The following is a 461373-nucleotide window of genomic DNA, read 5'->3' as shown; positions in this document are numbered from 1 at the left end:
CCATTTCACCGGAGAACATGCGCCGAAACTCAAGCTTTTCTAACGCCGCCTGCATGCTGTCCAGCTCTTTGCACACTTCTTCGACGGTGCCTTCATCCTCTTCCATTTCTGCAAGCTCTAGCAGATCCCGGCTATCGCCAAGGCCCTGCTCAAGTTCATCAATGGTGGCCACTATGGCTTCGAGGGAGGCGCGCTCTTTGCCTAACTTCTGCGCGTAGTCTGGATCGTTCCAGACATTGGGGTCTTCCAGTTCGCGGGTGACCTCTTCTAGCCGATCTTTCTTCTCGGCATAGTCAAAGATACCCCCTAAGAACGTCTGTCCGCTCAGACAGGTCCTTGAGCTGGTTGTGAATCGGATTGGTTTCCAACATGGGATCGCCCTAGCTTGGTCTACTCGGATCGTACAGAGGTGTATCGATCAGAAAAGCGCATAGTGTAACGAAAGCCGACACGCCCCGCATCCAATGGCCTGCCACTAGGCAATAAAAAACCCGGCATGCGCCGGGTTTCATTGGGGTTTGGCTCTTTAGGGCTTAAAAGCGATAGGTTAACTGAGCACCAAAACCGTGAGCTTCGTTTTTGTAGTCGGCTGAGTAGGAGGCCCCGCCAACCGGCTGGCCACCCGTGGCCTGGCTGGCCAGCAGGTCGCTACGATCCTGCTCAACAAAGGTGCCGCGCTCTGACAGATAGGAGTAGGCAACATCGACAGTCAGGTCAGGCGTTGGGCTCCATCCTGCCCCCAGCGAGAAAATACGCCGATCATCGGAAGGAATACGTACGCTACGATCCTCATCATTGGTCGGCGTCATGTCTAACGTAACCCCAGCACGAAGCGCCAATGTCTTGGTTAACTGGTACTCGCCGCCAGTGGCAAACGCCCAGGCGTTTGAATAGTTCTGAAACTCTTGGGTAATCGTATCGCCTTGGCTGCCGGTAACCAAAATTTGATCAAAGTGGCTCCAACGCACCCAGGATGCACCGAACATCAGCTTGAGACGGTCAGTCATTTGCTGGGTAAGCGAGAAGTTAACCGTCTCAGGGGTGGTCAAATCCAGGCTAGCAGTATCTGAGCGAACGACATTACCCAGGGGATCAGTAGCGCTAAAATCACCTTCCAAGGTGTAGTCTACTTTCGAGCGGTAAGTCAGCCCCAGGGTGGTTTCAGGTACTGGACGATAGATTACGCCTAAGTTATAGCCCCACGCTTCGTCGTCACCATCAACCCGCGAGTCGATGTCGGCATCTGGGTTAAAGGTGGCCTCACTGGGTACTTGTCGGCGTAGTTCGCCTTCCACACGGTTGTAAGTAATCCCCGCGCCTACTGACCACTGGTCATTAAAGCGGTAAGAAACCGTCGGCTGTGCACTGACCACCTTGACTTCGGTGTAGTCGCCAAAGTAGCGACCCTGGAAATCATCTTCATAATCGGTTTTTGAGCCAAAGGGTGCATACACCCCAAACCCGAATGCAAGTTGGTCGGTCACCGGGTGCGCATAAAACGCAAAGGGGATCGGCGTCCCCGGCACCATATCGCCATCATTCCCACCGGGGATACTACCAACGGGAATCTGATTGCCATTTGGCGCGCCACCAAGCGCGACCCCGGAGTCGATATAGCGAGAAGCTTCGACATTAGAGATGTCAGTATTCACGTTTAGATACGTGCCACCAACGGTCACCTGGGCACGGTCTAAAAACGACATACCCGCTGGGTTACCGTACACAATGGTTGCATCATGGATGTTAGAGCTTCGCCCGGCATGGCCATAGCCCTGCCCACTCACGCTCTGCTCGTTAATTTGATACCCGCCCGCGTGGGCTTGGCTGGCAAAAGCGGCCGTAATGGCAGCAGCCAGGGTGAGCTTATTAAATTTATTATTCATAGTGGGCCTCTCTTCCCGATGATCCAGTGGATACCGACGATCCACCCTCTTTATTTTTACATGACTGTTTTCTCGCAACTGAGCCAAAGGTTCAAGGGCAAACGTTCGTTTTATTTTATTTTTGGCTTATACATTAGTCGCACGGTCGTTTTAAATCAGTGTTTTAGTCATTTCAGCTTACTGAGCCAAGAGGCCTTGACCTATGGGTTACCCATAGGTTCTACACTAAATAACCACTATTTCACCGGTCGGGAGAACAGGCCATGAAAGTTACTGAGCTTGCCAAACGGGGCGGTGTTACCGCTGAGACCGTGCGTCACTACGCTCGTGAGCGGCTACTTGCTCCTCAGCGCCACCCGGATAACGGCTATCAGCTATTTTCGGATACCGACTTAGAGCGGCTGCGTTTTATTCAGCGGGCGCGCAAATTAGGTTTTAGCGTGGCTGAGATTCGCGACATTTTGACCCACGCCGACCAAGGCGACTCTCCCTGCCCACTGGTACGCGACTTACTCGCCAGCCGCCTGCCGCAAATCCGCGCACGTATTGCCGAGCTGGAAGCGCTAGCCGAACGAATGGAACAGGCCATGGAGAGCTGGCAGCAAATGCCCAACGGCTCCCCCGACGGCCACAGCGTGTGCCGCCTGATTGAGAGTTTTCCTGACGCCACGCCTACCAAGGAGACCCCATGAGCGACGCCTCTACCGAAGCCGCCTCAAACGTGAGCCCTGCCAATGGAGTCACCACGCGAACTATTCCTGGCATGAATTGCCAGGGCTGCGTCAAGCGTATGCGCGAGGCAGTACAAAACGGTGACCCAAGTGCCGAAGTGATCGGCACGCCTAGCGAAAAACGCCTAGAGGTTGTTTCATCGCTAACCGACGCCGAGCTTGATCAACGCTTGACCGAGGCGGGCTACCCGCCCGGTGAAGCAGCGCTGGAGGAAGCAGCCCCAGACGGAGCAACTAAGCAACCAGATACCACGCCACCCGCTAAGGCTGAAAAGGCTGCAAGTCCCCCCTCCCAAGGCCAAGGTAAAAAGCAGCGTCTGGCGATTAGCGGGATGACCTGCGCCAGCTGCGTTAAGAGCGTGCAGAAAGCACTAGAGCGAACTGAGGGAGTCGACACCGCCAGCGTCAATTTTGGCACCCACTCCGCCCAGGTGTTTGGCAGTGCAAAGACCCAAGCGTTAATCGCCGCCGTTGAGTCAGCTGGCTATGGCGCCGAACCGATTGTGGATATGCGGGAAGCAGAACGCACTCGTGCAGAGCAGGATGCCAAGACTTACCAAAAACGGCTGCGCGGCAGCGCGATCTCGCTGGCACTGGCGATTCCGCTGATGCTCAGCATGCTTTTTTTCCATCCCCACCCGATGGGCATGGGGCGTCTCTACTGGCTGGTGATCGGCTTGTTAACCTTGGGTATTTTGGCCTTCCCAGGACGCCACTTTTTCGTCAACGCCTGGAAGCAGTTTAAGCATCGCCAAGCCAATATGGATACCCTGGTGGCCATGGGCACCGGCACCGCCTGGCTCTACTCCATGGCCGTGGTGCTGTTTGCGCCGTGGCTGCCAGAAGTCGCTCAGGGGATCTATTTTGAAGCCTCAGCCATGGTGATCGGGCTGATTCTACTCGGCAATGCCATGGAGCTACGTGCCCGGGGCCGCACCAGCGATGCGCTAAAGCGCCTGCTTGATCTACAGAGCCGAACAGCGCGGGTGATTCGCGACGGTCACGAGCAGGAGATTGAGATTGATGCGGTGCGCGCTGGCGACCACGTACGAGTACGCCCCGGCGAGCGTTTACCGGTGGATGGAGACGTCGTTGAAGGCCAAAGCCATATCGATGAGTCGATGCTTACCGGCGAGCCACTCCCCATCGCCAAAAGCGCGGGAGATGAAGTCAGCGCTGGCACGGTGAATGGCAAAGGCGGCTTGATCTATCGCGCCACGCGGGTGGGCACCGACACTCGCCTGGGGCAGATTACCGAACAGGTAGCGAGCGCTCAAAACTCGCGTCCACCGATTGGCGAGCTAGCCGACCAGGTCTCCAGCGTTTTTGTGCCTGCGGTAATGATCATTGCCGTATTGACGGCCCTGGTGTGGTTCAACCTAGGGCCCGCTCCCCAGGTGATCCATATGCTGGTGACGGCGACCACCGTGCTGATTATTGCCTGTCCCTGCGCGCTGGGTCTGGCGACGCCGATCTCGACCATGATCGGCGTCGGTAAAGCGGCAGAGCATGGGGTGCTGGTACGCAGCGGCGAGGCGCTGCAAACCGCTAGCAAGCTGACCACGCTAGTAGTCGATAAAACCGGCACGCTCACCCAGGGCAAGCCCAGCGTCACTGATGCGCAGATGTTTGGCGTAGAGCAATCCACCGCGCTGGCATTGGTGCACGCGCTGGAACGCAGCTCCGAGCACCCATTGGCGGCGGCGTTAATGACCTACGCGGATGAACACGAGGCTAACCCTGCCGAGATTAATGGTTTCGACAGCGTGACCGGTGGCGGAGTAAAAGCCCAAACCGCCGACGGCAAAGCGCTGCTGCTGGGCAATGCACGTCTATTGAGCGAGGTAGGGGTGGATCTCAAGGCGGGTGAAGAGCAAGCACGCGCCCTAGAAGAGCAGGCTCGCACGCTGGTGTACTTGGCGGTGGATGGCAAACTGGCCGCCCTGTTTGGCATCAGCGACCCGCTTCGCCACGACACCGTGGCCGCGATCAAGCGCCTGCAAAAAGACGGCTTAACGATTGTCATGTTAACCGGCGATAACGAGCACACCGCCAAGGCCATTGCTCAGGAAGTGGGTATTGATGAGTACCGCGCAGGCCTGCTACCCGAGGACAAGCACGCTGAGATCGAGCGCCGTCAAAAGGCGGGAGAAATCGTTGGCATGGTGGGCGATGGCATCAATGATGCCCCGGCGCTGGCCCGGGCGAACGTAGGCTTTGCCATTGGCCAAGGCACCGATGTGGCGATTGAGAGCGCGGGCATCACGCTAATGCGCGGCTCGCTGCACGGGGTGGCGTCAGCGATAGAGATCAGCCGCGCCACGCTGCGCAATATCAAACAGAACCTGGTGGGCGCCTTTGGCTACAACCTGCTGTGTATTCCTATCGCGGCGGGGGTGCTCTACCCGCTAACCGGTATGCTGCTCTCACCGATGATAGCGGGCGCTGCCATGTCACTCTCTTCCATCACCGTGGTGAGTAACGCCAACCGCTTGCGGCTATGGAAAACCAGCCAGGAGGACGCCTCATGAGCTTATTGATCAACTTGGCAGGCCTGGGGCTCATTGCACTGATCGTGTGGTGGTTCTGGCTTGGCTAAACGTTTTTAGCTCACTCCAATATATCGCCCTGGCTTATGGTTCAGGGCGATAATCAGGTTGAGCGTCAGCGCCCCTAGTACCGAATAGCCCACGCGGTCCAACGGTAGTTGGGTCAGGGCTACCAGCAGGATAACGCCATCAATGGCCAGTTGAACATAGCCTGCGCGCAGGCCGTGTTTATCCTGCAAGTAGAGCGCGAGGATATTGATACCGCCCAGGCTGGTACGGTGGCGAAACAGCATCAGCATACCAATGCCCATCAGCGCGCCGCCCATCAAGGCGGCGTAGATCGAGGGCACGTTGGCAAATTGCACCCAGCCTTGGGTTAACTCTGAAAACAGCGATACTAAGCCGATGGCGGCAAAGGTGCGTAGGGTAAAACTCCACCCCATCCGCTTCACCGCCAAGTAGTAAAACGGCAGGTTAATGGCAAAAAAGTACACTCCAAAGCCCCAGCCGGTAATGCTGCTGGTGATGTAGCTCAACAGCAGCGCTAAGCCTGCCGTACTGCCGGTCAATAGCACCGCATGGGTGTAAAAGGTCACTCCCAGCGCGACAAAGAACGTGCCCAGCAGCATCGCCATCATATCTTCATAGGGGCGATGCTGATCCTTGGGTAAATCTTCCACGCGCATGGGGCGTCCTTACTTAAGTTGCCAGTAGATGATGCAATGTACAGCTTAAATTGGGCTGGCGTGCTCGACCATCAACTGCAGCGTCTCGCGGCCGCGCCAGCGGTTACGGTTAAGCTTATAAGCACAGTGCAGTGTATCCCCCACGTTAAACCCAGGCAGTTCCCCTGGCGTTAAGGCACGAAACCAGATGGCTTTGCAGGTCACCGGGCCAGTGGAAAGTTCCAGCATCAGGTGCGCGCCGTCAGCACCCACCGGGCGCAGCGCCTCGACAATAAAGCGGCCTTCAAACAGCGGCGGATCAAACTCCCGCCCGTAGGGCCCAAGGGTTTCTATCTCTTGCAAGGTGGTCAGCGAAAGCTGTGCCGTGGAGAGCTCGCCATCCGTCCATAGGCGCGGATAGAGCGTTCGTCCCTCCAGCTGTTCGCCTACGGCCCTCAAGAAAGCCGCTTTAAAGGCGTCAAGCTGATCCCGTGGCACACCTACGCCTGCCGCACCACTATGGCCGCCAAAGCGCGGTAACGCCTGGGGAGCAAGCTCAAAGGTGCGCTGTAGGGCATCACGCAGGTGCAGCCCATCAATCGAGCGGCCGGAGCCGGTTAGCATACCCGGTGCCGAGGCTTGTGTTAGCACCAGCGCCGGGCGCCCGTAGGCCTGCACCAATCGCGAGGCGACGATACCCTGTACGCCGGGGTGCCCGTCTTCAAGCAGCACCACCACGGCGGGCTCATCGGCGTCCAGAGCTGCTGTGGCAAGAGTGCGCGCCTCGGCGGCCATATCAGCCTCAATCGCTTTGCGGGACTGGTTATCCTGATCCAGCACGTCGAGCTGGCGATTGGCGACCCCATCGTTCTCGGCCAGCATAAAGTGCAGCGCCGCGTAGGGGTCGTCCAGCCGCGAGCGGGCATTGATACGCGGCCCCATCTGAAACGCTAACGTCTCGGCGTTAAACGGCACACTGTCAGCGCCTAAGCGCGTGGCCATAGCGCGCCAGCACGCCGCATCCATACGATTGATCAGTTTTAACCCTTGATTGACCACCGCGCGGTTGGCGGGGCTACCGCCTAGGGAGACACAGTCAGCCACGGTGCCCAAAGCTACGTAGGAGAGCCAGGGCGACAGCTTGGGCGTCGACTCTGATAGCGCCCCCCACTCAATCAGCACGCCGCGGGCGAGTGACATCAACAGCCACGCCACCATACAGCCAGCGATGGTTTTGTCGGGATACTCACAGTCATCACGGGTAGGGTTAACACAGGCGAATGCCGAGCTTGGCGGCCCCTCACTGGGCAGGGCGTGGTGGTCGCTGACTACCACGTCGATACCTGCCGCTTTTAATCGCGCGATACGCGGCTCATCAGAGCTACCACAATCGGCGGTAATCACCAGGGTGGGAAACGGCTTTTGAGCCAAGGTGCGCTCTACCAGCGGTAGGCTAATCCCATAGCCGTCGTGAATACGGTGGCCAATCAGGCTATGTAGCTTGCCCTCTGGCACCCCAAACAGCTCCACCAGCGTGCGCCTAATCACCACGTGGGAGGTAATGCCATCCACGTCGTAGTCGGTGAGAATGCCGATGGCCTCACCCTCTGCCACCGCCTGAGCGATACGTTCGGCGGCGCGGCGACCGTCGGCCAGTTTCTCCGGGTGGGCCAAATAACGCAGGCTAGGTGCTATTAACGGTAGCAACTCACCGCTGTAGCCCGGCAAGCGCGAGGCCAGCAAACGCGCCTGCAGTTCGCTTAGGCCTTCCGCCTGAGCGCGGGCATAAAGCGCCTCATCCACTGGACGAGGCTCTAGGCGCGGCCCGGCCTTGCTAGACGACAGCGTGCGATGGGGTAAATCAGTCACTGAGGCCATTAATACGTCAACGCCGGTTTTCCGCAACGTACTGCTGCACGGCGGCAAGTTCCGCAGGGAGCACTGTGTAGCGCTCTTCGCGCTCAATCAGGTCTTCCATATGCGGCGGCAGTGGCACGCCCAGGAAGCCCGCCTTCACAACGGCCTCGGCGAATTTAGCCGGGTGCGCAGTGGCGAGGGTAATCATTGGCGTTGACTGATCTGCCCGGGCACGCTCGGCAGCACGATAGCCGGTGGCGGTGTGCGGGTCGAGCATTTCACCAGTGCGTTTATGGGCGTCGCGGATCACTTCCAGAATCGTCGCATCGTCCACGCTGTAGCTGGAGAACTTCTCGCGCAGCTTGGCCAGCGGCGCATCGGCCAGCGCCGTGGGTTCCTGCTGGAAGCGCTCAAGCAGCGCCGCCACGGCCAAGCCATCGCGGTCGTAGGCGTCAAACAACAGGCGCTCAAAGTTAGATGACACAACGATATCCATGGAGGGCGCTAAAGTAGCCGCTAGCTCTTTTTTGGAGAAGTCATTGGCGGCCAGCGTGCGGTGCAGAATGTCGTTGGCGTTGGTGGCGATGATGAACTGCTTCACCGGCAGGCCCATTTTGTAGGCCATATAACCAGCAAACACGTTGCCGAAGTTAGCCGACGGCACGCAGAAGCTCACTTCACGGTGCGGCGCACCCAGCGCAACGCCGGAGGCGATGTAGTAAACGATCTGCGCCATAATGCGCGCCCAGTTGATCGAGTTCACCGCGACCAAGCGAGTACCGTTGAGGAACGACTGATCGGCAAAGCTGGCCTTGACCATCGCCTGGGCGTCATCGAAATTGCCTTCGATGGCAATATTGAAGACGTTATTGGCCAGCACCGAGGTCATTTGTCGGCGCTGTACTTCCGAGACCCGGTTGTGCGGGTGCAGGATAAAGATATCCAGGTTGTCGCAGTGGCGACAGCCTTCAATCGCCGCCGAGCCGGTATCGCCAGAGGTCGCACCCATGATCACCGCACGCTCGCCACGCTTTTTCAGGAAGTGGTCGAGCAGGCGGCCGAGCAGCTGTAGCGCTACGTCTTTAAATGCCAGGGTCGGGCCGTGGAACTGCTCAAGCAGGAAGTGATTGGCATCCAGCTGTTTGAGCGGCAGCACGGCGTCGTGATTAAAGGTCGCGTAGGCCTCGGTCACGATGTTGCGGAAGGTCTCGTCGTCGATCTCACCGTTCACAAACGGCTTCATCACCCTAAAGGCGATTTCCGCATAGGAGAGCCCGGCCATGTCGGCCAGCTCTTCCCGGGAGAACACAGGCATTGTTTCCGGCACATAGAGGCCGCCGTCGCTGGCCATACCGGTGAGCACCACTTCTTCAAAGGAGAGCGCGGGCGCCTGCCCGCGCGTGCTGATATAGCGCATCTAGGCTTACTCCCCTTCACTCAAGCTTTCCACGCGAATACGCGTGACGGGGCCCGCAATATCGGCCATGGATTCGATTTCGCGAATCGCTGCGTTCATCTGCTTCTCTTTAGTACGGTGTGTGAGCAGAATGATCGGCACCAGCTCGCCTTCGGTCGCCTCTTTCTGAATCAGTGCCTCGATCGAGATGCCCTGCTCAGATAGAATCGTGGCCACCCGCGCCAACACGCCGGGGCGATCCACCGCCAGCAGGCGCAGGTAGTAGGCCGTGATGATATCTTCCATCGGCATGATGGGCAGTTGGCTGACATCTTCGTCGATGCCGCTAAACGCCAGGTACGGCACCCGGTAGCGGTGCTCGGTGGAGATATCCCGCGCCACGTCGAGTAAATCGGCCACCACCGCTGATGCAGTCGGCTCGGCGCCGGCGCCAGCGCCGTAGTAGAGCGTCGGCCCTACCGCGTCGCCCATTACTGCAATAGCATTTTTTACGCCATGAACATTGGCCAGCAGGCGCTCTTTAGGAATCAGCGTGGGGTGAACCCGCAGTTCCAGGCCTTGATCGGTACGCTTGGAGATACCCAGGTGCTTGATCACGTAGCCAAGGTTGTCGGCTTGCTCGACGTCTTCCGCAGTAATCCGTGAAATGCCTTCGGTGAAGGCTTTCTCGAACTGCAGCGGCACGCCGTAGGCAATCGAGGCCAAAATCGTCAGTTTGTGTGCCGCATCGATACCTTCCACGTCAAAGGTGGGGTCAGATTCGGCGTAGCCTAGCGCTTGAGCTTCCGCGAGCACGTCCTCAAAGGCGCGGCCTTCATCGCGCATATGGGTAAGAATATAGTTGCCGGTGCCGTTGATAATCCCCGCTACCCATTCAATGCGGTTGGCACCCAAGCCTTCGCGCAGCGATTTGATCACCGGGATGCCGCCTGCGACTGCAGCTTCGAATGCTACGATGACGCCCTTTTCGTGAGCGGCTTTGAAGATTTCGTTGCCGTGCACCGCAATCAGCGCCTTGTTGGCGGTGACCACGTGCTTGCCGTTTTCAATGGCGGTGAGCACCAGCTCGCGGGCGATATCGTAACCGCCAACGAGCTCCACCAGGACATCCACATTGGGGTTGGTCGCGACTTCAAACACATCGGAGGTGGCATTGATGCCGGTAATATCGCAGTCAGGATGAATACTGCGGTGAGCAACCTGCTCAATCACAATAGGGCGGCCAGCACGACGCGCAATATCATCAGCGTTGCGAGTCAATACGTTAAAGGTGCCGCCACCGACAGTACCTAGACCACAAATACCTACTCTTACCGGTTTCAAAATACTTCCCCTTTCGTGTTGTGCACCTGGTGGTGCTGGCCTTAATTACGGTTTTGAATTCGATCTTAAAGACCGTGCCTCAGCGCTTTGTATTATCTTTCAATGTGACGTCATTCGTCATCTAAGCCTAACATGGCAAAGAGCCGCTCGGGGGGCACAAAGCCCGGCACCAGTTGCCCATTGGGCAAAATAATTGCTGGCGTGCCCTGTACACCCAGCGCCTTACCCAGATCATACTGCCCCGCCACAGGATTGTCGCAGTCTGCTGCGCTGGAAATAGTCTCGCCCTCTTTGGCTTGAGTCATCGCTTCACTGCGATTATCCGAGCACCACACCTGCTGCAGCATGGTGGCAGCCTGGCTGCCCATACCCGCACGGGGAAAGGCCATATAGTGAATGGCGATACCACGCTCATTCAACTCCGGAATGGTGTCGTGTAACCGCGCGCAATAGGGGCAAGTAGGATCGGTAAATACCGTCACTGTTGCTTTCGGTTCTTCGGCACCGCGGAAGATCACTAGCTCACTCTCAGGTACTGCCGCTAGCGCATCTGCACGCTCTTGGTTCTGCTCTTGCTCGGTTAAGTTGACCAACCCGTCGGGTGCATTTTCATATAGGTCACCGACCAGGAAGTGGCTGCCGTCTGCATTGGAGTAGAAAGATTCGCCGTTCTCCAACCGCACGTGATAAACGCCATCCATAGGCGTTTCGGTGACCACTTCCACGGGCATCGACTGGCCATTGACGCTAAGTGATTCAGCCAAACGATCTGCCACGTCGTCAGCCTGTGCAGCGGAAGGTAGCAGGCTGGCAGTTAGCAAACACGCCAGCATTGAGGAAGGTGTCAGTAAAGGTAGTGTTACAAAACGGCGTTGACGCATCATCAATTCAACCTCGTGGGTGATGTTCAGCATGTAGGCTTTCCAAGCGCGCCTGGGCTACATGGGTATAAATTTGGGTCGTCGACAGATCGCTATGACCCAGCAGCAGCTGTACGACCCGCAAATTGGCCCCATGATTCAATAAATGGGTGGCAAATGCATGGCGAAGCGTATGGGGCGACAGTGGCCGGGTAATCCCTGCCGTTATGGCATGCACCTTAATCCGGTGCCAAAACGTTTGCCGGGTCATCGCTTTGTCACCCCGCCCAGGAAACAGCGCGGGGCGTGTTGGGTCGCTCATCAGCGCCAACCGTGCAGTCTGCATATAGTGCGCCAGCCAATCTGCGGCCTCTTCGCCCATGGGAACCAAGCGGTCTTTATCGCCTTTACCACGCACCCTAACCACGTTTTGGCGCAGATTGACCGCATCACCAGTGAGCCCTACCAGCTCTGATACCCGTAAGCCACAGGCGTACAGCAGCTCCAGCATGGCACGGTCACGAACCCCCAAAGGAGTCTCCGTATCCGGCGCCAAGAGTAGGCGCTCAACCTCGTCCTCTTCCAAGGTATTAGGCAAGCCGGGTATGACCCGCGGTAGTTTGATATCAGTCAGTGGGTCACTTTCCACTTGGTTGTTTAAACGCCCCCAACGGTAGAAGCTGCGCAGCGTCGACAGCAGCCGGGCATTACTGCGCAGTTGATACCCCTCCTCCCGGCGACTGGCCAGCCACTCACTGAGGCGCTCCGGCGGCGGCGCCAGAAGGGCTTCACCGTGGCTCTCCAGGTGGCTCTGCCAGGCGGTTAAATCACGCCGATAGGCGGCTAACGTATGATCGCTGGCGCCCTGCTCAAGCCAGAGAGCATCTAAAAATGCATCGATAACGCTCATACGTTAGTCACCTCAAGCCGCTTTTGTTGAGCGGATAAACAAAACCCCGCCCCGCAAAGCGGTGACGGGGTCTTGGTATCCGGGCGCGACGCCTGTTCGAGAACAGCGTGCGCCCGAGGAGCAGTGGCGTTTAAGCCAGCTTTTCCTTGATACGTGCAGAACGACCACTGCGCTCGCGCAGGTAGTAAAGCTTGGCTTGACGCACGTCACCGCGACGTTTGACTTCGATAGAGTCAACCAGCGGGCTGTAGGTCTGGAAGGTACGCTCAACGCCAACGCCGTGAGAAATTTTACGCACGGTGAAAGCGGAGTTCAGGCCACGGTTACGCTTACCGATGACTACACCTTCAAACGCCTGCAGACGCTCGCGAGTACCTTCTTTTACTTTTACCTGAACGACAATGGTGTCACCGGGGGCAAAGGGAGGAATTTCTTTGCCCATTTGCTCAGATTCGATCGCCTGGATCACTTTGCTTTTACTGCTCATCATCATACTCCTGAATAACGTGTTGGCTTGACCGCTCAATCATGGGTGGCGGAAGCCGTGATCCCGGCGCTCGAAACGAGCTACGCGGGAGTCGTTATGGGTGACACAGGTGCGCATACGCCCTGCACCGCCGCTCTGGCCTACTCAGTTTTAGCTGACAGAGCGTGTTCCTCGATAAACTCGTTCAACAGCTTACGCTGTTCGGCATCTAACGGCCGCCCTTCCAACAGGTCTGGACGACGCTGCCATGTACGCCCGAGTGACTGCTTTAACCGCCAGCGCTTGATGGCTGCATGATTACCGCTTAACAGCACATCCGGCACTTGGCGCCCGTCGATGACTTCTGGACGGGTATAGTGCGGGCAGTCTAACAGGCCGTCATTAAACGAGTCTTCGATAGCGGAATCCTGATGACCCAGTACACCGGGAATCAGCCTTGCCGCTGCATCAATCAGCACCATCGCTGGCAGCTCACCGCCGCTCAACACATAGTCGCCAATCGACCACTCTTCATCGATGTCACTCTCCACCACGCGTTCATCAATGCCTTCATAGCGCCCTGCCACGACCACTAAAGGCCCGGCGGAAGCCAGTGCTTGAACGCCCTGCTGATCCAGCTTACGCCCCTGGGGCGAGAGGTAGATCACCGTCGGCACTAAGCCGGTGGCTTTCTGCGCCCGTTCCCGGGCGGCAAAGATCGCTGCGCGCAGGGTGTCGACTTTCATCAACATGCCTGGACCACCACCATAGGGGCGGTCATCGACGCTGCGGTGGCGGTCAGTGGCATAATCCCGCGGGTTCCAAAACTCCAGTGCAATACGCTGTTTTTCTACCGCTCTGCCGACCACACCCTGTTGCGTGAGCGCGTCGAACATCTCAGGAAACAACGACACTACACCAATCCACATTGCAGGCACTGCTGCTTCGCTCGCCGTTTCCGGCGCGTTGCCACTATCCAACTCGGTTGAGTCGGTAGATGCATCATTGCTCAAACTGTTCATAAGTTTGGTCAAAACTCAGGATCCCAATCGACGACCATACGGCCCTCTTGGGAACTGATTTCGATAATGACGTCGTCTGGCAAAAATGGCAGCAGTCGCTCGCGCTTGTCGATTGACTCTGAATCGCCGCGAACCACCATGACATCGTTGGCGCCGGTTTCAAACAGGTAGCTTACCCGTCCTAGCCGTTCGCCGGCCTGAGTGAAGACCGCCATGCCTTCAAGCTCATGCCAATAATACTCATCGTCGGAAAGCTCAGGCAGCGCCTCTTTGGGCATCAAGATATCCGTTTGGGCTAATGCTTCCGCCGCACTACGGTCATCGACCCCTTCAAGCTGCACCACAAGTCCTTTGCCCTGCCGACGCCCTTGAACAATGCTTATGCGCTTCAGGGTTTCACCTTGGCGCACCCACCATTCCGGGTATTCAAGAATGCTGTCCATTGGGCTAGTGTAGGAGTACACCTTGAGCCAACCTTTCACCCCATAAGGGCTAGTCAGCTTGCCTAGCACCACATGCGTGTCGTCAGTTTGGCTTATTTCAAAACGCGTCATCGACGACCTCAGCTACCCAGCACTCACTTTCTCACACAATAAGTCCCAGACAACAAGACTCAAAATCAGGCTTAGGCCTGTTTGCGTGCTTCTTTTACCAGCTCAGCAACACGACCAGACAGCTGGGCGCCTTGGCTCTGCCAGTGAACAACGCGGTCTAGGTCAACGCGCAGACGCTCTTCCTGACCACGGGCAACCGGGTTGAAGAAGCCGATACGCTCGATGAAACGACCGTCGCGAGCGTTACGCGAGTCGGTAACGGTCAGGTGGTAAAAGGGACGCTTCTTGGCGCCACCACGGGCCAAACGAATGGTAACCATACGATAACTATCCTTCGGTTGAGGTTACGAGAGTGTGTTTATAGCGCTAACCGCTATCGGAACACTCGTCGTGCTGTTTTCTTGGCGCTAAACTGGCACACGACCACATAAAGCGGCTTGCATGACCTTTTTTAACACCATTAAGGCCTTCATTGAGCGCTGCTACTGCTACGTTTTGACGTATTTGGGCAGCACCCACGCATGAAGAGGCCGCATTCTACGCAAATGCGCCCGGCTTGGAAAGCCTGACAGCCAGAAAACTGATAGGTCGTCAACCTCACCAAGCGCATCAGTACGTTACTATTGGCGTCTTAGCGCCGCGGCAATCCACCGGGGCCGCCCATTCCACCGGGCCCACCTGGGCCGCCGCCACCCATCATGCCGGACATGCCACGCATCATTTTCTGCATGCCGCCCTTCTGGCCTGCTTTCTTCATCATTTTCTGCATCTGCTTATGCTGCTTAAGCAGGCGATTGAGGTCAGGCACTTGCAGACCGGCCCCCGAGGCAATGCGGCGCTTGCGCGAGCCATTGATAATGTCGGGCTTGCGGCGCTCTTTAGGCGTCATGGAATTAATTAGTGCTTCCAACTTGCCCAGCTCTTTCTCGGGACCAGGGCCTTGAGCCATCTCAGCCATCTGCCCCATACCCGGCAACTTGCCCATTAGGCCACCCATACCGCCCATCTTCTTGAGCTGCTGGAGCTGATCGCGAAAATCTTCCAGGTCAAAGCCATCACCCTTCTTGACCTTTTTGGCCAACTTCTCGGCTTTGGACTTATCGACGGTGCGCTCGGCTTCCTCGATCAGCGACAGCATGTCGCCCATCCCCAGGATGCGCGAGGCGACTCGGTCTGGGTGGAACGGCTCCAGGGCGTCGACTTTTTCACCGACACCCATAAATTTGATCGGTTTACCGGTAATGTGACGCACAGACAGCGCCGCACCGCCGCGAGCATCACCGTCCGCTTTGGTCAGAATCACACCGGTTAGCGGCAGCGTTTCGCTGAACGCCTTGGCGGTATTGGCAGCGTCCTGGCCGGTCATGGCGTCGACGACAAACAGCGTTTCCTGAGGCGAGACCGCTTTATGCAGTGCCTGGATCTCCGCCATCATGGCTTCATCAATCGCCAGTCGACCGGCGGTATCAATCAGCACCACATCGTGAAACTGGATCTTGGCGTGCTTGATGGCCGCTTCGGCAATCGCCACCGGCTGCTGGTCAGAGCGCGAGGGGAAGAAGTCCACTTCGACTTCTTTGGCCAGGGTTTCGAGCTGATCGATCGCTGCCGGGCGATAAACGTCGGCAGACACTACCAAGACCTTCTTCTTCTCGCGTTCGCGCAGGTAGCGGGCCAGTTTGGCCACAGAGGTGGTTTTACCCGCACCCTGTAGGCCGGCCATCAATACAACGGCGGGGGACCCCTTAAGCACAAAGCCGTCGTTGGCTTCGCCCATAATCGCTTCCAGCTCTTGCTGGACGATTTTGACGAACTGCTGGCCTGGCGACAGGCTTTTGGATACTTCCTGCCCGACCGCCCGCTCGCGCACGCGCTCAATAAACTCCTTGATGACCGGCAGTGCTACGTCGGCCTCAAGCAGTGCGCGGCGTACTTCGCGCAGGGTATCTTTAATATTGTCGTCGGTCAGGCGAGCCTGACCCTTGATCGACTTCAACGTCTGGGAAAGACGCTCACTTAGATTCTGGAACATGGGGCCTCTCTGCCTCCGTCACTGCCGTCGGCGCGCACGCCCTGGACTAATTAGTAAAAAGATTATACGCGCTCACGCTTTGAGTCTCCATGGGAGAGGATTAGCAATCCCACTTACTTACTCCGAGTCTTTAACTATTTTCATGCGTTTACCCCGCTGGGCGACGCCGCTTGGATTAGTTATAGTAGTTGGATAGATTCTCGTCGTAATCACACTTAATTCGTTTATTTATTCACCGCAACGCGCTGCAAGGCGCACGGATAGCATCATGCAGGCGCTACCTTTCGCCACGATTGCTTTTGTTCTTTATGTTGCCGCTGCCATTTGGCAAGGCATGACGCTGTTCCGGCGTGTGCCGCCTCGCCAGGGCATGGTGCGCCTGCTCGCTGTGCTGGGCTTACTGCTGCACATTCCTGTGGTGGTCAAATTAGTCGGCCAATCCCCTGGCCTACTGCCCGGCTTTACCACCAGCGCCACATTGCTGATGGCGGTTGCGGTCAACGTCGTGCTAGTTGCCAGCCTTTTTAAACCGGTGCTTAACGCCGGGATTGCACTCTTCCCGCTGGCGGGTATTGCACTACTCGCCGCCACGTGGCTGCCGAATCAGGGCGGCCATACCGGGCTTACACCGGGCATTTTATTGCATGCGATAAGTTCAGCGCTGGCGTTTGCCGTGCTGGCGATTGCCGCCGTCCAAGCGGTGCTGGTCGGCCTACAGAACCAGGCGCTGCGCCACCATCATATTCGCGGCATTGTGCAGTCGCTACCGCCGCTGACCACGATGGAGCGGGTACTTTTTGAACTGGTGTGGGCGGGCATTCTCCTGCTGACGCTCTCCATCGCGAGCGGGCTTATTTTCCTGGACAATTTCTTTGCCCAGCACTTGGCACACAAAACCGTACTCTCGCTACTGGCCTGGATAATCTTCACGACCCTGTTGGTTGGTCGTTATCGCTTTGGTTGGCGCGGCATGCGTGCCGTGCGCTGGACACTGGGCGGTTGCGGCCTGCTGGTGCTGGCCTACTTTGGCAGTAAGTTCGTACTTGAGGTTGTACTCAATCGATAGCGGCTCAACCGCTACCGCGGGCGTTACCACGCCTTTGGTTGTCTTGACACACTACTCGCTACCTTCTACAAATCGAGCCTAATCCGCCACAAAGGACTTTTCGACTTGAGCGACGACTTCCCCCTGGGGTTACTGTTCGGCCTGCTAGCCTTACTGATACTGCTTTCTGCGTTTTTCTCCAGCTCTGAAACCGGCATGATGTCGATTAACCGCTACCGCTTGAGCCATCAAGCCAACAGCGGTGACCGCAGAGCCAAACGGGTCATGCGCCTGCTCACCCGCCCAGACCGCCTGATTGGCGTTATCCTGATCGGCAACAACTTCGTCAACAACCTGGCGGCCTCAATTGCGACCATTATCGCCATTCACTTCTTCGGCGACGTATCTGGGCCTGCAATCTCTACTGCTCTGTTGACCATCACGATTCTTATTTTTGCCGAAGTAACGCCGAAGACCTACGCCGCGATTAAACCCGAGCGGATCGCCTACCCGACCTCCTACGCCCTTGAGCCACTGCTAAAGCTGCTTTACCCGCTCGTATGGCTGGTTAACGTGATGTCTAACGGCCTGCTCCGGTTGGTGGGCGTTAAAAGCGTTGATAACGGGGGCGATAGCCTGACCCGTGATGAGCTGCGCACGGTGGTTCACGAAGCGGGCACGCTGATCCCCTACCGCCACCGGGCAATGCTGCTATCTATTCTCGATCTTGAGAACGTCACCGTGAACGACATCATGGTGCCACGCCACGAAGTGCTGGGTATCGACCTGGATGATTCGCTCGAAGATATTTTGACCCAGATTCGCACCAGCCAGCATACCCGGCTACCGGTTTATAAAGGTGATATCAATAATATTATCGGCATGCTGCATCTGCGCAACGCGGCACGCTTTCTCTCCCGGGACGAAGTTACCAAGGCATCGATTGTTCAAGAGGCACGGGAGCCCTACTTTATTCCTGAGTCCACACCGCTCCATACCCAACTGCTCAACTTTCAAAAGCAGAAACGGCGCATCGGCATTGTGGTGGATGAGTACGGCGACGTAGAGGGCTTGGTCACCCTGGAAGATATTCTGGAAGAGATCGTGGGCGAGTTCACCACCGATGTCTCTGAAGATGAAGAGATTCACCAGCAGGATGACGGTAGCCATGTGATTGAAGGCACCGCCAATATTCGTGAGATTAACAAGATGCTCGGCTGGCAACTGCCTACCGATGGCCCCAAAACGCTCAATGGATTGATTCTTGAGCATCTTGAAGCTTTCCCAGAAGGCCCAGCATGCCTACAGATCGGCAATATGCGCATGGAGATTCTGGAGATCCGCGATAATCTCATTACCTCGGCGCGCTGCTGGCAAAAGCTGCGGACGCCACGCCGCTAATCAGTGATAAGCGAGTTAATGGCGGTTGGCCAGATCCTGATCAGCCGCTGCCTTTAGCGCCCTAACCCGCGCTTCGAGAAACCGCCGCAGCGCTATGTCATCGGCGTCCAGACGGTTGAGCGGGGGCCCAAAGTGCAGGCTCACCGGCGCCCGAAAACGCTTAGGGCACTTCTTTAGCGCCTTGCCATCATGGTGAGATGTCCACGACCCCCACAAGCCTGCTAACCCTGCCGGAACCACCGGCACATCGTCCCTGGCGAGAATAGCCTCTAGGCCACGCCGAAAGGCGTGAATTTCGCCATCAGGGGTCAATCGCCCTTCAGGAAAGACCATCACAACCTGCCCCTGGCGCAGCGCTGAGCTCACGTCATCCAGAGCGCGCCTCAGGGCGCCGGGGCTGCGTCGTTCAGACTCAATAGGGATTGCGCCAACCAGCTGAAACCACCATTTAAGCCAAGGCGAGTCAAAAATCGGTTGATCCATCACAAAGCGCAGCGGTCGGGGGCTGGCACCGCCTAACACCAAGGCATCCATAAAACTGACATGGTTACACACCACCAGCGCGGCCCCCTGCTTGGGGATATGCTCACGCCCATGCACCTGTAGCCGGTAGCAGAGGCGCATTGAGACAAAAATCAACCAGCGCAGTGCCTGGCGAGCCGCATTGACCCACCCACTCACGTCGCCGCCTCACGATGGCGTAGGCCCGCCAGAATGGTGCTCATCAGTTGATCCAGCAGCTCATCTACTTTTAATTGCTGACCCTGCCAATAGCCCAATCGCTCATTAAGCCCTAGCTGGACTAACCCATGCACGCTGCCCCACAGCGTGCGCCCCAAACGGCGGGCTTCGAGATCATCCAGCGCTGGCTGGTAGGATTTAAGCGACGCTTCCACTTGGGTAAACAGCGCTTCGATCAAATCGCTCTGGCGCTGATCAAGCTCGCCTTCTTGGGCCAGCGGGTAATCAAACAGCAGTTGCCAGCGGTAACAATCCTGCTCGGCGAACCGCCAGTAGGCACGCGCCAGCGAACGTAGCCATGGCTCAGGGTCATCGTCGATCAGGCTGGTAATGGTGTGCTGTAAACGCGCCAACGTTTCCACATTGACGTGCTGCAATAAATTATTGAAGCTGCCATATAGCTTCAATAGGGTGCTGGGGGCACAGCCGACCTCTCTGGCCAGGGCACGCAGTGAGAGACCATGGACTGGCTGCTCAGCCAACCACTCATCACAAGCGTGCATGACCTGCGCATGGAGGGCATCGGGCGCATGCTGTCTAGGACGGGCCATGGCAATCTCTTAAGGTCAACGGCAAACAAGAAGGAAGCCTCACTGCGCTTTAGCGGGAGCAAGGGATAAGATAGGATACCTTACATCGAACACTGTTTTCGACACTAAAACGCTACATTTCGTGCTTTATTGCGCGCAGTCCCCCGCCATCCAGGTACACTTCCACGACGATTCTGCTTAAGGAGATAGCTATGACGGGGCGATTGCATGTGCAAAATTTACCGCTGACCCGCTTATTGCCAACGCTAGCCACTCCTGAACCGTTGATCGAGTCGCCTAATCTAGCGCCTCGTAGGCCAATTTCCGCTATTCGCATAGAGCAGGGGCAGTACCGGCTCTCGTCGCTATTCTGGGGCCTGACGCCACCCTGGCTGGAAGTGCTGGATCATGCCCCCCACTGCGCACGGGCAGAAACCCTTGAATCACGGGCGATGTTTCGCGATGCCTTTAGCGCTCGCCGCTGCGTTATTCCGGTCAGCGGTTTCTATGTATGGAAAACCCAGCTCCGCAGCAAGCAACCCTATTTGGTGACCCAGGTATCCCGGGCGCCGCTGCTATTGGGCGCGCTATGGTGCCGTTACCACACCACGTTAACGGCGTTTACCGACTCTGCCGCACTGATCACCGTGCCCGCCAATCTGCTGTTATCGCCGTTAACCGACCGCCTGCCGGTCACTATACCCAACCATGCGTTATCCGCCTGGCTCGACCCAGACACCGATACCGAAACGCTTAATTCACTGTTAGCACCCGCACCATTGGAACTGTTGGGCGCTTTTCCGGTATCTAAACATGTCAATAATCCCGCCTACCAGTCACCGGCCTGTGCCCATCCTACCGGGTCGATGCTGCGTTGGGCTGTGTCACAGGAGCTGTAATGTTGCGATCCACTTGCATAACCCGCTGGCGTGTTTTCCCACAGTGCGCAGTGATTGGCGTTATCGCCAGCATCGCGTTAACACCACTGGCCTTCGCGGCCACCGAAGCCGCCGTTGCCGACGCCATTGCTGACACAGTCACCCCGATCATTAGCCCCTATGACAGCCGCGACTACCGGGTTTTGACGCTCGAGAACGGCCTCAATGTGCTGCTGGTCAGCGACCCGGAGGCGGACAAGGCGGCGGCGTCGATGAATGTGCAAGTAGGCAGCGCCCAAGATCCTGATGACCTTAAGGGGTTAGCACACTTTCTAGAGCATATGCTGTTTTTAGGCACCGAGCCCTACCCGGAATCTGATGCCTACCAGCGCTATATTTCCAATAACGCGGGCTCTCACAACGCCTTTACCGCGCAGCAGGATACCAATTACTTCTTTGATATTGAGCCATCGGCACTGCCGGGCGCGCTTGACCGTTTCAGCGAATTTTTCCTCTCGCCGCTGTTTAACGCCGACCACCTGGAGAGCGAACGCAATATCGTTCACTCGGAGTACATGGCGCGTATTCGAGATGAGCCCCGTCGCGAAAACGATGTGCTCAACCAACTGCTCAATCCTGACAACCCCACCACCGGATTTGCCGTGGGTAGCCGGGAAACCTTAGCCAGCCCGCCTGAAGGAGAGGCAACGCTACGCGAGCGGGTGATCGATTTCTATCACCAGCATTACGACGCCAATGTAATGAACCTGGCGATTGTGGCACCACAGCCGTTGGATCAGTTGGAGGAGTGGGTAGCCGAGCGCTTTGCCGATATTCCCGACAACGACTTAAGCGTGCCGACGATTGACGCGCCGCTGGTTGATTCAGACACGCTACCCCGCTATATCGAGCGCCAGTCGCTGCAGGATCGTCGTCAATTACGCTTCTACTTCCCAGTACCCGACCCCACTGACGACTACCGTACAAAGCCGACCCAGGTAATCGCCCACCTGCTTGGCGATGAAGGTGAAGGTAGCCTGTTAGCGGTACTGCGCGATGCAGGACTGGCCGATGGGCTTTCCGCCGGTGTGGGGCGCGGCGATGGCAACGAAGCACTATTCACTATCTCCATCAGCCTGACGCCCGCAGGCGCCGAACGCTTGGACGATATTGAAGCCACCCTGTTTGCCGCCATTGATCAACTGCGTAATGATGGCCTCGCCGAATGGCGCTACGAAGAGCAGGCAAAACTCAATGAGCAGGCCTTCCGCTTTCAGCAGTATGGCGCCCCACAGCAGGAAGCCACTCGCCTTTCAATGAGCCTATCCCGCTACCCGGTAGAGGACGTACAGTACGCGGCCTACCGTATGGATGGCCCCGATGCAGAACGCCAGCAGGTTTATCTTGACGCGCTAACGCCGGACAACATGCTGCGCTTCTACTCAGCACCGGATATCGAAAGCGACACTGTCTCACCTTGGTTCAATACCCAATGGGACGAGCAAGTGCCCGAACAGCCGGGCCAGCCCCTGAGCGGTTTGGCACTCCCGGGGCCCAACCCCTTTATCGCCAGTGACCTGACGCTGCTGGAAGGCCAGGATGAGCGCCCCAGCCTACTGGTCGAAACACCATCGTTTACCGCTTGGCACATGCAGGATGAGCGCTTTAACACTCCCACAGTTGAGTGGCGGGTCAGTCTGCAAAGCCCCACCGCCAGCTACTCTGCCCATGAAGCAGTGCTCACTCGGCTACTCGCCAGTTGGCTCAACGACAGTTTAAATGAATCCCTCTACCCAGCGTGGTTGGCAGGGCAGTCGTTTAGCGCTTATCCCCACGCCAGGGGCATGACACTATCGTTCTCAGGCTGGCGTGATGGCCAAACCCCGCTGATTGAACAAGCGCTTGAGCAATTAGCGCACGCAGAAATTACCGACAGCGCTTTCGAGCGGGTGCGTTATCAGCTGCAGCGCGAGTGGCGCAATGCGCCCCAAGCATCGCTCTACGGTCAAGCTAGCCGCACGCTGGGCGAAGCCCTACTCACACCACAATGGTCTACCGCTGAACTTCTCGCCGCCAGCGAGCGCTTTGACAGTGGTCACCTGGAAGATTTTCGCCAGCGCTTTCTAGATAACCTGTACGTCGATGCCATGGCGGTGGGCAACCTGGACGCTGACCTGGCGCGTGAACAAACACAGCTGATGCGTGCCAGGCTAAAACCGCGGTTAAACCGCGACGATATTGCTAACCTCACCCCACTTGCAGCGAGTGATGAGCACAGCGTGCTGCGCCCTCACAGCTCTCGGGATGAGTCCTTGGTTCTGCGCTATCTGCAAGGCCGCGATCAGACGCCAGAGGAACAAGCCACCACCGCGGTGATCGCCCAGTGGCTGGAAACACCGTTCTACCAGCAACTGCGCACCGAGCAGCAGCTCGGCTACATCGTGAACGCCGGCTATTCGCCGCTGCTCGAAGCGCCAGGGATTGCCCTTATGGTGCAATCACCCGACGTGGATAGCGGCACCATTGCCGAACGCATGGATGTGTTTCTTGATGAGGCTAACCAACGGCTTGAACAACTCAGCGACGCTGACTTAGCGCCTTATCGCCAGGCAGTTCACGACCAGTTGCGCCAGCGCGATACCAGCCTTGCGGGCATGGCCAACCGCTATTGGCAAGCCACCGCGTTGGAAGACGTGCGCTTTGATCGCCGCGACCAACTGGCCGAACTAGTGCTGAACGTTAGCCTTGAGGATATTAAGGCCCTATGGCCATCGTTGTGCGAGCACACCCTGGATATACACTTTAATCCGGGCGACGAACCCAGCGATGTCAGCGATTATCGTGAAGAGCGCTCACCCCTGCCCAAAGTGCGTGATGACAATGCGTAAAGAGAACTCCCTACAGGAGTGACCTAAACGGGTACCGGCTCAGGCGTCAAATGCTTGAGCCGGCATCATGGCTTCCACGAACATCACCAGCTCTTCCAAAATCTGGCGCTCGCGATCAGTAAGGGTCTGCTGATTGTACTGAGCGATTTCCCGCGCAAACGCCTTGAGGGTAAAGCCCGCCAAAGCCGGATCATTGATCCGCATCCAGCGAAACGCTTCCCACTGCTCACGCTCTTCGCCTTCCAACGTGTCGGGGTAACTGCGCGCACGAAAGCGAAACAGCATCTCTTCCAAGCGCGGATCCTGAAACGCAAAGCGCAGCCCTACCAAATCCCACGGCTCCATCTCTCGCACCCGCTCCATCTGCTGACGGTCGGCAGCCGAGAAGAAACTGCCTGAGTAGAGCATTAGATCAGGGTCTTGCGGCGCATCGTCGTAGCCTGCACTAAATACCTCGGCGACCTTTGCGGCGACACCGCTGGCATCGCGCAGGGCTTTCCAGTGCTGCCGACAGGCCGCCACATCCAAGCCTAAGCGCGCGACGATGGTGCCATACTCACCCTGTTGAGGCCCCTCAACGTCTTTCAAAGCACTGGCGGGAAATACCACCGGGCAACGGTTGATATGAATCACCTTCAGCGGAATACGCGCCTCGCCTTCGGCTAGATCCTGCTGACTGACAAACACGCGCTCACGAACCTGCTCCGCCGACATACTCAGCATATCGCTGGGATCAACGCTCAAATCGTAAACGATCACCCCATTAGGGTTTGTCGGATGTTCAGCCAACGGCATCACCAGGGCACTGCAGCCCCGGCTGGCAGGATAGCGGCGGGAGATATGCAGCAGCGGCTTGGCATTAGGCAAGTCAAGCTGCTTGGCCACCGCGCGCTTACCGCGCAGGCCGAGCAGATAGTCGAACAGCTTCGCATTGCGCGCCTTGAGCAAGCGGGCCAACGCGATCGTGGCCCGTACATCGGCTACCGCATCGTGGGCACCCTCATGGGCGATGCCGTTAGCCGCAGTTAAGTGCTCAAGCTTGAAGCTGGGTGCGCCGTCTTCGCGCAGCGGCCACTCAATGCCATCAGGACGCAGCGCATAAAAGGCGCGCACAACATCGATTAAATCCCAGCGGGAATTGCCGTTTTGCCACTCACGGGAATAAGGGTCGAGCAAATTGCGGTAAAACAGATGGCGGGAGACTTCGTCATCAAAACGCAGGCTGTTGTAACCCACCACGCAGGTGCCCGGCTCACTCATATGGCGCTGAATCTCGCCCGCGAATTCTGCTTCGGGCAAACCATGGCGTTGGGCTTTTTGAGGCGTAATACCGGTGATCAAACATGCGGCAGGATGAGGCAGATAATCATCGGCGGGCTTGCAGTAGAGCTCGATCGGCTCACCGATCTCGTTCAGGTCAGCATCAGTGCGCAGGGCTGCGAACTGTGCGGGCCGATCGCGACGCGGATCCGCCCCGAAGGTTTCATAGTCATGCCATAGAAAACTGGCAGGGGCAGCATTGGGTGGCGCCATGAACAATCACTCCGCTGGGCAGTTAAAAGCCCAAGCCTAGCACACCCGCCCCCCCTTTCGCCGCGTCTTCAGCGCTTAGGGTTAGCTTTTGGGGAGCGTAACGTTTAGTTCAAGCACTGAGCAGTTGTCTTCGCTGTCCAAGGAAATTTGAATGGCGTCGTCATCCACATGGACGTAGCGACGGATCACCTCAAGCAACTCGCGCTCAAGCATCGGCATATAGTCGGGCTGCCCGCGCTGGCTACGCTGATGCGCCACAATAATTTGCAAACGTTCTTTGGCTACCGAGGCGGATTTTCTGCGCTCACGCTTCAAGAACTCAAGCAGTTTCATCGACGACCTCCCCCGAACATACGGCTGAGCAGGCCTTTGCGTTGCATTTCATGAAAACGCAGCGGCATGTCTTCGCCGAGCAGGCGCGATACCGTATCGCTGTACGCTTGGCCCGCATCGCTGGAGATATCGTGGGTGACGGGCACGCCCTGATTAGAGGCACGCAGCACGGCCTCAGACTCAGGAATCAAGCCGAGCAGGTTAATCGCCAAAATTTCGCGGATATCGTCGAGCGTCAGCATATCGCCTGAGGTCACACGCTCGGGATTATAGCGGGTCACCAACAGGTGCTCTTTGATAGGGTCTTCGCCCTGTTCGGCACGTCGGGTTTTAGAGGCCAGCAGCCCCAAAATACGGTCAGAGTCGCGCACTGACGACACTTCCGGGTTGGTGACCACAATCGCCTCGTCGGCAAAGTACATGGCCAACTGTGCACCACGTTCAATACCGGCAGGTGAATCGCAAAGAATGAAATCGAAATCTTCTTTCAATTTCTCCAGAATCTCCGCGACCCCCTCTTGGGTCAAGGCGTCTTTATCACGGGTTTGAGAAGCTGGCAAAATAAACAGATTCTCGACGCGTTTATCACGAATCAGCGCCTGGTTAAGCCCCGCTTCGCCTTGAATCACGTTGACTAAGTCATACACCACGCGTCGTTCGCAGCCCATGATCAGGTCGAGATTCCGCAGGCCCACATCAAAATCAATTACGACTGTTTTTTTACCGCGCAGCGCAAGCCCCGTAGAGATTGCCGCCGCGCTGGTGGTTTTACCGACCCCTCCTTTACCAGAGGTCACTACAATTATCTTGGCCAAGAGTCACTTCCTTCTTGAAGTCGTTCGTCGCGAGCGCGAGACAGCTGGCGCTCTGCGCATAACGGGAACGTCAATGTCATCAACATGCCATACTGTAACGGATAGCGTCTTCGGCGTCGCTAGGCATGAAGCACCAACGCAGCCTCATACAAATACCTTAGCTCAGTGGCTTAATTTCAAGCTGTTCTTTTGTAAAGTGAACTTCCGCGGGTCGCCCCAGAAGCTGTGCATCAATATCTTCAGAGCGTTTGTAATTGCCTGCCACTGAAAGCAGTTCAGCCTCCAATTCGCGGCAGTAAATACCCGCTTGGGTATTGCCATGAATACCCGCCAACGCACGGCCACGCAGCGCGCCATAAACATGAATACTGCCAGCGGCCAGCACTTCTGCACCGGCATTCACCGCCCCAATCACCACTAAATCTCCATCAGAGGCGCTTACTTGCTGCCCCGACCGCACGGTACCGCGATAAAGCCGCGTAGCGAGCGTTGGCGCTTCCGCCTCACTCAGTTCCTCCTCACGGGCAACTTCTTGTACCGGCGAGCTGTTCACACTTTCAAGCACCCGGGCACGGCCCTCTGCCACCGGCGGAAACCACCCTAACCCCAGCGCCCAGGACGATTGGCGAACCGGCTCGGTGCCACCGCGTACGGCCACCGGCAACAGCTTGTGGTCACGGCACACGGCACAAATGCGTTCAAGGGCTAAGTGGGGTTCATCGAGTTTTTCCACGCTGAGCACAACCGGTGTATGCTGAAAGAAAGCGGGAGACTGGGAGAATTTGCCAGCCAACTGCTGTCGGATTTGCTCCGGATCAGCACTACTTAGCTCCATGACGGTCATCGGCAACATGCCCCCTTTGAAGGCAAAGGCCACTACGGCACTATCCACGTTAAGGCTCATGGCCGAACTCCCCGTCATGTTCAGATAAGATATAAGGTAGCGTACTATCACGCATTTCGTCGTCTAGAAACACTGTAGTCTAAAAACAGTGTGGTCTAGAAGCAGTGTGGCCTAGAAAATAGACGTTTATCACACCATAGTAAGGCCAAGCTAAGCGACAGCGCCGGTGACTGCAACCACTGAGCCGCTTTTTTCATGCTACGCATTTCATACTAGCAGGATGATTCATGCACGGACTGTTAAGACGACTGTTCGCACCTCGGTGGCAGCACCCTGACCCCGAGGTGCGCCGTCAGGCCCTCCAGCGATTGAACCCTGAGCAAGCAGAGCAGCGCCAAGCGCTGCAGTCGCTCACTCAAGATAGCGACAGCCAGATTCGCCTAGCCGCGCTGCTAGCCCTGGATGACTGCGCAGGTCTGGTCGACGCTTACTCGCACCACCAGCAGGATGAGGCCTGGTTTAATGCCGTTTGCCAACGTCTCAGCGGGCGTGAAGGCCATACCGACTTGCACCAACGCCAATCCTTGGTGGAACAGATCGAAGAGCCGCGGATACTGAGCGCGGTTGCCCTGCAGGGTGACAATCTTAATCTACGCTTGACCGCACTGAGCAAACTGGGCGATGAGAATGATCTGATTCAGCAAGCTTGCCACAACGGCGTGGCTGCCGTTCGCCACCAGGCTGCCGAACGCATTGAGGGCGAAGAGGGACTAAAACGGTTGTTAAAAGAGGCCCGCCGCGACCGTCAGGTGGTGCGTTTGGCACGGGAACGCCTCAACCGCTTGCGTAGCGACGCCCAGTGGCTGGAAGCAGAAGCGCAGCAACGCGAAACGCTCCTGAATCAATTAGAGCAGCACGCCCGTGCGCCTTGGGAACCCCTCTATGGCGGCCGCTTTCGCCATCTTGAACGGCAGTGGGAACAGTTGAACCAGCCGCCAAGCGTGGAGCAAGAGCAGCGCTTTCATCAAGCGGTGCTCAATTGCCGCAAGACGCTTCACGACCACGAAACCCAGGAGCAGGCGCGCCAGCAGAGCGACGAGCGCCGTGAAGAAGCCGAAAACACCCGCGAACAGCTGCTTGAAGGCATCGAAGAAACCCTTGATGGCCTGCGCCACGCCTCAGCCATGACCGTGCAGGATATCGACAGCCTGCGCGCCCAGCGCCAACTATTAGGCCAACGCTGGCAGGCGCTTTCTGATATCCATCCGCCCAGTGAGACCATGCGCCAGCGCTACACGTTGGCGATTCATCACTACGACCAGTGCTTAGAGGCATGGCAGCGCTGGTGCGCGGCAAGCGCCCCCATCGAAACCGCATTGGCCAACGGCGACCACGCTACCCTCGCCACGCTGATGAGCGAATGTCAATGGCCGGATGCCTTAACGCCGCCCGCGCTGCTCGGCCGTGCCCAAGCGGCTCTCAACGCGGAAAATACCGCCCCCTCGCAGCCGATAGAAGACAACGCCACACTAAAAGCACATGGCGCAGAACTCGACACCTTTGAGCACTTGTTAGAGCGCGGCGCCTTTAAAAGTGCCAGCCGTCTGCATCAGCGGCTAAAGCCGCGCATTGAAGCGCTGGAAAGCCCAGCCGCTCAACCGCTCAAAACGCGCTTAAAGCACTTAGCCGCCCGGCTCGCGGAATTACGCGATTGGCGGGGGTTTGTCGCCGGGCCAAAGCGCGAGCAGCTATGTGACAGCATCGAAACCCTCGCGAATGACCGCCATATGGCGGAAGAAGCACTTGACCGCCACCATCGCCAACTGGTCAAAGAGTGGAAATCACTGGGAGATGCGGCGGCTAACCGCGAGCAGTCTGCTCGTTTTCGCAGCGCCTCGGATCGCATCCACGAACGTCTCGCCCCTTGGCGAGACCAGCTCAGCAAAGAGCGTGAGGTAAACCTTCAAGCCCGCGAAGCGCTGTGCGATCAGCTGGAAAACCTGCTGGCTCAGCCCGCCGAAGACGCCGACCCCGATGTGCTACGGCAAATCCGCGACAAAGCTCGCCACCAGTGGCGGCACTACAGCCCCGTTCCCCGTGAACGCTCCGAGGCCGTTGGGCGGCGCTTTGGTGTCATTCGCCATCAGCTACAGGCGTTGATCGATCAGCGCGCTGAAACTATCGCCGCGCAAAAACGGGATCTGATCAGCCAGGTGAGCGCGCTGCGCAGCGATGAAAGCCAACCTCTTGCACAGCGCATTCATTTGACCAAACAACTGCAGCAGCAGTGGCGGGCCCTGGGCCGGGCACCCAAAGGCGAAGAGCAAACGCTGTGGAAAACCTTTCGCCACGAATGTGATCAACTCTTTGCCCAGCGCGATGCGCATAAAAATGAGCAGGCGGCTCGCCAGCAACAGCAGCTTGATGAGATGCAAGCCCTCATCGACGAAATGGATAGCTGGCAGCCGATTGAGGCGAGTGAGTCGGCCACGCTGGAGCGCTTTATCGAACAAGCCAATCAGCTTGAGCCGTTGCCACGCAATCGGCGCAGCGAAGGCATGCAGCGGCGGATGAGTGGCATCGTGCGTGCGCGCCGAGAACGCTTAAACCGTCTGGCGGTTGCCGATACAGTTCAACAGTGGCATGCGATCATGCCATTAGTGAGCGCTCACTTGGCTGCCGACCAGCGCTACCTCAGCGAGGGAACCCCAAGCGATGTGGACGCTCAAGCGGTTCTCGGCACTTCACTGCCTACCGCCTTTAATGAGGCGCATAACGCACGCAATCAACAGCGCCATAGCGTAGCGGTACCGCTATCAGACGCTGATCACACTCGCATCGCCGACTCCCTCGCCAGACTGAGAGTGCACCTCTCGATGCTGGCCGTGGGTAGCGTGCGGCAGAGCGATGAGCCGCTGCGCTTGGCGATTCAGGTAGAGCGTTTGAATGAAGGCTTCAATCAAGAGCGCAGCCGTGATCAAGAAGTGGTCGACATCCTGGTCGCGCTATTGGCGCTAGGGCCAATGCCAGCCACGCTATGGGACACTGAAGTAGAAGAGCTGGATAACCTGCTTAGCCGACTAGCGCGAGTCCCGCTACCTTAAGCGTTAGCAAGAAAACGGGAGGCTTATAGCCTCCCGTTTGCGCTCTCCTCTTGGGCTAATCACTAGCCCATAAACTGACCACCGTTGATATCGATGTTCGCACCGGTGATAAACCCTGACTCCTTATCGGCTAAGAAGGTAACCAGTCGACCAATCTCCTCTGGCGTGCCATAGCGCTTCACCGGGATTGTTTCCCGGATTGCTTCGCGCACTTTTTCTGGAATATTCATGATCATATCAGTGGCGATATAGCCAGGCGATACGGTATTGACGGTAATCCCTTTGGTCGCTGTTTCCTGTGCCAGCGACATGGTCAAGCCATGCATACCGGCTTTCGCCGCCGCGTAGTTGACTTGGCCAAACTGACCTTTACGGCCGTTGATGGATGAAATATTAATAATTCGACCATAGCCATTCTCAAGCATCATCTCAATGACACTTCGGCAGGTGTTAAAAACGCTGTTGAGGTTGGTATCAATCACTTCGTACCACTGCTCGTAAGACATTTTTTTCATGGTGCCATCACGGGTGATCCCCGCACAGTTCACCAGCACACTAATCGGGCCATACTGGTCGTGGATTTGACGGGCTCCTTCCAGGCAGGCGTTGTGGTCAGAAAGGTCGACACCCGACAATTCGATATTGCGATAACCGTCGGCGTGCTGCGTTTCTAGCCAGGTCTTGGCCTTGTCGGGGTTGCGATAACCCGCCACGACCAGATATCCCGTATCTGCCAACGAACGACAAATTGCCGTACCGATACCACCAGTTCCACCAGTTACCCAGGCGACGGGGGCTTGATTGGCCATTGACTACCTCCCTGAAATGACAAATGGCTTGGATCTCAAAGCACGCACATCGCGCCGCAAGCCATTGTGAATAAGCGCGACTGCGCCTGTATTACCCTAGTGCATAATTTTCTTGAACAATGCACCAACGTAAGCTTTTTGTTATGGCTATATAAAGCATAGCTGCACTTACCCCATGTTGCCGCAGGTCATAATCAACGGCTATAAGCCAAACGTGTTAATCACTCTATTGACTTCACCTAAAACTTCTGTAGAATACGCCACACGTTGATGCGGGGTGGAGCAGTCTGGTAGCTCGTCGGGCTCATAACCCGAAGGTCATCGGTTCAAATCCGGTCCCCGCTACCAATATTTTTAAAGGCAGATCAGTTACTTACTGGTCTTCCTTTTTTTATTGCCTAGAGTTCGGAGAGAGTAGTCAGAAAAGCTCTCGGGTTCAGCGTCTCATCCCCCCCTGAAGGCCATCGGTTCGCTTTTATTCTAAAGCCAAAGCCAGCGAATCTCGCTATCCAATACAACAGAGAAAGCCGTTATCGAAAGGCAGCGGCTTTTTTGTGCCTGAACCCTTACACCGCCAGCTGCTCACGCCAGCGATCCCATTCTGGTGTAGATCCAACCATCTCAAACAGATGATCCAAAAAAGCGCTTACCTTGCGGGTGTGCAGCCGACGCTGGGCGTAGAGCACGTGGATATCGCGCCTGCCTGGCACGACTTCACATCGCCACGCTTCGAGCAGAGGCAGCAGTTTGCCCGAGGCCAGCTCATCAGCGATCAGCCAGGTGGGAAACATCACCAGTCCCTGCCCCATTAGCGCGGCACGCACCAGGCTCTCGGCATCGTTGCTATACAGGCTGCCGTCGACTTTGTAAGCAAAGGCTTGCGGCTGCTCGGCATGATGGAAGTACCAGCGCTGACGACCCATTTCACCTTGGTAGAGCAGGCAGTCGTGGTGTTCAAGGTCATCTGGGGTATTGGGCCTACCGCAGCGCTGTATATAGGTGGGGGCAGCAACCACAACGTAGTTCATTGACGCTAGGCGGCGTGCCACCAGCGTTGAATCGGCCAATTCGCCGACACGAAAGGTAATATCGATGCCCTCGCGCACCGGGTCGGTCAGTTGATCGGTTAACATCAGTTCGGCTTTGATCGCCGGGTAGCGGCGTTGAAAGTGATGCAGAATCGGCACGATTTGGCGCTGGCCGAAAGCCACGGGAGCATTGAGGCGCAGCACGCCGCTAGGCGCTGTATTGGGGGCCGTTAGCGCTTCCGTCGCCAGGTCGAGTCGTTCAAGTATCTCGCGAACTTCCTGATAGTAGCGCAAACCTGCCTCGGTCAGCGTCACGGCGCGGGTGTGGCGATAGAACAGTTGCTGACCAAGCGCCTCCTCTAAAGAGGCAATCTGACGCGAAACCGACGACACGGCGCGATGAAAGTGGCGTGCGGTGGCGGTAAAGCTTCCTGTCGCGGCCACGCGCTCAAAAATACGTAGCGCATTGAGATCCATCGACTTGCTCCTGATGCAATAAAGATTTGCGATTTTTCCAATTGTAGCAATGATCATCAAAGACCAAACTGCTTTTCATCGGGCACGAGCACAACGTTTTTCGCCCGTTCCGAATCTCTTGTTTGCATAAGGAATTAACGATGCGTAAAGGCACAGCACTTGTAGTAGGCGCTACCGGCATCACCGGCGGCAATCTGGCCAGCTATCTCACCGCTAGCGGATGGACCGTTTACGGTTTATCACGTCGCCCCTCTCAACAAGAGGGTGTCATTCCCGTCACCGCCGATCTGCTTGATCGCGAAGCGACGGCTAAGGCGCTCGCGGGCTTACCCATTACGAACGTTTTCTACTGCACTTGGGTACGCCGTGACAACGAGAAGGCCAATGTTGAGGCCAACGGCGCAATGATGCACAACTTGCTCGACGCTCTGCAGGGCGCAAGCGTGGCGCATGTCTCGTTGGTCACCGGCACCAAGCAGTACCTAGGTGCTTTCGAGAACTACGGTAGCGGCAAGACCGAGACGCCGTTTCGTGAATCAGCACCCCGAGTACCGGGTGAGAACTTCTACTACACCCTCGAAGACATCATGTTCGCAGCGGCGGAGCACGACGGCTTTAGCTGGAACGTGCACCGTCCGCACACCGTGATCGGCTATGCCCGCGGTAACGCCATGAACATGGGCGTGACGCTGGCGGTTTACGCCTCTATCTGCAAAGCAACGGGCAAGCCGTTCACATTCCCTGGCTCGCAGGTGCAGTGGAACGCCTTGACCGATCTAACCGATTCGCTGGTGTTGGCGCGGCAGATGGAGTGGGCGGCGACCACGCCCGGTGCCCACAATGAGGCCTTTAACACGGTCAATGGCGATGTGTTCCGCTGGCGTCGACTGTGGCATGAAATTGGCGAATTCTTCGAGCTTGAAGTAGCCGACTGCCCGGAAACGCCACAGCCGCTCGAAACCCAGATGGCCGACATTGCGCCTACCTGGGCCGAGATTGCCGAAAACAACGAGCTAGTCGAAGCCGATGTCAGCAAGTTAGCCTCCTGGTGGCACACCGATGCCGACCTGGGGCGCGAGCTTGAGTGCGTCAACGATGTCACCAAGTCGCGAGATTTCGGCTTTGATCACTTCCGTGAAACACGCGCGGCGTTGTTCGATCTGTTTACCCGCCTACGCGCGGAGCGCATCATTCCTTAAGTAATTTCAGAAGCAATTTCAGAAACAATGCCAAAAATAGTAGCTCATCCAGGGCGCCTAACCGCGCCCTGTTTCTGCTTTATCAGGTTCATGTAGCTTGATACCCACTAGCAGTGAGTTTTATTTCCCTCCTCTTCCTTGAATCCACCGGCAAATGCCTGCATATCATGGGGAACTATTGTTCATTTTTTGATGCCGAGTCTACCCATGCAAATTATCGATCCCCGCTCAGGTAAGCCGCTTACGGCGGATACCGGAAGTGCTGACGCTACCGCGCCTAACGCTGAACAAGCGGCGGTGCGCCCTGAAGATGTCATTATCGAGCTCAATGCTGGCAATATTCAGCAGGTGCTTGAAGCGTCCATGCAGGTGCCGGTGCTAATGGGCTGCTACTCGCCGTCCAACGCAAGCAGCAGCACCCTGCTCGCGGTGCTGGAGAAGCTGGTGGTTGAGTACGCGGGCGCTTTCCTGCTCGGCAAGCTCGATATTGAAGCAAACCCCGAAATCGGCGGCCAACTGGGCGTGCGTTCTGTGCCCGATGTGAAGCTGATTAGCCAGGGCGGCTTGGTGGATGGTTTCCAGGGCGCTCTGCCGGAGAAAGAAGTGCGCGAGTGGCTCAATCGCTACTTCCCAGCCCCCGGCGAAGCGCCGCCTACCCCTGAAGAGCAGGCGGAAGAAGCGCTTAAAGCCGGTGACACCGCCGCTGCCCGCGAGATTTATCAAACCCTAATGGGCCAGTACCCAGAGCACTATGCCTACCAGGTAGCCTTCGCACGGGTATTGGTGGCCGAAGGGCGCGGCAGTGAGGCCCGTGAAGTACTCGATAACCTGCCCCCGGAAGAGCGCGACGCGGCACCTGCGCGTGGCGTACGCGCCAGCGTCGAGTTTAGCGAGCAGGCACTCTCAGCCGAAGAGATTGCTGCCCTGGGCGATCGTACCGATAGCGAAGCGCAGTACCAGCGCGCCCTGCGCCAAGTGGCCGACGGTCATTATGATGAAGGGCTGGAGGCGCTGCTGGCACTGATGAAGCAGGATCGCGCCTATAATGATGACGCCGCGCGTAAAACGCTACTGCAGGTATTCGACGCCCTGGGCGCCGACCACCCGCTGACCGTTGCTTACCGCCGTAAGCTTTTTGCGATGCTGTACTAAGGAGCCTCTGATTAACGTAATGAGCGCAGGCCAGACAAGGCAAAAATCAACGAAAAAGCGGAGTTTACGTGGGTGTAAATGAGCATTTTGAGGCGATTTTTAACGCCGTATGGGCAAGCGCAATAGTTAATCAGAGGTTTCCTAAGGTCTTCTGAAGACTTTCAATCCCCCTTCAGCAGGGAATCCATACGAGACAGCGCCGCTTCCAGCTGGGAAGCGGTGGTACCAAAGTTAAGCCGCACAAAGCCGGGGCAGCCAAAGGCCGCCCCGTCCGAAAGCGCTACTCCCGCCTCTTTCAGCAACGTCTTGTAGGGCGCCTCACCTAACCCTGCCTCGCGCATATCCAGCCAAGCCAGATAGGTCGACTCCGGCGCACTCCAGCGCACGCCCGGCCAAGCCGCTACGCGTGCCTGCAGCGTCCCACGATGCTCACGTAACACGCTTAACAGCTCCTGGCGCCACGGCTCGCCATGTCGATACGCTGCTTCCGCCGCGACCAAGCCGAGCACGTTGCCATCGGGAAGTAACCCCTTGGTAGCCGCCGCAAAGCGCTCACGCAGTGCGGGGTCGGGAATCACCGCGCAGGCGCTGGTTAAGCCCGCTAGGTTAAAGGTTTTCGACGGTGCCCATAGCGTAATGGTGCGCTTCGCTAATTCAGGAAATGCCGCGGCTAACGGGCGGTGCTGGGCGCCTTCGTCCAATAACAGGTCGCAGTGCAGCTCATCGGAGACCACCCAAAGGTCGTGGCGCTCCACTAGCTCAGCCAGCGCTGCAAGCTCCTCATGGCGCCACACTCGCCCCGTAGGGTTGTGGGGCTGGCACCACAGCAGCAAGCGCGTACGTGGCGTAATAGCGGCCTCCAAGGCATCAATATCGAGCTGCCAAGGCTCATTGGGTGCTGAAGGCGCTGCCAGCATCGCCTGCTGGGGTAGTCGCCCGGTGCGCTTTGCAACCTCTAAAAATGGCGGGTAGATCGGCGCTACCGTCAAGACACCGTCGCCTGGCTCGGTCAGCGTTAACGCGGCCAGGTGCAAAGCTGGCACGACGCCCGGCAGCCACTGCTGCCACTCCGGCTGAATGGGCCAGTCATAGTGGTGGGCGCTCCACTGGCACAGGGTTTCTGTTAACGTAGCAGGCACTTCGCCATAGCCATATACACCGTGGGCCACGCGCGCCTGCAGTGCATCAATCACCTCAGGCGGGGAGCGAAAATCCATATCGGCGACCCAAAGGGGCAGTACGTCGTCGCCGTAGCGGTGCCATTTTTGCGATGCCCAGCCACCTTCTGGGTGGCGTCGCTCCACAGGCGTGGCAAAATCGTAGGCCATGAAAAATCTCACTCATTCAATAGGGGTTGTGCCAAGCATGCCGCAAGATGACTTTTATACCAAGATGCGGGCGGGGCTATCGGCGCTGTTGCGGCAATGGCGCTCGCTTGGGCAAGCGAATACGGATCAGCTAGCGCTCATTTTGGCTGAAACAGCACGGGTAGCTAAATTAGGTACACCCGACGCCACGCCCAGCGGCGCCACCCTGGAGCAGTGGAGCCAGGATGAGCTAGGTGAAATGCCGCTATGGGCGCCGCGCACTGCGGTCTTTCTGCTCTATCAAATGCCCGCTCGCCCGACCCCCGATAGCGACGCCGAAGCCTGCGCCTGGGCTTACTGCTGGCTGCGCAACCGTTCGTTTGATTCACTCCAAGCGGCGCAGGAGGCGCTCCCCGCGCACTTGAAAGCGCCCCTAAAAGATGCCCTTGAGGCCGCATGGCGCGACCAGCAAGGCCTGCGCTTGGTTTAATTAAAAGCGCGCGCTGACAGCACCCAAACAAAAACAGCAAGGATGACGCCGCATGATTGAAGTCCCTCTCACTTGGCAGCTAGCGAAATTAGGGCTCTCGATCAGCATGGTGCTGGGGCTAGGCGCGATTGCTGTGCGTGCTAGCCCGCGCATGGCGGGCCTGCTGGCGGGCTATCCGTTAGGCACGGCCTTGGCGCTATTTTTTATCGGCTTGGAAATTTCCCCTCAGTTTGCGACCCAAAGTGCGGTGCATACCCTGGCGGGCTTTACGGCCACAATGGCGCTAGGGGCCGGTTATTGGATGGCAGGACGACAGCCGGGCGTTAAAGGTGTCATTGGCGGCGTGGCGGGCGGCTTGGTTGCCTGGCTCGCCGTTAGCACGCTGCTCGCTCAGTTTAACTTCACGCGTTTGAGCGGCACGCTGGTGACGCTATGCGCCATTGCTCTGTTCAGCGGCTTATTTCGCAGCATTACTGATGTCAGGATACCCGCCAGCAGAACGTTTTCGTTACCGGCGCTTGCCGCCCGCGCGGCACTTGCCACGGTGATCATATTTACCATTACCAGCCTGGCCCACTGGCTGCCGCCCGCCTGGGCGGGAACGTTGGCCGCCTTTCCCGTCACGATGCTGCCTTTTTTGCTGATCCTACACCTGAACCATGGGGCAGCGCCGGTGGCGACGGTGATCAAGCACTACCCGATGGGACTTGGCTCGCTACTGAGTTACACGCTATGTGTTTCCTATACTTACAGCACACTAGGGTTGCTATGGGGCACATTGGTCGGCTTCGCTGCTGCCACGCTATGGCTGTTGGGGTGGATGCAACTCATTGCGTGGTATCAACGCCGCACCGCTTGACCAAGCGCTTGCTTGGGTTAATCCTAAACGTTGCCGTTGCGATTACCCTTACTAATAACCTGTTTTTTTAATAACAAGGACAAGCCATGTTTACCCGTACCATTGAGCCCGCCTTTTACGATACTGACGCCTTAGGGCACATTAACAACACCCGCCTGCCAGCGTGGTTTGAGCTTGCCCGAAATGACTTGTTCAAACTCTTTACCCCTGATTTAAACCCCAAGCAGTGGCGCTTGATTATGGCGCGCATGGAAGTCGACTACCGGGCTGAACTGTTTTACGGTCACGATATCGAAATACGTACTTACTTAACGCGATTAGGCAATAGCTCGTTTACAGTCACCCAAGAGGCGCGGCAGCACGGCAAGCTCACTAACCTGGGCCATACGGTTATGGTGCAGTATGACCACCAGGCCAAGTGCGCCATGCCTATTGAGGGTGACCTGCGCGAGGCGCTAATGTCGCACCTTCAAGACGCGCCTGAGCCCGCCTGATCGACGCTGCCCTGCACTACCGGGGCAACAGGAGCCTTATAATGGCAATCCGCTACAACCTCTGGATAGACCCTGACAACGTCGCCCAGCATCGCGCCGTGGAGGCAGACCTTGAGCGCTATTTTATTGAGCGCTTTGCCGACTATCCGCATATCCGCTTGTTTGGTGCCGATCCCTACGATTATGATGCCCCCTTCAATCGCCTTTATGACGTGCTAATGGCACGAGCCGCTGAATACTGTGAGCGGACGTGGTGCTATGTCGCGTCGCCTGAACAGCTCAATCGCTGCTTTTTCCGTGCCGTTGGCCGCTCGACTAAATTTGTTCAAGACGACCGTTCGTGAGAGACCAACCCAATGGTGATACGCACCAACCAAGCGCCTGACGAACGTCAGCTCGCCATTATTGCCCAGCAGCTTGGCCGCGCACCGCGTGGTATCGAAGCGGTAGCCGCCACCGACGGTGAAGGTACACCGCTAGTACTGCGTATGGCGCCGATTGTCGATGGTAAACCCTTCCCCACCCTGTATTGGCTCTGTTCCGATGTTCTGAAAGTTGAGATTTCCCGCATCGAAGCCGTTGGGGTTATCAAAGCGCTCGAACAACGCCTACAGGAAGAGCCTGAATTTCTTGAGGCTTACCAACAGAGCCATCGCGACTATGTGACCGCTCGCTGGGACTATATGAGTAATGCTCAGCGTGAAGAAGTCGCTAAGCTGGGTTACACCAACGTGATGACCGAACGCGGCATTGGCGGCATTAGCAACTGGCATCAGATACGCTGCCTGCACACCCAGTACGCCCACCACCTGTGCGGTGATAATGTGATTGGGCAGTGGATGGATGAGCATCATCAGGTAGACCGCTGTTTACCCTAAGCCCCTTTTAACCTAAGCCTCGTAGTAATCTCGTTTTCTTTTTGGCTACGGTTTTAGTCACGTTCATTTTTTAACGACAGGAAATAAACGAATGGCTCGAATTTGCGTTTATCTTGGCTCCCGTGAAGGTAACAGCCCTGCCTTCCGCCAGGCCACCAATCAACTGGGGCGCACCCTCGCTGAACGCGGCCACACGTTGGTTTATGGTGGGGCACGCGTTGGCCTGATGGGCGAGCTGGCTAACGCAGCACTTGAGGCCGGTGGTGAAGTCATTGGTGTGATGCCCGACCACCTGGTGGAGCGCGAACAGGCCCACTTTGGCTTGAGCGAGCTGATTCGGGTGCGCAACATGCACGAACGCAAAGCCACCATGGCGGCCAACGCCGATGCTTTTATTGCCTTACCCGGCGGGATTGGCACCTTGGAAGAGCTGTTTGAAATATGGACGTGGGGCTATCTAGGACTGCATGAAAAACCGATGGGGTTGCTGAACATCGACGAGTTCTATTCGCCGCTGCTGACCTTTTTAGACAGCACGGTTAGTCATGGCTTTTTGGCGTCTCCCACCCGCGAAATGCTGCTCGATGCACCGTCCCCCAATGAGTTGCTTGAGGCGCTGGAGGCCCAGCTATAAAACTGGTGAGGGAAGAGTTACTAACGTCCCGGGTGCTCGGTGAGCTTGCGGGTATGCTGATAGGTAAGCTGCAGTAAACGGGCATCTTCACCTGCCCGGTGGCGGTGAATACCCTGTTCGGCGATCAGCGCTTCTTTGGTGTCGCTCCACACTGCCTGCTGCTCTTCGCTAAGCAGAATTCTTAGCGCCTCAAGGCGAAAACGCGGCAGCATACCCGCATGATGGAAGAGCAGCGACAGCCAGGTATTGTCGTACCCCCAACTATCGCTGTACGCCTTACCCAGCTCGCGTAGTTCATCGTTCAGCCAGTGGGCGACCTGGCGTACCGGGTAGCCCTCCTGAATAAGGCGATCACGGGAGATGCCATGCAGCAGTTCAGCCTTGGGATCCCAGTGCGTCCACTCTTCCAGCGGTTGAATGAGAAAAGCACAGCAGCTTCCATCGGCACGGGCGATGCCTACTTCAATGGGGTAGCTGCCGCGCCCAAATCCGGACGCTTCAATATCTAGCACTGTGGGTAGCGTCTCGGACACAACCTTCCTCACTCAATCAAAACGCGGTAACGCTTCATGCGGCGGCCACGCTATTTAGTGCCAGCTGATCCGCCTGTCGCTGCCAGTAAGCCGCACGCTCACCATCTACCGCCAAGCCTAATTCACCCAGGCGATAAGCGCGAGCAAGCCGCTCTGCGGCGAGATAGTGCCCAGACTGGGCGGCGCGTGCGTACCAGGTCACCGCGTAATCTTCACGGCGCGGGTACTGGGCACAGCCATGTTCGTGGATTTGTGCCACCTGGTACTGTGACTTTACATCCCCGGCATGCGCAGCTTCCAGAACGTACCGCGCTCCGCGCGCTTTGTCCTGGGGCGTCTGACTGCGATGAAACAGCATATGGCCGTATACGGAGAGCGCGTCTGGGTGACCCGCTTCCGCACAGCGCTTAAACAAGCGCATCGTTAAACGCTGGGTGCGCGGTGAACGCGGCAACAGCCAGTGATTATGAAACAGCCGTTCAGCTAGGCGAAATTCTAGCCGAGTAAACAACGTTGATGCCTGCAGCATGGCAAACCACCCTGCCTGTCGTCTGTTGGAACCTTGGGCTAGCAGTCACAAAAATAACTGCCAACCACACGAGAAACCGGCCTTTAGCCGGTCGATGGGCTGGCAAGCATACGCCTGCCTTTGCGACGACTCAACCCCATTAATTTGCTGCTTGCAATGAGCCTCGCTAACATGCCATTCGTACGCCGTTTACCAGCCTGGTAATGGTGGCTTATCTTGTGGCAATTCCGCCTTAGTAAGGAGATAAAAATGCAAACGCGCCCACTTGGCAGAACCGGCATGGAGGTAAGTCGACTCTGTTTAGGCACGATGACGTTTGGCGAGCAAAACAGCGAAGCTGAAGCCCACGAGCAGCTTGATAGAGCCGTGGCGTTTGGCATCAATTTTATTGATACCGCAGAAATGTACCCCGTTCCGCCCATGGCCCAGACCCAGGGCTTAACTGAGCGCTATATTGGCAGTTGGCTTAAGCAGCGTGGCGCCAGGGACGATCTGATCATAGCCACCAAGGCCGCAGGCCCAGGGCTTGACCATATACGGGGTGGCCCGCGTTTAACCCGTGAGCATATTCATCAGGCCATCGATACAAGCCTGGAGCGCTTGAACACCGATTACGTTGACCTTTACCAACTGCACTGGCCCGACCGTCAAACCAATTTCTTTGGCAAGCTAGGCTACGTTCATAGCGAAGACGAAGATGCGACGCCGCTAGAAGAGACGCTTGATGCGCTGAAAGAGCTGGTTGATGCAGGCAAAGTACGGGCTATTGGGCTCTCTAATGACACGCCCTGGGGCGTGATGCGCTCACTGCAGCTTGCCGATAAGCTAGATTTACCGCGTGTGGCGTCTATTCAAAACCCCTACAACCTTCTAAATCGCTCTTTTGAAGTTGGTTTGGCTGAAATTGCCCACCGTGAAGATGTCGGTCTACTTGCTTATTCACCGCTAGGGTTTGGGGTACTCTCAGGTAAATACCTGAATGGCGCGCAACCACCCAAAGGTCGTTTGACGCTGTATGAGCGCTTCAAGCGTTACACCTCGCCCGAAGCCGAGGCGGCCACCCAGGCTTACGTTGCGCTTGCTGAAAAGCACGAGCTAGACCCTGCGCAAATGGCGCTGGCGTTTGTTAACTCTCGCAGCTTCTTGACCAGCAATATCATTGGTGCGACCACCATGGAGCAGTTGGAAAGCAATCTTGCCAGCGAGAGCCTCAAGCTGGACAACGAAGTGCTAGAGGCAATCGAAGATATTCACCGCCGTATGCCCAATCCCTGTCCTTAAAACAAACAGCCCTTAAAAACAGCCGACTCTCATAAGGCTATCACCGCTATAGCCTCGGCCTTTGCCGAGGCTTGGTATACTGAGCCCACTTATATCAGGCTTTTATTTATCAGGGCACGACCAGGAGCATGCGATGCTGAGCGTTATCTCTCCCGCCAAAACGCTGGACTTTGAAACCCCACCGACCACAGAGCAAGTGTCACAACCCGACTTTCTGAAACACAGCCAAGCGCTTATCACTATTTTGCGTGATTACTCGCCGCAGCAAATCAGCGAACTCATGGGTATCAGCGATAAATTGGCGGGCCTGAATGCGGCGCGTTTTGAGGAGTGGCACCCTCCTTTCACTCTGAGCAATGCCAAACCTGCTGCACAGGCTTTTCAGGGCGACGTTTATACCGGCCTGCAAGCAGAAAACTTCAGCGAAGCGGAGAACCGTTACGCACAGTCGCATCTGCGCATACTTTCTGGCCTATATGGCCTGCTGCGGCCGCTGGATTTGATTCAGGCCTACCGCCTGGAAATGGGCACCAAGCTGCCTAACAGTGCCGGTAAGGATCTGTATGCCTATTGGAAGCCCATCCTGGCACCTGCACTTAATGAAGCCATTGCAGAAAGCGGCTCCAACGTGCTGGTTAATCTCGCCTCGAATGAGTACTTCAAAGCGGTAGATACCAAGCAGCTTAATGCCCGGATCATTACGCCGGTGTTTAAAGATGAGAAAAACGGCACCTTTAAAATCATCAGCTTCTACGCCAAAAAAGCGCGTGGACTGATGAGCGCTTGGCTTATCCAGGAACAGGTCAACGATCCAGATGAACTCAAGGCGTTCGATGTGGCAGGTTATCGTTTCGATGCATCGGCATCCCAGGGGGATACCTTCGTTTTCACTCGTAAAGAAGCCGATCGCTAAAGCGAATGGCCTAATAGAAACGTACGGGGCGTGACGCGCGCGGCTTTAAAAAGCGCTGGTGCGCCTCTTTGAACAGCGCTGTATCGCAGCGGTGAAGCCACTCATAAGCCACCATATCTGCCGTCACCGCCACAGCACCGCTCGCGCAGGCGCGCTCACGGGCAAACGCAGCCTCTTGCGGGCGTCGACTGGCAGAGGCGTCGCTCAGCCAGTACAACTCGTAACCTGCCTCTAATAGCCCTAAACCCGTTTGCAGCACGCAGATGTGCGCTTCTGTTCCACACAGTACAATCTGTGTTTTACCCGTTGCGTTTAGCGCTTCACGAAATTCAGTTTCCGCCATGGCCCCAAAATGCTGTTTCTGCCAGAGCCGATAGTCATTCAGGCAGGCGAGCAGTGATGCCGAGGATCCTCCCAGTTTTTCTGGAGACTGCTCGGTTAACCATACAGGCACCTCAAGCAAGCACGCCATTTCGCCTAGCCAAGCCGCTTCATTCATGGCTTCTTGACCACCATCGATTACAGGCAGCAGACCCGCCTGGAAATCGACCATTAACAACAGGCTTTTATCGCGTTGTAGTAGCACGTTGCCACCTCATTTTTATCGTTATTCAGGCTAACCATAATAGACGCGATACAAACAATAAAGCAGCCGCTTTTCAGCGACTGCTTCGGTTAACTCATCAAACAAATGCTCGGCCTAGTTCTCGGCCGCTTCTTCCATATCTTCGCCGAGCTCTTCCATGCTCTCCCCGGCATCTTCTGCGGCGTCATCAATGCTTTCACCCGCTTCTTCAGCAGGCCCTTGATCATCACAAGCGATCAGTCCGCCTGCCATCAAAGCCATAAATAGAGCGATTGCTAACTTCTTGGCTACTTGCGTCGTCATACCGTTTCTCCTCCTGAGATTTTACTTCTGGGTACGTGCAACATAATACTAGATGCTGCGTGGCAACAATACCATGTTAAATGCACAAGCTATTGTTATATCTGGAATAAAATGCCTGGAAATCGCGCTGAGGTGTGAGGTGTGAGGTGTGAGGTGTGAGGTGTGAGGTGTGAGGTGTGAGGTGTGAGGTGTGAGGTGTGAGGTGTGAGGTGTGAGGTGTGAGGTGTGAGGTGTGAGGTGTGAGCAGGGTATTCGTTAGATACCCCTACACCAACGTTTTCTACTCACTATTCCCCTCACTCCTCACTATTTACCCCTCACGCCCATGCAAAAAAAATCCCCCAAGGCATCAGCCCTGGGGGATTTTTCATAATAAGTGCCTGACGATGACCTACTCTCGCATGGGGAGACCCCACACTACCATCGGCGCTAAGCGGTTTCACTTCTGAGTTCGGCAAGGGATCAGGTGGTTCACGCGTGCTATGGTCGTCAGGCGTAACTGTTAATGTACATCATGCTGTTTGTGATCGTCTCAATGCCTGCCGCCCTGACATTCTGTTGCCTGGGCCACACGCTGCGTATCCGGTTTTCATTGACGTCATCATTACGACCAGACCCCTTGGGTGTTATAGGGTCAAGCCTCACGGGCCATTAGTACACGTTAGCTCAACGCCTTGCAGCGCTTCCACACCGTGCCTATCAACCAGCTGGTCTCGCTGGGCCCTTCAGGAGGCTCTAGGCCTCAGGGATGTCTCATCTTGAAGGGGGCTTCCCGCTTAGATGCTTTCAGCGGTTATCCCGTCCGACCATAGCTACCCGGCAATGCCACTGGCGTGACAACCGGAACACCAGAGGGTCGTCCACTCCGGTCCTCTCGTACTAGGAGCAGCCCTTCTCAAACATCCAACGCCCACGGCAGATAGGGACCGAACTGTCTCACGACGTTCTAAACCCAGCTCGCGTACCACTTTAAATGGCGAACAGCCATACCCTTGGGACCGACTTCAGCCCCAGGATGTGATGAGCCGACATCGAGGTGCCAAACACCGCCGTCGATGTGAACTCTTGGGCGGTATCAGCCTGTTATCCCCGGAGTACCTTTTATCCGTTGAGCGATGGCCCTTCCATACAGAACCACCGGATCACTAGAACCTGCTTTCGCACCTGCTCGACGTGTCTGTCTCGCAGTCAAGCACCCTTATGCTCTTGCACTCAATGCACGATGTCCGACCGTGCTGAGGGTACCTTCGTGCTCCTCCGTTACTCTTTAGGAGGAGACCGCCCCAGTCAAACTACCCACCACACACTGTCCTCGATCCGGATAACGGACCTGAGTGAGAACGCCAATGATGCCAGGCTGGTATTTCAAGGTTGGCTCCCTCCGAACTGGCGTCCAGAGTTCTAAGCCTCCCAGCTATCCTACACAGGCAACATCAGCGTCCAGTGTGAAGCTATAGTAAAGGTTCACGGGGTCTTTCCGTCTAGCCGCGGGTACACCGCATCTTCACGGCGATTTCAATTTCACTGAGTCTCGGGTGGAGACAGCGTGGCCATCATTACGCCATTCGTGCAGGTCGGAACTTACCCGACAAGGAATTTCGCTACCTTAGGACCGTTATAGTTACGGCCGCCGTTTACCGGGGCTTCAATCAAGAGCTTCGCCTTGCGGCTAACACCATCATTTAACCTTCCGGCACCGGGCAGGCGTCACACCCTATACGTCCGCTTGCGCGTTAGCAGAGTGCTGTGTTTTTAATAAACAGTTGCAGCCACCTGGTATCTTCGACCGGTTCGGGCTAGGAGAGCAAGTCTCTTCACCCTATGCCGGCGTGCCTTCTCCCGAAGTTACGGCACCATTTTGCCTAGTTCCTTCACCCGAGTTCTCTCAAGCGCCTTGGGATTCTCACCCTGACCACCTGTGTCGGTTTGGGGTACGGTCGCACATGATCTGAAGCTTAGAGGCTTTTCCTGGAAGCGTGGCATCAGTGACTTCCTGACCGTGGTCAGTTCGTCTCGTGTCTCGGCTTTAAGACCCCGGATTTACCTAAGGTCTCGGCCTACTCACTTTCACCAGGACTACCAACGCCTGGCTCACCTAGCCTTCTTCGTCCCCCCATCGCAACCATGTCCGGTACGGGAATATTGACCCGTTTCCCATCGACTACGCCTTTCGGCCTCGCCTTAGGGGCCGACTCACTCTGCTCCGATTAGCGTCGAACAGAAACCCTTGGTCTTCCGGCGAGGGCGTTTTTCACGCCCTTTATCGTTACTCATGTCAGCATTCGCACTCGTGATACCTCCAGCGAACTTCTCAATTCACCTTCATTGGCTTACACGACGCTCCTCTACCGCTCATCCTAATGGATGAACCCGTAGCTTCGGTACCTGGTTTAGCCCCGTTACATCTTCCGCGCAGGCCGACTCGACTAGTGAGCTATTACGCTTTCTTTAAAGGATGGCTGCTTCTAAGCCAACCTCCTAGCTGTCTGAGCCTTCCCACATCGTTTCCCACTTAACCAGGATTTCGGGACCTTAGCTGACGGTCTGGGTTGTTTCCCTTTTCACGACGGACGTTAGCACCCGCCGTGTGTCTCCCACGCGCTACTCACCGGTATTCGGAGTTTGCCTCGGGTTGGTAAGTCGGGATGACCCCCTAGCCGAAACAGTGCTCTACCCCCGGCGGTACTACGTGAGGCGCTACCTAAATAGCTTTCGAGGAGAACCAGCTATCTCCGAGCTTGATTAGCCTTTCACTCCGATCCACAAGTCATCCAAATCTTTTTCAACAGATCCTGGTTCGGGCCTCCAATTGATGTTACTCAATCTTCACCCTGCTCATGGATAGATCGCTCGGTTTCGGGTCTATATCCAGCGACTGTGTCGCCCAGTTAAGACTCGGTTTCCCTACGGCTCCCCTATACGGTTAACCTCGCCACTGAATATAAGTCGCTGACCCATTATACAAAAGGTACGCCGTCACCCAACAAGTGGGCTCCGACTGCTTGTACGCACACGGTTTCAGGATCTATTTCACTCCCCTCTCCGGGGTTCTTTTCGCCTTTCCCTCACGGTACTGGTTCACTATCGGTCAGCCAGGAGTATTTAGCCTTGGAGGATGGTCCCCCCGTCTTCAGTCAAGGTTTCTCGTGCCCCGACCTACTCGATTTCACATGATCAGATTTTCGACTACGGGGCTATCACCCGCTACGGCCACGCTTCCCAGCGTGTTCGCCTAATCAGTCTCATGCTTAAGGGCTGGTCCCCGTTCGCTCGCCGCTACTAGGGGAATCTCGGTTGATTTCTTTTCCTCAGGGTACTTAGATGTTTCAGTTCCCCTGGTTCGCCTCGTACACCTATGTATTCAGTGCACGATACTCATCTTGTGATGAGTGGGTTTCCCCATTCAGAAATGCCCGGGTCACAGGTTGTTGCCACCTCACCGAGCCTTATCGCAGGCTACCACGTCTTTCATCGCCTCTGGCTGCCTAGGCATCCACCGTGTGCGCTTCATTGCTTGACCCTATAACCCGAAGGAGTCTGGCATCTCGCAATGATCACGTTTCATTTTGCCGGATACGCTTGAGACGTATCACAATTTAAGACCACTTCTTACGAAGTGTTCTTGTCAGCATGATATACATTGTTAAAGAGCGACTGCTATAAGCAGTGATAAGCGTTCTTTCATATTAAAAAAGAAAAAGACCTTTAAGACCTTAAAAGCTATTTTTTCTTTTTAACGTGAAAAAAACAGAGCCACTTATCACTGCGTATCAACAGTATTCTGATCAGGTAATTCATTGTGGACGCTTACTAACGCGTGACGCATCGTTTAAGGAGGTGATCCAGCCGCAGGTTCCCCTACGGCTACCTTGTTACGACTTCACCCCAGTCATGAACCACACCGTGGTGATCGCCCTCTTGCGTTAGGCTAACCACTTCTGGTGCAGTCCACTCCCATGGTGTGACGGGCGGTGTGTACAAGGCCCGGGAACGTATTCACCGTGACATTCTGATTCACGATTACTAGCGATTCCGACTTCACGGAGTCGAGTTGCAGACTCCGATCCGGACTGAGACCGGCTTTAAGGGATTCGCTGACTCTCGCGAGCTCGCAGCCCTTTGTACCGGCCATTGTAGCACGTGTGTAGCCCTACCCGTAAGGGCCATGATGACTTGACGTCGTCCCCACCTTCCTCCGGTTTGTCACCGGCAGTCTCCTTAGAGTTCCCGACATTACTCGCTGGCAAATAAGGACAAGGGTTGCGCTCGTTACGGGACTTAACCCAACATTTCACAACACGAGCTGACGACAGCCATGCAGCACCTGTCTTACAGTTCCCGAAGGCACACCAGAATCTCTTCCGGCTTCTGTAGATGTCAAGGGTAGGTAAGGTTCTTCGCGTTGCATCGAATTAAACCACATGCTCCACCGCTTGTGCGGGCCCCCGTCAATTCATTTGAGTTTTAACCTTGCGGCCGTACTCCCCAGGCGGTCGACTTATCGCGTTAACTTCGCCACAAAGTGCTCTAGGCACCCAACGGCTGGTCGACATCGTTTACGGCGTGGACTACCAGGGTATCTAATCCTGTTTGCTACCCACGCTTTCGCACCTCAGTGTCAGTGTCAGTCCAGAAGGCCGCCTTCGCCACTGGTATTCCTCCCGATCTCTACGCATTTCACCGCTACACCGGGAATTCTACCTTCCTCTCCTGCACTCTAGCCTGACAGTTCCGGATGCCGTTCCCAGGTTGAGCCCGGGGCTTTCACAACCGGCTTATCAAGCCACCTACGCGCGCTTTACGCCCAGTAATTCCGATTAACGCTTGCACCCTCCGTATTACCGCGGCTGCTGGCACGGAGTTAGCCGGTGCTTCTTCTGCGAGTGATGTCTTTCCTACCGGGTATTAACCGATAGGCGTTCTTCCTCGCTGAAAGTGCTTTACAACCCGAGGGCCTTCTTCACACACGCGGCATGGCTGGATCAGGGTTGCCCCCATTGTCCAATATTCCCCACTGCTGCCTCCCGTAGGAGTTCGGGCCGTGTCTCAGTCCCGATGTGGCTGATCATCCTCTCAGACCAGCTACGGATCGTTGCCTTGGTAAGCCATTACCTTACCAACTAGCTAATCCGACATAGGCTCATCCAATAGCGGGAGCCGAAGCCCCCTTTCTCCCGTAGGACGTATGCGGTATTAGCCTGGGTTTCCCCAGGTTATCCCCCACTATCGGGCAGATTCCTATGCATTACTCACCCGTCCGCCGCTCGTCAGCATCTAGCAAGCTAGACCTGTTACCGCTCGACTTGCATGTGTTAGGCCTGCCGCCAGCGTTCAATCTGAGCCATGATCAAACTCTTCAGTTTAAGATCTATGTGATCCTTACATGTCACCCGAGGGCAACAAAAGCGGATCAAACTTGGCTCAAGGTTCAAACGAATTCATTCAAAACAGATCCCAAAGGACGAATCCTTTAAAACCTTATTGCTTGAGTCGCTTGCCTTGATATTCGGTGATTTGTCACCAACATCAGCAAGCGCCCACATGAATTACCTGATCAAATTGTTAAAGAGCTGTTTCGCTGTGGTGGCTAGCTAATAAACCAACTGGGCCACTCGACTTGCCGTTGAACTGGCTTGCCTCAGCGAGGAAGGCGTATTCTACGCATTTCCTGGTGGTTGTCAAGGGCGTTGTTTTCGATGCAAACCTGACCACATCCAAAACCGCTGGCTTTCGTAAAAGCACTAACTACCTGACAAACCGAAGCTTTTACACTTCATTCACCGCTGGTAACGCTTGGCGTCCCCGGCAGCGGATGCGTACTTTACGGATTCGCTGACGGGTTGGCAAGGGCTTTTTGACAGAAAGTTCAAATAAGCGTCACACGAGCGTAACGTTTCTTACCAGCTTGAATAACATAGCTCTTACCTGTCGCCAGCATAGTGTCTTTGGCAACGACGTCGCCGTCGACTTTAACTCGGCCATTACCCAGCATGTCTTTGGCTTGGGCACTGTTATTCGCAAGCTCAGCTCTATTAAGCACTGCTGCAATAGGTGCTTGCTCACTGCCCTCAAAATCGACCGTGACTTCCGGCAGATCTTCTGGCAGCTCGCCATCAGCCAGTTGATTACCCGCTGACTTGTGCGCACTGGCGGCTGCTTCATCGCCGTGGTAGCGGGCAATTAGCTCACGGGCCAGCTCCATTTTGATATCCCGCGGGTTCGCGCCCTGCTCAACGCTCTGCTTGAGCGCGTCAATCTCTTCGTTCGATTTCAAAGAGAGCAGCTCAAAATAGCGCCACATCAAGCTATCCGGCATGGAGACCAGCTTATTGAACATGGAGCCCGGCGCTTCATCGACACCAATGTAGTTGCCCAGGGACTTCGACATCTTCTGCACGCCGTCTAACCCTTCCAACAGCGGCATGGTAATGACCACCTGGGGCTCCTGGCCGAAGTGTTTTTGAATTTCGCGCCCCATCAGCAGGTTGAACTTCTGGTCAGTGCCGCCCAGCTCCACGTCCGCCTCAAGCGCTACCGAGTCGTAGCCCTGTACCAGCGGGTAGAGAAATTCGTGAATGGCAATGGACTGATTGGCTTTATAGCGCTTTTCAAAGTCATCCCGTTCCAGCATACGGGCGACGGTGCTTTGGGCAGCCAGCTCAATCATTTTGGCAGCGGAGAGCTCGCCAAACCATTCGGCGTTAAAACGTACCTCGGTCTTTTCAGGGTCGAGGATTTTAAACACTTGCTCTTTATAGGTTTCGGCGTTGGCTTTCACATCCTCTTCGGTGAGCGGTTTGCGCGTCACGTTCTTACCGGTAGGGTCACCAATACGCCCGGTAAAGTCACCGATCAAAAAGATAACCGTGTGCCCCAAATCCTGAAACTGGCGCATTTTGGTCAGCAATACGCTGTGCCCCAAGTGTAAGTCAGGGGCCGTGGGATCAAAACCCGCTTTGATACGCAGTTTGCGGCCTGAAGCCAGCTTCTGTTTTAGCTCATCCTCTACCAGGATTTCATGCGTACCCCGCGACAGCAGCGCTAAAGCCTGATCCACCTCACTCATTGCCTCTCTCCACTATAAAGAACCGCCCTTACCGGGCTCAGGTGATAAATAGCCGACGATGTTACCATGCTCGCTCGCCTTGGTTGAGCCTTGGTTTCGCTCTCACCCTGGTTTAGTCTCAGCCCAGCTTTGTACGAGTTCGCTTATGAAAACGCCTACCGCTACGCCGCTTTACTATATTGGCCTGATGTCCGGCACTAGTCTGGACGGTATCGATGCAGCACTTATCGCCATCGAAGGTGATTCGCCGCCGCACCTGTTGGCAACCCATGCCGAACCGATGCCGGACGAGCTTCATCGCCTACTGTTTAAGCTGTGCCATGCAGAGCAGGTCAGTTTTGCGCAGCTCGCAGCAGCGGAACACGCGTTCTGCCAATGCCAGGCCCAAGCCGTGCAGCACTTATTAGCACCCCTTTCAGTGGGTATAGAACAGATCAGTGCTATCGGCAGTCACGGCCAAACCATTGAGCATGCCCCCGCAGGCCACGGCGACGGCCCGGCGTATACACTGCAGTTGGATAATCCAAGCTTGCTGGCAGAACTCACCGGCTGCACGGTGGTCGCCGATTTTCGTCGCAGAGACTTAGCCGCAGGCGGTCAAGCGGCACCGCTGGCACCGGCCTTTCATCAGGCACTATTTGGGCGAGCAGACGCGCATCAGCTGGTACTTAATTTAGGCGGCTTTGCCAACCTCACCTGGCTTTCTAGCCAGCCGACCGATCCAGTGATCGGATTTGATACCGGCCCCGCGAATGTTTTACTGGATGGCTGGTTTGCCTTGCACCAGGGCGGTCGCTTTGATCAAGATGGCGCCTGGGCCGCTAGCGGCAAGGTAGATGAAGCGCTGTTAGCTCGGTTGTTATCAGAACCGTTTTTCCAGCAGCCGCCGCCGAGAAGTACGGGGCGTGAGCTTTTCCACCTGGCTTGGCTCCGCCAACATCTCAGCGGCCAGGAATCCGCCGCCGATGTTCAGGCGACGTTGGCCGAACTCACTGCCGTCAGTGTTGCTCAAGGCATTGAGCAACTGCAGATCAGTGACGGTTCACTAACGCTGATCACCGCTGGTGGCGGCGCTCACAACGGCTACTTAATGCAGCGCCTTGCCTATCATCTCCCGCGCGCAACGCTCACTTCGCCAGCGGCGTACGGCTGGCCTGAAGACTGGATTGAAGCGGGCGCCTTTGCCTGGTTGGCGCACCAGCGTCTGCACCACCTGCCAGGCAACTTGCCCTCAGTCACCGGCGCGCAGGGCCCCCGGGTATTGGGCGGAATCTATGCCCCCTAATACTCATTGTTTGAATACGCCCCTAGACCTCAAAGAAAAGCAGTGGGTACGTCACAAGGCTTAAATTATTCAGCTTTTGCGGCGAGAGTGCCTTTAGCCTGAGCCTGGGCTTCCTCTATGCTTACAACGCCCTCATTGACTAACCGAGACAGCGCGGCATCCAGGGTTTGCATACCCAGGCTGCCACCGGTTTGAATGGCTGAGTACATCTGTGCCACTTTGTCTTCGCGGATCAAGTTGCGCACTGCGGAAGTGGCCATGAGGATTTCGTGGGCCGCTACGCGCCCGCCGCCCTGACGTTTAAGCAGCGATTGCGATACCACTGCCTGGAGCGATTCCGAAAGCATGGAGCGCACCATGGCTTTCTCTTCGCTGGGAAAAACATCGATGATCCGGTCGATTGTCTTGACGGCAGAGGTGGTATGCAGCGTTCCCAGCACCAGATGACCGGTTTCAGCAGCGGTCAGTGCTAAGCGGATAGTCTCCAGATCACGCAGCTCGCCGACCAGAATCACATCCGGGTCTTCACGCAGCGCGCTACGCAACGCATCGGCAAAGCTATGGGTGTCGCGATGCACTTCGCGTTGGTTAATCAAACAGCGCTTGCTAACGTGGACAAACTCGACGGGGTCTTCAATGGTGAGAATGTGCTCGTAACGATGATCGTTAATGTAATCGATCATGGCGGCCAGCGTGGTGCTTTTGCCCGACCCCGTTGGCCCAGTCACCAGCACCAGGCCCCGCGGTAACATCGCCAGGCGCTCGAACACCTCACCGAGCCCAAGGGTTTGTATGGAAAGTACTTGATTGGGAATGGTGCGAAACACCGCCCCCGCCCCGCGAGCTTGCGTAAAGGCGTTAACACGAAAGCGGGCGATCCCCGGCACTTCAAAGGAAAAATCAATTTCCAGGTGCTCTTCGTAGTCGCGCCGCTGACGATCATTCATGATGGCGTAGATCAATTTACGCACATCGTTATTATCGATAGCGGGCACATTGAGCCGACGAATATCGCCATCAACACGTATCATGGGCGGCAAACCGGCCGAAAGGTGCAAGTCAGAGGCATTCTGCTTTGCCGAGAATGCTAGCAGTTCGGTAATATCCATCTCTCTTCCCAGCTGCGGTAAGGTGCTTGAGTATGACAGACATCGCGCTTAACGAGTCACTCGGCCATTCATACGCTCAGGCGCTTGAACGCCTGCATAATGCATTAGAAAACGCGGGGCGCGCCCAGGGTGCAGCCAAGCTACTGGCCGTCAGCAAAACCAAGCCTGCGGCGATGATTCGTCAGGTTTGGCAGTTGGGTCAGCGTGAATTTGGTGAAAACTATTTGCAAGAAGCGCTGGAAAAGCAGGCCGAGCTTACTGATCTTGACGGCATTGTATGGCATTTCATTGGCCCCCTGCAGTCCAACAAAACCCGCTCTGTGGCCGAGCACTTTGACTGGGTACATAGCGTCGATCGGCTAAAAATTGCCAAACGCCTTAACGAGCAGCGCCCAACGCACCTTGCGCCGCTCAATATCTGCCTGCAGATTAATATCAGCCGAGAAGAGAGCAAAGCTGGTGTGCTGCCCGAGGAGTTAGAGGAATTGGCTAGGGAAGTCGCCACACTGCCTAATCTGCGCCTGCGCGGTTTAATGGCGATCCCCGCTCCAACAGAGGATATAAGTGCTCAGCGCCAGCCTTTGGCAGCACTACGCGAAGCTTTTACCGCCTTACAAAGCAGCTTGCCAGACGCGCCCCTTGATACGCTCTCGATGGGCATGAGCGACGATTTAGAAGCGGCGGTGCTGGAAGGCGCCACGCTGGTGCGTTTGGGCACTGCAATTTTCGGCGCTCGCCCATCGGCTTAGACGAAAAGTAGCCCACTTTTTTACGTAGAACACTTTTACTTAAGGGACACCTACCATGGCGAATAAGATTACCTTCATTGGGGCCGGCAATATGGCCAGCGCCATTATCGGCGGCCTAATCGACAGCGGCGTCGCGCCTTATACTATTACCGCCACCGCGCCGAATGACAGCGAACTGACATCGATTAAACAACGCTTAGGCATCAATACAGACACCGACAACAATGCGGCGGTGGCTGAGGCCGATGTGGTGGTACTCGCGGTGAAGCCGCAAATCATGCGCAACGTATGCGAAGCGTTGCGCGACAGCGTTCAGCGCCAGCAGCCGTTGGTCATCTCGATTGCTGCCGGCCTGGATGCCGGCACGATCGACCAGTGGCTAGGCGGCCAGAATGCCATGGTACGCTGCATGCCCAATACGCCCTCGCTGGTCGGTTATGGCGCCAGCGGCCTCTACGCCAATGCCAACGTCAGCGATGCCCAGCGTGACGTGGCCACCCAGTTAATGGAAGCGGTCGGCATTGTGGAGTGGGTGGAAGAAGAAGCCCTGTTAGACGCAGTCACCGCTGTTTCTGGTAGCGCCCCGGCCTACTTCTTTCTGATGTTCGAAGCCATGGAAGAAGCCGCGGTTAAACTCGGCCTACCTGCCGCCACCGCGCGCCGCCTGGCTATTCAAACCGCGCTGGGTGCGGCCACCATGGCGCAGCAGAGTGATAAAGACCCGGCCACGCTGAAACAGAACGTTATGTCGCCGGGCGGCACCACCGAACGTGCCATTCAACATATGGAAGAGGCACAATTGCGCACCACGATTGCCGACGCCATGCAGGCCTGCGCCGACCGCGCCCAGGCAATGGCCAAGGAACTAAGCGGCAGCTAATGCAGCCATTCGGCTAACACAGCCTAAGCTACCGGATCATCAAGGAGACATAATAATGGGCAATGAATTGGGCAGTGCAGGGTTAATGCTAGTAAATACCCTCATCAATATTTACCTCTTTTTACTCATGCTGCGCTTCCTGCTGCAGGCGTCGCGGGCGGATTACTACAACCCGTTAAGCCAATCGGTGGTCAAAATCACCCAGCCGGTAGTGGGGCTATTTCAAGGCTTTTTAGGCCCTGTGGCTGGCCGCTTCGACCTCGCCACCTTAGCAGCAGGCTTTGTATTGAAAGTGGCTAGCATCATCGCCATTTTTATGGTGATTGGCGTTGGCATACCGCCCATTGCTGGACTGCTGATTGCCGGTGCGGCCGCCTTGGCGAATGCAATTTTAAAAATCTACTTCTTCGCCCTGATTGTGATGATTATTTTGAGCTGGGTAGCGCCCAACGCCAGCCATCCAGGTGCGCTGCTGGTTATGCAGTTGGTAGAGCCGATTATGGCCCCGGTACGCAAAGTGATTCCTCCGTTGGGCATGATCGATCTATCGCCTATCGTGGTGTTTATCGCCATTAACCTGATCGATGGTTTGGTGGTCGGCGCCCTGATTCGTGCGGCGGGCATTTCCGGCGCGCTGGTCGGGCTGTGATGGCGACTGCCAACCCCGTACTCCAAGAGCTAATTCAGTCGCCCTCTTTAAGCAGGACTAGCACCTTCAATGCCTGACTCAGATACGCTTGCATTTGCAGACCGACCGGCGGGCTCCGTCGGCGTGGTCACCCCGCACGTGGCACGCTTCGACACGCCGCTCGCTCTCGCCTGCGGCAAAGTGCTGCCTGCCTACGAGCTGATTTACGAAACCTACGGCACATTGAATGCCGATCGTAGTAACGCGGTACTGATTTGCCACGCGCTCTCGGGTCACCACCACGCCGCGGGCTACCACAGCGAAGAAGACCGCAAGCCTGGCTGGTGGGATGCTCATATTGGCCCCGGTAAAGCGATCGACACCAACCGCTTTTTTGTTGTATCGCTCAATAACCTGGGGGGCTGCCATGGCAGCACCGGACCGGTCAGTCATAACCCCGACACTGGCCGCCAGTGGGGGCCTGAGTTTCCCATGGTCACGGTCAGCGATTGGGTGGCCAGCCAGGCGCGGCTTGCCGACCACTTGGGAATTGAACGCTGGGCCGCCGCGGTGGGCGGCAGCCTGGGCGGTATGCAGGTGATGCAATGGACAATGACCTACCCGGAACGGGTGGCGAACGCGGTGGTGATTGCCGCCACGCCCCGGCTCTCGGCGCAAAATATCGCTTTCAACGAAGTGGCTCGCCAGGCGATTCGCTCTGATCCGGAGTTTTTTGACGGCTGGTACGCTGAGCACGACACCGTGCCCAGACGCGGGCTAAAGCTGGCCCGGATGGTAGGCCATATCACCTACCTGTCAGAAGACGCCATGGGCAGCAAGTTTGGTCGTGACCTGCGTAGCGACGATCTTAACTTCGGCTTTGACGTTGAGTTTCAGGTGGAGTCCTACTTGCGTTATCAGGGCGATACCTTCTCTACGGCATTTGACGCCAATACCTACCTGCTGATGACCAAGGCGCTGGACTACTTTGACCCTTCCGCCACCCAAGGGGGCGACTTAGCCAAAGCCCTAGCTCCAGCGCAGTGCCCATTTTTGATTGTTAGCTTTACCACCGATTGGCGCTTTCCACCCTCGCGCTCCCGCGAGCTGGTCGATGCACTCATTCGTGCGGGCAAAGCGGTTAGCTACGCCAACATCGACTCGCCCCATGGGCACGATGCTTTCTTACTCTCAGAGCCGCGCTACGACGCCATCTTCAGCGCTTTTATGAACCGCGCTGTCGGCGAGCTTAACCTCACCGAAGTGGGTAAAGATGAAGCAAGCGAAGATGCAACGAGCTCAGAGGAGACGCCATGATGCGCGCCGATCTTGAACTGATTTATGACTGGGTGCCCGAAGGGGCGCACGTGCTCGACCTCGCCTGTGGCGACGGCGAGCTGCTTGAGACCCTGGCGAACAATAAAGGCGTGACTGGCTATGGCTTAGAGATCGACCATGACGGCATTAATGCCTGCGTCGCCCGGGGCGTCAGCGTGATTGAGCACAACCTGGATGACGGTTTAAGCAGCTTCTGCGATAACAGTTATGACCAGGTAATCATGACCCAGGCGCTTCAGGCGCTGCGCCGTCCGGACAAGATGCTCGATGAAATGCTGCGTGTCGCCGAAGAGGGCATCATCACTTTCCCCAACTTCGCCTACTGGCGTCACCGTGTTCATTTGGGTCTGCGCGGCTATATGCCGGTATCCAAATCGCTGCCCCACGCCTGGTACGACACGCCCAACATCCATCTCTCAACGTTCAACGACTTTGAGCATCTGTGCCGCGAGAAGGGTCTGATGATTGTTGATCGCGCAGTGGGCGTGGGAGATCATCAAGGTCACTGGAAATCGCGGCTTTGGCCCAATCTATTTGGTGAAATTGCCATTTTCCGCGTTCGCCGACGCTAGGCTTAGACATTTAACTTATCGATCACCCAAGGAGCCACGCCATGTTACGCAGATTAATGATCGGTGCCGCCCTTGTCGGCACGCTCTTTGCCGCCGCTGGGGTCCACGCTGAGCAGTTCGTCAGCGTGGACGATTACGAGATTCACTACAGCGCGGTGAACAGCAGCTTTTTGACCCCGGAAGTGGCCCAAGCGAACAATCTCCAGCGCAGCGCCAACCGCGGCCTGGTCAATGTGAGCGTGCGCGAACGCCAGGAGGATGGCAGTACCCGCCCCGTTAACGCCAGCGTACAGGGCCACGTAAGCGGCTTGACGGGCGCTCAGGAGTCGCTCAGCTTTCGCACCGTGCACGACGGCGATGCCACCTACCACCTGGCGCCTTTTACCCTACTCGACGATGAGAACATGCGCTTTGAGCTAAGCGTGCGCTACGACCGCAACGCAGCCCCCGAACCGGTGAACTTTATTCAGCGTTTTTATATTGATCGCTAAGCCCTATTTCTAAGCCCTATCTCTAAGCCCTATCTACAACCGTACAGGCAGGCTGCGGGTTAACCGCACTCCAATGGGACGCTGTTGCTCCCGCACCACCTCAATACCATAGGCCAGCACTTCCACCCCGCTGGCCGAGGCCTCCGCTAGGGCTGCCGCGTAAGTCGCGTCGATATGGGCTGCGGCGGCCACATCGGCAATACCTTCATGGGCGACACAAAACAGCAGCACCGCCCGTTCACCCTGCTCTGCCAGCACTCGCAGCGAATGCAGATGCTTGGTACCACGCACGCTCACCGAGTCCGGAAAGTAGCCGTGGCCGTCCTGCTCTTTGAGGGTGACCTGCTTCACCTCGATATACGCCCGCCCCCGCTCTGGGTCATCCAGCCTAAAATCGAGGCGGGCGTCGGCCACTTTCACCTCCCGGCGCAGAGTGGCGTAGCCTGCCAACGGTGCCAAAGCCCCCGCCTCCAGCGCCGCTTCCACGATGCGGTTAGCGCGGCCGGTATGCACCGAGGCGAGCGCCACCTGCCCATCCGCTTGGGGCAGCTCGATAAACTCCCACGTCCAGGCAAGCTTGCGCTTGGGGTTATCGCTGGGTGACAACCACACTCGGCACCCTGGCACGTTCACCGCCTTCATCGAGCCGGTATTGGGGCAGTGGGCGACGACTTCGCGACCATCATCCAAACGCACATCGGCGAGAAAGCGCTTATAACGCTTGATCAGCGTGCCCGGCACCAGCGCCGGATAAGTCAGCATCACAGCCTGCCCACAAAGCGTGCAATCCGAGCCACCGCCTCTTCCAGCCGAGCCACATCATTGGTGAAAGCAATGCGCACATGGTGTTCGCCGCCACGTACGGCAAAATCAATACCCGGGGTAATCGCCACGTTTTCTTCCTGCAGCAGGCGCTCACAGAAGGCCTGGCTATCCCGGCTGTAGCGGGAGATATCCAGCCACAAATAAAACGCCCCCTGGGGCGGGAGATCCGGTGCCAGCCCCAAGCCTACAAGGCCCTCCAGCAGCACTTGGCGGCGCTCTTTCAGGGTTTCACGGCGCTGTTCAAGAACACCACGACACTCGGGCGTAAACGCCGCCAGGGCGGCATGCTGCGAAGGCGTCGGCGCGGCCAGAAACATGTTCTGCGCCAGCCGCGTTAATGGCTCCACTGCATGCTCTGGCGCCACCAGCCAGCCCAGGCGCCAGCCGGTCATACCAAAATATTTTGAGAAGCTGTTGACCACAAAGGCGTTGGCGGAGAGCGAGGTCGCTGAGAGCGGTGCATCGTCGTAGTTGAGGCCCTGGTAGATCTCATCGACGATGACCTCGCCTTCGCGCTCAGCGACCGCTGCCAGCACTGCAGAGAGCTGTTGCGCACTCAACGTGTGGCCGGTAGGGTTAGAGGGCGACGCCAACATCGCCAGGCTTGTGTCCTCACGCCAATGCTGGGCGACCAGGGCAGCGTCCATCTGCCAGCCGCTATCTCGCCCCACGGATACCGCATCAATCTCAGCGCCAGCTAGCGCCATAAAGTGACGATTGCAGGGGTAGTTAGGGTCAGCCATCAGCACCCGCGAGCCGGTTTCGACTAATAACTGGCTGGCCAGCAGCAGCGCCCCCGACGCCCCGGGCGTTACCAAAATACGCGCAGGATCCACCGTAGCGTTAAAGTGCTCGGCGTAATGTCCGGCGATCGCCTCGCGCAGTGCGGGCAGCCCAGCCGCTGGGGTGTAGCGGGTATGGCCACTGGCCAACGCCTGCTGCCCGGCAGCGATAATTGGCTCGGGGGTAGCAAAATCCGGCTCGCCTACTTCCAGGTGAATCACATCGTGGCCGGCGGCTTCCCGCGCCTGGGCCATTTCCAGCAAATGCATGACCCGAAAAGGGGCAACGTGATCGACACGCGAATTCCAGGCCATAACGGCTCCTTCATCTAATCATTTTTGAAACTGGACAAATATTGAAAAACTAACTAAAACATGGCGCTAGTCATATTCAAGGCCAAACATTCATCGAAAGCTCACCATTATGCTTGCAACCCAGTCATTTTTCAGCTAAACAAGCATCCCTTTGGCGTGAGATCGTGACAATCGCTCATGGTCGATCAGTAGTCACATATGTAAGGGGCAGTCCCATGCCAGTAGCAGAAAAGAAACCGGAAGCGTCCAAGTCCTTCACACCGTATGAGCCAGCGCCGGGTGAAGAGTATATGAACGAGCAGCAGCTAGCGCACTTCCGTCAGCTGCTGCTGGATTGGAAACAGGATCTCATGGAAGAGGTGGATCGTACCGTACGCCACCTGCAGGAAGATGCGAACAACTACGCCGACCCCGCCGACCGTGCTACCCAGGAAGAGGGCTTTAGCCTGGAACTGCGTACCCGGGATCGCGAGCGTAAGCTGCTCAAGAAAATTAACGAGACGCTAGATAACATCGATGATGATGATTATGGCTTCTGCGAAGCCTGCGGCGTTGAAATCGGCATTCGTCGTTTAGAAGCTCGCCCCACCGCCACCCTTTGTGTGGATTGCAAAACCCTGGCGGAACTCAAAGAGAAACAGCTAGGCGGCTGAGCACTAAAAGACCGTGCTACTCGAACGCGGGCACCTTAGGGTGCCCGTTTTTGTGAATGGCTTTTTGTAAATAACCAGCCCCTCTCAACAATGACGCTACCATGATTGATTTTGCTCGCTACCGGGGGCGCTTTGCCCCTACGCCCTCTGGCCCGCTGCACTTTGGCTCTTTGGTCGCCGCCTTAGGCAGCTATTTAGATGCCCGCGCGGCCGATGGGCAGTGGCTGGTGCGCATTGAAGATATCGACCCACCGCGCTGCCCTGAAGGTGCGGCGAGCACTATCCTTCGCCAGCTGGAAACCTTCGGGCTGGAGTGGGACGAAGCGGTAATGTGGCAGCACACTCGCGGCGATGCTTACCAACAGGCGCTTGACCAGCTTGTCCAACTCGGCCTGGCCTATCCCTGCAGCTGTTCGCGCAAGCAGTGGCAGGCGTTTGTTATCTACCCCGGCTGGTGCCGCGATGGCGCTTGCGATGCGAATAAACCGGTGGCCTGGCGGCTGCGCAGCGACCGTGGCGAACGCCCTATCCACTGGCAAGACCGGCTGTTCGGCGAGCAGCAGTTTGACCCGGCTGAACTAGGCGATGTGGTATTAAAGCGCAAAGATGACCTATGGGCGTATCAGCTCGCCGTGGTAGTGGATGACGCCGAGCAGCAGATTACCGATGTGGTACGCGGGCTCGATTTGCTCGATAACACCCCTTGGCAGCGCCAATTGCAGAGCGCACTTCAGCTACCGCAGCCGCGTTACCTGCATCTGCCACTCATTGTGACTGCTGAAGGGCAAAAGCTCTCCAAGCAAAACCTGGCCCCGGCCCTGGCAGAAGACGAGCAGAAAGTGCGCCAGCAGCTCTTTCAGGCGCTGGAAGCGCTTGATCAAGCGCCGCCACAAGAACTGGCCTCAGAGCCCCCCGCGACTCAGCTACACTGGGCGGTAGCGAACTGGTCGTTGGCACGTTTAAACCCAACGGCACACCGTTTAAATCCCTCTTCACCTCCAGTAGGAGATTGATATGTACGTCTATCGCATCATGCTGTTTCTGGTGTTTGGTGGCTATCTGCTCTCTCCGCTACTGATGAATGGCTGGAGCGACCCTGAGGCCGCCTGGTACCGCCCCTTTGCGATTTGGGGCGGTTTAATTGCGTTAACCCTCTGGCTGGAGCAGAAGAGGAAGCTTGATGAACGTTGAGATCGTCGGTGTCCTACTGCTGGGGCTGGGCTATTTAGCGCTGCTGTTTGGCTGCGGTTTTGCAGTAGAACGCGGCTGGGTGCCGGTGCGCATTACCCGCCATCCCATTGTCTATACCCTTGCCCTGGGGGTTTACGCCAGCGCCTGGGCGATTTACGGCAGCGTGGAAATGGCCGCCCATGCCGGGTTTGGCTACCTCGCCTACTACCTGGGCGCAGCGGGCGCCTTCTTGCTTGCCCCAGTGCTACTCGTGCCTATCCAGCGCATCACCCGCACCTATCAACTTACCTCGCTGGCGGATCTGTTTGCTTTTCGCTTTCGCTCCCGCTGGGCGGGCACGCTGGTCACCCTGGTCAGTCTACTGGCGGTGCTGCCACTGCTCGGGATTCAAGTCCAAACCCTGAGCGAAGCCATCAATATCCTCACCGCCAGCCAAGCGGGAGGCAGCGTTGCACTGCTTTTTTGCGCCGTGATTGCCGCCTTTGCGGTTATTTTCGGTGCCCGCCACAGTCAGTCTCACGGCCGCCACGACACCCTGCTTAGTGCCATCGCGTTTGAATCCATTGTTAAACTGCTGGCCATGTTAGGACTGGGTGCGGTGGCGCTATGGATGGTATTTGACGGCCCAAGCGACCTGCAGCTGTGGCTGGAGGGCCCTGGCGCTTTTCTTCAACAACAGACACCCAAACTTGACCCGGCCCAGTGGCGAACCCTGCTGCTACTGTTTTTTGCGGCGGCGTTTATGATGCCGCATCTGTTTCATATCAGTTTTTCAGAGAGTCTATCGCGGCATACCCTGCTACAAGCGAGCTGGACATTGCCGCTTTTCCTGCTGTTAATGGCGCTACCTGTGCCACTGATTTGGTGGGCTGCGCAGTCGGTCAATCCCAACATACCTATCGCCGCCTATGCCGCCTACCTAATGACTGAACACTGGTGGGTAGGCGCACTGGCGTTTATCGGTGGACTAGCCGCCGCCAGCGGCACCATGATTATGATTGCGCTAGCGCTTTCCGGCATGGTGCTTAATCATATTGTACTGGTAGCGAGGCCCCCGGAAGCGCGCAGTGATCTCTACGGCTGGCTGCTGTGGCTGCGCCGAGGGCTAGTGGTCGCTGTGATTATCAGCGGCTGGGTGTTTTACCAGTGGGTAGGTCGCCATCATGGGCTCATCGGTTTGGGATTAGCCGCATTTGTGGGGATGGCCCAGTGCCTGCCTGGCATGCTGGCGCTGCTCTACTGGCCGGGCGCTAACCGTAAAGGCATGATTATTGGCCTCATCGCAGGCGTCGGCGTATGGCTATGGGGGCTATGGCTGCCGCTCATGTTCTCGCTACCCGTACCGACGCTGCCCTTTACCCCGCTTACCGACACTGGTGCGCCGGTTTGGTACAACGTCACGCTGCTCTCGTTAGCGGTCAATATCCTGCTGTTGATTGTGATATCGCTGTTTACGCGTATTTCTGAAGGTGAGCAGTCCGCCGCGGAAGCGTGCTCCGTCGATGCCGTTATCCGCTCCAAGCGCTTTCCACTGGAAGCCGCCACGGCGAGCGATTTTTCTACCCACTTAGCCCATGCCCTCGGCGATGAGGCGGCTAGCCGTGAAGTGAATCGGGCATTGCAAGCACTCAACTTAACGCCCCAGGAGCGCCGTCCCTACGCGCTGCGTCGCTTGCGTGACCGTATTCAGGCCAATCTCTCGGGCCTAATGGGCCCATCGGTGGCACGGGATATTGTTGATCGCTATCTACCCTACCGCCACGACGACACCCCTGAAACCGACGATATTCACTTTGTTGAAAGTCGCCTGGAAGCCTACCGTTCGCGGTTAACGGGGCTAGCCCGGGAACTCGACGGCTTGCGCCGCCACCACCGCCAAACCCTGGCCTATCTGCCTGTGGGGCTGTGCGTGCTAGGCGATGACGATGAACTACTAATGTGGAATCAGGCGCTCTCGCAGCTCTCGGGGATTAGCGGTGAAAGTGTGATCGGTTCACGCCGCGACAGCCTCCCTGCCCCCTGGCCCAACCTACTCGGCGGCGTGCTAGAGACCACCTCAACACCGCTGTATAAACAGGCTGTCACACTGCACGGTAAAGACTATTTTTTGACCCTGCACAAAGCGGTTCTTAGCGGCAATGACAGCCGTGGCGGCAGCGTTATTCTGATTGAAGACCATACCGAAATGAAGTGGCTGGAAGAAGAGTTGGTGCATGCAGCGCGCCTTGCCTCTATCGGCCAGTTAGCCGCTGGGGTCGCCCACGAAATTGGCAACCCAATTACCGGAATCTCGTCACTGGCGCAAAACCTTCGCTACGACACCAACGATCCCGCCCTGCTGGAGACCGCCGACCAAATCCAGCAGCTAACCCAACGTGTCACCAAAATCGTTAACTCACTGGTTGGTTTTGCCCATGGGGGGCACCAATCGGTACCACGCCCTGCCTCCCCCGTGGCACTTGCATCAATTAGCGAAGATGCACTGCACTTGATCCACCTCGCCCGCTCGGGAGAGGATGTTGCCTTAACCAATGAAACGCCCGACGACGTAGTGGTACGCGGCGATGCCCAGCGATTAACGCAAGTGATGGTCAACCTGCTAAGCAATGCCCGGGATGCCTGCGGCAAAGGGGGAAAAGTTCATATGACCGCAGGGCGCCACGAGCAGCTTGCCTGGTGGCGGATAACCGATAACGGCCAGGGCATCGACCCACGTGTGCGCGAGCACCTATTCGAGCCCTTTACCACCACCAAACCCGCCGGCGAGGGTACCGGTCTGGGCCTTTCACTGGCCTACCAGATTATCAATGAGCACCAGGGAAAAATAGACGTGGCCTCGCCACCCCCCGGACAGCCTCGCGGCACGGCCATTACGTTATGGCTGCCGCTTTACCAACAGGATGATCAGCCAACCCATGCCCAGGATTCTGATTGTTGAAGATGAAGCGATTATTCGCAGCGCGCTAAAGCGCCTTCTGGAACGCCACAACTATACGGTCAGCGAAGCAGGTAACGCTGAGGAGGCCAGCCAGCTTGAGCTCGCAGGGTTCGACCTCATCATCAGCGACCTACGTCTGCCAGGCGAGCCGGGTACCTCGCTGATCACCGCCGCGGCCCCCGTACCGGTATTGATCATGACCAGCTACGCCAGCATGCGCTCTGCGGTGGAAGCGCTCAAACAGGGGGCCGTGGACTACGTTGCCAAGCCCTTTGACCACGCGGAGCTATTGGAGACCGTTGAGCGGATCCTGCACAAGCAGTCGATGCAGCAGAGTCCGCCCCCGGATATCACCGATGCAGGCGGCAGCCGGCAAACCATGATCGGCAACTGCGTTGCCATGCAGAAGGTCTACACCCGCATTAGTAAAACCGCCCCGGCCGATGTCACCGTATTGATTCTTGGCGAGTCAGGTACCGGCAAGGAGCTGGTGGCACGCGCCATTCACCAGCAGAGCAAGCGCGCCAAGGCACCATTGATCTGCGTCAACTGCGCGGCGATTCCTGAAACGCTGATCGAATCAGAGCTGTTTGGCCATGAGAAAGGCGCTTTTACCGGCGCCAGCGCTGCGCGCACCGGGTTAGTCGAAGCCGCTGATGGCGGTACGCTATTTTTGGATGAGATTGGTGAACTACCGCTGGATGCCCAGGCGCGTCTGCTGCGCGTTCTTCAAGAGGGTGAAATCCGTAAAATTGGCTCGGTGGAAACCCGCCACGTCAATGTCCGCCTGATTGCAGCCACCCATCGTGACCTGCGAGCACTGTCAAAAACCGGCGAGTTCCGCCTTGACCTTTACTACCGACTGAACGTGATGCAGATCGAGCTGCCGCCGCTGCGCGAGCGCGAGGATGACGTGCTTGAGATCGCCGACATTCTGCTCGACAAGGCGTGTAAGCGCCACGAACGCACGGGCCTGCGTTTGTCCCGCGCAGCCCGCCAGGATCTGCGCGACTACCCTTGGCCGGGTAACGTTCGCGAGCTGGAGAATGCCCTTGAGCGCGGAGTGATTCTTGCCGAGGGGCATCTGATCCATCCGGATGACCTGGGTCTAGCGCCGACCACCCCACGCCCCCATCCGTCCTCTGGCGCGTCCAGCACACCTGCTGCCAGTGGTGGCGGTGATAAAAGTGCTGAAGAGAATGAAGATGATCTCTCTTTAGAAGATTATTTTCAGCACTTTGTCCTCGAACACCAAGACCAAATGAGTGAAACCGAATTGGCACAAAAACTGGGCATTAGCCGTAAAAACCTTTGGGAACGACGCCAGCGGCTTGGCATACCGCGCAAAAAAACCGCCCGGCGCCCAGGTTAAGCACCTGGGCATTGCTATCCACTCGCGCCTCCACACCACCCCTACGACCATCGTCTAATATACTGATTTAAATAAGAAATATTCTGCCTTTCGCTACCCAGGTACTGTTACCTTCCCACACAACGCCGCGCACAAACGGCCGCGAAAGGGGTAACACTTCTCGCGCCGTAAAGTTCCTCAGCGACTTAAAAAACTCCAACCTTCTGAAATTTATAATTTATTAAATAGGTGGCACAGGGCCTGCAGTATTACTGGGTAAGAAAAACAAACTGGGCATAGCGCCAGGTCACCAACAAAAACAACATGACCTCGCCACAACCTGAGCCACAACAAAAACAACAGGGCCAGGTAGAGATAACGGTACTAACAAGAACAACAGACTTGAATCTCATTACTTGCTTGCGCAGGCAACACAGGCGCAGCGAACAACAACAAAAGTTAGCAAGTGGCCCGAAAGGACGCGACGTACAATGTGACTTGGCATCCTAACAACAACAATAGCTGTCAGTGTGTACACCCCGGCGCCAATAATAATACCCCGGGGGGAGAAAAGTTCGCGGTTGGATTATTGTTTTGAATACGAGGCGGTCGGAACCATCGTGATCCTTACGCCTACCGACTGCGGTGCGTATTCAGGGCGATGTGCCATCATGAAGAAAAATAGCAGCACGGACGCTGATTAATTGCTTGATAGGGGAGGCTCTTTTAGCCTCCCCTTTCCGTGTTTGGAGCCTGGGTTTAAAACCTGTGTTAGCCCCCGCCAGCGTCAAGTGCTTTGCAAGCCGCTACTTTGCAAGCCATGAAGGGTCGGCTACACTCAGCCACTCGTGGTTTATGTTCAGTACTCGTTTGAAGTGTTTTCTAACGACTATTTTTACGACCATTTTTTCGTACCTGCGAGTTGAAATCGTCGCATGTTTAAAGGATTTACCCGTTTCCTACACAGCCCGGGGGAGCAATTGAAAACCTTGCTTGATCCCCAAGAGAGCACCACCAGCGCCCTCACTCCGCGCAACATCCCTCGGTCAGAGCACCCTGTTTCTCGCCAGCATATTAGCGATGCCGCGTTAAAAGTGCTTTATCGCCTTAGCGGCGCGGGTTTCGACGCCTATTTGGTGGGCGGTTGCATTCGTGATGCGCTGCTGGGCAAGATGCCCAAAGATTTTGATGTCGCCACCAACGCCACTCCAGAGCAGGTTCGCGATCTATTTCGTAACTCGCGCCTGATCGGCCGCCGTTTTCGGATTGTCCATGTGCGCTTTGGCCGCGAGGTCATTGAGGTCACCACCTTCCGTGGCAAACCCCAAGACGAGCATGGCGACCACATTGCCCACCAGTCCGATGAAGGGTTACTGCTGCGCGACAATGTATGGGGCAATATCGAAGAAGACGCGCTGCGCCGCGACTTTACCGTTAATGCGCTCTACTACAATATCGCCGACTTCAGCATCACTGATTTTGCCAATGGTGCCGAGGATATTAAGACCCGCACCCTGCGCCTGATTGGCGACCCGGCGACACGCTACCGCGAAGACCCGGTACGGATGCTGCGGGCGGTGCGCTTTGCGGCTAAGCTCGACTTCACGCTAGACCCCGCCACCGAAGCGCCGATGTACGATCAGGCACCGCTGCTGCTGCAGATTCCACCAGCACGGCTATTCGATGAAGTCCTCAAGCTGTTTATGTCGGGCCACGGTTTGGTCACCTTCCGGCTACTCAGCCACTACGGCCTGTTCGGCATGCTGTTCCCCGAGGCCGAAGAAGCCATGGCCGATGCCGCCTGGGCCGAAGAGCTGATTGAGCAGGCGCTGACCAACACCGATAAACGTATTGCCGAAGAGCGCCCCGTCACCCCGGCCTTCCTGCTGGCAGCGTTTTTATGGGCCCCGGTCAAGCATCGCCAGGAAGCGCTGGAGCAAGAGGGCATGCCGCCCATTCCGGCGCTTCAAGCAGCCGCTCAGCAGGTGGTCTCCCGTCAGTTAGAGTTCACATCGATTCCCAAGCGCTTTGGCATCCCGATGCGGGAAATTTGGGAATTACAGCAGCGCCTACCCCAGCGGCGCGGTAAAAAGGCCTTTCAAACCCGCGAACATTCGCGTTTCAGAGCGGGCTATGACCTGCTGCTGCTGCGCGAACAGGCGGGCGAGATACCGAGTGGTTTAGGCGAATGGTGGACGGCGTTTCAGCGCGGCGATGAGCACGAACAGCGCCGCTTACTGCAAAAAGTTGGCGGCGACCCCGCCAGCCAGGGCGACCGTCGTCGTAAACGGCGCCGAAAGCCGAGCGCGCCAGAGTAGTGGGTACTCCTCCCCAGCTCGCCTATATTGGCTTGGGTAGTAATCTAGAGTCGCCTATCGAGCAGGTTCGCGAGGCCCTCAACGAGCTGGCAATACTACCGCTAAGCCGATTGGTGGCAGCATCATCGCTTTACGCCAGTCGCCCGGTGGGGCCGCAGGATCAGCCGGACTTTATCAACGCGGTGGCCGCGCTGGAGACACGGCTCTCGCCGCTGGCGCTACTCGACCAGCTTCAGGCGTTAGAGCAGCAGCATCGCCGCCGCCGCCAGCGCCGCTGGGGGCCCCGAACGCTCGATCTTGACCTGCTGCTCTACGCTAATGACACTATTGATACGCCACGCCTACGCGTGCCGCACCCGCAAATAACTGCCCGGGCCTTTGTACTGCTCCCCCTCGCAGAGATCGCCCCCTCTCTAGACCTTCTCCAACAGCCGCTATCCACGTGGCTTGAGCAAGTTGATAACCAAGGCTTGGAACGCTTACCCTGCGCCTAGTTGCGGCTAACGCTACCATTTGACACAAATCTCGACACCGACACCCCATTCAGGTAACAATTGCCGGTTACGCCACTTCGCGCATGCAGGGATGCAGCATCAATAATGGTCGGCTGCCTATGTCGCAGCGGCCTCACGTAAAACATGAGAGCACGCCATGAAAACCGTCACCCTAAGCACGCTGCAGGCCTATAAGCAGGCTGGCGAGACGTTCAGTTGCCTAACCGCTTACGACGCCTCCTTTGCCCATGCGGCAAGCCAGGCAGGCATTGATGTCCTGCTCGTCGGTGATTCGCTGGGCATGGTGCTACAGGGCCATAACAGCACCCTCCCCGTCACCATTGACGACATCGTTTACCACACCCGCTGCGCGGCACGTGGTAAAGGCCATAGCCTGCTGATGGTGGATCTACCCTTTATGAGCAACGCCACCACCGAGCGCCTGTTGGAAGATGCCGGTGCCGTGATGCGCGCGGGAGCGGAACTGGTCAAGCTGGAAGGCGAAGCGTGGATGGCCGATGGCATTCGTGAACTCACCCGCCGCGGCGTACCGGTATGTGCCCACCTGGGCTTAACCCCACAAACCGTGCATCAGCTAGGTGGCTATAAAGTGCAGGGGCGCGACGCTGCTCACGCTGAGCGCATCATTAATGACGCAAAAGTGCTTGTCGAGGCGGGCGCCTCGGTGATTCTGCTTGAGTGCGTTCCTGCCAGTCTGGGCAAAGCGGTCACCGCCGCGCTGGATGTGCCGGTGATTGGCATTGGCGCAGGACCGGATACCGATGGCCAGATTCTGGTGATGCACGATGTGCTCGGCATCACCCATGGCCGCACACCCCGCTTTGTAAAAAACTTTATGGTTGAGGCGGACAGTATTCAAACTGCGTTTCAGCGCTACCATGAAGCGGTCAAAACACGCACTTTCCCAGCCCAAGAGCACTGCTTTTAAAGATGACGGTTAAGACATCTAGTCTATCGACCATTTTTTGTTATTGACGCGAAACGACTATGCGCACTTTGCGAGACATTGATCAGCTACGCAGCACGCTGCGAGATTACCGCCAACGCGGCCAGCGTATTGCCCTGGTACCCACCATGGGCAACCTACATGCCGGGCACCTAGCGCTGGTCGCCTGCGCGCGCCAGCACGCCGATATCGTGGTCGCAAGCCTGTTTGTCAATCCGATGCAGTTTGGCCCAGGCGAAGATTTAGACGGTTACCCGCGTACCTTTGATGCCGATCAAGCGCAGCTTATCGAGGCCGGCTGCAACGTGCTGTTCGCCCCGGCGGTGAGCTCGCTCTACCCCAACGGCTTGGACGCCCAGACCCGCGTGCATGTGCCCGTGGTGGGTGAGGGTCTGTGTGGTGGCTCACGCCCCGGCCATTTTGACGGTGTCTCCACCGTGGTTAGCATGCTGTTTAATTTGGTGCAGCCCGACGTCGCCTGCTTTGGGGAGAAGGATTACCAACAGCTTGCGGTGATTCGTAAGCTGGTGTGCGATCTGCACATGCCCATCGAAATTATCGGCGTGCCCATCGTGCGCGCAGAAGATGGCCTGGCACTGTCATCACGCAATGGCTATTTAAGTAGCGAGGAGCGTGCAATCGCCCCTGCGCTTTACCGCACGCTGTGTACGCTTCGCGATGCGCTAGAGCGCGGAGAACCTATCGAAAAGGTACTACACCAGGGCAACACCGCGCTGTATGATGCGGGCTTTACGCTGGACTATTTGGAACTGCGCGATGTCACGCTAGGCCCCATTAACCTAGCGACCCGCCATGCGGTACTGCTGGCCGCCGCCAAGCTGGGCCCGGCGCGATTAATCGACAACCTCACTGTTCAACTCCCGGCCAGCGCTGCCACTACTGGCAGAGAATAAACAAACAACGGGTAAAAATAGGAACTCACATGCATACCATTATGCTCAAAGCCAAGCTGCACATGGCTCGCGTCACTCACGCGGTGCTTAACTACGAAGGCTCCTGCGCCATCGACGGCGACCTGCTGGATATGGCGGGTATTCGTGAAAATGAGCAGATCCAGATTTACAACGTCGAGAATGGCGAACGCTTTACCACTTACGCCATTCGCGGTGAGGAAGGCTCCAAGCTCATTTCGATCAACGGCGCTGCGGCCCACCTCGCCGCCCCTGGCCACCGGATCATTATCTGCAGCTATGCCCACTACTCCGAAGCCGAACTGGAAAACCACCAGCCTGCTTTGGTGTATCTCCAGGAAGGCAACCACGTCAGCCACACCAGCAATATTATCCCGGTACAGTTGGCCTGATCACAACTGGCCTAATCTTAGCGCCTCTAATGCTTTCTTCTGACGGGCCACATGTTGGCCCGTTTTTATTTGCCCATAAAGGTTTATTGCCGCAACGCACCACCTTCCCCTATGCTGAAGAGACGGCTGACAGAGTACGAATAAAAGAGTACGGCTGACAGAGCACGCCCATCGGGCATCTGGTATCAGACTGTCTGTTAATTACTCCAGGAGTCATCTTATGCAAGAAGTAGTCATTGTTGCGGCACGCCGCACCGCTGTGGGCGCTTTCGGCGGCTCCCTCGCAGGTATTCCAGCGAGCGACCTAGGCGCTTTGGTGATCAAGGATATCCTTGCCTCAACCGGCGTTTCTCCCGATCAGGTTGACGAAGTACTGCTGGGCCAGGTGCTCACCGCGGGCGTTGGTCAAAACCCGGCGCGCCAAGCGGCTATTAAAGGCGGCCTACCGGACTCGGTACCGGCCATGACCATCAACAAAGTGTGTGGCTCAGGCCTTAAGGCACTGCATCTCGCTACGCAGGCCATTCGCTGCGGCGATGCCGAGCTGATTCTGGCCGGCGGTCAGGAGAATATGTCTGCCTCGCCCCACGTACTGCCCAATTCTCGCAACGGTCAGCGCATGGGCGATTGGAAGGCAATTGATTCCATGGTACACGACGGCCTGTGGGATGCGTTCAACAACTACCATATGGGTATTACCGCCGAGAATTTAGCCGAGAAGTACGGTATCACCCGCGAAGCGATGGATGAGTTCGCCGCAGCGTCACAGCAGAAAGCCGCTGCCGCCATCAAAGAAGGTAAGTTCAAAGGCCAGATCGTGCCGGTGGAAATTCCCCAGCGCAAAGGCGACCCGGTGGTGTTTGATACCGACGAGAACCCACGGGAAGTTACCGCGGAGAAGCTTGGCGGCATGCGCCCTGCGTTTAAGAAAGACGGCACCGTTACCGCCGGTAACGCCTCGGCGCTCAACGACGGCGCGGCGGTGGTTATGCTCTGCTCCGCCGAAAAAGCTAAGCAGTTGGGGCTAGAGCCACTGGCACGCATAGCGGCTTACTCCAACGCAGGCGTTGACCCTGCCATTATGGGTATCGGGCCCGCACCGGCCACTCGCCGCTGCCTTGAAAAAGCCGGCTGGAGCCTGGATGATCTAGACTTGGTCGAAGCCAACGAAGCGTTTGCCGCCCAGGCGCTATCCGTCAACAAAGAGCTCGGCTGGGATACGTCTAAAGTGAACGTCAACGGCGGCGCGATCGCTCTAGGCCACCCCATTGGTGCCTCCGGCTGCCGCGTACTGGTCACGCTGCTCCACGAAATGATCGCCCGCGACGCCAAGAAAGGCCTCGCGACGCTGTGCATCGGCGGCGGTCAGGGCGTAGCCTTGGCTATCGAGCGGCCTTAAAAACCTACCCTTCGCTCGCTTAACTAAGAACTAATATAAGCCCTTGTCAATTGACGAGGGCTTTTTCCGTTCGGGATGCACAAACCTCTTTATCTTGTTCTACTAACATCATCATTACCGAGCTAAATGGCACTAGTCGCCATTGGCCTCTGACGCGACAAGAGAAAATCGTTGTTGAGTCACCCATCTCCCCTCAGTATTCACGATCAACGCAAAATTTTTGCAGTAACACTGAATCGCCCTCTGTTTCGCCATCAACAAACGCACCTCATCTTCTATTCGTTCGAGTGCCTCTGGCCCACTCTCTCTGGCGACGGTGAGGTGAGGTATGCTGCCCGTATGGAGACCACCGTAGGGTGGGTAGTCTGGGAAGGCATCGACGAATGCTTTAATCAGCGAGATAAAAGGAGCGCTAGGGCTTGGCTGAAGATACACCGTGTCCGTGAATCGTCCCACACCCGATAGCCAAAACTCAAAAGCCGTGGTTTGTTTAGCAATCGCTTTAAGCTTGCGAAGATCTTTCTCGACAATCTCGTTAGGTGATACAAAGGGATAAAGTAGCGTTATGTGCGCGGGCACGCCTATAGCCGCTGTGGCATCATAGCGCTGACGAAGCTCGCCAACCACGGGTTCGGCTTCGCGAACAGGAACGATCAAGGCCGCTTGCGGTGCCACTCGGGTCATGTGCACATCGTCCAGTTAGGCCAGCCCGCAGGGCTGTTAGCGTGAATACCCCGCTCGCAGGCAGCAAGCGCCGCGGTGGCGCCAACGGCAAACGAGGAGGGGAAAACGGGATCATGCCGGTCAACGTGATCTTGTCCAAAGCCTCCGCCGGCAAACCACCCAGTGACCAGAGCGCAGTCAGTGCATCGCGTGCTGTCATCGTATGAAAACTCATGCTAATGCCTCCAACAACGCCCACCCCTGAGGCCACTCCCCCAACTGACTTGCGGCGTTGATATGCCCGCAGGCGCCCACGTCAACAAAGTCGGCTTGCCATGTCGCAGCCTGCTGCCGGGCATAGTCTGTCGTCGCGTAGGGGTCGTCACTGCTGGCTACAACCAGCGCTGGAAATGGCAGAGGCCGAGCAGGAGCGTTGCGGAAATCGCTCGCTTCGGGTGGGAAAGCCTTTGCGCCAGGGTCAGGTACTGCCACCAGCAACGCGCCGCTTACCTGCGCCACTCGATGAGATCTCTCATCGCTGCTCTTCTTATCGCTAACAGTGACCTCCTGTACCCAGTGCGCCACCAGCAGGCACGCAAGACTGTGAGCAACGAGCAATACCGGTGCCTCAGCTTCATCAATGGCGGTATCCAATGCCTGCAGCCAATCGTTGAGATTCGGCTCATCCCAGGAGCCAGGCTGAAAACGGAGGCTATTAGGCCGCTTTAGCCCCCATAGTGACTGCCAGTGGTCGGCATCAGAATTGCCGAGACCGGGCAGAAATAGCAGCTGGGTCGCTGGCTTGTTAGTTGTCATTGCAGGTCTCCTTACGCGGTCGATAGCGCAGCTCGCCAGGAAAACGTCTGGCGACGTAGCGTAGAACGCCTTCAAAATCATGCTGCCCCCAGTCGATCCAGTCGGCCTTGAGTTTGCGCAGCGAATGGTGGCGCGAATCGCCGATTCCCCGGTAGTCGTAGGTCACTGCGTCCCACCCTTGCTGATACAAATAATCAGCAAAGGGCATGTAATAGCGGCAGCGCACCGAGGTGGCGGTGTTAATGATCACCACGGGGCCAGGGTGAGACGACGAAACACAAGGTCGGCGCCATACCCACCCGCGCAGCGCATAACTATCCGCCGCGCTGATATAGACGGGCTCAGGCATCAATGTTCTGTCGCCTTGCAGCTATACCGTTCTTAGCCCCAGTGACCGTAGCATGAAAGTCCGCAATCAGTTGCTGGGTGACAGGGCCCACGGGCCATTCGGTCTTCGCCTTATCTTCCACCAATGCCACCACCGGCTGAAGCTCGACCGAGGTGCCGGCAGTCAACACTTCGGTTGCAGCACGCAGTTCCTCGAGTGTAACCGCTCGCTCCTCTACCGGCAGGCCTCTCTGACGTGCCAAACCCAACACATGGCGCTTGGTGATGCCATCAAGAAAACAGGTCGGCAGTGGGGTTACCAGTACGCCATCACTGACCAAAAGCAGATTAGTGGCTGTCGTTTCAGCGACTAAGCCGTCGCTATCGAGCAGTAACGCGTCATCACAACCTACTGCTATGGCCGCATGGCGGGCTAGCGTGCCGATCATATACAGTCCAGAACACTTAGAGGCAGTAGGCGCCGTATTAGGGGGCGGGCGTCGCCAGTTGGCCAGTTGCAGCCGAATACCTACCTCTGCCCGCCCCTGGGACGCCGCCGTAGGCCAATCCCAGGCGGCAATCGCCACATGGACACGTGCTTGAGGCGCCGCGATAGACACACTATCCGCGCCACGCCAGGCGATAGGGCGGATATACGCATCGGTTAGCTGATTGGCCCATAGCACCGCGTCAATCGCTTGGCTGAGCTCGCGGTGCGACCAGGGCAGCCGATAGTCCAGTAGTGCTGCGGAACGCTCTAAACGCTCCAAATGCGCGTCACCCAGAAAAACACGCCGCCCGTAGGCACGCATGCCTTCGAATACCGCTCCCCCCATGTGTAACGCATGGCTAAGCACATGCAGGCGCGCCTCACGCCAAGGAAGCAGCTCACCATCGAGCCAGATCAACCCATCTCGGTCATCAGGAGCGTTTAGCATGGCACCCACCCAGTAGCAGATTATCGATATCGTCAGTCTGTCCTCTGTATGTTTTAAAAACGAGTGAGTAAATCTCAAACTGGGCTGAGTTTTGCTCAGCGATTTTTACAGCGTGGTCAGCGCGGCTTCTTGTATGATCTGTTTATCAACCTTCGAGGGTGGGGGTAGCGATTATGCGGATTCCTGTGCCATTAAATGCTCTACGCGCTTTTGAGGCGACGGCGCGGCATCTTTCAATCAAGGAAGCGGCCATGGAGCTTTCGGTCACTCCTTCGGCAGTCAGTCACCAACTGCGCATACTGGAGGAGTTGTTTGGCGTCGTGCTTCTGCGCCGAACAGGAACGCGTCTTGAGCTTACCGACGCGGGACACAAGCTAACACCTTACCTGCAACAAGGCTTTACGCAGATTGCCAAGGGGGTTGACTCACTTCGCCAAAAGCGCCGTGACGGGCCGCTACGTCTCAACATGTTGCCTACTTTTGCAACCAACTGGCTGTCGCCACGGTTAAGCCTGTATCCCTTCGAGCGGCGTGGATTCTCGCTTGAGATATCCACTACGCAGGATGAGGTAGACCTTGCCGCGGGGGTGGCCGATGTGGGCATCTGGTACGGCAACGGGCATTGGCCGGAATTACAGGCCGATCTCCTCTTTGAAGCAACCATCGACCTTTATGCCCGTCCAGGCTTTGCTACCGGCTCCCATCGCGATCGCCTTGACCGTGTCAGCCAGGCCAATCTGTTTGTCTCCCGCCACTGCCTGACATGGCAACGCTGGATGGAGAGCCTTCCCGACGGCCCCTTCAAACCCGCTGTGGTCACGCAGGTGGATTCCGGCGGATTAACCCTGCAGGCCGCCGCCGATGGGGTGGGTGTATCGATAGTGGTCTGCGAGCTGGCCGATAGCGCCGTGCGATTGGGGCGGCTAACGTCGGTATTCGAACATCCAGTCAACGCAGACGTTGGTTTCTGGTTAGTCTACCCAGATGCACTGCGCGAGGATCGCCGTTTGGATAATTTGCGTAGTTGGCTGCGCGAGCAGCCAACATAGCCAGATACTTGCGCATTATTTATCGCTTACTTAACGACGCTTCTCCCCCACGATGCGTGACGGTGTTCGCCAGACCAACAGCGCCCCCAACAGGAATAATCCGGATGCGGCCCACATGGCAATGGGAAGGCTAGTGCCATCGACGATACGCCCACCCAACATGGCACCCAAACCAATCGACATATTGAAGGTAAACGCCATCAACGCTGTGGCGGCTTCGGTGTTGGGTGCTGTGCGTATAATCCAAGTTTGAATGCTGACTGATACGCTGCCAAACACCGCGCCCCACATCATAAGCAACATGACACCGCTGCTCGGCTGAACACCCAGCAGCGGGAACACGGCGACGACGATAAGCAACAGGCTGGGAATCGCCAGCACAGCGCGGTAGGGGTGGCGCCCGGCAAACATGCCTGCCGCAATATTGCCCACAATGCCTGCCGCCCCGTAAAGCAGCAGCAGACTGCTCACATGGCGCTGGGAAATACCGCTGATCTCTTGCAGGATGGGGCTAATAAAGGTGTAGGCGGCAAAGTGGCCAACCACTACAAAGGCGGTGGTTAACACCGCGACTCGCACACCGCGATTGCTAAACTGCTGCGCCAATACCCGCAAACGCACAGGTTCTCGCGGTGGTAGCGGCGGTAGCCAAAACCACAGCGCAGCTGCCGTTAACAGGCTTAGCCCTCCCAGCGCCCCAAAGGCGACCCGCCAGTTGCTTAGATCCCCCAGCAGCGTGCCCAGTGGCACACCCAGCACCGAGGCCGCCGCGACACCACCAAAAATCATCGTCATCGCTTTTGGCACCTGAGCCTCTGGCACTAGGCGTGGGGCAATGCTGCCCGCCACCGCCCAAAAGCCACCAATACTAAGCCCCACAAGCACGCGGGCGGCAAGCAACAGGATAAAGCTGCTGGCCAATGCCGATAGCACACTCCCGGCCACCATTACGGCCATCAATGCCGTGAGCATAATGCGCCTGTCCAAGCGCCCCACCGCTACCGGCAGCAGCGGGGCTGAAAAGGCAGCGACCACGCCGGGCACGGTGACCATTAAGCCCGCCATGCCAGGGGTAACGCCCATGCTCGATGCCACTTGAGAAAGCAACCCAATCGGCAGTTGCTCTGCGGTCACCAGTAAAAAAATGCCGATCATCACGGCCACCACCGCCCACCAACGCGGCGCTTGTTGCTGCTCCATCTGCTGCTCCCTGACTGTCTAAATCCCGGCGAACAAAACGATACCTAACCACAAAACCCTATCTAGCAAAAAAGTACTTAGCAAAAACATTACCTAGCAAAAACAAAGCCCCCGTAGCCAGAGGCTACGAGGGCGGTCTCAGAAACCTAGCTAGCGATTTAAATCGCCGCTTCGGTTTCCGCTGCTTCCGCGGTAAAAGCGGCTTTCTCTTCTTCGCTGATCTCTTTCATCGACAGCTTCACGCGGTTGCGGTTGTCGATATCCAGCACCTTAACGACCACGTCATCGCCTTCGTTCAAGAAGTCGCGCACGTTGTTAACCCGCTCGGCAACGATTTGCGAGATGTGAACCAGGCCATCGGTGCCGGGCATGATGTTAACGAACGCACCGAAGTCAGCAATACGCACGACCTTGCCGTGATATAGCTTGCCGATTTCCGCTTCAGCGGTAATCGCCAGCACGGTGTCGATGGCGCGCTTGGCGGCGGCTTTATCTTCCGCGTAAATACGCACGGTGCCATCGTCGTCGAGATCAATAGAGGCGCCGGTGTCTTCGCAGATTTTGCGAATGGTTGCGCCACCTTTACCGATAACGTCACGGATCTTGTCCGGATCGATTTTGATCGTTGCCATGGACGGCGCGTTGTCGGAGACATCGCTACGGCTCTGGCTGATCACGACATTCATTTGCTCGAGAATACTCAGTCGCGCGGTCAGTGCTTGCTGCAGCGCGAGCTCCATAATCTCTTCGTTGATGCCTTCGATCTTGATGTCCATCTGCAGGGCGGTGACGCCCTCTTCGGAACCGGCAACTTTAAAGTCCATATCGCCAAGGTGATCTTCGTCACCCAGAATATCGGTCAATACCGCAAAACCGTCCGGGTCTTTTACCAAGCCCATGGCAATACCGGCGACCGGTGCTTTTAACGGCACGCCTGCGTCCATCAGGGCCAGCGAAGAGCCACATACAGAGGCCATGGAGCTGGAGCCGTTAGACTCGGTAATTTCAGACACCACACGAATGGTGTAGGGGAAGACGTCTTCTGACGGCAGCATTGCCTGCACACCACGACGCGCTAAGCGGCCATGGCCGATTTCGCGACGCTTCGGGCCACCCATAAAGCCAGCTTCACCCACCGAGTAGGGAGGGAAGTTGTAGTGCAGCATAAAGCGGTCTTTACGCTCACCTTCCAGTGATTCGATTAGCTGTGAATCACGCAGCGTGCCCAGTGTTGCTACGGCAATCGCCTGGGTCTCACCACGCGTAAAGATGGCAGAACCATGAGCTTTCGGCAGCACACCGACTTCAATCGCCAGCGGGCGAACGGTTTGATTGTCACGACCGTCAATACGCGGCTCACCTTTTACCACCCGTGAACGCACAACGCGTTTTTCCAGGCTAGCAAAGGCACCTTTGACGTCATCTTTACTGAACTTGTCGTTAACCGGTTCGCCTTCATCGGCTGCCAGTTGTTCAATCGCCTGATCTTTCAACTCAGCCAATGCATCCTGGCGCTGCATTTTGTCGGTGATGCGGTAAGCATCGCCCACTTTAGCTTCAAACGCATCGGCCATGGCGGCTTTGAGCGCCTGGTTCTCTTCGGCGGCCTGCCACTCCCAACGCGGCTTGCCCGCTTCAGCAACCAGTTCGTTAATGGCACTGATCGCGACCTGCATTTCCTGGTGACCGAACAGAACGGCTCCCAGCATTTCGTCTTCGAGCAGCTCTTTGGCTTCAGACTCAACCATCAGCACGGCTTTTTCAGTACCGGCGACGACCATGTCGAGCTCAGAGGTGGCCAGTTCTTCAACCGTTGGGTTGAGGAAGTAGCCTTTCTCTTCGTTAAAACCAACGCGGGCTGCGCCAATCGGGCCACTAAACGGCACGCCAGAGATGCTCAGCGCTGCGGAAGTACCCAGCAGTGCGGCAATATCCGGATCGTGGTTACGGTCGGTGGAGAGAACGGTACAGACGACCTGCACTTCGTTCATAAAGCCTTTAGGGAACAGCGGACGGATTGGGCGATCAATCAGACGCGAGGTCAGCGTCTCTTTTTCAGTGGGACGACCTTCGCGCTTGAAGAAGCCGCCAGGAATCTTGCCCACTGCGTAGGTTTTCTCTTGGTAGTGTACCGAGAGAGGGAAAAAGGGTTGGCTCGGGTTTGCCTCTTTGCGAGCGACAACGGTACACAGCACGACGGTGTCATCCATGGTAACCATGACAGCGCCGGTAGCTTGGCGAGCAATACGCCCGGTTTCGAGCGTGACGGTGCTACGACCGTACTGGAACGTTTTCTTTACCGGATTCACAGCGACTTCCTTCAGCATTATCAATATCTACTTGTCTATTCGTTTAGGTCGTTTTGACTCGTTACCATTCTAGGCGCTGGAGCGCGATAGGGCTACCAGTTCCCTACTTGCCGTAAACACGAAACATAAAAAAACGGGCAGCTCACAAGGAGCTGCCCGTTTCTAATCGTTGCCGTTAACGCTTAACGACGCAGACCCAGACGCTGAATCAGGGACTGATAGCGTTCGAAATCTTTACGCTTTAGGTAGTCCAGCAGCTTACGACGCTGGTTAACCATGCGGATCAGACCACGACGCGAGTGGTGATCCTGTTTGTTGGTCTTGAAGTGATCCTGCAGGCCATTAATGTTGGCGCTCAGCAGTGCAACCTGCACTTCAGGGGAACCGGTATCGTTGTCGCCGCGGCCGTATTCAGTGACGATCTCGGCCTTCTTCTCAGCGGTTAAAGCCATCTGTCTCTCCAGTAAGCAATATGCCTAAAAATGAATGGGTGAGACCACGCATATTTGCAGTCTCAAGCTACTGTTTTCTACGTACACGTTTCGACGTGTACGTCGGATCTTGCAATTTTCACGTAGACGGTCGCCTCCTTGCAACGCTGTTTACGAGATAGCGACAGTGCTTAACAGTCGCTTAGGCGCCACTTCCTGAGCACCTTTCACTACGCCAAGGCCGATAAACGTCTCGGCGTAATAAAGTCGGGCTACTTCGTCCGCGGCTAATGCGCCGGTTTCGAGAGCAGCGGGCTGGCCATGGGCCAAACGAGAATGCGCGGTGTCGTCTACCGTCAGTAACGGTAAATGGTCCACCAACACATCCACGGGCATGAGCTCAGCTTCCAGTGCCGCTTGGTCGGCCAATGCTTCCAAGGCCTCTAGCGTCCACATCGCGTCGGCTAAAAAGGGCCCCGTTTTGAGCCTCCTTAGTTGACTGATGTGCGCACCACAGCCAAGCGCTTGGCCAATATCTTCGGCTAACGTGCGGATGTAAGTGCCTTTACTGCAGCTTACTTCCAGCTCAAAAGCAGTGCCTTCAAACGATAGCAGGCGCGCATCATACACGCTTACGCGCCGGGCTGCACGCTCTACCTGCTTGCCTTCACGGGCCAACTCGTAAAGTTTTTTGCCCTGATGCTTGAGGGCCGAATACATCGGCGGCACTTGGTCGATCTCACCGCGAAAACGGGTGAGCACAGCTTCCACGTCATCGACGCTTAGGCTGGGAACCTCATGCTGCTCAATAATCGTGCCTTCTGCATCGCCGGTATCCGTGATCACCCCTAGCTCTACCCGGGTGCGATACACCTTGTCGGCTTCCAGCAAGTGCGATGAAAACTTGGTCGCTTCACCTAGGCAAATCGGCAATAAGCCGGTTGCCATCGGGTCTAGCGTGCCGGTGTGCCCGGCTTTTTGAGCCTGGAACAGCCGACGTACACGCTGCAGCGCATGGTTGCTGGAAACGCCCTTGGGCTTATCCAGCAGCAGTACGCCATTAACCGGTAAACCGCGACGTTGACGCGCCACTAGCGAGTTTCCTCACTACCCTGGGCGTCGGCATCTTGGTCACTGCCCTGATCATCATCGCCTTGATAGCGTGCACGATCCGTCGTCACCGCTTCATCAATCAATGAAGAGAGTTGCTGACCGCGCACCACGCTTTCATCGAAATGAAAACGCAGCTCCGGTACGTGACGTAGCTTGATGCGCTTGGCAATCTGGCTTCTTAGAAAACCGGCAGCACGCTTAAGCACCTGCAGATTCTCTTTAATACGCTCGGGCTCTTGCTCACCCAACAGAGTGACGTAGACGTCGGAGTAGCCAAGGTCACGGCTAACGGTAACACCGCTGACCGTGACCATGCCCAAACGCGGGTCTTTCACTTCTCGTTGGATCAACACCGCCAGCTCCTTTTGGAGCTGGTCGGCTACCCGGTCGGTACGCTTAAATTCGCGCATGTTTAGCTCCTCGCAGCCTTACAGGCTACGCTCGACCTTCACTTGGTCGAAGACTTCGATCTTATCGCCGACTTGGACATCGTTGTAGTTCTTCACGCCGATGCCACACTCCATGCCGTTGCGCACTTCCTGCACATCGTCTTTGAAGCGGCGCAGCGATTCGAGTTCGCCTTCGTAGATCACCACGTCATCACGCAACACGCGGATCTTCTTATTACGATGTACGCTGCCTTCAATCACCATACAACCGGCGATGGCACCAATCTTCGGCGCACGGAAGACATCGCGCACTTCGGCAATACCGACGATCTCTTCTTTCCACTCAGGTGCGAGCATACCGCTCATCGCCTGTTTGACCTCGTCGATCAGCTGGTAAATAACGCTGTAGTAACGCAGATCCAGGCCTTCGCGCTCAACGATCTCGCGGGCAGCGGCGTCAGCACGGACGTTAAAGCCGACGACGATGGCTTCCGACGCAAGCGCCAGGTTGGCATCGGTACCGGTGATACCACCGACACCCGAAGAGACCACGGCGACTTCAACTTCACCGGTGGAGAGCTCTTCCAGGGCGCCTTTGATCGCTTCCAGAGAACCTTGAACGTCGGCTTTGAGGACGATGTTGACCTTGGCCACTTCGTCTTGGCCCATCTGGCTGAACATGTTCTCCAGCTTAGCCTTCTGCTGACGTGCCAGGCGCACTTCGCGGTATTTGCCTTGACGGAAGTTAGCCACTTCGCGGGCTTTCTTCTCGTCTGCTACGACCATGAAGTCATCACCGGCATCCGGCGTACCGCCCAAGCCTTGAATCTCTACCGGCATGGCCGGGCCAACCGCATCGACTTGCTGGGCAAGTTCGTTGGTCAGCGCACGCACACGACCGTAGTGCAGGCCAGCCAGGACGATATCGCCCTTTTTCAGCGTACCGTTCTGAACCAGCACGGTAGCGACCGGACCACGACCTTTATCAAGGCGCGATTCAACCACCACGCCTTTACCCGGCGCTTCCGGTACGGCCTTGAGCTCAAGCACTTCAGAGACCAGTTGGATGGCTTCCAACAGTTCTTCGATACCTTCACCGGTCTTGGCGGAAACGTGAACAAACTGGGTATCACCGCCCCACTCTTCGGAGATCACGCCGTGCTGCGAAAGCTCATTCTTGATGCGATCAAGATCGATACCATCTTTATCGATCTTGTTGACCGCGACCACCATGGGCACTTCAGCGGCTTTGGAGTGTTCAATCGCCTCAATCGTCTGAGGCATCACGCCATCGTCGGCAGCCACAACCAGAATAACCACGTCTGTCGCCTTGGCACCACGGGCACGCATTGCGGTAAACGCCGCGTGGCCTGGGGTATCCAGGAAGGTCACGCCACCGTGGTTATCTTCCACGTGGTAGGCACCGATATGCTGGGTAATACCACCGGCTTCACCGGTCGCCACTTTCGCTTTACGGATGTAATCCAGCAGCGAGGTTTTACCGTGGTCAACGTGGCCCATCACCGTAACAACGGGTGAACGCGTGATCTCTTCGCCTTCATAGGAGATGCCTTCGAGCATTTCCGTTTCCAGCGCGTCATCTTTAACCAGCTTCGGTGTATGGCCCATCTCTTCCACCACGATCGCAGCCGTATCCTGATCGATGGTTTGGTTGATGGTAACCGCCGCGCCCATGTTAAACATGGCCTTGATCACTTCATTGGCCTTGATCGACATCTTATCGGCCAATTCCGCCACGCTGATCGATTCAGGGATCGATACTTCACGCACGATCGGCTGAGTCGGCTTCTGGAAAGCGTGCTTGCCATTGCCGGTCTGGTTGCCACCACGGCGACCACCGCGACGCTGTTCGGCACGTTTTACCTTCTTACCGCCGCCGCGCTTGCGCTCTTCGCGATCACCACGATCTTCATCGTCACGGCGACCTTTGTTCTTCGCCGCCGTCTTCTTGGGCGGAGCGGTACGACGGTCAGTGCGGCCCTCTTTCGGCGGCGCTGGCGGCATATCGTCACCGGACGGCGTATCGTCGATTTCAAGATTCGGCACAGGAATGTCTGGCGTAGCCGGTGCTTTGGCTGCCGCAGGCGCTTTCGGCTTGGCTTCAGACTCTTTATTGCTACGCGCCGTGTTACTTTGCGCCGTCGCTTCAGCTTCTTTATTGCTACGCGCGGTGGCTTCCGCTACCTGTGCAGCGCGGGCTTTCTTAGCAGCGGCTTTTTCTTCGGCTTCACGCGCATCAGACACTTTGCGCTCAGCTTCGGCTTCCGCCATATCGCCCACTAGCTGGCGCGGGCCAGTATAGCTAGGCTCCGGCGCTTTCGGCTTCTCATCTTCAGCGCTTTTGACGTAGGTCTTTTTCTTACGTACCTGCACTTCAATGGTTTTGCCGCGCTCGCCGGTATTGATACGGCTACGGGTTTTGCGCGTCAGCGTGATGCGGTTTTTGCCCGCTTCAGGGGTGTCGCTACCGCCGTGGCTCTTCTTCAAGAAACTCAGTAGCTTCTGCTTATCTTCTTCAGACACAGCATCGCTTTCAGAAGCGTGCTTCAAACCCGCTTCTTTCATTTGCTCTAGTAGGCGAGGCACATCACGGCCCACCTTTCCTGCGAAATCTTTAACTGTCATATCTGACATATTGACCCTCCTCAGCCCGTGACCTGTTTACTGTGTGTTCGAATCCGATGCGTCATCGACTTCAAACCAGGGCGCACGGGCAGTCATGATCAGTGCCGCTGCGCGCGCTTCGTCCAACTCCTCGATATCGACCAGATCGTCGACAGACTGCTCGGCGAGATCTTCCATGGTAACGATGCCGCGACTGGCCAGAATGAAGGCCAGGTGGCGCTCCATGCCATCCATCTCCAGCAGATCTGCTGCTGGCTGGGCACCGTCTAGCGCTTCTTCCGTGGCAATTGCCATCGTCAGCAGCTCGTCTTTCGCACGTGCACGAAGCGCTTCGACTAAATCTTCATCGAACTCTTCGATTTCGAGCATCTCTTCCATCGGCACGTAGGCGACTTCTTCCAGGGTAGTGAACCCCTCATCCACCAACAGGCGAGCGACATCTTCATCCACATCGAGGTGCTGGATAAAAGAGTCCACCAGGCTATCAATCTCTTGATCGCGCTTAGACTCCGCTTCCTCTTCGGTCATGACATTAATGCGCCAGCCGGTAAGTTCAGAAGCCAAACGCACGTTCTGACCGCTCCGACCAATCGCCTGAGCAAGGTTATCCTGCGCCACGGCCACGTCCATTGCGTGGGCGTCCTCGTCCACAAGGATAGACCCAACATCGGCAGGTGCCATGGCGTTAATCACCAATTGGGCGGGATTGTCATCCCACAGCACGATATCAACGCGTTCGTTTTGCAGCTCCGAAGAGACCGCCTGAACGCGCGAACCGCGCATACCCACACAGGCACCGACCGGGTCGATGCGGCGATCATTGGTTTTTACCGCAATTTTGGCCCGTGAACCGGGGTCACGCGCAGCACCTTTGATCTCAATCAACTGCTCTGCGATCTCTGGCACTTCAATTTTGAACAGCTCGATGATCAGCTCGGGACACGTCCGCGATAGCTGAAGCTGGGCACCGCGTGCATCGGGATCCACTTTGACCAACAGGGCGCGCACCCGCTCGTTCATGCGGTAACGCTCGCCGTGAATCATTTCATTGCGCGGCAAAAACGCCTCAGCGTTTTCGCCCAAATCAATGATCAGGCCATCACGTGTGGTCTTTTTAACGATGCCCGCAACCAGTTCACCTTCGCGATCGGCATATTGGCGCACGACTTCAGCCCGCTCGGCTTCGCGTACTTTCTGTACGATCACCTGTTTGGCGGTTTGTGCAGCAATACGGCCAAACGACGCATTTTCGATGCTTTTTTCGACCACATCGCCTAATTTCAGCGGCGGATCGCGCTGCTCGGCGATGCTCTCTTTAATTTCATAATCTGGCGTTTCGAATTCGTCATCTTCCACAACGGTCCAGGTGCGGAAGGTTTCGTATTCACCAGTGCGGCGGTCAATATGCACGCGCACATTGGCTTCTTCTCTTTCAAAACGCTTGCGTGACGCACTCGCAAGAGCGGCTTCTACCGCCTCGAAGATGACATCACGTGGGACGCCCTTCTCATTGGAGATCGCGTCAACGACCATTAAAATTTCTTTACTCATGCGTATGCCTCGCCAGAAAACCTATCCTTATGTGCATCACCCCGGCAGCCTGCCGGCAGCGCCGCCACCCGGTCAATCGTCGAACTGCGGTACAATGTGAGCAGAATCAATACTCTCAATTGGAAAGCAGTACTCTTCGCCATCCAGTTGTAGCAGTACTTCATCCCCCTCAACACCGACCAAAAGCCCTTGATACTTGCGCCGCCCGTCAAAGGCAGTGCGCAATTTCAGCGCGACGTGATGACCTTGAAAGCGGGTAAACTGATCCAGGGAATACAAGGGACGTGCCATGCCTGGCGAGGAGACTTCCAACCGGTACTCACCGGGAATGGGGTCTTCTACATCCATAACGGCACTGACTTGGCGGCTAATATCTGCGCAGTCTTCCACGCTGACACCACTCTCGCGCTCGATATAGATCACCAGCCGCGAATTTTTGCCCTGGGAAAGATGGTCGATGCCCCATAGCTCAAAGCCCATGGCAGCAACAACAGGTTCGATCAGCGCGTGAAGCGCAGCGTGTTTAGTGGCCACAGACAAAGCTCCTATAGCCGTTGCATCAGGCACCTGGCCAGGAGTTATTAGAAAAGCTAGGTGGCTGATTGGCGTTACTTGGGAATGTGTCTCCGGTTTTCCGGACGACATCCGCTATTAAGATATTCGTGCTAACGATATTCTGGCTAACAAAGCGGGGGCGCCAATAAAACAGCGACCAGGCGCGCTTGCTAGCCAAAAGCTGCTAACAAAAAGCCCCTTCACTGGAAGGGGCTTTTTGAAAGAAACCTTGTGTACCATTTCTTAAGTACTACTTCCAGTACCGTCTTAGCAACATGTAACAGGCTGTACCTGAAATGACCGTTATTTCCAATACGTCTTAAAAATAACAATCTAGAACATGCTACTAGAAAATGGTAGCGGGGACCGGATTTGAACCGATGACCTTCGGGTTATGAGCCCGACGAGCTACCAGACTGCTCCACCCCGCATCAATCTAGGTCGACGATAATAGACACTAAAGCCACTTACGTCAAGAACTACTTGCTTCAAGAACCACTTACTTAAAGCTGTCTTTTTCGCCTCAGGTGCCAATGGGCATTCTGGTAACAAAAGAAACGTTCTGGGAAGCTGGCGTGCCAGCAAAACAGATGGTGCCGAAGGCGGGACTTGAACCCGCACGACCATACGGTCACTACCCCCTCAAGATAGCGTGTCTACCAATTCCACCACTTCGGCAACAGGGGAGGCTAAAGAAACGTTATCTGTCTAAACAACGAGACTACTTACTCGCTGCTTTCCTCTAGCACTGGCGCGGTATTATCCACGTCCGCAGGCCTGTCGTCAAGCGTCGGGACGCTTTGCTGCTGCTCGATCAAGCGCGAATCGGGAATACCTGCTTCCGGTGCCTGGCCCGCCTGGGTGGCAAAGTAAGCTAGCGCCATTGAGGTGACGAAGAAACCCGCCGCCAAAATAGCCGTTGTGCGCGACAGGAAGTTACCACTGCCCCGCGAACCAAATACCGTTTGTGATGCACCGCCTCCGAAAGCGGCACCGGCTTCGGCACCTTTACCCTGCTGAAGCAGAATGAGTACCACCAGGGCGACCGCAATCACCACATGAATCATAAGAATTGCAACTTGCATGGCGTTATCCTGCTGACTGACAAATGGCATAAAAATCATCGATCTTGAGTGAGGCTCCGCCCACTAGACCGCCGTCGATATCTGGCTGAGCAAGCAGCTCAGCCGCATTGCTTGCGTTCATACTGCCGCCGTAAAGCAAACGCAGTTGCTCGGCGAGGCCCTTATCGAAACCCGCCTGGTAGGCACGGATGCCTGCCATAACGTCCTGGGCTTGCTCAGGCGTTGCCGTGCGCCCAGTGCCAATGGCCCAAACAGGCTCATAGGCAATCACGACCTGCTTACGCTGGTCGGGCTCTAAGCGGGACATTACATAGCCCACTTGACGAAGCACCACATCCATCGTGCGCCCTGCGTCGCGCTCCTCCAGGGACTCACCCACACAGAGGATCGGCGTGATATCCACGCTCAATGCTGCTAGCAGGCGTGCAAAGATCTGTTCATCGCTCTCTTTGTAGAGCTGACGTCGTTCAGAGTGCCCCACCAATACGTAAGAGACCGCAAACTCTTTTAGCATGCGACCACTTACTTCGCCGGTATGCGCCCCAGAGTGAATAGGGTTCAACGTTTGCGCGCCCAATGAAAGCACCGTACCTTCAAACGCGTGGCGCGCCGCATCCAAATAGGGGAACGGCGGAATGATAACGACATCCACGCTCGTTGGCGATACGGCGGCGGAGAAGGCCTGGCCGAATTCATTGATTAACGCCACGGAACCGTTCATTTTCCAGTTACCGGCGATTAAAGGCGTACGCATCGACTCTCCTCACTCAAGGTGGAGCGAAATGGTATAGGAGCGGCCTTGTCAAGACAACCGCTGTTATAACCACAAGCTGGGTTTACCAAACCAGTTTACCGAACCGGTTAGCTGAACACATTTAATTAAGTAGCGCCTGAACCTGATCGGCCAAGCTATGCGCCAATTGATCGACATCTAAATGGGCACGTCCTTCCACCATTACTCGAATAAGCGGCTCAGTACCTGAGGGACGTAGCAACACTCGCCCCTCATCACCTAACTCATGCTCTAACGCAGCCACTGCCTGCTGAAGCGGCGCAGATGCCATCACCTCTTTGGCGCTGGCATGAGCGGGCAAACGTACATTAACCAGCGCCTGGGGCACTTTCTCCAACTCTTTTAACAGTGTCGGGAGGCTTTTTTGCTCGCGCATCATCAGCGCCAATACCTGCAACGCGGAGACAATGCCGTCGCCGGTGGTCTGCACGTGGGCGCACACAATATGCCCCGACGACTCACCGCCCAGCTCCCAACCATTGGCGGCCATACGCTCCATCACAAAGCGGTCACCCACCTTTGCGCGCTCAAAGGGGATTCCCAGCTTATCCAGCGCCATCGACAGGCCAAAGTTTGACATCAGGGTGCCCACCACGCCGCCTTGAAGCAAGCCACGCTCGTGGCGATCTCGGGCAATCAGATAGAGAATATCGTCGCCGTCGACTTCCCGCCCGTCGCCATCTACCAGCAGCACGCGGTCGCCATCGCCATCAAAGGCGATCCCCAAATCCGCATTTTGCTGAATAACGGCAGCGCGTAGAGCCGCGGGGTGCGTTGAGCCCACCTGCTGGTTAATGTTTAACCCGTCAGGCGCAGAGCCAATGGTGGTGACATCAGCCCCCAGCTCGCGGAACACATTGGGTGCGATATGGTAAGTGGCACCGTGAGCACAGTCTAAGACGATTTTAAGGCCGTGCAGGCTAAGCCGGTCAGGCAAGGTCGATTTACAGAACTCGATGTAACGGCCTGCGGCGTCGTCGATACGCGTTGCCTTACCCAGCTGCGCGGCCTCGGCCGTGGTCAGCGGCGCTTCCAGCATCGCTTCGATACGATCTTCCGTGTCATCGGGAAGCTTCTTGCCCTCAGCGGAGAAGAACTTGATGCCGTTATCATCAAAGGGGTTGTGCGATGCCGAAATGACAATGCCTGCATCGGCACGGAAGGTGCGCGTTAAATAGGCAATACCCGGCGTGGGCATTGGCCCCAGCAGTGATACATCGACACCCGCTGCCGAGAGCCCCGCCTCTAGGGCGGATTCAAACATATAGCCAGAGATCCGGGTATCTTTGCCGATCAGTACCCGCGTTCGACCTTTATCACGGCGCAGCACCTGACCCGCCGCCCAGCCCAGCTTGAGCATAAAATCAGCGGTAATCGGTGATTTACCCACCGTGCCGCGAATACCATCCGTCCCAAAATAGCGCCTTGTCATGCGTCAAACTCCTTATTTAGCGGCGGCTCGCAGCCTTCTTGTAGTACCGCCCACGCCATATTGACTGCATCGACCGTTGCAGCCACGTCATGCACGCGCAAAATATTTGCCCCTCGCTCAACCGCCATGGCAGCGAGCGCCAAACCACCGGAGAGACGCTCCTCCACTGGTCGACCCAACACTTTTCCAATCATACTTTTGCGTGACATACCCACTAGCAGCGGGAGCTCCAGCGATTGCAGAGACTCCATGTATTTGAGTAAGCGTAGATTGTGTTCGACGGTTTTGCCGAAGCCAAAACCAGGGTCAACCAATAGACGATTGCGGCGCAGACCGGCCGCCTCGCACTCAGCAATCCGACGGGCCAAATAATCCGCCACCTCTTCTTCAATCGGGCGCTGATAAGTGGGCGACTGCTGCATATCCTGCGGCTCGCCCTGGCGGTGCATCAAACAGACGGGCAGCCCGCTACCCACCGCGGCCAGCAGGGCTCCCTCGCGCTCTAACGCACGCACATCATTAATCATACCAGCGCCCAGTTCGCTCGCCTCGCGTATAACCGTCGGGCAACTGGTATCCACCGACACCAACGCATCCAGCTCGCGTACCAGGACTTCCACCACTGGCGCCACCCGGTCTAGCTCCTCCTGGGGGCTGACGGGGGTAGCCCCAGGGCGGGTCGATTCGCCGCCCACATCTATCATCGCCGCCCCTTCGGCCAGCATCCGCTCAGCGTGGCGCAAAGCGTCATCCAATGCCACGTGCTGGCCACCGTCAGAAAAAGAGTCCGGGGTCACATTAAGAATACCCATTACCCTGGGAAAGGAGAGATCCAACAGATGGCGCCCGCAACGCAGTTGGAGAGCATTTTCTGCGTTTCGTGAAGAGGACGTGTCCAGAATTGATTTCATGCTGCAGCCTGATCAAGAAATGAAACATTGCTGTTATGTATACAGCATATCAAAAAAGGCGCCCCATGACGGGGCGCCTTTGGCTCATACGGCAGTGCTGGCTTATGAGCCTGCAGGGCCACCTAGCGGGTCTGAGGGACGGCGACGCGGCCCGTCGTCATCTTCTTCACTGTCACCACCGGACGCATCGCCTCCAGAAGCGTTTGAAGAAGCATCGTCTTCAGCCTTCGCTTGCGGCTTGTCATCGTTGACAGGCGTACCGCCACCGGATGAGTCACCGTCATCCCAACCTTCCGGCGGGCGCGGCTCACGACCTTCCATGATGTCCTTCAACTGCGTGGCATCAATGGTCTCGTACTTCATCAAGGCCTCGGCCATGGCGTCCAGCTTATCGCGATTATCGGTCAGGATTTGGCGTGCCTGCTCGTAGCAACCGTCGATGATTTTGCGGACTTCCTTATCAAGGCGCGTGGTGGTGTCACCAGACTTCATCTTGCCACCACCCTGACCCGGGCCGCCGAGGAACTGATGCGACTCATCCTCGTCGTACATGATCGGGCCCATTTCGTCCGACAAGCCCCACTTGGCAACCATGTTATGGGCCAGCTCAGTAGCACGCTTGATGTCGTTTGAGGCGCCGGTCGTTACACCATTCGGGCCTAACGTCATTTCTTCGGCAATACGGCCACCAAACAGCGAGCAGATCTGCCCCAGAATTTGCTGACGGGAGAGGCTGTAGCGATCCTCTTCCGGCAGGAACATGGTGACACCCAGCGCACGGCCACGGGGAATAATCGTTACCTTATAGACCGGATCATGGGAAGGCACGACCAGACCGATAATGGCGTGACCCGACTCATGGTAAGCGGTATTGAGCTTCTCTTTGTCGGTCATGACCATCGATTTGCGCTCAGCGCCCATCATGATCTTATCCTTCGCGAGCTCAAGCTCTTCCATGCTGACCAGGCGCTTATTACGGCGCGCGGCAAACAGAGCGGCTTCGTTGACCAGGTTGGCCAAATCCGCACCAGAGAAACCAGGCGTACCACGTGCGATCAGCTGCGGTTTTACGTCATCACCCAGCGGCACTTTACGTAGGTGAACGCCCAGAATATGCTCACGGCCACGGATATCCGGCAAGCCGACCGTTACCTGACGGTCAAAGCGGCCTGGGCGCATTAACGCAGGGTCAAGTACGTCAGGACGGTTGGTCGCAGCAATAACGATGATGCCTTCGTTGGCTTCAAAGCCATCCATCTCGACCAGAAGTTGATTCAACGTCTGCTCGCGCTCGTCGTTACCGCCACCCATACCGGTGCCACGTGAACGTCCCACGGCGTCAATCTCATCGATAAAGATAATGCACGGCGCCTGCTTTTTGGCCTGCTCGAACATGTCGCGCACACGCGATGCACCGACACCGACAAACATTTCAACGAAGTCAGAACCCGAAATAGAGAAGAACGGCACTTTGGCTTCGCCCGCAATGGACTTCGCCAGCAGCGTTTTACCGGTACCCGGGGGCCCTACCATCAGCACGCCGCGAGGAATCATACCGCCCAGGCGCTGGAATTTGGTTGGGTCACGCAGGAAGTCGACCAGCTCTTCTACTTCTTCCTTGGCTTCATCACAGCCTGCCACATCGGCAAAGGTGGTTTTGATCTGATCTTGAGAGAGCAGTTTGGCCTTCGATTTACCAAAGCTCATCGGGCCGCCTTTACCGCCACCGGCTCCGCCCTGCATTTGGCGCATGAAGAACATAAAGATGCCCAAAATCAGCAGAATCGGGAAGCTGGCGATCAGTAGCCGAGTCCAGATACTTTGCTGCTCTGGCTCTTTGCCCACCACCGTCACATTGTTGCTCAACAGGTCGTCCATCAGCTTTGGATCTTCCGCCGCTGGGCGGATGGTCTGGAACTGAGTGCCGTCCGTGCGCTCACCGCTGATGGTGTAACCATCAATCGTTACGCTACGTACCTGCTGATTTTGCACCTGCTGCACAAACTGGGAATAGTTTGTGTTTTGCGGTGCGCTTTCCGTACTGAAATTATTGAACACTGTCAGTAGGACGGCCGCGATGACCAACCACAGAATCAGGTTCTTCGCCATATCATTCAAGGGGCTACCCTCATTACAAGAATCCGTCAGTTAAACCCTGGTGCTTCATAAAGTCTTTTACCAATAAGCTTAGTAATACGACATTACATCAGCATCAAGCGTTCAACCATTGCCAAAGCGTCTTATGCCTCGGGCCATCTGTGTCACGCGCACTTATGGCGACTAATGTGACACACGTTGCGCTTGCCTGTCTGGCAATCGCGCTGATAAATCTTGGCTATGAACCACACGGGCAGCCTCTCATGTTAAGGAGAGTCACCCGCGAAACCCTTCGGCCAGAAAATAGACTTCACGGGAACGCGCCCGGGAGGCGTCTGGCTTACGGGTTACTACCTTGTTAAAGCTGCCGCGCAATTCTTTCAAATAGGCGTCAAACCCTTCCCCCTGGAATACTTTAGCTAAAAACCGGCCACCAGGTGACAACGTTTCGCGGGCAAGTTCTAACGCTAGCTCCACTAAATACATCGCCTGGGGCTGATCAATCGCCGCCATACCACTCATATTGGGGGCCATATCCGACATCACAAGGTCTACACGGCGATTATCCAGGCATTTTAGTATCGCCCCCAGCACCGCCTCTTCAGTGAAATCACCTTGGATAAAATCCACCCCGGCCAGTGCATCCATCTCCAGAATATCAGAGGCAATCACCACACCTTCAGGCCCTACCCTTTCCGCTGCAATTTGACTCCACCCGCCGGGGGCGGCGCCCAGATCAATCACTGTCATACCGGGACGCAGCAGTTTATCTTTTTCATCCAACTCAATCAGCTTATAGCTGGCACGGGAACGGTAGCCATCTTGCCAGCTCTGCTTCACGTACTGGTCGTCAAAATGCTCCTTCTTCCAGTTATTGCTGGTCTTGCTAACGGAATGTTTTCGGTTCGGGGGCTTTTGCTGCATGTGGGAATCTAACACTGGAATAAGAGATGGGCGCATTCACGCGATCGCTTTCACTCGGTGACGTTTCACCGTAAGATGGAGCGTTAAGCGCTAACCGGGATACCGCAAGATACCATGAGCTTGTCACAGGCACAAAAGAAAGCATTTCGTAGCATTGGCCACCATCTTAACCCAGTGGTCACCGTTTCTGAGAACGGCGTCTCCGAAAATTTGCTCGCAGAACTCAACCGCGCACTCACTGATCACGAACTGATCAAAGTGAAACTTGCCCTTCCTGAGAGGGATGATCGTGCTGCCATGATAGCCGAACTGATCGCCAACAGCCGTGCCGACTTGGTGCAAACCATTGGCAAAATGGCGCTGCTCTATCGCAGAAATCCGCAGGTGAACCCGAAGCTTTCTAACGTTACCCGCTTTGAGAACCACCACGGCCGCCATTAAGCGTTAAATTCAACGCGTGCAATAGAGTGTCGCCGTACGAAAGCGCCCCTTCAACCGACTCCAGAGTCAATCGAAGGGGCGTTTTTTGTCATACGTGTTCGACGCTACCTACTTCGTACTCCACGTCACCGCCAGGTGTTTTGACCACCACGACATCACCCTCTTCTTTGCCGATCAGGGCACGGGCAATCGGTGAAGTAACCGAGATACGGCCAGACTTAATGTCCGCCTCATCTTCGCCGACGATACGGTAAGTGACTTCCGCATCAGTATCCAGATTCATTAGCGATACGGTAACGCCGAAAATCACTTTGCCGGTTTTGGGCAGCTTGGTGACATCAATCACTTGAGCGACGGAGAGCTTACTTTCGATCTCCTGAATCCGCCCTTCGATAAACCCCTGCTGCTCGCGAGCGGCGTGATACTCGGCGTTCTCTTTAAGATCACCGTGTTCACGTGCTTCGGCGATGGCCGCGATCACCTGCGGACGAGCTTCGCTTTTAAGGTGGTCGAGCTCTTCACGAAGGCTTCTTTCTCCCGCAACTGTCATCGGGACCTTGTTCATTGACTTGCTCCTGCATGCAGATCCTGAAGGCGCCGCACCGTAATCTCCCTACCGTACTCAAGCGCCATGCAAACAGCATTAGCGCCCGCCAAGGTGGTCGCATAGGGCACCTTGCGCGAGAGAGCAGTACGGCGAATGACCGAAGAGTCGTTAATAGCCTGACGACCTTCAGTAGTGTTCACAATGTAGGCGATTTCGTCGTTCTTAAGCAGATCGACGATATGGGGACGGCCTTCGTAGACTTTATTGACGTGTTCCACGGCAAGCCCGGCAGCTTCCAAAGCAGCCGCTGTTCCCCGTGTAGCACATAGCGTAAAGCCTAATGCTAACAGAGAACGCCCCACTTCGATAATCCCCGCCTTGTCCGGTTCGCGCACGGAAAGGAATGCCTTACGCTCACCGGTAAGCCCAGGAATGGCCTCACCTGCCCCCAGTTGCGCCTTGAAGAAGGCTTCTGCAAAGGTGTCGCCAGAGCCCATCACTTCACCGGTGGACTTCATTTCCGGCGAGAGAATCGGGTCGACACCGGGGAATTTATTGAACGGGAAGACCGCCTCTTTAACACTATAGAAGTGCGGTACGATTTCCTGCTCAAAGCCCTGCTCAGCCAGGGTTTTACCGGCCATGCAGCGCGCTGCGATCTGCGCCAGCGAGGTGCCAATGCACTTGGACACAAAGGGCACCGTACGCGAAGCGCGGGGATTCACCTCGATCACATAGATCTCGCCATCCTGCCAGGCCAACTGCACGTTCATTAAGCCTTTAACGCCCAGCTCAACCGCCATCTGCTTCACCTGATGGCGCATCTCGTCCTGCACATCCGCAGGCAGCGAGTAAGGCGGCAGCGCGCAGGCAGAGTCGCCGGAGTGAACGCCCGCTTGCTCTACGTGCTGCATGATGCCGCCGATCACCACCTGCTGGCCATCCGACACCGCATCGATATCGATCTCGATTGCAGCACTCAGGAAGTGATCCAGCAGTACCGGGGAGTCGTTTGAGACCTTCACCGCGTGGGTCATGTAGTTTTCAAGCTCGGAGGCGTCGTAGACGATCTCCATCGCCCGGCCACCCAATACGTAGCTGGGGCGAACTACCAGCGGGTAACCAATCGCTTCGGCTTTATCGAAGGCTTCGGCAAAGCTGCGTGCGGTCGCGTTGGGCGGCTGCTTCAGGCCCAGCTTGTCGATCATCACCTGGAAGCGTTCACGGTCTTCTGCGCGGTCGATAGCATCCGGCGTGGTACCAATGATCGGCACACCGGCAGCTTCTAGCTCACGGGCCAGTTTCAGCGGCGTTTGACCACCGAACTGAACGATCACACCCACCGGCTTCTCTTTGTCGGCGATTTCCAGCACGTCTTCCAGCGTTACCGGCTCGAAGTAGAGACGATCAGAGGTGTCGTAATCGGTCGAGACGGTTTCCGGGTTGCAGTTGACCATGATGGTTTCATAGCCGTCGTCGCGCATGGCGAAGGCGGCGTGAACGCAGCAGTAATCAAACTCGATGCCCTGACCGATCCGGTTAGGGCCACCGCCCAATACCATGATCTTCTGACGGTCAGAGACATCCGCCTCGCACTCTTCTTCGTAAGTGGAGTACATATAGGCGGTATCAGAGGCGAACTCCGCGGCACAGGTATCGACACGCTTATAAACCGGGCGAATGCCGGCGGCCTGGCGGGTTTGACGGAACTCTTTTTCGCTGACATTCAGCAATTTGGCCAGGCGTGCATCGCCGAAACCTTTGCGCTTGAGCTGATAGAGCTCACGGGCAGAGAAGTCAGCCAGCGTACGTTTGGCGACGGCGTTTTCAGTCAGCACCAAATCTTCCAACTGCACCAGGAACCAAGGGTCGATATTGGTCAGGGCAAAGACGTCATCGACGCTCATGCCGGAACGCATGGCGTCTGCCACGTAGAAAATACGCTCGGCACCGGCGGCCTGCAGCTCGCCCTGGATAATTGCCATGTTGTCCGGCGTGAAATCGGTAATGATCGGATCGAGACCATCGTTACCGGTTTCCAGGCCACGCAGGGCTTTCTGCAGTGACTCCTGGAAAGTACGCCCAATCGCCATCACCTCACCCACTGACTTCATCTGGGTGGTCAGGCGGTCGTTAGCCTGGGGGAATTTCTCGAAGGTGAAGCGCGGAATTTTGGTGACCACGTAATCGATAGACGGCTCGAACGATGCCGGCGTTTGACCACCGGTAATATCGTTCTGCAGCTCGTCCAGGGTATAGCCAATCGCCAATTTCGCGGCGATTTTAGCAATCGGGAAACCGGTCGCTTTAGAGGCCAGCGCCGAAGAGCGCGACACCCGCGGGTTCATCTCGATAACTACCAAACGGCCGGTTTTGGGATCCATACCAAACTGGACGTTAGAGCCACCGGTCTCTACGCCAATCTCGCGCAGTACCGCGAGGCTGGCGTCACGCATGATCTGATACTCTTTATCGGTCAGCGTTTGCGCCGGTGCCACGGTGATGGAGTCACCGGTGTGCACGCCCATGGGGTCGAAGTTTTCAATCGCGCAGACGATGATGCAGTTGTCGTTTTTGTCACGCACAACTTCCATCTCGTACTCTTTCCAACCCAGCAGCGACTCATCGATGAGTAGCTCGTGGTTGTTGGAGAGCTCGAAACCGCGGGTACAGATTTCTTCGAACTCTTCCTTGTTGTACGCCACGCCGCCGCCGGAGCCGCCCATGGTATAGGAAGGACGAATAATGGTCGGGAAACCCAACTCAGCCTGAATTTCCCAGGCTTCATCCATGGTGTGGGCGACTTTCGCTTTCGGGCACTCCAAGCCAATGCGCTTCATGGCCTGATCGAACAGATCACGGTCTTCGGCCATGTTAATCGCATCGGCGTTGGCACCGATCATCTCCACGCCGAACTTCTCCAGCACGCCATGCTTTTCAAGCTCGAGGGCGCAATTCAGCGCCGTCTGACCACCCATGGTCGGCAGAATGGCATCAGGGCGCTCGGCTTCGATGATCTTCTCCACCGCCTGCCAAGTAATTGGCTCGATGTAGGTGGCATCGGCCATGGCCGGGTCAGTCATGATGGTGGCGGGGTTGGAGTTAACCAAAATAACCCGGTAACCCTCCTCGCGCAGCGCTTTACACGCCTGGGCGCCGGAGTAGTCGAATTCGCAGGCCTGGCCGATCACAATCGGGCCAGCGCCAATGATCAAGATACTGTTGATGTCGGTACGCTTAGGCATAACGGTTCCCGCAAAAAATGGTGACGATGAGCGACAAAAGACGGCGATACGGTGATGCTAGGGACGCGTTAACGGCGTGCCTGCATCATAGCCACGAAGCGATCAAACAGCGGCGCCACATCACGCGGACCGGGGCTCGCTTCCGGGTGGCCTTGAAAGCTGAACGCCGGTCGGTCGGTAAGCTCGATTCCCTGCAAGGTGCCGTCGAACAGCGAACGGTGCGTTGCGCGCACGTTAGCGGGCAGGGTCGCTTCATCCACCGCAAAACCGTGATTCTGGCTGGTGATCATCACGGTGCCACTATCCAGATCCTGCACCGGGTGGTTGGCACCGTGGTGGCCGTGGCTCATTTTGACCGTCTTCGCCCCGGCGGCGAGCGCCAGCAGTTGGTGGCCCAGGCAGATACCAAACACCGGAATATTGGTTTCCAGCACGTCCTGAATCGCCTTGATGGCGTAATCGCAGGGCTCCGGGTCGCCAGGGCCGTTGGCTAAAAACACGCCATCCGGATTCATCGCCAGCACCTCAGCAGCAGGCGTTTGCGCGGGCACGACTGTCAGGCGGCAGCCGCGAGCGGCCAGCATGCGCAGGATGTTGAATTTCACACCGTAGTCGTACGCCACCACATGGTAGGGGCGCTCGATTTTGGAAGCATCAGCGTAGCCTTCACCCAGCGTCCACTCACCTTCCGACCACTCGTAGGCTTGTTTACACGACACCTCTTTGGCCAGATCCATCCCCTTCAGGCCTGGGAAAGCCTTGGCGGCTTCCAGCGCCCGTGTGACCGCCCCGTCGCCTTCCGCATCAGCGCCTGCCAAAATCGCCCCGTTCTGCGCACCTTTATCACGCAAAATGCGCGTTAGGCGGCGGGTATCGATATCGGCAATACCCAGCACGTTCTGGCTTTTCAGGTAGTCCGACAGCGACTGCTCAGAGCGGAAGCTGCTGGCCATTAGCGGTAAATCGCGAATCACCAAACCTGCTGCGGCAATAGAAGCTGACTCAATGTCTTCAGCGTTAATGCCAGTATTGCCGATATGGGGATAGGTGAGGGTAACGATTTGGCGGGTGTAGGAAGGGTCGGTGAGGATTTCTTGATAGCCGGTCATGGCCGTATTGAACACCACCTCACCGCTTGTTAATCCGTCCGCGCCAATGGCGATGCCGTGGAACACGCTGCCATCTTCCAGGGCCAATATTGCGGGTTTGCTCAATGCGGGGTTATTCAAAACAAGATCCTCCCATGCTGGTGGGAGCCTGTGGGGCGCAGGCTCAGCAATTTCTTGATTATCCGCGACGTAACACTATCGCTAATAAAAACTATCACTAGTAAAACTGGGGTCGTAAAAAAGCGGGACGAAGCCGATAAAAAGAATCGGTTTCATCCCGCTTGTTGTTCGATGCCTTTCTGATTCGCTTAGCCTCTAGCGTTACGCTTAACAGCAGCACCGCTTTATAGCAGCAAACCCTGAGGAGGCAGGCTTTGGGTTGACCAACGCAACAAGCGCGCCGTTTAAGATTTCCAGGCCACCCGGCCAAAATTTTTGAAATGTTACAGGAATTCTTGATCGAAGACTACCCCTTGATGGCAGGACTGTTCTAGCGCCCTGCTCAAGCAGTGACAGGCAATCCCTTACTCTAGCCCCAATACATCCTGCATGTCGTAACGGCCGCTCTCTTTGCCAGCGACCCAGCGCGCCGCGCGAACCGCACCTTTGGCAAAGGTCATCCGGCTGGAGGCCTTGTGAGTGATTTCAATGCGCTCACCTTCGGTGGCAAACATTACCGTGTGCTCACCCACGATATCCCCCGCACGCACGGTGGCAAAACCGATCTCTTTATCGCTGCGCGGACCGCACTGCCCGACTCGCTCAAACACGCCGTGCTCTTTAAGGTTACGCCCCAGGCTGTCGGCAATTACTTCGCCCATTTTGATCGCGGTGCCGGAAGGCGCATCAACCTTGTGACGGTGGTGAGACTCGATCACTTCAATATCGTAGCCTTCATCGCCCAGCGCTTTGGCAGCGGTTTCGAGCAGTTTCAGGGTCAGATTAACCCCAACGCTCATATTGGGTGCGAACACCATGGCTACCTTGTCGCGGTAGCTATCGAGCTGAGCCAACTCATCATCGCTCATGCCGGTAGTGCCGATCACGATACGTTTGCCGTGCTCTGCGCAGAACGCCAGATTACCAAGCGTAACCTGAGGGGCCGTGAAATCGATCAGCACATCAAAATCATCGGCAATCGACGTGAGCGAATCGACCGCAGCAACACCGCGCTTCCCGACACCCGCAAGCTCGCCAATATCAGCGCCCGCCAAGGAGCTGCCTGGCTCCACGATCCCGCCAGCTAGCGTCGCCTCAGCATCTTGCTCTACAGCATTTACCAACGTACGGCCCATGCGGCCAGCCACGCCTACAATGGCAATTCGGGTCATGCGAACTCCTGAGCTCTAGGTTTCAGTGCGTAAGACTTATGTTTCAAAATCAGCGCGATTATAGCAGACCCATCGATGCCTTCGACGCTCTCCGTTTATAGCTGACCAGTCGTTATCTAGTTCTCCCACACAATCGCCAACTCTTCATCACCGGCCATACGCATTAGGTGGCGCTCAACGACCCCCTCCAACTCATCCAGATGCTCCTCCTCAAGGGTTTCGAGGGCCACCACCAGTTTATCGGCCTCAGCAACCATTAAGCAGGTACCAGTGGCAAACGTAATGGTGGCCTGTTGATCGCTTTGCTCGACCTCCAACTTATGCGCCCAGTGTTTACAAAGCCGATTAATTAAACGCTCGGCGGAAGGCGTGGCAACTTCGACACGAGATAAAGGCATAGCGGCCCCTCCAAAAATGTAAGTACTTACAAACTAAGTAATCCTTCAACAATGAGCCGTTAGAGCCAAATATGTGAAGCCATCACCGTAGGATAAATGCTCAGTGTAAAGCGTAGCATGTTGACCATTAAGCGCGGCACCCTAATAATGCCGCCCAAACGCTAATCAGTTACAATAGCAATTGCATCTCTGTGCTATCACCGTTAATGCGCATCAGCGATGCCGCCCTGTTAACCAATATCGACCAACGAGTTAAAAAATGCTCAATTCTCCGCGCTTAAAAATCCTGCTTGGTACGCTTATCACGTTTGCTTGCGGCGCCACTGCTATGGCTGACGCTATCACCGTCACCGATGTCGCTGGCCGCGAAATCACTCTGGATGGCCCTGCCGAGCGGGTTATTTTAGGCGAAGGGCGGCAAATTTATCTGCTCGGTCTACTCGAACCTGAAGCTCCTTTTGCCCACGTAGTCGGTTGGCGCGAAGACTTTTCTCAGGCGGATCCCGACAACTATGCCCGTTACGCCGAACGCTACCCTGAGATTGAAGCGATCCCCACCTTTGGCGGCTTTAAAGACGGCACTTTTGATGTAGAGCAGGCCGCTTCGCTTAATCCTGACGTAGTGCTGATGAACATCGAGGCCAAAGCCGCCACAGAAGACGCCGCCTACGACGACAAGCTGGCACAACTCGGCATTCCCATCGTCTATGTGGATTTTCGCGAAGACCCGATTGAACACACCATTCCCTCCATGCGCATCATCGGCCAGATCATGGACGATGAAGAAGCGGCGGAAGAGTTCATCGAGTTTGCCGAGACACAGTTGGCACGGGTAACCGATGTCATCGCCGAAGCGAACCCAGAGCGCCCCAGCGTGTTTATTGACCGGGCCGGTGGCTACTCCGACGAGTGCTGCATGAGCTTTGGCCCTGCCAACTTTGGCGACTATGTCACCCTGGCTGGCGGTAGCAATATTGCCGAGGGCATCATTCCTAACAGTTTCGGCAACCTGAACCCTGAACAGATTATTGCTGCCAACCCTGATCATGTGGTTGTCACCGGCGGCAACTGGGACGCTTACGTGCCGGGTGGCAACTGGGTCGGCGTAGGCCCTGGGTCTGATTTGCAAAGTGCTCGCGCTAAGCTTGAAGCACTGACCGAGCGCACTGCGATGACCGGCATCAAGGCGGTGGAATCAGGTAACTTCCACGCCATTTGGCACCAGTTTTACAATAGCCCCTACTACTTTGTGGCCGTGCAACAGCTAGCCAAATGGCTACACCCAGAGCTGTTTGAAGACCTGGATCCCAACGCCACGATGGAAGAGCTACACGAGCGCTTCTTACCCATCGACTATGAAACCGGCTACTGGATATCACTCCATGACGACTGATACGAGGATAACGGAAACGGCGGTAACAGACCGCCTTTCACAGGGGCGCGCCTTCTACCATAGCCAGGTTTTCCGCCGCCAAATGATACTGGCGGCACTGGTTTTAGCGCTGTTTTTTAGCCTCTGCGTCGATCTGGCGCTGGGGCCTGCCCGCTATAGTCTGGGTGAAGTGGTCGCAGCGCTATTCACACCAGACAGCGTCAGCCAGCAGGCCCGGGTTATTGTTTGGGAAATCCGCATGCCGGTAGCGCTGATGGCGCTAGTGGTGGGCGCCAGCTTGTCGGTGGCCGGGGCACAGATGCAAACCATTCTGAGCAACCCGCTAGCCAGCCCATTCACCCTGGGGATCTCCGCCGGGGCCAGTTTTGGCGCCGCGTTGGGGCTTGCTTTTGGTGTCGCCATTGTTCCCGCAGCCATTGAGTTTGTGGTGCCCATCAATGCCTTCGTGATGGCCATGTTCACCGCGTTCTTAATTCATGCTTTAAGCCTTAAGCGCGGCGTGACGGTAGAGACGATTGTGCTGCTCGGCATCGCCATGGTGTTTATCTTCAACTCGCTGATGGCGCTGATTCAGTTCTTTGCCAGCCAGGAAGCGGTCTCCGCGGTGGTGTTTTGGACGATGGGCAGCTTAACCAAAGCCACCTGGCCCAAGTTCTGGATCGCCCTTAGCATTCTTGCCTTATCCATGCCGCTGCTTGCCCGGCATGGTTGGGCGCTGACGGCCATGCGCCTGGGCGACGCCAAAGCCGAGAGCATGGGCGTCAATCCCCGCGCGCTGCGTTTGGAAGTGCTGGTGCTGGTGTCACTACTTGCCGCCATCGCGGTGGCGTTCGTGGGCACCATTGGGTTTATTGGCTTGGTGGGGCCACATATCGCGCGCATTTTACTGGGCGAGGATCAGCGTTTCTTCCTACCAGGCTCGGCCCTGTGCGGCGCACTGATCCTCTCCGTTGGCTCGGTCATCTCCAAGATTATTATTCCTGGCACCATTATTCCCATTGGCATTATCACCTCGCTGGTGGGCATTCCCTTCTTTCTGTTTCTGGTGCTTAACCACAAGAAGGCCTCATGGTAACCCTACAACTGAACCGTGTATCCGCCCGCTATGGGCGTCGCCCCATTCTGGAAGATATCACCACGCCCTGCTTTCAAGGGGGGCAAGTCGTCGCTCTGCTAGGGCCCAACGCAGCAGGTAAATCGACGCTTTTTCGCCGCGTGTTAGGACTATTGAAAGGCGAAGGCGAAGTGATTATCAGCGGCACCAGCGCCGAACGTCCCGTGGGCTATATGCCCCAGGACACCGGTGCCAAGGCCGTACTGACGGTATATGAATCAGTGCTTTTGGCACGTATGCAGGGGCGTGGATTAAAAGTGCAGCCTGAGGATTTAGCGCAGGTTGATCGCGCGCTGGAAGAACTCAGCATTACGGCCCTTGGCGAACGGGATATTGGCGACCTTAGCGGCGGCCAGCGCCAGTTGGTCAGCGCTGCCCAGGCCCTGGTGCAAGAGCCCGAGATTCTGATGCTGGATGAGCCCACCTCGGCACTCGATTTGAACCGCCAGATCAGCCTGCTGACGGTGCTGCGCCGGTTAGCCGATGAGCGCCAGATGCTGATTCTGGTGGCGCTCCATGACCTGGGGCATGCACTACGTTTCGCCGATGCCGCCATGATGCTCGAAAATGGCCGCTTGATCGCCTGCGGCTCCACTGCCGAAGTGATTACCCCTGCGTTGCTACGCCAGGTTTATCGGGTATCTACGCGTATCGAGCCCTGCTCGAAAGGTCAGCCGCAGCTTATCGTCGAAGCCGCTATCTAGCCCTTTGCCTAAGCCGCCGCCCTTCCATCGCCGCTAGCGCTACCCCACTTAACATCAGCGGTAGCGCTAGCAGGAAGCCGCTGGAGACCGGTATTCCAAACAGCACCCAATCGGCGAGGACGGGCCACACCAGGGCAATATATTCAAAAGGTGCCAAACGTGACGCCTCGGCGTAGCGTAGAGCTAATGTCATCGCGATATGCGCAGCACCGCCAAACAGGCCCGAGAGCACCAACAGCGAAAACTCTACCTGATTGAGTGCCGCCCAGCCCAGTGGAAGCGTTGCCAGCCCGGCTAGCGCGGCCACTAAAATAAAGTAGAAGGCGATTGAAGCCGCTGTCTCGGTGCGTGAAATACGCCTGACGGTTAATAAAGCACCTGCCGTTAGCAGCGCACCCAACGCCCCTAGCGCATACCCGGCCACTTGGCCATTACTGGAACTGGCATTGAGCCCAGGCAAAATCAGCACGGCCACCCCGGCAAGCGCTAGCACCACGCCACCCGCGCGATTAAGCGAGCAGCGCTCCCCCAGCAGCAGAACACCACCAATCGCCATAAAGACCGGGGTAAGCTGAGCGAGCAATGTTGCCTCGGCCACTGGCAACAGCGCCACCGCAGCAAAGGAGGCAAACATCGCCGCCGCCCCCAACCCAGAGCGCAGCGCATGACCCAGCGGGCGGCGCGTAGCCAACCCACGTGGAAACTCCCGCCGCAGCAAAAGGAAAACGACGATAGGCAGCAGCGCAAACAGCGAGCGGTAAAATACCGACTGCCCCACAGGCACTTCGTCACTGACTGCCTTAATACACACCAGCATCCCGGTAAACAGGGCACCTGACAGTATCCGCAGCAAAATACCCATGGTGGGCCTTTCTTCAAGGTGATCCATTGCGTGCAGTATTTCCTAAACAGCAAAAACCCCCGGTGAACCGAGGGTTTTTGGACTAAACACCTAACTGCTTACTATTATCTCAGACTTACGGCTTCATATCTTCAAAGAAGCTTTTCACGCTATCAAAGAAGCCGGTTTTCTTCGGCGAGTGGTTGTGGCTATTGCTGTCGTCGAAGCTTTGTTGCAGCTTGCGCAACAGATCGCGCTGCTCGTCGTTAAGCTTCACCGGTGTTTCCACGACCACCTTGCACAGCAGGTCGCCGGGCATACCACCGCGCACGGGCTTCACGCCTTTACCGCGCAGGCGGAACAGCTTGCCTGTTTGGGTTTCCGGCGGAATCTTCAGCTTCACGCGGCCATCTAGCGTCGGCACTTCAAGCTCGCCACCTAGCGCTGCATCAACAAAGTTGATCGGCACATCGCACTGCAGGTGCTTGCCGTCACGCTGGAAGATGTGGTGCGGCTTGATCGCCACCTGCACATACAGATCCCCAGGCGGGCCACCGTTCACGCCGCTTTCGCCTTCGCCATTCAAGCGAATACGGTCGCCGGTATCCACACCGGGCGGAATCTTAACGGACAGCGTGCGTGTCTCACGTACACGGCCTTCGCCATTACACTTATGGCACGGCACTTTAATGTGCTGGCCAGAGCCATGACAGGTCGGGCAAGTCTGCTGCACAGCAAAGAAGCCTTGCTGCATACGTACTTGACCGTGACCGTGGCAGGTAGGGCACGTCTCTTTAGAAGAGCCGGGCTCAGCGCCGCCGCCATCACAACGATCACACTCGATATGCCGCGGCACACGGATATCCACCGTGGTGCCTGAAACGGCGTTTTCCAGATCCAGCTCTAGGTTATAACGCAGGTCGGAACCGCGTGCCGGGGCATTGGGGCCACGGCGGCGACCGCCACCTCCGCCAAAAATATCGCCAAACACATCGCCGAAAATGTCGCTGAAATCACCAGCGCCAGCACCGCCGAAACCGCCGCCACCTTGGCCATCAACGCCCGCATGGCCGAACTGGTCATAGGCAGCGCGTTTTTCGCCGTCGCTAAGCACTTCATACGCTTCGGACACTTCGCGGAATTTTTCCGCGGAGGTGGTATCGTCCGGGTTTCGATCAGGGTGGAATTTTTGCGCCAGACGGCGATAGGCCTTCTTGATCTCTTTCTGATCGGCCCCTTTTTCGACACCCAGGACTTCGTAATAATCGCGTTTGGACATAGGCCCTACGCCTCCTGGTTAGCTACGCACTCAACTGCACATTTAGCTATGTATTCAACTGTATATTTAACTACGTGATACTTAACTACGTGCGTCTTGGCCGCGGAAACAGCAACGCGGGAGTAAGCTCCCGCGTCACCGCTTTCCTTGGCAGAAAGAGGATGTTACTGCTTTTTTTGATCGTCGTTGACTTCTTCGTACTCGGCGTCAACTACGTCTTCTTCCGGCTTGGTGCCCGCATTCTCGGCACCTTCACCGCCCTCTTGCTGCGCCGCTTCGGCCTGCTCGGCGTACATCTTCTGGGCTAGCTGGCCAGAGGCTTCGGTCAGTGCATCCAGTTTCTTCTGAATGTTATCGACGTCGTCACCTTTAACCGCTTCTTCCAGCTCGCTGATGGCCGTTTCAATCGCCTGCTTCTCGTCGTCAGTCGCTTTGTCGCCAGCTTCTTCCAACGTTTTGCGCGTAGCGTGAATCATACCGTCAGCTTGGTTACGCAGCTGCACCAGCTCTTCGAACTTTTTGTCCTCTTCGGCGTGAGCTTCGGCATCACGTACCATTTGCTCGACTTCTTCCTCGGACAGACCGCTAGACGCCTTGATGACAATCGACTGCTCTTTGCCAGTGGCCTTGTCTTTTGCCGATACGTTCAGAATACCGTTGGCATCCAAGTCGAAGGCGACTTCGATCTGCGGCACACCGCGCGGTGCAGGCGGAATGTCAGCAAGATCAAAACGACCCAGCGACTTATTCTGCGACACTTGCTTGCGCTCACCCTGCACGGCGTGAATGGTCACCGCCGTTTGGTTGTCATCCGCCGTTGAGAAGGTTTGTGTCTTCTTGGTCGGGATGGTGGTGTTCTTTTCGATCAGCGGCGTCATTACGCCACCCAGGGTTTCGATACCCAGGGTAAGCGGGGTAACGTCGAGCAGCAGAACGTCTTTAACGTCGCCACCGAGTACGCCGCCCTGAATCGCTGCACCAACGGCAACCGCTTCGTCCGGGTTAACGTCTTTACGTGCTTCTTTGCCGAAGAAGTCAGCGGCTTTCTTCTGCACCATCGGCATACGTGTCTGGCCACCGACCAGGATCACTTCGTCGATTTCAGAGGCAGACAGGCCTGCATCTTTCAGGGCCATTTTGCACGGCTCGAGCGAGCGCTGAACCAGCTCTTCGACCAGTGACTCCAGCTTGGCACGAGTCACCTTAACGTTAAGGTGTTTCGGGCCAGTGTTGTCGGCGGTGATGTAAGGCAGGTTCACATCGGTCTGCTGAGCGCTAGACAGCTCAATTTTGGCTTTTTCGGCAGCTTCTTTCAGACGCTGCATGGCCAAGTTGTCGCCAGACAGATCAATGCCACTGTCAGACTTGAACTGGTCTACCAGGTAGTTGATCAGCGCCAAGTCAAAGTCTTCGCCGCCCAAGAAGGTATCACCGTTGGTGGCCAACACTTCAAACTGGGTTTCGCCGTCGACATCGGCAATTTCGATGATCGAGATATCGAAGGTGCCGCCACCCAGGTCGTAGACCGCGATGGTTTTGTCGCCGCGGGATTTGTCCATACCGTAGGCCAGTGCGGCAGCGGTCGGCTCGTTAATAATGCGCTTAACGTCCAGACCGGCAATGCGGCCGGCGTCTTTGGTCGCCTGACGCTGGCTGTCGTTGAAGTAGGCCGGTACGGTAATGACCGCTTCGGTGACGGCTTCGCCCAGGTAGTCTTCGGCAGTCTTCTTCATTTTCTTCAGCACTTCCGCGCTTACCTGCGGCGGTGCCATTTTTTTGCCTTTTACTTCAACCCAAGCATCACCGTTATCAGCTTCGCTGATTTTGTACGGCACCATCTTGATGTCTTTCTGGACAACGTCGTCTTTAAAGCGACGGCCAATTAGACGCTTGATAGCGTACAGGGTGTTTTCTGGGTTAGTAACGGCCTGACGTTTAGCCGCCTGACCTACCAGCGTTTCACCATCATCGGTGTAGGCGATAATAGAAGGCGTCGTACGACCGCCTTCGGCGTTTTCGATAACTTTAGCGCTGTCACCATCGAGCACGGCCACACAAGAGTTAGTGGTGCCCAGGTCGATACCAATTATACGTCCCATAGCAATACCTCGAATTCGGTTGTTACAAAACTGAAAATTTAGTTTTTAAAGCTTGTCTGCGGGTTTCCCCGCGGGGTTGCCCTTTATTTGGGGGCCGCCGCTGACATTTCAAGGGCTTTTTTTCACACACTTTTTTCAAACTCTGTGCCGCCAGTGGCTTAATCGGCTTTTTTACTCACTACAACCATCGCTGGGCGCACCAAGCGTCCATTGAGTAAATAGCCTTTCTGCATAACGTCCATCACGGTGTTCGGTTCGAGATCCGGGTTAGGCACCATGGTCATGGCTTCGTGCACTTGCGGGTCGAAGGGTTCACCATGGGGTTCAATGCTTTCAACGCCGAACTTGTTGAGTACATCCAGCTGCATTTTCAAGGTCATGGAAACACCTTCACGATGAACTTCCGATGCACCCTCTTCCATGGTCTCAAGCGCTTTTTCCAGGCTATCTACCACTGGCAGCAGCTCTTTAACGAACTTCTCCAGGGCAAACTTGCGGGCTTTTTCCGCTTCCTGCTCCGCACGACGGCGCACGTTTTGCGCTTCAGCGGCGGCGCGAAGGGCTTGATCCTTGGCTTCGGCCAAGCTCTGCTCTAACTCACCTACTTGGGCTGCCAGCATTTCCGCTTCCGGGTTGTCGACGCTGTCTTCTAGCGCCTCTTCGTCATTGATCAATCCTTCCAGTTCGCCCTCCATCAAGCGCTCTTCAGCAACCTTCTCAGCTGCTTGCTCGGCGCCATCGGCGTCTTGCTCGTGGCGGGCCAGCTCATCGTCCATTGGTGTTTGCGGTTCTTTCGCCATGTTGTGCTCCTAAAAAGTAGAGCGCGGCCACGCGGGCGGCGCGCAAAGAAGTAAGCTTTAAGTCACTAGCTTTGACTGATCATGCACGCTATATGGGGGCCATAAATTCCATCTCAAGAGGTGCATTGAAGTGAGTTATTAACTACTGTATAAATCAACAACTATTGGATAAGTATCCAGCTTCTATGCTGTACCGCCTCAGGAGGCGCCATGCTTACTCAGCTAGCTATTCAAGATTTCGCCATTGTCGATCACTTGGAACTCGACTTGACCGGCGGTATGACCGCGATTACCGGGGAAACCGGCGCGGGCAAATCGATCCTGTTAGGCGCCCTTGGGCTCTGCCTGGGCGAGCGTGCCGACGCCGGAAGCGTGCGTCACGGCCGCGAGCGTACGGACCTCTCCGCACGCTTCGACATTCAACACCTGCCCGCCGCCATCGAGTGGCTAACGGCGCGGGAGCTCCCCGCTGAGGAATGCTTGCTGCGCCGTGTGGTCACCGCCAACGGCCGTTCCAAAGCCTGGATTAACGGCCAACCCGCGACTATCTCGGATCTAAAATCCCTCGGCGAGCAGCTGATTCAAATTCATGGACAGCATGCTCACCATGCGCTGATGCGCGAAGAGACCCACCTTGCCCTGCTGGACGATTACGCAGGCCTAAACGATGCCACCACTCAATTAGCTGAAACGTTCCGCGAGTGGCGCAGTGCGCGTCGGCAGCTGAAGAAGCTAAGCGAAGAAGGCAGTGAAGTTGAGGCCAAACGGCAGTTGCTGCGTTACCAAGTAGAAGAGCTGGATCAGCTCGGTTTAGCGGAAGGTGAATTAGCCACGTTAGAGGAAGAGCAGCACACCCTGGCTCACGCGGAAGAGACCCTGCGCGAAACCCAGTTTGCCGCCGACTGCTGCGCCAGTGACGAGGGCGGCGCGCTCTCCTTACTCAACCAAGCGTTTACCCACTTAAGCGCCCTGCCAGGTAGCGACAAAGGCACCCTGGCGAACACGCTTGCCATGCTGAGCGATGCGCGCATTCAAGTGGAAGAGGCCTCCAGCGAGCTTAACCGCCTCGCCAGCACCACCGAATTAGACCCTGAGCGGCTCGCCTGGGTTGAAGAACGAATGACCGACGTACACCGGATTGCCCGCAAGCATCACGTTGCTCCTGATGAGCTATGCGCCCTGCATGCTGACCTACAGCGGGAAGTCGCGCAGTTAGAAGGGGGTGGCAATGACCTGGAGGCACTCAGTGCGCGGGTCGTCGAGCTACGCGAAGACTATCGCCAAGAGGCAAAAAAACTCAGCGAGAGCCGTCAAAAAGCCGCACTTCGCTTGGGTAAAGAGGTGCAGCAGCAACTGGGCTTTTTGGCCATGGGCAAAGCCCGTTTTGAAGTGGAGGTCACCGCTAAAGACGCGCCCTCCCCTGAAGGCCTTGATCGCGTGCAGTTTTTGATTAGCGCCAACCCTGGCCAGCCCGCTCGCCCATTGACCAAAGTCGCCTCCGGCGGTGAATTATCGCGGATTAGCCTGGCGATTCAAGTGGTCGCGGCGACGCACTCAACGGTGCCCAGCCTGGTGTTTGACGAAGTGGATGTGGGTATCTCGGGGGCCACCGCAGAGATCGTTGGCCAACTGCTGCGCAAACTGGGCGAAAACGGCCAGGTCATGACCGTGACCCACCTACCCCAGGTGGCAGCACAGGCGCACCAGCACCTGCATATCGAGAAACAGGCGAAGCGCGATACAACGCTGACCCAGATGGCGCTACTCGACGAACAGGGCCGCATCAGCGAACTGGCGCGCATGCTGGGCGGCGTCACGCTTTCTGACCAAACCCTCGCCCACGCTCGGGAGATGCTGCACGCCAGCCAACGCCCGCCGCACTGATTGAGCGGGCGCCCTGCGCCGTTTCTGTGCATTTCTATAGCGCACAGCTATACAGCACATCTGCACACAGCAAAACAAACGCCCCTGATCCACTTGGCGAATTCAGTTAACCAGGAATTCGGCCAAATGGCTCAGGGGCGCTTATATTTCGAACCGCGATTAACGGTCTGCGACTAACAGCGACCTACGAACACTATTTCTTGTTCGTCGGCCCGCTGTCCTGGCGCGTCACGTCGGAACCGCGCGGACGTACATAGAGCACCAGAGCATGATCCACTAGTTCGTAGCCGTGCTCTTCAGCGATTTCTTGCTGACGGCGTTCAATGATTTCATCAACGAACTCAATGATTTCACCGCTTTCTAGGCACACCATGTGGTCATGGTGATCCTCTTGGGTCATCTCGAATACCGCATGGCCTCCGTCGAAATTATGACGAATTACCAAGCCCGCTGACTCGAACTGAGTCAATACGCGGTATACGGTTGCCAAGCCAACATCTTCGCCCGCATCAATCAGTGTTTTGTACACTTCTTCCGCGCTAAGGTGGTGCTGACCCGAAACATTTTCGAGAATTTGAAGTATCTTGACGCGCGGCAGGGTCACTTTTAGACCGGCTTTGCGCAATTCATGGTTCTGATCGGCCATGGTCGCTCTTCGCAGTAACTGGTTAGGTCGGGTATGATCAACCGAAACCACGATAGTGAAGAATAGGCCCAAATGCAAAAATTGACTCAAATCATCACGCTCTCCGTTGCCCTTACTGTCATTAGCGGCTGCAGCTACGTAGGCGTGTACAAGCGCGATATTCCCCAAGGCAACCTGGTCACTCAGGAAATGGTCAGCCAGCTTCAGCCAGGCATGACCCAAGAGCAGGTGACTTACGTAATGGGCAGGCCATTGCTGGAAGCGCCCTTTGACGCCAGCCAGTGGGATTATGTGTTTCGTTTAGATAAAGCGTATGGCGACGTAGAGCAGCGTCGCGTAACGCTCACCTTCGATCCCCAGGGCCGCCTGGTGAACATTGAGCAAGAAGGGGATCTATCCAAAGAGCTACCGCTTGAAGGCGATAGCAGCATGGGGCCTGCAACGGAAGGCGTTGATCCAATGGATGCCCTCCCTACAGAGAGCACCCAGACGCGGCCACCTGAGGGCACACAGCCTGTTCAACAGCCTTAAAAGCGGTTAACGCTTCGGGTCGCTCGCTTGACGCTTAGCGCGCTCTAGGCGAGCGGCCTTGGGGTCGATCGCCAACGGCCGGTAAACTTCGACCCGATCCCCGTCGCGTAATAGATGGGTATCGGGTTCGCGTAGCGCTTTACCGAAAATGCCCAGCGGCGCCTGAGCAAAGGTTTCGCCGGGCACATCAGGAAAGAGCGTGGGCAAATCGGCCAAGGCAACGGCCTGACGTGCCGTAGTGCCCTCAGGCACGCGCAGAGCCACTATGCGCTGTTTGGAAGGCAACGCGAAGGCTACCTCAACCGTAAGCGCTTCAGCGCCCATACAGCTCGTTTGCGCGCTTGGTGAAGGCATCGACTAGCTGGCCAGCGATTTGCTGAAAGAGTTTGCCGAACGCCATACTGAGCAGCCGGTTGGCGAACTCAAACTCCATCTCAAGGCTCACCTTGCAGGCATCCTCCCCCATGGGGATAAACAGCCAGCGACCTTTAAGCCGCTTGAACGGCCCTTTTACCAGCGACAGCTCAATACGCTCGGGCGCAAAAAGTTCGTTGCGCGTGGTGATGGTTTGCTCAACACCGGCACGACCCAGGGTCATTTCGCCGATCAGATGCACATCATCATGTTCGAGCAAACGCGCCTGGCGGCAGCCTGGCAAAAACTCCGGGTAGCGTTCGAAGTCGTTAACCAGATCGAACATTTTCTGGGGGGTGTGCCGCACTAAGGCGGAACGATTGACGGTTGGCATTGACCTCTCCGCTGACTTCACAGTGCCCAAAGCGTATCATGGGAAACATTTTTCAGACCCTAAATGGTATCACGCCTCCCCAAATAACGAAGGGGAAGCCACTGACAGATTAATTATGAGGTTCCATGGCCACTAAGAAAGGTAACAGTAAGGGCCCCGGTAGCAGCGTTATTGCCCAAAACAAGAAGGCACGGTTTGAGTACCATATCGATGAGACCTTCGAGGCGGGGCTATCGCTCGCTGGCTGGGAAGTGAAGAGCCTGCGCGCCGGTAAGGCTCAGCTCACCGATACCTATATTTTGGTTCGTAACGGCGAAGCGTTTCTGCTGGGTAGTCATATCATGCCGCTGAATACTGCGAGCACACACGAGATTGCTGACCCGACGCGCACCCGCAAACTGCTGCTGCATCGCAAAGAGATCGCCAAAATCTTTTCGATCACCCAGGACAAAGGCCACACCTGTGTGCCCCTCAAGCTTTACTGGAAACGCAATAAAGTGAAGTGCGAGCTGGCGCTAGTGACCGGTAAACAGCTGCATGACAAACGCGCAACAGAAAAAGATCGCGACTGGAGCCGCCAAAAAGGTCGAATTATGCGGGAACATAACAAGGCATAACTGGTCAATCAGGTGTGAGCACGTTAGAATGCTCAACTGAAATAAGGGGGCGACATGGTTTCGACGCCGGTGACAACCCTTGCGGTGCATGCCGAGAGCGTGATGTATCTCGTAAATCCCACATCACGAAAAATAGTCGCAAATGACGAAAACTACGCTCAAGGCGCGCTAGCAGCTTAAACACTGTTAGCTTCTTGTCTGGCCCCAAGGTGATGTGCCTATTCATCGCTGAGGGGATACGAGCTAAAGCTGATAGGATCGCGTTTGGTGGTGTCTTCTCGCCAAGCGCTAAACTTTAGAAGACTCGCGTGGCTGAATCCTGATCGTCGGAGTCAGTTGCGTTAAATCAAATGACGAAATCTAAGCATGTAGAGCCAATAGGCGCGTGCTGGCGGACGCGGGTTCAATTCCCGCCGCCTCCACCACCTTACTATACAAATCAAGCACCTACGGGTGCTTTTTTTGTGCCTGTGGGCTGAAAAGGGCCTGTTTAGGCATAGTGTGGTCAGCTTTTTGGTCAACATTTCTGATTTATATTTTACTTATCCACTATCTGCATGTATTCCATAAAATCGTCCGATGCATAGCCTAACCCGCAATTCGCATCAAACCGTTCATTGATCCTGAAGAGGGTCATTTTATTGGCTTGTGCTGGTGACGTTGGAAAGAAGGCTCCACCTGGCTCACTGTGCATGAAAAAGTCTCCAAGCTTCGCCCCGCAATGTTGGCAGTGATTCATGAAGTATCTGGCTCCAGCTGTTTTGCTGTATGCCAACTTGAAGCTCTCAGTGAATCGACGAATTTTTTTCACTACACGAGGGGAGAGCTTATGAACGTTCGACACAGTGCTTCGAAGGCCGTAGCTTTGCCATTCGCCTAAATTCCTAGTGAGCGCGAACTCCTCTTCTTCGTCCTCAAAGTACTGAAACTCTTCATGTTCCTCGGGAAGTTTGAATGAGAAAACACGAGTCAGGGCCTTGCATTTCCAACAATCGGATACCGACTCCATCACGTAGTAGTAGGGCGATCTGACACAAAACTCAGGCTCGTGTTCTAGTTCGATGTCATCGGGTATCGGCAACCACCGTGCCAGCGGGCCGACTTCAGCCCCGTCAGGGATATACCACACCTTCGCCTGCGGATCCCATCGCGCGCCGAGAGACTTTGCTTCATCCTTTTGAGAAAAAGGGACATCAAGATCAATTCTTGCCATCAACAATATCCATATCGATTTCCGAATCGAATGATCGTCTCATGTTTGTGCTCACGTATTGAAGATGCCCCGGCTTCGCTCAGCTTCCGGCGAAGCCTTGAGATATGCGAGTCCAGCGTATTCGATTGCACCTCGTCATCGAAACCGAAAACTGCCTGCTCCAGCGACTCGCGCAGCACTGTTCTGCCGCGTCGCTTCATCAGTGCCGCGAGCACACGCAGTTCACGGCGTGGGAGTTCCATACGCACTCCTGCCACCGTTACCCCCTCGTTCGAGAGATCGAAGACGAGGGAGCCCGCGTGGATCTCCTCACCGGCCAGATCGGCAGGGCGCCGCCGTATTGCGCGAATGCGCGCTAACATTTCGTCGAGTGAGAACGGCTTGATGAGGTAGTCATCGGCACCTTCATCGAGACCCACGACACGGTCAGAAACCTCCCCGCTCGCGCTGAGCACGATGATAGGAAGACCGGGGTTACTCGCACGCATGGCAGGAACGAGGGACAGCCCATCCCCGTCCGGCAGGGTGCGGTCTAGCAAGACCAAGTCGAAGGAAGCAAGCATCAACGCCTCGCGCGCGGTAGCCAACCGGTCGGCATGGTCGACGACGAAGCGCTCCCGCTCCAACACAGCGCGCAACGTCTCAGCCAATTGAAGCTCGTCCTCGACCAGTAAAATTCTCACCATAGCCCCTCATATCGACGCCGCCGAACGCTTGCCAGGGCGAGGACGGCTGTAAACGCGACACACTAGGTTGCGACAACATTGCATCCCCAGCAAGAAGCCGTTGCGGCCACCATTAGCGGCGTGCCTTCGAACATGCGCGTCAACACAGCATCCTGCCAGGCTTTTAGCAGCGACGGCGTGGAATAATGGGGAACTGCAGCACGATACGGTCGGCTTCAAGCAGCCGCGGGGATGAGCTACTGGAGCGCGGCCGCGGTACGATTCGCCTAACGCTAGCTGTAACCGGCACCGAAGCGGAGCGTAGGGAACCATAGCCCGCAAGGGATATGGTGTCCGGTTGACCGCCTGGTTATGGGCCCGTTCACCCATTGTTTTGGCACCCGATAGCGAATGCCGACTCCCTGATACTTTGCACCAACAGAACCCATGGCGCTACGAACCAGAACACTGAATGTGCGGGTTTACCCGGAGGACTCGCCGGATGGCATGATTGGGTGCCTGTCCACCAACCGGCTTCGCTTCCTACCGGCTAGTTTTCCGGCGTTCCATCGCCGCGGCAATGTCCTCTTCGTGCTCTTCGCCCCAGCCGCAAAGCGGCTCCATGGCCCGCACCAGACTTGCCCCGAAGGGCGTCAGCGAGTAGTCGACGCGCAGTGGGATCTCTCCATAGTCGGTTCGCTGGACGATGCCGTCGGACTCGAGCTCCTTCAACTGCTGGATCAACATTTTGTCGCTCACGCCCCGGACGCTTCGCTTGAGCTCGCCGTAACGCGTCGGGCCCTTGTTTAAAAAGAACAGAATCAAAGGCTTCCACTTCCCGGAGATCACGTGCAGCGTCGCATGCAGGCCGCAAATGAAACGTGGGTTTGCTGAGTTTTCTGTGTTTTCTTTCGCCATAACGGATACTTACCAAAAGGTGCATACTTGAACATTTGTAAGTGGGTATATACCGTAAAAGCGAACCGAGTCAATACACACGGAGACCCAACCATGAGTCGGCTAAACGGTAAAATCGCACTGATCACAGGCGGAGCCAGCGGCATCGGCCTGGCCTCGGCCCAACGCCTCATCGACGAAGGCGCCTTCGTCTTTATCGCCGGACGGCGCCAGGACGTCCTCGACAACGCGGCTGAGGCACTGGGATCTAGCGCCCAGGGCGTCCAGGCGGATGTGACAAAGCCAGAGGATCTCGACCGCGTCTTCGAAACGATCCAGAAAGAAAAAGGACACCTGGACGTACTGGTGGCCAACGCGGGCGTCGGCGAATTCGCCAGCCTGGGACAGATCACCGAGGAGCACTACGACTACATCTTCGACATCAACGTCAAAGGCACCCTCTTCACCGTCCAGAAGGCCCTTCCCCTGATGACGAACGGCGGCTCCATCATCCTCACCGGTTCCACGGTCGGCAGCATGGGAACCCCCGCCATGAGCATCTACAGCGCCTCCAAGGCGGCCGTCCGAAACCTGGCGCGCAGTTGGGCCCATGATCTCAGGGGCACCGGCATTCGCGTGAACGTCATGTCTCCTGGCCCAACCAAAACAGACAAGTTAATCGAATTGCTCCCATCCGACGCCCTGAGCGAGATGAAACGGAGCGTACCCCTTGAGCGTCTGGGCGATCCCCAAGAAACCGCAGGCGCGGTGGCGTTCCTGGCGTCCGACGATAGCAGCTTTATGACAGGAAGCGAGGTGTTCGTTGACGGGGGCTACGCGCAGGTTTAGGGGCTAGGCGGAGAACGGGAGGCAATGAACCAAAAGGGGTCAGATAGATTTTAAATCAGCCAGCTTGGTTAAAACAAATCAACCTGCCCCATTTACATGGATCAAAATAAAATCGATCTGACCCCTTTAATTTTGGTTTCCCTTACACATAACGCAGAGCGCACCGGTGGCCTTGGCGCAGCGAAGCGGAGACAAGGGCATCCGAGTGACGCGCATTGTTAGAGAATCCTCGAGGATTACTCGTGCTGTAAGACATTAATGAGCTTCCCGAATGGATCTCGTACATAAAACCGGCGGACACCCCATGGCTCACTTACTGGTCCGTACTCAATTGCAATATTTCCGCCTGTCACTCTCTCCAAAGCAACCTCCAAGTTATCGACTTCTATAGAGAGATCAGGGACTGGCGTGCCAGAGCCACCTTCCGACGCCACGCTTACCTGAGTGGTCATTTCCTCGCCCGAGCTATAGGTCCTTATCCACCCATGATCCATCACAACCTTGAGCCCAAAGATGTCCGCATAGAACCTCTCTGCTTCTGATGGGTTAGCTGCCGCGATATTGGAGACTATGCGTTTTACTATCATTCTGGCTCCAAAAGGTTGAACTCAACTCGCTCTAACAGGTATTCGCGCGTCTGCTGCATTACCCGGCACCTCCGCCTTGGGCGGTTTACCTGTCTTGCTGCTTTAACTGATTCACCTACCCAATCCAGATTAGCACAGGCTTCTTAAGACGGTTGACTATCTTAGCTTTAGGCTTTCAACGCCGACGCTGTCAGTTAAGCAGGAGCTGCTAGGGATAAAAAAAGCTCTCAGTAAGCGCGATATCCGCGCCCATTCGTTTCCCTCGCGAGGACGCAAACTGGTTGGGATATCCAACCGCAGATGCGGGAAGAAGTAACGTTAACGCTGGGCGGGTTAGCTGCTCAGCTATCTCAGCAATTAACTGATTGCAGGCAATAGCCATCAGCTGGGTGATGGCATAGTTGCACGGGATGGGGATAACGCGGGGTTGGAGAGATTGGTGGTCGGCTGCTTACCGCTTTCCCCTCCACTTACGTGGATCAATGCGGCCTTCATACATGGGTAATTCCAGCACTGGGTCATCGTCTCGGAACTGAGACCACATGCGGTTCAAGCCTGCAGTGCCGAAGGTACGCACCCGCTCAACCTCCTCCAGGTTGAGTACATCAGTAAGAATGCCTGGGGTAGCGCCGGACATCCTCGTGCGGATACGACCTTCAGGATCCACGATCAAACTCTGACCCTCCCCCGCAGGCGCGGCTGAATTAGCGCTCACCATATACACCTGGTTGAAAATAGCATTGGCCTGCACAAGGATTTGCTCCTGGGCGCGGTCGCAGGTGGTGGTGGCCACTTGGTTGATGATCACCTCCGCCCCCAGCCACGCTAGCTGACGCACCATCTCGGGAAACCAGATGTCGTAGCAGATGGCCAGGCCGACCCGGCCTATGCCCGGCACTTCGAACACTTCAAAGCGATCTCCCGGCTGATAGGGCTCGTAAGGCCGCCAGGGGAAACACTTACGGTAGGCGGCCACTCGCTCACCTTCGGGCGAATACACCGGCGCGGTGTTGTACAGGTGCCCGTCCTCTCCCCGCTCGCATACTGTGCCGGGCAGCAGCCATACTCCCAGGTTGCGGGCGATACGTGATAAGTGCTGGTCACGGGGGCCATCGATCGGTTCAGCAGCGGCTTCCAGTTGCTCCCTGCGCTGCTGAGGCGTACCCGTGGCACCGCATAAATGGAGTTCTGGATAAACCACCATCCTTGGCTGTTCAAAATCAGCACCGAAATCGCTCAGATGTACCGCCAGCTCGGCCTCGAAGTCCAGCAGTTCGGAGTCAGTGCCGTGCAGTCGCGAGGCTTCCTGCACCACAAGGACAGGCAAATTTCTGGACATAGTGGATCTCCGTTTAAAGGGACGCTTTTACCGAGGCGATTGTTGACTCGGGCTCTGAGTCATCAAAGGCCACTTCCGGCGGCTCGCGACGGAAGAATCGGGTCAGATAGGCCAGCTGTGCGAGACCGATGGAAAGCCAGATCAGGCCAAGAATAAAAGCGTTGATATCCAGTTTACTCATCAGCCAAAGGTTAACCAGGGCACCGATGAGCGGCACCAGCATCCCTCTAATCACACCATACTGGCGCTTTGCATCGGCGTCTTTGCTGACCAGAAAGATCACTGACAGGTTCACCATCGTGAAGGCGATAAAGGCACCGAAGTTGATAAACGAGGCGGCAGATAACACATCAAGGAACAAGGCAATGATGCCGATAGCACCCGTGAGGACGATGTTGAACACTGGCGTGTGGAAACGCGCGTGCAGCGCACCGAACAGCTTAGGCGGCAGTACTGCGTCCCGCCCCATGGCAAACAGCAGCCGAGAGGCACTCGCTTGGGCGGCCAGGCCAGACGTGAATTGAGCGAGCACCATACCGGCCAGAAAGATAGCCCCGAAGAGATCCGCACCGATGGTTGTAGCAATCTCGAAGGCAGCGGAGTCAGCATTTACGAAACTGCCACCTGGGTGAACCAGTTGAGTTGTGTAACCTACCAGCACGTAGATACCGCCACCGATCAGTGCAGTCAGCATGATGGCTCTGGGAATATTACGCTTTGGCTCGATGGTCTCCTCGGTCAGCGTGGTGACGGCATCAAAGCCAAGAAAAGAGTAAGCGGCCACCGCGGCGCCCGCGGCAATCGCAGTGAAACCAGCCTCTTCACCCAAGAACGGCCCCAGGCTAAAAAGCGAATCAGTGCCACCGGTCGCAAATACGTGACGAATTGAAAGCAGTACGAAGAACGCGATCACCAGTATTTGGAAGACCATCAACAACGAGTTCACTTTGGACGCGAGCTTGATGCCGTAGATATTCAAGAAGGTGGTGATACCGATGAAGCCGAGCAGGAATATCCAGCTCGGCACTTCAGGAAAGCGCGCGTTCAAATAAGCAGCGCCGATCAACCAAATCACCATCGGCAGGAAGAAATAATCCAGCAGCACGCTCCATCCCACCATGAAGCCAACCCGCGAGTCGATGGCTCTGCGTGCGTAAGTATAGGCAGACCCGGCTACCGGATAAGTACGCGCCATAATGCCGTAGCTGTATGCCGTGAATAGCATGGCAACGGTAGTGATGAGGTAAGCAGTGGGTACGGCGCCATTGCTAGTGCTGGCAATCACACCGAAAGTGCCCAGCACGATCAATGGCGTCATGTAGGCAAGGCCAAACAACACCACGGCTTTTAGGGATAGGGTTCTTTCCAGTTTGATATTGTTATCCGTCATGATCCATCTCCAGGAAACGTTGGAACCGACAGCGGGCAATCGCTGAGCCGGCGCAAAACGAAGAGGTGGTTTATCAAGCCAGCCGCCGAGGCTAGACCAGCTTGCTACCGTTAATGATCGGCTAATAACCCTCAGTTGCTGGCGTTGCAGCTGTCCAGCTAGACTGAGGTGCCTAGTAGCCAACCTATCTAGAACGGTATTGGCAGCTCATCGGATCGTATATAACCCCAGCGTGGTATGGGCCTGCGGATGTGGAATTGGTGACTCATAGCGAAATTGACGAAGTACTGGCCAATACCCTCATGGCGTTGGCGACCCCTGCGTTGCCTCAACACTTCTCCACATTGGTGAAACGTCTAGCGGCATTCGATAACTTGATCATCATCGCTTATCACGGCGAACACCGGCCAGCGGTGCTCTATCGGGAATACACCGACCCTGTCGTTTATCTACCGATGGATAGCCAATATCTAGGGGGAGATTACCTGCTGGATCCGTTTTACCGCGAGCACCTCAGAGGCGGTGTTCAGGGTATACGCCGATTGAGGGATATAGCGCCCGATCACTTTCGACGCACGCATTACTATAAGAATTACTACCAGCAGACCACACTACTGGATGAAGTAGCGGTTTTCGCCAATATCACTGAGAGTGATACGATAACCGCTTGTTTCGGTAGGGATCGTTCCAGTGGTAAGCCCTTTAACAGGCGTGAGCTTGAGGTTCTGCAACAGTACGAGTTAACCCTCAGCTCGTTGCTGAAAAAACACTGGCAAGATTACCGCTCTGACGATGTGATGAAAGCGGCACCAGCCCCTTTAGAGGAACGCCTGAGAGAGACGCTGAATCAGCAACACAGCATCCGGCTAAGCCCGCGCCAGGCAGAGGTGGCGCTGTTTATTCTAAGAGGCCACTCATCCCTATCGATCAGCCTACACCTGGGCGTCAGCCTTCAGACAGTTAAGGTCTTCCGCCGCCAACTCTACGCCAAGTGCTGCATCTCCTCCCAGGCGGAGCTGTTCGCGCTGCTTATGCCGCTGTTCGCTCGGCTGACCGAGCACGGATGACACCTTTACCTCGGGGCAACGGTTTGCATTCTAGCGCTTGACCGCCGTTTACCGAGAGCAGCTGAGATCGCCCTCTTCACAACTAGCATGCTCACGCAGTTGCTCGGTACGTTCCGCTGTCAGCGTTTCCAGACAGCCGTTACGCACCATGGGTTGGGCGCTACCGCCTTCCACAGCACTACTTTCAAACGCGCACTCAGCATCACGAAAGCCGATCCACGCCCGCTGCGCCGCTCTGAGCTTTTCGAGTGACGCTGAATTGTCCTCCAGACGGCTAACAACGGTTTGGTAAACCGCGTTGAGCTCATCATCCGCCGCTTGATAGGCCTGCGCCGTGCACTGGTTTAGCTCGGTTTGCGTATTGGCGCTAGCACACGAATCATCCGCGGTAGCAAAGCTATTTGATAGCAAAAACCCGACACTCAGAAAGAGAGACGATAAGCGCATAGTGACACCTCTTGATGCTGGTTAAATCCGAACCGGAAAAAGTTAGAACATGTCCACGAAGCTGTATTTACCCTGTACTAATAAAGCAAAGCGCTGGCATCTCGGCCAGCGCTTTCTAGGTACACATCAAAAGATGTTTTTCGCTTACGCGGTAACCGCTAGTGCGCAATCATCTCTTCGACAATCTCTTCACCGCTCAACTCGTATGGGTAATAAGTCGGCCAGTTGGTAACTTCTTCTAACAGCGCCTCACGGTCATCGCCCCAATAGAGATGGAAGTGATGCGCATCGGTGGGGTAAATACTGTGGTCACTAAATTGGATGTACTGGGGTAGATCATCGGATGCTTCTTCAAGCGCGTAGATGAACCGCACACCCCGGTTACCGGCTTGGTAAGTTAAAATTTCATAGCCATCGTATTGGTATTCACCCGTGCGCTCTTGGCCATTTTCAAAGAAAGTGACGTCGCTTCCATCAATAACGATACGCTCTACATCCGTTTGATAACCGGTATCGTAATACGCTTTATACTCTTCGGCGGTCTTGTCGCCATTTTCTGCTTTATGCGCAAACACTTCGTCAAGGGTGCCATCTTGTAGGTAGGGATAAACGGACTGCCAATCACCCTCCCAGTCAGATAGCGCGCGATCCTCAACCTGGTCGTCATCAAAATAGCCCGAGTAGATATCGCTATCGTGGTCGTGGTCGTGGTCGTGGTCGTGGTCGTGGTCGTGGTCGTGGTCGTGGTCGTGGTCGTGGTCGTGGTCGTGGTCGTGGTCGTGGTCGTGGTCGTTATGAGTATGGTCGTGATCATGCTCGCTGGCGCTAACGCCTTGAACGCCCGTTAGTATCAGTGCACTCAATACAAGCGCGCTGGCGGCCTTAAGTGGCAATGGTGTCATATTCGGTTTTCCTTTGGCTGCTCGTGAAACAAGTCGCCAAAAAAGATACAATATAACATACCAACCAATCAAGCTCGTTTTTTACATTACGCGAATAAACACCTATAAAGCTAAGGGATTGATCGCAGAGCTTTTGCTGATCTAATAACAGGCGCAGCTGTGCTTGATGGAAAATATTTTTTGGCAGGCACAAACGCATCGGGCCCCGCCTAAGCGGGGCCCGATCATCGAATCTAAACGATTCGAGAACTTAAATAATCGCTAGGATTAAGAAAGCAGCTTAATGTTTGAAGCTTGAAGGCCTTTCTGACCTTGGGTAACGTCAAAAGAGACGTTAGCGCCTTCAGGCAGAGTTTTGAAGCCATCAGACTGAATTTCAGAAAAATGAGCAAAAACGTCATCGCTGCCGTCAGAAGGAGCAATGAAACCGAAACCTTTAGAATCGTTGAACCACTTAACTGTGCCAGTTGCCATGATATTAAATCCTTTTCGCAAGTCGCGAATTGTAGAAATCCTGGTATTACCCAGATAAATAGTGAGTAGAACAAGGAATACAATTACAGACTACCGAAAGAATTCGAATGTTTCTGGAACCATGCTTGCTTGCTAACTTACTAACTGCCGACATCCTGCCACGTGGGCAGTCGCAGGTCAAAGCCTTTGTGCTTTTTAATTTGTTGTTCTGCCTCTTATAGCCGTTTAAAAACCGCGCAAATTCGCAAAAATAGCCTTAATCTTGCCAATGAGCCAGGCACTACTAATCCGACCGCCTGGCGCGCTTTGCTTGCTCGCTAAAACTCGCTTCATTCGCGTCCTGGTGAGCATTCTGGAAGAGGTTTCAACATGCTATACGGACTTAGTTTATTGGCGGGTATCGCCCTTTTGACACTTGGAGGGGAGTCGCTTATCCGCGGCGCGGTGGCGGGTGCGCGAAGAGTCGGCGTCTCGCCACTGTTAACAGGGTTGGTAGTGGTTGGTTTTGGCACCTCGGCCCCTGAACTTGTCGTCTCGATTGATGCCGCGATTAACCAGCAGCCTGACATTGCGGTTGGCAACATCGTGGGCAGCAATATCGGCAATATCTTATTGATTCTAGGCCTATGCGCGGTTATTTGCCCAATGGTGGTTCAGCCTTTAGCACTGCGCCGGGATGGGCTGGTCGTGGTGTTGGCCAGCCTGCTGTTTATTGGGCTCTCCTTCGGCGGCGCACTGGGTCGCATCGATGCAGCAATTTTTATAGCGGGCCTGGTCGGCTATCTTGTTTGGGCCTACTTAAGTGAAAGCCGTCAGCACATTCCCGCGGCAGAAATGCACGCTTCAGAAGCGGAGGAGATGACCAAACTACCCACTACAGGCTGGATGATCGTCGTAGCGTTAGTGATTGGCTTGGGCATGCTGATTGGCGGGTCACAGCTACTCTTATATGGCGCCATTGGGTTGGCACAGGCCATGGGCATTTCCGAAGCAGTCATCGGTTTAACCATCGTCGCCGTTGGTACCTCACTGCCGGAGATGGCCGTGTCGGTGGTTGCTGCGTTACGACGTCATGCGGATGTTGCCATCGGGAATATTCTGGGCAGCAATATTTTCAACCTGTTAGGCATCCTGGGTATCTCCGCGTTTTTACAGCCGCTACCCCTTGCGCCACGCGTGGCCCTGTTTGACCAATGGGTAATGCTGGGAGCCGCTGGCATACTGGTGCTGTTTTTGTATACCGGTATGCGCCTGTCGCGCTGGGAGGGAGCCGCACTGCTTGCAGGCTATGCCGCTTATATAGCGTTAAGCTTTACGATCTTTTGAGATGGCCTAATCGTTGATTGCGCTGAGCCAAAACCCCATCGTTTTTGGCTCAATGACTTGATTGTTTATCGTGGAGAAACGTCACCGTGCACATTGCAACCTTGGGGCCTAGTGGCAATAACCATGAACTGATTGCCAAGCGCTATCTCAGAATGCGTTGCTCAGGCGAAGGCAGCGTGACTCTGTTTAGCCAGTTTGAGGCGGCCTTTCAGGCGCTCCTCGCGGGTCATGTGAGCCACGTTCTACAGTGCACCGCCCATGCAACGCATAGCGACTGCGTGGGCCGCTATATGCATCGAGCCTATCCCGTAGACACCTTTATAGCGGGCAGCAAGCCGCTGGCGCTGATTGCCCAGCGCGACTCTGTTCGCCCCACCCAAGTAGCGCTACAACCAGCGACCCGCTACTACACCGACTTAACGGCTTATACAGAGATCATAGACGCTCCCACCACAGTGGCGGTGGCAGAAGGGCTTCTTGCGGGACGTTTTGAGGCGGGCATTTGCGCTGAAGAGGTGCTAGGCCAAGCCCCCGAGCAACTGCGTTTGGTGCAATCACTGGGGCCTGCGCTGGATACCTGGGTAATGTTTGCCACCACTCCACTGGCAGCCTCTTCGCCGCTACGGTTAGACGCTGACGCTTAAACAACCGGGCTAAACCACAAAGATCAGGATAATCCCTCCCACGGCCAACGCGCTCCGCTGCCAAAGTGCTTTTCGTGCAATCACCCCGTAAGAGATCGCCCCTAAACCAATCGCCACTTTTAGCGCATACAACAAGGCGCCGGAAGGATTGAAGGCCAGTTGGATCATCTCTGGGTTGGCCACCATGGCTAGAGGAATAATATACAGCCCTATTCCTAACGCCATGGCTTTGAATGCGACTTTTAGCCAGTTCTCCCCCACCATGCCCGCAGCAATGAACACGCCGCCACACACCGGCGGCGTGATCGTCGAGAGCAGCGCGTACCAAAAGACAAAAAGGTGCGCCAGAAGCGGTTCCAAACCTAGCGAGGTCAGGGCAGGCCCGGCGACAGAGACACAAATCACATAGGCGGCGGTGGTGGGCACCTCCATGCCTAAAATCAAGCAGGCGAGCGCCGTTAGTAGCAAGGCTGGCCAGAGCATGTCGTTGGAGAGCGATAGAATGCCCGAGGTGATCTTGACGCCCAACCCTGTCAACGACAGCACGCCGACCACCAACGAGGCACATAGAATAATGGAACCAATGACGGCAATCTGACGCCCAGCGGTGACCACTGCGTCGGATAAACGGGTGGCAAAGCCGGGGAGCGAAAAGCGCAGCGTCACGTTAAAGAAGAGCAGCGCAATGCCCGCGAAAATCGCAACACTGGCGGCGTACTGAGGGGTAAAACCGCCATTAAAGATGCGCTCTAACAGCAGCACGAAGGGGATGGCAAAAAACAGCGAGGTAATCAGCACCTCTTTCGCGCTGGGTCGCTCGCTTTCGGCCACGGGCTTTAGATCATGCCGGGTCGCATAGGCATTAATACCCACCCAGACCGTCAAAAAGTACAGCACCGCTGGAAGCATCGCCGCGGCCATGATCTGGGTATAGGGCGTGCCCGTCAGTTCCACCATCACGAATGCCCCGGCGCCCATCAGCGGCGGCATAATTTGCCCGCCGGAGGAGGCAACGGCTTCCACCGCACCCGCCAGCGAACGCGGGTAACGCAGGCGCACCATGGAGGGAATGGTAATTGCCCCAGTGGAAGCAACGTTGGCAGACGCCGAGCCGGAGATAGAGCCCATCAGCGCCGACGAAATCACCGCCACTTTAGCGGCCCCACCGGTGAGCCGCCCCGCCACCGCACTGGCCAGATTCATAAAGCCCTGGCCCGCCTCTCCCGCATTGAGCACCGCGCCGAAAATCACAAAAATCGCCACCACACTGACGCTTACCCCCGTCAGCGAACCCCATAATCCGCCTTCGGCAATCGTGAGCGTACCCACCATACTGGCCAGCGGCAGCCCAGGGTGACCAAAAGCGCCTGGAATATATTGACCAAAGGCGCCATACATCAACGCCAGCAAGGCAACCAACGGCAGAGGCCAACCGATGGCTCGGCGCGCCGCTTCAAGCGCTAGAGCAATCAAAAACAGGCCAATCCCCATCTGTAGGTGGGTATCAATAAAGCCGTACTGGTTGGCTAGCGCAGCTTCGTTAAACGCAATATAGCCACAGGCAGCAACACCCAATACCGTCAGCAGCCAGCCGCTGACTCGCTGCGCCGGTGTATTGGCCATATAAATCAGTACCCATGGCAACAGCAGCGCCATATGCAGCGGCCGGCTGACCAGCGCAGGCGTTAAGCCATAAAAAATCAAGCCAAGATGGAATATTACACTGACTGCGCCTAACGCCATCCAGCCAGGCGCTACTGAGCGATCATCCTCAGGGCTCGACGCCTGAGAAGAGGTAAAAACACGCATGCCACACTGCCTATCAATACTGTATCAATACAGGACTGCCACAGCGCAAGCACCGTGGCAGCAAGAAGATGGATAATGGAAGAAAACGACTAGCGCAGCGCGTCAGGTACCTCGATACCCGCTTCCTCGTAGTAACGCAGTGCGCCTGGGTGAAGCGTGCCGGTCATGTTTTCCAACATATCAGGGCTAATACTGCTCCACCACGCCGCCTCTTCGGCCATGGCGTCGCGGCGCTCCCAAAACGTTTTGGTCAGCGTGTAGGCGGTGTCATCGTCCATATACGTTGTGGTGTAGGCGATCACCGGTAGCGATGTGGTTTCAACGTCTTTATCCACGCCGGGATAAGTGCCGCCGGGGATCGTTTGGCGTGGCGCTCCCGTTTGCTCGATTTGTTGATCAGTCAGGCTAACCAAGGTCACCGGCATGCTGGCGGCTGTCTCAATCACATTGGGTGAGGGAAAGGAACTGGCGGTCACAAAGCCATCAATCTGGCCGTTTTTAAGTGCATCGGGGCCGCTGCCCATCGCTGCATCGGCAATTTTCACGCTCTCTTCCAGGCCAAACAGTTCCAGGTAACGAGCCGCTTCACGGGCGCCAAAGGTGCCTCGACCAATCAATAAGTGCTTGCCTTCCAGCGTGGAAATATCGGTCACGCCGTCATCACCCGCTAATACAAAGTGCATGGTGATAGAGGGGATCGGGAACAACCCCCGGATCTCTTGAAAACGCGGATTCTGACGCTCGGCAAAGGCACCCTCCCCACCCATGGCCTGATCGACTAACGCGGGCGGCGTGGTAAATACATAGTTGCCCTGGCGAGCCATGACTTCCATCACGTTCTGTACCGAACCCTGGCTTTCTTCCAGGGTAAGGATGATAGCGTCATCGGTTCCCTGGCGAATCGCTTCTGAGAGTTCTACGCCCATTTGATAATAGGCGGTACCCGCTGAAGCCGATTTATAGGTCACACGCGTTTCTGCGTGGGCGGAGAAGGCGGCACTTGTCAGCACTAACGTAGCAGCCGAGACGAAAAGCGTGCGGTGTAGGGAGCGAAAGGGATTGCGCATCGTTATATTCCTCAACGTATCCAGCGGCCACTTCTAATCGGCCTCGTTTTTATCTTACCCAGTTGTTATATGACCAAGCTGAGAGCGTGGCGCGCATTAAAATAGCACGACTGCCCTCGGACAGGCACTCTCCGCGGTCGCCCTCCCCATGCCCTCCAGGGTGTTTTATTGACATCTAATATTAGCTTAAAAAGATATAAATTCTGAATCTTTTTCAACAATGCTATGCGTCAATAGTATAATTCTTAAACCGCTATTAACTTTTTTATAAAACTATTACTGCACGATTTACCATTACCTAAAAGATTAATTTCCTAAAAAAAGATGCTATTACCTTAAGAAGAACTACTTCCGTTCGTTTTAATAAGGTATTGCGGCGCAATATAGACTGATAAAATGAGGCCGCTTTTATACCACTCCTGACAACTTAACCATGAGGAAGAACGTCACATGCCTACGTTGTGCCAACCCTCTTGCCAGCCTCGATTATATCGTCGCTGGCTTTTTTTGTTAGCGGCCTTACTATTAGGCGTAAGTCCCAGTGCATTTGCAGTGACCGGTGAACTAGATCTAACCACCTCTACCGTTGGCTTTTTTGCTGTTGCGATTTTCGTCCTGGCGTATGCATTAGTCATGGCGGAAGAAAAGATCCATATGCGCAAGTCTAAACCGGTGTTGGTGGCAGCCGGTATCATCTGGAGCCTCATCGGCTGGGTGTATGTCCAAAACGGCATGTCGGACGCGTCTGAGTACGCTTTCCGCGTCACGCTGTTGGAGTTCACCGAGCTGATGCTGTTCTTGCTGGTGGCCATGACCTATATCAATGCCATGGAAGAGCGTCGGGTCTTCGATGCATTGCGTTCCTGGATGCTGCGTAAAGGCTTTAACTACCGAACCCTTTTTTGGCTGACCGGCGGTCTCGCCTTTGTGTTATCCCCCATTGCCGACAACCTTACCACCGCACTCTTGATGTGCGCGGTAGTGACCAAGGTGGCCGAAGGCAACCAGCGCTATATCAACCTGGCCTGTATCAATATCGTGGTGGCCGCCAACGCGGGGGGTGCGTTTAGTCCCTTTGGCGATATCACCACTCTAATGGTATGGCAAGCGGGCATGGTGGAGTTCCAGGAGTTCTTTATTCTGTTCTTCCCCGCCCTGGTCAACTTCATGATTCCAGCATGCATCATGAGCCTGTTTATCAAGGATGAAAAACCCGCAAGTGTTTATGAAGATGTGTGGATGAAGCGTGGCGCCCGGCGCATTGTGCTGCTGTTTTTATTGACGATCGTGACCGCCGTACTGTGTCACGTGGTGCTCCATCTACCCCCGGTGTTGGGCATGATGACCGGCCTTGGCTACTTGCAGTTCTTCGGTTACTACCTGCGCCGCAGCCTGCCCCGCTCCTTGGAGCGCAAGCGCGAGCGGTATAGCCGTGAAGGTGATAACCGTAAGCTGGCGCAACTGGGTAGCGTGGTGCCGTTTGATGTTTTTAACCGCGTTGCCCGGGCTGAGTGGGACACACTGCTGTTCTTCTACGGGGTGGTAATGTGCGTTGGCGGGCTTGGCTTCATGGGCTATCTAGGCTTGCTGTCGGAAGCACTGTATACCGGTTGGAACGCGACTGCTGCCAATATTGTATTAGGCATTGTTTCGGCCGTGGTAGACAACATTCCGGTGATGTTTGCAGTGCTGACCATGGAGCCCGATATGTCCCACGGCCAGTGGCTACTGATTACCTTAACCGCTGGCGTTGGTGGCAGCTTGCTATCGATTGGTTCCGCGGCCGGTGTGGCGGTCATGGGTCAGGCAAGGGGCTCCTATACCTTTATGGGCCACTTGCGCTGGTCGCCGGTTATTCTGCTCGGCTACATCGCCAGTATTCTGGTGCATATGTGGCTCAACGCTGAGAGCTTTGCGCTCTTCAGCTAAGCCCGATCAAAAGAGAAATAGATGGCACTATTTCTTTTCCTTGTATCTCTTTACCCCTTTTCAGCGTGCTGGAAAGGGGTTTTGGTATAGCCGTTTAATAGCTTTCGAAAAGATACTCAATGGGTGTCGGGCGGCCAAATAGATAGCCCTGATAGCGGTAACAGCCGTGGCCTCTTAGCCAATCGAACTGCTCTTTTTTCTCCACTCCTTCCGCGACCACGGTTAAGCCTAAACTTACCGCAAGTAGAATCGTGGTATCGACAATCGCTGCGTCTGTCTTATCGGTCAGCAGCTCGCGAATAAACGATTGGTCAATTTTCAATTCATCCAGCGGTAAGCGCTTCAGGTAACTCAGCGATGAGTAACCGGTACCAAAGTCATCCAACGCAAAGCGAATCCCCCTAGCACGCAGTTTCAACATCGTGCTACGCACCCTCACCGGCTCGTGCATCAACAGGCTCTCGGTGACTTCAAGCACCAAGCGGTTCGGCGGCGCCAGGGTTTCTGCTAATAGCTCTTCAACATCACGTACAAACTCCGGCTGCTGAAACTGCACCGAACTCACGTTGACGGAAATACTTAACGGCGCATAGGCCGGTTGATGAGACCATTTCGCTAGCTGCTCGCAAGCTGACCGCAGCACCCAGTAACCGATCGGCACAATCAACCGATTCTCTTCCGCAAGCGGGATAAACGTTGCGGGGGATACCCAGCCACGCTGAGGATGATACCACCGCAGCAGCGCTTCAACGCCGGTAGTCACGCCCTGATGGTCGACCTGCACTTGGTAATGCAGCGCCAGCTCGTTGCGCTTGAGCGCCTGATGCAAATCAGCTTCTAAACTGGCCCGTTCCAATACGCTGGTCTGCATTTCGCTGTTAAAAAAGCGCAGCGTATTGCCGCCCGCGCTTTTCGCCTGCTGCAACGCCATATCTGCCTGTTGCAGCACGCTATCCATACTGTACTCACCAGCTCCCGTAAACAGCGAAATGCCAATGCTGGCACTGATCGGTAACGAGTGACTGCTTCTTAATTGCGCAATGACTTCCAGCAGTTGCCGCCCCACACGCTCGGCTTTTAGTGCGGCGTCTTTTTGCTCCTCGCCCAGGTTCTTGATCAGCACCACAAACTCATCGCTACTGAAGCGGGCTAGCGTTACCTCTTCATCAAGCCGCTGGCGTAGCTGTTCAGCCACGCTGACCAAAAGCTGGTCACCGCTCTCATGGCCCTGAATATCATTCACTAAGCGAAAATTATCCAGGTCGATCACCAGCACCGCACTGAAAAATGTGGCCCACTCATCATGATCAATGGTTGCCGTTAAGGAGTCCATCAGTAGCCGTCGATTGGGCAGCCCGGTTAGCGAGTCATAGAAGGCCAGGTAGTGGGTGCGTGACTGCATTTCGAGGTAGTCAGTCAGTTCGGTCGAAATACCGCATAGGGAGGGAGGTGCGCCAGGGGACATGGAAAGCGGCATTTTAATCGATAAGAACGTTCTTACCCGGCTTTCACCCCGCAAAACGTTGCTCTCTTCTACCGTTACTTTTTTCCCCGAATCTAATACGTTGCGATCAACCTGGTTGATTTCCGCAGCGCTCCCGGCATCAAAAAACGCCGCATCGCGCTTACCGATAATTTTGTCGGCTGGCAGGCCAAATAGATCGCTCATGCGACGATTAACGTATTGATACTCCAAGCTTGGGGATTTGATATAGATAAAGGCATCGACGCTATCCAGAATAGTCGCCAGCATCTCTTTATTGGATTGCAGTAACGCCCGGTTATGCTGCATGCGCCGCTTGAGCAACAGGTTGCCCAGCAGCGCCAAAAGAAGGAACACAAGCAGCAAGGCGATGCCCCATCGCCCCAAGTAGCTGTCAATGCTGCGCAGAAGCTCCGCCGGAAGAGCTGCAGACGAGGCAAAATAGTACATAGTGGCTGTTCACTGGCCAGGCATGGTCAACGGGCCTGCCCGCTCGACCACTCGCTGCCAGGCAGCGTCTTTTTCAATACGTGACACAAACGCAGCGATGGCAGGATACTTTTCCAACGACTGCACGGCGGCCATGGCCTGTAACGGGAAACTCATTTGAATATCAGCACCACTGGGCCACGGCCCGGCAAAATTACCCTGCGCCAACAAGTGCTGGTTTATGAAGTTCAGGTGCTGTTTAAGCTGCGGTGCTAAGAAGCGCTTGCTTACCGTATCGCTAATTCCCTTAGCCAGTGGCTTAATCAGCCAGGGCGACTGTTTGGGAATTTGACTAAACACAAGCTGCATCACCAGCAGCGGCATTAGTGACCCTTCGGCATAGTGCAACCAGTAGCGGTAGTCCACCCACGCACTCATATCACCGATGGGAGGCTGACAGCGCCCCTGCCCATAGCGTTGAACAAGGTAATCTATGATGGCGCCTGATTCGGCCACGGTAAAATCGCCGTCGGTAATCACCGGAGATTTACCCAGCGGGTGAATTTTTTTCAGCGAATCTGGCGCTTGCTGGGTTTTGCCATCGCGTTGGTAAACCACCAACTCGTAGTCCAGTTCAAGGGCTTCAAGTAGCCACAGGATGCGATGCGAACGAGACTTTTCCAGATGGTGAACGTGGATCATAAACACTCCGTGGGGCTGAGTCGCGCGCCAGCATTGCACTGGCGACACGTATTCCTTTTCTAATGGCACATTTAGCTTAGTACCATAAAGCCCATCATCATAGGAGCATTAGTATCAACGCAACGTCAAAATTAATGCTTATTAATTAGGTGCGTTATAAACGGTGCGCATGGCGCCAACGCGCCAGCAGATCCAGCGGTGACCACTTACCTTGCAGCCAGGGCGCTAGTAAACGCATAGAGAGCGGAATAAACACAAATACCATCACTGGCGTCAGCATTAGGGTACTCACCACCACCCGCGGCAGCAACGCCCAATCGGCCAATACGCCGCCGAACACAAACTGAAAGATCAGCGAGATAGGAAAGAAAGCCAGCCAGACAGCCACGGCCTGCTTCCAGCGCGGCGGTGCACTGCTGCCGGTTTGAAACCACGCATCCAACCCGGTGGCCCGGTGCTCATGGGGCGCCTCATATAAGCCTTTACCACGCGCCAACCACGCATGCCGTGAAGCGGAGTGCTCCCAAGCGGCTAAGGTCTCGCTGCTGCTAAAGCGGAATATAATCTGGTATTCATCGTCATCAGCCGGTGGCGACAGTACGCCAGAACCGAGGTAGCCAGCGAAGTCGGCCGCCAGTTCGCGCCCTTCATTAAGCCAACGATTAAAATCGGCGTAGCGGCCGTGCTCAACGCGACGAGCCACCATCAACGTGACGGGTGAGGCAGACATGGTATATCTCCTAATGTGTCGACAGCCAGCGCCGGGTAGGCAGGCTGTTTGCTTTCAAGGGGATAACCCTGAAAGTCCAATTGGCACATTATACAAGCAATGTTGATGCCATGTGATGAATGATGCGCTATACCCGTTGGCGCGACATGGATTCGCGCCCAGGCACAGGGTGGGGGCGCTCGCCGCGTTGAAAGGCGCATACATGAACATAGATATCCACAGCGCTGCGAATGGCATCGGCCTCTTGGGCGTCGGGCTCTACTACCGGGCCGGTATACTCACCTTCGCTACGCAGCACAGCCTCTAACTCGGTGCGGTAACGGTCGAGCAGGTGCTCCAGGTTGATGCGAATACGATGAACTTCCAGACCAAACGCTTGGCGTTGATCGGTGCGTTTAAGGATGTCCAAAGGATTTGAAGCGGCTTCGATCAAGCTTTCTAACGTAGCGAAAACTAACTTTTCAGCACTGTTTAAATTAGGAATAATGGAATAAATGAGGTCATTTAAAGTGATCGGTGTTCCATGGCGGTGCATAGGCGGTTCAACGTCCGGTTAAGGGGTCAATGCTAATAAATCGGCCCTGCTCAGAAAAACTTAATCGATAAATACCGCGCACACCGTCCCGGCCCACCACCCGCCGAATTGCTTCGGCGGGAAATATCACCCAACGGCCATCTACGCTGCGGGTTCGCACGTTGGCGATACGCCCTTCGTAATGGGCTAGACATTCATCATAATTAAGATTAATGACCACATCAATGGTTTGCATAGGGCAGGGATAGACTTGGCATAGGCTGGCATCGTGTCAGAAAAGTGTTGGCATCGCACAGCGCAAACTTGCACTGTCGGCGTTGCTCGCTAATACTTCATGGTATCCCAACTCGTACTTAGTCGGTAATGACCTATGGCCGTTTCTTCCATTAGCACTGTTTCTCACGCTGCCGGGACGTACCCTTCAGCGAATACAATGTCCCCGCGCGTTGAGCAAGCCGCTAAAGGCCGTGCTCTAGAAGAAGATACGGCGTCTACCGACGACCCAAAAACGACTAGTGCTAGTGAAGAGAGCAGCAGTGCCGAGGCTGGCCCCAAACGGGCTGACGGTACGCCCATGGCGCCGGATGAGATTCGGCTACTAGACCAGCTTAAACAGAACGACCGCGAAGTTCGCCAGCACGAGATGGCGCACCAAACCGTGGGCGGTGCCTATGCAGGCGGCGCCAGCTACGAGTATGAAGTTGGCCCCGATGGCAAGCGCTACGCGGTCGCGGGAGAAGTACCGATCGATTATGGCCCGGTACCCAATGACCCCCAAGCCACTATCGAAAAAATGCAAACCGTGATCGCCGCAGCCATGGCGCCTGCAGATCCCTCTCCCAAAGATCATCAAGTGGCTGCCCAAGCGCGTCAGTACTTGTTGGAAGCCAAGCTCGAAGCGTCCATGCAGCGCAGTGAAATGGAGCAAGCCCGCAGCAACGGCGCCGAGGCAACTTCTTCTGCTGATGAATCAGCCGCTAACGAGCAACCTTCAGAGGAACAAGCTGCTTAATTGTCCGCTAGCGCAAGAGAGCTCCACTCTTCACGGCTAGGCCAATTTGCCAACCAGGTAGGTAATGACTCGGCGGGCATAGGACGCGCAATACCATAGCCTTGGGCTAAATCGCAGCCTAGCGCCATCAAGGCTTTGGCATGGTCTAAGGTTTCTACCCCCTCTGCCAGCATGGGCCGCTTAAAACGATTAGCCATGTAAATGACGCTTTCCACAATCGCCATATCATCCTGATCGGTGAGCATATCGCGGACAAAGCTCTGATCAATTTTGATCAGGCTGACCGGCAACTGCCGCAGATGGGTTAACGACGAAAACCCGGTGCCAAAATCATCAATAGCAAAACTCACCCCCAGCGACTGGCAGCGCGCCATATTTTGCAGCGCAGCCTGGATATCGTGCATTGCGGCGCTCTCCAGCACTTCGAGCTTGAGCATTACGGGCGGTACATCAGGGTAACGTGCCAATAACTCGCCAAGCCGCTGGCTAAAATCACTCACTAACAGATGCGTAGGGCTTATATTCACATTGATCGGCAGCGCGATACCCTGAACTTGCCACTCACTCAACTGACGCAGCGCTCGTTCAATGACCCACTCGCCAAGATCCACCTCCAACGGCGTGGTATCGATGATGGGTAAAAACTGCCCAGGTGCCAGCAGCCCATCTTCAGGGTGCTGCCAACGAATCAGCGCCTCTAGACCGACCACTTTGCCACTGCGCATATCGACCTGGGGCTGATAGTAAAGGCACAGTTCATTGTGAGTGAGGGCATCAATAAAACGCTGGCGCTGCTCATGGCGCACCTGCAGCAAGCGGTCATGGTTAGGGTCAAACAGGTGGAACGTGTCGCGGCCACGCTGTTTGGCACGATACATGGCCTGATTGGCATGCCGCAGCAGCACATCGCCCTGAACGTGGTCATTAGGGTAGAGCGTAACCCCCAGGCTCGCCGTCAGATGAACACTCTGGCCCTCAATCATCATCGGTTGTCGAATGGAGCCCAGCAACTTCTCGAAAAAGTCATCGTCGACACCGTGGTGCAGTAACAGCACGAACTCATCGCCACCCACCCGCGCCAGCACGTCATCGCCAAACAGCAGATGGCTGATGCGCTGTGAAAAAGAAGACAGCAGCGCATCGCCTACGGTGGGACCCAGCCGGTCATTAATATTTTTGAAGAAGTCGATATCCAGCGAACACACCGCCAAGGGGAGCTGCTTGGCTTCTGCATGCTGCATGGACTCTTGAATCAACTGCGTCAGCAGTTGCAGGTTGGGTAGCCCCGTGAGGGCATCAAAGTAGACTTCTCGATTAAGGTGGCGGGCATGGGCCGGAATGGCCGAAAGATCTGCGAGCACAATCACATGGTGATCGATCTCGCCGTGCTCATTGCGCACACGATTGATCGACATCATGCCGGGATAAAACTGGCCATCGTGACTACGGTAGCTCACCTGGCTTTTGCTACGGTCACGCAACTGCAGCTCTTCCCGCATCAACCGCGTGGTGCGGCTATCGTCCAGCGGTAAAATGCTGAACGCTTCTGGTGTTTTGCCCTGTACATCGCCCTGCGTAATCCCCGTTAATTCACAAAAAGCGGGGTTCACCTCCACCACCCGATTTTCCGCATCAGTAATAATGATCGCTTCGTTGGCGTAACTAAATACCGATTCAGCGGGTGACGCCGCATGGCTTACAGATGCCGTTGGCATCGCGTTCGAGCGGGGCAGTGAAGGCGCTGGCTGGGAGTGCTGTTGAGACAAAGACTGTTCCTTCGATAAATTCAAGGATTCATACATATGTCTTTGCTCTCCTCGTCGTTTTTATAGAGCCGTCGCTATATAGGTTCGTTGTTATATAGAGCCGTTATTATGAAGACAGTAGTATTGCTAGGCATAATAACACCCTATGACGGCGAAGGTACTTTGCACTACAAAGTACCTTATCGGCTGACGAGGTAATTAGTTAAAGAGTTTGCTCAATATAATGGCAGGTAAGCTACGCGGGAGAGAGGGCTAAACGCTGGGTGGCCAACGCCGTATCGCGTACTTGGTAATCGCTCACTTTGCGGGTCATATCATCGGCCTGATCATCAAGAGAGCGGCTCGCCGCGGCCATTTCCTCAACCAATGCAGCGTTTTGCTGGGTCACCTCCTCTAACTGGGCCATGGCACGGTTAATTTGCTCAATACCCGCCGACTGTTCATGGGTAGCCGACGCCATTTCATCCATCAGGCTTGCCATTTGCCCTACCCGTTGAGCAATCCGCCCCAGAGCTTCATTGGTGGTAGTCACCAGGCTTTCGCCTTCTGAAATTTTGGTCACATTATTATCGATCAATTGGCGAATCTGGCTGGCCTCCTGGGCGCTGCGGCTAGCCAATTTGCGTACTTCATCGGCAACCACCGCAAAACCACGCCCATGCTCACCGGCTCTCGCCGCTTCAACCGAGGCATTAAGCGCCAGCAAATTGGTTTGGAAAGCGATGTTATCGATGGTCGCCACAATGCTAGTCACCTGCTCGTTGGCTTGCAGGATAAGCTGCATGGCGGCTTGGGTTTGAGAAGCGACTGCGGTGGCTTCTTTTGCCTCTTGAACCACCTCACCGGTCATCTGCTGGGCTTGCTGCGCGTTCTCAGCACTCTGGCGCACCGTGGCGGTGATCTGCTCCATGCTCGACGCGGTTTGCACCAGCGAGGCGGACTGCTCTTCGGTTCGCTGGGCAAGATCCTGATTACCCTGCGCCATTTGATTGCTGGCCACCGCCACCGACTGCGCATTGCGCTTAACGTCAGCGACCAGCGCTTCGGTAACTTCCGACGATTCATTAAACGCCTGATATAGCTTTGATAACTCATCGCTACCCGGCACCACTAAGCGCTGTGTCAAATCGCTACCCCGGGTCGCGATACTGGTTAGCGCTTGGTTAAGCGATTGGGTAATGACGCGTACGATCAATACGGCAGCGACAATCGCCATCAAGCTGGCCACGAGCGCAATTACCGCATACTGCCAAAGTGCCTGTTGGGCCGACTCACGCAGCGCGACAGTCTGGGCCACCACTGTATCTGCCACGCTATCCTCTAACGCTTTAAGGCGGGCAATTTTCACCGTTTGCCACTCAAACCACTGTTCCGGGTCGACACCATAACCGCCGGCTTGCGCTTGACTGATCGCCAATTCGCGCCGAGCCAAGAGACGCTCGATCTCTGCACCGCTCAATGCCTGGTCAAGCTGGTCGCGGCTTTCATCTCCAGCCAACAGGCGAAAGCTCGTCAAGAATGCCTGTTCCTCGCCCAACAGGGACAAGAAACGGCGTAACGTAGCGTCGGGCATGCCGTCACTGGCGAAGGCATTGGAAAGCAGAGCCCGCTCAATCCCCGCTAAATCTTTGGCTTCCAGCAGTTGGTAGTAGGCACTTAGCTGGCGAGCAATACCCCCTTCGCTGGTTAGATGCGACAACGTACCCACAAAGGCCATTAGTTGACCGTTGATGCCAGTGTAGTGGCTTAACGCATCACCCATCGCCATATCAAGGCCATCGACACGCTTGCGTAAGGCTGCCTGGCGCTGCCACTGGGCGTCGATTTCGTTGAGTCGTTGCTGGACAGCAGGTGTTAACAGCGCTGGATCCAAGGCATCACGCTGAGCTTGGAAAGCCTGGACAGCGGCGTCGGTGTTGGGACGCTGCTGATTAAGCTGATCGCCAAAGGCATTACCTTCGCTGCCCAGAAAGCCAGCGGTCATGCCCCGTTCAAGCTGCATTTGGTGCACGGCGTCACCGGCACGCTGGGCCAGTTGGGTCAAGGCGTGAAGACGATCAAACTCCTGCACCGTCGCGCGCCGTTCCATAATGCCTTGCGCAGCAAACCAAGCCAGGGCAAGCAAGGGAAGCAGCAATACACAGACAAATTTAAACCGCATCGACATGCGGTTAACGATAGTTTTCATAGCTTAGCCTCAAACAGATAGCGTCGTTGGGGAGGTAAGCGGCGTGCTTGATTATTATTGTCCGCATCAACTGACGCGTTTAGCTAAGTCTGCCGCACTTTGCCGTTTAGTGAAATACGATTAATTTTAGTGGATAAAATAACGACAAGCGGCGCGAGTATAGGGCGTTTGGGGAACTCTATATTGATTCAAATCATAAAGTCTGACGGATTTTCAGGCCTAACAAGCGGCTGAATTGAGCGCTCCTTAAGGCGCTGGACTGGCGGCACCCAAAAAGCGCGCCTGCCAGTAATCGATCTCTAACGGCACGCTGACTACTGCACGGCCCTTACCAGGTGCATGAATCATTTGGCCGTTGCCACGATAAATTCCTACGTGGGTCGCTTTGCGACGGTCGCCAAAGAAAAGCAGATCACCAGGGCGTGGTTTTTTCACCTGTGGCAAGGCACGAAACTGTTCATCAGCGGAACGCGGAACACGAATACCCGCCGCCCGGTAGGTCATTTCCACTAAGCCAGAGCAGTCCAGACCATCGGGCGTATTTCCCCCAAAACGATACGGTGTGCCAATGGCCTGCTGAGCATGGGAGAGAATCAGCGCACGCTCCATAGAGAGTCCTGCGCGGTTAGGAGGCGCCTCAATGGGGGTAAGATCGCGGCTGGCACAACCCGCTAGTGCCAGTAGTAACAGGCAGGTAAGCAGCCACCTTCCAGAAGGTGCCAACCCGCAAGGTAGAGGCCACAGGCGAACCAGTAGCATGGGCAGCCGCTCCAATAAATCAACATGCTTTCATGATGGCGCAAAGCATGCCTAGCCGCCAATGGTTAGCGGCCGATCCACTCGACAAAACTGGTTTCACCCAGCGCATGGCGCTCATGACGCACCCGGCTCATGGCCGCGTAGGGTAAATCCATTGCCAGTACTCGCGAAAGCGGCTGCTTGATCACCTGACGCAGCAGGCCATTGCAGACAAATAGATGCGCCACTACCAGTACATGCTTGCCCGGTGGATTACTTAACAGCTGCTGCCAGGCCTCGGCTAATCGCGCGTCGAAGGCTTGCAGGGTTTCGCCACCGGGGGGAGACACCGTGGCAGGATCGAACCAAAAGGCACTCATTCGCTCGGTGCCCTCTTCGGCAAACACCTGGGCGTGGGTTTTGCCTTCCCACCGCCCCAAATGCAGCTCGGCGAAATCGTCTTCCACCTGAACGGGCAGATCAAACTCTTCCCCCAGCCATAAGGCGAATTCGCGGCAGCGCGTTAACGGAGAGGTAACGATCGCATCGTAGGGCAAATGCCCGTCGACCGTCTGCCGCATGACTGCATCGGTCACCTGCTGCCAGCCGGTTTCACTCAGCGGATGGTCGGTGGAGCCGCGGAGCATACGCCCGCCCACCGGCTCACCATGGCGCAGTAAATCTATCGTTGTTTGTTCGGCTTCAGGAAAGCGCATAGGGGTAACCTCGCCGATTTAGGCAGCTTGCAGTTTAGATAATTGCGTGACGCACGCGTTCGGAAATCCACTCCGACACCAGCACGGTAGCGAAAATCATAATAAAGATGACGCTAACTTGATCCCAGGCGAGGCTATTGATCGAGGCATTCAACTGCAGACCAATACCACCTGCCCCGACCAAGCCCAACACCGTCGACTCACGGATATTAATGTCCCAGCGGTAAACGCTAATCCCCGCGAACGCGGGCATCACCTGGGGCAGCACGCCGTAGTTCATCACCTGCAGTCGACTCGCGCCGGTAGCACTAATCGCCTCAACGGGCGTGGGATGGATCTCTTCAATCGCTTCGTAAAGCAGCTTGCCCACAAAGCCGATGGAGCGCAGGGCAATGGCAATAATCCCCGCCAGTACGCCGGGGCCAAGAATGGTGACCAGTAGCATCGCCCAAATCAGCGAGTTAATGGAGCGCGATGAAACAATCACCATCAGCGCCAAACTGCGCACCAGCGGATGCGGCGTCGTGTTACGGGCGGCTAAAAATGCCACCGGAAACGCCATCATAATCCCTAACGCGGTGCCCAAAGTGGCGATATTGATGGTGTCCCACATGGGCTTCCAGAGCACATTGGCGTAGCCCCATTCGGGAGGGGTCATGCGGCTGATCAGATCTGCTCCCTGGCGGCCGGCATCTTCCACAAACACCCACATGGTATTGTCGGAAATCATCTTCCAGCAGAGCAGAAATAGGCTGACACCTGCCAGCCAAGCCAGGTACTGCAACCATTGAGCGCGAGTAGTGCGCCGCCGCCAAACCGGCTGACCCTGGGGTGTAGTGGAAACAGGCATTTAAACTCTCGACAAATTAAGGGGCCAGAACTTACGGATCCAGCAGTTACTGAATCAGCGTTTACTGAGTCCAGCGGCGGACATGGCTTGAGCTGTACTCGCACAGCAGCACGATGGCGATGATAATCAGCAGAATCGCCGCGGAGGTGTCGTACTCATAGCGGCTCAGCGAGGTATTCAGCGTGGCGCCAATACCGCCTGCGCCGACAATGCCAATCACCGAGGACTCACGGAAGTTGATATCCAAACGGTACATGGAGAGCCCGATCAAACGCGGCATGACCTGGGGCTGCACGGCGTGGTTCATGGTTTGCCACCAACTGGCGCCCGTGGCGCGTACCGCTTCTACCTGCCGCCAATCCAAATCTTCAATATCTTCCGCCAGTAGCTTGGCCATAAAGCCAATCGTCGCGAAGGCCAGAGTAATCATGCCCGCAAAGGGCCCGAAGCCGAACATCACCACAAACAGAATCGCGATGATGATCTCCTGGAACGTGCGCGAAACGGCGATAATCGCGCGGCACACAAAGTAGATCGGCAGTGGTGAAATGTTACGCGCTGCCCCTAAACCCACGGGTATCGCCAGCAGTACACCCAATACCGTGGAGGTGAGCGTCATGGTCAAACTTTCCAGCAAGCCCGCGACGATATCGTCGTAGCGGCTGACAAAGTCAGGCTGCATAAAGGCGCCTAAAAAATTAACCGCCCGGCCTGCGCCTTCCGCCACCCGCTCCCAGTTCACCTCTACCGAGGCAAGCGCTAAAAACAGATACACCACTGCACCAATGGCAAGCCCCCAGCGCAAGCGAGGACTTTCAATTAGCGGTAGTCGCCGCCACTGACCGCGCTGCGCCGCCTGCTGGCGTGCCTGCTCGCTCATCGTGCTGCCCCCGCTTCGATTGACGACATCACCCGCGCGTAGGGAGGATTAATCGGAGCAGTGTTAGTCGTCTCATCGCCGCTGACTTCTTCGTCCATTGGCTCAGGCGTGGTGTCCCAGTCCTCTTCACCATAAATCGTGGTGAGGATCTCACTGGTGAGTTCGCTGGGAAGGCCATCAAAGACGATTTCACCCGCCCGCAGGCCGACAATGCGGTCAGCAAATTGCTGGGCCAGCGCTACGTCGTGAATATTGATGATCGCCGCCAGTTCGCGCTCTGCGCACAGCTCACGAATCAAACGCATGATTTGGCGCGAAGTTTTTGGGTCAAGGCTGGCGGTGGGTTCATCCACCAGCAACAGCTTAGGACTTTGCAGGAGCGCCCTGGCGATACCCACCCGCTGGCGCTGGCCGCCAGACAGGGCATCGGCACGTTTATCGATGGCATGCGGCAACCCCACTCGCTCCAATAGACGGAAGGCTTCAATCACAGCCTCCTGCGGGTAGCGGCGCAGGAAGCTGCGCCAAAATCCCACATAACCGAGCTGACCTGAAAGCACGTTCTCCATCACGGTTAGGCGGTCTACTAACGCATACTCTTGAAAAATCATTCCCATGGAGCGGCGGGCATGACGCAGCTTATGTCCCGAGAGCTTCGTCAGTTCCGTGCCGTCCAGACGAATGCTGCCCTGAGTAGGCTCAACCAGCCGGTTCACACAGCGAATCAGTGTGCTTTTACCCGCGCCAGATGGGCCAATCAGCGCCATCACTTGGCCTTTTGGCAGCGTGAGTTCAATATCCGTCAGCGCTCGATCCCCGGTAGGGTAACGTTTACCAACGCCGGTGAGTGTCAACATGGAAGTGCCTCATCTACATAGCGGTTCGGCCAGAAGGTTGCCCTCCTGGCCGATCGTATTGGGGTACTGCTTAAAGATTAATCGCAGTCGTAGGTCACGCCGTTGGCGTCAGCGATGGTGCGAATAACTTCCCAGTTTTCCTGATAAGTAATCGGAATAAACTGTGCTTCACCTGAGTTAGCGAATTCTGACTCTAGGGCAGTGCCTTCCCAGTCGTAGCTGAAGAACGCATCCTGAATCTTCTCGGCAAGTTCCGGGTTCAGGTTATTCGCCAGCCCGTAAGCGGTGGTGGGGAAGGTTTGTGAGGTGTAGATAATGTCGTAATCACCTTCGTTCACCACACCGCGGGAAATCATCCGTTTGCCTACGGAGTTAGCAATCGCCGCCGCGTCGTAATCTTCGTTGACCACGCCGAGAATGGAGTTGTCGTGAGAACCAGAGAAAGCGGTCTCAAAATCTTCCCCCGCTTCCATACCGTACTCAGAGCGCAGCAGCGCAGAGGGGGCGCGGAAGCCAGAGTTGGAAGTCTCTGAGGTAAACGCTAGTTGGCGACCCTGCAAGTCTTCAACGGCTTCAATGCCGCTTCCTGGGTAGGTGATAATCTCCATCTCATAGCCAAAGCTGCCATCTTCCGCGGCCATCATGGCGAAAGGGCGGAAACCACCGCAGTTAACCGCGACCGGGACGCCACCGGTATTGAAACCGGCTACGTGGAGACGGCCAGCGCGCAGCGCTTCCTGCTGGGCAGCATTGGACTGCACCGGGAAGAACTGGACTTTTTTGCCCGTAGCTTCGCTCAGGTGATCCAGAAAGTCAGACCAGACATCCGCGTAAACCGCGGGGTCTTCAACCGGCGTGTAGGCAAACACTAAAGTATCCGGGTCTACCCACTGAGACTCATCGCTGGGAACATCAGCGACCATATCGCCATCGTTATCCACATAGCGTGAAGACAGATCCGCAGAGGCGTTCACCGCGGCCAAGGCGAAGGCACTGGCAACGGCGGCACTGATTAACGTGCGGGAGAGGGATAATGTCTGCATGGGTCACCTGTAGCGTTCTGTAGAGTTATTAAAAGATGACAACATCCTGACGACTCCAGATGACAAAAATGGGGCACTTATATGACCACTTCGTGACGTTTTGGCGAAGAACAGTTAATCTACAGCTTGAAAAGCCTCGTGACCGCGGCGCTCTACAAACAGGCTGTTACCGGGAATTTTTTTCGCCTGATGCTTCAGCTCAGAAAGCTCGCCTGCGATATCCAGCGATTGGCAGGTAGTCGTATCATGGATGGGTTTTACCGCAATCGAGACGCTCACAAAGGGAAAAAACGTCATTCTATTTTGACGGTTTTCGATGTGAATCCCGCCCTGAAGGCGGTCAGCCTCTTCATAGAAGCCCGGTGCCATCACCTCGAATGAGTGCAGAATTTGCTGGCAAACACTTTCCCAGTGCTCAAGCGGCAGCAACATCATAAAATCATCGCCGCCAATATGGCCAATAAAGCCCCCGGCATTCTCTACCTGTGCTTGCAGCAGCCGCGATAGCGAAATGATGATGTGGTCACCTCGGGCGTAGCCATAGGCATCGTTGAAGGCTTTAAAGTTATCCAAGTCAACATAGGCCGCAGCAAACCCATGCCCGGAGGCCAAATAAGCCGCCAGTGTTTCATTGATCAGGATATTACCCGGCAGGCCGGTGAGCGGGTTGGCATGCCGCGCTTGGCGCACCTGAATCGCGGTAATCTCACGCAAAAGGTCAACGATATTGCCCATCCCCAGGTAGTCACCGTTAGCGTTAACGATGACAAAGTCCTCTTGCTCAATATCCCGGCTGTCGGTCAACTTCTGACTCAAAATCTCAAGCGGAGTATCCGCTTCGGCCACCAGCATGCGTGCATCAGCAACGTCCAGCACACGGCGCTTGGCATAAAGCGAATGGCTATAGGGGTTGGTAAATAGAGTTAAAAACGAGTTGCGTCGCACCACCGCCACGGGCTTACCATTCTCCAGCACGGCCACGCAGCGCAAGCTGGGTTGTTGGCGAAATCGCTCGGAGATATACGGCACTGCGCAATCCGTCGTTATGGCATCGGTAGCCCGTAAAATCGAGCGCGTGGTGCGACCCGCAGGGCTTTTTAATTGGGTGCTCGCTGGCAGCACCAGATTGAGTTCTAAAGGCGGCTGCTGGTTGGGTCGGGCGAAATAGAAGCCTTGTAGTAGTGCGAGCCCACGGTCGAGTTCCCACAAGCAAAGATGCTCAGCAGCGGTCTCCACCCCTTCGGCGATCACTTGGCAGTCCAGGCTACGCGCCACATCGAGAATCGAACGCAGGAACTCTCGCTTGGCAGGATCCTGGTCAATGCCGGAGATAAAGTGTCGGTCGAGTTTAACGAAATCCGGGCGCAGCTCCGACCAGTGGCGCAGGCTTGAGTGACCTGCACCGAGGTCATCCAGCGCCACCTGGAAGCCCATGGTGCGGTAGTGATCCACCGCTTGGCGCATTAGCTCGTAGTCGTGGATTGGCACGTGTTCAGTGAGCTCGATCACCACCCGCTCTGGGGGCAAGCCGCTGTCACGAATAAAGCCAAGCGTTAAGCCTTCGCGAAAATCACGCTCTACGATCGTCAACGGCATAACGTTAAGAAACAGCAGGCCCGGCAGATCGAGCTCTGCAAAGCGGTAGATGGCTAACCGTCGGCAGAGTATATCTAATTCCACCAGCTTTCCGGCCTGAGTGGCTACTTCAAACAGTCGTAACGGCGAGTGAAGCGGCGATGTTTTAGGCCCACGAATCAGTGCTTCGTAGCCATAAATCGCCTGCTGGCTGGCATCCACAATGGGCTGAAAGAGCACGTGCAACTCTTCTGTTGCAATAATCTTTTGCAACCACTGCGATTCTTGTGCGGTCATTTGCCTGCTGCCCTATTCTGCCACCCTAATAACCAGCGGTGGTTCCTATGATGTGTCACCTTCCCTGGAGTTGGTTGATAAGCTGCAAGCAAGCGTGCGTCATTTTTGTGACGCTATAATGACAATCATCAAGGACATCAGTCAGTTGACGCTACACTGACGTTAAATGAGCGGTTTCTCCCGCGCCGGAAAGACCACCTCGCTACCGTCGGCGTCGAGCTGTCGGATATCGATAGGGTGGCCTTTTTCATCCAGCGTTACTAAGCCAATGCCGCTGGCGTTCCACAGCCGTTCACCCGCGCTGGCGCGGTCAGGATCGCGGGGGTGAACGCTTAGTTTGCGGCGCTTGGTGAACCAATTAAGCGGCGACCACGGCGCGTAGAGCCAGCGATTGAGCCGGTCAAAGGTATTGAGCAGGTTTTTGGGAAAGGTGTTTTTGATCCCGCTTGAGGTGATCTGCCACAGATGGGGAGAACGGCGCTGATGACGCACCACAATGTCGTAGACAAACGAGTAGTGCACGTCGCCAGATAGAATCACGTAGTTGCCTGGGGTTTTGGAGTGCTGCCAAATTTGCAGCAGCGTATTGGCCGCTCCCCGGTGAGCCATCCAGTTTTCGGCATCCACCACCAGCGGCTTACCAGCAAGGGTAAACAGCTTTTGGATTCCCTCTATCAACTTGACGCCGAACATCGGTGCGGGAGAGACAATCACCGCACTTTTGGCCCCCATTAGCGCCTGCTGCATTTCCATTAGCGCCTCCCAGTCCATCAAGCCTGAAGGCCGATGCGGGCTGCGTTCGCTGCGCCAGCGCCGGGTGCGGGTATCCAGCACGATTAGTGTGGGAGTGCCGGGCACCTGAAACTCCCAGCCCTGAAAACGCAGCAGCCGCTCAATCAGCCCATCCTGTTCAGCGCAGACTAGCGGTTGGTCGCCATCACCCAGCAGGGTCAAGGCATGGTGGACTAACGGATTCAATTTATCCGGATCGTTACCCCAGGCTTGGCAAAGCAGATAGGCCACCAGGGCGTTACCGATAATTCGCTTAGAGAACGGGTGACCGTAGGCGGCGCGCTCCCAGTCGGCGGTTAGGTTCCAGTCGTCGGTAACGTCGTGGTCATCGAAGATCATCAGGCTGGGCAGGTGCGCCATCACCCGAGCGCATTGGGGCAAGCCTTCAGCAAAGGCATCGATTATCGCCTGCTCCTGACGATAGAGCTCGGCGTCTTTTTCATCTAAGGCAGGCGCTTCAGGGGCAATTACCTGCCAGGGCACCGGTGACCACACCAGGCAGTACATGGCGAGCATTTCTGCCAGCGTCATCAAGTGATTATGGGCGTTCGCCGAGGTAAACACCGGCTTTTTGACACCGCCAAAAAAGCGCTCGCGCAGCGCCACGTTACTGGTCACATCCGGCAACAGTGCAGCACGCCGGTAGTAGCTATCCGGCGAGCGGTAGAGCGCCTGGCTATCGTCGACAGTCGCGCCTTCCAGCCACTCATCCACCAGCCCTAACCGCTCAATCAACGCATGCACGGCGCGTAGCATCGGCCCGGCCACGTCGTCGGCGTACACCTGGTCGCCGGTCATCAGCAGCCAAGCGGGCCACTCGGTGGGCGCTGACTGCTGCTCAGCAAGCCAACTGTCGGCGCGCACCAGGCCATCGGCACTGTCGTGATGGGGCTTGCGGCAGGAGCCATGCATCAGGCGGTGATGGCGGGATGCAATCACAAAGGCAGGATAGGCGGCGCCATCATAACAGAGCCACGGCGCCCACTCGGGCAGAGAGCGCCACTCGCCCTGCTGTGTTTCCACCTGCAGGTCGTACTCGATGCGCTCGTCACAGGGCAGCGCTGACTCAAGCTCACAATCAATTAGGTAGATAAAGGCCCGCTGACCGATGGGGATGCACTGCTGGTGGTGCGCTAAGCCGATTGACTGGCTATCGGCGTGCCCTGGGCGCAGCACTAATGCCATGTTCAGTGGCCGAGTGGCGACGAGCCAAAGTACCAGCCGTGTAGTGCTGATACGTCTTAATAGGGGGCCGGCGACTATATCGGGCAGCGTATCTGTGCGATTCATTCGGTGCGGTCTCCATTATTTACTCGCGACGATTACGCGCGACGACGGGCAGCTCCACCACAATTTTTAACCCACCAGCGCTGGCGCGGCCAAGGTGCATATGGCCACTGTAGAGAGCGACAAGGTCAGTCACAATAGCCAACCCCAAGCCACTGCCCGAACGCTGTTCATCCAACCGTTTACCGCGCTGAACTGCCTGCTGGCACTCAGCTTCTGACATGCCGGGGCCATCATCGCTAACGGTCAAGGTTAACTGCTGCCCGTCGCTCTCTAGCTGTAGCTGCACATCGCTATGCGCCCAGCGCAGCGCATTATCCATTAAGTTACCCACCAGCTCTTGAATATCCTGCCCATCCATATGGACTTTAATCTCACCCGCCCAGGTTTGGCGCAGCTCAATGCCACGCCGCTGGGCGAGCCTGGCCAGCCCATTGAGCAGCGGCGCTAGGGTGGCATGTAAATCAATGGGCGCAAAGCGAACACCTTCGCCCGCTGCCGATGCGCGTGACAAGTGATGACGTACCGCGCTATCCACGCGTTCTAGCTCAACCTCCCAGGCGGCACGGTTCGCTTCCGGCAGTTGGCGTAGCTGCAAGCGCATCACGCTCAGCGGGGTTTTCAGCGCATGGGCAAGGTTGCCAGCGGTATGGCGGCCACGCTCAATCAAGCGCTGATCGCGGGCCAGCACCGCGTTCATTGAGGCAGCAAGCGTTGCCAGCTCGTCGGGCAAGCGGGTATCTAACTGCTCGGCGCGCCCCTGCTCCACCTCATGCAGGTTGGCGTGCATGCGGCGCAGTGGCGCTAGCCCCCAGCGTACCTGGAGCGCCAATACGCCAAGCAACAACACGCCCAGGCCCACTAAACCGCCCCACAGCAGGCGCTGAAATTCGCCAATGTCCCGGGCCAACACATCGTCCCGGGCGGCGACGCTAATATGTAGCGGCGTTTCTAACGGCGCCAAATAGATATCACGCTCCACCACGCGCAGCGACTGCCCCCGAGGGCCAGGTATCGAGCGAGCGCTAAGAGTGTCGCTATCAATCACCGGCAGGCGCTGATCCCACAGCGAGCGCGAGGCCAACGTATGCTGCTCGCCATCGGTGATTTGCCAATACCAGCCGGAGTAGACATTGTCAAAACGCGGGTCGCCCAGCGCCCGGTCATGGACAAGCTGTTGCTCTATGCGGTCGTAGGTAACGCCCGCCATGATGACGTTGAGGGTGGCCCCCAGGCGCTCATCAAAGGCCTGAGTGGCCGAGGCACGGTAATGATGAGAAAGCAGCGTGCCCGCAACGGGCAGCGCCAGCCCTATCATCACTAGCACCGCCAGCAGTAGCCGCAGGCTTATGGAGCGCTTTGCCCAGCGCTTTACCCAAAGTTCGGGCCAGACCGAATTGAGTCGACTCATTCGGTAGCGGGCTCTTCTGCTAATAAGCGATAGCCCTGGCCACGCAGGGTGGCAATTCGCCAACTGCCCAACTTGCGACGCAGGCGGCTGACCTGAACATCGATCACGTTGGAGTCCGGCTCGTGGTCGCGGTCATAAACGTGCTCCGAGAGCTCGGTGCGGCTCACCACTCGCGGTGCGGCGTGCATTAAATAGCCCAGCAGTCGGGTTTCCTGGGCGGTTAATCCCACCGGACGCCCTGCCAAGGTGACGTGCTGGGTGTGGGTATCCAAACTCAACTCACCCACTTTCAGTACTGGATGGGCATGGCCGTGGCTGCGGCGCACAAGGGCGCGCAGGCGAAACAGTACTTCCGCGGGCTCAAAGGGTTTTGTGACGTAGTCATCCGCCCCGGCAGTAAAACCCGCGGCTTTATCGGCCCAGCGTTCCCGGGCGGTAAGGATCAACACCGGCAGGTCGATACCATCTTCCCGCCATGCCGAAAGCCAGCGAGTGCCATCGCCATCGGGTAGTCCGACATCCAGAATCAGCGTGTCGTAGGCTTCCGTGCGTACCAGAAAATCAGCATCCTGACCGTTAGCCGCATGCTCTACAAGCCAGTCGCCATCGCGCAATGCTTGGCTAAGCTCGCGAGCCAGCGCCTGGTCGTCCTCTACCAACAAACACTTCATCGGCTAACTACCCTTTTTTGGCAAGTGACATCAACAGGCTAGCGGCGCATATCATTGATACGCACCCCTTCAATGGCCATTAATTGGCCGTTATGGCCATCAAACTCGAACTCGACCACTTGGCCCTGGGGGCCAAGCAATTTGATCTCATACTCGACATAACCCCCTTCACGTTCCACCTCAACCTCCAGTACTTCCCCTATATAGTGCGCTTCCAGCCAATCCAAAATAGTGTCGAGAGGCACAACCTCACCGCGGCGCACTTCACCGTGTAGCGACTCCCAATGCTGGTCACCCACCGCGCTACCCGCCAGCAACAGCACCAAGGCTAACCCAGTGACGTTGCGGCGAGGGACGCTGCGCAGTAGCTTTTTAAAGTGGCGTAGGATTTTACTCATTGGGTCAGCATGCCAAAGGCAACATGAACGTTAGATGAACAGCTTTGTCAGCTTAAGGAAAGTATCGGGGTGGTATAAATTCACTGTCGCATTCGCTGAATGCCGTTTATTCACTGTTGTATAAACATTGACGTACAGACATTCTCGTACAGATACGTAAAGAAGGAATTTGCTATGAACACCATGAAAAAAATGCTGCTGATCCCGACCTCTGCGCTGCTGCTTGCTGCGGCTGCAGGGAGTGTGCAGGCCGACGATTCGCTGCCGATGGATCGCATTGATGACATATTGACCCACGCCAATGACTACGGTTTCAGCCACTACGAAGAAGTTAGCATTAAAAGCCGTGGCCGCGTAGAGGTAGAAGGTTGGCTGGACGATGAGTGGTACGCCGATGTGGAATTTTCTCTTGATAACGGTGAAACGCTACAAGAGAAACGCGAGCGCCTGATTACCGGTGCCTGGGGTATGAGCGAAGACGATATCCGTCAAGCACTGGACGTAGCTAGCCAGGAGGGTATGGTTGAATTTGAAGATCTCGATATCGATAAAAGCGGCATCATCGATATTGAAGGCCGCGGCGAAGATGGCCGTGAGCTAGAAATCAGCGTCCGTCAGGGTTCTTCCGAAGTGACTCAAATTGACCGCGATTAATTTATCCAGCTAATCGCTTTGCGGGCTCCCCACGGGGAGCCCGCTGCGTTTATGGTAGGCTGACAAATCATGTAGCTAAAGTGATAGTGCTGACCTTATGAGGTTGCTGAGGAGATATCCGTGCTGAACGAAGGCGTTGATGGCGCGCTGGAGAATGTAGAACTCGGCAACACGGTGTCAGTGCTAAGAGATTTGGCTTGGCTGATCTCCACGCCTGATCTTGTGGTGCTTCCTCCGCCGATTCCCTGTGGAGGGCGGCCCACCATTAAAGAGTTAGGGCTGGAGAAAGCGCTATTGCCCTGGCTACGTAAGCTTGGCCTATCACCGCTAACCGCGTTGAACGGCAGCCGCGCAACGCGCATGGGCCATTACCACGAACGCCTGTGGCATATGCTATTAGATCACGCACCGAATACACGGCTGCTCGCCCGGAACGTGCGCATCACCCGCCAGCGCAACACCCTGGGCGAGCTGGATATGCTGTACAGAACCCGCGACAACCCGGCACCGATACATTTAGAAGTCGCTATTAAGTTCTACCTGGGGCTGCCTGAAGGGCCTGGGGCAGCCAATAGTCAAAGCCGCTGGATTGGCCCCGGCGGGTTAGACAGCCTGGCGCTTAAGTGCTCTCACCTCAGACGTCACCAGCTCCCCCTTTCCACCACGGCGCCTGCGCTGGAAACGCTTACGCATTGGCTAACGCCACGGGATCTGGGTGTTTCTGATCTGCGTTTAGGCGAGCAGTTAACCCAGCGGTTGGCGATGCCCGGCGTACTTTACTACCCCTGGCACGCCGCCATGCCAGCGCCCGAAGGCGCGACGGCTGATCATCGCCGAGGTACCTGGTGCTACTTACGTGACTGGCCTGCGCTGGCAGCCCGGTTTTCCACCATGCCGCGCATGGCGTGGTTGGAAAAACCTCACTGGCTGGCACCGCCACCCCTCAGCGCTTTTCGCCCTGCGGCGGAGCAGTTGCCCACCATTATCGAAAAGGTTCACGCCTGGCGCTCACCCCAGCAAGTAATGCTGTGCTTCTCAGAGCGGGAGCACAATGAACAACGCTACGAGCGGCTATTTTTGGTACCTGATGACTGGCCCCGGCAAGTGCCTCTACCGCCCCGCATTCGGGACTGAAAAACGACCAGAAGAAGCCTCTATATAACGACAAGGTTATCGCGATGGATCAGTTCATGGGCTTCCACGTAACCGAGGATGGCTTCGATCTGGTGGCTGGGCTGGCCCGCCAATTGGCGCGCTTCATCAGCGCCATAGTTGACCAAGCCTTTGGCCACTGACGCACCCTGCTCATCCACACACACCACCATATCGCCGCGTTTGAAACCGCCCTGTACATCGCGCACGCCCACTGCCAGTAGGCTTGAGCCTTTATCGCGCAATACCTTGACCGCCCCCGCATCCAGCACCAGCGTGCCACGCACCTGCAGTTGACCCGCCAACCAGCGCTTGCGTGCCGCCATGGGCACTTGGTCAGGACGCAGCAGCGTGCCTAGCGCTTCGCCCGACATTATCCGGTTGATTACGTCGGGCTGGCGGCCACTGGCAATCACCGTGACCGCCCCGGAGCGCGCCGCCAACTGCGCCGCGCGCACCTTGGTGGTCATACCGCCCCGCCCCAGCGCGCCACCGCTGCCTGCGACGGCGGCTAAGCGTGGGTCGTCGGCGCGCCCTTCGGCAATCATCTGGGCATCGGGGTTATGCCGTGGGTCGGCGTCAAACAGGCCTTCCTGGTCGGTCAATAGCAGCAGCGCATCCGCTTCCAGTAGGTTAGCAACCAGCGCGCCTAGGGTGTCGTTGTCGCCAAAGCGAATCTCATCAGTGACTACGGTGTCGTTTTCATTGATCACCGGCACCACGCGCATCTCTACCAACGTACGCAGCGCAGAGAGCGCATTAAGGTAGCGCTTGCGGTTGGAAAGGTCGTCATGGGTAAGCAGAATCTGCGCGGTGAGCATGTCGTGGCGGGCAAAGTGCTGCTCGTAGCATTGGGTCAGGCCATTTTGGCCTACCGCCGCAGCCGCCTGCAGTTCATGCACGGCGCTGGGGCGCACCTGCCAGCCAAGACGCACCATGCCAGCCGCCACGGCGCCGGAAGAGACCAGCACCACCTCAATCCCCTTCTGGTGCAAAGCGGCAATTTGATCCACCCAACCACCGATGGCGGGTTCGTCCAGGCCGCGGCCATCGTTAGTCAGCAGCGCACTACCAATCTTCACCACGACCCGCCGTGCACGGCTGAGCGCGCTGCGGCCCAGGATTTGCTCGTTACTTTCCATGCGACCCACCTCAATCAGACGCTAACAACTTAATCAGGCACTCATCACTAAATCAGCCACTTGCAACTTAATCAGACGCCCATAAAAGGGGCCGCGCGAACGCAGCCCCCTTTTTGCATACTACCGATTTTAGCTTACTACCGAATGCACCCGTTCAATACCACTAAGGGGCGTATTCGACTTCAACGTCGTAATCATCGTCGTCGAAATCTTCATCATCTTCATCGTCGCGCTTACGCCGACGACCCAAACGGTCTTCGGTACGCGCAACCGACTCTTCTTCCATGCGGCGACGCATCTCCTCTTCACGGGCCAGCGCCTCTTCATCTTCGTTCTCAAGGCGGCGCTGCTCGGTCAACCAGCGGTAAGCCGCCTGAACCAGCTTATCGGTGCCGTCGCTGCTGATCGCTGAAATGCGGAACACCGGGCCTTCCCAGTTCAGCGCCTGAATAATCTTCTGGGCGCGCTCTTCACGCTCATCTTCCGGCAGCAGGTCAAACTTGTTCAGCACCAGCCAGCGCGGCCGCTCAGAAAGCGCCGGAGAGAACTGACCCAACTCGTGCACAATCGCCTTGGCCGCTTCCACCGGATCAGACTCATCAAACGGTGCCACATCGACCACATGGAACAGCAGCCGCGTGCGGGTTAGGTGCTTCAAAAAACGTAGCCCCAATCCTGCGCCTTCAGAGGCCCCTTCGATCAAGCCCGGTACGTCGGCCATGACGAAGTGCTCGTGCATCCCCAGTTTCACTACGCCCAAGTTGGGCACTAAGGTGGTGAACGGGTAGTTGGCGACCTTGGGCTTGGCAGCGGACACCGAGCGAATCAGCGTCGATTTACCCGCGTTGGGCATGCCCAGCAGGCCGACATCGGCCATCACTTTCATTTCCAGGCGCAGGTTGCGGCGATCACCGTCGGTGCCCGTTGTGGTACGGCGCGGTGCGCGGTTGGTAGACGATTTAAAGTGGATGTTACCCAATCCACGCCGACCACCTTCGCCCACCAGCACCACCTGGCCAATTTCGGTCACATCGGCGATGACTTCCAGGGTGTCTTCATCAATCACCGTGGTACCCACCGGCACTTTGACGTGCAGATCTTCACCGGCCTTGCCGCTCATTTGACGACCCATGCCGCCCTGCCCGTTTTGAGCTTTATAGAAGCGCTGGAATTTAAAATCGATCAAGGTGTTAAGGGCATCGTCACCAATTAAGTAAACGCTACCACCATGACCGCCATCGCCCCCATCAGGGCCGCCTCTGGGCACATATTTTTCGCGGCGAAAGCTCAGACAGCCATTGCCGCCTTTGCCCGCCTCAACAATAATCGAGGCTTCATCGACGAACTGCATTGGATTCTCCCGGCCGCTTCCGCCGCCCTAATATGCACTGCTGTTTACCAAATTTTTTCCCAACCCTTTATTACCACCAGCATACTGATTACAGACATAGTGTTAAGACATATTGGGAAAGGGTATTGGAAAAGAGATTTAACCGACAAAAAAGCCCCGCCATAGCGGGGCCTTTTTTCTCGCAACCGCGAGCATAGCACTAGCCGTTTAGGCAGAAACGATGCTAACGAACTTGCGGTTTTTCGGGCCTTTGGTCTCAAACTTCACAAAACCGTCGCTCAGTGCGAACAGTGTGTGGTCACGACCAAGGCCTACGCCCGTGCCCGCGTGGAAACGCGTGCCGCGCTGACGCACGATGATGTTACCCGCAGTCGCCGCTTGGCCACCGAAGAGTTTTACACCTAAGCGTTTGGACTCGGAATCGCGACCGTTACGCGTGGAGCCGGCTGCCTTTTTATGTGCCATTGCAAAATCCTCCTAAGGGAATTGACCGCTTACGCAGAAATTCCGGTAATTTTGACTTCAGTGAACCACTGGCGGTGGCCCTGACGCTTCATGTGGTGCTTACGACGACGGAACTTGATGATGGTGACTTTATCGCCGCGCCCGTGGGAAACCACTTCGGCAGAGACTTTAGCACCACTGATCATCGGCGCACCGATGTTGAAGTCATCGCCGTCAGCGACCATCAGCACTTCGTCAAACTCAATCGTTTCGCCGGTAGCGACTTCGATTTTCTCGAGCTTGAGGGTTTGACCTTCTTGAACGCGGTACTGCTTACCACCGCTTTTGATAACTGCGTACATGTCGCTCTCCGGACTGTCGTTAATGCCGTTCTAACGGTTAAACGGCACTCATCTCCTACGCTCTTTCGAGTCGTGCTCTTATCGACCTGCTGCGAGTGGCGCCCCTTTTGGAGCCATCTGACAGGGAGCAAGATGAGTGGGTCGCGGATTATAACGACTATCTTCTCTTACCACAAGACCATAGGCCGTTGTCAATTGACACGACCATCTCCTTATAACGGCATATCATAGCGTGACCACAGCGCGTGTCTTGACGCCTAACAGGCAGCCCCATAGCATGACCTCCACTATGGGCGGGAGTTACCGCCTCAATCTGCCGCGATGAACGTATCCCATGACCGCTAACGTCTCCTCAGCCCAGCCTGACAGCCCAACGCCTTCACCGCTGCATGCCGTGGTGGCCGATGATTTCGCAGCCGTCAATCGGACAATTGTCGAGCAGCTCAATTCTAAAGTGCCACTGGTTGAAACGATCGGCCAGTACATTACCGAAAGCGGCGGCAAGCGCTTGCGCCCTTTACTTGCACTCCTAGCCGCCCGCTCCCTCGACTACACCGGCGACAAGCATATTCCGCTGGCCACATTAATAGAGTTTATGCACACCTCCACGCTGCTACACGATGACGTGGTGGATGAATCGCATATGCGCCGGGGCAAGAAAACCGCCAACGACGCCTGGGGCAATGCGCCCTCGGTACTGGTCGGCGACTTCCTCTACGCCCGCTCGTTTCAGATGATGGTCGATGTGGGCTCGATGCGCATTATGGCGATCCTTTCCGGCGCTACCTGCATCATCGCGGAAGGGGAAGTGCTGCAGTTGACCAACATCGGCAACCCCAGCATCTCCGAAGAGGACTACTTCGAGACCATTTTGGGCAAAACCGCCATGCTGTTTGAAGCGGCTTCCCACAGCGGTGCTGTGCTGGCAGAAGCAACGCCGGAACAGGAGCGCGCTCTCCAATATTATGGCCGCTACTTAGGTCTCGCCTTTCAGTTGATCGATGACCTGCTGGATTACCAGGGCGACGCCGATGCCATGGGCAAAAACGTTGGCGACGACCTAGCCGAAGGCAAGCCGACACTGCCGCTGATCCACGCCATGGAGCAAGGCACGCCGGAACAGGCCAAGCTGATTCGCCAGGTGATTCGCGATGGCGGACTTGAGCAGCTCGACGCCGTGCTGGAAATTATTCACGCCACCGGCGCACTCGACTATACCCGCCAACGCGCCGAAGAGATGGCCGACAAAGCCCTGCAGCAGTTGGACGCCCTACCGCCCAGCGCCTACCGCGACAGCATGGCCCAGTTGGCCCGCTTAGCAGTTGATCGCCAAGCATAAAAATTGCTAGACCTCACCGCCGAGGACTTGAAAAAACACGCCTGGCTAAGTATGATCCACCTCCGTTGTTGAGCACAGATAAGCACGGCTCGGCAACCTTCGGAATATAGCTCAGCTTGGTAGAGCGCTGCCTTCGGGAGGCAGAGGTCGTAGGTTCGAATCCTGCTATTCCGACCAAAAATTCCGGAAAACGGCCACTTAGCTAATACAGCAAGTGGCCGTTTTTTGTTGGGAGAGGTTCTAGGTAGCAAATAGGTAGCAAAATAAAAACATTGGAAGGGAGGTAGCTAATGGCAATGTCATCGCAAAAGCTCACCCGCTTCACCTACCGCCTACGCCAGAATTCGAACGGTGGCCACTACGCCTGGTTTGAAATCCGAATCCGCTCGCAGAGCCAGCGCGTCAAGGGCGGTTCTTTGACCGCATTAGCCGTTGTATTGTTTGATGAAGTGCGTGTTTTTCATCGCCCGCACCCATCACCGGATACCGATAAGGGCGCTGTGGCCAGCATACGCAAATGGTTAGAAGAGAACGGAGAGACGCCATGAATAACATCATGATCATTGACGGCTATCGCGCCGTCATCCAGTACGACCCCGACATTGAAATGTTCCGTGGCGAATGCATTGAGCTAAGCGGCGGGGCCGACTTCTACGCCGATAGCGTTGCCAGGCTACGCGACGAAGGCAAAATCTCGCTGCGTATTTTTCTGGATGAATGCCAAAAGCGCGGCATTAAACCCACCAAGTCCTACTCTGGCAAGTTTCAGGTGCGTCTACCGGAAGAACTGCACAAACACGCCGCCGACGCCGCCACGACCAAAGGACAAAGGACAAAGGACAAAGGACAAAGGACAAAGCCTTAATCAGTTTGTAACCACCGCTATCGAACACGAACTTTCTGTTTAAGCAATTCAGCCGCTTCATTTTCCCAATGCCCTGTTTTAAAAACATAATCCCCGGCCATCCAATGGCCGATGGTCTTTGGTATCCGTCTCCTTACAGAAAAGCTGGCTCCTTCCAGCTCGCGCATCCAAGCGTCATAGCCAGCTCCTCAAGCCCCCATTGATGTAAGCCATTGCCGACAAGATTTGTAAAAGATCTCTTACACCGACAATCACCGGATAATCGACGGAACCACCCATTGAGTAAACTGGGGTTATCAGGGTTATAGAAGTTGACCCTTTTTAAACTTGGGGTTATAGTAACCCCAATAATTAACAGCACAGGGGCAGGAGGTGGATAGCAGAACACTGATAAAAGAACTGAAGAAAGATGGCTGGGAGTTGGTCAGAGTCAACGGCAGCCACCACCACTTCAGGCACCCTACCAAGCCCGGCACGGTCACCGTGCCACATCCTAAAAAGGATTTGAAAACGGGCTTGGTAAGAGCAATCAGAAAAAGCGCCGGTTTCTTATGAGGTTGGCCACTGCTGCCCCCCATAAAGGAGATCAACGTATGTTGTTTCCCATTGCAATTGAGCGCGGCGACGAACAGCACGCCTATGGCGTCGTAGTACCCGATCTTAACGGCTGCTTTTCAGCGGGTGACACCTTTGAAGAGGCGTTAGCCAATGTGAAAGCAGCGATCGAAGGATGGCTGGAAGTAGCCGTGGACTATGGCGACCCCATTCCCGAAGCAACGTCTATTGAGCACCACATGGACAACCCTGAATACGCCGGCTGGATCTGGGCGGTGGTGGATATCGACCTGACCCCCTATCTGGGCAAAAGCCACAAGATCAACGTCACATTACCTGATTTACTGGTTAAGCAAATTGACGACTTTGTGGCCAGCCACCCCGGCGACAAAACCCGCTCGGGCTTTCTCTCCCGCGTCGCCATGGCCGAACTGGCCAGAGCACGCAAAGGCGCATAACCCAAGCAAAACAAAACCCCCGGCTACTCCAAATAGCCGAGGGTTTTTATTGCCGCATTATTCTGGCGAAGCGTTCTCGCAACGCGTGCTATTAGGCGACACCTTCAATATGGCAAAGTTTGGCTAAGTTGCAAACAAGTAATTTAACGTTACGCAATGTAATGCCTCACCTGCACCGCCCAACACCTAGCCTGCCTCCCCCTTTAAACTGCGCAAGATCTATCGGCCCAAGTACGGCTACAAGAGATCGACCTGACTGACGAGAACCGCCAACAGCTCAGCCTAACGGGCACACCGCAAACGGAAGAAAAACGCCAATTCAGCTACAAGCTCATGGTCACCATGGATGTGTTAAACGAAAAGATGGGGAAGGGAACGGTAAGCCTAGGGCTACCGGAAAAGAATGCCCCCTGGCATCTGCGCTGCGCGAATCGAAGCCCGCGCTATACGACGAATTGGTATGAGTTGACGAAGATGTATACGGATTAGGGTGACGGCTAAGAAAAATAGCTTTCGACCTGGGTTCATAGAATAAGCGCAGCAGATTGCTTGGATTAGATTTGTTGGCACACATCAACAGTACGACCAAGTAAATGCGGAGACTGTATGATGAATATCCAGCCTATCCATAACGATGCCGATCCTGATCGTGCATTTGCTCGCCTAGAAGAGCTATGGGCCGCAGATGCTGGTACTCCAGAGGCTAATGAGCTTGAGGGACTCTCCTTGCTCATCAAGAAATATGAAGATGACCGCTACCCCGTCGGTTCTTCCCATAGCGCTTAACGGTTCGTAGCCGAACCTTACTGCTTGAGAAGTAGAAGGTAAAAAACACAAACATAGCACGCTAACAAACATGCTACGATTAGCGTTTGTGCTCTTCACTCTCTCCCCTCCTCTTGATATGGACAAGACTATTAGCCAATTAACGCATATTAAGGCCGTACTACTGTTTGCCAGCACCATGACCGTGATGTCGGGGGCAATTATCGCGCCCGCACTGCCGGGCATCAGCCGCCATTTTCCCGACCAGCCCCAGGTAGTGATCCAGCTGATTCTGACCCTGCCTGCGCTGATGATTACGCTGTTCAGTCCACTGATGGGTTATCTTGCTGACCGGTTTGGGCGCAAGAAATTGCTGCTGATGATGCTGGGCATCTACGGTTTTGCGGGGGGCGCGGGCTTTTTCATTGATCGCGTGGATCTGCTATTAAGCTCCCGCGCACTGATGGGGATTGCGGTAGCCGGTATTCTCAGTATCAGCACCACGCTGGTGGGGGATTATTTTGACAGCTCCGAACGCGCCCGTTTTTTGGGGCTGCAAAGCAGCTGCATGGCGCTGGGCGGGGTAATCTTTATTAACCTGGGCGGGCTACTTTCCGACTGGAGTTGGCGCGGCCCGTTTTTACTCTATATGACCGGTGTGCTGCTGCTTCCCTATGCCTGGGCGATTCTCCAAGAGCCTCAATCCAGTGATGGTGCCAGCCGCGATACAAGCGATGCGCCGGTAACGGTGGACTACGGGCGTACCGTTCTTGCTTACCTGATCGCCATGATCAGCATGACCATGTTTTATATGTTTCCCGCGCAGCTGCCCTTTCTGCTTTCCAAACAGGGCCAGATTAGCGGCATGGCGATCGGCGTGGCGCTCTCGATGGCAGCCCTGACGGCCAGCATCGTGGCGTTTTGCTATGGTTACTACAAGCCGTTCCTGTCGGTGATGACAATCTATGTGCTCGGCTTTTTCCTGGCGGCAGCCGGTTTTTTGGTGGTGGGCTTCACCCAGAGTTACGCCATGGCAATCGTGGGTGCGGCGATCTCCGGATTTGGCCTTGGCGCCTTCATGCCCAATACCACCACGTGGCTGATGCGGATCACTCCTCAGCGAGTACGGGGCCGGGTATTTGGCGGTTTTACCTCGACCTTCTTTTTTGGCCAGTTTATCTCCCCGGTGGTGGTCGCCCCGGCGGTGATCTGGCTGGAGTCGTTGCGTAACGTGTTTACCGGCATGGCAGTCGTGTGCGGCCTGCTAGCCGTTGTCCTGATCATTCTGGGCAAGACAACGCTCAAAGCCGACAGCCAGCTTTGAGCATCAGCACTTACGCGGGCGGGTGAATCAACCCCACGACACTGACAAGAATCAGCACCGCGCCCAGCACACGAAAGAACAGACCGGTGTTCGCTTTAAGCATATAGCGATGGGCTTTCTCGCCCACCAAATGGCCGATAAAGGCACAGGGCAGCAGCCACAGCTGGTGAATTAACTGAAGATCCACGCCTGCAATCAGGAACGAGACCATCTTGATCATCACCAGGATAAACCACAGCACAAACATGGTATCCCGCAGTTGCTCTTTGGCGACGTGAGTGGCGAATACCGCCACAATCAACGGCGCGCCAATCAGCGACGTACCGCTGACATACCCACCAAGCGCCAGCAGCACGTAGTCCACGTACTTGTTCTTGCTTTTGAACGGCTTATTCAATACATAGCCAATGGCATAGATGATCACAATGCCGAAAATGATACTGGTCATGACTTGTGCGGGCAGCGTTAACAGCCCCACTACCCCAATCAGCTTGGGGATGATCATGATTTTCAAGGCTTTGGTTAAATAACCCCAATCGATATTACTCTCTGGCGATGTGGTGCCCACGCCCGCTTGCTGTAGCTGGCGATGCCCACTCCAGGCGATCCAACTGGAGAAAATCAGCAGGTGAATGGCAATAATCGGCAAGAATACCAGTGGCTCGTTGACGACCAAAAGCAGGAAAGGCAGTGCCAGCACGGCACCGCCAAAGCCCAAGCTGGTTCGCACAAAACCGCTCCAGGCAAAAATTAGCCCAATCAGCGCATACTGGTACCAGAGTAGATCTGTCATGGTTCGCGTTAGGATCCTAAGTTAGGGGTGGATATCTCCCAGCGTCCACCAACGTGGCAATAGCGCACGTACGCTGGCCTGGGCAAAACGATCATCCATTAATACCACAACCCCTTGATCTTCTGGACTGCGAATAACGCGACCTGCGGCCTGCACCACTTTGATCATGCCGGGAATGCGGTAGGTATAGTCGTCACCTTGGCCGAAGCGGGCGGTTAGTCGTGCTTTAAGCGCTTCGTTAAAGTCGTTAAACGGCGGTAGTCCCAAGGTGGCGATAAAGGCTCCGATCAATCGGTCGCCGGGCAGGTCGATGCCTTCTGCAAAGGCACCGCCCAACACCGCAAAGCCGATGCCTTCTCCGACGGGTGCAAAGCGCGCCAGAAATTCCTCGCGCTGCGCTTCCGGCATCCCGCGGGTTTGGCTGAAAACGGGTACTTCCGGGTGCGCCTCGCGAAACCGCGCCAGCGCTGCCTCCAGGTAAGCAAAGCTGCTGAAGAACGCTAAATAGTGGCCTGATTTGCGCTGATACTGCTGCGCCATGGTCGCGACGATAGGATCGATAGAGGCGTCCCGATCCCGAAAACGCGTGGAGATATCCGTGCGTATACGCACCTCTAACTGACACGCGGTAAAGGGCGATGCCACTTCCCGCCATACCGTGTTTTCTGGCAAGCCCAGCAGGTCCCGGTAGTAGTGGGCAGGGTTTAACGTCGCCGAAAACAGCACCACTGAGTGGGCCGCGTTAAACCGTGCGGCCAGAAAATCGGCGGGTATCAGATTGCGTAACCCCAACACCGCCCGACCGCGCCCATAGCGGGTAAGATCACACAGGGAGTGCTCACCAAAGCGCTCCGCCAGGCGGCAGAATGCCAGCGCTTCAAATAACAATTCCTGTAGTTCCAGGCTGGCATCTTCGGGGTGCTCACCCAGGTGGTCAGTGATGGCGGCGCCCACCTGTTGGGCAGCGGTGACTAGCTTGTCGGGCAATGCCGTAAGCAGCCGGTAGGTCGGTTTCCTGGGGTCGCCCTCCTCTTCCAGCCCTGCTTCTTTAATCACCGCTTGCCATTGGCGGGACAAACGACCCAGGGGCCGGGAGAGCGCTTTGGGCGCAGCACGGCGAACCCGGTTGAAACGCTGCTGATCGAGCTCGGCGCTGTACATGCCGCGGGCGCGCTCAATCAGATTATGCGCTTCGTCGACCAGCACGCCCGTTCGCCAATCGTTGGCCTGGGCCAAACCGTGCAGCAGGGCGTGGCTATCGAACCAGTGATTGACGTCACCGACGATCACATCCGCCCAGCGCGCCAGCTCCTGGCCGAGATAATAGGGGCAAACATCGTGGGCCAACGCCACTTCGCGCAGCGCGTCGCGATCCAGCCATCCCTGATCCACCGCCGCTTGGCGTGCTGCAGGCAGGCGATCATAAAAGCCGGCGGCCAATGGGCACGACTCGCCGTGGCAGGCGCGATCTGGGTATTCGCAGGCTTTCTCCCGCGCCACCAGTTCCAGCACCCGCAGAGGAAGTGTTTCATCACTAGTGCGCAGTGTAGCCAGGGCATCCAGCGCCAAACGGCGGCCAGGGGTTTTCATGGTCAGAAAGGCGATCCGATCGAGCTGCTGGCGGGGCATGGCCGAAAGCATCGGAAACAGCGTGCCCATGGTTTTACCAATACCGGTGGGCGCCTGGGCGAGCAGGCAGCGCCCGGTGCTGGCAGCTTTGTAAACATCTTCAGCGAGTTCGCGCTGGCCGGGGCGAAACGCAGCATGGGGAAAGCGCAGGGTCTGCAGACCGCTATCGCGATCCTGACGGTGCCCGGCCTCCTGTTCTGCCCAGGCAAGGAAGCGTTGGCACTGCTCGGCAAAGAACGCCTGGAGTTCGTCGGCAGTGGCTTCCTGGCTGAGCAGGGTCTCTTTGCCGCTGGCAATATCCAGATAAACCAACGTCAAGGTAATCTGTTCCAGCGCACGCTCAGCACACAGTAACGCGCCGTAGACTTTTACCTGCGCCCAGTGGAGGGCGCGCTGATTATCCGCCATGCGCTCCAGGCTGCCACGGTGGGTTTTGATCTCCTCCAGGCGGTTGGCCGTGGGGTCGAAACCATCGGCGCGGCCGGTAACTATCAGCCCTTCAAACTTCCCCGACAGGGGCAGTTCAGCGAGATAGTCTTCTCCCCGGCGGCTGGTCACCAGCGTATGCCCTTCCATCCCTTCGCGCGCACTGGGCGCCGGGGTAAAGCGGTGATCGAGATCCCCCTGCCGAGCTGTGAAGTCGCACAGCGCGCGCACTGCCACGCGATAGGTCGCGCTCATGGTTCAGGCTCGTCGCCAGTCGACCAGCTCACGTAACACACCGCCACGGGCATGGCATGGCGGTGAAAAAACGTAAGCCAGCGGCGCTGGTTATCCTGCAGCCGATCGCCGGGGCCTTTGACCTCAATCATCCGATAGCGTGGCTCGCCAACGGGCGCATCGGGCATAAATTGAATTAAATCCGGTAGCCCGGCCCGGTTGGCTTTCAGATCCCCCAGCAACCGCTCAAAGCACAGGCGTAGGTGCACGGCGGGAATGCACGTCAACGCCAGCTCAACCAGCGGTTCATCGACAATCACCCAGTGCACAAAGGGGGACACCAAGCCGTGTTTCTCCCGCCAGGTCGAACGAATCACTTCGCGGTAACTGCCGTCCTCCAGACGCGCAAGGCAAGCATCGAAGGCGTCTCGCCGTCGCGCCACGAAGTCCTCACGGTACAAGTCCGCCGGGCCATGGTGAAAGGGGTGGAAGAAGGCCCCCGGCAATGGAGCAAAAATCGCTGGCCAGCAGAGCAAACCAAACAGCCCGGTCAGCAGCGCATTTTCCACGTAGTAGATCGGCGCCCCAGGCTCGCTGAGTACCTCGACCACGGCGCGTTCGACCCACTGCGGCCCAGGCAATGATAAGTCCCAGCGCTCATGAGTGGGTTCGGGGTCACTCGGCTCAGCAGGCAATTTAAGCCGCCGCCGTAAGCGGGGCAGAATCCGCGCCAGCGCCTGGTGCTCGGTTTCGTTGGGGCTGCTATTGAGGGCTTGGGTCGCCAGCTCAAAGGCCGCAGTGTGTTCGCCTTGGCGCTCCAACACACGTAACTGCCGAATGCGCGCTTCGCTACTGGCGGACTCGCGATACAGTCTCAGCGCTAGCGCTGCGTCTCCGCTACGCTCTGCCTCACGGCCCAACTGGAGCAGTAACCGCGCGCGCCGTGTGGCTAGCCAGCGGTTATCCGCAGGCGGTGGCATTTCAGGGAATAGATCGGCGGGCAGCTCGCCGTCGTCCAGACGTTGGCGCAGACGATGGAGCGCTAAATACGTATCCACTTCATGGCGCGACTGGAAAGCGCGGGACTCTGGCGTGAAGGGCACACTTTCAAAACGCTGGAGGCCAAGCTCGGTTAACACGAACTCGGCCCAGTCCTGGCGCAGGTTGCCAAAGAACATCAGGCGCAGGCGGTCGCAGGTTTCCATGACTGTTAGCCGCAGAACTGGATCGTTTGCCTCGGGCCACCACTGGCATAACCGCTTGGGTTCATTGAGCTGGCTCGCCAGCGTGTCGTAGAGCACGGTTTTAGCGCTTGAGGCGCTCAGCCCGGCAGCGCGTATCTCCGCTACCAACGCCTGGCGCAGTTCGGCCAAGCGTAGCTGGTTAAACAGCTCATCAACGCTAAGCACCGATTCACTATCGACCCAACCTAGCGACATCAAGGGCGCCATGGCGCTGGCACTGTCGCCCACCTCGGCGTAGCTTAATTTGCTGAGCCGAAACAGCTCGCCCTTGCGCATCACCATGCGCACCAGCAGCGCTTGGGAGGCTTGCGGTAAGCTCTCAAACTGTTCAAGAAAAGCGAGCTCGTCTGCCGCGAGCAAATCAGCGTGGCGCTCCCCCACCCAGGCCAAAACGAAGCGAAAGTTCGTCAGGTAATAGAAGGGGTCATCAAGGGAGGCGGTAGGTGTCGCGAAAGCACTGTTCATTTATCCATTGTATCAGTGCGATGCTATTTTGACAGTCTCGCCGTCATTGAGATTAAGCATTCAATAAGAGCGTTTGAAAGGCCTTATAGGCCGCCACCACCGTTGCCATTTGCGCGGTATGCGCCTGCACAAAGGGCTCGCCGGTTAGGGTTTCATCAGGGTATTCAGTGATCAGCATCAATGGCGTTAATTGATTGGCATCTTCCGAGATTAGGTAGGGGAAGCCGTTCAACATCGGGAAGGTTAACGCTCCTGCATGAGTCTCAAATAACGCAATTTGCGCGGCATTAAATTCGACCAGCCCAGGCACTTGCGCAAGCTGCTGGGTAACGGCTTCCACCAACTGCTCGGCGGCTGTTTCGTAGCCTGGCTGATGGCGCAGGATCAAAAAGAAGCCCTTGGGAATCGTCCACATCTCAAAGCCGCGGGGCACGTAACCGCTTAACGGCCGCGTCCACTCATGGGCCGGGTAGCCGTGCAGATTGATATGCAGTCCGGCATTACTGAAAGCAAATGCCTGTTCACGAATAGCATGTTCAAATGGCTGCCCAAGCGGCTGGCTCTGGAGGTCATTACCAAAGGCGGTATAGCGCGCCGCGTGGTGCATATGGCGTGGCTGAGTGGCGACGAGCCGGCCTTGCAATGCGTAGCCATCAGGGTTTTCCAGCGGCGAAATGACGAAGTGGGCCTCAGGCTCACCGCTAAGCTGCGCCGCAGCACGCAACACCCCCACCACGCCGGAGGTTTCGTTGGCATGCTGCCCCGCACTGATCATAACGGCGCGGTCACTGCCGACGATATAACGCGCCTCTACCGCTCTCCCCGCTCGTGTCTTGGCCTGTAACGCCTGACCACCCAGCGCTGCCAATAACACCTCTATTTGTTCAACGCCGATGGCCTGCTGAGCGCTCTCCAGTTCGACCTCGGCCCGCGGCAGTTGGGAGGCATCCAAAGGCCGTAGGCTGACGTTTAAATAGGCTCGCTCCCCCTGAGAGGAGACTTCCGGCACAATCTGCCCCGGCTGAATGGATCGATCCCCCAGCGCCAAACCTGCGCGGCGCTGAAAATACTCCAGCGCTGAGAAATAGAGCTCTTCATGGAGCGCCTCGGCAAGGCTGATATGCTCATCGTCCAACGCTAAACGGCGGTCACTACAGGGCAACTGCACCGTAAAGTTGAGCTCTTCAAAGTAGGGCGATGCTGTCTGCCACTGGGTTGAGGATAACGTCGCCATCGCCGCTTGAAACAGCGCTTCATAGTCCGTCTCAACAATTGACTCGCTTACCTCGCCATTGGGAGAGGTGAGCCGCAGCCAGCCACAGGGTGAGCACTGTGCTTCATCTACATGATCTAAATGTTGACGGTTAGGTGCATCAACCCAATACGTTTCCCGCTCCCCAGTGCTACGCTCCACACGAACGCGATAATGAAGAGGTGTAGAAATAGTGGTTGAAATAGTGGCAGGCGTAGCATCAACTTCTTCCCAGCGTAGCGCTACACCTTGCGGAAGTAGCGCCGCCAGCGGGTAGGCTTCCAGCAGAAAGCGGCGCGGCGCATGTGCTAACACCGGGTACTCAATTACCAGCGACCGCAGCGACGCCCACGAGAACTCCTCTAAAAAGAAGTGCACCAGGGACTTATAGGCACTGCGCAGGCGCGCACTAATACCAGCAGCCTTGAAGGCCGTTTCTGTGGCTTGGCGTTCGCTTTCATCGTCGAAGACCCACGCCTCCAACTGATAGCCTTGATAGGCAGGCGTGGCGTACTCATCAAGCAAAGATCGCGTGGTGCGTGGAAACGAGCGCTCTAACAAGATCTCGATACGGGGATCGTTGGTCATAAGGAGGTGCGTCCGGTGGGATCCAAGGCATCCCGAAGCCAGTCACCCAGCAGGTTCAGCCCTAGCACGGTTAACAGAATAGCCAAGCCAGGGAACACACTAACCCACCACGCCGTTTGCAGATAGGTACGCCCTTCCGCCAGCATGCCGCCCCAACTGGGAATCACTGGATCCACGCCCAAGCCTAAAAAGGTCAGGCTGCTCTCAAGCAGAATATTATTGGCCACATTGAGGGTCATCAGCACGATGACGGGGCCAATCAGATTCGGCAACAGATGCTGGAACAGAATACGAATATCTTTCACCCCAATCGCTTTGGCCGCCAGAATAAATTCGCGGTCGCGCAGCGATAGCACCGAGCCGCGCACCAAGCGCGCGTACTGCACCCACTGGGAGATAATCAGCAGAATAATCATATTGGTTAGCCCGCCACCAATCACGGCGATAAAAGTAATCGCCAGCAGAATAAAGGGCAGCGCGAGCTGCACGTCGGCAAAGCGCATCACGATCATATCCAGGAACCCGCCGTAGTAGCCGGATACCAACCCCATAATGATGCCGATCACCACCGCCCCAAGGGCGGAGTAGACCCCAACTTTTAGCGAGATTTCACCGCCGATAATCACCCGCGCGAGCACGTCCCGGCCTAATGGATCCGTGCCCAGGGGAAAGCCAGGCTCCACCAGCGGCGGCGTTAAACGGTAGGCTAAGTTAAGCTCTGAACCTCCTCCGGGAAATAGCCAGCCGGAGAAGATCACCGCTAAACCAATACCGCCCACAAGCAGCACGCCAAGGATAAACTCAAGGTTTTTAAAGCGTTTCAATTTGTCGGTTTTAATAGCTGCGGTCATGGTTATTCCTTGCGCACCCTGGGGTCAACCAGGCCATAGGCGATATCAACAAGCAGGTTAATGGAGATGATCATTAACGAGAGCACGGTAATAACGCCTTGTAAGACGGGATAGTCCCGGGCCGATACGGCTTCGAAAGCCAAGGTGCCGAGTCCTGGCCAGTTAAAGACACGCTCGACAACCACGATACCGCCCAACAGACCACCGAACTGCAAACCAAAATAGGTGATCAGCGGAATGGAGCAGTTACGCAGCGCATGTTTGTAGAGTACGACCGTGTTGGAAAGGCCTTTTGCCCGCGCCACCATGATGTACTGAGAGCGGAGGGTATCCAGCATAGTGGTCCGCACAAGGCGCACGTTGGTGGCGGTTAGAATGATCCCCATCGTCGCCGCGGGCATAATGAAGCTGGAGAAGCCCTCCATGCCACTGGGCGGCAGCAGATTAAAAGTGATGGAGAGCAGCAGCACCAGCATGATGGCCAGCCAGAAGTTAGGAAAAGAGAGCCCGATCAGGGAAAAAATCCTGATCATCTGGTCGGGCCACCTTCCCCGCGATACCGCGGCCTTAATACCCAGCGGTATCGATACCACGATAGACACAAACAGCGAGGCAAAAGCCAGCGCCAAGGTGGCGGGCAGCGCGCGACCAATCAAGTCACTCACTGGGGTTCCGCCCATAAAGCTGCGCCCAAAATCACCCACCACCAGACCGCGCAGGAAACCGATGTACTGGGCCAGGAAGGATTGATTCAAACCCAAGGCTTCACGAATCCTTTCCAGATCCGCCTCGGTAATACTACCCGCCCCTTGCGCCAGCATGACCGCCGGATCACCGGTTAACCTGATCGCAAAAGAGACGATCAGCGTCACGGCGATCACCACAAAGACGGCCTGCAGTATTCGATAAAGAAGAAATTTTGCCACTATGACCCCAAGCCCGAAACGCTTACATGAAGCTTTTGTGAAGTGTCAGTGTGAAGAGCCGACCGCCCTTTCAAGCGGTCGGATGGCGTCACGTTTATTCACTAACGTCCACGTTGGTTAAACGCATACGGTTATCCGGGGCAGGTTCAAAATTCTCCACCCGGTCACTGACACCGTAGAGGGCATTGATGCTATAGAGCGGCATTTCCAAGGCGCGATCCTGGGTATACTGCGCAATCGCCTGGAGCAGCGTTTCTCGCTCTTCCTGATCAGTAATGCTGCGCTGGGCTTCGAGCATTTCATCTAACTCAGCGTCGCTATCATAAGGATTCCAGCGTTCGCCCGTGTGGTACATCAGGTAAGCGGTATTGTCGAAGTCGAACGTCCAACCGCCCCATTTCTGCTGGAACATCTCCCCAGTGCGGCCTGCCGGGATAATGTCGTTAAGTAGCACATTGGTTTCATATGGCTGGATCGAAGCGGTAATCCCCACCCCTTGTAGGTAAGACGCCACTACCTGGGCCACCTCACCAAAGGTGGCGTCGTTACCGCGCACATCAATCTGTACCGTGGCGCCTTGCTCGACGCCCGCTTCATCCAGCAGTTTGCGAGCCTGCTGCGGATCATACGGCAGGGGCTCCATATCAGGGTCGTTACCGAAGGACTGAGCGCCCTGGAAACTGGCGATCATTTCACCCTCGCCAGCCAGGATGGAGTCGATAATCGCCTGACGATCCACGGCCATAATCAAGGCTTTACGCACGCGTTCATCGGCGGTAATACCGGATTGGGTGTTGAACCGAATCGCTTCCACCGTCGGCGAAGCCACGCTAACGATGCTGGCGCCGTCGTGGTTATTGATGGTGTCGATCATGCCGATAGGAATCGTCGGCGGAATAACGATATCAACCCGCCCAGCCTGCAGTTCAGCCACGGCGGTGGAAGGCTCGGAGATAAAGCGGTAAGTCACTTCGTCAAGTTTCGGCGCGCCGCCCCAGTGGTCAGCAAAGGCCTCAAGCTGAACGTCTTCACGAGGATTATATTCCACTACTTTGAAAGGCCCAGTGCCTACCGGATGGGTATTGAAGTGTTCATCACCATGCTCGGTCAGATACTCCGGTGGCACAATCATCGCCCCGTAGCCTGCTAGCTTAGTGAGCAGTACTGGGTCGGGCTCATTCAGGTGGAAGTCAACTGTGTACTCATCGATGACTTCCACGCTTTCAATCGCCGTGTAGTTGGAGCGCTGGGGCCCCTGCCCACCTTCCTCACCTAATAAGCGATCAAAGGTAAACTTTACCGCTTCCGCATTGAAGGGCTCACCATTATGGAAGGTGACGCCTTCACGCAGAGTGAAACGGATACGGGTACCATCATCCAGTTCCTCCCACTCGGTTGCCAGACCGGGCACCAGCTCTAAATCAGGGCCTCGATAAGTCAAACCATCGAAAATATTGGTGGCAACCGAGGCCCAATTCACCAAAAAAGTGTCGATGGGATCCCAGCTACCCGGATCTTGCGGCGAAGCAATCGTTAATGAACCAGCCTGCGCAGAGGCAGAGAAGGCAGCGCTCAGAGCCATACCGGCGATGGCACCATTGAGCACGCGTTTGTTTTGCTTCATGGGATTACTCCTGTTGTTGTCTCACAGTTTTTATACCATCAGGAAACTAACTATGATGCCAAACGCTCGGCGCTGCCTACTTCCTGGGCAACGAAATGACCGCTAGCCACCTGCACTAATGACCAATGTTCTGGCTCATCACCGACCTTACGAATGGGGCTAAGAATATCGCCCTGCAGCAATGTACGCTCCCGCCTCTGTGCGGGGTCGGCCACGGGCACAGCGCTCAACAGCTTGCGTGTATAGGAGTGCTGAGGCGAATCAAACACCGCTCGGCGCTCGCCTAACTCAACGACTTGGCCAAGGTGTAATACCGCTACGCGGTGGCTCATTTTTTCCACCACTGCCATATCGTGACTAATGAACAGATAGGCCAAGCCTTCGTCTTGCTGCAACTCCATGAGCAGGTGAATGATCTGCGCCTGGATGGAAACATCGAGGGCGGATAGCGCTTCATCAGCAATGATCAACTTAGGCTTGGAAGCCAGAGCGCGGGCAATACATACCCGTTGGCGCTGGCCGCCGGAAAATTCATGGGGATAGCGCTCAGCCTGATCAGCACTCAAACCAACGCGCTCAAGTAACTGATTAACGCGATGACGGATTGCTTTAGCACCGTGCAGCAAGCCGTGCGTACGAATGGGTTCGGCTATCGAAAAGCCCACGGTTTTGCGGGGATCCAAGGAGGCAAACGGATCTTGAAAAATGTACTGCACTTCTTGGCGCAGGCGCATTTTTTCTGCCCGGGACATGTCGGCCACGGCCTTGCCACCAAAGCGTATCGTGCCACTGGTGCTTTCCTGCAACTGCTGAATGGTGCGCCCGATGGTCGACTTGCCAGATCCCGACTCGCCTACCAGCGCCAGCGTCTCTCCAGGAAAAATGCTGAAACTGACATTTTCCACCGCATGGACGCGATGGCTAACCCCCCCAAAGAACCCTTTTCGGATATCGAAACGGGTGACTAAATTTTCTATCTCCACCACCGGGGCTTCATCGATTCTAGCGGTATCCTGCTGACGACTTTCACCCAGAGTGCGCGCAACATTTCCATCCAGCACCACTAATGGATCCATGCGTGGAAGAGCTTCGCCCTGCATACTGCCAAGTTTAGGCACCGCCGCTAACAGTGCTTGGGTATAGGGGTGTTGGGGGCGGGCGAAAATCTCCTCCACCGCCCCTTCCTCGACCTTTTCGCCATGGCGCATGACTACTACCTGGTCGGCCATCTCCGCCACCACCCCCATATCGTGGGTAATGAAGATAACAGCCATCCCTAGTTCCTGCTGCAGGTCACGCATGATGGTAAGTATCTGCGCTTGAATGGTGACATCCAATGCGGTGGTGGGCTCATCGGCAACCAGCACTTTTGGTCGGCAGGCCAGCGCCATCGCTATCATCACTCGTTGGCGCATGCCGCCGGATAGCTGGTGGGGGTATCGTTTTAACAGCGCTTCAGCATCGGCCAGGCGCACCAGTTTTAACAGTTTTACTGCTTCGACCCGCGCCGCGTCTTGGGTTAGCTTCTCATGCAATACCAGCACTTCGGTAATCTGATCGCCAATAGTGTAAACAGGATTCAGCGACGTCATTGGTTCCTGAAAGATCATGGCGATTTCCTTGCCACGTATCTTGCGCATCGCTTTATCGGAAAGCTGGGTAAGATCCAGTGGCTGAGAGCCGTTGGCATCGCGATTAAACAGTATCGAGCCACTGGTAATCTCGGCGTTCATGTACTCTACCAAGCGCATGATAGCCAGAGAAGTCACCGATTTACCCGAGCCAGATTCGCCAACGATTGCCGTCGTTTTACCGGGATAAACATCAAAACTCAGATTTTTAACAACCTGGTTGGAGCCAAAATTCACGCCCAAGGAGCGAACCGATAGCGCTGGTGTAATGGTCACAAGATGTATTGCCCCCTGCTCTTAGATAGCGTTTTTTTAAAACGTTAGTCGAGTAGACATATCCTTTCAAACTACTCATCTTATTAAACTTTTGTCAATACATCGTTATTAAGCACCTACTAATTCTTCTGCCATTAAAAAATTCGGCTACCTGTTAAGACATACATCTCGCGCACAAAAAAAGCCCCATCGCAGGAGCTTTTGATCGCAGTTAGTGCTGATGGGTGCTGTTACCCCACCCGGTGCTGCTTGAGCACGGTGAGGCTTCGCTCTTCCTCGCTTTGCGGCTGGGAAGGTGCTTGGCGGGTACCGACCAGCACATACCACTCTGCCTCTGAAAGGTAGGTTTGACACCAGCGGCCAAGGTCGGCTGCGCTCTCTTCGCGGCTAGAATCGCCACAGCGGTAGTCGTTCGCCAAATGAAGGAGGTCTTGACGGGCGGTACGCGCACGTGCGTTGCCACCGTGTACTTTTACCAGCGGGCAGCGTCGGTCATAGGCGGCGTTGGTTAACGCATTAAGCCAACGCTCCAATTCATGTGCCTGAATTCCACCATACACTGCCACGCTTGAGCTCCCTGCCCCGTTGAAAGGGCAATAGCCTGCCCGATTTAGGGGCCGCTGTCACGGTTAACCTTTACCCTTGTTTAGATGCAGTTCCAGGCCGTTTTATAGCGCCTGTTCAAAACCTTGTAACACGTTGACTACATTGACACCTATTTCATCTACAGCATAGCCCCCTTCCATCAGAAACACGCTGGGTAAGCCTACTTGGGCCAGGTGCTCACCTAACGCTGTGAAATCTTCGCTGGTAAAGGTGAAGGCACTTATGGGGTCACCTTCGAAGATATCGACCCCTAACGATACGATCAGGCATTCACACTCCGCGGCTTTAATTTGCGCCAAGGCTAGCTCAAGTGTGGCCATCCACCTGGTAACGCTGGTGCCCGGCGGCAACGGGTAATTGACGTTAAAGCCCTTACCTGGCCCTTCGCCGTTTTCATCAGCGTAGCCCAAATAGTAAGGAAATGTGACCTCAGGGTCGCCGTGCAGTGAGATAAACAGCACATCATCACGCTTGTAGAAAATCTGCTGGGTGCCGTTGCCGTGGTGAAAGTCGACATCAAGAATGGCGACCCGACGTTTGCCTGCATCCAGCGCTCGCTGGGCGGCAATGGCGGCATTGTTAAAGAAGCAGTAACCGCCAAACTGATCAAACGCGGCGTGGTGGCCTGGCGGCCGGCATAAACCAAAACTGGGTTCGCCGGTTTGTAACGTATGCTCTACCGCGCCTAACGCCACGTCTTTGCTCGCCATGGCGGCTTCAAAGGTTCCTGCTGAGATCGACGTTTCCGCCGCCAGCGCGTAGTAGCCTAGCTGACCGCTAACCGATCGCGGGATGCGGTCACCACGCATGGTTCGTGCGGGCCAAATATTGGGAATCGCCTCCCCCTCATGCCCAGCCGCCTGCCACTCTTGCCAACAGTTGGCTAGAAACGTTACGTACTCTTTGTCATGCACCGCTAATACGGGGGCTAACCCATAAGCGCTAGGGGTACGAATATCCCCAAGCCCGGACTGGTGAAGATGCTTTAGCACTAGATCAAGGCGTTCGGGGCACTCAAACGGGGTCACCAGCGCGCCGTCATGTAACTCCGTGCGCGCTTGGCGCAAACGGCTGTCCTCTGAGTAAAACGTCAGCATGTAGGTTCCTTAATCTACGCCTAACGGAAAAGAGTCTAGTTAGCTTCTAATTGTACAGGCCACTGCTTGGCCCAGCGGCGCTTTTGGCTCGGTGTCTGTTGCTTTAACTGATATTCAGCCCGGCTTGCGGCGGCGCGGTCTTCAAACGGTTCGGCACCCAGCAGTGCAACAGGCGGATTTGCACGGGTATAACGCGCCCCTTTGCCGGTGCAGTGCGCTTGATAACGCTTTGCCAGGTTATTGGTAATGCCCGTATAGGTGCCACGCTGGCACTCCAGCAAATAGAGATACCATTGCGGTTCGGCTTTGTGAGGCTGAACGATGCCACTATTCACCGCAACATACCTTTAATTTACGCCCACTACCACATAAGCACGGGTCGTTGCGGCGTGGTTTCAGGCGGGTAAGCGTGGGTGTTCCGTCTATATACCACCAGCGTTGCTGCTCTTTAACGAAGCGGGAGACCTCTTCTAATACATGCCAGCCTTTTTGCACTCGCCCCCTTTCATAAAAACAGGCACGAAAATGCACGTAACCGATATTGTCGAGCGGCGGTTCTGCGGAGACGATAGATAGCGACTTCCACTCAGCGTCAGGATCAGGCGCAAGCTCTGCAGGGCGGGTAGAGGGGTGCCATGTCGCCAACAGGTAGTCGCTACGCCCTAGCACAAAAGCCACATAGCGAGAGCGCATCAAAGCTTCAGGCGTGGGGGCAAGCCCGCCTTGGTGATAACGGCCACAGCACTTATCAAGCGTTAATAAGCTACCACAGGGGCAACTTGGATCAGTTGTGGAGGTCATAGAAAAGCTCGTTAGTCACATCTTTTATAGCCTAACCGATACGCCCTATGCGCGTCGCCCAACGCGTATCACTATTGTTCGATATTTATGCTGCGTTAGGTATATAGTAGTGGGGCAATACATTCAGACGATGGGGTACGAAACACGATCGATCATTCTTTCCAAAATTTTTGGAGGTTCTCCTATGAAGGTCTTTAAACCGGAATGGCAGTGCACGTTTAGCGTAAACGAAGGCGCGGAAGAATCAGCAACTTGGAAAGAGAAAATCGCGTGGCGGCTCAGGGGAGTTGCGGATCGGCTGGAAGGTGGTGGGCGCACGGTAAAAATCGATTATCGAGTGACGCCAGCGGTTAGCCAACAGGAAGTCGACACTTGCTTAGGCAAGGGCTTCGAAGTAACTCAACGCCTGCTAACGCAGTTAGCCCAACAGCAGGCGTGCGAAGATGTGATGCGCCATGCCAAAGCTGAGCTGTTTGAACAACATCCTCAGCACTGAAAAAGCGACATGGTATGAAAGCACTACAAAAAATCCCACTCCATTAGCCGGGTGGGATTTTTTTGGGCAGTTATTAGCTAGTTAGACAGTCTTCTCTAACGCTTTACCCATCTTCGTTAGAAAATCCTCACACGCTTCAAGCTGCTCAATATCAATATATTCATCGGGCTGATGCGCCTGGGCGATGCTGCCAGGGCCAAGAATTATTGTCTGCAAGCCCTGGCCCTGGAACTGCCCCGCTTCCGTGGCGTAAGCCACCGCGTGGTCGCAGCACCCTGCGGGCAAATGGTCTTTGGCTAGGCGAAGTACCTGATCGTTTTCGCGGTCGGCCAGGCCCGGCACTGTCACGTTTAGCGGCTCAGTAGTAATTTCAACGTGCTTGCCTTTGGCCTGCAGCTCAGCGCTTAGCTGGGCGCAATAGGCCTCAAAGCGCGCGTATATTTCGTCGAAGGTGTCCGTGGGCAGATGGCGAATTTCCCACTCGAACTGGCACTCCCGCGCCATAATATTGATCGCCGTACCACCTTTTATTTTGCCGACGTGCAGGCTGGTGTGAGGCACGTTAAAGGCCTCATCGATGCGCCCCTCTTCCACCAACGCCGCCATGGTGTCCTCAATAAAGGTCACTAGCCTTGCCGCTACGTGGATGGCTGAGGTGCCTTGATTGACCTGGCTGCTGTGAGCTTCCTGACCAATCACGGTGGTACGCAGATTGGTCGCCCCTTTCTGCGCTACCACTGGCTGCATGCTGGTGGGCTCGCCGACAATCACATGGGCGGTGGTGGAGTAGTGTTCGTAAAAGCGCTTAATGAGGCTTGGCGCACCCACGCAGCCGATCTCTTCGTCATAGGAGAAACCCAGATAAATCGGCTGCTGCAGAGGCGCTTTCGTCCAAGTGGGCACCATCGACAATACGCAGGCGATAAAACCTTTCATATCGCAGGTGCCGCGCCCATAAAGGCGCCCACCGCCACCATCACGCAGGGTGAACGGATCGCTCGACCAGGGCTGCCCCGCCACCGGTACCACATCGGTATGCCCGGAAAGCATCACACCGCCCGGCGCCTCTGGGCCAATTCTTGCGATCAGGTTGGCTTTGGTACCGCAGGGGCTCATCACCCGCTCGGCGCTAACGCCATACTCTGCCAAATAGCCTTCCACATACTCAATCAGCGCCAGATTGGATTCACTGGAAGTGGTATCGAATGACACCAGCTTCGTCAGTAAAGTGGTCACGTCAGTCATACTGCTCTCGTTAGTTGGACTCTTCCTATCACACTATCATCGCCCTCTTCCTTTTCCTACTCAGTAGGCCTGCTGGCAGCGCAATGTTGACTGTCACGGCAGGTTCATCGTGCATTCACTAAAACGTCATCTACACTTCTTAATGTTCAGTGCATCTAAAAATCTCAACAAACGCATTGCACGCCTGACTAAGTTCAGGCCTATAAGGAGCTTGTTATGTCTCGTTTCACACTGCACGCGCTTGCCGTAGGGGTGGCGACGGCCAGCCTAAGCCTGTCTGCTCAGGCGGCAACAGAGATTAGCTGGTGGCACGCCATGGGCGGCCAACTGGGCGAAATTCTCGAAGAGATGACCCAAGACTTCAACGAGTCTCAAGACGACTACCACGTTACCCCCAGCTATCGCGGCACCTATACCGAAACGATGACGGGCGCGATCGCCGCCTTCCGTGCCAACGAGCAGCCGCATATCCTGCAGGTGTTTGAAGTCGGCACTGGCACCATGATGAACGCCAAAGGCGCCATCTACCCAGTGTACGAGCTGATGGAAGAGCATGGCCGCGCTTTCGATAAAGAAGCCTTCCTGCCCGCCGTCGTGGGTTATTACACCGACACCAACGGCAATATGCTTTCTTTCCCGTTTAACTCCTCTACGCCAATCATGTACTACAACCGGGACATGTTTGAAGAAGCAGGCCTGGATCCCGAGCAACCCCCACAAACATGGGACGAAGTGGCCGATTTTTCACGCCAAATCGTCGAGTCTGGTGCGGCCAGCTGTGGCTTTACCACCTCCTGGCCTAGCTGGGTCATGCTGGAAAACTTCTCCGCTTGGCATAACGTGCCGCTAGGTACACTGGAAAACGGCTTTGGCGGTATGGAAACCGAGTTTACCTTCAACAATGAGCTGGTCGCTCGCCACTGGGACAACCTCCACGACTGGCAGGAAGAAGGTGTCTTTAAATGGGGTGGCCCCGGCTCCGGCCCCGACTCTGAGCCGATGTTCTACTCCCAGGACTGCGCGATTTTCTTCGGCTCTTCTGCTTCACGTGCGGATGTCGCCGCCAATTCAGAATTTGAAGTTGGCTTTGGCATGCAGCCCTACTACGACGACGTAGAAGGCGCACCGCAGAACTCGATTATCGGTGGCGCCACTCTGTGGGCACTGCAGGGCCATAGCGATGACGAATACGAAGCCGTTGCGGCGTTCTTTGAGTACCTCTCCCAGCCCGAAGTACAGGCACAGTGGCACCAGCAAACTGGCTACCTGCCCATCACTCAGGCCGCTTGGGATCTGAGCCAAGAACAGGGCTACTACGAAGAGAATCCAGGCGCGGATATTTCGCTGAAACAGATGACTCTCAACGAGCCGACCGAGAACTCCAAAGGCCTACGCTTTGGTAACTTCGTGCAGATTCGCGACATCATCTCCGAAGAGATGGAAGCGGTGATGACCGGTGACAAATCGGGTCAGGAAGCAGCGGATGAAGCAGTAGCACGCGGCAATGATCTGCTCCGTGATTTTGAAGCTGCCAACCAGTAAATAAGTACTCACTTCGCCGCCTACCCTTCTGGGTAGGCGGCGATTTCGTTTGTTGATGCTTGTTTTTGCTAACAATTTGCAGAGCTGCCCATGCAAACCAAACGCATGACCTACCCTGGTCGCTTTTTGCCCTACGCGCTGCTGACGCCCCAGGTGATTGTGACACTGATTTTCTTTATCTGGCCTGCGGGCCAGGCGCTGTATCAGTCGCTACTGCGCGAAGACGCCTTTGGGCTGCGCTCAACGTTTGTGGGTCTTGAGAACTTTGCCCGTCTATTTCGTGACGGCAGTTATGTCAATTCGCTATCGGTGACGGTGGTATTCGCCGTGGGCACTACCCTGCTATCGATGACAGTGGCGCTTTTATTGGCCAGTACCGTCAACCGGATGATTCGCTCACGCAGCACCTACACCACGCTACTGGTGTGGCCCTACGCCATCGCCCCCGCGCTTGCGGGCGTGTTGTGGTGGTTTATCTTCAACCCCTCTATCGGCATTGTGCCCTATATGCTGGAAATGGTGGGTTACCAGTGGAACCACCGTAACTCGGGCAGTGACGCCATGCTGCTGGTGATTTTTGCCGCCGCCTGGAAGCAGATATCCTATAACTTTTTGTTTTTCCTGGCGGGCTTACAGTCAATCCCGCAATCGCTGATTGAAGCCGCCTCCATTGACGGCGCCAGCCCGACTAAGCGCTTCTGGACGATTATTTTCCCGCTGCTCACGCCGACCACTTTCTTCTTGCTGGTGGTTAATGTGGTGTATGCCATGTTCGACACCTTCGCGATCATCCACGCCACCACCGCAGGCGGCCCGGCCCAGGCCACTAACATACTGGTTTACAAAGTGTATGCCGACGGTTTTGTCGGGCTAAACCTTGGCTCGTCCGCGGCTCAGTCGGTGATTCTGATGGTGATTGTGGTGGCATTAACGATGATTCAATTCCGCTTTATTGAGCGCCGAGTCAATTACTAAGCCTTTGGGAGAACGTTAATGGTTGAAAACCGCCCTTGGGCTAACCTGATAGCCCATATTGTTTTGATCTCTGGTGTCGCGCTGGTGGTTTTTCCGGTGTATGTCGCGATCATCGCCTCTACCCATTCCCTATCGGGTTTGCTGCAGGGTACGCTGCCACTGCTGCCCGGTGGCCACGGGATCGAAAACTACACGCGCATGTGGCAGTCGGGCGTCTCCAATGCCGGCGCACCGCCGGCCGCCCTGATGCTGTGGAACAGTTTTATAATGGCCATGGCGATCACAGTGGGTAAGCTGTCTATTTCGCTGCTTTCCGCCTTTGCCATCGTCTACTTCCGTTTCCGCTTCCGGATGTTCTTCTTCTGGGTGATCTTCGTCACGTTGATGCTGCCGGTGGAAGTGCGCATTATTCCGACTTTTCAGGTCGTTGCGGATCTTAAAATGCTCAATAGCTTTGCCGGGCTATCGATCCCGCTGATTGCCTCGGCTACCGCAACCTTCTTGTTCCGCCAGTTCTTTATGACCATTCCCGAAGAGATGCTCGAAGCCGCCCGGGTCGATGGCGCCGGGCCACTGAAGTTTTTTAAAGACATCTTAATGCCGCTGTCGGTGACCAATATCGCCGCGCTGTTTGTGATCATGTTTATCTACGGCTGGAACCAGTACCTCTGGCCGTTAATTATCACTACCGACCCTGATTATTACACCATCGTAATGGGCATTCAGCGCATGACCTCGGAAGAGAACCCACAGTGGCAATTAGTGATGGCCGCGGTGGTCATGGCAGCGCTGCCGCCTGTATTAGTGATTCTGTTTATGCAACGCCTATTTGTGAAAGGCCTGACCGAGACGGAGAAATAAGATGGCCAGCATTACCTTGGAAGGGCTAAAGAAAACCTATAGCGGCGATGTTCAGGCCGTCAAAGGCATCGACTTACAGATTGAAGATGGCGAGTTTGTGGTGCTGGTGGGGCCTTCCGGCTGCGGCAAATCTACCCTACTCCGCATGGTGGCGGGGCTTGAAACCATTACCGAAGGCACGCTCAAAATCGGTGACCGGGTGGTCAATAAGCTAGAGCCCGCCGAGCGCGATATCGCCATGGTGTTCCAGAACTACGCGCTCTACCCGCATATGACGGTGTACAACAACCTAGCTTACGGCCTCAAGAACCGCGGGTTTAACAAAGAAGACATTGAAAAGCGCGTGCGAATTGCCGCCAAAATGCTCGAGATCGAAGAGTTTCTGGAGCGCAAACCGCGCAAGCTCTCTGGTGGTCAGCGCCAGCGCGTCGCCATGGGCCGCGCGTTGGTGCGCGACCCGGCAGCCTTTCTATTCGATGAGCCACTTTCCAACCTGGATGCCAAACTGCGCGTGCAGATGCGCGTGGAGATCAAACAGCTGCAGCGGCGCCTGAAGACTACCAGCCTGTATGTGACCCACGACCAGCTGGAAGCCATGACACTGGGTGACCGTTTAGTGGTTCTTAACGCCGGGCAGATTGAGCAAGTGGGCACACCCATGGATATCTACGCCCGCCCCGCCAGCATGTTTGTCGCCGGGTTTATCGGCTCCCCCGCCATGAACATGCTGCCGGTGGATTACTTGAACGAACAAGGCGCCAATGGCCTGCTGGATAACCTGCCCGACGGCACCGATGTCGTCGGCATTCGACCGGATGATATGCATCTAACGCCGCCGACCGCGCCTCACCTAATTGTCGACTCAACGCTGGCGCTGTTTGAAGCCGCGGGGGCCGAAAGCCACCTATATGTGACCCTCGCCGATAGCGACCAGCCTACAGTCATCCGCGTTTCGGGGCAGCCGCCCGTTGCCGAAGGCGAAACCCTGCGATTTTTTGTGACCCGCGACGCTCTGCATCCTTTCAACAGCGCCACGGGAAAACGCACCGGGGATTGAATACCTATCCCCCGAAAGACAAAACAAGAAAAACAAGTCAACGGAGAAACCATGCGCTACGTTTGAGATAAAGCTTACGGATCTCCCTTGATGAGTACTGAACCTTCATACGTCGATGACCTGTATCGTGAGCACTCCCGGCGCGTGCAGGCGACGCTGATACGCCTGCTGGGGGATTTTGAACTAGCCGAAGAAGCCATGCAGGATGCCTTTGTGGCGGCGGTTCAACAGTGGCCGGTTAACGGCAAACCTGACAACCCCACGGCATGGCTAATTCGCACCGGCTACCACTGCGGAATAGACCAAATTCGCCAACGCAGTACTGCTCGCCGTCGGGCTCACTTGCTATTACCCACAGATGAAGCGCTGGATCTTGAGCCCACCACCATCGAAGATGACGCCTTGCGGCTGCTATTCACCTGCTGCCACCCAAGTTTGAGCATGGAAGCACGGATTGCCCTGACGCTTCGCGAGATGTGCGGTTTGACCACTGAGCAAGTAGCCAGCGCGCTACTGATGAAGCCTACGACGCTGGCACAGCGTATCGTACGAGCCAAACGCAAAATTCGCGATGCGCATATCCCTTATGCCGTGCCTACCCAGGAAGAGCTGCCCGAGCGTTTACCCGATGTGCTCCAAGTCATCTATCTGGTCTTCAACGAAGGCTACTCGCGCAGCACGGGCGCCAGCGTGGTCGATATCAGCCTAACAAAAGAAGCCATGCGACTGGGTAATGAGCTGGCGCGGCTACTGCCCCAGGGGGAAGTATTTGGGCTGATGGCTTTGATGCTGCTTAATGATGCCCGCCGGGATGCGCGCCAGGATAGCGACGGTGAGCTGGTAACCCTGGATGCTCAGGACAGACGCCTATGGCGCCAAGAGGATATCCAGGTCGGAATAACGTGGCTAGAACAGGCACTGGCGCTCACCCCCACCGGGTACTACACCCTTCAGGCGTCGATTGCCGCCGTACACGCCCAGGCTAGCCACGCCGAGCAAACAGACTGGGGGCGTATCGTCAGACTCTACGATGCTCTCTGCCGACGTTTTCCATCGCCGATTCTGGCGCTGAACCGTGCGGTCGCCATTGCCATGAATGGTGCACCCGATACCGGCCTGAAGTTACTCGACGACATCGCTCATCACCCACAAATCAACCGCTATTATCTATTTCATGCCGCAAAAGCGGATTTACTGCGTCGCCAAGGCCAGCATGAGGCCGCGCGCAGCGCCTATCAACAGGCGCTACTATTGGTCACCCTGGATCCAGAAAAACGCTTTTTGAACAGGCGATTGGCAGAACTCGAAAATTCCCCATAAAAAAATGCTTAGGCTATGTCGATTCAAGACGACGCCAAACGACTACAGAGAGTCACTACCCTGACCAACCAGGAGGCTCTCAATGAAATTCATGCTGATACGCCGTGCCGATGCCAACACCGAGAATGGCGCTATGCCATCCCAGGAGATGCTTGCCGCCATGGCTGCTTATAACCAGCGAATGATCGAGGCTGGCGTGTTTTTGAACGGCGATGGCTTACATCCGACCAGCGAAGGGTGCCTGATCCGTTTCAAAAACGGTGAGCCCACCATCATCCCCGGGCCTTTGTCTCCAGCCAGTGAGCGTATTGCCGGTTATAGCGTGCTCGAAGCCCCCTCTCTGCAGGCGGCCATTGAGTGGGCCCAACAGTGGCCCACCCAAGATGCCGATGGCAACGTGACCCTTGAGCTACGGCGCTACTTCTCGCTGGAGGATTTTGAGCCCGGCGCCGGAATTGAGCAGCACCGTAACCTTGCTCGTATACCGGATGCCATGAACGTGCACGTTGCCTTTCCCGGCACCTGCCGGGAAGCCATGCAGTTCTATGCCGATGTCACCGGAGGGCATCTGGAGTGCCTGTTGACCTATGCTGACACACCCGCCGCTGAACACATGCCGCCTGCTCTCCATGACCGCATTATCCATGCTTCGTTGAACCTACGTGGCCGTCGCTTAATGGGCGCCGATATGGCGGCTGACTGCTATACACCACCGCAAGGGATAGAGGTTCAATTGGAGTATCAGGATATCGAGCAGGCCGCACGAACCTTTGCTCAGCTAGCGGAGGGTGGAAAGATTGTCATGCCGTTCGAAGCGACCTTCTGGTCACCAGGGTTCGGCATGACGGTAGATCGTTTTGGCGTCGGCTGGATGGTAAACGTTCCGTCAGACAACTGCCCCTTGGCCACAGAAGGAGACTCCCCATGAAGTACGTTGCGCTGGTCTATTACCAAGAACAGATTATCAACGCCATGAGCGAACAGGCGTGGCACGACCTCAACCAAGAATGCATTGCTGGGGTTGAGCGCCTGAGCGCCAGCGGCCACTACCTGGCCGGGCAGCCATTACAACCGACGGAGACCGCCACCACCGTGCGTGTGCGCGATGGCGAGACGTTAATCTCCGATGGTCCCTTTGCGGAAACCAAGGAGCAGTTGGCCGGTTTCTACCTGCTCGAAGCCCACGACTTGAATGAGGCGCTGCAGCTGGCTAGCCGTATTCCACCCGCCCGGCTGGGCAGCATTGAGGTACGCCCCGTTCGAGAACTCCCCCCTAAAGCAGAATAAAACAGTAATAGGAGAACAGCCATGAGCAAGCTTACACACCCTTATGTAGATGGTTTCGTCGCTGCTGTGCCCAGCGCTAATAAAGATGAGTTTATTGAGCATGCCCGTGCCGCGGCCGTTGTTTTCAAGGAACACGGCGCACTGCGGGTCGTGGAGTGCTGGGGAGACGATGTCCCCGAAGGGGAAGTGACCTCCTTCACCATGGCGGTCAAGCGCAAGGATGACGAAAGCATCATCTTTTCCTGGATAGAGTGGCCATCGCGCAGCGTGCGCGATGAGGCCATGCCGAAAGTCATGCAAGACCCGCGCTTGCAGATGGACGTTAACCCGATGCCCTTTGATGGCAAGCGGCTCATCTTTGGCGGCTTTGAAAGCATCATTGATGAGTAAGCGCTACCCGTGGCCCGGAACTCACTACGACGCTTCCTGGGCCACATCCTCTGGCACCACACCTTCTTGAGCTACATCAGTAATCCGCCCTTCCACCTGGTAGAACACCTCTTTACGTTCCACCATATAGTCGCGCAGCATCTCCCAATCCGTATTGCCGACGATGGTGTTGCGCCCATCTTCATAGGCAGCGCCAAGTACCGTATGACCGTCGCCGCCAGCAGCGGTAAAGTTATTGGTGGCGATGATGTAAGTACGCTCGGGGTCAATCGCCTGCATTGCGCCTTCCTGGGCAACGCTTAGGCTAACCACCCGCTCGCCCGACGGCTCACCGCTGTCGTATATCAACTCTACGCCTGCCGACACCTGCAGAAAACCGCCGTCTTCGCCGGGTGCATTAGCCAGGGCGATCTCGAAGGTTTCCAGCAGCTCGGCGCCGGTGACATCAAGCAGCGTCAGGCGATTGCCAAATGGCTGCACGGCGATCAAATCACCCACAGACACATCCCCACTCTCAATCGCTTCACGGATGCCGCCGCTATTCTGAATCGCCATAACCGTGTCGGGTGCCACCTGCTGCGCAGCATGCAACTGGGCATCGGCGATTAAATTGCCCAGCGCTGTTTCATTGGCACGCACGCTCCGTTCATCGCCACGCCCATGGCGCGGGTTGGGTAGCGTGGAGATTACCTTGGCGCCGACCTGGGTATCCCGCAGTGTCTCAATCTCTGCGGTGTAGGATTCAAGCCGCTTGGCGGCATCAGCGTCCGCTTCCCGATCGTCGGCAGCGAGCAGTTCACCGCTGGCATCCACCACCACGCCGTTTTCGTCGAAGGTGACCTGCATAACGCCCAGATGCTGGCCATACTCGCCTGCCTGGCCAATCACCGTCGGTGATAGGAGCTTCTCACCAGCGCGGCTCTCGCTCAGCAGCCTGGGGGGCGACACTTGGGTATGGCTGTGACCACCAATAATAATGTCGATGCCTTCGACATGCTCTGCCAGCAGCAGGTCATTACCTACGCTGGGGTCACTGTCGTAGCCCAAGTGGGTAAGGGCAATAATCTTGTTAACGCCCTGCTCTTCAAAGCTTGCCACCATGGCTTCAGCCGCTTGGCGATAATCGCTGATGGTGACGTGGCCAGGGCTGGAAATCGTCTCACTGTCCTGAGTGCTTAACCCAAAGATGCCGATTGGCTCGCCGTTATGCTCAACGATCATGCCGTCATAAAGCGTCCCAGCCTGCGGCTCAGCGCTGACTGAATCACCCAACATGTCAGCAAACTCCGGGCCTGCGGAGAAGTCCAGATTCGCCCCTAAAATAGGAAACTCGGCGCCTGCGAAAAACGCCGCTAGCGCTTGGTGCCCCTGTTCCGGGTCACCCAAATCGAACTCATGGTTGCCGGGCACAAAGGCGTCGTAGCCCATTAAATTCATAAATTCGAGGGCATCCTGGCCTTGAAACTCTGTGAAGTAGAGCGTGCCTGTAAAGATATCACCGGCATCCAGCAGCAACCCTTCGCCAAAGCGCTCCTGCGCCTCATTCAGCATGGTAATTAGATAGGGGTACTGATCGGTACGCCCATGTAGATCGTTGGTGTGAAATAGCGTCAGGGTGTAGTTATCAGCAAAGGCAGGAGGAACGGTGGCAAATAGCGCTGTCCCTAGCGCCAAGCCATAGCGGTGAAAACGCATTTAAATGACTCCTTTCATAACAGTGTTCAGACACTTTAGCAGCAAAGATAGTCTACCAGCGACATTTCGTCTCCATGGTAAAAGTATTGCCTTACCCCCCTCTCCCTAAATTTATATTGAGAGGAATAACTCACCGAGAAAAAGAGCGCCTCTTTTAAGGCAGGCAAGTAAAGCATAAAATATAAAAACGCTAAAAACCGGTGTGGAGTTATCCACACCGGTAAAGATCGAAACATGCGAGCTAACTAAAAGCTAAAGAACTAATGCAAAAAACTAATGCAACACTACCGCTAACATCACTCTATTAATTAGAAGTGATAGCGAGCGCCTAATGCGTAGTACATATCTTCTTCGAAGTCATTAACAGCATCCAGGTTACGATCGTTCAGCTCAAGGAACATATCGAAATTGCTAGACAGCTTGTACATTGACCCTAGCGCCCAAGCGTTACGCTCATCGCTAGCGCCGTCTACGTCGATGTTGTAGTAATCGGCGAAGAACTTCCAGGAATCGATGGCGTACGTAGCACCAACGCCGATTTTATCGAAACCACCACCGTTAACATCGTCATCACCGCGGGTTTCATAACCTACACGAGCAGCGAAAGCATCTGTAACAGCAAACTCGCCCGTAGCGCCATAACGCACTTCACCGTTACCGCCACCACGTACCGTATCTTCCACATAGCCAAGCGCTAAACGAGCTGGGCCTGTTTCGTAGACAACACCACCCTGAGTGGCGATAACAGATCCTTCGGAAGTCTGCTCGGCTTCAGTCAAACCACGCTCAGAGAAGTGCTTGGCAGAAATAACCGCCTGAAAACCACTCATTTTAGGCGTTTTATAGCCAATAGAGTCGCCGCGTGCCTGGGTACCACCACCCGCAAACTCGTAGCCGCGCTCAACGTAAACATCGAACGGCGTCATCACGTAGTTATCGTAGAAACTGTTGTAGTTCCCGGCCATAAAGGTACCGAACTGCTGGCTTTCCAGGCCTAGGTAGCTGTTACGCACCTCATCGAAACCAGAGGATGTATTACGCTCATCACCCGTAAAACGCCACTCTACACGGGCGAATGCACGCAGGTCAGAGGAAATCTGGTGGCCAGCGGTAATCCGTAAACGCGAGCCGAAATTACGGAACTCTTCGCCGTTATCAACACCGTTGTCAACACCACCGCCTTCAAGACCCATAGCGATGCGACCATAGATTTCGAGATCGGTACCGTCTTGGTCATAAACGGTTGCTGCTTGTGCTGCAGAGGCTGCCAATAAACCGCTAACGGCTAGGGCCAGTGTCGTTTTTTTAAACATGATCGTTCCCATTGAAGTAGTTAATGCTTGCGCTTGCGAAGGCACAATGAAGGACGAATAACGCCTCAACACAGGGAACCTTAAAGGAGTTATGTTTCATTAATCTTAAAGTTTTATTTTTTGGGAACTTATTTTTTTATGCGCTATTAAATAAAACTGCCATCCAAATTTAACATTGAACTGATATTAGAACAGATGGCTGTAGCACTTTGTCTACTAGCCTATTTATTTAAGCGTGTCATCACTTATTCACCTGTTTGTCTCGGCAGTGTCATTCACCCCACCCACACTGAACGAAAACGTGATAAAGGGATGAATCGCTCATGCGGCTCTGCATCGTTAGTGAGACATGGTCACCGGACATCAATGGCGTTGCCCATACGCTGAGCCGGTTAAGCTATGAACTTAACCGGCAAGGAGTGCCGGTGGATGTGATCCGCCCTCGGCCACGATCTGCGGGTAATGCAACCGGTATTAACCGCGAGCTACAGGTGCAGCGCCTTGCCCTACCTGGCTACACCGATGTGCAGGTAGGGCTGGTTAGGCCCGTTACACTGCGCCGCTTTTGGCGCCAACATCGCCCCGATATCATCTATGTAGCGACCCAAGGCCCTCTCGGCTGGGCGGCACGCCAAGCGGCACGGCAACTCAATATCCCCCTGGTAGCGGGCTGGCACACCAACTTTGACCACTACTGTGAAGATTATGGCGTCAATTGGTTGGCCTCGACCACACGCCGCTACCTGCGCTACTTCCATAACGGCTGTGACCTAACGTTAGTGCCTACTCATCAGCAGGCTAAAGCACTGCAGCGTCAAGGGATTCGGGGGGTTCATGTGCTGTCACGCGGGCTGGATGGCGAGCGCTTTTCACCTGCCCACCGTGACCCTTCATTACGCGAACGCTGGGGAGTTAGCGAGCATCAGCCGGTGGCCCTTTACGTTGGCCGACTAGCCGCAGAAAAAAATCTCACCTTGCTCCATGAAAGCCTTCAAGCCATGCGTGAGGTGCGGCCCGATATCGCCCAAGTGATCGTCGGCGATGGCCCCGCACGGGCACAATTGGAAAAGGCGCTGCCCGATGCCCATTTCACCGGCTTCGTGGGGCAGGGATCGCTTGCTCGCCACTATGCCAGCGCCGACCTGTTTATTTTCCCCTCGCTTTCAGAAACCTGGGGCAATGTGGTGGCGGAAGCCATGGCCAGCGGCTTAGCCGTGGTGGCCTATGATCATGCAGCCAGCGCTGAGCTCATTAGCAGCGGCCACAACGGTGTCACCGTACCCGCTGGCAATAGCACCGCTTTTCAACAGGCAGCAGTTGAGTTGTGCCAACACCCAGCTGACTACGCTCGTTTAGGCCGAGTAGCGCGTTTACGCGCCCTTGAGCAGAGTTGGACAGGTATTGCCGAGCAGTTTTTGCGTTACTTACACCAAGCCCAGGAGGCTCATCATGCGCCCGCGTCCGCTTGTCGTATTCGATCGTCTTGACCTGCTGGAGTGGCAGTTCTGCCAGCGCATTGCGCGGCTATCGATCTACCGCCCCTGGCGAATCACGCTTCAGGCCGCCAGCCGCTTAGGCGATTGGCCTATTTGGGTGCTGCTGATTCTCGCCCAGCCCTGGCTTCAACCCAATGGCGCCTGGCGCGTACTGCAGTACAGCGTTATCGCTCTATTTGCCGTGGCGGTTTATCGACTGGTGAAAACTCGCTTATGCCGTGAGCGACCCTTCATTACCTATAGTGAAGGCATCGAGTGCTGTGAACCTGCCCGCGACCGTTACAGTTTTCCCAGCGGCCACACCATGCACGCGGTGATGTTTAGCGTCTTGGTCGCCGCCCACACGCCCTGGCTACTACCGGTGGTATTGCCATTAACGCTTCTAATAGCGGTCTCACGGGTAGGCTTAGGGCTGCACTATGTCAGCGATGTACTGGCAGGGGCAGCGATGGGCTACGCTTTTGCCTTGGCCAGCCTGTATTGGATGGGGTAAAGCGCGTCCTGCCCCCCCCCCCAATGGACAACCCTTTGATGGACAGCCGCGTGATAGACACCAGCGCAAAAACGCCCGCATAAGCGGGCGTTTTACTTTCAAGGCAGATAGTTAAACGTCGGGCGGCATGTCATCGCGTTCATCAATACTGGCCGTAAACGATGTCTTAAGCATCATATACACGCCCACGCCTGAAAACCCTAAGAACAAAACAAACATGCATAACATCAATGCCATCGCCATAATCTTGTCCCTGATCGTGCGCGGTCGTTACGTTGACGTTTTCTAACCGCTGCATTTTGGTTTCATCGAAGGATAGACCAAAATCACACTTTTTTCTGTACAAAAGCTGTGCAAAAACCAGAGCCTTATAGAAAGTACTTATCTATCAAATGATTATTTAAATCACACATGCGAAAAAACCACCTCACTTGCATGAGATGGTTGATTCGCATCGGTCCGCTCCCTGGTTTGATGAACAGCGCCTCCTTACGCTGCAACCAGTGAGTGGGCTAATTGTCCCTTAAACATCCTGTTCATTTTTCGGCTTCCTGCCTTCCATTTTGCTGTTAGCCCACTCACTCAGTTACTGGTGAAAAATGTTAACTCGACTAGCGTTAAGTGACTGAATTTAAAAATGACTTACTTTATTCATTTGCGAGTATTTACTTGGTTTCTTGCTGGATTCTACTTAGTAACTGCAGGCAATGAGCCAAATCATGCCAATAACGAATATAAACATTAAAAAACAACTACTTAAAACAATAAAAAGCGAATGACAAAGCACTCTCCACCTCTATTTTTCATGTATAGAAGTGGCACATGCGACATAAACATACGGTTTCGAGGCACACTGCTATGCTTCCTTGTGTTTAAACGTATTGAAAACCGTAGCGTATCGTCACGACAGAGGGTATTTTTGCTTTCTACTCCTTTCACTAACGGTATGCCTTCGAAGGAGGCTTTTATGAAACGCACTATCGCCCTCGGCTTCGTGATGGTGGTGACCCTGATGCTGGTCAGTGGCTGTAATACCATTCGCGGTGCGGGTGAAGACCTTCAACAGGGTGGCGAAGCTATCCAGCGTGCAGCGAGCTAACCGTTATGATGACCGTTTATCTATCCCATGGCCTTGAGAGCGGGCCAGGCGCACTGAAAACCCAAGCGATGAAAGGTGTTGCGCAAAAGCTGGATGACTGTGAGCCGGTGGTCATGGATTATCGAGGCATAGCAGAACCACAGCAGCGCCTTGAATACCTTCTGAGAGTATTAGCCGAGCGCGGAGATGATCCTGCCCAGTGTGTACTGGCAGGCTCCAGCTTGGGGGGTTGGCTAAGCGCGGCGGTTAGCGCTCAGCAGCCGGTGTTGGGCTGCTTTCTGCTGGCGCCTGCGTTGGGACTTGCCGACTATCCGGAAACGTCACCGGTTATTCAGGCGCAGCACAGCCATATTATTCACGGCTGGCGGGATGATGTGGTTGCCCCTGAACCGGTGATCGAACGTGCTCGTCTTCAGCGCCTATCGCTGCGGATGGTTGACGACGATCACCGCCTGCACGCGAGCCTGGAGACTATTTTATGTGATTTTGAGCGCTTCTTATGCCAGTGCGCCACGCCTAATCACTACGATTAGCAAGGCTAGTTAAAGCAAACATTCGACACGAGCACTTCAATCCTATACAAATAGTGTACAAGAGACATTGATAGCGAGGAGATTGCTCATGTTAGGTATGTTTAAGCGTGACCCCAAAAAGAAGCTTCAACAAGAGTATGAGCGCAAACTACAAGCCGCCATGGAGGCTTCACGCAATGGCGATATGCGTGCCAATGCCACACTTACTGAAGAAGCCGAAGCGTTACTTGCCGAAATCAGGCGCATTGAAGCGACACAATAACTGCCATAGACAACGCGGTTGCTGCCCAGCGTCACTTCGGCAGCCTACCCAAGCCCAGGGTAGTGGTGGCAGGATGAGCAGCCACTCACCAGTAGCGACTGCACTTTGCCCACCCCCACCACCCTAGCCGATGCGGTATATATACTCGCTGGCGACTAGGAGCCTGTCTGGCTTGGCCGATCGTCGCGAGAAGCACGAATTTTGAGCCAAATTTATCGATCGATTGAGGCGAATAGCGTGCTATTTAACGAAATCGATCGAATAAAGTTGGCCAAAATACCGGGATTCGCAGTAGATCAGTGTTAAGCCAGACAGGCTCCTAACGTTTACTCGTCAGCGAGTGCCGGTAGCAGTGTTTTCAGTTTACGCGTGAGCGTATTGCGCCCCCAGCCCAGCAGCTCGGCGGCTTCACCTTTGCGCCCGCCGGTATGTTTTAGCGCTGTCTCAATCAGAATCCGCTCAAAATCGGGCACCGCTTCTTCCAGTAGATGGGTATGGCCTTCGGCCAGGGCATGATCCGCCCAGTCACGAAACGCCGTGCGCCAATCGCCGTGGGCACTGCTTTCAGAAGCGCTGGGTGAACGCAGCTCCGGCGGTAGATCTTCAACCAGAATCTCACGCCCTGATGCCATCACGGTGAGCCAACGGCAGATATTTTCTAACTGCCGCACGTTGCCGGGCCACGGCAAACGCGTTAGGTGGGCTTCCGCTTCGCTGGTCAGCACCTTGATATCGGTCGTCAGCTCTTTCGCCGCTTCAGCTAAAAAGTGCCGCGTTAAACGAGGGATATCTTCGCGGCGCTCGGCAAGCTTGGGCAGGTGGATACGGATCACGTTCAGGCGGTGGAACAAATCCTCCCGGAAGCGGCCGTCATCCACCAACACTTCTAGGTTTTGGTGGGTGGCAGCAATAATGCGCACATCCACTTTGACCGGCGTATGCCCGCCAACGCGATAGAACTCTCCATCGGCCAGCACGCGCAGTAGCCGCGTTTGGGTTTCAGCGGGCATATCGCCTATTTCGTCTAAAAATAGCGTACCGCCGTTGGCTTGCTCAAACCGCCCCTGGCGCTGCTGGGTCGCCCCGGTAAAAGCCCCCTTCTCGTGACCAAACAGCTCAGACTCAATCAAATCACGGGGAATCGCCGCCATATTGAGGGCAATAAACGGCTTGCCCGCACGAGGGCTATGCTGATGGAGTGCCTGGGCAACGCGCTCTTTGCCGGTTCCCGACTCCCCATTAATCAACACCGTGATGTGGGAGTGTGAGAGGCGACCAATGGCCCGGAACACCTCCTGCATGGCGGGGGCTTCACCGATAATTTCGGCGTTCAAGCCTTCCGGCACGGTCACCGGACGCTGGCGTTCACGGGCGTGGGCCACGGCGCGGCGCACCAGCGCTAGGGCCTCATCAACATCGAACGGCTTGGGCAGGTATTCAAATGCCCCGCCCTGATACGAGGCCACGGCGCTGTCCAGGTCGGAGTGCGCGGTCATCACGATCACCGGCAGGTCAGGATGCGCTTCGCGTACCCGGGACATTAGATCCAGCCCATCGATACCCGGCATACGAATATCGGTGACCAGCACGTCGGGTGGATTTTCCAACAAACGTGTCAGGGCAACGTCGGCGCGCTCGATACACTCAACGTCAAGGTCGGGTTGCGCCAAGGCGCGCTCCAACACCCAGCGGATAGCGCGGTCATCATCGACAATGACCACCCGCGCAACATCATTACGTGCAGCCTCAGTCATGACGCTTCTCCGGTGAAATTAATAACCATGGGAATCAGTAAACGAAATTCGGTGTGTCCAGGACGTGAATCGCATTCAATCAATCCTTGATGCTGGTGCAAAATCGACTGGGCAATAGAGAGCCCAAGGCCGCTGCCTTCCGCGCGTCCCGACACCATGGGGTAAAACAGTGTTTCCTGCAGCGTATCGGGAATACCGGGGCCGTTATCGATCACGGCGACTTCACTGACCAGCCGGTGACGTTCGGCGCCAAGCGTAAACTGGCGACGGGCGCGGGTGCGTAGTATTAAAGTGGGCTCCGGCGTTTGTGCATCGCTCATGGCCTGTACCGCATTGCGCGCCACATTGAGCACCGCCTGAATCATTTGCGATTCATCGCCGGAAAGGTCGGGCAAACTGGGGTCGTAATCACGGCTGATTGTCACACTAGGGTGTTCGGCAATCAGCAGCGCCCGCACTCGCTCCAGCACCTTGTGGATGTTGACTGGCTCGTGTTTAAGCATCCGGTTAGGGCCGAGCATGGAGTCGACCAGGTCGCGCAGCCGATCCACCTCTTCAACAATGATATGGGTATATTCGCGCAGCGCCGGGTCGTCTAGATCACGCTCTAGTAGCTGTGCTGCCCCGCGAATGCCACCCAGCGGGTTTTTGACTTCATGGGCGAGCCCGCGGGCGAGCACCTTGATGGTCTCCTGGCGTGTGGTTAGCGCCTCTTCCCGGGAGATCTGCATCAGCCGATCCCGCGGCTCTACTTCCAGTAGCAGCTCATCGTCGGATAAGGGCGTCACCGTGTAGTCCACCGTGAGCGGTTCGCTATTCAACGGGGTAATGCGTGCTTCACGCTGGGTATAGGGGTGAAACGCATCCCGCGCCTTGGCCAATACTTCGTCAATGCTTACATCCCCGCCAAGTAGCGTATCCAGGCTGATGCCGTGAACACGGCTAAGGCTGACCGCTAACAACGCTTCAGCGGCAGGGTTCATCCATCGCACACGCAGTTCGCCGTCTAGCAGCAATACCGCTGTGGTGAGATGCTCAAGCAAACGCTGATGCATGGTGGTGTCCTGAAAAATCGCGTCTTCCATCGCCGATACAGACCTACAGGTGGATGATCAATGAGGGAGCTGCAAAAAGCGCGCCAACTATACGTTTATGTCCATTTGCACGGCTTGCGGGCATCGCAGCGAAAGAGCGCGAATCGTTTTAGCGCACTTGCCGTGCCAAATGCTCCTGCTCATGCACCACTTTAGTGCACCCAGGTTTTGGTAGGTAATACTTAGGGCTGTTTTTTTGATCGCGTTTATTAAAGCGCTCTTAAGGAACCGTAATCGTCACCGCTGCCGTGCGGTGCTGTAAACGCTGGCTGCTCTCCAGCATTCTGCCTGGATCTCGTGCCCCCTTGCGGCAGGCCCGTTAACCAGAAGACATCGCTGTGCAGCGCTTTCTGGCTAATCTCGCCATTCACCAACAGCCGTACCTGATGGTCGTCGCGCAACGGTGGCGCAATAACCACCTCCACCACGGTCATTCCCTCTTCCACCTGTGCGCCTTGCTGGGGCAGAGCGATCGAAAAGTGATCGTAGAGCATTAAAGGACTGCTCTGGGTTATCGGTAAAGGTAACGTTGCCGTGCTGATCGGTCACCCGGTAAACCGCCTGCCCGAACGCCGTGCCACCCACTACCCCACGCCCAAGAGAGCTACCAGCACACTGCTCATCGCCCCTCTGGCACGCTTCTCAGCCTCCCAGCAATAAAAAAACCCCGCCGTAGCGGGGTTCTATTGGCAATCATTGTTACCACCGCCTGGCTGATAGTAACAGCCAGAGGCGAGGAACGCTGATTAGCAGCTGTGCTTAACAGCTGTACTTAACAACTGTAGTACATATCAAACTCGATGGGGTGAGTGGTCATACGAATACGCTCCACTTCTTCCATCTTGAGGTCGATGTAGGCATCGATCATTTCGTCGGTGAACACGCCACCTTCGGTCAAGAACGCACGGTCAGCGTCGAGGGCTTCCAGTGCTTGATCCAGGCTGTGCGCCACAGTCGGTACTGACTTGCCTTCTTCTGGCGGCAGGTCGTACAGGTTTTTGTCCATGGCATCGCCAGGGTGGATCTTGTTTTTGATACCGTCGATACCCGCCATCAACATGGCAGAGAACGCCAGGTAAGGGTTGGCAGTCGGATCAGGGAAGCGCGCTTCCACACGCTTGCCTTTCGGGCTGGCGGTGTAAGGAATACGGATTGAAGCCGAACGGTTGCGGGCACTGTAGGCCAGCATGACCGGCGCTTCAAAGCCAGGCACCAGACGCTTGTACGAGTTGGTAGAAGCGTTAGTAAAGGCGTTCAGGGCACGGGCGTGCTTGATGATGCCGCCGATGTAAAAAAGCGCCATTTCAGACAAACCAGCGTACTCGTCACCGGCGAACTGGTTGTTGCCATCTTTCCAGAAAGACTGGTGAACGTGCATACCCGAACCGTTATCACCGACCAGCGGCTTCGGCATAAAGGTGGCCGTTTTGCCATACGCGTGGGCCACGTTGTGGATCACGTACTTCATTTCCTGAACTTCGTCAGCTTTCTTCACCAGCGTGTTGAACTTAACGCCGATTTCGTTCTGACCTGCGTTGGAAACCTCGTGGTGGTGTACCTCGACGGTCTGACCAATCGCTTCCAGGGTATTACACATTGCGCCACGAATATCGTGGAAGCTATCGACCGGAGGAACCGGGAAGTAGCCGCCTTTAACGCGCGGGCGGTGGCCAAGGTTGCCGCCTTCCACGACACTGTCGGTTGCCCAAGCGCCTTCGTCGGAGGTGATTTTGTACATGGAGCCCTGGATATCAGACTTCCAATGCACTTCGTCAAAGATAAAGAATTCAGGCTCAGGGCCGAAGAACGCGGTGTCGCCCAGGCCAGTAGACTGCAGGTAAGCTTCTGCGCGCTTAGCGATAGAGCGCGGGTCACGATCATAGCCCTGCATAGTGGCCGGCTCGATGATGTCACAGCGCAGCACCAGCGTCGCATCTTCGGTGAAGGGGTCGAGGTAACCCGTACCATCTTCCGGGCGCAGAATCATGTCGGATTCGTTAATGCCCTTCCAACCTTCAATAGAAGAGCCATCGAACATTTGGCCATTCTCGAAGAATTCTTCGTCTACATCGCGCGCAGGCACGGTCACGTGCTGTTCTTTACCGCGAGTGTCGGTGAAACGCAGGTCTACCCATTTAACATCGTGTTCTTCAATTAGCGCGAGAGTCTTGGCTGACATAGTGTCCTCCGGTATGAGCGTGGCTTAAAGCTAACGACAGTAAGCTACCGATAAAAGTGTTGTTCGACAAAATACGTGCTAAACCGCACGTTTGTCATTCTTGTTCGCTCAACGTTTGCCTGACATTGGTTAACAAATCGCTCAGCGAGCATTTCAGACCGGCTATCGTTTTAGCACGCCGCAGGGCTTATGCCTACGGCCCGCTAGCCGCTTGCAAATACAATGCAGAGAACATGCCAACACTGCACCAATATGGCATAAAAAAACAACAACTATCTGTTTTATAAACATTAAAAAATGGCTTCGAATGCCTCTTGATGACGCATAACGGCGCAACAGGCTGTTCTGAACCGTCAAAAAAACCTCTTATGCACCAAAATAGAACAAAAATAATGCCGAGCGCCCCATCAAAGTGCACAAGTCATACTTAGCGCTGTTTTTTAGCTCGCAAATTTTTTTACTTGCTACGCAAATAAACCAGCTACTACAATAAATTACAATTTGATAGATTTGCTCACAATCGGAGTCGGCAAATGGGATCGGTCTGCTTTATCGTTGATGCCATGGTGACGGGTGAAATGTTGCCACGCCACTTAAAATCCATACGTGAATCCGGTGTCGCCGACCACTTGCTGCCCATTTTGGTGACAGCCACTCAAGCGCAAGCACGCCTGAGTGCTATTGAACAGCGCTACCATGCTCATTCGCTGATTACACCATCAAGGCCGCTGGGGGCTCGCTTGAATAAAGCCGCGTTTACCAGCCAAGCAGAGTGGCTCATCATTGCGCTACAGAAAAAACCACTGCCTGCGGAGCTTTGGTGTGCACTCTATTCACAGCTCAACACTTACACCCTTGACGCCTTGATTATTGGCCTCACCCGGCCATCGCTGTCGGAACGCATCCTGCGGCGCTTATTGGCCAGTGCTTTACTTTTGCCGCCCTACATTGCCGTGAGGCGAGCCTGGCTAGAACGCTTGGGTGGGTTTGACCCTGAGCTGGACGATAACAGCGCGATCGACGATTTTCTGCAACGTTTACACGCTTGCCCTACGCGTTTAAAAACCTACAACGGAAACCTGCTTAGACTAACGAAAGAGCCAGAAAACCCTTTTCTGGCTAACGCCCCGGTTACGGCTTTCACTCCACGCCCATGATGCGTTTTCTACCGATATCATCCACAGATACCATCCACCGCCACTCTCTGACTAACTTACCTTTAGTCGCTTGCCGAACAGCATGGCGCCCAGTGTCGTGGTATTGGCGAGCTTATTAAGCCCCACTGACCCCACCACACCAACCGCCATAAGCGCCAGTGCATACACGCCAATGGGCAACGACAACGGCTCGACAGCCAGATCAGCGAGCACAAAGAACATGGGGTGAGCCAAGTAAATGCCAAACGAATACGCATTAATGTGGCGCACCCACAAAGGCGCAGGACGCCCGGCCAAGTAGCGCATGGCACACAGCGTGAACAGCACGAAGAAAGGAATGACCCACACCTCTTTGGAAGAGAAGGCCAGCCAACCTGCAAAGGTCGCGGCAATAATCAGCGCCACCATTAGCACCAACCAGACCGGGCGGGCCATTTGCTGCATCCAGGCAGGCCGCGCCAGCATCACGCTCTCAGGGGGTAGCGGGTAGTAGCGCACCAGCACCAGGGCAAGAAAAAACACATAGATCCAACCCAGTGGAGCAATCCACAGCAGATAGCCGGGCAGGTCAACCTCAAACCAGTAAGCCAACCCCCAATACGCCATGCTGATCACACAAGCGCCCCACAGCCACGGCACCGGGTTCAAACGCCACAGCTGCCAACGGGTAAACAGCCAATAGGCCACATAAAACTGCATCGCAATAATCAAAAAATAGCCATGCCAGCCCGCGTACACATAATACTCAATGGCGTTGGCCACGAACCCCACCGGTTCATCCGATGGCTGTTGGCTTAGCCATTCAGCCGTCGAATAAATAAAGCCATACACAAAATAGGGCACCATTACATACTTCACGCGCTGGGCAAGGAACCCTTCCGGCACGGATTTATCGTAGCGAACGGCAAACACAAAGACCGCAATAAACAGGAAAATCGGGGTACCCAACACCAGCGGTATGCGCATCAAATCGGTGGCAACGTTATCGAGGCGCTGATTGACATGATCTAGTAAGTGAAACAAAAAAACGGCTATACAGCCGTAAGCACGCAACCAATAGATCTCTTCAATTTTGCGCATTGGGCCTCCCGCCTCGACCTACTCCTACCCTGGCATTTTGCATGGCGATGATGAATGACTATGCTAACTGACTGTCTTATATGGCTATGATGAACAATAAAAGCCTTCGCGCTGTCCGACCCCATTGAACAGTTTTAATTCCCGGAGGAAACGTGTTCATCCCCAAGCCACCAGTATTCTCGTACCGATTTCACGCCCTACTTACGGCATTTATTGGCTGGCTAACGTTCAGTGGCCATAGCTTAGCCAGCGAGGTTGAACACCATCAGTTTTTCTCGCCCACGCTAGGTTACGACTACCCCTACAGTATTTATTTACCCGACAATTATGACGCCCAAGCGACAGACGCGTATCCGGTCGTTTATATGCTGCACGGCTCATTTAACACTGACCGCGACTGGGTTTCTCGCGGCAACTTGCAGCAGGTGGCGGATAGGTTAATCGCTGCCGGGCATATTCCTCCGGCCGTTTTCATTATGCCCGGCAGTCGCAGTTGGTGGGTAGATGGCCACAACGAACCCGCCCGCAGCGCATTTTTTAACGACCTAATGCCACATGTGGAAGCAACCTATCGCGTGGGACAAGAGCGCCACCTGCGTGGCGTGGCAGGCTATTCCGCTGGCGGTTACGGCGCACTCAACTTTGCCCTGGAACGGCCTGAACTGTTTGCCGCGGTAGCCGCGCTAAGCCCCGCCAGCTACGTCCCCCTGCCGCCGCGTAACTCCACCGCCTGGCGCCACCCCTCATTTATCAATGACCAGGGCCGATTTGATCGCGAGCTGTGGCAAAACCTTAACTACACCAACTATTTGGAAGAGTATCGCCTGCGCGTAACCCCTCGCGGTACCGAAGATGAGGGCGACCTTTCCCCCGTACCGCTGTATATCAGCGCCGGGCGTAGCGACGTTTATGATGCTGAATTTCACGCCCGCATACTGCGTCAAGCCATGGAACGCATCCAGCCCAACGATGTGCGCCTCGACCTCTACCCCGGTGGCCATACATGGAAAGTATGGCGCGCCAGCCTACCGGCAGCGCTAAACTTTCTCTTTCAATACGTGGGACAAGAAAACAGCCCAGAGGATACATAACCCCGTTGAAGGCACTACACTGAAACAACACATATCACGCCACTCAACAAGGCAAGGAAGACAGCGATGCATCAGCATATCGAATGGGATGAACCCGGCAACGCCAGTGTTATGCAGTACTTTAAAAAACACCCGGATCAAAGCAGCCAACCCGACCCAGGCGATATTATTTCCGCCCGCTACCAAGGCGCCATGGTGCGCGTCAAAGTAGAAGCCTACCGAGAAGATGACGCCGTCAGCATCGGCGAAGTAGCCGCGATCATCGATACCCACGGCGGCCGCCACCAAAGCCACAACAAGCTGGAAGTCGGCCACATCGTCCGGGTACCCGACGACAAACGCGCGATGGAAAAATGGGGAGACGACGAAACATAAGCATGAAGAGTGGCGCGGTTCTCGATACAGCGTTAACAGCCTTTAATCGCAGATCGCTTGCAAGGCCGCCCATTCAGCTGGCGTTAGAATCGCAGTAGTACCGCCTTGGCTTTCAGCTAATTGCTGGGCCTGGGTACCGCGCCAGCTGGAATCAGGGTGTGTAGATAAATGCTCGGGGGTAGCAATATCACCGTCCTCCAGCCCCTCGATCCGCGTAAAAAAGTTTGCAAACCCAGCCGCATCAACTTCCGCCGTAGCGAGCATTTCGAGAGCAAAACGGTCTGCTTCGACTTCAGCCTCCCGGCTATAAGAAGCAGTAAGCAAATGCTCACCCACCACCGCGGCACCCGCAAGATCGCCAAAAACCATGCTAAGCAGCCCCGCTGCCCCCGCCGCCCGTAATGCTTGCCGCATTGGGTCTCGCCGCTCCACATGGCCAATTTCATGAGCCAGTACCCCCGCCACCTCTTCGGGGGACTCAGCCTCTTCCAGCAATGCATTCAGGATAACCACCTGCCCGCCGGGAGCGGCAAACGCATTGACTTCAGAATGACCGAAAACCTGAATGTCTATGGCGTAGTGCATATCACGCCCTGCAGTCAACCTCTCCAGCATCGTATCTAGCGCCGCCACCCCCTCAGGAGAATCGCAGCGCTGCATGCCTGCGTTTGAACTACTTAGCACCCATTCGATTTGCTGGGTAACGGCTTTACCAAACGCAACTTCGCGCTCGATAGGAATGGCCTGAGCCAGGATATTGGCCATGCCCGGCAAAATAACGAAAAGCATCAGCGCAATGGCCGCCACCGCGCCCGCTCCCCATCCTGCCATGCGCAACCAGGTTCTTTTACGGACATCACGGCGGAAAAGATCAGGCTGTGTGGCACGCAACCAAGCAATAAAGTCGTTATCAGTGACAATAAGCCGTGCAGGATCTCTCTCGTCAACAGACGAGACATAACGGGTCAAGGTCAGCTGTTTTGTACTCGAACTATCACGGAGAGCACGAAGATCGGCGAGTTCCCAGCGAGCAGGTTCAGCTAGCGTTTCTGCGTGGATGACCAGCGCCTGCTGGTCATCTAACACCGAAATGCACACCTCATGACGATAGGCCGTCACGCCGTCAAAGAATTGCGCCTGCAACATTAAAATGCGCCAGCGACATCGAGTGCATCAGCCACGCCCTCAGCACCAACGGCATCATCTGCCTGACGCTGCTGGATTTGATGTAAAGGCTCGGGATTTATGATACTGAATGTCTGAACATAATGACCCAGTATAGGCTGAGTAATCATCACCATCTTCATTGCCTGAAACAGCAAAAATAAAAAGATATAGCTCAGCGCACCACCGACGAGGGCAAAAGTGACTGACGAAATACCAAAATCAAAAACGGCCGTCATAACGCTTATTATAAATAACGACATCACCCCCATCCCGACACCTGCAATTAAGTAGATCCGGATAATAGCCCCCGTTCTAGGCTCAGCCTTAAAGCTAACCTTCTCGCCTAACATCTTGTGAGAAGTCATATAAGCAAAACTCTTAACCTGGTAATACACAACACCGATAGCCACCCAAATGCTACCAACAAAAAGAATGGCTGACGCCAAGCCGTCATAACCCCAAGCAAAAACACCTCCGCTTACCAGCAGAATGACGATGCCTATAAACAAATGCGTTAGCGACGAGTAAAGACGCGGCCAAGACCCACCTTGCTTAATACGAACATCACCATAGTAACTCCGCTCAGCCATATACTGCTCTAACTTGAACGTAGCCAGTGGGGCCAGCGCACCCAATGTTACGACCGTCAGCAACCTGTAACCGATGGCACGGATCACATAGCCCCAAGCGCCTTTTTCCATACTAAAACGAATGCCGCACCACCGCGTTCGACTCATCATGTATCGGCGTTTTTGATAACTGGCGTAAAAAAGAAGAGGCAAAACAGCAAGAATGTGTATATACACAACAACCAGATAACGGGCTTGTTCAGCTGGATTAGTAGCACTCGACGAGACGCTAAACATTGAAAGGCCGAAGTAGAAGAGCAGCATCTGGAGAACGCCGAGATACACCGCCAGAATAACCAAAGCAATGAGAAAGCCAACAAACTTTTCAAGCCCTGTCCCCGTGTACTCCAAGGCAGAATCATTGGCGCTTGTAGAGCCCCAAAGATACTGACGGATGCGAGTCGTTTGCCAGAAACGGTAAATCCCCAAAGTAAGGATAGTGAGTAAGCCGGTCTTAAAAACCAGAAAGAAAAGCGAGAGACTATCGGGCTCTTGACGAGCGGCAACGCTTTTCGGTTCAGACGCTAAGTGATGAGTGTCCATGCGGGAAAGATCCATGTCTTTTAACGTTAGTGATATAGCTTAATTTGACGTCTAGCTAAATAAGTATATCTCAACGCCGCACAAAAACTAAGTAGGCTTTGCCATTAATTGCAATTAGATAACCAGAAATCGGCAGAAGGACTCAATTCTCGCCACTTATGACGGTTCATGCACATTCCGAGTAGCCGTGATAAGCCTCAAGCGCAGCGGTGCCACGAGCACACACTTTAATAAGCTTATGCCGCTGGCCATGCTTTCTGAGCGGCCTATATGGCAACACCTACTCTGCCACCTAGTCCGGGGCATGCACATTTCGAGTACGTTAGCGCACCCGCGAAAGCACCGCGCAGAGGTGCCACGGGCACACACTTAAATAAGCTTACGCCGCTGGCGATGCTTTCTGAACGGTCTATATGGCAACACCTACTCTGCCACCTAGTCCGGGGTCATGCACATTTCGAGTAGCGCGGCGTAAGCGTTAGCGCACCCGCGAAAGCACCGCGCAGCGGTGCCACGGGCACATACTTTAAATCTATAGCCATACTGCCTGGGCGGCAGCTAACCGACTAACCGCTAATCAAAAGGAGGTGGGTATTTTCTGAGCTGCCTGGGCGGCAGCGCACTAGAGCATATCAAAATTAATGTGCTGATTGTTAAAGAGCTTTAGCCAAAAAAAGCGGTATCACCCTTTTTCGAGCGACACCGCTAAGTGATTGATTATTGGTCGCCTATTTTCATGTTAGAAAAAAGGGTCAAAACCACGGCACTGTGGCGTCAGGGCTTAAGCCATAGTGATTAAACGAACCCGCCACCGGTTTTTCCTGAGGCTTGCCGTGTTCAATAAACAGGCTAAAGCGCTGCTGGGTGGAGCGGCTGTTTATTTGCACGAAGGGTAGCTCAATGCGCCGCGCCGCTAGCTTGGCATAAATCTGCTGCGCTTCATCTTCCGAAATGTCATGCCGCTTGGCATAGCGTTTGGCACGGCTTGGGCTGCCCATATTGAACTGCTTGCGCGCCACGTTGAAGTGCTGAGAATTGGCGGGCACGGCAAGCACCTCGCTGACTTGGGTGTGATCACGCATGCCGGTTAGCCAGTCAGCGCCCATCAATTGCCCCAGCCGTGCCTGAGTGCCATGCAAACGCAGGTGATCACCTAATGTACGAGCACGGACTCCATGCTTATGGCCTGGAAAGCTAACGCCTATATCCGTTGCCTGTAGGTCAAATAGCACTCGATGCAGCTTGTTGTAGAGCGCGCCCATCAGCATCGGCGTAGCGAAATCGGGGTCGGGCCTTAGCCGAATATCAATATAGTGATCCATGGTTTACCCCGCTTCGCCGAATACACCGCCGCGAATCAGGGTCGCCATAACAAAGTGCTGATCTTCTTTCGTAGGTACTTGATCCTTGATCATCCAGTTATCTAGCAGAGAGTAGAAATCAGCCTTCTGCTTGGGCTGGCGGTACGCTTTGCCCTGCGTGGTCACTGAGCCATACGGCTCAACAGCAATAGGGCCTAGGTCTTCATCGTTTTCATTGGGGTACCAGGTGTCGATGGTACGAATGGCATTACCCAGTTTCTGCGAGTGAATACCGGCAATCTTGCTAACGTGATAAAGCGTTTTGCTCTTATCCCCCCGGCCCCGGTCAAGAATCAGCTCTTGGGACGGGAACACTTCTTGGCCACTGCCCACACGCACATAAGCCACTACCTCAAGCAGTAAGTGCTGCTCACCCGCCAACGCGGAGGCGATAACACCGGCGAGTTCTTTAAGCTCAGCGGTGTCCTCGAAAGCTCGTAACGAAAGCGACAGTGCATCAAACGTCCACTCTTTGGTGGTTTTACCCTGCGCCAATTGTCGAACGCTTACCTCAACTTGCTCTGCGCCCATGCGGTTACGCCACAGAAAGCGGCCATTAGCGAGGTTATTGGCGTAACGATGTGCCAGCTCGCCGAAGCCTTGTGCTTGTTTATACTCGGCAACTGCCTGTTCCAGCTTGGCTTGGTACTCGGCGTTATTACAGGCCGAAGGTGTTCCAGCACCGGCTAATACACGCAACGTAAAACGCGCGACTAAGGTATCTGCATTGTGGGGTAGCGTGGCGACATCGACGGTTTGTAGGTTGGGGTTTTCAATCGCGGCATCTAATTTAGCGGGATCTTGGTCTTTCGCTTTCAAGCGATTAGAAATAGTGCCGCGCACCGATTTTTCACGCACCTCAACCGGCTGCCACTGCTGTTCATCTTCCCGCTTCTCCCAACTGCTGGCGTAGAGCAGCGCATCTGAGGGGTCGAGCTTGCGCTCAAAAGCGAGGACGGAAGCGGTTTTAAGGGTATCGTTTTTAGCCATGATAAAGCTCCTTGTTTACTGTGCTGTGGCGCGAAGGTGGTAATCGTTATTAAGACGGTAGAGGCCCGCTTCTTCGTCGTTATCAACGTACCAAAGCAGGTCTTCAGGTTGCTTCATGCGGTGTGGGCTAACCCATTCACCAATGGAGTAGAGGCTTTCGACAAAGCGGAACGGGGTCTTGGTATCGCGGGCGTTAGCCACTTCTCCGGGCTGGAAAAGGTCGGAAATAGCGCCATAACCAACTGGAATCGGCACAAGCCAGCCGCGATAGGGCCGCTGCGTCTGCCAAACGGGCTTCTCGTTGGGTTCACCTTCATTCTCTAACGTGCAAACATGGTTAAGACGAGAGAGGTCTAACCACGCATCCAGCAAACTGGCCTCAGGGTTGTGTTTTTGCAGCGTTGTGAGGTGTTCGGTGAGGTAGTCATCGCGCAGGGTCAGCGCAAAGCCCGGCAGCCAGTGGCGCTTCAGTCGAGCGAACTGCTTGTAGCGTTCATCTTCGTTGTCATCAAGCATGACCCATTGCGGGCGCTGCTTATGGCTCGACACGTTGCGATTGGGCACCACACTGCCACCGGCAATACGCATGCCCGATACAATCTCACGGATTTGGTGGGCGATATCCTCATGCTCGCTTTCTGCAGCGCCGGTATCAATCGCGAAGATCAGCGTGATATCCAGATGGATACGCCCTTCTTCTACAATCGCTGCCGTACCACCGGTTTTGTCCACCGGGTTGCGCGTCAGGTGAAAGCCACGAATGTAACCACCTTCAGTGGCCTGGGCTTCAAAGTCGTGGCAAATAACCCCAACGCGACCTAACGAAACGGGAAGACTTGCCTCTGCTAACTTCCGCTCCAGAGCATGCATCAAACCTACAAAAGCACTCATGGCAGGAAAGCCCCAGGTCATTGGGCTGGAAATCGCGTTGGCGTTTTGTACCCGCAGGCGCGGCAGGACTAGGAGGCCTTTCATTTCACTCATCGTCTAGTGCTCCTTGCCATGCATCTAATTCTGTTTCTAGCGATGCCATCCAGCGGCGATCACGATCCAAAACGCGCTGATGGGTAGCGTCTTCTTTCAGCTTTTTCTGCCAATGGAGAAACTCAACATCACCTACACTCAGTTTTTTGCTTAGCTTTTCGTTAAGCCAATTGGAAAACCGTTGGCGAACAGTAGCCGCCCAGTCGATGTTCTTGCGACCTTGTCGAAACTGCTCATCGTCCTCGGCACGCTCTGGATCAAGCCAATAAATTTCCTCAACAGGCAGCTTGCACTTTTCGTTGGTACTCCAACCTGCTGGCAGCTCATGGAATTGGCTTGTGAAAACCATCAGCTCATCTATGAGAGAGCCATGAATATTGTCTACCCGTGAACGGGTATGAACATTCGGGGAGGGGTCACTTGAGAGGAACCAGGCGAGGTTGCTTAAACTTTTCTTAACACTGCTTAGTTTTTCAAAGCGCTGGAAAATAGAATCCACATTATATGGCGGGCTGACCTTTTGCTTTTCCCAACTAGGAGGCATTGAAGCCAATAAGTAATTATTGCCGCCCCGCTCGCTATTCAGTTGCGAGATATTCTGCGGCTTGGTGCCGCCCATTTTCTGTACGGCTAGATTGGGGTAGCTGTGTACCGGTTGACCAGCGTATTTCCCTTCCCGCTTGGCTTTACGTGACTCTTTGGCTTCTTCGCTAAAGCGGTCATGGTTAATAGTTTGAAAGACACGGTGCGCCAGCGAGGTGGCATAGAGAGGGGCCAGCAGATGGAAGTTCTCAGCGTCATTTTCTACGTCTGCTGCATCATCACCCACCAGCCAGTAGAGTTGCTTGCCCCGGGTATGTGAAGCATGTTCACCGCGCGGCTCAGTAATCGCAGCAAAGGCGTCGATCCACGCCTGAGCTTGTTCGGGATTATCACTTAACGCTTTTGCTAGCTCAGTATCATTTTCTAGCACACGTTCAAGCAGCGATTTACCTTCATACTCCAGCTTCAAAAATTTATAAACATCTAATGCCGCAGCATTACCTACTACATCGCCTGCAAAATCAGCGGGTAGCGCGTGACTGCCTACAAGAAAATGTTTGTTTAGCGACTCGGGAGGAGCGTAAAGGTTAGAGCCTTTGGCATCGGGGTGAATAGGTTTGAGGGAGTGGGTAACGACTTGCAGTTGACCAACGCGCCTGGCTGCATCGTTGATCCAGGTATCGAACTGAAACTGATCGACCAACACCTGGTATTTCGGGTCATCGGGAAGTAACTTTTCACTTTTTGAACGAAAGCGTTCGCTCAAAAACTCTTTTATTGTTAATCCTAAACTCGATTGTTGCTCACTTGCGGAATCAGACATAAAGCAGAGCCTCTTTGCATCAATGCAGATATCGTGCAAAATATGCTCTGAGGTCTCGACCTCAGAGCATAAGCAGGTTATCAACTAACCCGCTGCTCTACTCTTCTAACGATGTGGTAATTAACCACACTAGCATCCTCCTTCTCTTCCTCAACTGGGAGAGTCAGATACAGTCGATTATTCCGTACTTTTTTACCCGTGAGCGTTGCAGCGCTCACGGGTTTACTTTAGTGTGCTCAAAGGTCTACGTCAAGAGTATTATTGAAAGTAGATTGCAGACGCACCTAATGGTGTAATGGATAAAAACCGAACAGGTAGCTTAGAAAATTACCCCTTTGGGTTCATTTGCTACGATACTCTGCCGCACAGGCAGCGGGCCGGTGTCTATCACCGGCCTTCATTTACTCCTCCAAAATCCCAACACCGGGTGATACCCCCACCGCTGGTTTCTAGCCGAGGCGGTTACCGTGCCGAAGGTACGCGCGGCGCGATCAAGGGAGATATCCAGGTCTTCCGCTAAGTCAGCCAGCGCCGTTAGGTAATCACTTGCACCCCAGGGTTGAATCCGCTCACCCTGCTCTTTTGCTAGATTTACCCGCACCAGCAGGCTTTCTTCCACCGGAACGTAGAGCTTTTCGCCTCGCCTTGCGCCATCGTCTACGCGATGTAGCGTCCAGGTTTCGCCGCCCTCGTCCGGCAACAGCGCTAGCGTTATCTCGGGTTCGAGCTGCTTGCGAAATGGGTCACGCTGAATCAATACACCGGTTAAATGCAGTTGCGGCATCCCATGCCAGCTATAGGCTCCCAAGGGCGGTGGCTTGGGGGTTTTACCGATTCGTAGCTCTTTTTTGGTTAACGGCTCGGCGGGCTGCTCAATCATCAATTGGTGCAGCCGCTCGTGCTCCAGGTCTACCAGGCTATCTTTGGCGTGGAGCGTTTCTCGCGCCAGCACGCGGGGGCGTGCATCGATCACCTGATACTCATCTGGCGTAAGAAGTGTGTTAAGTGAGTGGCTATTAAGACGCCAGGCCATCTTCGTTTCGAAGCCTGGCTTATGAAAAGCGGGTTCATCCCCGCGCTCCAGGTGCTTTAGGTTGGTCTCCAGGAGCAGAATATTCGCCACCTCGCAGGCCTGCTCACGGTGACGGCGCACCCGGCCCGCTAACTGAATAATCGAACGCATGGAGGACGGTTCAACAATCGCCCAATCATAATCGTGGTCGCGACCCACTTCCGTTACCGGCGAGCCAAGCACAATAAACAGGTGGTCGTTCTCTTCGCTGCTATCCATCAGGCGGCGGATATCCGGCTGCTGGAATACGCGATCTGGCTCAGCCCGTTGCAGTGTTCTATCTAACCGGCGCTCAATTTCTGAGCGCATGACCAACGGGTGTCGGGAGTGGTAGGCGCAGAGGTGAATGCGCACACCTTCAGGGGCACCCTGCTGAAAAAGTGCTCTGGCTACGTCCACCAAGGGGTCGATATTGGCCATTCGAATCAAACCAAAGCTGACGCGTTTGCTGGTGTGAGGATCAACGGAGTGGTGCTGCTGGTGAAGCGCTAGCGCATGCTCGCGTAGCAGCGCTGAAACCGCGGGCCTAATTTCTTCTGGCCGTTTACCCAGCGATGGCAACGACAAAATATCGCCACGGCGGCGCACCGGGCTAGTAGATAGGCGCTCTAACCGACGCTTGGCAAAGGCCTGATGCGCGGTCTTGAAAGTCTCGTTACTGGCGCAGTTTTCATGCTGTCGGTCGTGCTCGTCGAACCAGGCGCAGCAAATATCGGTCGCTAATCCCGGCTCGCCGCGATGACGCTGAAAGGCTTCACGACCGCTGCGATAGGCTTCATACAAACCCTCCACCAGCGCAGGCGGCAAGGTGGCCGATGAAAGCAGTACCCGTGACCCTAGCAGCCCAGTCCAATTGACGAGCCGGGTAAGCGCCGGTAGGTCGTTGATATCGAAATCGTCGATCTCATCCAGCACTAGGTCACTGCTCATTAGGCGCAGCATGGGCACGATTTGACGCCCGCCCCGGGTGCTCTCCGTGGCAGGCACAAGATGATCAACTGTACATACCAAAATGGGGGCGGCAATCAGCGCGCGGGTGCCCGGCTCATCGCTCAAACGACGCAGCACGGGGTGGCTATCAAAATTGCCGTCAAACACCACGTGGGCATCTTCTTCTATCAGCGCCTGATTGGATGCCGAGCCGCTGGCTTCGGCTTCCTGCTCGTAGTGCTCAAACAGGGCTTTATTGGCACTGCCACCTACCCGCACGGCGAGTTCATCTTCGCCCAGATGCAGACGGTCACGTAATGCTTGGCCAGTTTGCAGAGTTAGGGTGCGCAGCCCTAGGGCTATGCTAAAGCGCGCACCCTGCTGGGGATCGGCCAGAGCGTACATAATGCGGCCATTCGCTAAGGTTTTACCACAGCCGGTGGACGCCATATTGATGCCAAAAAAGCCCTGCCGTTGGCTACGTTCCCTAAGCGATTGGGCCAGATCAAAGGCTTTATCCTGCCAGCGAAACCGTGGGTGACTGCTGCGTTTACGGAAGCCTTTATGGCGCGCTAGACGTGGTAAGTGGCTGTCAACGCTGGGTAGCGCACGGGCGACCGCGGCGGCATGTTTTTCAACTCCCAGGATATGCTCATCCAATAGCTGATTGGGCTTGCCGGTTTTGCGCACGGTATTGGCAATCAGCGGGTAGTTGGGCTCGCCGCGCACGCGATGCTGGAGGTCTTCCAGGCTAGAGTAGTGGTGGTCAGCCAGCATTAAGCTAAGCCGGGCTAAGTGCATGACATAGCGGCTTTCCAGCCAGTGACTGCTATTTTGCAGCCGCGCCTGTAACCGTGTGGCAAGCTTGGTAGCACGATCACGCCAGCGTGGGGTACTAACGGGCAATCCACTCTTGAACTGCCAATAGGGCGCGATGCATTTAGGGTCTTGCGTTTCAGGAATCTCGTTCCACTCGGCGTTTATCGACTCAAATAACGCGGGCAGTTGTTCGGCCTGTAGGGGCGCATTTCCTCTCCCCCATCGCCTTTCATTTTCGCCAACTTTTTCCGGCGGTTTTAACGGTAGCCGGTGGTGGCTAAGCACCAGCCAACCCAGCGCAGCCGCCAGCGGCGGTAATCGGCTGAACACTGCCGAGGTAGGAGCGTCTATTCCATCGCGCTCCAATCCACCTAACCAGTCCTGCGTTTGATAGTCGCCTTCCGCGAGGCGCGCCAACCAAGTAGCGTCATCGTCACTGCCTATAAACGCTTGGAACAAGCGCAGCGATATCCACTCATGACGGTATAAGTTGCGCCCTTCTACTTTGCCTTTTAGCCGCTGCTGAAAGGCGTCGCAGGCTTTGCCCAGGTCATGCAGTAGCGCAGCCAGCGCGGTGAGCAAAAGGATATCTTCACCATTGTGCCAATCGTTTTCATCACGACTGCGCAGAATATCGCGGGCAGTGATGTTGGTCGGCACTGCGCCCTGGATATTAAACCGCGAGGCATCCCCCACCACCCACACCAATTCGCTGTGGTCATGGCCACGAATCCAGTGGCAGGCAACGGCGGTGTTCTTACGCGCTTTCTTACGCAGCAATTTGCGCAGCGTATCCAACCCGGCCTGGGTGATCGGTGTTTGCCAAGTGCGATCGCCCCGGCGTTCGGCAAACTGGTCGAGTATGCGGCGCGTCTCTTTCAGGGCGTTCTTGTTGCACTGGGAAATCAACAGCACGTTCATGCTTCTCCACTCCCCAGCGCTTGGGCGACGTCTTTGAGGGTATCAATCATAAAATCGAGGGATTCGGTGCGGGTTAAGCGCTCGATGCAGGCTTGGCGAAACTCCTGCTCTTCATCACCACGCATGGCGGAAATAAACGCCTGAGGCAGAATCACCGCGTCTTTCACTAAGTCCGCCACATCAAAGACTAGGCCGCCCCGGCGGGTTTTACCGTGGAGCACCGCAAGCCCATGGGGTATTCCCAACACCCAAGTGGCGGTCGCCGCCAGACCATAGGCAAGATAGTTGCCGTGATCGAGAAAGCGGTTGGCAGGATCGGTGCCGGTACCGCGTTTGGCACGGGTGAAGTCGCCGTAGTCGACCGCATTAACCGCCAGCTTAAACAGCGTTTTGGTTAAACGCGCTTCCAGGGTCAGTAGGTCAACGGTGCTGGGGGCTTTGTTGATTGCTTCACGGTGGTGGTTCAGCGCGCTATGCAGGTGATCGGTGGAAATACTAAAACCAGCGTCTTTCATCACGCGGCTTGTCCACAGCGATTCAATACGCGCCAAACGCGCCTGCTGAAATGCACGGGCGGCATCCAGGCGTTTTACATCATCAAACCAGAAACGCACCCAATATTGCAGGTACTCTGTGGGCCGGTATTCGCTTTGCGGGGTCAGCCAGGCGACATCCACATCAACCTCATTGGCGGCAAATAACGGCGTACCGCCCCCACCACAAAACCCCACCAGCACCCCAGCTTTCGCCAATTCGCGCATAGCCGCTTGGGTAATCGAGGTGCCAGTACCCAACAGTATCGAGGTGGTGTTGGCAATGGGAATATTCCAGTATCGGGATTTACTGCCCTCATCGGTGACATACTCCACTCGGCCACCGTTCACCAACACCCGGCAATGCTGCAGGTAATAGAGGTTGGCACGCTTGGAATGAAGAATGGTTTTTAGGTCACTGGGCGAAAAGTCATCCATGCGGTGCTCCTGATTATCGTCTTCCCCCATCTAACCATCCTTCACCCCGCAGCACCATTGACCTTAGTCATACTTCGCCACCCCTGAATCCCCCCACGTCTCATTTGTTTTGCGTGCTACGCTTAGCGCGACTGCTCCCCCTATATAGGCACTTCACCATGCATGCTTTTCGTCTTTTTGCCGCGCTGGTTACCACCTTGGTGATCACTCTGCCTGTCTCTTTACACGTCCAGGCTCAAACCGAGGGACAGTGGAGTGAGTACGATGATGTGTTTGAGGACGGCGCACGCCACGCTAATATTTGGCAGTGGGGTTGGACGGGCATTTACGCCACCAGCCTGTCGGTAAACGCTTACCAATCCAGCGAGGCGAGCGATCCGGATGACCGCTTTGATGCACGGGTGGGTGTGGTGAAATCAGCGCTGGCCTTGGGTGGTATGCTGACCGACCGCCAGCCGCACCCCGAGACACTGGCCGAATATGAGCGTTTGAAAGCCAGTGGCGATTTAAGCGGCGTGCAGGCACTGGGTTTACAGCTCGCCCAGGCAGAGCGTGAGCGGCGCGGCTGGGGCGCCCGGGTGAGCTCACTCGTGGTGAATGGCGTGGCGGGTGCAGTGATTGCCGCCGATGGCAGAAAAAGTGATGGTGCTATCAACTTTGCTACCGGCATGCTGGTCAATGAGCTACAAATTTGGACACAGCCGAATCAGGCGTCTTCTACGATTAATCGCTTCCAACCCGCTAATCTATCGCTGGGGCCGATCACTATTCCCGGTGAATACGCGCTGCATGTAGCGCCGCAGCAGCTAGGTGCTACCTGGCGCTATTGATACACCCTACGGTTATTCCCTTAAAGCGCTGGCGACGGTTTTCCGCTAGCGCTTTATCGTTGCTAGCGCGGCGTGAACGAGTAAAATACTCAGCAATTTTTTGGCTTTGCCAAACGTTATGTTATAACCTATTTGAAATTATACGAGGCCGCTTGATGAGTGAGCATACGCACCGCCATAACAAGGAGGGCCCTTGTCACTTCTCCTTGATGTCGCTATCGGCTGTTAAACGGCTGCTGTTTGTTGCCGTGCCGCTATTGGCGCTGTGGGGCTTGGTGGTTTGGGCTAGCGGGTGGTTAGGATGAGTCAACGCTCTTTATCACGCTTACAGCTGCACAACCTGCACTTGGCCCAGGCGCGCCGCACGGTGCTGGAACATATCGAGGGCGACTTTAAGCCGGGTGCGATTACCGCGCTGATCGGCGCTAACGGCGCCGGTAAAAGCACGCTGATTCAGGCCATTATGGGTGAACTTCGGCCTATTAGCGGCGAGGTGGTCTGCACCGTCGCGAAAGAGCGCCGGGCGTGGCTGCCACAGCAGTTGGCGCTGGATCTCACCTTCCCGATGAGTGTGGAAGAGTTAGTCATGACCGGCAGCTGGCCCAGCCACGGCGCGTTAACCGGCTATTGTGCAGGGCACTACCGTAAAGGCCGCGAGATTATGGCGCGGCTGGGTATTTCGCACTTGGCCCACCGCCCGCTGGGCGAACTTTCCGGTGGCCAGCGCCAGCGTGCACTGATCGGCCGTACGCTAATGCAGGAAGCCGAGCTACTGCTGCTTGATGAGCCGTTTGCCAACGTGGATAGCGAAACCGTGGATATTTTGATCCGCATCCTGCGTCAAATGGCGGACGACGGCGCGACGATCATTGTCGTGCTGCACGATATGGATCACCTGCGCCGCCTGGCCGATGAAGTGCTGATGCTAAACGGCGGCCATGGCCGTTGGGTGGCGCCCAGTGCGCTGACCCATCAACACGCACCCGCTCAGGTAGTGCCGTTTACCATGGGAGGACGCCATGCTGGATCTGCTTAATGCGTGGTTTGTCAGCCCGTTCGATTACGGCTTTATGCGCCGCGCGGTAGTGGGTGGTTTGGCGCTTTCGTTGGCTGCACCGCCGCTGGGAGTGTTTTTGGTGCTGCGCGGCATGAGCCTGATTGGCGATGCCATGGCCCACGCGATTCTGCCCGGCGTCGCGCTGGGGTTCCTGCTGGCAGGTTTTTCGCTGCCGATTATGAGTATTGGCGGGGTGTTGTTTGGGTTAATGGTGGCGCTGCTGGCGGGGGCGGTCTCGAAAATGGGCGGCCAGCGCGAAGATGCCGCCATGGCGAGCTTTTTTATTATCTCGCTGGCCGCAGGCGTGATGCTGATTTCGCTGGGCGGTAGCAGCGTTGACCTTACCCATGTGCTGTTCGGCTCGATTCTGGCGATCAACTCCACCGCGCTGTTGCTAATCGCGGGTATCAGTACGCTGATTGTGCTGACCCTGGCAGTGGTGTTTCGCGCCCTGGTAGTGGAGTGCTTGGATCCACTGTTTTTGCGTGGCCAAAGCCGCCGCAGCGGTTGGGTACACAGCGTTTTCCTGGGCCTGCTGGTGCTGAACCTAACCGCCGGCTTTCAAACCCTGGGTACGCTAATGGCGGTGGGACTGATGATGCTGCCCGCCACCTCGGCGCGCTTTTGGAGCAAACGCCTGGAGGGCTTGATCGGCATCGCGATTGTGCTGGCCATGGTGGCGAGCACCGGCGGCCTGCTGCTCTCTTTTCATCTGGATATCCCCTCTGGCCCGAGCATTATTCTGCTGGCGGGGTTCGGTTATCTCTTTTCGGCCCTGTTTGGTCGCTACCACAGCTTGGCAGCCAAGCTGCGGCGTAAAACAACGCCGCTTGAAGTGGAGCAAGGGGCTTAATTATCAGTCTTCATGCTTATCGTAAGGAGTGTTGTATGTCGCTTGCCTATTTATCATCTCGGCCTTCGCGCTGGTTAGTCGGTGTTTCCGCGCTGCTGGCGCTGCCTGCTGCCATGGCTAATGAGCGCGTGCAGGTGGTGACCAGTTTCTCTATCCTGGCGGATATGGTCGAAAACGTAGGCGGCGAGCATGTCGAGGTGACCCCGCTGGTGGCTGCCGATGGCGATGCCCACGTTTACTCCCCCAGCCCCGGCGATGCACGCTCCCTGGCCAATGCCGATTTAGTCGTTTTCAACGGCCTGCTGTTTGAGGGCTGGATGGAGCGCCTGATTAGCGCCAGCGACTACAACGGGCCGATGGTCACCGCGACCGATGGTATTGAACCGCTCTCTTTCGCTGCACATGAAGAGCACGGCCATGATGATCATGACGAGCACGACCATGGGCACGACGACCATGACCACGAAGAGCATGCCGATGAGCACGCGGGGCATGACCATGGCAATCAAGATCCTCACGCCTGGCAGGATATGCACCAAGCCGAGGTGTATATCGCCAATATCCGCGATGGCTTAATCGCCGCCGACGCAGATAACGCCGATACCTACCGCGCCAATGCGGAGCAGTATTTACAGGAAATGGCCGAGGTAGACGACGAGATTCGTGCGCTGATTGACGAGATCCCGGCCTCCACCAGCGTGATTACCGGCCACGACTCCTTTGGCTACTTCTCAAGCGCCTACGGGGTGACCTTCCTCTCTCCGGTAGGGCTTTCCACGGAAGCCGACCCCAGTGGCGCCAGCATGGCGGCGCTAGTGGATGTGATTGAGCAGGAGAACGTGAAGGCGCTGTTCCACGAGAACATGACCAACCAATCGATCATCACCCAGCTCGCCGAAGAGACCGGCCTGCCCATTGCGGGCACGCTCTACGCCGATGCGCTGGCAGCAGAGGGCGAAGCGAGCACTTATCTGGGTATGATGCGCCACAATGCCCATGTGCTGCACGACGCGTTGGCCCAGCCGGGTCATAACGACCACGACCACGACCACGACCACGACCACGACCACGACCACGACCACGACCACGACCACGATGATCATGGTCACAGCCACTAAGCAGTTAACGTCAATAGTGCTGCTCAGGCATTAATGGCCGTGAGCAGCCATTCCCGGAAGGACGCCATGGCGTGGGTTTCGGGGCGTGTCTGCAGGCGAGTCAGCCAGTAACCGCCTAGGCTAACAGCGGTGTCGAAAGGCTGTATCAGTGCGCCGCTGTTTAGTTGGCGGGGAAACATCAGCGGTGGCGCCAGCGCCACGCCTGCCCCTTGTAGGGCTGCTTCCACCATGGCGATGGAAGAATCAAACACAATGCTGTTGGTCATCGGAAAGCTGCGTGGTAGCCCTGCCGCCAATAGCCACTCTGTCCATTCATCGGCGCGATAAGAGCGCAGCCAAGTTTCCCCCAGCACATCGGCTGGGGTGTTAAGCCGCGCGGCGATATCAGGTATGCACATTACCGAGAGTGACGCTGGTAGTAGCGGCTGCGCCGCGGTGCCATGCCAGGCCCCTGTGCCAAAGCGGATCGCAAAATCCAGCCCCTCGCCGGCAATATCCGCGCGGTTGTTATGGGTGGAGAGCCGTAAATCGACGTAAGGGTACTGGCGCTGAAAGTCTCCCAGTCTCGGCAGCAACCAGCCGACGGCAAAAGTCCCCACCACGCCGACGTTTAATACCTCCCGATAGCTGCTCTCGCCCACCCGCTCCAGCGTGTGGGCTATCTGGTCGAATGAACTCTTCAATACCGGCAGCAGCAGCTCGCCCTCCTGGGTAAGCATTAGCCCCCTGGGCAAACGCTTGAACAGCGGCACCTTCAACCGCGTTTCGAGCAGCTTTACCTGGTGGCTTACTGCCGCCTGGGTCACATGAAGCTCTTCTGCCGCGCGAGTAAAGCTTAAATGCCTGGCCGAAGTCTCAAACGCGCGCAGCGCCTTCAACGGCAAGTAGGGACGCACCAACTTGACCCCCAAATTTTTCTAATGGCTTATGCAAAATATCGCTGTTTGTGAATTGCCGCAGCGCGCCGTAAGTTAAACCCTGTCACAGGCTTTGCGTCTGGAAATAACTCTCCGCCCTCTCTTGGTATTAATCACAACAGGATTTTGGTATGCGTAAGATGTTAGCAGCAAACTGCGGCCTTATCATGACAGGTTCGCTTCTACTCAACGGCTCTGCATGGGCTTCCAGCACGCCTGAAAGCGCCGATATTGAGGCCCTGGTGAACGACACTATCGTGCCTTTGATGACCGAGCATCGTATTCCAGGCATGGCTATTGCGCTGAGCATTAACGGCCAGCAGCACTACTTTAATTATGGCCTCGCTAATCAAGAAGCGGGGATCCCGGTCACTGATGAGACGCTGTTCGAACTCGGCTCTATCAGCAAGATTTTCACGGCTTCACTCGCTGGCTATGCCCAGGCTAGCGGCGCCCTCTCGCTTTCCGACCCGGCCAGCCGCTACCTGCCTGAACTGGAAGGCAGCGCCTTCGATGAGGTCACACTGCTGGAACTGGGCACTTACACCGCGGGCGAGCTGCCGCTGCAGTTCCCTGAGTCGGTTCAAAGCGAAGAGGCAATGATCGACTACTACCGCCAGTGGCAGCCTGAATCCGCCCCTGGCAGCCATCGGCTCTACTCCAACCCGAGCCTGGGCCTGTTCGGTTATCTCACCGCACAAAGCCTTGGTCAGCCCTTCGAGATGGCGATGGAGGAGGCGCTGTTTACCCCGTTAGGGCTTGAGCATAGCTACTTTCAGGTGCCTGAAGCGCAGCAGGCGAACTATGCCTACGGTTACTCTAAAGAGGATGAACCCATTCGGGTGAACCCAGGCATGCTGGATGCCCAAGCCTACGGATTGAAATCGACTGCCGCAGACGTACTAACGCTGGTGGAAGCCAATATGAGTGGTGCTGAGCTTAATGAGCCACTAAGCCAAGCCTTGGCCGCTACGCGCACGGGGTACTTTGAGGTCGGCAATATGACCCAAGGATTGGGGTGGGAAAGCTATGCCTCCCCAGTGGCACTCGATCAGTTACTGGCAGGCAACTCGCTTGAGATGATTTTGCAGCCCAACCCTGCCAACCGCTTAACCCCACCGCTAGCCCCCAGGCAGGAAGCGCTCTATAACAAAACCGGCGCTACCAACGGCTTTGGCGGCTACGTGGCTTTTGTACCCAGCGAGCAAATCGGCATTGTGCTGCTGGCTAACCGCAACTACCCCAATCAGGCGCGCATCGAAGCTGCACACCATATTCTTACCAAGCTGACTGAAGCGCCCTAAGCAAGCAGCCAGACAACCTGATGCCGCCTTCATGAACTGCACCCCAATCGTTGGATATTCATCCAATGGTTGGGGTGTTTTTTATGGCGATATAACGAAGATCAAACAACCGAAAGTTGCATTTTTTGCTGTCGATAAGGAGACTAGCACCCTCCCCCGTCACTTACCTTCACTGCGAAGAGCCCTTTCCCATGCGTCTAAACGCCGATTTTAGCCACTTTGCCTGTGTTACCCCGGAAGAGTATCAGTGGGTCGATTCCCCCAGCGCGGGGGTAGAGCGCATGATGTTTGACCGGATTGGTGATGAAGTTGCTCGCGCTACCAGCCTTGTGCGCTACGCCCCCAATACAAAGTTTGAGCGGCATACCCACGGCGGCGGCGAAGAGATTCTGGTATTGGAAGGCGTGTTCGCCGATGAGCATGGGCGCTACGCGGCGGGCAGCTACTTAAGAAACCCGATTGGCACCGGCCATACCCCGCAAATTGGCGAGGAAGGCGCGCTGATATTTGTCAAACTGCACCAGTTTGACCCCAACGACACGCTACAGTTGGCAGTGCCAGCGCATCGGCTGCCCTGGCAGCCTGATCGACGCCCGCGCATTGCCTATAAAATGCTGCACACCTACAAGCAGGAGCGCACCAGCCTAGAGCGCTGGTCGGCGGGCACCTCCATTACCTACCCCACGCTGCTGGGCGGGCTGGAGTTTTTGATTCTGGAAGGCACACTGAGCGATAGCGAGCAGAGTTACACGGCAGGCACCTGGTGCCGCTACCCCAGCGGTTCTGCTCCGGCACTTACCGCCGGTGATGATGGCGTCATGATGTACCTCAAACGCGGCCATCTGCCAGCTGCTTAGCTTCGCGACATACCCAGGAACGGCAGCAGCGTAAGGGCGGCAATAAGCCCCACTGCTAGCAGTACTAACACGACCTGCACCGGGTGAGCGGCCAAACGACGCCACAGTGTATCCGCGTCACCCCGCTCAACCGCCGCCTGGTGCTCGCGTTGGGCGCGCTCAAGGCGCTCCGCCTGGTAGGCCTCTAACGCCGCGATGGCAGCGTCGTGCTGATGTGGATTGCGCAGCCAAATCGCGTCAACGCCCAGGCGGAAAAAGCCCGCCTGGGTTTCATAGGTATCAAAGCCATGGGCAGCGAGCAGGTCACGCACCTCCATGGCCTCTTCGTCGGTCACATGGCGCAGCCGGAACAGTAGTTCAGCCATTGGCGTGCCTCAAGAGTCGCTCTTCCCCACCATCAGGTCTGCCTGAATCACTTCGATCCAGTAGCCGTCCGGGTCTTTAACGAAGATAACATCTTTCATCTTGCCCTGATCGGAGCGTTTGACGAAGGTGACGTCATGCTCGTCGAACCACGCCTGGGCCGCTGCCAAATCCGGTACGTTGAAGCAGATATGCCCAAAGCCCTGGGGTTCGGCATTGCCATCGTGATAGGCGAAATCTTCCTGGTCTTCAGTCCCCCAGTTGTGGGTCAGCTCCAGCAGCCCTTTCTGGCTAAACGTCCAGGTGGTACGCGCTTGCGCATCGTCCGGAACGCTATCGCTGGGTTCCAGGTTGGCCAGGAAGTAGAGCGAGAACTGCATCTCTTCGAAATCCAGCCGCCGCATCACCTGCATACCAAACACTTTTGAGTAGAACGCCAATGCCTGCTCAGGGTCTTTCACCCGCAGCATGGTGTGGTTTAAACGAAACCCTTGAGTTTGGGGCGGCGTAGCCACGACGCCGGGATGCTGCTCGCCTTGAAAACTCATTTTGCTCTCCTATCGCTGATGTTGATCATTGAATCCATTGAGCTTCACGTACCGCTTACCATGGGGGCTTTATGACCATAATAACAGCCCTTACAAGCACGTAGGCAGTGTCGTATCGAGGTGCCGATAAGCGCACTGGCAATACTAAACAAAAACCCTACACTTATTCTTCATAAGCTTTACAAAAAGCAGTTCCCGCAACATGAGTGATGCCCCACCTTTGAGGCGTCCACAGGAGTTTTCCATGAGTGCGATCGATATGACGCTGGGTGACCACCTGACGCTAAAACAGCTTTCCAATGCGCTTCACAACGGTTTTTCGCCGATTGTTGAAGTCGAGTCGATGGATGGAATCTACAAAGTGCGTTTTCACCATGCTAACGGCGTGTCTGAGCTGAGCGATAACAAGGGCCACGTCAGTACTTTTCTGGGCACGGGCGAAATCCGCGATACCCTGGGCCAACTGGGCTTGACCCACGGCGTGCTAACCTTCGCCGACCAGTGTGGTGACGAGATGATTGGGGTCGAGGGTAAAGCGATGACACCTGATGAAATGCTTACCTACGGTACGCGTATTTCGTTTCGTTAGATTGCTATCGTCCGCATCCGGGGCTTTACAGGGCTACTTCAGGCAAGGATAGTAATCCCTCGACAGGGGCGCCCTCCGTTACGGTTGGGCTGAGAAGCACCCTTTGAACCTGAACCGGATAACACCGGCGTAGGGAGTCGTGGTAACGCTTACCACCTCCCTGCCGGGAGGATGCTATGACCCTACGCCCGCTTGGCGATTACCTTGAGACGCTGCGCTCAGTGACACCGCTGGTTCACTGCATGACCAACTATGTGGCCATGAACAGCACTGCCAACCTGCTGTTAGCCACCGGCGCGTCGCCCGCCATGCTGCATGCGCCTGAAGAAGTGGCTGAATTCACGGCTATCTCCGCGGGGCTGTCGATTAATATCGGTACGATCTCTGCCCACTGGGCTGACGCTATGCTCACCGCCACAGCGACTGCCGATCAGCATGCCATTCCCTGGGTATTAGATCCCGTCGCCGTTGGCGCCACGCGCTATCGCCAAACGCTGTGCGCGAAGCTGCTGGCCGCTCAACCCAGCGTGATTCGTGGCAATGCGTCTGAAATTCTTGCCCTTAACGGTTTAGCTAGCCAAGGCCGCGGCGTGGACGCCACAGCCGCCACCGACCAAGCCGTGGACGCTGCAATAGCATTAGCGCAAAAACACGGCTGTATTGTCGCGATGACCGGTGAAAGCGACTGGGTGACGGACGGCACACAGCACTACCGCATTAACGGTGGCCATCCTTTGATGCCCCGCGTAACAACGCTTGGCTGTGGGCTGAGCGCGCTAGTGGCGGGATTTGTGGCTGCCAACCGCGACGCCCCACTGGGTGCAACGGCAGCCGCGCTGGCCTGCTTTGCGGTCACAGGAGAGCGTGCGGGCAGCCACGCCAACGGGCCTGGTAGCTTTCAAGTGGCACTGCTGGATGCGCTGTATCAACTCACCCCTGACGACCTCACTACTTATGCCCAACTGGAGGCAATCCATGCCGCTTGATCTATCGCTCTACTTGGTCACCGATGCCACGCTCTGCCGAGAGCATGGTTTGGAACAAACGGTTGAGGCAGCGGTAAAAGGCGGAGTCACCACCGTGCAGTTGCGTGACAAGCATGCCAGCGATGAACAGATGATTGCCCAAGCCAAACGGTTAAAAGCGCTTCTGGCAGGCACCGGAGTCCCGCTGATCATTAACGATCGTTTGCAGGTGGCACTAGAAAGCCAGGCAGATGGCCTGCATGTCGGTCAGAGCGACGCTGCCGTTCAGCAAGCGCGCCGGGTACTAGGTGAGCAAGCGATTATCGGCCTGTCGATCAATACTATCGCCCAGCTGCAAGTCTCTCCGTTTGAGCTACTCGATTATGTCGGGATTGGCCCCGTGTTTGCCACCGAGAGCAAACAAGATCACGCCCAGCCCATCGGCTTTGGCGGTTTAGCGGCGCTGGTCAAGGCGTGCCCACTGCCCAGCGTGGCCATTGGTGGGCTGAAAGCGAATCATGCGATTAGCGTACAGCGCGCGGGAGCGAACGGTTTAGCGGTGATATCGGCCATTTGTGGCCAGCCCGACCCTTACCAGGCAGCGCGCGCTTTTCAGATTTTCCAAGCCGATTCGGCGTCATGAATCAGTTAGAGCATATCGTCGCTTTTGTGCGGGTAGCCGAGTTGGGTAGCTATACCCGCGCTGCTGAAGCGCTGGATATTTCCCGCACTCGCGTATCCCGCCAAGTCATGGCACTGGAAGAGACATTGGGCGCGCGACTGATACAACGCACCACGCGACGACTACATCTCACTGAGGCCGGAGAACGCTATCTAGTCCGCGCCCAAGGGATACTGCAAGCGCTCGATGAGGCCGCCGCCGAGGTGGGCCAAGGTACCAGCGATGTGCGTGGGCGGCTGCGCGTTAATGGGCCGATGAGTTTTGGCACCCGCTACCTGGCGCCACTCGTCGCCCAGTTTATGCATACCCACCCGGCGCTGGAAGTGCGCCTGGATTTGAACGACCGCCGTGTCGACCTGCTTGAAGAGGGTTACGACGTAGCGATCCGTATCGGCAGCCTGCCCGACTCCAGCCTGGTGGCGCGCCGCCTGACCCGTTGCCGCCTACTGTTTTGCGCATCGCCTGAATATCTTGCCAACCACGGTGAACCCGACAGCGTTCAAGCCCTTGCCAAGCACCACTGCCTACGCTACCGCAGCGGCCAACAGAGCGCTGACTGGAAGATTGCCACGCAGTCATTGACGGTCAATGGCCCACTGGAAAGCAATAACGGCGATGTACTCACCCACGCCGCGGAAGCTGGCCTGGGCATCGCTCAGCAGCCCAGCTTTCTGGTCACAGAGAGTATCGCCAGCGGGCGTTTAGTGCCCATCTTGACCAATGAGCCAGCGGTACGGCTCGATGTTCATGCCCTCTACCCCGCCCGGCGCTACCTGCCCGCCAAGGTGGAGCGCTTCATCGACCTGCTCACCGAGGCGTGGGGCGATCCGCCAGTTTGGGAACAGAGCATTGGATTGTCGCCCATTACGCAACAGTGATGTGCAAAATACGCTGATTATCTCGATCTTATCCGGCTGTAAAGTAGCGTCATCAACCACTCGATGGAAGCTACTACGATGACAACGCATACTCACTCTGCCCCCTCTCTACAGCCCTCTGTACAGCACTCTTTACAACCCCAGGCCATCTCGCTACTGCGCGTCGCACTGGGTGTGATGGCCCTTGCTCACGGTTTGCTCAAGGTGTTTGTATTTACCCTACCGGGCACCGTCGGCTATTTTGAATCACTGGGTTTACCAGGGTTTCTGGCCTACCTGACCATTGCCGCGGAAGTGGGCGGTGGAGCCGCCCTGATTCTGGGTGTTTACACCCGCTGGGTGAGCCTGGCACTGGTGCCGGTACTGCTCGGCGCTGCTTGGGTGCATCTTGGCAACGGCTGGATGTTCTCAAATACCGGCGGCGGTTGGGAATTCCCGGTGTTCTGGACGCTGGCGTTAATCGTGCAAGCGGGCCTGGGCAGCGGCCGCTGGGTGTTAAGCAACCGATTCGCCTAACACCTAAAACTATCGCCTAACCCTATTGCCAGCGCTTGCTTACCGCCAGCGTTGGCCATGCTGCTGAGGAGACTCACTCATGTTACCTAGCCTGTTTATTTCCCATGGTTCGCCCATGCTGGCCCTCAATAAAACCCCGGCTCATGCCTTTCTACGCGAACTGGGTAGGCAGCTTGCGCCCAAGGCGGTGGTAGTGGTCTCAGCGCACTGGGAGAGCCTGGCGCTCAAGGTCAGCATCAGCGCCAAGCCAGAAACCATTCACGACTTTGGCGGCTTCCCACAGGCGCTTTTCGAGTGCCAGTATCCTGCCCCGGGTGAGCCGGAACTGGCTGAACGGCTGGCCGTGTTACTGGGCGCCGAGCGGGTAGAGCGCGGCCTGGATCACGGCGCCTGGGTGCCCCTTTCACTGATGTTTCCTGACGCCAATGTGCCGGTTGTCTCGCTGTCGCTTCCGGTGCGCTGGAGCAATGCGGAGCTGGCCACGCTGGGCGAGCGCCTGTCGGCTCTGCGGGAAGAGGGGATTTTGGTGATCGGCTCGGGCAGCCTGACCCATAACCTGTATGAAATCATGCCCCAGGAGAGCCCTGTGCCCGCCTGGGTAGATGAATTTGCCACTTGGGTAAGCGAGCGCCTTATCGCCAATGATCGTGAAGCGCTGCTTAGCTGGGAGCGCGCACCCTATGCGCAGGAGAACCACCCGACCCCTGAACACTTTCAGCCATTGCTGGTGGCCATGGGGGCAGGAGGCGACGCAAAACAGCTGCACCACAGCGTAGAGCACGGTGTGCTTGCGATGGACGTTTATGCGTTTAGCTGATCGCTACCCCTAACGATTCAGGTTGTGCTGCTCTGGAAGGCTTGAGATCACGCATTAACAGCGCAAACTCAAGCTGTTCAGGGGTAATGCTGACCTTGGGAACGGGGATTCGCACGCGATGCCCAGAACCAGGTGCTGCGCTCTGCGCTTCACCTCGCAAGTTCTCGATATGCTCAAGCACGAAGCGGTGATTACCACCTGGCAGCATCAGCTCCATGCCATCCCCCACTTCAAAGCGATTTTTAACCTCGACTTCCAACCTGCCACGAGCCGGATCGAAACCCAACACTTCACCGACGAACTGTTGGTGAACGCCGATCGAGTTCCCCTGCTCATAGCTTTGGAACTCACCGTGCACATGGCGTTGATAGAAACCTTCGGTGTACCCTCTATTCGCCAGGTTCTCAAGTTCATCCATTAGCCGTTTGTTAAAGGGGCGCCCAGCGACGGCGTCATCAATGGCTTGGCGATAAACTTGCGCTGTACGCGCGACGTAGTAATGGGACTTGGTGCGTCCTTCAATCTTTAGTGACGCCACACCCATTTGCGTCAGTCGAGCCACGTGCTGCACCGCGCGCAGATCCTTGGAGTTCATGATGTAGGTGCCGTGTTCATCTTCATGCACAGGCATCAGCTTGCCAGGGCGGGAAACGTCTTCAATCAGCGCCGAAAGCTCGTCTGGGCTGCCGGCCGCAGCGCTACCACTTCCTTGGGCGGCTATTAAGTCGCCCGTGTCATCGTGGGTTGCCGCTATGGTGTTGTATTTCCAGCGACACGCGTTGGTGCAGGTGCCTTGATTAGGGTCGCGATGATTGAAATAACCCGACAGCAGGCAACGCCCTGAATAGGCGATACACAGTGCGCCGTGAACAAAGGTTTCGATCTCTAAGCCTGGGCACTGTTCGCGTATTTCGCCGATCTCTTCCAGTGATAGCTCCCTAGACAAAATGATGCGGCTGATACCCTGCCGCTGCCAGAATTGGGCGGCAGCCCAGTTGACGACGTTCGATTGCACTGAGAGGTGGATAGGTTGATCCGGCCAGCGGTCACGAACCATCATAATCAAACCGGGATCCGACATAATCAGCGCATCGGGCCCTGCCTCGATCACCGGCGCCATATCCTGAAGGTAGGTTTTCAGTTTGCTGTTGTGAGGGGCAATGTTGGAGGCAACGTAAAACTGCTTGCCTCGGGCATGGGTATACTCGATACCACGATGTAAGTTATCAATTTTAAAATCGTTGTTGCGCACCCTGAGAGAATAGCGTGGCTGCCCTGCGTAGACCGCATCGGCCCCATAGGCAAAGGCGTAACGCATGTTCTTGAAGGTGCCCGCAGGGGAAAGGAGCTCGGGAGCTTGCTTCAGTCGTTCGGGGGCTTGCATAGACAGTCACCGTGATCAGGACGATGGCTCGCAGCGGACTGCGATGAAAGGCCAGGATTATAACCAGCCCAAATCCGCCGTTTTGGCAAGCTCACCGCTTCCGTGACCTAGATCAAAAAGTGGCGGTAGAGTGACGTCAGTTAAGCGGTAGGACGACGTTTAAGGGTTGTCCTACGGTCGTGATACGCCACCGCTAACCCGCTGCCCATTATCAAGGCGCTGCCTACCCAGACCCAGAGATCCGGCATTTCACCCCAGAACCACCAGCCCAGCAGTACCGCCCAGAGCATAGCGGTGTAATCAAACGGCGCGGCGATGGCCGCAGGAGCAAACCGAAAGGCCAAGGTGATGAAAGCGGTGGCCGCAACGCCCAATATTCCGGAGGCGAAAAAGCCTACCCAGTGCCACGGCTGGGGTGTCTGCCACACCCATGGCAGCGTTAGCGCGGTCACCACCAGCGGCACACAGGTCATGTAAAACAGCATTGCCCAGAGGTGTTCGCGGGCGCCGTAGCGCCGGGCGGTAATCATCATCAGCGCATAGAATAGCGCCGCCCCCACCAATACCAGCGCGCCCATCTGAAACGCATCGCCGTTGGGCCGCACCACGATCAGCACCCCCGCAAACCCCACCAAGGATGCGATCAGCACCGGTGGATCAATGCGCTCACCCAACAATGGCACCGAAAGCAGGGTCACAAACAGCGGCGCCACAAAGGCAATCGCCGTGGCCTCCGCCAGGGGGAGCAGCGTTAGCCCCCATACGAAACAGACCATGGTGGCGGTATAAATCAATCCGCGCAGCAAATGGACGCCCGGCCGTTTCGTACGCAGCTTGCGTAACCCACCGGCAAAATGGGCAAGCAGCGCAATCAGCGGTAGCGATATCAAGGCACGGAAGAAAATAATCTGCAGTGGCGAGTGCACTTCACCTAACCACTTGGAAACAGCGTCGCCTAGGGCGAGGAAAAGAACGCCCAAACACATGCAGAGTATGCCTTTCAGCGAGGTTGTCACCGCGATCTCCCTGTTCACTGGTCAATACAAAGTGCCAAAAAAGAAAAACCCCGCCAATTAACCATTGGCGGGGTGATGACGGCCCACCCCCTTACAAGCTGGCGTTAACGACCATACAGTCCATACCTTGGGAGTGCAGCTCACGGCACGCTTGGCGAGCGCGCTGCTCGTCCAATGCCATTAGCCGGGCGCGATAAACCGGGTTTTGGCCCTCTACCGTGTCTACAGCAATGCGTCCGCCTAAAGTCTGTGCAATCCGCTGAGCCGCCTGCTGCGCCAATTGCCGTGCCTGGGCTTCACGACTGAAAGCACCCACTTGCACCCCCCAGCCGCCGCCCGTTTCATTGACAGAGGCCATCTTGCGTTCACGCTCAATGAACGCTTGAAGTGGGTCGGGCTGTGGATCTTCGCTTGCCGGCGTTGGGCGCTGAATGGTGACGATATCGGCTAGCTGTTCTTCAAGATCGACAACCGGCGTTGAGGGGGTAGAGTTACTCGATGGTGACAATGTTGACGTTTCGACCACCGCCAGCAGGGGTTGGCGTGGCGCTGGCTGCTGTGGTGCCACCGGCTGAGCAGGGGGTGCAAAGGCCATAAATTCCCGCGAGAAGCTGGTGTCGCCCATCCAGCTTTGCTGGTCGCGTAGGGACGCACGCAAGAAGCTACGATCCAGCAGATTGGCCATATGGGTATCCCGGGACTGGGATGAAAAACCACCCATGACGACGCCCACCAGCCGCCGATCACCGCGCACTGCGGTAGTGGCCACGTTAAAGCCAGAGGCGCGAATGAACCCCGTTTTTAGGCCATCGGCACCTGGGTAGTCACGCACCAATCGATTGTGGCTGGTGTGCCGGGTGCCGCGATAGGTAAACTCTTGCAGGCCGAAGTAATGGTAGTACTGGGGGAAGTCCTGCATCACGCGTACCGAAAGCGTGAGCATATCCCGCGCGGTGGTGATTTGGCCGTCATCCGGCAAGCCAGAGGCATTGCGAAAGGTGGTGGCATGCATGCCAAGCTCGCGTGCCTTGGTGGTCATCATTTGCGCAAAGTGGGCTTCGCTGCCGCCCAGGGCTTCGGCAACCACTGCGGCAACATCATTGGCAGAGCGAACCGCGAGTGCGCGAATAGCGGTATCCACCGGAATTGAGCTGCCCGCCGCCAGCCACAGTTTGACAGCAGGCTTGGCGGCAGCGTAATGGGAAACCGGCAAGGGTTGGTCCAAGCGCAGCGTACCCTCTTCTAACGCTTCAAAGGTTAGATAGAGCGTCATCATTTTGGTAAGCGACGCAGGATAGCGCTGATCGTCAATATTCTCGGCGTAAAGCACTTCGCCATTGTCCAGATCAACGACAATACCCGCATAGCGCGGGTTGTCGGCATGCGCAGTAGTGACCATCGCAAGTATGAGCAGCATTAGCATACTCAAAAACCCTATCGCCGACGCTCCCCCGGCAGCGCTTTTTATCCTCGCATACATACCTGCCCCTTGCTTGTTATCAATGCGCTAGTTCGAATCGCTGTTTAACCAACCTGCCGCTGCTTAACTACCATGCCACACTCAAGCTACAACACAAGGCTTGCCCAAGCGGCACGCGACGCTTACTCAATTTAATAATAGGCCGAGTATAGGGTATTAGTACGAAGAATAGACGCCGTTAAGTGTAGAAAACAGAAGATAAATGCGCCCATAAAAAAACCGACCACTGAGGGTCGGTTTTCATTCGCTACCAAAGAGGCCTGGCGCAGAGGATTACTCTTCTGCAGCGGCTTCTTCAACAACCGGACGGTCAACTAGTTCAACGAACGCCATAGGCGCGTTGTCGCCGGTGCGGAAACCGCACTTGAGAATACGGACGTAACCGCCCGGACGCTCGGCATAACGCGGACCCAATTCGTTGAACAGTTTGCCGACGGCTTCTTTAGAGCGCGTGCGGGCAAACGCCAAACGACGGTTTGCAACGCTATCCTGCTTAGACAAGGTGATCAGCGGCTCGATTACGCGACGCAGCTCCTTGGCTTTCGGCAGGGTTGTCTTAATGACTTCATGTTCGACCAGCGAGACAGACATGTTCTTGAACATGGCCTGACGATGCGAGCTGGTGCGATTCAGATGACGACCACTCTTACGATGACGCATGGTTGTAATTCCTTACCAAACTGGGACTCAAGTCGACGCTCACGCGGAGGCTTTGTCGTCCTTCAGGCTTGCCGGTGGCCAATTTTCCAACCGCATGCCAAGGGACAAGCCGCGAGCCGCCAATACATCTTTGATTTCATTCAAAGACTTTTTACCGAGGTTCGGTGTCTTCAACAGCTCAACTTCTGTGCGCTGGATAAGATCACCGATGTAGTAAATATTCTCGGCTTTTAGGCAGTTCGCGCTACGAACAGTCAACTCAAGATCGTCTACGGGGCGCAATAGAATTGGATCGACATGATCCTCTTCCTCTTCGACTTCCTGTTCTTTATCAGCTTCCAGGTCGACGAAGGCGGCCAGCTGCTCTTGCAGGATGGTCGCACTGCGACGGATAGCCTCTTCCGGATCCAGGGTACCGTCGGTTTCCAGATCGATAATTAGCTTATCGAGGTCGGTGCGCTGCTCGACACGAGCGGCCTCAACCGAGTAGGAAACACGGCGGACAGGGCTGAAGGTGGCATCCAGCTGCAGGCGGCCAATGGCACGTGACTCTTCATCAGAGCCGCGCGCGTCAGCCGGTTCGTAGCCACGACCCAGCGCTACCTTAAGCTGAATTTTCAGCTCGGCACCTTCATTGACATGAGCAATGACGTGGTCCGGGTTGACGATTTCGACGCTATGATCAAGCGCAATGTCGCCAGCGGTGACGACGGCTGGGCCCTGCTTGTTCAGCGTGAGCACCGCCTCATCGCGGCTGTGCATCTTGATCGCAACATCTTTCAAGTTCAGGAGGATTTCAATGACATCTTCCTGCACCCCTTCAAGCGCACTGTATTCATGCTCGACGCCGGCGATTTCAGCCTCTACCACGGCACAGCCGGGCATGGACGAAAGCAGAATGCGACGTAGTGCATTCCCCAGGGTGTGACCAAAGCCACGCTCGAACGGTTCGAGCACGATTTTGGCGTGATGTGCGCTGATTTCTTCGACCTTGATGTCGCGAGGACGGAGAAACTCTGTCACTGAACGCTGCATATGAACACCTTTCAGGCTGCCAAACGGATACTTGGTACTCGGTAAGATCTGGTGCGGGCTTTAAACCGGCACCAGATTGACAAGAAACAGAAAACTGCTTACTTGGAGTACAGCTCGACGATCAGGTTTTCGTTGATGTCGGCAGACAGGTCACCGCGTTCAGGCAGAGCCTTGAAAGTGCCTTCCATCTTCTTGGCGTCGATTTCGATCCAAGCGATATCGCCACGGTTGGCCGCAATGGACAACGCGCTTTGAATACGTGCTTGGTTTTTCGCCTTTTCGCGAATGGAAACAACGTCACCCGGCTTCACTTGATAGGAAGCAACGTTAACGGTGCGGCCGTTCACGGAAATCGCTTTGTGGCTGACCAGCTGACGCGCTTCAGAGCGAGTCGAGCCGAAGCCCATGCGGTAGACGACATTATCCAGTCGGGATTCGAGCAACTGCAACAATACTTCACCGGTCGCACCTTTCAGGCGAGCGGCTTCTTTGTAGTAGTTACGGAACTGTTTTTCGAGTACGCCATACATGCGACGTACTTTTTGCTTCTCGCGAAGCTGCAAGCCGTAGTCTGAAAGACGCTGACGACGCTGGCCGTGTACACCCGGGATCTGCTCGGATTTACACTTTTTCTCGAAGGGAGTAACACCACTCTTCAAAAAGAGGTCGGTGCCTTCACGACGAGACAGTTTGCACTTCGGTCCAATATAACGAGCCATGAATCTGTCTCCTTAAACGCGGCGTTTCTTAGGCGGACGGCAGCCATTATGGGGAATGGGCGTCGCGTCTACGATGCTTTGCACGCGGAAGCCGGCGGCATTCAGTGCGCGCACGGCGGATTCACGACCGGGACCTGGGCCTTTAACCAGTACATCTACGTTTTTCACACCATACTCGGCTGCAGCAGTTGCTGCACGTTCGCTTGCCACTTGAGCAGCGAACGGGGTGCTCTTGCGAGAACCACGAAAACCCGAACCACCGGCAGTCGCCCAAGAAAGAGCGTTGCCCTGGCGGTCTGTGATCGTCACGATCGTGTTGTTAAAAGAGGCATGGATATGCGCAATCGCATCCACTACCTGCTTTTTAACCTTTTTACGGTTACTACGCGGGTTAGCCATGTTGATGTCTATTCCTGTCTTTACGCCAGAACGTGCGTGTTATTTGCGGATCGGCTTACGCGGGCCCTTACGGGTGCGCGCGTTAGTCTTAGTCCGCTGACCACGCAGCGGAAGACTACGACGATGACGCAGACCACGGTAGCAGCCTAAGTCCATGAGACGCTTAATGTTAAGCGTGACATCACGACGAAGGTCGCCTTCTACGGTGTACTTGCCAACTTCAGAACGCAGGGTGTCGACTTCTTCAGAAGACAGATCCTGGATCTTGGCAGTAGGCGCGATACCGGCTGCAGCACAGATGTGCTCAGCACGGGTACGGCCAATCCCGAAGATATAGGTCAGCGAGATCGCCGCATGCTTGTTGTCCGGGATATTGACGCCTGCAATACGGGCCATCAGCTTACTCCGAAATTTGAGCGGCTTGCTCGTTTATTCATCTACAAAAGGCGCAACAGCATACCCCATCATTTGCCCTAAGGCAAGGGGTATGCTGGCACCCGCTTAATACAACCCAGGCTATTAACCCTGGCGTTGTTTGTGCCGTGGCTCGCTGCAGATGACGCGGACAGCGCCATTGCGACGAATGATCTTGCAGTTACGGCACATTTTCTTTACGGAAGCTCGAACTTTCATCGATCTTTCTCCAAAAACCGGCTCGCGGCGCGCCCTCTCTAACTAAATAGGGGTGGACGGCGCCTCAGCGCATGATACCGCCGCTACCGTAGCCTTTCAGGTTGGACTTCTTCATCACTGAGTCATACTGATGCGACATGAGATGCGACTGCACCTGGGCCATGAAGTCCATGATGACCACGACTACGATTAACAACGAGGTACCGCCGAAGAAAAACGGCACGTTCCACGCCACAATCAAGAACTGGGGCATCAAGGAAACCGCAGTGATATACAAGGCACCGAACAGGGTCAAACGTGTCATGACCTTGTCGATATAGCGAGCGGTCTGCTCGCCGGGGCGAATGCCCGGCAGGAAAGCGCCTGACTTTTTAAGATTGTCAGCCACATCCTTGGGGTTGAAGACCAGCGCTGTGTAAAAGAAGCAGAAGAATACCACTGCCGCCGCGAAAAGCAAGATGTAAAGCGGTTGACCTGGGCCTAATGCCTGAGATGCACGCTGCAACCACTCCATACCTTCACCGGCACCTACCCACTGACCAATAGAGGCCGGGAAAAGCAGGATACTGGAGGCAAAAATCGCCGGAATAACACCGGCCATGTTGACCTTCAAAGGCAGGTAGCTACTTTGCCCTGCATACATCTTATTGCCCACTTGTCGCCGAGGGTAATTAACTTTGAGACGGCGTTGGCCGCGCTCAATGAAAACCACAAAGGCGACAGTCGCAATACCTAACACTGACAGCGCTAACAGCGGCAGAACATTCCAGGCCCCTTCATTACGGGCAAGCTCGAAGGCTTGGCCCACGGCACTGGGCAGTCCAGCGACAATACCGGCGAAGATCAGCAGCGAAATACCGTTGCCGATGCCCTTCTCGGTAATCTGCTCACCTAGCCACATCATAAACACCGCGCCCGATACAAACGTAATCACGGCGGTGAAATAGAAGCTGAAGTCAGCACTGTACGCGATGCCTTGGCTAGCCAGACCGACGGACATGCCGGTAGCCTGGACAAACGCCAGTATCACCGTGCCGTAGCGGGTGTACTGGCTAATCTTGCGGCGGCCAGCCTCACCCTCTTTCTTGAGCTGCTCAAGATGAGGGGAGACCGCAGTCATGAGCTGCATGATAATCGACGCCGATATATAGGGCATTATACCCAGGGCGAGAACACTCATGCGCTCCAGGGCGCCACCCGAGAACATGTTAAACATGCCCAGAATGGTGCCCTGTTGCTCCCTAAACAAGGCAGCAAGCTGGTCAGGATTGATACCGGGAACGGGAATGTGGGCACCAATACGGTACACCACGATGGCGAGGAGCACGAAGCGCAAACGCGCCCACAGTTCACTCAGACCGCTGCCCATCGCCGGCATTTTTCCTGACTTGGCCATTTAGTCCTCTACCTTGCCGCCAGCGGCTTCGATCGCTTCACGGGCACCTTTGGTGACCTTGATTCCGCGAACGGTAACCGCCGTTTTCAGTTCGCCAGAAAGGATGATCTTCGCGTGTAGCGTAGAGTCCTTTAGCACGTTGGCTTCTTTCAAAGATGCCAGGGTGACTTCGCCACCGGCAACTTTAGCAAGCTCAGCCAGGCGTACTTCTTCAGAGACCAGAGATTTTGCAGACGTAAAGCCGAATTTCGGCAAACGACGCTGCAAAGGCATCTGACCGCCTTCGAAACCGGGCTTAACACTGCCGCCACTACGTGACTTCTGACCTTTGTGACCACGGCCACCGGTCTTACCAAGACCGGAACCGATGCCACGACCAACGCGCTTTGCAGCGTGTTTGGAGCCCGGAGCCGGGCTTAGGTTATTGAGTTTCATGGATTACTCTCCCTCAACGCGCACAAGGTAGTTCACCTTGTGGATCATGCCGCGTACGGCAGGGGTGTCTTCCAGTTCAACCGTATGACCGATGCGACGCAGGCCCAAGCCTTTCATAGTAGCCTTGTGCTTGGGCATAATGCCGATGGTGCTGCGGATCTGGGTAACCTTGATCGTTGCTGCCATGGTGCCTTACCCCGTGATCGCTTCGACAGACAGACCGCGCTTGGCGGCCACGTCTTCCGGTGCTTGCATGGAGGAGAGACCTTTAACAGTCGCTCGTACCACGTTAACCGGGTTGGTGGAACCGTAGCACTTGGCCAGTACGTCGTGGACACCGGCGAGCTCTAATACAGAGCGCATGGCGCCACCGGCGATGATACCGGTACCTTCGGAAGCCGGCTGCATGTACACCTTGGAAGCACCGTGACGGGCTTTGACCGGGTACTGCAGCGTATGGCCAGCAAGGTTCACCTTGACCATGTTGCGACGAGCTTGATCCATCGCTTTCTGGATTGCGACAGGCACTTCACGCGCCTTGCCACGACCGAAACCGACACGACCTTTACCATCACCAACGACGGTCAGTGCGGTGAAGCCGAAAATACGACCACCCTTGACCACCTTGGCGACGCGGTTGACCTGCACTAACTTCTCTTGCAGATCACCGCTTTGCTGTTCGTTCTTCGCCATCGTAAAACCCTTTAGAATTCCAGGCCGCCTTCACGTGCGGCGTCGGCCAGCGCCTTGACGCGGCCGTGATACTTAAAGCCAGCACGGTCGAAGGCCACCTGGGTGATGCCTGCTTCTTTAGCGCGTTCAGCAATCAGAGCACCCACTTTAGAGGCCGCATCTGAGTTGCCGGTCGCACCCTCGCGCAGTACTTTGTCCAGCGTAGAAGCACTGGCTAGCACTTTGCCACCATCCGGCGAGATAATCTGCGCATAGATGTGACGCGGGGTACGGTTGACGCACAGGCGATACACGCCCAGCTCGCGGATCTTTGCGCGAGCGCGGCGGGCACGACGGAGACGAGATTCTTTCTTCGCGTTCATAACCCTGCCTTACTTCTTCTTGGCTTCTTTGCGACGCACCTGCTCGTCGGCGTACCGAACACCCTTGCCTTTATACGGCTCGGGGGGACGGAAGGCGCGGATTTCCGCGGCGCACTGGCCGAGCATCTGCTTATCCGCGCTTTTCAGCACGATAACGGTGTTCTTCGGCGTTTCCGCTGAGACACCTTTAGGCAGTTCATAGTCGACCGGGTGCGAGAAGCCCAGTGAAAGATTGAGCGTCTGGCCCTTAGCTTGGGCACGATAACCGACGCCAACAATTTCGAGAGTTCTTGTGAAACCCTCGGATACGCCCGTTACCAGGTTCTGAACTAAGGCGCGGGTAGTACCGGCCATGGCCCAGCTCTTGGCAGACTCACTCGGGGCGAAGGTCAGCTGGCCATCTTCTTGACCGACCACTACATCAGAGTGGATGGTCATAGATAGCGTGCCCTGGCCGCCTTTGGCGGTCAGCTGGTCAGCATTGATTTTAATCTCAACGCCGGCAGGCACTTTAACCGGATATTTCGCTATGCGGGACATTCCAGCCTCCTAGAATACGGTGCAGATGACTTCGCCACCGACACCCGCTTGGCGCGCGGCACGATCGGTCATGACACCATTGGATGTGGTGACAATCGCGATACCCAGGCCATCGGCAACCTTAGGCAAGTTATCCTTGCCCATGTAGCGGCGCAGGGACGGCTTGGAAACCCGCTGAATGTGCTCAATGACCGGCTTACCCTCAAAGTACTTGAGAGTTACGGTTAGCTCGGGCTTAGCGCCCTCCGCTACCGCAAAGTCGGCAATGTAGCCTTCTTCCTTTAGCACTCGGGCCACTTGCACTTTCAACTTGGAGGACGGCATGGTAGCCGTCTCCTTGGTGGCCATCTGCGCATTGCGGATACGGGTAAACATATCCGCCAGAGTGTCTTGCATGCTCATTTAATGTGCGCTCCTGATAATTCTACGTGGCGTTACCAACTGGATTTTTTCAACCCAGGAACGTCGCCACGCATGGCGGCTTCACGCAGCTTGTTACGGCCAAGGCCGAACTTGTTGTAAAAACCGTGCGGACGACCGGTGATACGGCAGCGGTTACGCTGACGCACCGGGCTTGAGTCGCGCGGCAGTTGCTGCAGCTTCAGCGTCGCCTCGAAGCGGTCTTCCTCAGACGTGTTCACGTCTGAGATGATCTTCTTGAGTTCAGCGCGCTTGGTCGCATACTTCGCGACCAGCTGAGTACGCTTAAGCTCACGCTCTACCATACTTTTCTTAGCCATGATCTCGCCCCTATTTCTTGAACGGGAAGTTCAGCGCGGTTAGTAGCGCACGACCTTCCTCGTCGGTTTTGGCGGTCGTAGTGATAGTGACGTCCAACCCCCGGATGCGATCGATTTTATCATACTCGATCTCCGGGAAGATGATCTGCTCACGCACACCCATGGAGTAGTTACCACGACCGTCGAAAGACTTCGGGTTGAGACCACGGAAGTCACGCACGCGGGGAATCGCGATGTAAACCAAACGGTCCAAGAAGTCCCACATACGCTCAGCGCGCAGAGTTACCTTGATGCCGATTGGCCAACCTTCGCGCACCTTGAAGCCCGCGATGGACTTACGTGCCTTGGTCACCAACGGTTTTTGACCAGAGAGTTTCTCTAGATCGCCGATGGCATTGTCAATCAACTTTTTATCGTTGACTGCTTCGCCGATACCCATGTTCAGAGTCACTTTCGTGATCCGGGGTACCTGCATAACGTTGGCATAGCTGAACTCTTCTTTGAGTTGAGCTGCTACCTCGTTTTGATAACGTTCTTTCAAGTTCGCCATTGTGCTACCCGACTCGCGTTAGGCGTCGATCTGCGTCTGCGTCGACTTGTAGATACGTACCTTGGTACCGTCTTCCTTCACTTGGAAGCCGACGCGATCCGCCTTACCGGTCTCCGAATTGAAGATGGCTACGTTGGACGCGTGAATCGGAGCCTCACGCTCGACGATACCGCCCTGATTACCCGCCATGGGATTTGGCTTGGTGTGACGCTTAATCATGTTCACACCGGACACCAAAAAGCGGTTTTCTAATACCCGCTTAACGGTGCCACGCTTGCCTTTATCCTTCCCGGCGATGACGATGACTTCATCGTCACGTTTGATCTTTTGCATATCCGCCTCGCTCCTTACAGCACTTCAGGCGCTAAGGAAATGATCTTCATGAACTTTTCATTACGAAGTTCACGAGTCACCGGCCCAAAAATACGGGTACCGATGGGCTGTTCGTTGGTGTTATTCAACAAAACTGCCGCATTTCCATCGAAACGGATGAGCGAACCGTCGGGACGACGGACGCCACTACGGGTCCGGACCACGACCGCTTTTAGCACCTGGCCTTTTTTGACCTTGCCACGCGGAATCGCTTCCTTAACCGTGACCTTGATGATATCACCAACGCGAGCGTAACGACGATGTGAACCGCCTAACACCTTGATGCACTGCACCCGGCGCGCTCCGCTGTTGTCGGCGACATCCAGCATTGTCTGAGTCTGAATCATCGGTTTTCTCCAAACCTAATCTGACTGCACTGATTGACAGGCCTTGGGATTAACCCTTGGCGTGTTCAACCACCTCGACCAGCGTCCAGGCTTTCTTCTTGGAAAGCGGACGGCACTCCTGAATGGAAACCGTATCGCCTGCCTTAGCCTGGTTCGCCTCATCATGGGCGTGCAGCTTGGTGGAGCGCTTAACGTATTTTCCGTAGATCGGGTGACGCTCGCGCCGCTCGATCATGACGACGATGGACTTGTCCATCTTATCGCTCACCACTTTACCGGTGAGCGTACGCTTTGTGTTTTCTTCGGCCATCTCAATCACCTGCCTTCTCGTTGAGCAAAGTCTTAACGCGGGCGATATCCCGGCGGACCTGCTTGAGCAGATGAGTCTGGCTCAGTTGGCCAGTGGCCTTCTGCATGCGCAGGTTAAACTGCTCGCGGAGGAGTTCGAGGAGTTGCTCCTGGAGCTCTCCTGCGGACTTTTCACGAATTTCCTGGGCTTTCATCACATCACCGTCCGTTTCGCAAAGGTGGTGGATAAGGGCATTTTCTGTGCGGCAAGCTCAAACGCTTCACGAGCGAGCTCTTCCGACACGCCTTCAATTTCATACAGGACCCGACCCGGTTGGATCTGGGCAACCCAGTACTCAACAGAACCTTTACCTTTACCCATACGAACTTCGAGCGGCTTCTTGGAGATCGGCTTATCAGGGAAGACGCGGATCCAGATTTTACCGCCACGCTTTACGTGACGTGTGATCGCACGACGGCCTGCTTCGATCTGACGCGCAGTGATGCGGCCGCGACCAGTAGCTTTAAGGCCGTATTCCCCGAAGCTGATCTTGCTTCCGCGATGCGCTAGGCCACGGTTGCGGCCTTTCATCATCTTGCGGAATTTCATACGCTTGGGCTGTAACATCGACTCGCTCTCCCCTTACCTGGAACCTTTCTTCTTGGGCGCGTTGCCGGCAGGCTGTTGTTTAGCCTTGGCACGTACTTCCTCGATACCGCCGAGGATTTCACCCTTGAAGATCCACACTTTGACGCCGATAACGCCATAGGTGGTGTGAGCTTCGTAAGTGGCGTAGTCGATATCCGCACGCAACGTGTGCAGCGGAACGCGACCTTCGCGGTACCATTCGGTACGTGCGATTTCAGCGCCACCAAGACGACCTGACAGCTGAATCTTGATGCCACCAGCGCCAAGACGCATTGCGTTCTGTACCGCGCGCTTCATAGCACGACGGAACATGACGCGACGCTCAAGCTGACCCGCTACGTTAGCAGCGACTAGCTTGGCATCCAGCTCCGGCTTGCGAACTTCTTCGATGTTCACATGCACGGGAACGCCCATCATCTGGGTGAGATCGCGACGCAGACGGTCGACATCTTCACCTTTCTTACCAATCACGATACCCGGACGGGCAGTGTGAATGGTGATACGGGCATTGTTCGCCGGACGCTCGATGTGGATGCGGCTAACAGAGGCGCTTTTAAGACGCTCTTCCAGGAAGCTACGCACTTCGAGATCGTTATTGAGCTTATCGGCGTAAGCGCCGCGCTCAGCATACCAGACAGAAGCATGGTCTTTGACGATGCCCAGTCGAATGCCTGTTGGATTGACTTTCTGACCCATCGGTCGACTCCTACTTCTCGGCTACCTTGACGGTGATGTGGCACGTGCGCTTCAAGATACGATCCGCACGCCCCTTGGCACGCGGCTTGATACGCTTGAGCGTCATGCCCTCATCGACGCAGATGGTCGAGACACGCAGCTCGTCAATATCCATGCCGTTATTTTCTTCCGCGTTTGCAATCGCGGATTGCAGCACCTTCTTAACCAGCTTGGCAGCCTTCTTCGGTGAGAAGGTCAGCAGGTCGAGTGCCTCGGCGACAGGTTTACCGCGCACCTGGTCAGCCACCAAACGGGCCTTCTGGGCGGATAAACGAGCGCCAAGCAGCTTAGCTGTGACTTCCATCTCTCAATCCTCTCTGGCTTACCGTTTGGCTTTTTTATCCGCCGCATGCCCGCGATAAGTGCGAGTAGCAGCGAATTCGCCCAATTTGTGGCCAACCATTTCCTCGGAGACGTGCACCGGGACGTGTTGGCGACCGTTATGGACCGCGATAGTGAGGCCTACCATATTGGGCAGGATCATAGAACGACGCGACCAAGTCTTGATCGGTTTGCGATCGTTCTTCTCCACTGCAACCTCTACCTTCTTCAAAAGATGAAGGTCAATGAAGGGACCTTTCTTTAGTGAACGTGGCACAGCCGTTACCTCTTAATGTCTTGGCAATGTAGATCAACGCGTCTTATTACGACGACGAATGATCAGCTTGTCGGTGCGCTTGTTCTTACGCGTCTTATGACCCTTAGTCGGCACACCCCATGGGGATACCGGGTGACGACCACCACTGGTGCGGCCTTCGCCACCACCGTGCGGGTGATCGACTGGGTTCATCGCGACACCGCGAACAGTCGGACGCACACCTCTCCAGCGCTTCGCACCGGCCTTGCCAAGTTGACGCAGGCTGTGCTCTGAGTTGCTCACTTCACCCAAGGTCGCGCGGCACTCGGCCAACACTTTACGCATTTCGCCAGAGCGAAGACGCAGGGTGGCATAGTTACCTTCACGAGCAACCAGCTGGGCGCTTGTACCGGCACTGCGAGCAATCTGCGCGCCTTTACCCGGCTTGAGTTCGATGCAGTGCACCGTAGAACCCAACGGGACGTTGCGCAGCGGCAAGGCATTGCCTTTCTTGATTGACGCGTTAACACCAGATTCCAGCACGTCACCCGCGCTGACACCTTTCGGTGCAATGATGTAACGACGCTCACCATCGGCATACTTCAGCAGCGCAATGTGCGCACTGCGGTTGGGATCGTGCTCAAGACGCTCAACGGTGGCAGGAATGCCATCCTTGGTGCGTTTGAAATCGATCAACCGATAGTGGTGACGATGACCACCGCCCACGTGGCGGGTGGTGATACGACCGTAGTTGTTACGGCCGCCGGACTTGGACTGTTTTTCTAAAAGCGGTGCATAGGCACGGCCTTTAAACAGTTCCTCGCCAACGATCTTGACGACGTGGCGACGACCGGCGGAAGTGGGTTTGGTCTTGACGATTGCCATTATCCGTACTCCTGCCCTTATTCGGCGCCAGAGAAGTCTTCGAGCGTTTCACCCGCAGCCAGGGTCACATACGCTTTGCGGTAACCCTTACGCAGGCCAACGCCGTTCGCAGTACGTTTTGTTTTACCCTTCATGTTCAGTACCTGAACACTGCCGACCTTTTTGCCGAAGAGTGCTTCAACGGCCTTTTTGATCTCGGGCTTGGTAGCATCAGATGCCACCTTGAAAACGTACTGGTTGCGCTCGGCTGCCATTGCGGCCTTTTCGGTCACGTGCGGCCCAAGCAGAACCTTAAATACGCGTTCCTGGTTCATGCCAGCTTCTCCTCGAATTTACGCAGGGCGGAGACGGTAATCAGCACCTTATCAAAGGCTACCAGGCTTACCGGGTCAGCTGCCGCGACATCCACCACGTCGACGTGGGGAAGGTTGCGTGCGGCCAAATAGAGCTTTTCGTCAACTTCTTCAGTGACGATCAACACTTTTTCAAGGTTGAGCTCTTTTAGCTTGGCAGCTACCTGCTTGGTCTTAGGCGCATCGACGACGAACTCTTCAATCGCGACTAAACGCTCTTGACGTACCAGCTCTGACAAGATGGAGCGCATCGCTGCACGGTACATCTTGCGGTTAACCTTCTGGGTGTAGTCTTGCGGACGCGCCGCGAAGGTTACGCCACCACTACGCCATAGCGGAGAGCGGATGGTACCGGCACGTGCACGACCGGTGCCTTTCTGACGCCACGGCTTTTTACCACCGCCACGAACGTCGGAACGACTCTTTTGTGCGCGGGTTCCCTGACGACCAGCCGCCAAATAGGCAGTGACAACCTGGTGAACGAGCGCTTCGTTGAATTCTTTGCCAAAAGTGGCGTCGGCTACTTCAACGGTACCCGCGCCTGCAGCAAGATTCAGATTCATTGGTAATTATCCCCTTCAGCCTGCTTTCACGGCGCTGCGAACGATAACGTCACTACCGGGAGCACCCGGTACGGCGCCTTTAATCAGCAGCAGGTTACGCTCGGCGTCAACACGGACGATCTCAAGGCTCTGCACGGTGCAACGGGCGTTACCCATTTGACCGGCCATCTTTTTGCCTTTGAAAACGCGACCCGGAGTCTGACACATGCCGATAGAGCCCGGCGCGCGATGCGACAGAGAGTTACCGTGAGTCATATCTTGGGTACGGAAATTCCAGCGCTTAACAGCACCCTGGAAGCCTTTACCCTTAGAGGTGCCAGTCACGTCAACCATTTGACCAGCTTCGAAGAGGGATACGGTGAGTTCGCCGCCTACTTCAGGAATCTCTTCGCCTTCTGCAAGACGAAACTCCATCAGTGCACGACCAGCTTCAACACCCGCCTTGGCAAACTGACCCGCTTGCGCTTTGGTGAGGTGCTTAGCTTTACGAGAGCCAGATGTGACCTGAATCGCTGCGTAACCGTCAGACTCGACAGATTTAACGCGTGTAACACGATTAGGATCAACTTCAATAACGGTTACGGGCACAGACGCGCCGTCTTCGGTAAAGACACGGGTCATCCCGGCCTTTTTACCGACTAAACCGATAGTCATACTCAGTCTCCTATAGTGTACGGGGCTATCACCCGCTATGGCTGCCCTTTCCAGAGCATTCCACTAGCACATTGTATGGCGCCTCACGGCGCGGCGGCTGCTGCTCATGCTAGCTCTTTACAAAGAACGATGAGCGCTGGGCCGCAAGTGACTAGTGTAATTAGTTGAGTTTGATTTGCACGTCAACGCCTGCGGCGAGATCAAGCTTCATCAAAGCATCAACAGTTTTTTCGGTCGGCTCAACAATGTCGAGCACACGCTTGTGCGTACGAATCTCATACTGGTCACGCGCATCTTTGTTGACGTGCGGTGAGATCAGAATGGTGTAACGCTCGCGGTTGGTCGGCAGCGGAATCGGACCACGAACCTGAGCACCAGTACGTTTAGCGGTTTCAACAATCTCCGCTGTAGACTGGTCGATCAGGCGATGGTCGAAAGCTTTCAACCGAATGCGAATCTTTTGGTTCTGCATTTGCCCTAAACTCCAATGGATGTCGACGGCGCGAGCCGTCTACCCACGCATTCAAAGGATGCGCATTATAGGCACGCCAAAAGCCCATGTCAAACATTTGCTGTTGGTGCGCAGAAAAGGGGGCTCATCAGAGCCCCCTTCATCATTCAAGCATGCTGCTTACTTGACGATTTTGGCCACAACGCCAGCACCGACAGTACGGCCGCCTTCACGAATAGCGAAGCGCAAGCCTTCGTCCATTGCGATCGGGGCGATCAAGGTAACAACCATCTGAACGTTGTCACCCGGCATGACCATTTCAACGCCTTCCGGCAGTTCACAGGTACCCGTTACGTCGGTGGTACGGAAGTAGAACTGCGGACGGTAGCCCTTGAAGAAAGGCGTGTGACGACCACCCTCTTCTTTGGACAGTACGTAAACTTCTGCTTCGAAGGTAGTGTGCGGGTTGATGGTGCCCGGCTTGGCCAGTACTTGGCCACGCTCGACGTCATCACGCTTAGTACCACGCAGCAGGGCGCCAACGTTCTCACCAGCACGACCTTCGTCGAGCAGTTTACGGAACATTTCAACACCGGTAACGATCGTTTTGGTGGTATCGCGGATACCCACGATTTCCACTTCTTCGCCCGCTTTGACGATACCGCGCTCTACACGACCGGTAACAACAGTACCGCGGCCAGAGATAGAGAACACGTCTTCGATCGGCATCAGGAACGGCTGGTCGATGGCACGCTCCGGCTCAGGGATGTAAGCATCCAGAGCTTTGATCAAATTAGCGACGGCAGTCGTACCCATGCCCTTGTCATCTTCACCGTTCAGCGCCATCAGCGCAGAGCCAGTGATGATCGGCGTGTCGTCACCCGGGAAGTCGTACTGGTCTAGAAGTTCGCGAACTTCCATTTCTACCAGCTCGAGCAGCTCTTCATCATCGACCATGTCCGCTTTGTTCAGGAACACAACGATGAACGGTACGCCAACCTGACGAGACAGCAGGATGTGCTCGCGAGTTTGCGGCATCGGGCCGTCTGCGGCAGAACATACCAGGATAGCGCCGTCCATCTGCGCAGCACCGGTGATCATGTTCTTGACGTAGTCAGCGTGTCCCGGGCAGTCAACGTGCGCGTAGTGGCGATCTTCAGACTGGTATTCCACGTGGGAAGTAGCGATTGTGATACCGCGCTCACGCTCTTCAGGAGCGTTATCGATGGTATCAAACTCACGCCAGTCGCCGCCGAAAACCTCAGCAGACACGCGGGTCAGGGCCGCCGTCAGAGTCGTTTTACCGTGGTCGACGTGACCAATGGTGCCGACGTTGACGTGCGGTTTGGAACGTTCAAATTTTTCCTTAGCCACTGCTATAACCTCTTTACGTTAGCTAACGGTTAACCGTTTTGATTGATGACGGCTTCAACGACGCTGGAGGGCGCCTCGTCGTACTTCGAGAACTCCATAGAGTAGCTCGCACGGCCCTGGGTTTGTGAGCGCAGATCGGTTGCATAACCGAACATCTCGCCCAGTGGCACCGTCGCACGAATGACTTTACCAGAAGAGGAGTCATCCATACCCTGCACCAGGCCGCGACGACGGCTCAGGTCACCCATGACGTCACCCATAAATTCTTCGGGGGTCACGATTTCGACCTTCATCACCGGCTCCAGCAGCACGGCCTTGGCCTTCCTGGCACCTTCTTTTACTGCCATAGAAGAAGCAATCTTAAACGCAGTCTCGTTGGAGTCTACGTCGTGGAAGGAGCCATCAAACAGCGTTACTTTAACGTCGATCATCGGGTAACCCGCGATGACGCCGTTTTTGAGCTGCTCAAAAGCACCCTTCTCAACCGCGGGAACGTATTCCTTGGGAACCGCACCACCCACGATCTCAGAGTTGAACTTGAAGAACAGTTCGTCTTCGCCTTCACCCTTCTCTTCTGCTGTCAGCGGCTCGATACGCAGCCATACGTGACCATACTGACCACGACCACCGGACTGACGTACGAACTTGCCTTCTTGCTCAATGCTGCCGCGAATCGTTTCGCGATAGGCAACCTGAGGCTTACCGATATTGGCTTCAACCTTAAACTCGCGACGCATACGGTCAACGAGGATATCCAGGTGAAGCTCACCCATGCCAGAAATAATCGTCTGGCCGGTTTCTTCGTCGGTTTTGACCTGGAAGGAAGGGTCTTCTTGAGCAAGCTTGCCCAACGCAACACCCATCTTCTCTTGGTCTGCCTTAGATTTAGGCTCTACAGCAACCGAGATAACCGGATCCGGGAACTCCATGCGCTCGAGAACGATCTTGTTATCAATGTCGCACAGGGTATCACCCGTGGTGACGTCTTTCAGACCGATACAAGCAGCGATGTCGCCCGCCAGAACTTCTTTGATCTCTTCACGGGAATTGGCGTGCATCTGAACGATACGGCCAACGCGCTCTTTCTTCTGCTTAACGGAGTTATAGACACCGTCACCAGATTTAAGAACACCCGAGTAGACGCGAATAAAGGTCAGCGTACCAACGAAGGGGTCAGTGGCGATCTTAAACGCCAGGGCCGCAAACGGCGCACTGTCATCAGCTTCACGGGTATCAACGGTGCCGTCTTTATCGTCGAGCTCACCTTCGATCGCCTTAACTTCCGTCGGCGAAGGCATGTATTCGATAACGCCATCCAGCACTGCTTGAACGCCTTTGTTCTTAAAGGCAGAACCACAGGTAACCAGAACGATATCGTTAGCCAGGGTGCGCGCACGCAGACCGGCCTTGATCTCTTCAACCGATAGCTCACCGCCTTCAAGGTACTTTTCCATCAGCTCGTCAGAGCCTTCGGCAGCAGCTTCGACCATCTCTTCGCGGTACTTTTCTGCTGTTTCTTGTAGCTCAGCAGGAATGTCCGCGAGGTCATAATTCATACCCAGGCTTTCCTCGTCCCACAGGATAGCCTTCATCTGAATCAGATCAATAACGCCTTTAAAGTCCTCTTCCGTGCCCCAGTTAATCTGGATTGGCACAGCTTTGGCACCCAAACGCTCTTTCAACTGCTCGACAACCATGAAGAAGTCAGCGCCGGTACGGTCCATCTTATTGACGAAAACCATGCGCGGAACTTCGTACTTGTTGGCTTGGCGCCATACTGTTTCGGTCTGCGGCTGAACGCCGGAAGAACCACACAGCACAACAACCGCACCATCGAGTACGCGCAGAGAACGTTCAACTTCAATAGTGAAGTCAACGTGCCCCGGGGTGTCGATAATATTGATACGGTGCTCAGGGAACTGCTTGTTCATGCCCTGCCAGAAACAGGTAGTTGCAGCTGAGGTGATAGTGATACCACGCTCCTGCTCCTGCTCCATCCAGTCCATGGTCGCAGCACCGTCGTGTACTTCGCCCACTTTGTGGGAGAGGCCGGTGTAAAACAGTACACGCTCAGTCGTCGTGGTTTTACCCGCGTCGACGTGAGCGACGATACCGATATTACGGTAGCGATTTAGTGGAGTCTTGCGTGCCACGGTGAAACTCCCGTTTGTTGGCGATGCTCGTTAATTTAGCGGCGTATGCAAGCGAGGTTTATGCGGCCGCCGCTACCACTGCCTCATGGTAGCGGCTGAGTGTTGCAACTTTTGAATTGCAACAACGCGACTCAGCAAACATTCCACCATGCTGAACAACGTGCATATATAAACCAGAAAGCCATACTTAAAAACGCCGACCTTAAAAACGGTAGTGCGAGAAGGCCTTGTTGGCTTCTGCCATGCGATGCACGTCTTCGCGCTTCTTAACGGCAGAACCTTTACCTTCAGCGGCATCCAGCATTTCACCCGCCAGACGCTGAACCATGGTTTTCTCACCGCGACGACGCGCCGCGTCCACCAGCCAGCGCATTGCCAGCGCTTGACGGCGAGACGGACGTACTTCAACCGGCACCTGATAGGTCGCACCACCAACGCGGCGCGACTTCACTTCGACCATCGGCTGGATGGCTTCCAGCGCTTTGTCGAAGATCTCCAGCGGATCTTCTTTACTACGCTCGGCAACCTTGTCCAACGCACCGTAGACGATACGCTCAGCTATGGACTTCTTGCCGCTGACCATCAGGTGGTTCATGAACTTCGCCAGACGCTCACTTCCGAACTTAGGATCCGGCAGAATCTCGCGTTTAGCTACTACTCTTCTTCTAGGCATGATAAGCCCTCAATTAAGGATCTTTCAGGTAAACCCGGAACTCATGCAACCTGCGTACGCTATTCAAGTACCACAAGTGCAGCCCGACCTTACTCTTATCAGACCGTCAAATTCGTGAAAATCGTTACTCAGCATGCCCTTTTGACGGAGCGACGCTGCACAGCTGACCCAGCCTTACGACTTAGGACGCTTAGTACCGTATTTAGAACGACCCTGACGACGATTTTGAACGCCAGAGGTGTCAAGGGCGCCACGAACGGTGTGATAACGCACACCTGGCAAATCCTTTACACGACCGCCGCGAATCAAAACGACAGAGTGTTCTTGAAGGTTGTGACCTTCACCACCGATATAGGAAGACACTTCAAAGCCGTTGGTAAGGCGCACACGGCAAACCTTACGCAGAGCCGAGTTAGGCTTCTTCGGGGTGGTGGTGTAAACGCGCGTACAAACGCCACGTTTTTGCGGACAGGCCTGCAGCGCTGGCACGTCACTTTTTGTGACGGGGCGCTTGCGCGGCTTGCGCACTAGCTGATTAATCGTTGCCATGGTGTTTAGCTGACTCCAATGGTTGCCTTGCCTTTTAACAAATGCGGGCAGCGGATGCGGGCGCACCCACCCCACTGTTAAAGGCTGCGCATTCTAAAGGCTGACCCTAGGTCGCGTCAAGCCTTGCCGGCGGTTTTACCGGCAAGGTGACACTTTTTCAGGTCAGCTATTCGTTTTACTTACTCATGTTACCTACTGCTTTAGGCGCCAAATCTACAGCTCGTCGTCAGAATCGAGAGCGGTCAACTGTGCACCCAGCTCCTGTTCGACTTCGGTAGCCGAAGGATTGAACAGTTGCTCAACGTCTTCGCGCTTGCGACGACGTTCTGCGTGGTGAGTCAAGCCTGTACCAGCCGGTATCAGGCGACCAACCACCACGTTTTCTTTCAGGCCACGCAGGTAATCACGCTTGCCAGTCACCGCTGCTTCGGTCAGTACGCGGGTTGTCTCCTGGAAGGAGGCCGCGGAAATGAACGACTCGGTGGCCAAGCTGGCCTTGGTGATACCCAGCAGCATACGCTGATACTTGGCCGGGAATTTCTTCTCTTTTTCAAGGCGTTCGTTCTGTTCCAGCACGCGAACCAGTTCAGCCTGGTCGCCCGTGATGAAGTCAGAATCGCCCGAATCAGTAATCTCTACCTTACGCAGCATCTGACGCACAATGACTTCGATGTGCTTGTCGTTGATGCCTACGCCCTGCAGACGATAAACGTCCTGTACTTCGGCAGTGATGTACTTGGCGAGCTCCTCAACACCCAGCAAGCGCAGGATATCGTGCGGATTGCTCGGCCCATCGGAAATCACCTCGCCCTTCTCGACGGTTTCGCCTTCGAAGACGGCAATTTGACGCCATTTCGGAATCAGCGCTTCAAACGGATCGCCAGATTCCGGGGTAATGGTCAGACGACGCTTACCTTTGGTCTCTTTACCGAAGCTGATCACACCGCTGATCTCGGCCAGGATCGAGGACTCTTTCGGCTTACGCGCTTCGAACAAGTCAGCAACCCGCGGCAGACCACCGGTGATGTCTTTGTTCGCCGAGGCTTCTACCGGGATACGGGCAACCACTTCACCCACCCCGATCGTCACACCATCGTCGACCGAAATAATCGAGTTGCCCGGAAGCAGGTACTGAACCGGGGTGTTGGAGCCCGATACAGAGACGTACTCGCCCGAGCTGTCTTGCAGCATGACCATCGGGCGCTTGTCACGACCGGCCATGGGACGTGCTGCAGACTCGATCACCTCGATAGAGGAGAGGCCGGTCATCTCATCGACGCTGCGGTGCATGGTGACACCCTCGTCGAGATCGATGAACTGCGCCTTACCTTCTACTTCGGCAACGATCGGGTGAGTGTGCGGATCCCATTTGGCGACCGTCGCACCAGCGTCGACCACGTCGCCGTCGCGTACAGAAAGCTCAGCACCGTAAGGGAGCTTATAGTACTCACGCTCACGGCCATGGTCGTCAGCAACGGCCAGGGCGCTGGAGCGAGATACGACAACCAGCTTGCCGTCGGCACGCTCTACATGCTTGATGTTGTGCAGACGAACCTTACCGCCGTGCTTCACTTGTACGCTATCCACAGCAGACGAACGCGATGCCGCACCACCGATGTGGAAGGTACGCATGGTCAGCTGGGTACCCGGCTCACCGATGGACTGTGCAGCGATAACGCCGACGGCTTCACCGATGTTGACCTGATGGCCACGGGCCAAGTCACGGCCGTAACAGGAGGCACACACGCCGTGTGCGGTCTCACAGGTAATCGTAGAGCGAACGATGATCTCGTCGACACCCATGGTGTCGAGCTCGGCACACCATTTCTCGTCGAGCAAGGTACCTTTCGCGATCAAGACTTCACCGCTGCCAGGGTGAACCACATCCTGAGCGACTACACGACCCAGCACGCGCTGGGAAAGCGGTACGATAATGTCGCCGCCTTCGATGATCGGGTGCAGGGTCAAGCCATTTTCGGTGCCACAGTCGACTTCGGTGATGACCAAGTCTTGCGCTACGTCTACCAAGCGACGGGTTAGGTAACCGGAGTTGGCGGTTTTCAACGCCGTGTCCGCAAGACCTTTACGTGCACCGTGGGTCGAGATGAAGTACTGCAGTACGTTCAGACCTTCACGGAAGTTGGCGACGATCGGTGTTTCGATGATTGAACCATCCGGCTTGGCCATCAGACCACGCATACCCGCCAACTGACGGATCTGGGCAGCACTACCACGAGCACCGGAGTCGGCCATGATGAAGACGCTGTTGAACGAATCCTGCTCAACTTCGTTACCATCACGATCGATGACAGTCTCTTTAGAGATACCCACCATCATCGCCTTGGCGACTTTATCGTTGGCCTTGGACCAGATATCGATAACCTTGTTGTACTTCTCACCCGCTGTTACCAGGCCAGAAGAGAACTGGTCTTCGATCTCTTTAACTTCGGCTTCCGCTGCATCAACGATTTCAGTTTTTGCTTCGGGGATAACGAAGTCGTTAACACCGATTGAGGCGCCGGACCAGGTCGCGAGACGGAAACCGGTATACATCAGCTGGTCAGCGAAAATGACGGTCGGCTTGAGGCCGGCACGACGGTAGACTTCGTTGATCAGGCTGGAGATCGCCTTCTTCTTCATCGGCTGGTCGATCAGCTCGAAGGGCACACCTTCGGGCAGAATGCGGAACAGCAGTGCACGGCCTACCGTCGTATCGTAAATACGGCGGTGGAAGCTACGCTCGCCGCTCTCTTCTTCGATATCGATTTCGTCCAGACGCACTTTGACCCGGGCGTGCAGTGATACTGACTGAGTACCAAAGGCGCGCTCAACTTCATTAAGGTCAGAGAACACCATGCCTTCGCCTTTGGCGTTGATCTTTTCGCGGGTCATGTAGTAAAGACCCAGAACAACGTCTTGCGACGGTACGATGATCGGCTCGCCGTTAGCGGGCGACAGCACGTTGTTGGTGGCCATCATCAGCGCACGCGCTTCAAGCTGTGCTTCCAGCGTCAGCGGTACGTGTACCGCCATCTGGTCACCGTCAAAGTCGGCGTTATAGGCAGCACATACCAGCGGGTGCAGCTGAATCGCTTTACCTTCGATCAGCAGCGGCTCAAACGCCTGGATACCCAAACGGTGAAGCGTGGGTGCGCGGTTAAGCAGTACCGGGTGTTCGCGGATAACATCGGCAAGGATGTCCCACACTTCCGGCAGCTCGCGCTCGACCATCTTCTTGGCGGCTTTGATCGTTGAGGCATAGCCCAGCGACTGCAGCTTGGAGTAGATAAACGGCTTGAACAGCTCAAGCGCCATTTTCTTGGGCAGACCACACTGGTGCAGACGCAGGGTCGGACCAACGGTAATCACCGAGCGGCCCGAGTAGTCGACGCGCTTACCCAGCAGGTTCTGACGGAAACGACCCTGCTTACCTTTGATCATGTCGGCGAGCGATTTCAGCGGGCGCTTGTTAGAGCCCGTGATCGCGCGGCCACGACGACCATTGTCGAGCAGTGCATCGACGGCTTCCTGCAGCATACGCTTCTCGTTGCGCACAATAATGTCCGGCGCATTGAGATCGAGCAGACGCTTCAGGCGGTTGTTACGGTTGATCACACGACGGTAAAGGTCGTTGAGATCGGAGGTCGCGAAACGGCCACCGTCCAGCGGTACCAGCGGACGCAGATCCGGTGGCAGCACGGGCAGCACTTCCATGACCATCCACGCCGGCGCGTTACCGGAGTGGTAGAAGGCTTCAAGCAGCTTGAGGCGCTTGGAGAGCTTCTTGATCTTGGTTTCGGAGTTAGTCTGCGGAATCTCTTCGCGCAGGTGGTTAATCTCTTCTTCCAGATCGATGTCTTTGAGCAGCTCCTGAACGGCTTCGGCACCCATGCGGGCGTCGAAGTCATCACCGAACTCTTCCAGTGCTTCAAAGTACTGCTCGTCGTTCATCAACTGACCACGCTCCAGCGTGGTCATGCCTGGATCGATAACGACAAAGCTTTCGAAATACAGCACGCGCTCGATATCACGCAGGGTCATATCGAGGAACATGCCGATACGCGACGGTAGTGACTTCAAAAACCAAATGTGTGCCACCGGCGAAGCGAGCTCGATGTGCCCCATGCGCTCACGGCGCACGGCGGCTTTGGTCACTTCTACGCCACACTTTTCGCAGATGATACCGCGGTGCTTCATGCGCTTATACTTGCCGCACAGGCACTCGTAATCCTTAACCGGGCCAAAAATCTTGGCGCAGAACAGGCCATCCCGCTCCGGTTTAAAGGTACGGTAGTTGATGGTCTCAGGCTTCTTCACCTCGCCAAACGACCAGGAGCGAATCATGTCCGGCGACGCCAGGGTAATCTTGATCGCGTCAAACTCTTCGGACTGAGACTGCGATTTGAGTACTTTCACCAAATCTTTCATGGGACGGCTCCTAGCTCTCTAACTCGATATCGATGCCCAGCGAGCGGATTTCCTTCACGAGTACGTTGAAGGATTCCGGCATGCCTGCCTGCATGGTGTGGTCGCCATCCACGATGTTTTTGTACATCTTGGTGCGGCCTTCGACGTCGTCCGACTTGACGGTGAGCATCTCTTGTAGCGTGTATGCAGCGCCGTAAGCTTCCAGCGCCCACACTTCCATCTCACCGAAGCGCTGACCACCGAATTGCGCCTTACCACCCAAGGGCTGCTGGGTAACCAGCGAGTAAGAACCAGTAGAACGCGCATGCATCTTGTCGTCTACCAAGTGGTTAAGCTTCAGCATGTACATGTAGCCAACGGTGACCGGACGGTCAAAAGCATCACCGGTACGGCCATCGAACAGGGCCATCTGACCCGACTCGGGGATGTCCGCCAGCTTCAGCAGGTGCTTGATTTCGTGCTCTTTGGCACCGTCAAACACCGGCGTGGCCATAGGCACACCACCTTTGAGGTTCTTCGCCAGGGCGATGATCTCGTCATCCGTCAGGGAGTCGAGATCTTCAACGCGCGTACCTTGCGTATTGTAGATCTGCCCCAGGAAATCACGGATCTCGGCCACTTGCTGTCCACGTGCGTCGCGCAGCATGGCTTCGATCTTGACGCCCAAGCCACGTGCCGCCATACCCAGGTGGGTCTCCAAAATCTGACCGACGTTCATACGCGACGGTACGCCCAGCGGGTTCAGCACCACGTCGACCGGCTCGCCCTTTTCATCAAACGGCATGTCTTCGATGGGCATAATCGCCGAGATAACGCCTTTGTTACCGTGACGACCGGCCATCTTGTCACCCGGCTGGATGCGACGCTTAACCGCCATATAGACTTTGACGATTTTTAGCACGCCCGGTGCGAGATCGTCGCCCTGGGTCAGCTTGCGCTTCTTATCTTCAAAGCGCTCGTCCATCTCTTTACGACGGGTTTCCAGCTGTTCGTCGGCCTGTGCCAGCAGCTCGTTGTAGGACTCATCCTGCATGCGCAGTTTGAACCACTGCTGACGCGGCAATTCATCCAGGTATGCCTCGTCGAGCACGTCACCTTTCTTGAGGTTCGGGCCGCCGTTAACAGCCTGACCGTCAAGGGTACGCTTTAGACGCTCAAAAGTGGCGTCTTCGGCGATACGGTAAGTCTCTTGGAGATCCTTACGAACTTCGTCAAGCTGAGTGCGCTCGATCGACAGGGCGCGTGAATCTTTCTCAACGCCGTCACGAGTAAACACCTGAACGTCGATGACCGTACCTTTCATGCCGGTGGGGGCACGCAGGGAAGTGTCTTTAACGTCAGACGCTTTCTCGCCGAAGATGGCACGTAGCAGCTTCTCTTCAGGCGTCAGCTGGGTTTCACCCTTCGGCGTTACTTTACCGACCAGAATATCGCCCGGGCCGACTTCGGCACCGATGTAGACAACGCCCGCCTCATCCAGCTTGGAGAGCGCAGACTCGCCCACGTTAGGGATATCGGAGGTAATTTCTTCCGAGCCCAACTTGGTGTCGCGGGACACACAGGTCAGCTCCTGAATGTGGATCGTGGTGAAACGGTCTTCTTGAACGACCCGCTCGGAAAGCAGGATGGAGTCCTCGAAGTTGTAACCGTTCCAGGGCATAAACGCGATGCGCATGTTCTGGCCCAGCGCCAGGTCGCCCATATCCACCGACGGGCCGTCAGCGAGAATATCGCCACGTGCCACGCTGTCACCAGGCCGCACGATAGGGCGCTGGTTCATACAGGTGTTCTGGTTCGAGCGGGTGTACTTGGTCAGGTTGTAGATATCAACGCCGGCTTCACCGCCGATGATTTCATCTTCATTAACCCGTACCACGACACGACGCGCATCGACTGAATCAATCACGCCGCCGCGATTGGCCACCGCACAGACGCCGGAGTCACGGGCAACAAAGCGCTCCATGCCCGTACCTACCAGCGGCTTATCGGCACGCAGGGTCGGTACCGCCTGACGCTGCATGTTAGAACCCATCAAGGCGCGGTTGGCGTCATCGTGCTCCAGGAACGGAATCAATGCCGCTGCGACTGATACAACCTGACGTGGCGACACGTCCATTAGCGTCACTTGTTCAGGACGCATAAAGGTCGTTTCACCGCGGTGACGAACCTGAACCAGGTCATCACTTAACTTGTTGGACTCATCTACCGCTGCTGATGCCTGGGCGATAACGAAATCGCCCTCTTCGATCGCCGAGAGGTGAACGATGTCGTCGGTCAACTGACGATCAACCACTTTACGGTACGGCGTTTCGAGGAAACCGTAGCTGTTAGTGTGGCTGTAAGTGGCCAGCGAGTTAATCAGACCGATGTTCGGGCCTTCTGGCGTTTCGATCGGGCATAGACGCCCGTAGTGCGTGGCGTGAACGTCACGTACTTCGAAGCCAGCACGCTCACGGGTCAAACCACCGGGGCCGAGTGCCGACACACGACGCTTGTGGGTAACCTCAGAAAGCGGGTTGTTCTGATCCATAAACTGCGAAAGCTGGCTGGAACCGAAGAACTCCTTCACCGCCGCCGCGACCGGCTTGGCGTTGATCAAGTCTTGGGGCATCAGGCCTTCGCTTTCCGCCATGGAAAGACGCTCTTTCACGGCGCGCTCTACACGCACCAGGCCTACGCGGAACTGGTTCTCTGCCATCTCGCCCACACAGCGAATACGGCGGTTACCCAGGTGATCGATATCGTCAACGTCACCGAAGCCGTTACGGATACTGATCAGCTCGCGCAGCACATCAAGAATGTCTTTGCGATCCAGTACGCCGGAGCCCGTGTCAGTATCACGACGCAGGCGACGGTTGAACTTCATGCGGCCAACGCCAGACAGGTCGTAGCGGTCCTCAGAGAAGAACAGGTTGTTAAACAGCGTCTCGGCAGACTCTTTGGTGGGCGGTTCGCCGGGACGCATCATGCGGTAAATTTCGACTAACGCTTCAAGCGCGGAATTAGTAGCATCCAGCTTCAAGGTGTCGGAAATGAATGAACCGCAGTCGAGATCATTGGTGTAGAGCGTTTCCACCAAGGTAATGCCACCCTGGGCCATGCGCTCAAGCACCTCGGGAGTGATCTCGGTATTACACGGGCAGATCAGCTCGCCTGTTTTGGAGTCGATTTGATCTTTAGCCAGCGTTTTGCCGAACAGGTACTCCATCGGCACGTCCAGACGCTCAAGGCCGGCTTTTTCAAGCTGACGAATATGCTTCTGGGTAATCCGACGCCCCTCTTCAACGATCACATTGCCTTCGCCATCCTTGATGTCGAAAGTAGCTGTCTCGCCGCGCAGGCGCGACGGAACCAGCTCAACATAGAAACCGGATTTCTCAATGTGGAAGACGCTGGTTTCAAAGAACTCGGCCAGAATTTCTTCGGTGTTCATCCCCAGCGCACGCATCAGTACCGAGGCCGGCAGCTTGCGGCGACGGTCAATACGTACGAAAACGTTATCCTTGGGGTCAAACTCGAAGTCTAACCAGGAGCCACGATAAGGAATCACGCGAGCTGAATAGAGCAGCTTGCCGGAAGAGTGGCTCTTACCTTTGTCGTGATCGAAGAACACACCGGGCGAGCGGTGGAGCTGGGAGACGATAACCCGCTCAGTACCGTTGATAACAAAGGTACCGTTCTCAGTCATCAGGGGGATTTCCCCCATGTAGACTTCTTGCTCTTTAATATCTTTAATTGCTTTGTTCGAGGAGTCGCGATCATAGATGATCAAGCGAACCTTGACGCGCAGCGGGGCGGAGTAAGTCACGCCGCGCAGTTGGCACTCCTTAACATCGAACGCCGGCGTGCCAAAGCGGTAGCTGACATACTCAAGCGCTGCATTGCCGGAGAAGCTCTCAATCGGAAACACGGACTTGAATGCCGCGTGCAGACCGACCTCGTGACGCTCGTCGGGCGAACGATCTTGCTGGAGGAAGTCGTAATAGGAATCAAGCTGGATCGCCAGCAAGTAAGGCACATCCATCACTTGGGGCAGTTTGCCGAAATCCTTGCGGATGCGTTTTTTCTCAGTATATGAGTAAGCCATCTGTATTCCCCAGCTTGTTCACCATGGGTGACCGATGCGTGGTCATCTGCCCTTCGAGCTTCGTCAGACACAGACAGCAAGCTCCTCAATCGGTAGCTCGCCGTCGAAAATCTAGTTCGATAACTCAGTCGTCGATAACACTGTAGTCGATAACACTATCTTCAATAACGCCATCTTCAATAACGCTTTTACGTTTCTGTCGTGGCTACTCTCAATGAGCAGTACTGCTGTCGTTCAATATCACCGAGTGTTCGACACCAGCTACAACAGAAAAAGGCCGGCAGCGGGAAATCCCGCCGCCAGCCGTGGAAGCTTACGCAGCGCGTAAAGCCGTCCGCACAAGGCTTACTTGAGCTCGACGGTTGCGCCCGCTTCTTCCAGCTTGGCTTTAGCTGCTTCAGCGTCGTCTTTAGACAGACCTTCTTTGATGGTCGCCGGAGCGCCGTCAACAGCACCTTTAGCTTCTTTCAAGCCAAGGCCAGTGATCTCACGTACTGCTTTGATCACGTTAACTTTCTTGTCGCCAGCAGCGGTCAGAACTACGTCAAACTCAGTCTGTTCTTCAGCTACTTCGCCGCCAGCAGCCGGACCAGCCATTACGGCAGCGGCAGCAGAAACGCCGAATTTCTCTTCCATTGCTTCGATCAGCTCGACAACTTCCATTACGGTCATGTCGGCTACAGCATTGATGATATCGTCTTTAGACAGTGCCATTGTTTCATTCCTAACTTTGCGGGAGTCTCGGTCAGCCGAGGACTCAGGATTCATTGCTCGGTTCAGGCAGCGCCCTGGTTAGACCGTTTACGCCACCTGCAAGAAGAACTGCTTATGCAGCTTCTTGCTTCTGGTCGCGCAGAGCGGCCAGAGTACGAACCAGCTTGCCAGCGGAGGCTTCTTTCATTACCGACATCAACTTGGCAATTGCTTCGTCGTGAGTCGGTAGGGTTGCCAGACGGTCGATGTCAGCAGCCGGAATCAGCTCACCTTCGTAGGCCAACGCTTTTACTTCGAAGTTCTTGTCCGCTTTAGCAAACTCTTTGAACAGACGAGCGGCAGCGCCCGGATGATCAGTAGAGAAGGCCAACAACGTAGGACCAACGAAGCTATCGTTCAAGCACTCCCACTGAGTGCCCTCGAGAGCGCGGCGAGCCAGCGTATTACGTACAACACGCAGCTCTACACCATTCTCACGCGCCTGCTTGCGCAGATCGGTCATTTTACCAACCGTAACGCCGCGAGAATCAGCAACTACGACGGAGAGTGCGCCCTTGGCCGCTTCACTGACCTCGGCAACAATCGCTTTCTTGCCTTCAAGTGCTAGTGGCACAGTGATCACTCCTTCGTGCCGGAACCCAGGAAGGTTCCGGTGGTTACCATCTCTCCCCACTCTGCTGTGCTAAAAGCGCTGCAAAGCGGGAAGCCTTGGGGATGGTGCTCACCAGAAAGCCGTCTTAAGCTTAACCAACTGGCGGCCACACCATCTGCGCAGGCGCTTATAGGGCAATTAAGCCACCCTTGTAAGTACTTGCGTACTTATCAAGCGCGGCACCTGCGGTCTTTGACGATGCCCCGGCCAGTGATAGCCACCAAACGGGGGACCGCAAAGTTCTTGCTCGGTTCCTACAAAAAAACCAACGATGACTCGCTTACGCGAAAGCAGAGTGATCGATTGTCAAACCCGGGCCCATGGTAGTAGACAGGGTCATTTTTTTGAAGTAAATGCCTTTAGACGAGCTCGGCTTGAGGCGCTTCAGGTCAGCAACCAGTGCCTCCAGGTTGCCGTTAATCGCTGAGGCGTCAAAATCCACTTTACCCAGGGTAGTGTGGATGATGCCGTTCTTGTCAGTACGGAAACGCACCTGACCCGCTTTGGCATTTTTAACCGCCGTCGCCACGTCGGGCGTTACGGTGCCAACTTTCGGGTTAGGCATTAGGCCACGCGGGCCTAGAATTTGACCTAGTTGACCTACAACGCGCATAGCATCGGGCGAAGCGATAACGACGTCAAAATCCATCACGCCTTTTTTCACTTGCTCAGCCAAGTCGTCCATACCCACGATGTCGGCGCCGGCTTCTTTAGCGGCATCGGCATTAGCACCTTGGGTGAAGACTGCAACGCGTACGTCTTTACCGGTACCGTTAGGCATGACGGTAGCGCCACGCACAACCTGGTCGGATTTGCGTGGATCAACGCCCAGGTTGATGGCGACATCAACAGACTCTTTGAATTTAACAGTAGACAGCTCAGAGAGCAGCGCAACCGCTTCTTCAATAGAGTAGGCTTTGGTAGTGTCTACTTTTTCGCGAATGATTTTCGCACGCTTAGACAGTTTAGCCATGATCAGAGACCCTCCACGTTTAGGCCCATGCTGCGAGCGCTGCCAGCAATGGTGCGTACAGCGGCATCGAGATTCGCAGCCGTCAAATCAGGCTCTTTAGTCTTGGCGATCTCTTCAAGCTGTTCACGCGTTACGGTGCCGACCTTCTTCTTGTTCGGCTCACCAGAACCGGACTTGATGCCAGCGGCTTTTTTCAGCAGCACGGCAGCAGGCGGCGTCTTGGTGACGAACGTGAAGCTACGGTCAGAGTAGACGGTGATCACGACTGGCGTCGGCAGGCCCGGCTCAATTTCTTGAGTCGCGGCGTTGAACGCCTTACAGAATTCCATGATGTTCACGCCGTGCTGACCCAGCGCAGGGCCTACCGGCGGACTTGGATTGGCTTTACCTGCAGCAACCTGCAGCTTGATATAAGCCTGTACTTTCTTGGCCATCTTTAACACTCCAGTTGGGTAATAGCGCCCGAAGGCTCCCCGGTACCAGTGAAACAGCTGACTAGCCATTTCACACGAATTAACACTTACCGCTTACTTACCATTCACTAGCTACTACTAACTATTCACTAGTTACTCTTTCTCGACCTGAGAGAACTCTAACTCAACAGGTGTAGAGCGCCCGAAGATCAGCACGCTGACATGCAGACGACTCTTTTCATAATTAACTTCTTCGACAACACCGTTGAAATCGGCAAACGGCCCATCGATAACGCGCACTGACTGGCCCGGTTCAAACATCGTTTTAGGCCGCGGCTTGTCAGTACCGTCTTTAACGCGCAGCAAAATTGCGTCTGCTTCACGAGAAGTAATTGGCGCTGGCTTCTCTTTTGTTCCACCGATAAAGCCCATAACACGCGGCGTCTCATTGACGAGGTGCCATGTCTCGTCGGCCATTTCCATCTCGACTAGTACGTAGCCGGGATAAAATTTGCGCTCGCTCTTGCGACGCTTGCCGTCACGCATTTCGACAACTTCTTCGGTCGGCACCAGAATTTCGCCAAAGCGATCTTCCATACCGTACATCTTCACACGCTCGATCAGTGAGCGCATGACATGCTTTTCAAAGCCAGAATAAGCGTGAACGACGTACCAACGTTTGGACATGAAAGCTCCTAACCAATGACGCCGGACATCGCCCAGCCAAGAAGAGTGTCGATCAACCACAGCATTAGCCCCACCACCAAGACGGCCACTAGCACAATGGCCGTGGTCTGAATGGTTTCGGGACGGGTCGGCCATACAACGCGCTGAATCTCTTTCTTGGCGCTTCTGGCAAGCTCTACTAAATCACGACCTTTGGTAGTGGTTAGCGCGATCAAACCCGCAATCACACACAACACCACCACACCAAGCACGCGGTAGAGCAGGCCAATATCGGCGAAATAGGTATTACCAACAACAGCAACGACAAGCAGCGCTACGACCGCCGCCCACTTGAGCCCGTCATGGCGCGTCTGTTGCACCTCGGCGCCATGTTTTACAGAACCAGGCTTCATAAAAACGAGACTCCTCAGGGTGCGGCGAACGATAAAAGAATTTTGGAAAAAGACATACCAACCTGGGGAAGGTTGGCAGGCCAGGAGGGAATCGAACCCCCAACCTGCGGTTTTGGAGACCGCTGCTCTGCCAATTGAGCTACTGGCCTGTATCGTCGTACTGACTTTCTATCTTCGTACTTTCTAGACTTTCTAACGTCTATCTACTTTTTGCTTCTTACTTCTGTTAACAAGCGTCTTTTCGACCGCCTATACAACAGCGGGCGCCATGGTAGCGGAGAATCCCACACCTGACAACCCCTTCTTTACGCTCAAGCGTCACAAAAACCCACCCAAACGCAGAGACAAAAAAAGCGAGCTTCGCTCGCTTGATCTGCAATATGGAGCTCATGGACGGAATTGAACCGTCGACCTCACCCTTACCAAGGGTGTGCTCTACCCCTGAGCTACATGAGCTAAACACATCAACTGGAGCGGGCGGCGGGAATCGAACCCGCACCATCAGCTTGGAAGGCTGAGGTTCTACCATTGAACTACGCCCGCCGAACTTGCCTATAGAATGACAATCCGCTGCACGAGAAACAGTAGCTAACGCCCGCTTACCGGCTTTTCATTCCCAAACACTGAACAGTTCAGCGCCTGATAAACTTGGTGGAGAGGGAAGGATTCGAACCTTCGAAGCTTTCGCGGCAGATTTACAGTCTGCTCCCTTTGGCCACTCGGGAACCTCTCCAACTGTGGCGGCACATTATGCCAGCCTCCAAAACAGTGTCAAGCTAGATATTTACTTAATTTATCGCAGCTTGCGATGCCAGCGCATCTTCTGCCTGCCTTGGAACGCGCTGCATTCTGTCAAAGCAGCATGGAGAATGCAAGTGCCGCGCGAATCTTTTCCAGCGCTACCGGCTCAGGCACCCGCGGCGCACCCGACATTTTGCCCGCACGCTCGGCGAAAGTCATCGGAAAACACGCCTCTAAGCCGCCATAAACCATATCCGGCCACACCGCATGAGGCACCTGCACTCCCCGTGAGACAACACGCGCATCGCCACCCGTCAACAGCATCGGCAGCGCCACACCCTCTTGATCGCACACTTCGCTATAAATGCGGTTAATGGCACTGACGGCGGCCATATAAATACCGTGATTAACCGCATCAACGGTGCGTCGTCCTGGCTCCAGCAACTCATCGGCCTCACTTTCAGGGTCGATGGCCACATTGCGAGTACCAAGCTTCAGGCTCTCTTTCATCAGGCGAAGACCGGGGATAATAAAGCCGCCCAGGTGCTGGCCCCCTGGCAGCACAAAGTCGATAGTAATCGCGCTGCCACAATCCACCGCACAGCAACCACCTGCTAGCTGATAGCCCGCCAGCGCCCCCATCCAACGATCGACGCCTAAACGCCCCGGCTCTTCGTAGCCATTAATCACGCCCAACGCCTCATGGGTTGAGTGCGCCACGTGCACATGACGCACCCGGCGGCGCAACAAGGCGACGGTTTCTTCCAGCACGGCCGCCCTGGCGACGCTTGATATACGTACCGCCTCGACCACGTCGAGATCGGGAATATCGGCCCCCGGGCGCCACTCTTCCCGGGTCCATACAGCCCCGCGGGAACGTATCTCGCTACTCTCGGCATCCTTGAGCCGCCATTTAGACAGCGTGTTGCCGATATCCAGATCCAGAATCATAAACGCCTGCGCACGCTGATCTCACCGCCGGCTAGGCGTCGCGAGTGACCATTTTCGGCAACCCAGAGGTTACCACTCTCATCCACTTCTCCGGCGATCGCATCGCTGGTCTGCTGCCCTTGAATCACTCTAATCGGCAGCCCCGCATAGGCGTGACGCTGATTCCACGCATCCCGCCAGGCGGCAAAGCCATGTTGTTCAAAGTTAGCCAGCATCGCCAGCAGGCCCGACACTACGTCTGAGGCCAACTGATTACGCGAGATATCCGGCAGTCGCTCGAAAAGCGCCGCAACAGGTTGGTCGATCGCTGCCCGCTGGGCAGCGGGCAGCCAAAGATTCATGCCCATACCAATGACGACTTCGCAGGGGCCTGCGGCATCCCCGGTCACTTCGATAAGAATACCGGCCAGCTTGCCTAACTCGTCGCCTGGGCCATCACCCTGCTCGGAGAGCAGGATATCGTTAGGCCACTTAAGCTTCGGCGCCACACCATGCTGCTCAAGCACTTGGGCAACGACAACGCCTACCGCCAAGCTCAAGCCCTCCAGCACCGCAATACCCGACTCAAAGCGCCAGCCCAGCGATAGCATTAAGCTCTGACCCCAGGGCGTCGACCAGACACGACCACGGCGCCCACGTCCCGCCGTTTGCAGCTCAACCAGGCACACTTCGCCATGCCCGGCGCCCTGCTCAAAGCGTTGGCGCAGATACTCATTGCTGGAGGGTAACTGGTCCTCAACAAACAGGCGCGCAAGGTGGTGGCGCGCCTGTGCGGGCAGCCGCTCCACGATTTTAGCGCCCTCCAAGGGCTCCAGGCGCTGCGAGAGCTGGTAGCCACGGCCTTTCACCGCCACTACCTCCACCCCTAGTGCTTCCAGTTTTTTTAACTGTTTCCACACCGCCGCACGAGAAATACCCAGCGCTTCACCCAGCTGCTCGCCAGAGTGAACCTCGCCATCGCTTAACAAACGCATCAGGTTGCCGATGGTCATGCTCCTGCCCCAGTGGGAAAAGCGCTAGTCTAGCGGATGGAGGTTCATGGCGAAAACATTCCTAGACCAAGGTTGATATGAGAGGCAGTAATATCAGCGAAGCCTTCGACATGGTAGAATGGCTATTGGACGCAAGCCCTGAGCCAAGATGGTCGGCAAATTGCCAGCCCTTGCGACCCGCATTTTCCGACCCGTGGACGAACGGGTGTTCACAAGAGTTCTCTCTCAGCATGCAAAACCAGCAAAACTCCAGCGCGGTTAATAACCTGCGCAACGTCGCGATCATAGCCCACGTTGACCATGGTAAAACCACACTGGTCGACAAGCTCCTGAGCCAGTCCGGCACCCTTGACCGTAAAGCAGAAGGTCAAGAGCGCATCATGGACTCAAACGATCAGGAAAAAGAGCGTGGCATTACCATTCTGGCCAAAAATACGGCCATTCAATGGCAAGACAGCCAAGGTAACGGCTACCACATCAACATCGTGGATACGCCTGGGCACGCCGATTTCGGCGGCGAGGTTGAGCGCGTCATGTCAATGGTCGATTCGGTGCTACTGCTAGTAGACGCCGTTGATGGCCCGATGCCGCAAACCCGCTTTGTGACCCAGAAAGCATTCGCCCAAGGCCTGAAGCCGATCGTGGTGGTCAACAAAATTGACCGTCCCGGCGCACGCCCTGACTGGGTTATCGACCAGATTTTTGACCTGTTCGACAACCTCGGTGCGTCTGACGAACAGCTCGATTTCCCAATCATCTACTGCTCTGCCCTAAACGGCATTGCCGGTATGGATCCTGAAGAGCTGGCGGACAACATGGATCCCATGTTCCAGGCCATCGTCGATATCGTCGAGCCGCCGAAGGTTGAGCTTGACGGCCCCTTCCAGATGCAGATCTCTGCGCTGGATTACAACAGCTATGTAGGCGTTATCGGCCTGGGTCGCATCAAGCGTGGCGCGGTGAAACCGAACCAGCAGGTGTCGATCATCGGCGTTGACGGCAATGTGCGTAAGGGCAAAATCGGTCAGGTCATGACCCATATGGGCCTTGAGCGCGTGCAGACCAACGAAGCCACCGCGGGCGACATCGTCTGTGTTACCGGCATCGACGATCTGTCGATTTCGGATACGCTATGCGATCCGGCCAAGGTCGAAGCGCTGCCGCCACTGTCCGTCGACGAACCGACCGTTTCAATGACCTTCCAGGTCAACGATTCACCGTTCGCCGGTAAAGACGGTAAGTTTGTGACCAGCCGCAACATCAAGGATCGCCTTGATCAAGAGCTGATTCACAACGTGGCCCTGCGCGTTGAGCAGGGCGAAACCCCTGAGAAGTTCAAGGTTTCTGGCCGTGGCGAGCTGCACCTCTCGGTGCTGATCGAAACCATGCGCCGTGAAGGCTTTGAGCTGGCCGTAGGCCGCCCCGAAGTCATCATCAAAGAGATCGACGGTGAGAAGCAGGAGCCCTACGAAGAGGTCATCATCGACTGTGAAGAGCAGCACCAAGGCTCGATCATGGAAGAGCTGGGCTACCGTAAAGGTGAGATGACCAACATGCTGCCGGACGGTAAAGGACGGGTTCGCCTGGACTTCATCATTCCTGCCCGCGGCTTGATCGGTTTCCGTGGCCAGTTTCTGACCCTGACTTCGGGCACCGGCATCCTGACCAGCCGCTTTGATCACTACGGCCCGCTGAAGCCTGAAGCCTCTATCGAGCGTCGCAACGGCGTGTTGGTTTCGATGGTCGACGGTAAAGCCCTTGCCTATGCGCTGTATGCGCTGCAAGAGCGCGGCAAGCTGATTATCGATCACGCCACGGAAGTTTACGAAGGCATGCTGATCGGTATCAACAACCGCGCTAACGACATGGTGGTTAACCCCACCAAAGGCAAGAAGCTCGACAACATGCGCTCCACCGGTAACGATGAAAACATCGTCTTAACCCCGCCGGTTAAGTTCTCCCTGGAGCAGGCCATCGAGTTCCTCGACTCTGACGAGCTCGTCGAAGTCACGCCGGCGCACATCCGCCTGCGCAAAAAGCTGCTGAAAGAAACCGAGCGTAAGCGTTACAGCAAGAAGTAATCCGTTCCAAGCAGTCAGTACCCAAAAACCCGCGAAAGCGGGTTTTTTTATGCCTCGTTGCCACACTTCATGACCGCTCAATAGCTGCCAAGATACTTCCCTAAACGCAGCCTAAACGCTAATACGCTGGAAAGGTGCCGCGTTCTATCGCACAGTGACGCTAAGTTCAGCGCGTCCAAGGCACGCTGACATCGCTACATTCATACAGGTGTTTGGATACTTACCCCCATCCTGACGCCCAAACACGGACACTCTTACCCATGAGCGGTCATAACGTCTGGACGCATAAAGGCACTTTTCTTCTCGCCGCCGTTGGTTCCGCCGTCGGTTTGGGCAATCTATGGCGCTTCCCCTACCTCACCGGTGAAAACGGTGGCGGTGCCTTTATATTGGTTTACGCACTGACGATCTTCGCCGTTGGCATACCGATTCTGATTGCCGAGATCATGCTGGGTCGCACCAGCCGCCAGAGCCCGATTATGGGTATGCGGCACCTGACCAAAACCCATGGCACCTCTCGGGCCTGGGAAACGATCGGCTGGCTGGGCGCTGCCTCGGCGTTTTTGATTTTAAGCTTCTATTCGGTGATTGCCGGCTGGGCGATTCACTACACTTGGCTGATGCTGACCGGCTCACTGGTCGGTGCCGACGCTCAGACCATTAGCACTGGCTTTGACGCACTACTGGCCGCCCCTGGCCTAATGACGCTCTATCACACCCTTTTCATTGCCGCGTCCGCGCTGATTGTCGGCATGGGGATTCATAAAGGCATCGAATCAGGCCTGCGCATTATGATGCCCGCGCTGTTTGTAATTCTGTTGGTAGTGCTGGCCTACGGCGTAGTGAATGGCGATATAGGTGCCGCTGCCAGCTTCCTGTTTACCTTTAATATCGCCGACCTCAGCCTTGAAGGCTGGCTGCAGGCCATGGGCCAATCATTCTTCACCCTTAGCCTGGGGATGGGGGCAATTATGGCTTACGGCGCCTACATGCCCAGCGAGGTCTCACTAACCCGCACCGCCTTTGCTGTTGCCATCGTCGATACCGCCGTGGCGATGGTGGCGGGCCTGGCCATTTTTGCTCTGGTGTTTGGCGCCGGTCTGGAAACCGGGCAAGGCCCTGGGCTAATGTTTGTTACCCTTCCGCTGGCGTTTGCCGAAATGCCGTTTGGCGCTTTGGTGGGCGGGGTGTTCTTTATTCTGGTTCTCGGCGCAGCTATCAGTTCCTCTATTTCGTTGATCGAGCCCGTCGCGGCGTTCCTGGTGGAGCGTTTCGACATGACCCGCCCACAGGCCGTTACCATTATGGTGATTGCCGCCTGGGCAATGGGTCTGTTGACGGTGGTTAGCTTCAATATGTGGGCCGAGGGGACGATTTTCCATAGCCTGTTTGGGCGCAGTGCGTTTGAGTTTATCGAGCTACTCACCAATATATTTATGCCGGTGGGCGGCCTGCTGATAGCCCTATTCGCCGGTTGGGCGCTAACCCAGAGCGAAGTGATGAAGGAACTGGGCAGCAGCGTCACTTGGTTTAAATTCTGGCGGTTTCTGGTGCGCTTTGTGGCCCCCGCCGCCGTAGCCTTTGTGTTTTTACGCACCATTCCTCAGGTGGATGGCTATCTTATCCCCACCCTCGGCGCGCTGCTCATTATTGGTGCCTTTGCAGCCAGCCAGCGGTGGCTGAAAAAACCACGACAAATAACTTAATAACAGTGTGCAGGCGGCTTAATTAGCCGCCTGTATCGCGTGGAGACACCATGACCCCTCTTATTGAAGTACAGCGAGTCAACAAAGCGTTCGGCGGCCTACAGGTGATTAATGACTGCTCCATTCAAGTGGAGAAGGGCTCCATTACCGGGATGATTGGCCCCAACGGCGCAGGTAAATCAACCCTGTTTAATCTCATTGCTGGCGCCCTGACGCCTGACAGCGGCCATGTGCTGCTTGATGGAGAAGACATTACCTCGCTCAGCGCCGACCAGCGCTTTCATCGCGGCTTATTGCGCACCTTTCAGATCGCCCACGAGTTCAGCCAGATGAGCGCGCTGGAAAACCTCATGATGGTACCGCCCAAGCAAGCCGGTGAAGACCTTTTCAGTGCCTGGCTAAAGCCCGGCAAAGTGCAGCGAGAAGAGGCGGAGGTGCGCCGCCGCGCCCTGGAAGTCATCGACTTTGTTGGCCTGCACCATGTGCGCAACGAGCTGGCGGGTAATTTGTCCGGAGGGCAAAAGAAGCTGCTGGAGCTTGGCCGCACCATGATGACCAACGCCAAGGTAGTGCTACTTGATGAGATCGCCGCCGGGGTAAACCGCACCCTGCTGGGTGATTTGATCGGCAATATTGAGCGGCTCAACCGCGAAATGGGTTACACCTTTCTGGTCATTGAGCACGATATGGAGATGATTGCCCGCCTTTGCGACCCGGTTATCGTGCTGGCTCAGGGCAGTGTGATGGTGGAGGGGCATATCAACGACATCCAGAATAATCCTGAGGTCATCGAGGCCTACTTCGGTACAGATGCCGCTTAAACGTGACGTTTTCTCCCATTAGCCAATTAATATAATGATGTCGCTGCCAAGCGACCTTGCTGGAATACTTTGCTTATGTCATCAACAACCAGGCCATTAATCGACGCACGGGATGTGCACGGCGGCTATGGCGGTATGAATATCCTTAACGGGGTAAACATGACGCTGGAAGCCGATGAGGTCGGTGTTATCGTCGGCCCTAACGGGGCGGGTAAATCCACCATGCTGAAAGCGGTCTTTGGCCTGCTGCATGTTAATCAGGGCGAGATACTGCTTAACGGCCAGCCCATCCAAAACCTGCCGCCTAACCAGCTGGTGCAGCGCGGCATGGGCTTCGTGCCCCAGGAGAAGAACGTTTTCCCCAGCCTTTCGGTGCAGGAAAACCTGGAGATGGGCGCCTTTTTAAAGCCGCAAAACGTCAAGCGCATGCTCGCTCAGATCTATGAGTTTTTCCCACCGCTGTACGAAAAGCGCCGCCAGCCTGCCGGTGAGCTTTCCGGTGGACAGCGCCAAATGGTCGCCATGGGCCGCGCTCTGATGGCCGAGCCGAGCCTACTGTTGCTGGACGAACCCACCGCAGGGCTGTCGCCGCTGTATATGAATGAGATTTTCGACCGCGTCAAACAGATCAACGCCGCTGGCGTGGGTATTTTGATGGTGGAACAGAACGCCAAACAGGCACTCGCGATAGCCGATAAGGGCTTTGTGCTGGCTGCTGGCCAAAACCGCTTTACCGACACTGGGGCGGCACTGCTCGCCGACCCCGATGTCGCCAAAAGCTTTTTGGGCGGCTAGCCCCAGGGAGATAGACGTGAACGAACTGGTTTTTTTCATCAATAATGTGGTGATTTCGGGCAGCGTCAGCGGCTCTATTTATGCCATTGGGGCCATTGGGGTAACGCTGATTTTCAGCATTATGCGCTTTGCCCACTTCGCCCACGCCGACATGATGACCTTCGGCGCCTTTATGGTGCTTCTGCTTACCACGCTGTTCCCAGCAGCGGGCGCCAGCCTAGGTGTACCCACCGCCGTGCTAATGCTGCCTCTGGCGATGCTGCTCACCGCCGCTTTGGCCGTGGGAATCGATAAAACCTTCTATAAACCGCTACGTGCCCATGGGGTCAAACCGATTGTGCTGGTGATTGGCTCGCTGGGGGTCACGTTGATTCTACAGGGCTTGATCCGCCTCTTTTCCGGCACCGGCGGGCAGAGTTTATATGTCGACGACCGTAAAGAGATCTTCCGCCTTGCGCTGCCCTTCGAGGGTGCCCGTGCACCGATTGTGGTTACCGAACCGCAGATTTATCTGTTCGTGATCACTATCGTTGCGGTCGTCGCACTACACCTTTTCCTTAACCGTTCGCGGTTAGGCAAGGCAATGCGCGCCATGTCGGATAACCCTGAACTCGCCCAAGCATCAGGTATTAATACCAATACCATCGTGGCGGTGACCTGGATGATTGCCGGAGCGCTGGCGGCTATTGCTGGAACGCTGCTCTCCTTAGACGTTACCTTCAAACCCGATTTGAGCTTCTTTCTGCTGCTGCCTATTTTCGCCGCCGCTATTGTGGGGGGCGTTGGTCACCCTTACGGCGCCATTGCCGGTGGCTTTGTGGTCGGCTTTGCCGAAACCCTGGCGGTGTTTAACTGGAACGTGCTACTACGTCCCTTCCGCGACAGCCTGCCCGCCTGGCTTGAGCTACCGTCGAATCTGGCCTTTGTGGGTACCGAGTACAAAATTGTGGTGCCGTTTTTCATTCTGGTAGCCATTTTGGTGTGGCGTCCCACCGGACTCTTTAAGGGCAAGGTGATCTAATGAGCAACTCAGAAAAAACGCGCAACCCTGCCTACACTCCCCAAGACGCCACGTCTGCCCGTCGCTTCCCGCTGCGCGAGCTGATTCTGTTTGGTGTGCTGCTCGTAGCGGTCTTGGCGGTCTACGCCATCATGGGCGCCGCCTACAGCACGCGCATGCTGGTAGAAGCTGCCTGCTACGCCATCCTCGCGCTGGGATTAACCATCCAGTGGGGCTATGCCGGCCAGTTCAACGCCGGGGTAATGGGCTTTGTCGCCCTGGGCGGCTTCTGTGCGATGTTTTTCAGCGTGCCGGTCAACGATGCCTTCTGGGGCACGGCGCTACCCGGCGAATTTGGCCGCGTGCTGCTTTATGGCGCAGCCGCTATTGTATTAATTGTTGGCGCCAGCAAGCTGGATCGACTGGGCGTACCCAAGCCCCTGCGTACGTTTATCGCGGTGGTGCTGGGTGTGGTGCTTTACCTCGTGGTGATTAGCCAACTGCGCGAAGTCACTGATGCGATTGAAAGCCAGGCAGGCTTCGTCGGTGGGCTGGGCTTACCGCCCTGGATCGGCTGGATTGTCGGTGGCGCGCTGGCGGGTGGCGTCGGCTACTTTATTGGCCATATCTGTTTGGGCTTGCGCAGCGATTATCTGGCGATAGCCACCCTCGGCATAGCCGAGATCATCAAGGCGTTTCTAAAGAACTCCGACTGGCTGACCCGCGGTACCGCTACGGTTTCCCCACTTCCATGGCCCACACCGGGACCTGCCGAACTGGGGTTTACGCTCTCCCGGGCTATCTACCTTTCATTTACGGCGGTGATCATTGCGGTGATCTTCTTTCTGCTCAATCGCGCCTACAACGCCCCTTGGGGCCGTATGATCCGGGCGATTCGCGATAATGAAGTCTCCGCTGCGGCAATGGGTAAGGATATCAACAAACGGCGTCTGGAAATCTTCGTGCTGGGCTGCATTCTGATGGGCTTGGGCGGCGGCATACTGGGCACCTTCAATAGCCTCTTCGACCCTCAAGGCTACCTGCCGCTTAACCATACCTTCCTGGTACTGGTGATGGTGATTCTTGGTGGGCCAGGCAATAACCTGGGCACCATTTTTGGCGCTGTGGCGGTCTATATCATCTGGATTATGTCCGAGCCCCTAGCGCTGTTCTTAATGCAGTTAGCGGTGGCCTTTGGCGAAGGCGCGTTCGGTTGGGATGCACCGGGCAATATGGATAGCCGCGCCCTGCAGGCACGGGTGCTGGTGATTGGCTTATTGATCACCATGGTGCTGCGCTTCGCGCCCAAAGGGCTACTACCCGAGAAAATCAAAAGTCACAGTTGATGGGACAATTGATATGACCTATGAGCTAAGCCCGGCGCGCCAGATCTGGCGCGCTTTCGGGCAGCAACAGGTCGCCAAGCGCCTTCAGTACGACAAGTTTTGGTAACAATCAATACTCGTATAACGAAAAGCGTGGGGTGGGGCTCACTCACTGATAATCTCCCAATGGCCCGACTTATCTGACCCTACTCTTTTCAACCTGCCCGCTTGCTGTAACTTGGCCATCGCACGGCCAATAGTACGTATGTCTTTCCCTGTGGTGTCGGCTATTTGCTGGCGAGTAATCGCCGGGTTGTGCTGAATTAACGCCATGATCGCTTCAGGTGTTTTTAGCCCAGAGACATTTACAGGGGCGTTTACAGGGACATTTACAGGGGCGTTTTGTACTAGTGTCTGAGCGATGACCGATAACATAAAATGAATAAAGGGCGTGCTCTCGGCTTGCTGATCCGCTTGTTCAAGCGCTTGGTAATAGCGCTGCTGGTTGTCTTTGATAACGCTTTCCAACGGCAACGATAAAAACAGCGGATGCCATTGCGACAAAATCAGCGTTTGCCACAAGCGTCCCATGCGACCATTGCCATCGTTAAAAGGATGGATAAATTCAAACTCGTAATGAAATACACTGCTGGTAATTAAAGGATGGTCTTTAGCCTGTTTTAGCCAATGGGTTAAATCCGCCATTAGCCCCGATACCTGATGAGCAGGTGGCGCAACATGATGTACTACATTCCCTTTGTGGATGCCCGCCGCTTTATGCCGAAACTCGCCAGCATTTACCAGAATATCCGACATCATCAAGCCATGGGCGGTGAGTAAGTCATTGATGCTATCAGGTTGCAGCTTGGGTAAGGCATCGTAAGCCTGAATCGCCCCTTTGACCTCAGCCAACTCGCGCACACTCCCCATCACGCGCTGGCCGTCTACAATCGCGGTGATCTGCTCTTCAGTCAGGGTATTGCCTTCAATCGCCAACGTTCCGGTAATGGTTTTAATGCGGTTTTGCTTGCGCAACTGAGGCGAAGCATCCAGTGCATTAGCGTTCAGTCTGCCCACTTGCTCGCTGATCTCTGCGACCAGATTGAGAATATCGGCAGTGATGGTAAACGGGGGTTTATAACTCATGGGTTTAATCATCCCCCCACACATTCAGAATTTAATTCTGATCCTATCACACGTGGAATTGCAGGGAAGATTAAGGACAACAAGGTGGGCCATGCCAAATAAAAAATGCCCGACTTAATAAGCCCGGCATTTTTAACACTAATGCTGAGAATTAAAGATCAACCTGACCTTTGCTGGTAAAGGTGCCGTCTTCCACAGCCATCTCGACCACCACGCCAGGCACGTCGCCGTTGTCATCGAACTCATGCGAACCAGAGGCGCCTTCGTAGTTGATGTCGGTGCCTGCGGCAATCAGCTCAACCGCTTTTTCCCACTCGCCGGGCAGAATGACCTCGCCGGGGGCGCTGGAAACACTACGCAGCGCTTCGGAAAGGCCTTCACGCTCCGCGCTGCCGTTCTGCTCAATCGCCAATGCGATCAGGAAAGCGGCATCGTAGGCCTGGGCGGCAAATACTGCGCTTGGATCGAAGTCAGCAGCTTCGGCGGCTTCGATAAAGATTTCGGTGCCGGGCAGGTCAGGGCTGCCGGGGCGCGTGGCGATCATGCCATCCAGCACGTCTGCACCGATGGCTTCAATAAGGCTATCGCCGACCATGCCGTCAGCACCTACGTACTGGGTAAACATACCGCTTTCATAGGCTTGGCGCAGCACGGTCTGACCCGAGGTGTCGGCGTAGGCCAGCACGACGAGAGTATCCACGCCACTGACTGACAGTGAGCCTAGCTCAGAGCGATAATCCGCGCGGTTATCTTCGTGGGCAAGGTTCTCAGTAATCTCACCTCCGCCGGCTTCAAAAGCAGCGCTAAAGGCGTCAGAAAGCCCCTGACCATAATCATTGTTGACATAAGTGACCGCCACTGCGTCGATACCTTTTTCAAGCAACAGCTTGGCAAGAATCTCGCCCTGGAAAGCATCCGACGGCACGGTACGGAAGACGAGATCATTATCGTCCAGCTCAGATACCGCAGGGGCAGTAGAAGCGGGCGACACCATCAACACACCACCGGGAATGGCGGCGTTATTAGCCGCAGCAATGGTCGCACCAGTACACAGCGCACCGACAATCGCGGTGACATTTTCAGAGTTCACCATGCGGTCGGCGGCGTTAGAGGCAGCCGATGCATCGGAACAGGTGGTATCGCCAGACGGCATCACCAACGTTTGGCCATCTAGAATGCCGCCCTGCTCATTGATCTGCTCTACAGCTAGCTGAGCACCTTCAAAAATGGGTGGCGTTAAACTTTCGATTCCCCCGGTAAAACCGCCCAAGAAGCCAACTTTGACCTCTGCCTGTGCGAACCCGGTCATTGCCAGGGTTGAGGCCGCCACAGCGGTGGCTAATGCGCGCTTATTGATCATATTATTTGTCGCTCCCAGTGTCGTAAAAAGTTGTGCAATTTTTTAGTGTGCCTCAGCGGACAATCGTTAAGGCTGCTATTAATCTGGAACTGGAACGGCAAAAACACAAGCAACGCTTTCTAACGCTCGTCGCCTTCTTCAAGATATCGCCTGCGTTCAGCGAGCTGCTTTTGAAGGCGTTTGCGTCGGTAAAGCCGCACCAGCGCAATCGTTAACGCGGTGACCAGCATGGCGGCCAGCACCACACCCTGCCAAGGGCGTGCGGCGTTTCCCATCACCGTTTCCAGGGTAATAATCAGTATTAGGCCAATCGCCTGGGATCCGATCGCTAGCGCGCGCAGCTTATCGAAAGCGGGTGAGGGCATAACGTCTCCGTAATTTTCAGCTCAAATGATATGGTCTCCTAGTGTACCTGCTTCGCAGCATGCTTAACTGGGAACCCGAATTAAAAACCTACGTTGAAAACCTGAACGGGAAATCCATGAACGCCATTGCTCTCGGCCCGCTACTGATTTCGCTACCACGCCTGTACGCCGTTGGCTGCGCGCTGCTGCTACTGCTCTGCGCGCGCTTCTTGCTAGGGCTGCCTCGCCCGGCTCAGCAGCGCTGGTTTACCGGGCTTATTATTGTTTGGTTAGTGGGCGCTCGAGTGGGCCATATCCTGCTCAACCTGGATAGCTATAGCGTCGCCCCACTTGAAGCGCTCAAAGTCTGGCAACCCGGCTACCATGGCCTGTGGGGGATGACGGCTGGCTTGGTATGGACGGCCTGGACGCTGCGGGCTCGGTTACTGGCCATGGGCGGAGCAATGGCCATGCTGATCGCCGCTTCTAGCCTATGGCTGGTGCTGGTCACCCTGGCGCCCCTGGGCAATGACTTTGCGGTTGACGCCCTACCGGAGATCACCCTTGAGGATGTGGAAGGCAATGACGTGCATCTGCCCTCACTGACCGACAACGCTGACCTGATTATCGTCAACCTGTGGGCGACCTGGTGCCCTCCCTGCCTGCGTGAAATGCCGCTGCTCGAGGAGGCCGCAAAACGCGATGGTGTCAGCGTGGTGGTTGCTAACCAAGGCGAAGACCTACTGCCCATGGTGCGCTACCTGGATGAGCAGCAGCTTGAATTTCGCTACGCCCTGCGTGACCCCAGCCAGCAGCTGATGGCGCTTTTTCAAGCACCGGGATTGCCCACCACAGCGCTGTTCGACGGCCAGGGGAACACCCTGGATATCCACGTTGGCGAGCTTACTCGCGCCCAGCTGGATCGCTGGTTACAAGATTGATGCCGATACACCTTAATCCCCCCGCTGCTTTGCGTTAGAATCCCCCGCCCTGTTGCTGCCGGCGCTCACTACCGGCGGCAGTCGACCCGTTTTGCAGACTCTCCCGAGGCATCATGAGCGATTTTTCTCCCGGCCAACGCTGGATTAGCGACGGCGAAGCCGAGCTTGGGCTCGGTACCGTGCTTAACTGCGACGCCCGTAGCGTTACCATTTTGTTCAGTGCCAGTCAGGAAACCCGTACCTATAACACCCGCCAAGCCCCGCTGACCCGCGTTATGTTCGGCAGCGGCGACCGCGTACTCTCTGCTGACGGCTGGCAGATCGTTGTCGATGACAGCAAAGAGTCCAACGGCCTGATCACCTATATCGGTGAAGACAAGGAAGGCAATCTGCGCGAGCTGCCCGAGGCCAAACTCGCCGATACCATGCAGTTCGACCAGGCTCGCGACCGCCTGCTGACCGGCCAGGTCGATCGCAACGACTGGTTTGATTTGCGCTTTCGTACCCTGCACCACTATCAACGTATCGAGCAGCACAGCGCGCTAGGCTTTTCCGGGCCGCGCATCGATCTGATACCCCATCAGCTCTACATTGCCAATGAAGTGGCCAACCGCCATGCACCCCGGGTACTGCTGGCGGATGAAGTGGGCCTGGGTAAAACCATTGAAGCTGGCCTGATTCTGCACCGCCTGCTGCTCAATGGCCGTGTTGAGCGGGCGCTGATTCTTGTGCCCGACAGCCTCACTCACCAGTGGCTGGTCGAGCTGCTGCGGCGCTTTTCGCTCAACGTCTCGCTACTGGATGAAACCCAGAGCCAGGCCCACGGCAGCGCCAACCCCTTTGAGAGCGCCCAGCTGGTGCTAGCGAGCCAGGGCTGGCTATTTGCCAACCCTCAGCGTCAAGAGCAGGCACTGGCCAGCCAGTTCGACCTGCTGATTGTTGACGAAGCGCACCACCTCGACTGGAGTGAAGAAGGCAGCGGCCCCGGCTATCGGTGCGTTGAACAGCTTTCGGCGGTGATTCCCGGCCTGCTGCTGCTCACCGCGACCCCCGAACAGATGGGTATCAAGAGCCACTTTGCCCGCCTGCGGTTGCTGGATAGCGAGCGCTACCACGATCTTGAGCGCTTCAAAGCCGAAGAGAGCCACTACACCGAAGTGGCCCGCGCCATCGACGCCTTGGAGGCACTGCCTGACGACCCTAGCGCCCGTAGCGACGTCTCCGCGGTAGCCGATGACCGCGACAGCCAAGCGCTGCTGGCCATCCTGTGCAACCCGGAGGCAAGCAAAGCGCAGCAGGACACCGCTCGCGACCAGCTGAGCGAAGCGCTGCTGGATCGCCACGGTACCGGTCGAGTGATGTTCCGCAACAGCCGCCGTCACGTAGGAGGCTTCCCGGAGCGGCGCTTAAACCTGGCACCGTTAGCGCTGCCTTCGGCCTACCGTCGCGTGGTGCGCCGCTTAGAGCGCGACGACGACTACCTCGACGAGCTGTTGATCGAGACCGGCATGGATCACCCCGACGTGCTGATCTACCCCGACGCGGCCTACCGCGAGCTCAGCAATGATCCCCTCAATGGCGAAGACTGGTGGCACATCGACCCGCGGGTTAACTGGCTACTGGAAAAGCTTAGCGACGACAGTGAGAGCGGCTTCGCCAACGAAAAAGTCCTGGTCATTGCCCACCACCGGGAAACCGCTGAAGGCCTTGCTGAAGGGCTACGGGTGCTGGGCGGCTACCACGCGCCGGTGTTCCACGAAGACCTCTCCCTGATCGAGCGTGACCGCGCGGCGGCGGCGTTTGCCGATGAGGATGAGGGCGTACAGGTTCTGGTCTGCTCGGAAATTGGCTCAGAGGGGCGCAACTTCCAGTTCTGCCGCCACCTGGTGATGTTCGATATGCCCCAGCACCCAGATCAGCTCGAACAGCGCATTGGCCGCCTGGATCGCATCGGTCAGCGCCACGCTATTGAGCTGCATATTCCTACTTTTGAGGGCAGCCCCGGCGAGCGCCTGCTGCGCTGGTACCACGAAGGTATGGATGCTTTCAGTGCCCCCCATGGGGTCGGCAACGAGCTGTTTGATGCCTTTGGTGACGCCCTGGCTGATGCCTTGCTGGATGATGAGGCACTTGACGAGATCATCGCCGAAACCCGCACGATGTTTAGCGCCAAGCTGGCGGAGCACGATGCGGGCCGCAACCGACTGCTGGAGCTCAACGCCTGCCGCCCCGCCCGCGCTCAGCAGGTGATCGACGCGGTGCGCGAGCTTGACGATGACGCCGCCCTGCCGCGCTATCTTGAGCGAGCGTTGGATATTTTCGGCGTGGATAGCCAGGAGATCGGCAAGGGCTTAATGCACCTGCAGCCCAGCCAACATATGCTGGATGGCCTGCCGGGCCTGGTTAAAGGTGAAGAGGGCTTTACCGCCACCTACAGCCGCTCCCAGGCGCTGGCCCGTGACGATGTGCAGCGGCTCTCCTGGGAACACCCACTGCTGCGTGAAATGATGGGTCGGGTGCTGGATGGCACCATGGGCAACTCGGCGCTGGCGCTACTGCGCCACGACGCCATTCCCAGCGGCCGCTTGATGGCCGAGCTGGTGTTTCGCACTCACTGCCCGGCACCCAAGAAGCTGCATCTTAACCGCTTCCTGCCACCCACCGCGGTGCGTTTGCTGCTGGATGAATCGGGCGCCAACCTGACCAGCAAGATCTCCTTCACCGGCTTGGGCAAAAACCTGCAGAAGGTCAACAAGTCGCTGGCGCGGGATTTGATCAAGAGCCGTCACGACCAGCTGCGTGAACTGCTAACGCAGGGTGAAGGCGAAGCCGAGCGCCAGTTGCCCAGCATCGTCGAGAACGCCGAAGCGCGTATGCGCACTCAGTTGGACGCCGAGATTGCCCGCTTAACCGCCCTGGCTGAGCACAACCCGGCGGTGCGCAGTGCGGAAATCGACGCGCTAAAAGATGAGCGCAAGGCACTTAGCGAAGCCATTGAAAACACCCGCCTGCGGCTGGACTCAGTACGGGTGATTATCACCGTTGATGCCGACCGCTAAAGGATCGCCTCAAGCGCCTTGTCCAGGGTGGGGTATTGGAAGCTAAACCCTGCCTCTTCCAGGCGCACGGGGCGCATATCTGCTCCGGTCAGCAGTAACCGCGACATTTCTCCAAAGCCCGCTTTTAATACAAAAGCGGGTACTGGGAAAATGGCCGGGCGATTGAGGTGACTGGCCAGGGTTTTAGTGAAGGTGGCATTAGTCACTGGATGCGGGGCACAGCCATTGAAGGCACCGCTCAAGTCCTCTTGATTGATGAGAAACAGGATCGCCGCGACTAAATCGTCGCGGTGGATCCACGGCATAAACTGCTCACCGCTGCCAAAGCGGCCACCCAGCCCCCACTTAAACGGCGGCAGCATCCTCTCCAGGCTGCCTCCACCCGCCTCTAGCACTAGGCCAATGCGCACAATCGCCAGCCGCACGCCCATGGCCTCAATAGGCTTAGCGGCTGCCTCCCACTGTTTGCACAGCCGATGGGCAAACTCATCGTTAGGCATGGTCTTCTCAGTCACCACGCGCTTGCCCTGATCGCCGTAGTAGCCCATCGCTGAACCCGATACCATCACCTTGGGCAGCGGCTGGCCGTTAGCTTTGAGCTGCTCGCAAAGCGCCACCAACTGCTCGGTCGCCGCCACCCGGGAGTTAATCAGCTTGGCTTTCTGCTCATCGCTCCAGCGCTTGGCGGCAATCGGCTCACCGGCCAGGTTAACCAAGGCGTCCGGCGGCGATTCAATAAACGCCTGGGCGCTATCGCGAATGTCACAATTGTTCGGCAAACGATCCCGCACTTGGTGAGGCGAGCGGGAGACCACCTGCACCTCGTGACCCTGTTCAACTAACTGCCGGCATAGTCGCTGGCCGACAAAGCCACTGCCTCCGGTGATTAATACACGCATGGGGTTTTGCTCCTGTTGGTGGCATCGTTGAAATCCTGCATAGCCGCCTGGCCGACACTTACCTATCAGGCTAGTTCACGCGGCCGGCAGGCGCACAATGATGATCAAAAGCGCTGCTTATCGCTGGCGCTATGCGCAGCCATCAACTACTTGCGCACATGATTTCTTATACAATGCAAGTGGCCTGGCTCTGTGCGGCGACAGCTTCCGCGACGGCCGCGTTGAGGATGCTTGGCTATCCGGCCACCGTTTAGGAAAGGCGCTAATAGGCCGGTCGGTTCAATAAAGAGCGAGCTTAAATGATTAAGAAGGATTCTTATAAAGGTTGTACCGGGTAGCGACAAGTTGTACAAATGGGCATACAGTATCGTGCTAATGTTTAGTTTTTAAATCAGGCAACCTTTAAATGGAACATGAATCACCTTCGCCGCGGCGAACAATAACAAGCCCCTGCAGCGCCGCACTGCAGTCAACGAAGAGGTACTGGCGCCCATGAGTCTTAAGGCGACCCACCCCCCCGATACGCCACTCTATCCGATACGCGAGGTTTCTCGCTTAACTGGGGTGAATTCGGTCACGCTTCGCGCCTGGGAACGACGTTACGGGCTAATTCGCCCCCAGCGCACTCCGAAAGGTCATCGTCTTTACGCTCAGGACGACATCACCCGCATCGAACGCATCCTGCAGTGGCTCAATCGTGGTGTGCCGGTCAGTCAAGTCGCCGACTTGCTTGACCAGCCAGAAACAATTGAAGCCCCGTCACCTGATGCCGGAGACTGGGCGAGCCAGCGCCAGCAGTTGCAAGCTATTATCGAAGCGTTGGATCTCGCCAAGCTGGAGGCGTTTTATCATCAGAGTTTGGCGCTCTACCCACTGAGCGTGGCCATTAATGAACTCTGGCAGCCAGTTATTTTGACCTTAGAAGCCAAGTGGGCCATTCAGGCAGACCAGCTTGTTCGCCGCACGTTGGAAGCCTTTCTGCGCAGCCAGGTGGGCATCCGCTTGCACTATGCCAATCAGGCTACCCGTGGCCCGCTGATTCTACTCAACGCCATGCCCGACGACCCCGGCCCGCTGTGGGTACTGATGTCGGCGCTAATGGCCAGCGAGCAAGGCTACCGGGTGCAGATGCTTGACCACTCGCTGCCGCTTGAGGATCTTCCACAGGCAGTGGCGCGGCTGCACTCGTCCATGGTGCTGCTCTCTAGCGGTCAGCGGGAGAGCGATAGCTATATCAACCAGGCGCTGCCTAAAGCGGCTGAGACGCTTAACGTACCCATCGGCGTATGCGGCGAAGTGGCTCGTCTGCGCGAAAACGATTTGCGCGATGGGCCAGTACACATGCTGGGCGATGACCTGCCTCAGGCGATTGCCCGGTTGCGCCCACTGTTACGCGAGTCTGGCGTACTCTAACCAGCGCGCCTTCATTCTGGCCGTTCGCCTTCGTGGCGACCGGCCATTTTTTTGTGTCGCAGGAGGCCCCTATGACCGGAAAGCCTATAAAGCATCAGTTGATATGGCTGCGCAGCGACCTGCGTATTGACGACAACAGTGCCCTCGCCGCCGCCGCGGTTAAGGGCCCTGTGATAGCGGTGTTTTTGCGCAGCATTCCTCAGTGGCAAGCGCATGGCCACGGCGCTAATAAGCTGGATTTTTGGGCGCGCGGCGTCGCTAGCGTCAAAACGGCGCTTAACGGTTTGAATATTCCGCTGCTGCATCGCGATATTGAACGTTATGACCAGGCACCCGAGGTGCTGCTTGAGATCGCTCGCGAATATGATGTTGAGCAGTTGCACTTCAATCACGAGTACGCGCTCAATGAGCGCCACCGCGACCAGGCTGTGCAAGACGCCTTCAAACAGGCCGGGATTACCGCACAAGGCTACCACGATGCCATAGCGTTTGCCCCCGGCAGCCTGCTAACCGGGAAGGGCGACTACTACGGGGTATTTACACCGTTCTCCAAGGCGTGGCACAAGCAGGTCAGCGCTGATCAGTTGGCGCTGCGCGCGACGCCACAGGTACAAGCGGCGCTGGATATTCAAAGCGACCTGCTGCCTGAACTTCCCAAGCTTGATAGCTCCCCTATCGATGGGCAGCTGTGGCCAGCCGGTGAAAATGCCGCGGCGGATAACTTAGCGCGCTTCCTACGCTTTCGTGGTCGTCACTATAACGCCCAGCGCGACCTACCGAAGGTGCGCGGCACCAGTGAACTGTCGCCCTATCTAGCGCTAGGCATGATCTCCCATCGCCAATGTTTACAAGCGGTGATGAGCGAAAACGGCGACCACTTAGCCGATGGCGATATCGGCCTTACTACCTGGGTCAACGAGCTGGTCTGGCGAGAATTTTATCAGCACGTAGCGGTGGGTTTTCCACAGGTGTGCCGCTACCAGCCCTTTCAGGAGCATACCAAGCAACTAGCTTGGCGTGACGATGACGAAGGCTTTCAGGCTTGGTGCGAGGGGCGTACGGGATATCCCATTGTTGATGCCGCCATGCGCCAATTAGTGAACACCGGCTGGATGCATAACCGACTGCGCATGATCACGGCGATGTTTTTAAGCAAACATCTACTGATTGATTGGCGACGCGGTGAAGCCTTTTTTATGCGCCACTTGATTGACGGTGAATTCTGCGCCAATAACGGCGGCTGGCAATGGGCGGCCTCTACGGGTACTGATGCTGCGCCCTACTTCCGTATTTTCAATCCCACCACCCAATCCACCCGTTTTGATGCGGACGGTGATTTTATTGCCCACTGGCTGCCTGAGCTTGCCAAACTACCCGCCAAAGCGCGCCACGCGCCACCTAATGATCTGCTTAGCGACGTCGATTATCCAGCGCCTATTGTCGATCACAAGGCAGCACGTCAGCGCGCCTTAGAGGCATTTAAATCGCTCTCTAAATAAATCTGTTGTAGCAACTACTAGGGAGACCGTGATGGCTGAGCCTGCGGTATTAGAGGCGTTCTGCGCCTTTTTTAATAAACTAGACAACACCTGTACAGAAAAGCTATACGAGGTATATACTGAAAATATAATTTTTAGTGACCCGCTGCACCATATTGAAGGTCGCGACGCGTTAGCGCTTTATTTTTCAACCATGTATGAAAATGTCGAGCAGTGCCACTTCACTTACCACACTCGACAGTTACAGGGTCAGCAAGCATTTGTCACCTGGAGCATGACGTTTATTCATCCCCGATTGGCAGGTGGCCAGCCTGTCAATGTGGAAGGCTGTAGCGCACTTACCTTTGCCGCCGATGGGCGCGTGGAGCGTCATCGCGATTATTTTGATGCGGGCGCCATGCTTTACGAACATTTACCGCTGATGGGAAGCGCCATTCGCTGGTTAAAAAAACGCCTTGCCTAAGCGATAACATCACCGCAGGGAACCCGAGGAGGCTTAATGAGCACATGGAAAACGCCCCAACGCATTTGGTTAACCGGTGCCACCTCCGGCATTGGTGAAGCGCTTGCGCGTAAGCTCATCGCCCAAGGCCACCAGGTAGTGCTTAGCGCGCGCAGTGACGAAGCACTCGAAGCTCTGTGCCGGGGCCACCCCAATGCCCACCCTCTCTCGCTGGATATCAGCGACCGTCAAGCAGTGCTCAAGGCGGGTAACGACATCCGCGAGCAGCTCGGGGCGTTAAATTTGGCGCTCTTTAATGCCGGCACCTGCGAATATCTGAATGCTCAGCAGTTCGATATGGACTTAGTCGAGCGGGTTTTGAAGCCCAATCTATTCGGCACTTTGTACGGCGTCGAAGCCGCACTGCCGCTGTTGCGCGCGGCGCGCAAAGAGGGCCTCCTGGCTCGGTTAGCCGCCACCTCCAGCGCTTCAGCCTATTTACCGCTACCTCGTGCGGAAGCCTATGGGGCGTCTAAAGCCGCGGTAAGTTACTTTTTAGAGTCGCTGCGCTTAGACCTTGATCAGGAGGGCATTGAGGTCAGCCTGATCCACCCTGGCTTTGTGAAAACGCCGCTCACCGAACGTAATGACTTCCCTATGCCGATGCAGGTAACGGCAGAGCAAGCAGCTGATGCCATTATCGCGGGGCTGGTGAAGGGGCGGCTGGATATCCACTTTCCACGCCGGTTTACCTATCTGGTCAAATTGCTGGGCATTTTGCCCCCCACTGTGCGCCGTCAGATTGGCCTGCGCATGACCCGCAGCCAAAAGGAGTCGTCATGAGCGCCATGGCATCGCAAAGTTCTGGGGCATCACAACGTATTGCCATTGTTGGCAGCGGTATTAGCGGCATGGCAGCAGGCTGGTACCTCTCCGCCCAACATGACGTCACGCTGTTTGAAGCAGATTCACGCCTGGGAGGGCACACCGCCACCATGGACGTGAACGTTGCGGAAGACTCCTACGCTATTGATACCGGCTTTATTGTCTTTAACGACTGGACCTATCCGCACTTTCAGCGCCTTATGGCCACCCTGGGCGTCGCCTCACAAGCCACCGAAATGAGTTTCTCGGTACATGAAACAGCGCGGGATTTTGAGTACAACGGTCATACCTTGGGCTCGCTGTTTGCCCAACGACGCAATTTGTTTAATCCCTCTTTTTATCGCCTGCTGGGCGACATTCTGCGCTTTAACAAGCAGGCCACCAACGCGCTGGAGAGCCAACAGCTTCCCGAACATATAACCCTGGGTGAATACCTGGATCGCAACCACTACAACCGCGATTTTCAGCAGCGCTACTTACTGCCCATGGGGGCTGCCATCTGGTCGGCCAGCATCAGTGATTTACGCGCTTTCCCGCTGGCGTTTTTTGTGCGTTTTTTTCGCAATCACGGCCTGCTATCGGTCAACCATCGCCCCCAGTGGTACACCCTGGTGGGCGGTTCGAAAAGCTATATCCCCGGTCTTACGGCGCCCTATGCATCGCGTATTCACCTCAATACACCGGTCACCCGAATTACCCGCAACAGTACCGGCGTTAGTATCACCACGCCCTCCGGAACCCAGCGCTTTGACCAAGTAGTGCTCGCCTGCCACGCCGACCAGGCCCTGGCCATGCTGGGCGACGCCAGCGGCGACGAGAAAGCGATCCTCGGCGCCATGCCGTACCAGGATAACGAAGTGGTGCTACATACCGACACCGCCCTGCTGCCGCGGCGCAAGCGCGCCTGGGCGAGCTGGAATTACCGCCTGGATCAGCGCGATAGCGAAGCACGGGTATCGGTCACTTACGCTATGAATATCCTTCAACGGATAGAGAGCGACACCACTTTTTGCGTGACCCTGAACGACAGCGCCAGCATTGATCCAAACAAGGTGCTGGGCCGCTACACTTACGCACACCCCCAGTTCACCCTGGCTGGCCAAGCGGCTCAGGCACGACACGCCGACATTTCGTCTACGGCCCATCGCACCCACTTTTGCGGTGCTTACTGGCGTAACGGCTTCCACGAAGACGGCGTGTGGAGCGCACTGCGGGTGGCGCAAGCGTTAGGCTGTGATGAAGCCGCCCCGCCGCCTGCGCCACCTTCCGCGCTACCTGCCCATGAGCTGCTAACGCCGCAAGGTGTCGAGGGGCTGAGTTGATGGCTAGCATGCTGACTGAAATGACAGCTGGGATAACCACCCAGCCACGCTCGCGTATTTATCGTGGCACCCTACGCCACCGGCGCTTTACGCCCAAATCCCACGCCTTTAGTTACCAGCTATGGATGGCCTGGCTGGATCTGGACGAGCTGCCCGAGCTGTTCGACAAGGTGCCCGGCTTTAGTGCCCGTCGCCCTGCGCTGGCGCGTTTTCGTCGCGAAGACTATCTGGGGCCGGTTGATCGCCCGCTGAAAACCGCCGTTCGCGAAGAGCTAATTCGGCAGTTGGGAAGCGCGCCTAATGGCCGTATCTGCGTGCTTACCCAGCTACGCACGCTGGGCTGCATGTTTAACCCTATTTCCGTCTACTACGCTTACGACCACCTGGGGCGACTGACAGCCGTATTAAGTGAGGTCACCAATATGCCCTGGCGTGAGCGCACCTGCTACGCCAGCGCGGTGGATCCCTCACGCCATAGTCACCAAGCGCATTTCGATAAAGACCTCCACGTCTCGCCGTTTAACCCCATGGAGATGACTTACCGTTGGAAGTTTAATGCACCCGGCGAAAAGCTCTTTCTGCATATGGAAAATTGGCAGGATCAGCAGTGCCATTTTGATGCCACGTTGACCCTTGACGCCTCACCCGCCACCCGCGGCACGTTGCTAAAAGCCTTGGCTCGCCAGCCATGGATGAGCCTGAAAACCATTGCGGGTATTCATTTTGAAGCGCTTCGCCTGTGGCTTAAGCGCGTCCCCGTTTATAACCACCCCAAGCGCAAGGAGACTTCAAAGTGACGACCCTGCGTTCCACGCCCCCTAACCTTCAACCGGTTGCCGAAAGCCGCTTAACCAAGTGGCTAAAGCCACGCCTAATGGCCCAACTGGACACCTTTCGCGGCGGACGTATCACCCTGATTGAGGGCAATCAGTGTCATCACTTGGGTCAGCAAGGCCCGCTGCAGGTGACCGTGGTGATACGCCACTCCCGCGCTTGGAAACGTCTCGCCTTTGGCGGCACGGTAGGAGCTGCCGAGTCGTATATGGACGGCGATTGGGACGCCGACGATCTGGTCGCCCTGGTACGGCTGTTCGCTGCCAACCTTGAGCATGTGAATGGGAAAATGGAGAACGGCAGCGCTCGCATTGCCCGCTGGCTGCTGGGTGCCGCCTACCGCTTTCAGCGCAACAGCCTAACTGGCTCGAAACGCAATATTGCCGCCCACTACGATATTGGCAACGATCTGTTTTCGACGTTTTTAGATCGCCACCACTGGATGTATTCAAGCGCCGTGTTTCCCTATCCCGAAGCCAGCTTGGAAGAGGCCTCTACCTACAAGCTCGACTTGATGCTGGAAAAGCTCGATGTGCAGCCCGAGCATCACCTGCTAGAGATTGGCACTGGCTGGGGAGGGCTGGCGATTCATGCAGCCAAAACCCGTGGCTGCCGTGTCACCACAACCACCATTTCGGACGAGCAGCACGCCCATACAGCAAAACGCATCATGGAAGAGGGGCTGGAGGACAGAATCACCCTGCTTAAGCAGGATTACCGGGAATTGACCGGCCGCTATGACCGGCTCATTTCGGTAGAGATGATTGAAGCGGTGGGGCATCAGTACCTCGATACCTACCTCAACAAGCTGGATAGCCTGCTGACCGACGATGGGCAGGCCATGCTGCAAGCCATCACCATCCGCGATCAGCGCTTTGAAGAAGCTAAACGCGATATGGACTTTATCAAGCGCTACATTTTTCCTGGCGGCTTTCTTCCCTCGCACCACGCCATGTTAACCAGCGTTATGCGTAAAACGTCGCTGAACATCGTCGCGCTGGATGAAATTGGCCCGCATTACGCGCGCACATTACGCGAGTGGCGCCACCGCTTCGAAGCCAGCCTGGAGCAGGTGAGAACACTGGGCTACGACGAGCGCTTTATTCGCATGTGGCGTTACTACCTGTGCTACTGCGAGGGTGGTTTTATCGAGCGCTCCATCGGCACCTGCCACCTACTGCTGGCGAAACCCGCGGCGAAACCCCTTCCGCTCACAGGTGCGCTCTAAATGGTATCGTGCAAGTGGCAGACGCTGGTGTTGAATGCCCTGCGCTTTGAGGCTGGCTGGCTACTATGCGTACTCGGTGGTTCATGGGTAGCAGCCTTTGCAGGGGGCAGCCTGTTGGCCTGGCATCTATGGCGCTGCGCGTGGCCCGGAGAGTGGCGCTTTATCGCCGGATTTGCGCTGCTGGGACTAGTGATTGATGGAGGCTTGCAATTACTAGGTGGTTTCGATTTTAACGATCAAACGCTGGTGCTAGGGCTTCTGCCGCTATGGCTATGGATGCTCTGGCCGCTGTTTGCCACCCTGGTCTATCACTCACTGGCCTGGCTGTGGCGCTACCCGCTGCTAGCCGCGCTATGTGGTGCCATTAGTGGCCCACTCTCTTATTATGGCGGCGCACTACTGGCAGAGGTGACCCTGTCGGCTTGGTTACTGCCCGCTCAGGCGCTCGTTTGGGCGTTGCTTTGTGTGGGTATTAGCTATTTTAAGCCTATGAGGCAGAGGGGACGGTGACTGGTGCAGGCACCAGACGTTTTTCCAACTCAGCGGCGGCAAGCGGCCGAGCAAAGTAGAACCCCTGTACGGACGTGCACCCGGCATTAACCAAGAACTGACACTGCTCTTTGGTTTCAACACCTTCGGCAATCACTCCTAGCCCCATGCCTTCCGCCATCGCTAGCACCGCCTTAACAATCGAGGCGTCCGCCTGATCGTGCGGCAGCTCTTTAATGAAGGCCCGATCGAGTTTAATTTTGTCCACCGGCAAGCGCTTCAAATAGCCAAGCGACGAATAGCCCGTACCAAAGTCGTCGATGGCAATCGCAAAGCCTTGATCCCGTAGCGCCTGCAAGCGTGGCCCCATATCCCCCGCACGCTCGTCGAGTAGCACCGACTCCGTCAGCTCTAAGCCAATTTGCGAAGACTTCAGTTGGTAACGCTTTAGGCAGGTCGTCAGTTGGCTCTCCAGGTCACCTTGAAACAGCTGCAGTGCCGAAATATTGACCCAAATTGTTAGCTTGGGCATAGCACTATTACGCCAATGGGCCTGCTGGGCACAGGCTTTTTCGATCACCCAGGCTCCCAGTTGACTCATTAAACCATGCCTCTCGGCCAACGGAATAAAGTCGCCTGGGGAAATCATGCCATCCTTGGGATGGCGCCAACGCAGTAACGCCTCCATGCCCACCAGCTCGCCGCTGGCAGGGTCATGCTGGGTTTGATAATGCAGTTCCAACTGGTCACCGGAAATAAGCGCGGCGCGCAGGTCACTGACCAGCGCCAGTTGAGGATTATCCTGCTTATCCAGCGCCGGGCGAAAGCGCTGACTTAAGTTACGTCCTAGCCGTTTGGCGCTATAAAGCGCCGACTCTAAGCGCTGGAAGAGTACGCCGGAGTCGTTACCATCTTCAGGCACGCGACAGCTGCCAATCGTGAGCCCTAAGCGCAGCGAGTGGTCGTTAATTTCAAAGGGCCGACTCATATGCTCACGCAGGGTGGCTACCCACTGGTCGTGATCGTCAAAAGTGGTGGTACGGATTACCATAAACTCATCGCCGCCCAGGCGCCCTACCACGCTCCCTGCTACATAGCCTGTTAGCCGCTGGGCAAAACGTGCTAACAGCCGATCACCCTGCTCAACCCCCAGGCTATCGTTGACTGATTTCAAACCATCTATATCCACCAGCGCCATATCCAGGCTCTCACCTGCGCGTAAATGGCGCAGCCGAGAGGCAAGCAGATCGTGGAGACGGCGACGGTTAGGCAGCCCAGTGAGAGGGTCCTCATAGCCGATACGGCGTAAATCGCGCTCACGAGCTTTTTGTGCCGAAATATCGGCAAACAAATTAATAAAATGGGTAATGTTGCCGCGTTTGTCGGTCACGGCACGGACTTTTAGCCACTCGGGGTACTCGTCGCCGTGTTTACGGCGGCTCCACATTTCACCTTCCCAGCGGCCGGTGCTTTTTAGCGTACTCCAAAACGTTTGATAAAAGGCTTTGTCATGGCGCGGGGCTGCCAGTGTCTCCAGCTTCAGCCCTTGAATCTCTTGGCTGGCATAGCCGGTAATTTCGGTAAATGCTGGGTTAACCACCATCACGCGATTTTGCGCATCGCTAATCACCATGGCATCGCTGGCAAGTCTTAACGTATCTTGCGACAGTCGCAGACGTAGCTGCTGTTGACGCACTTGTTTCCAGGCGTCCCACAGCCCAAGCGCGACCAGCGATGCTGCCACCAGACGTAGCATCGCATCAGGTATCCAAACACAGGCGGGAAGCGCCGTCAGTGCGACCCAAACTAACGGACGATTGAGTGAAACAGGAAGCCACATGGCGATTCGCTATACCCTATACAAATTAACTCAGATAAAAATTAGCGTTAGGTGCCATGCTGATCATGCCGCCTAATAAGTCACTTGGATACTCTATATTACGGCAATGGAACACTTATTGTGCATAATCGGCTATTAATGAGCCAAGCCGCTCACTTTTAGTGCTATCGGCCAACCCGCTAAAATCTCTAGTGATGGACGATAAATAGCCTGTTACGTGCATTCAGCGGTTTCGGGAAGTAGACTAGCCACACAACCAATTTGATATTCGGAACGATTCAGTGACCAAGCAACATTCCTTTGATCGCGAAGAACTGCTGGCCTGCTCCCGCGGCGAGCTATTCGGCCCCGGAAATGCACAGCTCCCGGCTCCTAACATGCTGATGCTTGATCGCATCAAGCACATTCACGAAGAGGGCGGTGAGCATGGCAAGGGCGAGCTGATCGCCGAGCTGGATATCACGCCTGACTTGTGGTTCTTTGACTGCCACTTCCCTGGGGATCCCGTTATGCCTGGCTGTTTAGGGTTAGACGCCATGTGGCAGCTAGTTGGGTTTTACCTGGGCTGGCTAGGCCACCCTGGTCGCGGACGTGCGCTTGGCTGCGGCGAAGTTAAATTCAGCGGACAGATCCTGCCGGATGCACAAAAAGTGACCTATAGCATTAATATTAAGCGTATTATTACCCGACGTCTTATCTTGGGTATCGCCGACGGCACCGTAACCGTCGACGGACGCGACATTTATCAGGCTAATGATCTGCGCGTTGGCCTATTTACCTCCACTGCGAATTTCTGAACAGGAGGCTCCCATGCGACGAGTGGTAGTCACCGGCCTTGGCATCGTATCTTGCCTTGGCAACGACCAACGACAGGTCCTGGACGCGCTCAAAACTGGGCGTAGCGGTATTCGTTTTAAGGAAGAGTATGCCGAGCGTGGCTTCCGTAGCCATGTGGCAGGCAGCGTCGATATCGATCTTGAAGCACTCATTGACCGCAAACTGCTCCGCTTTATGGGCGACGCGGCGGCCTATGCTTACGTTTCTATGGCCCAAGCTATCGAAGACGCTGGGCTAAGCGAAGCGCAGGTCTCCAACGAGCGTACGGGGCTTATTGCGGGCTCTGGCGGTGCTTCAAGCGCTAATCAGGTTGAAGCAGCCGACATACTGCGCGAAAAAGGTCTGCGCCGCGTTGGTCCTTATCGCGTCACTCGGACAATGGGTAGCACTGTGTCAGCGTGCTTGGCAACGCCGTTTAAAATCAAAGGCGTCAATTACTCCATCTCTTCTGCCTGCGCGACCTCCGCACACTGTATTGGCAGCGCGATGGAACAAATTCAGCTTAACAAGCAGGATGTGGTATTTGCCGGTGGCGGAGAAGAGGAGCACTGGACCCTCTCCTGTTTGTTTGATGCCATGGGTGCGCTCTCTACCCACTACAACGATACCCCTGAAAAGGCCTCACGCCCTTACGATAAAGCTCGTGACGGCTTTGTTATCGCCGGCGGCGGTGGCATGCTGGTGTTGGAAGAACTCGAGCACGCTAAAGCCCGCGGCGCCAAGATCTATGGCGAACTGGTGGGTTACGGCGCGACTTCTGACGGCCATGATATGGTCGCCCCTTCGGGAGAAGGTGCTACGCGTTGCATGCGTCAGGCGATGGCAACGGTCGATGGTGATATTGACTACATCAATACCCATGGCACTTCGACCCCCGTCGGCGATGTTGCCGAACTGAAGGCAATACGCGAAGTGTTTGGGAATACAACACCTGCCATGAGCTCGACCAAATCGCTCACCGGCCACTCCCTGGGGGCTACCGGTGTACAGGAAGCGATCTACTCACTGCTGATGATGCAACACAACTTTGTTGCCGCCTCAGCGAATATCACCGATTTGGATGAGCAGGCCGACGGCTTTGATATTGTCACCGAACGCCGCGATGACGTGACGATAGAACGTGCCTTGTCTAATAGCTTCGGCTTTGGCGGTACCAATGCGTGTTTAGTCTTCCAGCGTTTCAACGACTAACGCTAGTACGGCTACTCGCATGATAAGCATAAAAACGGCGCCCAATTTGAACTGCACCCCAAAAGTTGGACGCTCATCCAACGATTGGGGTGTTTTTCATGACGAAACATAATGAAGCGTTCAAGTTACTAGTAGTGCAACGCTACGCAGAAGGACAGCAGGGTTACAAGAGTCTGGCCAGACAGTACGGTCTTGGCCCTACAACCGTCAGGCGTTGGGTTAAACACTTTGAACAGCATGGTCTAAGTGGCTTGCAGAAAAAGTTCACCCACTACAGCGCTGAGTTCAAATTAGCGGTGTTGCAACAGATGAGGCAAGAGGAGCTATCAGCCTTACAAGCGACGACTCTGTTCGATATTCGAGGTGGTACGAGCGTCGTACGACAGTGGGAAAGCCAGTATCATGAAGGAGGCTTCCAAGCGTTGGAGCCTAAAGCCCGAGGACGTCCGACGAAGATGCCTACAACAGAGCCCCCAAAGCCCCCACTTCCACTGACGGATAAGAGCTCGCTGGAGCAGCTGCTCCAAGAGAATGAGTACTTGCGTGCTGAGGTGGCCTACCTAAAAAAGTTGAGGGCCTTGCGTCAGGCAAAAGAACAAGCCGCGCAGAAAAAGCGCAGATAGTCCTTGAGCTGAAGCAAGGCCACCCTTTGGCGGTGCTGCTAAAAGTAGCAGAATTGTCGCGTAGTACGTTCTATTATCAGGCAAGGGCTCAGCAGTTGGAAGATCGGCATGCTGGTCTGAAGCGACGCATTCACGTCCTCTACGAGCATCACAAAGGCCGCTACGGTTATCGCCGAATCACAGCAGCGTTGCGTCAGTCGGGCGAGCAGGTCAACCATAAGACAGTCCAGCGCCTAATGCAGCATCTAGGCTTGAAGTCGCTGGTACGCCCGAAGAAATACCGCTCCTATCGTGGACAACAGGCCAGTGTTCCCAATCTTCTTGCCCGCCAGTTTCATGCTGAACGACCCAACCAAAAGTGGGTAACCGACGTCACGGAGTTTAATATCCGAGGCGAAAAGCTGTACTTGTCGCCTGTGATGGATCTCTACAACGGGGAAATCGTGTCCTACTCAATGCAGAAACAGCCGCAGTACTCGCTGGTAGGGGGGATGCTCAAGAAAGCCTTGGCTAAGTTGGCCGACCAAGACGCGCCTTTACTGCATTCTGATCAAGGCTGGCAATATCAGATGTCAGCTTACCGGCGTAAGCTCAGCGAGCATGGCGTGATTCAGAGCATGTCACGTAAAGGCAATTGCCTGGATAATGCCGCAATGGAGAGCTTCTTTGGTACGCTGAAGTCAGAATATTTTTACCTGAACCGCTTTGACACCATTGAGCAATTACAGGCGGGCATTCGGCACTATATCCATTACTACAATCACGAGCGGATTAAGACCAAATTAAAAGGCCTGAGTCCGGTGCAGTACCGAAATCAGGCCTTGGCTGCTTAGTTTTTCACTGTCCAAGTTTATGGGGTCAGTTCACATTGGGCGCCGTTTTTATGCTCAGGCTTTTATGTACAGGCGTAACGTATAAGCAAAAGACGGTTACCGAGAGGTAGGCCGTGGCACGTCTGAAATTTCCTGTAACTGCGCTTCAATCCACGCCTCGACGTCTGCAAGCACTTCATCGGGCATACGCCCGGCTGTTTCAACCGGCTTACCAATGCGCACACGCAGTACGCCTGGCCGCTTAACCCAGTGGCGGCCTGGCCAGCGTTCACCCGCATTATGAGCCACCGGCAATACCGGCACCCCTGCCCGACACGCCACCACGCTGCCACTTTTGTTATAGCGTTTGCGGATGCCTGGATCTACCCGTGTCCCTTCCGGAAAAATCAGTACTGAAAGCCCCGTTCCCAAACGCTCGACGCCTTGAGTAAGCACTTGCTTCATCGCCCGTGCTGGTTTCGAGCGGTCCAGACTAATCGGGCGAAGCAGACGCAACCCCCAGCCAAAGATTGGCAGGCGCAGTAATTCGCGCTTTAACACGGTACATACCGGTGGCTTCATCACCTGTAGAAACACGGTTTCCCACTCACACTGGTGGTTGGCTTGAATCACACACGGGCCACTGGGCAGGTTTTCCCGCCCTTGGATGTCGTAGCGCACCCCGCAGGCAATACGAAACCACACCATCAAAAAGTAGTTATACAAGTTAAGCAATCGGTAGCGGCCAGACAGTGGAAGAAACGGCGCAATGGGCAGAAACAGGATGCCGACCATCAGCATGGCCAAAAAGTAGCCAGCATAAAAGACCAAGCTGCGAACCACATTTATCAAGCCGACGCTCCTGTATTGCTGACACGGTTACTTTCACGGGTTAAACACCACGTATCCAACATACGCCCAGCCTCTAACCGCCACGGTTTTTGATGAACGCCAAACACATCCAGCACACGCCGGCAGTTCAAAACGCGCCGTAGCTTTGCATCATGATGATGTTTAAGCGGCTGAACCTCGCCGAGGGTAATCTGCTCACCGCGCCCCTCAAGGTGCGTTAACAGCTGAGTACGCACCATGGAGGTAAAGGTAAAGGCGCTGACCGGCTCGGTGCCAGCAAGATGGTAAGCCCCCCAAGCCTCAGCACCGCTGACCTGCTGCTGTAGCATGCCAATCAGCGCCATGGCAACGGCATCCGCGGAGGTCGGGCAAAAAATCACATCCTCCGCAGCGCGCACTGCCTTCCCGAGTACCAAATCACCAATGATGTCATTTAGCCACGCATGGCTTCCTTCCAGCGCAAACAGCGGGCCTAAGCGCACAATCAAATGACGCCGAAACTCCGCACGGATGCGATCACCGGTCTGCACCAGACGGCGCAAGCTATCATCCCGTGGCGCGGGCACCACATGCTCATCAATGGGGACATCCAAACCATCTTCATAGAGCTGATCGGAGACACACCATATCAACGCTACGTCTTGCGCCTGGCAGGCATCCAGACAAATATCTACCGCATCGGCATGCGCCGTCACATCCGCTGGCGCCATATTCAGTGGATGGGCCAACGGTGGAATAATCACGGCGTCGGGGGCTATCGCCTCAAGACGAGAGGCGGTAATGATTGTACCCTGTTCAATGACTAACTCCGTATCGGCGCGACGGCTTGCTTCCCGAGCCAGTGCCAAGTTTAAGCAGTGGCCGGCATCCAATATCAAAAGTTTCACAACCATCCTCTGCACAATTTACAAACATTAGTGCCAACCACCCAAGATCTAGGCACTGTCGTACAAGATAAGGCTCATGGCTGCCGCTCGGCGACAGGAGCGGTACACTTTACTGGTTCTCGCCCCCCGTAGGAAGCCTCCTCACCGCCGTGACCGACGAATTTGGCCGCTATTACGGTCAGAATAAACCGCGTGAAAAACCAATCTTAAATAGCTGCATAATGGATATTATCAGAGTAAAGCGCCTTAAACACTGGTGACGAGATGGAATCAACCACAGTCTATTGCTTAAAAAACTAATAACTCTCTAATGACATTCTTGACTATATAGGCAGTAAAAAGAGTTCAAATAGTAATCAATCATCAACTCCAAAAAACTAAATCCTCATTATAAGATAATTATTTTTTTAGCCATATTTCTAAACAACTTACCAAACACTCATATTACATGAGCTATAACCCTCTACTTTCTAAAAATAATATTTAATAAACCAATCAGACAATACAACGACATTAGAAATTTAACCCTTGTGAGATATGAGAGGTTAACTAAGGTAGAAAATTGTAACGAGCATGGAGCCAAGGTGGCCACTACACGGCTCATGGGGATCTGATGCTCAGCACCTTCTCAATATCAACAACCCTAATATGCCAGGTGTTGCCTGCAATTAGCTAATTACATCACAGGGGTGTCTTATGTTCTCTATTTCTTGGGTCGATGCAGCGAGTGGTGAAGTCCAGCGTGGCTTAAACAGCGCACAGACAGTGGCAGTAGATGAAATAGAAAATAGTGCAATCCGTATCATTCCTATCATTAACACCCCCCTTGATTCGTTATCTCTTACGGAATCAATCGAATTAACCATCATTAATAGCGAGGGTGAGTCACTAACGCTCACGAAAACATCTACACCTTTTATCTTCGATAACCTCCCTAACCTTACCAATGGTGACGTTCAACTACTGATTAGCGCACTCGACAGTGGAGGCAACTTAATTGAAGCTGGCAGTGAGGCGGTCACCTTTGAAGTCACCGAAAGCCTTCCCGTGCCCCCTGTTTTCATCCCCATCCGTATTCAGGCAGAAGATACCGACAATACAGATGGCGACAGCAACTATGCTGTTATGACAGGCGGCGTGACCACGTCCGCCGTCGGTGAACCCAATGCCGTTAATGCTGATGGCAATGCCTATGCCGATTTTGTCGGCCCGAGTGGTGAAACTCTTACCTTCAATATCGATGTCCCGGAGGCGGGTGAATATGAACTGGCGGTAAGCTACGCCTTGAGTCGAAACAACGATGCTGTCGCCAGCGAACGTAACCGCCCTCTGCGTCTAGAAGTGAATGATCAGTTGGTTGATCGCATGTTTGACCTACGCAGTACCAGCCCCGAAGGCAATAATAATGCAAGTGACTTCACTACCTTCGCTGAACGCACCATTATTGTGCAGCTTCAAGAGGGGCAAAACAGCGTCAGCTTTACGTCAAATGGCCTCAGCGGCCCCAATGTGGATTATCTCGAGATCCGCAAACCCGCGCTAGGCAGTCAGGTGATCCAAGGCGAAGAGCTTTTTTTGTCACCAGAACCCGACCTAACCCCAGATGGCATCGATACCAATCGCCCGGTGACTACCGCCAATATCGTAAGCCTCAACGACACCTTTCGAGTAGGTGCCGAAGAGGCTAGCTACCTGGATTGGGCATTTGGCAATGTAGATGCTTATGGGGAATTTGTTTATCAAGCCCCCGTCGCAGGCACCTATTCCATGACCGTGACCTATGCCAGTTCCAGCGGCAGGCCGCTTGATTTGTCGCTGGTCGAAGGCAGCGGCTTAACGAGTATTGGCACCTTTGCATTTGCAGAAACAACGCCCGCCCTTTATATGCCCGATGATCTCGGTGATCTGCCCAGCGGCGTAACTACCAGTACGCCCGCTGCCACGCAATGGGAAGGTTGGACGACAGAAACACTCGAATTCACGCTAGCCGCTGGCGAAAACTTACTGCGGCTGGGCGGCCGCGCCAACGGCCCCAATATCGATAAAATTGAGATGGCGTTGGTGGCGGCAGAGCCTTCCGCACCCACAGCCCTGCTGCTAGATAACAACAGCGTGCTGGAAAACCAGGAAGGCGCCGTTATTGGTCAGCTCATTGTGGAAGACCAGGATGACGACACCCATAGTTTTACTGTCAGCGACGAGCGCTTCGAGGTAGATGTCAGCGGCGTATTGCGCTTGAAAAGCGGCACAAGCCTTGATTTTGAAACGACAACCTCGGTCAGCGTCGAGATAACCGCCACTGACCCGGCGGGTGCGAGTGTTAGCGAAACATTCGTCATTGCCGTTGGTGATGTTGAAGATAGCGTTACACCTCCTCCCGAGCCCGCCGATCCCATCCGTTTACAGGCGGAGGCGTTCGATACTGCCACAATCTTCACCATCGAGAACATCGCCGCCGCCGATGGCGGCCAAGCTATTCGCTTACCCGGCAGCAGCGAAGGCACGGCCAGCTATGCACTCGATGGCAAGGTGGCTGCCGGTACCTATACCATCATCGTCGGCTATATCGACGAGAGCGATGGCGAAAGCACTGCTCAACTGAGCATCAGCAACGCCGAAGGCGAAAGCTTCAGCGGCGATTGGACGTTTGACGACGATGCCAACAGCGGCAACGGTGTTCAGCCGCAAAACTTTCGCACTGCCACCTTTACCGACGTGACCGTAGGTGATGACGCTACCCTGTCACTCAGCGCCAGCTCGACGGCGCTGGAGTACGCACGCATCGACTATATCGAGTTTGTACCCACCGGCAGCGTGGAGCCGGAGCCCACTATCCTGCTGGGCATTGCCGATGCCGACCCGGTGGTAGAGAGTAGCGATGAGGGCGTCACCACGCTGAGCTTTGCGTTGAGCGCCTCAAACGCTTTTAGCGGTGACGTGGAGCTTACCCTGGAAATTAATGGCGTTGCCGACACCCGCACGGTCACCTTCACTGACGGAGTCGCCACCCTAGCGGTTGATGTCGCCAACGACGACGAAGATAACGGTAGCGAAACCGTCACGGTCGCCCTTATCGGCGCCACCGATGACAGCTTCGCCATCGACAGTACCGCCGCGACGGCCAGCGGTAGCGTCAGTGAAGATGACGAAGCGGTAGTGCCTGCCGATCCCATCCGCCTCCAGGCGGAAGCGTTCGACACTGCCACGACCTTTACCATCGAGAACATCGCCGCCGCCGATGGCGGCCAGGCCATTCGCCTGCCCGGAAACAGCGAAGGCACCGCCAGCTACGCCCTGGAGGGCAAGGTGGCCGCCGGTACCTATACCGTCATCGTCGGCTATGTCGACGAGAGCGACGGTGAAAGTAGTGCCCAGTTGAGTATCGGTAACGCCACCGGCGAGAGCTTCAGCGGCAATTGGATCTTCGATGACGACGCTGACAGCGGCAACGGTGTTCAGCCGCAAAACTTTCGCACTACCACCTTTGCCGACGTGACCGTGGGCGATGACGCTACCCTATCGCTCAGCGCCAGCTCGACGGCGTTGGAGTACGCGCGCATCGACTATATCGAGTTTGTGCCCACGGGCAGTGTAGACCCGGAGCCGACTATCCTGCTGGGCATCGCCGATGCCGACCAGGTGGTGGAGAGTGGCGATGAAGGCGTCACCACGCTGAGCTTTGCGTTGAGCGCCTCAAACGCTTTTAGCGGCGACGTGGAGCTAGCCCTGGAAGTTGATGGTATTGCCGACACCCGCACGGTCAGCTTTATCGACGGTGCCGCCACCCTAGCCGTTGATGTCGCCAACGACGACGAAGATAACGGTAGCGAAACCGTCACGATTGCCCTTATCGGCGCCACCGGTGACACCTTCGCCATCGACAGCGCCGCCGCGACGGCCAGCGGTAGCGTAAGCGAAGATGACGAAGTAGAGCCCCCCGTAGAATCAATTCGCCTACAGGCCGAAGCGTTCGACACTGCCACCACCTTCACCATCGAAAACATCGCCGCCGCCGATGGCGGCCAAGCTATTCGTCTGCCCGGAAACAGCGAAGGTACCGCCAGCTACGCCCTGGAGGGCAAGGTGGCCGCCGGTACCTATACCGTCATCGTCGGTTACGTCGACGAGAGCGACGGTGAAAGCACTGCCCAACTAAGTATCGGTAACGCCGACGGCGAGAGCTTCAGCGGCAGCTGGACATTCGATGACGACGCTGACAGCGGCAACGGTGTTCAGCCACAAAACTTTCGCACTGCCACCTTTGCCGACGTGACCGTGGGCGATGACGCTACCCTATCGCTCAGCGCCAGCTCGACGGCGCTGGAGTACGCACGCATCGACTATATCGAGTTTGTGCCCACGGACAGCGGCGAGCCGGAGCCGACTATCCTGCTGGGCATCGCCGATGCCGACCAGGTGGTAGAGAGTGGCGATGAGGGCGTCACTACGCTGAGCTTTGCATTGAGCGCCTCAAACGCTTTTAGCGGTGACGTGGAGCTTGCCCTGGAAATTGATGGCGTTGCCGATACCCGCACGGTCACCTTTATCGACGGTGCCGCCACCCTAGCGGTTGATGTCGCCAACGACGACGAAGATAACGGTAGCGAAACCGTCACGGTCGCGCTTATCGGCGCCACCGGTGACAGCTTCGCCATCGACAGCGCCGCCGCGACGGCCAGCGGTAGCGTAAGCGAGGATGATGCCGTTCCAGACACTGTCGCGCCCATCGTTATCCAGGCAGAGGATGCTGCTCTGGTCACCGTCAATGATAGTGGCCTACCCTCCAATGCCGATTTCACGCGGGTGGTAGATCCTAATAATCCCGATGCCTTCACTAATTACCGCGAAGGAGCCGTCGGTGGTGCCTATATGGACTTTGGCACAAACCCCGGCGACGAAGTTATCTTCAACGTTGAAACCGAGGTAGCTGGCACCTACACCGCGGTAATTCGTTACGCCAACGGTAGCGCAGGGCCCCGCCCCCTTGACCTAATGATCAATGGAACGCCTGTTCCCCAAGCGGCTTTTCCGCCGGCAGTCAATGATGGCGTCAACGACCCATGGGATAGCTGGCTAGAGCTTGAAGTGGAGATGGAGCTTCAAGCTGGCCCCAACAGCGTCTCATTTGCCATACCGGCAGTGGCCGATGGCGGTGTCAATAACGGCCCCAATATCGATCAGATTATCTTCAACTACCAGCAGGACGACGGCGGTGAAACACCCACCGAGCCCTTCCTGTTTGAGATTCAGGGTGAAGCGCTCACCATCGACGATGATGAGCCTACCCCTGATACAGTGGTTCGCGACGCTAGCAATCCCGAAACCAATGCAGCCGCTGGCCCGGACGGCCTATGGGATGGTTTTACCGGCAGCGGCTACCTCGATATGGGCAACGAAGCCGGTGATGCGGCCTTCTTTGAGGTAGCCGTCGAAGAAGCGGGCACTTATACCCTGAATGTGCGCTATGCCAACGGTGATGGCGCCGGGGCTAGCCGACCGATGACTCTCCTGGTAGGTGGCGCCCCCCAGGGCCAACTGGCCTTCCCCACCACTGGCGCAGGCAACGACGGCTGGGTGAATTGGCAAGACGCCACCATTGAGCTGGAACTGATGGCGGGCAACAACACCATCCGGCTGGAGAACGTCGGTAATGCCGGCCCCAATATTGATAGCCTGAGCGTCAGCCGAGAGGGTACTCAAGAGCCACCGGTTGTCGAGCCAGGTGAGCGCTTTGCCGTCAAGATTAATTTCGAGCCCGATGGCTTTGCCACTCCGGAAGGCTATATCGCCGATACCGGCTTAGCGTTTGGCGATCAATCCGTCGAGATCGATGGCCAAGTTTACCAGTACGGCTGGGTTACCGAGGCCTCCATCGCCGATGGCACCGAAAATGGCACTATACCGATGGCGATCAATACCCTCTCCAGTGTCGCCGTCAACGACCGTACCGATGAGATTGCCGGGCTTGATCCTCGCCAGGGCACCTACGCTCACTTCGATCAGCCCGCGGAAGGCTATGTACGCGCCGGCTGGGAAATGGAACTGGACGACGGCTATTACGAGGTCACCATTGCTATCGGCGATACCTCAGGCCCATATGACAGCGTCAACCTGATCAACGCAGAGGGAGAGCAGTTCAATACGCCCTTCTCACCGCTACGGCCGGATGATTTCCCCGCGGACAGCAACCCCAGCAACGACACCGAAGGCTTCCGCTCCGAGTTGGTCACCCGGGTGGTGCAAGTTACCGATGGGCGCCTGACCCTGGATTCGATTGGCCTGGGTGAGAATACCGAGATCCAGTATATCGAGATCCAGTCGATTCCCGACCTGACACCGGAGGATGACCGTGAGGCACCGGAAGATTACGCCTTCTTCACCGACCCGCGTGCTATCGCCGGAGTGGGCGAGAACGAGATTCGGGTCGAGTTAGACGCCGAAGACGGCACGCCCCCCACCGGCGTCGATCCCGATTCGGATATTTTCGTGGGCATCTCGGTCGTCGATGGCCGTGGTGGTGCTCTGCTGGAAAGCTTAGGTGACGGCTCCGTACGGCTCTTCGAAACTGTCAGCGGCGAAGAGGTAGCTCTCAACGTCAACACTACCGGCGGCTTCGATTCGTTGACGATTTCTCCCAACAGCATGCTCAAAGAGTTCACCAGCTACACCCTGGTCATCGAAGGCTTTCAGGATCGTGGCGCCAATGACGACCCAGACGCACCGACCCGGGAATTTCAGAAATTCACCAACACTTTTGTCACCGGTGAAGCCTCTGAAATTGTGCCAAGAGAAGTAGCGTTCAACGATGTCATTGAGCTCAACGGCGCTGCTGACAACGCTTACCAATTCACCTCGCTGGAGCTATCACCTGATGGTAGCAAGATGTACATCTCGAATATGCTGGGCGAGATCAAGCGTTACGACGTTAACCCGCAAACCGGCGCGCTCTCCAATGAGCAAGTGTTGGCACTCGACTATTTTGCAGGGGATTCGGCAGGATCGCGGGGCATTATCGGCCTAACCTTCGACCCTACCGATCCCAATGTCCTGTGGGTAAGCGATAACTATCCGATTCCACTTGAAGGGCGTGATAATGGCGTCCCCGATTTCAGTGGACGCATTTCCAAGATTACCCTGGAAGAAGGTGACGCTTTCAACGCCACTGCTGAAGCCTATATCACCGGACTGCCGCGCTCCAACGGCGACCACGTTACCAATAGCCTCGAATTCCGCGCCAACCCCGAATTCGACGCCAACACCAACCCAGACGTACCGAGCCACTTGCTGTATCTACTTCAGGGATCGAACTCGGCGATGGGGGCACCCGATAGTGCTTGGGGTAACCGTCCTGAGCGCCTGCTCAGTGCCGCTGTCATGGAAATAGATCCGACCCGTGAAGCGCCAGCAGGTGGCTTTGATGTGACCACCGAGCCCTTGCCTGAGGATGGCTTCAACCGCCGTTTCACCGACGATGACGGCGTTGATTTCAAGGCAGACCCGATTGCCATGGGTGATGACCGTTTTCTGGTCTTCGCGGCCAACGGTACCGCAACAGTAGAGGATTCCGATGGTAACTTGATCGAGAGTTATTATGATCCTTTCGCCGATGACGCTGTGGTCAAGATTTTTGCCACCGGCGTACGCAATGCCTATGACCTGGTGTGGCACTCCAATGGCAATCTCTACGTCCCGACCAACGGCTCGGCGGCCGGCGGCAACGTACCGGATGACCCCTCGACGCCGCAAAATGAGTACGTAAGTAACGTCGAAAAACAGGACGACTACCTGTTTACGGTTAAGGAAGGAAGCTATTACGGACATCCCAACCCCCTGCGCGATGAGTTTATCCTCAATGGCGGTAACCCAACCGCAGGCAACGATGCCAACCAGGTAGGTAACTACCCTGCCGGCCAAGACCCTGACCCCAACTACGACATCGAGGGAATCTATTCGTTAGGCGAGAACCGTTCTCCCAACGGCGTCACCGAGTACACCAGCGGCGTGTTTGGCGGCAACCTGCAAGGCAGCGTGCTGTTCACCGAATATTCTGGTGGTGACGATATACGCTCCATTACTTTCGACGCCGCAGGCAACATCACTGGGGACGAAGTGCTCCGCGATGTGAATGGTAACGTTATCACCTACATAGACCCGCTGGATATTATCGAAAACCCGGCCACCGGCCAGCTCTACCTGCTGACGCTGAACCGCAACAACGGTCAGAGCCAGATCATTCGCCTCGACCCAGCGCCAGGTGGCGTCATTGTCGATCCTGAAGAGCCTGATGATGAGCTGGTGTCGCTACTCACTATTCAGGCAGAAGACAATACGCCCAACGATGGTACCAGCGTATCAATTGCTCAAGGTGGTGGTGCTGAGATTCAGATCCGCACGGTGAATAACCCCGAAGCCAACCAGCCAACCGGTGTGCGCCCTGGCGCCTTCGGTTTGGACGGTAACAATGATGATACCGATGGCGTATTAGGCGGCTATGCCGATTTTGGCAGTACGAATAGCGACTTTATCACCTTCAGTTTCGAGCTATCAGGGGCCGATGCGGGTGATTCAGTGCTGCGAGTTCGCTACGGTAACGGCGACACCGTAAACCGCCCGCTGGAAGTGTTCGTCAATAATGTCAGCGTGGGCACCTTCAACTTCAGCCCGCCAACGGGTGTGACCGGCGACGACGCCTGGAACGAGTGGCTAACGCTGGATATCCCAGCGTCGCTGGTATCAGGGCTTAATACGGTACGCTTCCAGGCCGTCAATAATACGGGCCCCAATATCGACCAGTTGGAGATCCTACAGGCCCCCGAAGACACATCGCCCGGCTACACCGACTACGAAGCTGAAAACGCTCAGCTCGATGGGCCGGTGATTATCACCAACAGTGAGGATGACCGCAACGCCTCGGGTGAAGGGTTCGTCGATTTCAATGGCACCAGCGACCAGAGTATTACCTGGACAGTAGAGGTCGATGAGGCTGGCACCTACGACGTTGGCTTCCGCTATGCCCTGGCAGCCTCCAAGGCTGACCGTCCAATGGTAGTCACCGTCAACGGTATCGATATTGGCACGCTCAATTTCCCAGGTCAGAGTAACGAAGCTGAGGATAACTGGTTCTTCCAGTCAACCGAGTTAACCCTGGGCACAGGCAGCAATACTATTACCGTCACAGCCCCGGGGGCCAATGGCCCCAATGTCGACCTGCTGCGCATCGCGGATACCCCATTGGATACCTTCGAGCCCGTTTACGCAGACATTGATGGCAGTGGCCGTATCGAGCTTGAAAGCGGCGATAGTGCCCGGGCTGTCAATGACCGTACCGCCGACTTCTACTTCACGGTGAATGAGGACGGCGCCTACAAACTTGACCTGGCCGCCAATGCGGGCGCACCGGATGGTGGTGCGTTGACGCTGCTGCTCAACGGGCAGCCGGTGGATGAGATGAGTTTCCCAGGCGTTGGCGAGGCCGGCGAGCAGTCCGCCTATATCGAGCTTCAGGCGGGACTCACCTACAACCTGCGGGTTGTTTCCACGGCGGATGGCGTCGATGAAATCGACTACCTCGATATCTCGCCCGCCCCCGGCAACCCCGATGCGGATATCGGTATCCAGAGCAACGATGCGGCCTACTACTCCGACCGCTTGCACTTCAGCTACCTGGAGAACGACAGCGCCTCCAACCCTAACCGTGACTATAAAGAGGATGCCACGGTCACCATCAGCAATACCGGCACCAATGAGCTGGTCTTTATTGACACCGATCTTGATGGCCCCTTCACTCTCGTCGATCCCGATATCTTCGCTGGCCTGACACTGGCTGCAGGAGAATCGATTGACGTGCAAGTGCTGTTTGACCGCGCGGCCTATACGCCACCCACTAACGATGCCGGCGACGGCGTCTTCGAGGGAACGCTGCGCCTGGTCACCAACGATGCGGACACCCCCGTCGCCGAAGTGCACCTGGCAGGCTTCTGGCAGGCGCGTGACGAAGGCGGCTGGGAGCCCAACGTCAACGAGGTCTGGGAAGTGTTCGGTTTTGGCAACGTCATCCAGGGGCTAACCACCGTAGGTGGTGGCGAGAACTCGGTTCTCAACGACTTCGACCTTTACCGGCCGGTCAATGATGACGAGGTGATGTCACGTTACTGGAAGATAGCCGATGGCTTCGAGTCGGCCACGATTACCCAGTTGGCGGCCTACCACGGCAACGGTGGAGCAACACTGGGGATTCATAATCCCGGCAATAAAAACCAGGATATTATCCTTTCCGATCATGCAGGCGACAATAACCAGTCGCTACTGCCTATCAAGGCCAATGGACAATTCGCGACGGCAACGTTCACTCGCGACCAAATCCCCGACGGCTGGATCGGTAACGATATCTTTGGTATCGAGGTTGCCAATCTCTCAACCGACCCGTCGCTCAATCCCACTGGAGGCGGCACGGTACCGCCAGGGGCGGAAGACATCGAACGTGGCTATACCGTGCGGGTATTCCAGGCACTGGATGCCAATGGCAACGTAATCCCTAACACCTACCTGGGCGTGATGGATTACACCGGCATCAACTATGACTACAACGACAACATGTTTGTCATTGAAGGGATCTCACCGGTTTCCGGCGGCGAGATCTCCATCACCAACCTGGATGGGGTACCCTCGGATGATCGCCTGGTGATGAGCCGAATAGAAAACCCGGCCAACGCCAGCCAGGTGTTCCACGACGAATCGACCTTTACCATCACCAACGATGGCTTCGCCGACCTGGAGATCAGCAGCCTGGCAATTTCCGATCCGAGCCTATTTGAGATCGTGGGAGCCACCGAAAACCTGATCATTCCCGCCGGCGGCACACTGGATGTCACCGTTCGCTTTATCGCCGAGGATTTCGATGACGGTACGCTGTATGAGTCCACGCTGACCATTAACTCAAACGACGGTGATGAGGGAACCAAAACGATCCAGCTGGCGGGGATTGCCCAGGGCCAGTCGGAGAATGGCCAGGAGCCGCTGGTACAGGAGATCATCGACGCCTTCGGCTTCTCGACCAATGTAGCCGAGGGGCAGATGAATCAGGGCGGGCTGGTGGAAGCGAACGGGGATGAGATTCTCTCGCCCTACTTCCAGCGTGCCGACGGTCAATCGCCGATCAAGATCACCCAGTTGGCGGCATATCATACCCAAGGCGATGTGGCGCGACTGTTTATCCACGATGTGGATAGCCGGGATCGTGACGAGATACTGGCCCACGACGAGCAGGATGGGCAAACGCTGCTGCCGCGGGCACTCAATAGTGGCGACTTGCTGACCACCACCACTCTGGATCGGGACGCGCCCTTTGGCTTCTTTGCGGACATTACCGGTCGCCAAGGCTACATCTCCTGGTCTGACCCCGATGCCAACCTCTACGAAGACACCATCGATGCTATCGGCAGCCCCGGCACCAACCTGAACTGGGACGAAAACGACGGCCACCTGATTCGCGTCTACGTAGCGAAAGACGCAGCAGGCAACGTCATTCCCAATACCTATATCGTGATTCAGGACTATGCGGGGGTGAACTACGACTACAACGACAATATCTTCCTGGTCGAGAATGTTCAGACCTATGACCCCACCGGGGTGGAGGATGCCGATGGCAACGGCCGCATCGATCTCTATGACGACAGTGACGGCGATGGCATTCCGAACTTCCTGGATGACCAGGCACCTGTAGAGCAAACTGCTTACAATACAGGCGAAACGCCGTGGACACTCGGGGCGGATGGATTGACGCTGGAAGCCAAGCTGTTCGATAACGGTGGCCAGGGCGTGGCCTACAACGACACCACCACCGCCCATCAGGGTGCAGCGTTCCGCTCCGACGAAGCGGTGGATATCTCCAACGGCACCGAAGCCTTGGGTTATATCGCCGATGGCGAGTGGGTCGAGTACACGCTCAATGTTGAAACGGCAGGCACCTATGCACTGAGCTTCCTCACCTCGGCAACATCAAATGGAAAATCCATCACCGCCGCTTTTGAGCAGGATGGCAACTTCCAGAGCAGTGCCTCGATCAACCTGCCCAATACCGGCAGCTTCACCAGCTTCCAGACGGTTGGCCCACTGGAGTTCGATCTTGATGCTGGCGAGCAAGTGTTGCGACTGACGTTCAACGGCGGCCAGCTTGACCTGCAGTCGTTCAGCTTCGAGGCGATCGACCTGGGAGAGGAGGAGCAACAGCCCTTCAACACTAACCAAACGCCATGGCTGGTAGAGGATGAAGGCCTCGTGCTGGATGCCGTCAACTACGATAGCGGCGGCCAGAATGTTGCCTACAACGACAGCAGCGAGAATCAGGAAGGTAGCAACTTCCGGGGCGATGGCATGGACATCGTCGGTGACGGTTCGGCCATCGGCTGGATCGAAAACAATGAGTGGGTCGAGTACACGCTCAATGTGGCTCAGGCAGGCACTTACGAGCTCTCCTTCCTCTCGGCGCTGGGGTCGACCGGTGGTGCCGCACGCTCCATTACTGCGTCCTTCGCCCAAGGAGATAGCCCTTACACCACCGCCTCGCCGGTCAGCGTGAACTACAGCGGCAGTTGGACGACCTTTGTCCCCACCGACAGCGTACAGGTAGAACTGGAAGCCGGTGAACAGGTGCTGCGCTTAACCTTTAACGGCGGCTCCCAAGACCTGGCCTCGTTCTCACTCGCCCCGATCACTACTACCGGCAGCCAAATACCCTTCAATGACAGTGGAACCCCCTGGGAGGTGGGCGACAGCTTCACGCTGGATGCCGCACTATTTGATGTCGGCGGTGAAGGCATCTCTTACAGCGATAGCGATCCTCAGCAAGAAGGTAGCAATTTCCGTGAAGGCGGCGTTGATATCGTCGGTAATGGCACAGCGATCGGCTGGGTTGATGTTGGAGAATGGGTTGAGTACACCATCGACGTGGCCCAATCCGGCACTTACAGCCTATCGTTCCTCGCTTCGACTCCCTCAAGCGATGTCACCATCACTGCCGCCGTCGAAAAAAATGGGGCGTTCTATCTGGAAGCCAGCTCACCGCCGCTGCCCAACACTGGCTCCTGGAGCAACCCTGTTGCCAGTGACGGTATGTTGCTCGATTTACAGGCCGGGGAGCAGACCCTGCGGTTAACCTTCAACGGGTCAGCGGGCAGCGACTTGATGGACTTCCAATCATTCACCCTTGAACGTGAGAACGTACAGCAAGCCTTTAACGAGGAGGGCACCCCCTGGTTGATTGACGACGACGGCCTGTTTCTCGACGCTATCAACTACGACCAGGGTGGCGCGGGCATAGCCTACAACGATAGCAGCGAAACCCAACTGGGTAACGCCAGCATTCGCGGCGAAGGTGTGGATATTGTTGGCGACGGTGAGGCCATAGGTTGGATCGCCAATAATGAATGGGTAGAGTACACCGTCGATGTCGTTGAAGCTGGCGAACACACCTTCTCGTTTATTACCGCGACACCTTGGTCTGGCCGCAGCATAACGGTCGCCGCTGAGAAAGATGGCGTGTTCTACGCACAAGCCTCCCCGCTTAGCGTTCCCAATAGCGGCGACTGGGGAAACTATGTCCAAGGGCCGGAGGTGACGCTCAACTTGCAGGAGGGGGAACAAGTAGTACGGTTAACCTTCAATGGTGGCTCAATGGATCTTCAATCACTCATCATTGAGCAAAGCGAGAACCAGCCCTCAGCACTAAGCCTTAATAGCGGTGAAGATGCCCTGGGGGTGACGGGAGTTCAAGAGCCATCAACGAGTGAGCTGTTGTTCTAACCGCGGTTACCAAGCCTGGTACGCAATATAGCCCGCTTTTTAGCGGGCTATATTGTGATCTCGTTAATCGTTTTAGGCGTTTTACGTCTTTAGAACGGGATCTCATCGTCGAAGTCGTCGAAGTTACCCGGATCCGGAGCGCCGTAGCTGCTGTTCTGCTGGTTGGGCGGTGGAGCTTGGTTGCCCTGGTGCGGTGCTGGCTGAGCGGGCCGTGGTGGCTGTTGTGGGCTCTGCCCGCCAGGGTAGTTATTTCCGCCTTGAGGCGCACCACCCTGAGGGGGATAGCCGCCTTGGTGATTAGCAGCAGGATTATTTTGAGCCGGCGCATTCTGGGGGGCGTTCTGAGGAGCGTTCTGGGAATAGTTATTTTGCGGAGCGCCACCGCCCTGGTAATCACCGCTACGGCCATCAAGCATCTGCATATCGTTGGCAACGATTTCCGTCGAGTAGCGATCTTGCCCATTCTGATCCTGCCACTTACGGGTTTGCAGGCGCCCTTCAATATAGACTTTGGAGCCTTTTTTCAGGTACTGCTGGGCGATCTCAGCGGTTTTATTGAACATCACCACGCGGTGCCATTCGGTGCGCTCTTGGCGTTGACCGCTTTGGCGATCCATCCAGGTATCAGTGGTGGCCAGGTTTAGGTTGGCCACAGCGGTGCCGCTGGGAGTGAAACGCACCTCTGGATCCTGCCCGAGGTTGCCAATCAGAATGACTTTGTTAATGCCGCGAGCCATAAGGCGCTCCTTTAATAGCTGTCATGTAGAGTTTATTGCCAACCGCCGCCACACTTCATCGGCACGGCTGGATTAAGATTTGGGGGGTGCCATGAGCTTGTTCAACGCCGCCTGATCGAGCTGCTGGCGGTTCACCTTTAAATAGACCAAACGCTCTTCTGGCACCACCATTACGTCTTCGACGCCGACCACATCGGCTAAGTGTTCCATCAACAGGTCGAGCGCATCTGCCTGGGTCTCGTGTAGCGCCACCACTTCGCTGGAGAGCGGGGGCGGTGCGGGCATCCGCCACATGGCGATCCACCAGCATAGCGCAAGCCCAGCACAGCCAATAAAAACCGCGTTGAGGCCACCGTAATGCGCCAGTAAACCGCCTAGCGTACCGCCTAAAAAAGCGCCTAAAAATTGGCTGGTGGAGTAGACCCCCATCGCGGTACCTTTGGCGCCCGCCGGAGCCAACTTACTGAGCATGGAAGGTAGCGTCGCTTCCAGCAAGTTAAAGCCAGTGAAGAACACAAACAGCCATACAAACAACCAGTAGCTTGGCGAGAGTGGCAACCCCAGCCCGGCCAAACTAATCACAATAGCGCCGATCGCAGCCAAGCACATCAAACGCATGCGCTGCTGCTTCTCGGCCACAATTATCAGCGGCACCATGGCCACAAACGATAGCGCCATAATGCCAAGATATGCCAGCCCGTGATACTCAATCGCTACACCGGCGTCTAGCAGGCGAAAAGGTACCGCGACAAATATCGCCATCAGCACTAAATGCAGGGCAAAAATCGACATATCCAGCCGCCATAAATCGGGGCGGGTGATGACACTTTTAAACTGCTGGCGATCCATGCCCACATCGCGGTGACGTCGCCGCCGCGGCGCGGCAGGCACCCAGCGCCATAGCACCAGCAGCCCCACCAGCGTTAGTAGCGAGGTAAACCAGAAGACCCCAGCCAGCCCAGCCCAGGCGGCAAGCCATGGCCCCAGCACCATCGCAATCGCAAACGAAACGCCAATAGAAAGCCCAATGGTGGCCATAGCAGCGGTGCGCACTTCTTCACGGGTTTGATCCGCCAGCAGCGCCATAATCGCCGCGGCAACGGCACCGCCACCCTGCAGCGCTCGCCCGGCAATCACACCAATAATGGTATCGGATAGAGCGGCGACCACGCTTCCGAGTGCAAATATCAATAGCCCCATGGCAATCACCCGCTTACGACCAATGCGGTCAGAGAGTAAGCCAAACGGGATTTGCAGCGTTGCCTGGGTTAAACCATAAATCCCCAGCGCCACGCCCACGAGTAGCGGGGTCGAACCCTCAAGGGTGTCGGCATACAGCGCCAACACCGGCAGCACCATAAACAGACCCAGCATGCGCGATGCATAAAGCCCGGCCAAACCACTGATCGCACGTCGTTCAGAGGCCAGCAATAGTGCGGAAACCTTGCGCATAATGCCCTTTTATATGGTGGTTAAGCATGTGGTGAGTCAGTGTGGATTGTGACAATCCTCTATTCTAGCGGTTTGGGCTGGCGCTGGAAACGTCGCGAGTTGCCGCAGGTTATCTTGGGTTATGAAAGCGGTTTTGCCGGGAGGGTGCCGACAAACGTATAATCACGCTTTTGCCGCGCGATTCGAGGTGTTGATGGACAGCATTCTGGTCAGGGGTGCCCGCACCCACAACCTCAAGCAGATCGATGTGGAGCTGCCCCGTAACAAGCTGATTGTGATTACCGGCCTCTCCGGCTCGGGTAAATCGTCGTTAGCATTCGACACCCTTTACGCCGAGGGGCAGCGCCGCTACGTGGAATCGCTCTCCACTTATGCGCGCCAGTTCCTGTCGATGATGGAAAAGCCCGATGTGGATCACATCGAAGGGCTGTCACCTGCGATCTCCATTGAGCAGAAGTCCACTTCCCACAACCCGCGCTCGACCGTGGGCACCATCACCGAAATTTACGACTACCTGCGTCTGCTGTTTGCCCGTGCCGGGACGCCCCGCTGCCCAGAACATGGCGAAGACTTGGAAGCCCAGACCATCTCGCAAATGGTCGACCAAGTCATGAACCTCGCCGAAGGCACCAAGCTGATGCTGCTGGCGCCGGTAGTCAAAGGCCGCAAAGGCGAACATTTACAGTTATTAGCCGAGCTGCGCGCCCAGGGCTTCGTACGCGCCCTGGTCGATGGCCAAGTGCTGGAACTGGACGACATCGCACCACTGGATAAGCGCAAAAAACACGATATCAGCGTCGTCGTTGACCGCTTCAAAGTGCGCGACGACCTTGCCCAACGTTTGGCGGAGTCCTTTGAAACCGCGCTGAACCTCGCCGACGGCACCGCCATGATTCACTTTATGGACGGTGAACGCGACGATATTGCCTTTTCATCGCGCTTTGCCTGCCCGGTGTGCGGCTACTCGCTGGCGGAACTTGAGCCACGCATGTTCTCGTTCAACAATCCTGCGGGCGCCTGCCCTACCTGCGACGGGCTAGGCGTACAGCAGTACTTCGACCCGGACAAGCTCATCAGCCACCCGGAGCTATCGCTTGCCGAAGGCGTGATCAAAGGCTGGGATCGGCGCAATATTTACTACTTCACCCAGCTCCAGGCACTGGCCAAGCACTACGGCTTTGAGCTGGAAACGCCCTGGCAAGAGCTCGCCCGCCACGAGCGGGAGGTTATCTTAAACGGCAGCGGCGACGAACAGATACCGTTTGTGTACGTGGGTGATCGCGGCCGTAAAGTGACCCGCGAACACGCTTTCGAAGGCGTACTGCCCAATATGCAGCGCCGCTATCGGGAAACCGAATCCAATATGGTGCGCGATGACCTGGTCAAATACATCGCCGTACAGCCCTGCGCCACCTGTAATGGCTCGCGCCTGCGTAAAGAGTCACGCCATGTTTACGTGGATGATCACAATATCGCCGAGATTGTGCGCTTTCCGATTGGTGAGGCGTGGCGCTACTTTGCCGACCTAAGCCTGCCAGGACGCAAAGGTGAGATCGCCGATAAAATCGTCCATGAGATTCACGCCCGGCTAGAGTTTCTGGTCAACGTGGGGCTGGACTATCTCAACCTGGAGCGCAGTGCCGATACCCTTTCCGGCGGTGAAGCCCAGCGTATCCGTTTAGCCAGCCAAATCGGCGCAGGCCTGGTCGGGGTCATGTATATTCTCGATGAGCCGTCGATTGGCTTGCATCAGCGCGACAACGACCGACTGCTGAAAACCCTTGAGCGACTGCGTGACTTAGGCAATACCGTGATTGTGGTAGAGCACGATGAAGACGCTATTCGCGCCGCCGACCACGTGCTGGATATCGGCCCAGGTGCGGGTGTGCACGGCGGTGAAATCGTTGCCCAGGGCACCCCGCAAGACGTGATGGACAACCCCAACTCGCTGACCGGCCAATACTTATCTGGCTCCCGGGAAATTGCCGTGCCGCCCTACCGCATACCCGGCAATCCAGAAAAGCAGCTGATTGTGCGCGGCGCTACCGGCAATAACCTGCAGAACGTCACCCTTAGCCTGCCGCTGGGGCTGTTTATCGCCATCACCGGCGTTTCTGGCTCAGGTAAATCGACGTTGATCAACGGCACCTTGATGCCGATTGCGGCGCGCGAATTAAATCGTGCGACAACATTGACCGCCGCGCCCTATGAGAAGATCGAGGGGCTCGACCAGCTTGATAAAGTCATCGATATCGACCAGAGCCCGATTGGTCGCACGCCACGCTCCAACCCGGCCACCTATACGGGTATTTTTACGCCGATTCGCGAGCTGTTTGCGGGCACCCAAGAAGCGCGTTCCCGGGGCTATAAGCCCGGTCGTTTTAGTTTTAACGTCAAGGGTGGGCGCTGCGAGGCGTGCCAGGGCGAAGGCATGATCAAGGTAGAGATGCACTTTCTGCCGGATATCTACGTGCCCTGCGATGTCTGTAAGGGCAAACGCTACAACCGCGAAACCCTGGACATTCATTACAAGGGTAAAACCATCCACGAAGTACTGGCCATGACGGTGGAAGACGCCCTGGAGTTCTTTAGCCCAGTGCCCGCCATTGCACGTCGCCTGCAAACCTTGCTAGATGTAGGCCTTTCCTACATTCGCTTAGGGCAGAGCGCCACCACCCTTTCCGGTGGCGAAGCGCAGCGGGTTAAACTCGCCCGTGAATTGGCCAAGCGTGATACCGGCAAAACGCTGTATATCTTGGATGAGCCCACCACCGGCCTGCACTTTGAGGATATTCGCCAACTGCTGACGGTACTTCACCGTCTGCGCGATCACGGCAATACCATCGTGGTGATTGAGCACAACCTGGATGTGATCAAAACCGCCGACTGGATTGTCGATCTTGGCCCCGAAGGGGGTTCAGGTGGCGGACAGATCATCGCCGAGGGCACGCCGGAACAGCTCGCCAAACAGGACGTTTCGCATACCGGCCGCTTCTTAGCGCCGCTGCTCGCGCGAGGCAAGCGTGCAACGAAGCGTTGACGCTGGTTTTCGAGGGGTGAGCGCTGCTCACCCCAGGCTAAATAGGTACGCTAGTTAGCCTATTTGGGCGACGCAGTAGATGGCCACATCGTTTATAGTGGCGGGCAGATAATCGTTAGCAGTATTATCCAATCCTGTGCTGGAGGGATACGTCGTGGGTCAGGAAAACAGCTGTATTATTAAGCACTTCAATCACTACTGCTCATTAAGCGATGATGAGAAGGGATTGCTCATGGCGCTAGAGGAGAGCCCAACCAATATTAAGTCGGGCACGCTACTCTGGGAGATGGGCGATGCGGCCAATGAGTTTTGCACGCTAAAAAGTGGTTGGGCCTACTCCTACCGTCACTTAGAGAATGGTGACCGACAGATTCTCGAAGTGTTTTTGCCGGGCGATATCATCGGGTTGCGCGAGTTTGCCTTCTCGCAGCGGCTTGAAAATGTGCGCATGATTGATGATGGCGTGATTTGCCATTTCCCGCATAAACGTATGCTGGAAATATTTCGCCAGTCGCTGCCTCTCACCTCGGTGATGTTTGCCATTGGCAGCCGTCAGCAGGCGCTGCTCACTGAGCGCCTCGTCACTCTGGCCAGACGCAGTGCACGTAAGAAAATGGCGCATTTTCTGTATGAAATGTATTTAAGGCTGCGCCAAACCAACCCGGATATTAGCAACCAGTTCCGCCTGCCGCTCTCACAGGAGCAGTTAGCCGATGTGCTCGGGCTAAGCCCGGTACACGTTAGCCGCACCTTTACGGCGCTTAGTGAAGACGGCCTAGTATTTCGCGACCGCCACCATGTCACCATTCCAGACTTATCCGCGCTATGCACCGAAGGTGAATTTGACGATTGCTACCTCACCGACAATGTCCGGCCACTGTTAGGCGATTCCGCCTGAGAAAACTAACCACACTTTGACCAGCCGCAGCCAGCATAGCAGGTCGGGCAGCCATCCATCATGATCAGCTCACCGCGGCACTCGGGGCAGTTACCCACTATGGCTGGGCCACTGCCTTCAGGCTTTTTTCCCTTCGTTGCCTTATCACCGCCAATCGACTCCACCGCGCCTGTTTCAATGGGTGCATCATTAGCTTCGTCTTCAGCACCGGGCTGCCAAGCGTGGCCGTGAGCCATACGATGAGCATAACGCTCTACCAGCTTTTCAACCGGCACCTGGTTGCCATCCCGATCTAGAAAACCGCGGCGATAAAGAATCTGCTGAATCGACCAGGCAATCGCCGCCACTTCCGAATCGTGGAACATTGGCTTATTCCAACGGTTCATACCACAGCGTACCAAGCCTTTGTCCCAGGCCACTTTGCGTAGATCCGCCACCGCTTGGGTGACGTAACCACCGCGGGCCGCCAGCGAAAGGCTGCGCATGGTCGCGGTGATCCACTGGTGCTCGCTGGAGAGCTGCCCTGACGGAAAAAAGAACTCCACCGGGCGCTCAATCACCACGCGCTTACTGCCAATCACGCCTTCCACTGGCATAAACGACACCAGCAAATAGACTTTTTTACGCCCTTCCGCGCCTACGTATGAAATCTTTTCAGACACGGCTTCCAAAGTGCCTTCCGGACGGGAAGGTATACGTACCGTTAGCGGATCTTCATCTTGTAGCTCAGGAACGGGAACGGCCTGCTCCTGCTGCTTGATACGGTAACCAACAATTTTTGAGGTAATTTCTACAGCCATGGTGTTCTCCACTTAGCAAAGGTGTGCGTTTTTAAACAGATGGCGCTTAACGCGGCATCACCATTTGCCGTAGGTGCCTTCTTTTAAGCCATCAAAGAGGTTGGCAGCGTTATGCTCTTCACCGTCGTAAATCACCTTCTCATCCCCGGCTAGTTCGAGGGTTTCACCGTTTTCCAGTTCAAATACGTAGGTCGTGTTTTTAAGATCATCTTCCCGCACGAGCACGCCCTGGAAAGCTTCGGGATTAAAGCGGAAAGTAGTGCAGCCTTTTAAGCGGCTTTCATAAGCCTGCAAATAGAGGTTCTGGAACTGTTCAAAGGGGAACTCGGTAGGCACATTGACCGTTTTCGAGATCGCTGAATCCACCCAGTGCTGGGCGGCGGCCTGAACGGCAACGTGCTGTTCGGGAGATATCGCATCGGCGGTGACGAAGTAGTCAGGCAGGTCGCTGTCCACCGCATCAGATGCAATAAAGTGACGGTAGGCGGCCAGTTCAAAGGAGACGACTTCGACCTGCTCTTTGGTCTTCTTGCCCGACTGAATAATATTGCGGAAATAGCGGTGCGAGAAGGAGGGTTCGATACCGTTGGAGGCATTGTTACCCATCGACAGGCTGATCGTGCCGGTCGGCGCGATCGAGCTGTGGTGGGTGAAGCGCGCACCGTGCTCGGCTAGCTGTGACACAAGCTCCGGCTCCAGCTCGGCCACTTGGGCCATGTACTGACTATAACGGGCGTGTAGGATACGCCCCGGCACTTGATCGCCCACTTCGTAGCCATCTTTGGCCAACTGAGGCCGCTCGCGCAACATTTTGGGAGTAATGGTGTGCTCCTGCTCAAGCACCGGCGCCATGCCTTTCTCTTGGGAGAGCTCCAGCGCCTGCTTCCAACCCTCTATCGCTAAGTGCCGGCTCACCTCATCAGTGAACACCAACGACTGCTTAGAACCGTAAGGGATTTTGAGCATGGTGAGCGTTGAGCCTAAGCCCAAAAAGCCCATACCGTGACGGCGCTTGGCTTCTATTTCACGCTGCTGCTGGGGCAGCGGCAAACCGGCAATCTCGACCACGTTATCGAGCATACGCGTGAAGATCGCGACCACTTTGCGGTAGCGTTCCCAATCAAAGCGCGGCTCGGCGCCGAAGGGGTCGATCACGAACTTGGTTAGGTTGACAGAACCTAGCAGGCAGGCGCCTTCTGGCGGCAAGGGTTGTTCGCCACAGGGATTCGTCGCACGGATATCTTCGCAGAACCAGTTATTGTTCATGCGGTTAACCTGGTCGATCAGGATAAAGCCAGGCTCGGCGTAGTCATAGGTGGAGGACATAATGGTGTCCCACAACTCCCGCGCTTTAATCACTTCGACAATGCGGCAGGCGACGCGGCCTTCGGCATCGACCGTGTAGCCCTCTTCAACTACCGGCCAGTCACGGTAGATCAAGTCTTCCGCTTTGACATCCTCTTTCTCACCGGGGTGCAGCGGAAAAGCCAGCGGCCAGTCAGCATTGTTCTTGACCGCTTCCATAAATTCGTCGGTGATCAGCAAGCTGAGGTTAAACTGTCGTAGGCGCCCCGCTTCGCGCTTGGCCTGAATAAACTCGCGCACATCTGGGTGGCCCACATCGAAAGTACCCATCTGAGCACCACGCCGACCACCAGCAGAGGCGACGGTGAAGCACATCTTGTCGTAGATATCCATAAACGCCAGTGGGCCGTTGGTGCCCGCGCCAGCGCCGAATACGAACGCGCCCTTATGACGCAGCGTCGAGAAGTCGTAGCCGATACCCGCCCCGGATTTCAGCGTCATACCCGCATCAACCACTGAGTCGAGGATATCGCGCATGGAGTCACGAATGGTGCGGGAGACAGTGCAGTTAATCAGGCTCACCGCAGGCTTGTAGGCCTCAGCCCCCGCGTTGGAGAGAATACGACCGGCAGGAATCGCGCCGTTTTCCAACGCCCAGCGAAATTTGGGCAACCACTCTTCCGCTTTATCTCCCTCCACCGCTGCCAGGGCACGAGCAACCCGTTCAAACGTAGCACCAACGTCCTGATCAACGGGTTGGCTATGACGATCCTTAAGACGGTATTTGGCGTCCCATATTTCCCGCGAGGGGGCCTGCATAGGGACATCGTTAGAGGTCTTCATAGCCTTGGCAGCGGTGCTCATGTCGCAAAACTCCTTCACAGCGAGGGTGAATTATAGCGCTCAAATAGGGCGATTATACGTAGCATCGAAGTGAAGTATAGACGTGACCTCCCACCATATGAGGCACTTTTTTTAATTTTTTCTACCATATATAGGAAAATCAGCGCGTTACTATTTTGCCAATCCCAAACACGATATAGACTGGGGTTTTGGGTTAAATGGCTTTGATCATGTCCGCAACTCACTTCCTGCGCTCTCCATCCCAGTATCTTTGCACGCTCACGTTTACCGTTGTGGCGATAGCGACCATGTGGATGGTCGCTACGCCCGTCGCTAACGCGACCACCTTCAATACTGACGATGTGGCCACCCACGACCATTGGCAGTCAATGACGCTCTCACTGGGGGGCGAACGCCACTATCGGGCGGTAGAAACCCACAGCTACTCGGATGCGACGCTGAGCTTGAATGCCACCTCGGGCGTTTGCGATTTACCCTGGCTGGAGATGCGCGTCACCCTTGAGCAGCAGCAGGGAGAGAGCCGTACAGTAAACCTGGTGCCCACTCGGCTGCGCATCGATGAGCGGCCCGTTATCGACACCATGGCGGAATTTATCACTGAGCGCGGCGATGACGGGTTTTATGCTCACTTTTATTTAAGTGACTTGGCATCACTGATGGCCGACATGCGCCAGGGGGAGCAGCTATTTCTCGGCTTCGACCAGGACGAGCGCGAGCCGTGGTATATGACCTTTAGCCTAAAAGGCGCCGATGCGGCGATCAACCGGATGCTCACCCAGTGTGAAGGTAGTGGCACCTAAAGGTTTGCTTAAATCAGCACCACAGGCTCAAGCGCCATTTCAACGCGGTTGCGTCCGCCATGCTTAGCGCGGTACATGGCGTCATCAGCCCGGGAGATAAGGGTTTTACAGCTGTCACCCGGCTGCCAAACGGCGACACCGATACTCACTGTAACCGTTTGCTCAACGCCCTCTATACGCAGCTCTTCTACCAGCGAGCGCAGCCGCTCAGCCAGGCCAGTGGCGGCATCAACATCGGAATGAGTCGCCAGCACAATAAACTCTTCGCCTCCCCAACGGCCCAGGTGGTCGCAGCCACGCAGCGAGCTTTCCACTAAGCGCGCCAGGGCCACCAGCACATCGTCACCCACGCTATGGCCGTGAGCATCGTTGATCTGCTTAAAGTTATCCACATCGAACAGTAGCAAGGCAAAAGCGGCCGCATAGCGCCTGGCAGCCACCAGCTCTGCATTGATCGCTTCTTCGATGCGGTAACGGTTCCACACCTTGGTTAGAGGATCGAAATGGGCTAATTGCTCAAGACGTTGGTTGGCTTCGGCAAGGGCTTTGCGTTCGTGCTCCAGGTGCATATTCAGTGAGCTAATTTCATAGGCAGAAATCGCCAGCGTCAGGTCTTCCCCCAAGTCTACCGCCGCTAAGCGCTCTACCCGCAGCCACGCTTCACTTCTGCCGACTACCTCTTCAGACCAAGCAACCGATGGAGCCAATATCACGGCCGGTTTAGGGTTGGTTGTAGGCTGCATCGCCCAATACAGCGTTTCCACCTGCTCGGGGCGAAAAAAAATCAGCCAGGCGCGCTGGGTCGAACTCATTGGCAGCGGCACTGCTAGAGCCCCACACTGCTCGGGCATGGCTAGCGAAGCGGTTAACGTCTCTTTGCCGATTTCGCGCGTGCACCAAGGGCCGCTATGTACATGAGTTCTTTCCAGGCGCAGCACAAACTGGCTTATCGCTTCTGGAGTCGGCGTCACACCCGCTTGATAAGCGCCACCATTCACCCACAGCACCACGCCATGGGCGCGAAACAGCTTCATCCAGATAGCCGCCTGCTCATGAAGTAACTGTTGGGGACTTTGCGGCTCGCTGCGCGCTCGCGCACTGAGCACGAGGCTATCCTGAACCCGTTGTAGGTAGCGGGCTTCTTGACGCGCCCGTAGCAACAGCATGCGCTGGGTGGCCATTTGCACGAGGGTGCGAACGGCATCACGCACGGGGGGTTCAACCGAGTGCGGTGCTGGCGAATGGCAAAACACTAGACCCCATAAGCCAGTATCCCCCTGCATGGCCAAACTGAATGACCCACGCACCCCCAGGCGATTTAAATATCGCTGCCGCTCAGGGGCAGGGGCGCGTAAAAAGCTGCCGCTAAGGCTCACTCCCGAGTAGGCGGGAGTCAGCGTTTCAGGCGGCGCATCGACGTCTTCAATTAACCGAACGGGGTAATGTTGGTAACTTTTGCGTAAGGCGACAGGGAAGTCGCTTGAGGGGAAGCGCTGACCCAACAGCGAGGGCAGCTGGTTGCCCAGCGCTTCGGCAACCATTAAACCATGCCAATCACTGTCGAAATGGCACACGGTGACGCGATCATGGCCGGTGAGCTGTTGAATAGCGTTAACCAAGCAGTCGAGCAGCTCTTCCTGGTGGGTTGCGTCGGCTAAATGCATCAGCCGCTCATTGACTGTGCCAAGCAGGCGGCGCTTACCTTGGGGGTTGAGTGGCTCAATCTCGACGATGACCTTCCCACCTGCTCGGTAAGCATAGAGCTGAAAACGCATGTTGCTATGCTTGGAACGAATAAACACCAGCGGGCCGGAGAGTTTCTGCTGCCCCTGCAACTCGCGGCGCACCCGCTGGCTTAGCCGTTTTCCTAACACATAGGCAAGAGTGTGCGGCCCATTTTCAGGGCGCTCAATACCGGTCAAGCGGGTTAAGTTGGTGCTACTGGCTTGAATGCGGCGACAATCGGCATCTAAAACCAGCAGAGCTCCAAACGACTGCAACCGCGGGTGGTACATGGACACAAACGTGGCCTCGCAATCTATTCACCCTCGACCTGCTGCCTTAGCAACAACTCTACGCGACGGTTGGCAGCTCGGCCCTCCGCCGTTGCGTTCGGTTCCATGGGTTGGGTGTCGGCATAACCGACGGCCCGCATACGAGAGATATTGAATCCTTGGCGCTCTAAATGCCTCACCACAGCGATAGCCCGCGCTGATGAAAGCTCCCAATTAGAGGGGAAGCGGGCCGTTGAAATAGGCACGCTGTCGGTGTGGCCTTCTACCGAAATCTGACCGTCAAAACGGGTCAGCACATCGATAAGGCTTTCTACCACCTCTTGCCCACGGGAAGTCAGTACAGCTTGACCGCTGGGAAATAAAAGGCTGGTATCAATACGTAACGTGACCCCTTCACTCCCTTGCGAAACACTGACACCGGGGATGTCGAGCCCATCAAACTGCGGCTGAACCCCTGAATGGCGGGGCTGAATACCAGTGGCTAGAGACGCCAGCGGCAATGATGATACAGCGCTAGCCGAGCGCATGAAAGCAGTATCAGCCGCCTCACCGCCTCCCGGCGGTGTCAGTGAAAGCAGCAGCACAAAGAGCGTGATTAGCAGCGTCAGCACATCCAAATAGCTGGTTAGCCAACCCTCGTCACCATCGCCTGGCGACGGCGTCATTTCCAGTGCGTGGCGCGTATCACGGTCAAGCATCTGGCCTACCCCTTCGCCGCCGCACTAACCGACGAATCAGGCCTTGGTTTGACGCTGTTATCACGGATCTCATCGTGATAGTTAGCTACAAACGAGTTGAGGGTCTCTTCAATAAACGACGGCAGGCGGCGCTTGGTAATCAGCGAAATACCTTCCAGCACCATGTTCATGGTAATCAGCCGCTCTTCGGTGCGGCGCTCGAGTTTCACCGCAATCGGCTTAAACACCAAGTTGGCGAGTAAAATGCCGTAGAAGGTGGTGAGCAGGGCCACCGCCATGCGCGGGCCGATCACCTGCAGGTCGCCTGCGTCCATGACTTCCAGCATATTGACCAGCCCCACCAGGGTGCCGATCATGCCAAATGCGGGTGCGTAGGTGGCCATGGTACGGAATATTTGTGCCTCGGCATGCTCACGCGCTTTAAGACGGGCAATGCGCCAACGCAGCATGTCAAAAATTTCATCCTCTTTGGTGTTGGCAATGACCAGTTGGATCCCGGTACGCAAAAACGGGTTTCGGGTATGCTCCAACTCGCGCTCGACCGCACGTACATCGCCCTTAAACCAGAGTCGCGACATATCCACCAATTCGCGGATATCGTCACGCATATAGGTATTTTCGCGCCGGAATACCAAGCCCACCAACCGTACGACGCGGAGCACCTCTTTCAGCGGATAGCTGATAAAGGTTGCCGCTAGGGTACCGGTCACCACAATGGCCAAACCCGGCAAATTGATAAAACTTTCAGGGGACTCTGCGGTGAAAAACAGCACGCTCACCAACAGTAGTATGCTGGCAAATATGCCTATCAGCGTCGAAGGGTTCATCCACGGCTCCTTGCCGGTCACAAGTGAGTAAAAAGAGGTGTTATGCCGAGTCGTGTAAACGCGCGCGTAAGCGGCTGACGGCTTGGCTGTGCAGTTGTGAAACGCGTGACTCCGTGACGCCCAACACAGCCCCTACTTCCTTAAGGTTGAGTTCTTCTTGGTAGTACAGCGCCATTAGCAGCTTTTCACGCTCTGGCAGCGCTTCAATTGCCTCAATCAACGTTTGTCGTTGCTGGCCGTCTAGCAACTGCTCGAACGGTGAATTAGCCAATTCATTATTGCTAGGCTCGCCACCGTCGGCCACCAGCTCTTCAAACGGCAACAGTTGACCACTGTTGGTGTCGTTGAGGAGCTGCTGATACTCACTCAACGGCATTTCAAGGTGTTGGGCGATTTCGTTCTCTTCTGGTGCCCGTCCGAGCTGTTGCTCTAATTGACGAACGGCACTGTCAACCGCTCGCGCTGAGCGGCGCACGCTGCGGGGCAACCAGTCGCGGGTACGTAATTCATCCATCATTGCACCGCGAATACGCTGACTGGCAAACGTCGCGAACGTTGCCCCCTGGGTGGCATCGAAGCGCCCCAGCGCTTCCAGCAGCCCTACCATCCCGGCTTGAATAAGGTCGTCGAGCTCAATACTGGCTGGCAAACGGACCTGAAGCGTCAAGGCCTGACGTCGTACCAGTGGCATGTATTGCGTCAACAGCTCACTCTGTTTGATCCTGCCTTGTGCTGTGTACATCCTCTCGCCTCGCGTCTATCCAGCCTTCACTGATAGTTCACAATCATTTGCAGCCCCTGGACACGAACAGGCCGCTGCCCCGGACGTAAAGCGAAGCGAAAATGCAACGGCGCATCCGCGGCAAACCCCGCCAGGGCAGTGGTAGTCCCCCGCATGCCAGCTAACGCAACGCACTGCTCAGGATGGCACAGCCAAGCGTTTAATGACGCACCAGGGGGATATTGAAACTGCCAATGAATACGCCCGAGCTGTGCTGACTCCACATTGTTAGCAGCAGCAGGTGGGGTAGCGTTTTGGCTAGCGCTTGACCGATCACTCATCGCTACCATCAGACCTGGTATCTGGCTGCTCCAGCTACCGGGTGTCGCCTGGGCGTTTCCCGTTACCCCTGCTAGTAGACACCCTGTCAGCAGTACTGGGCTCAGTAGCAGTCTCCCTCTTAATAGCCAGCTTAGCATGCTTGGTCTCCTCGGCAGAGTGCGCTCATCGTGCAAGTACCAACAGCTCCATATTTAAGTAGTAATCAGCTGCCTCACGCAAGTTATTGAGCAACCCTTGACGCGGCAAGTGCGGCTCGTGGAGCGCCAGCAAACGGCGCGGCCCGCCACGCTCATGTAGTTGACGCAAGGTACGGAACATGGAAGCAAAGGTATCGGCATCGCTACTGATCCACAGTGCCCAACGGCTGTATTGATCGCAAAGTTGGGCTAGGTCGGCCGTTTCGGCCATGACGATATGAATATCCCAATCCTCAGGATCACCGGCCCAGCTTCGACCTAACGTCGACCACTGCCCTAATCGTGCTTTAACCTTGTTCACCTGGGCTGCACCACTACCCGGTAGTCCGACCACAATAAGCGGAATTTTGGGCCGGTGCGCTACCACCGTTGCTGGCTCTTCCACCGCTGCAGTTGTCGGCTTTAACAGAGAGCTAGGCTGTTCAGATTCCGGCACGTGTTCTGCCGCCGCAACATCAACTGTACCCTCAGCTTGCTGCTGTTGGCGCTGCAGGTTTGCCCACTTGCGTAGACCCGATGCTTGATCCTGTTCGCTCACGCCACGCCCTCTCGACTAACACTGCCCATTTGACGAATCGCATCTCGTGCCATAAAGGCGTAGACCAGTGCATCAAGCATGCCGGTATCGCGGCGGCGACGGCTGTTGCCTAATAGGTTGAGCAGATCGCCACGCAGCGTCTGCGCCTCCTCATCATCAGCAACATCGAGATGCCCGGCGACCGATGCCACACCGCTGGCCATCAATAGGCGAACTTCAGCATTTAGATCCCCGCTATCGGCCTCTTTTAACTGCTGCCACGCGCGACGCGTCAAGGCGGCCAAGCCTTCGCTTTGCAGCTGGGTTAACAGCAGTGAGAGCACCTCTGCTCCTAGCCGAGCGGGGGTAAGCCAGTAGCGGCGCGCCACTACTTTGGCGCTTTCCGGATCGCGAACTTCACCGAACCAGGCGAGTAGCGCCGTGCCGCTGGCGTCCTCGACTTCGGCGTAGGCAGTCCACAGTTGCACCGATTGGCCACGAAAACGCACGCCCACATGGTGCGTTAGCACACTGTCACTAAATAGCTGGCGGATAGATTGACGTTCGTGGTGAAAGCGTAACCGATGACTGGGGGCCACTTGGCTGACCCAGGTCAAGTGCTCGGCTTCCAGCCACGCTAGTGCATCCGGTTCAGGGAAGCGCGGTAGTAAGTGCACCGCAACGCCGCTCGATGCCGACAGAGCGGCTAAGCGTGGCTGCCACCCTGCGGCGTGGCGATGCTGCAGCCAGGGTAGCGCCAGCCAGGCACCATCCGTGTCCAGGCCAATGTCCGGCATTGCCCAGTCGCAGCCGCGCTCATTGCGCCGCGGAAACCACGCCATCCCTAAGGTGGTCTTTGCCGCTGGATAACCGGCAAGTAATGCATCCAAATGTGTTTCCTGCAAACGACTAGGCAGCGAAGCTAGGTTCCAGATCTCTTCTAATTCCGCAAACCCCGTGACGCGTTGGCGCAACCTCGCCAGTAGCGACGACAAACGACGCCCTTGGCCCAGGACATCCCGCGACCAGCGCGGCATTCCCATCGGCGCATCGGCACTTTGCACCCGTTCACGCTGAGGTGTCGCGGTACTCAGCGCTTGATCCACTAGCGCATCGGGGGCGGCAAGGGCCATATCTTCGGGCACCTGCTGGCCATTAGAGCCAAACAGTACGCGCATCCCGTGACGCATAATAATATCTAACACTGGAGCCAGACGTCCCGCCTCATCCTGTTTGGTGATAATACAGTCATCTAACTCTGCGCCCGCCGCCCGCGCGGCCTGACGGTAGCGCAGCACCACTTCTTCGAGGGTTTCCGGTTGGCTGGCAGCATTGAGTAGCAGCACCAAACGTACCCGCGAGCGTCCGCCTTGCAGGTGGGCAATCTGCTCTATCACCCGCTGGTCACGCTGACTCATGCCTACGGTGTCGATAATTACCCACTGCTTGCCCTGCAGGCGGCCCAGCAAATCGTCGATGGGCTGTTCGGCATCCAAGGCGTACATCGGGGTATCCAGCAGGCGCGCATAAATGCGCAACTGCTCATGGGCACCGATCCGGAAGCTGTCGGTGGTAACCAGCGCTACCGGGCGCGTGCCGTGGCGCATCACAAAACGAGCGGCCAGCTTGGCGGTGGTGGTGGTTTTACCTACCCCCGTTGGCCCCACCAGGGCAACAATGCCGGTTTGGTCGAAAAAGCTTGCTTCATCGTTGAGTACGTAAAGGCGATCCATTAACTGCTGTCGCAGCCACTGCAGTGGGGCTTCGCTATCGCCGTCTAACCTGGTTAGCGATGCAGGCAACCCAGCCAGCAGTTCATCGGCAATTTCGCTGCTAAAACCCACATTCCACAGCAGTTGACGCAGCCGTGCAGCCGTTCCGGTGGGCGCTGCTGGCGATGGTGAAGCAGTATGGGTTGACTGGCTGTTTGCCAGCAGCGCTCGCATATCCTGCATTTCGCGCAGTAAGCGCTCGCTCATCGCCTGCATGGGGTCTTGCGCTGAAGGTGCTGTCGGCGTTTCGGGTGGTGCAGGTTCTGGTGAGGGTTCAAAGTGGTCAATGGCTTCATCCGCCATCGCTAAAATTTCAACGCCCCCTTCGGTACGCCGATTTGCGACAATCAAGGCGTCTTCACCGAGCGTTTCACGCACTTGGCGCATCACATCACGACTATTGGCTCCCACGAAACGTCTAACGCTCATGATTTACCCTTGCCTGTTCTGAAAATGGACGACGCTAGCCTATCACGGCGTGCCATCTTTAACGTCCGCCGACCACTGTGGTCACTCTTAATGTGCGATCGTCGGGAATTTCAGCCTGGGACAGTACCGACATATGGCGTAACCGGCGGCGTAAGAAGCGCGATAGCACCGCCCTTAGCGAATGTTGCACGACCAACACCGGTGGTTCGCCTGAGCTTTCGTGACGCTCCAGCGCCTGCTGGGCCTGGGTCATCAGCGTTTCTGCCAACCCGGGCTCCATGGCGCCGTTGCCATTCATGGCCTGTACCAGCACTTGTTCCAGTTGAGCATCCAGCCCCATGACATTGAGTGTCTCCTGCCCCGCAAACCACTGCTGGACAATGGCGCGCCCCAGCGAGACTCGCACCAGCGCCGTCAGCTCATTAGGATCTTTTTGCTGTGTGGCGTACTCGGCCAGGGTATCGAGAATAGTGCGCATGTCGCGGATAGAGACATCTTCGTCGAGCAGGTTTTGCAAGATACGCTGCAGTACCGTCAAGGAAATAGCTTTGGGGATCACCTCTTCGACCAACGCTTTTTGATCATCGCCCATTTTATCCAGCAACTTCTGTACTTCCTGACGGCCCAGCATCTCGGGTGAATGGCGGTGCAACAGGTGGTTCAAGTGGGTCGCTATGACGGTACTGGCATCCACAACGGTGTAGCCATACACCTGGGCATGCTCACGCTGGTTGCTATCAATCCAGACAGCGGGCAAGCCAAAGGCGGGATCCTGAGTATGGGTGCCCTGCAGCTCGCCCGATACCTGCCCAGGGTTAATCGCTAGCCATTTGCCCGGCTGTGCCTCAGCGCGACCAATCTCGGCGCCTTTCATGGAGAGCACATAGGCGTTCGGCGGCAGCTCCAAATTATCGCGGATATGCACCACTGGCGGCAGGAAACCCACTTCTTGGGCAAACTTCTTACGCACGCTCTTAATGCGCCCAAGCAGCTCGCCTTTTTGACGCGAGTCCACCAGCGGGATTAAGCGATGGCCCACTTCCAGGCCGAGGGTATCGACCAGTTGCACATCTTCCCAGCTCGCTTCGGGTGTCTCTTGTACAGGTACAGGCGCAGTCGCAATTTCCTCCTTGACCAACGCCTGTTCTTTTTGGCGCATAATAAACCACGCCAAACCCGCCAATAGTGCGGTAAAGAGCAGAAATACGACATTGGGCATGCCGGGCACCATGCCCAGTAGCCCCATCACTATGGCGGCTAATATCAGCACCTGGGGATTAACGAATAGTTGGCTGAGCATTTGCTGGCCAATATCTTCGTTCGTATCCATGCTGACCCGGGATACCGTGACACCCGCGGCGGTGGAGATCACCAAAGCAGGGATTTGCGCCACCAGGCCATCACCAATCGCCAGCAGCATATAGGTTTGGCCTGCCGCACCAAAGCTCATATCGTGCTGCAGCATACCAATCATCAACCCGCCGATGATATTGACCACCATAATCACCAAACCGGCAATGGCATCACCACGGACAAATTTACTCGCGCCGTCCATCGAACCAAAGAAATCAGCCTCTTGTGAGACCTCTGCGCGACGCTTTTTGGCATCGTCTTCGCCGATTAAGCCGGCATTCAGATCGGCATCGATGGCCATCTGCTTACCCGGCATCGCATCCAACGTAAAGCGCGCACCCACTTCGGCAATACGGCCAGCACCTTTGGTGATAACCATAAAGTTGATGATGACAAGAATCAGGAAGACCACTAGGCCGACAGCGAAATTGCCGCCGACCAGGAACGCCCCGAACGCTTCAATGACCTTACCCGCAGAGGCGCCGCCTTGGTGGCCCTCCATGAGCACCACACGGGTAGAGGCCACATTGAGCGACAGGCGCAGCAGCGTAGTAAATAGCAACACGGCAGGGAATGCCGCAAAGTCCAGCGGCTTCTGGGTAAACATGCTGACCAATAACACCATAATGGCCAGAGCGATATTGAAGGTGAAGAGTAAATCCAGGGCGAAGGGAGGCAAGGGCACAATCATCATGCCCAAAATCATTAGGATGAGCAGCGGCCCGACCAGCAGCTTCATGCGCACATCACCCATCCAGTCGCGCCGACCTACTAGTTGACTCAAGCCTTTCATGGTTGCGCCTCATTACCACCGGCGCCATGCCCGGGGCTTTCCATCTCCGGCGGAACCGGCAGGTTATCGGGGGTTGGGGGCACCTCGCCTCCTTGTTGTGATACTTGCTTGAGGCGGTAGGCCCAGGCCATTACTTCCGCCACCGCGGTATACAGTTCGGCAGGTACTTCTGCATCTAGATCGACGTGATGATACAGGGCCCGCGCCAATGGTGCTGCCTGCAAGCGTGGCACGCCTGCCTCTTCAGCGATTTCGCGAATGCGTGCAGCCACTGCGTCGGCGCCTTTTGCCACCAGCCGCGGGGCGCCCATACTGCCTTCCTGATAAGTCAGTGCTATCGCATAGTGCGTGGGGTTGGTAATGATGACGTCCGCCTCGGGCACTTTGCTCATCATCCTGCCCCGCGCCATGGCCTGCTGCTGCTGGCGAATGCGCGCCTTCACATGCGGGTCGCCTTCGGACTCTTTGTGCTCACGCTTAATCTCTTCCTGACTCATGCGCAGCTTCTTAGCATTGTCCCAGAGCTGGAAAGGGACATCGATCAAAATGACCACGATCAACACCAGCACCATTAGCCCAGCTGCCTGAGCCGCCATGCTTAGGGCATTGGTCAGCGCTTGCTGGATAGGCTGATCCATTAGCGCCATAAATTTGCCGATGTTGAAATACAAAAACGTCGCAGCCACGCCCCCCACCAGAAACGATTTGGCAATCGCTTTTGCCAATTCGATCAGAGCCTGGGTGGAGAAGATACGCTTTACGCCCTTAATAGGGTTTAGCTTGGAAAACTTGGGCTGCATCGATTTACCCGATATCAGCCAGCCTCCCATCAGCCCAGGGGCTACTAATGCAATGATGGCTAACAGTAAAAACAGTGGCATCATGGCAAATAGCGTGCGCTGACCAAGGTCCAGCGCATTGACCAGCATCGGCGTACTTTCCATTGCCTGGCGGCGCTCAAACAAGAAAGCTTGCTCCATCACCGCACCCAACTGGTCGTAGAGCATGTTGCCCATGCTATAGAGGCCAATCACACCACCCAGCAAAAGTAAAAACGTATTTAACTCGCGGGAACGGGCAACTTGACCCTCTTCACGGGCTTTCTCTTTCCGCCTGGGCGTGGCCTCTTCGGTCTTTTCCTGGTCGCTATCGTTATCTGCCATACGGGTATCCGGCCAGGTGAAGCAAAGCTTATCACGTATTCAGCCGTCCATAGGGACGGCTGAATGGCGTACTTGCGTGCCCAGAGGGCGTTTAATAACGCATCTTAGAAGCCTAATTCGTCCAATAAGTCGTCTACTTGATCTTGCCCAGAGACGGTATCAGGGACATTATCCTTCACTTGCGGCCCATTCAAAAGCTCTTCGTTACGCCGTGCACTGTCGCTTTTCCACTGATCCTCGGCCTTGCGCTGCAGCGTTTCTCGTGCATGGGCGCCCGGCGCGTTATCGATCAACACTTGCACCAACTGATGTTCGATCTCATGGATCACGTCCATCATCTTCTTAATCACTTGGCCGGTCAGGTCCTGAAAGTCCTGAGCCATCATGATTTCCATCAGTTCTTTGTTAGTCGCTGAAACCACTTCGGGCACTTCGCTAAGATAAGTGCGTGTCTCGACAACGAGCGCTTTCGCCTCATCCAGCTCTTTCGGTGCTTCAAACCACTCGGCCCAGCGCTTATCCAGCGCTTCCGCCCGGTCTGACAACTGATCCTGCAGCGGCTGCGCACGGTCAACGGCATTGAGCGCTCGATCTGCTGCCTGCTCCGTCATGGTGGCGACATAGTGCAAGCGGTCGCGTGCATCGGGGATGGCTTCGGCCGCCTTCTCAATCTCTTTATCAAGCCCCAGTTCACGCATGTTTTCGCGCAGCATACGCGTCAACTTACCGATGCGATGAATTAAGTCTTCGGCGGCTTGTTCGGACGATTGGGCAGAATCGGACTGCTCATTCTGGCTCATAACGTTGTCTCCTCGTTAACCAAGCACATAGGCCCAGTTGCTCACATACCCAGTTTGTCGAAGATCTTATTGAGCTTCTCTTCGAGGGTAGCGGCAGTGAACGGCTTGACGACATAGCCGTTAGCGCCCGCCTGAGCAGCCGCTATAATGTTCTCTTTCTTCGCTTCTGCGGTCACCATCAACACAGGAAGGTCTTTCAAGGCGTCATCCTGACGGATCTCCTTGAGCATCTCCAGGCCATCAAGGTTCGGCATGTTCCAATCGGAAACGACGAACTCAAACTTGCCGGCACGCAGCTTATTGAGCGCATCTTGTCCATCTTCGGCTTCATCCACGTTGGTGAAGCCCAACTCCTTAAGCAGACTACGTACGATCCGACGCATGGTGGGAAAGTCGTCTACAACCAGGAAACTCATATTCTTATCTGCCATGGGTCATCCTCTAATCAATCAGTATATGGCACAAGGGCGACTGAAAAGTACAGTCAGGGGTTTAAAACGGCTACTTTGAAACGGCTCTTTCAAAACGGTTCTTCAGAATTCCTCCCACTCTTCGTGGTCGCTGCGCTGCGAGGCTGGAGCTGGGCAACGAGCTTGCTGGTCGGCCCTAGGCGCAGGCATAACGTCCGTTGCTGGCGATGAGGAAGGCAGCGCCTGATGGGACGCCCCCTGCATACCTAACAGCTTAAACACGGCTACGGCTTGCTCCAACCGGTTGGCCTGTTCCTCAAGGGAGGCCGCCGCCGCAGAGGCTTGCTGTACCAGCGCGGCATTTTGTTGGGTGACTTGATCCATCTGGCCCACGGCTTGGCTGACTTGCTCAATACCGTCACTCTGCTCTTGGGAGGCAGCGGAGATTTCATCCATGATGTCGGTAACACGGCGTACTGCAGTAACCACATCCGACATCGTGGTACCGGCCTGCTCGACCAGAGTGGAGCCTTGCTGAATTTGTGTTACCGAGGCATCAATCAGGGTTTTAATCTCTTTGGCCGCATCCGCACTGCGGCTGGCCAAATTACGCACTTCCCCCGCCACCACCGCAAATCCGCGACCTTGCTCGCCGGCGCGGGCGGCCTCTACCGAGGCGTTGAGAGCCAGAATATTGGTTTGAAAAGCAATTGAGTCAATAACGCTGGTGATATCGGCGACTTTTTTCGAGCTGGTGGAGATACCGTGCATAGTTTGCACCACTTGCTCCACCACTTGTCCACCGCGCTCAGCCGTGGTGGAAGCGTCTGCTGCCAGGGTGCTGGCTTGACGAGCATTGTCGGCGTTCTGTTTTACCGTCGCGGTCATCTCTTCCATGCTGGCCGCGGTTTGTTGAATCGATGCCGCCTGCTGCTCTGTACGTGAGGAGAGATCAGCGTTGCCGCTGGCAATCTCACGGGTGCCGTGGTGAATTTCGTTACTGCCTTCACGCACCCGGCCAACGATATTGGTGAGGTTTTGCTGCATGGTGCCCATAGCACCAAACAAACGGCCAATTTCATTTTTACCTGCTTCCGGCAGCGGGTTAGTCAAGTCCGCCTCAGCAATCGCATCCAGCCGTTGGATTGCGCCTCTTAGCGGCGCAATCACTGTACGGCGTAAACCTAGGTAGATTACCAAAGTCATCAGTAAGGCAAAAATCACCGCTCCAGCATTGATCATGGCAAACAGATTGCCTTGGGCATCCGCGTCAGCGCGAATGGTATCTACCCGCTGGAAGCCGTAGGCGACAAACGCCGTCATACTTTCAGATAAGCTATTTATCGGCTCTACCAGCTCATCGCGCAGGTTGTTGTAGCTGGTTAAATCCATATATTCAAAGGTGTCGTGCTGTTGTTTAACTAGCCCCATTACGGTATTAAAATCTTCAATTAGGGTGTTCGCCAATGCCTCGCCTTGCGGTGAAAATGAGTTTGCCGCAAAGCGCTCGAAACGCTTTTCAGAACGCTCAATGCGATCAGCGGCAACGGCAACCTGCTCATTGGATTGCTGGGTCTGTCCTACCATCAGGTAGTTGGAGGCAGTTTCCATAGCCAACATGGCTTGGTTAAGCAACGAATCGGCACGGTTAACCTCATTTAACTGCGCATCGCTGATACCGCTTAGCGTGGCTAAGTTATTTTGTGAATTGCGATCGGCCACCACACTCAAGCCCGAAATCATTAAAATCAGCACGACAAAGCAGCAAAGCGATGTGACCACGGCGGCGTGAATACTCAAGTTGCGCAGTAAACGGTTCATTGTGATTTCCCTTGCGAGCTTATTTAGTTTTTATGATTACTAACTTTTTATGAATTGCACTACACACGCTGGGCGCGGCCGGAGGCGGCGATCAGCGCCATCATTCGCGAGGGAATGTCATCTAACGCCACCACTTCCACAGCCCCCCCGACAGCAATAGCTTCACGGGGCATACCGAAGACCACACAGGTCTGCTCATTCTGGGCAATGGTGGGCGCACCCGCCTGGCGCATCTCTAGCAGCCCTGCCGCACCGTCCTTACCCATGCCGGTCAAAATAACACCGATGGAGTTCTTGCCCGCATGCTGAGCCGCTGAATGGAACAGCACGTCTACCGAGGGGCGGTGGCGATTAACCGGTGGGCCGCTATCTAACCGCGCTACGTAGTTGGCACCGCTACGCGCTAACTTAAGGTGTTGATCCCCTGGGGCGATATAAGCGTGCCCAGGTAGAATCCGCTCGCCGTCGGCGGCCTCTTTCACCGTAATCCGGCACAGCCGGTCTAAGCGTTCCGCAAACGAACGGGTAAAACCGCCAGGCATATGCTGGGTAATCAAAATCGCCGGGGCGTTGGCGGGCAGCGGCTCAAGTACCGCACGAATCGCTTCGGTGCCCCCCGTAGACGCGCCAATAATGATCAGCTTTTCACTCGACACTAAAGGGGCTTTCAGGGCTTCCGGTGGCGGAGTGTTTTTATGCCGCGCCTGACGGGGCCGCGAGCGCGCAGCGGCGCGCAGTTTTTCGGCAATCTCGTCAGCATACTCCATCATCCCATTGCGGATGCCCAGACTCGGCTTGGCGACAAAATCCAGCGCGCCAAGCTCTAGCGCACGCAGGGTAATCTCCGAACCGCTTTGGGTGAGCGACGACACCATCAATACCGGCATAGGACGCAGGCGCATCAAACGCTCAAGAAAATCCAAGCCATCCATACGTGGCATTTCCACATCAAGGGTGAGCACATCAGGATTGTGCTGCTTGATCAAATCCCTGGCGGCAATGGGGTCAGGCGCTACCGCAACGACTTCCATATCGGGCTGGGAATTAATAATTTCCGTTAACAAATCGCGAATTAGCGCCGAATCATCGACACACAACACTTTGATCTTGGCTGCGCTCAAAGCACGCCTCCTCTTGCTGTAGACGCCTGATGTGTTATTGCAACCGCCGGAGCCACAGCGCCTAAAGCGATTATAAAGACACGATAGTTATTCATTTTTTGGCCAGGTTATAAACGGTTTGACCACGCAGCTTGAATGCGTCGCTGATATACGAGAAGTTTTCCGAGTGGCCTGCAAACAGCAAGCCATCGGGCTTCATCAGTGGTGCAAAGCGTTTAAGAATTTTTGATTGAGTATCTTTATCAAAATAAATCATGATGTTTCGGCAGAACACGGCATCAAAAGGGCCTTTAATTGGCCATTGCGGCGCTAGCAGGTTCAGTGGCAAAAACTCCACCAGTGCGGATACTTCTGGGCGAATCCGTGCAAAGCCCGCATGGTTACCCGTTCCTTTCTGAAAAAACCGCTTTACCCGTGCCTCATCGATCTTGCGCACCTGTTCCAGGGGATAAACGCCAGCGCGAGCCCTGGCCAACGCATCCGTATCAATATCGGTGGCGATCACTTTGGCCTGCGACGCTTTAGCGCCCAACGTTTCTAACAATGTCATTGCCAGCGAGTAAGGCTCCTCCCCGGTGGAGGCGGCCGAACACCAAATAGTGACCGGGTCTTGTTTATTCTTTATATGCTCAGCCAACAGCGGAAAATGGTGCGCCTCACGAAAAAAGGCCGTGAGGTTAGTGGTCAGTGCATTGGTAAACGCTTCCCACTCCTTGGCTTCTGGCTGACGCTCCAAGCGCACCAAATAGTCGGTAAAGCGTGTCATGCCATGGTGGCGTAGCCGCTTTGCTAGGCGGCTATAGACCATTTCACGTTTATGCTCAGCCAGCACAATGCCGGCGCGCTGATAAATCAGCTCGCGAATCCGTGTAAAATCCGCATCCGTCAGTACTAGATCGCGCTCAATCTGACTGCTCGATGTCCACTGACCTGCGTCTACCACCCGTTCACGTTGTTCGGTCAAAACGCTTCCCACTCCTCTGCTGAGGCTGCCTGCCGTTTAACGGGCGAATTCGGCGACGATGTGCTAGGCAACTGAGCAGTGTGCTTAGTCGCTGTCACTGCTGGCGGACGTAGCGCCCCCTGACTGTTTAATCGAAACGCTTCCACCGATAGCGCTAATAGCCCCGCCTGCTTCTCAAGCGAGACCGCCGCGCGTGCAGTTTCCTGTACCCGCACCGCATTACGCTGGGTACCTTGATCCATCTCTGCTACTGCTTGATTAACCTGGGCAATACCATGGCTCTGCTCTTCGGAGGCGGCTGAAATCTCGTGCATGATCTGCGTCACACTGCGCGCGGCTTCCGCCACTTCGCTAATCGCAGCTTCGGCTTTGGTGACCATACTGGCACCCGCACTTACCTCACGGTTAGAGCCATCAATCAGACCGCGAATTTCTTGGGCGGCACCAGCGCTACGGCCAGCCAGGTTACGCACTTCTTCGGCCACCACCGCAAAACCACGCCCATGCTCGCCGGCCCGAGCCGCTTCTACCGATGCATTCAGCGCCAGAATATTGGTCTGAAACGCGATCGAATCGATAACATTGATAATATCGGCCATCTGCTGGGAGCTTTGGGTAATCCGCTGCATGTTGTCGACTAACTGTGTCATCAATTCGCCAGTATTCGTTACCTGGATAGCATTGTTATCGGCTAGACGACGGGCTTCTTGAGCGTTCTCACTGTTTTGCCGCACAGTGGCAGTCATTTCTTCCATGCTGGAGGCGGTTTGTTGCAAAGAGGCCGCCTGCTGTTCAGTACGCGACGACAGCTCTTCGTTGCCGCTGGCAATGTCTTGGGCAGCCGGAGTGACCACATCAATACCGCTTTTTACATCGGAGATGATACTGCTGAGGCTTTTGCGCATAGTATTCAGCGAGTCCATCAATTGGCCCACTTCATCGCGTCTCTGGGCGGGGACTTTAGCGGCCAAATTACCGCCAGCAATTTGCAGCGTAAAACCTGCAGCACTTTTTAGCGGCCTGGTAATCGCCCTCAGAGTAACCATGCCGATCAAAATAAGTAGCAGTAAACCAATTCCAAGTACTATGGCTTGAGCGCTCAGCATCGTAGTTTGACCTTGCTGAGCATCAACGGCCATGGCCTCAGCTGCCTGCTGTTTCTGGGAAATCAGTTGATTAACCATGCCTGACAGGATGCGGCCCTCGCTGGTCATGACGCTAATCACAGCATCGAGACCAGTAAAGGCTTGGTAGGTCTCTTCTGCCTGAAGCACGCTGGCCGCCTGGCCCATGCCGTTCTGCAGGAAGGTCTGTAGCTGCTGGTCAAACTCGGTGGCAAGCTCAGTCGCATTGACCTCACGGGAATAATACTCCTGCCACACCTCAGCAACCTCTGCGGCGCTCTCCTCAATGCTTTCACCCATCTCGAAGCGTTGATTGATCAGTTCCATACGCTCTGGCTCAATCATCGCCTGGCGGGTTTGGGCAATGGTTTGATCGATTTTCTGCAGGCGAATAACATCACGCAGACCGTCATTATTCAGTTGCCCCAAGCGCTCGCCGGAGACATTCAAACCATACAGACCAAGCCCACCGCTGATTAATAACAACAGCCCTGCAACGACAATCATGCCTACCAATTTGGCACGAATGGTGTCGAGGCGTACCCGGGCCAAACGCTTAATCACACCTTTCTGGCGTAACCGGCCTTTATCTAAGTAAAGCCGCTTGTTGCGGCCTTCGCGTATTTCAGCGTAGGCCCGCTCGGCCTGCTCAATGGCTGCGCGGCTGGCCTGTACACGTACCGAGGTGTAGCCCACGACTTGCCCATCTTCAATAATCGGCGTAACGCTGGCATTTACCCAGTAGTGGTCACCATTTTTGCAGCGGTTTTTGACCAGCCCTCGCCACGTTTCCCCCGTTTTGACGGTTTTCCAGAGGTTTTCAAAGGCTGCCGGCGGCATATCCGGGTGGCGTATCAGGTTATGCGGCGCACCTATCAGCTCTGCGTGTTCAAAGCCGCTAATATCGATAAACGCAGGGTTGGCATAGGTGATGCGTCCCTTGGTATCGGTACGCGAGACTAGGAAGTCGTCTTCTTTTAGTTCGATTTCACGCTGAGAGACTGGTTGGTTATTACGCATGGTGTGCCTTTTTTTAATGTTTTATTTTTCAAAAAGAGTGCGCCTGCCCTACCAAGCAAATTAAAACGATGACCACTCTTCTGTTTCTGCTACTGGCTGTGGACGCCTTGTTGCGGGTTTTGACGCTGCCGCTGGCAATACAGCCGGAGTGCACGGGGCAGATAATTCAGTGACCCGAAAGCGCTCAACCGCCTCGCGTAAGCGTGCGGCTTCGCTTTCAAGTTCATTGGCGCTGCGCGCGGCTTGCTGCACCAGTTGAGCATTTTGTTGCACAACCTGATCCATTTGCGCCACGGCCTGATTCACTTGGCCAATGCCGCTACTCTGCTGCTCAGAAGCGGCGGCGATTTCATCCATGATATCGCTGACGCGCTGCACAGCACCCACGAGATCCTGCATGGTTTGTCCAGCTTGATTGACCCGCTGAGTGCCGGTATCTACCTTGCTGAGCGATGCATCAATCAGCGTGCGAATCTCTTTGGCGGCAGCGGCGCTGCGACTGGCTAAGCTACGTACTTCCTGTGCCACCACGGCGAACCCTCTGCCATGCTCGCCAGCACGCGCCGCTTCCACCGAAGCATTCAGCGCCAGAATATTGGTCTGAAACGCAATATTATCGATAACGGTAATAATATCAGCGACTTGATGAGAACTTGCGCTTATGTCTTGCATGGTGCTGACGATCTCACCAACCTCTTCTCCACTACGGCGGGCTGTCAGGGTCGCGCTCCCGGCCAATTGGCTGGCTTGGCGGGCATTTTCAGCATTATGACCCACCGTTGAGGCTAACTGCTCCATGCTGGAAGCCGTCTCCTCTAACGAGGTGGCCTGCTGCTCGGTGCGCGAAGAAAGGTCGTTATTGCCGCTGGCTATTTGCTGAGAGCGCTCATAAATCGATGTACCGCTGGTGCGCACGGTACCTACCGTTTGCGAGAGTGAGCTCTGCATATGGGCCATGGCGCTATAAAGCCGCCCTATTTCGTTATTACCCGGAGAGGTAATGGCCTGGCTTAGATCCCCCTGGGCCATACGCTCAAAATAGCCCACCAAGCGATCTAGCGGGCGCAACACATTGGCCGTCACCCCCCAGATAACCACGATTACCGTGGCGATAGTCATTACGACTATCCCGAGTAGTGCCCAGCGAATTGTCGCGGCAAAAGCACTGAAAGCGGCCTGTTGTGCCTGCACATCGTCAGAGGCCTGCACGATTGCTGCACCATAGTGCAGGGCATAAAGACCAATACCACTGGCAATTAAAACAAGCACCGAAAGTGTCGCTAGCACTAAGCCCCAACTCAAGCGCACCGTCATATTATTCATTAATTGCCGCATTCGCTGTGTCACGCCCTTTTCTCCACGCACAACCGGCACTCGCTGGCACTTTCCGTAGCGCGAGAATGCATCATTGAGTAGAACTGATTTGGCACGCTCCCTGTGCCATGTTTTTTAGTCTTACTGGTTGCTGGTGCTTTCCACCAGTGCCATCTCGTCGCTGGTGAGCAACTTATCGATATCCACGAGTACCAGCATGCGGTCATCCAGACTACCCAAACCGCTCAGGAAGTCAGACGAGAGCGTGACACCAAATTCTGGCGCCGGTTTAATCTGATCAGGGGTCAGTGTCATCACGTCGGAAACGCCGTCCACTACGATGCCGACCACCCGGTCTGCAACATTGACCACGATCACCACTGTTTGGCCACCGTATTCGACTTTATCAAAGTGAAACTTAATGCGGAGATCTACGATTGGCACAATGACGCCGCGCAGATTAGTGACCCCTTTGATAAATTCAGGTGCATTGGCAATCCGGGTTACGTTTTCGTAGCCACGAATTTCCTGCACTTTCAAAATATCAATGGCGTACTCTTCATCGCCTAATGAGAACACTAGGAATTCGCGGTTTTCGGCTTCTGCGGCTAGTACCGCACCATTGTTGGCTTGACTCATGACGGCTCAGCCTCCTTAAAAGATGAAAGGTTTTGATTGTTTACTACTTTTTTGCCTGCCTCTTTTTTATATCGGCTCAGGCGGTGTAAACCAGTAATATCCAGAATCAACGCTACACTACCGTCACCTAAGATGGTCGCGGCCGAGATCCCTGGTACTTTGCGGTAATTGTCTTCCAGATTTTTGACCACGACCTGCTGCTGTCCGATCAACTCATCGACCAACATGGCGTAACGACGGCCTTCGCCCTGCACAATGACAGCGATGCTTTTGGTCGGGTCGGTAATCGCATTCTCGACGTTCAGCACTTCGTGAATGGCAATCACGGGCAGATATTCGTCGCGGACTTTGATCACCACGTCGTCACCGGCCATGGCGTACATATCGTCTTTGGCGGGCTGCAGTGATTCAAGTACGGTAGAGAGCGGAAGAATAAACGTCTCGCCGCCGACCTTGATCGACATACCGTCCAGAATGGCCAACGTAAGCGGCAACACGATACGGGTGTTGGTGCCTTCACCTAGCTTCGACTGGATTTCAACCCGACCGCCCATGCTCTGAATGTTGCGCTTCACTACATCCATGCCCACGCCACGCCCAGATACGTCGGTCACTTCATTCGCCGTTGAGAAGCCGGGAGCAAAAATGAGCTGGAAGACCTCTTCGTCCGACATGGTGTCCGACACATTGAGGCCGTTTTCTCGCGCCTTGGCTAGCAGGCGTTCACGATCCATGCCGGCACCATCATCGCGCACTTCAATCAAGATATTGCCACCCTGGTGACGTGCGGAGAGGGTTAATTTGCCAACACGCGGCTTGCCAATGGCTTCGCGCACATCGGGCATTTCCACGCCATGATCGAGGCTATTGCGCACCAGGTGCGTTAACGGATCAGTGATCCGTTCGACCAAACTCTTATCCAGCTCGGTCGACTTGCCTTCGGTAATTAATTCGATCTCTTTACCCAGCTTACCGGCGGTGTCGCGCACCACGCGGGGGAAGCGACTGAATACAAACTCCATGGGAATCATGCGAATAGACATGACCGCTTCTTGGAGATCACGGGCGTTGCGCTGCAGTAGGCTCATGCCATTTTGCAGTGAGGCATTGCCCACCGACTGATCTTCTAAATCGCTAACCGTTTGATCGAGCATCGACTGGGTGATAATCAGCTCACCCACCAAGTTGATAATTTGGTCGACTTTATCTACCGATACGCGGATTGACGAAGACTCGGCGGCAGCTTTTTTGGGCTTCTCTTTGGCAGCAGGCTTTGGCGCGCTTGCCTTAGAGGCCGTGCTTTCTGCCGGCGCTTGCGGCGCTGGGGCTGCAGGTGTCGAGGCTTCTGGCTCGGCTGGGGCTGGCTCAGTAGCGACGCCCTCAACAGCCGTAATCTCAATCTGATCAGGTTCGATAATAAAGCACATGACCGCTTCAATATCGTCAGCACTGTCGCTGCTTTTGAGCACTACCTCGTAACGCTTTGCGTCGCCTGACTGGGACTGCACTTCACCGAGCTGCTCTAACTCTTCAACCAGCAAAATGCGGTCTTTATCTTCAACGTTGAGCAGTGCCACTAGCAGATGGCCGTTCGAGGACGCCTCTGCATTATTACTGTTTGCTTCCGCGTCGTTTTCACTTGGCACAGGCGTCGGCGCAGCCTTGGGCTCAGCAGCAGGAATAGTCGGCCCATCGAGCTGTTGGCCAATTTCGTCCAAGGCAATTTGCTGCAGCGTTTGGCAAATGCGTTCAAATGCCTCTTGATTAGGCTCCTCTTCGCTGCGGTAGGCATCGAGTTGCTCATGCATGATGTCTTTAGCCTCTAAAAAGGTATCCACGAGGTCGGCTCGCAGCGTCAGTTCGCCTTTACGTGCGTAATCGAGGAGGTTTTCCAAAATGTGCGTGGTTTTCTGTAGCACGGTAAAACCAAAGGTTCCCGCCCCCCCCTTGATCGAGTGGGCGGCACGGAAAATAGCATTGAGCTGCTCACTGTCTGGATCATCAACATCCAGCTCCAGTAAATGCTGTTCCATATCCGACAGCAGCTCTTCAGCCTCTTCAAAAAAGGTGTCAAAAAAATCCGCTATATCCATACACCGCTCCACCTTAACGTCGTCTTTTATGACAGGCTCAGATCACTCTTGCGCTTGAACCTGAGGCTCGTCTTGTTGTGTTGATTCAATTTGCGCTTCGGCTGAAGCTTCTAGTGCTTCGATTGAAGCTTCTGGCGATGCACCTCCCGACTCCATTACAGTAGGATTGCGAATCGCATCAGCAATTTCCGGAAACAACACCACCAGCTCTATGCGTCGATTGATAGGATCGGTTGGCTCAGTCTCGGGCAATAACACACGATCTGCAAAGCCCGACACGCGAAGTAACTGACCTGGATCAAAGCCACCCGCAATAAGCTCGCGGCGCGACGCATTAGCGCGATCATTGGAAAGTTCCCAGTTACTGTAACCACGATAGCCTCCCGCATAGGGAACGCTATCGGTATGCCCGCTGATACTTAGCTCATTGGGAAGCTCATTTAGCAGCGGTGCGATGGTACGTAACAAGCTGCGCATATAAGGCGCCACTTGGTCGCTACCCAGCTCAAACATGGGGCGCTGGTCGGTATCGAGTAGCTGTATGCGCAGCCCTTCGCGGGTCAAGTCAAACCGCATTTGATTGCGCAACTGGCGCAGCTCGGGATCTCGCTCAATGGCCCGTTCAATACGCTCTTGTAAATCCCGGAAAAAGTTTCGTTCCTGCATGCTTGGACGAGTGCGCTGAAGGCTATCAATGCGCGCCCGCTCCCCATCGCTATGCGTGGGATCGGGCCCGCCACCGGGAATCGCGCTGGTGCTGCCCGAACGATCGCCACCGGTTATCGCCGTCACCAGGGGGGTGCTAAAGTACTCTGCCACCCCCTTGCGCGTCTCTTCACTGGAAACGCTCAAAAGCCATAGCACCAAAAAAAAGGCCATCAGAGCAGTCATAAAATCCGCTAGGGCAATTTTCCAGGCACCACCGTGATGGGCATGGACGACTTTTTTGCGTCGAATGACAATCGGACGCTTGTCACCACCCTTACTCATGCGTTACCGGCCTTTTTTGCATCCCTTACATACTCTTCAAGCTCCGTAAAACTAGGACGCTCGGCGGCAAACAGTGCCTTGCGACCAAATTCAACAGCCAACTGCGGCGCATAACCGTGCAAGCTAGCGAGCAGCGTAATGCGAATACACTGGAGCATTTTTTCGGCTTCTTTCGCCTGCCGTTCGATGTAACTTGCCAGCGGACTAACAAAACCATAGCCCAGCAAAATACCCAAGAAGGTGCCCACTAGCGCTTGGCCGATCATCACACCCATCTGAGTCGGCGTAGCATCGGCGTAGGTGAGTGTTTTAACGACCCCCATTACTGCCGCCACGATGCCGAAGGCAGGCATGGCATCGCCGACTTTGGCAATGGCATCGACAGGAATATGAGCTTCCTGCTCAAAGACCTCAATCTCGTGCAGCATCAGCTCATCAATTTCCATGGGTTCCATACCACCGCTTACCATTAAGCGCAGATAGTCCGTTAGAAAATCCATGATATGAGGATCAGCCAATACCGTAGGATGCTCTTGAAACAGCGGGCTCTCCTCGGGATTATCAATATCCCGTTCAATGCCTAACATGCCTTCACGGCGAATTTTGGAGAGTAATTTATACTGCAGCGCCATCAGCTCCATATAAAGTTCTTTGTTATATTTTTTGGCGCGCTTGAGCCGGGGCAAAATTTTAAAGGTCGCTTTAATCGCTTTGCCATTGTTCGCTGCGATAAATGCACCAACCCCGGCTCCGCCAATAATCAGCAGCTCAAGAGGTTGATACAAGGGGCCTAAGCTGCCACCTGCCAGCACATAGCCACCAAACACAGATAGCAATACGATTACATAACCTAGAGGTATCAGCACAAGCAGGATCCTTGCGGTATTCAGTATTAAATTAGGGAACCAAAACTTAGCCACCTGATCTGATGTTTAAGCAATGTTCCATTCCAAGCATGTCTTAGCCCTATTATACTAGGGTCAGACGTCTGTTTAATGAAAAAGCACCACTGGCTTTTAGGCCTATCTAAGCCAATACACTTATTTCTTGTTAGTACTCATTACTGTCTTATACCCTACTTCACACCATCAGTGATGTAATCGCAGAGATTGTTACATTTTTTCACTATTCTCCCGCTGTGCTTTGCGCGTTTTACCCGCTCTTGAGGGGGGCTGACAAATACCGCACACATAGTGTTGAGCGGGACTATGAGCGTGCGCCACAAACTGCCCAGTGCAACGCGTACACTGATTAAGCTGGAGCAAATCACTCTCGAAAAAGCGTATCAGCGTCCACGCACGGGTTAACCCGAGAACCGGCTCCACCTTTTCCAGCGACATTTGCTCGTCATAGAGCCGATATGCTTTGACAAAGGCATCGATGCGATCACAGCCTGCCGCCTCCTTCAGGCTTAAATAAATGTTGTAAAACAGCGACGAATGAACATTGGGAAGCCAAGTAATAAACCAGTCGGTGGAAAAAGGCAGCATGCCCTTAGGCGGTGACATGCCACGCACTTCCTTATACAGCTTGATCAAACGCGTGCGGCTTAATTCCGTTTCTGTTTCCAGCACCTGAAGGCGCGCACCCAGCTCAATCAATTCGATTGCCAGCTGCACTTGGTGCATTTCATCGACCAAGCTTTTCTGGCTCACTTCTCGCCTCCCGATGGCATTGGCTCAAATGCATCGCTTGCCAACAGCAGTGATGCATGAAGCCCTGCCAACCCCTGATCGCGGGGATTATCTGTAAGCTGTCGAAGCCGCTCGGCACTCGTTTGGCTAAACCGGCACAATAATTGGCTGGTTCGCGCCAACTTGGTAAGCTGGCGAGCATTAAGCGAGACAATCAGCTCGGCAACATCGCTGTCTATTTTTAAGCGAAACATAGCAGCCTCACGATCTTCATCAAGCAAGCGCTGCGCCAGAAGCAAATAAGCTAAATTAATTTCCTGAATTTCATCGAGAAAGTTGGTTTGACTCATAATGTCCCATTAAACGACTCAGGCGCGGTGTTGTGACCATTATACTGGCGCCATTAATGACTTTTTATTACCTACCCTCATGGTTGCATACAATGTCTGTAAATGGCTACTCAGGCGTTTCACGATGAGTTAGCCCTTCCTCTGATAGTTCGAACACCCACACCAGCAGTTCTGCGACAATTTGATAGAGACTTGCCGGAATTTCCGCATCCAGATCTAGCTGCATTAAAAGCGCTACCAACTCAGGCGCATCGTGCACATAAATACCCTGACGCTGAGCTTCAGCCATAATACGTTCGGCCAGATCACCATAGCCTTTCGCCACTACCCGTGGAGCACGGTCATTATCCTGGTAAGCCAGAGCAACAGCTTGACGGCGTCGCTCACCCGGCGTAGCCATGGGGTGCCTCCGCTTCGATATGGCGCGCGCGAAGCTGCACTTTTTGTAAGTCCAAGGCGCTAAGGCGCTTCTCTAACGCGGGCAGTCCAGCGTCAATACGCTGATAAACGTGCGTACTTTCGGTGGTGAAATCGATGCTTAACACGTTTCGATAGAGCCATAGCGACGCGCTGAATGCCCCTAAACTGGGAACATCGAGCTGCATATCAGAACGCCATCCACCGTCTGGCTCTCCCCCCTGCTGTTTTCCTTCCTGGCCCTCTTCACGAGTAGGCAAATTGATTACTAAAGCCATAAAAATGCCTGCCCAGACATCACCTTCCCAGCGAATAGACGGCATCACCAACATTTCAAGCTGGTGGCGCACCAGGCTCTGCAGGCTTTCGTGAACGACCTCGCGAGCCGGTCGATTGGCCATCAGATCGCTCATCTCCCTAGCCTGGCTATACTCCGCCCTTGCTTGATGGCTGTCGCGCGCCTCGCCAGGCATAGGGGCCGGCTGGGCAGGATTAGTCGACACCTGCGAAGCAGCCCCTTGAGCGGGGGTAGTGGGGGCAGCAGCCGTCGAGCCAGTTGCTAAAAAATGGGACGCGCTCGCCAACCGAACCGCTAAGCCTTGTTCATGAGTAACAGGCACTAGCGGCACGTTGGGTAAAATAGCCATGCCTCCCTGCCCTACCGGGGGAGCTGCCAAAGGCGCCCCCGCCCCCACCTGCATAAGCGCCTGTGCTGTCAGGGGCGCTCCAGCTGACTGCGTAGGCATTTGTGGGGTCAGTGGCACCCCAACTGAGACAGCTGTAGACAAGGCAGACGCCGTCGAAGGCGCTGCAGCTGGGAGCGACACATTCGGGCCTGCCGATAAAAGAGGAGTAAGCGGGCGAGGGCCGGGCTGCATTTGCGGTTGGTTCATTAGCTGCTGGCGGGTTCCCTCACCTTGAAACCAGCGCTTTAGATGCGACTCATAAAACAAACCACTATCGCGAATACTTGCCTCTAAGCGTGTTGCTACTGTACTCGCTGCTGGCGCTTCCTGACTGGTGATAAGAGGTGCTTCGGGCCGCATTACCGAGGGAGGGGCTGGAAAGCGCAGCAGCACGTCGGCGATTGTTCGCGCTGCAGGACTAAAATGGGTCTGTGTTGAACCTGTCGTCGAAGGCTGCGCCTCACCTCGGGGTAACGTTCGCCCCCCATCAAGAGGGTGCGGTAAACGCTTTAGGTCGCCTAGCGGTGATGTCGACGCACGGCCATCCAGATTGGCATCACCCATTACGGCACGCGGCCCCTCGCCGGGTGAAACGGGCTTCACAGGCTGACTCAATGCGCGCTGCAGCGACAACTCGCCTTGGCGCCCAAGCACTTGGTGCAAGAGCGTATCAATCAGAGGGGTAATACCACTCACGATGACCTCGTGGAATCAGCATCATCGGCGTCATAAGCTACCGGAGCCCCTTGCTGTGGTGCGTAGGCCCTATGTAAATTCCGCTGACGCTGGGATACCCCTATGAGCTTACCCAGCTCATCACGGCGCGCCACCAAACGACGCCGTATTTCCACATCGTGCTCAAGGATGCGCTCCAGCAGCTCTGCCTTACGCTGCTGAGCAGCGGCATCAAGCACAACGGTGGTATCCAGCTCACGCAACTGATCCACCAGCATTACATAGTTGGTACGCTGATCAATTAGCTCTGCCCACTGTTCGCCATTAGCCAGTTCGTGCATGTGCTCAACGCGGCTCAATAGCGTTTCATAGCTAGTGAGCAGCGTCTGTTGAGCATTTTTATCACGAGCGGATATAGGAGCTGACATTATTGCCTCACGCGCTCTGCTGTTGACCAATATCACGCCAGGCTGAGGCGATATCTTCGAGCAGGCGTTCGGCCTGATTTAAGCTCTCTTCATCGTTACGCAGATTCGCCGCCAACAGTAGGCGCGAAATATAGTCATAAAGCGACGCTAAGCGCTCAGCAATCTCGCCGCCCTGCTCTTGATCAAGAGCCGCTGCGAGGCCATTATTCACAATATCCAACGCCTTCGTTATCGACTTGCCTTTTTCGGCTGTATTACCCGCCTGGATATGGATGCGTGCAGCACGAATAGCGGCCTGGGCGCCGTCAAACAACATCACAATAAGCTGATGAGGATCTGCCGACATCACTCCGCTTTCTACGCCAACACGCGCATAAGCGTTAGCTCCCCGCCCATAGGCGGCGCCACCGCGAGAGTAAGTCATAAGCGGAACTCCTGTGCGTGATTTTATGCTCACCCTCGATTGGGTGAGACCACGATTATTAAAAGGTAAAAATAAACGGCACTACTAGTAACTATCGGCGTGAGTCTGGGGGACTTTAACGGCTTACAACGCTTTTTTCAGCGCAGCCCATGACATCGACCAACTGCCATCACGCATTCACTTCATTGCCACTCAAGTAGACACTGCGATCTCACCGACGGTTCGCCCAAGTCGCTCAGCGATATTGCTCTGCACGACCACTCCCACATTGTCACGCATTGGCGGCTCGACCTGTGGCGCAAGCAATACCTCCGTGGGGTTACCTTTAGCATCAAGACGTAAGATCCACCCCTTCTGCTGGCTAGAGAAGTGCGCCAGCGAACCTATTGGCAATCCCTTGAAATGATCGATATAGCGTTTAACCCAGCGCATATCAAAATGGTGTGGGTGCTGCAATAAATGCCGGTAAATTTGCTGTGCTGTTTTAGCCGGACGATCTGCACGATCACGCCGCATAGCCTCTACTACGTCGACAACGGCACTCGCCTTAGCCAGCTCACTGAGGTCAGCCCCACTCAACCCACTTGGATACCCACTACCATCCATACGCTCGTTAACCCCCCCAATCACCGCCTGGACAATACCCGCCGACAGCCATTGGCAGTTATGTAAACGGTCTAGCAACAGCTGGACATGCTCACTGATCGCCTCTCGATGCTTAGCTTCAAAGTGCGGCGCCTTGAACAGCACCTGAGGCACAAGCGCCTTGCCAAGATCGTGAATAAGACCGCTGGCCACTATCGCCTTGCGCAACTCGCGAGGCATGCTGGCTCCCACAAAATCGAGCAAATGCACAGCCACAGCAATACCGTGGCGCACTATTAAAGGCTCGGGAGATAAGCAACGTGAAGCGAACAGCAACGCCTCACGATCCTCTTCATGAAGACCCAATATGCGATCAGCATAGCGGGAGAGCTGACGCCCATCGATATCGCTACCTTGTTGTAACGACAGCAACTGTGTATCCAGATAGGCAGCGACCTTGACAAGCCGACGCGCCATAGGGGTCGCGTAGCGCTTGACATCACGCCGCCCAAGCAACTCTCCTGCACCCGGTCGCTTGCTTGGCAGCGCGAACAGCGGTGAGGGCTGACGCTCGTTTTGTTCTTCTTTTTTATAGCGTGCCGCTTCGCGCTCTATTTCGCACACGAAATACCAAATTTGCCGCTCTTGCTCCGCACTACACTCAACGAAGTTAAAACCGACGCGCAGTAGATGACGCTCAGCGTCGGTTTTTTGATGACGAGCCTCTCCAAGCACTTCAAAGTAGGTGCCGTCGGGAAAGGTAAACGCCAACTTTAGGGGGCTAGCGGCTCCCGCCAGCAGCCCGCTAGCGGCCAATGGCAATTCAAGCTGGCAGCCATCCTGGGACAAATCCCTCAACTCACCCTCTATCTCGGCATCACCACCATACAAACCTGTCGACACCACCATCCCCATGCGCAGCTCAGCACGGAAGGACTCACGACGCTGCAGCACTTCCAACGATGCAGGATAATCACTGCAACACAAAAAGCGCCCCCCGGCCTGACGCGTCTCCGTCAGTTGCAGGAGCGGCGTTTGCAGCACTTTCCCCTGCGCCTGCCCGCGCAAGTAAAACGCAGCACCACCCTGTAAATGGTGAAGTAAATAGTCAACAGAGGAAAGATCCATCACCAATGCTTGGCCCTGGTGCTGCTCCATCAAGACAATGGGCTCTGGACGAGCTCCCGTCGCAGCAAGACAGAGCGAAACGCCACCGGTTTCGATCAAGGTATTCAGCAGAGACTCGATCACTGTTGTACTTACTATTGTTTCAAACTCATCCTGCTGCGCCACCATTCTCGCCTCGCTTACTCTTATGCGTTAATTAGTTCACCGCAAACTCGAGAAGCATATCAGATGCCCACAGCATGGCGTATGCACAAAAAGCCATCTTTCTCATGCTTATTAGGCGGGCTATAGAAAAGCAAAGAGACAGAGCGTGTAGTGTCGACGCTACCAATAACAAGCAAACACAATGCCATGCCAGTAAGCGTAAAGTTTTTCAGCATCCTGCCGATACCAATGTAGAAACGCTTACTAACTAGCAAAAAACCGAGCTATGGCTGCCGTTTCACGCTATCGCACCACTAACTGGCTGCCAAAGCTGACATTAAAAAGGAACGTGCCCCATGAGCTCACTACCCACCGAAGTAATAACACCACTGTCATCGCCCCTAACTCACTTAAATCCCCGCCAGCGGCTAGAAAACACACTGGCTCAGCTAGCGACAACCAACACTCAGCTTATAAGCGCAGATACCACCGAACAGGAAACTTCTGTCAAACAGAAAACTTCTGCCAACGAACTCGTCGCACCCATTCAACGCATCAACGAGATAATGCGCCCACATGGCTTAGAATTCGAATTAAGCGAAGAAACATCACGCGTGATCACGCGAGTCGTAGACAGGGAGTCTGGCGACGTCATACGCCAGATCCCAGCAGAAGAAGTACTCAAGATTGCCGAGCGACTTGAAGAAATGCAGGGACGAATAATCTCAATTGAAGCCTAATGCGTGACGTAGACAACCCTACACTTGCATGTTCATAACATCACGATATGCAGATACCAAACGATTGCGAACCTGAAGCCCCATTTGAAACGCAACGCTGGCCTTCTGCATGTCAACCATCACGTCATTGAGCTGCAAATCAGGATCACCCGCCTGAAAAGCCATCGCCTGACTGTTAGCCGTCTGCTGAAGTCGGTTAATGCGCTGAATCGAGGCCTGCAGCTCACCACCAAAACCGCCCTGCCCGACAGCCGCTGACGCCTGCGCACCACTAAGGGGCTGCGTGGATGCCGCTTGAGTCGCCATGCCTTGCATCTGCTGTAGCGCAGCCTGTATTGCGGGAGTACTCATACGCTCACCTCAATTCGCAAAAAATATCTAATGCAAAAAGCCTAACACCAAAGCGCCCCGCCTCATACGGACAAATGCGCATAAAAAGCGAAGCTTATCGTTCCTTTATGCTCGACTAGTCACCGGATAATGACTGTCATCACAATTCCGCCTCATCTTTTTGGCGGATAACCGCGATCGACGGATATAGCCTATGCCTTCTTTGGTGATGCGCCTGGGCCGACACCAGTTTTGCCTGCCCCTCTGGAGGGTCGCATGAGCGAAACCGGTGCAACGGCAGGCCGTCAAAACAGTACGAATCAAGCCGCTCCCCGCAGTGGAAATATCAATAGTGGAAGCACCGGTAGTGGAAATACCGAACGCGACACCAGCGGCTCAGCTTTTGAGCGTACGCTGAAACAGCTGCGTGGCAATCCGCTAGTCGCACTGCTTATCGCAGGCGCCGCCTCAATTGCTATTGTGGCGGCTCTATTTATGTGGGCCAGTAGCCCTGAGTACCGCGTGCTGTATAGCAACCTAAGCGAAGCTGATGGTGGCAGCATCATCAATGAGCTCGATACCCGCGGCATTCCTTACCAGTTCAGCGAAGGTGGCCAGGCATTAATGGTGCCTAGTGATCAAGTCCACACACTGCGCCTGCAGCTTGCTGAGCAGGGGTTACCCCGCGGGGGCAACCTTGGCCTTGAACTAATGGACAGCCAGGCATTTGGGATTAGCCAGTTTGCCGAGCAAATTAACTACCAGCGAGGTCTTGAAGGTGAGCTTGCGCGCTCAATCGAATCGCTGGGGCCGGTGGAAAGCGTGAGAGTGCACCTCTCCATGGCCAAGCCATCAGTCTTTATTCGCGACCGTGAGCCAGCTAAAGCATCCGTTGTGATGACTCTTCTACCAGGCCGGGTTTTAGGTGAAGGTCAGGTCAGCGCGATCGTTCATATGGTTTCGGGCAGCGTGCCTGACCTAGCCGCTGAAGATGTCACGGTGGTTAATCAGGATGGCCGACTGCTGTCTGCCGAGACAAGCAACGGTAATGACCTGGATGGTTCACAGCTTGAATATATTGTCGAGGTTGAGCGCTCTTACCAGCAGCGTATTGAGCATATTCTAACGCCCATCTTGGGTCGTGATAATGTGCGCGCCCAGGTTGCAGCGCAAATCGACTTCTCTCGACGCGAGCAGACCTCTGAACGCTACGGGCCCAATCAACCCCCCAACGAAGCAGCCGTACGTAGCCGCCAGCTAAGCCTTACATTTGACGGTGAAGACCCATTGGCCACCGGCATTCCAGGCGCGCTGAGCAACACGCCGCCAGGCACACTGCCCTCCCCCATCAACCAGCCGGAGGGCGAGGAAGAGGATGCTAATCAGCAAGAGGATGTGCCCCCCGAAGCGTTGCGCAACTTGCGTCAGGATGACGTCATCAACTACGAAGTTGATCGCAGCATTGAGCATGTCCAGCATCGCCTTGGTCAGATAGAGCGGCTATCCGCCGCGGTGGTCGTAAACTACCGTTCGGAAATGAACGATGAAGGCGAGTGGGTCGACGTTGCGCTAACCGATGAAGAAATTGCCCAGATTGAGCGTCTAGTTCGTCAAGCAATGGGCTTCTCGCAACTGCGAGGCGATGAAGTGGAGGTCGTCAACTCTCCCTTCGCGCGCAGTGTCGAGGAAACCGCGGAGGTCGAATGGTGGAAAGATCCCAGCGTTCTGTCACTGGCTGGCAAGGTAGGTCGCTACCTATTGGTTGCCCTGGCGATTCTATTGCTCTACCTGCTGATTTTGCGCCCCTTAATTAAACGCTATACCCAAACACCGGTTATGGCGGCAGCAACGCCCGGCGGCACGCTGGCCGCCAGCGTAGGCGGTGAAGATGATGACGAAGAAGGCGAAGAGCCATCAGGCGAGAGCGATGAGACCTACGCCAAGCCGAAGCGTCGGCGTAAAACCTCACTCTATGAGCATAACCTCAATGACCTGCGTGAAATGGCTCAAGAAGACCCCCGCATGGTCGCGATGATCATTCGTAGCTGGATGAATGCCAATGAGTAGTTCAATTGCTGAAATGAACGGGGCTCGCAAGAGCGCCATCTTATTGCTTGCACTCGATGAAGACAGTGCCGCTGAGGTCTTTAAATACCTCGGCGCTGCGGAAGTGCAAGAAATCAGTATGGAGATGGCCCGGCTGAACCAGGTCTCCCATGACGACATGAAGGCGGTGCTCGAAGCATTCCATAAAGAGACCGAAGAGTTTGTAGCGCTTAATCTTAACTCCAGCGATCACATTCGCTCAGTGCTGACCAAAGCACTGGGCAGCGAACGCGCGACGAGTCTGATTGAAGATATTCTAGAGACCACTGGCAATAATTCGGGCATTGACGCGCTTAACCTCATGGAAGCCTCCATGGTGGCCGAACTCATTCGCGACGAGCACCCGCAAATTATCGCAACCATTCTAGTTCACCTGGATCGTCATCAAGCCTCCGACATCCTTGAGCTATTCGAGGAAAAACTGCGCAATGACGTGGTTCTTCGTATCGCTACTTTCAGCGGCGTTCAGCCCGCCGCACTGCAAGAGCTGACCGAAGTACTCACTAGCATGCTGGACGGTCAGAACCTCAAGCGCAGCAAAATGGGCGGCGTAAGAACCGCGGCCGAGATCCTCAACTTGATGAACTCCTCCCAAGAAGAGACCGCCATCGAGACCGTGCGTGCGCACAGTGAGGATTTGGCTCAGAAAATTATCGACGAAATGTTCTTGTTCGAGAATCTGCTCGACCTCGACAACCGCGCTATTCAAATGGTGCTCCAAGAAGTCGATACCAACTCGCTGGTGGTGGCCCTTAAAGGGGCTCAGGACGCCTTGGTGGACAAATTCCTGCGTAATATGTCACAGCGCGCTGCCGATTTAGTTCGTGAAGATATGGAAGCCCGCGGCCCGATCCGCGTCTCTCAGGTGGAAACCGAGCAGAAGGCTATATTGCAGGTCGTTAGGCGCTTAGCTGATTCTGGTGAAATCGTCTTGGCAGGTGGAGACGACGAGTATGTCTAATACTCACTCGCCGAAATTTGATCGCCATGGCGATTGGCGCCGCTGGCAAATGGAAGAACTGGCGTCCACGAAGAGTAGCCATGCCTCAGAGGGCGAGGTACCCACGGCCCATCAACGCAAAGTACAGGCGGCACAAAAAGCGGCTGAACTGGCACGCCAACGTGAAGAGGATGAGCGCCAGGCACTGCACGAGCGTATTCGTCAGCAAGCCGAAAAAGAGGGCTATGACGCAGGCTTTGAGCAGGGTCGCAAAGAGGGGTTGGAAAAGGGGTTAGCAGACGCTGCCGAACAGGCCAAAAAAGAGCTAGAAGCACAAATCCACAAGACCGTTGCGCCGCTGGAAACACTGGGCAAACAGTTTTCAAATGCGCTTGAACGCCTTGATGACACCATCGCCTACGACCTGGTTGAGTTAGCACTGGCCACCGGCAAACAACTTGCTAGCGATGCCCTACAGGACACACCTGAACAAGTTTTGGCCATTGTCCGCGAGCTTCTGCACACCGAGCCTCCCTTGGTAGGCCAGCAACGTCTTTGGCTTAACCCCGATGATCACGCTTTAGTAGAGGAGCACTTGGGTAATGAGCTCAGGGCCGCCAATTGGAAGCTCCAGCCTGATGACCAACTGGCCCGTGGTGGGTGTCGGGTAACCAGTGCTCAGGGTGAAATTGACGCAACCTTTGAAAGCCGTTGGCACGCTATTCAAGCCCAATCGCGCAAACGCGGTCTCAATTCTCCACCCTCCTCTAACGTCCCTTCATCCTAGGCGGATACGCTATGGCAGATACCACCTGTCCCCATCAACATCGCTGGAATAAGGCATTGCGACGCACGCAGCAGCGTGTTAGCCATCTGCCTCGCTACCGCAATAACGGCCGCGTCATTCGTGCGACGGGAATGGTGATTGAAGTGGTTGGGCTACGTGTCGCCGTAGGTAGCGCCTGTCGGATTGAATTGCCGGGCAGCGACGGTCGCTTGTCCGACAGCGATAGGCATGCCGAAGCGGAAGTCGTCGGCTTTTCTGGTGATAAGCTATTCCTGATGCCCTTGGAAGAGGTCATAGGGCTAATGCCTGGCGCTCGCGTCGCGCCTCTTGATGAAAGCGGCAACAACAGTGCCCGCCGCTTCCCTATGGGCGATAGTCTGCTGGGCCGGGTACTGGATGGCAATGGCAATCCGCTTGATGATCGGGAGGGCATCGATGAGATACCTCGAGCAACACTCAGCTCGCCGCCGCTTAATCCGCTTTCTCGCGCGCCAATTGATGCGCAAATTGACGTAGGCATTCGCGCTATTAATGCGCTGCTTTGCGTAGGTCGCGGTCAGCGTATGGGGCTATTTGCAGGCTCCGGTGTGGGCAAGTCAGTCTTGCTAGGCATGATGGCACGCTATACCAAGGCCGATGTCATTGTGGTGGGCTTGATTGGTGAGCGGGGCCGTGAAGTACAAGACTTTATCGATAACATTTTGGGCCCTGAGGGTCGACGGCGTGCTGTTGTCGTCGCCGCCCCCGCTGATACCTCACCGCTACAGCGCTTACAGGGTGCCGCGTATGCGACTCGCCTGGCAGAAGGTTTTCGTGACGAAGGTCGCGATGTCCTGCTGATCATGGATTCGTTAACCCGGTACGCCATGGCACAGCGGGAAATTGCCCTGGCCATTGGCGAGCCACCCGCTACTAAAGGTTATCCGCCGTCGGTTTTTGCAAAGCTGCCCGGCTTAGTGGAGCGCGCAGGTAATGCTGAGCGTGGTGGTGGTTCCATTACGGCGTTTTATACCGTGCTAACCGAGGGCGATGATCAACAAGATCCTATTGCCGATTCTGCTCGCGCCATTCTAGACGGGCATATCGTGCTGTCGAGAACGCTAGCGGAAGCAGGTCATTATCCGGCCATCGATATTGAAGCTTCAATTAGCCGCGCAATGACCTCCATCGCCTCAGCCGATCAGCTTCAGGAAGCACGAGTGTTCAAACAGCTCTTCTCGCGCTACCAGCGTAACCGGGATCTTATCAGCGTAGGGGCCTACAGCCCTGGCCATGATCCCCAGCTCGACGAAGCAGTGAAACGCTTTCCATCGTTGGAAAACTTCCTTCAACAGAATATTGATGAGTGTGCAACGCTTGCCGATGCTCGCCAAGCGCTGCACGCACTGGCAGGAGGACGCACATGAGCACTTCCCAGCTCGAAATGTTAACCGACTTAGCCAGAGGTGCCCGCGACCAAGCGGGTAAAGTACTGGCACAAGAGCGACAAACGGAGCAACAAACGACCGCTCAGTTACAGTCGCTACTGAGCTATCGGGCGGAGTACGCTGAGCGCTTGCAGAAAGCGATGCGTGACGGCATTGACCCTGCCACTATGTACAACTATCAGCAGTTCTTAGCCTCTTTGGACGCGGCCCTAAGCCGCGCTCGACAAGCGTTAGCGTCTCAACAGGCAAGCGTTGAACAGAGTAAAAAGAACTGGCAACAAGAGCAGCGAAAGCTCTCTTCCTACGATACACTGGCGTCGCGTCGACTACTTGAAGAGCACCGCCGCAGTGAACGTCATGAACAAAAAACTAACGATGACTTGGTGACAAGCCGCGCGGCTCGTCAGCATAACGACACTCCGCATTAGCGGGGCCAGGGAACTGAACATGAACATTCACCAGTTGCTTTCGGTCAGCCAAAATTCGCCTCAGACGCAGTCTCAAGGCACTTTCGGCCAACAAGACACAGCTAAGGGCGTATTTCATCAAACGCTGTTGCAAGCGTCTGGCGCTCAGCGATTATCAGCGTCTGCTTTCAGTGAAGCTGCTGCTTCTCATACGCCGCGATCGCAAGCTCAGTTAAATGAACTCAGCTCTCTTTTGTCGGATGCATCAGCTGACGATGTAGAAAATTTGAGTGAAGCCCTGCAAACCCTGGGTCTGGATGTCAGTGAGCGCGATTTGTCTGAATTATTGGCCCAGTTGCAACAGCCAAGCTCAGAGGTCAGCCTAGAAACGCTAGGTCTAGATGCTGGAGAAGCATCGACTCCCCTTGACGAAATTGCCGGCCGTCTCGCGCTAATGGCATCTTTTACGGAAAACAGGCCTGAGTTGGCTTCACCCGTTGCCCCAGCCACGCTGGAAGCAATCGCTGAACAGTTAAATATTAGTCAATCGGAAGCGGCACAGCTGGTCGATTCCAAGGGACTCAAGACAATTGCCCAGTATCTAAGTATGGATAAAAGTGGGCCTGGGCAGTCTATCGACCCAGCCACGCTGGAAGCCATTGCTGATCAGTTAAATATTAATCAAACGGATGCTGCACAGCCTATCGTCCCAGCAGAGCTGAAGGTCGTCGCTGAGCAGTTAAATATTAGTCAAACGGAAGCAGCACAGCTTGCCTCCGCGCTAAATGCGCTGGCTGGTCAGCTACAAAGTGCCTCCCCCCAATCAGCAGAGTCGGCTCAGTTAACCAATGCCCGCTCGCCTGTCGCCGAGCTACAGGCAGCCCTAAGGCCACAGTCTGATACGTTCTTTACTCAAATGAACACAGGTAACTCCCCCACTGCAGCCACCCAGATCAGCAGCGAAGCCCTAATGTCCGCTCTATTGACAGGAGACGGGGCTTCGAAAGCAAGCCCAAGCAGTGAGCACCTACTTACTGGATTATCGTTAAATACCGGCAGCAGTCCGTTAGCTACATCGCAATCTACCCAAGGCTTTTCGCCCAATGTCACACCGACAGCGGCCACTTTAGCGACACCTGTCAACAGCCCCGCCTGGCCACAACAGTTGAGCCAGCAGTTAGTACAGATTTCACAGCGTGGTGGCGAACAGCACGTTCAGATGCAATTAAACCCTGCAGAATTAGGGCCGCTGTCTATCTCCCTGAAGTTTGGTGAACAGGGGGCGCAAGCGCACTTTTTGTCCGCCCATGCCCAGGTACGCCAAGTGCTCGAACAAGCGATTCCCCAGCTGAGGGAAGCGCTGGCTGAGCAAGGCATTTCGCTAGGCGAGACATCGGTTGGCGAACAGCGTGACCCCAACGAGCAGGCTTTTGCTCAATCAGGCGGCAAACAGGGTGCCGAGGCTGGGAGCGGCAACGGCGATATAGGCTTGGATGAATCACTTACCCAAAGCACCGAGCGCAGCCCGCTAAGACTGGATGGGCGGGTCGATCTATACGCCTAAGCATTGACAGAGTGCATGACCATTCTAGAACTACGTCGATTAATACGCTCATAAATACGTACGTGAAATAGCTAAACCAAAAGATAGGCTTGCCAAATAAGCCTGTTCATTTCATCACCAGCATGCGCTTTAGGCATAATACATTGCTAGTGATACGCATGGAGTTCACAGGAATCGCAAATGGCAGAAAAAAGCGGCGGGTCAAAAAAACTGCTCTGGATAATGATCATCCTGGTCTTGCTGTCGTCAGCAGGCGCAGCGGCAGCTATTTATATGGTAATGGATCAGCGTGATGACGGTTCAGAAGACGCTGAGATGCAGCAAGCGATGGAGCGCGAGCCGCCTATTTTTATGCGTATTGAACCCTTTACCGTCAATCTTGCCGATGACAGTTATGGTTCACGCTTGCTCTATACAGGCGTGACTCTTCGTGTGGGTAATGAAGAGAGTAAAACCATTCTAGAAGAGCATATGCCTCAAGTACGCAGCCGTTTGCTGATGCTGCTATCCGGCAAGCAGGCTGATGAACTTACTTCCTCGGAAGGTAAGCAGCAGCTTGCACAAGCGATTGTTGATCGACTCAACGTCCCGCTGACGGAGAATCAGCCGCCACTTGATTTGCGTGAAGTTTTATTCACCGAATTTATTGTGCAATAACCTCGGGAACTGGAGCCGTTCATGTCACAGGACGATCTACTGTCCCAGGAAGAAATAGATGCCCTGCTAAAGGGCGTTAGTGGAGACGATGAGCCATCGGCTTCATCTTCCCATGCGTCAGATGAAGCCCGGGTTCGCCCTTACGATCCGTCGACCCAGCATCGCGTTATTCGTGAGCGTTTGCATGCGCTTGATTTTATCAACGAGCGCTTTGCTCGCTACTTTCGTACTGGCCTGTTTAACCTACTGCGGCGTAGCGCGGACATTACCGTCGAGTCAGTTCGCTATCAAAGCTTTAGCGAGTTCTCACGTAATGTTCCCGTGCCTACCAACCTGAACATTGTGTCGATGAAGCCACTGCGGGGTTCAGCGCTCGTCGTATTCCCCCCCAATCTCGTTTTTATGGTGGTGGATAACCTTTTCGGTGGTGACGGTCGTTTTGTCACTAAATCGGACGGCCGGGAGTTCACTAATACTGAACAGCGTATTATCCAGCGCCTGCTCAATCTCGCTATTGAGGCATACCAAGAGGCCTGGAAAGTCGTTTATCCGCTGGATGTCAGTTTTTTACGCTCAGAAGTGCAATCAAAGTTTGCCAACATTACCAACTCACCCAATGAAATTGTGGTGAACACCAAGTTCAACATTGAAGTGGGCAACCTATCTAGCAATTTTCAGATATGCATGCCGTACGCCATGATTGAGCCGCTACGCGACTTACTAGCTAACCCAATTAATGACAGCAATCACGACCAAGACGGCAGTTGGTCACGCCGAATGGCAAGTGAGCTGCGTCAGTCGGAAGTGGAGCTAGTCGCTGAATTTGCTCAGATACCCAGCCGTATCGCCCATGTGATGGGATTGAAAAAAGGCGACGTGCTGCCGTTAGACATTCCAAGTTCAATCACCGCAAGCGTTGACGGGGTGCCCGTCATGGAGTGCGAGTACGGAAGTCAACGTCAACAGCATGCACTGCGTGTGTTACATATGATTGACCATGCCGCTATGAATAATGCATCGTCCAAGGACTTCATTAAAGGGTCTACGCGACAGAAAGCCAAGGAATCCAAAGCATGACTGATCCCAATAAGCCTGATCAGAACGTCTCTGACGACGATTGGGCGGATGCCATGTCCGAGCAAGAAGAACCCACCTCCAGCGCCGATGCTGCCAGCGAAGAGGAAGATCCTTGGGCAGCCGCAATGGCGGAACAAGAAGCTGCTGAAGAGAGCGAAGAAGAGACAGCTGCTGCCCCAGAAGAGCCCAAAGCACCTGCAGCGAAAGCGGCAAGTGAGGATATCTTCCGTCCGTTGAGCCCAGACAGCGGCTCTTCCCAGGCGCGTGAGCTTGAGATGATCATGGATATCCCGGTGAAGCTCACCGTGGAACTCGGCCGTACAAAGCTAACTATTAAGCAGTTACTGGAGTTGGCACAAGGGTCTGTTATTGAGCTTGAAGGACTCGCCGGAGAGCCGATGGATATCTTGATTAACGGCTACTTGATTGCTCAAGGCGAAGTTGTTGTGATCGAAGATAAGTACGGCATTCGGATTACTGAAATCATCACGCCTTCTGAACGTATTCATAAATTGAACCGATGAGCGTTGCAACCTCTTCGGCGCAGAATGGTTCGCTCGATGCACTAGGTAACGGTGGCGAGGCATTGGTAGGGATGGCCGTTTTGGGCAAGACTGCCGCGGCTTTAGCTCTCGTTATTGCGATCATTTTAATCTGTACAGCGCTTTTAAAGCGCTGGAGCAACCATACCACTCGCCATGGCGCCCACCTGCGCATTGTGGGCAGTACGGCTGTGGGAAATCGTGAGCGTATCGTGATTGTTGAAGTAGAAGATACCTGGTTGGTTGTTGGAGTGGGAGGTGGCCGAATTACTAAACTCCACGAGCGCCCGGCCCCTGAAGAGCGCCCGCCAACCGCATCAGCTCCGCCTTCCTCACGCTTTGCGCGTCGTTTATCCAAAGCGCTAGCCGCAGGCCGTCGCGACTCGTCTGCGCCCACCGATCCACATCAGACGCCATGAGGTACCGGATGCACCTTTTTTGGCCCTGTGTTTTGAAGAACCTTTTTTTGAAGAGCCATGTTTTGAATAGCAAAACGGCTAAACCGTTCATGATGTGGCTTGTGTTTGCTGTCGCGTGTTTTATAGCCAGCCCTGTGCATGCACAACAGATTCCCGGCATTATTTCTCAGCCGCTTGATGACGGGGGCCAGCAGTGGTCATTGTCGCTGCAAACCCTGCTTTTCCTAAGTTCTCTAGCGTTTTTGCCCTCCATGCTGCTGATGATGACGAGCTTCACTCGTATCATCATTGTGCTTAGCCTGTTGCGGACAGCGATGGGCACCCAGGCAACGCCGCCCAACCAAGTGCTGTTAGGGATAGCGCTGTTTTTAACTTTTTTTATCATGTCACCCGTATTGGCCCAGGTATATGACAACGCCTGGGTGCCGCTGACTAATGAGACGATAAATTTTGAAGAGTTTTTACTGCTGGCTCAGGATCCATTTCGGGAATTTATGCTCGCTCAAACCCGAGAGCCGGATCTGGCACTGTTTGTTCGCCTAGCCGATGTGGGCCCCATGCAAGGCCCGGAAGAACTGCCAATGCGTGTCTTGCTGCCCGCCTTTGTCACCAGTGAACTAAAAACGGCCTTTCAAATCGGCTTTACCATTTTCATTCCGTTTTTGATCATTGACCTCGTGGTGGCCAGCACATTGATGGCATTGGGGATGATGATGGTTCCGCCCATCACTATCTCATTACCTTTTAAACTGATGCTGTTCATTTTAGTGGATGGTTGGCAGCTTATTATTGGCTCAATGGCAGAAAGCTTTTACATGATATAACGCTTTATACCGCACATTGTTTATACAGCCCACAGGAACCCAGCTATGACACCCGAGATGGTGATGAGCATTGCTTATCAAGGAATGCGAGTAACGCTTCTGCTTGCTGGCCCCATGCTTTTGGCGGCGCTATTCACCGGCCTTATCATCAGCTTGTTCCAAGCCGCGACTCAGATAAATGAAATGACACTAACCTTTATTCCTAAAATTCTGGCTGTGTTCGCGGTGCTGGTATTAGCAGGCCCATGGCTGATTGGCTTAATTACCGATTTTACTCACCGCCTATTTACTAATATCCCCAGCATGGTGATGTAGCGCTATGGTGGAAGTCACTTTCGCACAGCTGCAAGGGTGGTTAGTGGCTTTTTTATGGCCGTTTGCGCGCATTACTGCTTTCATGGCAGCGTCGCCTCTATGGGGACACTCCAGCGTTCCCAACCAAGCCAAAGTGGGCCTGGCCGCCCTAATTGCCATTGTTATTGCGCCGATTTTACCGGCCATGCCAGATATTGCCATCATGTCATGGGCGGGGATCGGGGTCATGATCGAACAGATCCTAATTGGCTTAGCGATGGGCCTCGTCATGCATATCATGTTCGCTGTCGTTCAAGCCGCAGGGGATTTTATCGGTCTGCAGATGGGCCTAGCGTTTGCGAGCTTTTTTGATGCATCGAGTGGTACCAATATTATGGTGCTCTCGCGCATTCTCTACATGATCACTCTGCTCATGTTTTTGGCCATGAATGGTCATCTAATGGTGCTTGAAACCTTGATTATGAGCTTCCAAACGTTGCCCATTGGCATTGGGACATTCAACCCAGATGCGTTTATTTTGTTATCTCGTTATGCGGGCACGATTTTTGCGTCGGGAATGTTATTGGCGCTACCGCTGGTGGGCTCCCTGCTGACCATCAACCTGGCACTGGGCATACTGAACCGTTCTGCCCCCCAGCTCACCGTCTTCAATATCGGCTTTCCTACCTCTCTTATCGTGGGGCTAATATTAATGATGGTGCTCATGACCGACATTAACCGCTTTCTACAGCGGTTGTTTACGCAAGGCCTAGGGTTTATGCAGACGTTAATCGAAACGATGGCGCCCTTAAACTAAAATTCCCCTGTTTTCATGACGTTTTAGCCATAAAAACAAGGGAATAAGCAGAACTCCGCGACACGCAAGCGATAAGGTGCCGTAATAATTGAGCTACACTACATATAGTTAAACAACGATAAGCCTTTAATATCTACAAACGCTTTTTGTGCTGCCTGCATACCAACTTGTCGCAAACTATACTCAGATATTGCCTCAGTGTAATCCAGATCGACTAAATCCGATAGCGTTTGATCGTAGTTCAGCATTCGATTACTGCTTACCGAATCGATAACATCAAGCTCATTCAAACGCGCCCCAGCGGAAGCGCGCACGGTTAGAACATTATCCAAACTATTGTCCAGATCGCGCATAGCAGTATTCAAAGTATTACGCTGATCGGCTTTTTTGGTGGCATTATCAGCAGGGTTTTCTAATACGCGAATGGCTTCTTCCATAGTGCGAAACAGGTCGGCACCACGAACATCACCCCCTGATTTAGCAACCAGTATTTCATCATCCGGCGCAGGTGTACCTTCAAGGCTAATCGATAAGCCACCGAACTCTAATGAGAGAGAACCCTCTTCGCTAATATCATCTGTCCAGTTGCCAGAGCTTAATGCTGCCCCATCCGTGTCGTTGTCCACCCAAGTATCCGTTTCATTATCAAATCGTTGAACCTGATATGTTGGATCAGCAGCAGTTCCATCAAAACTGACACGGTAATCACTACCGTAATCAGCGTCATTGACGTCAAGAGTTTGGGGCCCGCGAAATGTCACATTACCTTGATTCAGAGTGCCATCTTCTTTCTTTGCTTCTGCTACATATCCAGCACCGCTGGGTACACTTTGGAAGATAGTCACGCCATTATCAGCTACCGGTATCAAGCGCGTAGAATCTACACGCTGTTCGCGTGTATTCGTATCGCCTCTATATTCCACACTACCGTCAGCAGACTTCACAAAGGGTGGAGTATTATCTTTATAACCACCAAACAAATAACGACCGTTACCATCGGTAGAATTCGCTTGGCCTATCAGTGTCTCATAAACGCCTTTAAGCTCGCTGGCGATGGACTCGCGGTTTTCGCTAGTTAGCGTGTCGCTAGACGCCTGAATCAACAATCCTTTGGCACTTGTTATTGCATCACTAACGCTATTGATAATATTTTCAGTCTGCGACAGCGAATTACGGGCGGATACGCGAGAATCTGAAAATTGTTCAGTAACCGCCTTTGCCTGATCAACGCCAATCGCCCGCGAGGCGGCCTGTGGGTCGTCGGACGGGTTAACCACACGTCGGCCGCTGGCAATCTGCTGACTGACCCTCATCAGGTCACTTTGTTGGCGGTTCATGGACGCCGTGCTTTGCTCAAACATGGTAACGGTACTAATACGCATCACTTAAGCTCCCGAATTAACCGCGCAGGTTCAAGATGGTGTCCATCAGCGTACCTGCGGTGTCAATCACACGCGCATTGGCCTGATAGTACTGTTGGTAACGGATCAAATTAGCAGCTTCTTCGTCTAGATTAACTCCAGACTCTGATTGCTGTACGGCACGCAATTGATCGGTAAGGCCTTGACGAGCATCCAAATTAACTTCTGTAATGTTGGTTCGGTTACCAACATCGCTGACTATGGATGCATATGCACCGGTGACCGTTGCGCTAGCACCGACAATAGATTGGGACTGCAGGTCTTGCAGCGCTAAAGCATTACGGTTATCGCCACTGGCAAAAATAGTCTGGCTAACGGTTAATGATGATGTTTCACCTGCATCAGGAAGGGCGTCAACCGTAAAGCTGATACCATCAACTTCAATCTCATCGCCCGCTTCCAACTCAACGTCAGATAAGTCTGATGCATCAACATTGGTACCGTTAACCATTATATTCACTGCCGGAGTCAGCGTCAGGCTACCGTCCGAATCTACCTCAAATTGATATTTTCTGTTATCCGCAAAAGCGTCTGAAGATATACCCAAATCGCTAACGTTTAAATCACCCTCACGTTCAAACGAGTTACCCGTGTTATTTCCTACATTAATAAAACCTGCGTCACCTGCAGCAATCTTGTCTACGTCAGCGATATTAGTATCCATACCATTGGCGGCGCGCCGTACCGGCTGAATTTCAAAGCGATCACCATCTTGCGGCACACCGCTGAACTCAATGCTGACACCACCAAAATTTAATTCGCCATCGTCATCCCAGGCGTCTTGATCAAAATCTACAACCTGCCCATTGTCTTTACGGGTAACCACGGGCTCACCAGCCTCAAAACTGACGGTATAGTCAGTTGCCCTCAGGGCATCAACTTGATCGGGGTTAAATTCAGCGCTAGTGATATTGACGGCGGGTAAGCTATTATTCTTATCGGCATACGTTTGCGGGGCGCGCACTGCAAAGAAGTCTTCGCCCTGGTCACCGTTAAGATCTACACCTTGCTTATGCTGTTCATTGAAAGCAGTCGCCAACGACACAGCCAGTTGACCAATTTGGTTCTGCGTCTTATCTAAGGTTTCTGAACGGAAGGACATCAAGCCCCCCAATGCCCCGCCTGTTATCGTCGACTCATCTAACTGAACGACGTTACCACCACCATCCCGATACCCCACCACCGTGCGCTGAGGGTCATAATCCGCTTGAACTGCTTCTAGTTGGAACGAATTGGTTCCTGTCACCAGCGGCTGACCATTGGGCAGGCTAATATTGTAGGTTTTGCCATCCTGAATATTAAGGCGCAAATCCATACGCTCATTAAGCTCTGATACCAATTGATCGCGCTGGTTGAGCAGGCTATTGGGTGCCTCCCCACTCCGAGCGCGAGCCAAAGCAATCTCTTTATTTAAACCAGCGATCTGCTCGGTGGTGTTATTAATCTGGGTAATTTCATCTTTGATCTGGCCATTAATATTACCCTGCATATCTTGCAGGTAGCCATCAAAGGAGCGGAACTGTGAACTCAGCGTATTAGCTTGGCCAAGCACGCCCTGGCGAGCCGCTGGGTCAGAGGGTGAGGCCGCCAGGTCTTCTAGCGATGAGAAAAAATTCTGCATCAGAGGGGCTAAGCCTGCCGCGCGATCAGCCAGCAGGTTATCGATTTGCGTTACCTGACTATAGTAAGTGTTTAAGGCACTTGACTGAGTTTTTGCACTATTTAACTGATCAGCTACGTACGTATTGAACTGGCGCTCGATATCATTGACACGAACCCCGCCACCTACACGCCCCTCACCCAACTGGGCCAACTCTCGGTTATAGCCAGGCGTATAGACATTACTAATATTATTACTGCTTGTATTCAGGGCATTCTGCGCGGCATTGAGGCCGCTTAAGCCGATCGAAAACATGCTCATGGTTCAATTCCTTAGGCCGATACCTATCACTAATTCAATTATCGGCGCTGCACAGAAAAACTTGAGGAAAGGGCTAGCGAGCGTCAGCCAGGAAATTTCCCTCAGCGTTAAGCGGCCCCATGGTATTCATCACTGCGACTAACTTTTCAGCGTAGAGCGGATCAGTCGCATACCCACCTGCCTGCAACTCACGCGCGGCCTGCTCAGCGGAGGGTGCTTGAACAACCCCAGCATAGCGAGGGTTATTGCCGATTAGGCTGGCATAATCAGTAAAAGCGTGTTCAAACGAGTCATAAACACGGAAGGTGTCAACCACCTGCGTTCGCCGCCCATTAATATATTCATGAGTCACAATATCGGTGGTTTCACCCTGCCAATGACTACCGGCTTTGATACCAAACAGGTTATGACTATTGTTGCCATTGCGAGTCGCGATTTCGTGCCGTCCCCAGCCTGTTTCTAGCGCCGCCTGGGCTAAAATGAGTTCAGCAGGAACGCCGGTGGACTCACTGGCCGCTTGGGCGGGTGCCGCTAACGTTTGAATAAATTGATCTACGTGAGCAGAAGCCGTCGTTTGCGCTCGCGGGTTTAACGCAGACTCATCTACCGCATTCCCCTTCTCGACGCCTTGGCGAATGGCCTCTAGCTCGGCTAAGAATCGACCGCTGCCCTGCTCACGCTGGGTTTCAATCGTGTCAGGATTAGCCGCGAATGAACCGTCAAGCACACGCGGGGTGCCACGAGGGATGCCTGCTATCAGTGCTTGTAACTCTTGATCCGCATCTGGCCGCGCCTTAGAGATGGCTCCTTGGCGCTCCAGTTGCTCAACAAGCACATCCGCAAGGCCCATTCCACGCGAAGCCATCACCTGTGACCACTGTTGATCCAGCATTGATTGATAGGTATCCGTCGCACTACTGTTCATTAGTCCTGAACTGGGTGTCGCGTCGCGCATACTCTTCATCATCATCTGAATAAATAGCGCTTCAAACTGCTGGGCTGCGCCACCCACGCCAGCCTCAGGGTCGACGCGTGCAGTGTGTTGGAGCCGCTGAAAACCGTTCATGTCCAGGGCAAACTGGCTGGTCATATCACTCGCGCTCATTAAATGACCTCCAGTTCTGCACGTAGCGATCCCGATGCTTTTAACGCCTCCAGAATCGACATCAAGTCTTGAGGGGTAGCGCCTAACGCATTCAATGCATTGACCACTTCGTTGAGCTGGGCACCCTCTACGATTTGCAGATAAGCCTCTTGCTGCTCAATATCAATATCTGCGTCGGGCACCACAACTGTCTCGCCCTCGCCAAACGGATTCGGCTGGCTAACGCCAAACTGAGTATCAATCATGATCGACAGACTGCCGTGAGCTACGGCTGCTTCCTGCAGAGTGACGGCACTGTTCATCACTACCGAACCGGTACGTGAGTTCAGCACAACGCGTGCCGGAGCCTCCGTTGGTGTGACCTGAACGTTTTCAATGCGCGCCATAAAGTTGACCCGCGCATTATCATCAGTAGGACCGTCCAGGGCGATTACTCGGCCATTACGTGCATATGCCACCGACTGGCCAAACTCGTTATTGATCGCCGTTACCATGCGCTGAACGGTGCCAAAATCAGAGTCGTTAAGCTGTAATTCAAGCATGCCACCATTGCCACCTAGGTTAAGCGGCACTTCCTTCTCAACCAGTGCGCCATTGGGAATACGCCCCGATGCCTGCTGATTGATTTGCACACTACTGCCACCCGCTTGGGCGCCAGCGCCGCCCACGAGCATGTTGCCCTGGGCAATGGCATAGGTATCACCATCGGCCCCCTTTAAAGGTGTCATCAACAGCGTGCCGCCGCGCAAGCTGCGTGCGTTGGCTATCGACGAAACAACTATATCTAGACGCTGGCCCGGCCTTGAGAACGGCGGGAGATCAGCGGTCACCATCACCGCAGCTACGTTGCGCAGTTGCAAGTTCGTGCCTGCAGGCACGGTCACCCCAAGCTGGGACAACATGTTGGTCAGGCTTTGGCTGGTAAAGGGCGCCTGGGTCGTTTGGTCGCCGGTACTGTCAAGGCCGACGACCAAGCCGTAGCCTACCAATTGGTTATCTCGAACGCCGGCAAAGCTCGCCAGTTCCCGAACGCTTTCTGCCTGAGCAGGCAAAGCTAGCGCGCACATTAGCACTAAGGTGGTCAGTTGAATAAGCCAAGCGTTGATGGCTTGCCGACAATTAATCCACACATTTCTTAACCGCATCACGATAACCCGCTGTCCCGCGTTCATTGGTTGACCTGCCATTGAAGGGCCTGCCTGGCGTAGCTCTGTCATTGATGGCTCCCCATAGAGCTAGAACGGCGAGACGTTCAAGAAGAAACGTTGTAGCCAACCCATGTGCTGCGCTTCATTAATATAGCCGTCACCGACATACTCAATTCGCGCATCCGCTACTTGAGTGGAAGGAACGGTATTTTGAGCGGTAATCGTACGTGGGTTAACCACGCCGGAAAAACGAATAAACTCAGTTCCCTGATTAATGGCAATTTGCTTCTCGCCACGCACACGTAAATTGCCGTTATTCATTACTTCTAACACCGAAACCGTGATAGTACCGGTAAAGGAGTTATTGGCCTGCGACCCACCACTACCGGTAAAGTCGTTTTCACCTGAAATATCAAAGCCATATTCTGCAAGCGTATCAAGGACATCAGGCAACTGTGTTAACTCCAGGCTAGCGCTACCGCTACGCCCTGCATTGGATTGCGAATTTTTGCTCGCACTGACCTCCTCATCCAACACAATGGTCAAGATGTCGCCCATGGCGCGCGGCCGACGATCTTCAAAAAGTGGCTGATAACCTTGCCTAGCCTGGTAAATAGAGCCATTGGGGATGGGTGGCGGGCGATCAACAATGCTGATCTGCTCTTGCTCACCCACCACGGAAGCTCTTGGAACTTGAGCGCAGCCGGCTACAACCAATAAAAAAAGCACCAGTCCTGCTAGCGCAATACGACGTGACATGTGGTGCAACTCCAGCATAACGCAACCTATAAGTAAGCCCAGTGAGTAACAACCGTTATAACTGGCTTAAGCGTGCCAACATTTCATCGCTAGTGGACACCGCTTTGCTATTAATTTCATAGGCTCGCTGGGTCTGAATCATATTGACCATCTCTTCAACGACATTGACGTTAGACGTTTCCACATAGCCTTGGAACAGCCGCCCCGCACCATTCATACCCGGTATATTCTCATTGGGTGCGCCTGAGGCTCCCGTCTCTAGATAGAGGTTGCCACCAATACTTTGTAGACCGGCTGGATTAATAAAGGTACTGACGCTGATTTGCCCCACCTCATTATCAACTGTAACGCCTGGCTGGCGTACGCTCACCGTGCCATCTTCACCAACATTTACCGACAACGCATTGGCCGGTAAGAAAATGGCAGGCTCAACAGGGTAGCCATTGGCAGTGACCATTTGGCCATTCTCGTTCAGTTGAAAGCTGCCGTCGCGTGTATAGGCAGTCGTTCCATCTGGCATCAACACCTGAAAGAAACCTTCGCCATTGATCGCGAGGTCGCGCGAGTTTTCAGTCTGCTCTAGCCCACCTTGGGTATGCAAACGCTCAGTGGCCACGGCACGTACGCCGGTACCCACCTGCATACCGGACGGCAGCCGATCCTGGATATTATTTTGAGCGCCGGGTTGACGCATATTTTGGTATAGCAGATCTTCAAACACCGGACGTGAGCGTTTGAAACCATTGGTGCTTACGTTAGCTAGGTTGTTCGAAATCACGTCTAACTTGGTTTGCTGAGACTCCAAACCCGTTTTAGCTGTCCATAAGGACTTAATCATAATTATGCTCCCTTGACCGACTGACTCACATCAGCACTGAGTGGCCAACATCAACCTTGAATGGATAGAATCCCGTTGGCGCGCTGAGCGTTTTCGTCAGCGGTGCTCAGCACTTTCATCTGCATATCATAGCGGCGTGCCACATCGATCATTGAGACCATAGCATCGACAGCGCTGACATTACTGCCTTCCAGTGCACCACTCACCAACTTGGCATTTTCGTCGGCAGGCAAGGCCCCTGGCTCACCTTCTTCATTAGGAGGCGCACGGAAGAACCCGTCCTCACCACGCGTTAACGCTCCCTCTTCAGGCGTCACCAGCTTAATTCGGCCTACCTCGACCAACGCTTCCGGCCCTACACCTTCGGGAATGGCGCTAATCGTCCCGTCGGCACCAACCGATACTTGCGCCCCTTGCGGGATGGCAATGGGGCCACCTTCGCCCATTACCGGTCGCCCAACGCTGAGCAACACCCCGTCACTGTCTATCTGCAGGTCGCCACGCCGTGTATAGGTTTCAGTACCGTCATTCGCTTGCACTGCCATCCATGCGTCGTCCTGCATAGCGACATCAAGCGTGCGCCCGGTATACTCGACCGGGCCCTGGGAAAAATCACTACCAGGCGTGGTGGTCACCGCAGAGGTACGCGTTGCCAGTAACGCTTCGCCCTGAACGGGCACCGCTCGGGCAGCCTGTAACTGCCCACGAAAACCGGTGGTGCTCACATTCGACAGGTTGTTACTCACCACCGACTGCTGATCCATGGTGTGCTTAGCACCACTCATGGCGGTATAGAGCATTCGATCCACGGTACTTACTCCTTAACTTAGTGACCGATCATTAAAGGTTAATGATGGTCTGCAGGAGCTCGTCCTGGGTACTGATCGTTTGTGAGTTAGCCTGATAAGCGCGCTGCGCAACGATCATATCGACTAGCTCACGAGCCATATCGACATTGGATGTTTCAACTGCACTTGGCTCAATTAAGCCTCGCTGACCGGTACCGGGTGCGCCCACCAGCTCTTGGCCCGAAGCGCCGGTAGCCGTCCACAGGTTATCACCATCAGGCTTTAAGCCTTCAGGATTACGGAAGCTAACCAATGCTATTTGACCCGCAGCACGCGACTCTTCGTTAGAATAATTACGCATGACGGTACCATCATCTTCGATAGTAACGCCTACAAGAGAACCCGCCGTGTAGCCATCTTGTTCAATATTATTAACTGTAGAGTTATTGGCAGATTGTGATGAGCCAGTGAAATCCACGGCAACTTCAAGATTCTCAAGCTGAGTTCCATCGAACTCATCTGCTGTAAACGTAAATGTAGCTTGCTCACCACCTTCAAGCCTACCGCTGGCATCAAAATCAAGCGTCGTAAGCCCTGCAACAGCGTAGGTTCCAGCGCCCTCAGGCCCACCTGACATTCTAAGACTGACATCCCACTGGTTAGTTGCTGCATCAGTTTTAGTAAAATAGTAGGTCAGATTACGCGCATTACCTTGAGAGTCATAAATTGTGGCATTGGTTGAATAGGAGTAATCATCCGAATCTAAGCCTGCCAAAATTTCCGCTTCGGTAGGAGCAACCAATTCACCCTCACCCGAGTCTAAATTCAGCGATACATTTAGCTCAGTGGTAGCGCTTGCAGGTAGGTCGCCAGCCTCAACCGTTAATGGGTTTACATCACCACCCGCCTGAACAACACCGTCGGCGTTGGCTGCATAACCCATGATCTGAGCACCTTGGGCATTCACTAGACGTCCATCAGCAGTCATGGTCAGTTGGCCATTGCGGGAATAACCCACTTCACCGTTGGACTGCTGAAAGCGGAAGAAGCCTTCGCCCGCAATGGCTAGATCCATATTGCGATTAGTGGATTCCACATTACCTTGGCTAAAATTCTGCAGCACCGTAGAGGTACGAACACCAAGTCCAATACGCGACTCAGCATATACATCAGCGAACTGGACGCCAGAACTTTTAAAACCAACCGTCTGCGAGTTGGCAATATTATTACCCACCGCACCTAATTTTTGTTGCTGTGCGCTTAGACCACTGAGTGCTTGTGAAAAACTCATGATGCTCCCCTAATAAAGCTGTATTTAATCAAATGCTGTGGTTTATGACTGTGTTTAGCCAGCAGTTAAAGAATTTGTTTAACGTCATTCAGGCTGATTTGGCCATAAATAGCGCCTAAATCCAGTCGAACGCTGCCACTGCCATCATTCGGCGTAACCCGATTAACTACCGCGTATTGCAAGGCAGTGGATTCAATTTTTTCACCTTCAGCATCAGTCGCCTCTAACTGCACCGTATACCGGCCGCTGGCAACTGCTTCTTTCTGGTCATTTAAACCGCCCCAGTCGAATGAGTGGACGCCCGCATCTAGCGACTCCAGATCAAGACGCCTAATGACTTGGCCACCGTCACCGACGATTATCGCTTTAACATTCGCTGCAGGTTCGGTCAACTCTATGCCAAAAGGTGTTGTATACGTGTTCCCGTCGCCATCTTGCTCCAGCAATACATCCTTCCCAGGCACCATGACACCTTTGCCAATTAGACCGCTCGCCTGCAGAGCCTGATTGGCATCCATCTGGCTGGTAATGCCTTGCAGCGTGCTATTTAACTCTTCAATGCCGCTAACGGTGTTAATTTGCGCTAACTGGGAGGTCATCTCCGCATTTTCCATCGGATTGAGCGGATCCTGATTCTCCAGCTGTGTAATTAGCAACGTCATAAAGCTTTCACGCAGCTCATCAGACTGGCGGGCAGAGAGGCCATTGGCACCACCGCCATTTATTTTGTCTACTAAGCTAGAATCAATAGTACTACTCATCGGTTACCCCTCACCTAGCGACAGCGTCTGCATCAACATCTGCTTGCTGGTATTAAATACTTCAATGTTGGCTTGATAGGAACGCGAGGCAGAAATCATATTGACCATCTCATGCACTGGCTCAACGTTGGGCTTTGCCACATAACCCTCTTCATCTGCCGCCGGGTGGTTGGGCATGTACTCCATCCGCAGAGGTGAGTCATCTTCCACTACCTCGGTGACGCGCACACCGCCAACGCCATAGCGGTTACCTTGTGACTGGGTCTCAAACATCACCTGCTTGGCTCGATAGGTTTCACCATCAGGCCCGGCAACGCTGTCGGCATTGGCCATATTGCTAGCGGTAACATTCATGCGCTGGGATTGGGCACTCATTGCCGACCCGGCAATATCAAACGCAGAGAACATCGACATCGTGGATTAACTCCTCACTAATTTAGACAGAATCATTCGGGCTGCATGGCATTCTTCAGCCCCTGAATACGGCTGTTGAGCATCGTGAGGCCGACTTGATAACGAACAGCGTTATCTGCAAACTGCGTGCGCTCACGATCCATATCGACCGTATTTCCATCCAAACTGGGCTGGTCGGGAATGCGGTAAAGCAAATCGGGGTTGCCCGCTCCACGCCATGCAGGGCCTTCTCCAGCAATATGGCTACCAGAAGTACGCGCTAAAGTCAGACCGCCTCCGGTATGGCTAGATGCACTCTGAGTACCTTCGACTGCTTTTTTCAGCTCACTAGCAAAGTCAATGTCACGCGCCTTATAGTTAGGCGTATCGGCATTGGCGATATTAGCCGCTAACACCTCGTGACGCGCTTGACGTAACCCTACTGCTTGCTGATGAAAATTAAAGGCAGATTCCAGTTGATCAATCATGCCGACCCTCGCGTGAGGCAAAAAATAAAATGGATTTTGTTGATGATGAAGAATACGTCTGGAGCTGTCAGCCTAAAGCATGGAACAGCTGGCGTTTCCACCAGCATTTCGCGTGATACGGCTACTACCTTTTCGCTACACTGAACGATGGATTCTCCTCGTTACGTTCCTTCTTCTTCAGCTCCCAAGTAAGCGGCCTCCCCATGCTCCGACTGCGCTTTACTAAGCCAAGCACGCTTCGCTTTTGGCAATTAGCCTTCTTCTGGGCAATCCTAAGCGTTACTGCCTTCACCAGGATTCAAGCTGATGACGACAATCTTCTCCAACAAGTGCATCAATTTTTGTACGAAGAGACACAGGCATTAGGCGAGGAAGTGGTCATTGACCTACGACCACCCTCTCCGCATTTGCCAGAGTGCATTCAGCCAGAACCTTTTTTGGCCAACGCCAATCAAGCACCCTTGGGCCGCGTTTCCGTTGGGGTGCGTTGCGGTGAAGATGGCCGGCAGGTTCGCTATTTGCAGGCGCAGATTGATGTCATTGGTGATTATGTGGTGGCAGCCAGGGATATTGAGCGAGGCACCCAGATTACATCAAGCATGCTTAGCGAACGCGGGGGCAATCTCGGCGATCTCTCAGCTCAGGCTTTGACAGCTGAAGAGGATATCGTGGGTAAAATAGCTCAGCGTCCTATTCGTAGTGGTAGTGTCTTTTTAGCGCATTACTTACAAGCGCCTCATTTAGTTGAACGCGGACAGCGCGTTACTGTCATAGCTCAAGGTTCTGCCTTCCGAGTTTCACGCGAAGGCGAAGCATTGGAAGATGGTGCTCTTGGTGAGCAAATTAGAGTTCGTTTTGGCCCACGAGAAATCATGACTGCTCGTGTCGCCGAGCGTGGTATTTTGGTCGTGGATTTTTAATTCGCAGCCTAAAGTTAGGCCCAATGCTGCCGATATACTGTTATACAAGCTACACTAAGCGCCAAGCGCATCGACGTTGACGATGAGGCAGACAACGTGAAAATTGATAACATTAATTCGCTATTACGCTCAAGCCAAGCCCAGCAGCGTGATGAAACGCAAAAGGCTGATAGCGTATCACCCGTCGCACCGGGCGGCGCAGCTCGCGAATCGACTCAACTGAGCCAATCAAGTATCGATGAATCTCAGGACGTCGATACTGCTAAAGTTGAAGAAATTCGCGATGCTATACGTGAAGGTCGCCTTGAAATGCGCGCCGACCGTATCGCCGAGGGCTTAATTGCCAATCTTAAAGATCTATAAAGGGACGCTGTAAATGAGCCTTGCATCCTTGCTTACCGACCAGCAACAGCGCCTTGAGGCGTTAATTTCGTTGTTGTCCAGCGAGCAAAATTTATTGACGCAAGGTGATATTGACGGTGATGCATTATCGCAAGTTGCACTAGACAAACAGTCTTTATTGGCCGAACTTGAGCGCATTGAAACTGTGCGGCGCAATGTGCAAAAACGTCTTGGTTATGCCGAAGGCGCAAACGGCGCCAGAGCGGCAGCTCATGATGCCGGCTGCCTGGCAGCTTGGGAAAGCTTGCTTGAAAAAAGCGAGCGAGCCGCGCGTATGAATGAGCTAACGGGCCAGATGTTGTCCGTACGAATGAAGCATAATCAGGCAATGCTTGATTATATTCGTCAAATCGCTGAAAAAACACTCTATAAGCCTGATGGACGCAACAGCGCCCAACCCGGCAGAATCAACGCTTCCGCCTGATACCTCCCTCGACAAGCCATCAGCATGACGTTTCAATGAAAACCCACTCTCAGCGGCAAATCAAAAGACGATCATGTTCAATTTATTGCCTCATCATTATACAGCGGTGGTTGTAGGCGCCTCGGGGGGAATAGGTGATGCTATTATTAATCAGCTACTCTCTTCCTCTCAGGTCGGCCATGTTATTGCGGTAAGCCGGCAGCCACCACGAATTGACAACCCCCATCTTACACACCTAATGCTCGATGTTTCTCAAGAGCAGGGCCGGCAGGCGCTTAAAACAGAACTAGCCTCGCAGCCAATCCACTTCTTTTTCAATGCCATCGGAACCCTTCATGATGACGCGCAACGACTCTTGCCCGAGAAGTGCCTTGACCAGCTTAGTGTCGAAAGCCTTGCACAAACAATGAACATCAATGCCTATGTGCCAATTTTATTGCTAGCGGCACTGAAAGACTCTTTCAAAGGGTCACACCCTGCAGTGATTGCCAGCCTTTCGGCTCGCATTGGCTCAATCGAAGATAATCAGTTAGGAGGCTGGTACAGCTATCGTGCCAGCAAAGCAGCGCATAACATGCTGCTTAAGACAGCATCCATTGAGCTCAAGCGACTGAATAAGCAATCGCTAGTGCTTTGTCTTCATCCTGGCACCACCGACACAGCCCTCTCTAAACCTTTTCAAAACCGAGTACCTAGCGAAAAGCTATTTGCACCCGCATTTGTAGCAGAGAAGCTGCTGGCAGTCATCGCTCAGCGAACGCCCGAAGATAGTGGAACCTTCTGGGCCTGGGATGGCAAATCTATCGACTGGTGAGGTGTTACGCAAAAAAAAATCCCCCAAGGCATCAGCCCTGGGGGATTTTTCATAATAAGTGCCTGACGATGACCTACTCTCGCATGGGGAGACCCCACACTACCATCGGCGCTAAGCGGTTTCACTTCTGAGTTCGGCAAGGGATCAGGTGGTTCACGCGTGCTATGGTCGTCAGGCGTAACTGTTAATGTACATCATGCTGACGAGCAGGCTTTCTAGCGTTGCTTGCTCAATTGTGTGCGTCTCATCGCCTGTCGCCCTGGCGTTATGTCGCTGGAGCCACACGCTGCGTATCCGGTTTTCATTGACGTCATCATTACGACCAGACCCCTTGGGTGTTATAGGGTCAAGCCTCACGGGCCATTAGTACACGTTAGCTCAACGCCTTGCAGCGCTTCCACACCGTGCCTATCAACCAGCTGGTCTCGCTGGGCCCTTCAGGAGGCTCTAGGCCTCAGGGATGTCTCATCTTGAAGGGGGCTTCCCGCTTAGATGCTTTCAGCGGTTATCCCGTCCGACCATAGCTACCCGGCAATGCCACTGGCGTGACAACCGGAACACCAGAGGGTCGTCCACTCCGGTCCTCTCGTACTAGGAGCAGCCCTTCTCAAACATCCAACGCCCACGGCAGATAGGGACCGAACTGTCTCACGACGTTCTAAACCCAGCTCGCGTACCACTTTAAATGGCGAACAGCCATACCCTTGGGACCGACTTCAGCCCCAGGATGTGATGAGCCGACATCGAGGTGCCAAACACCGCCGTCGATGTGAACTCTTGGGCGGTATCAGCCTGTTATCCCCGGAGTACCTTTTATCCGTTGAGCGATGGCCCTTCCATACAGAACCACCGGATCACTAGAACCTGCTTTCGCACCTGCTCGACGTGTCTGTCTCGCAGTCAAGCACCCTTATGCTCTTGCACTCAATGCACGATGTCCGACCGTGCTGAGGGTACCTTCGTGCTCCTCCGTTACTCTTTAGGAGGAGACCGCCCCAGTCAAACTACCCACCACACACTGTCCTCGATCCGGATAACGGACCTGAGTGAGAACGCCAATGATGCCAGGCTGGTATTTCAAGGTTGGCTCCCTTCGAACTGGCGTCCAAAGTTCAAAGCCTCCCAGCTATCCTACACAGGCAACATCAGCGTCCAGTGTGAAGCTATAGTAAAGGTTCACGGGGTCTTTCCGTCTAGCCGCGGGTACACCGCATCTTCACGGCGATTTCAATTTCACTGAGTCTCGGGTGGAGACAGCGTGGCCATCATTACGCCATTCGTGCAGGTCGGAACTTACCCGACAAGGAATTTCGCTACCTTAGGACCGTTATAGTTACGGCCGCCGTTTACCGGGGCTTCAATCAAGAGCTTCGCCTTGCGGCTAACACCATCATTTAACCTTCCGGCACCGGGCAGGCGTCACACCCTATACGTCCGCTTGCGCGTTAGCAGAGTGCTGTGTTTTTAATAAACAGTTGCAGCCACCTGGTATCTTCGACCGGTTCGGGCTAGGAGAGCAAGTCTCTTCACCCTATGCCGGCGTGCCTTCTCCCGAAGTTACGGCACCATTTTGCCTAGTTCCTTCACCCGAGTTCTCTCAAGCGCCTTGGGATTCTCACCCTGACCACCTGTGTCGGTTTGGGGTACGGTCGCACATGATCTGAAGCTTAGAGGCTTTTCCTGGAAGCGTGGCATCAGTGACTTCCTGACCGTGGTCAGTTCGTCTCGTGTCTCGGCTTTAAGACCCCGGATTTACCTAAGGTCTCGGCCTACTCACTTTCACCAGGACTACCAACGCCTGGCTCACCTAGCCTTCTTCGTCCCCCCATCGCAACCATGTCCGGTACGGGAATATTGACCCGTTTCCCATCGACTACGCCTTTCGGCCTCGCCTTAGGGGCCGACTCACTCTGCTCCGATTAGCGTCGAACAGAAACCCTTGGTCTTCCGGCGAGGGCGTTTTTCACGCCCTTTATCGTTACTCATGTCAGCATTCGCACTCGTGATACCTCCAGCGAACTTCTCAATTCACCTTCATTGGCTTACACGACGCTCCTCTACCGCTCATCCTAATGGATGAACCCGTAGCTTCGGTACCTGGTTTAGCCCCGTTACATCTTCCGCGCAGGCCGACTCGACTAGTGAGCTATTACGCTTTCTTTAAAGGATGGCTGCTTCTAAGCCAACCTCCTAGCTGTCTGAGCCTTCCCACATCGTTTCCCACTTAACCAGGATTTCGGGACCTTAGCTGACGGTCTGGGTTGTTTCCCTTTTCACGACGGACGTTAGCACCCGCCGTGTGTCTCCCACGCGCTACTCACCGGTATTCGGAGTTTGCCTCGGGTTGGTAAGTCGGGATGACCCCCTAGCCGAAACAGTGCTCTACCCCCGGCGGTACTACGTGAGGCGCTACCTAAATAGCTTTCGAGGAGAACCAGCTATCTCCGAGCTTGATTAGCCTTTCACTCCGATCCACAAGTCATCCAAATCTTTTTCAACAGATCCTGGTTCGGGCCTCCAATTGATGTTACTCAATCTTCACCCTGCTCATGGATAGATCGCTCGGTTTCGGGTCTATATCCAGCGACTGTGTCGCCCAGTTAAGACTCGGTTTCCCTACGGCTCCCCTATACGGTTAACCTCGCCACTGAATATAAGTCGCTGACCCATTATACAAAAGGTACGCCGTCACCCAACAAGTGGGCTCCGACTGCTTGTACGCACACGGTTTCAGGATCTATTTCACTCCCCTCTCCGGGGTTCTTTTCGCCTTTCCCTCACGGTACTGGTTCACTATCGGTCAGCCAGGAGTATTTAGCCTTGGAGGATGGTCCCCCCGTCTTCAGTCAAGGTTTCTCGTGCCCCGACCTACTCGATTTCACATGATCAGATTTTCGACTACGGGGCTATCACCCGCTACGGCCACGCTTCCCAGCGTGTTCGCCTAATCAGTCTCATGCTTAAGGGCTGGTCCCCGTTCGCTCGCCGCTACTAGGGGAATCTCGGTTGATTTCTTTTCCTCAGGGTACTTAGATGTTTCAGTTCCCCTGGTTCGCCTCGTACACCTATGTATTCAGTGCACGATACTCATCTTGTGATGAGTGGGTTTCCCCATTCAGAAATGCCCGGGTCACAGGTTGTTGCCACCTCACCGAGCCTTATCGCAGGCTACCACGTCTTTCATCGCCTCTGGCTGCCTAGGCATCCACCGTGTGCGCTTCATTGCTTGACCCTATAACCCGAAGGAGTCTGGTATCTCGCAATGATCACGTTTCATTTTGCCGGATACGCTTGAGACGTATCACAATTTAAGAAGCACTTCTTGCGAAGTGTTCTTGTCAGCATGATATACATTGTTAAAGAGCAGCTGTTCAATGAACAGTGATAAGGCGGCGTGCGATAACTAAAACAACGGCTACAACACAGCGACTTATCAATGGTCACGAAACATTCACAAACGGTATTGAAGGTTAAACAGGGTAGTAACGTAATGGTGGAGCCAAGCGGGATCGAACCGCTGACCTCCTGCGTGCAAGGCAGGCGCTCTCCCAGCTGAGCTATGGCCCCATCTAGTCACTCTTAGTCACACTCACCTCTGGCCAATTTTATTTAGCGCAAGGCATTTTATGACGACGCATAGCCTACTATGCGAGTTATAAAATAACGCAGCGATAAATAAAATTTGGTGGGTCTGGGCAGACTTGAACTGCCGACCTCACCCTTATCAGGGGTGCGCTCTAACCAACTGAGCTACAGACCCAAGAGGGGATCGTGCTTTTACCGTTTGCTCTATATCTGATCAGGTAATTCATTGTGGACGCTTACTAACTGTGACGCATCGTTTAAGGAGGTGATCCAGCCGCAGGTTCCCCTACGGCTACCTTGTTACGACTTCACCCCAGTCATGAACCACACCGTGGTGATCGCCCTCTTGCGTTAGGCTAACCACTTCTGGTGCAGTCCACTCCCATGGTGTGACGGGCGGTGTGTACAAGGCCCGGGAACGTATTCACCGTGACATTCTGATTCACGATTACTAGCGATTCCGACTTCACGGAGTCGAGTTGCAGACTCCGATCCGGACTGAGACCGGCTTTAAGGGATTCGCTGACTCTCGCGAGCTCGCAGCCCTTTGTACCGGCCATTGTAGCACGTGTGTAGCCCTACCCGTAAGGGCCATGATGACTTGACGTCGTCCCCACCTTCCTCCGGTTTGTCACCGGCAGTCTCCTTAGAGTTCCCGACATTACTCGCTGGCAAATAAGGACAAGGGTTGCGCTCGTTACGGGACTTAACCCAACATTTCACAACACGAGCTGACGACAGCCATGCAGCACCTGTCTTACAGTTCCCGAAGGCACACCAGAATCTCTTCCGGCTTCTGTAGATGTCAAGGGTAGGTAAGGTTCTTCGCGTTGCATCGAATTAAACCACATGCTCCACCGCTTGTGCGGGCCCCCGTCAATTCATTTGAGTTTTAACCTTGCGGCCGTACTCCCCAGGCGGTCGACTTATCGCGTTAACTTCGCCACAAAGTGCTCTAGGCACCCAACGGCTGGTCGACATCGTTTACGGCGTGGACTACCAGGGTATCTAATCCTGTTTGCTACCCACGCTTTCGCACCTCAGTGTCAGTGTCAGTCCAGAAGGCCGCCTTCGCCACTGGTATTCCTCCCGATCTCTACGCATTTCACCGCTACACCGGGAATTCTACCTTCCTCTCCTGCACTCTAGCCTGACAGTTCCGGATGCCGTTCCCAGGTTGAGCCCGGGGCTTTCACAACCGGCTTATCAAGCCACCTACGCGCGCTTTACGCCCAGTAATTCCGATTAACGCTTGCACCCTCCGTATTACCGCGGCTGCTGGCACGGAGTTAGCCGGTGCTTCTTCTGCGAGTGATGTCTTTCCTACCGGGTATTAACCGATAGGCGTTCTTCCTCGCTGAAAGTGCTTTACAACCCGAGGGCCTTCTTCACACACGCGGCATGGCTGGATCAGGGTTGCCCCCATTGTCCAATATTCCCCACTGCTGCCTCCCGTAGGAGTTCGGGCCGTGTCTCAGTCCCGATGTGGCTGATCATCCTCTCAGACCAGCTACGGATCGTTGCCTTGGTAAGCCATTACCTTACCAACTAGCTAATCCGACATAGGCTCATCCAATAGCGGGAGCCGGAGCCCCCTTTCTCCCGTAGGACGTATGCGGTATTAGCCTGGGTTTCCCCAGGTTATCCCCCACTATCGGGCAGATTCCTATGCATTACTCACCCGTCCGCCGCTCGTCAGCGGGTAGCAAGCTACCCCTGTTACCGCTCGACTTGCATGTGTTAGGCCTGCCGCCAGCGTTCAATCTGAGCCATGATCAAACTCTTCAGTTTAAGATCTATGTGATCCTTACATGTCACCCGAGGGCAACAAAAGCGGATCAAACTTGGCTCAAGGTTCAAACGAATTCATTCAAAACAGATCCCAAAGGACGAATCCTTTAAAACCTTATTGCTTGAGTCGCTTGCCTTGATATTGGGTGATTTGTCACCAACATCAGCAAGCGCCCACATGAATTACCTGATCAAATTGTTAAAGAGCTGTTTCGCTGTTAGGTTGCTGTGAAAGCAACCTGGCTGCCGTTGACTTGGCTTGCCTCAGCGAGGAAGGCGTATTCTACGCATTTCCTGGTGTTTGTCAATCGCTGTTTTTTAGCGAGTGAGGCGAGCGACACAACCTGCTCTAACCTCCTGACAAACCAAGGCTTTTACACCTTATTCACCGCTGGTAACGCTTGGCGTCCCCGGCAGCGGATGCGTACTTTACGGATTCGCTGACGGGTTGGCAAGCGGTTTTTAACCCTAATACTGATAGAGGCACTGACAATGGCCCTCAGATACCGCGGAGCGAGTCTGGCACCAGCGAATCAGCCCCTAGGTCGGCGATGCTACGCGCCCCGGTGAGCGTCATTGCAACCCGCATCTCCTTTTCAAACAGCTCAAGCAGATGGGAAACGCCCGCCTCTCCGGCTGTAGCAAGTGCATAGATAAAAGCACGCCCAATCAATACGGTATCCGCCCCCATGGCGATCATGCGCACAACATCAAGTCCACTGCGTACGCCGGAGTCGGCTAGAATGGCTAAATCGCCCTTAACCGCATCAGCGATAGCAGGCAGCGCACGCGCGGTAGAGGGGACACCGTCTAGCTGACGACCACCATGATTGGAAACAACGATACCATCCGCGCCGAAGCGAACCGCATCACGAGCATCGTCGGGGTCGAGAATCCCTTTGATGATCATTGGACCCTCCCAGAGCTCACGAATCCACTCCAAGTCCTTCCATGAGATGGCCGGATCAAAGTTGTCACCCAACCAGGCAATATAGTCTTCTAGCTCCGTTGGCTTGCCGCGATAATCAGACACGTTACCCAAGTCATGGGGACGGCCATTAACACCCACGTCCCAGGCCCAAAAAGGGTGTGTTGCTGCTTGAAGCATACGCCGCATTGGGCCGCGCTTACCGCTCATGCCTGAATGTGCATCTCGATAGCGTGCCCCCGGCACGGGCATATCGACGGTAAAGATCAGTGTCTTGACGCCAGCGGCTTTGGCTCGCTCCAAGACATGCTTCATAAATCCTCTATCTTTCAACACATAAAGCTGAAACCAGATAGGCCGATCAATCGCAGAGGCCACTTCGTCGATTGGACACACCGATACTGTCGACAGTGTAAACGGCACCCCCTTATTAGCAGCTGCCCGCGCAGCTTGCACTTCACCACGCCTAGCATACATTCCTGCCAACCCCACCGGCGCCAAGGCGACCGGCATAGCAAGCGCTTCGCCGAACAGTGTGGTCTCCAATGATAGTGAAGACATATCCTTCAACACACGCTGACGCAAAGCGACACCAGCAAGATCCTCAACATTGCGTCGCAGCGTATGCTCCGCGTAGGAACCACCGTCAGCGTAGTGAAATAGAAAAGGGGGGATACGACGCTTGGCCGCTTGGCGATAATCAGTGGAAGCAGAAATGATCATGGATAGCCCTGTGTAATAGCCCTATACAATGGATGCGCTATACACCGGCGCCCCAAAGTGGAAAATTGGTTTTACCAATTGACAAAAAAACTAGCACCAACAGTAGTGAGCCGCCCTAAGCGTGTCAAACGGTGATATCACTCCTTAGCACCTTATCCCGCTATACTTTAGTTTAAAGTCGCTATTAATGCGTTTTATTAAAGTTAAATCCTACTTCGCAGACGCTTGAGATCAAACCTCAAAGATCTTAATATTGGTCTTACCAATTGCGGACGCAAATCGACATGAGCTATTCAATATGAGCTACCCACCGCTCCGCCAGCAGCGCTTGGCCGATGTAATTACTGAACGCCTTGAAGCTATGATGCTAGAAGGCAGCCTAAAACCAGGCGAGCGCTTACCTCCCGAACGTGAATTAGCCGAACGGTTTGGTGTTTCGCGCCCCTCTTTACGGGAAGCTATTCAGAAACTAGCCGCTCGTGGCCTACTAACCAGCCGCCAAGGCGGCGGCACTTTTGTTAACGATGACCTCAGCAATGGTTATACCGACCCCTTGCTGGAGATGCTCTCTCGTCACGGCGAATTTAACCTAGACTTACTTGAATTCCGCGACGCTATGGAAGGTATATCCGCCTACTACGCTGCGCTGCGCTCAACACCCGCCGATAAGTCCGTGCTTATTCAGCGCTTTGAAGAGCTCGACGGCGGTTTTGCCGGTGCCGACCCTATCCAAGAAGCCAAACTAGATGCAGCGTTCCACTTAGCGATTGCCGAAGCTGCTCACAATGTTCTACTGCTGCATACCATTCGCGGCATTTTTCACCTGCTAGAGAAGAGCATTGTAAATAACCTGGCCCATTTATTCGCCAAGGAGGGTTCGCGCAGTCAGTTAATGCAACAGCACCGCGCCCTACTCAATGCCATTTTGGAAGGCCGCGCGGAGGATGCCCGCACTCGCGCTCATGAGCACTTAGTGTTTGTCGAAGAAGGTCTACTTGAGATGGCGAGGGCTGAGACGCGCGCCCAGCGTGCCCTTCGCCGCGCTCAAGGCAGTAGTAAGACGTCAGCATGAACAGCGCTGGTATGAATAACCAAGCGCCCACCCCCTTGCCGCCACGCTGGCGGCGCCTGTGGCTGCTGGTTATTTCACTCGGCTTGCTGTTTTGCATGTGGCAGGCCGCCCAGTTGGCGCGTGAACAAGCGCTTTCCAACTTACAGGATGATGCCGAAAACGAGCTGCGGCTGTCTGCCGCCAACTTAAACGGCTATTTACTGCGCTACGACTACTTGCCGCAAATGCTTGCCACTCGGGAAGGCGTGCAGCGTTTTTTGGCCTCTCCCGATAGCCAAGACCCGATGCCGCTAAATATGCTACTGGATCGTTTCCGCTTTACAGCGGGGGTTTCAGACGTCTATTTACTCAATCACGATGGCGACACGATCGCCGCCAGCAATTGGCACCGCCCTAACACCTTTATTGGCCAGAACTATGCTTTCCGCTCCTACTACACCGATGCCATTGCCGGAGGCCAGGGGCGCTTTTTTGGTTTGGGCATCAAGTCTCTTGAACGGGGCTACTACTTTTCATCGCCCATATGGCTAGACGACACCTCGCCCGATGCACAGCCAGACGGCGTGCTAGTAGTTAAAGTGCTTTTAGATGATGTTGAAGAGAGCTGGGCTGAGCAGGATGCCGAGCTATTTGTCACTGATAGCGATGACATCATTTTCATGGCCAGCCACCCCGAACTACGCATGAACGCGCTCTACCCACTCACCGATGAGCAGCGTCAAGCCCTAAGAGAAACGCGCCGCTATGCCATGGAGCCATTGTCACCCTCGGGTATTGAAATCAATGCACCTTACCGACAGGGAAGCCAGTTGGTCAGTTTCTCCCAAGGCCCATTGAGCAGTAGCGACTATCTTAGTTTGACCCGACATGTCCCTGAATTTGGCTGGCAAATGCATATTTTAAAGCCGCTAACACCGGTGATTAGCGCTCAGTGGATTGCCGCCCTCATGGCAGGCGGCCTCTACGGCGTGGTCACTCTCGGCGCAGGTATTGGCTGGCAGCGCCTACGGCTGCGCCGTGAACGCGAAGCGTTTGCCGAGCGCGAGCGCAATACCTTGGCACGCGTGCGTGACGAACTTGAGGTAAGCGTAGAGCGCCGCACCCGTGATCTGGTGGCCAGCAACCAACGCCTATCGGATGAAATTGAAGAGCGCCGCCGTGCAGAGGCCAATTTACGCCAGACCCAAGACGAGCTTATTCAAGCCGCCAAACTCGCTGTGTTGGGGCAGCTCGCCGCGGGCATCAACCATGAACTTAATCAACCACTGGCGGCTATTCGCGCTTACGCGGAAAACGCCCGCCGTTTTATGGCATTAGCACGCCACGAAAAAGCGGATGCCAACCTTGAACAAATTGTTGAACTGACCGAGCGTATGGCGGACATCAGCGCTCAGCTGCGCCAGTTTTCACGTAAGAGCAGCGAGCACCAGGAGGCGATTTCGGTACAAGCCTGTATCGACTATGCTCTTCGCCTGTTTCAAAGCCGCCTGCGCGAAGGCAACATCTCCATTACTCAGGAGTGGCCCAATGAAACACTATGGGTGCAAGGCGATCTAGTGCGTCTGGAACAAGTGTTGGTCAATTTAATCGGTAATGCGCTGCAGGCCATGAAAGGCGTACCTGCGCCACAACTTACTCTGGGCGCCCAAATACACCAGCAGCAGGTCATTATTAGCGTTACCGATAATGGCCCTGGCATTCCCGAGGAGCACTTAGGGCATATTTTTGAACCCTTTTTTACCACCAAAGCGCCGGGGAGTGGTTTAGGCCTAGGACTCTCGATTTCGTCGCGTATCATGGACGATTTAGGCGGCAAGTTACAGGCAACTAATCGACCCGAAGGCGGCGCTTGCTTCACTATCGCCCTGCCCCACTCACCGCTAACTCACCCCCAGGAGAACTCCTCGTATGCATGAGCCGTCGACGCTGCCGGTCATGGTGATCGACGACGAACCGCATCTGCGGATCACCGCCAGCCAAACCCTCGAGCTTGCAGGCTACACGCCCTACTGCTTCGAATCAGCGGAACAAGCCCTGGCAGCATTAACACCGGACTTCCCAGGTGTCATTGTCAGTGATATCCGCATGCCGGGAATGGATGGTATGGCACTGCTCCATGAGTTACACAGCCGCGACGCCACTCTGCCGATTATTTTAATCACCGGTCACGGCGACATTTCCACGGCCGTAGAAGCCATGCGCGCAGGAGCATGGGATTTTCTTGAGAAGCCGTTTGCCGGTGATCAGTTGCTGGACGTAGTACGCCGAGGCATAGAGAAGCGCCAACTCAGCTTGGAAAACCACCGTCTTAAAGCTGAACTTGAAGTGCAACAAGCCGCGTTGGGACCGCGACTCGTTGGGCGCACACCCATCATATCCAGGCTCGCGGCGATGATTCAGCGTATCAGCCAAGTAGAAGCCGACGTTCTGCTATTCGGTGAAACAGGTACCGGTAAAGACCTCGTGGCCCGTGCAATTCACGAACGCAGCGGCCGGCGCAACAGCCCCTTTATGGCGATCAACTGCGGCGCGGTGCCCGAAAACACCATTGAGTCCGAGCTGTTTGGCCATGAAAAAGGCGCTTTCACGGGTGCAGTAGAGCGGCGAATCGGCAAGTTTGAACACGCTAACGGCGGCACCGTGTTTCTGGATGAGATCGAATCGATGCCCATGGCGCTGCAGGTCAAGCTGCTGAGGGTGCTGCAGGAACGCAGCGTTGAGCGGTTAGGCGCCAATGAAACAGTTCCGCTCAATATTCGGGTGATTGCGGCCACCAAGGTGGATCTCAAAGCCGCCTCCGAAGAGGGGAGTTTTCGCGAAGACCTTTACTATAGGCTAAACGTTGTCACCCTGCCGCTGCCTGCTCTGCGCGAGCGGCGTGAGGATATCCCCTTGCTGTTCCAGCACTTTGCCGTGGTCGCTGCCAATCGTAGCGGGCTAGAAGCACCGACCCTCGACAGCCCCGCCATTGCCGCCCTGCTGGCCCATGATTGGCCCGGCAACGTGCGCGAGCTGCGGAACCTTGCCGAGCGTTACGTGCTACTGGGCGCCGCCTTTGACTATCGTCTGGATGCGCTGCTGGAAGGGGTCAACGCCGACACCGAAGAGCCTACTTTGCCGCGCCAGGTAGAGCTGTTTGAAAAGAGCCTGATCAGCCAATCTCTGTCGCGCTACCATGGACGGGTAACCGATGTTTGTCACCACTTGGGCATTCCGCGCAAAACCTTTTACGACAAACTTAAAAAGCACGGCCTCAATGCCGACGACTATCGCCACAGCAGCGAGCCTTGATGCAACAACTCCCCCAAGACAGACCAGGGCGGCACCCAGGGCACCAGCGTTAATGTGGCAATCAACATTAGCAGGTTAGACATTGGCCGCCGGCTGTCGCCTAGCTTGAGCGCCGTACCAAACGAGCGTTTTAGCCGCGCGCCTTCAAGATCAACGCTGTATATCTCATCCAAACTCAAGTGGATCAAAAACCCTACTAAGGTGGCCGCACCGTGAGACCACGCTAGCCACGCTGGTTGGCTGAGCAAATTAAAACTTAACGCGGCGGTGAGCAGGCTGCATAGCCCGCCCGCTAGCAGTGAATGCCAAATACCGCGGTGCACGGTAAAACGCGAGAACAGCACCCCCGCCAAATAGCGCACACAGAAGTAGATTCCGCCACAGGCAATCAACAACGCGCCCGGCGTGAGCCATGGCTGTAACAACAAGGCGCCTAATACCAAGGCGGGCACCGAAAGCAGATTGAATATCAAACGGATAGAGTGGGAACGATCAGCATCAATGTCGGGCAAAATGCCGCCAAAGGTGACTAATGCAATCATCACCAGCGCTTGGGAGGGTGGCCACCACTGGCCTTTCCAACCTACGTAAGCTATCAGCATGCCGCCCGCCGCTGCCACCGTAATATGCGTGCGAAAATTAGCCATGACGCGGCATCCTAAAGTCTGCAAAACAGAAAACTGTATAAATTAACAGACTTTTAGTGTTCGCGACATGACTAATTTAAGAAAAAAGGTTGGCTTAGCAATCGCTTAGGGAAAGCTTAGAAAAAGTCGCTAGCGGGTGACTTCGGCCAGAAAGCGGTCTTTCAATTTAACGTAGTTACCTGCGGTATAGGGAAAGAAAGCACGCTCTTTGTCTTTGAGTGGTCGCATCGCTTTGGCGGGGTTACCGGCATACACATAGCCATTCTCCAAATGCTTACCCGGCGTTACCACGGCGCCTGCGGCAATAATGACCTCGTCCTCAACGACCGCGCCATCCATTACAATCGCGCCCATCCCTACCAGGATCCGACTTCCCAAGGTGCAGCCATGCAGTATCGCTTTATGGCCGATGGTCACATCATCGCCAATGGTGAGCGGAAACCCCTCCGGACTAAAATCACTGGCGTGGGTAATATGTAGCACGCTGCCGTCCTGCACGCTGGTACGCGCACCGATACGAATACGGTGCATATCGCCACGGATAACCGTCATCGGCCAGACAGAGCAGTCGTCACCCATCACCACATCACCAATGACCACACTGGCCGGATCAATATAAACGCGCTCACCCAATTGGGGTTCCATACCTTGATAGGGCCTTAATGCACTACTCATAACTCGCTCCTAGGGTTGTTGGATAGCTTAGAGAATTCAGTTACCCCACTATAGCAACCCGGCCAGCAGAACAATAAAGGTCAGCGGAATCGACACCCAGCGAATGATATTGCGCCACACCAGGTAGCCCCTTTCACCAACGCCTAACGCGCTTACCACTTTATCGCGAGGCATTACCCAAGCGGCAAAAACCGCTATCAATAGGCCGCCCAAAGGCAGGAAAACATCCGGCGGTATACTGCTGACAAGCTCGAAGACATTGCGTCCAAATAGCGGCCGAAATTCCGCCAGGGTTGAAAAAGAGAAGGCCGATAACAGCCCGATCAACCAGACGCTGAGCGCCACAATGGCAGTCGAGATACTGCGACGCAGCCCCAAACCCTGTAACGTTGCGACCATCGGCTCCGCGAGGTTAATGGCCGATGTCCAGGTGGCCAGTAGCAGCAGTAAGAAGAACACGCTCAGCCATACAGAGCCCCAGGGCAGCTCAGAAAACGCAATGGGCAGGGTGACAAACATTAACCCTGGGCCATCAGTGGGATCCATGCCTTGAGCAAATACCACCGAGAAAATAGCGATCCCCGCCAGTAACGCCACGCTAATATCGAGTACGGCGACTGCCACAGCGGCTTTAGGCAGGCTTTGCTCTTCCGGCATATAAGCGCCATACGCCATCAAAGCACAGGCGCCCACCGCCAAAGTAAAGAACGCGTGCCCCATGGCGTGAACCACCACCGCCGGGGTTATCGCCTCGAAAGAGGGTAAAAACAGCCACGCCAAGGCGGGGGCAAAGCCATCAGTCGTCGCGGCATAGCCCGCTAATAGCAGCAACAACAGATACAGCAGCGGCATCAGCAGGTTATTGAGCCGCTCTAACCCCTTGGCAACACCCGCCGCCACGACCGTCATGGTCATAAACAGAAATAGCGAGTGGTTGAAGATCAGCAGCCCAGGGTTGGCCAAGAAGGCTTCAAAACCGGCGCCAATCTCTGCGGCACTCGCGCCATTGAAATGGCCGTTAACAGAGGCCACCAAAAACTCAATCGACCAGCCGGACACCACCGAGTAGAAAGATAAAATGCAGAACACGGTGAACGCCCCGAATAGCCCCAACCAGCGCCAGCGAGGCGAAGCCCCCGCCTCGGCCGCCAAGACACTCAACGCTTGCATTGGCCCGCGTCGCCCAGCACGGCCAATCAGAATCTCCGCCATCATGACCGGAATACCCAGCAGCAGCACAAACGCCACATAAATCAGTAAAAACGCCGCACCGCCGTTCTCTCCGGCCACGTAAGGAAAGCGCCAGATGTTGCCTAACCCCACCGCAGCACCTGTTACCGCCAAGATAAAGGCCCGCTTCGACCCCCAGCGCTCCAGCGTTTCGCTCATCACATGCTCCTGCCATTGGTGGCATTAAAAGGCGGCAAGACTAGCAGGCGCTTGCGTGCAGGCCAAACCCTGGCATTAAACATAGTTGTTGAGGCTAACATTGAAACACAGCACCACCGCCCGCACTGTGTCATTATTATTGCGCGTTTTGCGCTCACTAACGGTTTTTAAAACGATGCCAATCGAGGTGCCCATGTCCACCAATCCGCTGCTTGAAACGCACGCGCTGCCCCCCTTTGCTGAGATTCGCGCCGAGCACGTGGAGCCTGCCGTGGAGACGCTGCTAAGCGAAAGCCGAGAGGCCATTGATCGCCTCGCCGAGCAGGCAGCCGCTACCCCGCCTACCTGGGACACTTTTGCAGCGCCCCTTGAAGCGGTGAATGATCGGCTCACCAAGGCGTGGTCACCGGTTTCGCACCTCAATGGCACCATGAACTCGCCGGAAATGCGCGAAGCGTATCAGGCATGCCTTGGGAAGCTCTCCGACTTCGGCACCTGGGTAGGCCAGCACGAAGGGTTATTTCATGGCTGGCAAGCATTGAAAGATGGCCCGGCCTGGAAGCACCTGGATGCCGCACAGCGGCGCACCGTGGAGAACGCCCTACGCGATTTCCGCCTTGCCGGTGTTGATCTTCCTGCTGACCAGAAAGCCCGCTACGGCGAGATTCAGTCGCGGCTCTCACTGCTGTCAAATCAGTTCTCCAATAACGTGCTGGATGCTACCCAGGCATGGCACAAGGACATCGATAGCCAAGAGACGTTAGCGGGGGTGCCGGAAAGTGCTCTCGACACCTTAAAAGCCACCGCCGAGGCGAAAGGCGTTGCGGGCTACCGTATTACCCTGGATTTCCCCAGCTTCTTCCCGGTGGTTAGCTATGCCGATAACCGCGAGCTGCGCCGGGAGGTCTATACCGCTTTTGTTACCCGTGCGTCTGATGAAGGCCCAGATGCGGGCAAATTCGATAACGCGGCGATCATGGAAGAGATCCTGGCACTGCGCAATGAAATGGCCCAATTGCTCGGCTTTGCCACCTATGCCGATTACTCTCTCACCACCAAAATGGCGGAATCTCCCGAGCAGGTGCTCGATTTTCTCAACGACTTAGCCCGCCGTGCGTTGCCTCAGGCGAAGGAGGAGTTTGCAGAACTCAGTGCTTATGCCCGAGAAGAACTCGGCCTAGAGACGCTGGAACCGTGGGATGTTGCCTATGCCAGCGAAAAACTACGCGAAGCGCGCCACTCGATCTCCCAGGAGCAATTACGCCCCTATTTTCCAGCACCCCAGGTAATCGATGGCTTGTTTCAGGTGGTTGAACGCCTTTACGGCGTGCGATTTGAAGAAGATACCCAAGCACCCCGCTATCATGATGACGTGCGCTATTTCCGCATCACCGAAAACGGCCAACCCATTGCCGGTTTCTATCTGGATCTCTACGCCCGCGAAGGTAAGCGTGGCGGTGCCTGGATGGCCGATTGCCGGGTGCGTCGTCAAACCGAGCAGGGTCTGCAACTGCCCGTCGCCTTCCTGACCTGCAACTTTACTGCCCCGGTAAACGGCCGCCCGGCACTGCTCACCCACGACGAAGTCACCACGCTGTTCCATGAGTTTGGCCATGGCCTCCACCATATGCTGACCCAGCAGCAGATCGCCGATATTTCCGGCATTAACGGCGTCGCTTGGGATGCCGTAGAGCTGCCCAGCCAGTTTATGGAAAACTACTGCTGGGAGCGTGAAGGCTTAGATCTACTCGCCAAACACGTGGATAGTGGTGAACCGCTGCCAGCAGAGCTGCTTGAGCGCCTGCAGGCAGCCAAGAATTTCCAGTCAGCCATGGGTATGATGCGCCAAATCGAGTTCTCGCTGTTTGATCTGCGTCTGCACCATGAACTTAGCGCCCCCAGCGCCAGCGATGTGCAAGCCTTGTTAGATGAGGTGCGCGAAGCGGTGTCTGTGCTGCCGAAAGTGCCATTCAACCGCTTCCAAAATAGTTTTGGCCACGTGTTTGCCGGTGGCTATGCGGCTGGTTACTACAGCTACAAGTGGGCTGAAGTGCTCTCGGCGGACGCCTGGAGCGCCTTTGAAGAGACCGGTATTTTCGATCCTGAAACGGGCCAGCGCTTTCGTCGCGAAATCCTGGAGCAGGGCGGCGCCCGCGATGCAGCCGACCTTTTTGTCGCCTTTCGAGGCCGAGAGCCGAGCGTCGAACCGCTACTGCGCCATAGCGGCATTCGCGCTGCTTAAATCTGCAAAACCTATGCGCGCCCTCCACTTAGAGAGCGCGCTCTTGGAGTCTAATGATGTCTAGTGTGAAACGCTTTATCGCCGGTGTTACTTGCCCGCGCTGCGCAGCGATGGATCGGATCCGTGCCTGGGAGCAAAACGGTATTCGCTACCGAGAATGCGTCAGTTGCGATTTCTTCGAGCAACTGCCCATCGAAGAGGATGCGCTTACCGAAATGACCACCCGGGTCAACCAGGTACGTGACGATCAGAAGCAGCAGGATGTGCAACCCGTACGTATTTTGGATCCAGGTAAATCCTCGCGTTAACTCCCTCCCCGCCAAGGATGGCGTGTTCATTCTTTCCTTAACGCCCCACAAGCCGATAGCGTACAGGCAACACCATTTAGTGTGCGGTTATCCGCACACTAAATAACCATTGTCGTGCGAACAATCGGACACTATGACAAAAAGTGCTTTCCACCAAAGTTGAATAAAAAAATCATAAGCATCTGATTTAAAAATCATAACCCTTAAATGGCACAACTATCGCTGTTAAATACTTTGGATACCCTGCTTAACGCAGTATCGACTGGCCGCATTTATCGACGCTGTCAGTATATAACCCCAATAACAGCTAGGAATTTTCGCCATGCGCAAACATATGCCTAAAACGTTCACTCTTCTCGCCAGCAGCGCTCTGCTTGTAGCCGCTGCCAGCAGTGCCCAAGCGCAAGCAGACCGCTCTGATTGGCCCGACAACTTTACCGTGGGCACCGCTAGCCAAGGCGGCACTTACTTCGTCTACGGTTCAGGCTGGGCCAACTTTATCGCTGATGAGCTGGGTGTATCTGGCGGTGGTGAAGTCACCGGTGGCCCGACTCAAAACCTGGCCCTGGTGCACACAGGCGATATGGCATTTGGCTTAACCACCATGGGCCCTGCTTCTGATGCCGTTAAAGGTGAAAGTCCGCTAGCGCCTGGAATGAAGATGGACAATGTATGCGCCATGTTCCCCATGTACGAAACGCCGTTCTCCATTACCGCGCTTTCTGACAGCGGTATTGAGTCAATTTCCGATATTCCTGATGGCGCGCGCATCGGTTTTGGCCCGGCTGCCTCAACCTCTGACACCTACTTCCCAGCGATTCTAGAAACCCTGGGCGTTAACTTTGAGCGTCGCAACGGCGGTTGGTCAGACTTGGGCGGTCAATTGCAGGATGGCCTGCTTGACGTGGTCGCCTTCGCTGCCGGCATTCCGATTCCCGCCGTTAGCCAGTTAGAAGTACAAACTGACGTCAACATTATTGAGTTTAACGAGGAAGAGCTGGCCACGGTGCTGGAAAACTTCCCCGTAGCTGAATTCATGATTCCGGCCAACACCTATACGACGCTGGAAGAAGATGCCCGCGCTGTCTCCATGTGGAACTTCGCTATCGCAGGCTGCGACCTGCCGGAAGATTTCGTTTATGAAGTCACCAAGGCGACCATGGAAAACAACGACCGCATGCGCTCTGTGCACCGCAGCGCTGAAACCACCATTCCAGAAAACATCAAGCACAACACCGTGCTGCCGTTTCACCCCGGCGCTGCACGCTGGTACGAAGAGAACGGCTATGAAATTGCTGATGACATGATCAACTAAGCAACGTTTACCGTTCTGACTGCCCCGTTTCCGGCCCAGCCGGGCGGGGCAGCTTTCGCTGCTGCTACCCCTTTGTCTGCTTTTGCTGTGAGGGTGAACTCTAATGAGTCACAAAACCGACCAAGACCCCAATGATCTCAAGGATGATGCCCACGCGGCGTCAGTGATACCAGAGTCCATTGCCGATGGTGTCGATGAAGACGTTGTTGAACCCAATCGCCGCCTGTTTACGGGCTGGCAGTTCCTACTGTTTGCGGCATTAGCGATCGCTTACTCAAGTTTCCATCTGATTTCACTCAACGTGTATCCGATGGAAACCTGGTCGTTTCGTATCGTGCATATTGCCGGTGCGCTTATTCTCGGTTACGGGCTCTTTTCTGGTGCCCGTTTTGCCGACGACGATCACCAGGCGTCAGGTGCCTGGATCAAATGGCTTAGCTACGCGTTACTGATTCCTGCCGCCTATACTCTGGCGCAAGTTCTGTTGATGTATCAAACGCTCAGCGGCGGCGCCATGCGCATCGACCCGAGCATTGAAAACTGGCACTACGGCTACCCGTTAATGGCGACGACAGCGGCGGCTGTTGTGTTGTCATGGTTTTATCGTCAGGCACGTCATCGCTTCAATCCTGCAGACTTGGTACTGATGGTCTGCGCGCTGGCCAGCGCTGGTTATTTGTTAGTGGCTTATAACACCAATATCCGCATGTCGACGGGTACCTCTTTCGCACCGTCAGGCATTTCCTGGGCGGCGATTGCGGGCTCACTACTGATTCTGGAGCTCACCCGCCGGGTCGCAGGCCTGGCCCTGGTGGTTATTTCTGCGGTTTTCCTGACCTACGTTTTCGCCGGGCCCTATCTGCCAGGCTTTTTAGGCTATCCGGGGCTGTCACTACAGCGCTTCTTTAGCCAGGTGTATACCGACGCAGGCATTCTCGGCCCCACCACCGCCGTGTCGTCGACCTATATTATTCTGTTCATTATTTTTGCTGCCTTCCTACAGGCCTCTAAAGTAGGCGACTACTTCGTTAACTTTGCCTTTGCCGCAGCTGGCCGTGCCCGTGGTGGCCCTGCCAAGGTGGCCATTTTTGCCTCTGGCTTGATGGGTATGATTAACGGTACTTCGGCAGGTAACGTGGTTTCCACCGGCTCATTGACCATTCCCCTGATGAAGAAAGTCGGCTACCCATCACGTAGCGCAGGCGCGATTGAGGCAGCCGCCTCAACCGGTGGGCAAATCATGCCGCCGATTATGGGCGCGGGCGCGTTCATCATGGCCGAAGTGACCGGTATTCCCTATACCGAAATCGCCCTTGCCGCTGTTATTCCGGCGATTCTGTATTTTGCCTCTATCTATTTTATGGTCGACTTTGAAGCCGCCCGTAAAGGCATGCGTGGCATGCGCAAAGATGAGATTCCGCTGTTCTCGAAGCTGGTAAAACAGGTCTATCTGTTCGCGCCGATTATTATCCTGATTGTCGCCCTGTTTATGGGCTACTCGGTGATCCGCGCGGGCACCTTGGCCACGGCGTCAGCCGCAGTGGTTAGCTGGCTCTCACCCAATAAAATGGGCTTTCGGGCGATTCTTAAAGCGCTGCAAATAGCGGGCACTATGTCGATTCAGATTATCGCCGTGTGCGCCTGCGCGGGCTTAATCGTCGGGGTTATCTCGCTGACCGGTGTGGGCGCGCGTTTCTCGTCACTGCTACTTGGCTTAGCGGGCGTGAGCCAACTGCTGGCACTAGTGTTCGCCATGCTGATCAGTATTCTACTCGGCATGGGTATGCCGACTACCGCTGCCTATGCGGTGGCCGCTTCCGTGGTCGCTCCCGGCTTGATCAATATCGGCATTGAACCGCTAATTGCTCACTTCTTTGTGTTCTATTTTGCGGTCGTCTCCGCGATTACCCCCCCTGTTGCCTTGGCCTCCTATGCCGCGGCCGGTATCTCCGGCGACAACCCCATGGGCACCTCGGTGGCCTCGTTCAAGATTGGCTTGGCCGCGTTCATTGTGCCGTTTATGTTCTTCTACAGCCCGGCCATGCTGATGGAAGGCTCACCGATGCAGATTCTGCGCGTTGGGTTAACCGCGACGCTGGGCATTGTGCTGCTTTCTGGTATGGTTCAAGCGTGGTTCTTTGGCCCCGTTAACCTAGTGCAGCGTGTCGTCATGCTGGTGGGCGCGCTGTTTTTAATCTACGGCGGTATCTATACCGACATTGCCGGCCTTGCGATTGGTATCGTGCTATTCATGATGCAGCGTAAGATGCACGGTGGTGGTAGCAAAACGGCACAAGCTGGCTGATTGATTTAAGCCGTTAAATGCTAAGCGTAAAAAAACCCCGCTCAACAATTGTTGAGCGGGGTTTTTTAATGGGCGCAAGGTAGGCAAAGAAAAGCGGCTTGGTTAACCAGCCAGGTTATCGACGATTTTCAGCACCGGCGCCGCTTGGTTAAGCGTGTAGAAGTGCAGGCCTGGCGCGCCGCCCTCCAGCAATCGCTGGCAAAGACGGCTCACTACATCGGTGCCAAAGGCAGCAATCGCTTCGCTGTCGTCGCCATAGGACTCCAGCTGCTTGCGAATCCAGCGCGGGATCTCGGCTCCACAGGCGTCAGAGAAACGCGCCAGCTTGGTGTAGTTGGTAATCGGCATGATACCGGGAATAATCGGCTGCTCGACGCCCAGCGCACGGGCTTTATCAACGAAGTTGAAATAGGCGTCAGCGGTGAAGAAGTACTGGGTGATGGCCATATTGGCGCCCGCCTTCATTTTACGCGCAAAGTTTTCCACATCCTTATCAAGATTAGGCGCCTGTGGATGAGATTCAGGATAAGCAGCCACTGCGATGTCGAAATGGGCGCCCGTCTCCGTGCGAATAAACTCAACCAGTTCGTTGGCATAACGTAGCTCACCAATGCTTCCCATACCTGAGGGCATATCACCACGCAACGCGACGAGGCTCTCGACCCCTTCCTCACGGTACTGCGCCAGCAGATCACGCAACTGCGCTTTTTCACTGCCTATGCAGGAGAGATGCGGAGCGGTATTAATGCCACTTTCACCGACCGCACGCACCACCTCACGGGTACGCGCCTGGGTAGACCCACCAGCACCGTAAGTCACCGAGAAAAAACGTGGTTTTCGGGCGGCCAGTTCATCGCGAACGTGAATCAGCTTGTCGCGCCCAGCATCGGTACTGGGCGGAAAGAATTCAAAGCTGATACCTAGCGGATGCTCATGGCTGCTCATGGGGTTTCCTTATTAGTGATCAAACATGATGATATTTTGAGGTATTCTCGCTGTTCCAGCGCGCTGGGGCTAATGAAAGATTCCACGCTTGGCCTTTAATTCGGCTCATGTTAGCGAGCCACCACATACGACGGGAGGATAAATGGATCTTGCACCTGGGGCGCTCGTTGGGCCGCTACTCATGCTACTCAGCTACGTGGGGCTAGGCTGGCTCGCCGCCCAACGACTCAAGCTAGATCCTCGCCCGATTGCGACGCTGCTGGTTTACCTGATAGCGCCTTTTACGATTTTTCGCGCGCTGATGAACGGCGGCCCAACACCTGACTACCTCTTACTCACATTAGCACTGTTCATTCTGGCAAGCCTGATGGCACTGGTGGTACAGCGTATTACTCGCCACCGTTTTGGTGAACAGGAGGCTGCTCTGCTGGCGTTCTCCTCAGGAACGGGTAATACCGGCTATTTCGGCCTACCGATTGCGCTGATTTTGCTCCCCCCTGAAGGCGTTACTCTTTACCTGTTCTGTATGCTGGGGATTAATATTTACGAATTCACCGTGGGCTTTTACCTTAGCGCACGCGGACGTTTTTCCGTACGTGAGAGTCTGATCAAAATTTCTCGCTTACCGCTTATCTATGCGTTCCTATTCGCGTTACTGCTTAGCGCCCTTGAAATAACCATACCCGCTGCAGTAATGAGTTCGCTGCAAGTCTTCCCCGCCACCTACACGCTGCTGGGCATGATGATTATTGGCATGACGCTTAGCCAAGTAACGCTTGCCGCCTGGGATTCACGCTTTGTAGCCACCTGCCTGGGTCTTCGCTACCTGCTCTGGCCGCTCGTTATGTTGGGGGCCGCTTTAATACTACAGTGGGCGGCGCCTCTTTCCACGGAACTGGCCATGGCGCTGCTGTTGATAGGCGTGGTACCCATGGCTTCCAACGTAGTGGTGGTGGCCATGGAGCTGGGCATTCAACCGCAAAAAGGCGCATTAGCGGTGCTGGTGACGACACTGCTCGCGCCGCTGCTGATTCCGCTTTATCTGGGTTTGATGCTGCGTCTCACAGGACTAGGCTAAAAACCAGCCACACCTGCTTCGTTAAGCTGTCGAGCCATGTGCTGTATCTCGGGGTGGCTAAAAAATGCTACCAGCGCGTCAGCGCGAACCGGGCCAACGCCGGGAACGGCTTGCCACTGTTCGCGCAGGTAGCCCGCTAGCTCATCCCAATCCCCGCGAACCGACTCGCTACCTGGCGGCGCCCCCAGCGCGCTTAACCAGGCCGAAAACGACTTGCCCTTGGCGACTTGAAACTGTTCCAGTAACGTTTCAGCGGTCGCCTCACCAATGCCGTAGGCCTGTTGCAGCTGGCGCGGTTCGACATCCAGCCAGTCCAGTAAATGCGTGACTACGCCCGCATCCATTAGCGCTTGCCAAGTACCTTCACCGATACCCTGCATACCAAGCTGCTCGCCAAGGTAGCTAAGCCGCGCCAGCAATTGATCATCGCAGCCGGGCGTTAATTCAAAGCAGCTCAGCAGGTTAAAGCGCTGGGGTGAAGGCGGTGACAGCGGCGAGCGCTCCTGGGTGTGCCACACCACCTCGGTTAACTGGGGAATCGTTAATCCCGCTAGCGAAATCGCCACTTGGTCACCGGGACGGACATCCAGTGACTCCCAGCGCTCCAGTGAGCCTAACGAGACGCGGCTAATACGCCGCCCCTCCAGCAGCACCGGATTAAGCCACACCAGCGGCGTCACACGCCCAGTGCGCCCAACGCGAAACTCAATGCCGCGCACTTCCGCTAGCGCCTGCTGGGCGGGATATTTCCAGGCAATGGCCCATTCAGGCGGTGATGATGACCAGCGGCGTACACCGGGTCGCTCGGCTTGCTTAATCACCACCCCGTCGGTAGCAAACGGCAACGGCCCGTTAAACCAACTATCGCGCCAATAACCGGCATCATGGCGGTCATCCAGCGGATGAGTGTAGTCAGCGCTATCAAAGCCCAGTTCACTTAGCCGTGCTAAACGTTCCTGCATTGCGGTAGGGCCATCGGGCCAGCCCCAGACAAACAGGCCAATACGCTCAAGGGTGGCCGCTGTGGGGGAGGCTTGTGCCATTGCTCCCGCCACGGCACCCCGTGCACCCGATGCGGGTGAACGCGACTGCACGTGTTGGCTTAACCGCCAATACAGCTCGCCTTGGAGTACTGCAGAAATAGGCTCGGGTAGCGTATTGGGAATGGCAGGGAGTTGCCGGGCACGGGCCGTCCAATCCTGGCCCCGCTCGCCATCGCCACGGCTAACGGCTTCGACCAGTTCGCCATTTTCATAGCGCAACGTAATCGCCACGCCGTCCACTTTGGGCTGGATCCACAGGTCTTCGCGGCGGCTGGTAAAACGTCTGACGCCATCGTCATCGGCTTTATCAAGCCCACGCTGCGCAGCCGGATGCTCAAGAGTGCCGCTGCTACGTGTAACGCGTGTAAGCGGGCGATGATCCGGTACAGTGCCCAGGCAACGCTGCCAAGTGGCTAGGCGCTCAACCGCTTGGTCGTAAAGGGCATCATCGATCAGCGCGGCGCCCTCGTCATGGTAGGCAGTGTCCCAGCGGTGAACCTGCTCAGCCAGCGCCTTGCTTTCGCGGCTTAGGCGCTCCTCCGGCCAATCAGGGCATTGGGCAGCCTGTGCGGAAAAAGTGACAAGCCAGATCAGGCTACCCAATAGCCAAATTCGTACACTCAACAACATTGCTTACCCCCGCGGTAACACATCAGCTTTTAGGCTTAGCCTAGCGCAACGGACATAAAAAAAGCCCCTCGGCCGAAGCCAAAGGGGCGATTTAATCCATTTCTTACAAACGGTGTAGCGAATCTCTTACAAACCGGCGGCCTTACGCAGTGCTTCAGCCTTATCAATCTTTTCCCACGGGAAGGCGGTAAAGGTTTCGGTATGCGCTTGGCCTTTATCGTCGTTCCAGGTGTAGCTGTGCTCGAACGGTGCCCGGCCAAAGTGGCCGTAAGCGGCGGTGAGCTGATACATCGGGTGCAACAGATCAAGCATTTTGGTGATCGCGTAGGGGCGCAGGTCAAAGTGCTCGCGAACCAGTGCAACGATCTTGGCATCGTCAATTTTACCGGTGCCGAAAGTGTCGATGGAGACCGAGGTCGGCTCGGCAACGCCAATCGCGTAGGAGACCTGAATCTCACACTTGTCAGCCAGGCCTGAGGCTACTACGTTCTTGGCCACATAGCGGCCCGCATAGGCGGCGCTGCGATCCACTTTAGAGGGGTCTTTGCCCGAGAACGCGCCACCACCGTGGCGTGCCATGCCGCCGTAGGTGTCGACGATAATTTTACGTCCAGTCAGCCCACAATCACCTACCGGGCCACCAATCACGAATTTGCCGGTCGGGTTGATATGGTACTGGGTGCTGTCATCCAACCACTCAGCGGGGATCACCTGCTCGATGACCTCGCGCTTGATCATTTTGCGCAGGTCTTCCTGATCAATATCTGGGTCGTGCTGGGTAGAGAGAACGATGGCATCGACACCGCAGGGCTGGCCTTCGGCGTTATAGCGGAAGGTTACCTGACTCTTGGCATCCGGGCGCAGCCACGGCAACAGGCCATTTTTACGCAGTTCGGCCTGACGTTCGACCAGCCGGTGAGAGTAGTGGATCGGTGCCGGCATAAAAGAGTCGGTTTCGTTAGTCGCGTAGCCAAACATCAAGCCCTGGTCGCCAGCGCCCTGATCTTCCGGTTTGCTGCGGTCAACGCCTTGGGCAATCTCGACACTCTGCTTGCCAATCAGGTTAACCACGCCGCAGGTCGCGCCGTCAAAGCCCACGTCGGACGAGTTATAGCCAATGCTGATAATCACATCACGCACGAGGGTTTCTAAATCGACCCAGGCGGAGGTGGTAATTTCACCGGCAATGATCGCCACCCCGGTTTTCACCATGGTTTCACAGGCAACGCGGGCCTGTTTATCGCGGGCGATAATGGCATCTAGCACTGCGTCAGAGATCTGATCGGCAATCTTATCGGGATGACCTTCGGAGACGGACTCGGAGGTAAACAGGGAATATTCGCTCATCGCGCACTCTACCCTCTGTATGACGGCTGTATTTAATCCACAGCATCAGCAGGAAATCATGGCAGGTGTCCCCTGCCCGTATTAGTGAAGCGATAGCATTACTTTTCTACCGCGTCGGGAGGCAGAGTCTACACGCTGTCGGCGATGCTTCCCAGAACGTGATCCCCAGAATTTGCCGCTACATTTGCCGCAACATGGGAAGTCAGCGACAATAGCGCCTTTATAATTTCTGTTTTCAGGCGAGGAGCACCCCCATGCCGTCCCGTTTTGAGCTAGCCAATGCCATTCGCGCCCTGTCCATGGATGCCGTTCAGAAGGCCAAATCCGGCCACCCGGGCGCCCCCATGGGTATGGCTGATATCGCCGAGGTGCTATGGAATGACTACCTCAAGCACAATCCCGAAGACCCCAAGTGGGCCGATCGTGACCGCTTTGTGCTCTCCAATGGCCACGGCTCCATGCTGCTTTACTCGCTGCTCCACCTCAGCGGCTACGAGCTAAGCCTGGAACAGCTGCAGAATTTCCGCCAGCTGCATTCGCCCACCGCGGGCCACCCGGAATTCGGCTACGCGCCCGGCATTGAAACCACCACTGGCCCACTGGGTCAGGGTTTTGCCAATGCCGTGGGCTTTGCCATCGCGGAAAAAACCCTGGCGGCGCAGTTTAACCGCCCCGGCCACACCATCGTCGATCACCACACATGGTGCTTTGTAGGTGACGGCTGCTTAATGGAAGGTATCTCCCACGAAGCGGCCTCTCTGGCCGGTACCCAGCAGTTGGGTAAGCTGATCACTGTATACGACGATAACGGCATCTCCATTGATGGCGAAGTGGAAGGCTGGTTTACCGACGATACCGCCAAGCGTTTTGAAGCTTACGGCTGGCACGTGGTGCCCAATGTGGATGGTCATAAGCCTGAAGAGGTGAAAGCCGCTATTGAGCTGGCCAAGAGCCACGACGATAAGCCGAGCCTGATTATCTGCAAGACCATCATTGGCTTTGGTGCCCCCAACAAGCAGGGCAAGGAAGACGCCCACGGCGCCCCTTTAGGCGACGACGAAGTGGCCCTGGCACGCACTCAGCTCGACTGGCCCCATGCGCCCTTCCATATTCCCGAGCCGATCTACTCCGCCTGGGATGCCCGTGAAGCGGGCAAAGCGGCTCAGCAGGCGTGGGACGCGCGGTTTGCCCGCTATGCTGAAGCCTTCCCCACGGAAGCGCGAGAGTTCACTCGCCGAATGAAGCGCCAGCTGCCCGCGGAACTGCCTACCGAAGCCTTGATCGAGCAGGCCCAAGAGCGTGGCGAAACCATTGCGTCACGCAAGGCCTCGTTCGAAGCGCTGAATGTGATCGGCCCGCAAATGCCGGAACTGCTGGGTGGCAGTGCCGACCTGGCACCGTCTAACCTGACCTTCTGGAAAGGCGCCAAAGCGATCACCCCGGAAGACGCCAGCGGCAACTACCTGCACTACGGTGTCCGTGAGTTTGGCATGGGGGCGGTCATGAACGGCATCGCCCTGCACGGTGGTCTGGTACCTTACGGTGCAACCTTCCTGATCTTTATGGAGTACATGCGTAACTCGATTCGCATGGCGTCGCTGATGGGCCAGCAGGTGATTTACGTGTTTACCCACGACTCCATCGGCCTGGGTGAAGATGGCCCGACTCACCAGCCCATTGAGCAGCTCACCAGCCTGCGTACCACGCCGAACCTCAATACCTGGCGTCCCTGTGATGCGGTCGAAACCGCCGCCGCCTGGGATGCGGCCATCAAGCGTCACTCTGGCCCCACGGCGCTGGTGCTGTCACGCCAGAACCTGCCCCACCAGCAGCGCACTAAAGCTCAGTTGGCAGCCATTCAGAACGGTGCGTACGTTCTTAAGGACAGCGAAGGAACGCCGGAGTTGATTCTGATTGCCACCGGTTCTGAAGTCGGCCTGGCGATGGACGCCGCCGCCGAGCTCGAGCAGCAGGGCAAAGCGGTACGCGTGGTCTCCATGCCCTCGGCCTATCGCTTTAACGGCCAGGACGCCGAGTACCGTGAGAGCGTGTTGCCCAAGGCGGTGACCAAGCGTATCGCCATCGAAGCCGCCCATGCCGACTACTGGTACAAGTATGTGGGTCTTGACGGCCGCGTGATCGGCATGACCACCTACGGTGAATCCGCACCAGCGGGGGATCTGTTCAAGCACTTCGGCTTTACCGTCGACAATGTGGTCAAGCAAGCCAACGAACTACTCGGCTAAGCCATGCCAGCACTCAGTGGCTTTCTATGGCTGATTAGCTACTGGCTTATCGGTGAAGTGGTAATCCACTTCACCGCTTTGCCGATCTCGTCAGGCGTGATCGGCATGTTGCTGCTCTGCGCTACGCTCGCCGTTCGTGGCCGTGTCCCTAGCAGCATTGCCGCTGCCGCCCAGCCGCTTATTGCGCTCCTCGCTATGCTGATTATGCCCGGGGTTGTAGGAGTGTTTTTCATCATCGGCGAACTGGCTGGGCAGTGGAGTGCCATTCTTATTGCCTTGGTGTTGGGTACGTTACTCAGCGTGATAACCACGCTGTGGCTGCTCAAGCGACTAATCGGGCAGCCGCATGTCCGCTGATACACCGCTGCTCACTCTATTAACCACCACCCCGCTATTTGCGGTGGGGTTAACGCTCGCCGCTTATTTGCTTGGTAGTGCGCTGTTCCAGCGTTTAAAGCGCCCTTCTTGGCTTCCCGCTATTTTGATCGCGGCGCTGCTACTGGCGGGAGCGTTAGCGCTGATAGGGCTGCCTTACGCTACCTATCAGCAGGGGGCCACATGGCTAACGGTGCTATTGGGGCCAGCCACGGTGGCGCTGGGTATGCCGCTTTATCAACAGTTGCCGCGGATTGTTGAATTATGGCGACCGCTGGCGATTTGTTTACCCATCGCCGCAACGCTGGCAGCTTGCTATTCACTGGCAATTGCTTGGTTACTGGGCAGCTCGGACACCATACTCGCTTCCATTGCCGCTAAATCGGTAACCGCGCCTATCGCTATCGGCATTACGGAACAGCTTGGTGGTACGGTAGCCCTGCTGTTGGGTGCGCTGCTGGTCACCGGGGTGATCACGATTCCCTGTGTCAGCCTCGCTGCGCGTTGGCTGCATATTGACGATGAGCGCTTGATCGGTTTCGCCCTGGGGCTTAACGGCCATGCCATTGGCACGGTAAGAGCATTTGAGATCAGCCCCACCGCTGGGGCTTTTGCATCACTGGGCATGAGCCTTACCGGTATTTTCACCGCAGTACTGCTGCCACTCGCCTGGCGATTAATAAGCATGGGCAGCTGATAGGCACCGGCAGTTAATAAGAATCGTCCGCTGAAATACGTTATCATCACAACGAGTTCTAGCCTATTTCGATTATTGTTGATTCACTTTTAAGAGCCACCCTTCTGCATGGCTAATTCTGCTCCCAGGTATCGCATCGCCATTAACGGTTACGGACGCATTGGCCAATGCGTGTTGCGGGCGCTCGTCGAGCGGCGACACCCCGAACTTGAAGTGGTCGCCATTAATGAACTCTCTGATCTCGCGACCATCACCTATCTAACCCGTTACGACACCACCCATGGCCGCTTTCCCGGTGACGTCGATAACGACGGTCAGTACCTTATCGTCAACGGCCAGCGCATCCAGGTACTCTGCGAACAAGATCCACACAAGTTACCCTGGAAGGCGCTTGATGTGGATCTGGTGCTGGAGTGCTCCGGGAGCTTTAAAGATCGTGCCACCGCTGAGCTGCACTTAGCGGCAGGCGCTAAGCGGCTGCTGTTTTCCCAGCCAGCGGAAAATGATGTCGATGCCACCATTGTGTGGGGCATTAATGAAGGCGAGCTGGCGCTTTCCCAGCGCATACTCTCTGCCGCTTCGTGCACCACCAACTGCCTGGTGCCGCTGTTGACCGTTCTGGATGAAGCTCTCGGCCTTGAGCACGGTGTCACCACGACGATTCATTCGGCGATGAATGACCAGCCGGTGATCGATGCCTACCACCAGACCGACCTGCGTCTGACCCGCTCGGCAATGCACTCCATTGTGCCGGTGGATACCGGCTTGGCGCTGGGTATTAGCCGCTTGATGCCCAATCTTGCGAACCGCTTTGAGTGCCTGCACGTACGTGTTCCCACTATCAATGTCTCTGCCATGGACGTGGCACTCACCGTCAGCCGCGACACTCACCGCGACGATGTAAATAACCTGCTGCTGGCCGCCAGTCAGCAGCGCTTAAAGGGCGTGCTTGGCTATACTGAAGCGCCTATGGCGTCGGTTGATTTTAATCACGACCCTCGCTCAGGCATCCTGGACGCTACCCAAACCCGAGTGGCTGGCAAGCGCCTTATCAAACTGCTGTGCTGGTTCGACAATGAGTGGGGGTTCGCTAACCGTATGCTCGATATTAGCCAGCGACTGGCCAGACTTTCGACAGAAACGTAACCTATTTGCATTAACTGTTTATATTGAGTTCCACGGCCTAAACACGAGGAAACCGCTTCCATGAATGTAAAAAAGATGACTGACCTTCCCCTGGAAGGACAACGCGTGCTGATTCGTGAAGATTTGAATGTGCCCATCAAACATGGCCGCGTCTCCAGCGATGCCCGCCTGCGCGCCGCACTGCCGACCATTCAAGCCGCCGCAAAGGCTGGGGCGAAGGTGATGTTGATGAGCCATTTAGGGCGCCCCACCGAAGGTGAACCCGCTGAGGAGTTTTCCCTCGCGCCGGTGGCTGAGCACTTGGGTGAACTGTTAGGCCGCCCAGTGCCGCTGATCAAAGCCTATCTCGGTGAAACGGTCGGCGAAACGCTGGATCTCGCCAATGGCGACGTCGTACTGCTAGAGAACGTGCGCTTTAACAGCGGCGAGAAAAAAGATGATGAGCAGTTGGCGAAACAGTACGCCGCGCTGTGCGATATCTTTGTGATGGACGCTTTTGGCACCGCCCACCGTGCCCAAGCCTCTACCCATGGCGTGGCGCGTTTTGCCCCTAGCGCCTGCGCTGGCCCTTTGCTTGCCCAGGAACTCGATGCACTTGAGAAAGCGCTGGCACACCCGGCTCGGCCCATGGCAGCCATCGTCGGCGGCTCGAAGGTCTCTACCAAGCTGGATGTCCTCACCGCGCTGGCTGATAAATGTGATCAACTGATTGTCGGCGGCGGCATCGCCAACACCTTTATTGCCGCCGCGGGGTACAATGTCGGTAAATCACTCCATGAGGCTGATTTGGTGGGCCAAGCCAAAGCACTGATGGAGAAGGTCTCGATTCCACTTCCTACCGATGTTGTCGTTGCCACCGAGTTTTCTGAGTCGGCCAAGGCCGTTGTCAAGCCGGTCGACCAGGTGGCTGATAACGAGATGATTCTGGATATTGGCCCAGACACCGCTGCACATTTGGCCAGCATGCTTAAGGATGCTGGCACTATTTTATGGAATGGGCCTGTCGGCGTCTTTGAAATCGATCAATTCGGTAAAGGTACCCAGGTAATCGCCCAGGCTATCGCTGATAGCGCAGGTTTCTCTATTGCCGGTGGCGGCGATACCTTAGCGGCCATTGATAAATATGCTATTGCGGATCGCGTTTCGTACATTTCAACCGGTGGCGGCGCCTTTCTTGAGTATGTCGAAGGCAAGCAGTTGCCTGCCGTTGCTGCACTCGAAGCCGCCGCCAAACGCGGTTAACATTACACGACTTGAATCTAAACACTCACCATCGTTCAAACTGGTAGCTCAGTCTTTAAACCCAATTTTGACAACCCAGTCTTTACAACATAGATAAGGTAACTTCATGGCTTTGATCAGCATGCGCCAGATGCTCGACCACGCCGCCGAATATGGTTACGGCATTCCGGCGTTCAACGTCAACAACCTTGAGCAGATGCGCGCCATTATGGAAGCCGCTGATGCCACCGATTCGCCGGTCATCGTGCAAGCATCTGCCGGTGCACGCAAGTACGCGGGTGCGCCCTTCCTGCGCCATCTGATTTTGGCGGCCGTCGAAGAGTTTCCGCATATCCCTGTGGTCATGCACCAGGATCACGGCACCAGCCCTGCGGTCTGCCAGCGTTCTATTCAGCTCGGCTTCTCCTCGGTGATGATGGATGGCTCGCTGGGTGAAGATGGTAAAACGCCCACCGACTACGACTATAACGTCAATGTTACCCGCCGCGCGGTGGAAATGGCTCACGCCTGTGGCGTTTCCGTCGAAGGCGAGTTGGGCTGCCTGGGCAGCCTGGAAACCGGCATGGCCGGTGAAGAAGACGGTATTGGCGCGGAAGGCAAGCTGGATATGGAGCAACTGCTTACCGACCCAGAAGAAGCCGCAGAGTTTGTGAAAGCGACCCATGTGGACGCACTGGCGATTGCCATTGGCACCAGCCACGGCGCTTACAAGTTCACTAAGCCGCCTACCGGTGACACGCTCTCTATCCAGCGTATTAAAGAGATCCACGCGCGAATTCCGGACACCCATCTGGTCATGCACGGCTCTTCTTCTGTTCCCCAGGAGTGGCTGGAAGTGATTAACCAGCACGGCGGTGAGATCCCCGAAACGTACGGCGTGCCAGTCGAAGAGATCGTTGAGGGCATTAAGCACGGCGTGCGTAAGGTCAACATCGACACCGACCTACGCTTGGCGTCTACCGGTGCCGTGCGTCGCTTCCTGGCTGAGAACCCGTCAGAATTCGACCCACGTAAGTTCTTGAAAGAGACCGTTACCGCGATGCGCGATCTATGTATCGCCCGCTACGAAGCCTTTGGTACGGCCGGCAATGCCAGTAAGATTAAGCCGATCAGCTTGGAAGAGATGTTCCTGCGCTATGAGCGCGGCGAACTGGCTCCCAAGGTAAAATAAGCTTGTAATTGGCCCACTTTCGAAAAAGACGACCAACCGGTCGTCTTTTTTTGTGGCTAATTAAATAGATATTGCAATGCAGCATAGATGCGCTAACACTGGAGATGAGGTCACGATGTCTCGTGTTCCAGCAAGGAGGCCACAACGCTGATGAAACCCACAACTTCCCTTCCCCTAATGCCCACTCCCCCGGTAGCGATGTTCGATATATGGAAAGTCGGTATCATGGCCTTTGAGCTATGGTCGACGTCTTTGTCGACGATCACTATGCGAAATCATTTATGGCAAACACAGCCGTTTTTCAGCCCCAAAATGATGCAAGAAAATCAACGTATGGTCACCGAAAAACTCGAGGCCAGCATGGAAGCTGGCCTCGTCATGCAAAAAGCGCTGCTCAACTCAATGAGCGGCAAGCAGGCTCCCTGGTGGGTGACCAGCCAGCGCACAATGAAGCCTTACCATCAGCGTAGTAGCGCTAACTCGCGCCGACTCGCCAAGTAACGCTTAGGCACTGACGTTATGCATTATCGTCGGTGCCATCCTCGTCATCTTCGCTATTCTCTTCTTCGCTGCTATGAATGGCATCTTCTGGGCTGCCAGTGCCGCCCGTGCCCGCCTCTGGGTTTCGCTCTTCACTCTCACCCGATTCTAACTCGACGTCAGCTTCGCCCTCGCTAGTGGCTACTTCTTCGTTTTTCTCTTCTTCCTCTTCTTCTTCACGGACGCGTGCCTGCTCATCAGCGCCTTCGGAATCGCTAGAAGAAGCGCCTTCACCTTCATCACGCTTTACTGATCCCGCTTTAATGCCGTACTCCTCTTCAAGCGCTTCATCATCCAGAGGTTCGTGCTGTTCACCCTCAGACGCATGATTATCAGCAAACACATAGCCAGTGGTCGTTAATAAGGCAGCGCTAAGTGCAAAGGGTAGAAACCAAGGGGTTAATCGCATTAGGCATTCTCCATGTCGTGGTTATGAAAGAATAGTGCATCCCCACTATCTCTTCAGCGCAGCTGAGGCATTTCCATCGCTTGTACTACTGCGTCTGCTGACGCTAGATGGCCTACAACAGTAGCCAGCAAAATGAGTGTAGCCATTTAAGCTGGCTCAAGAGTCACGTTCAGGCAAGCAAAAAATAACAAAACAGTGTTCACAAATGACGTAAAATCCCGTTCAATAGCAGTATGGATGGCTTCAACTAACACTGGCAGTGCATAAGCCGCTGCAAGGAACCACAATGCCGCTCCCACTTTTGCTGTTTGACTGTGATGGCACTCTTGTCGATAGCGAGCCGCTACTGGCTGAAGAGATGGCTGCCGGGCTCAATTCAGTAGGCCTGCCTTTCGCGTCTACTGATTATCTTGGCGAATTTCGTGGAGCGCGCTTTCGACGCATCGTTGCTGAACTGCAACAACGCTACGGTAACGTTGACCCTGACCAGCTTGACCGCATGGAAGTCTCTATGCGAGCCAATCTAGCCACCCGGCTTGCCCAAGAGCTGACCACCATTCCCGGCGCCCAAGAAGCGCTGGATACTCTGGCGGCTTATCCCAGTGCAGTGGTTTCTAATGGGCCTGAAAGCAAAATTCATACGGCTTTAGAAGCGACAGGGCTCAGCCACTACTTCGGTAAGCGTTTTTTCAGTGGCTATACCGCTAATTGCTGGAAGCCCGAACCCTGTTTACATCTACACGCAGCGAGTATCATGGGCTATTCAGCGCATGACTGCATTGCCATAGACGATGCCTTAGTAGGCGTACGCGCGGCGCTTCAGGCGGGAATGACGGTGATCCACTTAAACCGTTTCCCGGATGCCGAGACAACGCCTGAAAACGCTATCATGATTAGTAATATGTATCAGCTACCCGCTGTAGTGGAGCGACTCACCCGTGAGTATTGGCAAACCCCTGTGCCCCAACACTCAATTGGAGGATAAAAATGGCCTCTTTACGAGACCAGCTCGGTGGGCTGGTTTATTCCACCGAACATGGCAAAACCTGCCCCACTTGCCGCGAGCCACTCAATGACTGCCACTGCGATGATCTGAGCGAACAGCAGCGGCTGGCGGCGCTTGATGGCGTAGTACGCATTCGCCGCGAAACGAGTGGCCGTAAAGGTAAAGGCGTGACCACCGTCAGTGGCATTCCTCTGCCTGGCGAAGAGCTTAAAACGTTAGCTAAAACGCTTAAAAAGCGGTGTGGAACGGGTGGGGCAGTTAAAGAGGGTATTATTGAAATTCAAGGCGACCACCGCGACACCCTGCGTCAGGAGTTAAGCGCCCTTGGCTACCAAGTTAAACTCGCTGGGGGTTAGCCTCCTCTACGCCACTATAACTTTCCATCGGGGCTTACCATCGGGTAAGTCACTATAGAGCAAGGCACTGCAATGGCTTGGCTGGAATACGTGCTACCCCTGATTTTTTTATTCCCCATGGCGGCAATGGCCAGTATTGTCCTCGCGCTGCGCAGCCTGCACGATGCTCGCGTTCACTCTCCATTCAACGCCCCCCTTCATGAGCCGGGTCAAGCGCTACGGCACCGCCTTGACCAAGCGTTTTCCAGCCTTTTTTTAAATGGTGCATTAGGGCCCATTATCAGCCTCGCTCCGCTAGTTTACGGAATGGGCCGTATGTTGTTTGTGGATAAGCAGGACTGGGTTGAGTGGGCACTGTATGGGCTGCTTAGTACGTTGCTGGTACTGACTTTTTCATTATTGCTGGTACGCGACTATCAGCGTATCCGACGGCTAAAGTTAGGCTTAGCCTGTGAGCTCGCCGTTGGCCAAGAGCTGGAGCGCTTAGTCCGCCCTGATGCACACCCTTACTATGTATTCCACGATGTGCCTACCGATAGCTTCACGATCGATCACGTCGTAGTAACGCCCCATGGCGTATTTGTGGTTGAGACACGGGCAAGAACACTCGCTATCGGCACCGATGGCAATGAGCTCAATACAGTCGCGGTGGAACGCGAGCGGTTGCGCTTTCCCCATGGGCAAGAACGTCGGCCACTGCATAAAACTCGCCAAGGGGTTAACTGGCTGACTCACTGGTTAGAGCGGCGCTGTGGCGTGCCCGTCCCGGTACGGGGCGTATTGGTGCTGCCGGGTTGGAAAATAGATAACAGCGAAGCCGCTCCTGATATTTTAGTGGTCAGCGGGGACACGCTTGCTAAGCAGCTGACCGAGCTGACCCCAGGCCCACTCAACGATGCCATCCATGACAAGGTCATTAATGTGCTTCTTGAGCGCGCTCAGTTGATGGAGTTGAAGCACCTGAGCCAACCTTCGGTTTAATTACGGCGTACTCAATCACCGCGCAGTCGGCCGCCCATCTCCTGGGCTAGATCCACCGCGTAGTGGTCTGTCATCCCACCGATAAAGTCCAGCATTCGCCGATAGCTATCGTAGAGTGACCAAGATGGCAGGGGCGTGTTTTCACCTATCAGGGCCAGTACACGCTGGTGTTTAAACGATGAGTGCCCTGTGTGGTGAAGCTCGTGTGCAGCGCCAATAAAGGCTTCCAACAGGATACCCAGTGTCGTATAGGCGCCAATCTCGAGCTTCGCCTTACGCTCATTCTGGAAAATGCGCTCTCGAGCCAACTGCTTCGCCGCTTGAACACCCCATCCCAGGTCAGGGTGGCACAGCTCCAACAGATCCTCACTGAGTGTGCCGCTCAGCAGGGCCTGCTCGTGCTGCACAAACACCGTGCCAACATCATTGACCGCGCGCTCCATCGCAGCTCCTCGCAGCAGTGCAATGCGGCGCCGCTGTGACACATTACGATCTTGCATTTCGGCATACTCGGGCGGAAACTCTCCGGCAATTTGGCGCAGTATTTCGACAACCTCTTCATAGCGCAAGATGCCCATCTCCAAACCATCTTCCAGATCCAACAGGGCATAGCAGATATCATCTGCCGCCTCGACCAGCCACGCCAGTGGATGGCGACACCAGCGCTGCTCGCCTTGGGGCAACAACCCTACCGCTTCAGCCACCTCTTTGAGCAGCACCTGCTCTGACTGATAGGCGCCAAACTTGCCCGCTCGACCACCATAACGAACCGTCCAAGGGTATTTAAGCAATGCACCCAAGGTGGCCGCAGAAAGCCGCATACCGCCATTAAACTGGTTATATTCGATCTGGGTAATCACCCGAAAACCCTGGGCGTTGCCTTCATAGGTCAACAGATCTTCGCGCTCAGCGTTTGAAAGGCCTTCTAACAGGCCACTGCTTTGAGCGCGCTGAAACCAATCACGGATTGCATACTCTCCCGCATGGCCAAAAGGGGGATTCCCGATGTCATGTCCCAGGCACGCTGTTTGGACAATGACGCCAAGGTCAGCAGGCGTAATCCATTCAGGCAGGCGATCGCGCAGCAACTCCCCCACAATCATGCCCAAGGAGCGGCCTACACAGCCAACCTCCAGCGAGTGAGTTAGGCGCGTATGAATATGATCGTTTTCGGTTAGCGGATGCACCTGGGTCTTGCGCCCTAGGCGTCTAAATGAACCTGAGAAAACAATACGGTCGTGATCTTTATGAAACGGGCTACGACCGATTTCACGGGTACTTGTTGAGCGTTGATCGTGAAGACGTCGTGGGGAAAGTAACTGTTCCCAGCGCATCTGAGTCATGGGCATTCCTCCTGAGGAGTGCATTCTGACATAAAACGCCGGAAAACCGCACGTTAGTGTGAGGCGTGAGGCGTGAGGCGTGAGGCGTGAGGTGTGAGGTGTGAGGTGTGAGGTGTGAGGTGTGAGGTGTGAGGTGTGAGGTGTGAGGTGTGAGGTGTGAGGTGTGAGGTGGAACAGGATATTCGTTAGATACCCCTACACCAACGTTTTCTACTCACTATTCCCCTCACTCCTCACTATTTACCCCTCACGACCATGCAAAAAAAAATCCCCCAAGGCATCAGCCCTGGGGGATTTTTCATAATAAGTGCCTGACGATGACCTACTCTCGCATGGGGAGACCCCACACTACCATCGGCGCTAAGCGGTTTCACTTCTGAGTTCGGCAAGGGATCAGGTGGTTCACGCGTGCCATGGTCGTCAGGCGTAACTGTTAATGTACATCATGCTAACTAGCGTTTTTGCTATCTTGTGATCGTCTCATTGCTTGCCGCCCTGGCTGTTGCCTGGGCCACACGCTGCGTATCCGGCTTTTAATGTTGCGTCATCATCACGACCAGACCCCTTGGGTGTTATAGGGTCAAGCCTCACGGGCCATTAGTACACGTTAGCTCAACGCCTTGCAGCGCTTCCACACCGTGCCTATCAACCAGCTGGTCTCGCTGGGCCCTTCAGGAGGCTCTAGGCCTCAGGGATGTCTCATCTTGAAGGGGGCTTCCCGCTTAGATGCTTTCAGCGGTTATCCCGTCCGACCATAGCTACCCGGCAATGCCACTGGCGTGACAACCGGAACACCAGAGGGTCGTCCACTCCGGTCCTCTCGTACTAGGAGCAGCCCTTCTCAAACATCCAACGCCCACGGCAGATAGGGACCGAACTGTCTCACGACGTTCTAAACCCAGCTCGCGTACCACTTTAAATGGCGAACAGCCATACCCTTGGGACCGACTTCAGCCCCAGGATGTGATGAGCCGACATCGAGGTGCCAAACACCGCCGTCGATGTGAACTCTTGGGCGGTATCAGCCTGTTATCCCCGGAGTACCTTTTATCCGTTGAGCGATGGCCCTTCCATACAGAACCACCGGATCACTAGAACCTGCTTTCGCACCTGCTCGACGTGTCTGTCTCGCAGTCAAGCACCCTTATGCTCTTGCACTCAATGCACGATGTCCGACCGTGCTGAGGGTACCTTCGTGCTCCTCCGTTACTCTTTAGGAGGAGACCGCCCCAGTCAAACTACCCACCACACACTGTCCTCGATCCGGATAACGGACCTGAGTGAGAACGCCAATGATGCCAGGCTGGTATTTCAAGGTTGGCTCCCTTCGAACTGGCGTCCAGAGTTCTAAGCCTCCCAGCTATCCTACACAGGCAACATCAGCGTCCAGTGTGAAGCTATAGTAAAGGTTCACGGGGTCTTTCCGTCTAGCCGCGGGTACACCGCATCTTCACGGCGATTTCAATTTCACTGAGTCTCGGGTGGAGACAGCGTGGCCATCATTACGCCATTCGTGCAGGTCGGAACTTACCCGACAAGGAATTTCGCTACCTTAGGACCGTTATAGTTACGGCCGCCGTTTACCGGGGCTTCAATCAAGAGCTTCGCCTTGCGGCTAACACCATCATTTAACCTTCCGGCACCGGGCAGGCGTCACACCCTATACGTCCGCTTGCGCGTTAGCAGAGTGCTGTGTTTTTAATAAACAGTTGCAGCCACCTGGTATCTTCGACCGGTTCGGGCTAGGAGAGCAAGTCTCTTCACCCTATGCCGGCGTGCCTTCTCCCGAAGTTACGGCACCATTTTGCCTAGTTCCTTCACCCGAGTTCTCTCAAGCGCCTTGGGATTCTCACCCTGACCACCTGTGTCGGTTTGGGGTACGGTCGCACATGATCTGAAGCTTAGAGGCTTTTCCTGGAAGCGTGGCATCAGTGACTTCCTGACCGTGGTCAGTTCGTCTCGTGTCTCGGCTTTAAGACCCCGGATTTACCTAAGGTCTCGGCCTACTCACTTTCACCAGGACTACCAACGCCTGGCTCACCTAGCCTTCTTCGTCCCCCCATCGCAACCATGTCCGGTACGGGAATATTGACCCGTTTCCCATCGACTACGCCTTTCGGCCTCGCCTTAGGGGCCGACTCACTCTGCTCCGATTAGCGTCGAACAGAAACCCTTGGTCTTCCGGCGAGGGCGTTTTTCACGCCCTTTATCGTTACTCATGTCAGCATTCGCACTCGTGATACCTCCAGCGAACTTCTCAATTCACCTTCATTGGCTTACACGACGCTCCTCTACCGCTCATCCTAATGGATGAACCCGTAGCTTCGGTACCTGGTTTAGCCCCGTTACATCTTCCGCGCAGGCCGACTCGACTAGTGAGCTATTACGCTTTCTTTAAAGGATGGCTGCTTCTAAGCCAACCTCCTAGCTGTCTGAGCCTTCCCACATCGTTTCCCACTTAACCAGGATTTCGGGACCTTAGCTGACGGTCTGGGTTGTTTCCCTTTTCACGACGGACGTTAGCACCCGCCGTGTGTCTCCCACGCGCTACTCACCGGTATTCGGAGTTTGCCTCGGGTTGGTAAGTCGGGATGACCCCCTAGCCGAAACAGTGCTCTACCCCCGGCGGTACTACGTGAGGCGCTACCTAAATAGCTTTCGAGGAGAACCAGCTATCTCCGAGCTTGATTAGCCTTTCACTCCGATCCACAAGTCATCCAAATCTTTTTCAACAGATCCTGGTTCGGGCCTCCAATTGATGTTACTCAATCTTCACCCTGCTCATGGATAGATCGCTCGGTTTCGGGTCTATATCCAGCGACTGTGTCGCCCAGTTAAGACTCGGTTTCCCTACGGCTCCCCTATACGGTTAACCTCGCCACTGAATATAAGTCGCTGACCCATTATACAAAAGGTACGCCGTCACCCAACAAGTGGGCTCCGACTGCTTGTACGCACACGGTTTCAGGATCTATTTCACTCCCCTCTCCGGGGTTCTTTTCGCCTTTCCCTCACGGTACTGGTTCACTATCGGTCAGCCAGGAGTATTTAGCCTTGGAGGATGGTCCCCCCGTCTTCAGTCAAGGTTTCTCGTGCCCCGACCTACTCGATTTCACATGATCAGATTTTCGACTACGGGGCTATCACCCGCTACGGCCACGCTTCCCAGCGTGTTCGCCTAATCAGTCTCATGCTTAAGGGCTGGTCCCCGTTCGCTCGCCGCTACTAGGGGAATCTCGGTTGATTTCTTTTCCTCAGGGTACTTAGATGTTTCAGTTCCCCTGGTTCGCCTCGTACACCTATGTATTCAGTGCACGATACTCATCTTGTGATGAGTGGGTTTCCCCATTCAGAGATGTCCGGGTCACAGGTTGTTGCCACCTCACCGAACCTTATCGCAGGCTACCACGTCTTTCATCGCCTCTGGCTGCCTAGGCATCCACCGTGTGCGCTTCATTGCTTAACCCTATAACCCGAAGGAGTCTGGCATCTCGCAATGATCACGTTTCATTTTGCCGGATACGCTTGAGACGTATCACAATTTAAGAAGCACTTCTTGCGAAGTGTTCTTGTCAGCATGATATACATTGTTAAAGAGCGACTGCTATAAGCAGTGATAAGGCAACGCCGAAGGCGTCTGGCTTATCACTGCTCATCAACAGCTATCTGATCAGGTAATTCATTGTGGACGCTTACTAACTGTGACGCATCGTTTAAGGAGGTGATCCAGCCGCAGGTTCCCCTACGGCTACCTTGTTACGACTTCACCCCAGTCATGAACCACACCGTGGTGATCGCCCTCTTGCGTTAGGCTAACCACTTCTGGTGCAGTCCACTCCCATGGTGTGACGGGCGGTGTGTACAAGGCCCGGGAACGTATTCACCGTGACATTCTGATTCACGATTACTAGCGATTCCGACTTCACGGAGTCGAGTTGCAGACTCCGATCCGGACTGAGACCGGCTTTAAGGGATTCGCTGACTCTCGCGAGCTCGCAGCCCTTTGTACCGGCCATTGTAGCACGTGTGTAGCCCTACCCGTAAGGGCCATGATGACTTGACGTCGTCCCCACCTTCCTCCGGTTTGTCACCGGCAGTCTCCTTAGAGTTCCCGACATTACTCGCTGGCAAATAAGGACAAGGGTTGCGCTCGTTACGGGACTTAACCCAACATTTCACAACACGAGCTGACGACAGCCATGCAGCACCTGTCTTACAGTTCCCGAAGGCACACCAGAATCTCTTCCGGCTTCTGTAGATGTCAAGGGTAGGTAAGGTTCTTCGCGTTGCATCGAATTAAACCACATGCTCCACCGCTTGTGCGGGCCCCCGTCAATTCATTTGAGTTTTAACCTTGCGGCCGTACTCCCCAGGCGGTCGACTTATCGCGTTAACTTCGCCACAAAGTGCTCTAGGCACCCAACGGCTGGTCGACATCGTTTACGGCGTGGACTACCAGGGTATCTAATCCTGTTTGCTACCCACGCTTTCGCACCTCAGTGTCAGTGTCAGTCCAGAAGGCCGCCTTCGCCACTGGTATTCCTCCCGATCTCTACGCATTTCACCGCTACACCGGGAATTCTACCTTCCTCTCCTGCACTCTAGCCTGACAGTTCCGGATGCCGTTCCCAGGTTGAGCCCGGGGCTTTCACAACCGGCTTATCAAGCCACCTACGCGCGCTTTACGCCCAGTAATTCCGATTAACGCTTGCACCCTCCGTATTACCGCGGCTGCTGGCACGGAGTTAGCCGGTGCTTCTTCTGCGAGTGATGTCTTTCCTACCGGGTATTAACCGATAGGCGTTCTTCCTCGCTGAAAGTGCTTTACAACCCGAGGGCCTTCTTCACACACGCGGCATGGCTGGATCAGGGTTGCCCCCATTGTCCAATATTCCCCACTGCTGCCTCCCGTAGGAGTTCGGGCCGTGTCTCAGTCCCGATGTGGCTGATCATCCTCTCAGACCAGCTACGGATCGTTGCCTTGGTAAGCCATTACCTTACCAACTAGCTAATCCGACATAGGCTCATCCAATAGCGGGAGCCGGAGCCCCCTTTCTCCCGTAGGACGTATGCGGTATTAGCCTGGGTTTCCCCAGGTTATCCCCCACTATCGGGCAGATTCCTATGCATTACTCACCCGTCCGCCGCTCGTCAGCGGGTAGCAAGCTACCCCTGTTACCGCTCGACTTGCATGTGTTAGGCCTGCCGCCAGCGTTCAATCTGAGCCATGATCAAACTCTTCAGTTTAAGATCTATGTGATCCTTACATGTCACCCGAGGGCAACAAAAGCGGATCAAACTTGGCTCAAGGTTCAAACGAATTCATTCAAAACAGATCCCAAAGGACGAATCCTTTAAAACCTTATTGCTTGAGTCGCTTGCCTTGATATTGGGTGATTTGTCACCAACATCAGCAAGCGCCCACATGAATTACCTGATCAAATTGTTAAAGAGCTGTTTCGCTGTTAGGTTGCTGTGAAAGCAACCTGGCTGCCGTTGACTTGGCTTGCCTCAGCGAGGAAGGCGTATTCTACGCATTTCCTGGTGGTTGTCAAGGGCGTTGTTTTCGATGCAAACCTGACCACATCCAAAACCGCTGGCTTTCGTAAAAGCACTAACTACCTGACAAACCGAAGCTTTTACACTTCATTCACCGCTGGTAACGCTTGGCGTCCCCGGCAGCGGATGCGTACTTTACGGATTCGCTGCCGGGTTGGCAAGCGGTTTTGTAGAAAAATTACAGATTGTCCGCCATGCGTGAATGAAAGCCCTTCGGCACTACCCTCATTGGCGGTTACACTAGCGCTATCTACCACCTTACTGAGGTCCGCCATGAGCCACCACCTGCTAACTGTCGACTCATTAAACCGCGAAAGCGTTGATCATTTACTGCGTGTGGCTGCACGCATGGAGCCAATTGCTCAGCGGCGCCAAGTGACACGAGTGTTGGAAGGGGCGGTACTCGGCAACCTGTTTTTTGAAGCCAGCACCCGTACGCGGGTAAGCTTCAATGCTGCCTTTTGTCGTTTAGGTGGCAGCGTATGTGACACCACGGGCTTCACTTTCTCCTCTATGGCGAAGGGAGAGTCACTATATGACACCAGCCGTGTAATGAGTGGCTACTGCGACGCCATTGTAATGCGCCACCCCGACCAGGGCTCGGTGGCTGAGTTTGCCGCGGCGACGAATGTACCGGTTATTAATGGTGGCGACGGCCCCGGGGAGCACCCCAGCCAAGCACTACTTGACCTTTATACGATTGATAAAGAGTTTCAGCGCCTAGGTAAATCACTGACCGGTGCGCATATTTTACTCACCGGCGACTTGAAGTACGGCCGTACCGTACATTCACTGATTAAGCTTTTATCCCTCTATGACCCGCTGCGCATTACCCTGGTGTCGCCGCCGGGCCTTGAGATGCCTTCCAAGCTGATTGACTTAGTAGCCTCTCGCGGCCACCGCATTGAGCAGCGCGATTCTCTCGCTAGTGATTTTGCCGATTTAGATGTGGTGTACACCACACGGATACAGAAGGAACGCTTTACCGACGAGATGAATGAGAGCTTTCAGGGGCTCTCTGACGACTTTATGGTTAACCGCGATTTTCTCGATCACCGCTGCAGCCAAAGCACCATTGTGATGCACCCGCTACCCAGGGATAGCCGCCCCGGCGCGAATGATTTAAACGTCGACCTTAACGGCGATCCGCGTCTGGCGATTTTCCGCCAAACCGATAACGGTATCCCCATGCGAATGGCGATTTTCGCGACACTGCTCAATGTCGATGAGCTAATCGAAAAAGAGCTACGCCCCGTGCGCTGGTACGTACCCACCCAAACGGGCACGCTGGATCGTTAAAGCGCAAAAGTTTAAGGGTAGGAATTTCAAGGTAGAACTTATAGAGAAAGGCGCCCGCCAGGCAAGCCTTCCTGGTGGGCGAACCAGCCTTCAAGAATAAGAATAGCCGCAATGCCGTCGACACTGTCTTGACGATAATTGCCTTTATGGCCCGCCTCGCGAGCGATTAGCTTAGCTTCTCGCGTGGTGCCACGCTCATCGACCATTTCACACGGTTTACCAAAACGGCCATGCAAACGATTACCGAACTTGCGAGCGCGAGTGCTCATATCTGACTCGCTACCGTCCATATTCAACGGTAATCCCACCACTAACAGATCCGGCTGCCACTCGTTAAGTAGCCGTGACACGACATTCCAATCGGGAATCCCATCCCTTGCCGTCAGCGGAGTGAGCTCGCGCGCACTGCGCAGCAGCTCGTTGCCCACCGCCACACCAATACGCCGAGTGCCGTAGTCAAAGGCCAGGATTAAGCGCTGCCCCGCTTCGGCCATCAGGCGTGCCCCGCGTCTCGGGTCATTAGGTTAAGATCAATACCGAGTAAACCAGCCGCCGCGGTTAAGCGCTCAACGGGCGGGGTATTGAAGAGCACGTTGCTCTCGGCTTCTACCGTTAGCCAGCTGTTCTCCTTCAACTCCTCTTCCAATTGCCCGACTTCCCAGCCCGCGCAGCCTAAGCAGACTAAAAAGTGCTCTGGCCCCTCGCCAGCGGCAAAGGCCTGAAGAATATCCAGCGAGGTGGTCAGCGCAATACCGTCCTCCACCTGGATACTCGAGTCCCACTGCTGGCTATCGCCGACATGCAGAATGAAGCCACGGTCTTTATGCATAGGCCCGCCATAATAAACCGGCGCATTACGATGTGGGCTTGTTTCACCGCCTAATTCCAGCTGATCAAACAGCGCCTCAAGCGTGATCTCTAACGGTCGGTTAGTAATCACCCCCATGCAGCCGTTGTTATCGTGATCGCAAAGATAGATCAGACTACCGGCAAAATTAGGATCTTCTAAATGCGGCATAGCCATTAGAAAGTGATGTTTCAAACTTTGCATGCGTCTCCCACTGCCTGCTGGCATCTCAGCAGACATAGCGTAATAAGTGTCATTATAAGAGTGAAGCCGTGCCTAGGCTAAGCGGCGCTCGATGGCATCCAGCAGTAAACCGGCAATATTGGTGCCCCGCTGATCATCAATTTCACGCACACAGGTGGGGCTGGTGACGTTGATTTCAGTAATATAGTCACCGATGACATCGAGGCCGACAAACATTAAGCCTTTGTCCCGAATCATGGGCTGTACCTGCTGAATTAGCCAGCGATCACGATCAGTAAGCTCGCGACTCACGCCCCGCCCTCCGGCAGCTAGATTGCCACGAGTCTCGCCCGCAGAGGGTATACGCGCCAGTCCAAAAGGAACGGGCTCACCATCGACTAACAGAATACGCGTATCGCCATTCTTAATTTCCGGCAGGTAGCGCTGGGCCATAATTTGCCGCTGCCCGCGCAAGGTAAGCTGCTCAATGACCGCGCCGATATTACGGCCTTCCGGGCCAATATGAAAAATGCCGGTACCGCCCATGCCATCCAGTGGCTTGAAGATTACATTGCCGTGCTCCGCATGGAAGGCGCGCAGTACATCGTCGCGGCTGGCCACAAGCGTCGGCGCGCAGCACTGAGGAAACTGTTGCGCAAACAGCTTTTCATTACACTGCAACAGCGCTGCCGTGGGGTTAACCACCAGCACACCCTCACGCTCAGCAAAACCTAATAAATGCACGGCGTTAGTGAAATCGGCATCGACGGGCGGATCTTTACGCATCAGCACCACATCCAGCTCAACCATTGGACGCGCAGAGGGCTCGCCCAGGTCGTACCAGTGGTTCGGATCACGATGCACCGTTAACGGCCGCATACGTGCGTAGGCTTGCCCTGCATTCAAGAAAAGGTCTTCCTGCTCCATATAGTGCAGGGTGTAACCGCGCTCCTGGGCGGCCCATAGCATGGCCATGGTGGTGTCTTTCTTGTAAGCGATGTCGCTGATGGGATCCATCACAACGCCGAGATGCAGATTTGATTGGCTCATCGGGGGCACTATCCAAACATAAACAATTGATGCTCAGTATGCCGTACTGCTCGCCCGGCTCCAACTGCCCCAGCTAACTACTCGCCGAGCGCGCCAGGCACTATGCGAATAGCATTAGGCTCCAGAGTGATTAACTGCTGCTTATAAAGCCGCCCAATGGCTTGTTTATAAGCACTTTTACTCACCCCTAAGCGTGCTTTAACTTCATGGGCAGGGCTTTTATCCCCGAGTGCCAAATAGCCGCCGCTTTCACGTAGCGCCTGCATAATTTTGTCACCGACTACATCTAAACGCGCAGCGCCTGGCGGTAGCAGCGAGATATTGAGGCGACCATCTTCACGACGCTGCTTTACGTAGCCCTTGACTGATTGACCACGGCGCAATGGCTGAGTGACGTCGTCCTGATAAATAAGCCCCCAATAGCGGTGATTCACCACCACCTTCATACCCAGATCAGTACGCTCCGCCACTACGACGGCGACTTCGTCGCCCTTTTCCAATGCCCAGGCATCATCGCTTAGAAAGCGATCCAGCTTCATCGAGGCCACTGGCCGCCCCTGGTCGTCGCTATACAGCATGACCAGTACACGTTTTCCGGGGTCAGGGCGAAAGTGCTGCTCGCTAAACGGCAGCAACACATCTTTCGGCTGCCCCCATTGCAAAAACGCACCAATGTTATTGACGGCCGTGACCGTTAGGTACGCCACTTCTCCCAACTGGGCGGCTGCATCGCTGGCGGATCGGGGGGATGAGTGTGACTCACGCACCATGGGTAACGTCCTTCAAGAAAATAGACCAACATTATGGTGCCTGACACCCACAGGGCAAAGCGAGATAGCATTTTTTAGTGGTTGAAAGCATGCCTGACGCCTGAAAAAGCAAACACTCCACAACCTGCTACTCTCAAAAACACTAGACAAAATTAGGCGTAAGGGGGGCGAACATGGAAGGGTTCACGCTTTTTGATACGATCGTTTTGATTGGTTACATCAGCTTAATAGCCTGGATTGGTTCACGCTTCGGCAAAGATCAGCATAACCCCGAAGACTATTTTCTAGGCGGTCGCAAAATCCCCGGCTGGGCCATCGGTCTTTCGGTCATGGCAACCCAAGCCAGCGCGATCACCTTTATCGGGGCCCCGGGCTGGGGCTTCGAGGGAGGCCTTGAACGCCTGGTGACGTTTATCAATGTGCCCTTGGCCATGATCGTGTTGATCTTGGTGCTGGTACCTATTTTCCACCGAGCGAGCATCTATAGTATCTACGAACTGCTGGAGCGTCGTTTCGGCCCAGCGACGCGTACCCTTACCGCCCTGCTGTTTCTGATTGCCCGAGGCCTAGCCACTGGCGTGGTGCTCTATGCGCCAGCGCTCGTGCTTGCGGTGGTGACCGGCTGGAGCGTGAACCTCACCATTATCATTATGGCGGTACTGGCGATCAGCTATACCGTGATGGGCGGTATCAGCGCGGTAATTTGGACTGATGTGGTGCAAATGTTCGTGCTCTGGCTTGGCGCACTATTAAGCATCTTCTTTTTAGTGACCAGCCTGCCTGGCGGTTGGGGCGATGTCTTCGAGTTTGGCGCGGCCAGCGGGATGTTCAACGCCATCGATTTGTCCTTCGACCCCAGCGTGACCTACTCGCTATGGGCCGGACTGTTCGGTGGCTTTTTCCTGCATGTGGCCTACTTCGGCACCGACCAGAGCCAAATCCAGCGAGTGCTCTCAAGCCCATCAGTGCTCGATGCTCAGCGCTCGCTGCTGATTGGCGGCTACCTGCTGATTCCGCAGATGCTGCTGTTTCTATTTATTGGCGTCATCTTGGCCACCTATTACCAGCAGCATGGGCTAATACCACCCGAAGATCTTAATGAACTGTTACCCCGCTATGTCGTCAGCGCCTTTCCCTCAGGCATGGCCGGTCTTGTCATTGCCGGGGTATTTGCCGCGGCGATGTCGAGTCTCGACTCGGCGCTCAACTCACTTTCAGCGGTGACCGTGCGGGATTTTTATAGTCGCTACATCAAACCTAATGCCAGCGATGCTCACTATCTGAAAGCATCACGAGTGGCCACCATATTTTGGGGGCTTTATGCCACCCTGTTTGCTTTCTTCGCCGGTAATCTTGGCCCTGTGATCGAGGCGGTCAACCAAATCGGCTCGTGGTTTTACGGGGCGCTACTGGGTACCTTCCTATTGGCTATTTTTAGCCACCGCTCCAACGCACGGGGAGCGATGGCCGGACTGATTGCCGGCATGCTCTCCGTATGGGCCGTCTCTGCGCTCCTCAATATCTCATGGCTGTATAACAACACGGTGGGGGTAGCGGTTTCGATGAGCGTTGGCTATCTCGTCAGCCTAACAGCGCCCGCTCCCAGCCAAGATCAGCTAAGCGATGTGATGATGGCCGAAGCGGCGCCGGATATGCAGGCCGTATTGGCCGCGAGAGCCGATAACGCTCAGGTGATTGGTCAAGAGGCAAGGTTGACGCGCCGTCGCTGTATCGGCCTATTCGCTTGGTTTTGTCTCATACTGGGCATGCTAGCGCTACTGCAAGGCTGGGCGAATTAGAGGTGGGCGAATGACTGAACGCTTAACACTTGCGCGGCGGATTGATGAAGACATGGCTAAACGGCGATTACAGCGCCTGGGTGCGACGGCTTGCGAGCCTGCTTGGGTCAGTCTCTGGGCGACCGCACTTGGGCTGCCTAAAGGCACGCCGGGGGCTTGGCTACTGTGTGCTAAGGAAATGCGTCGTGCACTGCTATTAGTGGGTACCGAACTACCCACCCAGGTCGAAGAACCCAGCTCAGCACTTAACATTGATAGCGGTTTACCGCCAACGCCAGAAGCACTGAACCGGCTGTGGCTATGGGAGCGTATGGCGACACCACGTCACTGGCGAATCCAGGTGCTGGGTAGCACCCCGACGCCGATATGGCTGCCTTGCTGGCTGGGCTATGCACGCGGCCGGCAACACCGCTTGCTGGTGATCAGTGGGCTATCAGGTGAACCGCTGCCGATGCTTAAACCCATCGTGCTTAAGGGCCTTCAGCAGGCATATCGAAATGGGCCGGAATCAGAGACAAAGAGTTCAGGGGCAAGCGAACGAAGGGAAAAAGCAGTTTGATAAGGCCTTGGCAGGTAGTAAGTACTTACAAATCGCCAAAGTAGTGCTGCAGCAACGAAAGCGCCACCACCGGTGCCGTCTCCGTACGCAAAACCCGTGGGCCGAGAGTCAGCGGCGTAAAGTCAGCGGTTTGGGCAGCGGCGATATCACTCTCGCTTAAACCGCCTTCAGGGCCGATAAGCAGCGCTACCGAAGCCGGTCGGTCTTGGCGATCAAACGCATTGCCGGTCGCTAGATGCAGCATCAAGCGCAGCGGCTCTTGGCGCTCTTCAAGCCATGCTGATAACGGCATCGGTGAATTCACTTGGGGCACCACCGCACGGCCACTCTGCTCGCAGGCGCTGGCAGCCACTGCCTGCCAGTGGGCTAGCTTTTTATCTTCACGGTCGCCCTTTAAGCGCACATCACCGCGCTCGGTATACAGCGGAGTAATCGCCGCAACGCCCAACTCGACGGCCTTCTGGATGGCATAATCCATTCGGTCGCCTTTAGAGATGGCCTGGCCTAAATGGACAGACAGCGGCGATTCACCACTGCCCGACCATACCGCTTCGACCCGCACGAGCGCCTGCTTGCGGCTAACGTCCGCCAAGCGCACCCCCGCCTCAAGACCTTGGCCGTCAAATAGCACCAACGGTGCACCTTCGCCCATGCGCAACACGCGGGTGATGTGGCGCGCCGGGCCATCAGGCAATGCAAGTTCTCTGCCTGCTACGAAAGCAGCAGGCACATAGAGACGTGGCATTTTGCCATGCAGGGCGTACCAATCAGCGGCGTGCGTTTCTGACATGGCTTTTGGCATCGCTTAGTGAGTGTTTTCGGCGGCTTGCTTAGCTTCGCGCTGCTTACGCTGAGCGTACATCGCTTCGAAGTTAACCGGTGCCAGCATCAGTGGCGGGAAACCACCACGGTTGACCAGGTTATCCACGCACTCGCGGGCGTAGGGGAACAGCAGGTTAGGGCAGAAGGCACCTAAGGTCTGATCCAACTGCGCACCTTCAATACCGGCAATACGGAAAAGGCCCGCCTGTTCTACTTCCGCCAGGAAAGAGGTGGTACCGGTTTCGTTGTCGTTCACCTGGGCAGTGACTTTGACCACCACTTCATACTGGTCATCAGCAATTTTAGTGCTGGTGGTATTAAGATCCAGGTTCACCTTAGGTTTGAACGCCTGCTTAAACACCGAGGGCGAATTGGGCGCTTCAAACGAAATATCTTTTACATAAATACGCTGCAGCGAGAATTTGAGCTGCGGTTTTTCGTCCGCCGCGGCACCAGCCTGCGGGGTGTTGTTATCTTCCGCCATGAGAAAACTCCTGATTGTTCATTAAATAAAGGTAGCGTTGCTTACTTTTTAACCACCGGAAGGCCGTCGCCTTGCCACTGCGCCATACCGCCTCTCAACTTGTAAGCACGCTCAAAGCCTGCTTTGGTGAGCTTGGCCTGTGCGGCGCCAGAACTCTGACCGTGCTTGCAAACCACGATGACCGGCTGGGCTTTTACTTTATCCAGTTCGCTCATGCGGCTATCGAGGTTGCTCTGCGGAATGTTGCGCGCCCCCGCGATATGCCCGGCTTTGAAGTCTTTGTTTTCACGGATATCCAGCACCACCGCGTCTTCGCGGTTGATAAGCTGAGTGGCCTGCGAGGCAGTCAGTGCATTCGTGGCGGCGCTGCGCGTTTCATAAATAATCCACGCTATCAGCACCAGCAAAAATGCCCCAACTAGCAGGGGGTGGTTCTGTACGAATTCGAACACCTGATCGATCATCGCGAACACAATCTCTTGGTCTATGCAGAAAAAAGCGGCCTAACCGCTGCCAAAACGCGACAAGTATACACGTCAGATAGCTTCCCGCGCAGGCCAGGAGGTTGTACGGCTTGGCCGATCGTCGCGAGAAGCACGGATTCTGATCCAAATTTATCGATCGATTGAGGCGAATAGCGCGCTATTTAACGAAATCGATCGACTAAAGTTGGCCAAAATACCGGGATTCGCAGTAGATCAGTGTTAAGCCGGACAGGCTCCTAAATCATGACGCCTGGCAGTTGCCTGCGTTATGATGCCCCAAGCGTGCGCCTGTCGCGACCCCGAATTTTCGAGTCGTTCGGCTTGCCAATCTTAACGAGGTTTTTTTATGGATACTTCTCGCACCCCGCGCCCCGTGGCGCTGATTATTCTCGACGGCTACGGCCACAACCCCGAGAGCGACCATAATGCGGTGGCCGCTGCCCATACGCCGACAATGGATAAACTGTGGGAAAGCCGCCCTCACGCCTTCGTTCACACCGATGGCCTTAACGTGGGGCTTCCCGATGGTCAGATGGGCAACTCTGAAGTCGGCCATATGAATATTGGTGCCGGACGTATCGTTTATCAGGACTTCACCCGTATCAGCAAGGCGATTGAAGATGGCGACCTGGATGTTAATGACAACCTCACCCAGCCAATTGACGAAGCTGTCGCCAATGGTCGGCCGGTACACTTAATTGGCTTGCTCTCCCCTGGCGGCGTCCACAGCCATGAAGACCACTTCATTGCCATGGCCGAGCTTGCGGCACGCCGTGGCGCCCAGCGTATTTTTATTCACGCCTTTCTCGATGGCCGCGATATGCCACCGCAGAGTGCGTTGGCGTCGATAGAGCGCGCCAATGCTCGCCTGGCCGAGCTGGTGGGGGCTGATAATGGCTTTGTGGCCTCGATTATTGGCCGGTTCTACGCCATGGATCGCGACAACCGCTGGGAGCGCGTTGAGCAGGCCTACCGCCTGCTCACCGAGGGCCAAGCGGAGTACTACGCCCCCAGCGCTGAAACTGCGCTTCGTGACGCCTACCAGCGCGGTGAAACCGACGAATTCGTATCGGCTAGCAGCATACCGCTCAAAGATGGTTCCAAAGAAAATGCAATTACTTTGCAGGATGGCGATGCAGCAATTTTCCTTAACTTCCGCTCCGACCGCGCCCGTGAGTTAACTCGTGCCTTTGCCGAGCCGGATTTCAACGGTTTCGAGCGGCGGGCATGCCCTAAGCTTGCCGGTAAAGGGCTGGTAATGATGACCCAGTACGCCGCTGACATTCCTGCGCCATCCGCCTTCCCGCCATCTGATCTTAATGACACTCTGGGGGAGGTCGTCGCCAAGCGTGGCTTGAAGCAGCTGCGTATTGCCGAAACCGAAAAGTATCCCCACGTGACGTTCTTCTTTTCAGGCGGTAACGAAGCCGAGTACGAAGGCGAAGAGCGCATCCTGGTGCCCTCTCCCCGTGATGTGCGCACCTACGACGAAAAACCTGAAATGAGCGCCTTTGAGATTACCGATAAGCTTGTCGATGCCATTGACGGCGGCAGCTTCGACCTGATCGTTTGTAACTACGCCAACGGCGATATGGTCGGCCACACCGGCGACTTCAATGCGGCGGTAAAAGCCATTGAGACCGTCGATACCTGCGTGGGTCGTGTCGTTGAAGCCATCGAGCGTGCAGGCGGCGCCTGCTTAATTACCGCCGACCACGGTAATGCCGAACAGATGGTTCATCCTGAAACGGGTGCACCACAAACCGCCCACACCACCTTTGTGGTACCGCTTATTTACGTTGGCAAGCGCCCAGCCTCGCTTGAGGAGGGCAAGCTATGCGACCTAGCCCCCACGCTGTTGACCATGATGGATCAGAAACAGCCCGAGGCGATGACGGGTAAAGCACTGATTCATTTCAAGTAATGTCTATTTGGCGCTATTTGGCAATGACCCTCCTGCTGGCGCTAAGTTATGCGCCAGCAGGCTTCGCCCAGCAGGATGAAAGTGCTGCGCGTCGGCAGTTGGATGCAATTGGCCAAGAGATCGAGTCCGTTGCCCAACGCCTCAGCGCCACTGGCGAGGCTCGCGATAGCGCCGAACGTGAGCTCAAGGAAGTCGAAACCAAGCTTGCCGAGACTCATCAGCGCTTAGACACGCTACAAGCTGAGCGCCGCCTGTTGAATGATGAAACGACCCAGCTCCGTCAACATCGTGACCGACTGGAGAGCGAGCGTGCCGACCAATATGCAGCCTTGGGCCAGCAGCTCTCAGCACTTTACCGCCTTGGCCCAACGCCGCAGCTCAAACTGCTGCTTAACCAGGGCGACCCGTCCGAGCTTGATCGTATGCAGGCGTATATGAATCGGCTGACCGAAGCACGCAATCGCCGCTTAAATGCTATCGCCCGCCTCGATACGGCGCTCGCCGATACTCAGGAGGAACTAAGCGAGCGGCAGGCCCGCCTCGATACGCTGGCCGACGAGTTAGAAGAGCAAAGCGCGCTGTTAGCCCAACGCACCACCGAACGGCGAGGCGTTGTTTCCAATCTGGATGACCGCTACGGAAGCGAAGAGGAGCGGCTGGCCGACCTCAATCAGAGCCGCGAAGAGGCCGAAAGGGTACTGCGTAATATCCAGGCGGAGATGGCAAAACTTGCTGAACCCACGCCTACTACGCATATTGTAAGCACCCAAGGTGATTTGCCTTGGCCGGTACAGGGTTCAATCAGCAGCAATTTTCACCATCGCGATGGCGTGCACTATAACGGTATTGTGATTCAGGCCAGCGCGGGCACCCCGGTCACTGCCGTACATACTGGCCGGGTGGTATTCGCTGACTGGATGCGGGGGTTTGGTAACTTGCTGATTATCGACCACGGTGACCAGATCATGACGCTGCATGCCCACCTGCAACAGTTCAGCGTTAGGCCTGGTCAGCAGGTCAGTCGCGGTGATGAAATTGGTCGCGTAGGCGATAGCGGTGGTCAAACCCGCGCAGCGCTCTACTTCGAAGTTCGCCGCGGGGGTGAACCAATTAATCCACAGCGTTGGATTGCGCGCCGCTGACGGGATAAGCTGCATGACTATCGATGTCTCAATGTTCATTTTCAACTAAATATTTTCCACGACAGGGTGGCGCGCTATGGCGCCACCTATCGCCCTGCGGAGTCTGCATGACGCTATCAGTTACCGGGGTATCAGCCCCCGCCAAGCGCTTCTTGGCTACCCTGCTCCCGATTACTTTACTGTCGGCCCCGCTACCGCTGCTCGCCCAACCAGCCGGTAGTGGTGCGGTGGATGAGCCATCCTACGACCAACTCCCCCTGGAAGATATTCAGACCTTCGCCGAGGTGTTTGAACGCATTAAGCGTGCCTACGTTGAGGAGGTCGACGACAGTACGCTGCTGCGCAACGCTATGCGTGGCATGCTGAGCGAGCTAGACCCCCACTCCGCCTACTTGGATGAGGAGGAGTATCAGAGCCTGCGCGAGTCGACTCAGGGCGAATTTGGCGGCATCGGTATCGAAGTGGGCACCGAGAATGGTCAGCTCATGGTGATTACGCCTATCGACGACACCCCCGCTTCCCGCGCGGGGCTACTTTCTCGCGATATTATCGTCGCCATTGATGGCACCCCCACCGACAGCATGTCGCTGCAAGAGGCCGTCACCCTGATGCGCGGTGAGCCGGGCACCGATCTACGCATTAGCGTGCTGCGTTCAGGCGAAGATTCGCCGCGGGAATTTATTCTGACCCGCGAGGTTATTCGCAGCGAAAGCGTTAAACATGAGCTGCTCGAGCCCGGTTATGGCTACCTGCGCGTTAGTCAGTTTCAGGCGCGCACACCGGAACAGGCGCGCGATGCGCTTGAGCTTATGGCTCGCGAACAGCCTTTAGAAGGGTTGATACTCGATTTACGTAATAACCCCGGTGGGGTGCTACAGGCCGCCGTCGGCATTGCCGACCTGTTCCTGGATGAGGGCTTGATCGTGTATACCGAGGGGCGCCTCTCAGATACCGAAATGTCGTTCTCTGCCTCACCCACCACGCCCGCTGCCGATGTGCCGCTGGTCGTGTTGATCAATGGTGGCAGTGCGTCAGCGGCGGAAATCGTCGCCGGGGCGCTGCAGGATCAGCGGCGTGGTGTGATTATGGGCACCGATAGTTTTGGTAAAGGTTCAGTGCAGCAGATTATGCCACTCGGTAATGGCGAAGGACTCAAACTTACCACGGCGCTCTACTACACTCCCAACGGTCGCTCCATTCAGGCCCAAGGCATTGAGCCCGATGTAGACGTTGTGCGTGGTCGCTTGGAAGTCGCCGAGAGCCGCCGGGAGATTCGTGAAGCCGACCTCGAGGGCCACCTAAGCGCTCAGCAGGCGCCACGGGATCGCCAGGAGATGGCCGAGCGACTACTCAATGATTACCAACTCAGCGAGGCGCTTAATCTGCTTAAAGCACTCAACGTAGTCGACCGTCAACGGCGTTGACGGCAACCTGATTTAACGACAGCCCGGTTTAACGACAGCTAAGCGGCAGGCGGCCGCGCTCCCCGGTCGCCTGCCGCATCAATACCCGTTTTAGCGGCACCAACTGGTTCATGCCACTCATTCCCAGGTTACGCGCCAGCGTCAACGCCGGGTCGTGGCTGCCGAACAGTACTTTAAACCCCTTCATCAGCCCCAGCATGACGCTGTTATCAAAGCGCCGCCGGCGTTCATAGCGCTTCAAGGTGCTTAACTCTCCCCAGGGCGCACCGCGCTGCCAGGCATACACCACCTCTTCTGCCAAGACCGCCGCATCCATAAGGCCTAAATTGACGCCCTGGCCCGCCAGCGGATGAATGCTGTGGGCAGCGTCCCCCACCAATGCGAAATGCGGTTGCACATAGTGACGGGCATGGCGCTGCACTAACGGAAAACGGTGGGCCTTATCGCAGACCGTTACCTCACCTAGGCGATGACAAAATGCTCTCCCCAGTGCCTCCCCAAGCGCTTCGCGGGGCAGTTCACTCAGTTCAGCGGCGTGCTCCGGCGTAGTCGACCATACAATTGAGCAGTAATGGTCATCCCCTTCCACGGTTAACGGCAGAAACGCCAGTGGGCGACCATCAATAAACGCTTGCCGAGCCGCCCCACCATGGGGCTTGGCGCACTTAACGGTGGTTACCACAGCCTCCTGCTGCATATCGTCGCTGGCCACCTCAATACCGGCCATTTCGCGTAGCACCGAGTGGGCACCATCTGCGGCGATGATTAACGGCGCATGTAGCTGTCGCCCATCGTCAAGTATCAGCCAGTCGCCACTTGAGGCTTGCTTTGAAGGATATGAGCTTGGGCGCTGCAGCGCCTGTAGGCGAGCGCCAAAAAATGGGGTGACATTGGGATGCTCAACGACCTGATGATTGAGCGCGGCCAGCGTGACCGCATTCTCAACGATATGGCCCAGTACGGCTACTCCCGCCTCGTCGGCGGAGAAGGCGATTTCACCACTCCCTTCGGCATCCCATACCTGCATGCCTTGGTAGGGCGTTACCCGGGTTTTCTGCATCGCGGGCCAAGCGCCCACATGGGTTAGCAAGCGTTGAGAGACCGGCGTTAACGCGCTAACCCGCGGGGCTGGCAGCTGGCTAGTGGCATTCTCAAGGCTTAACGGCGCGGGCTTTGCCTCAACAAGCGCTACCTGCATGCCTGCCTGGGCTAACAGCGCGCAGAGCGCGGTACCGACCATACCACCGCCAACAATAATCGCTTCAAAGCTTTCCACCGACGGCTTCGCAATAGATGAGTCCGTATGCATAGCGTTCCCTTGTTCGTGGGCTAGGATGTATAAGCTTAACGTTCTAAGCCCATGGCGCGGCGAGCCAGCCCTCGCCGCAAGGGCCCAACCAGATTCAAACCTATTAACCCCGCGGCCCGAGCATGGGGCAGCAGCGGGAAGGAGAGCCCGAACAGCCGCACCAGCCCGTCGCTAAAGCGAATCACATTGGCGCGGTCTCGGGAGCGCTGCTTTTCAAAGGCTTGCAGCGTACTCATATCGCCCAACGGCCGCTTGGCCTGCTCACCCTGCTCCAGGGCCTCGACAAGATCCATTACCCCACGCAGGGCTAAGTTGAACCCCTGCCCCGCGACCGGGTGCAAGGCATGAGCAGCGTTACCCAATACCGCCAGCCCTGGACGCACCGGTTCTTCAGCGGTGACCAGTGAAAGCGGATAAGCGTGCCGGGTGCCGACCCGGGTAAAGCGACCCACTCGGTCGCCAAAGGCACGCTGAAGTTGCAGCAGGAATTCACGCTCGGGAAGCGCCATACGCGCTTGTTCGCTACCACTGGGGTGCGTCCAGATTAGCTCCATGGCCTGGCCGGGGAGCGGCAACAGCGCCATTGGCCCTTGGGAGGTAAAGCGCTCATAAGCGATGCCCATGTGGGGCTGGCTTACCCCCACGTGAGCGATCAGCGCCGTCTGCTGGTAAGATTCATGGCGGCTGCCAATGCCTAACTGCTCTTTAAGACCGGAGCGTCCCCCATCTGCCAATACCGTCAGTCCTGCCTTCAACTGGCTACCGTCTGAGAGATGCAGCTCATGCCCATTAGCTACGGGGGTAAGTAGCTCAACCTTCGCCGGGCAGTGCCACTCCAGCGGCAGTTGGGCAAGCCGTTGGTGCAGCACACGGCCCATCCACGCATTGGGGATTACATGCCCCAGCGCGGCGACGCCCAGCTCGTCAGCGCTCAGCCGTGTCGCTCCTAAGCGGCCTCGCTCACTGATATGAATACGTTTGATAGGCGTGGCCTCATCACGCATCGCTTCCCACACACCCAACTGTTGGAAGCGCTGGGCTGAACCTTCTGCAATCGCACTGGCCCGGGCATCAAAACTGGGCTGCCAGGTCGTTTCCTGTGGCTGAACAGCCATAGGCGCCGACTCAATGATCGCCACACGCCAGCCATAGCGTTCAATCAGCGGCGCCAGGGCGCAGCCTAAGCTGGCGCCTACCAGCCCCCCGCCCACAATCACAATGTCATGCGTCAGCGCTCCCTTAACCGCCTGATTAGACTGCTGCATTGGCTTCTCCCGGCCACGACGCCGACTCATAAAGAGGTAATAATAATTTCGTAACGTAATTTACATAAAGACTTTTATAGACATTGATGACTGGTTACTTTTTAGCCATCAATGCTTCGATTTCAACGACCTGTTTAGGCACGTCGGCGGTCAGTACTTCATGGCCTTCGTTAGTGACGACCACATTGTCCTCAATACGAATACCAATACCCTGATAGGCATCAGGAATATCGTCTTCACTAGGAATATACAGGCCAGGCTCCACGGTGAGCACCATACCTGCAACCAGTGGCCGAGGTGTTTGCTCATCCAACCGGTAAGTGCCGACATCGTGCACATCCAGCCCCAACCAGTGTGACGTTGAGTGCAGGTAAAAACGTCGATAACTCTCATCATCGATGCGCGCCTGAACGTCGCCTTCCAGCAGGCCAAGCTCAATCAGCCCGGCAGTTAAGTCATGCACCACGCCCTGGTGGATATCAGCAAGGGTGGTACCCGGCTGGACGGCACTCACAGCGCGCTGCTGGGCGTTGAGCACCACTTGGTAGAGCGCCCGCTGGGCATCATTGAACTGCCCGGACACCGGGAATGTGCGGGTGATATCACCGGCGTATAACTCAAACTCGGCACCCGCATCGATCAGCACCAAGCCGTCTTCACATAGCGGTGCGCTGTTTTCAATATAGTGCAGTACGCAGGCGTTGGCACCGCTACCCACAATCGTACTGTAGGCAGGGCCACTGGCCCCATGCCAGACAAACTCATGCTCTAACTCTGCCTGGAGCTGAAATTCGCTCAGCCCTGGGCGCGCCACCTGCATGGCGCGCCGGTGAGCATGGGCAGATATCAGTGCCGCATGTCTGAGCAGGGCAATTTCAGCATTGCTTTTGATCAGCCGCATGGCATGAATCAACGGGCTGATATCCAGCCAACCTTTTAGCGGCGGCCGACCGCGTCTAAGCCCGGCCTGGGCTTCATGTAAAGCATCTTCAGCCATGCTGACAGCTTCAGCATTGTCTAGGGGCAGATAAAGTAGCTCACGACCTGCCAACAATTCAGTCAGCTTTTCATCGCGTACTGCGTTTTCAAACGCCTGATCGATGCCGTATTCAGCGACCACGCCTTCGGCACCCAAACGGCGCCCTGTCCAGGCTTCCATCGTAGGGTCTCGATCCTGACAGAACACCACGCTTTCACCTTCAGCGCGCCCTGGTAGCAGCAACAGCAGCGCAACCGGTTCACGTATGCCTGTCAGGTAGTAAAAATCGCTGTTCTGGCGGAAGGCAAATTCGCTGTCCCGGGAGCGGGTCATCATTCCGGCACCGGGGAGCACCACCGCTGCGTTATCCGGCAGTTGGGCCATTAAGGCGTCACGGCGGTGGCGGTACTCGCCCATACTGATCGCAGGGGAGCGAGGTAACAACGTAGGGTCGGACAGCATAGCGGCTCCTATCTAGGCAACGGGATTAGTGAACGGGTGCGTCAGTTTGCTCGACTTGCGGCATACCGGGGTGCTGCTCGGTATACAGCAGCATAGCGGCCATGCGGGCATGCTCGGTAAGCGCAAACAGATCGTTTTCGTTTTCGGGGCTGTCGTCAATATCGGTATCTATCCGACCCAGCGCCTGCAAGTCATCAATCGCCTCACGGAGCGCCTGAGACCAACGCTCGCGCAGCTCGTTGTCGGCCACTTCATCGATCACCTCAATAAAGCCCAGCGTCCACTCTTTAAGACCCTGCGCCTGCTCGCCCAGGGAGAACAGCTCGTCGGGTAGCAGTGGGGTATAGTCCAGGTCGCTGGCGCTAAGCGCCTCTACGGTTTGCCGCCGCCAGCCTAATAACCGCTCGGCACTTGCCTGATCGCGGGGCTGCTCAACACCAAGGCTCTGGCAGACTTCGTCCAACCAAGCCTCTGCATTCACATCGCGTAACGCCAGCAGCGCACATAAGCGGCCATCCAAAAAAGCCGGCGACTGCATGCTGCCATGGAGAAGAAAGACATCTGCGACATCGGAGAAGTCCTGACGCTCATCAATCAATGACATAGTATTTAATAACCTCGTATTTACTGGGCGTGTGGGGGATAGGGTGGCGGCAATGGTACGAGATGCACTCGCCCGCGCGTTGACCGCGCACAAGTGCCTCTCTTATAGTGAGTGACACCTATCTTCCTATGCTGTGATGTTAACGCATTGGGCCCCTTGCTGGCCCGTGCTGGAGTCTTTGATGAGCAACGCCAAGCGGCCAACCAAAGAAATAACCCTATTAGGGCGCGGCTATATCATTGCCTGCGACACGGGCGAAGAAGCCAAACTTGATCGCGCCGCGCGCTACTTAGACCGCGCCATGCAGGGTATCAATGCCCAAAGCAGCGTGCTGGGAAGTGAGCGTGTGGCGATCATGGCGGCCCTCAATATCACCCACGAACTTCTTGAAGCCATGGATGAGCACCGTGCCGGTGAAGAGAGCCTGAACCGTTTAAATGAGCGCCTTGAGCGGGCATTAGCCAAAACGCGCCAGTCTTAGGCTTTACCTGAAAGCGCTGTCACGATCTAAAGACTCGGCGAACGTTTAACCCAGACCTTTGGCATTAGCCGTCGCTCTGTTAGGATGGCGGGGTTCTCTGGGGTGTACGCCAGTCGTTATAGTCCCTCGAGCCTATGCGTAATACCCAGGGGGCCAAATGCTAGCCAGGCCCGTGTGCATGTCCGTGCGTCGGAAAGCCTGACGGTCTGGCTGCGGCCACCCACCTGAACCAGTAGGTTCAGGGCCAGAATGACAGCGGCACTCTGGAGAACACCCAAAGTCTAGGCTATGCAAAAATATAGAGGATAAAAGAATATCTGCATGGAAAGCCTCTATCTGGACGACGATAAGCGCGCGCTCCGCCGCTCTTTACGTCACCAACGCCGAGCCCTTTCTGAGCATGAGCAACGCCTTGCGGCACAGCGCTTGTGCCAACGATTGAAAACCCTGCCTGAAATACGCCGCGCACGGCGCTTAAGTCTTTATCTGCCTGTCAACGGCGAAATCGATCCTACCCCGCTTATTCCCTGGCTACGTCAGCGTAACGTCAATATTTATCTCCCGGTTTTACGTCCGTTTAGCGCTAACCGCCTGTGGTTTGTTGCCTACCGTACTGACACCCCAATGATAAAAAACCGTTTTGGTATTTGGGAGCCTGACGTGAGATTCAGCGCCCAGCGGCGTAATCGGCTGCCCGCTTGGGCGCTAGATACGTTGATTGTGCCGCTAGTCGGATTTGATGCTAATGCAAACCGCATGGGAATGGGGGGCGGATTTTACGACCGCAGCTTAGCGTTCATGCACCGCCCCGGCCCATCGCCTACTTTGATTGGCGTCGCCCATGCCTGCCAACAGGTGGCTTCTCTGCCTGTGGAGCCATGGGATGTGCCTTTACAGGTGGTGGTCAGTGACCAAGGCTACGTTCGCCGGCAATCGCTGTCCTTAAAAACTGGCCATAAAAAAGGGCTGACCCCATAAAGGATCAGCCCCTCTCGTCTGCTATCTGTCACCTTGCGGGGAATTAGCTTCCCGACAACGCCTGCGCATAGCCGGTAGCCAGCACTCCTAATGCAAATACCACCATCAACGCCATTACCATATCAGGCTTCTTCCGCCGCATGCCGCTTCTCCAACACCTTTACCGTTGCCGAATGTGCTAAATCCACCACACTTTACGGTTTCAAAAGGGTGGCAGATTTGCTTAATTTCATTCACGACTATAGGGCTATTAGGCCATCGTTGACAACTAGTTTAGCGACCTTTTTTAGCCTCATTTCTGAGGATTAAGTTACGTTATGTTACTAGCAGCTCTGACGTTAAAGGTAAGCAACCACTTACACACAACTATTTACGCACGTCTTATGCTTACCGCAGGGCAGCGCTAAGCCATAAATAATCGGTAGGCCGGATTATCGCTTTCACGCCAGTAACGGTAGCCGATGGCATCTAAGTACTCTGCCACATGAGTACGGTCACCGTTTGGGACTTGCATTCCCACCAACACTCGGCCGTAGGCAGCGCCATGGTTGCGATAATGAAATAGCGAGATGTTCCAGTCGTGTGGCAACTGCGTCAAAAAGTTCATCAGCGCACCGGGGCGCTCGGGGAACTCAAAACGGTATACCTCTTCTTCGAAACGTTCGCTGGGGCGGCCACCACTTAGGTGACGAATATGCAGTTTCGCCAGCTCATTGTCAGTCAAGTCTTCTACTTGATAGCCACTCTCACGCAGCTTGTCGATCACTGCCTGTCGATCTTCACCGCCGGGCTTAACCTGCACGCCTACATAGATATGCGCTTCACTGCTGTCAGCGTAGCGATAGCTAAACTCGGTCACCATACGCTTGCCTAGCGTGCGGCAAAACTTCTTAAAGCTACCGGGTTTCTCGGCAATGGTCACCGCCAGGATCGCTTCACGCTGCTCGCCTAGTTCCGTGCGCTCGGCAATGTGCTGTAGGCGATCAAAATTGGTATTGGCGCCTGAGTTAATGCACAGCAGCGTCTCGCCTTCGGCACCGGTCTGCTGCACGTATTTTTTTAGCCCTGCCAGCGAGAGCGCGCCAGAGGTTTCCGCCACGGCACGGGTATCTTCAAAAATATCTTTCACCGCTGCACACATTTCATCGGTATTGACGGTGATAACGCCGTCAATCAGATCTTTGATCAACGAAAACGGCACCTCGCCAATTTGTGCCACCGCGACGCCTTCGGCAAATACACCCACTTGCTCGAGCACCACACGCTCACCCGCCTCTAAGGCGGCTTTGAGGCAGGCGCTGTCTTCGGCTTCGACACCGATTACTTTGATATCCGGGCGGAGGTACTTCACATAGGCCGCGACACCGGCGATCAAACCACCGCCGCCAACCGGCACGAAGATGGCGTCTAAGCGCCCAGCGTGTTGGCGCAGAATTTCCACGCCGATGGTGCCTTGACCGGCCACCACATCAATATCGTCAAACGGCGGAATATAGGTGTAACCGTGCTCTTTGATCAGCTCTTGAGCATGCTCGGCTGCAGCAGCGAAGGCATCCCCTTTGAGGATGACCTTGGCGCCCCGGGCGCGCACCGCCTGCACTTTGATATCGGGGGTAATACGCGGCATCACAATGACGGCTTTGACACCCATCAGCTTCGCGGCCATGGCCAGCCCTTGAGCATGGTTACCGGCGGAAGCGGCAATCACGCCTTTATCTTTTTGATCCTGGGTGAGCTGCGCCATTTTGTTATAAGCGCCACGGATTTTGAACGAAAACACCGGCTGTAGATCTTCGCGCTTAATCAAAATCTGGTTGTTGAAACGACGCGACAAAAAGGGTGCAGGGGAAATCGGGGTCTCACAAGCGGCTTCATAAACGCGGGCTTGGAGGATCTTTTTGACGGTTGCTTCGAGCATGCGGGTATCCCAAGGGAAGAACGTGAACGGACAAAGCTTTTATTGGTAGCAGATTACGTATAGCGGCGTCTAGCCGCGTTTCCATCGGCAGGCAACGTTTAGGCCGTTATACTAACGCCACTACCTCTTTTCTCTAACTCTCCTCTGACTCACAAGGCTATTTATGAACCAAGCTATGAACCAGGATGAATTAAAGGCCGCCGTGGCGGACGCCGCCATTGCAGAAATTAAATCTCAGTTGGAAAAGGATACCATCTTAGGCATTGGCACCGGCTCCACGGCTAACCTGTTTATTGATCGCCTGGGGCCCCTGCGCCATCATTTTAAAGGCGCGGTGGCGAGCTCTAAGGCAAGTGCCGAGCGCCTTGAGAAACTGGGCATTGAAGTTTTTGAGCTCAATAGCGTTGGCACAGTTCCTTTTTACATCGACGGTGCAGACGAAGTAAATGCTAACTTACATATGATTAAAGGCGGCGGTGCTGCGCTTACCCGCGAGAAAATCGTGGCTGCCTGTGCCGAACGCTTTATCTGCATTGCCGACGGTTCAAAGTACGTGCCTCAGCTAGGTCATTTTCCGCTACCGGTAGAAGTCATCCCCATGGCTCGCTCCTATGTCGCCCGCGAGCTGGTAGCGCTTGGTGCCGAGCCGGTTTATCGCCAGGGGGTAGTCACCGACAATGGCAACCAAATCATCGACTGCTTTGAATTTATGATCGAAGACCCGGTAGCCATGGAGGCGCGTATCAACGCTATCGTCGGTGTGGTGACCAATGGCTTGTTTGCCGCCCGCGGCGCCGATGTTCTGCTGCTGGGCAAAGAAGATGGTGTGGAGCGCATAGCGCTTAAATAAAGATTCTTCGATACAGGCAATGGCTAACGAGACAGTAACGACGCCAATCCTGTCAGGGTGCGATCAAGTGCGCCTTTTTGCGTCTCAATCACCGCGCGGCCAGCGCGCCCAGCCTGTTGGGCGCGCTCAGGGTTAGCAAAGTAGTCCGCCAAGGCATCTGCCAGGGCATCCGAGCTATCGACCAGCGTTAGCGCACCTGCCGCTTGAAGCGGTTCAGCGACATCGGCGAAGTTCTCAATTGAGGAACCGCTAAGCACCGGCCTACCGAGCGCCGCTGGTTCAAGCACATTGTGCCCGCCCAACGGCACTAGGCTGCCCCCCACAAAGGCCACACGACCTGCTGCATAAAGAACGGCCAGTTCACCGAGCGTATCCCCCAGGTAAACCTGAGTTTGCTTTGTGGCAGGCTGCTGTAGGCTGCGGCGGCTTAGTGTCCAGCTTTCTGTTTGGCAAAGTTTAGCCACCTCATCAAAGCGCTGGGGGTGACGAGGCACCAGCACCAGCAACGCGTTCGGATAGCGCCTAAGTAGCTGACGATGGGCTTGAAGCACAAGTGCTTCTTCGCCGTCTCGGGTGGAGCCCGCTACCCAAACCGGACGCCCTTCCCATTCTTGAAGTAAGCGCTCACTCTCTTCAGACACCTTATCTTGGCAAGCTATTTCAAATTTCAGCGAACCAACGATGCGTGTAATATCCGTGCCGCAGCCAAGGGCATTAAAGCGTTCGGCATCTGCCGGTGATTTTGCGGCTAGCCAGCTAATATTGGCGAGCGTGCTGGCCATTAGCGGGCGCAGGCGTTGGTAGCGCTTAAAGGCGCGGGGCGATAGGCGACCATTCACCACTGCCACCGGCACACCCTGCTGGCGACAGGCGTGGATCAGGTTGGGCCACAGCTCGGTTTCAAACAGGATCGCAAGTTCGGGCTGAACGCTGCGTACAAAGCGTCTGGCAGCACCGGGAAAATCCAACGGTAGGAAGCGATGGGTAAGCCTTGCTTGATCGCTTGGGGTTTGCTCGCTAATAAGCGCTTGAGACTGCTGAGCACCTGTCGCAGTCATGGTAGTGAGCAGCAGGCTATGCGTTGAATAACGCGCTAGTAGCCCCTCAATCAACGGTCGAGCGGCGCGTACTTCTCCCACCGAGGCACAGTGCAGCCAAATACGTGGCGCGGAAGGCAGCGGTTCGAGGCGTAAACCCAGCCGCTGAAGGCGTGAGTAAGTGGGTACTTGCTCACGCCATATGCGCCAGCCAATCAGCGGTGAGAGCGCATACAGTGCCGCTGAGTAGGCAAGCCGAGGCCAGGCAGGTGAAGACATCAGAGGTTTCTTAGCGTTCACGATCTAGAATCGAACTAATCATCGCCGAGGTCGAAACGCCATCTTCAAAGCCCAGTACTTTAACCTCACCACCATTAGCGATAACGGCCGCGCCCCCGGCGATATCTTCTGGACGATAATCGCCACCTTTGACCAAGATATCGGGTAGCACCGCTTCGATCAGCGCCTGAGGGGTGTCGTCACTGAACGGCACAACCCAATCGACAGCCCCTAACCCCGCCAACACCTGCATCCGCCGGTTAAGCGGATTAATCGGACGTTTGGGCCCTTTCAGGCGACCAATAGAGGCGTCGTCGTTAACCGCGACGATTAAACGGTCACCCAGACATTTAGCCTGCTCCAGGTAGGCGACGTGGCCCGCATGCAAAATATCAAAGCAGCCGTTGGTCATGACCACCCGCTCACCGCGTAGCTGGGCAGCACGCACCGCCTCGATCAATACATTCGGTTCAATCACCCCAAACTCGGCCAGCTTATCGCCGTGTAAGGCAGTGTAGAGCTCGGCGATAGAGAGCGTGGCCGTGCCCGGTTTGGCCACTACCAGCCCTGCCCCCAAATTAGCCAGCATCATTGCTTCGGGAAAGGCGTGGCCTGCCGCTAGCGCTAGCCCCATTAAGCCAATAACGGTATCGCCTGCCCCTGTTACATCAAAAACTTCCTGAGCGCGAGTAGGTAGGTGTAGCGGCGCATGCCCTTCACGAATCAGCGTCATGCCCTTTTCGCTGCGAGTAATCAGCAACGCTTCCAGCTCCAACTCAGCACGTAGCGCTTCACCCCGGCGGGATAACTCAGCATCGGTCGCACAATGACCAACCACGGCTTCAAATTCGGTCAGATTGGGAGTGATTAAACTTGCCCCACGGTATTTGCTGAAATCCTGCCCTTTCGGATCGATTAGCACGCGCTTGCCCTGAGCTCTTGCGTTGGCTATCAGGTTCTCTACTTGGTTCAGCGTGCCTTTGCCGTAGTCGGAAAGGATCACTACGTCGCAGTCGGGGAGCGCCTTTTCTACCTGAGTCACCAGCACATTGGTATCGACACTGTCCAAGCGCTGCTCGAAATCCAGGCGCAGCAACTGCTGGTTACGACTCATCACACGCAGCTTGGTAATCGTGGGTATCTCAACGCTACGTTGAAAGTAAGTACTCACACCTGAAGCAATCAAACTAGCTTGTAGAATCTGCGCGTTGTCATCGTCTCCGATCACACCCGCCAGCACCGCGTGGCCGCCCAGGGAGGTAATGTTCAGCGCCACATTAGCCGCTCCGCCTGGACGGTCTTCAACATCTTCTACCCGAACTACTGGCACAGGCGCTTCGGGGGAAATCCGCGAGGTACCTCCATGCCAATAGCGGTCAAGCATGACATCGCCGACCACCAGTACACGGGCATGTTCTAACGCGGTTAAATCAATCTTCATCGGTGCTCCCTGCGCTGGCAGTCAAAGCGGTATGCGCCAGCAATGTATCCAGTTTAGCGATAACGTCGTCTGCTTTAATCAGCATCATGGCGCTTGGGTGACGCACCCGCTGGCCCCAGCTCACCTCGTCTACCGACTTATGCAGATAAGTACGTACCGCGTCAGGATAAGCGTTGACCGCAAAATCACGCCACAAATAGGGCGCGGCGCGCTGGGGATTGGTCGATGCATAAAGACCCAATGCCGGCGTTCCCATGGCATTGGCCATATGGATAGGGCCGGTATCCGGCGCTATCACCGCTTGGGCTTGATCGATCAGCGCTAAAACCCCTTTCAATGAGGTGCCGCCGATGGCGTTAATGACACTGGCTGGCTGACAGAGTGCTTCAATTTGCTCGCCTATTTCACGCTCCAGAGCACTGCCGCCACCGGTCAATACGCTTTTAAGACCGTGCTGCACCCAAGCGTGTTCAATCACGCTCGCGTAGCCCTCTACAGACCAGTTGCGAAAATTACGCAGGCGAACGTTGCTACACGGGTTAATGACGAGGTAAGGGGTCTCACCACTGATCACCTGAGCCTCATTACGTGCCGTATCGGGCACAGGTAAATCCCACGCTAAGCGGTCATCCTCTACCCCGAGCACCCGGGCGAAGTCCATAAAGGACTCCAGCACATGGGCATTAGGGTGCGGCGCAAGCTGATGCTGGGTGAACCAGTGCTGAGCATCTTTGGCACGCGCCTTGTCATAGCCCACACGTACGTCGGCCTTCAGCCCAAGCGACAGCACGCTGGCCCGAATGGCCTGCTGCATATGTAGCAACACATCGAAGCGCGTATCGGCAAGCTGCCGCCATAACGCGCGCATTCCGGCAATACCTGTCGACTTGTCGTAAACAACGAACTCGACCCCGGAAAGCCCCGCCAGTAGACTGTGCTCCCCCTTACCGATAATCCAGGTAATGCGCGCATCGGGCCACTGGCGCTGCAACGCCCGCACCGTGGGCACGAGATTGCACACATCTCCTAGGGCGGAGAGGCGCAAAATGGCAATGTGGTTAGGCTGAACAGGCAGAGAGGGCTTCATGCGCTTAGCGGCACTCCGGCAGAGAAATTGGCTGATTTTACATGATGTAGACAGTTTATGTGACGCACCGGGAACACACCAAATTGATCCAGACTTATTCACGCGCGATTACTGGCGTGAGCGCGGATTAATTGTGGGCGAAGCACCAGGCCGGGGCAGCAGTCTGTTTTTACAGGCAACGCCGACCGAGCAGTGGGTATTAAGGCCCTATTGCCGGGGGGGCATGGCGGCCAAACTCAGTGAGAAACGCTACCTATGGACTGGCGCTGAGCGCACCCGGGCATTTCGTGAACTGCGCTTAACCGCCACGCTTTTTGAGCAAGGGCTGCCGGTACCTCGCCCCGTAGCAAGCTGTGTTACTCGCTATGGGCTTACGTATGAAGCCGCGTTGATTACCGTGCGCATTGCTGGTGCCAAAGCATTCGCTGAGCTACTCGCCGACGATCTGGCGGATGAAGCGTTGTTAAAGCGTGTAGGTGCTATGATTTACCGCTTTCATCAAGCGGGGCTTGATCATGTTGACCTGAACGCCCGCAATATTTTGATCGACCCCAGTGGCGCACCTTGGTTGATTGACCTTGATCGCTGCCGCCTCCGTGCGGCGGGAAAGTGGCAGGAAAAGAATTTAGCTCGCTTAGAGCGCTCGCTAGGAAAGTTTTCTGCCATCTCCCACAGCTCAGAATTAATGGGCAGCATTCGACAAGGCTACTGTAGTTAAATTTTTATCGCGACTCGTTAAAACAGCTTTTAAAATACCGGTCAGTTCACCAATGAACATTAATTTTTCATAGATGCAGAAAACAACTGAGAAACTGAGTATATGTTAAGAAAGATCCCTTCAGGCTTATGGGAAACACATTATTTTGGAAAAACGCCCCTACCCTTAATAGCGATAGGCGTATTAACTACGTTGTTTTATGTTTTTTCAAAGCCTCACTTTGATGATTTTAGCGACTTCAATAAATTAGTACTATCTCTCTCTGGTTTAATTAGCATTAAAATTTATGCCGCACCAGTATGGAAACACCCTGTTTTTCATATGTTTTGGTGGGCCTTACTATTAGCAGTGTGTCATTGGTTTTTTTTAACACTGGCACTTCCTGATCTGGCAGGTGACTACCCTAAACTGGATCACATTGCCCGACTGTTCGTATTTATTATATTTGCATGGTGGCTTGCTGGCAGCACACAGAACACGCTACTTTTCTGGAGTATTGCTAGCGCAGCTGTCGTATTGGCGCCATGGATCGCTGGCGATGGCCTCGCTGACTTTCAGCGTGGTTTTCTCGGCGAACGCATTGGGTTTGGTATTCGTAACGTTCAGCATTCAGCGATGTTTTTCGGCACAGTACTGCTTGGATTGCTTATTTTTTTACCACGGCTGTTAAGGGCTCCTCTACAACACTATGGCAAACTAAGTTTATGGGTACTCGCTTTTATTATCATTATAGCCGGCGTTATCATTTCACAAACTCGCGCCACTTGGCTAGGTGTGATAGCAGGCCTATTAACGGCACTTTTCTTAATCTTTATTGAGCATCGAAAAAGTTTTTCAAAAAAATATCTACTCATATTTTTTATATTATCAGCATGCCTGGCGATTCTTATTATTACCAATAGCTCTTTAGTCATTGAAAGAGCTACTGCAGAATTGGATACCATTCAGGCACTACTGAGAGGTGACTGGAGTTCTGTTCCCCTATCAACCAGTGAAGTACGCTCTAGTGTAGGAGAGCGACTATATAGTTGGCGCGCCGCGATCGATATGATTGCCCAACGCCCCTTGCTAGGCTGGGGTGAGCAAGGCATTGATTATCTATTTGATAACATCCAATATAATCAAGCACACTATCAAGCTTTAAATTTTGGTCATCTACATAACCTCTATCTTGAAATCACACTACAGTATGGCTTGTTAGGTCTAGCTGCTTACTTTTATCTACTAGGGTGGTTTATAGCAAACGCATGGTTTGCTTGGAAGCGTGGCGACATGCCGGGTGATGTACTGCTATTTTTCTATGCTTTTTTATGCTTTTGGAGTGTAATTAATCTTTTTGAATCATATTTGATATTTTGGACAGGTGTATTTCTGTTTAATGTTGTTATGGCGGGCGGCCTCGTCCATATATGGAAACCCACATTGCGCACTAACAGTTCAACACCCTCTGTTATATCAGGAAAGGATCGCAAATGATTGATATTGTCCTGTGCTCCGATGAGGCTTATATAGATAAAGCCGCTGCCGTGATAGCGTCAACCGTTTGTCACAGCGAGACACCTGAGGCGCTGCATTTCTATATATTAGGATATAAACTATCTGCAAGTACTCATCAAAAGCTGCACAACTGGTTTACGACACTGCCTGCTGAGCTAACGATCATTGAAGCTGAGAATAGTCGCTGGCCCGAGTTAACATTGGGCCGTTTTGGGCCCGCCGCCATGCTGCGTCTAGGCATGCACAACTGGCTGCCACCAAGCTGCCAGAAAGTTATTTATTTAGACTGTGACCTTGTAGTGCTAGACGATATCGCCAATTTGTTGGCATTCGACATACAGGGCGCTCCCATCGCTAGTGTGGCTAATCTACAAGGAACCCAGCAGAGTAGAATGGGCCTTGGTTATCAACACTATTTTAATTCCGGCGTCCTTCTGGTGGATCTAGAAGGATGGAAAGCTCGCAATGTGCTAGATCAAGTAGAGCAAATATTAAAGCTGCACGATTACACCTTAAGTTATCCCGATCAGGACGCATTAAATCTCATTTTCCAAGACTGGTATCGACTACCCATGCGCTGGAATATGCAGCCATACGCTTATCCGGCCGTAGAAAAAAAAGCAGCTCACTATGCTGATTGGCAGAAGGAACTTGAACACGCTATCCGTGAACCCGCGATCATACATTTTATTGGCGCACGTAAACCATGGCACGCCGACAGCCGCCACCCGCTTGCCTATTTGTATCGGCACTATCTTTCGTTAACACCGTGGCAGCCATCTGTACAAGCTACTCGACCTTCCCTGCAACGACGTCTGAAGCAAATGCTGGCGTGGTTTAAGAATCGGCGGCGTCGCCAGCGGTTGCAGTGCAGTCCTGTGATGCAACTTCCGCCCCACCAAAAGGACTCGCCCACATGAAGGTATTGATTGTCGTGCGTACGTTAAAAATTGGTGGCATGGAACGGGTAGCGGTGAACCTTGCGGACGCCTTTGCGGAACACGGCCATGAGAGCCATTTGATGTACTTTAAACCGCGCCCCCCCCAGCTAGAACCGAGCAATGAGCAAGTCAAAGTTCACCATTTCGCACTGTCTCGTGCCATGTGGAGATCGGGTGTAGGCGGCATTATTGAGGTGGTAGCACGCCTGCTCAATAGCGTGTTAAGGAAAAGCTATTTTTTATTATCAGGCTGGTGGGGTGGAAAACTTTTTCGTCGCGAAGTACGTCGCCTTGAGCGCCAATATGGCGCTTTTGATCGGATCATTTTCCGCGGCATTGGTACCTTTGAAACGGTATGGTCCTTCCAAGACCCCCGCGCCTGTTATGTTCTGGAAAATATCGTCAAAACTACCGGAAGTCATGCCCCTTGGCTAGAGCGACTAAAAGCACGCTGTCTTTTTCATAACAAACACTTAGTAACCGTATCCCACGGCGTCGAACAGCAAATCGCCACTGCCATGCAGACGCTACAAGTCAAGCCGTCCTCGCTGAGAACCATCACCAATCCATGCCCTTTAGAGTCTATCCGAAAGGCCATGTGCGAAGACTTTCCGGAGCGGCCCAATTCTCCATATCTACTCAATGTAGCCCGCTTGGTACCGCAGAAAAACCATCACCTTCTACTGCGGGCGTACGCCAAGATGCGCACAACGCTTCCGCTGGTGATTGTCGGCGAGGGGCCACTGCGCAAAGAACTGGAAGCACTAGCCGTTGAGCTGGGTATTGCGGCACGGGTTACGTTTACCGGTCGCCAACTCAACCCTTACCCTTGGATGCATCATGCACGCCTATTCATCTTGAGCTCTGCCCACGAAGGTCTTGGCATCGTATTACTTGAAGCGCTGGCCTGCCAAACACCGATTGTCTCGGTCGATTGCCCAGGCGGGGTACGTGATATTATGACCGGTGAGCTGGAAGCTTATCTGTGTGAAATGACACCGGAGGCGTTAGCAGCCCGTGTCGATGCCATTCTTGATGCTGACGGCTATGCTATTGATGAACGTTGGCTGGAACGTTTTTCTCCAGCGCACATTACGACTGCCTTTTTGCAAGAGATGCCTGTTTCATGATATCGGCTAATATTATTACCTTTAACGAAGAAGCCAATATTGCGGACTGTATTGCTTCCGCTCGCCAAGTATGTGACGACATCGTTGTGGTGGATTCAGGCAGCCAAGACCGCACCACCGCTATCGCGCGTGAGTTAGGTGCCAAGGTGGTTCAACAAGCCTATTTAGGTGACGGCGTTCAAAAAAATATCGCGCTAGCGCACGTAAAGTACGACTGGGTGCTCAGCTTAGACGCCGATGAACGCCTAACGCCAGAGATGGTCGAAGCGATTGGACAGCTAGACCTAGCTGCAACCGAGCATGACGCCTTTGCCTTTCGTCGCCGCAATATGATTGGCTCACGCTGGATTAGAGTCTGTGGCTGGTATCCCGATTACTGTATTCGGCTCTACAACCGGCACCATGCTCGCTTTGCTGATGTAAAACAGCATGCCAGCATAGGGGCTGCCAACCCCAAGCGACTTAACGCAGATATAGTGCATTACTCCTTTGCTAACTTAGGTCAGTTATTTGCCAAGCCAGGGCGAAACTTCAGCGGTCGTGCGGCCAAAATCATGTTTCAAAAGGGGAAGCGGGCCAACTCCTTTTCACCGTTTGCGCATGGCCTGAATGCCTTTGTACGCAAATACATATTCCAGCGAGGCTTCATGGGCGGAGTAGACGGCATGACCGTTGCGATCAGCGCAGGTCTCAATAGCTACTTGAAGTATGCCAAGCTACTCGAATATCAACGCGATCCCAAAGTGCTTGAAGCGGAAGACTTTAATAAGGTTTGGTGATTGATGCATATTACTCATGTAAATTTGGCGCGTGGTTTTCGCGGTGGAGAGCGTCAAACTGAGTTATTAATTAAAACGTTAGCAGAGCATGCACCAAACGATATTGCACAAACGCTGGTTTGCCGTCGAGACTCGCCCATGCGCCAGCACCTGCAGAGTGTAGCGCGACTCAACTTTCAAGCAGCCAATCACCAGTTAGCGGGGCATTTTGATCTCGGCGGGACACAGCTGGTACATGCCCACGATGCAAAAGGCGTTCATTGGGCTTACTTACACTACCGTTTAAAAGGCACGCCCTATTTAATTACACGCCGTGTCGACTCGCCCGTCAAACGTAAGTGGTTTAATCAGCAGTGTTACTCTCAAGCATCCGCCAGGGTTGCCCTCTCCCACGTCATAAAGCGTCTGCTGGAAGACAATCAGTGTGGCGACGTTACCTTGATACCCAGTGCCTATGCGCGCTTAACGCCCTCGCCTGAGGCGACCAAAAGTTTTCGCAATGATTTTGCCGATAAATTTTTGGTCGGCCATGCAGGCGCCATGGTTGACCGTCATAAAGGTCAGCGAGTGCTATTGCAGGCTGCGCAGAAGCTTGAGCATCAAGCGCCTGATATACAGTTTATTTTTCTAGGTGACGGTGAAGATGCAGAAACGCTAAAAGCAGAATCCTCGTCACTTAGCAATGTTTCCTGGCTGGGATTTAAAAGCAATATTGCCGACTATCTAGCTGGCCTGGATGTGTTTGCATTTCCTTCACGCAATGAAGGCCTGGGATCTGTGCTGCTGGATGTCATGCAGCTAGGCGTTCCTGTCATTGCTACCAAGGTTGGCGGCATACCCGATATCGTCAAGCACGAACAAACGGGGTTGCTGATACCGTCCGGCGACGCCGATGCACTGGCTAACGACATTATGCGATTAAGGCAGGATCCCGCTCTTCGGCAACGATTGGCCCAAGGAGCCACTGAACGTTTAGATCATTATAGCCCTCAGTCAATGACTGCAGCGTACTGGCACCTCTATCAAACAATAGTGAGTTAATGATTATGCTTGCAGCTTCTGCAAAAGCGCATAAAAATCTTCATAAACTAGGCTTTTATGCGCAACATACCGTTCACCGCCTAATTCCCAGTACGTTTCTGCAACGGCAAAGATTAAATTTACTTCGCTCATTAAAGCAATTGTCAAAAGAGGAGCAGCAGCAGTTACTTCTCCGAGTTAACTACTGTAATCAACTGGAAAACAACGTTGAACTGCCTAAGGAGGCTATAAGTTTATCTAGTTTCAAACGCGAGAAAAGCGGCACTTATTACTTGGATTTGCTCAGTGTGCTGCGCTATTTTCCGCCTGAACTACGCTTCTGCCATCGCTTTGGTGATGTAACCACCGTGCCGGATGCACCTACCTTAGTGAAAAGCCGGCCCATTAATGACCACAATCAAAACTCAGTTTTACTTAAGTTAAACCGTGTTCGTCATTACTACACGGTGAAAGATCCTCACCGCTATGATGACAAGCTTGACCTTGTGGTATGGCGTGGTTCTTGTCATCAAGAACATCGGCGACAATTCATTCGAGACTTTTATGATCACCCGCTATGTAATGTGGGCGATATTCACAAAAATGCGCAAGGTCAGCCCTGGCATAGCCAATTTATGTCGGTACTGGAGCAACTGAAATATAAATTCGTACTCAGTATCGAAGGCAAAGATGTTGCAACGAATCTCAAATGGATAATGGCCTCTAATTCACTCTGTTTTATGCGACAACCGCGCTTTGAAACATGGTTTATGGAAGGCACTTTGTTACCTGACTATCACTATGTGCAGCTCAAAGATGATTACTCAGACCTTGAGGAGAAAGTCACCTATTACCTTGAAAACCCCGTGGCGGCAAAAAAAATTATCGGTAATGCTAACCGCTACTTCGCTCAATTTATGAATGCTGATAAAGAACGCTTGATGGGTCTTTTGGTTATGCAGAAATATTTCGAGCGCACCCATCAACTTCTCCCGTAGTAGCCGTTATCATCAGAGCTATCAATTTTCTGTAGTGTCCCCTTTTTCACTGTTTATATTAGGTAAATGTCATCATACGTTATCGCTCTTTCATTGCATGGGATACCGCTAGGCTAGCCACCATTGCATTGACACTAATTGGCCTCAGCCTGGGTTACACGGTCACGGTAATGACCCGTCTGCCCTGGTGGACGCTATTTTTAGTAGCGGCCGCATGGATTGGTGTGGGGCTTAAGCTGCGCTGGGGCCAGCCTGCCAATGCTCGCTATCGTAAAATGTGGCCCTGGTCGCTTGTACCGTTAAGTCTTTGGGGTGTGTACGTTTACTTGGCGGACAGCTTTGGCATTGTCGATTTGGGTGCGGTGTTTTTTCACCTCCAGGCAGGCATAGCCAAGCATGGTGGCGCAGGCAAAATGATTTCCGCGGTGCTCTATACGTTAATAATGATTGGCGTACTGGCGGCCGTGACGTGGCTATCACGCCACGACCAGCGCTGGCGGTTAGCCGAGCGCTTTTTCGCTATTATATTATTGGCTAGCAACCCGCTACTTTATGGCATAAGCCAACGCAGCGCGGCCATTGTCACTGATGACGGCGCCTGGCTGGATCGACGCTACAAGCCGCCCCCTGCCGAGGAACTTAGGGACGCCCCTAACTTACTCATTCTGTATTTGGAAAGCATAGAGCGTACCTACTCTAATGACATATTTGGGGATGCCTACGCCAGTCTCAACGCCCTAGGGGAACGAGGTGCCGTTTTTGAGGGCGTGCGCCAGATGGATAATACGGGCTGGACAATGGCGGGCATGATTGCCAGCCAGTGCGGCGTGCCATTGATGCCTGCTGGACTCCTTCACGACAGCCAGTTCGAGCCTCTTTCCAAGGTTGTTCCCGGGGTCGATTGTCTCGGCGACATTCTTGCTGCACAGGGCTACCAACTAAGCTATCTAGGCGGTGCTAGCACACAATTCGCGGGTAAAGGACTATTCTATCGCGGCCACCAATTCGATACGGTGAAAGGACGTGAAGATTTAGAGCCCCTGCTAGAGAATCCTGAGTATGTAAATAGCTGGGGCCTGTATGACGACACGCTGTATGACATCACCGCCGATGAGATCCGGCATTTAGATAGCCAGAATAGCGGCCCCTGGGGTGTAATTAGCCTCAATCTGGCGGGTCATGCGCCGAATGGTTATCCCTCCCAGTCGTGCGTGGAACGTCAAGGAGAGTTTGACGGCCAGGATATTCTTTATTCGGTGGAATGCGCGACTTGGCTGGCTCAAGATTTGGTTGAACGGTTGGATTCTGAGGGTCTTCTCGATAATACCTTGGTGGTCATACTGAGCGACCATCTGACGATGCGCGTTTCTGTGTGGGATCAATTGACCGCGCTAGACCGCGACAACACGCTGATAATGCTCGGCAACGATATCGAGCCACAGCGTATTCGCCGAGACGCTACCATGCTGGATGTTTTCCCCACGATACTCGATGCGCTGGGCTTTAGTTTAGAGCGCGACCGCGCTGGATTGGGCACTTCGCTTTTCAGTAATAATCGTACGCTGGTAGAGGCCCACGGTATCGAAGTGCTTAATGAGCGTTTACGGGAAGAGACGGCGCTTCAGCACCGCCTTTGGGAGGGCATTTCCCCTCAGCGGCGTGAGTCCGACGAGCCTTCTCAAGAAGTTACTCAAGAGCAAACCCTAGAGACGCCTGCTGACGCGGCAGACGAAGTCGAGCTCATCCATTAACGATCACGCTCTCCCACTGATGAGCCGCGTGAATCTGTTGGTAGACTTGCTCAACGCTGAGCAGATTCAAGCAATTGGTATGCCCCAATGGGCAGGTACGCTGAAAGCAAGGAGAGCAAGAGAGCGCTAGGTAGTGAATGACGGCGTTATCAGTCAGCGGCGGCGTGTAGGCGGGCGATGAGGAGCCATACAGCGCATGGACACGAACACCTACCGCTGCAGCCACATGCATTAACCCCGAGTCGTTGGTGACTACCTGCCGGCAATCCGCCAACAGATCGACCGCATCAGCCAGCTGCGTCTTACCACACAGGTTATGGGCATGGGAAAGCCCCTGTGTGATCTCCTCGCCCGCCGGGTGATCCTTTGCCCCCCCGAGTACGCGTACTTCAAAACCCTCTTCCACCAGCCGTTTGGCTAAGCTGTGAAAGTAGCTGACCGGCCACTGCTTGGCGGGACCGTATTCAGCGCCCGGCATCATACCAATCGCCGTGCGCGAAGAAAGCGAGTGAGTTAGCCGCAAATTGACCAAGTTATCACGGTCAATCTGCAGTCTCGGTTTGGGCAGCGCAAAGGCGCCGCTAGCCGCTTCTTCCAGAGGCAGGCCGAGCGATACAAAGCGCTTTACCGTTTGATCCAGCACCTGTTTATCGAGTTTGCGGCGCTCCTTGAGAAGCCCATAGCGGTGTTCGCCTAAAAAGCCTATGCGTTCAGGAATGCGCGCCATAAAGGGCACCAGCGCTGCCTTCCAAGAGCGTGGCAAGACAATGGCTCGGTCAAAACGGCCACGCAAACGGTTGGCCAGTTCACGGCGGCTGGCCAAGCCAAATTCACCGTGCCCCACTGCCAGCGGCAGCACTTCATCCACTTCGGGCATACGCTCTAAAATAGGCTGTGACCACTTTGGTGCAACCACCCCTATCGTCGCGCCTGGCTGGCGGGCTTTTAAGGTCATAAACAGGCTTTGTGCCATGACCATGTCACCGACCCACGAAGGGCCAATCACCAGCAAGCGCTGAGCTGAATTAGCCATTTAACCACCCCAAGTAGGCCTTCACCCCTTGAGCAACGGTTTTAAACTCAACATCGCAGCCGCTCTCACGTAGCTGACCAATGTCAGCTCGGGTATAGCTCTGATAGCGTCCTTTGAGTTCTTCGGGGAAGGCAATGTAGTCGATCTCACCTTTACCGTAAAAGTCGATAACCGCCTCGCCAATGGCTTTAAAAGGTTCAGCCCGACCAGTGCCAAGATTGAAGATTCCTGACTTGTCAGGATGATCCAAAAACCAAAGATTCACATCGACTACATCGCCCACATAAACAAAGTCACGACTCTGCATGCCTGCCTCGTAGCCGTCATAGCCGCCAAACAGCTTGAGCGTTTCACCATTACGAATTTGCAAGTGGTTGTGATAGGCCACACTGGCCATTTTGCCCTTGTGCTGTTCACGGGGGCCATAGACATTAAAGTAACGAAAGCCCACTACTTGAGTGGTTAACTCGCTCCAGCGCGAACGCACGTGCTGATCAAACAGCAGCTTGGAATAGCCGTAAACGTTAAGCGGCTTTTCGCATTCGGGTACCTCTTTAAATACCTCGCTGCCGCCATAGGTGGCGGCTGACGAGGCGTATAAAAAAGGAATACTCTGCTGCTCGCAGTAATTAAGCAGCACTTTGGAGTACTCGAAGTTATTCTCCATCATGTAGTGGCCATCCCATTCGGTAGTATCCGAGCAGGCGCCTTCATGGAAAATAGCATCGATTTTAGGTAGCTCGACGCTTTCACCGCGCAGGGCAGCTTTTACCCTGGCGAGGAAATCATCTTTATCGAGATAATCAGCCAGCGTGCAGTCGGCTAAATTGACGAATTTGGTACCATCGCGTAGATCGTCAACGACCATCACATCGTTTCGACCGCGGGCGTTCAATGCTTTAACTATGTTGGCCCCGATAAAACCGGCACCGCCTGTTACCACAATCATACTGTTCTCCTTACCTAAAGCAGCTTGTTGGCATACGTGCCTATAACCCATCTGCCTAGGATTGTATACTTGACGCCTTATGAATTCATGGCCAACGGTGCTTTCCGCGATGAGTGTCTCGACAAACCAATCGACACCCGATGTGTCGACCTTTCAAGGCTTGATCCTTGCTCTGCAGCAGTACTGGGCAGAACAGGGTTGTGTCATCCTTCAGCCGCTCGATATGGAAGTCGGCGCGGGCACCTTCCACCCCGCTACCTTCCTGCGGGCGATTGGTCCCGAAACCTGGAATGCTGCCTATGTACAGCCTTCCCGCCGCCCTACTGACGGCCGCTATGGCGAGAACCCTAACCGCCTTCAGCACTACTACCAATTCCAGGTGGTGATGAAGCCATCGCCAAGCAACTTGCAGGATCTCTACCTGGGCTCACTCAAACGCCTGGGTCTTGATCCGCTGGTTCACGATGTGCGCTTTGTCGAAGATAACTGGGAATCTCCTACTTTGGGCGCCTGGGGCCTGGGCTGGGAAATCTGGTTAAACGGCATGGAAGTGACCCAGTTTACCTACTTTCAGCAGGCCGGTGGCATCGAATGCTATCCGGTCACCGGCGAACTGACCTATGGGCTTGAGCGCATCGCCATGTACCTGCAGGACGTCGACAGTGTGTATGACCTCGTCTGGGCCATTGCCCCCGATGGCAGCAAAGTGACTTATGGCGATGTCTATCTGCAAAACGAGCGCGAACAGTCCGCCTACAATTTCGAACATGCCGATGTCGATCAGCTATTTGCTAACTTTGACCATCAGGAAAAAGAGTGCAGCAAGCTGCTCGCTGCCAGCCTGCCGCTGCCGGCCTACGAACAAGTCCTGAAGGCATCACACACGTTCAACCTATTAGATGCCCGTCACGCTATCTCGGTCACCGAGCGTCAGCGCTTTATCCTGCGCGTTCGCACTATGGCCCGGGATGTCGCCACTGCTTACTTTGAGTCGCGTAAGGCCGAAGGTTTCCCCATGGCGCCAGAAAATCTTCGCCGAGAACTGTTACAAGAGCTACTCGCCGATCAGGGAGACGACTAATGGCTGTTAATACGCTTTTACTAGAACTCGGTGCGGAAGAGCTGCCGCCCACGGCCCTGGACGCTCTTTCCGATGCGTTCGCCGCGAGCATCGAGAAAGGCCTGCAAGAAGCCGATGTTCCCTTCACCAACGTTACCGCTTTTGCGACACCACGGCGTTTAGCGGTACAGGTGCATGAACTGGCCGACAAACAGCCTGATCGTGACGTTGAGCGCCGTGGCCCAGCGCTGGCAGCTGCCTTTAAGGATGGCGTTGCCACTAAAGCCGCGGAAGGCTTTGCCCGCTCTTGCGGTGTAAGCGTCGACGAGCTGATTCATTTAGAAACCGATAAAGGTACTTGGTTAGGTTTTCGTGAGCAGCAGCAGGGAGAATCTATTCAAGCGCTGCTGCCCGAGATTATCCGCAAATCAATCAGCACCCTCCCTGTGCCTAAAAACATGCGCTGGGGCGCTTCACGGGTTGAGTTTTCCCGTCCCGTTCATTGGCTGGTAGCCATTTACGGTAGCGACGTAGTGGCCGCCGAGGCACTTGGCCTAGAGGCTAGCTGCACGACCTACGGTCACCGCTTCCACGCCCCTGATGCCATTCAGCTGGCGCACGCTGATGAGTATGTGGCTACGCTGGAAAATGCCTATGTACTGGTGGATCGTGAGCAACGCCGCGAGCGCATCCGCGAACAGGTATTAGCAGAGGCCGAAGTGCAGGAGGCCAATGCGGTTATCGACGAAGAGCTTCTGGTAGAAGTGAGCGGCTTGGTGGAATGGCCAGTCGCCCTTACCGGTAGCTTTGATGAGCGCTTTCTGGAAGTGCCCGCCGAGTGCTTGATCTCTTCGATGAAGGCTAACCAGAAATATTTTCACCTGTTGGACGACGCTGGCAAGCTGAAACCGCTATTTATCACCATTGCCAATATCGACAGCACTGACCCCGACCAGGTCATTGCCGGTAACGAGAAAGTCATTCGTCCGCGCTTAGCCGATGCAGCGTTTTTCTACGACACCGATCGCAAGTACACATTAGCGTCACGCATCCCACAGTTAGAGAGCGTGGTATTCCAGCAGCAGCTAGGCACCCTGGCGGATAAAGCTCGCCGCAGTTCGGTTATTGCGACATTTATTGCCGAACGTATCAATGGCGACGTGGCTCACGCTCAGCGCGCCGTGGCACTCGCCAAGTGCGACCTTGTGACGGAGATGGTGCTCGAATTCCCTGAACTTCAGGGCATTATGGGACGCTACTATGCGCAGCAAGATGGCGAACCCGCGGAGGTTGCCCAAGCCCTTGAAGAGCAGTACCTGCCCCGCTTTGCTACTGATGCGATTCCCCAAAGTGCTACAGGCAAGGCATTAGCCCTGGCGGATCGACTGGATACCCTGGTAGGCATCTTCGGGATAGGCCAACGCCCAACCGGTGCGAAAGATCCTTTCGCTTTACGTCGTGCTTCGATTGGCGTGCTTAACATTCTGGTCAAAGGCGAGCTGGATCTTGACCTGCGCGAGCTGCTTACGGTTGCCTCTGAGCAGCACCAGGGCCTCCCCAAAGCTGACGGGCTGGTTGAGGACGTGCTGACGTACATGTTGGATCGCTTCCGCGCCTGGGGCCAGGATGAAGGCATCAGCGCAGAAATGTACCTTGCTGTTCGTGCGCGCCCAGTCACAAACCCGCTCGACTTCGCTCGCCGCCTGCGCGCTGTGAAGGCCTTTGCCCAGCGTGACGAAGCCACAGCGCTGGCGGCGGCTAACAAGCGCGTTTCGAATATTTTAAGCAAGCAGGAGCATGACGGCAGCACACAGGTCGATCAACACTTGCTGCAGGAAGATGCCGAGCGGGCACTGTTCGACGCTGTGACAGGTAGCCAAGCACAGGTGGCCCCCCTATTTGCAGCGGGTGACTACCAGCGTGCACTCGACGCACTTGCCACACTGCGAGATCCAGTAGATGCCTTCTTTGACCAAGTAATGGTGATGGCGGACGACCCGGCTATTCAGCGTAATCGGTTAGCGCTTCTTGCAAGCCTTCAAGCGCTGTTTTTAGAAGTCGCCGATATTTCGCTGCTCCCTCAGTAGTCGTCGACTAATGGATCGCAAATCCCCAAGCCCAGCCCTAACGGCTGGGCTTTTTTTATTGTTTGGGGAGTGCGTGTTTCACGTGAAACATCTTTGTTAGATCGGGGTAAAATAGTCTTAAATCTCGCGGGCAGAAAGTATCGCCGGCAACCGTACCAATAGGATCGCTATGCTAAGTGCCGATAAACTTGTCATCCTGGATCGAGACGGCGTCATCAACCATGACTCTGATAACTACATCAAATCTCTCGAGGAGTGGGTGCCCTACCCCTCTTCAATCACTGCCATTGCCCGCCTCACCCGCGCGGGATACACCGTTGCCGTCGCAACGAATCAATCCGGGATTGCCCGAGGCTATTATGATGAAGCAACCCTCCATACGATGCATGAACACTTAATTTCGTTAGTAGAAGCGGAAGGCGGGCATATTGCTCATATTGCTTACTGCCCCCATGGGCCAAATGATAATTGCCAATGCCGTAAACCATTGCCAGGAATGCTAGTACAGATCCAGCAGATCCTGGGGCTAGAAAGTTTAACGGGAAGCTGGATGGTCGGTGATAGCCTTCGCGATCTCCAGGCGGGCGAAGCCGTAGGTTGCGAAACAGCGCTGGTCAGAACTGGAAAGGGAAGTAAAACGGAGCAAGCAGGCGCTGGTCTTGAAAAGAGCAATATCTTCGATGATTTAGCGCAATTTGTTGAATGGCTCATTAAATAGCTAAGCGACACCGAGCTGGTAGTCATAATCGCTCTGCGTGCATGAGTAACTGTTGCATGAGAAATTTGGCTGAAACTAACTACCCTCTTCTGCTTCTGCTTCTGCTTCTGCTTCTGCTTCTGCTTCTGCTTCTGCTTCTGCTTCTGCTTCTGCTTCTGCTTCTGCTTCTGCTACACGTATCCTGATCCTGCCAATCTATCTATCAATAAAAAAAGCGTCGCTATGAATTTCATAGCGACGCCTGTCATAGTGGCATTAAACCATACTGAGGCTAAGGATCGTTAAAGCAGTGTTTCACGTGAAACATCTTAACGAAAGCAATCCACCTTACACGTCTAAATTGGCCACCAACGCGTTGGTCTCAATAAAGTCACGGCGCGGTTCTACATCGTCACCCATCAAGGTGTTGAACATCATATCGGCACCCACGGCATCTTCGATCGTCACCCGCAGCATGCGGCGGCTATCGGGATCCATGGTGGTGTCCCAGAGCTGATCCGGGTTCATTTCACCCAAGCCTTTATAGCGCTGTACAGACAACCCGCGCTGGCCCTCTTGCATTAGCCACGCCAGTACTTCCGAGAAGTGCGATACCGGCTTCTGCCGCTCGCCACGAGCAATAAAGGCGCCCTCTTCCAGGAAGCCATCCAGGGTTTCGCCCAGCTCAGCGATACCGCGATAGTCGGCGCTTTCAAAGAAGTCGAGGCCCCACCTATACTCAGTCGTCACACCGTGAGCAACCAGCGAGACGGTAGGTAGGAAAAGCCCGCGCTCAGAATCTTCGTGGAGATGGAAGTGGTAACGGGGCCCGCCTTCATAGGCAACCATGTCATCCATGATCTTCTGGAGTTCATCAATCCAGTTCTGCATGGTCACACGATCTTTCAGGCTCTCCTCACCTTTCAGTGCCGAAGCATGAACGATTTGCTTAAGTACTTCATTGGGATAAACCCGTGACAAGCGATCAATTCGCTTCATCACGTTGCGGTACTGGTTCACTAACGCTTCAAGCTGTGAGCCGGAAATACCCGGTGCATTAGCGTTAACATGCAGGCCGGCCCCGTCCAAGGCCGTGGTGGTTAAATAATCCACCATCGCCTGTTCATCTTTCAGGTAAAGCTCTTGCTTGCCGCGCTTAATTTTATAAAGTGGTGGTTGAGCGATGAAGATATGACCACGCTCAATCAACTCCGGCATCTGACGGAAGAAGAACGTCAACAGCAGCGTACGAATGTGCGATCCATCGACATCGGCATCGGTCATGATAATAACCGAGTGGTAACGCAACTTATCGGGGTTAAACTCTTCACGACCAATGCCGCAACCCAGGGCAGTGATAAGCGTGCCCACTTCTGCAGAGGAGAGCATTTTGTCGAAACGTGCTTTTTCCACGTTCAGAATTTTACCTTTGAGCGGCAAGATAGCCTGTGTACGGCGGTCACGGCCCTGTTTGGCACTGCCACCTGCCGAGTCACCCTCCACCAAGTAAAGCTCTGACTGACTGGGGTCTTTTTCTTGGCAATCCGCCAACTTGCCAGGTAAACCGGCAATATCCAGCGCGCCTTTGCGGCGGGTCATATCCCGCGCTTTGCGTGCCGCCTCACGTGCACGCGCGGCATCCAGCATCTTATTAACGATCGCCTTGGCTTCGTTAGGCTTTTCAACAAGATACTCGGAAAAGAGACGGCTCATTTCCTGCTCAACCGCTGTCTTCACTTCGCTGGAGACTAGCTTATCTTTTGTTTGAGACGAAAACTTAGGATCCGGGACTTTAACTGAAATAATAGCTGTTAGCCCCTCACGAGCATCATCGCCCGTGGTATTCACCTTGGCTTTTTTCAGCAGGTTTTCAGCTTCAATATAGTTATTGAGCGTACGGGTAAGCCCTGCCCGGAACCCCGCCAAGTGCGCCCCGCCGTCTCGCTGCGGAATATTATTAGTGTAGCAGAAAATATTTTCAGTGAAGGCTTCGCTCCACTGCATGGCTACCTCTACTTCAACGCCGTCATCACGAACAGCGTTAAAGTGGAATACCGGATTAATCACACTCTTATTGGTATTGAGGTGATCAACAAAGGCTCTCAAGCCACCTTCGTAGTGAAACAGCTCCTCTTTGCCGCTGCGCTCATCCAGTAAACGGATAGCCACACCAGAGTTCAAGAAGGATAGTTCGCGAAGTCGTTTGGCTAAAATATCAAAATGGAACTCGATATTGCCAAAGGTTTCTGGCGATGGGCGGAAGTGAACCCGGGTACCGCTTTTTTCGGTTTTGCCCACAACGCCCAATGGTGCTTGAGGAACACCGTGACGGTACATTTGTTCGAACACTTCACCCTGACGCCAAATCGTTAAGCGCAGCTCAGCGGAAAGCGCATTGACAACAGAAACACCGACGCCGTGCAACCCACCGGAAACCTTGTAGGAGTTATCGTCGAATTTACCGCCTGCGTGCAGAACCGTCATAATAACTTCTGCAGCGGAAACACCTTCCCCTTCATGAAGCTCGGTAGGTACGCCACGGCCGTTATCACTCACGGTGACCGACTCATCCGGGTGGATGACAACGCGAATTTCACTGCAATGCCCAGCCAACGCCTCGTCGATGGAGTTATCCACCAATTCGAAGACCATGTGGTGGAGCCCAGTACCGTCGTCGGTGTCACCAATATACATACCTGGCCGCTTACGCACCGCGTCCAGCCCCTTGAGCACCTTGATGCTTGATGAATCGTAAGCCTGCTCGCTCATTGACCACTCCGTTGTGAAGTCTGTCTCATCCTGTATCGTCCTACCCTTCTTCCTGCGCTAGCTGACTTTCTCTAAACCACTAAACCCCTCCTTGCAATGTTTCACGTGAAACATATTTACGGGGGTATCAGTTCGCCAGGCATTCTTCAATGCAGAAGGTTCGACACTGGTAATAAATGCTTGGCACTGCATATCTTCGAGTAAACCACAAAACTGGTAACGGTTTTGCTCGTCAAGTTCTGCGGGCAAATCATCGATAAGATAAATACAGTGCCGCTGTGCTGTTCTTTCCAGAAACCGCCCTTGGGCAAGCTTTAATGCACTCACCACTAACTTTTGCTGGCCTCTGGAAAGCACTTCTACAGCAGGCTGTTTGTTTATCCTGATACGTAAGTCAGCGCGCTGCGGACCTTGCTGAGTAAACCCCATCTGCTGATCAGTTGGCCGACTATCGTGTAACACAGTCGCAAGAGTTCGATCTTTATCCCAACCTCTGGCGTAGTGAAGCGACAATCCCGGCAAGGGAAGCAACACCTTAAGTGTCTCTTCAAAGACAGGCAAAAAGTCACTAAACCAAGCACGGCGTAACGAGTCCATCTGTTCACCCCAAAGGGCTAGTTCATGCTCCCACACCGCCATTTCCTGAGGTAGTATTCTACCACGCCTGAGCAGTGCATTCCGATGTTTCAACGCACGCCGGGTGCGCTTCCAGATTGCTAAAAAGTCATGTTTCACGTGAAACACGCCCCAGTCGAGAAACTCACGACGTCCGGCTGGAGAACCTTCAAGCAATCGAAAAGCATCAGGGTTAATTAATTGAAGCGGCATAGCCTCTACCAGTTCCGCCAACCGAGCGTTTTTATCTCCCTTTAAACGAAGCTCCAGCTCCCGCTGAGCTCTTAAACGACGCACACCAAGGGTAACCTCAGGCTCACCACTTAAACGTCCGTACAGCGTCATATACGGCTCATCCGTTTGGATCGCGTTTTTTAACTGGCGAGTACGAAAAGAGCGGCCCATGCCAAGAATATGTACCCCCTCCAACAGACTGGTTTTACCGCTGCCATTAGCACCGCTAATGACATTGATATGCGAAGAGGGCGTCATCTCAACCGGCCTGAGATTGCGCAAAGCGTGGAAATTAAGCAGTGTCAGGCTCATCCTATTATCACCACTTAAAATATCCTCGAAAAAAGGGAGTATTCCAACGCGTTAGCGGCGCTTCTGCTACCAGAAGCGCCGCTAACGTAGCTTGCTTACGTATTGCTGTTACCCGCCCAAAGCGTTTACAGGCGCATCGGCATAACGACATAAAGCGCATCACCGCCGCCGGGCTCTTCCAGCAGCGCGCTACTATTGGGATCAGCCAGGGTAATCTGCACGCGATCTTCATTTAGCACTGTTAGTACATCAACTAAATAGCCGACGTTAAAACCAACTTCCATTGCCCCGCCGTTATACTCAACGGCGATATTCTCCTCCGCTTCCTCCTGCTCGGGGTTGTTGGCCATTACCTTAAGGTTGTTCTCTTCAAGATAAAGGCGCACACCACGGTACTTCTCATTAGAGAGGATAGCAGTACGTGAAAGTACTTGGCGAAGCTCCGCACGCTCGGCAATCAATACTTTATCGCCATTGCGCGGCACGACACGCTCATAGTCAGGAAATTTACCGTCGATTAACTTGGAGGTGAAGGTAAAGTCGCCTGTATGAGCACGCACATGACTGGAGCCAAGCGTCAGGCTGACAGGCTCATCGCTATCGTCTAGCAAGCGCGACAGCTCTAAAATCCCCTTCCGGGGCACAATCAGCTTTTGAGACTGGCTCACAGAGACCTCGATTGGCCGCGAGCACATCGCCAAACGGTGCCCGTCAGTAGCGACCGTGCGAAGCAAATTGCTTTGAATTTCCAGCAGCATACCGTTGAGGTAGTACCGCACATCCTGCTGCGCCATGGCAAACGAGGTCGCTTCTATCAGGTGCTTTAGGGTACCGCGGGGTACGCTAATCTCCTGGCTGCCGTCCGCATCTTCGATATTGGGGAATTCAGCGACCGGGAGCGTCGACAACGTAAAACGTGAACGGCCACTGCGTAGTACCGCGCGGCCCTCTTCAACGGCGAGCTGAATGTCGGACTGATCGGGCAATGATTTGCAGATATCCATCAGCTTACGCGCTGGCACTGTCGCGGAGCCCGCCTGATCGACCTGGCTTGCCACCGTGCGGCCCACGAGCTCGACTTCTAAGTCAGTACCGGTGAGCGACACCTGGTCACCCTCTACCTGAATCAGCACATTAGACAGTACTGGCAGCGTTTGACGGCGCTCAACAACACCAGCGACCAGAGTCAGCGGACGTAGCAGCGCCTCTCGGGAAATCGAAAATTTCATCAATACTCCGGTTCTATATCCTGAAAGACCTGCGTATAACAGGCCCGTCCCATGGAATGATTAACTGGTCAACAGGCGCAGTAAATTCTTGTAATCCTCACGAATATCCGCGCTCTCTTCCTGCAATGATTTCACTTTTCGGCAAGCGTGCAACACCGTTGTGTGGTCACGCCCGCCAAAGGCATCGCCAATCTCAGGTAAGCTGTGATTGGTGAGCTCTTTAGCAAGCGCCATCGCCACCTGACGAGGGCGGGCAACTGAGCGTGAACGGCGCTTCGAAAGCAGATCCGCCACCTTAATCTTGTAATATTCGGCGACCGTACGCTGAATATTATCTACCCCTACCTGCTTATCCTGAAGCGCTAACAGATCTTTCAGAGACTCACGAATAAAGTCTTGGGTAATCGTTTTACCCATAAAGTGCGAATCAGCAATGACTTTTTTCAGCGCACCTTCCAATTCGCGCACGTTGGAACGAATTTTTTGCGCAATGAAGAAAGCCGCATCGTGAGGCAAATCGACCTTAGCCTGGTCGGCCTTTTTCATCAAGATGGCCACACGGGTTTCAAGCTCAGGCGGCTCTATCGCGACCGTAAGCCCCCAACCAAAGCGTGATTTAAGGCGCTCCTCTACCCCACTGATCTCTTTAGGATAACGATCAGAGGTCAGGATCATTTGCTGACCACCTTCTAATAACGCATTGAAGGTATGAAAAAATTCTTCTTGAGAGCGCTCTTTTCCAGCAAAAAACTGAATGTCATCAATAAGTAACGCATCAACACTGCGATAAAAACGCTTAAAATCATTAATCGCATTAAGCTGGAGCGCTTTAACCATATCGGCGACAAACCGCTCTGAGTGCAGGTATACCACCCGGGCGTTTTCACGCCGGGTTGCCAATGCGTTCCCCACTGCATGCATTAAGTGGGTTTTACCCAAGCCTACGCCGCCGTATAAAAACAAGGGGTTATAAGCGCCACCAGGGTTTTCAGACACCTGGCGGGAGGCAGCACGAGCCAACTGGTTAGACTTACCTTCCACGAACGTATCGAAAGTAAAATTCGGATTGAGCCCGCTGCCATGTTTCAGACTGCCTTCTACCTGTACCTGACGTTCATTATTACGCCGACTCGGCGCTTCATCGCGCAGCCTATCGATTTCACGCTCATCAGCAATATCGCCGCGTGGCGGCGTATGTACCGCTGGTGATGCTGGCCGCGACGGCGAAGCCGATACAGGATTACCTAAATCACGATGCTGAGGGGCCTGGGCTGCCAAACGGCGACTACCCACCGTCAGGCTGACCTTTGGCGGCTTGGCCGGTGCGAGTTCACGCATCAGCTCACTAATCCGCTTGGCATACTTATCGCTCACCCAATCGCGCACAAAACGATTCGGCGCCAATAAGCGCAGCTCGTTGGACTCTCCTTCTTCTGCCTGCAGCGGGCGTATCCAGGTATTGAACTGCTGTGAATTCAGCTCATCCTGCAGGTTGTCCAGGCACTGTTGCCAAAGCGTCAGTGACAC

General features: G+C 55.4%; 418 protein-coding genes, 10 tRNA genes, 9 rRNA genes, 2 other RNA genes and 1 riboswitch (1 of these 440 only partly in view). Of the genes, 172 read left to right on the top strand and 267 right to left on the bottom strand.

Annotation, left to right across the window (positions count from 1 at the left end):
- Positions 1–371, bottom strand: a protein-coding gene (gene prfB, locus LMS44_RS02195) for a peptide chain release factor 2 (protein ID WP_138800386.1) whose coding sequence is annotated in 2 segments (ribosomal slippage) — positions 1–295 and positions 297–371 — 1098 coding nt in all; it reaches 728 nt to the left of the window's first position. Because the reading frame shifts where the segments join, the coding sequence is not laid out codon by codon here.
- Positions 372–533: 162 nt separating this feature from the next.
- On the bottom strand, positions 534–1883 hold the full coding sequence (locus LMS44_RS02190; RefSeq protein ID WP_022520223.1) for an OmpP1/FadL family transporter: 1350 nt from the start codon (positions 1881–1883) through the stop codon (positions 534–536).
- A 263-nt stretch (positions 1884–2146) separates the two neighbouring features.
- Here LMS44_RS02190 and LMS44_RS02185 point away from each other — a divergent pair, with 263 nt between their 5' ends.
- Entirely contained in the window at positions 2147–2575 is a 429-nt protein-coding gene (locus LMS44_RS02185) for a MerR family transcriptional regulator (protein WP_022520224.1), read from the top strand.
- Complete coding sequence (locus LMS44_RS02180; RefSeq protein ID WP_022520225.1) at positions 2572–5145, top strand: heavy metal translocating P-type ATPase; 2574 nt, start codon at positions 2572–2574, stop codon at positions 5143–5145. Before LMS44_RS02185 ends, LMS44_RS02180 begins: the two co-directional genes overlap by 4 nt.
- Positions 5146–5219: 74 nt before the next feature.
- Here LMS44_RS02180 and LMS44_RS02175 read toward each other — a convergent pair whose 3' ends face one another.
- The 11 genes from LMS44_RS02175 to ffh all read right to left on the bottom strand — a co-directional run bounded on the left by LMS44_RS02175 (position 5220) and on the right by ffh (position 16269).
- Positions 5220–5849 carry a YitT family protein gene (locus LMS44_RS02175; RefSeq protein ID WP_022520226.1) on the bottom strand — a complete coding sequence of 210 codons (630 nt, stop codon included), beginning with the start codon at positions 5847–5849 and terminating at the stop codon, positions 5220–5222.
- Positions 5850–5894: 45 nt separating this feature from the next.
- Entirely contained in the window at positions 5895–7706 is a 1812-nt protein-coding gene (locus LMS44_RS02170) for a single-stranded-DNA-specific exonuclease RecJ (protein WP_278370514.1), read from the bottom strand.
- Between the two features lie 7 nt (positions 7707–7713).
- Positions 7714–9102 (bottom strand): threonine synthase, encoded by a 1389-nt coding sequence (thrC, locus tag LMS44_RS02165; protein ID WP_278370513.1) that lies wholly within the window; start codon positions 9100–9102, stop codon positions 7714–7716.
- A 6-nt stretch (positions 9103–9108) separates the two neighbouring features.
- Entirely contained in the window at positions 9109–10425 is a 1317-nt protein-coding gene (locus LMS44_RS02160) for a homoserine dehydrogenase (protein ID WP_009288268.1), read from the bottom strand.
- A 110-nt stretch (positions 10426–10535) separates the two neighbouring features.
- A complete protein-coding gene (locus LMS44_RS02155) occupies positions 10536–11339 on the bottom strand; it encodes a DsbC family protein (protein ID WP_039860374.1) in 804 nt (267 codons plus the stop codon).
- Positions 11314–12195, bottom strand: a complete 882-nt coding sequence (gene xerD, locus LMS44_RS02150) for a site-specific tyrosine recombinase XerD (protein WP_009288267.1) — start codon at positions 12193–12195, stop codon at positions 11314–11316. The genes LMS44_RS02155 and xerD overlap by 26 nt, the downstream gene beginning before the upstream one ends.
- A 130-nt stretch (positions 12196–12325) precedes the next feature.
- Positions 12326–12682, bottom strand: coding sequence for a 50S ribosomal protein L19 (rplS, locus tag LMS44_RS02145; RefSeq protein ID WP_027957738.1), 357 nt, complete (start codon positions 12680–12682; stop codon positions 12326–12328).
- 140 nt (positions 12683–12822) lie between these two features.
- Positions 12823–13590, bottom strand: coding sequence for a tRNA (guanosine(37)-N1)-methyltransferase TrmD (gene trmD, locus LMS44_RS02140; protein WP_027957737.1), 768 nt, complete (start codon positions 13588–13590; stop codon positions 12823–12825).
- A gap of 101 nt (positions 13591–13691) precedes the next feature.
- On the bottom strand, positions 13692–14237 hold the full coding sequence (gene rimM, locus LMS44_RS02135; protein WP_071695240.1) for a ribosome maturation factor RimM: 546 nt from the start codon (positions 14235–14237) through the stop codon (positions 13692–13694).
- 71 nt (positions 14238–14308) lie between these two features.
- Positions 14309–14557, bottom strand: coding sequence for a 30S ribosomal protein S16 (gene rpsP, locus LMS44_RS02130; RefSeq protein ID WP_007111767.1), 249 nt, complete (start codon positions 14555–14557; stop codon positions 14309–14311).
- Positions 14558–14868: 311 nt separating this feature from the next.
- Positions 14869–16269, bottom strand: coding sequence for a signal recognition particle protein (ffh, locus tag LMS44_RS02125; protein ID WP_278370512.1), 1401 nt, complete (start codon positions 16267–16269; stop codon positions 14869–14871).
- Positions 16270–16537: 268 nt separating this feature from the next.
- Here ffh and LMS44_RS02120 point away from each other — a divergent pair, with 268 nt between their 5' ends.
- Positions 16538–17335 carry a cytochrome C assembly family protein gene (locus tag LMS44_RS02120; RefSeq protein ID WP_278370511.1) on the top strand — a complete coding sequence of 266 codons (798 nt, stop codon included), beginning with the start codon at positions 16538–16540 and terminating at the stop codon, positions 17333–17335.
- Positions 17336–17440: 105 nt separating this feature from the next.
- Positions 17441–18715, top strand: coding sequence for an HlyC/CorC family transporter (locus LMS44_RS02115; protein WP_138800378.1), 1275 nt, complete (start codon positions 17441–17443; stop codon positions 18713–18715).
- 15 nt (positions 18716–18730) lie between these two features.
- On the opposite strand, the gene LMS44_RS02110 is transcribed toward LMS44_RS02115, so the two are convergent.
- Both LMS44_RS02110 and LMS44_RS02105 read right to left on the bottom strand, forming a co-directional pair.
- On the bottom strand, positions 18731–19339 hold the full coding sequence (locus LMS44_RS02110) for a 1-acyl-sn-glycerol-3-phosphate acyltransferase (RefSeq protein ID WP_217920682.1): 609 nt from the start codon (positions 19337–19339) through the stop codon (positions 18731–18733).
- A gap of 53 nt (positions 19340–19392) precedes the next feature.
- Positions 19393–20007: a TetR/AcrR family transcriptional regulator gene (locus tag LMS44_RS02105; RefSeq protein ID WP_027957733.1), complete on the bottom strand. Its 615-nt coding sequence runs from the start codon at positions 20005–20007 to the stop codon at positions 19393–19395.
- A 191-nt stretch (positions 20008–20198) separates the two neighbouring features.
- Between LMS44_RS02105 and LMS44_RS02100 the strand changes: the two genes are divergently transcribed.
- Positions 20199–20885: an SOS response-associated peptidase gene (locus LMS44_RS02100; RefSeq protein ID WP_278370510.1), complete on the top strand. Its 687-nt coding sequence runs from the start codon at positions 20199–20201 to the stop codon at positions 20883–20885.
- Positions 20885–23752, top strand: a complete 2868-nt coding sequence (locus LMS44_RS02095; protein ID WP_278370509.1) for an insulinase family protein — start codon at positions 20885–20887, stop codon at positions 23750–23752. Before LMS44_RS02100 ends, LMS44_RS02095 begins: the two co-directional genes overlap by 1 nt.
- 39 nt (positions 23753–23791) lie before the next feature.
- On the opposite strand, the gene sbcB is transcribed toward LMS44_RS02095, so the two are convergent.
- The 4 genes from sbcB to minC all read right to left on the bottom strand — a co-directional run bounded on the left by sbcB (position 23792) and on the right by minC (position 27337).
- Entirely contained in the window at positions 23792–25285 is a 1494-nt protein-coding gene (gene sbcB / locus LMS44_RS02090; RefSeq protein WP_159175983.1) for an exodeoxyribonuclease I, read from the bottom strand.
- Positions 25286–25366: 81 nt separating this feature from the next.
- Positions 25367–25618: a cell division topological specificity factor MinE gene (minE, locus tag LMS44_RS02085; RefSeq protein ID WP_007111776.1), complete on the bottom strand. Its 252-nt coding sequence runs from the start codon at positions 25616–25618 to the stop codon at positions 25367–25369.
- Positions 25615–26433, bottom strand: coding sequence for a septum site-determining protein MinD (minD, locus tag LMS44_RS02080; RefSeq protein ID WP_027957730.1), 819 nt, complete (start codon positions 26431–26433; stop codon positions 25615–25617). Before minD ends, minE begins: the two co-directional genes overlap by 4 nt.
- A gap of 157 nt (positions 26434–26590) precedes the next feature.
- Positions 26591–27337, bottom strand: coding sequence for a septum site-determining protein MinC (gene minC / locus LMS44_RS02075; RefSeq protein WP_278370508.1), 747 nt, complete (start codon positions 27335–27337; stop codon positions 26591–26593).
- Positions 27338–27564: 227 nt separating this feature from the next.
- On the opposite strand from minC, the gene LMS44_RS02070 reads away from it, so the two are divergent.
- The gene (locus LMS44_RS02070; protein ID WP_278370507.1) at positions 27565–30381 is read left to right on the top strand and encodes a DUF349 domain-containing protein; all 2817 of its coding nucleotides are present in this window, start codon (positions 27565–27567) and stop codon (positions 30379–30381) included.
- 62 nt (positions 30382–30443) lie between these two features.
- Here LMS44_RS02070 and phbB read toward each other — a convergent pair whose 3' ends face one another.
- Positions 30444–31190, bottom strand: coding sequence for an acetoacetyl-CoA reductase (phbB, locus tag LMS44_RS02065; RefSeq protein ID WP_190374059.1), 747 nt, complete (start codon positions 31188–31190; stop codon positions 30444–30446).
- A gap of 271 nt (positions 31191–31461) precedes the next feature.
- Between phbB and LMS44_RS02060 the strand changes: the two genes are divergently transcribed.
- Positions 31462–31538: transfer RNA gene (locus LMS44_RS02060), tRNA-Met, on the top strand.
- Positions 31539–31756: 218 nt separating this feature from the next.
- Here LMS44_RS02060 and LMS44_RS02055 read toward each other — a convergent pair.
- Positions 31757–32695: a LysR family transcriptional regulator gene (locus LMS44_RS02055; RefSeq protein WP_009288551.1), complete on the bottom strand. Its 939-nt coding sequence runs from the start codon at positions 32693–32695 to the stop codon at positions 31757–31759.
- A 140-nt stretch (positions 32696–32835) separates the two neighbouring features.
- On the opposite strand from LMS44_RS02055, the gene LMS44_RS02050 reads away from it, so the two are divergent.
- Positions 32836–33894: an SDR family oxidoreductase gene (locus tag LMS44_RS02050; RefSeq protein ID WP_278370506.1), complete on the top strand. Its 1059-nt coding sequence runs from the start codon at positions 32836–32838 to the stop codon at positions 33892–33894.
- A 207-nt stretch (positions 33895–34101) separates the two neighbouring features.
- Positions 34102–35046, top strand: a complete 945-nt coding sequence (locus LMS44_RS02045) for a co-chaperone YbbN (RefSeq protein WP_278370505.1) — start codon at positions 34102–34104, stop codon at positions 35044–35046.
- 161 nt (positions 35047–35207) lie between these two features.
- On the opposite strand, the gene LMS44_RS02040 is transcribed toward LMS44_RS02045, so the two are convergent.
- The gene (locus LMS44_RS02040) at positions 35208–36374 is read right to left on the bottom strand and encodes a MalY/PatB family protein (protein WP_278370504.1); all 1167 of its coding nucleotides are present in this window, start codon (positions 36372–36374) and stop codon (positions 35208–35210) included.
- A gap of 37 nt (positions 36375–36411) precedes the next feature.
- On the opposite strand from LMS44_RS02040, the gene LMS44_RS02035 reads away from it, so the two are divergent.
- From LMS44_RS02035 to LMS44_RS02010, 6 genes are all read left to right on the top strand, one after another.
- A complete protein-coding gene (locus tag LMS44_RS02035; protein ID WP_278370503.1) occupies positions 36412–36843 on the top strand; it encodes a hypothetical protein in 432 nt (143 codons plus the stop codon).
- Positions 36844–36895: 52 nt separating this feature from the next.
- Complete coding sequence (locus LMS44_RS02030; protein WP_009288548.1) at positions 36896–37702, top strand: hypothetical protein; 807 nt, start codon at positions 36896–36898, stop codon at positions 37700–37702.
- Positions 37703–37788: 86 nt separating this feature from the next.
- The gene (locus LMS44_RS02025; protein WP_027957662.1) at positions 37789–38196 is read left to right on the top strand and encodes an acyl-CoA thioesterase; all 408 of its coding nucleotides are present in this window, start codon (positions 37789–37791) and stop codon (positions 38194–38196) included.
- A 41-nt stretch (positions 38197–38237) separates the two neighbouring features.
- The gene (locus LMS44_RS02020) at positions 38238–38540 is read left to right on the top strand and encodes a hypothetical protein (protein ID WP_007111787.1); all 303 of its coding nucleotides are present in this window, start codon (positions 38238–38240) and stop codon (positions 38538–38540) included.
- Between the two features lie 12 nt (positions 38541–38552).
- On the top strand, positions 38553–39074 hold the full coding sequence (locus LMS44_RS02015; RefSeq protein ID WP_009288547.1) for a DUF501 domain-containing protein: 522 nt from the start codon (positions 38553–38555) through the stop codon (positions 39072–39074).
- Between the two features lie 91 nt (positions 39075–39165).
- The gene (locus LMS44_RS02010) at positions 39166–39708 is read left to right on the top strand and encodes an LOG family protein (protein ID WP_009288546.1); all 543 of its coding nucleotides are present in this window, start codon (positions 39166–39168) and stop codon (positions 39706–39708) included.
- Positions 39709–39728: 20 nt separating this feature from the next.
- Here LMS44_RS02010 and LMS44_RS02005 read toward each other — a convergent pair whose 3' ends face one another.
- Positions 39729–40241, bottom strand: a complete 513-nt coding sequence (locus tag LMS44_RS02005) for a hypothetical protein (protein ID WP_027957659.1) — start codon at positions 40239–40241, stop codon at positions 39729–39731.
- A gap of 34 nt (positions 40242–40275) precedes the next feature.
- The gene (locus LMS44_RS02000; RefSeq protein ID WP_009288545.1) at positions 40276–40770 is read right to left on the bottom strand and encodes a tetratricopeptide repeat protein; all 495 of its coding nucleotides are present in this window, start codon (positions 40768–40770) and stop codon (positions 40276–40278) included.
- Positions 40771–41019: 249 nt separating this feature from the next.
- Between LMS44_RS02000 and LMS44_RS01995 the strand changes: the two genes are divergently transcribed.
- Entirely contained in the window at positions 41020–42051 is a 1032-nt protein-coding gene (locus LMS44_RS01995) for an NADP(H)-dependent aldo-keto reductase (RefSeq protein WP_022520370.1), read from the top strand.
- Between the two features lie 133 nt (positions 42052–42184).
- Complete coding sequence (yaaA, locus tag LMS44_RS01990; protein ID WP_022520371.1) at positions 42185–42964, top strand: peroxide stress protein YaaA; 780 nt, start codon at positions 42185–42187, stop codon at positions 42962–42964.
- 10 nt (positions 42965–42974) lie between these two features.
- Here the strand turns inward: yaaA and LMS44_RS01985 are convergent, their stop codons facing one another.
- The 6 genes from LMS44_RS01985 to tyrS form a co-directional block, all read right to left on the bottom strand.
- The gene (locus tag LMS44_RS01985) at positions 42975–43550 is read right to left on the bottom strand and encodes an isochorismatase family protein (RefSeq protein WP_022520372.1); all 576 of its coding nucleotides are present in this window, start codon (positions 43548–43550) and stop codon (positions 42975–42977) included.
- 114 nt (positions 43551–43664) lie between these two features.
- The gene (locus tag LMS44_RS01980) at positions 43665–43853 is read right to left on the bottom strand and encodes a hypothetical protein (RefSeq protein ID WP_022520373.1); all 189 of its coding nucleotides are present in this window, start codon (positions 43851–43853) and stop codon (positions 43665–43667) included.
- 378 nt (positions 43854–44231) lie between these two features.
- Positions 44232–44347, bottom strand: a 5S ribosomal RNA gene (gene rrf / locus LMS44_RS01975).
- A 136-nt stretch (positions 44348–44483) separates the two neighbouring features.
- Positions 44484–47373 (bottom strand): 23S ribosomal RNA (locus tag LMS44_RS01970).
- Positions 47374–47683: 310 nt separating this feature from the next.
- A 16S ribosomal RNA gene (locus LMS44_RS01965) occupies positions 47684–49216 on the bottom strand.
- Together the 16S, 23S and 5S rRNA genes form the textbook arrangement of a ribosomal RNA operon.
- Before the next feature lie 503 nt (positions 49217–49719).
- On the bottom strand, positions 49720–50919 hold the full coding sequence (gene tyrS / locus LMS44_RS01960) for a tyrosine--tRNA ligase (protein ID WP_009287950.1): 1200 nt from the start codon (positions 50917–50919) through the stop codon (positions 49720–49722).
- A gap of 145 nt (positions 50920–51064) precedes the next feature.
- Here tyrS and LMS44_RS01955 point away from each other — a divergent pair, with 145 nt between their 5' ends.
- Positions 51065–52204, top strand: a complete 1140-nt coding sequence (locus LMS44_RS01955) for an anhydro-N-acetylmuramic acid kinase (RefSeq protein WP_278371576.1) — start codon at positions 51065–51067, stop codon at positions 52202–52204.
- Between the two features lie 65 nt (positions 52205–52269).
- Here LMS44_RS01955 and LMS44_RS01950 read toward each other — a convergent pair whose 3' ends face one another.
- Positions 52270–53313: a type IV pilus twitching motility protein PilT gene (locus LMS44_RS01950; RefSeq protein WP_022520685.1), complete on the bottom strand. Its 1044-nt coding sequence runs from the start codon at positions 53311–53313 to the stop codon at positions 52270–52272.
- Positions 53314–53345: 32 nt separating this feature from the next.
- Here LMS44_RS01950 and LMS44_RS01945 point away from each other — a divergent pair, with 32 nt between their 5' ends.
- The 6 genes from LMS44_RS01945 (at position 53346) to LMS44_RS01920 (ending at position 57971) form a co-directional block, all read left to right on the top strand.
- Positions 53346–54062, top strand: a complete 717-nt coding sequence (locus LMS44_RS01945) for a YggS family pyridoxal phosphate-dependent enzyme (RefSeq protein ID WP_027958269.1) — start codon at positions 53346–53348, stop codon at positions 54060–54062.
- A 55-nt stretch (positions 54063–54117) separates the two neighbouring features.
- Positions 54118–54942, top strand: a complete 825-nt coding sequence (gene proC / locus LMS44_RS01940; protein ID WP_278371578.1) for a pyrroline-5-carboxylate reductase — start codon at positions 54118–54120, stop codon at positions 54940–54942.
- A gap of 55 nt (positions 54943–54997) precedes the next feature.
- The gene (locus tag LMS44_RS01935) at positions 54998–55591 is read left to right on the top strand and encodes a YggT family protein (protein WP_278371579.1); all 594 of its coding nucleotides are present in this window, start codon (positions 54998–55000) and stop codon (positions 55589–55591) included.
- A gap of 69 nt (positions 55592–55660) precedes the next feature.
- Entirely contained in the window at positions 55661–56887 is a 1227-nt protein-coding gene (gene metX / locus LMS44_RS01930) for a homoserine O-succinyltransferase MetX (protein ID WP_278371580.1), read from the top strand.
- Positions 56887–57480, top strand: a complete 594-nt coding sequence (gene metW, locus LMS44_RS01925; protein WP_027958266.1) for a methionine biosynthesis protein MetW — start codon at positions 56887–56889, stop codon at positions 57478–57480. The genes metX and metW overlap by 1 nt, the downstream gene beginning before the upstream one ends.
- A 41-nt stretch (positions 57481–57521) precedes the next feature.
- Positions 57522–57971, top strand: coding sequence for a DUF4426 domain-containing protein (locus LMS44_RS01920; protein ID WP_278371581.1), 450 nt, complete (start codon positions 57522–57524; stop codon positions 57969–57971).
- Positions 57972–58004: 33 nt separating this feature from the next.
- Here the strand turns inward: LMS44_RS01920 and sfsA are convergent, their stop codons facing one another.
- Together sfsA and LMS44_RS01910 are read right to left on the bottom strand one after the other, a co-directional pair.
- Complete coding sequence (gene sfsA / locus LMS44_RS01915; RefSeq protein WP_190374082.1) at positions 58005–58733, bottom strand: DNA/RNA nuclease SfsA; 729 nt, start codon at positions 58731–58733, stop codon at positions 58005–58007.
- Positions 58733–59893 (bottom strand): aminotransferase class I/II-fold pyridoxal phosphate-dependent enzyme, encoded by a 1161-nt coding sequence (locus LMS44_RS01910; protein WP_278371582.1) that lies wholly within the window; start codon positions 59891–59893, stop codon positions 58733–58735. Before LMS44_RS01910 ends, sfsA begins: the two co-directional genes overlap by 1 nt.
- Before the next feature lie 215 nt (positions 59894–60108).
- On the opposite strand from LMS44_RS01910, the gene dksA reads away from it, so the two are divergent.
- The 11 genes from dksA (at position 60109) to LMS44_RS01855 (ending at position 72528) form a co-directional block, all read left to right on the top strand.
- Entirely contained in the window at positions 60109–60546 is a 438-nt protein-coding gene (dksA, locus tag LMS44_RS01905) for an RNA polymerase-binding protein DksA (RefSeq protein WP_007111809.1), read from the top strand.
- A gap of 101 nt (positions 60547–60647) precedes the next feature.
- Positions 60648–61559, top strand: coding sequence for a tRNA glutamyl-Q(34) synthetase GluQRS (gene gluQRS / locus LMS44_RS01900; protein ID WP_278371583.1), 912 nt, complete (start codon positions 60648–60650; stop codon positions 61557–61559).
- 1 nt (position 61560) lies between these two features.
- Positions 61561–61737 carry a hypothetical protein gene (locus LMS44_RS01895; protein ID WP_007111811.1) on the top strand — a complete coding sequence of 59 codons (177 nt, stop codon included), beginning with the start codon at positions 61561–61563 and terminating at the stop codon, positions 61735–61737.
- Entirely contained in the window at positions 61727–64675 is a 2949-nt protein-coding gene (locus tag LMS44_RS01890) for an ATP-binding protein (RefSeq protein WP_278371584.1), read from the top strand. The genes LMS44_RS01895 and LMS44_RS01890 overlap by 11 nt, the downstream gene beginning before the upstream one ends.
- Positions 64653–66047, top strand: coding sequence for a sigma-54-dependent transcriptional regulator (locus tag LMS44_RS01885; RefSeq protein WP_278371586.1), 1395 nt, complete (start codon positions 64653–64655; stop codon positions 66045–66047). The genes LMS44_RS01890 and LMS44_RS01885 overlap by 23 nt, the downstream gene beginning before the upstream one ends.
- 914 nt (positions 66048–66961) lie before the next feature.
- Complete coding sequence (gene pcnB, locus LMS44_RS01880) at positions 66962–68344, top strand: polynucleotide adenylyltransferase PcnB (RefSeq protein WP_009287938.1); 1383 nt, start codon at positions 66962–66964, stop codon at positions 68342–68344.
- A complete protein-coding gene (gene folK, locus LMS44_RS01875; RefSeq protein ID WP_278371589.1) occupies positions 68344–68838 on the top strand; it encodes a 2-amino-4-hydroxy-6-hydroxymethyldihydropteridine diphosphokinase in 495 nt (164 codons plus the stop codon). The genes pcnB and folK overlap by 1 nt, the downstream gene beginning before the upstream one ends.
- Before the next feature lie 157 nt (positions 68839–68995).
- On the top strand, positions 68996–69787 hold the full coding sequence (gene panB / locus LMS44_RS01870; protein ID WP_278371591.1) for a 3-methyl-2-oxobutanoate hydroxymethyltransferase: 792 nt from the start codon (positions 68996–68998) through the stop codon (positions 69785–69787).
- 59 nt (positions 69788–69846) lie between these two features.
- Positions 69847–70719 carry a pantoate--beta-alanine ligase gene (gene panC / locus LMS44_RS01865; RefSeq protein ID WP_022520695.1) on the top strand — a complete coding sequence of 291 codons (873 nt, stop codon included), beginning with the start codon at positions 69847–69849 and terminating at the stop codon, positions 70717–70719.
- A gap of 29 nt (positions 70720–70748) precedes the next feature.
- Complete coding sequence (panD, locus tag LMS44_RS01860; protein WP_007111819.1) at positions 70749–71129, top strand: aspartate 1-decarboxylase; 381 nt, start codon at positions 70749–70751, stop codon at positions 71127–71129.
- Positions 71130–71349: 220 nt separating this feature from the next.
- Complete coding sequence (locus tag LMS44_RS01855) at positions 71350–72528, top strand: acetyl-CoA C-acetyltransferase (protein WP_022520696.1); 1179 nt, start codon at positions 71350–71352, stop codon at positions 72526–72528.
- 132 nt (positions 72529–72660) lie between these two features.
- On the opposite strand, the gene LMS44_RS01850 is transcribed toward LMS44_RS01855, so the two are convergent.
- From LMS44_RS01850 to LMS44_RS01835, 4 genes are all read right to left on the bottom strand, one after another.
- Positions 72661–73212: a 2'-5' RNA ligase family protein gene (locus tag LMS44_RS01850; RefSeq protein ID WP_230805507.1), complete on the bottom strand. Its 552-nt coding sequence runs from the start codon at positions 73210–73212 to the stop codon at positions 72661–72663.
- A gap of 210 nt (positions 73213–73422) precedes the next feature.
- Entirely contained in the window at positions 73423–74007 is a 585-nt protein-coding gene (locus LMS44_RS01845; protein ID WP_278371594.1) for an RBBP9/YdeN family alpha/beta hydrolase, read from the bottom strand.
- Positions 73997–74356, bottom strand: a complete 360-nt coding sequence (locus tag LMS44_RS01840; protein ID WP_278371595.1) for a hypothetical protein — start codon at positions 74354–74356, stop codon at positions 73997–73999. The genes LMS44_RS01845 and LMS44_RS01840 overlap by 11 nt, the downstream gene beginning before the upstream one ends.
- Entirely contained in the window at positions 74349–75272 is a 924-nt protein-coding gene (locus LMS44_RS01835; protein WP_278371596.1) for an aminotransferase class IV, read from the bottom strand. The genes LMS44_RS01840 and LMS44_RS01835 overlap by 8 nt, the downstream gene beginning before the upstream one ends.
- Positions 75273–75445: 173 nt before the next feature.
- Between LMS44_RS01835 and LMS44_RS01830 the strand changes: the two genes are divergently transcribed.
- On the top strand, positions 75446–76321 hold the full coding sequence (locus LMS44_RS01830; protein WP_159175961.1) for a LysR substrate-binding domain-containing protein: 876 nt from the start codon (positions 75446–75448) through the stop codon (positions 76319–76321).
- A 30-nt stretch (positions 76322–76351) separates the two neighbouring features.
- Here LMS44_RS01830 and LMS44_RS01825 read toward each other — a convergent pair whose 3' ends face one another.
- The 16 genes from LMS44_RS01825 to rlmE all read right to left on the bottom strand — a co-directional run bounded on the left by LMS44_RS01825 (position 76352) and on the right by rlmE (position 93757).
- Positions 76352–77521 carry an MFS transporter gene (locus LMS44_RS01825; RefSeq protein ID WP_138801366.1) on the bottom strand — a complete coding sequence of 390 codons (1170 nt, stop codon included), beginning with the start codon at positions 77519–77521 and terminating at the stop codon, positions 76352–76354.
- A gap of 158 nt (positions 77522–77679) precedes the next feature.
- On the bottom strand, positions 77680–79848 hold the full coding sequence (pnp, locus tag LMS44_RS01820; protein ID WP_022520704.1) for a polyribonucleotide nucleotidyltransferase: 2169 nt from the start codon (positions 79846–79848) through the stop codon (positions 77680–77682).
- Between the two features lie 164 nt (positions 79849–80012).
- Positions 80013–80282, bottom strand: a complete 270-nt coding sequence (gene rpsO / locus LMS44_RS01815) for a 30S ribosomal protein S15 (protein ID WP_007111823.1) — start codon at positions 80280–80282, stop codon at positions 80013–80015.
- A gap of 150 nt (positions 80283–80432) precedes the next feature.
- The gene (truB, locus tag LMS44_RS01810; protein WP_009287928.1) at positions 80433–81353 is read right to left on the bottom strand and encodes a tRNA pseudouridine(55) synthase TruB; all 921 of its coding nucleotides are present in this window, start codon (positions 81351–81353) and stop codon (positions 80433–80435) included.
- Positions 81353–81784: a 30S ribosome-binding factor RbfA gene (gene rbfA, locus LMS44_RS01805; RefSeq protein WP_022520705.1), complete on the bottom strand. Its 432-nt coding sequence runs from the start codon at positions 81782–81784 to the stop codon at positions 81353–81355. Before rbfA ends, truB begins: the two co-directional genes overlap by 1 nt.
- Before the next feature lie 18 nt (positions 81785–81802).
- Positions 81803–84418 (bottom strand): translation initiation factor IF-2, encoded by a 2616-nt coding sequence (infB, locus tag LMS44_RS01800; RefSeq protein WP_022520706.1) that lies wholly within the window; start codon positions 84416–84418, stop codon positions 81803–81805.
- A 27-nt stretch (positions 84419–84445) separates the two neighbouring features.
- Positions 84446–85960, bottom strand: coding sequence for a transcription termination factor NusA (nusA, locus tag LMS44_RS01795; RefSeq protein WP_009287927.1), 1515 nt, complete (start codon positions 85958–85960; stop codon positions 84446–84448).
- Positions 85961–86032: 72 nt separating this feature from the next.
- On the bottom strand, positions 86033–86494 hold the full coding sequence (gene rimP / locus LMS44_RS01790) for a ribosome maturation factor RimP (protein WP_022520707.1): 462 nt from the start codon (positions 86492–86494) through the stop codon (positions 86033–86035).
- Between the two features lie 375 nt (positions 86495–86869).
- A tRNA-Met gene (locus LMS44_RS01785) sits at positions 86870–86946 on the bottom strand.
- Between the two features lie 160 nt (positions 86947–87106).
- A tRNA-Leu gene (locus LMS44_RS01780) sits at positions 87107–87193 on the bottom strand.
- 47 nt (positions 87194–87240) lie between these two features.
- Positions 87241–87600: a preprotein translocase subunit SecG gene (gene secG, locus LMS44_RS01775; RefSeq protein WP_022520708.1), complete on the bottom strand. Its 360-nt coding sequence runs from the start codon at positions 87598–87600 to the stop codon at positions 87241–87243.
- A 4-nt stretch (positions 87601–87604) separates the two neighbouring features.
- Positions 87605–88354, bottom strand: coding sequence for a triose-phosphate isomerase (tpiA, locus tag LMS44_RS01770; protein ID WP_009287925.1), 750 nt, complete (start codon positions 88352–88354; stop codon positions 87605–87607).
- A gap of 121 nt (positions 88355–88475) precedes the next feature.
- Positions 88476–89825, bottom strand: coding sequence for a phosphoglucosamine mutase (gene glmM, locus LMS44_RS01765; RefSeq protein WP_022520709.1), 1350 nt, complete (start codon positions 89823–89825; stop codon positions 88476–88478).
- The gene (folP, locus tag LMS44_RS01760) at positions 89822–90736 is read right to left on the bottom strand and encodes a dihydropteroate synthase (RefSeq protein ID WP_022520710.1); all 915 of its coding nucleotides are present in this window, start codon (positions 90734–90736) and stop codon (positions 89822–89824) included. The genes glmM and folP overlap by 4 nt, the downstream gene beginning before the upstream one ends.
- A 102-nt stretch (positions 90737–90838) precedes the next feature.
- A complete protein-coding gene (gene ftsH / locus LMS44_RS01755; protein WP_022520711.1) occupies positions 90839–92854 on the bottom strand; it encodes an ATP-dependent zinc metalloprotease FtsH in 2016 nt (671 codons plus the stop codon).
- A gap of 255 nt (positions 92855–93109) precedes the next feature.
- The gene (gene rlmE / locus LMS44_RS01750) at positions 93110–93757 is read right to left on the bottom strand and encodes a 23S rRNA (uridine(2552)-2'-O)-methyltransferase RlmE (protein ID WP_278371598.1); all 648 of its coding nucleotides are present in this window, start codon (positions 93755–93757) and stop codon (positions 93110–93112) included.
- 114 nt (positions 93758–93871) lie between these two features.
- On the opposite strand from rlmE, the gene yhbY reads away from it, so the two are divergent.
- Positions 93872–94198: a ribosome assembly RNA-binding protein YhbY gene (gene yhbY, locus LMS44_RS01745; protein WP_022520713.1), complete on the top strand. Its 327-nt coding sequence runs from the start codon at positions 93872–93874 to the stop codon at positions 94196–94198.
- 88 nt (positions 94199–94286) lie between these two features.
- Here yhbY and greA read toward each other — a convergent pair whose 3' ends face one another.
- From greA to LMS44_RS01720, 5 genes are all read right to left on the bottom strand, one after another.
- On the bottom strand, positions 94287–94763 hold the full coding sequence (greA, locus tag LMS44_RS01740; RefSeq protein ID WP_009287920.1) for a transcription elongation factor GreA: 477 nt from the start codon (positions 94761–94763) through the stop codon (positions 94287–94289).
- Entirely contained in the window at positions 94760–97990 is a 3231-nt protein-coding gene (gene carB / locus LMS44_RS01735; protein WP_022520714.1) for a carbamoyl-phosphate synthase large subunit, read from the bottom strand. The genes greA and carB overlap by 4 nt, the downstream gene beginning before the upstream one ends.
- A gap of 68 nt (positions 97991–98058) precedes the next feature.
- Positions 98059–99204: a glutamine-hydrolyzing carbamoyl-phosphate synthase small subunit gene (gene carA, locus LMS44_RS01730; RefSeq protein ID WP_278371750.1), complete on the bottom strand. Its 1146-nt coding sequence runs from the start codon at positions 99202–99204 to the stop codon at positions 98059–98061.
- Between the two features lie 419 nt (positions 99205–99623).
- Positions 99624–100430 (bottom strand): 4-hydroxy-tetrahydrodipicolinate reductase, encoded by an 807-nt coding sequence (gene dapB, locus LMS44_RS01725; RefSeq protein WP_278371601.1) that lies wholly within the window; start codon positions 100428–100430, stop codon positions 99624–99626.
- 116 nt (positions 100431–100546) lie between these two features.
- Positions 100547–100828 carry a DUF2218 domain-containing protein gene (locus tag LMS44_RS01720; protein ID WP_022520719.1) on the bottom strand — a complete coding sequence of 94 codons (282 nt, stop codon included), beginning with the start codon at positions 100826–100828 and terminating at the stop codon, positions 100547–100549.
- 259 nt (positions 100829–101087) lie between these two features.
- Between LMS44_RS01720 and LMS44_RS01715 the strand changes: the two genes are divergently transcribed.
- From LMS44_RS01715 to LMS44_RS01705, 3 genes are read left to right on the top strand one after another with little or no spacing between them, the layout of a single operon-like run.
- Entirely contained in the window at positions 101088–102221 is a 1134-nt protein-coding gene (locus LMS44_RS01715) for an ABC transporter substrate-binding protein (protein ID WP_278371604.1), read from the top strand.
- Entirely contained in the window at positions 102211–103296 is a 1086-nt protein-coding gene (locus LMS44_RS01710; protein WP_278371605.1) for a FecCD family ABC transporter permease, read from the top strand. Before LMS44_RS01715 ends, LMS44_RS01710 begins: the two co-directional genes overlap by 11 nt.
- Positions 103290–104039, top strand: coding sequence for an ABC transporter ATP-binding protein (locus tag LMS44_RS01705; RefSeq protein WP_278371606.1), 750 nt, complete (start codon positions 103290–103292; stop codon positions 104037–104039). Before LMS44_RS01710 ends, LMS44_RS01705 begins: the two co-directional genes overlap by 7 nt.
- On the opposite strand, the gene LMS44_RS01700 is transcribed toward LMS44_RS01705, so the two are convergent.
- The 4 genes from LMS44_RS01700 to grpE all read right to left on the bottom strand — a co-directional run bounded on the left by LMS44_RS01700 (position 104032) and on the right by grpE (position 109058).
- Positions 104032–104928 (bottom strand): DMT family transporter, encoded by an 897-nt coding sequence (locus LMS44_RS01700; RefSeq protein ID WP_278371607.1) that lies wholly within the window; start codon positions 104926–104928, stop codon positions 104032–104034. The two genes, LMS44_RS01705 and LMS44_RS01700, sit on opposite strands and share 8 nt — an antisense overlap.
- Positions 104929–105016: 88 nt before the next feature.
- Positions 105017–106159 (bottom strand): molecular chaperone DnaJ, encoded by a 1143-nt coding sequence (gene dnaJ / locus LMS44_RS01695; protein WP_022520724.1) that lies wholly within the window; start codon positions 106157–106159, stop codon positions 105017–105019.
- Positions 106160–106323: 164 nt separating this feature from the next.
- Entirely contained in the window at positions 106324–108258 is a 1935-nt protein-coding gene (gene dnaK / locus LMS44_RS01690) for a molecular chaperone DnaK (protein WP_009287914.1), read from the bottom strand.
- A 158-nt stretch (positions 108259–108416) separates the two neighbouring features.
- Entirely contained in the window at positions 108417–109058 is a 642-nt protein-coding gene (grpE, locus tag LMS44_RS01685) for a nucleotide exchange factor GrpE (protein WP_027958234.1), read from the bottom strand.
- A 210-nt stretch (positions 109059–109268) separates the two neighbouring features.
- Here grpE and recN point away from each other — a divergent pair, with 210 nt between their 5' ends.
- Positions 109269–110942 carry a DNA repair protein RecN gene (gene recN, locus LMS44_RS01680; protein ID WP_141440096.1) on the top strand — a complete coding sequence of 558 codons (1674 nt, stop codon included), beginning with the start codon at positions 109269–109271 and terminating at the stop codon, positions 110940–110942.
- 193 nt (positions 110943–111135) lie between these two features.
- On the opposite strand, the gene fur is transcribed toward recN, so the two are convergent.
- The gene (gene fur, locus LMS44_RS01675) at positions 111136–111588 is read right to left on the bottom strand and encodes a ferric iron uptake transcriptional regulator (RefSeq protein ID WP_007111850.1); all 453 of its coding nucleotides are present in this window, start codon (positions 111586–111588) and stop codon (positions 111136–111138) included.
- Positions 111589–111660: 72 nt separating this feature from the next.
- Between fur and bamE the strand changes: the two genes are divergently transcribed.
- On the top strand, positions 111661–112119 hold the full coding sequence (bamE, locus tag LMS44_RS01670) for an outer membrane protein assembly factor BamE (RefSeq protein ID WP_027958232.1): 459 nt from the start codon (positions 111661–111663) through the stop codon (positions 112117–112119).
- 6 nt (positions 112120–112125) lie between these two features.
- Here the strand turns inward: bamE and LMS44_RS01665 are convergent, their stop codons facing one another.
- Positions 112126–112443: an RnfH family protein gene (locus tag LMS44_RS01665; RefSeq protein WP_133731610.1), complete on the bottom strand. Its 318-nt coding sequence runs from the start codon at positions 112441–112443 to the stop codon at positions 112126–112128.
- Positions 112433–112867 (bottom strand): type II toxin-antitoxin system RatA family toxin, encoded by a 435-nt coding sequence (locus tag LMS44_RS01660; RefSeq protein WP_022520728.1) that lies wholly within the window; start codon positions 112865–112867, stop codon positions 112433–112435. Before LMS44_RS01660 ends, LMS44_RS01665 begins: the two co-directional genes overlap by 11 nt.
- A gap of 125 nt (positions 112868–112992) precedes the next feature.
- Between LMS44_RS01660 and smpB the strand changes: the two genes are divergently transcribed.
- Both smpB and ssrA read left to right on the top strand, forming a co-directional pair.
- Entirely contained in the window at positions 112993–113484 is a 492-nt protein-coding gene (gene smpB / locus LMS44_RS01655) for an SsrA-binding protein SmpB (protein WP_008958772.1), read from the top strand.
- 45 nt (positions 113485–113529) lie between these two features.
- Positions 113530–113909, top strand: a transfer-messenger RNA (tmRNA) gene (gene ssrA, locus LMS44_RS01650).
- A gap of 113 nt (positions 113910–114022) precedes the next feature.
- Here ssrA and LMS44_RS01645 read toward each other — a convergent pair.
- From LMS44_RS01645 to LMS44_RS01635, 3 genes are all read right to left on the bottom strand, one after another.
- Complete coding sequence (locus LMS44_RS01645; protein ID WP_159175950.1) at positions 114023–114697, bottom strand: DUF5710 domain-containing protein; 675 nt, start codon at positions 114695–114697, stop codon at positions 114023–114025.
- A complete protein-coding gene (locus LMS44_RS01640; protein ID WP_236557223.1) occupies positions 114697–115383 on the bottom strand; it encodes a response regulator transcription factor in 687 nt (228 codons plus the stop codon). The genes LMS44_RS01645 and LMS44_RS01640 overlap by 1 nt, the downstream gene beginning before the upstream one ends.
- Before the next feature lie 522 nt (positions 115384–115905).
- The gene (locus LMS44_RS01635) at positions 115906–116280 is read right to left on the bottom strand and encodes a winged helix-turn-helix transcriptional regulator (protein ID WP_159175949.1); all 375 of its coding nucleotides are present in this window, start codon (positions 116278–116280) and stop codon (positions 115906–115908) included.
- A 93-nt stretch (positions 116281–116373) separates the two neighbouring features.
- Between LMS44_RS01635 and LMS44_RS01630 the strand changes: the two genes are divergently transcribed.
- A complete protein-coding gene (locus tag LMS44_RS01630; RefSeq protein ID WP_159175948.1) occupies positions 116374–117108 on the top strand; it encodes an SDR family NAD(P)-dependent oxidoreductase in 735 nt (244 codons plus the stop codon).
- Between the two features lie 236 nt (positions 117109–117344).
- On the opposite strand, the gene LMS44_RS01625 is transcribed toward LMS44_RS01630, so the two are convergent.
- The 3 genes from LMS44_RS01625 to LMS44_RS01615 all read right to left on the bottom strand — a co-directional run bounded on the left by LMS44_RS01625 (position 117345) and on the right by LMS44_RS01615 (position 120424).
- Entirely contained in the window at positions 117345–117695 is a 351-nt protein-coding gene (locus LMS44_RS01625; protein ID WP_022520733.1) for a VOC family protein, read from the bottom strand.
- Positions 117696–118146: 451 nt separating this feature from the next.
- The gene (locus tag LMS44_RS01620) at positions 118147–119034 is read right to left on the bottom strand and encodes a carbon-nitrogen hydrolase family protein (RefSeq protein WP_278371610.1); all 888 of its coding nucleotides are present in this window, start codon (positions 119032–119034) and stop codon (positions 118147–118149) included.
- A 13-nt stretch (positions 119035–119047) separates the two neighbouring features.
- On the bottom strand, positions 119048–120424 hold the full coding sequence (locus tag LMS44_RS01615; protein WP_278371612.1) for an APC family permease: 1377 nt from the start codon (positions 120422–120424) through the stop codon (positions 119048–119050).
- 260 nt (positions 120425–120684) lie between these two features.
- Here LMS44_RS01615 and LMS44_RS01610 point away from each other — a divergent pair, with 260 nt between their 5' ends.
- Positions 120685–121491, top strand: a complete 807-nt coding sequence (locus tag LMS44_RS01610) for a LuxR family transcriptional regulator (RefSeq protein ID WP_223828037.1) — start codon at positions 120685–120687, stop codon at positions 121489–121491.
- Between the two features lie 48 nt (positions 121492–121539).
- On the opposite strand, the gene LMS44_RS01605 is transcribed toward LMS44_RS01610, so the two are convergent.
- The 3 genes from LMS44_RS01605 to LMS44_RS01595 all read right to left on the bottom strand — a co-directional run bounded on the left by LMS44_RS01605 (position 121540) and on the right by LMS44_RS01595 (position 123314).
- Entirely contained in the window at positions 121540–121938 is a 399-nt protein-coding gene (locus LMS44_RS01605) for a lysozyme inhibitor LprI family protein (protein WP_027958212.1), read from the bottom strand.
- Between the two features lie 158 nt (positions 121939–122096).
- Entirely contained in the window at positions 122097–122840 is a 744-nt protein-coding gene (locus LMS44_RS01600; protein WP_498946694.1) for a metal-binding protein ZinT, read from the bottom strand.
- A 267-nt stretch (positions 122841–123107) separates the two neighbouring features.
- The gene (locus LMS44_RS01595) at positions 123108–123314 is read right to left on the bottom strand and encodes a cold-shock protein (RefSeq protein ID WP_007111857.1); all 207 of its coding nucleotides are present in this window, start codon (positions 123312–123314) and stop codon (positions 123108–123110) included.
- A gap of 369 nt (positions 123315–123683) precedes the next feature.
- Between LMS44_RS01595 and LMS44_RS01590 the strand changes: the two genes are divergently transcribed.
- The gene (locus LMS44_RS01590) at positions 123684–124640 is read left to right on the top strand and encodes a calcium/sodium antiporter (RefSeq protein ID WP_009287904.1); all 957 of its coding nucleotides are present in this window, start codon (positions 123684–123686) and stop codon (positions 124638–124640) included.
- Positions 124641–124726: 86 nt separating this feature from the next.
- A complete protein-coding gene (locus LMS44_RS01585) occupies positions 124727–125284 on the top strand; it encodes a hypothetical protein (protein ID WP_159175944.1) in 558 nt (185 codons plus the stop codon).
- Between the two features lie 9 nt (positions 125285–125293).
- Here LMS44_RS01585 and LMS44_RS01580 read toward each other — a convergent pair whose 3' ends face one another.
- Together LMS44_RS01580 and LMS44_RS01575 are read right to left on the bottom strand one after the other, a co-directional pair.
- Positions 125294–127093, bottom strand: a complete 1800-nt coding sequence (locus tag LMS44_RS01580) for a TRAP transporter permease (protein ID WP_159175943.1) — start codon at positions 127091–127093, stop codon at positions 125294–125296.
- An 89-nt stretch (positions 127094–127182) separates the two neighbouring features.
- The gene (locus tag LMS44_RS01575) at positions 127183–128160 is read right to left on the bottom strand and encodes a TAXI family TRAP transporter solute-binding subunit (protein WP_159175942.1); all 978 of its coding nucleotides are present in this window, start codon (positions 128158–128160) and stop codon (positions 127183–127185) included.
- A gap of 450 nt (positions 128161–128610) precedes the next feature.
- Between LMS44_RS01575 and nhaD the strand changes: the two genes are divergently transcribed.
- Positions 128611–130089, top strand: coding sequence for a sodium:proton antiporter NhaD (nhaD, locus tag LMS44_RS01570; protein WP_138800231.1), 1479 nt, complete (start codon positions 128611–128613; stop codon positions 130087–130089).
- Positions 130090–130183: 94 nt separating this feature from the next.
- Here the strand turns inward: nhaD and LMS44_RS01565 are convergent, their stop codons facing one another.
- The 5 genes from LMS44_RS01565 to LMS44_RS01545 form a co-directional block, all read right to left on the bottom strand.
- Positions 130184–132022, bottom strand: a complete 1839-nt coding sequence (locus LMS44_RS01565) for a putative bifunctional diguanylate cyclase/phosphodiesterase (RefSeq protein WP_022520743.1) — start codon at positions 132020–132022, stop codon at positions 130184–130186.
- Positions 132023–132031: 9 nt separating this feature from the next.
- Complete coding sequence (locus LMS44_RS01560; protein WP_027958206.1) at positions 132032–132703, bottom strand: glutathione S-transferase; 672 nt, start codon at positions 132701–132703, stop codon at positions 132032–132034.
- A gap of 154 nt (positions 132704–132857) precedes the next feature.
- Positions 132858–133433, bottom strand: a complete 576-nt coding sequence (locus LMS44_RS01555) for an antibiotic biosynthesis monooxygenase (protein ID WP_009287898.1) — start codon at positions 133431–133433, stop codon at positions 132858–132860.
- A 127-nt stretch (positions 133434–133560) separates the two neighbouring features.
- Positions 133561–133968, bottom strand: coding sequence for a hypothetical protein (locus tag LMS44_RS01550; RefSeq protein WP_022520745.1), 408 nt, complete (start codon positions 133966–133968; stop codon positions 133561–133563).
- Positions 133969–133975: 7 nt separating this feature from the next.
- Positions 133976–134203, bottom strand: coding sequence for a DUF2835 family protein (locus LMS44_RS01545; protein WP_022520746.1), 228 nt, complete (start codon positions 134201–134203; stop codon positions 133976–133978).
- Positions 134204–134338: 135 nt separating this feature from the next.
- On the opposite strand from LMS44_RS01545, the gene LMS44_RS01540 reads away from it, so the two are divergent.
- Complete coding sequence (locus LMS44_RS01540) at positions 134339–134980, top strand: putative metalloprotease CJM1_0395 family protein (RefSeq protein WP_009287897.1); 642 nt, start codon at positions 134339–134341, stop codon at positions 134978–134980.
- Here the strand turns inward: LMS44_RS01540 and LMS44_RS01535 are convergent.
- The 13 genes from LMS44_RS01535 to LMS44_RS01475 all read right to left on the bottom strand — a co-directional run bounded on the left by LMS44_RS01535 (position 134977) and on the right by LMS44_RS01475 (position 150449).
- Positions 134977–136782 (bottom strand): putative bifunctional diguanylate cyclase/phosphodiesterase, encoded by a 1806-nt coding sequence (locus LMS44_RS01535; protein WP_414727641.1) that lies wholly within the window; start codon positions 136780–136782, stop codon positions 134977–134979. The two genes, LMS44_RS01540 and LMS44_RS01535, sit on opposite strands and share 4 nt — an antisense overlap.
- A 199-nt stretch (positions 136783–136981) precedes the next feature.
- Positions 136982–138934, bottom strand: coding sequence for a methyl-accepting chemotaxis protein (locus LMS44_RS01530; protein ID WP_278371618.1), 1953 nt, complete (start codon positions 138932–138934; stop codon positions 136982–136984).
- A gap of 246 nt (positions 138935–139180) precedes the next feature.
- Entirely contained in the window at positions 139181–139693 is a 513-nt protein-coding gene (locus LMS44_RS01525; RefSeq protein ID WP_022520749.1) for a C40 family peptidase, read from the bottom strand.
- A gap of 65 nt (positions 139694–139758) precedes the next feature.
- The gene (locus tag LMS44_RS01520; RefSeq protein WP_278371621.1) at positions 139759–140388 is read right to left on the bottom strand and encodes a histidine phosphatase family protein; all 630 of its coding nucleotides are present in this window, start codon (positions 140386–140388) and stop codon (positions 139759–139761) included.
- 34 nt (positions 140389–140422) lie between these two features.
- Complete coding sequence (phnE, locus tag LMS44_RS01515; protein WP_278371622.1) at positions 140423–141238, bottom strand: phosphonate ABC transporter, permease protein PhnE; 816 nt, start codon at positions 141236–141238, stop codon at positions 140423–140425.
- Positions 141239–141299: 61 nt separating this feature from the next.
- Positions 141300–142118: a phosphonate ABC transporter, permease protein PhnE gene (phnE, locus tag LMS44_RS01510; RefSeq protein WP_022520752.1), complete on the bottom strand. Its 819-nt coding sequence runs from the start codon at positions 142116–142118 to the stop codon at positions 141300–141302.
- Positions 142115–142975, bottom strand: a complete 861-nt coding sequence (phnC, locus tag LMS44_RS01505; protein ID WP_009287890.1) for a phosphonate ABC transporter ATP-binding protein — start codon at positions 142973–142975, stop codon at positions 142115–142117. Before phnC ends, phnE (LMS44_RS01510) begins: the two co-directional genes overlap by 4 nt.
- A 77-nt stretch (positions 142976–143052) precedes the next feature.
- Positions 143053–144018 carry a phosphate/phosphite/phosphonate ABC transporter substrate-binding protein gene (gene phnD / locus LMS44_RS01500; protein WP_159175938.1) on the bottom strand — a complete coding sequence of 322 codons (966 nt, stop codon included), beginning with the start codon at positions 144016–144018 and terminating at the stop codon, positions 143053–143055.
- 114 nt (positions 144019–144132) lie between these two features.
- Positions 144133–145890 carry an EAL domain-containing protein gene (locus LMS44_RS01495; protein WP_159175937.1) on the bottom strand — a complete coding sequence of 586 codons (1758 nt, stop codon included), beginning with the start codon at positions 145888–145890 and terminating at the stop codon, positions 144133–144135.
- 162 nt (positions 145891–146052) lie between these two features.
- The gene (locus LMS44_RS01490; RefSeq protein ID WP_278371623.1) at positions 146053–147972 is read right to left on the bottom strand and encodes an alkaline phosphatase D family protein; all 1920 of its coding nucleotides are present in this window, start codon (positions 147970–147972) and stop codon (positions 146053–146055) included.
- Between the two features lie 19 nt (positions 147973–147991).
- On the bottom strand, positions 147992–149380 hold the full coding sequence (locus LMS44_RS01485) for a sensor histidine kinase (RefSeq protein ID WP_278371624.1): 1389 nt from the start codon (positions 149378–149380) through the stop codon (positions 147992–147994).
- Entirely contained in the window at positions 149377–150051 is a 675-nt protein-coding gene (locus tag LMS44_RS01480) for a response regulator transcription factor (RefSeq protein WP_022520756.1), read from the bottom strand. The genes LMS44_RS01485 and LMS44_RS01480 overlap by 4 nt, the downstream gene beginning before the upstream one ends.
- A gap of 38 nt (positions 150052–150089) precedes the next feature.
- Positions 150090–150449 carry a PepSY domain-containing protein gene (locus tag LMS44_RS01475; protein ID WP_022520757.1) on the bottom strand — a complete coding sequence of 120 codons (360 nt, stop codon included), beginning with the start codon at positions 150447–150449 and terminating at the stop codon, positions 150090–150092.
- A 174-nt stretch (positions 150450–150623) separates the two neighbouring features.
- Here LMS44_RS01475 and LMS44_RS01470 point away from each other — a divergent pair, with 174 nt between their 5' ends.
- Together LMS44_RS01470 and LMS44_RS01465 are read left to right on the top strand one after the other, a co-directional pair.
- Complete coding sequence (locus LMS44_RS01470) at positions 150624–151103, top strand: PepSY domain-containing protein (RefSeq protein ID WP_278371625.1); 480 nt, start codon at positions 150624–150626, stop codon at positions 151101–151103.
- Between the two features lie 120 nt (positions 151104–151223).
- Complete coding sequence (locus LMS44_RS01465) at positions 151224–152237, top strand: DUF1853 family protein (protein WP_190374121.1); 1014 nt, start codon at positions 151224–151226, stop codon at positions 152235–152237.
- 20 nt (positions 152238–152257) lie between these two features.
- Here LMS44_RS01465 and proB read toward each other — a convergent pair whose 3' ends face one another.
- From proB to rplU, 4 genes are all read right to left on the bottom strand, one after another.
- Positions 152258–153397 carry a glutamate 5-kinase gene (gene proB, locus LMS44_RS01460; protein WP_190374122.1) on the bottom strand — a complete coding sequence of 380 codons (1140 nt, stop codon included), beginning with the start codon at positions 153395–153397 and terminating at the stop codon, positions 152258–152260.
- A 163-nt stretch (positions 153398–153560) separates the two neighbouring features.
- Positions 153561–154748 carry an Obg family GTPase CgtA gene (gene cgtA, locus LMS44_RS01455; protein WP_190374123.1) on the bottom strand — a complete coding sequence of 396 codons (1188 nt, stop codon included), beginning with the start codon at positions 154746–154748 and terminating at the stop codon, positions 153561–153563.
- Between the two features lie 207 nt (positions 154749–154955).
- Complete coding sequence (gene rpmA / locus LMS44_RS01450) at positions 154956–155213, bottom strand: 50S ribosomal protein L27 (RefSeq protein WP_008957069.1); 258 nt, start codon at positions 155211–155213, stop codon at positions 154956–154958.
- 29 nt (positions 155214–155242) lie between these two features.
- The gene (gene rplU, locus LMS44_RS01445) at positions 155243–155554 is read right to left on the bottom strand and encodes a 50S ribosomal protein L21 (RefSeq protein ID WP_022520761.1); all 312 of its coding nucleotides are present in this window, start codon (positions 155552–155554) and stop codon (positions 155243–155245) included.
- A gap of 334 nt (positions 155555–155888) precedes the next feature.
- On the opposite strand from rplU, the gene ispB reads away from it, so the two are divergent.
- The 9 genes from ispB (at position 155889) to LMS44_RS01400 (ending at position 160860) form a co-directional block, all read left to right on the top strand.
- Positions 155889–156893, top strand: coding sequence for an octaprenyl diphosphate synthase (ispB, locus tag LMS44_RS01440; RefSeq protein WP_022520762.1), 1005 nt, complete (start codon positions 155889–155891; stop codon positions 156891–156893).
- A gap of 100 nt (positions 156894–156993) precedes the next feature.
- A tRNA-Pro gene (locus tag LMS44_RS01435) sits at positions 156994–157070 on the top strand.
- Between the two features lie 113 nt (positions 157071–157183).
- Entirely contained in the window at positions 157184–157441 is a 258-nt protein-coding gene (locus tag LMS44_RS01430) for a type II toxin-antitoxin system HicA family toxin (protein WP_022520763.1), read from the top strand.
- Positions 157438–157758 (top strand): type II toxin-antitoxin system HicB family antitoxin, encoded by a 321-nt coding sequence (locus LMS44_RS01425; protein ID WP_342411053.1) that lies wholly within the window; start codon positions 157438–157440, stop codon positions 157756–157758. The genes LMS44_RS01430 and LMS44_RS01425 overlap by 4 nt, the downstream gene beginning before the upstream one ends.
- A gap of 372 nt (positions 157759–158130) precedes the next feature.
- Positions 158131–158313 carry a type II toxin-antitoxin system HicA family toxin gene (locus tag LMS44_RS01420; protein ID WP_082116825.1) on the top strand — a complete coding sequence of 61 codons (183 nt, stop codon included), beginning with the start codon at positions 158131–158133 and terminating at the stop codon, positions 158311–158313.
- Positions 158314–158351: 38 nt separating this feature from the next.
- On the top strand, positions 158352–158771 hold the full coding sequence (locus LMS44_RS01415; RefSeq protein WP_022520765.1) for a type II toxin-antitoxin system HicB family antitoxin: 420 nt from the start codon (positions 158352–158354) through the stop codon (positions 158769–158771).
- A 333-nt stretch (positions 158772–159104) separates the two neighbouring features.
- Positions 159105–159260 (top strand): DUF4113 domain-containing protein, encoded by a 156-nt coding sequence (locus LMS44_RS01410; protein ID WP_022520766.1) that lies wholly within the window; start codon positions 159105–159107, stop codon positions 159258–159260.
- 117 nt (positions 159261–159377) lie between these two features.
- On the top strand, positions 159378–159557 hold the full coding sequence (locus LMS44_RS01405) for a hypothetical protein (RefSeq protein WP_022520767.1): 180 nt from the start codon (positions 159378–159380) through the stop codon (positions 159555–159557).
- A gap of 70 nt (positions 159558–159627) precedes the next feature.
- Entirely contained in the window at positions 159628–160860 is a 1233-nt protein-coding gene (locus tag LMS44_RS01400; protein WP_022520768.1) for an MFS transporter, read from the top strand.
- Positions 160861–160870: 10 nt separating this feature from the next.
- Here LMS44_RS01400 and LMS44_RS01395 read toward each other — a convergent pair whose 3' ends face one another.
- The 12 genes from LMS44_RS01395 to LMS44_RS01340 all read right to left on the bottom strand — a co-directional run bounded on the left by LMS44_RS01395 (position 160871) and on the right by LMS44_RS01340 (position 175303).
- Positions 160871–161653, bottom strand: a complete 783-nt coding sequence (locus LMS44_RS01395) for a sulfite exporter TauE/SafE family protein (RefSeq protein ID WP_009287879.1) — start codon at positions 161651–161653, stop codon at positions 160871–160873.
- Between the two features lie 21 nt (positions 161654–161674).
- Positions 161675–163963 (bottom strand): ATP-dependent DNA helicase, encoded by a 2289-nt coding sequence (locus tag LMS44_RS01390; protein WP_278371700.1) that lies wholly within the window; start codon positions 163961–163963, stop codon positions 161675–161677.
- The gene (locus LMS44_RS01385; RefSeq protein ID WP_278371701.1) at positions 163960–165651 is read right to left on the bottom strand and encodes a VRR-NUC domain-containing protein; all 1692 of its coding nucleotides are present in this window, start codon (positions 165649–165651) and stop codon (positions 163960–163962) included. The genes LMS44_RS01390 and LMS44_RS01385 overlap by 4 nt, the downstream gene beginning before the upstream one ends.
- 52 nt (positions 165652–165703) lie before the next feature.
- Positions 165704–167491: a M14 family metallopeptidase gene (locus tag LMS44_RS01380; RefSeq protein ID WP_278371702.1), complete on the bottom strand. Its 1788-nt coding sequence runs from the start codon at positions 167489–167491 to the stop codon at positions 165704–165706.
- Positions 167488–168342 (bottom strand): ABC transporter permease, encoded by an 855-nt coding sequence (locus LMS44_RS01375; RefSeq protein ID WP_009287872.1) that lies wholly within the window; start codon positions 168340–168342, stop codon positions 167488–167490. The genes LMS44_RS01380 and LMS44_RS01375 overlap by 4 nt, the downstream gene beginning before the upstream one ends.
- Positions 168343–168344: 2 nt before the next feature.
- Complete coding sequence (locus tag LMS44_RS01370; RefSeq protein ID WP_009287871.1) at positions 168345–169268, bottom strand: ABC transporter permease; 924 nt, start codon at positions 169266–169268, stop codon at positions 168345–168347.
- A 94-nt stretch (positions 169269–169362) separates the two neighbouring features.
- Positions 169363–170892: an ABC transporter substrate-binding protein gene (locus LMS44_RS01365; RefSeq protein WP_089690947.1), complete on the bottom strand. Its 1530-nt coding sequence runs from the start codon at positions 170890–170892 to the stop codon at positions 169363–169365.
- 50 nt (positions 170893–170942) lie between these two features.
- On the bottom strand, positions 170943–172799 hold the full coding sequence (locus LMS44_RS01360) for an ABC transporter ATP-binding protein (protein ID WP_159175929.1): 1857 nt from the start codon (positions 172797–172799) through the stop codon (positions 170943–170945).
- Between the two features lie 230 nt (positions 172800–173029).
- Positions 173030–173365, bottom strand: coding sequence for a hypothetical protein (locus LMS44_RS01355; RefSeq protein WP_022520776.1), 336 nt, complete (start codon positions 173363–173365; stop codon positions 173030–173032).
- A 102-nt stretch (positions 173366–173467) separates the two neighbouring features.
- Entirely contained in the window at positions 173468–174502 is a 1035-nt protein-coding gene (locus tag LMS44_RS01350; RefSeq protein ID WP_022520777.1) for a histone deacetylase family protein, read from the bottom strand.
- 35 nt (positions 174503–174537) lie between these two features.
- Positions 174538–174837: a GIY-YIG nuclease family protein gene (locus LMS44_RS01345; protein WP_022520778.1), complete on the bottom strand. Its 300-nt coding sequence runs from the start codon at positions 174835–174837 to the stop codon at positions 174538–174540.
- Entirely contained in the window at positions 174830–175303 is a 474-nt protein-coding gene (locus LMS44_RS01340; protein ID WP_022520779.1) for a YchJ family protein, read from the bottom strand. The genes LMS44_RS01345 and LMS44_RS01340 overlap by 8 nt, the downstream gene beginning before the upstream one ends.
- Positions 175304–175487: 184 nt before the next feature.
- Here LMS44_RS01340 and LMS44_RS01335 point away from each other — a divergent pair, with 184 nt between their 5' ends.
- Positions 175488–175799: a hypothetical protein gene (locus LMS44_RS01335; protein ID WP_022520780.1), complete on the top strand. Its 312-nt coding sequence runs from the start codon at positions 175488–175490 to the stop codon at positions 175797–175799.
- 81 nt (positions 175800–175880) lie between these two features.
- Here the strand turns inward: LMS44_RS01335 and argE are convergent, their stop codons facing one another.
- Positions 175881–177044 (bottom strand): acetylornithine deacetylase, encoded by a 1164-nt coding sequence (gene argE / locus LMS44_RS01330; RefSeq protein WP_022520781.1) that lies wholly within the window; start codon positions 177042–177044, stop codon positions 175881–175883.
- A 216-nt stretch (positions 177045–177260) separates the two neighbouring features.
- Between argE and ugpB the strand changes: the two genes are divergently transcribed.
- The 8 genes from ugpB to LMS44_RS01290 all read left to right on the top strand — a co-directional run bounded on the left by ugpB (position 177261) and on the right by LMS44_RS01290 (position 184476).
- A complete protein-coding gene (ugpB, locus tag LMS44_RS01325; RefSeq protein WP_022520782.1) occupies positions 177261–178586 on the top strand; it encodes a sn-glycerol-3-phosphate ABC transporter substrate-binding protein UgpB in 1326 nt (441 codons plus the stop codon).
- Positions 178587–178676: 90 nt separating this feature from the next.
- Entirely contained in the window at positions 178677–179561 is an 885-nt protein-coding gene (gene ugpA / locus LMS44_RS01320; RefSeq protein ID WP_022520783.1) for a sn-glycerol-3-phosphate ABC transporter permease UgpA, read from the top strand.
- Positions 179562–179579: 18 nt separating this feature from the next.
- The gene (ugpE, locus tag LMS44_RS01315; RefSeq protein ID WP_022520784.1) at positions 179580–180422 is read left to right on the top strand and encodes a sn-glycerol-3-phosphate ABC transporter permease UgpE; all 843 of its coding nucleotides are present in this window, start codon (positions 179580–179582) and stop codon (positions 180420–180422) included.
- 1 nt (position 180423) lies between these two features.
- Positions 180424–181479, top strand: coding sequence for a sn-glycerol-3-phosphate import ATP-binding protein UgpC (locus LMS44_RS01310; RefSeq protein WP_022520785.1), 1056 nt, complete (start codon positions 180424–180426; stop codon positions 181477–181479).
- A gap of 90 nt (positions 181480–181569) precedes the next feature.
- Positions 181570–182799, top strand: a complete 1230-nt coding sequence (locus LMS44_RS01305; protein WP_138800158.1) for an RNA polymerase sigma factor — start codon at positions 181570–181572, stop codon at positions 182797–182799.
- Positions 182800–182881: 82 nt separating this feature from the next.
- Positions 182882–183727 carry a YciI family protein gene (locus LMS44_RS01300; RefSeq protein WP_138800157.1) on the top strand — a complete coding sequence of 282 codons (846 nt, stop codon included), beginning with the start codon at positions 182882–182884 and terminating at the stop codon, positions 183725–183727.
- Positions 183724–184086, top strand: a complete 363-nt coding sequence (locus tag LMS44_RS01295; protein WP_138800156.1) for a YciI family protein — start codon at positions 183724–183726, stop codon at positions 184084–184086. The genes LMS44_RS01300 and LMS44_RS01295 overlap by 4 nt, the downstream gene beginning before the upstream one ends.
- A gap of 21 nt (positions 184087–184107) precedes the next feature.
- Positions 184108–184476: a DUF1428 domain-containing protein gene (locus LMS44_RS01290; protein WP_022520789.1), complete on the top strand. Its 369-nt coding sequence runs from the start codon at positions 184108–184110 to the stop codon at positions 184474–184476.
- A 24-nt stretch (positions 184477–184500) separates the two neighbouring features.
- On the opposite strand, the gene LMS44_RS01285 is transcribed toward LMS44_RS01290, so the two are convergent.
- Both LMS44_RS01285 and LMS44_RS01280 read right to left on the bottom strand, forming a co-directional pair.
- Positions 184501–186171: a bifunctional metallophosphatase/5'-nucleotidase gene (locus LMS44_RS01285; RefSeq protein ID WP_278371719.1), complete on the bottom strand. Its 1671-nt coding sequence runs from the start codon at positions 186169–186171 to the stop codon at positions 184501–184503.
- A 308-nt stretch (positions 186172–186479) separates the two neighbouring features.
- Complete coding sequence (locus LMS44_RS01280) at positions 186480–187484, bottom strand: porin (protein ID WP_022520796.1); 1005 nt, start codon at positions 187482–187484, stop codon at positions 186480–186482.
- Positions 187485–187807: 323 nt separating this feature from the next.
- On the opposite strand from LMS44_RS01280, the gene LMS44_RS01275 reads away from it, so the two are divergent.
- The 5 genes from LMS44_RS01275 (at position 187808) to LMS44_RS01255 (ending at position 191367) form a co-directional block, all read left to right on the top strand.
- Positions 187808–188971, top strand: coding sequence for a glycosyltransferase family 4 protein (locus LMS44_RS01275; protein ID WP_022520797.1), 1164 nt, complete (start codon positions 187808–187810; stop codon positions 188969–188971).
- A complete protein-coding gene (locus LMS44_RS01270; RefSeq protein ID WP_022520798.1) occupies positions 188934–189473 on the top strand; it encodes a phosphatase PAP2 family protein in 540 nt (179 codons plus the stop codon). The genes LMS44_RS01275 and LMS44_RS01270 overlap by 38 nt, the downstream gene beginning before the upstream one ends.
- Positions 189474–190440: 967 nt before the next feature.
- Complete coding sequence (locus tag LMS44_RS01265) at positions 190441–190572, top strand: entericidin A/B family lipoprotein (RefSeq protein WP_027958157.1); 132 nt, start codon at positions 190441–190443, stop codon at positions 190570–190572.
- Between the two features lie 5 nt (positions 190573–190577).
- Entirely contained in the window at positions 190578–191105 is a 528-nt protein-coding gene (locus LMS44_RS01260; RefSeq protein WP_027958156.1) for a YqiA/YcfP family alpha/beta fold hydrolase, read from the top strand.
- 88 nt (positions 191106–191193) lie between these two features.
- The gene (locus LMS44_RS01255; RefSeq protein WP_007111925.1) at positions 191194–191367 is read left to right on the top strand and encodes a DUF6435 family protein; all 174 of its coding nucleotides are present in this window, start codon (positions 191194–191196) and stop codon (positions 191365–191367) included.
- 326 nt (positions 191368–191693) lie between these two features.
- On the opposite strand, the gene ntrC is transcribed toward LMS44_RS01255, so the two are convergent.
- From ntrC to glnA, 4 genes are all read right to left on the bottom strand, one after another.
- Complete coding sequence (gene ntrC / locus LMS44_RS01250) at positions 191694–193121, bottom strand: nitrogen regulation protein NR(I) (protein WP_022520802.1); 1428 nt, start codon at positions 193119–193121, stop codon at positions 191694–191696.
- On the bottom strand, positions 193118–194176 hold the full coding sequence (glnL, locus tag LMS44_RS01245; protein WP_027958155.1) for a nitrogen regulation protein NR(II): 1059 nt from the start codon (positions 194174–194176) through the stop codon (positions 193118–193120). The genes ntrC and glnL overlap by 4 nt, the downstream gene beginning before the upstream one ends.
- A gap of 248 nt (positions 194177–194424) precedes the next feature.
- Entirely contained in the window at positions 194425–194709 is a 285-nt protein-coding gene (locus tag LMS44_RS01240) for a hypothetical protein (RefSeq protein ID WP_278371726.1), read from the bottom strand.
- Between the two features lie 278 nt (positions 194710–194987).
- Entirely contained in the window at positions 194988–196394 is a 1407-nt protein-coding gene (gene glnA, locus LMS44_RS01235) for a glutamate--ammonia ligase (RefSeq protein ID WP_022520804.1), read from the bottom strand.
- A gap of 533 nt (positions 196395–196927) precedes the next feature.
- On the opposite strand from glnA, the gene LMS44_RS01230 reads away from it, so the two are divergent.
- The gene (locus LMS44_RS01230) at positions 196928–197551 is read left to right on the top strand and encodes a hypothetical protein (protein ID WP_022520805.1); all 624 of its coding nucleotides are present in this window, start codon (positions 196928–196930) and stop codon (positions 197549–197551) included.
- A 51-nt stretch (positions 197552–197602) separates the two neighbouring features.
- Here the strand turns inward: LMS44_RS01230 and LMS44_RS01225 are convergent, their stop codons facing one another.
- Positions 197603–198631, bottom strand: a complete 1029-nt coding sequence (locus LMS44_RS01225) for an acyltransferase family protein (protein WP_009288118.1) — start codon at positions 198629–198631, stop codon at positions 197603–197605.
- Positions 198632–198783: 152 nt separating this feature from the next.
- On the opposite strand from LMS44_RS01225, the gene LMS44_RS01220 reads away from it, so the two are divergent.
- Together LMS44_RS01220 and LMS44_RS01215 are read left to right on the top strand one after the other, a co-directional pair.
- The gene (locus LMS44_RS01220) at positions 198784–199722 is read left to right on the top strand and encodes an alpha/beta hydrolase (RefSeq protein ID WP_022520807.1); all 939 of its coding nucleotides are present in this window, start codon (positions 198784–198786) and stop codon (positions 199720–199722) included.
- A gap of 66 nt (positions 199723–199788) precedes the next feature.
- Positions 199789–200097 carry a hypothetical protein gene (locus LMS44_RS01215; RefSeq protein WP_159175926.1) on the top strand — a complete coding sequence of 103 codons (309 nt, stop codon included), beginning with the start codon at positions 199789–199791 and terminating at the stop codon, positions 200095–200097.
- Between the two features lie 42 nt (positions 200098–200139).
- On the opposite strand, the gene LMS44_RS01210 is transcribed toward LMS44_RS01215, so the two are convergent.
- The 8 genes from LMS44_RS01210 to cas1f all read right to left on the bottom strand — a co-directional run bounded on the left by LMS44_RS01210 (position 200140) and on the right by cas1f (position 211880).
- Positions 200140–201243, bottom strand: coding sequence for a M48 family metallopeptidase (locus LMS44_RS01210; protein ID WP_159175925.1), 1104 nt, complete (start codon positions 201241–201243; stop codon positions 200140–200142).
- Positions 201243–202436 carry a DUF898 family protein gene (locus tag LMS44_RS01205; protein ID WP_342411055.1) on the bottom strand — a complete coding sequence of 398 codons (1194 nt, stop codon included), beginning with the start codon at positions 202434–202436 and terminating at the stop codon, positions 201243–201245. Before LMS44_RS01205 ends, LMS44_RS01210 begins: the two co-directional genes overlap by 1 nt.
- Positions 202437–203188: 752 nt before the next feature.
- On the bottom strand, positions 203189–203758 hold the full coding sequence (gene cas6f, locus LMS44_RS01200; RefSeq protein WP_278371743.1) for a type I-F CRISPR-associated endoribonuclease Cas6/Csy4: 570 nt from the start codon (positions 203756–203758) through the stop codon (positions 203189–203191).
- 3 nt (positions 203759–203761) lie between these two features.
- Complete coding sequence (gene csy3 / locus LMS44_RS01195; RefSeq protein WP_159175921.1) at positions 203762–204787, bottom strand: type I-F CRISPR-associated protein Csy3; 1026 nt, start codon at positions 204785–204787, stop codon at positions 203762–203764.
- A 15-nt stretch (positions 204788–204802) separates the two neighbouring features.
- Positions 204803–205771 carry a type I-F CRISPR-associated protein Csy2 gene (gene csy2, locus LMS44_RS01190; RefSeq protein WP_278371745.1) on the bottom strand — a complete coding sequence of 323 codons (969 nt, stop codon included), beginning with the start codon at positions 205769–205771 and terminating at the stop codon, positions 204803–204805.
- Positions 205764–207137 (bottom strand): type I-F CRISPR-associated protein Csy1, encoded by a 1374-nt coding sequence (gene csy1 / locus LMS44_RS01185; protein WP_159175919.1) that lies wholly within the window; start codon positions 207135–207137, stop codon positions 205764–205766. Before csy1 ends, csy2 begins: the two co-directional genes overlap by 8 nt.
- 397 nt (positions 207138–207534) lie before the next feature.
- Positions 207535–210879, bottom strand: coding sequence for a type I-F CRISPR-associated helicase Cas3f (gene cas3f, locus LMS44_RS01180; RefSeq protein WP_278371746.1), 3345 nt, complete (start codon positions 210877–210879; stop codon positions 207535–207537).
- The gene (gene cas1f, locus LMS44_RS01175) at positions 210876–211880 is read right to left on the bottom strand and encodes a type I-F CRISPR-associated endonuclease Cas1f (protein WP_022520844.1); all 1005 of its coding nucleotides are present in this window, start codon (positions 211878–211880) and stop codon (positions 210876–210878) included. Before cas1f ends, cas3f begins: the two co-directional genes overlap by 4 nt.
- A gap of 128 nt (positions 211881–212008) precedes the next feature.
- Between cas1f and LMS44_RS01170 the strand changes: the two genes are divergently transcribed.
- The 5 genes from LMS44_RS01170 to LMS44_RS01150 all read left to right on the top strand — a co-directional run bounded on the left by LMS44_RS01170 (position 212009) and on the right by LMS44_RS01150 (position 215708).
- Positions 212009–212680, top strand: coding sequence for a hypothetical protein (locus LMS44_RS01170; protein ID WP_190374140.1), 672 nt, complete (start codon positions 212009–212011; stop codon positions 212678–212680).
- A gap of 155 nt (positions 212681–212835) precedes the next feature.
- Complete coding sequence (locus tag LMS44_RS01165) at positions 212836–212985, top strand: hypothetical protein (protein ID WP_162836274.1); 150 nt, start codon at positions 212836–212838, stop codon at positions 212983–212985.
- Positions 212982–213716: a metal ABC transporter ATP-binding protein gene (locus LMS44_RS01160; protein WP_035539377.1), complete on the top strand. Its 735-nt coding sequence runs from the start codon at positions 212982–212984 to the stop codon at positions 213714–213716. Before LMS44_RS01165 ends, LMS44_RS01160 begins: the two co-directional genes overlap by 4 nt.
- Positions 213700–214590: a metal ABC transporter permease gene (locus tag LMS44_RS01155; protein ID WP_009288130.1), complete on the top strand. Its 891-nt coding sequence runs from the start codon at positions 213700–213702 to the stop codon at positions 214588–214590. Before LMS44_RS01160 ends, LMS44_RS01155 begins: the two co-directional genes overlap by 17 nt.
- Positions 214591–214625: 35 nt before the next feature.
- Complete coding sequence (locus LMS44_RS01150; RefSeq protein WP_498946667.1) at positions 214626–215708, top strand: TroA family protein; 1083 nt, start codon at positions 214626–214628, stop codon at positions 215706–215708.
- A gap of 23 nt (positions 215709–215731) precedes the next feature.
- Here LMS44_RS01150 and LMS44_RS01145 read toward each other — a convergent pair whose 3' ends face one another.
- The gene (locus tag LMS44_RS01145) at positions 215732–216604 is read right to left on the bottom strand and encodes a LysR family transcriptional regulator (protein WP_342411058.1); all 873 of its coding nucleotides are present in this window, start codon (positions 216602–216604) and stop codon (positions 215732–215734) included.
- Positions 216605–216765: 161 nt separating this feature from the next.
- Here LMS44_RS01145 and ampC point away from each other — a divergent pair, with 161 nt between their 5' ends.
- Together ampC and LMS44_RS01135 are read left to right on the top strand one after the other, a co-directional pair.
- Complete coding sequence (gene ampC / locus LMS44_RS01140) at positions 216766–217929, top strand: class C beta-lactamase (RefSeq protein ID WP_414727628.1); 1164 nt, start codon at positions 216766–216768, stop codon at positions 217927–217929.
- A 191-nt stretch (positions 217930–218120) separates the two neighbouring features.
- A complete protein-coding gene (locus LMS44_RS01135; protein WP_022520852.1) occupies positions 218121–218786 on the top strand; it encodes a cupin domain-containing protein in 666 nt (221 codons plus the stop codon).
- Here LMS44_RS01135 and LMS44_RS01130 read toward each other — a convergent pair.
- Complete coding sequence (locus tag LMS44_RS01130) at positions 218783–219151, bottom strand: DUF6164 family protein (protein WP_027958804.1); 369 nt, start codon at positions 219149–219151, stop codon at positions 218783–218785. The genes LMS44_RS01135 and LMS44_RS01130 overlap by 4 nt on opposite strands.
- Before the next feature lie 9 nt (positions 219152–219160).
- Positions 219161–219697: a lactoylglutathione lyase gene (gene gloA / locus LMS44_RS01125; RefSeq protein WP_278369136.1), complete on the bottom strand. Its 537-nt coding sequence runs from the start codon at positions 219695–219697 to the stop codon at positions 219161–219163.
- A gap of 244 nt (positions 219698–219941) precedes the next feature.
- Here gloA and LMS44_RS01120 point away from each other — a divergent pair, with 244 nt between their 5' ends.
- The 6 genes from LMS44_RS01120 to LMS44_RS01095 all read left to right on the top strand — a co-directional run bounded on the left by LMS44_RS01120 (position 219942) and on the right by LMS44_RS01095 (position 224144).
- A complete protein-coding gene (locus tag LMS44_RS01120; RefSeq protein WP_022520854.1) occupies positions 219942–220286 on the top strand; it encodes a hypothetical protein in 345 nt (114 codons plus the stop codon).
- Positions 220287–220340: 54 nt separating this feature from the next.
- A riboswitch (TPP riboswitch) is annotated at positions 220341–220439 on the top strand.
- A 23-nt stretch (positions 220440–220462) separates the two neighbouring features.
- Complete coding sequence (gene thiM / locus LMS44_RS01115) at positions 220463–221272, top strand: hydroxyethylthiazole kinase (protein WP_278369135.1); 810 nt, start codon at positions 220463–220465, stop codon at positions 221270–221272.
- Entirely contained in the window at positions 221262–221894 is a 633-nt protein-coding gene (thiE, locus tag LMS44_RS01110) for a thiamine phosphate synthase (RefSeq protein WP_022520856.1), read from the top strand. Before thiM ends, thiE begins: the two co-directional genes overlap by 11 nt.
- The gene (locus LMS44_RS01105) at positions 221891–222811 is read left to right on the top strand and encodes a LysR family transcriptional regulator (RefSeq protein ID WP_022520857.1); all 921 of its coding nucleotides are present in this window, start codon (positions 221891–221893) and stop codon (positions 222809–222811) included. The genes thiE and LMS44_RS01105 overlap by 4 nt, the downstream gene beginning before the upstream one ends.
- Before the next feature lie 78 nt (positions 222812–222889).
- Entirely contained in the window at positions 222890–223327 is a 438-nt protein-coding gene (locus LMS44_RS01100) for a DoxX family protein (protein ID WP_022520858.1), read from the top strand.
- Between the two features lie 79 nt (positions 223328–223406).
- Positions 223407–224144 (top strand): DODA-type extradiol aromatic ring-opening family dioxygenase, encoded by a 738-nt coding sequence (locus LMS44_RS01095; protein ID WP_022520859.1) that lies wholly within the window; start codon positions 223407–223409, stop codon positions 224142–224144.
- On the opposite strand, the gene trhP is transcribed toward LMS44_RS01095, so the two are convergent.
- The 49 genes from trhP to LMS44_RS00850 form a co-directional block, all read right to left on the bottom strand.
- The gene (trhP, locus tag LMS44_RS01090; protein WP_022520860.1) at positions 224137–225528 is read right to left on the bottom strand and encodes a prephenate-dependent tRNA uridine(34) hydroxylase TrhP; all 1392 of its coding nucleotides are present in this window, start codon (positions 225526–225528) and stop codon (positions 224137–224139) included. The genes LMS44_RS01095 and trhP overlap by 8 nt on opposite strands.
- 140 nt (positions 225529–225668) lie before the next feature.
- Positions 225669–226544, bottom strand: a complete 876-nt coding sequence (locus LMS44_RS01085; RefSeq protein ID WP_022520861.1) for a DMT family transporter — start codon at positions 226542–226544, stop codon at positions 225669–225671.
- Positions 226545–226635: 91 nt separating this feature from the next.
- A complete protein-coding gene (locus LMS44_RS01080; RefSeq protein ID WP_053856922.1) occupies positions 226636–227967 on the bottom strand; it encodes a D-alanyl-D-alanine carboxypeptidase family protein in 1332 nt (443 codons plus the stop codon).
- A 330-nt stretch (positions 227968–228297) separates the two neighbouring features.
- Positions 228298–228684 (bottom strand): 50S ribosomal protein L17, encoded by a 387-nt coding sequence (gene rplQ, locus LMS44_RS01075; protein ID WP_008959150.1) that lies wholly within the window; start codon positions 228682–228684, stop codon positions 228298–228300.
- A 39-nt stretch (positions 228685–228723) separates the two neighbouring features.
- Entirely contained in the window at positions 228724–229719 is a 996-nt protein-coding gene (locus LMS44_RS01070; protein WP_009288137.1) for a DNA-directed RNA polymerase subunit alpha, read from the bottom strand.
- A 98-nt stretch (positions 229720–229817) separates the two neighbouring features.
- Positions 229818–230438: a 30S ribosomal protein S4 gene (gene rpsD, locus LMS44_RS01065; protein WP_008959152.1), complete on the bottom strand. Its 621-nt coding sequence runs from the start codon at positions 230436–230438 to the stop codon at positions 229818–229820.
- 12 nt (positions 230439–230450) lie between these two features.
- Positions 230451–230837 (bottom strand): 30S ribosomal protein S11, encoded by a 387-nt coding sequence (gene rpsK / locus LMS44_RS01060; RefSeq protein ID WP_007111985.1) that lies wholly within the window; start codon positions 230835–230837, stop codon positions 230451–230453.
- A 39-nt stretch (positions 230838–230876) separates the two neighbouring features.
- Positions 230877–231233 (bottom strand): 30S ribosomal protein S13, encoded by a 357-nt coding sequence (gene rpsM / locus LMS44_RS01055; protein WP_022520863.1) that lies wholly within the window; start codon positions 231231–231233, stop codon positions 230877–230879.
- 123 nt (positions 231234–231356) lie between these two features.
- The gene (gene rpmJ, locus LMS44_RS01050) at positions 231357–231470 is read right to left on the bottom strand and encodes a 50S ribosomal protein L36 (RefSeq protein WP_008959154.1); all 114 of its coding nucleotides are present in this window, start codon (positions 231468–231470) and stop codon (positions 231357–231359) included.
- 64 nt (positions 231471–231534) lie between these two features.
- Positions 231535–232866: a preprotein translocase subunit SecY gene (gene secY / locus LMS44_RS01045; RefSeq protein WP_008959155.1), complete on the bottom strand. Its 1332-nt coding sequence runs from the start codon at positions 232864–232866 to the stop codon at positions 231535–231537.
- Positions 232867–233301, bottom strand: a complete 435-nt coding sequence (rplO, locus tag LMS44_RS01040) for a 50S ribosomal protein L15 (protein WP_009288138.1) — start codon at positions 233299–233301, stop codon at positions 232867–232869.
- Positions 233302–233304: 3 nt separating this feature from the next.
- Positions 233305–233487 (bottom strand): 50S ribosomal protein L30, encoded by a 183-nt coding sequence (rpmD, locus tag LMS44_RS01035; RefSeq protein WP_022520864.1) that lies wholly within the window; start codon positions 233485–233487, stop codon positions 233305–233307.
- Between the two features lie 6 nt (positions 233488–233493).
- On the bottom strand, positions 233494–233994 hold the full coding sequence (gene rpsE, locus LMS44_RS01030; RefSeq protein WP_007111990.1) for a 30S ribosomal protein S5: 501 nt from the start codon (positions 233992–233994) through the stop codon (positions 233494–233496).
- 11 nt (positions 233995–234005) lie between these two features.
- Positions 234006–234356, bottom strand: coding sequence for a 50S ribosomal protein L18 (gene rplR / locus LMS44_RS01025; RefSeq protein WP_022520865.1), 351 nt, complete (start codon positions 234354–234356; stop codon positions 234006–234008).
- Positions 234357–234365: 9 nt separating this feature from the next.
- On the bottom strand, positions 234366–234896 hold the full coding sequence (gene rplF / locus LMS44_RS01020) for a 50S ribosomal protein L6 (protein ID WP_009288139.1): 531 nt from the start codon (positions 234894–234896) through the stop codon (positions 234366–234368).
- Between the two features lie 9 nt (positions 234897–234905).
- Positions 234906–235298 carry a 30S ribosomal protein S8 gene (gene rpsH / locus LMS44_RS01015; protein ID WP_007111993.1) on the bottom strand — a complete coding sequence of 131 codons (393 nt, stop codon included), beginning with the start codon at positions 235296–235298 and terminating at the stop codon, positions 234906–234908.
- Between the two features lie 32 nt (positions 235299–235330).
- The gene (rpsN, locus tag LMS44_RS01010; protein ID WP_022520866.1) at positions 235331–235636 is read right to left on the bottom strand and encodes a 30S ribosomal protein S14; all 306 of its coding nucleotides are present in this window, start codon (positions 235634–235636) and stop codon (positions 235331–235333) included.
- A 10-nt stretch (positions 235637–235646) separates the two neighbouring features.
- Positions 235647–236186 carry a 50S ribosomal protein L5 gene (rplE, locus tag LMS44_RS01005; protein WP_007111995.1) on the bottom strand — a complete coding sequence of 180 codons (540 nt, stop codon included), beginning with the start codon at positions 236184–236186 and terminating at the stop codon, positions 235647–235649.
- 18 nt (positions 236187–236204) lie between these two features.
- On the bottom strand, positions 236205–236519 hold the full coding sequence (gene rplX, locus LMS44_RS01000; protein ID WP_007111996.1) for a 50S ribosomal protein L24: 315 nt from the start codon (positions 236517–236519) through the stop codon (positions 236205–236207).
- 14 nt (positions 236520–236533) lie between these two features.
- Positions 236534–236905: a 50S ribosomal protein L14 gene (gene rplN, locus LMS44_RS00995; protein ID WP_008959163.1), complete on the bottom strand. Its 372-nt coding sequence runs from the start codon at positions 236903–236905 to the stop codon at positions 236534–236536.
- Positions 236906–236954: 49 nt separating this feature from the next.
- Positions 236955–237215 carry a 30S ribosomal protein S17 gene (gene rpsQ / locus LMS44_RS00990; RefSeq protein ID WP_007111998.1) on the bottom strand — a complete coding sequence of 87 codons (261 nt, stop codon included), beginning with the start codon at positions 237213–237215 and terminating at the stop codon, positions 236955–236957.
- Position 237216: 1 nt separating this feature from the next.
- Positions 237217–237408: a 50S ribosomal protein L29 gene (gene rpmC / locus LMS44_RS00985; protein ID WP_007111999.1), complete on the bottom strand. Its 192-nt coding sequence runs from the start codon at positions 237406–237408 to the stop codon at positions 237217–237219.
- Positions 237408–237821, bottom strand: a complete 414-nt coding sequence (rplP, locus tag LMS44_RS00980; RefSeq protein WP_007112000.1) for a 50S ribosomal protein L16 — start codon at positions 237819–237821, stop codon at positions 237408–237410. The genes rpmC and rplP overlap by 1 nt, the downstream gene beginning before the upstream one ends.
- Before the next feature lie 15 nt (positions 237822–237836).
- Positions 237837–238538: a 30S ribosomal protein S3 gene (gene rpsC / locus LMS44_RS00975; protein ID WP_009288141.1), complete on the bottom strand. Its 702-nt coding sequence runs from the start codon at positions 238536–238538 to the stop codon at positions 237837–237839.
- Between the two features lie 10 nt (positions 238539–238548).
- Positions 238549–238881: a 50S ribosomal protein L22 gene (rplV, locus tag LMS44_RS00970; RefSeq protein ID WP_007112002.1), complete on the bottom strand. Its 333-nt coding sequence runs from the start codon at positions 238879–238881 to the stop codon at positions 238549–238551.
- Between the two features lie 18 nt (positions 238882–238899).
- On the bottom strand, positions 238900–239175 hold the full coding sequence (gene rpsS / locus LMS44_RS00965) for a 30S ribosomal protein S19 (protein ID WP_013330996.1): 276 nt from the start codon (positions 239173–239175) through the stop codon (positions 238900–238902).
- A gap of 33 nt (positions 239176–239208) precedes the next feature.
- Positions 239209–240039 carry a 50S ribosomal protein L2 gene (rplB, locus tag LMS44_RS00960; RefSeq protein WP_008959166.1) on the bottom strand — a complete coding sequence of 277 codons (831 nt, stop codon included), beginning with the start codon at positions 240037–240039 and terminating at the stop codon, positions 239209–239211.
- Positions 240040–240056: 17 nt separating this feature from the next.
- Positions 240057–240353 carry a 50S ribosomal protein L23 gene (gene rplW / locus LMS44_RS00955; protein ID WP_008959167.1) on the bottom strand — a complete coding sequence of 99 codons (297 nt, stop codon included), beginning with the start codon at positions 240351–240353 and terminating at the stop codon, positions 240057–240059.
- Entirely contained in the window at positions 240350–240955 is a 606-nt protein-coding gene (gene rplD, locus LMS44_RS00950) for a 50S ribosomal protein L4 (RefSeq protein ID WP_007112005.1), read from the bottom strand. Before rplD ends, rplW begins: the two co-directional genes overlap by 4 nt.
- Positions 240956–240970: 15 nt before the next feature.
- On the bottom strand, positions 240971–241609 hold the full coding sequence (rplC, locus tag LMS44_RS00945) for a 50S ribosomal protein L3 (protein WP_009288142.1): 639 nt from the start codon (positions 241607–241609) through the stop codon (positions 240971–240973).
- A 160-nt stretch (positions 241610–241769) separates the two neighbouring features.
- Positions 241770–242081: a 30S ribosomal protein S10 gene (rpsJ, locus tag LMS44_RS00940; RefSeq protein WP_007112007.1), complete on the bottom strand. Its 312-nt coding sequence runs from the start codon at positions 242079–242081 to the stop codon at positions 241770–241772.
- A 159-nt stretch (positions 242082–242240) separates the two neighbouring features.
- Positions 242241–243434 (bottom strand): elongation factor Tu, encoded by a 1194-nt coding sequence (gene tuf / locus LMS44_RS00935; protein ID WP_009288143.1) that lies wholly within the window; start codon positions 243432–243434, stop codon positions 242241–242243.
- A 29-nt stretch (positions 243435–243463) separates the two neighbouring features.
- Positions 243464–245587 (bottom strand): elongation factor G, encoded by a 2124-nt coding sequence (gene fusA / locus LMS44_RS00930; RefSeq protein ID WP_009288144.1) that lies wholly within the window; start codon positions 245585–245587, stop codon positions 243464–243466.
- Positions 245588–245789: 202 nt separating this feature from the next.
- A complete protein-coding gene (gene rpsG / locus LMS44_RS00925) occupies positions 245790–246260 on the bottom strand; it encodes a 30S ribosomal protein S7 (RefSeq protein ID WP_009288145.1) in 471 nt (156 codons plus the stop codon).
- A 174-nt stretch (positions 246261–246434) separates the two neighbouring features.
- Positions 246435–246809 carry a 30S ribosomal protein S12 gene (gene rpsL / locus LMS44_RS00920; protein ID WP_008959173.1) on the bottom strand — a complete coding sequence of 125 codons (375 nt, stop codon included), beginning with the start codon at positions 246807–246809 and terminating at the stop codon, positions 246435–246437.
- A 213-nt stretch (positions 246810–247022) separates the two neighbouring features.
- Entirely contained in the window at positions 247023–251237 is a 4215-nt protein-coding gene (gene rpoC, locus LMS44_RS00915; protein ID WP_009288147.1) for a DNA-directed RNA polymerase subunit beta', read from the bottom strand.
- Between the two features lie 10 nt (positions 251238–251247).
- Positions 251248–255324, bottom strand: a complete 4077-nt coding sequence (rpoB, locus tag LMS44_RS00910; RefSeq protein ID WP_022520869.1) for a DNA-directed RNA polymerase subunit beta — start codon at positions 255322–255324, stop codon at positions 251248–251250.
- 345 nt (positions 255325–255669) lie between these two features.
- The gene (gene rplL / locus LMS44_RS00905) at positions 255670–256038 is read right to left on the bottom strand and encodes a 50S ribosomal protein L7/L12 (protein ID WP_022520870.1); all 369 of its coding nucleotides are present in this window, start codon (positions 256036–256038) and stop codon (positions 255670–255672) included.
- Positions 256039–256150: 112 nt separating this feature from the next.
- Complete coding sequence (gene rplJ / locus LMS44_RS00900) at positions 256151–256651, bottom strand: 50S ribosomal protein L10 (RefSeq protein ID WP_022520871.1); 501 nt, start codon at positions 256649–256651, stop codon at positions 256151–256153.
- Positions 256652–256970: 319 nt separating this feature from the next.
- Positions 256971–257663 carry a 50S ribosomal protein L1 gene (gene rplA / locus LMS44_RS00895; protein WP_022520872.1) on the bottom strand — a complete coding sequence of 231 codons (693 nt, stop codon included), beginning with the start codon at positions 257661–257663 and terminating at the stop codon, positions 256971–256973.
- A gap of 2 nt (positions 257664–257665) precedes the next feature.
- Positions 257666–258097 carry a 50S ribosomal protein L11 gene (gene rplK, locus LMS44_RS00890; RefSeq protein ID WP_007112017.1) on the bottom strand — a complete coding sequence of 144 codons (432 nt, stop codon included), beginning with the start codon at positions 258095–258097 and terminating at the stop codon, positions 257666–257668.
- 132 nt (positions 258098–258229) lie between these two features.
- A complete protein-coding gene (nusG, locus tag LMS44_RS00885) occupies positions 258230–258763 on the bottom strand; it encodes a transcription termination/antitermination protein NusG (protein WP_138800117.1) in 534 nt (177 codons plus the stop codon).
- A gap of 8 nt (positions 258764–258771) precedes the next feature.
- Positions 258772–259155: a preprotein translocase subunit SecE gene (secE, locus tag LMS44_RS00880; protein WP_022520874.1), complete on the bottom strand. Its 384-nt coding sequence runs from the start codon at positions 259153–259155 to the stop codon at positions 258772–258774.
- A 73-nt stretch (positions 259156–259228) separates the two neighbouring features.
- Positions 259229–259304: transfer RNA gene (locus LMS44_RS00875), tRNA-Trp, on the bottom strand.
- Positions 259305–259536: 232 nt separating this feature from the next.
- A tRNA-Thr gene (locus tag LMS44_RS00870) sits at positions 259537–259611 on the bottom strand.
- A 13-nt stretch (positions 259612–259624) separates the two neighbouring features.
- Positions 259625–259698 (bottom strand) — tRNA-Gly (locus LMS44_RS00865).
- A gap of 106 nt (positions 259699–259804) precedes the next feature.
- Positions 259805–259888 (bottom strand) — tRNA-Tyr (locus LMS44_RS00860).
- A 119-nt stretch (positions 259889–260007) separates the two neighbouring features.
- Positions 260008–260847 carry a type III pantothenate kinase gene (locus LMS44_RS00855; protein ID WP_022520875.1) on the bottom strand — a complete coding sequence of 280 codons (840 nt, stop codon included), beginning with the start codon at positions 260845–260847 and terminating at the stop codon, positions 260008–260010.
- The gene (locus LMS44_RS00850) at positions 260844–261839 is read right to left on the bottom strand and encodes a biotin--[acetyl-CoA-carboxylase] ligase (RefSeq protein WP_009288153.1); all 996 of its coding nucleotides are present in this window, start codon (positions 261837–261839) and stop codon (positions 260844–260846) included. The genes LMS44_RS00855 and LMS44_RS00850 overlap by 4 nt, the downstream gene beginning before the upstream one ends.
- Positions 261840–262069: 230 nt before the next feature.
- Here LMS44_RS00850 and typA point away from each other — a divergent pair, with 230 nt between their 5' ends.
- From typA to LMS44_RS00820, 6 genes are all read left to right on the top strand, one after another.
- A complete protein-coding gene (gene typA / locus LMS44_RS00845; protein ID WP_053856923.1) occupies positions 262070–263920 on the top strand; it encodes a translational GTPase TypA in 1851 nt (616 codons plus the stop codon).
- Between the two features lie 260 nt (positions 263921–264180).
- Positions 264181–265626 (top strand): sodium-dependent transporter, encoded by a 1446-nt coding sequence (locus LMS44_RS00840; RefSeq protein WP_039860221.1) that lies wholly within the window; start codon positions 264181–264183, stop codon positions 265624–265626.
- A 50-nt stretch (positions 265627–265676) separates the two neighbouring features.
- Complete coding sequence (locus tag LMS44_RS00835; protein WP_022520878.1) at positions 265677–266447, top strand: ABC transporter ATP-binding protein; 771 nt, start codon at positions 265677–265679, stop codon at positions 266445–266447.
- A gap of 75 nt (positions 266448–266522) precedes the next feature.
- Positions 266523–267242: an ABC transporter ATP-binding protein gene (locus tag LMS44_RS00830; protein ID WP_022520879.1), complete on the top strand. Its 720-nt coding sequence runs from the start codon at positions 266523–266525 to the stop codon at positions 267240–267242.
- A gap of 16 nt (positions 267243–267258) precedes the next feature.
- Positions 267259–268263 (top strand): branched-chain amino acid ABC transporter permease, encoded by a 1005-nt coding sequence (locus LMS44_RS00825; protein ID WP_022520880.1) that lies wholly within the window; start codon positions 267259–267261, stop codon positions 268261–268263.
- Positions 268263–269588 (top strand): branched-chain amino acid ABC transporter permease, encoded by a 1326-nt coding sequence (locus LMS44_RS00820; protein WP_027958789.1) that lies wholly within the window; start codon positions 268263–268265, stop codon positions 269586–269588. The genes LMS44_RS00825 and LMS44_RS00820 overlap by 1 nt, the downstream gene beginning before the upstream one ends.
- Before the next feature lie 144 nt (positions 269589–269732).
- On the opposite strand, the gene LMS44_RS00815 is transcribed toward LMS44_RS00820, so the two are convergent.
- From LMS44_RS00815 to LMS44_RS00805, 3 genes are all read right to left on the bottom strand, one after another.
- The gene (locus LMS44_RS00815) at positions 269733–270713 is read right to left on the bottom strand and encodes a Fic family protein (protein ID WP_141440160.1); all 981 of its coding nucleotides are present in this window, start codon (positions 270711–270713) and stop codon (positions 269733–269735) included.
- 151 nt (positions 270714–270864) lie between these two features.
- Positions 270865–272073 (bottom strand): ABC transporter substrate-binding protein, encoded by a 1209-nt coding sequence (locus LMS44_RS00810; RefSeq protein ID WP_138800115.1) that lies wholly within the window; start codon positions 272071–272073, stop codon positions 270865–270867.
- A 119-nt stretch (positions 272074–272192) separates the two neighbouring features.
- Positions 272193–272438, bottom strand: coding sequence for a hypothetical protein (locus LMS44_RS00805; RefSeq protein WP_138800114.1), 246 nt, complete (start codon positions 272436–272438; stop codon positions 272193–272195).
- A gap of 116 nt (positions 272439–272554) precedes the next feature.
- On the opposite strand from LMS44_RS00805, the gene LMS44_RS00800 reads away from it, so the two are divergent.
- Both LMS44_RS00800 and rapA read left to right on the top strand, forming a co-directional pair.
- The gene (locus LMS44_RS00800; RefSeq protein WP_159175904.1) at positions 272555–273358 is read left to right on the top strand and encodes a TlpA disulfide reductase family protein; all 804 of its coding nucleotides are present in this window, start codon (positions 272555–272557) and stop codon (positions 273356–273358) included.
- A 113-nt stretch (positions 273359–273471) separates the two neighbouring features.
- Positions 273472–276417 carry an RNA polymerase-associated protein RapA gene (rapA, locus tag LMS44_RS00795; protein WP_039860224.1) on the top strand — a complete coding sequence of 982 codons (2946 nt, stop codon included), beginning with the start codon at positions 273472–273474 and terminating at the stop codon, positions 276415–276417.
- Here the strand turns inward: rapA and LMS44_RS00790 are convergent.
- Positions 276414–277316, bottom strand: a complete 903-nt coding sequence (locus LMS44_RS00790; RefSeq protein ID WP_027958783.1) for a TIGR01777 family oxidoreductase — start codon at positions 277314–277316, stop codon at positions 276414–276416. The two genes, rapA and LMS44_RS00790, sit on opposite strands and share 4 nt — an antisense overlap.
- A 492-nt stretch (positions 277317–277808) precedes the next feature.
- On the opposite strand from LMS44_RS00790, the gene LMS44_RS00785 reads away from it, so the two are divergent.
- From LMS44_RS00785 to LMS44_RS00750, 8 genes are all read left to right on the top strand, one after another.
- On the top strand, positions 277809–278729 hold the full coding sequence (locus LMS44_RS00785; RefSeq protein ID WP_009288159.1) for a MerR family transcriptional regulator: 921 nt from the start codon (positions 277809–277811) through the stop codon (positions 278727–278729).
- Between the two features lie 86 nt (positions 278730–278815).
- Positions 278816–280228 carry a deoxyribodipyrimidine photo-lyase gene (phrB, locus tag LMS44_RS00780; protein ID WP_278370563.1) on the top strand — a complete coding sequence of 471 codons (1413 nt, stop codon included), beginning with the start codon at positions 278816–278818 and terminating at the stop codon, positions 280226–280228.
- Between the two features lie 31 nt (positions 280229–280259).
- Positions 280260–280691, top strand: coding sequence for a nuclear transport factor 2 family protein (locus tag LMS44_RS00775; RefSeq protein ID WP_022520889.1), 432 nt, complete (start codon positions 280260–280262; stop codon positions 280689–280691).
- A gap of 36 nt (positions 280692–280727) precedes the next feature.
- The gene (locus tag LMS44_RS00770) at positions 280728–281513 is read left to right on the top strand and encodes an SDR family NAD(P)-dependent oxidoreductase (protein WP_278370561.1); all 786 of its coding nucleotides are present in this window, start codon (positions 280728–280730) and stop codon (positions 281511–281513) included.
- A complete protein-coding gene (locus LMS44_RS00765) occupies positions 281510–282877 on the top strand; it encodes an NAD(P)/FAD-dependent oxidoreductase (protein ID WP_009288161.1) in 1368 nt (455 codons plus the stop codon). The genes LMS44_RS00770 and LMS44_RS00765 overlap by 4 nt, the downstream gene beginning before the upstream one ends.
- The gene (locus LMS44_RS00760) at positions 282877–283674 is read left to right on the top strand and encodes a DUF1365 domain-containing protein (RefSeq protein ID WP_241254316.1); all 798 of its coding nucleotides are present in this window, start codon (positions 282877–282879) and stop codon (positions 283672–283674) included. The genes LMS44_RS00765 and LMS44_RS00760 overlap by 1 nt, the downstream gene beginning before the upstream one ends.
- Positions 283671–284939: an SAM-dependent methyltransferase gene (locus LMS44_RS00755; protein WP_027958777.1), complete on the top strand. Its 1269-nt coding sequence runs from the start codon at positions 283671–283673 to the stop codon at positions 284937–284939. Before LMS44_RS00760 ends, LMS44_RS00755 begins: the two co-directional genes overlap by 4 nt.
- On the top strand, positions 284940–285449 hold the full coding sequence (locus tag LMS44_RS00750) for a DUF2878 domain-containing protein (RefSeq protein WP_022520893.1): 510 nt from the start codon (positions 284940–284942) through the stop codon (positions 285447–285449). It begins immediately after the preceding gene.
- On the opposite strand, the gene LMS44_RS00745 is transcribed toward LMS44_RS00750, so the two are convergent.
- Positions 285427–287268 carry a putative bifunctional diguanylate cyclase/phosphodiesterase gene (locus LMS44_RS00745; RefSeq protein ID WP_022520894.1) on the bottom strand — a complete coding sequence of 614 codons (1842 nt, stop codon included), beginning with the start codon at positions 287266–287268 and terminating at the stop codon, positions 285427–285429. The two genes, LMS44_RS00750 and LMS44_RS00745, sit on opposite strands and share 23 nt — an antisense overlap.
- 281 nt (positions 287269–287549) lie before the next feature.
- On the opposite strand from LMS44_RS00745, the gene fabA reads away from it, so the two are divergent.
- From fabA to LMS44_RS00730, 3 genes are all read left to right on the top strand, one after another.
- Positions 287550–288065 (top strand): 3-hydroxyacyl-[acyl-carrier-protein] dehydratase FabA, encoded by a 516-nt coding sequence (fabA, locus tag LMS44_RS00740; protein ID WP_022520895.1) that lies wholly within the window; start codon positions 287550–287552, stop codon positions 288063–288065.
- A 13-nt stretch (positions 288066–288078) separates the two neighbouring features.
- A complete protein-coding gene (gene fabB / locus LMS44_RS00735) occupies positions 288079–289296 on the top strand; it encodes a beta-ketoacyl-ACP synthase I (RefSeq protein ID WP_022520896.1) in 1218 nt (405 codons plus the stop codon).
- Between the two features lie 98 nt (positions 289297–289394).
- Positions 289395–290752 (top strand): IS3 family transposase gene (locus tag LMS44_RS00730; RefSeq protein ID WP_223827930.1). Its coding sequence is split into 2 segments (ribosomal slippage): positions 289395–289874 and positions 289877–290752, totalling 1356 coding nucleotides; the frame shifts between segments, so codons are not numbered across the junction.
- A gap of 96 nt (positions 290753–290848) precedes the next feature.
- Here the strand turns inward: LMS44_RS00730 and LMS44_RS00725 are convergent.
- Both LMS44_RS00725 and LMS44_RS00720 read right to left on the bottom strand, forming a co-directional pair.
- Entirely contained in the window at positions 290849–291583 is a 735-nt protein-coding gene (locus LMS44_RS00725; RefSeq protein ID WP_476488840.1) for a lysophospholipid acyltransferase family protein, read from the bottom strand.
- Positions 291580–292470 (bottom strand): sugar nucleotide-binding protein, encoded by an 891-nt coding sequence (locus LMS44_RS00720; RefSeq protein ID WP_022520898.1) that lies wholly within the window; start codon positions 292468–292470, stop codon positions 291580–291582. Before LMS44_RS00720 ends, LMS44_RS00725 begins: the two co-directional genes overlap by 4 nt.
- A gap of 696 nt (positions 292471–293166) precedes the next feature.
- Between LMS44_RS00720 and LMS44_RS00715 the strand changes: the two genes are divergently transcribed.
- Entirely contained in the window at positions 293167–306270 is a 13104-nt protein-coding gene (locus tag LMS44_RS00715; protein ID WP_498946644.1) for a carbohydrate-binding protein, read from the top strand.
- 89 nt (positions 306271–306359) lie between these two features.
- Here the strand turns inward: LMS44_RS00715 and LMS44_RS00710 are convergent, their stop codons facing one another.
- On the bottom strand, positions 306360–307007 hold the full coding sequence (locus LMS44_RS00710; RefSeq protein ID WP_022520910.1) for a single-stranded DNA-binding protein: 648 nt from the start codon (positions 307005–307007) through the stop codon (positions 306360–306362).
- A 72-nt stretch (positions 307008–307079) separates the two neighbouring features.
- A complete protein-coding gene (locus LMS44_RS00705) occupies positions 307080–308459 on the bottom strand; it encodes an MFS transporter (protein WP_278371926.1) in 1380 nt (459 codons plus the stop codon).
- Positions 308460–308652: 193 nt separating this feature from the next.
- Here LMS44_RS00705 and uvrA point away from each other — a divergent pair, with 193 nt between their 5' ends.
- Entirely contained in the window at positions 308653–311499 is a 2847-nt protein-coding gene (gene uvrA / locus LMS44_RS00700) for an excinuclease ABC subunit UvrA (protein WP_041159373.1), read from the top strand.
- A gap of 154 nt (positions 311500–311653) precedes the next feature.
- Entirely contained in the window at positions 311654–312397 is a 744-nt protein-coding gene (locus LMS44_RS00695; RefSeq protein ID WP_022520912.1) for a Crp/Fnr family transcriptional regulator, read from the top strand.
- 5 nt (positions 312398–312402) lie between these two features.
- On the opposite strand, the gene LMS44_RS00690 is transcribed toward LMS44_RS00695, so the two are convergent.
- Together LMS44_RS00690 and LMS44_RS00685 are read right to left on the bottom strand one after the other, a co-directional pair.
- Entirely contained in the window at positions 312403–313197 is a 795-nt protein-coding gene (locus LMS44_RS00690; protein ID WP_022520913.1) for a hypothetical protein, read from the bottom strand.
- Between the two features lie 57 nt (positions 313198–313254).
- A complete protein-coding gene (locus LMS44_RS00685; protein ID WP_022520914.1) occupies positions 313255–315366 on the bottom strand; it encodes an adenosylcobalamin-dependent ribonucleoside-diphosphate reductase in 2112 nt (703 codons plus the stop codon).
- 197 nt (positions 315367–315563) lie between these two features.
- Here LMS44_RS00685 and LMS44_RS00680 point away from each other — a divergent pair, with 197 nt between their 5' ends.
- Complete coding sequence (locus tag LMS44_RS00680) at positions 315564–316166, top strand: hypothetical protein (RefSeq protein ID WP_009288449.1); 603 nt, start codon at positions 315564–315566, stop codon at positions 316164–316166.
- A gap of 8 nt (positions 316167–316174) precedes the next feature.
- Here the strand turns inward: LMS44_RS00680 and LMS44_RS00675 are convergent, their stop codons facing one another.
- From LMS44_RS00675 to LMS44_RS00545, 27 genes are all read right to left on the bottom strand, one after another.
- Positions 316175–318181: a sensor domain-containing diguanylate cyclase gene (locus LMS44_RS00675; RefSeq protein ID WP_414727643.1), complete on the bottom strand. Its 2007-nt coding sequence runs from the start codon at positions 318179–318181 to the stop codon at positions 316175–316177.
- Between the two features lie 23 nt (positions 318182–318204).
- Entirely contained in the window at positions 318205–318879 is a 675-nt protein-coding gene (locus tag LMS44_RS00670) for an OmpA/MotB family protein (protein ID WP_022520916.1), read from the bottom strand.
- Positions 318880–318884: 5 nt separating this feature from the next.
- Positions 318885–319706 (bottom strand): motility protein A, encoded by an 822-nt coding sequence (locus LMS44_RS00665; protein WP_022520917.1) that lies wholly within the window; start codon positions 319704–319706, stop codon positions 318885–318887.
- Between the two features lie 40 nt (positions 319707–319746).
- On the bottom strand, positions 319747–320448 hold the full coding sequence (locus LMS44_RS00660; protein WP_009288446.1) for an RNA polymerase sigma factor FliA: 702 nt from the start codon (positions 320446–320448) through the stop codon (positions 319747–319749).
- A gap of 26 nt (positions 320449–320474) precedes the next feature.
- A complete protein-coding gene (locus LMS44_RS00655) occupies positions 320475–320906 on the bottom strand; it encodes a flagellar protein FlhE (RefSeq protein WP_278371921.1) in 432 nt (143 codons plus the stop codon).
- Positions 320907–320931: 25 nt separating this feature from the next.
- Positions 320932–321504: a C15 family peptidase gene (locus LMS44_RS00650; protein WP_138801285.1), complete on the bottom strand. Its 573-nt coding sequence runs from the start codon at positions 321502–321504 to the stop codon at positions 320932–320934.
- Positions 321501–323684, bottom strand: a complete 2184-nt coding sequence (flhF, locus tag LMS44_RS00645; protein WP_022520920.1) for a flagellar biosynthesis GTPase FlhF — start codon at positions 323682–323684, stop codon at positions 321501–321503. The genes LMS44_RS00650 and flhF overlap by 4 nt, the downstream gene beginning before the upstream one ends.
- 58 nt (positions 323685–323742) lie before the next feature.
- On the bottom strand, positions 323743–325830 hold the full coding sequence (flhA, locus tag LMS44_RS00640) for a flagellar biosynthesis protein FlhA (RefSeq protein WP_022520921.1): 2088 nt from the start codon (positions 325828–325830) through the stop codon (positions 323743–323745).
- The gene (flhB, locus tag LMS44_RS00635; protein ID WP_443603611.1) at positions 325827–326993 is read right to left on the bottom strand and encodes a flagellar biosynthesis protein FlhB; all 1167 of its coding nucleotides are present in this window, start codon (positions 326991–326993) and stop codon (positions 325827–325829) included. The genes flhA and flhB overlap by 4 nt, the downstream gene beginning before the upstream one ends.
- Positions 326994–327097: 104 nt before the next feature.
- Complete coding sequence (cheZ, locus tag LMS44_RS00630) at positions 327098–327793, bottom strand: protein phosphatase CheZ (protein WP_476488838.1); 696 nt, start codon at positions 327791–327793, stop codon at positions 327098–327100.
- A gap of 41 nt (positions 327794–327834) precedes the next feature.
- Positions 327835–328224, bottom strand: a complete 390-nt coding sequence (cheY, locus tag LMS44_RS00625) for a chemotaxis response regulator CheY (RefSeq protein WP_022520923.1) — start codon at positions 328222–328224, stop codon at positions 327835–327837.
- Between the two features lie 102 nt (positions 328225–328326).
- Positions 328327–330024: a methyl-accepting chemotaxis protein gene (locus tag LMS44_RS00620; protein ID WP_022520924.1), complete on the bottom strand. Its 1698-nt coding sequence runs from the start codon at positions 330022–330024 to the stop codon at positions 328327–328329.
- A 59-nt stretch (positions 330025–330083) separates the two neighbouring features.
- A complete protein-coding gene (locus LMS44_RS00615; protein WP_009288439.1) occupies positions 330084–331145 on the bottom strand; it encodes a protein-glutamate methylesterase/protein-glutamine glutaminase in 1062 nt (353 codons plus the stop codon).
- Between the two features lie 91 nt (positions 331146–331236).
- The gene (locus tag LMS44_RS00610) at positions 331237–332109 is read right to left on the bottom strand and encodes a CheR family methyltransferase (RefSeq protein ID WP_022520925.1); all 873 of its coding nucleotides are present in this window, start codon (positions 332107–332109) and stop codon (positions 331237–331239) included.
- On the bottom strand, positions 332106–334253 hold the full coding sequence (locus LMS44_RS00605; protein ID WP_141440170.1) for a methyl-accepting chemotaxis protein: 2148 nt from the start codon (positions 334251–334253) through the stop codon (positions 332106–332108). Before LMS44_RS00605 ends, LMS44_RS00610 begins: the two co-directional genes overlap by 4 nt.
- Positions 334254–334313: 60 nt before the next feature.
- Positions 334314–335576 (bottom strand): methyl-accepting chemotaxis protein, encoded by a 1263-nt coding sequence (locus LMS44_RS00600; protein ID WP_476488837.1) that lies wholly within the window; start codon positions 335574–335576, stop codon positions 334314–334316.
- Between the two features lie 132 nt (positions 335577–335708).
- Positions 335709–336206: a chemotaxis protein CheW gene (cheW, locus tag LMS44_RS00595; protein WP_009288435.1), complete on the bottom strand. Its 498-nt coding sequence runs from the start codon at positions 336204–336206 to the stop codon at positions 335709–335711.
- Positions 336203–338299 (bottom strand): chemotaxis protein CheA, encoded by a 2097-nt coding sequence (gene cheA / locus LMS44_RS00590; protein WP_022520928.1) that lies wholly within the window; start codon positions 338297–338299, stop codon positions 336203–336205. The genes cheW and cheA overlap by 4 nt, the downstream gene beginning before the upstream one ends.
- A 42-nt stretch (positions 338300–338341) precedes the next feature.
- Positions 338342–339289, bottom strand: coding sequence for a flagellar motor protein MotB (gene motB / locus LMS44_RS00585; RefSeq protein ID WP_476488836.1), 948 nt, complete (start codon positions 339287–339289; stop codon positions 338342–338344).
- Positions 339286–340155 (bottom strand): flagellar motor stator protein MotA, encoded by an 870-nt coding sequence (motA, locus tag LMS44_RS00580; RefSeq protein ID WP_022520930.1) that lies wholly within the window; start codon positions 340153–340155, stop codon positions 339286–339288. The genes motB and motA overlap by 4 nt, the downstream gene beginning before the upstream one ends.
- A 246-nt stretch (positions 340156–340401) precedes the next feature.
- Positions 340402–340944, bottom strand: coding sequence for a flagellar transcriptional regulator FlhC (flhC, locus tag LMS44_RS00575; RefSeq protein ID WP_009288432.1), 543 nt, complete (start codon positions 340942–340944; stop codon positions 340402–340404).
- Positions 340941–341273 carry a flagellar transcriptional regulator FlhD gene (gene flhD, locus LMS44_RS00570; protein WP_022520931.1) on the bottom strand — a complete coding sequence of 111 codons (333 nt, stop codon included), beginning with the start codon at positions 341271–341273 and terminating at the stop codon, positions 340941–340943. The genes flhC and flhD overlap by 4 nt, the downstream gene beginning before the upstream one ends.
- 106 nt (positions 341274–341379) lie before the next feature.
- Entirely contained in the window at positions 341380–341673 is a 294-nt protein-coding gene (locus LMS44_RS00565) for an EscU/YscU/HrcU family type III secretion system export apparatus switch protein (protein WP_022520932.1), read from the bottom strand.
- On the bottom strand, positions 341657–343072 hold the full coding sequence (gene fliK / locus LMS44_RS00560) for a flagellar hook-length control protein FliK (RefSeq protein ID WP_476488834.1): 1416 nt from the start codon (positions 343070–343072) through the stop codon (positions 341657–341659). The genes LMS44_RS00565 and fliK overlap by 17 nt, the downstream gene beginning before the upstream one ends.
- Positions 343069–343479, bottom strand: coding sequence for a flagellar protein FliT (gene fliT, locus LMS44_RS00555; RefSeq protein WP_022520934.1), 411 nt, complete (start codon positions 343477–343479; stop codon positions 343069–343071). Before fliT ends, fliK begins: the two co-directional genes overlap by 4 nt.
- Positions 343480–343486: 7 nt before the next feature.
- On the bottom strand, positions 343487–343903 hold the full coding sequence (gene fliS / locus LMS44_RS00550) for a flagellar export chaperone FliS (protein ID WP_022520935.1): 417 nt from the start codon (positions 343901–343903) through the stop codon (positions 343487–343489).
- A 192-nt stretch (positions 343904–344095) separates the two neighbouring features.
- Positions 344096–345784 carry an HD domain-containing phosphohydrolase gene (locus tag LMS44_RS00545; protein WP_022520936.1) on the bottom strand — a complete coding sequence of 563 codons (1689 nt, stop codon included), beginning with the start codon at positions 345782–345784 and terminating at the stop codon, positions 344096–344098.
- A gap of 332 nt (positions 345785–346116) precedes the next feature.
- Here LMS44_RS00545 and LMS44_RS00540 point away from each other — a divergent pair, with 332 nt between their 5' ends.
- Complete coding sequence (locus LMS44_RS00540) at positions 346117–346500, top strand: flagellar protein FlaG (protein ID WP_022520938.1); 384 nt, start codon at positions 346117–346119, stop codon at positions 346498–346500.
- Positions 346501–346518: 18 nt separating this feature from the next.
- On the opposite strand, the gene fliE is transcribed toward LMS44_RS00540, so the two are convergent.
- Complete coding sequence (gene fliE, locus LMS44_RS00535; protein WP_039860567.1) at positions 346519–346851, bottom strand: flagellar hook-basal body complex protein FliE; 333 nt, start codon at positions 346849–346851, stop codon at positions 346519–346521.
- A gap of 255 nt (positions 346852–347106) precedes the next feature.
- Between fliE and fliF the strand changes: the two genes are divergently transcribed.
- The 13 genes from fliF to fliR all read left to right on the top strand — a co-directional run bounded on the left by fliF (position 347107) and on the right by fliR (position 358691).
- Entirely contained in the window at positions 347107–348897 is a 1791-nt protein-coding gene (fliF, locus tag LMS44_RS00530) for a flagellar basal-body MS-ring/collar protein FliF (protein WP_027958753.1), read from the top strand.
- The gene (gene fliG, locus LMS44_RS00525; RefSeq protein ID WP_027958752.1) at positions 348890–349897 is read left to right on the top strand and encodes a flagellar motor switch protein FliG; all 1008 of its coding nucleotides are present in this window, start codon (positions 348890–348892) and stop codon (positions 349895–349897) included. Before fliF ends, fliG begins: the two co-directional genes overlap by 8 nt.
- A complete protein-coding gene (locus LMS44_RS00520; protein ID WP_027958751.1) occupies positions 349890–350663 on the top strand; it encodes a flagellar assembly protein FliH in 774 nt (257 codons plus the stop codon). The genes fliG and LMS44_RS00520 overlap by 8 nt, the downstream gene beginning before the upstream one ends.
- Positions 350664–350674: 11 nt before the next feature.
- On the top strand, positions 350675–352069 hold the full coding sequence (gene fliI / locus LMS44_RS00515; protein WP_476488833.1) for a flagellar protein export ATPase FliI: 1395 nt from the start codon (positions 350675–350677) through the stop codon (positions 352067–352069).
- On the top strand, positions 352066–352518 hold the full coding sequence (gene fliJ, locus LMS44_RS00510; RefSeq protein ID WP_027958749.1) for a flagellar export protein FliJ: 453 nt from the start codon (positions 352066–352068) through the stop codon (positions 352516–352518). Before fliI ends, fliJ begins: the two co-directional genes overlap by 4 nt.
- Before the next feature lie 19 nt (positions 352519–352537).
- Positions 352538–354061, top strand: a complete 1524-nt coding sequence (locus LMS44_RS00505) for a flagellar hook-length control protein FliK (protein WP_476488832.1) — start codon at positions 352538–352540, stop codon at positions 354059–354061.
- A gap of 180 nt (positions 354062–354241) precedes the next feature.
- Positions 354242–354718: a flagellar basal body-associated protein FliL gene (gene fliL / locus LMS44_RS00500; protein WP_138801290.1), complete on the top strand. Its 477-nt coding sequence runs from the start codon at positions 354242–354244 to the stop codon at positions 354716–354718.
- Positions 354719–354739: 21 nt separating this feature from the next.
- Entirely contained in the window at positions 354740–355795 is a 1056-nt protein-coding gene (gene fliM / locus LMS44_RS00495) for a flagellar motor switch protein FliM (RefSeq protein ID WP_009288427.1), read from the top strand.
- Positions 355792–356319: a flagellar motor switch protein FliN gene (fliN, locus tag LMS44_RS00490; protein ID WP_027958747.1), complete on the top strand. Its 528-nt coding sequence runs from the start codon at positions 355792–355794 to the stop codon at positions 356317–356319. The genes fliM and fliN overlap by 4 nt, the downstream gene beginning before the upstream one ends.
- Complete coding sequence (gene fliO / locus LMS44_RS00485; protein WP_027958746.1) at positions 356316–356756, top strand: flagellar biosynthetic protein FliO; 441 nt, start codon at positions 356316–356318, stop codon at positions 356754–356756. The genes fliN and fliO overlap by 4 nt, the downstream gene beginning before the upstream one ends.
- 89 nt (positions 356757–356845) lie before the next feature.
- On the top strand, positions 356846–357580 hold the full coding sequence (gene fliP / locus LMS44_RS00480) for a flagellar type III secretion system pore protein FliP (RefSeq protein ID WP_051052194.1): 735 nt from the start codon (positions 356846–356848) through the stop codon (positions 357578–357580).
- A 45-nt stretch (positions 357581–357625) separates the two neighbouring features.
- Positions 357626–357895, top strand: coding sequence for a flagellar biosynthesis protein FliQ (fliQ, locus tag LMS44_RS00475; protein ID WP_027958744.1), 270 nt, complete (start codon positions 357626–357628; stop codon positions 357893–357895).
- Between the two features lie 4 nt (positions 357896–357899).
- Complete coding sequence (gene fliR / locus LMS44_RS00470) at positions 357900–358691, top strand: flagellar biosynthetic protein FliR (RefSeq protein ID WP_159175893.1); 792 nt, start codon at positions 357900–357902, stop codon at positions 358689–358691.
- A gap of 98 nt (positions 358692–358789) precedes the next feature.
- Here the strand turns inward: fliR and flgL are convergent, their stop codons facing one another.
- The 11 genes from flgL to flgB form a co-directional block, all read right to left on the bottom strand.
- On the bottom strand, positions 358790–360073 hold the full coding sequence (gene flgL / locus LMS44_RS00465; RefSeq protein ID WP_159175892.1) for a flagellar hook-associated protein FlgL: 1284 nt from the start codon (positions 360071–360073) through the stop codon (positions 358790–358792).
- 16 nt (positions 360074–360089) lie between these two features.
- Positions 360090–362033: a flagellar hook-associated protein FlgK gene (gene flgK, locus LMS44_RS00460; protein ID WP_476488831.1), complete on the bottom strand. Its 1944-nt coding sequence runs from the start codon at positions 362031–362033 to the stop codon at positions 360090–360092.
- A gap of 73 nt (positions 362034–362106) precedes the next feature.
- The gene (gene flgJ, locus LMS44_RS00455) at positions 362107–363138 is read right to left on the bottom strand and encodes a flagellar assembly peptidoglycan hydrolase FlgJ (protein ID WP_159175890.1); all 1032 of its coding nucleotides are present in this window, start codon (positions 363136–363138) and stop codon (positions 362107–362109) included.
- A complete protein-coding gene (locus LMS44_RS00450) occupies positions 363138–364205 on the bottom strand; it encodes a flagellar basal body P-ring protein FlgI (protein WP_236557420.1) in 1068 nt (355 codons plus the stop codon). Before LMS44_RS00450 ends, flgJ begins: the two co-directional genes overlap by 1 nt.
- A gap of 168 nt (positions 364206–364373) precedes the next feature.
- Positions 364374–365063: a flagellar basal body L-ring protein FlgH gene (locus LMS44_RS00445; protein ID WP_159175889.1), complete on the bottom strand. Its 690-nt coding sequence runs from the start codon at positions 365061–365063 to the stop codon at positions 364374–364376.
- Positions 365064–365100: 37 nt separating this feature from the next.
- Positions 365101–365883: a flagellar basal-body rod protein FlgG gene (gene flgG, locus LMS44_RS00440; protein WP_141440181.1), complete on the bottom strand. Its 783-nt coding sequence runs from the start codon at positions 365881–365883 to the stop codon at positions 365101–365103.
- Positions 365884–365933: 50 nt separating this feature from the next.
- Positions 365934–366692, bottom strand: a complete 759-nt coding sequence (gene flgF, locus LMS44_RS00435; RefSeq protein WP_141440182.1) for a flagellar basal-body rod protein FlgF — start codon at positions 366690–366692, stop codon at positions 365934–365936.
- A gap of 31 nt (positions 366693–366723) precedes the next feature.
- Positions 366724–367962: a flagellar hook protein FlgE gene (flgE, locus tag LMS44_RS00430; protein ID WP_190374179.1), complete on the bottom strand. Its 1239-nt coding sequence runs from the start codon at positions 367960–367962 to the stop codon at positions 366724–366726.
- A 65-nt stretch (positions 367963–368027) separates the two neighbouring features.
- A complete protein-coding gene (locus LMS44_RS00425) occupies positions 368028–368723 on the bottom strand; it encodes a flagellar hook assembly protein FlgD (RefSeq protein WP_476488830.1) in 696 nt (231 codons plus the stop codon).
- A 3-nt stretch (positions 368724–368726) separates the two neighbouring features.
- On the bottom strand, positions 368727–369137 hold the full coding sequence (gene flgC, locus LMS44_RS00420; protein ID WP_159175884.1) for a flagellar basal body rod protein FlgC: 411 nt from the start codon (positions 369135–369137) through the stop codon (positions 368727–368729).
- Between the two features lie 32 nt (positions 369138–369169).
- Positions 369170–369604, bottom strand: a complete 435-nt coding sequence (gene flgB / locus LMS44_RS00415) for a flagellar basal body rod protein FlgB (protein ID WP_027958738.1) — start codon at positions 369602–369604, stop codon at positions 369170–369172.
- A 203-nt stretch (positions 369605–369807) separates the two neighbouring features.
- Between flgB and flgA the strand changes: the two genes are divergently transcribed.
- The 4 genes from flgA (at position 369808) to LMS44_RS00395 (ending at position 372164) form a co-directional block, all read left to right on the top strand.
- Complete coding sequence (gene flgA, locus LMS44_RS00410) at positions 369808–370524, top strand: flagellar basal body P-ring formation chaperone FlgA (RefSeq protein ID WP_476488829.1); 717 nt, start codon at positions 369808–369810, stop codon at positions 370522–370524.
- Positions 370525–370620: 96 nt separating this feature from the next.
- The gene (flgM, locus tag LMS44_RS00405; protein ID WP_039860564.1) at positions 370621–370887 is read left to right on the top strand and encodes a flagellar biosynthesis anti-sigma factor FlgM; all 267 of its coding nucleotides are present in this window, start codon (positions 370621–370623) and stop codon (positions 370885–370887) included.
- Positions 370888–370900: 13 nt separating this feature from the next.
- Positions 370901–371350: a flagella synthesis protein FlgN gene (locus tag LMS44_RS00400; protein ID WP_141440185.1), complete on the top strand. Its 450-nt coding sequence runs from the start codon at positions 370901–370903 to the stop codon at positions 371348–371350.
- A 73-nt stretch (positions 371351–371423) separates the two neighbouring features.
- A complete protein-coding gene (locus LMS44_RS00395; protein ID WP_476488828.1) occupies positions 371424–372164 on the top strand; it encodes an SDR family NAD(P)-dependent oxidoreductase in 741 nt (246 codons plus the stop codon).
- 60 nt (positions 372165–372224) lie between these two features.
- Here the strand turns inward: LMS44_RS00395 and rrf (LMS44_RS00390) are convergent.
- The 6 genes from rrf (LMS44_RS00390) to lldD all read right to left on the bottom strand — a co-directional run bounded on the left by rrf (LMS44_RS00390) (position 372225) and on the right by lldD (position 379191).
- A 5S ribosomal RNA gene (rrf, locus tag LMS44_RS00390) occupies positions 372225–372340 on the bottom strand.
- A gap of 166 nt (positions 372341–372506) precedes the next feature.
- Positions 372507–375396, bottom strand: a 23S ribosomal RNA gene (locus LMS44_RS00385).
- A gap of 259 nt (positions 375397–375655) precedes the next feature.
- Positions 375656–375731: transfer RNA gene (locus tag LMS44_RS00380), tRNA-Ala, on the bottom strand.
- A 116-nt stretch (positions 375732–375847) separates the two neighbouring features.
- Positions 375848–375924: transfer RNA gene (locus LMS44_RS00375), tRNA-Ile, on the bottom strand.
- 83 nt (positions 375925–376007) lie between these two features.
- Positions 376008–377540: ribosomal RNA gene (locus LMS44_RS00370) — 16S ribosomal RNA — on the bottom strand.
- 499 nt (positions 377541–378039) lie between these two features.
- The gene (gene lldD / locus LMS44_RS00365; RefSeq protein ID WP_476488827.1) at positions 378040–379191 is read right to left on the bottom strand and encodes an FMN-dependent L-lactate dehydrogenase LldD; all 1152 of its coding nucleotides are present in this window, start codon (positions 379189–379191) and stop codon (positions 378040–378042) included.
- A 298-nt stretch (positions 379192–379489) separates the two neighbouring features.
- Between lldD and LMS44_RS00360 the strand changes: the two genes are divergently transcribed.
- Genes LMS44_RS00360 through LMS44_RS00350 form a run of 3 tightly spaced genes read left to right on the top strand, consistent with a single transcriptional unit; the run spans position 379490 to position 383554 of the window.
- Complete coding sequence (locus LMS44_RS00360) at positions 379490–380263, top strand: GntR family transcriptional regulator (protein ID WP_027958892.1); 774 nt, start codon at positions 379490–379492, stop codon at positions 380261–380263.
- Positions 380260–382179, top strand: a complete 1920-nt coding sequence (locus LMS44_RS00355) for a sensor histidine kinase (protein ID WP_159175978.1) — start codon at positions 380260–380262, stop codon at positions 382177–382179. The genes LMS44_RS00360 and LMS44_RS00355 overlap by 4 nt, the downstream gene beginning before the upstream one ends.
- Entirely contained in the window at positions 382172–383554 is a 1383-nt protein-coding gene (locus LMS44_RS00350) for a sigma-54-dependent transcriptional regulator (RefSeq protein ID WP_009288649.1), read from the top strand. The genes LMS44_RS00355 and LMS44_RS00350 overlap by 8 nt, the downstream gene beginning before the upstream one ends.
- Here LMS44_RS00350 and LMS44_RS00345 read toward each other — a convergent pair.
- From LMS44_RS00345 to LMS44_RS00335, 3 genes are all read right to left on the bottom strand, one after another.
- The gene (locus tag LMS44_RS00345) at positions 383530–384201 is read right to left on the bottom strand and encodes a metal-dependent hydrolase (protein ID WP_027958894.1); all 672 of its coding nucleotides are present in this window, start codon (positions 384199–384201) and stop codon (positions 383530–383532) included. The two genes, LMS44_RS00350 and LMS44_RS00345, sit on opposite strands and share 25 nt — an antisense overlap.
- Positions 384202–384330: 129 nt before the next feature.
- Positions 384331–384876: a gamma carbonic anhydrase family protein gene (locus tag LMS44_RS00340; protein WP_039860901.1), complete on the bottom strand. Its 546-nt coding sequence runs from the start codon at positions 384874–384876 to the stop codon at positions 384331–384333.
- A 48-nt stretch (positions 384877–384924) separates the two neighbouring features.
- Positions 384925–386265: a sodium-dependent transporter gene (locus tag LMS44_RS00335; protein WP_159175977.1), complete on the bottom strand. Its 1341-nt coding sequence runs from the start codon at positions 386263–386265 to the stop codon at positions 384925–384927.
- Positions 386266–386458: 193 nt separating this feature from the next.
- Between LMS44_RS00335 and prlC the strand changes: the two genes are divergently transcribed.
- The 4 genes from prlC (at position 386459) to LMS44_RS00315 (ending at position 392435) form a co-directional block, all read left to right on the top strand.
- Positions 386459–388507 carry an oligopeptidase A gene (gene prlC, locus LMS44_RS00330; protein WP_159175976.1) on the top strand — a complete coding sequence of 683 codons (2049 nt, stop codon included), beginning with the start codon at positions 386459–386461 and terminating at the stop codon, positions 388505–388507.
- 56 nt (positions 388508–388563) lie between these two features.
- Entirely contained in the window at positions 388564–388815 is a 252-nt protein-coding gene (locus LMS44_RS00325) for a YheV family putative zinc ribbon protein (RefSeq protein ID WP_027958898.1), read from the top strand.
- A gap of 322 nt (positions 388816–389137) precedes the next feature.
- A complete protein-coding gene (locus tag LMS44_RS00320; protein ID WP_138801677.1) occupies positions 389138–390130 on the top strand; it encodes a TAXI family TRAP transporter solute-binding subunit in 993 nt (330 codons plus the stop codon).
- Positions 390131–390233: 103 nt separating this feature from the next.
- Positions 390234–392435 carry a TRAP transporter permease gene (locus LMS44_RS00315; RefSeq protein WP_022520977.1) on the top strand — a complete coding sequence of 734 codons (2202 nt, stop codon included), beginning with the start codon at positions 390234–390236 and terminating at the stop codon, positions 392433–392435.
- Between the two features lie 102 nt (positions 392436–392537).
- Here LMS44_RS00315 and metF read toward each other — a convergent pair whose 3' ends face one another.
- Complete coding sequence (metF, locus tag LMS44_RS00310) at positions 392538–393380, bottom strand: methylenetetrahydrofolate reductase [NAD(P)H] (protein ID WP_138801675.1); 843 nt, start codon at positions 393378–393380, stop codon at positions 392538–392540.
- Positions 393381–393522: 142 nt separating this feature from the next.
- Between metF and LMS44_RS00305 the strand changes: the two genes are divergently transcribed.
- Positions 393523–394458: an AEC family transporter gene (locus LMS44_RS00305; protein WP_159175975.1), complete on the top strand. Its 936-nt coding sequence runs from the start codon at positions 393523–393525 to the stop codon at positions 394456–394458.
- Here LMS44_RS00305 and ligB read toward each other — a convergent pair.
- Both ligB and metK read right to left on the bottom strand, forming a co-directional pair.
- Positions 394455–396131, bottom strand: coding sequence for an NAD-dependent DNA ligase LigB (ligB, locus tag LMS44_RS00300; protein WP_159175974.1), 1677 nt, complete (start codon positions 396129–396131; stop codon positions 394455–394457). The genes LMS44_RS00305 and ligB overlap by 4 nt on opposite strands.
- Before the next feature lie 126 nt (positions 396132–396257).
- A complete protein-coding gene (gene metK / locus LMS44_RS00295) occupies positions 396258–397478 on the bottom strand; it encodes a methionine adenosyltransferase (protein WP_027958904.1) in 1221 nt (406 codons plus the stop codon).
- A 254-nt stretch (positions 397479–397732) separates the two neighbouring features.
- Between metK and tkt the strand changes: the two genes are divergently transcribed.
- The 7 genes from tkt to LMS44_RS00260 all read left to right on the top strand — a co-directional run bounded on the left by tkt (position 397733) and on the right by LMS44_RS00260 (position 404856).
- Positions 397733–399724 carry a transketolase gene (tkt, locus tag LMS44_RS00290; protein WP_161463855.1) on the top strand — a complete coding sequence of 664 codons (1992 nt, stop codon included), beginning with the start codon at positions 397733–397735 and terminating at the stop codon, positions 399722–399724.
- Between the two features lie 3 nt (positions 399725–399727).
- Entirely contained in the window at positions 399728–400081 is a 354-nt protein-coding gene (locus tag LMS44_RS00285; RefSeq protein ID WP_027958960.1) for a CidA/LrgA family protein, read from the top strand.
- A complete protein-coding gene (locus LMS44_RS00280; protein WP_009288691.1) occupies positions 400071–400796 on the top strand; it encodes an LrgB family protein in 726 nt (241 codons plus the stop codon). The genes LMS44_RS00285 and LMS44_RS00280 overlap by 11 nt, the downstream gene beginning before the upstream one ends.
- A 108-nt stretch (positions 400797–400904) precedes the next feature.
- Positions 400905–401942 carry a type I glyceraldehyde-3-phosphate dehydrogenase gene (locus tag LMS44_RS00275; protein ID WP_041159555.1) on the top strand — a complete coding sequence of 346 codons (1038 nt, stop codon included), beginning with the start codon at positions 400905–400907 and terminating at the stop codon, positions 401940–401942.
- 60 nt (positions 401943–402002) lie between these two features.
- On the top strand, positions 402003–403184 hold the full coding sequence (locus LMS44_RS00270; RefSeq protein WP_041159554.1) for a phosphoglycerate kinase: 1182 nt from the start codon (positions 402003–402005) through the stop codon (positions 403182–403184).
- Positions 403185–403290: 106 nt separating this feature from the next.
- Positions 403291–404355, top strand: coding sequence for a class II fructose-bisphosphate aldolase (fba, locus tag LMS44_RS00265; protein ID WP_009288694.1), 1065 nt, complete (start codon positions 403291–403293; stop codon positions 404353–404355).
- 150 nt (positions 404356–404505) lie between these two features.
- Positions 404506–404856, top strand: coding sequence for a hypothetical protein (locus LMS44_RS00260; RefSeq protein WP_027958962.1), 351 nt, complete (start codon positions 404506–404508; stop codon positions 404854–404856).
- Between the two features lie 16 nt (positions 404857–404872).
- On the opposite strand, the gene LMS44_RS00255 is transcribed toward LMS44_RS00260, so the two are convergent.
- On the bottom strand, positions 404873–405304 hold the full coding sequence (locus tag LMS44_RS00255; protein WP_027958963.1) for a hypothetical protein: 432 nt from the start codon (positions 405302–405304) through the stop codon (positions 404873–404875).
- A gap of 286 nt (positions 405305–405590) precedes the next feature.
- Here LMS44_RS00255 and LMS44_RS00250 point away from each other — a divergent pair, with 286 nt between their 5' ends.
- The 3 genes from LMS44_RS00250 (at position 405591) to LMS44_RS00240 (ending at position 407647) form a co-directional block, all read left to right on the top strand.
- Positions 405591–406289 (top strand): HAD family hydrolase, encoded by a 699-nt coding sequence (locus LMS44_RS00250; protein ID WP_027958964.1) that lies wholly within the window; start codon positions 405591–405593, stop codon positions 406287–406289.
- Between the two features lie 2 nt (positions 406290–406291).
- The gene (locus LMS44_RS00245) at positions 406292–406666 is read left to right on the top strand and encodes a translation initiation factor Sui1 (RefSeq protein WP_027958965.1); all 375 of its coding nucleotides are present in this window, start codon (positions 406292–406294) and stop codon (positions 406664–406666) included.
- Between the two features lie 72 nt (positions 406667–406738).
- Positions 406739–407647 carry a nuclease-related domain-containing protein gene (locus LMS44_RS00240; protein WP_138801698.1) on the top strand — a complete coding sequence of 303 codons (909 nt, stop codon included), beginning with the start codon at positions 406739–406741 and terminating at the stop codon, positions 407645–407647.
- 11 nt (positions 407648–407658) lie between these two features.
- Here LMS44_RS00240 and LMS44_RS00235 read toward each other — a convergent pair whose 3' ends face one another.
- The 5 genes from LMS44_RS00235 to LMS44_RS00215 all read right to left on the bottom strand — a co-directional run bounded on the left by LMS44_RS00235 (position 407659) and on the right by LMS44_RS00215 (position 414824).
- Positions 407659–408990 carry a deoxyguanosinetriphosphate triphosphohydrolase gene (locus LMS44_RS00235; RefSeq protein ID WP_138801697.1) on the bottom strand — a complete coding sequence of 444 codons (1332 nt, stop codon included), beginning with the start codon at positions 408988–408990 and terminating at the stop codon, positions 407659–407661.
- A 309-nt stretch (positions 408991–409299) separates the two neighbouring features.
- A 5S ribosomal RNA gene (gene rrf, locus LMS44_RS00230) occupies positions 409300–409415 on the bottom strand.
- A 151-nt stretch (positions 409416–409566) separates the two neighbouring features.
- Positions 409567–412456, bottom strand: a 23S ribosomal RNA gene (locus LMS44_RS00225).
- Positions 412457–412704: 248 nt separating this feature from the next.
- Positions 412705–414237 (bottom strand): 16S ribosomal RNA (locus tag LMS44_RS00220).
- A 392-nt stretch (positions 414238–414629) separates the two neighbouring features.
- Positions 414630–414824 carry a hypothetical protein gene (locus tag LMS44_RS00215; RefSeq protein WP_041157474.1) on the bottom strand — a complete coding sequence of 65 codons (195 nt, stop codon included), beginning with the start codon at positions 414822–414824 and terminating at the stop codon, positions 414630–414632.
- Between LMS44_RS00215 and LMS44_RS00210 the strand changes: the two genes are divergently transcribed.
- The gene (locus LMS44_RS00210) at positions 414823–415848 is read left to right on the top strand and encodes an aspartate carbamoyltransferase (protein ID WP_027958465.1); all 1026 of its coding nucleotides are present in this window, start codon (positions 414823–414825) and stop codon (positions 415846–415848) included. The genes LMS44_RS00215 and LMS44_RS00210 overlap by 2 nt on opposite strands.
- A gap of 38 nt (positions 415849–415886) precedes the next feature.
- Here LMS44_RS00210 and ruvX read toward each other — a convergent pair whose 3' ends face one another.
- From ruvX to LMS44_RS00190, 4 genes are all read right to left on the bottom strand, one after another.
- Positions 415887–416342: a Holliday junction resolvase RuvX gene (gene ruvX / locus LMS44_RS00205; protein ID WP_022520995.1), complete on the bottom strand. Its 456-nt coding sequence runs from the start codon at positions 416340–416342 to the stop codon at positions 415887–415889.
- Positions 416342–416899 carry a YqgE/AlgH family protein gene (locus LMS44_RS00200; RefSeq protein WP_027958466.1) on the bottom strand — a complete coding sequence of 186 codons (558 nt, stop codon included), beginning with the start codon at positions 416897–416899 and terminating at the stop codon, positions 416342–416344. Before LMS44_RS00200 ends, ruvX begins: the two co-directional genes overlap by 1 nt.
- Positions 416900–416971: 72 nt before the next feature.
- Positions 416972–417928, bottom strand: a complete 957-nt coding sequence (gshB, locus tag LMS44_RS00195) for a glutathione synthase (protein ID WP_498946612.1) — start codon at positions 417926–417928, stop codon at positions 416972–416974.
- A 77-nt stretch (positions 417929–418005) separates the two neighbouring features.
- Positions 418006–418698 (bottom strand): CvfB family protein, encoded by a 693-nt coding sequence (locus LMS44_RS00190; RefSeq protein WP_278370472.1) that lies wholly within the window; start codon positions 418696–418698, stop codon positions 418006–418008.
- A 173-nt stretch (positions 418699–418871) separates the two neighbouring features.
- Between LMS44_RS00190 and LMS44_RS00185 the strand changes: the two genes are divergently transcribed.
- Entirely contained in the window at positions 418872–420497 is a 1626-nt protein-coding gene (locus LMS44_RS00185; RefSeq protein WP_278370471.1) for a sodium:solute symporter family protein, read from the top strand.
- Between the two features lie 10 nt (positions 420498–420507).
- Entirely contained in the window at positions 420508–421056 is a 549-nt protein-coding gene (locus tag LMS44_RS00180; protein ID WP_278370470.1) for a hypothetical protein, read from the top strand.
- Between the two features lie 25 nt (positions 421057–421081).
- Here LMS44_RS00180 and LMS44_RS00175 read toward each other — a convergent pair whose 3' ends face one another.
- From LMS44_RS00175 to LMS44_RS00165, 3 genes are read right to left on the bottom strand one after another with little or no spacing between them, the layout of a single operon-like run.
- On the bottom strand, positions 421082–421846 hold the full coding sequence (locus LMS44_RS00175; RefSeq protein WP_414120777.1) for a 16S rRNA (uracil(1498)-N(3))-methyltransferase: 765 nt from the start codon (positions 421844–421846) through the stop codon (positions 421082–421084).
- 15 nt (positions 421847–421861) lie between these two features.
- Positions 421862–422362, bottom strand: a complete 501-nt coding sequence (secB, locus tag LMS44_RS00170) for a protein-export chaperone SecB (RefSeq protein WP_027958471.1) — start codon at positions 422360–422362, stop codon at positions 421862–421864.
- Between the two features lie 41 nt (positions 422363–422403).
- A complete protein-coding gene (locus LMS44_RS00165) occupies positions 422404–422826 on the bottom strand; it encodes a rhodanese-like domain-containing protein (protein ID WP_027958472.1) in 423 nt (140 codons plus the stop codon).
- Between the two features lie 367 nt (positions 422827–423193).
- Here LMS44_RS00165 and gpmI point away from each other — a divergent pair, with 367 nt between their 5' ends.
- From gpmI to LMS44_RS00150, 3 genes are all read left to right on the top strand, one after another.
- A complete protein-coding gene (gpmI, locus tag LMS44_RS00160) occupies positions 423194–424771 on the top strand; it encodes a 2,3-bisphosphoglycerate-independent phosphoglycerate mutase (RefSeq protein WP_498946608.1) in 1578 nt (525 codons plus the stop codon).
- 23 nt (positions 424772–424794) lie between these two features.
- Complete coding sequence (locus LMS44_RS00155; RefSeq protein WP_498946606.1) at positions 424795–425913, top strand: murein hydrolase activator EnvC family protein; 1119 nt, start codon at positions 424795–424797, stop codon at positions 425911–425913.
- A 107-nt stretch (positions 425914–426020) separates the two neighbouring features.
- Entirely contained in the window at positions 426021–427337 is a 1317-nt protein-coding gene (locus LMS44_RS00150; RefSeq protein WP_498946604.1) for a S41 family peptidase, read from the top strand.
- A gap of 28 nt (positions 427338–427365) precedes the next feature.
- Here the strand turns inward: LMS44_RS00150 and LMS44_RS00145 are convergent, their stop codons facing one another.
- The 4 genes from LMS44_RS00145 to LMS44_RS00130 form a co-directional block, all read right to left on the bottom strand.
- Positions 427366–428646, bottom strand: a complete 1281-nt coding sequence (locus LMS44_RS00145; RefSeq protein ID WP_498946602.1) for a UbiH/UbiF/VisC/COQ6 family ubiquinone biosynthesis hydroxylase — start codon at positions 428644–428646, stop codon at positions 427366–427368.
- Positions 428647–428681: 35 nt separating this feature from the next.
- On the bottom strand, positions 428682–429911 hold the full coding sequence (gene ubiH / locus LMS44_RS00140; protein WP_498946600.1) for a 2-octaprenyl-6-methoxyphenyl hydroxylase: 1230 nt from the start codon (positions 429909–429911) through the stop codon (positions 428682–428684).
- Between the two features lie 94 nt (positions 429912–430005).
- Entirely contained in the window at positions 430006–431352 is a 1347-nt protein-coding gene (pepP, locus tag LMS44_RS00135; RefSeq protein ID WP_498946598.1) for a Xaa-Pro aminopeptidase, read from the bottom strand.
- A gap of 25 nt (positions 431353–431377) precedes the next feature.
- Positions 431378–431956 (bottom strand): UPF0149 family protein, encoded by a 579-nt coding sequence (locus LMS44_RS00130; protein ID WP_039857873.1) that lies wholly within the window; start codon positions 431954–431956, stop codon positions 431378–431380.
- 181 nt (positions 431957–432137) lie between these two features.
- Here LMS44_RS00130 and LMS44_RS00125 point away from each other — a divergent pair, with 181 nt between their 5' ends.
- From LMS44_RS00125 to LMS44_RS00115, 3 genes are all read left to right on the top strand, one after another.
- Positions 432138–432437 (top strand): cell division protein ZapA, encoded by a 300-nt coding sequence (locus LMS44_RS00125; protein WP_180090819.1) that lies wholly within the window; start codon positions 432138–432140, stop codon positions 432435–432437.
- 91 nt (positions 432438–432528) lie between these two features.
- Positions 432529–432711: non-coding RNA, 6S RNA (gene ssrS / locus LMS44_RS00120), on the top strand.
- 47 nt (positions 432712–432758) lie between these two features.
- Positions 432759–433415 (top strand): 5-formyltetrahydrofolate cyclo-ligase, encoded by a 657-nt coding sequence (locus LMS44_RS00115; protein WP_498946596.1) that lies wholly within the window; start codon positions 432759–432761, stop codon positions 433413–433415.
- A 403-nt stretch (positions 433416–433818) separates the two neighbouring features.
- Here the strand turns inward: LMS44_RS00115 and ilvA are convergent, their stop codons facing one another.
- Positions 433819–435333 (bottom strand): threonine ammonia-lyase, biosynthetic, encoded by a 1515-nt coding sequence (ilvA, locus tag LMS44_RS00110; RefSeq protein WP_009286372.1) that lies wholly within the window; start codon positions 435331–435333, stop codon positions 433819–433821.
- A 175-nt stretch (positions 435334–435508) separates the two neighbouring features.
- Here ilvA and rpiA point away from each other — a divergent pair, with 175 nt between their 5' ends.
- Positions 435509–436183: a ribose-5-phosphate isomerase RpiA gene (gene rpiA, locus LMS44_RS00105; protein ID WP_027958479.1), complete on the top strand. Its 675-nt coding sequence runs from the start codon at positions 435509–435511 to the stop codon at positions 436181–436183.
- Positions 436184–436206: 23 nt separating this feature from the next.
- Here rpiA and waaA read toward each other — a convergent pair whose 3' ends face one another.
- From waaA to LMS44_RS00090, 3 genes are read right to left on the bottom strand one after another with little or no spacing between them, the layout of a single operon-like run.
- A complete protein-coding gene (waaA, locus tag LMS44_RS00100; protein ID WP_022521012.1) occupies positions 436207–437499 on the bottom strand; it encodes a lipid IV(A) 3-deoxy-D-manno-octulosonic acid transferase in 1293 nt (430 codons plus the stop codon).
- Positions 437500–437509: 10 nt separating this feature from the next.
- Positions 437510–438940 (bottom strand): bifunctional D-glycero-beta-D-manno-heptose-7-phosphate kinase/D-glycero-beta-D-manno-heptose 1-phosphate adenylyltransferase HldE, encoded by a 1431-nt coding sequence (gene hldE, locus LMS44_RS00095; protein WP_159177864.1) that lies wholly within the window; start codon positions 438938–438940, stop codon positions 437510–437512.
- Positions 438930–440027, bottom strand: a complete 1098-nt coding sequence (locus tag LMS44_RS00090; protein ID WP_053856930.1) for a glycosyltransferase family 9 protein — start codon at positions 440025–440027, stop codon at positions 438930–438932. Before LMS44_RS00090 ends, hldE begins: the two co-directional genes overlap by 11 nt.
- Between LMS44_RS00090 and LMS44_RS00085 the strand changes: the two genes are divergently transcribed.
- From LMS44_RS00085 to LMS44_RS00050, 8 genes are all read left to right on the top strand, one after another.
- Positions 440026–440745 (top strand): 3-deoxy-D-manno-octulosonic acid kinase, encoded by a 720-nt coding sequence (locus tag LMS44_RS00085; RefSeq protein ID WP_278370467.1) that lies wholly within the window; start codon positions 440026–440028, stop codon positions 440743–440745. The two genes, LMS44_RS00090 and LMS44_RS00085, sit on opposite strands and share 2 nt — an antisense overlap.
- 102 nt (positions 440746–440847) lie before the next feature.
- Positions 440848–442221: an O-antigen ligase family protein gene (locus LMS44_RS00080; protein ID WP_278370466.1), complete on the top strand. Its 1374-nt coding sequence runs from the start codon at positions 440848–440850 to the stop codon at positions 442219–442221.
- The gene (locus tag LMS44_RS00075; protein WP_278370465.1) at positions 442218–443162 is read left to right on the top strand and encodes a glycosyltransferase family 8 protein; all 945 of its coding nucleotides are present in this window, start codon (positions 442218–442220) and stop codon (positions 443160–443162) included. The genes LMS44_RS00080 and LMS44_RS00075 overlap by 4 nt, the downstream gene beginning before the upstream one ends.
- Entirely contained in the window at positions 443159–444313 is a 1155-nt protein-coding gene (locus tag LMS44_RS00070) for a glycosyltransferase (protein WP_278370463.1), read from the top strand. Before LMS44_RS00075 ends, LMS44_RS00070 begins: the two co-directional genes overlap by 4 nt.
- Positions 444310–445092: a glycosyltransferase family 2 protein gene (locus tag LMS44_RS00065; RefSeq protein WP_278370462.1), complete on the top strand. Its 783-nt coding sequence runs from the start codon at positions 444310–444312 to the stop codon at positions 445090–445092. Before LMS44_RS00070 ends, LMS44_RS00065 begins: the two co-directional genes overlap by 4 nt.
- Before the next feature lie 3 nt (positions 445093–445095).
- Entirely contained in the window at positions 445096–446133 is a 1038-nt protein-coding gene (locus LMS44_RS00060; RefSeq protein WP_041157465.1) for a glycosyltransferase family 4 protein, read from the top strand.
- A complete protein-coding gene (locus LMS44_RS00055) occupies positions 446133–447110 on the top strand; it encodes a glycosyl transferase family 90 (RefSeq protein ID WP_278370460.1) in 978 nt (325 codons plus the stop codon). The genes LMS44_RS00060 and LMS44_RS00055 overlap by 1 nt, the downstream gene beginning before the upstream one ends.
- A 170-nt stretch (positions 447111–447280) precedes the next feature.
- Positions 447281–448861 (top strand): sulfatase-like hydrolase/transferase, encoded by a 1581-nt coding sequence (locus LMS44_RS00050; protein WP_101148389.1) that lies wholly within the window; start codon positions 447281–447283, stop codon positions 448859–448861.
- Here the strand turns inward: LMS44_RS00050 and waaF are convergent.
- Positions 448851–449894, bottom strand: coding sequence for a lipopolysaccharide heptosyltransferase II (gene waaF, locus LMS44_RS00045; protein ID WP_009286366.1), 1044 nt, complete (start codon positions 449892–449894; stop codon positions 448851–448853). The two genes, LMS44_RS00050 and waaF, sit on opposite strands and share 11 nt — an antisense overlap.
- Positions 449887–450843: an ADP-glyceromanno-heptose 6-epimerase gene (gene rfaD / locus LMS44_RS00040; RefSeq protein WP_039857862.1), complete on the bottom strand. Its 957-nt coding sequence runs from the start codon at positions 450841–450843 to the stop codon at positions 449887–449889. The genes waaF and rfaD overlap by 8 nt, the downstream gene beginning before the upstream one ends.
- 109 nt (positions 450844–450952) lie before the next feature.
- Here rfaD and glyQ point away from each other — a divergent pair, with 109 nt between their 5' ends.
- From glyQ to gmhB, 3 genes are all read left to right on the top strand, one after another.
- A complete protein-coding gene (gene glyQ, locus LMS44_RS00035; RefSeq protein WP_041157463.1) occupies positions 450953–451924 on the top strand; it encodes a glycine--tRNA ligase subunit alpha in 972 nt (323 codons plus the stop codon).
- On the top strand, positions 451924–453990 hold the full coding sequence (gene glyS, locus LMS44_RS00030; protein WP_278370459.1) for a glycine--tRNA ligase subunit beta: 2067 nt from the start codon (positions 451924–451926) through the stop codon (positions 453988–453990). The genes glyQ and glyS overlap by 1 nt, the downstream gene beginning before the upstream one ends.
- Positions 453991–454159: 169 nt before the next feature.
- Complete coding sequence (gene gmhB / locus LMS44_RS00025; protein WP_278370458.1) at positions 454160–454708, top strand: D-glycero-beta-D-manno-heptose 1,7-bisphosphate 7-phosphatase; 549 nt, start codon at positions 454160–454162, stop codon at positions 454706–454708.
- A gap of 327 nt (positions 454709–455035) precedes the next feature.
- On the opposite strand, the gene gyrB is transcribed toward gmhB, so the two are convergent.
- The 4 genes from gyrB to dnaA form a co-directional block, all read right to left on the bottom strand.
- Entirely contained in the window at positions 455036–457456 is a 2421-nt protein-coding gene (gyrB, locus tag LMS44_RS00020; RefSeq protein ID WP_009286362.1) for a DNA topoisomerase (ATP-hydrolyzing) subunit B, read from the bottom strand.
- A gap of 57 nt (positions 457457–457513) precedes the next feature.
- Complete coding sequence (gene recF / locus LMS44_RS00015; RefSeq protein WP_022521027.1) at positions 457514–458617, bottom strand: DNA replication/repair protein RecF; 1104 nt, start codon at positions 458615–458617, stop codon at positions 457514–457516.
- Between the two features lie 125 nt (positions 458618–458742).
- The gene (gene dnaN, locus LMS44_RS00010) at positions 458743–459846 is read right to left on the bottom strand and encodes a DNA polymerase III subunit beta (protein ID WP_022521028.1); all 1104 of its coding nucleotides are present in this window, start codon (positions 459844–459846) and stop codon (positions 458743–458745) included.
- A 60-nt stretch (positions 459847–459906) separates the two neighbouring features.
- Positions 459907–461373: a chromosomal replication initiator protein DnaA gene (gene dnaA, locus LMS44_RS00005; RefSeq protein ID WP_022521029.1), complete on the bottom strand. Its 1467-nt coding sequence runs from the start codon at positions 461371–461373 to the stop codon at positions 459907–459909.

Source organism: Halomonas profundus (assembly GCF_020865425.1).
In the GTDB taxonomy this organism is placed as follows: Bacteria; Pseudomonadota; Gammaproteobacteria; order Pseudomonadales; family Halomonadaceae; genus Vreelandella; species Vreelandella titanicae.
The sequence above is the reverse complement of the archived record's forward strand: the minus strand, read 5'-3'. Positions and strand labels throughout refer to the sequence as shown.

What these genes read in the sequence shown, in the direction of transcription:
- LMS44_RS02190 (WP_022520223.1), bottom strand. Translation starts at nt 1,883, where the DNA reads ATGAATAATAAATTTAATAAGCTCACCCTGGCTGCTGCCATTACGGCC.
- LMS44_RS02185 (WP_022520224.1), top strand. Translation starts at nt 2,147, where the DNA reads ATGAAAGTTACTGAGCTTGCCAAACGGGGCGGTGTTACCGCTGAGACC.
- LMS44_RS02180 (WP_022520225.1), top strand. Translation starts at nt 2,572, where the DNA reads ATGAGCGACGCCTCTACCGAAGCCGCCTCAAACGTGAGCCCTGCCAAT.
- LMS44_RS02175 (WP_022520226.1), bottom strand. Translation starts at nt 5,849, where the DNA reads ATGCGCGTGGAAGATTTACCCAAGGATCAGCATCGCCCCTATGAAGAT.
- LMS44_RS02170 (WP_278370514.1), bottom strand. Translation starts at nt 7,706, where the DNA reads ATGGCCTCAGTGACTGATTTACCCCATCGCACGCTGTCGTCTAGCAAG.
- thrC (WP_278370513.1), bottom strand. Translation starts at nt 9,102, where the DNA reads ATGCGCTATATCAGCACGCGCGGGCAGGCGCCCGCGCTCTCCTTTGAA.
- LMS44_RS02155 (WP_039860374.1), bottom strand. Translation starts at nt 11,339, where the DNA reads ATGCTGAACATCACCCACGAGGTTGAATTGATGATGCGTCAACGCCGT.
- xerD (WP_009288267.1), bottom strand. Translation starts at nt 12,195, where the DNA reads ATGAGCGTTATCGATGCATTTTTAGATGCTCTCTGGCTTGAGCAGGGC.
- rplS (WP_027957738.1), bottom strand. Translation starts at nt 12,682, where the DNA reads ATGAGCAGTAAAAGCAAAGTGATCCAGGCGATCGAATCTGAGCAAATG.
- trmD (WP_027957737.1), bottom strand. Translation starts at nt 13,590, where the DNA reads ATGTGGATTGGTGTAGTGTCGTTGTTTCCTGAGATGTTCGACGCGCTC.
- rimM (WP_071695240.1), bottom strand. Translation starts at nt 14,237, where the DNA reads ATGACGCGTTTTGAAATAAGCCAAACTGACGACACGCATGTGGTGCTA.
- rpsP (WP_007111767.1), bottom strand. Translation starts at nt 14,557, where the DNA reads ATGGTTACCATTCGTTTGGCCCGTGGTGGCGCCAAGAAGCGTCCCTTT.
- ffh (WP_278370512.1), bottom strand. Translation starts at nt 16,269, where the DNA reads ATGTTCCAGAATCTAAGTGAGCGTCTTTCCCAGACGTTGAAGTCGATC.
- LMS44_RS02120 (WP_278370511.1), top strand. Translation starts at nt 16,538, where the DNA reads ATGCAGGCGCTACCTTTCGCCACGATTGCTTTTGTTCTTTATGTTGCC.
- LMS44_RS02110 (WP_217920682.1), bottom strand. Translation starts at nt 19,339, where the DNA reads ATGCGCCTCTGCTACCGGCTACAGGTGCATGGGCGTGAGCATATCCCC.
- LMS44_RS02105 (WP_027957733.1), bottom strand. Translation starts at nt 20,007, where the DNA reads ATGGCCCGTCCTAGACAGCATGCGCCCGATGCCCTCCATGCGCAGGTC.
- LMS44_RS02100 (WP_278370510.1), top strand. Translation starts at nt 20,199, where the DNA reads ATGACGGGGCGATTGCATGTGCAAAATTTACCGCTGACCCGCTTATTG.
- LMS44_RS02095 (WP_278370509.1), top strand. Translation starts at nt 20,885, where the DNA reads ATGTTGCGATCCACTTGCATAACCCGCTGGCGTGTTTTCCCACAGTGC.
- sbcB (WP_159175983.1), bottom strand. Translation starts at nt 25,285, where the DNA reads ATGGCGCCACCCAATGCTGCCCCTGCCAGTTTTCTATGGCATGACTAT.
- minE (WP_007111776.1), bottom strand. Translation starts at nt 25,618, where the DNA reads ATGAAACTGCTTGAGTTCTTGAAGCGTGAGCGCAGAAAATCCGCCTCG.
- minC (WP_278370508.1), bottom strand. Translation starts at nt 27,337, where the DNA reads ATGAGCCTTAACGTGGATAGTGCCGTAGTGGCCTTTGCCTTCAAAGGG.
- LMS44_RS02070 (WP_278370507.1), top strand. Translation starts at nt 27,565, where the DNA reads ATGCACGGACTGTTAAGACGACTGTTCGCACCTCGGTGGCAGCACCCT.
- phbB (WP_190374059.1), bottom strand. Translation starts at nt 31,190, where the DNA reads ATGGCCAATCAAGCCCCCGTCGCCTGGGTAACTGGTGGAACTGGTGGT.
- LMS44_RS02055 (WP_009288551.1), bottom strand. Translation starts at nt 32,695, where the DNA reads ATGGATCTCAATGCGCTACGTATTTTTGAGCGCGTGGCCGCGACAGGA.
- LMS44_RS02050 (WP_278370506.1), top strand. Translation starts at nt 32,836, where the DNA reads ATGCGTAAAGGCACAGCACTTGTAGTAGGCGCTACCGGCATCACCGGC.
- LMS44_RS02045 (WP_278370505.1), top strand. Translation starts at nt 34,102, where the DNA reads ATGCAAATTATCGATCCCCGCTCAGGTAAGCCGCTTACGGCGGATACC.
- LMS44_RS02040 (WP_278370504.1), bottom strand. Translation starts at nt 36,374, where the DNA reads ATGGCCTACGATTTTGCCACGCCTGTGGAGCGACGCCACCCAGAAGGT.
- LMS44_RS02035 (WP_278370503.1), top strand. Translation starts at nt 36,412, where the DNA reads ATGCCGCAAGATGACTTTTATACCAAGATGCGGGCGGGGCTATCGGCG.
- LMS44_RS02030 (WP_009288548.1), top strand. Translation starts at nt 36,896, where the DNA reads ATGATTGAAGTCCCTCTCACTTGGCAGCTAGCGAAATTAGGGCTCTCG.
- LMS44_RS02025 (WP_027957662.1), top strand. Translation starts at nt 37,789, where the DNA reads ATGTTTACCCGTACCATTGAGCCCGCCTTTTACGATACTGACGCCTTA.
- LMS44_RS02020 (WP_007111787.1), top strand. Translation starts at nt 38,238, where the DNA reads ATGGCAATCCGCTACAACCTCTGGATAGACCCTGACAACGTCGCCCAG.
- LMS44_RS02015 (WP_009288547.1), top strand. Translation starts at nt 38,553, where the DNA reads ATGGTGATACGCACCAACCAAGCGCCTGACGAACGTCAGCTCGCCATT.
- LMS44_RS02010 (WP_009288546.1), top strand. Translation starts at nt 39,166, where the DNA reads ATGGCTCGAATTTGCGTTTATCTTGGCTCCCGTGAAGGTAACAGCCCT.
- LMS44_RS02000 (WP_009288545.1), bottom strand. Translation starts at nt 40,770, where the DNA reads ATGCTGCAGGCATCAACGTTGTTTACTCGGCTAGAATTTCGCCTAGCT.
- LMS44_RS01995 (WP_022520370.1), top strand. Translation starts at nt 41,020, where the DNA reads ATGCAAACGCGCCCACTTGGCAGAACCGGCATGGAGGTAAGTCGACTC.
- yaaA (WP_022520371.1), top strand. Translation starts at nt 42,185, where the DNA reads ATGCTGAGCGTTATCTCTCCCGCCAAAACGCTGGACTTTGAAACCCCA.
- LMS44_RS01980 (WP_022520373.1), bottom strand. Translation starts at nt 43,853, where the DNA reads ATGACGACGCAAGTAGCCAAGAAGTTAGCAATCGCTCTATTTATGGCT.
- tyrS (WP_009287950.1), bottom strand. Translation starts at nt 50,919, where the DNA reads ATGAGTGAGGTGGATCAGGCTTTAGCGCTGCTGTCGCGGGGTACGCAT.
- LMS44_RS01955 (WP_278371576.1), top strand. Translation starts at nt 51,065, where the DNA reads ATGAAAACGCCTACCGCTACGCCGCTTTACTATATTGGCCTGATGTCC.
- LMS44_RS01950 (WP_022520685.1), bottom strand. Translation starts at nt 53,313, where the DNA reads ATGGATATTACCGAACTGCTAGCATTCTCGGCAAAGCAGAATGCCTCT.
- LMS44_RS01945 (WP_027958269.1), top strand. Translation starts at nt 53,346, where the DNA reads ATGACAGACATCGCGCTTAACGAGTCACTCGGCCATTCATACGCTCAG.
- proC (WP_278371578.1), top strand. Translation starts at nt 54,118, where the DNA reads ATGGCGAATAAGATTACCTTCATTGGGGCCGGCAATATGGCCAGCGCC.
- LMS44_RS01935 (WP_278371579.1), top strand. Translation starts at nt 54,998, where the DNA reads ATGGGCAATGAATTGGGCAGTGCAGGGTTAATGCTAGTAAATACCCTC.
- metX (WP_278371580.1), top strand. Translation starts at nt 55,661, where the DNA reads ATGCCTGACTCAGATACGCTTGCATTTGCAGACCGACCGGCGGGCTCC.
- metW (WP_027958266.1), top strand. Translation starts at nt 56,887, where the DNA reads ATGCGCGCCGATCTTGAACTGATTTATGACTGGGTGCCCGAAGGGGCG.
- LMS44_RS01920 (WP_278371581.1), top strand. Translation starts at nt 57,522, where the DNA reads ATGTTACGCAGATTAATGATCGGTGCCGCCCTTGTCGGCACGCTCTTT.
- sfsA (WP_190374082.1), bottom strand. Translation starts at nt 58,733, where the DNA reads ATGCTGACTTATCCGGCGCTGGTGCCGGGCACGCTGATCAAGCGTTAT.
- LMS44_RS01910 (WP_278371582.1), bottom strand. Translation starts at nt 59,893, where the DNA reads ATGGCCTGGAATTCGCGTGTCGATCACGTTGCCCCTTTTCGGGTCATG.
- dksA (WP_007111809.1), top strand. Translation starts at nt 60,109, where the DNA reads ATGCCAGTAGCAGAAAAGAAACCGGAAGCGTCCAAGTCCTTCACACCG.
- gluQRS (WP_278371583.1), top strand. Translation starts at nt 60,648, where the DNA reads ATGATTGATTTTGCTCGCTACCGGGGGCGCTTTGCCCCTACGCCCTCT.
- LMS44_RS01895 (WP_007111811.1), top strand. Translation starts at nt 61,561, where the DNA reads ATGTACGTCTATCGCATCATGCTGTTTCTGGTGTTTGGTGGCTATCTG.
- LMS44_RS01890 (WP_278371584.1), top strand. Translation starts at nt 61,727, where the DNA reads ATGAACGTTGAGATCGTCGGTGTCCTACTGCTGGGGCTGGGCTATTTA.
- LMS44_RS01885 (WP_278371586.1), top strand. Translation starts at nt 64,653, where the DNA reads ATGCCCAGGATTCTGATTGTTGAAGATGAAGCGATTATTCGCAGCGCG.
- pcnB (WP_009287938.1), top strand. Translation starts at nt 66,962, where the DNA reads ATGTTTAAAGGATTTACCCGTTTCCTACACAGCCCGGGGGAGCAATTG.
- panB (WP_278371591.1), top strand. Translation starts at nt 68,996, where the DNA reads ATGAAAACCGTCACCCTAAGCACGCTGCAGGCCTATAAGCAGGCTGGC.
- panC (WP_022520695.1), top strand. Translation starts at nt 69,847, where the DNA reads ATGCGCACTTTGCGAGACATTGATCAGCTACGCAGCACGCTGCGAGAT.
- panD (WP_007111819.1), top strand. Translation starts at nt 70,749, where the DNA reads ATGCATACCATTATGCTCAAAGCCAAGCTGCACATGGCTCGCGTCACT.
- LMS44_RS01855 (WP_022520696.1), top strand. Translation starts at nt 71,350, where the DNA reads ATGCAAGAAGTAGTCATTGTTGCGGCACGCCGCACCGCTGTGGGCGCT.
- LMS44_RS01850 (WP_230805507.1), bottom strand. Translation starts at nt 73,212, where the DNA reads ATGACCCGAGTGGCACCGCAAGCGGCCTTGATCGTTCCTGTTCGCGAA.
- LMS44_RS01845 (WP_278371594.1), bottom strand. Translation starts at nt 74,007, where the DNA reads ATGACAACTAACAAGCCAGCGACCCAGCTGCTATTTCTGCCCGGTCTC.
- LMS44_RS01840 (WP_278371595.1), bottom strand. Translation starts at nt 74,356, where the DNA reads ATGCCTGAGCCCGTCTATATCAGCGCGGCGGATAGTTATGCGCTGCGC.
- LMS44_RS01835 (WP_278371596.1), bottom strand. Translation starts at nt 75,272, where the DNA reads ATGCTAAACGCTCCTGATGACCGAGATGGGTTGATCTGGCTCGATGGT.
- LMS44_RS01830 (WP_159175961.1), top strand. Translation starts at nt 75,446, where the DNA reads ATGCGGATTCCTGTGCCATTAAATGCTCTACGCGCTTTTGAGGCGACG.
- LMS44_RS01825 (WP_138801366.1), bottom strand. Translation starts at nt 77,521, where the DNA reads ATGGAGCAGCAACAAGCGCCGCGTTGGTGGGCGGTGGTGGCCGTGATG.
- pnp (WP_022520704.1), bottom strand. Translation starts at nt 79,848, where the DNA reads ATGCTGAAGGAAGTCGCTGTGAATCCGGTAAAGAAAACGTTCCAGTAC.
- rpsO (WP_007111823.1), bottom strand. Translation starts at nt 80,282, where the DNA reads ATGGCTTTAACCGCTGAGAAGAAGGCCGAGATCGTCACTGAATACGGC.
- rbfA (WP_022520705.1), bottom strand. Translation starts at nt 81,784, where the DNA reads ATGCGCGAATTTAAGCGTACCGACCGGGTAGCCGACCAGCTCCAAAAG.
- infB (WP_022520706.1), bottom strand. Translation starts at nt 84,418, where the DNA reads ATGTCAGATATGACAGTTAAAGATTTCGCAGGAAAGGTGGGCCGTGAT.
- nusA (WP_009287927.1), bottom strand. Translation starts at nt 85,960, where the DNA reads ATGAGTAAAGAAATTTTAATGGTCGTTGACGCGATCTCCAATGAGAAG.
- secG (WP_022520708.1), bottom strand. Translation starts at nt 87,600, where the DNA reads ATGCAAGTTGCAATTCTTATGATTCATGTGGTGATTGCGGTCGCCCTG.
- tpiA (WP_009287925.1), bottom strand. Translation starts at nt 88,354, where the DNA reads ATGCGTACGCCTTTAATCGCCGGTAACTGGAAAATGAACGGTTCCGTG.
- glmM (WP_022520709.1), bottom strand. Translation starts at nt 89,825, where the DNA reads ATGACAAGGCGCTATTTTGGGACGGATGGTATTCGCGGCACGGTGGGT.
- folP (WP_022520710.1), bottom strand. Translation starts at nt 90,736, where the DNA reads ATGAAATCAATTCTGGACACGTCCTCTTCACGAAACGCAGAAAATGCT.
- rlmE (WP_278371598.1), bottom strand. Translation starts at nt 93,757, where the DNA reads ATGCAGCAAAAGCCCCCGAACCGAAAACATTCCGTTAGCAAGACCAGC.
- yhbY (WP_022520713.1), top strand. Translation starts at nt 93,872, where the DNA reads ATGAGCTTGTCACAGGCACAAAAGAAAGCATTTCGTAGCATTGGCCAC.
- greA (WP_009287920.1), bottom strand. Translation starts at nt 94,763, where the DNA reads ATGAACAAGGTCCCGATGACAGTTGCGGGAGAAAGAAGCCTTCGTGAA.
- carB (WP_022520714.1), bottom strand. Translation starts at nt 97,990, where the DNA reads ATGCCTAAGCGTACCGACATCAACAGTATCTTGATCATTGGCGCTGGC.
- dapB (WP_278371601.1), bottom strand. Translation starts at nt 100,430, where the DNA reads ATGACCCGAATTGCCATTGTAGGCGTGGCTGGCCGCATGGGCCGTACG.
- LMS44_RS01720 (WP_022520719.1), bottom strand. Translation starts at nt 100,828, where the DNA reads ATGCCTTTATCTCGTGTCGAAGTTGCCACGCCTTCCGCCGAGCGTTTA.
- LMS44_RS01715 (WP_278371604.1), top strand. Translation starts at nt 101,088, where the DNA reads ATGCTCAATTCTCCGCGCTTAAAAATCCTGCTTGGTACGCTTATCACG.
- LMS44_RS01710 (WP_278371605.1), top strand. Translation starts at nt 102,211, where the DNA reads ATGACGACTGATACGAGGATAACGGAAACGGCGGTAACAGACCGCCTT.
- LMS44_RS01705 (WP_278371606.1), top strand. Translation starts at nt 103,290, where the DNA reads ATGGTAACCCTACAACTGAACCGTGTATCCGCCCGCTATGGGCGTCGC.
- LMS44_RS01700 (WP_278371607.1), bottom strand. Translation starts at nt 104,928, where the DNA reads ATGGATCACCTTGAAGAAAGGCCCACCATGGGTATTTTGCTGCGGATA.
- dnaJ (WP_022520724.1), bottom strand. Translation starts at nt 106,159, where the DNA reads ATGTCCAAACGCGATTATTACGAAGTCCTGGGTGTCGAAAAAGGGGCC.
- dnaK (WP_009287914.1), bottom strand. Translation starts at nt 108,258, where the DNA reads ATGGGACGTATAATTGGTATCGACCTGGGCACCACTAACTCTTGTGTG.
- grpE (WP_027958234.1), bottom strand. Translation starts at nt 109,058, where the DNA reads ATGGCGAAAGAACCGCAAACACCAATGGACGATGAGCTGGCCCGCCAC.
- recN (WP_141440096.1), top strand. Translation starts at nt 109,269, where the DNA reads ATGCTTACTCAGCTAGCTATTCAAGATTTCGCCATTGTCGATCACTTG.
- fur (WP_007111850.1), bottom strand. Translation starts at nt 111,588, where the DNA reads ATGGCCGATCAGAACCATGAATTGCGCAAAGCCGGTCTAAAAGTGACC.
- bamE (WP_027958232.1), top strand. Translation starts at nt 111,661, where the DNA reads ATGCAAAAATTGACTCAAATCATCACGCTCTCCGTTGCCCTTACTGTC.
- LMS44_RS01665 (WP_133731610.1), bottom strand. Translation starts at nt 112,443, where the DNA reads ATGGGCGCTGAAGCGCTTACGGTTGAGGTAGCCTTCGCGTTGCCTTCC.
- LMS44_RS01660 (WP_022520728.1), bottom strand. Translation starts at nt 112,867, where the DNA reads ATGCCAACCGTCAATCGTTCCGCCTTAGTGCGGCACACCCCCCAGAAA.
- smpB (WP_008958772.1), top strand. Translation starts at nt 112,993, where the DNA reads ATGGCCACTAAGAAAGGTAACAGTAAGGGCCCCGGTAGCAGCGTTATT.
- LMS44_RS01645 (WP_159175950.1), bottom strand. Translation starts at nt 114,697, where the DNA reads ATGGCAAGAATTGATCTTGATGTCCCTTTTTCTCAAAAGGATGAAGCA.
- LMS44_RS01640 (WP_236557223.1), bottom strand. Translation starts at nt 115,383, where the DNA reads ATGGTGAGAATTTTACTGGTCGAGGACGAGCTTCAATTGGCTGAGACG.
- LMS44_RS01635 (WP_159175949.1), bottom strand. Translation starts at nt 116,280, where the DNA reads ATGGCGAAAGAAAACACAGAAAACTCAGCAAACCCACGTTTCATTTGC.
- LMS44_RS01630 (WP_159175948.1), top strand. Translation starts at nt 116,374, where the DNA reads ATGAGTCGGCTAAACGGTAAAATCGCACTGATCACAGGCGGAGCCAGC.
- LMS44_RS01625 (WP_022520733.1), bottom strand. Translation starts at nt 117,695, where the DNA reads ATGATAGTAAAACGCATAGTCTCCAATATCGCGGCAGCTAACCCATCA.
- LMS44_RS01620 (WP_278371610.1), bottom strand. Translation starts at nt 119,034, where the DNA reads ATGTCCAGAAATTTGCCTGTCCTTGTGGTGCAGGAAGCCTCGCGACTG.
- LMS44_RS01615 (WP_278371612.1), bottom strand. Translation starts at nt 120,424, where the DNA reads ATGACGGATAACAATATCAAACTGGAAAGAACCCTATCCCTAAAAGCC.
- LMS44_RS01605 (WP_027958212.1), bottom strand. Translation starts at nt 121,938, where the DNA reads ATGCGCTTATCGTCTCTCTTTCTGAGTGTCGGGTTTTTGCTATCAAAT.
- LMS44_RS01600 (WP_498946694.1), bottom strand. Translation starts at nt 122,840, where the DNA reads ATGACACCATTGCCACTTAAGGCCGCCAGCGCGCTTGTATTGAGTGCA.
- LMS44_RS01595 (WP_007111857.1), bottom strand. Translation starts at nt 123,314, where the DNA reads ATGGCAACTGGCACAGTTAAGTGGTTCAACGATTCTAAAGGTTTCGGT.
- LMS44_RS01590 (WP_009287904.1), top strand. Translation starts at nt 123,684, where the DNA reads ATGCTATACGGACTTAGTTTATTGGCGGGTATCGCCCTTTTGACACTT.
- LMS44_RS01580 (WP_159175943.1), bottom strand. Translation starts at nt 127,093, where the DNA reads ATGCGTGTTTTTACCTCTTCTCAGGCGTCGAGCCCTGAGGATGATCGC.
- LMS44_RS01575 (WP_159175942.1), bottom strand. Translation starts at nt 128,160, where the DNA reads ATGCGCAATCCCTTTCGCTCCCTACACCGCACGCTTTTCGTCTCGGCT.
- nhaD (WP_138800231.1), top strand. Translation starts at nt 128,611, where the DNA reads ATGCCTACGTTGTGCCAACCCTCTTGCCAGCCTCGATTATATCGTCGC.
- LMS44_RS01565 (WP_022520743.1), bottom strand. Translation starts at nt 132,022, where the DNA reads ATGTACTATTTTGCCTCGTCTGCAGCTCTTCCGGCGGAGCTTCTGCGC.
- LMS44_RS01560 (WP_027958206.1), bottom strand. Translation starts at nt 132,703, where the DNA reads ATGATCCACGTTCACCATCTGGAAAAGTCTCGTTCGCATCGCATCCTG.
- LMS44_RS01555 (WP_009287898.1), bottom strand. Translation starts at nt 133,433, where the DNA reads ATGTCTGCCTCACCCGTCACGTTGATGGTGGCTCGTCGCGTTGAGCAC.
- LMS44_RS01550 (WP_022520745.1), bottom strand. Translation starts at nt 133,968, where the DNA reads ATGCACCGCCATGGAACACCGATCACTTTAAATGACCTCATTTATTCC.
- LMS44_RS01545 (WP_022520746.1), bottom strand. Translation starts at nt 134,203, where the DNA reads ATGCAAACCATTGATGTGGTCATTAATCTTAATTATGATGAATGTCTA.
- LMS44_RS01540 (WP_009287897.1), top strand. Translation starts at nt 134,339, where the DNA reads ATGGCCGTTTCTTCCATTAGCACTGTTTCTCACGCTGCCGGGACGTAC.
- LMS44_RS01535 (WP_414727641.1), bottom strand. Translation starts at nt 136,782, where the DNA reads ATGTATGAATCCTTGAATTTATCGAAGGAACAGTCTTTGTCTCAACAG.
- LMS44_RS01530 (WP_278371618.1), bottom strand. Translation starts at nt 138,934, where the DNA reads ATGAAAACTATCGTTAACCGCATGTCGATGCGGTTTAAATTTGTCTGT.
- LMS44_RS01525 (WP_022520749.1), bottom strand. Translation starts at nt 139,693, where the DNA reads ATGCTACTGGTTCGCCTGTGGCCTCTACCTTGCGGGTTGGCACCTTCT.
- LMS44_RS01520 (WP_278371621.1), bottom strand. Translation starts at nt 140,388, where the DNA reads ATGCGCTTTCCTGAAGCCGAACAAACAACGATAGATTTACTGCGCCAT.
- phnE (WP_278371622.1), bottom strand. Translation starts at nt 141,238, where the DNA reads ATGCCTGTTTCCACTACACCCCAGGGTCAGCCGGTTTGGCGGCGGCGC.
- phnE (WP_022520752.1), bottom strand. Translation starts at nt 142,118, where the DNA reads ATGAGCGAGCAGGCACGCCAGCAGGCGGCGCAGCGCGGTCAGTGGCGG.
- phnC (WP_009287890.1), bottom strand. Translation starts at nt 142,975, where the DNA reads ATGTTGACACTCACCGGCGTTGGTAAACGTTACCCTACCGGGGATCGA.
- phnD (WP_159175938.1), bottom strand. Translation starts at nt 144,018, where the DNA reads ATGCAGACATTATCCCTCTCCCGCACGTTAATCAGTGCCGCCGTTGCC.
- LMS44_RS01495 (WP_159175937.1), bottom strand. Translation starts at nt 145,890, where the DNA reads ATGACCGCACAAGAATCGCAGTGGTTGCAAAAGATTATTGCAACAGAA.
- LMS44_RS01490 (WP_278371623.1), bottom strand. Translation starts at nt 147,972, where the DNA reads ATGAATCGCACAGATACGCTGCCCGATATAGTCGCCGGCCCCCTATTA.
- LMS44_RS01485 (WP_278371624.1), bottom strand. Translation starts at nt 149,380, where the DNA reads ATGAGTCGACTCAATTCGGTCTGGCCCGAACTTTGGGTAAAGCGCTGG.
- LMS44_RS01480 (WP_022520756.1), bottom strand. Translation starts at nt 150,051, where the DNA reads ATGAAGTGTTTGTTGGTAGAGGACGACCAGGCGCTGGCTCGCGAGCTT.
- LMS44_RS01475 (WP_022520757.1), bottom strand. Translation starts at nt 150,449, where the DNA reads ATGAGTAAAATCCTACGCCACTTTAAAAAGCTACTGCGCAGCGTCCCT.
- LMS44_RS01470 (WP_278371625.1), top strand. Translation starts at nt 150,624, where the DNA reads ATGAACACCATGAAAAAAATGCTGCTGATCCCGACCTCTGCGCTGCTG.
- proB (WP_190374122.1), bottom strand. Translation starts at nt 153,397, where the DNA reads ATGGAAAGTAACGAGCAAATCCTGGGCCGCAGCGCGCTCAGCCGTGCA.
- cgtA (WP_190374123.1), bottom strand. Translation starts at nt 154,748, where the DNA reads ATGCAGTTCGTCGATGAAGCCTCGATTATTGTTGAGGCGGGCAAAGGC.
- rpmA (WP_008957069.1), bottom strand. Translation starts at nt 155,213, where the DNA reads ATGGCACATAAAAAGGCAGCCGGCTCCACGCGTAACGGTCGCGATTCC.
- rplU (WP_022520761.1), bottom strand. Translation starts at nt 155,554, where the DNA reads ATGTACGCAGTTATCAAAAGCGGTGGTAAGCAGTACCGCGTTCAAGAA.
- ispB (WP_022520762.1), top strand. Translation starts at nt 155,889, where the DNA reads ATGACCGCTAACGTCTCCTCAGCCCAGCCTGACAGCCCAACGCCTTCA.
- LMS44_RS01430 (WP_022520763.1), top strand. Translation starts at nt 157,184, where the DNA reads ATGGCAATGTCATCGCAAAAGCTCACCCGCTTCACCTACCGCCTACGC.
- LMS44_RS01425 (WP_342411053.1), top strand. Translation starts at nt 157,438, where the DNA reads ATGAATAACATCATGATCATTGACGGCTATCGCGCCGTCATCCAGTAC.
- LMS44_RS01415 (WP_022520765.1), top strand. Translation starts at nt 158,352, where the DNA reads ATGTTGTTTCCCATTGCAATTGAGCGCGGCGACGAACAGCACGCCTAT.
- LMS44_RS01410 (WP_022520766.1), top strand. Translation starts at nt 159,105, where the DNA reads ATGGTCACCATGGATGTGTTAAACGAAAAGATGGGGAAGGGAACGGTA.
- LMS44_RS01405 (WP_022520767.1), top strand. Translation starts at nt 159,378, where the DNA reads ATGATGAATATCCAGCCTATCCATAACGATGCCGATCCTGATCGTGCA.
- LMS44_RS01400 (WP_022520768.1), top strand. Translation starts at nt 159,628, where the DNA reads ATGCTACGATTAGCGTTTGTGCTCTTCACTCTCTCCCCTCCTCTTGAT.
- LMS44_RS01395 (WP_009287879.1), bottom strand. Translation starts at nt 161,653, where the DNA reads ATGACAGATCTACTCTGGTACCAGTATGCGCTGATTGGGCTAATTTTT.
- LMS44_RS01390 (WP_278371700.1), bottom strand. Translation starts at nt 163,963, where the DNA reads ATGAGCGCGACCTATCGCGTGGCAGTGCGCGCGCTGTGCGACTTCACA.
- LMS44_RS01385 (WP_278371701.1), bottom strand. Translation starts at nt 165,651, where the DNA reads ATGAACAGTGCTTTCGCGACACCTACCGCCTCCCTTGATGACCCCTTC.
- LMS44_RS01380 (WP_278371702.1), bottom strand. Translation starts at nt 167,491, where the DNA reads ATGACCAACGATCCCCGTATCGAGATCTTGTTAGAGCGCTCGTTTCCA.
- LMS44_RS01375 (WP_009287872.1), bottom strand. Translation starts at nt 168,342, where the DNA reads ATGACCGCAGCTATTAAAACCGACAAATTGAAACGCTTTAAAAACCTT.
- LMS44_RS01365 (WP_089690947.1), bottom strand. Translation starts at nt 170,892, where the DNA reads ATGAAGCAAAACAAACGCGTGCTCAATGGTGCCATCGCCGGTATGGCT.
- LMS44_RS01350 (WP_022520777.1), bottom strand. Translation starts at nt 174,502, where the DNA reads ATGCTGACGTTTTACTCAGAGGACAGCCGTTTGCGCCAAGCGCGCACG.
- LMS44_RS01340 (WP_022520779.1), bottom strand. Translation starts at nt 175,303, where the DNA reads ATGACCTCCACAACTGATCCAAGTTGCCCCTGTGGTAGCTTATTAACG.
- LMS44_RS01335 (WP_022520780.1), top strand. Translation starts at nt 175,488, where the DNA reads ATGAAGGTCTTTAAACCGGAATGGCAGTGCACGTTTAGCGTAAACGAA.
- argE (WP_022520781.1), bottom strand. Translation starts at nt 177,044, where the DNA reads ATGACTGACGTGACCACTTTACTGACGAAGCTGGTGTCATTCGATACC.
- ugpB (WP_022520782.1), top strand. Translation starts at nt 177,261, where the DNA reads ATGTCTCGTTTCACACTGCACGCGCTTGCCGTAGGGGTGGCGACGGCC.
- ugpA (WP_022520783.1), top strand. Translation starts at nt 178,677, where the DNA reads ATGCAAACCAAACGCATGACCTACCCTGGTCGCTTTTTGCCCTACGCG.
- ugpE (WP_022520784.1), top strand. Translation starts at nt 179,580, where the DNA reads ATGGTTGAAAACCGCCCTTGGGCTAACCTGATAGCCCATATTGTTTTG.
- LMS44_RS01310 (WP_022520785.1), top strand. Translation starts at nt 180,424, where the DNA reads ATGGCCAGCATTACCTTGGAAGGGCTAAAGAAAACCTATAGCGGCGAT.
- LMS44_RS01305 (WP_138800158.1), top strand. Translation starts at nt 181,570, where the DNA reads ATGAGTACTGAACCTTCATACGTCGATGACCTGTATCGTGAGCACTCC.
- LMS44_RS01300 (WP_138800157.1), top strand. Translation starts at nt 182,882, where the DNA reads ATGAAATTCATGCTGATACGCCGTGCCGATGCCAACACCGAGAATGGC.
- LMS44_RS01295 (WP_138800156.1), top strand. Translation starts at nt 183,724, where the DNA reads ATGAAGTACGTTGCGCTGGTCTATTACCAAGAACAGATTATCAACGCC.
- LMS44_RS01290 (WP_022520789.1), top strand. Translation starts at nt 184,108, where the DNA reads ATGAGCAAGCTTACACACCCTTATGTAGATGGTTTCGTCGCTGCTGTG.
- LMS44_RS01285 (WP_278371719.1), bottom strand. Translation starts at nt 186,171, where the DNA reads ATGCGTTTTCACCGCTATGGCTTGGCGCTAGGGACAGCGCTATTTGCC.
- LMS44_RS01280 (WP_022520796.1), bottom strand. Translation starts at nt 187,484, where the DNA reads ATGTTTAAAAAAACGACACTGGCCCTAGCCGTTAGCGGTTTATTGGCA.
- LMS44_RS01275 (WP_022520797.1), top strand. Translation starts at nt 187,808, where the DNA reads ATGCGGCTCTGCATCGTTAGTGAGACATGGTCACCGGACATCAATGGC.
- LMS44_RS01270 (WP_022520798.1), top strand. Translation starts at nt 188,934, where the DNA reads ATGCGCCCGCGTCCGCTTGTCGTATTCGATCGTCTTGACCTGCTGGAG.
- LMS44_RS01265 (WP_027958157.1), top strand. Translation starts at nt 190,441, where the DNA reads ATGAAACGCACTATCGCCCTCGGCTTCGTGATGGTGGTGACCCTGATG.
- LMS44_RS01260 (WP_027958156.1), top strand. Translation starts at nt 190,578, where the DNA reads ATGATGACCGTTTATCTATCCCATGGCCTTGAGAGCGGGCCAGGCGCA.
- LMS44_RS01255 (WP_007111925.1), top strand. Translation starts at nt 191,194, where the DNA reads ATGTTAGGTATGTTTAAGCGTGACCCCAAAAAGAAGCTTCAACAAGAG.
- ntrC (WP_022520802.1), bottom strand. Translation starts at nt 193,121, where the DNA reads ATGACTGAGGCTGCACGTAATGATGTTGCGCGGGTGGTCATTGTCGAT.
- glnL (WP_027958155.1), bottom strand. Translation starts at nt 194,176, where the DNA reads ATGCATCAGCGTTTGCTTGAGCATCTCACCACAGCGGTATTGCTGCTA.
- LMS44_RS01240 (WP_278371726.1), bottom strand. Translation starts at nt 194,709, where the DNA reads ATGCTCTACGATCACTTTTCGATCGCTCTGCCCCAGCAAGGCGCACAG.
- glnA (WP_022520804.1), bottom strand. Translation starts at nt 196,394, where the DNA reads ATGTCAGCCAAGACTCTCGCGCTAATTGAAGAACACGATGTTAAATGG.
- LMS44_RS01230 (WP_022520805.1), top strand. Translation starts at nt 196,928, where the DNA reads ATGGGATCGGTCTGCTTTATCGTTGATGCCATGGTGACGGGTGAAATG.
- LMS44_RS01225 (WP_009288118.1), bottom strand. Translation starts at nt 198,631, where the DNA reads ATGCGCAAAATTGAAGAGATCTATTGGTTGCGTGCTTACGGCTGTATA.
- LMS44_RS01215 (WP_159175926.1), top strand. Translation starts at nt 199,789, where the DNA reads ATGCATCAGCATATCGAATGGGATGAACCCGGCAACGCCAGTGTTATG.
- LMS44_RS01210 (WP_159175925.1), bottom strand. Translation starts at nt 201,243, where the DNA reads ATGTTGCAGGCGCAATTCTTTGACGGCGTGACGGCCTATCGTCATGAG.
- LMS44_RS01205 (WP_342411055.1), bottom strand. Translation starts at nt 202,436, where the DNA reads ATGGACACTCATCACTTAGCGTCTGAACCGAAAAGCGTTGCCGCTCGT.
- cas6f (WP_278371743.1), bottom strand. Translation starts at nt 203,758, where the DNA reads ATGGATCACTATATTGATATTCGGCTAAGGCCCGACCCCGATTTCGCT.
- csy3 (WP_159175921.1), bottom strand. Translation starts at nt 204,787, where the DNA reads ATGGCTAAAAACGATACCCTTAAAACCGCTTCCGTCCTCGCTTTTGAG.
- csy2 (WP_278371745.1), bottom strand. Translation starts at nt 205,771, where the DNA reads ATGAGTGAAATGAAAGGCCTCCTAGTCCTGCCGCGCCTGCGGGTACAA.
- csy1 (WP_159175919.1), bottom strand. Translation starts at nt 207,137, where the DNA reads ATGTCTGATTCCGCAAGTGAGCAACAATCGAGTTTAGGATTAACAATA.
- cas3f (WP_278371746.1), bottom strand. Translation starts at nt 210,879, where the DNA reads ATGAACGTGCTGTTGATTTCCCAGTGCAACAAGAACGCCCTGAAAGAG.
- cas1f (WP_022520844.1), bottom strand. Translation starts at nt 211,880, where the DNA reads ATGGGGGAAGACGATAATCAGGAGCACCGCATGGATGACTTTTCGCCC.
- LMS44_RS01170 (WP_190374140.1), top strand. Translation starts at nt 212,009, where the DNA reads ATGCATGCTTTTCGTCTTTTTGCCGCGCTGGTTACCACCTTGGTGATC.
- LMS44_RS01165 (WP_162836274.1), top strand. Translation starts at nt 212,836, where the DNA reads ATGAGTGAGCATACGCACCGCCATAACAAGGAGGGCCCTTGTCACTTC.
- LMS44_RS01160 (WP_035539377.1), top strand. Translation starts at nt 212,982, where the DNA reads ATGAGTCAACGCTCTTTATCACGCTTACAGCTGCACAACCTGCACTTG.
- LMS44_RS01155 (WP_009288130.1), top strand. Translation starts at nt 213,700, where the DNA reads ATGCTGGATCTGCTTAATGCGTGGTTTGTCAGCCCGTTCGATTACGGC.
- LMS44_RS01150 (WP_498946667.1), top strand. Translation starts at nt 214,626, where the DNA reads ATGTCGCTTGCCTATTTATCATCTCGGCCTTCGCGCTGGTTAGTCGGT.
- ampC (WP_414727628.1), top strand. Translation starts at nt 216,766, where the DNA reads ATGTTAGCAGCAAACTGCGGCCTTATCATGACAGGTTCGCTTCTACTC.
- LMS44_RS01135 (WP_022520852.1), top strand. Translation starts at nt 218,121, where the DNA reads ATGCGTCTAAACGCCGATTTTAGCCACTTTGCCTGTGTTACCCCGGAA.
- LMS44_RS01130 (WP_027958804.1), bottom strand. Translation starts at nt 219,151, where the DNA reads ATGGCTGAACTACTGTTCCGGCTGCGCCATGTGACCGACGAAGAGGCC.
- gloA (WP_278369136.1), bottom strand. Translation starts at nt 219,697, where the DNA reads ATGAGTTTTCAAGGCGAGCAGCATCCCGGCGTCGTGGCTACGCCGCCC.
- LMS44_RS01120 (WP_022520854.1), top strand. Translation starts at nt 219,942, where the DNA reads ATGAGTGCGATCGATATGACGCTGGGTGACCACCTGACGCTAAAACAG.
- thiM (WP_278369135.1), top strand. Translation starts at nt 220,463, where the DNA reads ATGACCCTACGCCCGCTTGGCGATTACCTTGAGACGCTGCGCTCAGTG.
- thiE (WP_022520856.1), top strand. Translation starts at nt 221,262, where the DNA reads ATGCCGCTTGATCTATCGCTCTACTTGGTCACCGATGCCACGCTCTGC.
- LMS44_RS01105 (WP_022520857.1), top strand. Translation starts at nt 221,891, where the DNA reads ATGAATCAGTTAGAGCATATCGTCGCTTTTGTGCGGGTAGCCGAGTTG.
- LMS44_RS01100 (WP_022520858.1), top strand. Translation starts at nt 222,890, where the DNA reads ATGACAACGCATACTCACTCTGCCCCCTCTCTACAGCCCTCTGTACAG.
- LMS44_RS01095 (WP_022520859.1), top strand. Translation starts at nt 223,407, where the DNA reads ATGTTACCTAGCCTGTTTATTTCCCATGGTTCGCCCATGCTGGCCCTC.
- trhP (WP_022520860.1), bottom strand. Translation starts at nt 225,528, where the DNA reads ATGCAAGCCCCCGAACGACTGAAGCAAGCTCCCGAGCTCCTTTCCCCT.
- LMS44_RS01080 (WP_053856922.1), bottom strand. Translation starts at nt 227,967, where the DNA reads ATGCTAATGCTGCTCATACTTGCGATGGTCACTACTGCGCATGCCGAC.
- rplQ (WP_008959150.1), bottom strand. Translation starts at nt 228,684, where the DNA reads ATGCGTCATCGTAAGAGTGGTCGTCATCTGAATCGCACCAGCTCGCAT.
- LMS44_RS01070 (WP_009288137.1), bottom strand. Translation starts at nt 229,719, where the DNA reads ATGCAGCGTTCAGTGACAGAGTTTCTCCGTCCTCGCGACATCAAGGTC.
- rpsD (WP_008959152.1), bottom strand. Translation starts at nt 230,438, where the DNA reads ATGGCTCGTTATATTGGACCGAAGTGCAAACTGTCTCGTCGTGAAGGC.
- rpsK (WP_007111985.1), bottom strand. Translation starts at nt 230,837, where the DNA reads ATGGCTAACCCGCGTAGTAACCGTAAAAAGGTTAAAAAGCAGGTAGTG.
- rpsM (WP_022520863.1), bottom strand. Translation starts at nt 231,233, where the DNA reads ATGGCCCGTATTGCAGGCGTCAATATCCCGGACAACAAGCATGCGGCG.
- rpmJ (WP_008959154.1), bottom strand. Translation starts at nt 231,470, where the DNA reads ATGAAAGTTCGAGCTTCCGTAAAGAAAATGTGCCGTAACTGCAAGATC.
- secY (WP_008959155.1), bottom strand. Translation starts at nt 232,866, where the DNA reads ATGGCCAAGTCAGGAAAAATGCCGGCGATGGGCAGCGGTCTGAGTGAA.
- rplO (WP_009288138.1), bottom strand. Translation starts at nt 233,301, where the DNA reads ATGAAACTCAATAACCTAAGCCCGGCTCCGGGCTCCAAACACGCTGCA.
- rpmD (WP_022520864.1), bottom strand. Translation starts at nt 233,487, where the DNA reads ATGGCAGCAACGATCAAGGTTACCCAGATCCGCAGCACCATCGGCATT.
- rpsE (WP_007111990.1), bottom strand. Translation starts at nt 233,994, where the DNA reads ATGGCGAAGAACGAACAGCAAAGCGGTGATCTGCAAGAGAAGTTAGTG.
- rplR (WP_022520865.1), bottom strand. Translation starts at nt 234,356, where the DNA reads ATGAACGCGAAGAAAGAATCTCGTCTCCGTCGTGCCCGCCGCGCTCGC.
- rplF (WP_009288139.1), bottom strand. Translation starts at nt 234,896, where the DNA reads ATGTCCCGCATAGCGAAATATCCGGTTAAAGTGCCTGCCGGCGTTGAG.
- rpsH (WP_007111993.1), bottom strand. Translation starts at nt 235,298, where the DNA reads ATGAGCATGCAAGACACTCTGGCGGATATGTTTACCCGTATCCGCAAT.
- rpsN (WP_022520866.1), bottom strand. Translation starts at nt 235,636, where the DNA reads ATGGCTAAGAAAAGTATGGTAGAGCGTGAGCTTAAGCGTACTCAGCTG.
- rplE (WP_007111995.1), bottom strand. Translation starts at nt 236,186, where the DNA reads ATGGCGAACTTGAAAGAACGTTATCAAAACGAGGTAGCAGCTCAACTC.
- rplX (WP_007111996.1), bottom strand. Translation starts at nt 236,519, where the DNA reads ATGCAAAAGATCAAACGTGACGATGAAGTCATCGTCATCGCCGGGAAG.
- rplN (WP_008959163.1), bottom strand. Translation starts at nt 236,905, where the DNA reads ATGATTCAGACTCAGACAATGCTGGATGTCGCCGACAACAGCGGAGCG.
- rpsQ (WP_007111998.1), bottom strand. Translation starts at nt 237,215, where the DNA reads ATGGCCGAAGAAAACACAAAGCGTACGCTCACCGGTAAAGTGGTGAGC.
- rpmC (WP_007111999.1), bottom strand. Translation starts at nt 237,408, where the DNA reads ATGAAAGCCCAGGAAATTCGTGAAAAGTCCGCAGGAGAGCTCCAGGAG.
- rplP (WP_007112000.1), bottom strand. Translation starts at nt 237,821, where the DNA reads ATGTTACAGCCCAAGCGTATGAAATTCCGCAAGATGATGAAAGGCCGC.
- rpsC (WP_009288141.1), bottom strand. Translation starts at nt 238,538, where the DNA reads ATGGGTCAGAAAGTCAATCCAACAGGCATTCGACTGGGCATCGTCAAA.
- rplV (WP_007112002.1), bottom strand. Translation starts at nt 238,881, where the DNA reads ATGGAAGTCACAGCTAAGCTGCTTGGCGCTCGTTTATCCGCCCAGAAG.
- rplB (WP_008959166.1), bottom strand. Translation starts at nt 240,039, where the DNA reads ATGGCAATCGTCAAGACCAAACCCACTTCCGCCGGTCGTCGCCACGTC.
- rplW (WP_008959167.1), bottom strand. Translation starts at nt 240,353, where the DNA reads ATGAACCAGGAACGCGTATTTAAGGTTCTGCTTGGGCCGCACGTGACC.
- rplD (WP_007112005.1), bottom strand. Translation starts at nt 240,955, where the DNA reads ATGAATCTGAATCTTGCTGCAGGCGCGGGTACCGTTGAAGTAGCCGAC.
- rplC (WP_009288142.1), bottom strand. Translation starts at nt 241,609, where the DNA reads ATGACTATCGGTTTAGTCGGTAAAAAGGCCGGGATGACCCGTGTCTTT.
- rpsJ (WP_007112007.1), bottom strand. Translation starts at nt 242,081, where the DNA reads ATGCAGAACCAAAAGATTCGCATTCGGTTGAAAGCTTTCGACCATCGC.
- rpsG (WP_009288145.1), bottom strand. Translation starts at nt 246,260, where the DNA reads ATGCCTAGAAGAAGAGTAGTAGCTAAACGCGAGATTCTGCCGGATCCT.
- rpsL (WP_008959173.1), bottom strand. Translation starts at nt 246,809, where the DNA reads ATGGCAACGATTAATCAGCTAGTGCGCAAGCCGCGCAAGCGCCCCGTC.
- rpoC (WP_009288147.1), bottom strand. Translation starts at nt 251,237, where the DNA reads ATGAAAGATTTGGTGAAAGTACTCAAATCGCAGTCTCAGTCCGAAGAG.
- rpoB (WP_022520869.1), bottom strand. Translation starts at nt 255,324, where the DNA reads ATGGCTTACTCATATACTGAGAAAAAACGCATCCGCAAGGATTTCGGC.
- rplL (WP_022520870.1), bottom strand. Translation starts at nt 256,038, where the DNA reads ATGGCACTGTCTAAAGACGATATCATCAATGCTGTAGCCGACATGACC.
- rplA (WP_022520872.1), bottom strand. Translation starts at nt 257,663, where the DNA reads ATGGCTAAACTGTCTAAGCGTGCGAAAATCATTCGCGAAAAAGTAGAC.
- rplK (WP_007112017.1), bottom strand. Translation starts at nt 258,097, where the DNA reads ATGGCCAAGAAAGTACAGGCTTATATCAAGCTGCAGGTTGCTGCAGGT.
- nusG (WP_138800117.1), bottom strand. Translation starts at nt 258,763, where the DNA reads ATGTCCAAACGTTGGTACGTCGTTCACGCTTATTCTGGCTTTGAAAAG.
- secE (WP_022520874.1), bottom strand. Translation starts at nt 259,155, where the DNA reads ATGAAGCCTGGTTCTGTAAAACATGGCGCCGAGGTGCAACAGACGCGC.
- LMS44_RS00855 (WP_022520875.1), bottom strand. Translation starts at nt 260,847, where the DNA reads ATGATTCTGGATCTGGATATCGGCAACACGCTGTCTAAATGGCGGCTC.
- LMS44_RS00850 (WP_009288153.1), bottom strand. Translation starts at nt 261,839, where the DNA reads ATGACCATCGGCAACCTGATGCGTTTGTTAAGCGATGGCGAGGTTCAC.
- typA (WP_053856923.1), top strand. Translation starts at nt 262,070, where the DNA reads ATGCAAAACCAGCAAAACTCCAGCGCGGTTAATAACCTGCGCAACGTC.
- LMS44_RS00840 (WP_039860221.1), top strand. Translation starts at nt 264,181, where the DNA reads ATGAGCGGTCATAACGTCTGGACGCATAAAGGCACTTTTCTTCTCGCC.
- LMS44_RS00835 (WP_022520878.1), top strand. Translation starts at nt 265,677, where the DNA reads ATGACCCCTCTTATTGAAGTACAGCGAGTCAACAAAGCGTTCGGCGGC.
- LMS44_RS00830 (WP_022520879.1), top strand. Translation starts at nt 266,523, where the DNA reads ATGTCATCAACAACCAGGCCATTAATCGACGCACGGGATGTGCACGGC.
- LMS44_RS00820 (WP_027958789.1), top strand. Translation starts at nt 268,263, where the DNA reads ATGAGCAACTCAGAAAAAACGCGCAACCCTGCCTACACTCCCCAAGAC.
- LMS44_RS00815 (WP_141440160.1), bottom strand. Translation starts at nt 270,713, where the DNA reads ATGAGTTATAAACCCCCGTTTACCATCACTGCCGATATTCTCAATCTG.
- LMS44_RS00810 (WP_138800115.1), bottom strand. Translation starts at nt 272,073, where the DNA reads ATGATCAATAAGCGCGCATTAGCCACCGCTGTGGCGGCCTCAACCCTG.
- LMS44_RS00805 (WP_138800114.1), bottom strand. Translation starts at nt 272,438, where the DNA reads ATGCCCTCACCCGCTTTCGATAAGCTGCGCGCGCTAGCGATCGGATCC.
- LMS44_RS00800 (WP_159175904.1), top strand. Translation starts at nt 272,555, where the DNA reads ATGAACGCCATTGCTCTCGGCCCGCTACTGATTTCGCTACCACGCCTG.
- rapA (WP_039860224.1), top strand. Translation starts at nt 273,472, where the DNA reads ATGAGCGATTTTTCTCCCGGCCAACGCTGGATTAGCGACGGCGAAGCC.
- LMS44_RS00790 (WP_027958783.1), bottom strand. Translation starts at nt 277,316, where the DNA reads ATGCGTGTATTAATCACCGGAGGCAGTGGCTTTGTCGGCCAGCGACTA.
- LMS44_RS00785 (WP_009288159.1), top strand. Translation starts at nt 277,809, where the DNA reads ATGAGTCTTAAGGCGACCCACCCCCCCGATACGCCACTCTATCCGATA.
- LMS44_RS00775 (WP_022520889.1), top strand. Translation starts at nt 280,260, where the DNA reads ATGGCTGAGCCTGCGGTATTAGAGGCGTTCTGCGCCTTTTTTAATAAA.
- LMS44_RS00770 (WP_278370561.1), top strand. Translation starts at nt 280,728, where the DNA reads ATGAGCACATGGAAAACGCCCCAACGCATTTGGTTAACCGGTGCCACC.
- LMS44_RS00765 (WP_009288161.1), top strand. Translation starts at nt 281,510, where the DNA reads ATGAGCGCCATGGCATCGCAAAGTTCTGGGGCATCACAACGTATTGCC.
- LMS44_RS00760 (WP_241254316.1), top strand. Translation starts at nt 282,877, where the DNA reads ATGGCTAGCATGCTGACTGAAATGACAGCTGGGATAACCACCCAGCCA.
- LMS44_RS00750 (WP_022520893.1), top strand. Translation starts at nt 284,940, where the DNA reads ATGGTATCGTGCAAGTGGCAGACGCTGGTGTTGAATGCCCTGCGCTTT.
- LMS44_RS00745 (WP_022520894.1), bottom strand. Translation starts at nt 287,268, where the DNA reads ATGTGGCTTCCTGTTTCACTCAATCGTCCGTTAGTTTGGGTCGCACTG.
- fabB (WP_022520896.1), top strand. Translation starts at nt 288,079, where the DNA reads ATGCGACGAGTGGTAGTCACCGGCCTTGGCATCGTATCTTGCCTTGGC.
- LMS44_RS00715 (WP_498946644.1), top strand. Translation starts at nt 293,167, where the DNA reads ATGTTCTCTATTTCTTGGGTCGATGCAGCGAGTGGTGAAGTCCAGCGT.
- LMS44_RS00710 (WP_022520910.1), bottom strand. Translation starts at nt 307,007, where the DNA reads ATGGCTCGCGGCATTAACAAAGTCATTCTGATTGGCAACCTCGGGCAG.
- LMS44_RS00705 (WP_278371926.1), bottom strand. Translation starts at nt 308,459, where the DNA reads ATGCGCAAGGTTTCCGCACTATTGCTGGCCTCTGAACGACGTGCGATC.
- uvrA (WP_041159373.1), top strand. Translation starts at nt 308,653, where the DNA reads ATGGACAGCATTCTGGTCAGGGGTGCCCGCACCCACAACCTCAAGCAG.
- LMS44_RS00690 (WP_022520913.1), bottom strand. Translation starts at nt 313,197, where the DNA reads ATGGCTGTAGAAATTACCTCAAAAATTGTTGGTTACCGTATCAAGCAG.
- LMS44_RS00685 (WP_022520914.1), bottom strand. Translation starts at nt 315,366, where the DNA reads ATGAGCACCGCTGCCAAGGCTATGAAGACCTCTAACGATGTCCCTATG.
- LMS44_RS00680 (WP_009288449.1), top strand. Translation starts at nt 315,564, where the DNA reads ATGGCTTTGATCATGTCCGCAACTCACTTCCTGCGCTCTCCATCCCAG.
- LMS44_RS00675 (WP_414727643.1), bottom strand. Translation starts at nt 318,181, where the DNA reads ATGTACCACCCGCGGTTGCAGTCGTTTGGAGCTCTGCTGGTTTTAGAT.
- LMS44_RS00670 (WP_022520916.1), bottom strand. Translation starts at nt 318,879, where the DNA reads ATGCTTGACCGTGATACGCGCCACGCACTGGAAATGACGCCGTCGCCA.
- LMS44_RS00665 (WP_022520917.1), bottom strand. Translation starts at nt 319,706, where the DNA reads ATGAACCCTTCGACGCTGATAGGCATATTTGCCAGCATACTACTGTTG.
- LMS44_RS00660 (WP_009288446.1), bottom strand. Translation starts at nt 320,448, where the DNA reads ATGTACACAGCACAAGGCAGGATCAAACAGAGTGAGCTGTTGACGCAA.
- LMS44_RS00655 (WP_278371921.1), bottom strand. Translation starts at nt 320,906, where the DNA reads ATGCTAAGCTGGCTATTAAGAGGGAGACTGCTACTGAGCCCAGTACTG.
- flhF (WP_022520920.1), bottom strand. Translation starts at nt 323,684, where the DNA reads ATGAGCGTTAGACGTTTCGTGGGAGCCAATAGTCGTGATGTGATGCGC.
- flhA (WP_022520921.1), bottom strand. Translation starts at nt 325,830, where the DNA reads ATGAAAGGCTTGAGTCAACTAGTAGGTCGGCGCGACTGGATGGGTGAT.
- flhB (WP_443603611.1), bottom strand. Translation starts at nt 326,993, where the DNA reads ATGGCAGATAACGATAGCGACCAGGAAAAGACCGAAGAGGCCACGCCC.
- cheZ (WP_476488838.1), bottom strand. Translation starts at nt 327,793, where the DNA reads ATGAGCCAGAATGAGCAGTCCGATTCTGCCCAATCGTCCGAACAAGCC.
- cheY (WP_022520923.1), bottom strand. Translation starts at nt 328,224, where the DNA reads ATGGCAGATAAGAATATGAGTTTCCTGGTTGTAGACGACTTTCCCACC.
- LMS44_RS00620 (WP_022520924.1), bottom strand. Translation starts at nt 330,024, where the DNA reads ATGAACCGTTTACTGCGCAACTTGAGTATTCACGCCGCCGTGGTCACA.
- LMS44_RS00605 (WP_141440170.1), bottom strand. Translation starts at nt 334,253, where the DNA reads ATGCGTAATAACCAACCAGTCTCTCAGCGTGAAATCGAACTAAAAGAA.
- LMS44_RS00600 (WP_476488837.1), bottom strand. Translation starts at nt 335,576, where the DNA reads ATGAATAATATGACGGTGCGCTTGAGTTGGGGCTTAGTGCTAGCGACA.
- cheW (WP_009288435.1), bottom strand. Translation starts at nt 336,206, where the DNA reads ATGAGTCAAGCCAACAATGGTGCGGTACTAGCCGCAGAAGCCGAAAAC.
- cheA (WP_022520928.1), bottom strand. Translation starts at nt 338,299, where the DNA reads ATGGATATAGCGGATTTTTTTGACACCTTTTTTGAAGAGGCTGAAGAG.
- motB (WP_476488836.1), bottom strand. Translation starts at nt 339,289, where the DNA reads ATGAGTAAGGGTGGTGACAAGCGTCCGATTGTCATTCGACGCAAAAAA.
- flhD (WP_022520931.1), bottom strand. Translation starts at nt 341,273, where the DNA reads ATGAGTCAAACCAACTTTCTCGATGAAATTCAGGAAATTAATTTAGCT.
- LMS44_RS00565 (WP_022520932.1), bottom strand. Translation starts at nt 341,673, where the DNA reads ATGGCTACGCCGGGTGAGCGACGCCGTCAAGCTGTTGCTCTGGCTTAC.
- fliT (WP_022520934.1), bottom strand. Translation starts at nt 343,479, where the DNA reads ATGTCAGCTCCTATATCCGCTCGTGATAAAAATGCTCAACAGACGCTG.
- fliS (WP_022520935.1), bottom strand. Translation starts at nt 343,903, where the DNA reads ATGACTTACTCTCGCGGTGGCGCCGCCTATGGGCGGGGAGCTAACGCT.
- LMS44_RS00545 (WP_022520936.1), bottom strand. Translation starts at nt 345,784, where the DNA reads ATGGTGGCGCAGCAGGATGAGTTTGAAACAATAGTAAGTACAACAGTG.
- LMS44_RS00540 (WP_022520938.1), top strand. Translation starts at nt 346,117, where the DNA reads ATGAGCTCACTACCCACCGAAGTAATAACACCACTGTCATCGCCCCTA.
- fliE (WP_039860567.1), bottom strand. Translation starts at nt 346,851, where the DNA reads ATGAGTACTCCCGCAATACAGGCTGCGCTACAGCAGATGCAAGGCATG.
- fliF (WP_027958753.1), top strand. Translation starts at nt 347,107, where the DNA reads ATGAGCGAAACCGGTGCAACGGCAGGCCGTCAAAACAGTACGAATCAA.
- fliG (WP_027958752.1), top strand. Translation starts at nt 348,890, where the DNA reads ATGAGTAGTTCAATTGCTGAAATGAACGGGGCTCGCAAGAGCGCCATC.
- LMS44_RS00520 (WP_027958751.1), top strand. Translation starts at nt 349,890, where the DNA reads ATGTCTAATACTCACTCGCCGAAATTTGATCGCCATGGCGATTGGCGC.
- fliI (WP_476488833.1), top strand. Translation starts at nt 350,675, where the DNA reads ATGGCAGATACCACCTGTCCCCATCAACATCGCTGGAATAAGGCATTG.
- fliJ (WP_027958749.1), top strand. Translation starts at nt 352,066, where the DNA reads ATGAGCACTTCCCAGCTCGAAATGTTAACCGACTTAGCCAGAGGTGCC.
- LMS44_RS00505 (WP_476488832.1), top strand. Translation starts at nt 352,538, where the DNA reads ATGAACATTCACCAGTTGCTTTCGGTCAGCCAAAATTCGCCTCAGACG.
- fliL (WP_138801290.1), top strand. Translation starts at nt 354,242, where the DNA reads ATGGCAGAAAAAAGCGGCGGGTCAAAAAAACTGCTCTGGATAATGATC.
- fliM (WP_009288427.1), top strand. Translation starts at nt 354,740, where the DNA reads ATGTCACAGGACGATCTACTGTCCCAGGAAGAAATAGATGCCCTGCTA.
- fliN (WP_027958747.1), top strand. Translation starts at nt 355,792, where the DNA reads ATGACTGATCCCAATAAGCCTGATCAGAACGTCTCTGACGACGATTGG.
- fliO (WP_027958746.1), top strand. Translation starts at nt 356,316, where the DNA reads ATGAGCGTTGCAACCTCTTCGGCGCAGAATGGTTCGCTCGATGCACTA.
- fliP (WP_051052194.1), top strand. Translation starts at nt 356,846, where the DNA reads ATGATGTGGCTTGTGTTTGCTGTCGCGTGTTTTATAGCCAGCCCTGTG.
- fliQ (WP_027958744.1), top strand. Translation starts at nt 357,626, where the DNA reads ATGACACCCGAGATGGTGATGAGCATTGCTTATCAAGGAATGCGAGTA.
- fliR (WP_159175893.1), top strand. Translation starts at nt 357,900, where the DNA reads ATGGTGGAAGTCACTTTCGCACAGCTGCAAGGGTGGTTAGTGGCTTTT.
- flgL (WP_159175892.1), bottom strand. Translation starts at nt 360,073, where the DNA reads ATGCGTATTAGTACCGTTACCATGTTTGAGCAAAGCACGGCGTCCATG.
- flgK (WP_476488831.1), bottom strand. Translation starts at nt 362,033, where the DNA reads ATGAGCATGTTTTCGATCGGCTTAAGCGGCCTCAATGCCGCGCAGAAT.
- flgJ (WP_159175890.1), bottom strand. Translation starts at nt 363,138, where the DNA reads ATGAGCGCGAGTGATATGACCAGCCAGTTTGCCCTGGACATGAACGGT.
- LMS44_RS00450 (WP_236557420.1), bottom strand. Translation starts at nt 364,205, where the DNA reads ATGTGCGCGCTAGCTTTGCCTGCTCAGGCAGAAAGCGTTCGGGAACTG.
- LMS44_RS00445 (WP_159175889.1), bottom strand. Translation starts at nt 365,063, where the DNA reads ATGCTGGAGTTGCACCACATGTCACGTCGTATTGCGCTAGCAGGACTG.
- flgG (WP_141440181.1), bottom strand. Translation starts at nt 365,883, where the DNA reads ATGATTAAGTCCTTATGGACAGCTAAAACGGGTTTGGAGTCTCAGCAA.
- flgE (WP_190374179.1), bottom strand. Translation starts at nt 367,962, where the DNA reads ATGAGTTTTTCACAAGCACTCAGTGGTCTAAGCGCACAGCAACAAAAA.
- LMS44_RS00425 (WP_476488830.1), bottom strand. Translation starts at nt 368,723, where the DNA reads ATGAGTAGTACTATTGATTCTAGCTTAGTAGACAAAATAAATGGCGGT.
- flgC (WP_159175884.1), bottom strand. Translation starts at nt 369,137, where the DNA reads ATGTCGATGTTCTCTGCGTTTGATATTGCCGGGTCGGCAATGAGTGCC.
- flgB (WP_027958738.1), bottom strand. Translation starts at nt 369,604, where the DNA reads ATGATTGATCAACTGGAATCTGCCTTTAATTTTCATCAGCAAGCAGTA.
- flgA (WP_476488829.1), top strand. Translation starts at nt 369,808, where the DNA reads ATGCTCCGACTGCGCTTTACTAAGCCAAGCACGCTTCGCTTTTGGCAA.
- LMS44_RS00400 (WP_141440185.1), top strand. Translation starts at nt 370,901, where the DNA reads ATGAGCCTTGCATCCTTGCTTACCGACCAGCAACAGCGCCTTGAGGCG.
- LMS44_RS00395 (WP_476488828.1), top strand. Translation starts at nt 371,424, where the DNA reads ATGTTCAATTTATTGCCTCATCATTATACAGCGGTGGTTGTAGGCGCC.
- lldD (WP_476488827.1), bottom strand. Translation starts at nt 379,191, where the DNA reads ATGATCATTTCTGCTTCCACTGATTATCGCCAAGCGGCCAAGCGTCGT.
- LMS44_RS00360 (WP_027958892.1), top strand. Translation starts at nt 379,490, where the DNA reads ATGAGCTACCCACCGCTCCGCCAGCAGCGCTTGGCCGATGTAATTACT.
- LMS44_RS00355 (WP_159175978.1), top strand. Translation starts at nt 380,260, where the DNA reads ATGAACAGCGCTGGTATGAATAACCAAGCGCCCACCCCCTTGCCGCCA.
- LMS44_RS00350 (WP_009288649.1), top strand. Translation starts at nt 382,172, where the DNA reads ATGCATGAGCCGTCGACGCTGCCGGTCATGGTGATCGACGACGAACCG.
- LMS44_RS00345 (WP_027958894.1), bottom strand. Translation starts at nt 384,201, where the DNA reads ATGGCTAATTTTCGCACGCATATTACGGTGGCAGCGGCGGGCGGCATG.
- LMS44_RS00340 (WP_039860901.1), bottom strand. Translation starts at nt 384,876, where the DNA reads ATGAGTAGTGCATTAAGGCCCTATCAAGGTATGGAACCCCAATTGGGT.
- LMS44_RS00335 (WP_159175977.1), bottom strand. Translation starts at nt 386,265, where the DNA reads ATGAGCGAAACGCTGGAGCGCTGGGGGTCGAAGCGGGCCTTTATCTTG.
- prlC (WP_159175976.1), top strand. Translation starts at nt 386,459, where the DNA reads ATGTCCACCAATCCGCTGCTTGAAACGCACGCGCTGCCCCCCTTTGCT.
- LMS44_RS00325 (WP_027958898.1), top strand. Translation starts at nt 388,564, where the DNA reads ATGTCTAGTGTGAAACGCTTTATCGCCGGTGTTACTTGCCCGCGCTGC.
- LMS44_RS00320 (WP_138801677.1), top strand. Translation starts at nt 389,138, where the DNA reads ATGCGCAAACATATGCCTAAAACGTTCACTCTTCTCGCCAGCAGCGCT.
- LMS44_RS00315 (WP_022520977.1), top strand. Translation starts at nt 390,234, where the DNA reads ATGAGTCACAAAACCGACCAAGACCCCAATGATCTCAAGGATGATGCC.
- metF (WP_138801675.1), bottom strand. Translation starts at nt 393,380, where the DNA reads ATGAGCAGCCATGAGCATCCGCTAGGTATCAGCTTTGAATTCTTTCCG.
- LMS44_RS00305 (WP_159175975.1), top strand. Translation starts at nt 393,523, where the DNA reads ATGGATCTTGCACCTGGGGCGCTCGTTGGGCCGCTACTCATGCTACTC.
- ligB (WP_159175974.1), bottom strand. Translation starts at nt 396,131, where the DNA reads ATGTTGTTGAGTGTACGAATTTGGCTATTGGGTAGCCTGATCTGGCTT.
- metK (WP_027958904.1), bottom strand. Translation starts at nt 397,478, where the DNA reads ATGAGCGAATATTCCCTGTTTACCTCCGAGTCCGTCTCCGAAGGTCAT.
- tkt (WP_161463855.1), top strand. Translation starts at nt 397,733, where the DNA reads ATGCCGTCCCGTTTTGAGCTAGCCAATGCCATTCGCGCCCTGTCCATG.
- LMS44_RS00285 (WP_027958960.1), top strand. Translation starts at nt 399,728, where the DNA reads ATGCCAGCACTCAGTGGCTTTCTATGGCTGATTAGCTACTGGCTTATC.
- LMS44_RS00280 (WP_009288691.1), top strand. Translation starts at nt 400,071, where the DNA reads ATGTCCGCTGATACACCGCTGCTCACTCTATTAACCACCACCCCGCTA.
- LMS44_RS00275 (WP_041159555.1), top strand. Translation starts at nt 400,905, where the DNA reads ATGGCTAATTCTGCTCCCAGGTATCGCATCGCCATTAACGGTTACGGA.
- LMS44_RS00270 (WP_041159554.1), top strand. Translation starts at nt 402,003, where the DNA reads ATGAATGTAAAAAAGATGACTGACCTTCCCCTGGAAGGACAACGCGTG.
- fba (WP_009288694.1), top strand. Translation starts at nt 403,291, where the DNA reads ATGGCTTTGATCAGCATGCGCCAGATGCTCGACCACGCCGCCGAATAT.
- LMS44_RS00260 (WP_027958962.1), top strand. Translation starts at nt 404,506, where the DNA reads ATGAAACCCACAACTTCCCTTCCCCTAATGCCCACTCCCCCGGTAGCG.
- LMS44_RS00255 (WP_027958963.1), bottom strand. Translation starts at nt 405,304, where the DNA reads ATGCGATTAACCCCTTGGTTTCTACCCTTTGCACTTAGCGCTGCCTTA.
- LMS44_RS00250 (WP_027958964.1), top strand. Translation starts at nt 405,591, where the DNA reads ATGCCGCTCCCACTTTTGCTGTTTGACTGTGATGGCACTCTTGTCGAT.
- LMS44_RS00245 (WP_027958965.1), top strand. Translation starts at nt 406,292, where the DNA reads ATGGCCTCTTTACGAGACCAGCTCGGTGGGCTGGTTTATTCCACCGAA.
- LMS44_RS00240 (WP_138801698.1), top strand. Translation starts at nt 406,739, where the DNA reads ATGGCTTGGCTGGAATACGTGCTACCCCTGATTTTTTTATTCCCCATG.
- LMS44_RS00235 (WP_138801697.1), bottom strand. Translation starts at nt 408,990, where the DNA reads ATGACTCAGATGCGCTGGGAACAGTTACTTTCCCCACGACGTCTTCAC.
- LMS44_RS00210 (WP_027958465.1), top strand. Translation starts at nt 414,823, where the DNA reads ATGAGCCACCACCTGCTAACTGTCGACTCATTAAACCGCGAAAGCGTT.
- LMS44_RS00215 (WP_041157474.1), bottom strand. Translation starts at nt 414,824, where the DNA reads ATGGCGGACCTCAGTAAGGTGGTAGATAGCGCTAGTGTAACCGCCAAT.
- ruvX (WP_022520995.1), bottom strand. Translation starts at nt 416,342, where the DNA reads ATGGCCGAAGCGGGGCAGCGCTTAATCCTGGCCTTTGACTACGGCACT.
- LMS44_RS00200 (WP_027958466.1), bottom strand. Translation starts at nt 416,899, where the DNA reads ATGCAAAGTTTGAAACATCACTTTCTAATGGCTATGCCGCATTTAGAA.
- gshB (WP_498946612.1), bottom strand. Translation starts at nt 417,928, where the DNA reads ATGAGCCAATCAAATCTGCATCTCGGCGTTGTGATGGATCCCATCAGC.
- LMS44_RS00190 (WP_278370472.1), bottom strand. Translation starts at nt 418,698, where the DNA reads ATGGTGCGTGAGTCACACTCATCCCCCCGATCCGCCAGCGATGCAGCC.
- LMS44_RS00185 (WP_278370471.1), top strand. Translation starts at nt 418,872, where the DNA reads ATGGAAGGGTTCACGCTTTTTGATACGATCGTTTTGATTGGTTACATC.
- LMS44_RS00180 (WP_278370470.1), top strand. Translation starts at nt 420,508, where the DNA reads ATGACTGAACGCTTAACACTTGCGCGGCGGATTGATGAAGACATGGCT.
- LMS44_RS00175 (WP_414120777.1), bottom strand. Translation starts at nt 421,846, where the DNA reads ATGTCAGAAACGCACGCCGCTGATTGGTACGCCCTGCATGGCAAAATG.
- secB (WP_027958471.1), bottom strand. Translation starts at nt 422,362, where the DNA reads ATGGCGGAAGATAACAACACCCCGCAGGCTGGTGCCGCGGCGGACGAA.
- LMS44_RS00165 (WP_027958472.1), bottom strand. Translation starts at nt 422,826, where the DNA reads ATGATCGATCAGGTGTTCGAATTCGTACAGAACCACCCCCTGCTAGTT.
- gpmI (WP_498946608.1), top strand. Translation starts at nt 423,194, where the DNA reads ATGGATACTTCTCGCACCCCGCGCCCCGTGGCGCTGATTATTCTCGAC.
- LMS44_RS00155 (WP_498946606.1), top strand. Translation starts at nt 424,795, where the DNA reads ATGACCCTCCTGCTGGCGCTAAGTTATGCGCCAGCAGGCTTCGCCCAG.
- LMS44_RS00150 (WP_498946604.1), top strand. Translation starts at nt 426,021, where the DNA reads ATGACGCTATCAGTTACCGGGGTATCAGCCCCCGCCAAGCGCTTCTTG.
- LMS44_RS00145 (WP_498946602.1), bottom strand. Translation starts at nt 428,646, where the DNA reads ATGCATACGGACTCATCTATTGCGAAGCCGTCGGTGGAAAGCTTTGAA.
- ubiH (WP_498946600.1), bottom strand. Translation starts at nt 429,911, where the DNA reads ATGCAGCAGTCTAATCAGGCGGTTAAGGGAGCGCTGACGCATGACATT.
- pepP (WP_498946598.1), bottom strand. Translation starts at nt 431,352, where the DNA reads ATGCTGTCCGACCCTACGTTGTTACCTCGCTCCCCTGCGATCAGTATG.
- LMS44_RS00130 (WP_039857873.1), bottom strand. Translation starts at nt 431,956, where the DNA reads ATGTCATTGATTGATGAGCGTCAGGACTTCTCCGATGTCGCAGATGTC.
- LMS44_RS00125 (WP_180090819.1), top strand. Translation starts at nt 432,138, where the DNA reads ATGAGCAACGCCAAGCGGCCAACCAAAGAAATAACCCTATTAGGGCGC.
- LMS44_RS00115 (WP_498946596.1), top strand. Translation starts at nt 432,759, where the DNA reads ATGGAAAGCCTCTATCTGGACGACGATAAGCGCGCGCTCCGCCGCTCT.
- ilvA (WP_009286372.1), bottom strand. Translation starts at nt 435,333, where the DNA reads ATGCTCGAAGCAACCGTCAAAAAGATCCTCCAAGCCCGCGTTTATGAA.
- rpiA (WP_027958479.1), top strand. Translation starts at nt 435,509, where the DNA reads ATGAACCAGGATGAATTAAAGGCCGCCGTGGCGGACGCCGCCATTGCA.
- waaA (WP_022521012.1), bottom strand. Translation starts at nt 437,499, where the DNA reads ATGTCTTCACCTGCCTGGCCTCGGCTTGCCTACTCAGCGGCACTGTAT.
- hldE (WP_159177864.1), bottom strand. Translation starts at nt 438,940, where the DNA reads ATGAAGATTGATTTAACCGCGTTAGAACATGCCCGTGTACTGGTGGTC.
- LMS44_RS00085 (WP_278370467.1), top strand. Translation starts at nt 440,026, where the DNA reads ATGCGCTTAGCGGCACTCCGGCAGAGAAATTGGCTGATTTTACATGAT.
- LMS44_RS00090 (WP_053856930.1), bottom strand. Translation starts at nt 440,027, where the DNA reads ATGAAGCCCTCTCTGCCTGTTCAGCCTAACCACATTGCCATTTTGCGC.
- LMS44_RS00080 (WP_278370466.1), top strand. Translation starts at nt 440,848, where the DNA reads ATGTTAAGAAAGATCCCTTCAGGCTTATGGGAAACACATTATTTTGGA.
- LMS44_RS00075 (WP_278370465.1), top strand. Translation starts at nt 442,218, where the DNA reads ATGATTGATATTGTCCTGTGCTCCGATGAGGCTTATATAGATAAAGCC.
- LMS44_RS00070 (WP_278370463.1), top strand. Translation starts at nt 443,159, where the DNA reads ATGAAGGTATTGATTGTCGTGCGTACGTTAAAAATTGGTGGCATGGAA.
- LMS44_RS00065 (WP_278370462.1), top strand. Translation starts at nt 444,310, where the DNA reads ATGATATCGGCTAATATTATTACCTTTAACGAAGAAGCCAATATTGCG.
- LMS44_RS00060 (WP_041157465.1), top strand. Translation starts at nt 445,096, where the DNA reads ATGCATATTACTCATGTAAATTTGGCGCGTGGTTTTCGCGGTGGAGAG.
- LMS44_RS00055 (WP_278370460.1), top strand. Translation starts at nt 446,133, where the DNA reads ATGATTATGCTTGCAGCTTCTGCAAAAGCGCATAAAAATCTTCATAAA.
- LMS44_RS00050 (WP_101148389.1), top strand. Translation starts at nt 447,281, where the DNA reads ATGACCCGTCTGCCCTGGTGGACGCTATTTTTAGTAGCGGCCGCATGG.
- waaF (WP_009286366.1), bottom strand. Translation starts at nt 449,894, where the DNA reads ATGGCTAATTCAGCTCAGCGCTTGCTGGTGATTGGCCCTTCGTGGGTC.
- rfaD (WP_039857862.1), bottom strand. Translation starts at nt 450,843, where the DNA reads ATGATTGTGGTAACAGGCGGTGCCGGTTTTATCGGGGCCAACATAGTT.
- glyQ (WP_041157463.1), top strand. Translation starts at nt 450,953, where the DNA reads ATGAGTGTCTCGACAAACCAATCGACACCCGATGTGTCGACCTTTCAA.
- glyS (WP_278370459.1), top strand. Translation starts at nt 451,924, where the DNA reads ATGGCTGTTAATACGCTTTTACTAGAACTCGGTGCGGAAGAGCTGCCG.
- gmhB (WP_278370458.1), top strand. Translation starts at nt 454,160, where the DNA reads ATGCTAAGTGCCGATAAACTTGTCATCCTGGATCGAGACGGCGTCATC.
- gyrB (WP_009286362.1), bottom strand. Translation starts at nt 457,456, where the DNA reads ATGAGCGAGCAGGCTTACGATTCATCAAGCATCAAGGTGCTCAAGGGG.
- recF (WP_022521027.1), bottom strand. Translation starts at nt 458,617, where the DNA reads ATGAGCCTGACACTGCTTAATTTCCACGCTTTGCGCAATCTCAGGCCG.
- dnaN (WP_022521028.1), bottom strand. Translation starts at nt 459,846, where the DNA reads ATGAAATTTTCGATTTCCCGAGAGGCGCTGCTACGTCCGCTGACTCTG.